Source organism: Neisseria sp. DTU_2021_1001991_1_SI_NGA_ILE_055, assembly GCF_032342915.1.
In the GTDB taxonomy this organism is placed as follows: domain Bacteria; phylum Pseudomonadota; class Gammaproteobacteria; order Burkholderiales; family Neisseriaceae; genus Neisseria.
In genome coordinates this window covers 1-461373 of sequence record NZ_CP135440.1, presented here as the reverse complement: position 1 = coordinate 461373, position 461373 = coordinate 1, and the positions used below count along the sequence as shown (strand labels likewise).

General features: G+C 49.3%; 411 protein-coding genes, 14 tRNA genes, 3 rRNA genes, 6 pseudogenes and 1 riboswitch. Of the genes and pseudogenes, 198 read left to right on the top strand and 236 right to left on the bottom strand.

What is annotated here, in order from left to right:
- The 6 genes from RRV97_RS02170 to RRV97_RS02145 all read left to right on the top strand — a co-directional run bounded on the left by RRV97_RS02170 (window position 1) and on the right by RRV97_RS02145 (window position 6107).
- Window positions 1-642 carry a TetR/AcrR family transcriptional regulator gene (locus RRV97_RS02170; RefSeq protein WP_036491149.1) on the top strand — a complete coding sequence of 214 codons (642 nt, stop codon included), beginning with the start codon at window positions 1-3 and terminating at the stop codon, window positions 640-642.
- An 89-nt stretch (window positions 643-731) separates the two neighbouring features.
- Window positions 732-1505 (top strand): SDR family oxidoreductase, encoded by a 774-nt coding sequence (locus RRV97_RS02165; RefSeq protein ID WP_315611825.1) that lies wholly within the window; start codon window positions 732-734, stop codon window positions 1503-1505.
- Window positions 1506-1555: 50 nt separating this feature from the next.
- On the top strand, window positions 1556-2128 hold the full coding sequence (locus RRV97_RS02160) for an SCP2 domain-containing protein (RefSeq protein WP_036491154.1): 573 nt from the start codon (window positions 1556-1558) through the stop codon (window positions 2126-2128).
- A gap of 26 nt (window positions 2129-2154) precedes the next feature.
- Window positions 2155-3045: an NAD(+) kinase gene (locus RRV97_RS02155; protein ID WP_036491160.1), complete on the top strand. Its 891-nt coding sequence runs from the start codon at window positions 2155-2157 to the stop codon at window positions 3043-3045.
- A 26-nt stretch (window positions 3046-3071) separates the two neighbouring features.
- A complete protein-coding gene (locus RRV97_RS02150; RefSeq protein ID WP_003746349.1) occupies window positions 3072-3377 on the top strand; it encodes a hypothetical protein in 306 nt (101 codons plus the stop codon).
- Window positions 3378-3662: 285 nt separating this feature from the next.
- Window positions 3663-6107, top strand: a complete 2445-nt coding sequence (locus tag RRV97_RS02145) for a TonB-dependent receptor (protein WP_315611824.1) — start codon at window positions 3663-3665, stop codon at window positions 6105-6107.
- A gap of 172 nt (window positions 6108-6279) precedes the next feature.
- Here RRV97_RS02145 and RRV97_RS02140 read toward each other — a convergent pair whose 3' ends face one another.
- The 4 genes from RRV97_RS02140 to RRV97_RS02125 all read right to left on the bottom strand — a co-directional run bounded on the left by RRV97_RS02140 (window position 6280) and on the right by RRV97_RS02125 (window position 9869).
- Window positions 6280-7581, bottom strand: a complete 1302-nt coding sequence (locus tag RRV97_RS02140) for a hemolysin family protein (protein WP_315611823.1) — start codon at window positions 7579-7581, stop codon at window positions 6280-6282.
- Between the two features lie 180 nt (window positions 7582-7761).
- Entirely contained in the window at window positions 7762-8187 is a 426-nt protein-coding gene (locus tag RRV97_RS02135) for a protein tyrosine phosphatase (RefSeq protein ID WP_315611822.1), read from the bottom strand.
- Window positions 8159-8374, bottom strand: coding sequence for a hypothetical protein (locus RRV97_RS02130; protein WP_004519973.1), 216 nt, complete (start codon window positions 8372-8374; stop codon window positions 8159-8161). Before RRV97_RS02130 ends, RRV97_RS02135 begins: the two co-directional genes overlap by 29 nt.
- A 187-nt stretch (window positions 8375-8561) precedes the next feature.
- Window positions 8562-9869, bottom strand: a complete 1308-nt coding sequence (locus RRV97_RS02125) for a replication-associated recombination protein A (protein ID WP_315611821.1) — start codon at window positions 9867-9869, stop codon at window positions 8562-8564.
- Between the two features lie 151 nt (window positions 9870-10020).
- On the opposite strand from RRV97_RS02125, the gene RRV97_RS02120 reads away from it, so the two are divergent.
- The 14 genes and pseudogenes from RRV97_RS02120 to RRV97_RS02055 all read left to right on the top strand — a co-directional run bounded on the left by RRV97_RS02120 (window position 10021) and on the right by RRV97_RS02055 (window position 26009).
- Window positions 10021-10395, top strand: a complete 375-nt coding sequence (locus RRV97_RS02120; RefSeq protein WP_070824390.1) for a hypothetical protein — start codon at window positions 10021-10023, stop codon at window positions 10393-10395.
- Between the two features lie 86 nt (window positions 10396-10481).
- Window positions 10482-11891, top strand: coding sequence for a threonine synthase (thrC, locus tag RRV97_RS02115; RefSeq protein ID WP_315611820.1), 1410 nt, complete (start codon window positions 10482-10484; stop codon window positions 11889-11891).
- A gap of 228 nt (window positions 11892-12119) precedes the next feature.
- Window positions 12120-13886 carry a lipid A export permease/ATP-binding protein MsbA gene (gene msbA, locus RRV97_RS02110; RefSeq protein ID WP_036491179.1) on the top strand — a complete coding sequence of 589 codons (1767 nt, stop codon included), beginning with the start codon at window positions 12120-12122 and terminating at the stop codon, window positions 13884-13886.
- Window positions 13887-13970: 84 nt separating this feature from the next.
- A complete protein-coding gene (locus tag RRV97_RS02105) occupies window positions 13971-14747 on the top strand; it encodes a ferredoxin--NADP reductase (RefSeq protein ID WP_101755163.1) in 777 nt (258 codons plus the stop codon).
- A gap of 72 nt (window positions 14748-14819) precedes the next feature.
- A pseudogene (locus tag RRV97_RS02100) lies at window positions 14820-15455 on the top strand (uroporphyrinogen-III synthase); the annotation flags it as partial.
- Window positions 15456-15671: 216 nt separating this feature from the next.
- Window positions 15672-16943, top strand: a complete 1272-nt coding sequence (locus tag RRV97_RS02095; RefSeq protein ID WP_315612224.1) for a uroporphyrinogen-III C-methyltransferase — start codon at window positions 15672-15674, stop codon at window positions 16941-16943.
- Window positions 16940-18163 (top strand): heme biosynthesis protein HemY, encoded by a 1224-nt coding sequence (locus RRV97_RS02090; protein ID WP_315611819.1) that lies wholly within the window; start codon window positions 16940-16942, stop codon window positions 18161-18163. The genes RRV97_RS02095 and RRV97_RS02090 overlap by 4 nt, the downstream gene beginning before the upstream one ends.
- A gap of 134 nt (window positions 18164-18297) precedes the next feature.
- Window positions 18298-19359, top strand: coding sequence for a uroporphyrinogen decarboxylase (hemE, locus tag RRV97_RS02085; protein ID WP_315611818.1), 1062 nt, complete (start codon window positions 18298-18300; stop codon window positions 19357-19359).
- A gap of 143 nt (window positions 19360-19502) precedes the next feature.
- Window positions 19503-20996, top strand: coding sequence for a cardiolipin synthase (gene cls, locus RRV97_RS02080; protein WP_204788930.1), 1494 nt, complete (start codon window positions 19503-19505; stop codon window positions 20994-20996).
- A 257-nt stretch (window positions 20997-21253) separates the two neighbouring features.
- The gene (locus tag RRV97_RS02075) at window positions 21254-21997 is read left to right on the top strand and encodes a hypothetical protein (RefSeq protein WP_036491193.1); all 744 of its coding nucleotides are present in this window, start codon (window positions 21254-21256) and stop codon (window positions 21995-21997) included.
- Window positions 21998-22338: 341 nt separating this feature from the next.
- On the top strand, window positions 22339-24435 hold the full coding sequence (locus tag RRV97_RS02070) for a TonB-dependent receptor plug domain-containing protein (RefSeq protein ID WP_315611817.1): 2097 nt from the start codon (window positions 22339-22341) through the stop codon (window positions 24433-24435).
- A gap of 463 nt (window positions 24436-24898) precedes the next feature.
- Complete coding sequence (locus RRV97_RS02065; RefSeq protein ID WP_296117067.1) at window positions 24899-25093, top strand: DUF2892 domain-containing protein; 195 nt, start codon at window positions 24899-24901, stop codon at window positions 25091-25093.
- Between the two features lie 12 nt (window positions 25094-25105).
- Complete coding sequence (locus RRV97_RS02060) at window positions 25106-25627, top strand: rhodanese family protein (protein WP_315611816.1); 522 nt, start codon at window positions 25106-25108, stop codon at window positions 25625-25627.
- Window positions 25628-25706: 79 nt separating this feature from the next.
- Window positions 25707-26009: an ArsR/SmtB family transcription factor gene (locus RRV97_RS02055; RefSeq protein ID WP_003746310.1), complete on the top strand. Its 303-nt coding sequence runs from the start codon at window positions 25707-25709 to the stop codon at window positions 26007-26009.
- Window positions 26010-26099: 90 nt separating this feature from the next.
- Here the strand turns inward: RRV97_RS02055 and RRV97_RS02050 are convergent, their stop codons facing one another.
- The 4 genes from RRV97_RS02050 to RRV97_RS02035 all read right to left on the bottom strand — a co-directional run bounded on the left by RRV97_RS02050 (window position 26100) and on the right by RRV97_RS02035 (window position 32202).
- Entirely contained in the window at window positions 26100-26447 is a 348-nt protein-coding gene (locus RRV97_RS02050; protein WP_315611815.1) for a hypothetical protein, read from the bottom strand.
- Window positions 26448-26580: 133 nt separating this feature from the next.
- Complete coding sequence (locus tag RRV97_RS02045; RefSeq protein ID WP_003746305.1) at window positions 26581-27504, bottom strand: hypothetical protein; 924 nt, start codon at window positions 27502-27504, stop codon at window positions 26581-26583.
- Between the two features lie 466 nt (window positions 27505-27970).
- On the bottom strand, window positions 27971-31375 hold the full coding sequence (mfd, locus tag RRV97_RS02040; RefSeq protein WP_315611814.1) for a transcription-repair coupling factor: 3405 nt from the start codon (window positions 31373-31375) through the stop codon (window positions 27971-27973).
- Window positions 31376-31509: 134 nt separating this feature from the next.
- Window positions 31510-32202, bottom strand: a complete 693-nt coding sequence (locus RRV97_RS02035; protein ID WP_315611813.1) for a VIT family protein — start codon at window positions 32200-32202, stop codon at window positions 31510-31512.
- A gap of 298 nt (window positions 32203-32500) precedes the next feature.
- Here RRV97_RS02035 and RRV97_RS02030 point away from each other — a divergent pair, with 298 nt between their 5' ends.
- The 4 genes from RRV97_RS02030 (at window position 32501) to RRV97_RS02015 (ending at window position 35424) form a co-directional block, all read left to right on the top strand.
- The gene (locus tag RRV97_RS02030) at window positions 32501-32647 is read left to right on the top strand and encodes a hypothetical protein (protein ID WP_164836719.1); all 147 of its coding nucleotides are present in this window, start codon (window positions 32501-32503) and stop codon (window positions 32645-32647) included.
- A 190-nt stretch (window positions 32648-32837) separates the two neighbouring features.
- The gene (locus tag RRV97_RS02025) at window positions 32838-33038 is read left to right on the top strand and encodes a hypothetical protein (RefSeq protein ID WP_003746297.1); all 201 of its coding nucleotides are present in this window, start codon (window positions 32838-32840) and stop codon (window positions 33036-33038) included.
- Window positions 33039-33127: 89 nt separating this feature from the next.
- A complete protein-coding gene (gene aspA, locus RRV97_RS02020; RefSeq protein WP_315611812.1) occupies window positions 33128-34525 on the top strand; it encodes an aspartate ammonia-lyase in 1398 nt (465 codons plus the stop codon).
- Between the two features lie 236 nt (window positions 34526-34761).
- Complete coding sequence (locus RRV97_RS02015) at window positions 34762-35424, top strand: NAD(P)H-dependent oxidoreductase (RefSeq protein ID WP_315611811.1); 663 nt, start codon at window positions 34762-34764, stop codon at window positions 35422-35424.
- Between the two features lie 180 nt (window positions 35425-35604).
- On the opposite strand, the gene RRV97_RS02010 is transcribed toward RRV97_RS02015, so the two are convergent.
- Both RRV97_RS02010 and RRV97_RS02005 read right to left on the bottom strand, forming a co-directional pair.
- A complete protein-coding gene (locus RRV97_RS02010; RefSeq protein WP_315611810.1) occupies window positions 35605-37839 on the bottom strand; it encodes a FepA family TonB-dependent siderophore receptor in 2235 nt (744 codons plus the stop codon).
- A 232-nt stretch (window positions 37840-38071) separates the two neighbouring features.
- Window positions 38072-38290: a YdcH family protein gene (locus RRV97_RS02005; RefSeq protein ID WP_036491484.1), complete on the bottom strand. Its 219-nt coding sequence runs from the start codon at window positions 38288-38290 to the stop codon at window positions 38072-38074.
- A 221-nt stretch (window positions 38291-38511) separates the two neighbouring features.
- Between RRV97_RS02005 and RRV97_RS02000 the strand changes: the two genes are divergently transcribed.
- Window positions 38512-38886: a hypothetical protein gene (locus RRV97_RS02000; protein WP_049322337.1), complete on the top strand. Its 375-nt coding sequence runs from the start codon at window positions 38512-38514 to the stop codon at window positions 38884-38886.
- 133 nt (window positions 38887-39019) lie between these two features.
- Window positions 39020-40270: a serine hydroxymethyltransferase gene (gene glyA, locus RRV97_RS01995; RefSeq protein ID WP_036491481.1), complete on the top strand. Its 1251-nt coding sequence runs from the start codon at window positions 39020-39022 to the stop codon at window positions 40268-40270.
- Between the two features lie 70 nt (window positions 40271-40340).
- On the opposite strand, the gene RRV97_RS01990 is transcribed toward glyA, so the two are convergent.
- Together RRV97_RS01990 and yddG are read right to left on the bottom strand one after the other, a co-directional pair.
- Entirely contained in the window at window positions 40341-41651 is a 1311-nt protein-coding gene (locus tag RRV97_RS01990) for a sulfate adenylyltransferase subunit 1 (RefSeq protein WP_315611809.1), read from the bottom strand.
- 101 nt (window positions 41652-41752) lie between these two features.
- Window positions 41753-42664, bottom strand: a complete 912-nt coding sequence (gene yddG / locus RRV97_RS01985) for an aromatic amino acid DMT transporter YddG (RefSeq protein WP_315611808.1) — start codon at window positions 42662-42664, stop codon at window positions 41753-41755.
- Between the two features lie 182 nt (window positions 42665-42846).
- Between yddG and RRV97_RS01980 the strand changes: the two genes are divergently transcribed.
- From RRV97_RS01980 to RRV97_RS01955, 6 genes are all read left to right on the top strand, one after another.
- Window positions 42847-43272 (top strand): MarR family winged helix-turn-helix transcriptional regulator, encoded by a 426-nt coding sequence (locus RRV97_RS01980; RefSeq protein WP_254344108.1) that lies wholly within the window; start codon window positions 42847-42849, stop codon window positions 43270-43272.
- An 11-nt stretch (window positions 43273-43283) separates the two neighbouring features.
- Window positions 43284-44153 carry an ABC transporter six-transmembrane domain-containing protein gene (locus tag RRV97_RS01975; protein WP_315611807.1) on the top strand — a complete coding sequence of 290 codons (870 nt, stop codon included), beginning with the start codon at window positions 43284-43286 and terminating at the stop codon, window positions 44151-44153.
- Between the two features lie 27 nt (window positions 44154-44180).
- Window positions 44181-44501, top strand: a complete 321-nt coding sequence (locus RRV97_RS01970; RefSeq protein ID WP_315094349.1) for a multidrug efflux SMR transporter — start codon at window positions 44181-44183, stop codon at window positions 44499-44501.
- Between the two features lie 171 nt (window positions 44502-44672).
- Window positions 44673-46463, top strand: a complete 1791-nt coding sequence (locus tag RRV97_RS01965) for an assimilatory sulfite reductase (NADPH) flavoprotein subunit (protein WP_315611806.1) — start codon at window positions 44673-44675, stop codon at window positions 46461-46463.
- Between the two features lie 449 nt (window positions 46464-46912).
- Window positions 46913-47419, top strand: a complete 507-nt coding sequence (locus tag RRV97_RS01960; RefSeq protein WP_315611805.1) for a hypothetical protein — start codon at window positions 46913-46915, stop codon at window positions 47417-47419.
- Between the two features lie 90 nt (window positions 47420-47509).
- On the top strand, window positions 47510-48082 hold the full coding sequence (locus RRV97_RS01955) for a hypothetical protein (protein ID WP_315611804.1): 573 nt from the start codon (window positions 47510-47512) through the stop codon (window positions 48080-48082).
- A gap of 137 nt (window positions 48083-48219) precedes the next feature.
- Here the strand turns inward: RRV97_RS01955 and cysI are convergent, their stop codons facing one another.
- Window positions 48220-49977, bottom strand: coding sequence for an assimilatory sulfite reductase (NADPH) hemoprotein subunit (cysI, locus tag RRV97_RS01950; protein ID WP_315611803.1), 1758 nt, complete (start codon window positions 49975-49977; stop codon window positions 48220-48222).
- A 296-nt stretch (window positions 49978-50273) separates the two neighbouring features.
- Here cysI and RRV97_RS01945 point away from each other — a divergent pair, with 296 nt between their 5' ends.
- Entirely contained in the window at window positions 50274-50900 is a 627-nt protein-coding gene (locus RRV97_RS01945) for a hypothetical protein (RefSeq protein ID WP_315611802.1), read from the top strand.
- A gap of 199 nt (window positions 50901-51099) precedes the next feature.
- Here the strand turns inward: RRV97_RS01945 and RRV97_RS01940 are convergent, their stop codons facing one another.
- The 3 genes from RRV97_RS01940 to RRV97_RS01930 all read right to left on the bottom strand — a co-directional run bounded on the left by RRV97_RS01940 (window position 51100) and on the right by RRV97_RS01930 (window position 52972).
- Complete coding sequence (locus tag RRV97_RS01940; RefSeq protein ID WP_003678634.1) at window positions 51100-51633, bottom strand: inorganic diphosphatase; 534 nt, start codon at window positions 51631-51633, stop codon at window positions 51100-51102.
- A gap of 84 nt (window positions 51634-51717) precedes the next feature.
- The gene (gene nudB, locus RRV97_RS01935; RefSeq protein ID WP_315611801.1) at window positions 51718-52182 is read right to left on the bottom strand and encodes a dihydroneopterin triphosphate diphosphatase; all 465 of its coding nucleotides are present in this window, start codon (window positions 52180-52182) and stop codon (window positions 51718-51720) included.
- A 136-nt stretch (window positions 52183-52318) separates the two neighbouring features.
- On the bottom strand, window positions 52319-52972 hold the full coding sequence (locus RRV97_RS01930) for a metallophosphoesterase (protein WP_204788913.1): 654 nt from the start codon (window positions 52970-52972) through the stop codon (window positions 52319-52321).
- An 85-nt stretch (window positions 52973-53057) separates the two neighbouring features.
- Here RRV97_RS01930 and RRV97_RS01925 point away from each other — a divergent pair, with 85 nt between their 5' ends.
- Window positions 53058-53501: an RpiB/LacA/LacB family sugar-phosphate isomerase gene (locus RRV97_RS01925; RefSeq protein WP_070823576.1), complete on the top strand. Its 444-nt coding sequence runs from the start codon at window positions 53058-53060 to the stop codon at window positions 53499-53501.
- A gap of 32 nt (window positions 53502-53533) precedes the next feature.
- Here RRV97_RS01925 and RRV97_RS01920 read toward each other — a convergent pair whose 3' ends face one another.
- Both RRV97_RS01920 and RRV97_RS01915 read right to left on the bottom strand, forming a co-directional pair.
- Complete coding sequence (locus tag RRV97_RS01920) at window positions 53534-55012, bottom strand: RNA ligase (RefSeq protein WP_315611800.1); 1479 nt, start codon at window positions 55010-55012, stop codon at window positions 53534-53536.
- An 89-nt stretch (window positions 55013-55101) separates the two neighbouring features.
- Window positions 55102-56676: an RNA-binding protein gene (locus RRV97_RS01915; protein WP_315611799.1), complete on the bottom strand. Its 1575-nt coding sequence runs from the start codon at window positions 56674-56676 to the stop codon at window positions 55102-55104.
- Between the two features lie 1027 nt (window positions 56677-57703).
- Between RRV97_RS01915 and RRV97_RS01910 the strand changes: the two genes are divergently transcribed.
- The 3 genes from RRV97_RS01910 (at window position 57704) to rtcR (ending at window position 65520) form a co-directional block, all read left to right on the top strand.
- On the top strand, window positions 57704-58459 hold the full coding sequence (locus tag RRV97_RS01910; protein ID WP_315612223.1) for a tRNA(His) guanylyltransferase Thg1 family protein: 756 nt from the start codon (window positions 57704-57706) through the stop codon (window positions 58457-58459).
- Between the two features lie 22 nt (window positions 58460-58481).
- Window positions 58482-63809 carry a RecQ family ATP-dependent DNA helicase gene (locus tag RRV97_RS01905; RefSeq protein ID WP_315611798.1) on the top strand — a complete coding sequence of 1776 codons (5328 nt, stop codon included), beginning with the start codon at window positions 58482-58484 and terminating at the stop codon, window positions 63807-63809.
- A gap of 88 nt (window positions 63810-63897) precedes the next feature.
- Window positions 63898-65520 (top strand): RNA repair transcriptional activator RtcR, encoded by a 1623-nt coding sequence (gene rtcR / locus RRV97_RS01900; RefSeq protein ID WP_315611797.1) that lies wholly within the window; start codon window positions 63898-63900, stop codon window positions 65518-65520.
- Between the two features lie 114 nt (window positions 65521-65634).
- On the opposite strand, the gene fghA is transcribed toward rtcR, so the two are convergent.
- From fghA to pip, 4 genes and pseudogenes are all read right to left on the bottom strand, one after another.
- Complete coding sequence (fghA, locus tag RRV97_RS01895; RefSeq protein ID WP_315611796.1) at window positions 65635-66462, bottom strand: S-formylglutathione hydrolase; 828 nt, start codon at window positions 66460-66462, stop codon at window positions 65635-65637.
- A gap of 8 nt (window positions 66463-66470) precedes the next feature.
- Complete coding sequence (locus RRV97_RS01890) at window positions 66471-67580, bottom strand: S-(hydroxymethyl)glutathione dehydrogenase/class III alcohol dehydrogenase (protein WP_197049992.1); 1110 nt, start codon at window positions 67578-67580, stop codon at window positions 66471-66473.
- A gap of 99 nt (window positions 67581-67679) precedes the next feature.
- A pseudogene (locus RRV97_RS01885) lies at window positions 67680-67961 on the bottom strand (CRISPR-associated endonuclease Cas3''); the annotation flags it as partial.
- 122 nt (window positions 67962-68083) lie between these two features.
- Complete coding sequence (pip, locus tag RRV97_RS01880) at window positions 68084-69013, bottom strand: prolyl aminopeptidase (RefSeq protein ID WP_263337046.1); 930 nt, start codon at window positions 69011-69013, stop codon at window positions 68084-68086.
- 125 nt (window positions 69014-69138) lie between these two features.
- Between pip and yciA the strand changes: the two genes are divergently transcribed.
- Both yciA and RRV97_RS01870 read left to right on the top strand, forming a co-directional pair.
- Window positions 69139-69579 carry an acyl-CoA thioester hydrolase YciA gene (gene yciA / locus RRV97_RS01875; RefSeq protein WP_049359798.1) on the top strand — a complete coding sequence of 147 codons (441 nt, stop codon included), beginning with the start codon at window positions 69139-69141 and terminating at the stop codon, window positions 69577-69579.
- A 240-nt stretch (window positions 69580-69819) separates the two neighbouring features.
- On the top strand, window positions 69820-70611 hold the full coding sequence (locus RRV97_RS01870; RefSeq protein WP_315611795.1) for a formate/nitrite transporter family protein: 792 nt from the start codon (window positions 69820-69822) through the stop codon (window positions 70609-70611).
- A gap of 123 nt (window positions 70612-70734) precedes the next feature.
- Here RRV97_RS01870 and RRV97_RS01865 read toward each other — a convergent pair whose 3' ends face one another.
- On the bottom strand, window positions 70735-71355 hold the full coding sequence (locus tag RRV97_RS01865; protein WP_315611794.1) for a LemA family protein: 621 nt from the start codon (window positions 71353-71355) through the stop codon (window positions 70735-70737).
- 112 nt (window positions 71356-71467) lie between these two features.
- Window positions 71468-72556, bottom strand: coding sequence for a metallophosphoesterase (locus RRV97_RS01860; protein ID WP_315611793.1), 1089 nt, complete (start codon window positions 72554-72556; stop codon window positions 71468-71470).
- A gap of 103 nt (window positions 72557-72659) precedes the next feature.
- Here RRV97_RS01860 and RRV97_RS01855 point away from each other — a divergent pair, with 103 nt between their 5' ends.
- From RRV97_RS01855 to recB, 4 genes are all read left to right on the top strand, one after another.
- Window positions 72660-73568: a Dyp-type peroxidase gene (locus tag RRV97_RS01855; RefSeq protein WP_315611792.1), complete on the top strand. Its 909-nt coding sequence runs from the start codon at window positions 72660-72662 to the stop codon at window positions 73566-73568.
- Window positions 73569-73779: 211 nt separating this feature from the next.
- Window positions 73780-75447 carry a ShlB/FhaC/HecB family hemolysin secretion/activation protein gene (locus RRV97_RS01850; RefSeq protein ID WP_315611791.1) on the top strand — a complete coding sequence of 556 codons (1668 nt, stop codon included), beginning with the start codon at window positions 73780-73782 and terminating at the stop codon, window positions 75445-75447.
- Between the two features lie 255 nt (window positions 75448-75702).
- Entirely contained in the window at window positions 75703-79461 is a 3759-nt protein-coding gene (locus RRV97_RS01845) for a hemagglutinin repeat-containing protein (RefSeq protein WP_315611790.1), read from the top strand.
- A 145-nt stretch (window positions 79462-79606) separates the two neighbouring features.
- Entirely contained in the window at window positions 79607-83263 is a 3657-nt protein-coding gene (gene recB / locus RRV97_RS01840; RefSeq protein WP_315611789.1) for an exodeoxyribonuclease V subunit beta, read from the top strand.
- A gap of 58 nt (window positions 83264-83321) precedes the next feature.
- Here recB and RRV97_RS01835 read toward each other — a convergent pair whose 3' ends face one another.
- The 3 genes from RRV97_RS01835 to RRV97_RS01825 all read right to left on the bottom strand — a co-directional run bounded on the left by RRV97_RS01835 (window position 83322) and on the right by RRV97_RS01825 (window position 86348).
- The gene (locus tag RRV97_RS01835; RefSeq protein ID WP_315611788.1) at window positions 83322-84053 is read right to left on the bottom strand and encodes a phosphoadenylyl-sulfate reductase; all 732 of its coding nucleotides are present in this window, start codon (window positions 84051-84053) and stop codon (window positions 83322-83324) included.
- Window positions 84054-84168: 115 nt separating this feature from the next.
- On the bottom strand, window positions 84169-85227 hold the full coding sequence (gene dinB / locus RRV97_RS01830) for a DNA polymerase IV (RefSeq protein WP_314576830.1): 1059 nt from the start codon (window positions 85225-85227) through the stop codon (window positions 84169-84171).
- A gap of 77 nt (window positions 85228-85304) precedes the next feature.
- Entirely contained in the window at window positions 85305-86348 is a 1044-nt protein-coding gene (locus RRV97_RS01825; RefSeq protein ID WP_315612222.1) for a sulfate ABC transporter substrate-binding protein, read from the bottom strand.
- Between the two features lie 252 nt (window positions 86349-86600).
- Between RRV97_RS01825 and RRV97_RS01820 the strand changes: the two genes are divergently transcribed.
- Window positions 86601-87437 (top strand): DUF4198 domain-containing protein, encoded by an 837-nt coding sequence (locus RRV97_RS01820; RefSeq protein ID WP_315611787.1) that lies wholly within the window; start codon window positions 86601-86603, stop codon window positions 87435-87437.
- A gap of 43 nt (window positions 87438-87480) precedes the next feature.
- Here the strand turns inward: RRV97_RS01820 and RRV97_RS01815 are convergent, their stop codons facing one another.
- The 9 genes from RRV97_RS01815 to RRV97_RS01775 all read right to left on the bottom strand — a co-directional run bounded on the left by RRV97_RS01815 (window position 87481) and on the right by RRV97_RS01775 (window position 95712).
- A complete protein-coding gene (locus RRV97_RS01815) occupies window positions 87481-88332 on the bottom strand; it encodes a DUF5672 family protein (RefSeq protein WP_315611786.1) in 852 nt (283 codons plus the stop codon).
- A 37-nt stretch (window positions 88333-88369) separates the two neighbouring features.
- A complete protein-coding gene (gene mutS, locus RRV97_RS01810) occupies window positions 88370-90964 on the bottom strand; it encodes a DNA mismatch repair protein MutS (protein WP_315611784.1) in 2595 nt (864 codons plus the stop codon).
- A 131-nt stretch (window positions 90965-91095) separates the two neighbouring features.
- Complete coding sequence (locus RRV97_RS01805; protein ID WP_188213894.1) at window positions 91096-91737, bottom strand: hypothetical protein; 642 nt, start codon at window positions 91735-91737, stop codon at window positions 91096-91098.
- A gap of 14 nt (window positions 91738-91751) precedes the next feature.
- Window positions 91752-92624: a phosphoribosyltransferase gene (locus tag RRV97_RS01800; RefSeq protein ID WP_315611783.1), complete on the bottom strand. Its 873-nt coding sequence runs from the start codon at window positions 92622-92624 to the stop codon at window positions 91752-91754.
- Window positions 92625-92645: 21 nt separating this feature from the next.
- A complete protein-coding gene (locus RRV97_RS01795) occupies window positions 92646-93581 on the bottom strand; it encodes a DUF4424 family protein (RefSeq protein WP_315611782.1) in 936 nt (311 codons plus the stop codon).
- A 68-nt stretch (window positions 93582-93649) separates the two neighbouring features.
- Complete coding sequence (gene panC / locus RRV97_RS01790) at window positions 93650-94486, bottom strand: pantoate--beta-alanine ligase (protein WP_315611781.1); 837 nt, start codon at window positions 94484-94486, stop codon at window positions 93650-93652.
- Window positions 94487-94605: 119 nt separating this feature from the next.
- The gene (panB, locus tag RRV97_RS01785; RefSeq protein ID WP_315611780.1) at window positions 94606-95397 is read right to left on the bottom strand and encodes a 3-methyl-2-oxobutanoate hydroxymethyltransferase; all 792 of its coding nucleotides are present in this window, start codon (window positions 95395-95397) and stop codon (window positions 94606-94608) included.
- A gap of 127 nt (window positions 95398-95524) precedes the next feature.
- A tRNA-Thr gene (locus RRV97_RS01780) sits at window positions 95525-95600 on the bottom strand.
- Between the two features lie 36 nt (window positions 95601-95636).
- A tRNA-Thr gene (locus tag RRV97_RS01775) sits at window positions 95637-95712 on the bottom strand.
- Between the two features lie 216 nt (window positions 95713-95928).
- On the opposite strand from RRV97_RS01775, the gene RRV97_RS01770 reads away from it, so the two are divergent.
- Together RRV97_RS01770 and RRV97_RS01765 are read left to right on the top strand one after the other, a co-directional pair.
- Window positions 95929-96723, top strand: a complete 795-nt coding sequence (locus RRV97_RS01770; RefSeq protein WP_315611779.1) for a polyamine aminopropyltransferase — start codon at window positions 95929-95931, stop codon at window positions 96721-96723.
- Between the two features lie 41 nt (window positions 96724-96764).
- A complete protein-coding gene (locus RRV97_RS01765) occupies window positions 96765-97421 on the top strand; it encodes an alpha/beta hydrolase (RefSeq protein ID WP_315611778.1) in 657 nt (218 codons plus the stop codon).
- Window positions 97422-97532: 111 nt separating this feature from the next.
- On the opposite strand, the gene RRV97_RS01760 is transcribed toward RRV97_RS01765, so the two are convergent.
- Together RRV97_RS01760 and folB are read right to left on the bottom strand one after the other, a co-directional pair.
- Window positions 97533-98069 (bottom strand): NUDIX hydrolase, encoded by a 537-nt coding sequence (locus tag RRV97_RS01760; RefSeq protein WP_315095040.1) that lies wholly within the window; start codon window positions 98067-98069, stop codon window positions 97533-97535.
- Between the two features lie 74 nt (window positions 98070-98143).
- Complete coding sequence (folB, locus tag RRV97_RS01755; RefSeq protein WP_315611777.1) at window positions 98144-98494, bottom strand: dihydroneopterin aldolase; 351 nt, start codon at window positions 98492-98494, stop codon at window positions 98144-98146.
- A 57-nt stretch (window positions 98495-98551) separates the two neighbouring features.
- On the opposite strand from folB, the gene plsY reads away from it, so the two are divergent.
- Window positions 98552-99163, top strand: coding sequence for a glycerol-3-phosphate 1-O-acyltransferase PlsY (gene plsY, locus RRV97_RS01750; protein ID WP_049322922.1), 612 nt, complete (start codon window positions 98552-98554; stop codon window positions 99161-99163).
- An 86-nt stretch (window positions 99164-99249) separates the two neighbouring features.
- Here the strand turns inward: plsY and greB are convergent, their stop codons facing one another.
- From greB to RRV97_RS01690, 12 genes are all read right to left on the bottom strand, one after another.
- Window positions 99250-99741, bottom strand: a complete 492-nt coding sequence (gene greB / locus RRV97_RS01745) for a transcription elongation factor GreB (protein WP_315611776.1) — start codon at window positions 99739-99741, stop codon at window positions 99250-99252.
- Window positions 99742-99815: 74 nt separating this feature from the next.
- On the bottom strand, window positions 99816-101360 hold the full coding sequence (gene purF / locus RRV97_RS01740) for an amidophosphoribosyltransferase (protein WP_315611775.1): 1545 nt from the start codon (window positions 101358-101360) through the stop codon (window positions 99816-99818).
- A 153-nt stretch (window positions 101361-101513) separates the two neighbouring features.
- On the bottom strand, window positions 101514-102017 hold the full coding sequence (locus RRV97_RS01735) for a CvpA family protein (protein ID WP_315611774.1): 504 nt from the start codon (window positions 102015-102017) through the stop codon (window positions 101514-101516).
- Window positions 102010-103155, bottom strand: coding sequence for a cell division protein FtsN (gene ftsN / locus RRV97_RS01730; protein ID WP_315611773.1), 1146 nt, complete (start codon window positions 103153-103155; stop codon window positions 102010-102012). Before ftsN ends, RRV97_RS01735 begins: the two co-directional genes overlap by 8 nt.
- A 13-nt stretch (window positions 103156-103168) precedes the next feature.
- Window positions 103169-104452: a bifunctional tetrahydrofolate synthase/dihydrofolate synthase gene (folC, locus tag RRV97_RS01725; protein ID WP_315115375.1), complete on the bottom strand. Its 1284-nt coding sequence runs from the start codon at window positions 104450-104452 to the stop codon at window positions 103169-103171.
- Between the two features lie 38 nt (window positions 104453-104490).
- The gene (locus RRV97_RS01720; protein ID WP_315611772.1) at window positions 104491-104943 is read right to left on the bottom strand and encodes a protein YgfX; all 453 of its coding nucleotides are present in this window, start codon (window positions 104941-104943) and stop codon (window positions 104491-104493) included.
- A gap of 4 nt (window positions 104944-104947) precedes the next feature.
- Complete coding sequence (locus RRV97_RS01715; protein ID WP_049322913.1) at window positions 104948-105307, bottom strand: hypothetical protein; 360 nt, start codon at window positions 105305-105307, stop codon at window positions 104948-104950.
- 63 nt (window positions 105308-105370) lie between these two features.
- On the bottom strand, window positions 105371-106099 hold the full coding sequence (locus tag RRV97_RS01710) for an amino acid ABC transporter ATP-binding protein (protein WP_003747231.1): 729 nt from the start codon (window positions 106097-106099) through the stop codon (window positions 105371-105373).
- A gap of 2 nt (window positions 106100-106101) precedes the next feature.
- Window positions 106102-106767, bottom strand: a complete 666-nt coding sequence (locus RRV97_RS01705) for a sel1 repeat family protein (protein WP_296116202.1) — start codon at window positions 106765-106767, stop codon at window positions 106102-106104.
- 15 nt (window positions 106768-106782) lie between these two features.
- Window positions 106783-107562 (bottom strand): 16S rRNA (adenine(1518)-N(6)/adenine(1519)-N(6))-dimethyltransferase RsmA, encoded by a 780-nt coding sequence (rsmA, locus tag RRV97_RS01700; protein ID WP_036490462.1) that lies wholly within the window; start codon window positions 107560-107562, stop codon window positions 106783-106785.
- Between the two features lie 88 nt (window positions 107563-107650).
- Window positions 107651-108250, bottom strand: coding sequence for a Maf family protein (locus RRV97_RS01695; protein WP_315611771.1), 600 nt, complete (start codon window positions 108248-108250; stop codon window positions 107651-107653).
- A 14-nt stretch (window positions 108251-108264) separates the two neighbouring features.
- Entirely contained in the window at window positions 108265-108804 is a 540-nt protein-coding gene (locus RRV97_RS01690; protein WP_036490459.1) for a gamma carbonic anhydrase family protein, read from the bottom strand.
- Window positions 108805-109039: 235 nt separating this feature from the next.
- On the opposite strand from RRV97_RS01690, the gene RRV97_RS01685 reads away from it, so the two are divergent.
- Window positions 109040-109918, top strand: a complete 879-nt coding sequence (locus RRV97_RS01685) for a DMT family transporter (RefSeq protein ID WP_315611770.1) — start codon at window positions 109040-109042, stop codon at window positions 109916-109918.
- Between the two features lie 54 nt (window positions 109919-109972).
- Here the strand turns inward: RRV97_RS01685 and lepB are convergent, their stop codons facing one another.
- The 3 genes from lepB to RRV97_RS01670 all read right to left on the bottom strand — a co-directional run bounded on the left by lepB (window position 109973) and on the right by RRV97_RS01670 (window position 113619).
- Window positions 109973-110992: a signal peptidase I gene (gene lepB, locus RRV97_RS01680; RefSeq protein WP_315611769.1), complete on the bottom strand. Its 1020-nt coding sequence runs from the start codon at window positions 110990-110992 to the stop codon at window positions 109973-109975.
- Window positions 110992-112785, bottom strand: a complete 1794-nt coding sequence (gene lepA / locus RRV97_RS01675) for a translation elongation factor 4 (RefSeq protein ID WP_049348368.1) — start codon at window positions 112783-112785, stop codon at window positions 110992-110994. Before lepA ends, lepB begins: the two co-directional genes overlap by 1 nt.
- A 132-nt stretch (window positions 112786-112917) precedes the next feature.
- On the bottom strand, window positions 112918-113619 hold the full coding sequence (locus tag RRV97_RS01670; RefSeq protein ID WP_315611768.1) for a 5'-methylthioadenosine/adenosylhomocysteine nucleosidase: 702 nt from the start codon (window positions 113617-113619) through the stop codon (window positions 112918-112920).
- A 203-nt stretch (window positions 113620-113822) separates the two neighbouring features.
- On the opposite strand from RRV97_RS01670, the gene RRV97_RS01665 reads away from it, so the two are divergent.
- Complete coding sequence (locus RRV97_RS01665) at window positions 113823-114953, top strand: PilT/PilU family type 4a pilus ATPase (protein WP_315611767.1); 1131 nt, start codon at window positions 113823-113825, stop codon at window positions 114951-114953.
- 79 nt (window positions 114954-115032) lie between these two features.
- On the opposite strand, the gene RRV97_RS01660 is transcribed toward RRV97_RS01665, so the two are convergent.
- The 5 genes from RRV97_RS01660 to RRV97_RS01640 all read right to left on the bottom strand — a co-directional run bounded on the left by RRV97_RS01660 (window position 115033) and on the right by RRV97_RS01640 (window position 120000).
- Window positions 115033-116439, bottom strand: a complete 1407-nt coding sequence (locus tag RRV97_RS01660; RefSeq protein ID WP_315611766.1) for a dihydrolipoyl dehydrogenase — start codon at window positions 116437-116439, stop codon at window positions 115033-115035.
- Window positions 116440-116691: 252 nt separating this feature from the next.
- Complete coding sequence (locus RRV97_RS01655; protein WP_003747251.1) at window positions 116692-117429, bottom strand: redoxin family protein; 738 nt, start codon at window positions 117427-117429, stop codon at window positions 116692-116694.
- A 189-nt stretch (window positions 117430-117618) separates the two neighbouring features.
- Window positions 117619-118404 carry a 1-acylglycerol-3-phosphate O-acyltransferase gene (locus RRV97_RS01650; RefSeq protein ID WP_315611765.1) on the bottom strand — a complete coding sequence of 262 codons (786 nt, stop codon included), beginning with the start codon at window positions 118402-118404 and terminating at the stop codon, window positions 117619-117621.
- A 64-nt stretch (window positions 118405-118468) separates the two neighbouring features.
- The gene (gene mutM, locus RRV97_RS01645; protein WP_315612221.1) at window positions 118469-119296 is read right to left on the bottom strand and encodes a bifunctional DNA-formamidopyrimidine glycosylase/DNA-(apurinic or apyrimidinic site) lyase; all 828 of its coding nucleotides are present in this window, start codon (window positions 119294-119296) and stop codon (window positions 118469-118471) included.
- A gap of 44 nt (window positions 119297-119340) precedes the next feature.
- Window positions 119341-120000 (bottom strand): class I SAM-dependent methyltransferase, encoded by a 660-nt coding sequence (locus RRV97_RS01640; protein ID WP_315611764.1) that lies wholly within the window; start codon window positions 119998-120000, stop codon window positions 119341-119343.
- Window positions 120001-120156: 156 nt separating this feature from the next.
- Between RRV97_RS01640 and RRV97_RS01635 the strand changes: the two genes are divergently transcribed.
- Entirely contained in the window at window positions 120157-122268 is a 2112-nt protein-coding gene (locus RRV97_RS01635) for a LysM peptidoglycan-binding domain-containing protein (RefSeq protein ID WP_315611763.1), read from the top strand.
- A gap of 224 nt (window positions 122269-122492) precedes the next feature.
- Here the strand turns inward: RRV97_RS01635 and RRV97_RS01630 are convergent, their stop codons facing one another.
- From RRV97_RS01630 to gatC, 6 genes are all read right to left on the bottom strand, one after another.
- Window positions 122493-123497: an FAD-binding oxidoreductase gene (locus RRV97_RS01630; protein ID WP_315611762.1), complete on the bottom strand. Its 1005-nt coding sequence runs from the start codon at window positions 123495-123497 to the stop codon at window positions 122493-122495.
- 81 nt (window positions 123498-123578) lie between these two features.
- Complete coding sequence (gene gatB / locus RRV97_RS01625) at window positions 123579-125009, bottom strand: Asp-tRNA(Asn)/Glu-tRNA(Gln) amidotransferase subunit GatB (protein ID WP_315611761.1); 1431 nt, start codon at window positions 125007-125009, stop codon at window positions 123579-123581.
- 99 nt (window positions 125010-125108) lie between these two features.
- Window positions 125109-125729: a trimeric intracellular cation channel family protein gene (locus tag RRV97_RS01620; protein ID WP_049331484.1), complete on the bottom strand. Its 621-nt coding sequence runs from the start codon at window positions 125727-125729 to the stop codon at window positions 125109-125111.
- Between the two features lie 97 nt (window positions 125730-125826).
- Entirely contained in the window at window positions 125827-127275 is a 1449-nt protein-coding gene (gatA, locus tag RRV97_RS01615) for an Asp-tRNA(Asn)/Glu-tRNA(Gln) amidotransferase subunit GatA (protein ID WP_315611760.1), read from the bottom strand.
- Between the two features lie 72 nt (window positions 127276-127347).
- Window positions 127348-128559: a phospholipase D family protein gene (locus RRV97_RS01610; protein ID WP_315611759.1), complete on the bottom strand. Its 1212-nt coding sequence runs from the start codon at window positions 128557-128559 to the stop codon at window positions 127348-127350.
- A 156-nt stretch (window positions 128560-128715) separates the two neighbouring features.
- Window positions 128716-129006: an Asp-tRNA(Asn)/Glu-tRNA(Gln) amidotransferase subunit GatC gene (gatC, locus tag RRV97_RS01605; RefSeq protein ID WP_003685110.1), complete on the bottom strand. Its 291-nt coding sequence runs from the start codon at window positions 129004-129006 to the stop codon at window positions 128716-128718.
- A 224-nt stretch (window positions 129007-129230) separates the two neighbouring features.
- On the opposite strand from gatC, the gene RRV97_RS01600 reads away from it, so the two are divergent.
- The 7 genes from RRV97_RS01600 (at window position 129231) to RRV97_RS01570 (ending at window position 136909) form a co-directional block, all read left to right on the top strand.
- Complete coding sequence (locus tag RRV97_RS01600; RefSeq protein WP_039862245.1) at window positions 129231-130268, top strand: rod shape-determining protein; 1038 nt, start codon at window positions 129231-129233, stop codon at window positions 130266-130268.
- 11 nt (window positions 130269-130279) lie between these two features.
- Entirely contained in the window at window positions 130280-131122 is an 843-nt protein-coding gene (gene mreC / locus RRV97_RS01595) for a rod shape-determining protein MreC (protein ID WP_315611758.1), read from the top strand.
- 4 nt (window positions 131123-131126) lie between these two features.
- Window positions 131127-131627 (top strand): rod shape-determining protein MreD, encoded by a 501-nt coding sequence (gene mreD / locus RRV97_RS01590; RefSeq protein ID WP_036490431.1) that lies wholly within the window; start codon window positions 131127-131129, stop codon window positions 131625-131627.
- Between the two features lie 4 nt (window positions 131628-131631).
- Complete coding sequence (mrdA, locus tag RRV97_RS01585; protein ID WP_315611757.1) at window positions 131632-133680, top strand: penicillin-binding protein 2; 2049 nt, start codon at window positions 131632-131634, stop codon at window positions 133678-133680.
- Window positions 133673-134824 carry a rod shape-determining protein RodA gene (rodA, locus tag RRV97_RS01580; protein WP_188213862.1) on the top strand — a complete coding sequence of 384 codons (1152 nt, stop codon included), beginning with the start codon at window positions 133673-133675 and terminating at the stop codon, window positions 134822-134824. Before mrdA ends, rodA begins: the two co-directional genes overlap by 8 nt.
- A gap of 1 nt (window position 134825) precedes the next feature.
- A complete protein-coding gene (locus RRV97_RS01575; RefSeq protein WP_036490425.1) occupies window positions 134826-135485 on the top strand; it encodes a MarC family protein in 660 nt (219 codons plus the stop codon).
- A gap of 80 nt (window positions 135486-135565) precedes the next feature.
- On the top strand, window positions 135566-136909 hold the full coding sequence (locus tag RRV97_RS01570) for an aldehyde dehydrogenase family protein (RefSeq protein WP_315611756.1): 1344 nt from the start codon (window positions 135566-135568) through the stop codon (window positions 136907-136909).
- A gap of 301 nt (window positions 136910-137210) precedes the next feature.
- On the opposite strand, the gene RRV97_RS01565 is transcribed toward RRV97_RS01570, so the two are convergent.
- The 3 genes from RRV97_RS01565 to mltG form a co-directional block, all read right to left on the bottom strand.
- On the bottom strand, window positions 137211-138491 hold the full coding sequence (locus RRV97_RS01565) for a malic enzyme-like NAD(P)-binding protein (protein ID WP_004520118.1): 1281 nt from the start codon (window positions 138489-138491) through the stop codon (window positions 137211-137213).
- A 264-nt stretch (window positions 138492-138755) separates the two neighbouring features.
- The gene (gene tmk / locus RRV97_RS01560; protein WP_315611755.1) at window positions 138756-139382 is read right to left on the bottom strand and encodes a dTMP kinase; all 627 of its coding nucleotides are present in this window, start codon (window positions 139380-139382) and stop codon (window positions 138756-138758) included.
- A gap of 67 nt (window positions 139383-139449) precedes the next feature.
- On the bottom strand, window positions 139450-140445 hold the full coding sequence (gene mltG, locus RRV97_RS01555) for an endolytic transglycosylase MltG (RefSeq protein ID WP_315611754.1): 996 nt from the start codon (window positions 140443-140445) through the stop codon (window positions 139450-139452).
- Window positions 140446-140560: 115 nt separating this feature from the next.
- Between mltG and ampD the strand changes: the two genes are divergently transcribed.
- From ampD to galU, 4 genes are all read left to right on the top strand, one after another.
- Complete coding sequence (gene ampD, locus RRV97_RS01550; RefSeq protein WP_188213859.1) at window positions 140561-141127, top strand: 1,6-anhydro-N-acetylmuramyl-L-alanine amidase AmpD; 567 nt, start codon at window positions 140561-140563, stop codon at window positions 141125-141127.
- A 177-nt stretch (window positions 141128-141304) separates the two neighbouring features.
- Window positions 141305-142573, top strand: coding sequence for a cell division protein ZipA C-terminal FtsZ-binding domain-containing protein (locus tag RRV97_RS01545; RefSeq protein ID WP_036490414.1), 1269 nt, complete (start codon window positions 141305-141307; stop codon window positions 142571-142573).
- Window positions 142574-142712: 139 nt separating this feature from the next.
- Complete coding sequence (gene ligA, locus RRV97_RS01540; RefSeq protein WP_315611753.1) at window positions 142713-145181, top strand: NAD-dependent DNA ligase LigA; 2469 nt, start codon at window positions 142713-142715, stop codon at window positions 145179-145181.
- A gap of 123 nt (window positions 145182-145304) precedes the next feature.
- Window positions 145305-146168 carry a UTP--glucose-1-phosphate uridylyltransferase GalU gene (gene galU, locus RRV97_RS01535; RefSeq protein WP_315611752.1) on the top strand — a complete coding sequence of 288 codons (864 nt, stop codon included), beginning with the start codon at window positions 145305-145307 and terminating at the stop codon, window positions 146166-146168.
- Window positions 146169-146221: 53 nt separating this feature from the next.
- Here the strand turns inward: galU and RRV97_RS01530 are convergent, their stop codons facing one another.
- Window positions 146222-147718: a TrkH family potassium uptake protein gene (locus RRV97_RS01530; protein WP_049348339.1), complete on the bottom strand. Its 1497-nt coding sequence runs from the start codon at window positions 147716-147718 to the stop codon at window positions 146222-146224.
- A 172-nt stretch (window positions 147719-147890) separates the two neighbouring features.
- Between RRV97_RS01530 and RRV97_RS01525 the strand changes: the two genes are divergently transcribed.
- The 3 genes from RRV97_RS01525 (at window position 147891) to RRV97_RS01515 (ending at window position 148940) form a co-directional block, all read left to right on the top strand.
- On the top strand, window positions 147891-148166 hold the full coding sequence (locus RRV97_RS01525) for a type B 50S ribosomal protein L31 (RefSeq protein ID WP_003747294.1): 276 nt from the start codon (window positions 147891-147893) through the stop codon (window positions 148164-148166).
- Entirely contained in the window at window positions 148166-148291 is a 126-nt protein-coding gene (gene ykgO, locus RRV97_RS01520; RefSeq protein WP_003685279.1) for a type B 50S ribosomal protein L36, read from the top strand. The genes RRV97_RS01525 and ykgO overlap by 1 nt, the downstream gene beginning before the upstream one ends.
- A gap of 241 nt (window positions 148292-148532) precedes the next feature.
- Window positions 148533-148940, top strand: coding sequence for an MliC family protein (locus RRV97_RS01515; protein ID WP_315611751.1), 408 nt, complete (start codon window positions 148533-148535; stop codon window positions 148938-148940).
- Window positions 148941-149302: 362 nt separating this feature from the next.
- On the opposite strand, the gene ileS is transcribed toward RRV97_RS01515, so the two are convergent.
- The 3 genes from ileS to RRV97_RS01500 form a co-directional block, all read right to left on the bottom strand.
- A complete protein-coding gene (ileS, locus tag RRV97_RS01510; protein WP_315611750.1) occupies window positions 149303-152092 on the bottom strand; it encodes an isoleucine--tRNA ligase in 2790 nt (929 codons plus the stop codon).
- Between the two features lie 138 nt (window positions 152093-152230).
- Window positions 152231-153157: a bifunctional riboflavin kinase/FAD synthetase gene (ribF, locus tag RRV97_RS01505; RefSeq protein ID WP_003747302.1), complete on the bottom strand. Its 927-nt coding sequence runs from the start codon at window positions 153155-153157 to the stop codon at window positions 152231-152233.
- Between the two features lie 123 nt (window positions 153158-153280).
- A complete protein-coding gene (locus RRV97_RS01500) occupies window positions 153281-153670 on the bottom strand; it encodes a hypothetical protein (RefSeq protein ID WP_137040978.1) in 390 nt (129 codons plus the stop codon).
- 160 nt (window positions 153671-153830) lie between these two features.
- Between RRV97_RS01500 and RRV97_RS01495 the strand changes: the two genes are divergently transcribed.
- The 4 genes from RRV97_RS01495 to dapC all read left to right on the top strand — a co-directional run bounded on the left by RRV97_RS01495 (window position 153831) and on the right by dapC (window position 158427).
- Window positions 153831-154706 carry a YoaK family protein gene (locus RRV97_RS01495; RefSeq protein WP_315611749.1) on the top strand — a complete coding sequence of 292 codons (876 nt, stop codon included), beginning with the start codon at window positions 153831-153833 and terminating at the stop codon, window positions 154704-154706.
- A gap of 218 nt (window positions 154707-154924) precedes the next feature.
- On the top strand, window positions 154925-155605 hold the full coding sequence (locus RRV97_RS01490) for an OmpA family protein (RefSeq protein ID WP_003747310.1): 681 nt from the start codon (window positions 154925-154927) through the stop codon (window positions 155603-155605).
- Window positions 155606-155945: 340 nt separating this feature from the next.
- Window positions 155946-157118 carry an NAD(P)H-dependent flavin oxidoreductase gene (locus RRV97_RS01485; protein WP_254343996.1) on the top strand — a complete coding sequence of 391 codons (1173 nt, stop codon included), beginning with the start codon at window positions 155946-155948 and terminating at the stop codon, window positions 157116-157118.
- Between the two features lie 121 nt (window positions 157119-157239).
- A complete protein-coding gene (gene dapC, locus RRV97_RS01480) occupies window positions 157240-158427 on the top strand; it encodes a succinyldiaminopimelate transaminase (RefSeq protein ID WP_315611748.1) in 1188 nt (395 codons plus the stop codon).
- Between the two features lie 63 nt (window positions 158428-158490).
- On the opposite strand, the gene RRV97_RS01475 is transcribed toward dapC, so the two are convergent.
- From RRV97_RS01475 to RRV97_RS01445, 7 genes are all read right to left on the bottom strand, one after another.
- Complete coding sequence (locus tag RRV97_RS01475; protein WP_003747315.1) at window positions 158491-158661, bottom strand: rubredoxin; 171 nt, start codon at window positions 158659-158661, stop codon at window positions 158491-158493.
- An 84-nt stretch (window positions 158662-158745) separates the two neighbouring features.
- A complete protein-coding gene (locus tag RRV97_RS01470; RefSeq protein WP_315611746.1) occupies window positions 158746-159837 on the bottom strand; it encodes an acyl-CoA dehydrogenase family protein in 1092 nt (363 codons plus the stop codon).
- An 80-nt stretch (window positions 159838-159917) separates the two neighbouring features.
- On the bottom strand, window positions 159918-160466 hold the full coding sequence (locus RRV97_RS01465) for a carboxymuconolactone decarboxylase family protein (RefSeq protein ID WP_003747319.1): 549 nt from the start codon (window positions 160464-160466) through the stop codon (window positions 159918-159920).
- A 149-nt stretch (window positions 160467-160615) separates the two neighbouring features.
- Window positions 160616-161038: a YidB family protein gene (locus RRV97_RS01460; RefSeq protein ID WP_315611745.1), complete on the bottom strand. Its 423-nt coding sequence runs from the start codon at window positions 161036-161038 to the stop codon at window positions 160616-160618.
- Between the two features lie 170 nt (window positions 161039-161208).
- Complete coding sequence (gene ruvX, locus RRV97_RS01455) at window positions 161209-161664, bottom strand: Holliday junction resolvase RuvX (RefSeq protein ID WP_049348326.1); 456 nt, start codon at window positions 161662-161664, stop codon at window positions 161209-161211.
- Window positions 161657-162205 carry a YqgE/AlgH family protein gene (locus RRV97_RS01450; RefSeq protein ID WP_036490388.1) on the bottom strand — a complete coding sequence of 183 codons (549 nt, stop codon included), beginning with the start codon at window positions 162203-162205 and terminating at the stop codon, window positions 161657-161659. The genes ruvX and RRV97_RS01450 overlap by 8 nt, the downstream gene beginning before the upstream one ends.
- Window positions 162206-162234: 29 nt before the next feature.
- Window positions 162235-162780, bottom strand: coding sequence for a CreA family protein (locus RRV97_RS01445; RefSeq protein WP_315611744.1), 546 nt, complete (start codon window positions 162778-162780; stop codon window positions 162235-162237).
- A gap of 173 nt (window positions 162781-162953) precedes the next feature.
- On the opposite strand from RRV97_RS01445, the gene RRV97_RS01440 reads away from it, so the two are divergent.
- Together RRV97_RS01440 and RRV97_RS01435 are read left to right on the top strand one after the other, a co-directional pair.
- Complete coding sequence (locus tag RRV97_RS01440) at window positions 162954-164873, top strand: murein hydrolase activator EnvC family protein (RefSeq protein WP_315611743.1); 1920 nt, start codon at window positions 162954-162956, stop codon at window positions 164871-164873.
- A 214-nt stretch (window positions 164874-165087) separates the two neighbouring features.
- Complete coding sequence (locus RRV97_RS01435) at window positions 165088-166560, top strand: S41 family peptidase (RefSeq protein WP_315611742.1); 1473 nt, start codon at window positions 165088-165090, stop codon at window positions 166558-166560.
- A gap of 69 nt (window positions 166561-166629) precedes the next feature.
- On the opposite strand, the gene RRV97_RS01430 is transcribed toward RRV97_RS01435, so the two are convergent.
- The 4 genes from RRV97_RS01430 to RRV97_RS01415 are packed head-to-tail and all read right to left on the bottom strand — an operon-like array spanning window position 166630 to window position 170954.
- On the bottom strand, window positions 166630-168516 hold the full coding sequence (locus RRV97_RS01430) for a Z1 domain-containing protein (protein ID WP_315611741.1): 1887 nt from the start codon (window positions 168514-168516) through the stop codon (window positions 166630-166632).
- Window positions 168517-169572 (bottom strand): restriction endonuclease PLD domain-containing protein, encoded by a 1056-nt coding sequence (locus RRV97_RS01425; RefSeq protein ID WP_288971239.1) that lies wholly within the window; start codon window positions 169570-169572, stop codon window positions 168517-168519.
- Window positions 169569-170693: a DNA cytosine methyltransferase gene (locus RRV97_RS01420; RefSeq protein WP_315611740.1), complete on the bottom strand. Its 1125-nt coding sequence runs from the start codon at window positions 170691-170693 to the stop codon at window positions 169569-169571. Before RRV97_RS01420 ends, RRV97_RS01425 begins: the two co-directional genes overlap by 4 nt.
- A gap of 48 nt (window positions 170694-170741) precedes the next feature.
- Window positions 170742-170954 carry a hypothetical protein gene (locus tag RRV97_RS01415; protein ID WP_315611739.1) on the bottom strand — a complete coding sequence of 71 codons (213 nt, stop codon included), beginning with the start codon at window positions 170952-170954 and terminating at the stop codon, window positions 170742-170744.
- A gap of 79 nt (window positions 170955-171033) precedes the next feature.
- Between RRV97_RS01415 and radA the strand changes: the two genes are divergently transcribed.
- Window positions 171034-172410, top strand: coding sequence for a DNA repair protein RadA (radA, locus tag RRV97_RS01410; RefSeq protein ID WP_049322871.1), 1377 nt, complete (start codon window positions 171034-171036; stop codon window positions 172408-172410).
- A gap of 151 nt (window positions 172411-172561) precedes the next feature.
- Entirely contained in the window at window positions 172562-173368 is an 807-nt protein-coding gene (locus tag RRV97_RS01405; protein WP_003685136.1) for a DUF4198 domain-containing protein, read from the top strand.
- 55 nt (window positions 173369-173423) lie between these two features.
- Here RRV97_RS01405 and RRV97_RS01400 read toward each other — a convergent pair whose 3' ends face one another.
- Both RRV97_RS01400 and RRV97_RS01395 read right to left on the bottom strand, forming a co-directional pair.
- Window positions 173424-173984 carry a pseudouridine synthase gene (locus RRV97_RS01400; protein ID WP_315611738.1) on the bottom strand — a complete coding sequence of 187 codons (561 nt, stop codon included), beginning with the start codon at window positions 173982-173984 and terminating at the stop codon, window positions 173424-173426.
- 80 nt (window positions 173985-174064) lie between these two features.
- Window positions 174065-174157 (bottom strand) — tRNA-Ser (locus RRV97_RS01395).
- A gap of 200 nt (window positions 174158-174357) precedes the next feature.
- Between RRV97_RS01395 and RRV97_RS01390 the strand changes: the two genes are divergently transcribed.
- The 8 genes from RRV97_RS01390 to RRV97_RS01355 all read left to right on the top strand — a co-directional run bounded on the left by RRV97_RS01390 (window position 174358) and on the right by RRV97_RS01355 (window position 184193).
- Complete coding sequence (locus tag RRV97_RS01390; protein WP_223168965.1) at window positions 174358-174870, top strand: hypothetical protein; 513 nt, start codon at window positions 174358-174360, stop codon at window positions 174868-174870.
- Window positions 174871-174922: 52 nt separating this feature from the next.
- On the top strand, window positions 174923-175540 hold the full coding sequence (locus RRV97_RS01385) for a 4'-phosphopantetheinyl transferase superfamily protein (protein ID WP_315611737.1): 618 nt from the start codon (window positions 174923-174925) through the stop codon (window positions 175538-175540).
- A 93-nt stretch (window positions 175541-175633) separates the two neighbouring features.
- Window positions 175634-177952, top strand: a complete 2319-nt coding sequence (locus RRV97_RS01380) for a hypothetical protein (RefSeq protein ID WP_315611736.1) — start codon at window positions 175634-175636, stop codon at window positions 177950-177952.
- A 133-nt stretch (window positions 177953-178085) separates the two neighbouring features.
- The gene (locus tag RRV97_RS01375; protein ID WP_049336453.1) at window positions 178086-179324 is read left to right on the top strand and encodes an NAD(P)/FAD-dependent oxidoreductase; all 1239 of its coding nucleotides are present in this window, start codon (window positions 178086-178088) and stop codon (window positions 179322-179324) included.
- A 97-nt stretch (window positions 179325-179421) separates the two neighbouring features.
- The gene (locus RRV97_RS01370; protein WP_315611735.1) at window positions 179422-179940 is read left to right on the top strand and encodes a hypothetical protein; all 519 of its coding nucleotides are present in this window, start codon (window positions 179422-179424) and stop codon (window positions 179938-179940) included.
- 3 nt (window positions 179941-179943) lie between these two features.
- Entirely contained in the window at window positions 179944-181146 is a 1203-nt protein-coding gene (locus tag RRV97_RS01365) for a beta-ketoacyl-ACP synthase (protein ID WP_315611734.1), read from the top strand.
- Between the two features lie 172 nt (window positions 181147-181318).
- Window positions 181319-183541, top strand: a complete 2223-nt coding sequence (locus RRV97_RS01360; RefSeq protein ID WP_315611733.1) for an NADP-dependent isocitrate dehydrogenase — start codon at window positions 181319-181321, stop codon at window positions 183539-183541.
- A 58-nt stretch (window positions 183542-183599) separates the two neighbouring features.
- Window positions 183600-184193 carry a LolA family protein gene (locus tag RRV97_RS01355; RefSeq protein WP_049322862.1) on the top strand — a complete coding sequence of 198 codons (594 nt, stop codon included), beginning with the start codon at window positions 183600-183602 and terminating at the stop codon, window positions 184191-184193.
- A gap of 55 nt (window positions 184194-184248) precedes the next feature.
- On the opposite strand, the gene ylqF is transcribed toward RRV97_RS01355, so the two are convergent.
- From ylqF to RRV97_RS01185, 34 genes and pseudogenes are all read right to left on the bottom strand, one after another.
- On the bottom strand, window positions 184249-185190 hold the full coding sequence (gene ylqF, locus RRV97_RS01350; protein ID WP_315611732.1) for a ribosome biogenesis GTPase YlqF: 942 nt from the start codon (window positions 185188-185190) through the stop codon (window positions 184249-184251).
- Between the two features lie 93 nt (window positions 185191-185283).
- Entirely contained in the window at window positions 185284-185508 is a 225-nt protein-coding gene (locus RRV97_RS01345) for a protocatechuate 3,4-dioxygenase (RefSeq protein ID WP_039862229.1), read from the bottom strand.
- Window positions 185509-185542: 34 nt separating this feature from the next.
- Window positions 185543-186397 (bottom strand): RNase adapter RapZ, encoded by an 855-nt coding sequence (rapZ, locus tag RRV97_RS01340; protein ID WP_315611731.1) that lies wholly within the window; start codon window positions 186395-186397, stop codon window positions 185543-185545.
- Window positions 186378-187340, bottom strand: coding sequence for an HPr(Ser) kinase/phosphatase (gene hprK, locus RRV97_RS01335; RefSeq protein ID WP_003747372.1), 963 nt, complete (start codon window positions 187338-187340; stop codon window positions 186378-186380). Before hprK ends, rapZ begins: the two co-directional genes overlap by 20 nt.
- Before the next feature lie 3 nt (window positions 187341-187343).
- A complete protein-coding gene (gene ptsN, locus RRV97_RS01330) occupies window positions 187344-187793 on the bottom strand; it encodes a PTS IIA-like nitrogen regulatory protein PtsN (RefSeq protein ID WP_003747374.1) in 450 nt (149 codons plus the stop codon).
- Between the two features lie 269 nt (window positions 187794-188062).
- The gene (gene ubiA, locus RRV97_RS01325) at window positions 188063-188929 is read right to left on the bottom strand and encodes a 4-hydroxybenzoate octaprenyltransferase (protein ID WP_410505885.1); all 867 of its coding nucleotides are present in this window, start codon (window positions 188927-188929) and stop codon (window positions 188063-188065) included.
- A 229-nt stretch (window positions 188930-189158) separates the two neighbouring features.
- Window positions 189159-189653 (bottom strand): chorismate--pyruvate lyase, encoded by a 495-nt coding sequence (locus tag RRV97_RS01320; protein ID WP_315611730.1) that lies wholly within the window; start codon window positions 189651-189653, stop codon window positions 189159-189161.
- A complete protein-coding gene (gene bioD, locus RRV97_RS01315; RefSeq protein WP_315611729.1) occupies window positions 189643-190299 on the bottom strand; it encodes a dethiobiotin synthase in 657 nt (218 codons plus the stop codon). Before bioD ends, RRV97_RS01320 begins: the two co-directional genes overlap by 11 nt.
- Window positions 190296-191585, bottom strand: a complete 1290-nt coding sequence (bioA, locus tag RRV97_RS01310) for an adenosylmethionine--8-amino-7-oxononanoate transaminase (protein ID WP_315611728.1) — start codon at window positions 191583-191585, stop codon at window positions 190296-190298. The genes bioD and bioA overlap by 4 nt, the downstream gene beginning before the upstream one ends.
- Window positions 191586-191640: 55 nt before the next feature.
- Window positions 191641-192546 carry a DMT family transporter gene (locus RRV97_RS01305; RefSeq protein WP_315611727.1) on the bottom strand — a complete coding sequence of 302 codons (906 nt, stop codon included), beginning with the start codon at window positions 192544-192546 and terminating at the stop codon, window positions 191641-191643.
- Window positions 192547-192747: 201 nt separating this feature from the next.
- Window positions 192748-193950 carry a tryptophan synthase subunit beta gene (gene trpB / locus RRV97_RS01300; RefSeq protein ID WP_070850700.1) on the bottom strand — a complete coding sequence of 401 codons (1203 nt, stop codon included), beginning with the start codon at window positions 193948-193950 and terminating at the stop codon, window positions 192748-192750.
- Between the two features lie 112 nt (window positions 193951-194062).
- Window positions 194063-194473: a hypothetical protein gene (locus RRV97_RS01295; RefSeq protein ID WP_315611726.1), complete on the bottom strand. Its 411-nt coding sequence runs from the start codon at window positions 194471-194473 to the stop codon at window positions 194063-194065.
- Window positions 194474-194477: 4 nt separating this feature from the next.
- Window positions 194478-195080, bottom strand: a complete 603-nt coding sequence (locus RRV97_RS01290) for a DNA glycosylase (RefSeq protein WP_315611725.1) — start codon at window positions 195078-195080, stop codon at window positions 194478-194480.
- Between the two features lie 36 nt (window positions 195081-195116).
- Window positions 195117-195737 carry a phosphoribosylanthranilate isomerase gene (locus RRV97_RS01285; protein ID WP_315611724.1) on the bottom strand — a complete coding sequence of 207 codons (621 nt, stop codon included), beginning with the start codon at window positions 195735-195737 and terminating at the stop codon, window positions 195117-195119.
- Window positions 195738-195853: 116 nt separating this feature from the next.
- Complete coding sequence (locus RRV97_RS01280) at window positions 195854-198973, bottom strand: M10 family metallopeptidase C-terminal domain-containing protein (protein ID WP_315611723.1); 3120 nt, start codon at window positions 198971-198973, stop codon at window positions 195854-195856.
- 448 nt (window positions 198974-199421) lie between these two features.
- Window positions 199422-199862 carry a phage virion morphogenesis protein gene (locus tag RRV97_RS01275; protein WP_049322359.1) on the bottom strand — a complete coding sequence of 147 codons (441 nt, stop codon included), beginning with the start codon at window positions 199860-199862 and terminating at the stop codon, window positions 199422-199424.
- 2 nt (window positions 199863-199864) lie between these two features.
- Window positions 199865-200770, bottom strand: a complete 906-nt coding sequence (locus tag RRV97_RS01270) for a phage minor head protein (protein WP_315611722.1) — start codon at window positions 200768-200770, stop codon at window positions 199865-199867.
- A complete protein-coding gene (locus tag RRV97_RS01265) occupies window positions 200767-202278 on the bottom strand; it encodes a DUF935 domain-containing protein (RefSeq protein WP_315611721.1) in 1512 nt (503 codons plus the stop codon). The genes RRV97_RS01270 and RRV97_RS01265 overlap by 4 nt, the downstream gene beginning before the upstream one ends.
- 21 nt (window positions 202279-202299) lie before the next feature.
- Window positions 202300-203814, bottom strand: coding sequence for a terminase large subunit domain-containing protein (locus RRV97_RS01260; RefSeq protein WP_315611720.1), 1515 nt, complete (start codon window positions 203812-203814; stop codon window positions 202300-202302).
- The gene (locus tag RRV97_RS01255; RefSeq protein ID WP_049322363.1) at window positions 203811-204356 is read right to left on the bottom strand and encodes a DUF3486 family protein; all 546 of its coding nucleotides are present in this window, start codon (window positions 204354-204356) and stop codon (window positions 203811-203813) included. Before RRV97_RS01255 ends, RRV97_RS01260 begins: the two co-directional genes overlap by 4 nt.
- 2 nt (window positions 204357-204358) lie before the next feature.
- Window positions 204359-204676: a hypothetical protein gene (locus tag RRV97_RS01250; protein WP_049322364.1), complete on the bottom strand. Its 318-nt coding sequence runs from the start codon at window positions 204674-204676 to the stop codon at window positions 204359-204361.
- Window positions 204673-204993: a hypothetical protein gene (locus tag RRV97_RS01245; RefSeq protein ID WP_013448349.1), complete on the bottom strand. Its 321-nt coding sequence runs from the start codon at window positions 204991-204993 to the stop codon at window positions 204673-204675. The genes RRV97_RS01250 and RRV97_RS01245 overlap by 4 nt, the downstream gene beginning before the upstream one ends.
- Before the next feature lie 2 nt (window positions 204994-204995).
- On the bottom strand, window positions 204996-205205 hold the full coding sequence (locus RRV97_RS01240) for a TraR/DksA family transcriptional regulator (protein ID WP_049332755.1): 210 nt from the start codon (window positions 205203-205205) through the stop codon (window positions 204996-204998).
- A complete protein-coding gene (locus RRV97_RS01235; protein ID WP_049322366.1) occupies window positions 205198-205416 on the bottom strand; it encodes a hypothetical protein in 219 nt (72 codons plus the stop codon). The genes RRV97_RS01240 and RRV97_RS01235 overlap by 8 nt, the downstream gene beginning before the upstream one ends.
- Window positions 205397-205792 carry a hypothetical protein gene (locus tag RRV97_RS01230; protein WP_314575216.1) on the bottom strand — a complete coding sequence of 132 codons (396 nt, stop codon included), beginning with the start codon at window positions 205790-205792 and terminating at the stop codon, window positions 205397-205399. The genes RRV97_RS01235 and RRV97_RS01230 overlap by 20 nt, the downstream gene beginning before the upstream one ends.
- Window positions 205776-206105 (bottom strand): hypothetical protein, encoded by a 330-nt coding sequence (locus tag RRV97_RS01225; protein WP_070712790.1) that lies wholly within the window; start codon window positions 206103-206105, stop codon window positions 205776-205778. The genes RRV97_RS01230 and RRV97_RS01225 overlap by 17 nt, the downstream gene beginning before the upstream one ends.
- The gene (locus RRV97_RS01220; RefSeq protein WP_049322420.1) at window positions 206030-206203 is read right to left on the bottom strand and encodes a hypothetical protein; all 174 of its coding nucleotides are present in this window, start codon (window positions 206201-206203) and stop codon (window positions 206030-206032) included. The genes RRV97_RS01225 and RRV97_RS01220 overlap by 76 nt, the downstream gene beginning before the upstream one ends.
- Window positions 206204-206216: 13 nt before the next feature.
- Window positions 206217-206720 carry a glycoside hydrolase family 108 protein gene (locus RRV97_RS01215; protein WP_315611719.1) on the bottom strand — a complete coding sequence of 168 codons (504 nt, stop codon included), beginning with the start codon at window positions 206718-206720 and terminating at the stop codon, window positions 206217-206219.
- A gap of 116 nt (window positions 206721-206836) precedes the next feature.
- The gene (locus RRV97_RS01210) at window positions 206837-207604 is read right to left on the bottom strand and encodes a hypothetical protein (RefSeq protein WP_315611718.1); all 768 of its coding nucleotides are present in this window, start codon (window positions 207602-207604) and stop codon (window positions 206837-206839) included.
- Window positions 207605-207631: 27 nt separating this feature from the next.
- Window positions 207632-208126, bottom strand: coding sequence for a hypothetical protein (locus RRV97_RS01205; protein WP_315611717.1), 495 nt, complete (start codon window positions 208124-208126; stop codon window positions 207632-207634).
- Between the two features lie 56 nt (window positions 208127-208182).
- Window positions 208183-208743: a hypothetical protein gene (locus tag RRV97_RS01200; RefSeq protein WP_315611716.1), complete on the bottom strand. Its 561-nt coding sequence runs from the start codon at window positions 208741-208743 to the stop codon at window positions 208183-208185.
- A 23-nt stretch (window positions 208744-208766) separates the two neighbouring features.
- Window positions 208767-208997, bottom strand: a complete 231-nt coding sequence (locus tag RRV97_RS01195; RefSeq protein WP_094192853.1) for an excalibur calcium-binding domain-containing protein — start codon at window positions 208995-208997, stop codon at window positions 208767-208769.
- 13 nt (window positions 208998-209010) lie between these two features.
- Window positions 209011-209526 carry a helix-turn-helix transcriptional regulator gene (locus RRV97_RS01190; RefSeq protein WP_232445012.1) on the bottom strand — a complete coding sequence of 172 codons (516 nt, stop codon included), beginning with the start codon at window positions 209524-209526 and terminating at the stop codon, window positions 209011-209013.
- Between the two features lie 12 nt (window positions 209527-209538).
- Window positions 209539-209658 (bottom strand): annotated as a pseudogene (locus RRV97_RS01185) (hypothetical protein); the annotation flags it as partial.
- A 141-nt stretch (window positions 209659-209799) separates the two neighbouring features.
- On the opposite strand from RRV97_RS01185, the gene RRV97_RS01180 reads away from it, so the two are divergent.
- The 25 genes and pseudogenes from RRV97_RS01180 to RRV97_RS01060 all read left to right on the top strand — a co-directional run bounded on the left by RRV97_RS01180 (window position 209800) and on the right by RRV97_RS01060 (window position 224487).
- Window positions 209800-210000 (top strand): DNA-binding protein, encoded by a 201-nt coding sequence (locus tag RRV97_RS01180; RefSeq protein WP_314575196.1) that lies wholly within the window; start codon window positions 209800-209802, stop codon window positions 209998-210000.
- The gene (locus tag RRV97_RS01175; protein ID WP_049322374.1) at window positions 210000-210278 is read left to right on the top strand and encodes a DNA-binding phage protein; all 279 of its coding nucleotides are present in this window, start codon (window positions 210000-210002) and stop codon (window positions 210276-210278) included. Before RRV97_RS01180 ends, RRV97_RS01175 begins: the two co-directional genes overlap by 1 nt.
- Before the next feature lie 35 nt (window positions 210279-210313).
- Window positions 210314-211150: a hypothetical protein gene (locus tag RRV97_RS01170; protein ID WP_315611715.1), complete on the top strand. Its 837-nt coding sequence runs from the start codon at window positions 210314-210316 to the stop codon at window positions 211148-211150.
- A gap of 3 nt (window positions 211151-211153) precedes the next feature.
- Window positions 211154-212932, top strand: coding sequence for a transposase (locus tag RRV97_RS01165; protein WP_315611714.1), 1779 nt, complete (start codon window positions 211154-211156; stop codon window positions 212930-212932).
- Between the two features lie 41 nt (window positions 212933-212973).
- Window positions 212974-214119, top strand: coding sequence for an ExeA family protein (locus RRV97_RS01160; protein ID WP_315611713.1), 1146 nt, complete (start codon window positions 212974-212976; stop codon window positions 214117-214119).
- A 67-nt stretch (window positions 214120-214186) separates the two neighbouring features.
- Entirely contained in the window at window positions 214187-214333 is a 147-nt protein-coding gene (locus RRV97_RS01155; RefSeq protein ID WP_168165904.1) for a hypothetical protein, read from the top strand.
- A complete protein-coding gene (locus RRV97_RS01150; RefSeq protein WP_049322378.1) occupies window positions 214330-214524 on the top strand; it encodes a hypothetical protein in 195 nt (64 codons plus the stop codon). Before RRV97_RS01155 ends, RRV97_RS01150 begins: the two co-directional genes overlap by 4 nt.
- On the top strand, window positions 214521-214808 hold the full coding sequence (locus RRV97_RS01145) for a hypothetical protein (protein ID WP_315611712.1): 288 nt from the start codon (window positions 214521-214523) through the stop codon (window positions 214806-214808). Before RRV97_RS01150 ends, RRV97_RS01145 begins: the two co-directional genes overlap by 4 nt.
- Window positions 214805-215290, top strand: coding sequence for a hypothetical protein (locus tag RRV97_RS01140; protein ID WP_315611711.1), 486 nt, complete (start codon window positions 214805-214807; stop codon window positions 215288-215290). The genes RRV97_RS01145 and RRV97_RS01140 overlap by 4 nt, the downstream gene beginning before the upstream one ends.
- Complete coding sequence (locus RRV97_RS01135) at window positions 215274-215735, top strand: hypothetical protein (protein WP_049322381.1); 462 nt, start codon at window positions 215274-215276, stop codon at window positions 215733-215735. The genes RRV97_RS01140 and RRV97_RS01135 overlap by 17 nt, the downstream gene beginning before the upstream one ends.
- A pseudogene (locus RRV97_RS01130) lies at window positions 215728-216339 on the top strand (DUF3164 family protein). The gene RRV97_RS01135 and the pseudogene RRV97_RS01130 overlap by 8 nt, the downstream one beginning before the upstream one ends.
- Window positions 216340-216514: 175 nt before the next feature.
- Window positions 216515-216790, top strand: coding sequence for an HU family DNA-binding protein (locus RRV97_RS01125; protein WP_315611710.1), 276 nt, complete (start codon window positions 216515-216517; stop codon window positions 216788-216790).
- A 147-nt stretch (window positions 216791-216937) separates the two neighbouring features.
- Window positions 216938-217417, top strand: a complete 480-nt coding sequence (locus RRV97_RS01120; RefSeq protein WP_315611709.1) for a gp16 family protein — start codon at window positions 216938-216940, stop codon at window positions 217415-217417.
- Entirely contained in the window at window positions 217410-217754 is a 345-nt protein-coding gene (locus RRV97_RS01115; protein WP_079453739.1) for a Mor transcription activator family protein, read from the top strand. Before RRV97_RS01120 ends, RRV97_RS01115 begins: the two co-directional genes overlap by 8 nt.
- Window positions 217755-218029: 275 nt before the next feature.
- On the top strand, window positions 218030-219103 hold the full coding sequence (locus RRV97_RS01110; RefSeq protein ID WP_315611708.1) for a 2-oxoacid:acceptor oxidoreductase: 1074 nt from the start codon (window positions 218030-218032) through the stop codon (window positions 219101-219103).
- A 46-nt stretch (window positions 219104-219149) separates the two neighbouring features.
- The gene (locus RRV97_RS01105; RefSeq protein ID WP_107976301.1) at window positions 219150-220085 is read left to right on the top strand and encodes a hypothetical protein; all 936 of its coding nucleotides are present in this window, start codon (window positions 219150-219152) and stop codon (window positions 220083-220085) included.
- Between the two features lie 89 nt (window positions 220086-220174).
- Window positions 220175-220438, top strand: coding sequence for a Gp49 family protein (locus RRV97_RS01100; protein WP_063068499.1), 264 nt, complete (start codon window positions 220175-220177; stop codon window positions 220436-220438).
- Window positions 220439-220441: 3 nt separating this feature from the next.
- Window positions 220442-220774, top strand: coding sequence for a capsid cement protein (locus tag RRV97_RS01095; RefSeq protein WP_063068500.1), 333 nt, complete (start codon window positions 220442-220444; stop codon window positions 220772-220774).
- Between the two features lie 2 nt (window positions 220775-220776).
- A complete protein-coding gene (locus RRV97_RS01090) occupies window positions 220777-221043 on the top strand; it encodes a hypothetical protein (protein WP_070646942.1) in 267 nt (88 codons plus the stop codon).
- Window positions 221043-221471, top strand: a complete 429-nt coding sequence (locus tag RRV97_RS01085; protein ID WP_315611707.1) for a DUF1320 domain-containing protein — start codon at window positions 221043-221045, stop codon at window positions 221469-221471. Before RRV97_RS01090 ends, RRV97_RS01085 begins: the two co-directional genes overlap by 1 nt.
- A 2-nt stretch (window positions 221472-221473) precedes the next feature.
- On the top strand, window positions 221474-221977 hold the full coding sequence (locus tag RRV97_RS01080; RefSeq protein WP_063068638.1) for a Gp37 family protein: 504 nt from the start codon (window positions 221474-221476) through the stop codon (window positions 221975-221977).
- Complete coding sequence (locus tag RRV97_RS01075) at window positions 221977-223371, top strand: phage tail sheath family protein (RefSeq protein WP_315611706.1); 1395 nt, start codon at window positions 221977-221979, stop codon at window positions 223369-223371. Before RRV97_RS01080 ends, RRV97_RS01075 begins: the two co-directional genes overlap by 1 nt.
- 22 nt (window positions 223372-223393) lie before the next feature.
- Window positions 223394-223909 carry a phage major tail tube protein gene (locus tag RRV97_RS01070; protein WP_315611705.1) on the top strand — a complete coding sequence of 172 codons (516 nt, stop codon included), beginning with the start codon at window positions 223394-223396 and terminating at the stop codon, window positions 223907-223909.
- Between the two features lie 106 nt (window positions 223910-224015).
- Complete coding sequence (locus RRV97_RS01065; RefSeq protein ID WP_315611704.1) at window positions 224016-224312, top strand: phage tail assembly protein; 297 nt, start codon at window positions 224016-224018, stop codon at window positions 224310-224312.
- Between the two features lie 55 nt (window positions 224313-224367).
- Entirely contained in the window at window positions 224368-224487 is a 120-nt protein-coding gene (locus RRV97_RS01060) for a GpE family phage tail protein (protein WP_315611703.1), read from the top strand.
- Window position 224488: 1 nt separating this feature from the next.
- On the opposite strand, the gene RRV97_RS01055 is transcribed toward RRV97_RS01060, so the two are convergent.
- Entirely contained in the window at window positions 224489-224689 is a 201-nt protein-coding gene (locus RRV97_RS01055) for a hypothetical protein (protein WP_315611702.1), read from the bottom strand.
- A gap of 41 nt (window positions 224690-224730) precedes the next feature.
- On the opposite strand from RRV97_RS01055, the gene RRV97_RS01050 reads away from it, so the two are divergent.
- The 13 genes from RRV97_RS01050 to RRV97_RS00990 all read left to right on the top strand — a co-directional run bounded on the left by RRV97_RS01050 (window position 224731) and on the right by RRV97_RS00990 (window position 237290).
- Entirely contained in the window at window positions 224731-227397 is a 2667-nt protein-coding gene (locus tag RRV97_RS01050; protein WP_315611701.1) for a phage tail tape measure protein, read from the top strand.
- A complete protein-coding gene (locus tag RRV97_RS01045) occupies window positions 227397-228293 on the top strand; it encodes a phage tail protein (RefSeq protein WP_263341268.1) in 897 nt (298 codons plus the stop codon). Before RRV97_RS01050 ends, RRV97_RS01045 begins: the two co-directional genes overlap by 1 nt.
- Window positions 228290-228508 carry a tail protein X gene (locus RRV97_RS01040; protein WP_049322398.1) on the top strand — a complete coding sequence of 73 codons (219 nt, stop codon included), beginning with the start codon at window positions 228290-228292 and terminating at the stop codon, window positions 228506-228508. The genes RRV97_RS01045 and RRV97_RS01040 overlap by 4 nt, the downstream gene beginning before the upstream one ends.
- A 21-nt stretch (window positions 228509-228529) precedes the next feature.
- Window positions 228530-229630: a phage late control D family protein gene (locus tag RRV97_RS01035; RefSeq protein WP_410505876.1), complete on the top strand. Its 1101-nt coding sequence runs from the start codon at window positions 228530-228532 to the stop codon at window positions 229628-229630.
- Window positions 229614-230192, top strand: a complete 579-nt coding sequence (locus RRV97_RS01030) for a phage baseplate assembly protein V (RefSeq protein ID WP_315611700.1) — start codon at window positions 229614-229616, stop codon at window positions 230190-230192. Before RRV97_RS01035 ends, RRV97_RS01030 begins: the two co-directional genes overlap by 17 nt.
- A 57-nt stretch (window positions 230193-230249) precedes the next feature.
- Window positions 230250-230657: a hypothetical protein gene (locus RRV97_RS01025; RefSeq protein ID WP_315611699.1), complete on the top strand. Its 408-nt coding sequence runs from the start codon at window positions 230250-230252 to the stop codon at window positions 230655-230657.
- Window positions 230658-230766: 109 nt separating this feature from the next.
- Window positions 230767-231144 (top strand): GPW/gp25 family protein, encoded by a 378-nt coding sequence (locus RRV97_RS01020; RefSeq protein WP_315611698.1) that lies wholly within the window; start codon window positions 230767-230769, stop codon window positions 231142-231144.
- Window positions 231135-232277, top strand: a complete 1143-nt coding sequence (locus RRV97_RS01015) for a baseplate J/gp47 family protein (RefSeq protein WP_315611697.1) — start codon at window positions 231135-231137, stop codon at window positions 232275-232277. The genes RRV97_RS01020 and RRV97_RS01015 overlap by 10 nt, the downstream gene beginning before the upstream one ends.
- Window positions 232270-232863: a phage tail protein gene (locus RRV97_RS01010; RefSeq protein ID WP_315611696.1), complete on the top strand. Its 594-nt coding sequence runs from the start codon at window positions 232270-232272 to the stop codon at window positions 232861-232863. The genes RRV97_RS01015 and RRV97_RS01010 overlap by 8 nt, the downstream gene beginning before the upstream one ends.
- Window positions 232851-234977, top strand: coding sequence for a hypothetical protein (locus tag RRV97_RS01005; RefSeq protein ID WP_315611695.1), 2127 nt, complete (start codon window positions 232851-232853; stop codon window positions 234975-234977). Before RRV97_RS01010 ends, RRV97_RS01005 begins: the two co-directional genes overlap by 13 nt.
- Before the next feature lie 3 nt (window positions 234978-234980).
- Complete coding sequence (locus RRV97_RS01000) at window positions 234981-235772, top strand: hypothetical protein (protein WP_315611694.1); 792 nt, start codon at window positions 234981-234983, stop codon at window positions 235770-235772.
- A gap of 589 nt (window positions 235773-236361) precedes the next feature.
- Window positions 236362-236469 (top strand): Com family DNA-binding transcriptional regulator, encoded by a 108-nt coding sequence (locus RRV97_RS00995; RefSeq protein ID WP_107831888.1) that lies wholly within the window; start codon window positions 236362-236364, stop codon window positions 236467-236469.
- Between the two features lie 50 nt (window positions 236470-236519).
- Window positions 236520-237290, top strand: a complete 771-nt coding sequence (locus RRV97_RS00990) for a DNA adenine methylase (protein ID WP_315611693.1) — start codon at window positions 236520-236522, stop codon at window positions 237288-237290.
- Window positions 237291-237448: 158 nt separating this feature from the next.
- On the opposite strand, the gene RRV97_RS00985 is transcribed toward RRV97_RS00990, so the two are convergent.
- From RRV97_RS00985 to RRV97_RS00975, 3 genes are all read right to left on the bottom strand, one after another.
- The gene (locus RRV97_RS00985) at window positions 237449-239674 is read right to left on the bottom strand and encodes a DNA internalization-related competence protein ComEC/Rec2 (protein WP_315611692.1); all 2226 of its coding nucleotides are present in this window, start codon (window positions 239672-239674) and stop codon (window positions 237449-237451) included.
- A 168-nt stretch (window positions 239675-239842) separates the two neighbouring features.
- A tRNA-Glu gene (locus tag RRV97_RS00980) sits at window positions 239843-239917 on the bottom strand.
- A gap of 12 nt (window positions 239918-239929) precedes the next feature.
- A tRNA-Arg gene (locus RRV97_RS00975) sits at window positions 239930-240006 on the bottom strand.
- Window positions 240007-240121: 115 nt separating this feature from the next.
- Between RRV97_RS00975 and RRV97_RS00970 the strand changes: the two genes are divergently transcribed.
- Together RRV97_RS00970 and RRV97_RS00965 are read left to right on the top strand one after the other, a co-directional pair.
- Window positions 240122-241513, top strand: coding sequence for a 3'-5' exonuclease family protein (locus RRV97_RS00970; protein ID WP_315611691.1), 1392 nt, complete (start codon window positions 240122-240124; stop codon window positions 241511-241513).
- Window positions 241514-241710: 197 nt separating this feature from the next.
- The gene (locus tag RRV97_RS00965) at window positions 241711-242502 is read left to right on the top strand and encodes a Cof-type HAD-IIB family hydrolase (RefSeq protein WP_315611690.1); all 792 of its coding nucleotides are present in this window, start codon (window positions 241711-241713) and stop codon (window positions 242500-242502) included.
- A 65-nt stretch (window positions 242503-242567) separates the two neighbouring features.
- Here RRV97_RS00965 and RRV97_RS00960 read toward each other — a convergent pair whose 3' ends face one another.
- From RRV97_RS00960 to RRV97_RS00945, 4 genes are all read right to left on the bottom strand, one after another.
- Window positions 242568-242774 (bottom strand): DUF2788 domain-containing protein, encoded by a 207-nt coding sequence (locus RRV97_RS00960; protein ID WP_003747401.1) that lies wholly within the window; start codon window positions 242772-242774, stop codon window positions 242568-242570.
- 88 nt (window positions 242775-242862) lie between these two features.
- Window positions 242863-244032: an O-succinylhomoserine sulfhydrylase gene (gene metZ / locus RRV97_RS00955; protein ID WP_315611689.1), complete on the bottom strand. Its 1170-nt coding sequence runs from the start codon at window positions 244030-244032 to the stop codon at window positions 242863-242865.
- Window positions 244033-244176: 144 nt separating this feature from the next.
- Complete coding sequence (locus RRV97_RS00950; protein ID WP_315611688.1) at window positions 244177-244737, bottom strand: DUF3465 domain-containing protein; 561 nt, start codon at window positions 244735-244737, stop codon at window positions 244177-244179.
- Between the two features lie 121 nt (window positions 244738-244858).
- On the bottom strand, window positions 244859-245665 hold the full coding sequence (locus RRV97_RS00945) for a hypothetical protein (protein WP_315611687.1): 807 nt from the start codon (window positions 245663-245665) through the stop codon (window positions 244859-244861).
- 165 nt (window positions 245666-245830) lie between these two features.
- On the opposite strand from RRV97_RS00945, the gene RRV97_RS00940 reads away from it, so the two are divergent.
- The 3 genes from RRV97_RS00940 to RRV97_RS00930 all read left to right on the top strand — a co-directional run bounded on the left by RRV97_RS00940 (window position 245831) and on the right by RRV97_RS00930 (window position 247332).
- On the top strand, window positions 245831-246082 hold the full coding sequence (locus RRV97_RS00940; RefSeq protein WP_003680526.1) for an NGO1151 family protein: 252 nt from the start codon (window positions 245831-245833) through the stop codon (window positions 246080-246082).
- A gap of 76 nt (window positions 246083-246158) precedes the next feature.
- Window positions 246159-246962 (top strand): basic amino acid ABC transporter substrate-binding protein, encoded by an 804-nt coding sequence (locus tag RRV97_RS00935; protein ID WP_049347925.1) that lies wholly within the window; start codon window positions 246159-246161, stop codon window positions 246960-246962.
- 130 nt (window positions 246963-247092) lie between these two features.
- A complete protein-coding gene (locus RRV97_RS00930) occupies window positions 247093-247332 on the top strand; it encodes a DUF333 domain-containing protein (RefSeq protein ID WP_315611686.1) in 240 nt (79 codons plus the stop codon).
- Window positions 247333-247398: 66 nt separating this feature from the next.
- Here the strand turns inward: RRV97_RS00930 and serS are convergent, their stop codons facing one another.
- Window positions 247399-248895, bottom strand: a complete 1497-nt coding sequence (gene serS / locus RRV97_RS00925; protein WP_315611685.1) for a serine--tRNA ligase — start codon at window positions 248893-248895, stop codon at window positions 247399-247401.
- A 125-nt stretch (window positions 248896-249020) separates the two neighbouring features.
- Window positions 249021-249096, bottom strand: a tRNA-Glu gene (locus tag RRV97_RS00920).
- A gap of 133 nt (window positions 249097-249229) precedes the next feature.
- On the opposite strand from RRV97_RS00920, the gene RRV97_RS00915 reads away from it, so the two are divergent.
- The 4 genes from RRV97_RS00915 to dcd all read left to right on the top strand — a co-directional run bounded on the left by RRV97_RS00915 (window position 249230) and on the right by dcd (window position 252138).
- Complete coding sequence (locus RRV97_RS00915) at window positions 249230-250129, top strand: recombination-associated protein RdgC (RefSeq protein ID WP_049347929.1); 900 nt, start codon at window positions 249230-249232, stop codon at window positions 250127-250129.
- 78 nt (window positions 250130-250207) lie between these two features.
- Entirely contained in the window at window positions 250208-250990 is a 783-nt protein-coding gene (locus tag RRV97_RS00910; RefSeq protein ID WP_315611684.1) for an ADP-ribosylglycohydrolase family protein, read from the top strand.
- A 24-nt stretch (window positions 250991-251014) separates the two neighbouring features.
- Window positions 251015-251446 carry a hypothetical protein gene (locus RRV97_RS00905; protein WP_315611683.1) on the top strand — a complete coding sequence of 144 codons (432 nt, stop codon included), beginning with the start codon at window positions 251015-251017 and terminating at the stop codon, window positions 251444-251446.
- Between the two features lie 125 nt (window positions 251447-251571).
- Complete coding sequence (gene dcd / locus RRV97_RS00900; RefSeq protein ID WP_003680541.1) at window positions 251572-252138, top strand: dCTP deaminase; 567 nt, start codon at window positions 251572-251574, stop codon at window positions 252136-252138.
- A 58-nt stretch (window positions 252139-252196) separates the two neighbouring features.
- On the opposite strand, the gene RRV97_RS00895 is transcribed toward dcd, so the two are convergent.
- Entirely contained in the window at window positions 252197-253018 is an 822-nt protein-coding gene (locus RRV97_RS00895; protein ID WP_049323052.1) for a pyruvate, water dikinase regulatory protein, read from the bottom strand.
- A 416-nt stretch (window positions 253019-253434) separates the two neighbouring features.
- Here RRV97_RS00895 and ppsA point away from each other — a divergent pair, with 416 nt between their 5' ends.
- The 5 genes from ppsA to RRV97_RS00870 all read left to right on the top strand — a co-directional run bounded on the left by ppsA (window position 253435) and on the right by RRV97_RS00870 (window position 258919).
- On the top strand, window positions 253435-255819 hold the full coding sequence (gene ppsA / locus RRV97_RS00890) for a phosphoenolpyruvate synthase (protein ID WP_315611682.1): 2385 nt from the start codon (window positions 253435-253437) through the stop codon (window positions 255817-255819).
- A gap of 270 nt (window positions 255820-256089) precedes the next feature.
- Complete coding sequence (locus tag RRV97_RS00885; protein ID WP_315611681.1) at window positions 256090-256794, top strand: peptidoglycan DD-metalloendopeptidase family protein; 705 nt, start codon at window positions 256090-256092, stop codon at window positions 256792-256794.
- A 171-nt stretch (window positions 256795-256965) separates the two neighbouring features.
- A complete protein-coding gene (locus RRV97_RS00880) occupies window positions 256966-257448 on the top strand; it encodes a hypothetical protein (protein WP_315611680.1) in 483 nt (160 codons plus the stop codon).
- A 205-nt stretch (window positions 257449-257653) separates the two neighbouring features.
- Window positions 257654-258613 carry a DnaJ C-terminal domain-containing protein gene (locus RRV97_RS00875; protein ID WP_315611679.1) on the top strand — a complete coding sequence of 320 codons (960 nt, stop codon included), beginning with the start codon at window positions 257654-257656 and terminating at the stop codon, window positions 258611-258613.
- Between the two features lie 15 nt (window positions 258614-258628).
- Complete coding sequence (locus tag RRV97_RS00870) at window positions 258629-258919, top strand: chaperone modulator CbpM (protein ID WP_128581177.1); 291 nt, start codon at window positions 258629-258631, stop codon at window positions 258917-258919.
- A gap of 117 nt (window positions 258920-259036) precedes the next feature.
- Here RRV97_RS00870 and RRV97_RS00865 read toward each other — a convergent pair whose 3' ends face one another.
- Both RRV97_RS00865 and RRV97_RS00860 read right to left on the bottom strand, forming a co-directional pair.
- Window positions 259037-259231 (bottom strand): YbdD/YjiX family protein, encoded by a 195-nt coding sequence (locus RRV97_RS00865; protein WP_003747442.1) that lies wholly within the window; start codon window positions 259229-259231, stop codon window positions 259037-259039.
- The gene (locus RRV97_RS00860) at window positions 259221-261302 is read right to left on the bottom strand and encodes a carbon starvation CstA family protein (RefSeq protein ID WP_036493903.1); all 2082 of its coding nucleotides are present in this window, start codon (window positions 261300-261302) and stop codon (window positions 259221-259223) included. Before RRV97_RS00860 ends, RRV97_RS00865 begins: the two co-directional genes overlap by 11 nt.
- Before the next feature lie 330 nt (window positions 261303-261632).
- Between RRV97_RS00860 and RRV97_RS00855 the strand changes: the two genes are divergently transcribed.
- Window positions 261633-262376 (top strand): pseudouridine synthase, encoded by a 744-nt coding sequence (locus RRV97_RS00855; RefSeq protein ID WP_315611678.1) that lies wholly within the window; start codon window positions 261633-261635, stop codon window positions 262374-262376.
- Window positions 262377-262435: 59 nt separating this feature from the next.
- On the opposite strand, the gene alr is transcribed toward RRV97_RS00855, so the two are convergent.
- Window positions 262436-263494 carry an alanine racemase gene (alr, locus tag RRV97_RS00850; protein ID WP_311475644.1) on the bottom strand — a complete coding sequence of 353 codons (1059 nt, stop codon included), beginning with the start codon at window positions 263492-263494 and terminating at the stop codon, window positions 262436-262438.
- Between the two features lie 206 nt (window positions 263495-263700).
- On the opposite strand from alr, the gene RRV97_RS00845 reads away from it, so the two are divergent.
- Together RRV97_RS00845 and RRV97_RS00840 are read left to right on the top strand one after the other, a co-directional pair.
- Window positions 263701-264162, top strand: a complete 462-nt coding sequence (locus RRV97_RS00845; protein WP_003747450.1) for a winged helix-turn-helix transcriptional regulator — start codon at window positions 263701-263703, stop codon at window positions 264160-264162.
- 574 nt (window positions 264163-264736) lie between these two features.
- On the top strand, window positions 264737-266074 hold the full coding sequence (locus RRV97_RS00840) for a GTPase/DUF3482 domain-containing protein (protein WP_315611677.1): 1338 nt from the start codon (window positions 264737-264739) through the stop codon (window positions 266072-266074).
- Window positions 266075-266147: 73 nt separating this feature from the next.
- On the opposite strand, the gene RRV97_RS00835 is transcribed toward RRV97_RS00840, so the two are convergent.
- From RRV97_RS00835 to RRV97_RS00825, 3 genes are read right to left on the bottom strand one after another with little or no spacing between them, the layout of a single operon-like run.
- On the bottom strand, window positions 266148-267554 hold the full coding sequence (locus RRV97_RS00835) for a TolC family protein (protein ID WP_315611676.1): 1407 nt from the start codon (window positions 267552-267554) through the stop codon (window positions 266148-266150).
- A gap of 56 nt (window positions 267555-267610) precedes the next feature.
- Complete coding sequence (locus RRV97_RS00830; RefSeq protein WP_315611675.1) at window positions 267611-270823, bottom strand: efflux RND transporter permease subunit; 3213 nt, start codon at window positions 270821-270823, stop codon at window positions 267611-267613.
- A gap of 11 nt (window positions 270824-270834) precedes the next feature.
- A complete protein-coding gene (locus RRV97_RS00825) occupies window positions 270835-272103 on the bottom strand; it encodes an efflux RND transporter periplasmic adaptor subunit (RefSeq protein ID WP_315611674.1) in 1269 nt (422 codons plus the stop codon).
- A 220-nt stretch (window positions 272104-272323) separates the two neighbouring features.
- Here RRV97_RS00825 and RRV97_RS00820 point away from each other — a divergent pair, with 220 nt between their 5' ends.
- Window positions 272324-272959 (top strand): TetR family transcriptional regulator, encoded by a 636-nt coding sequence (locus RRV97_RS00820; RefSeq protein WP_315611673.1) that lies wholly within the window; start codon window positions 272324-272326, stop codon window positions 272957-272959.
- Window positions 272960-273022: 63 nt separating this feature from the next.
- On the opposite strand, the gene ettA is transcribed toward RRV97_RS00820, so the two are convergent.
- Window positions 273023-274699 (bottom strand): energy-dependent translational throttle protein EttA, encoded by a 1677-nt coding sequence (ettA, locus tag RRV97_RS00815; RefSeq protein ID WP_315611672.1) that lies wholly within the window; start codon window positions 274697-274699, stop codon window positions 273023-273025.
- Between the two features lie 342 nt (window positions 274700-275041).
- Between ettA and RRV97_RS00810 the strand changes: the two genes are divergently transcribed.
- The 3 genes from RRV97_RS00810 to pgmB all read left to right on the top strand — a co-directional run bounded on the left by RRV97_RS00810 (window position 275042) and on the right by pgmB (window position 279407).
- Complete coding sequence (locus tag RRV97_RS00810; protein ID WP_315611671.1) at window positions 275042-276394, top strand: SLC45 family MFS transporter; 1353 nt, start codon at window positions 275042-275044, stop codon at window positions 276392-276394.
- A 76-nt stretch (window positions 276395-276470) separates the two neighbouring features.
- The gene (locus RRV97_RS00805; protein ID WP_315611670.1) at window positions 276471-278729 is read left to right on the top strand and encodes a glycoside hydrolase family 65 protein; all 2259 of its coding nucleotides are present in this window, start codon (window positions 276471-276473) and stop codon (window positions 278727-278729) included.
- A gap of 12 nt (window positions 278730-278741) precedes the next feature.
- Window positions 278742-279407 (top strand): beta-phosphoglucomutase, encoded by a 666-nt coding sequence (gene pgmB / locus RRV97_RS00800; RefSeq protein WP_315611669.1) that lies wholly within the window; start codon window positions 278742-278744, stop codon window positions 279405-279407.
- Between the two features lie 129 nt (window positions 279408-279536).
- Here the strand turns inward: pgmB and RRV97_RS00795 are convergent, their stop codons facing one another.
- The 6 genes from RRV97_RS00795 to RRV97_RS00770 all read right to left on the bottom strand — a co-directional run bounded on the left by RRV97_RS00795 (window position 279537) and on the right by RRV97_RS00770 (window position 288642).
- The gene (locus RRV97_RS00795; protein WP_315611668.1) at window positions 279537-280667 is read right to left on the bottom strand and encodes a hypothetical protein; all 1131 of its coding nucleotides are present in this window, start codon (window positions 280665-280667) and stop codon (window positions 279537-279539) included.
- On the bottom strand, window positions 280664-281596 hold the full coding sequence (locus RRV97_RS00790) for an ABC transporter ATP-binding protein (protein ID WP_315611667.1): 933 nt from the start codon (window positions 281594-281596) through the stop codon (window positions 280664-280666). The genes RRV97_RS00795 and RRV97_RS00790 overlap by 4 nt, the downstream gene beginning before the upstream one ends.
- Before the next feature lie 163 nt (window positions 281597-281759).
- The gene (locus RRV97_RS00785) at window positions 281760-282773 is read right to left on the bottom strand and encodes a T6SS immunity protein Tli4 family protein (RefSeq protein WP_315611666.1); all 1014 of its coding nucleotides are present in this window, start codon (window positions 282771-282773) and stop codon (window positions 281760-281762) included.
- A 61-nt stretch (window positions 282774-282834) separates the two neighbouring features.
- The gene (locus tag RRV97_RS00780) at window positions 282835-283791 is read right to left on the bottom strand and encodes a T6SS immunity protein Tli4 family protein (protein ID WP_315611665.1); all 957 of its coding nucleotides are present in this window, start codon (window positions 283789-283791) and stop codon (window positions 282835-282837) included.
- A 109-nt stretch (window positions 283792-283900) separates the two neighbouring features.
- Entirely contained in the window at window positions 283901-286165 is a 2265-nt protein-coding gene (locus tag RRV97_RS00775) for a hypothetical protein (RefSeq protein WP_315611664.1), read from the bottom strand.
- On the bottom strand, window positions 286162-288642 hold the full coding sequence (locus tag RRV97_RS00770) for a type VI secretion system Vgr family protein (protein ID WP_315611663.1): 2481 nt from the start codon (window positions 288640-288642) through the stop codon (window positions 286162-286164). The genes RRV97_RS00775 and RRV97_RS00770 overlap by 4 nt, the downstream gene beginning before the upstream one ends.
- A 300-nt stretch (window positions 288643-288942) precedes the next feature.
- Between RRV97_RS00770 and RRV97_RS00765 the strand changes: the two genes are divergently transcribed.
- Complete coding sequence (locus RRV97_RS00765; RefSeq protein ID WP_315611662.1) at window positions 288943-289620, top strand: TIGR02117 family protein; 678 nt, start codon at window positions 288943-288945, stop codon at window positions 289618-289620.
- 277 nt (window positions 289621-289897) lie between these two features.
- Window positions 289898-290941 carry a 3-deoxy-7-phosphoheptulonate synthase AroG gene (gene aroG / locus RRV97_RS00760; RefSeq protein WP_295863811.1) on the top strand — a complete coding sequence of 348 codons (1044 nt, stop codon included), beginning with the start codon at window positions 289898-289900 and terminating at the stop codon, window positions 290939-290941.
- A 167-nt stretch (window positions 290942-291108) separates the two neighbouring features.
- Here the strand turns inward: aroG and RRV97_RS00755 are convergent, their stop codons facing one another.
- Both RRV97_RS00755 and wrbA read right to left on the bottom strand, forming a co-directional pair.
- A complete protein-coding gene (locus RRV97_RS00755) occupies window positions 291109-293286 on the bottom strand; it encodes a TonB-dependent siderophore receptor (RefSeq protein WP_315611661.1) in 2178 nt (725 codons plus the stop codon).
- Between the two features lie 208 nt (window positions 293287-293494).
- Window positions 293495-294100 (bottom strand): NAD(P)H:quinone oxidoreductase, encoded by a 606-nt coding sequence (gene wrbA, locus RRV97_RS00750; RefSeq protein ID WP_315611660.1) that lies wholly within the window; start codon window positions 294098-294100, stop codon window positions 293495-293497.
- A gap of 99 nt (window positions 294101-294199) precedes the next feature.
- On the opposite strand from wrbA, the gene RRV97_RS00745 reads away from it, so the two are divergent.
- The 4 genes from RRV97_RS00745 to xth all read left to right on the top strand — a co-directional run bounded on the left by RRV97_RS00745 (window position 294200) and on the right by xth (window position 298902).
- A complete protein-coding gene (locus tag RRV97_RS00745) occupies window positions 294200-295402 on the top strand; it encodes a YihY family inner membrane protein (protein ID WP_315612219.1) in 1203 nt (400 codons plus the stop codon).
- 99 nt (window positions 295403-295501) lie between these two features.
- Entirely contained in the window at window positions 295502-297283 is a 1782-nt protein-coding gene (locus RRV97_RS00740) for an extracellular solute-binding protein (protein ID WP_315611659.1), read from the top strand.
- A gap of 402 nt (window positions 297284-297685) precedes the next feature.
- Window positions 297686-297964 (top strand): metalloregulator ArsR/SmtB family transcription factor, encoded by a 279-nt coding sequence (locus tag RRV97_RS00735; RefSeq protein WP_315611658.1) that lies wholly within the window; start codon window positions 297686-297688, stop codon window positions 297962-297964.
- 167 nt (window positions 297965-298131) lie between these two features.
- Complete coding sequence (xth, locus tag RRV97_RS00730) at window positions 298132-298902, top strand: exodeoxyribonuclease III (RefSeq protein ID WP_296115507.1); 771 nt, start codon at window positions 298132-298134, stop codon at window positions 298900-298902.
- Window positions 298903-299151: 249 nt separating this feature from the next.
- Here xth and RRV97_RS00725 read toward each other — a convergent pair whose 3' ends face one another.
- The 3 genes from RRV97_RS00725 to RRV97_RS00715 are packed head-to-tail and all read right to left on the bottom strand — an operon-like array spanning window position 299152 to window position 299772.
- A complete protein-coding gene (locus RRV97_RS00725) occupies window positions 299152-299289 on the bottom strand; it encodes a hypothetical protein (protein WP_315611657.1) in 138 nt (45 codons plus the stop codon).
- 2 nt (window positions 299290-299291) lie between these two features.
- Window positions 299292-299510 carry a hypothetical protein gene (locus RRV97_RS00720; protein ID WP_315611656.1) on the bottom strand — a complete coding sequence of 73 codons (219 nt, stop codon included), beginning with the start codon at window positions 299508-299510 and terminating at the stop codon, window positions 299292-299294.
- Entirely contained in the window at window positions 299482-299772 is a 291-nt protein-coding gene (locus RRV97_RS00715; protein ID WP_315611655.1) for a hypothetical protein, read from the bottom strand. Before RRV97_RS00715 ends, RRV97_RS00720 begins: the two co-directional genes overlap by 29 nt.
- Before the next feature lie 90 nt (window positions 299773-299862).
- Here RRV97_RS00715 and RRV97_RS00710 point away from each other — a divergent pair, with 90 nt between their 5' ends.
- Window positions 299863-300114, top strand: coding sequence for a helix-turn-helix domain-containing protein (locus tag RRV97_RS00710; protein ID WP_063068896.1), 252 nt, complete (start codon window positions 299863-299865; stop codon window positions 300112-300114).
- 71 nt (window positions 300115-300185) lie between these two features.
- On the opposite strand, the pseudogene RRV97_RS00705 reads toward RRV97_RS00710, so the two are convergent.
- The 3 genes and pseudogenes from RRV97_RS00705 to RRV97_RS00695 form a co-directional block, all read right to left on the bottom strand.
- A pseudogene (locus tag RRV97_RS00705) lies at window positions 300186-300377 on the bottom strand (UvrB/UvrC motif-containing protein); the annotation flags it as partial.
- Window positions 300378-300388: 11 nt separating this feature from the next.
- Window positions 300389-301198, bottom strand: coding sequence for a glutamate racemase (gene murI / locus RRV97_RS00700; RefSeq protein WP_107769251.1), 810 nt, complete (start codon window positions 301196-301198; stop codon window positions 300389-300391).
- A 61-nt stretch (window positions 301199-301259) separates the two neighbouring features.
- A complete protein-coding gene (locus RRV97_RS00695) occupies window positions 301260-302489 on the bottom strand; it encodes a multidrug effflux MFS transporter (protein ID WP_315611653.1) in 1230 nt (409 codons plus the stop codon).
- Between the two features lie 241 nt (window positions 302490-302730).
- Here RRV97_RS00695 and RRV97_RS00690 point away from each other — a divergent pair, with 241 nt between their 5' ends.
- Complete coding sequence (locus tag RRV97_RS00690) at window positions 302731-304260, top strand: helicase HerA-like domain-containing protein (RefSeq protein ID WP_188214150.1); 1530 nt, start codon at window positions 302731-302733, stop codon at window positions 304258-304260.
- A gap of 67 nt (window positions 304261-304327) precedes the next feature.
- Here RRV97_RS00690 and RRV97_RS00685 read toward each other — a convergent pair whose 3' ends face one another.
- From RRV97_RS00685 to RRV97_RS00675, 3 genes are all read right to left on the bottom strand, one after another.
- Complete coding sequence (locus RRV97_RS00685; protein WP_315611652.1) at window positions 304328-305683, bottom strand: PFL family protein; 1356 nt, start codon at window positions 305681-305683, stop codon at window positions 304328-304330.
- Window positions 305684-305698: 15 nt separating this feature from the next.
- Window positions 305699-305971: an ACT domain-containing protein gene (locus RRV97_RS00680; RefSeq protein ID WP_003680574.1), complete on the bottom strand. Its 273-nt coding sequence runs from the start codon at window positions 305969-305971 to the stop codon at window positions 305699-305701.
- A 107-nt stretch (window positions 305972-306078) separates the two neighbouring features.
- Window positions 306079-307218, bottom strand: a complete 1140-nt coding sequence (locus RRV97_RS00675) for a polyamine ABC transporter substrate-binding protein (RefSeq protein WP_315611651.1) — start codon at window positions 307216-307218, stop codon at window positions 306079-306081.
- Between the two features lie 328 nt (window positions 307219-307546).
- Here RRV97_RS00675 and RRV97_RS00670 point away from each other — a divergent pair, with 328 nt between their 5' ends.
- Window positions 307547-308083 (top strand): RNA pyrophosphohydrolase, encoded by a 537-nt coding sequence (locus RRV97_RS00670; protein WP_003747493.1) that lies wholly within the window; start codon window positions 307547-307549, stop codon window positions 308081-308083.
- 68 nt (window positions 308084-308151) lie between these two features.
- Window positions 308152-310137 (top strand): DNA topoisomerase IV subunit B, encoded by a 1986-nt coding sequence (parE, locus tag RRV97_RS00665; RefSeq protein WP_070823793.1) that lies wholly within the window; start codon window positions 308152-308154, stop codon window positions 310135-310137.
- A gap of 199 nt (window positions 310138-310336) precedes the next feature.
- Here parE and RRV97_RS00660 read toward each other — a convergent pair.
- The 4 genes from RRV97_RS00660 to RRV97_RS00645 form a co-directional block, all read right to left on the bottom strand.
- Window positions 310337-310413, bottom strand: a tRNA-Asp gene (locus tag RRV97_RS00660).
- A gap of 33 nt (window positions 310414-310446) precedes the next feature.
- Window positions 310447-310522 (bottom strand) — tRNA-Val (locus RRV97_RS00655).
- Between the two features lie 125 nt (window positions 310523-310647).
- Window positions 310648-311241, bottom strand: coding sequence for a GTP cyclohydrolase II (gene ribA, locus RRV97_RS00650; RefSeq protein ID WP_003685106.1), 594 nt, complete (start codon window positions 311239-311241; stop codon window positions 310648-310650).
- Complete coding sequence (locus tag RRV97_RS00645; RefSeq protein WP_314598343.1) at window positions 311234-311899, bottom strand: hypothetical protein; 666 nt, start codon at window positions 311897-311899, stop codon at window positions 311234-311236. Before RRV97_RS00645 ends, ribA begins: the two co-directional genes overlap by 8 nt.
- 161 nt (window positions 311900-312060) lie before the next feature.
- On the opposite strand from RRV97_RS00645, the gene RRV97_RS00640 reads away from it, so the two are divergent.
- Window positions 312061-312145: transfer RNA gene (locus RRV97_RS00640), tRNA-Leu, on the top strand.
- A 156-nt stretch (window positions 312146-312301) separates the two neighbouring features.
- The gene (locus RRV97_RS00635) at window positions 312302-313642 is read left to right on the top strand and encodes a DUF2868 domain-containing protein (RefSeq protein ID WP_315611650.1); all 1341 of its coding nucleotides are present in this window, start codon (window positions 312302-312304) and stop codon (window positions 313640-313642) included.
- Between the two features lie 73 nt (window positions 313643-313715).
- Here RRV97_RS00635 and RRV97_RS00630 read toward each other — a convergent pair whose 3' ends face one another.
- The 3 genes from RRV97_RS00630 to grpE form a co-directional block, all read right to left on the bottom strand.
- Entirely contained in the window at window positions 313716-313934 is a 219-nt protein-coding gene (locus RRV97_RS00630; RefSeq protein ID WP_315611649.1) for a hypothetical protein, read from the bottom strand.
- A gap of 266 nt (window positions 313935-314200) precedes the next feature.
- Window positions 314201-316129, bottom strand: coding sequence for a molecular chaperone DnaK (gene dnaK, locus RRV97_RS00625; protein WP_049348822.1), 1929 nt, complete (start codon window positions 316127-316129; stop codon window positions 314201-314203).
- Between the two features lie 302 nt (window positions 316130-316431).
- Window positions 316432-316992 (bottom strand): nucleotide exchange factor GrpE, encoded by a 561-nt coding sequence (grpE, locus tag RRV97_RS00620; protein ID WP_003747507.1) that lies wholly within the window; start codon window positions 316990-316992, stop codon window positions 316432-316434.
- A gap of 150 nt (window positions 316993-317142) precedes the next feature.
- Between grpE and cysE the strand changes: the two genes are divergently transcribed.
- Window positions 317143-317961, top strand: a complete 819-nt coding sequence (gene cysE, locus RRV97_RS00615; protein WP_049359705.1) for a serine O-acetyltransferase — start codon at window positions 317143-317145, stop codon at window positions 317959-317961.
- A gap of 74 nt (window positions 317962-318035) precedes the next feature.
- Here cysE and RRV97_RS00610 read toward each other — a convergent pair whose 3' ends face one another.
- A complete protein-coding gene (locus RRV97_RS00610; protein ID WP_222571455.1) occupies window positions 318036-318626 on the bottom strand; it encodes a tyrosine-protein phosphatase in 591 nt (196 codons plus the stop codon).
- A 124-nt stretch (window positions 318627-318750) separates the two neighbouring features.
- Between RRV97_RS00610 and mnmC the strand changes: the two genes are divergently transcribed.
- Complete coding sequence (mnmC, locus tag RRV97_RS00605; RefSeq protein WP_315611648.1) at window positions 318751-320361, top strand: FAD-dependent 5-carboxymethylaminomethyl-2-thiouridine(34) oxidoreductase MnmC; 1611 nt, start codon at window positions 318751-318753, stop codon at window positions 320359-320361.
- 77 nt (window positions 320362-320438) lie between these two features.
- On the opposite strand, the gene RRV97_RS00600 is transcribed toward mnmC, so the two are convergent.
- On the bottom strand, window positions 320439-322811 hold the full coding sequence (locus tag RRV97_RS00600) for a TonB-dependent hemoglobin/transferrin/lactoferrin family receptor (RefSeq protein WP_315611647.1): 2373 nt from the start codon (window positions 322809-322811) through the stop codon (window positions 320439-320441).
- 168 nt (window positions 322812-322979) lie between these two features.
- On the bottom strand, window positions 322980-323603 hold the full coding sequence (locus RRV97_RS00595) for a biliverdin-producing heme oxygenase (RefSeq protein WP_003747519.1): 624 nt from the start codon (window positions 323601-323603) through the stop codon (window positions 322980-322982).
- A 393-nt stretch (window positions 323604-323996) separates the two neighbouring features.
- Here RRV97_RS00595 and RRV97_RS00590 point away from each other — a divergent pair, with 393 nt between their 5' ends.
- The 3 genes from RRV97_RS00590 to RRV97_RS00580 are packed head-to-tail and all read left to right on the top strand — an operon-like array spanning window position 323997 to window position 327483.
- A complete protein-coding gene (locus RRV97_RS00590) occupies window positions 323997-325307 on the top strand; it encodes a paraquat-inducible protein A (RefSeq protein WP_003747521.1) in 1311 nt (436 codons plus the stop codon).
- Entirely contained in the window at window positions 325304-326965 is a 1662-nt protein-coding gene (gene pqiB / locus RRV97_RS00585; protein ID WP_315611646.1) for an intermembrane transport protein PqiB, read from the top strand. The genes RRV97_RS00590 and pqiB overlap by 4 nt, the downstream gene beginning before the upstream one ends.
- Window positions 326965-327483 carry a membrane integrity-associated transporter subunit PqiC gene (locus tag RRV97_RS00580; RefSeq protein ID WP_315611645.1) on the top strand — a complete coding sequence of 173 codons (519 nt, stop codon included), beginning with the start codon at window positions 326965-326967 and terminating at the stop codon, window positions 327481-327483. The genes pqiB and RRV97_RS00580 overlap by 1 nt, the downstream gene beginning before the upstream one ends.
- Before the next feature lie 56 nt (window positions 327484-327539).
- On the opposite strand, the gene grxB is transcribed toward RRV97_RS00580, so the two are convergent.
- A complete protein-coding gene (grxB, locus tag RRV97_RS00575; RefSeq protein WP_315611644.1) occupies window positions 327540-328250 on the bottom strand; it encodes a glutaredoxin 2 in 711 nt (236 codons plus the stop codon).
- Window positions 328251-328338: 88 nt separating this feature from the next.
- On the opposite strand from grxB, the gene RRV97_RS00570 reads away from it, so the two are divergent.
- The 4 genes from RRV97_RS00570 (at window position 328339) to putA (ending at window position 337355) form a co-directional block, all read left to right on the top strand.
- Window positions 328339-330552 carry a RelA/SpoT family protein gene (locus RRV97_RS00570; RefSeq protein WP_003747529.1) on the top strand — a complete coding sequence of 738 codons (2214 nt, stop codon included), beginning with the start codon at window positions 328339-328341 and terminating at the stop codon, window positions 330550-330552.
- A 198-nt stretch (window positions 330553-330750) separates the two neighbouring features.
- The gene (locus RRV97_RS00565; protein ID WP_036493807.1) at window positions 330751-331545 is read left to right on the top strand and encodes a formate/nitrite transporter family protein; all 795 of its coding nucleotides are present in this window, start codon (window positions 330751-330753) and stop codon (window positions 331543-331545) included.
- A 454-nt stretch (window positions 331546-331999) separates the two neighbouring features.
- The gene (gene putP, locus RRV97_RS00560; RefSeq protein ID WP_315611643.1) at window positions 332000-333526 is read left to right on the top strand and encodes a sodium/proline symporter PutP; all 1527 of its coding nucleotides are present in this window, start codon (window positions 332000-332002) and stop codon (window positions 333524-333526) included.
- 223 nt (window positions 333527-333749) lie between these two features.
- Window positions 333750-337355: a bifunctional proline dehydrogenase/L-glutamate gamma-semialdehyde dehydrogenase PutA gene (gene putA / locus RRV97_RS00555; protein WP_315611642.1), complete on the top strand. Its 3606-nt coding sequence runs from the start codon at window positions 333750-333752 to the stop codon at window positions 337353-337355.
- Window positions 337356-337413: 58 nt separating this feature from the next.
- On the opposite strand, the gene nth is transcribed toward putA, so the two are convergent.
- From nth to RRV97_RS00535, 4 genes are all read right to left on the bottom strand, one after another.
- Window positions 337414-338043, bottom strand: a complete 630-nt coding sequence (gene nth / locus RRV97_RS00550; protein ID WP_003747538.1) for an endonuclease III — start codon at window positions 338041-338043, stop codon at window positions 337414-337416.
- 123 nt (window positions 338044-338166) lie between these two features.
- Window positions 338167-339546, bottom strand: a complete 1380-nt coding sequence (nhaC, locus tag RRV97_RS00545; protein ID WP_003747540.1) for a Na+/H+ antiporter NhaC — start codon at window positions 339544-339546, stop codon at window positions 338167-338169.
- Window positions 339547-339726: 180 nt separating this feature from the next.
- Window positions 339727-340350 carry an alpha/beta fold hydrolase gene (locus RRV97_RS00540; RefSeq protein ID WP_314061051.1) on the bottom strand — a complete coding sequence of 208 codons (624 nt, stop codon included), beginning with the start codon at window positions 340348-340350 and terminating at the stop codon, window positions 339727-339729.
- Window positions 340351-340442: 92 nt separating this feature from the next.
- The gene (locus RRV97_RS00535) at window positions 340443-341666 is read right to left on the bottom strand and encodes a sugar MFS transporter (RefSeq protein ID WP_315611641.1); all 1224 of its coding nucleotides are present in this window, start codon (window positions 341664-341666) and stop codon (window positions 340443-340445) included.
- 274 nt (window positions 341667-341940) lie between these two features.
- On the opposite strand from RRV97_RS00535, the gene RRV97_RS00530 reads away from it, so the two are divergent.
- Window positions 341941-342354: a YqaA family protein gene (locus RRV97_RS00530; protein ID WP_315611640.1), complete on the top strand. Its 414-nt coding sequence runs from the start codon at window positions 341941-341943 to the stop codon at window positions 342352-342354.
- A gap of 65 nt (window positions 342355-342419) precedes the next feature.
- On the opposite strand, the gene RRV97_RS00525 is transcribed toward RRV97_RS00530, so the two are convergent.
- The 4 genes from RRV97_RS00525 to RRV97_RS00510 all read right to left on the bottom strand — a co-directional run bounded on the left by RRV97_RS00525 (window position 342420) and on the right by RRV97_RS00510 (window position 346222).
- Complete coding sequence (locus tag RRV97_RS00525; protein WP_315611639.1) at window positions 342420-343613, bottom strand: amino acid aminotransferase; 1194 nt, start codon at window positions 343611-343613, stop codon at window positions 342420-342422.
- A 98-nt stretch (window positions 343614-343711) separates the two neighbouring features.
- On the bottom strand, window positions 343712-344362 hold the full coding sequence (locus tag RRV97_RS00520; protein ID WP_315611638.1) for an HAD family hydrolase: 651 nt from the start codon (window positions 344360-344362) through the stop codon (window positions 343712-343714).
- A 69-nt stretch (window positions 344363-344431) separates the two neighbouring features.
- Window positions 344432-345376 carry a cation diffusion facilitator family transporter gene (locus RRV97_RS00515; protein ID WP_315611637.1) on the bottom strand — a complete coding sequence of 315 codons (945 nt, stop codon included), beginning with the start codon at window positions 345374-345376 and terminating at the stop codon, window positions 344432-344434.
- A 15-nt stretch (window positions 345377-345391) separates the two neighbouring features.
- A complete protein-coding gene (locus tag RRV97_RS00510; protein ID WP_315611636.1) occupies window positions 345392-346222 on the bottom strand; it encodes a ferritin-like domain-containing protein in 831 nt (276 codons plus the stop codon).
- A 289-nt stretch (window positions 346223-346511) separates the two neighbouring features.
- On the opposite strand from RRV97_RS00510, the gene lolA reads away from it, so the two are divergent.
- Window positions 346512-347132: an outer membrane lipoprotein chaperone LolA gene (lolA, locus tag RRV97_RS00505; protein WP_036493771.1), complete on the top strand. Its 621-nt coding sequence runs from the start codon at window positions 346512-346514 to the stop codon at window positions 347130-347132.
- 76 nt (window positions 347133-347208) lie between these two features.
- Here lolA and glmM read toward each other — a convergent pair whose 3' ends face one another.
- Window positions 347209-348546: a phosphoglucosamine mutase gene (glmM, locus tag RRV97_RS00500; protein ID WP_315611635.1), complete on the bottom strand. Its 1338-nt coding sequence runs from the start codon at window positions 348544-348546 to the stop codon at window positions 347209-347211.
- 216 nt (window positions 348547-348762) lie between these two features.
- Entirely contained in the window at window positions 348763-349629 is an 867-nt protein-coding gene (locus RRV97_RS00495; protein WP_049323135.1) for a c-type cytochrome, read from the bottom strand.
- 285 nt (window positions 349630-349914) lie between these two features.
- On the opposite strand from RRV97_RS00495, the gene RRV97_RS00490 reads away from it, so the two are divergent.
- Window positions 349915-349990 (top strand) — tRNA-Arg (locus tag RRV97_RS00490).
- Window positions 349991-350081: 91 nt separating this feature from the next.
- On the opposite strand, the gene RRV97_RS00485 is transcribed toward RRV97_RS00490, so the two are convergent.
- Together RRV97_RS00485 and RRV97_RS00480 are read right to left on the bottom strand one after the other, a co-directional pair.
- A complete protein-coding gene (locus RRV97_RS00485; RefSeq protein WP_315611634.1) occupies window positions 350082-351275 on the bottom strand; it encodes an amino acid aminotransferase in 1194 nt (397 codons plus the stop codon).
- Window positions 351276-351385: 110 nt separating this feature from the next.
- Window positions 351386-352159, bottom strand: a complete 774-nt coding sequence (locus RRV97_RS00480; protein ID WP_315611633.1) for a FadR/GntR family transcriptional regulator — start codon at window positions 352157-352159, stop codon at window positions 351386-351388.
- A gap of 339 nt (window positions 352160-352498) precedes the next feature.
- Here RRV97_RS00480 and RRV97_RS00475 point away from each other — a divergent pair, with 339 nt between their 5' ends.
- Complete coding sequence (locus RRV97_RS00475) at window positions 352499-354475, top strand: TonB-dependent copper receptor (RefSeq protein ID WP_315611632.1); 1977 nt, start codon at window positions 352499-352501, stop codon at window positions 354473-354475.
- 127 nt (window positions 354476-354602) lie between these two features.
- Here the strand turns inward: RRV97_RS00475 and RRV97_RS00470 are convergent, their stop codons facing one another.
- The 4 genes from RRV97_RS00470 to RRV97_RS00455 all read right to left on the bottom strand — a co-directional run bounded on the left by RRV97_RS00470 (window position 354603) and on the right by RRV97_RS00455 (window position 358870).
- Window positions 354603-355940 (bottom strand): sodium-dependent transporter, encoded by a 1338-nt coding sequence (locus tag RRV97_RS00470; RefSeq protein WP_315611631.1) that lies wholly within the window; start codon window positions 355938-355940, stop codon window positions 354603-354605.
- A gap of 267 nt (window positions 355941-356207) precedes the next feature.
- Entirely contained in the window at window positions 356208-357113 is a 906-nt protein-coding gene (locus RRV97_RS00465) for a metal ABC transporter solute-binding protein, Zn/Mn family (protein WP_315611630.1), read from the bottom strand.
- Between the two features lie 79 nt (window positions 357114-357192).
- Entirely contained in the window at window positions 357193-358068 is an 876-nt protein-coding gene (locus RRV97_RS00460; protein WP_003747573.1) for a metal ABC transporter permease, read from the bottom strand.
- Window positions 358069-358144: 76 nt separating this feature from the next.
- Complete coding sequence (locus RRV97_RS00455; protein ID WP_070607635.1) at window positions 358145-358870, bottom strand: metal ABC transporter ATP-binding protein; 726 nt, start codon at window positions 358868-358870, stop codon at window positions 358145-358147.
- Window positions 358871-359139: 269 nt separating this feature from the next.
- Here RRV97_RS00455 and RRV97_RS00450 point away from each other — a divergent pair, with 269 nt between their 5' ends.
- Window positions 359140-359436 carry a DUF2288 domain-containing protein gene (locus RRV97_RS00450; protein WP_315611629.1) on the top strand — a complete coding sequence of 99 codons (297 nt, stop codon included), beginning with the start codon at window positions 359140-359142 and terminating at the stop codon, window positions 359434-359436.
- A gap of 66 nt (window positions 359437-359502) precedes the next feature.
- On the opposite strand, the gene apaG is transcribed toward RRV97_RS00450, so the two are convergent.
- The 6 genes from apaG to hpnD form a co-directional block, all read right to left on the bottom strand.
- Window positions 359503-359871: a Co2+/Mg2+ efflux protein ApaG gene (gene apaG, locus RRV97_RS00445; protein WP_003682575.1), complete on the bottom strand. Its 369-nt coding sequence runs from the start codon at window positions 359869-359871 to the stop codon at window positions 359503-359505.
- Between the two features lie 94 nt (window positions 359872-359965).
- The gene (locus tag RRV97_RS00440; protein ID WP_039864429.1) at window positions 359966-360454 is read right to left on the bottom strand and encodes a phosphatidylglycerophosphatase A; all 489 of its coding nucleotides are present in this window, start codon (window positions 360452-360454) and stop codon (window positions 359966-359968) included.
- Window positions 360447-361403, bottom strand: a complete 957-nt coding sequence (thiL, locus tag RRV97_RS00435) for a thiamine-phosphate kinase (RefSeq protein WP_315611628.1) — start codon at window positions 361401-361403, stop codon at window positions 360447-360449. Before thiL ends, RRV97_RS00440 begins: the two co-directional genes overlap by 8 nt.
- A gap of 186 nt (window positions 361404-361589) precedes the next feature.
- Window positions 361590-362309, bottom strand: a complete 720-nt coding sequence (locus RRV97_RS00430; RefSeq protein ID WP_049331115.1) for an SDR family oxidoreductase — start codon at window positions 362307-362309, stop codon at window positions 361590-361592.
- Between the two features lie 95 nt (window positions 362310-362404).
- Window positions 362405-363712, bottom strand: a complete 1308-nt coding sequence (hpnE, locus tag RRV97_RS00425) for a hydroxysqualene dehydroxylase HpnE (protein WP_315611627.1) — start codon at window positions 363710-363712, stop codon at window positions 362405-362407.
- Window positions 363709-364557, bottom strand: coding sequence for a presqualene diphosphate synthase HpnD (gene hpnD / locus RRV97_RS00420; protein WP_315611626.1), 849 nt, complete (start codon window positions 364555-364557; stop codon window positions 363709-363711). Before hpnD ends, hpnE begins: the two co-directional genes overlap by 4 nt.
- 436 nt (window positions 364558-364993) lie before the next feature.
- Here hpnD and RRV97_RS00415 point away from each other — a divergent pair, with 436 nt between their 5' ends.
- Window positions 364994-366022 carry a T6SS immunity protein Tli4 family protein gene (locus tag RRV97_RS00415; protein WP_315611625.1) on the top strand — a complete coding sequence of 343 codons (1029 nt, stop codon included), beginning with the start codon at window positions 364994-364996 and terminating at the stop codon, window positions 366020-366022.
- A 472-nt stretch (window positions 366023-366494) separates the two neighbouring features.
- Here RRV97_RS00415 and RRV97_RS00410 read toward each other — a convergent pair.
- From RRV97_RS00410 to RRV97_RS00375, 8 genes and pseudogenes are all read right to left on the bottom strand, one after another.
- Window positions 366495-366679 (bottom strand): annotated as a pseudogene (locus tag RRV97_RS00410) (alpha/beta hydrolase); the annotation flags it as partial.
- Window positions 366680-366995: 316 nt separating this feature from the next.
- The gene (locus tag RRV97_RS00405) at window positions 366996-368003 is read right to left on the bottom strand and encodes an IS5 family transposase (RefSeq protein ID WP_315611624.1); all 1008 of its coding nucleotides are present in this window, start codon (window positions 368001-368003) and stop codon (window positions 366996-366998) included.
- 77 nt (window positions 368004-368080) lie between these two features.
- Window positions 368081-368368: a ComEA family DNA-binding protein gene (locus tag RRV97_RS00400; RefSeq protein ID WP_049323884.1), complete on the bottom strand. Its 288-nt coding sequence runs from the start codon at window positions 368366-368368 to the stop codon at window positions 368081-368083.
- Between the two features lie 380 nt (window positions 368369-368748).
- Window positions 368749-368862, bottom strand: a 5S ribosomal RNA gene (rrf, locus tag RRV97_RS00395).
- A 95-nt stretch (window positions 368863-368957) separates the two neighbouring features.
- Window positions 368958-371846: ribosomal RNA gene (locus RRV97_RS00390) — 23S ribosomal RNA — on the bottom strand.
- Between the two features lie 347 nt (window positions 371847-372193).
- Window positions 372194-372269, bottom strand: a tRNA-Ala gene (locus RRV97_RS00385).
- A 5-nt stretch (window positions 372270-372274) separates the two neighbouring features.
- Window positions 372275-372351: transfer RNA gene (locus RRV97_RS00380), tRNA-Ile, on the bottom strand.
- Between the two features lie 105 nt (window positions 372352-372456).
- Window positions 372457-373997, bottom strand: a 16S ribosomal RNA gene (locus tag RRV97_RS00375).
- Together the 16S, 23S and 5S rRNA genes with 2 tRNA genes alongside form the textbook arrangement of a ribosomal RNA operon.
- Window positions 373998-374520: 523 nt before the next feature.
- Here RRV97_RS00375 and thrB point away from each other — a divergent pair.
- Window positions 374521-375444 carry a homoserine kinase gene (gene thrB, locus RRV97_RS00370; RefSeq protein WP_315611623.1) on the top strand — a complete coding sequence of 308 codons (924 nt, stop codon included), beginning with the start codon at window positions 374521-374523 and terminating at the stop codon, window positions 375442-375444.
- A 121-nt stretch (window positions 375445-375565) separates the two neighbouring features.
- Here thrB and RRV97_RS00365 read toward each other — a convergent pair whose 3' ends face one another.
- The 6 genes from RRV97_RS00365 to RRV97_RS00340 form a co-directional block, all read right to left on the bottom strand.
- Entirely contained in the window at window positions 375566-375787 is a 222-nt protein-coding gene (locus RRV97_RS00365) for a hypothetical protein (protein WP_315611622.1), read from the bottom strand.
- 430 nt (window positions 375788-376217) lie between these two features.
- Complete coding sequence (locus tag RRV97_RS00360; RefSeq protein WP_315611621.1) at window positions 376218-377225, bottom strand: IS5 family transposase; 1008 nt, start codon at window positions 377223-377225, stop codon at window positions 376218-376220.
- Between the two features lie 408 nt (window positions 377226-377633).
- Window positions 377634-378782 carry a trimeric porin PorB gene (gene porB / locus RRV97_RS00355; protein WP_254346997.1) on the bottom strand — a complete coding sequence of 383 codons (1149 nt, stop codon included), beginning with the start codon at window positions 378780-378782 and terminating at the stop codon, window positions 377634-377636.
- 324 nt (window positions 378783-379106) lie between these two features.
- On the bottom strand, window positions 379107-381728 hold the full coding sequence (pepN, locus tag RRV97_RS00350) for an aminopeptidase N (protein WP_315611620.1): 2622 nt from the start codon (window positions 381726-381728) through the stop codon (window positions 379107-379109).
- Between the two features lie 156 nt (window positions 381729-381884).
- Entirely contained in the window at window positions 381885-390248 is an 8364-nt protein-coding gene (locus RRV97_RS00345) for a YadA-like family protein (RefSeq protein WP_315611619.1), read from the bottom strand.
- Between the two features lie 568 nt (window positions 390249-390816).
- Complete coding sequence (locus RRV97_RS00340; protein WP_036491940.1) at window positions 390817-391437, bottom strand: L-threonylcarbamoyladenylate synthase; 621 nt, start codon at window positions 391435-391437, stop codon at window positions 390817-390819.
- Window positions 391438-391634: 197 nt separating this feature from the next.
- Here RRV97_RS00340 and dusA point away from each other — a divergent pair, with 197 nt between their 5' ends.
- From dusA to nqrM, 13 genes are all read left to right on the top strand, one after another.
- The gene (dusA, locus tag RRV97_RS00335; RefSeq protein ID WP_410505875.1) at window positions 391635-392639 is read left to right on the top strand and encodes a tRNA dihydrouridine(20/20a) synthase DusA; all 1005 of its coding nucleotides are present in this window, start codon (window positions 391635-391637) and stop codon (window positions 392637-392639) included.
- 213 nt (window positions 392640-392852) lie between these two features.
- The gene (locus RRV97_RS00330) at window positions 392853-393335 is read left to right on the top strand and encodes an Lrp/AsnC family transcriptional regulator (protein ID WP_003684427.1); all 483 of its coding nucleotides are present in this window, start codon (window positions 392853-392855) and stop codon (window positions 393333-393335) included.
- A 117-nt stretch (window positions 393336-393452) separates the two neighbouring features.
- Complete coding sequence (locus RRV97_RS00325; protein ID WP_315611618.1) at window positions 393453-394049, top strand: DUF1415 domain-containing protein; 597 nt, start codon at window positions 393453-393455, stop codon at window positions 394047-394049.
- Between the two features lie 13 nt (window positions 394050-394062).
- Entirely contained in the window at window positions 394063-394422 is a 360-nt protein-coding gene (locus RRV97_RS00320; RefSeq protein ID WP_315611617.1) for a YbaN family protein, read from the top strand.
- A gap of 440 nt (window positions 394423-394862) precedes the next feature.
- A complete protein-coding gene (locus RRV97_RS00315) occupies window positions 394863-396281 on the top strand; it encodes a sodium:proton antiporter (RefSeq protein WP_315611616.1) in 1419 nt (472 codons plus the stop codon).
- 337 nt (window positions 396282-396618) lie between these two features.
- Window positions 396619-397962 (top strand): Na(+)-translocating NADH-quinone reductase subunit A, encoded by a 1344-nt coding sequence (locus RRV97_RS00310; protein WP_315611615.1) that lies wholly within the window; start codon window positions 396619-396621, stop codon window positions 397960-397962.
- 2 nt (window positions 397963-397964) lie between these two features.
- Window positions 397965-399197: an NADH:ubiquinone reductase (Na(+)-transporting) subunit B gene (locus tag RRV97_RS00305; RefSeq protein ID WP_315611614.1), complete on the top strand. Its 1233-nt coding sequence runs from the start codon at window positions 397965-397967 to the stop codon at window positions 399195-399197.
- On the top strand, window positions 399190-399966 hold the full coding sequence (locus RRV97_RS00300; protein WP_003748805.1) for a Na(+)-translocating NADH-quinone reductase subunit C: 777 nt from the start codon (window positions 399190-399192) through the stop codon (window positions 399964-399966). Before RRV97_RS00305 ends, RRV97_RS00300 begins: the two co-directional genes overlap by 8 nt.
- Window positions 399966-400592: an NADH:ubiquinone reductase (Na(+)-transporting) subunit D gene (locus RRV97_RS00295; RefSeq protein ID WP_036493003.1), complete on the top strand. Its 627-nt coding sequence runs from the start codon at window positions 399966-399968 to the stop codon at window positions 400590-400592. Before RRV97_RS00300 ends, RRV97_RS00295 begins: the two co-directional genes overlap by 1 nt.
- Before the next feature lie 3 nt (window positions 400593-400595).
- Window positions 400596-401189 (top strand): NADH:ubiquinone reductase (Na(+)-transporting) subunit E, encoded by a 594-nt coding sequence (gene nqrE / locus RRV97_RS00290; protein WP_003684365.1) that lies wholly within the window; start codon window positions 400596-400598, stop codon window positions 401187-401189.
- 13 nt (window positions 401190-401202) lie between these two features.
- Window positions 401203-402420 (top strand): NADH:ubiquinone reductase (Na(+)-transporting) subunit F, encoded by a 1218-nt coding sequence (gene nqrF, locus RRV97_RS00285; RefSeq protein ID WP_049352532.1) that lies wholly within the window; start codon window positions 401203-401205, stop codon window positions 402418-402420.
- Between the two features lie 132 nt (window positions 402421-402552).
- Window positions 402553-403623 (top strand): FAD:protein FMN transferase, encoded by a 1071-nt coding sequence (locus RRV97_RS00280; RefSeq protein ID WP_315611613.1) that lies wholly within the window; start codon window positions 402553-402555, stop codon window positions 403621-403623.
- A 17-nt stretch (window positions 403624-403640) separates the two neighbouring features.
- Window positions 403641-403862, top strand: a complete 222-nt coding sequence (gene nqrM / locus RRV97_RS00275) for a (Na+)-NQR maturation NqrM (protein ID WP_003680888.1) — start codon at window positions 403641-403643, stop codon at window positions 403860-403862.
- A 226-nt stretch (window positions 403863-404088) separates the two neighbouring features.
- Here nqrM and rpmG read toward each other — a convergent pair whose 3' ends face one another.
- The 6 genes from rpmG to RRV97_RS00245 all read right to left on the bottom strand — a co-directional run bounded on the left by rpmG (window position 404089) and on the right by RRV97_RS00245 (window position 408333).
- A complete protein-coding gene (gene rpmG, locus RRV97_RS00270; protein ID WP_003684373.1) occupies window positions 404089-404244 on the bottom strand; it encodes a 50S ribosomal protein L33 in 156 nt (51 codons plus the stop codon).
- Window positions 404245-404274: 30 nt separating this feature from the next.
- A complete protein-coding gene (rpmB, locus tag RRV97_RS00265; protein ID WP_002216391.1) occupies window positions 404275-404508 on the bottom strand; it encodes a 50S ribosomal protein L28 in 234 nt (77 codons plus the stop codon).
- Between the two features lie 250 nt (window positions 404509-404758).
- Window positions 404759-406087, bottom strand: a complete 1329-nt coding sequence (gene brnQ, locus RRV97_RS00260) for a branched-chain amino acid transport system II carrier protein (RefSeq protein WP_315611612.1) — start codon at window positions 406085-406087, stop codon at window positions 404759-404761.
- Window positions 406084-406986, bottom strand: coding sequence for a ScpA family protein (locus tag RRV97_RS00255; RefSeq protein WP_315611611.1), 903 nt, complete (start codon window positions 406984-406986; stop codon window positions 406084-406086). The genes brnQ and RRV97_RS00255 overlap by 4 nt, the downstream gene beginning before the upstream one ends.
- Before the next feature lie 92 nt (window positions 406987-407078).
- A complete protein-coding gene (locus tag RRV97_RS00250) occupies window positions 407079-407546 on the bottom strand; it encodes a hypothetical protein (RefSeq protein WP_315611610.1) in 468 nt (155 codons plus the stop codon).
- Window positions 407547-407556: 10 nt separating this feature from the next.
- A complete protein-coding gene (locus RRV97_RS00245) occupies window positions 407557-408333 on the bottom strand; it encodes a tRNA threonylcarbamoyladenosine dehydratase (protein WP_315092936.1) in 777 nt (258 codons plus the stop codon).
- A gap of 186 nt (window positions 408334-408519) precedes the next feature.
- On the opposite strand from RRV97_RS00245, the gene RRV97_RS00240 reads away from it, so the two are divergent.
- Window positions 408520-408984: a universal stress protein gene (locus RRV97_RS00240; RefSeq protein WP_003748822.1), complete on the top strand. Its 465-nt coding sequence runs from the start codon at window positions 408520-408522 to the stop codon at window positions 408982-408984.
- A gap of 78 nt (window positions 408985-409062) precedes the next feature.
- Here RRV97_RS00240 and hemL read toward each other — a convergent pair whose 3' ends face one another.
- On the bottom strand, window positions 409063-410346 hold the full coding sequence (gene hemL / locus RRV97_RS00235) for a glutamate-1-semialdehyde 2,1-aminomutase (protein WP_315611609.1): 1284 nt from the start codon (window positions 410344-410346) through the stop codon (window positions 409063-409065).
- A gap of 198 nt (window positions 410347-410544) precedes the next feature.
- Between hemL and RRV97_RS00230 the strand changes: the two genes are divergently transcribed.
- From RRV97_RS00230 to RRV97_RS00220, 3 genes are all read left to right on the top strand, one after another.
- The gene (locus tag RRV97_RS00230) at window positions 410545-410940 is read left to right on the top strand and encodes a hypothetical protein (protein ID WP_004519559.1); all 396 of its coding nucleotides are present in this window, start codon (window positions 410545-410547) and stop codon (window positions 410938-410940) included.
- 71 nt (window positions 410941-411011) lie between these two features.
- The gene (gene miaB / locus RRV97_RS00225; protein ID WP_315611608.1) at window positions 411012-412334 is read left to right on the top strand and encodes a tRNA (N6-isopentenyl adenosine(37)-C2)-methylthiotransferase MiaB; all 1323 of its coding nucleotides are present in this window, start codon (window positions 411012-411014) and stop codon (window positions 412332-412334) included.
- Between the two features lie 229 nt (window positions 412335-412563).
- Complete coding sequence (locus RRV97_RS00220) at window positions 412564-413874, top strand: NCS2 family permease (RefSeq protein WP_049333916.1); 1311 nt, start codon at window positions 412564-412566, stop codon at window positions 413872-413874.
- Window positions 413875-413957: 83 nt separating this feature from the next.
- Here RRV97_RS00220 and RRV97_RS00215 read toward each other — a convergent pair whose 3' ends face one another.
- The 16 genes from RRV97_RS00215 to gcvT form a co-directional block, all read right to left on the bottom strand.
- Window positions 413958-414515 (bottom strand): hypothetical protein, encoded by a 558-nt coding sequence (locus RRV97_RS00215; protein ID WP_315611607.1) that lies wholly within the window; start codon window positions 414513-414515, stop codon window positions 413958-413960.
- Between the two features lie 394 nt (window positions 414516-414909).
- A tRNA-Glu gene (locus tag RRV97_RS00210) sits at window positions 414910-414984 on the bottom strand.
- 12 nt (window positions 414985-414996) lie between these two features.
- A tRNA-Arg gene (locus tag RRV97_RS00205) sits at window positions 414997-415073 on the bottom strand.
- Window positions 415074-415205: 132 nt separating this feature from the next.
- Window positions 415206-416564 (bottom strand): deoxyguanosinetriphosphate triphosphohydrolase, encoded by a 1359-nt coding sequence (locus tag RRV97_RS00200; protein ID WP_049348127.1) that lies wholly within the window; start codon window positions 416562-416564, stop codon window positions 415206-415208.
- 57 nt (window positions 416565-416621) lie between these two features.
- On the bottom strand, window positions 416622-417881 hold the full coding sequence (gene rho / locus RRV97_RS00195; RefSeq protein WP_003748836.1) for a transcription termination factor Rho: 1260 nt from the start codon (window positions 417879-417881) through the stop codon (window positions 416622-416624).
- A 244-nt stretch (window positions 417882-418125) separates the two neighbouring features.
- Window positions 418126-419028: a DMT family transporter gene (locus RRV97_RS00190; protein ID WP_315611606.1), complete on the bottom strand. Its 903-nt coding sequence runs from the start codon at window positions 419026-419028 to the stop codon at window positions 418126-418128.
- 83 nt (window positions 419029-419111) lie between these two features.
- Window positions 419112-420800, bottom strand: coding sequence for a glutamine--tRNA ligase/YqeY domain fusion protein (locus RRV97_RS00185; RefSeq protein WP_315611605.1), 1689 nt, complete (start codon window positions 420798-420800; stop codon window positions 419112-419114).
- A 105-nt stretch (window positions 420801-420905) separates the two neighbouring features.
- Window positions 420906-421685 carry a DeoR/GlpR family DNA-binding transcription regulator gene (locus tag RRV97_RS00180; protein WP_315039666.1) on the bottom strand — a complete coding sequence of 260 codons (780 nt, stop codon included), beginning with the start codon at window positions 421683-421685 and terminating at the stop codon, window positions 420906-420908.
- Window positions 421686-421757: 72 nt separating this feature from the next.
- Window positions 421758-422471 carry a GntR family transcriptional regulator gene (locus RRV97_RS00175; protein ID WP_049348122.1) on the bottom strand — a complete coding sequence of 238 codons (714 nt, stop codon included), beginning with the start codon at window positions 422469-422471 and terminating at the stop codon, window positions 421758-421760.
- Window positions 422472-422732: 261 nt separating this feature from the next.
- Window positions 422733-423152, bottom strand: a complete 420-nt coding sequence (locus RRV97_RS00170; protein ID WP_003679886.1) for an OsmC family protein — start codon at window positions 423150-423152, stop codon at window positions 422733-422735.
- Between the two features lie 111 nt (window positions 423153-423263).
- Window positions 423264-424073 (bottom strand): bifunctional hydroxymethylpyrimidine kinase/phosphomethylpyrimidine kinase, encoded by an 810-nt coding sequence (thiD, locus tag RRV97_RS00165; RefSeq protein ID WP_315611604.1) that lies wholly within the window; start codon window positions 424071-424073, stop codon window positions 423264-423266.
- A gap of 225 nt (window positions 424074-424298) precedes the next feature.
- Window positions 424299-427151, bottom strand: coding sequence for an aminomethyl-transferring glycine dehydrogenase (gene gcvP / locus RRV97_RS00160; RefSeq protein ID WP_315611603.1), 2853 nt, complete (start codon window positions 427149-427151; stop codon window positions 424299-424301).
- A 275-nt stretch (window positions 427152-427426) separates the two neighbouring features.
- Complete coding sequence (locus tag RRV97_RS00155; RefSeq protein WP_315611602.1) at window positions 427427-427609, bottom strand: hypothetical protein; 183 nt, start codon at window positions 427607-427609, stop codon at window positions 427427-427429.
- Window positions 427610-427732: 123 nt separating this feature from the next.
- Window positions 427733-428284: a DNA-3-methyladenine glycosylase I gene (locus RRV97_RS00150; RefSeq protein WP_315611601.1), complete on the bottom strand. Its 552-nt coding sequence runs from the start codon at window positions 428282-428284 to the stop codon at window positions 427733-427735.
- A gap of 107 nt (window positions 428285-428391) precedes the next feature.
- Complete coding sequence (gene gcvH / locus RRV97_RS00145) at window positions 428392-428790, bottom strand: glycine cleavage system protein GcvH (RefSeq protein WP_036494010.1); 399 nt, start codon at window positions 428788-428790, stop codon at window positions 428392-428394.
- A gap of 146 nt (window positions 428791-428936) precedes the next feature.
- The gene (gene gcvT, locus RRV97_RS00140) at window positions 428937-430037 is read right to left on the bottom strand and encodes a glycine cleavage system aminomethyltransferase GcvT (RefSeq protein ID WP_315611600.1); all 1101 of its coding nucleotides are present in this window, start codon (window positions 430035-430037) and stop codon (window positions 428937-428939) included.
- 210 nt (window positions 430038-430247) lie between these two features.
- Window positions 430248-430344: riboswitch (glycine riboswitch) on the bottom strand.
- A 206-nt stretch (window positions 430345-430550) separates the two neighbouring features.
- Between gcvT and ubiB the strand changes: the two genes are divergently transcribed.
- Window positions 430551-432062, top strand: coding sequence for a ubiquinone biosynthesis regulatory protein kinase UbiB (gene ubiB, locus RRV97_RS00135; protein WP_315611599.1), 1512 nt, complete (start codon window positions 430551-430553; stop codon window positions 432060-432062).
- Between the two features lie 75 nt (window positions 432063-432137).
- On the opposite strand, the gene RRV97_RS00130 is transcribed toward ubiB, so the two are convergent.
- The 6 genes from RRV97_RS00130 to RRV97_RS00105 all read right to left on the bottom strand — a co-directional run bounded on the left by RRV97_RS00130 (window position 432138) and on the right by RRV97_RS00105 (window position 437335).
- Window positions 432138-433508, bottom strand: a complete 1371-nt coding sequence (locus RRV97_RS00130) for a chloride channel protein (RefSeq protein ID WP_315611598.1) — start codon at window positions 433506-433508, stop codon at window positions 432138-432140.
- A gap of 77 nt (window positions 433509-433585) precedes the next feature.
- Window positions 433586-434806, bottom strand: coding sequence for a bifunctional glutamate N-acetyltransferase/amino-acid acetyltransferase ArgJ (argJ, locus tag RRV97_RS00125; RefSeq protein WP_315611597.1), 1221 nt, complete (start codon window positions 434804-434806; stop codon window positions 433586-433588).
- A gap of 42 nt (window positions 434807-434848) precedes the next feature.
- Window positions 434849-435547: an LrgB family protein gene (locus tag RRV97_RS00120; RefSeq protein WP_410505890.1), complete on the bottom strand. Its 699-nt coding sequence runs from the start codon at window positions 435545-435547 to the stop codon at window positions 434849-434851.
- Window positions 435547-435891 (bottom strand): CidA/LrgA family protein, encoded by a 345-nt coding sequence (locus RRV97_RS00115; protein ID WP_315611596.1) that lies wholly within the window; start codon window positions 435889-435891, stop codon window positions 435547-435549. Before RRV97_RS00115 ends, RRV97_RS00120 begins: the two co-directional genes overlap by 1 nt.
- 183 nt (window positions 435892-436074) lie before the next feature.
- Window positions 436075-436821 carry a HesA/MoeB/ThiF family protein gene (locus RRV97_RS00110; RefSeq protein WP_315612266.1) on the bottom strand — a complete coding sequence of 249 codons (747 nt, stop codon included), beginning with the start codon at window positions 436819-436821 and terminating at the stop codon, window positions 436075-436077.
- 49 nt (window positions 436822-436870) lie between these two features.
- Complete coding sequence (locus tag RRV97_RS00105) at window positions 436871-437335, bottom strand: cyclic pyranopterin monophosphate synthase MoaC (RefSeq protein ID WP_315611595.1); 465 nt, start codon at window positions 437333-437335, stop codon at window positions 436871-436873.
- Between the two features lie 187 nt (window positions 437336-437522).
- Here RRV97_RS00105 and ppc point away from each other — a divergent pair, with 187 nt between their 5' ends.
- The 5 genes from ppc to tyrS all read left to right on the top strand — a co-directional run bounded on the left by ppc (window position 437523) and on the right by tyrS (window position 445898).
- Window positions 437523-440225, top strand: coding sequence for a phosphoenolpyruvate carboxylase (gene ppc, locus RRV97_RS00100; RefSeq protein WP_315611594.1), 2703 nt, complete (start codon window positions 437523-437525; stop codon window positions 440223-440225).
- Window positions 440226-440576: 351 nt separating this feature from the next.
- Window positions 440577-440966, top strand: a complete 390-nt coding sequence (locus RRV97_RS00095) for a hypothetical protein (RefSeq protein WP_315611593.1) — start codon at window positions 440577-440579, stop codon at window positions 440964-440966.
- 125 nt (window positions 440967-441091) lie between these two features.
- The gene (ychF, locus tag RRV97_RS00090) at window positions 441092-442183 is read left to right on the top strand and encodes a redox-regulated ATPase YchF (protein ID WP_003748877.1); all 1092 of its coding nucleotides are present in this window, start codon (window positions 441092-441094) and stop codon (window positions 442181-442183) included.
- A gap of 484 nt (window positions 442184-442667) precedes the next feature.
- Complete coding sequence (locus RRV97_RS00085) at window positions 442668-444527, top strand: acyltransferase family protein (protein ID WP_315611592.1); 1860 nt, start codon at window positions 442668-442670, stop codon at window positions 444525-444527.
- Between the two features lie 75 nt (window positions 444528-444602).
- Window positions 444603-445898 (top strand): tyrosine--tRNA ligase, encoded by a 1296-nt coding sequence (gene tyrS / locus RRV97_RS00080; protein WP_003748882.1) that lies wholly within the window; start codon window positions 444603-444605, stop codon window positions 445896-445898.
- 175 nt (window positions 445899-446073) lie between these two features.
- Here tyrS and hslO read toward each other — a convergent pair whose 3' ends face one another.
- On the bottom strand, window positions 446074-446970 hold the full coding sequence (gene hslO, locus RRV97_RS00075; protein ID WP_315611591.1) for an Hsp33 family molecular chaperone HslO: 897 nt from the start codon (window positions 446968-446970) through the stop codon (window positions 446074-446076).
- Between the two features lie 260 nt (window positions 446971-447230).
- On the opposite strand from hslO, the gene RRV97_RS00070 reads away from it, so the two are divergent.
- Window positions 447231-447860, top strand: a complete 630-nt coding sequence (locus RRV97_RS00070) for a C40 family peptidase (protein WP_315611590.1) — start codon at window positions 447231-447233, stop codon at window positions 447858-447860.
- Between the two features lie 8 nt (window positions 447861-447868).
- Entirely contained in the window at window positions 447869-448090 is a 222-nt protein-coding gene (locus RRV97_RS00065) for a hypothetical protein (RefSeq protein ID WP_070591437.1), read from the top strand.
- 79 nt (window positions 448091-448169) lie between these two features.
- Here RRV97_RS00065 and RRV97_RS00060 read toward each other — a convergent pair whose 3' ends face one another.
- The 4 genes from RRV97_RS00060 to dxs all read right to left on the bottom strand — a co-directional run bounded on the left by RRV97_RS00060 (window position 448170) and on the right by dxs (window position 453513).
- Entirely contained in the window at window positions 448170-449570 is a 1401-nt protein-coding gene (locus tag RRV97_RS00060; protein ID WP_315611589.1) for an L-serine ammonia-lyase, read from the bottom strand.
- Between the two features lie 649 nt (window positions 449571-450219).
- Window positions 450220-451296, bottom strand: a complete 1077-nt coding sequence (locus RRV97_RS00055) for a hypothetical protein (protein ID WP_315611588.1) — start codon at window positions 451294-451296, stop codon at window positions 450220-450222.
- 104 nt (window positions 451297-451400) lie between these two features.
- Window positions 451401-451532, bottom strand: coding sequence for a hypothetical protein (locus RRV97_RS00050; protein ID WP_315611587.1), 132 nt, complete (start codon window positions 451530-451532; stop codon window positions 451401-451403).
- A gap of 79 nt (window positions 451533-451611) precedes the next feature.
- Window positions 451612-453513, bottom strand: a complete 1902-nt coding sequence (gene dxs / locus RRV97_RS00045; RefSeq protein ID WP_315611586.1) for a 1-deoxy-D-xylulose-5-phosphate synthase — start codon at window positions 453511-453513, stop codon at window positions 451612-451614.
- A gap of 133 nt (window positions 453514-453646) precedes the next feature.
- Here dxs and orn point away from each other — a divergent pair, with 133 nt between their 5' ends.
- From orn to RRV97_RS00015, 6 genes are all read left to right on the top strand, one after another.
- Window positions 453647-454204, top strand: coding sequence for an oligoribonuclease (orn, locus tag RRV97_RS00040; protein ID WP_049322503.1), 558 nt, complete (start codon window positions 453647-453649; stop codon window positions 454202-454204).
- Window positions 454205-454267: 63 nt separating this feature from the next.
- The gene (queD, locus tag RRV97_RS00035; RefSeq protein WP_036492897.1) at window positions 454268-454690 is read left to right on the top strand and encodes a 6-carboxytetrahydropterin synthase QueD; all 423 of its coding nucleotides are present in this window, start codon (window positions 454268-454270) and stop codon (window positions 454688-454690) included.
- A 73-nt stretch (window positions 454691-454763) separates the two neighbouring features.
- Entirely contained in the window at window positions 454764-455135 is a 372-nt protein-coding gene (locus tag RRV97_RS00030; protein ID WP_049359223.1) for a DUF1304 domain-containing protein, read from the top strand.
- A 108-nt stretch (window positions 455136-455243) separates the two neighbouring features.
- Complete coding sequence (locus tag RRV97_RS00025) at window positions 455244-455879, top strand: 7-carboxy-7-deazaguanine synthase QueE (RefSeq protein ID WP_315611585.1); 636 nt, start codon at window positions 455244-455246, stop codon at window positions 455877-455879.
- Window positions 455880-456210: 331 nt separating this feature from the next.
- Window positions 456211-457797: an L-lactate permease gene (locus RRV97_RS00020; RefSeq protein ID WP_315611584.1), complete on the top strand. Its 1587-nt coding sequence runs from the start codon at window positions 456211-456213 to the stop codon at window positions 457795-457797.
- A gap of 297 nt (window positions 457798-458094) precedes the next feature.
- Window positions 458095-458457, top strand: coding sequence for a hypothetical protein (locus RRV97_RS00015; RefSeq protein ID WP_004520408.1), 363 nt, complete (start codon window positions 458095-458097; stop codon window positions 458455-458457).
- A 137-nt stretch (window positions 458458-458594) separates the two neighbouring features.
- Here the strand turns inward: RRV97_RS00015 and dnaN are convergent, their stop codons facing one another.
- Both dnaN and dnaA read right to left on the bottom strand, forming a co-directional pair.
- Complete coding sequence (dnaN, locus tag RRV97_RS00010) at window positions 458595-459698, bottom strand: DNA polymerase III subunit beta (protein ID WP_003748908.1); 1104 nt, start codon at window positions 459696-459698, stop codon at window positions 458595-458597.
- A gap of 106 nt (window positions 459699-459804) precedes the next feature.
- Window positions 459805-461373 (bottom strand): chromosomal replication initiator protein DnaA, encoded by a 1569-nt coding sequence (gene dnaA, locus RRV97_RS00005; protein ID WP_315611583.1) that lies wholly within the window; start codon window positions 461371-461373, stop codon window positions 459805-459807.

Genomic DNA, 461373 nt, shown 5'->3' with positions numbered 1-461373 from the left:
ATGCCGCGCATTGCTAAAGTCAACACTTACACACGAATCATCAATGCCAGCCTCGCCTTGTTCAACGAAGAAGGCGAGCGCAATATCAGCACCAACCACATTGCCGCCCATTTGGGCATCAGCCCGGGCAACCTCTACTACCATTTCCGCAACAAAGACGAAATCATCGTCCAATTGTTCAAACGTTACAGCGAGGCCCTGCTTGCCTACCTTAACGAAGCCGTGTTGCCGTCCAATGTGGAAGACTCCATCAACTACATGGCCGGTATTTATGATGTGATGTGGGAATACCGTTTCCTTTTCAGCGATGTGAACACCCTGCTTGCCCGCAGTGCCGAATTATTGGGCGAACACAATACCTTTACCCAAGCCAAAGTGTCCCCACTGTTGGTCAACCTGCTGACCCAGCTCAACGGGCTGAACATCATCAGCGCAGACCAAACCGCCATGAACGACCTTGCCGTCAATATGTGGATGGTGACGAAATACTGGTTCGACTTCGACAGCTCCCTGCGCGGCCGCGCCAAGTTGACCGAAGATTCCAAAGTACGGGGCATCAGCCGCACACTCAGCCTGTTGCGCCCTTACCTCCTGCCGGAACACCGTGCCGAATTTGACCAAAAAATCGGCAGCAACCATTAATTTTTCCATACAAAGGCCGTCTGAAAACGTGACTTTAACCAAGTTAAAGCTATTTTCAGACGGCCTGTTAATTTTCGGATGCTTTCTTTATGCACCTTCCCGATATTTCCATTCTCGGCTTAGGCTATCTCGGCCTTCCGCTGGCACAAAAATGTTATGAGCAAGGTAGTCAGGTAGCCGCCGTCAAACGCAACCTGACCTCCGACGACATCAATCTGCCGATTGAACTCGACATCATCGATTTGAATCAAGACGATATTTTTCACAATTCGGCCTTGTGGCAAAACCATATCAACAAACCGACATGGTTTTGCCTGCTTCCACCTTCGTCATTAAACCATTACACCGATACCCTGAAAAAATGGATTCAGCTTGCCGAGCGATGCAAGGTACAACACATCATCTTTACCGGCAGCACCAGCGTATATGGCAACCAAGCACGCGTATGCGATGAAACCACGCCGCCTGATCCGCAAACCGAATCTGCCCGTCAAATCCTCGCGGTTGAGCAAGCCTTGCTGAAAAGCGCCGTCCCCCATATCGACATATTGCGACTGGGCGGGCTTTACTCTGCCGACCGTCACCCCGTTACCAAGCTGGTTCAAAAAACACGCATTCAAGGCGGCAATCAACCCGTCAATATCCTTCATAAAGACTTGGCCGTCCAAATCCTTTTTCAGACGGCCTGCCAAGCAGCCGGCAAACGTATCCGCAATATTGTCGAACCCCGCCACCCAAGCCGGGCCGAATTTTATACCGCCGAAGCGGCCAAACTCGGCCTGTCGGCTCCTGATTTCATCGTTGATGATGAAAGCAACGGTAAAATTGTAAATACCGTTTGCGCAGACGGGCTAAGCCTGTAAAATTGCGACTCAACCCATTCATCCGTTTCAGACGGCATTTAGAGTAAACCATGTCCGCCCTATTTCCCATTATCAACCACCTGATACAGCAAAATCCGGAGCAACAGCGCGAGCTGTCTGAATTTGCAGGCAGCATCATCTGCATCAGCCTGACCGGTTTCAGACTGACCGGACGCATCAGCGAACAAGGTTTTCTTGAAACCGCAAACGACACCGCCGACACCAACATCACATTCCACAACAGCGCCATCCAAAAAATCCTCCAAGGCGGCCAGCCCGGCGTGGGCGATATCAGCCTCGAAGGCGACTTGGTATTGGGCATGTCCGTCCTTCCTATTTTAGGCGGACTGCGCTATTATCCGAGCGAAGATTTGGCGCGGATATTCGGTCATGTGGCCGCAGAAAGCATCAGCTCGCGTGCCGGCGACATCGGCCGCACCATGAAAAAAATCGGCAAAAGCATTGCCGAGCAAATCAGCGACTTTTCACGCGAACCCGAATCCCCTGTTATCGACCAAGCCACGCTTGCCGCATGGCTGGAAGAAGTGGACAAACTGCGTGACGACGTTGCCCGCCTAAACGAACGCCTCGACCGCCTTGAGCGCGATATCTGGATAGATTAAATACTTAATTTCAGACGGCCTATTACATGAAAAGCCCATTTAAAAACATCGGTATCGTTACGCGTCCCAATACGCCCGAGATTCAAGATACCGTCCACACATTGGTTTCTTTTCTACGCGAAAACGGCTTCACCATCTATCTGGATGAATTGAGCGTAGAAGAACACTGCGTCTATATCCAAGATTCCGCCTACTGCGAAACCGTCAACAAAGCCCAGCTGGGCAAATACTGCGACCTCGTCATTGTGCTCGGTGGCGACGGTACCTTCCTCTCCGCCGCCCGCGAAGTCGCCCCGCGCGCCGTCCCCATCATCGGCATCAATCAAGGCCACTTGGGCTTTCTCACCCAAATCTCACGCGACACCATGGTTGAAGGCATCCGCCCCGTACTGGAAGGCAAATATCTGCCCGAAGAACGCATCCTCATTGAAGCCAGCATCATTCGTGACGGCGAAACCATCGAACGCGCCCTCGCCCTCAACGACACCGTACTGTCTCGTGGCGGCGCAGGTCAAATGATTGAATTTGAAGTCTTTATCAATCAAGAATTTGTCTATACCCAACGTTCTGACGGCCTGATTATTTCCACACCGACAGGTTCGACTGCTTACGCGCTTGCCGCCGGTGGTCCCATCATGCAGGCCGGTCTGCACGCCTTCACACTCGTGCCCATCTGCCCGCAATCCATGACCAATCGCCCGATTGCCATCTCCGACACCAGCGTAATCGAAATCCTCATTACCAAAAGCGGCGACGCACGCGCACATTTTGACGGACAATCCCATATCGACGTGCAAAACTTCGACCGCATCATCATCCGCCGCTATCACAACCCCTTGCGCGTCCTCCATCCCACCGATTACCAATACTTCAAAACCCTGCGCCAAAAGCTGCATTGGGGCGAACAATTGATTTAAACACCACTTCAATAAATAGGCTGACCATGAAAACCATTTCCCAAACCTTAATCATCGCGCTGTGCGCCCTTTCCTCCCTCTCCGTCTCCGCACACGGCATGCACAAAAGCAAACCCTTGTCCTTTGAGGAGTTGCCGAAAATCTGCCAGCAATACTTTACCCGTGCGGATGCGTGTTACCAAAAAGCAGGTGATAAAGCATCGTTCCAACGCGACAACACAAAATACCTGCGCCAAATCCTGCCCGCCGCCGATGTAGGCCAACGTGAACGCATGTGCCAAATTGCCATGGATACATTCGCTGAAAAAACAAAAGGCTTAAATTGTGAATAAAGACCTCTGTCTTAGCTCTAGCAATTTTTGATTTCATAAAAAGGCCGTCTGAAACATTGGATTGTTTCAGACGGCCTTTTTAATATTTTATAACTAATTATTAATAGCTAGTCTATACTAAATTTTACCAATATTTATAATTATTGATAATAATCAAAACTAATTAAAATAGACATGTTTATTCATGATAATCACCGCAAAAAAGATATATCATGACGCCTTTCGTAATGTGATATCAATAAAGGATAAGCGGTGAAACAACAATTTTTATGTAACAAAAATAAAATGTTATGCGCCATTTTGGCTGTTTTCTCAGGCCAGTCATTTGCGGAAGAGCTTCCTCAAGTAGATATACCTGAAGTCAAAGTTGTCGGCAATGCGCCTTCAAGTAACTGGCGTTTGCAGCCTAGCGCAAAAGACTATCTAAGAGATGGAGAAGTTTTAACTACAAACGATTTAAAAACAAAACGCGCCGTATCGCTCGGACAGACTGTGGAACAAGTCTCCGGCGTTCAAAACAATGCTTACGGCCCCAATACCGGCGCACCGCAAATCCGCAGCTTGAGCGGCTCGCGCGTATATGTCAGTGAAAATGGGTTGGGTATTTCGGATGCCGCTTCTGTCAGCCCCGATTTACCGCTGATGGTCAATCCGTTCATGGCGGAAAAGATTACCGTTTTAAAATCATCGGCAGCAGTCTTGTATGGCGGCAACGCGATTGGCGGCGCAGTTGATGTCGATACCGGTGTGATTGCCACAGAACTACCTGAAAAAGATTTAAACGGCAAAGTCGAAGTCAGCGGCGGCTACAATACGCCGCGTGTCGCCGCGTTCAAATTAAACGGCAAGGTTGGCAATGTAGCTTGGCATTTATCGGGAGCAGACACTCATGCCAATGATTACCGTATTCCAGGCGATTCCAAACCTGCTGCCTGCTACGATCATGCCAATATTTATAGCTCTCGCCTGATGTGGGCATGTCAGGTTACGCCCGACATTACCGAAACCTTAAACAAAGGCTATTACCGTTATGTCGCGAAAGACATTCCGGCTTTCATTGAACAATGGAAACGCTATAACGACGGCTCGGAACCTGATGAATCTGAATTGTACAAATTAAATAAACCGTCCTGGGGCGATTGGGTAGAAAATCCGCTTTATGACGGCAGTCCAAACTTTAGAAATAAAGTCATCAATGCCATGAAAGACGATATGCCTGTTGAAAAAGGCCGTCTGAAAAACAGCCATCTGAGCAATCAAAACTTTGCTTTCGGCCTGAGCCATATTGGTGAACGCAGCTATGCAGGCGTATCCGTCAGCCGCTTCTTGAGCAAATCCGGTATTGCAGGCTTCGGCTATTACAATTTTGCCGAATCAGGCCACCACCACGGCGAAACCCACAAAGCACCGGCACGCGAATACGCTTCCGTACGCGCCCAACAAACCCGTTGGCAGGCAGAAGCCATGTACCGTCCATTGACGCCATGGATTGAAAACATCAAATTCCAAGCCGCCTATACGCAAAACCCAACATCCGAATACTTGGGAGACACCAAAATGCAAACTTTGGACAGCAAAACTTTCCAAAGCCGTTTGGAGTTCAACCACAAAGCAGGTTCTTGGCTGAAAGGTACATTGGGCGCAGATTGGAAACAGCGCAGCACCGAATCTTCAGGCATCAACGGCAAACGCACCGGAAACTATGCATACCTGCCCGATACCGACAGCAAAGAATACGGCATTTTCGCTTTGGAAAACTTCAAGTGGAAAAACTGGAATGCGTCTTTGGGTTGGCGACATGGCGAAGTCCGCCACTCGGTCGACATCGGCGATTATAAACCTGGACGCAACAGCTCGACCGTAAAAGGATTGGAAGAGAGAGGCCGTCTGAAATACAGCTTGAACCACTATCATGCAGGCTTAGGCGTAGATTTGTTTGACTTCTTAAAACTGGGCGCACGGTACAGCCGTTCACAACGCGCCCCTGAAGTCAACGAGTTGTATGCAGGTGGCGATCACTATGCACTGATGGCTTCAGAATCACACTGGGGAGTCGATGTCCTGCGTCCGGAAACAGCAGGCACTTGGGAAGTAAACGGTGAAATCGGTTGGAAAGATGGCCGCTTCCGTGCAAGCTGGTATAAAACCCAATTTAAAGACTACACCTTCCTCGTAGATGCCGCACATGACGGCGGCCAACGCCTGCCAACCAAATACTGGCGCTCCGGCGATACCCAGCTCCATGGCGTAGAATTGGAGGTAAACCAATGGTTTGACCTGAATAAATACGGCACATTGGAAGCCCGCCTGTTTGGCGACTTCGTACACAACCGCGCCGATTTGGACGATGAGCGCAACAGCACATTAGGCAATGGCGACCGTGTCCGCAACAACGGCTATTACATGCCCAATATGCCCGTATCCCGCTACGGCGCAGGCCTGACATGGAATAAAGGCAACTGGCAACTGGGCACCAGCCTGACACGCTACCGCCCAGCCAAACATACAGGCCACATGGCTGCCAACTACAAAGAGCCTGTTTTGGGCGGCTATACCATGTGGGATATGTACATGAGCCATACCACCAAACATGGAAAATCAACAGCCGAATGGTTCCTCGATGCACGCAACCTTGCCAACCGTACCGCAAGACCGCAAAACTCCATGCTCAAATATATCGCACCATTGCCCGGCCGCTCCGTCCGCGCCGGTGTAAGGCTGACGTTCTAAGTTGAAAATAAAACAAACCGGATTCCCAGTTGATGGAAATCCGGTTTTCTTTCTTGATTATTTGATTTGCAGACGGCCTTTTATACAACTTAAGAAAAGACATAAATCATAAGCAACTTATTTCAAGATTGCCCGTTTTCATCTGATACTACAAATATTCCTTTAAAGCCTATTATAGTTTCCCCGCCATATTTCCTTGTTTTGAAACCAAAAGTTGGTCGATTTTCAAATTTTCAGTATCGATGATTTCAAATTTATAACCGGCATAAACCAGAAAATCTGTACGTTTCGGGATTTTGCGCAGGGAATACATCATAAAGCCGGCGATGGTTTCGTAGTTTTCCGAATTGGGAAACTCCTCAATATCCAGCGCGCGCATAACATCGGTAAGCGGCGTAGCACCGTCCACCAACCATGTATCTTCGGTACGGCGGATGATTTGCGGCTCTTCTTCGGTATTGACCAGCTCGCCCATCACAATGCTCATCACATCTTTCAGCGTTACCACGCCAACCACCAGCGCGTATTCGTTCACCACTACGGCGAAGTCCTCGCCGGAAGTTTTGAAGGTCTCCAACACATCATAAAGCGACAGTGTGTCGGGGATAAACAAGGCTTTACGCAATACACGCTTGTCGGTCAGGCGGACGTCTTTTTCTTTTAAAAACAAGGTTAATAGCGTATGTGATTCGATATAGCCGATGACGCGTTCCAAATCGCCGTCGCATACGAGGAATTTGTTGTGCGGTTTTTCCGACATCATTTCCAACACGGTATCGCTGTCGTCGTTTTTATCGAAATAGACAATGTATTCGCGCGTGCTCATGGTGGAAGTGACCGTGCGCTCCTGCATATCGAAAATGTTTTCAATCAGATAGTGTTCCTGCTCTTTCAACACACCAGCCTGCGCGCCGGCATCAACGACGGCATAAATATCTTCCGAGGTAAGCTGCTCCTGACGGACGGTTGAGATTTTGAAGAGTTTGAATATTGCGTTTGCCAACCCGTCAAAAACCCAGACAAGAGGCTTTAAGATAAAAATCAAAAACATCATCGGACGGACAATGCGTACCGCCACCGCTTCGGGATGGGTCATTGCCATACGCTTGGGCATCAGGTCGGCAATTAAAATAAAGCTGCCTGTAACCAGCGAGAAAGTCAGCAAAGAGGCAACTGTGCTGCCCCAACTGCCTGCGTTCTCCAAAAGTTTGCCAAAATACGGACGTATTGCCGCCTCGCCGACGATACCAGCAAGAATGGCGACGGCGTTCAATCCGATTTGGACAACGGTAATAAAACTGCCCGGCTGCTGCTGCATATTGATTACGTCAAGTGCGCGCGTATCGCCGCCGTCTTTCGCCATGACCTGCAATTTGATTTTGCGTGCCGAAGCAAGCGCAAGTTCGGAACAGGACACAAACGCGCTAATGACAATCAGCAGGCACAATAATAGTAAGGCTTCGAGAATATTCATAAAAAATTATGTGCGGTATAGGTTAGAAACATTCAGACATCAAAGGCCGTCTGAAAAATTTAATTTAATCTGAGACTCGCGTTTTATTTGTCAGTGATGCGTGAAGTAAATGATGTTTTGGAATAAATTTTACCTAGAATTAAGTCATATTTTTTTCAGATAATCTTGAGGAAAACCTCATTATCTAGACAGATAAGGCTCGACACTTTCCTTCAATATTTCTATCAATTCTTCATCCATGTATCGGTAATCATCAGGAATATCTAAAACAATCATTTCCTTATATTGCAAAGCACGGGGAAACTGTGCCTGCAGACGGCTCTTATGTTTTTGTTCCATCACAAAAATCTTATCTGCCCATGCAATGTCATCTATGGAAACAGTATGTCGTGCATTAGGACTGGTCCCCGCAGAACGTGCCTGTACATTTGGATAACGTCGAAATACGGTTTCGGCGGTAGGACTGCGCCATTGGTTACGACTACAAATAAAAAGTGCATTCATAAAAATTAAAAAAGGCGGAAAATATCCGCCTTGTGAAAACCATCTCGATTGAATCGAAAATGTATCTTTTGAGTTAGTCAAACCATTCAGCATCAAATTCATGCTGCCTGAATGGATAAATAAAACCCAGTTTTTGTGCACGTTTGATTTTATTGCTGCGGAGATACATCAAATCCCACTTTTTTTCGGGTTTATATTTCAAAGGATTTTTGCCATGTACACGATGACTGGGGCGTTGCTCTTGATGTCGTCGCCATGCACGGCTACGACTTTGATCTAAATTGTCCATTATCTGCTTTCTAATTTTGTTTCGGAAATCGGGTTCAGCAGCCGCGATTTTTTATGTATTCGATTATTCGGCAAGAAAATAGGATGGCAAAATTATAGCGAAACTGAAGATATAATGCCAATATTAAACAATTTATTACGCTCAAAATAGCCAAATGCCGTCTGAAACTTGAGACACATTTATTGTTTTAATCATCTAAAGCATCTTCATCCAAAGATTTCAGCCATCTCAGCTTTTCGCCAATTTTGATTTCCAATCCGCGAGGGACGGGTTGATAGAAGTCGGGTTCGTCTAAGCCGTCGGGCATATAGCTTTCGCCGGCGGCGTAGGCGTTTGGTTCGTCGTGGGCATAGCGGTATTCGCGTCCGTAACCCAATTCTTTCATCAACTTGGTCGGCGCATTGCGTAGGTGGACGGGCACTTCGTCGCTGGCGTTTTCTTTGACGAAACGGCGCATTTGGTTGTATGCCTTATAACCTGCGTTTGATTTGGCGGCGGCGGCAAGGTACAACACGGCTTGCGCCAAAGCAAGCTCTCCTTCCGGCGAGCCTAAGCGCTCATAAGTTGCGGCGGCATCATTGGCAATCGTTAAGGCACGCGGATCGGCCAAGCCGATGTCTTCCCATGCCATGCGGACAATGCGGCGGGCGAGATAGCGCGGGTCGGTGCCGCCGTCGAGCATACGGCAGAACCAATACAGCGCGGCATTGGGATGCGAACCACGCACGGATTTGTGCAATGCGGAAATTTGGTTGTAAAAACTCTCGCCGCCTTTGTCGAAACGGCGGATTTGCGCACCCAAACTATCGGCGAGAAATTCGGCGGTTAAGGTTTTCAGACGGCGTGTATCGGCAGCACGTAAAAGCTGCTCAATCAAGTTCAACAATCTGCGCGCATCGCCATCGGCGGTATTCACAAGCAATTCTTGCGCATCCGCTTCAATCGTAAAGTCTTGGTATTCGGGCAAAGCCAATACTTTGGCAATCAGTTTTTTTAGGTCGTCTGAAGACAAGGATTGCAAGACATAAACCTGCGCCCTGCTGAGCAATGCCGGATTGACTTCAAATGACGGGTTTTCCGTGGTTGCGCCGATAAAGGTTAATAAGCCGCTTTCGACATAAGGCAAAAATGCGTCCTGCTGCGCTTTGTTGAAGCGGTGTACCTCGTCAACAAACAAAATCGTCGCTCGCCCTTGTTGCAGGGCAATTTCAGCTTTTTCGATGGCCTCGCGTATGTCTTTCACACCTGAAAATACGGCGGAAACAGGCAGAAACTGCGCATTGAAACTCTGCGCCAAAATCCGTGCCAGCGTGGTTTTACCTACGCCCGGCGGCCCCCACAGCAACATAGAATGCGGCTTTCCTCCCTCCACCGCCACGCGCAAAGGTTTACCCTCGCCGATTAAGTGCTGCTGCCCGATGACATCGTCTAAAGAATGCGGGCGCAGGCGTTCGGCTAAAGGGGCTTCGGGTTGGCGGGCGAAAAGGTCGGACATAGCGGCTTTCGTGCTGGCTGATTGAAAAGAAAACTCGCTAGCATTATACGGCAGTTTCGCAAACTCACATATCGGGCCGCATTACGGTATAATACATGCTATTTTGAGAACTCTTCGGGCGTTTCAGACGGCCTTGCTTACAGGAAACATCATGACTTCAAAAACTCTTTTGGCAGCTGTTACATCAGTTTTCTTATTGGGTGCATGTGCTACCGGCGGCGAATCTTTCGGCGGTTTGGGTAGCGGTACGGGTATCGGCAGCAGCGTAGTGAAAATGGCGGTAGACAGCCAATGCCGTACCGAATTGAACAAACGTAACGAATGGCGCGTCATTGCTTTGGCCATGAGCGCGGAAAAACAAGCCGAATGGGAAAATAAAATCTGCGGCTGCGCCAGCGAAGAAGCGCCAAACCAATTAACTGCAACCGAAATGATGCAGGTATTGAGTCCGGCAACCCGCGAGCAGGCCATTGCTTCCGTTACCGCAAAAACGGTTACCGCCTGCTTCAAACGACTCTACAAATAATCGTTCAGACGGCCTTTTTTCACATCAAGGCCGTCTGAATTCGTTTTGACTTTCTATTTGAATTTTAAATATATAGAGAAGAAACCATGAAATACATCAGCACCCGCGGTGCGACCGCACGCAAGCAATTTAGCGAAGTTTTATTGATGGGTTTAGCTCCTGACGGCGGTTTGATGCTGCCTGAGCAATACCCTCAAATCGACCGTGCTACTTTAGACCAATGGCGCACACTCAGCTATCCTGAGCTGGCGTTTGAAGTCATGAGCCTGTTTGCCACCGACATCCCTGCTGATGATTTACGCGACATCATCAACCGCACCTACACCGAAGAAGTATTCGGTACCAAAGCCATCACGCCGGTGCGCACACTTTCAGACGGCATCAAAATCCAAGCCCTCTCCAACGGCCCGACTTTGGCATTCAAAGACATGGCCATGCAATTCTTGGGCAATGCGTTTGAATATGTATTGAACAAAGAAGGCAAAGAACTCAATATCTTAGGCGCCACCAGCGGCGACACCGGCTCTGCCGCCGAATATGCCCTGCGCGGTAAAAAAGGCGTCAACGTCTTCATGCTTTCTCCGGAAGGCAAAATGAGCGCATTCCAACGCGCGCAAATGTTCAGCCTGCAAGATGCCAACATCCACAACATCGCCGTTGAAGGCATGTTTGACGACTGCCAAGACATCGTCAAAGCCGTACAAAACGATGCCGAATTCAAAGCCAAATACCATATCGGTACAGTCAACTCCATCAACTGGGGCCGCATCGTCGCCCAAGTCGTGTACTACTTTGCCGGTTATTTCAATGCCACTTCGAGCAATGACGAAAAAGTCAGCTTCTGTGTACCAAGCGGCAACTTCGGCAATGTCTGCGCCGGCCATATTGCCCGTCAAATGGGCCTGCCAATCCAACGCTTGATTGTCGCCACCAACGAAAACGACGTATTGGACGAATTTTTCAAAACCGGCGCATACCGTCCGCGCAACAGTGAACACACCCATGTTACTTCCAGCCCGTCTATGGACATTTCCAAAGCCTCCAACTTCGAGCGTTTTGTGTTTGACCTGATGGACCGCGATGCGGACGAAATCCAAACCTTATGGGCGGAAGTAGCCTCCGGCAAAGGCTTTAATTTGGAATTTGCCTTAAACAAAGTACATCAACAATATGGCTTTGTTTCCGGCAAATCAACCCATGCCAACCGCCTTGCCACCATCAAACAGGTTTACGAGCAAGATCATGAACTGATTGATCCGCATACAGCCGATGGCGTCAAAGTTGCCCGTGAAGTCCGCGAAGCCAGAGAAACCATCGTCTGCCTCGAAACCGCACTGGCCGCCAAATTTGAAACCACCATCCATGAAGCGGTCGGCGAAGTTTCCATCCCCCGCCCTGCCGCATTGGAAGGCTTGGAAAATCTGCCGCAACGGGTCCGTGTTGTCCCTAATAATGCGACGGCAGTGAAAGACATCATTAAGGAAGCTCTGGCTTAACCGGCCGTCCTTGACGACTGATGAGGCCGTCTGAAACTTTTTCAGACGGCCGCAACCGATATTTGAGAAGTGGGCAACATTATTGCCAAACCCACCACGCAGCAGTCGTTCCCAATATAAAATCAAGGCGTTAAAACAATACCGACTCCTTTTGACTTTCAATTGCAAACATTGTAATGACAGATATTTTCGTTTAGAATTGCATGTTTGCTCTAAATTTGGATTGATATGCAGACAACACAAGCCACATCCAACTGGGAGCTATACAAGCGCTTGCTTGGATATTTGAAAAGCTATTGGAAGATGTTTATCGTCTCCGTAGTGGCCATGCTGATTGTCGCCGGTACGATGCCGGCTTTCGGTTACTTGCTCAAACCTTTGATCAATGAAGGTTTTGTCGATAAAAACATGAAAAGCATGTCATGGTTGCCGCTGGCAATTGTGGCGCTGTTTTTCGTTCGCGGCCTGTTTAACTTCATCAACGAATATTGCACGACGTATCTGTCCAGCCACTTAGTGCAGCGCTTGCGCGGTGAAATGTTCAACAAAATGATGCACCTGCCGACTTCGTATTTCAGCAGCAATACCGGCGGCCGTTTGATGTCTCGTATCTTGAACGACGTCAATCAAATTACCGATGCAGGGTTTAACGTCATTACCGTGATTGCCAAAGACGGCGTGAGCGTAGTCGGCCTGTTGGGCTTGCTGACTTATCTGAACTGGCGTTTGACCCTGATTACTTTTATCATCTTGCCGGTTGTTGCTGTATGTATCCAAACAGTCAGCAAACGCCTGCGCAAACTGTCTGCCAACAACCAAATTTATCTTGGCCAGCTGATGCAGGTCTTAGGCGAAAGCATTAATGGCGAACGCGTTGTAAAAATATACGGCGGCCAAGATTATGAAAACCGCCGCTTCGACCGTATTGCCAATGATGTTCGCCGCAACCTGCTCAAACAGGTTTCCGCCAGCTCTGCCGGTACCGGCATTACGCAATTAATGGCTTCAGTTGCACTGGCTGCAATTATTTACGCAGCCGCCCGCCAAGCAGGGCTTTCAGGATTTAGTGCAGGCGATTTCATGTCGTTTTTGTCAAGCATGATCATGATGTTTGACCCCATCAAACGCATGACCGGCGTGATGCAATCCCTACAGCGCGGTTTGGCGGCGGCAGAAAGTGTCTTTACCTTTTTGGACCAACCCGAAGAAAGCAACGAAGGCAAACAAACCCTCAGCCCAAACCCTGGCGATATCGAATTTTGCGATGTTGTACACCGTTATCCCGAAGCCGAACGCAACAGCTTGAACCATATCAACCTGCTTGTCCCACAAGGCAAAGTGACTGCCTTGGTCGGCGCATCGGGTTGCGGCAAAACCACCTTGGCCAATATGTTGCCGCGCTTCCTTAATCCCAATGAAGGCGAAGTTTTGATCGGTGGCATCAACATCAATGAATATACGCTCGAAAGCTTGCGCAGCCGCATGGCATTCGTCAGCCAAAACGTTGTCCTGTTTAATGGTACGATTGCTGAAAACATTGCCTATGCACAAGCTGACAAATTCAGTGAAGAAGAAATTATTAATGCCGCAAAAGCAGCCAATGCCTGGGAATTTATCCAAAAAATGCCGCAAGGCCTGCACACTGAAGTCGGCGAAAACGGTTTAAAACTGTCCGGCGGCCAACGTCAACGCCTCGCCATCGCGCGTGCGCTTTTGAAAAACGCTCCGATTTTAATTTTGGACGAAGCCACCAGTGCATTGGATAATGAATCCGAACGTTTGGTACAAACCGCATTGGAAAACCTGATGCAAAACCGTACCACTTTGGTGATTGCCCACCGACTTTCCACCATCGAAAAAGCCGACAACATCGTTGTCATGCATGAAGGCAATGTCGTCGAACAAGGCACACACCAAGAATTAATCAGCGCAGGTGGACGCTATGCCGACCTGCACAGCCTCAGCGAAAAATCAGCCGTACCGGCGAGCAAGTAGCTGAAGCCGTATTCCACTCTTTTTATTAACCTCGGCCGCCCCGACTTATCCTATTCAGACGGCCCCATCCGACAGGAAATATCAATGGCAGCATTCAATACCCAGAAAGTCTTGTCCGTACACCACTGGACCGACGCTTACTTCACTTTCACCTGCACCCGTGACGAATCCTTACGCTTTGAAAACGGCCAGTTCGTCATGGTCGGCCTGATGGTTGACGGCAAACCGCTGATGCGCGCATACAGCGTGGCTTCGGCCAACTGGGAAGAGCATCTGGAATTTTTCAGCATTAAAGTACAAGACGGCCCATTGACCAGCCGCCTGCAACACCTTAAAGTCGGCGACGATGTCCTCATCAGTAAAAAACCGACCGGTACACTGGTTGCCGGCGACCTGAATCCGGGCAAACACCTCTACCTCTTGAGCACCGGTACCGGCATCGCCCCTTTCTTGAGCATTACCAAAGACCCTGAAATTTACGAGCAATTTGAAAAAATCATCTTGGTTCACGGCGTACGCTACAAAAAAGACTTGGCATACTACGACCGCTTTACCAAAGAATTACCCGAACACGAATACTTGGGCGACTTGGTTAAAGAAAAATTGATTTACTACCCGATCGTTTCACGCGAAGAATATGTACACCAAGGCCGTCTGACCGATTTGATGCGCAGCGGCAAACTCTTCGAAGACATCGGCCTGCCTAAAATCAATCCGCAAGACGACCGCGCCATGTTGTGCGGCAGCCCTGCCATGTTGAAAGACACCTGCAACGTCTTGGACGAATTCGGCCTGACCGTTTCTCCGAAAACCGGTGTCCGCGGCGACTACCTGATTGAGCGCGCATTCGTTGATCAATAACGTACGTCAGCAACAGGCCGTCTGAAACCCTTCTTTCAGACGGCCTAAAACCTTAATAATTTATCCCACATTATGCCTACTCTACTCATTATCCGTCCGTCCAACCGTCCGCAACAAGATATCCAAACCTGCCATGCAGCCGGTTGGCAGGCTCAAGTATTGAGTCCGATTGAAATAGAGGCAGACCGTTCGGCACTAAACAAACTTCCCGAACAATTCAAGCAAGCCGATGTCGTGTTTTGGGTCAGCCCGACCGCTATTGAAACCGCAGCGCCGCACTTGAACTTTTCAGACGGCCCCAAAGCACACATTACCGTCAGCCAAACCAGCCAACATACTTTGGCGCAATTCTCCCCTTATCCCGTATTCTCTCCCGAAGACGGTAACGACAGCGAAGCCGTCTTGGGAATGCCTATTTGGAAAAACCTGCCTCCCAACGCCCGAGTTCTCATTATTCGAGGTCATGGCGGCCGCAATTATTTGGCAGACAAACTAAGCGCACTGGGTTTTCAAATCGACTTCGCCGAAATCTATTTCAGACGGCCACACGCCATCGATTGGCAGCACTTTAAAACCGAAGACATCGCCGCCGCCTACGTTACATCCGGCGAGCTCGCGCGCGAATTTTTCCATCAGATTCCGCCGCAATTTTCCCGATTCTTCGAATCCTTGCTATACTTTACCCACCATCCGCGCATTGCCGATGCGCTTCGCATCGTCGGTGCCAAACATGTAGAAACCGTCACTTCTTTATCCGCTGCACTTTCATCCATACCACAAAGGAGCCAAGCAGTGAACCAAGTCGAAGACAATAAAGATACCCAACAAGTTGCCAATACGGCAGCTTCGGCGCCTGAACGTTCTGAAAACACCAGGCCGTCTGAACAAATCAAACCTACCCAACCTCAGCGAGTGGAGGCGAGCATGCCCGAGTCCAACAATCTCCCACAAAACAACGCCCCTGTTATCATCAAACAATCCGGCGGCAAAGCCTTGGCCGCAGGTGCAACCGTCTTGGCACTGCTTGGCTTGGGCGCGAGCGGATTCCTGTTTGTACAGGGTCAAAATGTTTTAAAAAACCAAGAGCTCGAATTCAACCAAAAAATCGACAAAGCTGCATTGGGCGAATCTGAAAATGCCAGCCTCTTAAAAGACAACCTCAACCGCCAAACCGCTATTCAAGCCGAGTTAGACCGCTTGAACAACGGTCAAAAAAGCAATAGCGATCAAATTCTGCAAACGCAAAAAGCTTATCAAGAGCTGCTCAAAGGCCGTGTCAACTGGCTGGTTGACGAAGCCGAATCCATGTTGAACACAGCTTCGCAACAATTGATGCTGTCAGGCAACCTCCAAGGCGCGGTCAGTGTATTGGAACACATCGACAGCCGCTTGAGCCGTTTTGACCAACCCGAGCTTATCCCCGTCAAACAAGCCATCAGCAATGATTTGGCCGCGCTGAAAAACCGTCCTTATGTCGATATTTCCGCCACTGCCCTGCGTATCGACCGTTTGGAAACCGCCATTTCCGGCCTGCCTTTGGTCTTGGACGGCGTATTGAAACCGGGTGCCGCGCCTGTCGAAACCGCCCATTCAGGAACTTGGTGGGAAAATACATGGGAAAAATCCCTCAATGCCCTCAAAGGCTTGGTTGAAGTCCGTCATCTGGACAGCAACGACGCCATGTTGATTTCGCCCGAACAAACCTACTTCATCCGTGAAAACCTGCGCCTGCGCCTTTTGGATGCGCGCATTGCCCTGTTGCAACACAACGGCGAAGTGTATCAAAGCGATTTGAACAACGTTGAAGCAACCGTGAAGCAATACTTCGACAGTAAATCCCCTGCTACCCAGTCATGGCTGAAAGAGTTGGCCGAACTCAAAGCCCTTGATGTCCGCATGATTTCAGACGATAGCCTGAAAGCCAGCTTGAGCGCCGTTCGCGCTTATCAAGAAGGTTCGCGTACACAAATGACAGCTGAAGAAACTGCACCAACCCAAGCCGCCGATAAAACCGTTTCCGCTCCGGCGGTAGCTACCGAGCAAGCCACAACTGCCGCACCGGCCGCCGCTTCTGCCCCTCAATCTCTGGAAGCACCTGCATTGCCGTCTGAAAACAAAAAAGAACCGCCCGCCGAAGCTGCCAAACCACAAAACCAAACCAAGCCTGCTGCCAAAATTAAAGGAGAGCAAGCATGAAAACCGTCGTTTGGATTGTCATTCTGTTTGCCGCCGCTGTCGGTTTAGCGTTGGCTTCCGGCATTTATACAGGCAATGTGTACGTCGTGGTTGAGCAAACCATGCTGCGCATCAATCTGCATGCCTTTGTTTTAGGCCTGCTGTTGAGCGTATTCGTCTTGTATTTCCTGATTAAATTCGTGTTCGGCCTCTTGAACCTTCCGGCGCGTATGCAACGCTTCGGCATTGCCCGCAAAGGCCGTCAGGCTTCCGCCTCTTTGAACAGCGCAGGTCTGGCATATTTTGAAGGCCGTTTTGAAAAAGCCGAACAAGAAGCCGCCAAAGTCTTGCAAAACAAAGAAGCCGGCGACAACCGCACCCTGGCTTTGATGTTGGGCGCGCACGCGGCCGACCAAATGGAAAACTTCGAACTGCGCGACCGCTACCTGCACGAAATCGAACACCTTCCGCAAAAACAACAGCTTTCCCGTCATCTTTTGCTGGCCGAATCCGCACTGGGCCGCCGCGATTATCCGACTGCCGCACAAAATCTTGAAGCCGCAGCCAAAATCAACGGCAACTTAAGCCGCCTGGTGCGCCTGCAATTGCGTTATGCCTTTGATCACGGCGATGCTTCAGATGTCTTAGCAAAAGCGGAAAAACTGGTCAAAGCCGGCGCCATCAACGATTACGAAGCAGAACAGTATCAAAACTGGGCATATCGCCGCCTCTTGAGCGAAGTAACCGATGCAGGCCGTCTGAAAGCCTATTTGAAACAGATTCCCGAAAACGTGAAATCTGGCGAATTGTGCGTCGCGATTGCCGAGAAATACGAGCGTTTGGGCTTGTATGCCGAAGCGGTCAAATGGGTAAAAACCCATTATCCGCAAAACCGCCAGCCCGAGCTTTTGGAAGCATTTGTCGAATCCGTTCGTTTCCTAAGCGAGCGCGACCAGCAAAAAGCCATCGATTTGGCAGATTCTTGGTTGCAGGAACAACCGGACAATGCGCTACTGTTGATGTATCTCGGCCAACTGGCTTACGGCCGCAAACTTTGGGGCAAAGCCCAAGGCTACCTCGAAGCCAGCATCGCCCTGCAACCCAGCGTATCTGCACATTTAGTCCTAGCGCGCGTGTTTGATGAAACCGATCAGCCGCAAAAAGCGCAAGAACAACGCAATCTGGTTTTGGAAAGCGTGGCCGAGGAAGAACATCCGGCAGCCCTTCCTCAACCAAATTGATGTGCCGGCTTCGCATTAACAACTCATGAAATCTTTCATACCAGCTTTTATTTAATTATTTCAGACGGCCTGAATAAACAACTAAGGCCGTCTGAACTTTGTTCCAACATACCAAATCAGAAAGCCTATTTATCATGACTGCTCTGAAAAACGATACTTTCCTCCGCGCTCTGCTCAAACAGCCTGTCGAATACACGCCCATCTGGATGATGCGCCAAGCCGGACGCTATCTGCCTGAATACAAAGCCACGCGCGCACGCGCAGGCAGCTTTCTCGATTTGTGCAAAAACACCGAGCTGGCGACCGAAGTTACCATCCAGCCTTTAGACCGCTTCGATCTGGACGCAGCGATTCTGTTTTCCGATATTCTGACCGTCCCCGACGCCATGGGTTTGGGTCTGTACTTTGCCGAAGGCGAAGGCCCAAAATTTGAACGCGCCTTGCAACACGAAGCCGACATTGCCAAATTGCAGGTTCCCGACATAGAAAAACTGCAATACGTCTTTGATGCAGTGACTTCCATCCGTAAAGCACTGGATGGCCGAGTTCCGCTGATCGGCTTCTCAGGCAGCCCGTTCACACTCGCCTGCTACATGGTCGAAGGAGGCAGCAGCAAAGAATTCCGCACCATCAAAACCATGATGTATTCGCGCCTTGATTTGCTGCATAAAATCCTCGACACCAATGCCCAAGCCGTTACCGCTTATCTCAATGCCCAAATCGATGCCGGCGCACAAGCCGTACAAATTTTCGACACTTGGGGCGGCGTGTTGAGTGATGCCGCATTTAAAGAATTCAGCCTGAAATATATCCGTCAAATCGTAGCCGGACTCAAACGCGAAAGCGAAGGCCGCCGCGTGCCTGTTATCGTATTTGCCAAAGGTGGGGGCTTATGGCTGGAAAGCATGGCAGAAATCGGCGCAGACGCATTAGGCTTGGACTGGACCTGCAACATCGGCGAAGCCCGCCGTCGCGTCGGCGAACAAGTTGCCCTGCAAGGCAACTTCGACCCGTTTGCCCTCTTCGGTACGCCCGAATCTATCCGCACCGAAGTTGCGCGCATCCTTGCCGACTACGGCAACGGCAGCGGCCATGTATTCAATCTCGGCCACGGCATCAACCAACACGCCGACCCCGAACACGCCAAAATTCTGGTCGATACCGTACACAAATTGTCCCGTCAGTATCACCGTTAATTAAAGCAACTCAAAGGCCGTCTGAAAGCAAAAACACAATTATCGTGTAAATTTGTTTTCAGACGGTTTTTCTATATACTTAATATTTGAAGCTTGTCGGCCCAAACCTTCAAATTGAAAAACCCAACCACTCCCCACCGAATATGAATTTCTTAAAAGACATTACCTGGACCGAGATTTTTATCTTCGCCCATACCTGCGCCGCACTCGCCTGCATGCTGCGCGTGTTGTACAAACAAAAAAACATCGGCTCAACCTTTGCCTGGCTGATTATCCTCTTCCTTTTCCCCGTATTCGGAACCATCGCCTACATCCTCATCGGCGAGCCGCGTCTCGGTACGGCCCGCGCCAAACGTACCGGCGAAATGAACCGTTTCTACCGCAACTTTGCCGCCGCCCACCTTACCGATATGTATCTCGATATTGCCGACCAAGTGAAATCACGTTACCACGGCATCAGTAAAGTTGCCGAAAAAGGAACGGGGCTGGGTGCAACCCGAGGCAACGCCATGAGCCTGCTCTCAACCACCGACACCATCATCGACAGCATGCTTGCCGACATACGCGGCGCAGCCCATTCCTGCCTGTTGGCCTTTTACATTATCGAACCCAAAGGCCGCATTGAAGAAATTCTAAATGAAATCCTTGCCGCCAAAGCTAGAGGCGTAGACTGCGCCATACTGGCCGACGCCGTCGGCAGCAGGAGCTTTCTTGAAAGCGATTGGGTAGAGAAACTGCGCCAAGCCGGCGTTGAAGTACATACCTCATTACCTGTCGGCATCTGGCGTACATTATTCACACGCACCGACCTGCGCAACCACCGTAAAATCCTCGTTATCGACAGCAAAATCGGTTACACCGGCAGCTTCAACCTCGTCGATCCGCGCTACTTCAAACAAAACTCAGGCGTCGGCGAATGGATAGATGCCATGATGCGTTGCACAGGGCCTATGGTACTGGAGCTGTCAGCCGTCTTTTTCGCCGACCTTGCCGTCGAAACCGATAAAAACCTCCAAAACGTACAAACATACCTCAACCAAGCAAAAAACCTGCTGCCCCAAATCCTTCCCGAAAAAATGCAACAAGGCAATATTGTTGCCCAAATCATTCCCTCCGCCCCCGAGCAAAGCAGCTTCGTCATCTACGAAACCATCATCAGCGCCATCTATGCCGCTACCAAACAAATCACAATTACCACCCCCTACTTCGTCCCCGACGAGCCGCTTCTCATGGCATTAACCGTCGCCGCCAAACGCGGCGTCAAAGTAACCCTGATACTGCCCGCCAAAGTCGATTCACTGATGGTACGTTACGCCTCACGCGCCTACTACCCTATGCTGCTGGAAGCCGGCGTCAAAATCGCCATGTTTGAAGGTGGGCTTTTACATGCCAAAACCTTGACCATAGACGAAGACTACTCCCTCTTCGGTACGGTCAATATGGACATGCGCAGCTTCTTCCTCAACCTCGAAATCAGCCTCGCCATCTACGATCGCGACACCACCAAACAAATCTGCAACCTCCAACGTGACTACCTCAAAAACAGCAGCTACATTGCCATCAAATCATGGCAACAACGCTCCAAACTCCGCGGCCTCGTGGAAAATGCCGTCCGCCTGATGAGCCCTTTGCTGTAAAACATAAATATTTAGGCCGTCTGAAAAGTACTTTTCAGACGGCATTTTTATACAGAAACAGATTAACCAGCGATACCAACTCACAAAATCAAAGTCAGGTTTGTTTTCAAATCTATTTTAATTACTATAAATAATTTATCTTGTTTTTACAGCTCTGCTTTCTACCCAATTAGATTAATAGTATAGAATACGGATAATTTTTCATAATATTTAATATATTCAGATTGTTAACCTATTAAATTATCTCAGGAGCAATTATGTTCAAAATAAAATTCAAATTGTGGCTGCCAATGCTGTTAGCTGCAATTTTAGCTGCTTGTTCCCAGCAATCTCCTTCATCTGAAGCTCCTGCACCAGCAGATTCAGAAATAGCCAATCAAAGCGTAGAAACAGCAGAAAAACTAGGAACCAGCTGGGGAGATGAAGTACAGTCTTCCGTTCATTCCGTAGATTTGCGCCGTGTCACGAAAAACCCTTTGGCAGAAGGCGTATTGAACTACTCTGCTAAAGATTATCGGGGTAAAAAAATCAACTCGATTTCTTTAGCAGCAGGCAAAGTGGAATTATCCGTGCAATCTGACAATGGCGACCTGTTTCCAATCTTCCGCGACGGTAGCAACTACTTTTTGCAAGGTAAAGACGGTCAGTCATACCGTTTGGTTTATAAGAACAATAGCAATAAAACTTTGGAAATTATAGCCAGTGTAGATGGTTTGGATGTCATCTCAGGCCAGGCTGCCAGCAGATACTCAGATGGCTATGTTCTGTACCCACATGATTCACTGGTAATCGAAGGTTTCCGTAAAAGTGATGATGCTGTAGCATCTTTTGTATTCAGCAACCCAGAAGACTCTTACGCTGCAAACTCGGATAAGGGCTCCATCAAAAATACAGGTGTAATTGGTACAGCGATTTTTGAACTATACGATCCGACGCAAAAAAATAGCGAACCTGACGCATTCCCAGCCGATAATGGATATGCCCAACCACCTTCCAAATAAACAAGCCTCACAAACTGCATAGTTAAGCTTGTTAAACTTAAAGGCCGTCTGAAAAACACTTTTCAGACGGCCTTTTAAAACACTTATGCACAATATTTATCATCGATAAATATTCAACTCATCCCTTTTCTTCAGTTTCAAAAAAGTAAGCCTCAACATATTTTCTCTCAAAATAGTTTTACAAAATTTAACCATAAATAAACCAATTGATATTTATAAAAATATCCAAACTACAAATCAAAATGAGACCAATATGTTCTTTTACATTTATTTGTAGTTTGATAATCATTATTAAAATAATTAGAATAAACGGTCAATTTTTTTATTCCTTGGGAAAAATCATGAATAAAACCTCTTTTCCTGTATTCCGCCTTAGTCTCATTACACTCGCACTATCAACAGGCTTCGCCCATGCCGAAAATACGCACCCCGCAGAAACTGCCGAACTGAATGAAATTAAGGTTACCGGTACCGCCGTACCGACCCGCGTTACCCGCAACCAGCTTGACCGCGAAACTTCGACCGATTTGAAACAAGTCATGAAAGACCAAATCGGTATGGATGTCGGCGGCGGCAACGGCGTGGCGCAGTTTTACAGCATCCGCGGCGTCGGCGAAGACAAGATTAATCTGGAAGTGGACGGCACCAGCCAATCCACCAAAATCTTCCACCACCAGAGCCGATTCCAGCTTGACCCCGCTTTGGTGAAAAGCATCAACGTCGAAAAAGGCACAGGCGCGGCGAGCGCGGGCTTGGGCGCGGTCGGCGGTACCATCCGCGTAACGACGGTTGACGCGAAAGACCTGCTGACCGACGGCAAACCTTTCGGTTTCAAACTCGGCGCGGGCTTGAGCAGCAATAAAGGCTCAACCGGCAACGCGGCGGTTTACGGCTATCAAAACGGCTTCGATGCCCTGTTTGCGGGCAACTTCCTCAATAACCGCGACTACAAAGACGGCAACGGCGATGTCAACCGCGGCAGCCGTCTGAAACAGCACAGCTACCTCGCCAAACTCGGCTATGACTTCAACGACGACCACGGCATCCGCCTGACCTACCGTCAGGAATACCAAAAAGGCAACCGCACCGACAAAGCCGAGTTCCAAAATGTTGACAGCTACGTCGGCGTGGACGGTACTTACCAAAAAGAGCAATCCTACAATCTGGAATACCGCGGCCGCAACGTCGGCTTCCTCGACAAAATCGACGCCAACGTCTTCCAAATCAACACCGACGACACCAAGCCGCCTAAAGGCGCGCCTTCCCCGAAAGCCCACGCCTCCGGCACGGCTCAAGGCGGCGTTCCCATCGGTCAGCTTGAGTTGAGCAAAATCAAAGCGACCGGCGCGAATTTAAACCTCGCCAGCTCCTTCGGCGACGGACACATGGTGAAATACGGCGTCAACTACCGCCACGAAACCTCCGAGCCGTCCGACAAAGGAGCATGGCTGAAGATTCTCGGTCTGTATGACCGCGACAAAGAGAAAAAAGCCGAATACGGCGTGTACGCGGAAGGCATCTGGAACCTGCACCCCGTTACCCTGACCACCGGCCTGCGTTACGACCATTTCAAATACAACGCCGCCAGCAGACAAAGCGCGTCGCACGGTCAGCTCAACCCCAGCATTGGCGCGATTTGGGACATCAACGACAACTTCTCGCTCTTGGCAAACCTCAATCAGGCAAGCCGCGCGCCCCGCCTGAACGAAGCCCTGTTGGCTAACGAACGCGCAGGCGCCGCTGCCGATTTGGACAGCAACCTCAAAGCCGAAACCGCCCACCGTGCCGAACTCGGCTTCAGATGGCGCAACGACAACTTCAACGTCAGCGGCAGCGTGTTCCACCAACGCATCAAAGACCTCATCGTCTATCGTTGGGCAAAAATCAACAACAACACCGCCTCCATCACCGAGCGCGGCAAGATTTACAACGGCGGCACGCTCAAAACCTACGGCTACGAACTTGACGCATCCTACCGCTGGGGCGGTCTGACCGCGCGCGCCGGCGTATCCTACGTCAAACCGCGTCTGAACGGCGAAATGTACTACGGCGAAAGCCCGATTCAAGCCGAAGACCACGAAAGCTCGTTCACCTTCTGGAACACCGGCCGCCAATGGCTGACCGGTCTGTCTTACCAGTTTGAAAACCCCAAACTTGAAATCGGCTGGCGCGGCCGCTACGCCCAAAGCGTGAAATACACCGACGTCGCCCGCGGACAAGGCACGATACACGGCAAGAAATCAGGCTACGGCGTACACGACATCTACGCCAACTGGCAGCCGCTGAAAAAAGACAACCTGAACGTCAACTTCGCCGTCAACAACATCGGCAACAAGCAATATCGTTCGCACAGCCAACGCTTCCCCGACGGCAACGGACGCGTGCCCTTCTACGAACGCGGCCGCGAGTTTGCCTTGGGCGTGAACTATCGTTTCTGATAATACGAACGACGTTATAAAGAAGCCAAAGGCCGTCTGAGATTCAATTTTCAGACGGCCTTTTATAATTCGTAGACAATTTGATTTTAAAGTATTTCCTCTCCCTTGCTAGTTACACAACGGATTATCCAGTCTTCAAATCGTCTCCATTGGACTTCTTTTCCGAATCGGTCATGATTTGATTCCTTCTGAAAACTGACTACTCATTCTTCCAATATAAATAACATCTTACATAGATCATCTCCAGTACCTCTAAAAAATAAAGGCTGTATTTTTACATTTAACCATGACGTTGGAGATTGATTCTATTTGTGTGTTTAAAAAATACAATACAAATATTAATTACACTTTTGCTGTAAACCATTTGACAAAGTCATTTTAAAGGCTATAATATTTCTCATATATGATTTTTATTATATATGTTTATTTATAGACAATTCATTCTGAAACAAGGAGCAATAAAATGAAACGAAACTTGGGTACTTTGGATCGCGTAATCCGTATTGTTATCGGCGTAGCGCTGATTGCTGCAACCGCTACCGGACAAATTGGCTGGTGGGGTTGGCTGGGCATCGTCCCTCTGGGCACAGCACTGATTGGCAACTGCGCACTGTACAGCTTATTGGGCATCAACACCTGCCGCATCAACAAAAAATAACGAAGACAAAACATGAGTACGGTCGGACAACTCCCGCGAATTACGCCTTCCGAAGCCACGGCAAAAATCCGTGAGGACGCGTTGGCAGTCGATATCCGAAGCCAAGCCGAATATCGGGGCGGGCATATTGGCGGTGCATTATCCCTTCCGCCTGAACAGCAGCGAGACAAACTGCCCGATGATACAGCCCCATGCCTGATTTTTTATTGCCTGAGCGGCAAACGTACAACACGGGCAGAAACAATATTGTCAGTGCTTGGCCAAGGTCGAGAATGCTATATTCTAGAAGGAGGCTTACAGGCATGGAAGGCTGCAGGGCTTCCTACTGTTGCCGACCGTGCCGCACCGGATATCATGCGGCAGGTGCAAACCATTGCGGGCAGTTTGATTCTGTTGGGCGTGCTGGCAGGTTGGCTGGTATCGCCTTGGTTTTATCTGATAGACGTGATGGTCGGTGCAGGCCTATTAACGGCCGGACTAACCGGATTCTGTGGCATGGCAAGCCTGCTGGCCAAAATGCCATGGAATCATTAAGCAAAGGCCGTCTGAAAGTTGCTGCTGAGGACATTATGACTGATAATTCGACCTCCTCATTTGCCGAAAAGCGTGAAAAATGACTATTGCCGACAATCAACCACCCTACGAAGAAGCCAGCGCTTTTCTCAAACTACTGGCCAATCCCAACCGCCTCGCCGTATTGTGCAAACTACATGAAAGGCCGCACAATGTAACTGAGTTGGCTGAATCATCCGGACTGCCGCAAGCGGCAATGTCCAGCCAATTAGCCCTACTACGTGAAGCCGGTTTGGTATCGTTTGAAGTGAACCATCGGGAACGGCAGTATTACATTGCCGACCCGAGGGTAACCGAGATGATACAGTTGCTGTATTCCTTTTTCTGCGCAAAAAAATCTTGAAATGTTATCGAAATAGGATAGTCAAAAAATCTATCCATTTATAATTTTAAAGGCCGTCTGAACCTTTTTCAGACGACCTTTATTGTATTTTTAGTCTTGCCATATCATCTCGCGTTTAGAACCATAAGTAATCTTCTTGATATTGTTTTCAAGAGCAATTTCTTTATCTAATGTTCCTGAGTATTCCGAACCTGCTAATTTTTGAAATAAAGTAATATTCAGCTCATCGTTGCGGCTAGTTGTTTTGATATCTGAAATGCCCATTGCACTATTGCATAATAAGCCTGTCAAATGAACCTGCCTATAATCCTTAGCATCATTGACAGTAATTTTGAAATTCCCAATATCATCCAACTTGATTTCGTCATTGGCAAAAAAGCAGCCGGACAATATCAAGCCGGTAATACCCAGCATAGCTACCTTAATTTTCATCGTCATTTTATCCTTCGATAATGAGATAAACCTTCTACAATAACGATTTGTTTTAACATTTTCTATTCCTTTACTGATTTAGATTAAAAAAGAAAGACTACTCCGGTTTAGGGAATAGTCTTTCTAGAAACACTTATTATTAATTCAAATCGCAAATGTTTCCGTTCTTAAAGTACTTCTCTGCTGCTGGATCAGAGATCACTGCAGGGATATTGTACTTGTAACTGAAAGTATTGCTCTTTATATGCTCTTGAATAGCACTTGGTTCGAATAGACCCATTAACTTACCTTGGTAGGTTTGTGGGTCTTGGATGTAGGATTTATATACAGAGTCATGGTGCGACCAATCGGTAACCGTTTCCGTAAAGGCTAAGCCTTGCACTGCTAAGCGATTACCCAACTCACCGTTTACTAAACGACGTGGGTCTGTGTAAACGATCGAGTGACCAGTATTATCATCGACGATACCACCTACGTTAACCTCTGCCAAGACATTGTAATTCAAGTCCTGATAGCGTTTAAAGCCCGCTGTGGTCATGCTTGCTAGGCGGTTACCTACTTTATCAAAAGTAGGGTACTTCTCAGGACGTTCTACAAAGTCACGACGTATGTTTTGGCCCTGATTGGTAATAACAAACTCGTAAGGATGCTCCTTAGAGTAGTGTCCAGAAATAGCAGGACCAGCAATAGCAAAACCGCTACCAATAGAACCATTACCGCAAGAGTAAATGACCATGAACTCACTTCCGTCGTCATTCTTACCAACATACCTCCAGGTAGGTCCGAATTTCTGTACTGCATCGTAGAAGTTCGGATCCCGAGTGTCAGCCCCATGGAACTCCCAACCATTATTGAACTCTTCATCTGGTTGGAGATTTGCTGGAACTGGATCACCATAACCCAAATCTTCTTCAGACATTTCTGGTGTTTCAGAAGCTGCGGCTTCCTTAACAGTAGCAGTAGACCCAGCAGCAGAAGCCGCTTTTGCAGCTTCTTTAACTTCTTTGCTTTCACAGCCAGTAATGGCAGCGATTACCAATAAAGCGATTAATAATTTTTTCATGATAAGATTCCCTTTATACAAAAGTTATTTTAAGATTAAAAGGTTGAGTGTTAGTTATTCTTCAGATTGGTCTTTAAAGTCAAGAACCATCCGAATCAAATCAAGCTTACGGCGAAGAGATTTAGCTTCAGAAGCATCTTCTAATGTGCCGTCAAAATTGCCATCCATAACAATACAGTATCTCTCAACAAATCTCCATCATTGAAGTCGACAATACGCAATTTAAAATTCTTTAGAATCATAAATAAAGGCTTGAAGAGAATTTTCAGACGACCTAAACGACGGTTTTACCCCTATTTATCCTGTTTATTGACAAGGCTCCAATGAGAAAAGCAGATGTAGGTCGGATTCTAGAATCCGACAGCTTCATACGGGAGATTTTGTCGAATACCAGTATCCGACCTACAAATTTTGGATAATAAAAGGTCGTCTGAAAATCGTTTCAGACGGCCTTTTCTTAACCTTTCTACTTCACCATCACCCTTTCTTTCAAAGTCTTCAATACGTTCTTCACCGTATTAATCCGCACTTCGATATTTTCCATCTCTGCGGTAAATCGCAGCTTATCCGCGCCGGCAAGGCAGTATTTTTTGTCGTTTTGAATCAGCAGGATGATTTCGGTTGGATCGACATTGTTGTTTTTGCCAAAAGTTACCGTTACCGCTTCGCTGGTCGCATCAATGGCATCTATGCCTAATTCTTTTGCCGCAAGCCGTAAGTGGTGGCTTTCGATAAGGGTTTTGACGGGTTGTTCGGGCAGGCCGAAGCGGTCAACCAGTTCTTCGTGTATGGCGTTGATTTGCTGCACGGTTTCGCAGACGGCGAGGCGTTTGTAGAGGACGAGGCGCTCGTGGATGTCGGGGCAGTAATTTTCGGGCAATAATGCCGGGCTGTGCAGTTTGATTTCGGTGGTGATGCCCAGCGGTGCGTCGAGGTCGGGCTGGCGGCCTTTTTTGAGGTCGCGCACGGCTTGTTTGAGCATTTCGGTGTAGAGCGTGAAGCCGACCTGTATCATTTCGCCGGATTGCCCTTCGCCGAGGATTTCGCCTGCGCCGCGGATTTCCAAATCCTGCATGGCGAGGGTGAAACCTGCGCCGAGTTCGTCTGCCGCCGCAATGGCGTCGAGGCGTTTTTCTGCATCTTTGGTGATGTATTCGGGCGTGAGCAGGTAGGCGTAGGCTTGGTGGTGGCTGCGGCCGACGCGCCCGCGAAGTTGGTGCAGTTGCGCCAGTCCGAATTTGTCGGCGCGGTTGATGATGATGGTGTTGGCGTTGGGAATGTCGATGCCGGTTTCGATGATGGTGGAACAGAGCAACACGTTAAACCTTTGCTGCAAAAAGTCGCGCATGACTTGTTCCAGCTCGCGCTCGCGCAGTTGTCCGTGCGCCACGCCGATGCGGGCTTCGGGCAACAGGGTTTCCAGCCGCTCGCGCATGTTTTCGATGGTATCCACTTCATTGTGCAGGAAAAATACCTGCCCGCCGCGTTTGAGTTCGCGCAGTACGGCTTCGCGCACGCTGCCTTCGCTGAAGGATTTGACAAAGGTTTTGACGGCGAGTCGGCGGCTGGGCGCGGTGGTAATCAGTGAGAAGTCGCGCAGGCCTTCGAGCGCCATGCTGAGGGTGCGCGGAATCGGCGTAGCGGTCATGGTGAGGATATCGACATTGGCGCGCAGGCGTTTGAGCTGCTCTTTTTGGCGCACGCCGAAGCGGTGTTCTTCATCGATGATCACTAAACCTAAGTTTTTGAATTTGATGTCGTCCTGCACCAGTTTGTGTGTGCCGATAACGATATCGACCGTACCGTCCGCCATGCCTTCCAGCACGGCTTTGGTGGCTTTGCTATTGTTGAAACGCGAAAGGCTGGCGACTTTTACAGGGAAATCGGCGAAGCGGTCGGCGAAATTTTGCGCGTGCTGCTCGACCAGAAGCGTGGTCGGGGCGAGTACGGCGACTTGTTTGCCGCCCATTACCGCCACAAACGCGGCGCGCAGGGCGACTTCGGTTTTGCCGAAACCGACATCGCCGCACACAAGGCGGTCCATCGGCTTCGCCTGTGTCAAATCTTTCATCACGGCGGCGATGGCGGCGGCCTGGTCTTCAGTTTCTTCGTAGCCGAAGCCGTCGGCAAACGCCTGATAGTCCATCTCGTTGATTTCAAACTTGTGTCCCGATTGGGCTGCGCGTTGGGCGTAGAGGTTGAGCAACTCGGCGGCGGTGTCGCGCGCTTTTTCGGCGGCTTTACGTTTCGCCTTGTTCCACGCGCCGCTGCCGAGCTTGTGCAGAGCGACGTTTTCATGCGCCTGACCGGAGTAGCGGCTGATTAAATGCAGTTGCGAAACAGGTACATAAAGCTGCGCTTCGCCCGCGTATTCGAGCAACATCATTTCGTTGGTTTCGCCGCCCAAATCCATCGTTACCAAGCCCATATATCGGCCGATGCCGTGTTCCTCGTGCACGACGGGATCGCCGATATTGATTTCGGCAAGGTCGCGCAACAGGCCGTCTGAAACAGCGGCGTGTTTCTTGCGATGATGTTTGCGCGAGCGGGCAACGTATTGATAAAGATCGGATTCGGTAATAACCGCGATGTTTTGATCTTCTAATTTAAACCCGTATGCCAACGGCGCCACTGTAATCATTAGCGGCTCGTGCGCCGATAAAAAGCCCTGCCAGTCGGATACAGGTTTGGCTTTCAAACCGTTTTGCTGCAAGAAGCCGAGCATGGTTTCGCGCCGTCCCAGACTTTCGGCGCACAGCAAAATCCGTCCGTCAAAGGCTGTCTGAAAATCCTTCAATGCCTGCAAAGGCTCGTCGGATTGGCGGTTGACGGCAAGATCGGGCAAGGTGTGTTCTTTGCCGGAAACATCGGGCAGCACTTGTCCGTAGTTTTTCAGACGACCTGCGAACACATCGGCAGAGAGATACAAATGCTGTGGAAGCAAAGGCGGATAGGTTTCGTCGCCCTGCGCCATGGCGTAACGCGATTTGACGTCGCTCCAAAAACGGTTTGCCTCGGCGTGAACATCGCCCAAAGAGACAAACAGCGCGTCTTCGCCGATATAGTCAAACAGCGTTTCCAGCTCGTTTTCAAAAAACAGCGGCAGATAATATTCCACGCCCGCGCCGAAGTGTCCGTTGCTGACGGCTTTGTACACAGCGGCATCGTTCGGATTGCCATCGACTTCCTCGCGGAAGCGGCTGCGGAAGATTTTTTGTGCTTCGCTGTCGGTGGGGAACTCGTGCGCCGGCAGCAGGCGGATTTCGGAAACGGGCGAGATGGTGCGCTGCGTTTCGGTGTCAAAGGTTTTGATGCTGTCGATTTCATCGTCGAACAAATCGATGCGGTAAGGCATTTCGCTGCCCATCGGGAACAAATCGACAATCCCGCCGCGCACGGCAAACTCGCCCGCCGCGACAACATGGGAAACATGGTTGTAGCCCGCATCCACCAAATCGGTTTTCAGACGACCTATATCCAAAGTCTGCCCCGTTTTCAGCCAAAACGTGCGCCCCGCCAAAAACGGCACGGGCGGCAGCTTCTGCATTGCCGTGGCAACCGGCACAAACAACACGTCCGCCGCTCCGCTCTTAATCTGCCACAACGCAGACAAGCGTTCCGACACCAAGTCCTGATGCGGCGAAAAACGCTCGTAAGGCAGCGTTTCCCAGTCCGGCAGGAACACCGCCGTATCGTGCGGACGGAAAAACCGCCAGGCCGTCTGAAGGCGTAGCGCCTGTTCCGCATCTTGGGTCAAGACAACCTTGAGCTGCTTATGCGGCAGATAACGCGCCAGAGCCAAGGGCAGCGAGCCTTGCGAAAGATTGAGCCAACGGGATTTTTCACGGGGTTTGGGAATCGGATAGGTCATGACAAAACAGTTTGTAAGTAATAAGTAAATACAAGCACCATAGGCCGTCTGAAAAATTTTCAGACGGCCTTTAGCGATCAAATCAATTTTCAATTTTACTGGATACAGGTTTAAAAGAGTATAAGGCCTTACATTCAGACGGCCACTCCAGCCAGTTTTCCAATAAACCCAGTTATCACCAATGCCGCAACGCCCCACAGGCACACGCGCAAAACGGCGGGAACGACAGGCGCGCCGCCCAGTTTGGCGGAGACATAGCCCAGTAATGCCAGTCCGCACAAAGTGGAGACTGCCAATGCAGGGACAATGGCACCAGAAGCTGTCAACGCGATCAGTAAAGGCAAAATCGCTCCGGCACAAAATGAAGCGGCAGAAGCCAGCGCAGCCTGCATGGGACGGGCGGCAGAGGCTTCGGTAATGCCGATTTCGTCACGCGCGTGGGCGGCGAGTGCATCGTGTTCCATCAAGGCTTTGGCCACCTCTGCGGCGAGCGGGTCGGACAAACCGCGGCGGCGGTAAATTTCCGTCAGCTCTTCCAACTCCGCATCAGGATTATTTGCCAATTCGTAGCATTCTTTGTGCAAATCGGCTTTTTCCGTATCCGATTGGCTGGACACGGAAACGTACTCCCCCGCCGCCATTGACACTGCGCCCCCAATAAGCGCCGAAACGCCCGTCAACAGCAGGGTTTGGAAATCTGGCGCAGCAGCGGCTACGCCCGTCAACAGCGAGGCAGTGGAAATCAGGCCGTCATTGGCACCCAATACGCTTGCCCGAAGCCAGTTGTTGCGGTCGCTGAAATGGCGTTCGCTGTGGTGTGAATACATATATGCTCCGATAAATTGGCGATGTCCAGATGATGATAACATTGTATTGTTTTTTGAAATCAATGTCAGTTTATCCCTTCAAATCAAGCATTCTTAAATCTTTCTGCTACCATTTCAAACTATAAAAACCAACACTCTTCTCTGGATTTTTTCAGACAGCCTTAACGCTTTTACAAGCAAATTTATTGTTCCAAGTCATGGCATTATCACAAGGCAGTTTTGTATTGCTTGGTTTATCGGCTTAAAGATGCTATCTTTATGAATCTTTCCACTCCTCAATCCATTGAAAGGATGTATCATGTCCGAAGAAAACAAAATCAAAGTAAACGATTTGCCTGAAGATAAAAAAGAGCAAACCGAAGAAACCGAGCTGCCCGTTATCAACAACGAAGAAAAACGCGGCGGCCATGGCGAAGGCGGTTGCTGCGGCGCATGCGGCGGCTAATCTTCCCGATATAGTCCCAAGGCCGTCTGAAAAGTCTTACTTTTCAGACGGCCTTTTCTTTTCTAAACAATAACAGGTAAATGAATGAAAGGACGAAGTAAGGGAATTTAAACCTTGCCGCGTTTGTGCTACATTCATATCTTTACAAACCACAACAATCTGCACACGCAGACACACAAGGAAGAAAAAAATGTTTTGGTATATCGTTGGTTTTTTCGCCTTCATCGTTTCCCTGCTTTCCCTTTGGGTCAATGCCAGCGCATTCGGCATGGAAGAGGATGGCACGCCGCAATCTGAATATGAAAAAATGTTGGGACTGGGTGCGAAATTGAAAGATAAAGAGACAGCCGCAAAAGAGCGTGAAGCGGCACGTTTTCACCCTGACGATTAAGCCTTACCGACTGGACAATCTTGCCGAACTGGGCTAATGTTCCAAACGCATAACGCACACCAACACAACTATACGAGAAGGTAAGAGAAATGACTGTACGAATCGAACACGATTTATTGGGCGACCGCGAAATCCCCGCCGATGTTTATTGGGGTATCCACACGCTGCGCGCCATTGAAAACTTTAAAATTTCCACGCAAAAAATTTCCGACGTACCGCAATTTGTCCGCAGCATGGTCATGGTTAAAAAAGCCACCGCGCAAGCCAACGGCGCATTGGGTGCCATCAAGCCGGAAATCGCGGCCGCCATCGAAAAAGCCTGCGATGAAGTATTGGTCAAAGGCCGCTGCCTCGACCAATTCCCGTCCGATGTTTATCAAGGCGGCGCCGGTACTTCGGTCAACATGAATACCAACGAAGTCATTGCCAACCTCGCATTGGAAGTCTTGGGTCACGAAAAAGGCCACTACGACATCGTCAATCCGATGGACCATGTCAACGCCAGCCAATCCACCAACGACGCCTATCCTACCGGCTTCCGCCTTGCCGTGTATTACAGCATCGGCGAATTGCTCGAAAAACTGGCTATCCTGAAAAACGCCTTTGCTGCCAAAGCCGAAGAGTTTAAAGACGTTTTGAAAATGGGCCGCACCCAGCTTCAAGACGCCGTACCGATGACGGCCGGACAAGAATTCCAATCTTTCCAAGTGTTGCTGGAAGAAGAAATCCTCAACCTCGACCGCACCCGCTCCCTGCTGCTTGAAGTCAACCTCGGTGCCACCGCCATCGGCACAGGCGTGAATACACCCAAAGGTTATGCGGCTTTAGTCGTTGAGAAACTCTCCGAAGTCAGCGGCCTGCCTTGCAAACTGACTGAAAACCTGATCGAAGCGACCTCCGACTGCGGCGCATATGTAATGGTACACGGCGCACTGAAACGCACAGCCGTCAAACTGTCCAAAATCTGTAACGACTTGCGCCTGCTCTCTTCCGGCCCGCGCGCCGGTTTGAAAGAAATCAACCTGCCTGAATTGCAGGCCGGTTCGTCCATCATGCCGGCCAAAGTCAATCCCGTAATTCCTGAAGTCGTCAACCAAGTGTGCTTCAAAGTCATCGGCAACGACACCACCATCACTTTCGCAGCCGAAGCAGGTCAGTTACAGCTGAACGTCATGGAGCCGGTCATCGCCCAATGTATGTTTGAAACCATTTCCCTCTTGGGCAACGCCGCGGTCAACTTGTCCGAAAAATGCGTCAAAGGCATTACGGTCAACCGCGAAATCTGCGAACGCTATGTTTTCAACTCCATCGGTTTGGTTACTTACCTGAACCCATACATCGGCCACCACAACGGCGATTTGGTCGGCAAAATCTGCGCCCAAACCGGCAAAGGCGTACGCGAAGTCGTACTGGAGCGCGGCCTGTTGAGCGAAGAAGAGCTCAACCGCATCCTCTCACCAGAAAACCTGATGAATCCGCACCTGTAACCAGGGTTTAAAATCAAAGGCCGTCTGAAACTTTACTTTTAAAATTTCAGACGGCCTTTTCATATTCATATTGATGCTTAATCGATTTTTTCTGCGAAGTTCAAAATTAAAAGATAGCCTAACCGCAGGGTTTGATTTAACATGGTGCTGCCCTATCCTGTTTCCTCCCCCAATTCATGCAAACCGGATATCGGCAAAACGGTCAAAATAACATCTTCATTTATTAGGAAAAACCAATGAGTAAAATTACACGCGAACAAATGCTGCAAGTATTCGAAAATCGCTGCTCCACCCGTTATTACGATCCCGACAAAAAAATCAGCCAAGAAGATTTTGCAGCAATTTTAGAATTTGCCCGCCTCTCGCCCAGCTCTGTCGGCTCCGAGCCATGGAAATTTTTGGTTATCCAAAACAAAGTCTTGAGAGAAAAGCTCAAACCTTTCAGCTGGGGTATGCAATCGCAACTGGACGACTGCAGCCATCTGGTTATTATCCTTGCCAAGAAAAATGCCCGTTACGATACCCCGTTCTTCCGCAGCGTTGCCGAACGCAGGGGCTTGCAAGGCGAGCAGCTGGAAAAAGCGTTGGCAAAATATAAAAGTTTTCAGGAAACTGACATAAAAATTGCCGACGACCAACGCGCGCTCTTTGACTGGAGCGGCAAGCAAACCTATATTGCTTTGGCCAATATGCTCACTGGCGCAGCCGCCATCGGCATCGATTCCTGCCCAATCGAAGGCTTCAACTACGACAAAATGAACGAAGTATTGGCGGCAGAAGGCCTGTTTGATGCCAACGAATGGGGCGTATCCGTAGCGGCAACATTCGGCTATCGCGCCAAAGAAATCACCAAAAAATCACGCAAACCAATTGAAGAAATGGTGACTTGGGTTGAATAAGCGGTTTGGATTTTCAGGGCGGCGAATACCGCCCTTTTATTTTTTTCTAAAAGAGAAGCAAATTCCGTAACAACAAAGACTGCTAAAAATCCAAATAAAAAGGCCGTCTGAAACCCTGTGTCAGAAATCCTAGATTTCATTTCACAACGTTTCAGACGGCCTTGTTTAATACGCTACTGCTTAGAACGATACTTTCAAACTGCCGTAGAAAGCACGGCCATGTTCATTGTATGTTTGTGCGCCATTACCAGTGCGGTACAGTTTTTTATTGAACAGGTTGCTGACACCGCCACGGACGGCCACGCGTTTGTTCCAGTTGTAGCCGGCATTGATGCCCCAAATACCGTAAGAGCCGACTTGAGCTTGACTATCGGACAGCTTGGCAATATTACCTTGTCCGTTCAGCTCAACGTCATTTATGGCAACGCTACGTGGTTTAGTACGGCCGTAATGCGTGAAGGTCAAGTTAGCATCGACACGTTCGTTTGGCATCCAAGCTAATGTGCTATTGATTGTATATTTAGGAATCAATGATAAGGGATTGCCTTTTGCATCAACTGATTTACGCATATAGGTAAAATTATTGCTCCATTTCAGAGTGTCATGCAGAGGCAATACAAGGTTACCTTCTATACCTTCGACGGTTGCTTTAGGTGAATTTGTCCATTCAAGCAACCAGTTGCCATTGTTGTTGACGGCAAGTGCACGTTCCCCAATGACAATTTTATTACGGTAGGCATTATGAAAATAGGTAGCGGAAGCCTGCCAGCCGTTGCGAGTAAATTCGACACCAATTTCTTTGTTCAGACTGGTTTCAGGCTTCAGATTGGCATTACCCATGTAATAGCAGCTCAGGCTGCGTCCACCCGCCACCAACGGACAGCCAAGACCCCGTGTATATAAAAGAAATTCGGGATTGCTCTGATACAGGTTTGGCGCTTTATACGCACGGGCAATACCGCCTTTGACCAACCAGTTTTCACCGATTTGTTGCGAGAAGTTTAATGCAGGACTCCAGTTACTACCGCTGGCGCTGTTGTGGTCGAAACGGAGTGCAGGAATTAAATGAGTTTTATCGGTTAGCGAGATGTTATCTTCAACGTAGGCTGCCCAGTTGCGTTGGGAAGTTTTACCGCCACGATGTTCCGATACGCCGGGGAAGGTGTTGACAACCTTGCGTGGCGGTTGACCAGAACGACCGGGAATAATATCTGTCAGACTTTGCGAGTTGGAGGCGGGGTCGTCCAGTTTACTGTCGGTAAATTCCGCGCCGACTGTTAAGACGTTGTCTACACCGAGTTGGAACGGAATATTGGCTTCGCTGCTGAAACGCAGGTTTTTCAGACGGCTTTGAACAAAATCCAGACCTGTATAACTGCCTTCCGGTCCACCGGCCAAACCCTCGGGCAGATGGCTGTTGACTGTATGTTCGTAGCTGATAATATTTTTTGTGTCACCCCATTCCCATGCTCCATCGTGGGTAAGCGAGAAAGCAGAACGGTAAAGGCGGGCAGTTTCGGCTTTGGAATTGACTAGGCCGTCATACAATGCCAATGTTTTGGATGGTGGATTACTGTTTTGCGTATCGCCATTGTAGATATTGCCCTGACGACTGTAGCTGCTGTCTAAAATCAATGTTTGCGCAGGGCTGATTTTCCATTGCAGACGGCCGGCAATGTCTTTATTGCGTACGCCTTCAACACCAGCCGTAACCAACTTTCCACTACGTCCTGCATTGATATCGGCCGCATCTGCATCCGTTTTATTCAGGTTGCCGTAAATGCGGAAGCCCAAAGTATCTTGAATAATTGGGCCGCTCAAATTGAAGCCGATACGGCGGGTTGCGCCTTCTTTGCTGTCTTGCGGCTGATTGGCGTAAAGATTGACCTGGCCTTTAAATTCTTTAGACACTTTTTTGGTAACGATATTGACCACGCCGCCCATCGCGCCGGAGCCGTAACGTGTTGCAGCCGGACCGCGCAAAACGGTAATGGATTCAATTTCTTCAACCGGCACCCAGTTGCTGTCGCCGCGCGTATTGCGTTCACCGCGCATACTGATACGCTCGGACTGGCGCGAATTTACAGGCTTGCCGTCAATCAGAATCAATGTGTTTTCAGGGCCCATACCGCGCAAGTCGATTTGGCGTTTGTTGCCGCGCTGACCCGTCGCTGTATTGCCGGTCAGGTTGACGCCCGGCATGGTGCGGACAAATTCGGAAATATCGTTGACGGCCGGACGCTTGTCGATATCATCTTTTGAAATACGCGACACGCCCAGCGACTGTTGCAGTTGCTTCTCGGCAGTAACGTAAACGGTATCGACTTCAGCCTGTTCGGCAGCTTTCTCTTCAGCAGCGTGAGAGAATGCGCTGATTAATGCCAAAGGCAAAATGGCGAGTGTGAATGTTTTCATTGCATCGTTTCTCTTTAACTTTGTTTATTAAAATCAAAATAAAAATTATTCGGGATTTTAAATAAACTTAACAGAGTTTTCAATGCAATTAAGAGTGATTTACAATTATTCGTTAAATTAAGCCAATAAAAATAACCAAATGCCTAATAATTAAAAAGGCCGTCTGAACCGGCATGAAAGGGAATCTGAGATTCCTATCATACCGGTCCAGACGGCCTTATTCAAATTTTAATTATTTGCCTGCTGCTTTTTGCAAAAGGGCATACAATTCGTCTTTGAGTTTGAGTTTGGCTTTTTTCAGCTCCTCGATTTCTTCGGAGCCGCTGGTTACCACGTTATTCACCAAACCGGTAATTTTATCGTCCAGCTCGTTGTGCTCCTCAAACAAACGGGCAAAGTGTGCATCCTCTTGTTTCAGTTTAGAAATCAGATCGCGATATTCTGGAAACATTTTGTTTTCCTCTCTTGTTAATTAAATAAAAAAGTACTGCTGCCAAAAACTAGGACGAATTAATCTTTAGCTTCATTATAACAAACACGGGCGTTTTATCCAGTCTTTTTTAAGTCGAAACTGTTTTATGTCAAAATTAACAATATCACCATCAGCCATCGTCCCAATGGAAAGAAACGGGTTTATAGACGGTTTGCCGACTTGGGCATACAATCGGGCTTATGCGTTTACACAATGGCCGAACCACCCTATTCCGTCATATCAACGGCATGGACGGACAATTTATCCTGCTTGAAAACCATCCATCATGGATGCCGGTCAATGATGCCGATTTCAACCATGCCGCGCCCCTGCCCGACGGCTTGGCCGTGCACGAAGAATCGTTTTATCCATTTGAAAAAATAGATGCCGCCGAATCGGCAGACAATATCAAAATCTTCAGCGAAGAAGCCCTGCGGCTGGAGAAAGAGCGTTTAAATGCAGCTGCCATGGCCGAGCTGGCAAAAAATCTTCAAGCAGCCCAAGCCGAAGCCGATTTGGCCGCGCTTTTGGAAAAAATGGATTTTCATTTAAAACAAGACGATATTTTCAAATGAACCCTTCAGCTCTAGGCCGTCTGAAACCAAACGCCTGACGAAATTGTTGACAATGTAAGAAAAATAGTTCATCTTGAACCAATCTGCAGTACTCCATCCCTTATTTTCAGCCCAACACAAAGGAACCGAGAACATGTTTTCAAAAAGCGTTACCCTCGCACAATATGACCCCGATCTGGCAGCCGCCATCGCCCAAGAAGACCAACGCCAGCAAGACCATGTCGAGCTGATTGCTTCAGAAAACTACGTCAGCTGCGCCGTTATGGAAGCCCAAGGTTCGCAATTGACTAACAAATACGCCGAAGGCTATCCGGGCAAACGCTACTACGGCGGCTGCGAATACGTCGATATTGTCGAACAATTGGCGATTGACCGCGCTAAAGAATTGTTTGGCGCAGAATATGTCAACGTCCAACCGCACTCCGGCTCCCAAGCCAACCAAGCCGTATATGCTTCAGTTTTGAAACCGGGCGACACCATTTTGGGCATGTCTCTGGCACACGGCGGCCACCTGACCCACGGCGCCAGCGTCAATATTTCCGGCAAACTCTACAACGCCATTACCTATGGCTTAGATGAAAACGAAGTCCTCGATTACGCCGAAGTCGAACGCTTGGCGCTTGAACACAAACCCAAAATGATTGTGGCCGGTGCATCTGCCTACGCGCTGCAAATCGACTGGGCGAAATTCCGCGAAATCGCCGATAAAGTCGGTGCATACCTCTTTGTCGACATGGCGCACTATGCCGGTCTGATTGCCGGTGGCGAATATCCTAACCCGGTGCCATTCTGCGACTTCGTAACCACCACTACCCACAAAACCCTGCGCGGTCCTCGCGGCGGCGTGATTTTGTGCCGTGACAATACCCACGAAAAAGCGCTGAACTCTTCCATCTTCCCAAGCCTGCAAGGCGGCCCGTTGATGCACGTTATCGCTGCCAAAGCCGTAGCGTTTAAAGAAGCGTTGCAACCCGAGTTCAAACAATACGCAAAACAAGTGAAAATCAATGCCGCAGCAATGGCGGAAGAGTTGGTTAAACGCGGTTTGCGCATCGTTTCCGGCCGCACCGAAAGCCACGTTTTCCTCGTTGACCTGCAACCGATGAAAATTACCGGCAAAGCCGCCGAAGCCGCTTTGGGCAAAGCACACATCACCGTCAACAAAAACGCCATCCCGAACGATCCGGAAAAACCATTCGTTACCTCCGGCATCCGCATCGGCTCCGCCGCCATGACCACACGCGGCTTTAACGAAGCCGACGCGCGCGTATTGGCGAACTTGGTTGCCGACGTATTGGCTAACCCTGAAGACGAAGCCAACCTCGCCAAAGTCCGCGAACAAGTGACTGCTTTGTGCAATAAATATCCGGTTTACGGCGCATAAGCATTTCGCCTTGGATAAAATAACAGGCCGTCTGAAACTTCAGACGGCCTTTTTTATTGCAACTTTTCTTTTAAATTTCAAAACTGTTTGTTTCGCTGACTTTGCGTATCATGCCTGCCGCGACAGTATGGTTGGTGGCTTCGTCAATCAAAATAAACGCGCCTTGAGCATGGTTATCTTCGTATGCAGCAGCGGCGAGCGGCTGCTGGGTTTTGAGGCTGACGCTGCCGATGTCGTTGAGCTTGAGCGTTTCGGCGGATTCGACCCGGCTGAGGGTATTGACGTCCCAAACGTAGGCAATTTCGCTGATTTTTACGGGCGTGGTTTGGGTCGTGTGTTTCAGCAAATATTTACGACGCAGATTGAGCGGAATATCATCAAACCAGCAAAGCGCGGCTTGGAATTGTTGTTCGGGAACAATGGCGCTGTCGGCTGAAAAAATGCTGTTGCCACGTGAAATATCGATGTCGGTATCCAAAACGACGGTCAATACTTCCCCTGCTTCGGCAGATTCGGTTTTACCGTTGGCATTGTAGATTTCGGCAACCTTGGCAACATGGCCGCTGGGCAGGACTTTGACTTCATCGCCCACTTTCAGACGGCCCGCTTCCAATCTGCCTTGATAACCGCGGAAGTCGTCGCTGCTGCTGCCGTCTTGGCGCGCCACGCGTTGTACGGGAAAATGCGCGGCTTGGTCGGCGGCGTTTTGACGGTTGACGGGCAGGCTTTCAAGCAAAGGCAGAAGCGGCAAACCTTGATACCACGGGGTTTGGCTGCTGGCATTGACAATATTGTCGCCTTTTAAGGCGCTGATGGGCAGGAAGTGGATTTGTGCTTGGAGGTCGATTTGCTCCGCCAGTTTGCGATAGGCATCGGTAATGGCTTGATATTTGGCTTCGTCAAAATTTAGCAAGTCGAGTTTGTTGACGGCGACGATGATGTTGGGGCAGCCCAAGAGTTTCAAAATCGCGCTGTGGCGTTTGGTTTGCGGCAGGAGGACAGGTTCGCTGCCTGAAAAATCGACGCGCGTGGCATCGACTAAAATAATGGCGGCATCGGCAGTTGATGCGCCGGTAACCATATTGCGCGTGTATTGATCGTGTCCCGGCGTGTCGGCGATGATGAATTTGCGTTTGAGCGTGGCAAAATAACGGTAGGCCACGTCAATGGTAATGCCTTGTTCGCGCTCGGCGGCAAGGCCGTCTGTCAGGCTGGCGAAGTCAGGCGTTTCGCCGTTTTCGGCAGCGCGGTTGAGCTTGTCGAGCTGGTCGGTCAGCAGGGTTTTGCTGTCGTAGAGCAGGCGGCCGATGAGGGTGGATTTGCCGTCATCGACGCTACCGGCGGTGATGAAGCGCAAAAGAGGGGCGGTGGTTGCGGTCATGGTTCTTTCCTATTTCTCGTGATTTCTCAAACTGGACTCTACTTTAAACAGGCCGTCTGAAAATGGGAAAGAATGTTTGGTTGTTAAAAAAGATATTTTTGTTATATCGATTTTCGGCGCGTGGCCAACCAACAAACAACCGAACCTGCGCACACCATCCCTGCCCCCTGCCAAAACTGTACAGACAGCGGCGCACTGATGACAAACGAAGACACCAGCGCAGAAAACACAGGGATAAAATAAGATGCGCCCGCCAATACCGTCATGTTTCCGCGCGAAATACCGATGTTCCAAACCGCATAGCCCAAACCCATGCAAGACGCGGCGGCCAGGGCATAGCCGATGGACTCCGCATCAAAATTCAGACTGTGTGTCCCACCGATAAAATATTCCGCCCACAAAAGCAGCGACACCAGCATAAAGAAAAAGCCCACGCTGCTTCCTTCAGCCTTCACGCGCGCCGTTAGCGTGCAATATGCCGCCCAAAAAAGTGCATCAGCCAATGCCATCAGATAACCGACAGGATTGGTGCGGACATTGTGATAAATCCCCGAAAGCGACAATCCGCCGTCGCCGCCCAATACCGTGGCAATCCCGAAAAACGACAATACAAAGCCTATGCCTATCCACCATTTTGCCGGCTGCCCGTTGAAACAGACCGCGCCTAAAATAGTAAACGTCGGCCACAAATAATTGACCATACCGATCTCAACCGTCTGTCGGGCATTTTGCGCAAAACCGACCGAGAGCGACAAACACAGTTCGCAACCGACAAAAAAAATGCTCGCCCAAAGCAAATAGCCGCGGTTGTAATTACGCAAATGCGGCCTGCCGAAAATCAACCAAATCAACACAGTGGACAGGGTGTACATCATTGCCGCGCCGCCCACTGCCCCCATATGCAGGCTCAAAGAGCGTATCAGAGAAATGACGAAACTCCACAAAGCAACGGCAAGCAACCCGATAGCGGTGGCTTGTTTGGAGGAGATGTTTTGAGATAAGAAATGAATCATGGCGTATGTGCTGAAGATGGTTATATTAGGTTTATCGTAGTTTGAATATATCGTTTCTACATTAATTATTTTAACGGTTTCAAGGCCGTCTGAAAATGATTGTTTCAGACGGCCCTCTATTTGCAATTAGTCCTAAACATGACTATAATCCGCACCCAATTAGTCAATATTGAGACCAATTTATGAATCAGCTCGACCAACTTGGTATGCGCATCAGCCACATAGACAGCGCATTTGACCAATGGATTAAACAGCAAAACACCAACTACAATACCTTCGCCGTTCTCTACACCTTGGCTACCGAAGGCAGCCGCACTCAAAAATACATAGGCGAAGAATGGAGCCTGCCCAAGCAAACTGTTTCCGGCACATGCAAAACGCTGGCGGAACAAGGCTTGCTGACATTTCACGAAAGCGAACAAGACAAACGCGAACGTTTATTGTCACTGACCGAGCAAGGCAAAGAATCCGCTGCACCATTGGTGCAAAACATGCAGGAATTCAGCAAACGAATTTTTACCGCCTTCGGTGAAAAACGTGCAGCCCGACTGTTTGCCGATTTGGACGCGTTGTCCGAATTAATGGCGCAAACCCTCAATACTAAATAAGGAGGGCAACCATGTGGAAAATGTTGAAACACATCGGTCAAACACACCGCCGCAAACTCATCACAACCTTCTCTCTCGTCGGCTTGGATAACCTGCTCTTGCTGGTATATCCCGTATTTGGCGGCTGGGCGATTAATGCCGTTATGGAAGGCAACGTCTGGCAGGCAATGTTGTATGGTGTGGTGGTTTTATTGATGTGGATAATCGGAGCCGCCCGCAGGATAGCCGATACGCGCACATTTACCCAGATCTATACTGAGATAGCCGTCCCTGTTGTCTTGGAACAGCGCAAACGAGAAGTACCGCATTCCGCCATTACTGCACGCGTTGCCCTATCGCGTGAGTTTGTCAGTTTCTTTGAAGAACACCTGCCCATCGCTGCTACTTCGCTGGTCTCCATCTTCGGTGCATGTATGATGTTGCTGATATTGGAATTTTGGGTGGGCGTATTGGCTGTCGCGATACTTACCCTGTTTTTATGGTTGCTGCCGCGTTTTGCCGCCATCAGCGAAAACCTATATTTCCGTTTGAACAACCGGCTTGAACGCGACAACCACTTTATCCGCGACGGCAACGAGCATCAGCTCTACCGCCACTATGGCTGGGTTGCCAAACTACGCGTGCTGATTTCCAATCGCGAAGCCTTAGGCTATCTCAGTATCGGCATGGCAATGAGCGTATTGTTCGGCTTCGCCTTTATACACATGACGCTTAAAGGCTACGGCAGCGCCGGCCATATCTATTCCGTCAGCACTTATTTATGGATGTTTGCAATGAGCTTGGACGATGTACCGCGCTTGGTCGAACAATACTCCAATTTAAAAGATATCGGACAACGCGTTGAACTCTCGGAAGAAAACAATCTTTCCAAGGCCGTCTGAAACCTTAACACACTATCAGGACATATTATGAGTTGGTTTTATTTAATCTTAGCCGGCATGCTGGAAATCGGTTGGCCCTTGGGGCTGAAATTGGCTCAACAAGAAGGCTACCGTTGGCAGGGTATTGCTGCCGCCCTGGCCTGCATTGTCGGCAGCGGATTCTTTCTATTCCTCGCCCAAAAACACATACCGATGGGGACAGCCTATGCCGTTTGGACAGGCATAGGCGCGGCAGGCGCATTTTTAGTAGGCGTAGCCTTTTTCAACGATGCCGCCAACTTCGGCCGCTGGCTTGGCGCATTCTTAATTATTTCAGGCGTAATCGTCATGAAACTTTCCAGTCATTAAAAAACCGCAAAGGCCGTCTGAAACCAAGGCAGCCTTCTTATATTCCGAATATAACGAAATCATCTTAAATTAAAACCAAGCATTCTTTCCTTTTTTCAGACGGCCTGTTTAAAGTAGCGACTGTTCATTATTCAAACAATCGGCCATAGCCGTCCCAACAAAGGAAACAAAATGAGCCAAGCCAATCCACTGCCTGCCGAACTCTCCGCCCAACTCTCCGCCCTATCCCCCACCCAACTTGCCTGGCTCTCCGGCTATTGCTGGGCGCAAAGCCAAGGCGTATCCGGAACAGCAGCCGAACCGACCATCCTGCAAGCAGCCGCCCCGACAGTCAGCCGCCGCGTGTTAGTCCTCTCCGCCTCCCAAACCGGCAACGCACGCAGCGTTGCCGAATCCTTACACGCCAAACTTCAAGCCGCCGGCGTAGAAGCCCGCCTCAGCAGCGCAGGCGATTTCAAAAGCAAAACCCTGCCCGACGAAGACATCGTCCTTTTGGTTACCTCCACCCAAGGCGAAGGCGAACCGCCCGAAGAAGCCCTGCCCCTGTACAAATTCATCTACAGCAAAAAGAAACCCGACCTCAGCAAACTCACCTTTGCCGTCTTAGGCCTTGGCGATTCCTCCTATCCCAACTTCTGCCAAGCAGGCAAAGACTTTGATGCCAAATTTGCCGAACTGGGCGCAGGCCGTCTGAACGACTTGGGCATTTGCGACTTAGAGTTCCAAGCGAATGCCGACGCATGGGTAGCCGCCGTCGTACCCAAAGTAGCCGAATTGACCGCCCAAGCAGCAAGCCCTAGTGCAAACACCGCAGCACACAACCCGGCCATCCCAAGCAGCGGCACCGCATACACCAAAGAAAACCCCTACACAGCCACCCTCTCCGTGCGCCAAAAAATCACCTCACGCACCGCAGAAAAAGACGTCGAACACATCGAAATCGACCTCAGCGGCTCAGGTTTGCATTATCAGGCAGGCGACGCACTCGGCGTATGGCCGCTGAATGCCGCCGACCTCGTTCAAGAAATCCTCGACCTCAACCAACTGACCGGCAGCGAAACCGTCCAACTTTCAGACGGCCGCGAAACCGACATCCGCACTGCCCTGACCGAATCCGCAGACATCACCCAAAACACACCGGCATTCGTCCAACAATACGCCGAATTAACAAACAACGAAGCACTCAAAACCATAGCCGCAGATAAAGCCCAACTGGATGCCTACCTCGCCGCCACACCGCCCGTCGGCGTATTCGCAGCCTATCCGCACCCACTGGACGCACAAACCCTATACAGCCTCTTCCGCCCACAAACCCCGCGCCTTTACTCCATCGCCTCCGCACAAGACGAAGTCGGCGAAGAAGTCCACCTCACCATCGGCGTCGTCCGTTTCGACCACCACGACCACACCTACACCGGCGCAGCATCCGGCTACTTGGGCGAACGCCTCGAAGAAGGCAGCGAAGTCCGCGTCTTTGTCGAACCCAACCCCAACTTCCGCCTGCCACAAAACGGCGACACCCCCATCATCATGATCGGCGCAGGTACAGGCGTCGCCCCCTTCCGCTCCTTCATGCAACAACGCGCCGCCAATGGCGACAGCGGCAAAAACTGGCTATTCTTCGGCAACCAACGCCTGGCCGACGACTTCCTCTACCAACTCGAATGGAGCGATTGGCGCAAAGACGGCCTTCTCACCCTCGCCGACCTCGCATGGAGCCGCCAAGGCGAACACAAAGTCTATGTCCAACACAAAATCACCGAACGCGCGGCCGAAGTTTGGAACTGGCTGCAACAAGGCGCACACATCTACGTCTGCGGCGACGCCGCACGCATGGCGCGCGATGTCGAAAACGCCCTGATCGAAGTCATCGAAACCCAAGGCAAACTCAGCCGTGACGAAGCCGAAGACTACCTCAACGACCTGCGCGAAGACAAACGCTACCAACGCGACGTTTATTGATTGAATAAACAAAAATAAAGGCCGTCTGAAAGCTGAATTTCAGACGGCCTTTTTAAGGAACTTGCTCGGATTGTTATCAATTTATCTTGTCTTGCATTATAATTGTGCAAATTTGACTCACTCGAAAGAAAATAAATTGGAAGGATTACAACAACTTGTAGATTTATTGGTGGGTTTTGTCGATTGGATATTGAAATTACTGGCCTTCTTGTTTTAAACTACGTCCCATACTTTTATACATTAAAGACGTATTTTCATCATGCAAACCGCGCAATGCTCCGCTACTTTCTTCTATTGGTACCACACAAACGTGCGGTACTTTTTTGCGCTTGTCTGAAACAGACCAAATTGAAAATACGCAAATCAGAGCCGCCTCAATTGAGCGGCTTTTTTTATACCCACCATGGCCGCTTAAATCCACCCATTTTTAAGAAATAAGGAATACAGCCATGACCGCTTCAACCAAAATCCACAGCCAAACTCAAATGTTACACACCTGCCGCATGGTCGTTGACAGCAACAGCCACCACAGCATGCCCAACACGATCACTTTGCCTGATACGCCCGACAACCTCATCAGCGAAGCCTTAATTCCGCAAGTACGCACCATCGCGACTTTGATTGCCGCAGAGCGTCACGATTTCAATCAAAGCAGCCCGAATGTTTTTACTGATGAAGCGGATTTCTTCGCGGCGCGTATTTTGGTTTTGGGCGTACGCCGTTTCCATTTGGACATTACCCTGTTACCCATGCTCAAAACCGCCAACAAACGCGCCGAAGCCTTTGCCAAACGCCATCATATGCCCTTCTCTCCCGCTGAAATGCAAATGTCCCTGCACACCCGCCGCCCTGCCAACCTGCTGATTATCGAAACCGAACACGAGATGCCTGCACTGGGCAATCTGGCCGCCAACAGCCGTGCATTTGCCGCGCAACTTTCCAATATTATTTTGTAAAACCACTTGAAAAACAGGGAAATGGTTTAATATTAGGCAAACACACTCCGCCGAAATCTCGGCAAAGACAAACTTCTCTCAGGAAAAACAATGAAAAAACTGATTGCCTTAGCCGCCCTTTCCACTTTCGCCCTTGCTGCCTGCAAAGACAATACCCAGGCACAGCTTGAGCAGCAACAAAAACAAATCGAAGCATTGCAACAACAGTTGGCACAACAAAACGGCCAACAAGAAGACAATACGGTTTACCAGCTCACGCCTGAAGCTGTGAAAGACACTATTCCTGCCGAGGCACAAGCCAACGGCAACAACGGCCAACCGGTAACCGGTACAGACGGCCAACAATACATCTACGACCAATCCACTGGCAGCTGGCTGCTGCAAAGCTTGGTGGGTACGGCAGCCGGTGCATTTATCGGCAACGCATTGGCCAATAAATTCACACAGGCGCGCAATCAAAACAGCCCGATTGCCCGTCAAGCCCGTGCCAACTATTATCAAAGCGCACGTCCAAACGGACGCACCAGCCAACAGCTGAATACGCGCACCCTGCGTGCTCAACAGCAAAATGCCCAGCAACAACAACGATACCGCGAAACTACGCGTCAGCCTCCCAACTACCGCCGCCCCAGCATGGGCCGAGGCTTTGGCCGCCGTCGCTGATTCGGTTTATATCCCATCTTTGCTATAAACGCTCCCAATATAAAAGGCCGTCTGAAAATCAGTTATCCTGATTTTTCAGACGGCCTTTAGTCCTTCTCTATTTTCTTATTGCAGACTTGTGGGTCTGTCTGTATGCGTTATGCCCAGAAATCGCGAGGTGCGTCCAATACGGGTTTGACGATACCGGTGCGAACAGCAAAATCGCCGAAGCCTTCATCATCGAGTCGGTTTTGCGCCCAATCGGCCACCCAGCCTTCAACAATTTCAAGGATTTCAGGTTCGGTAATATTTTCTTTAAACAGGCGCGGGATGCGGGTGCCTTCGCGGTTGCCGCCTGCGTAAAGGTTGTAGCGGCCGACGGCTTTGCCGACTAAACCGATTTCCGCCAGCATGGCGCGGCCGCAACCATTCGGGCAACCGGTTACGCGCAAAACGATGTATTCGTCTTCCAAGCCGTATTTGGCGAACATTTCATCGATTTTATCGGAGAATGTCGGCAGGAAGCGTTCGGCCTCCGCCATCGCCAGCGGGCAAGTCGGCAAGGCAACGCAGGCCATGGAGTTTTCACGCTGGATGGTAATCGATTTGCTGATAAGGCCATGATCTTTGGCGATTTTATCAATCGTGTTTTTCAATTCGGGCGGTACATTGGCAACCACCAGATTTTGGTTGGCCGTCAGACGGAAGTCGCCGGGATGGATTTTTGCAATTTCACGCACGCCGGTTTTCAAAGGTCTGCCGGGATAATCGAGCAGGCGGCCGTTTTCAATAAACAAAGTCAAATGCCAGTTGCCTTCATGCCCTTGTACCCAGCCGATATGGTCGCCGCGATGGGTGAATTCGTAAGGGCGGATGGGTTCAAATTTAATGCCCATACGCCTTTCGACTTCTTCTTTGAACACATCTACGCCGACGCGTTGCAGCGTATAGCGTGTACGCGCTGCTTTGCGGTCGCTGCGGTTACCCCAGTCGCGCTGGGTGCTGACGACGGCTTCGGCGGTATTGAGGGTGTATTCCAACGGAACGAAACCGAATTCATAGGAAATATTGGGATAAGTTTTGGTATTGCCGTGTTCGCTGGATAAACCGCCGCCGACCAATACATTAAAACCCACCAACTTGCCGTTTTCTGCAATCGCCACAAAACCCAAATCGTTGGAATGAATGTCCACATCGTTATCAGGCGGAATCACAACGGCAGTTTTGAATTTGCGCGGCAAATAGGTTTTACCCAAAATCGGCTCTACATCATCGGCAATTTCTTTATTGCGCGGCTCGGTCGGCTCGGTCGTGAACACTTTTTCACCGTCCAGCCAGACATCGGCATATGCCATGGTACGCGGCAGGAGGTGCATACTGATGCGCGCCGCCCATTCATAGGCTTCTTGGTGCAGAGTACTTTGTACAGGATTACTGGTGCACAACACATTACGGTTGACATCGCTGGCTGTGGCAATGGAATCGAGACCCAGTTTGTGCAATGCCTGATGCGCCTGTTTTAAATCGGTTTTCAGAATACCGTGGTATTGGAAGGTTTGGCGGTTGGTCAGGCGGATGGAGCCGTAAATCGTATTTTCACCGGCAAATTTGTCGATACCCAGCCACTGTTTCGGCGTAATGATGCCGCCGGGCAAACGGCAACGCAACATCATGTTTTTTAAAGGCTCAAGCTTTTGTTCGGTACGCTCGGCACGGATATCGCGGTTGTCCTGTTCGTACATGCCGTGGAAGCGGATAAGTTGAAAGTTGTCGGCGGTAAAGCCGCCGGTAAAGTCGTCTTTCAACTCTTCTTTAATGGTGCCGTGCAGATAATCGCTGCGTTCTTTCAAGGCTTCGTTGCCAGAAAGCGGTGTATCAGGCAGCTTGGCGCGCGGGTCGGTCGTGGTAGCAGTCATTGAAGTACTCCTTATTTTTGGTATAGGCGTTACTTTAATGAGGCCGTCTGAAAATGGGAAAGAATGGTTTGTTTGTTTTAAAGACGATTTTGTTATATTGGTAAAATGCCGCATTTACCTATAGCTAATTTGAATTTACTATATTTATGTTCTGACTGATGAACGTTGGCAGATTAGAAATAAATTAAACAAATGGCTTACATCATTAGCCTGCATCAAGCCCGATTCTAATTAAATCCACTATAATCCATTATTTTCCACGGGCTTAAACCGTAAAAATACAGCAAGCAAACTTTATGTCTCACTCCCTTATACGCACCTTCGCTCAAACTTTTGGTTTTCCCTATACAGAAACGTTGCAAGAACTGCCCCCTCTGGAAGACAACCGTCATCTGCATTTGGGTGCATTAGCAGATTTCTACCGCCATATGGACGGTACATGGCATTCCGACAATCCGCTTGCCGATTATTGGCTGGAGATGGAAACTCTGTTTTTACATTGGGTAACTTATCCCAAGTTGCCCAACAGTTGGCACGATTGGGCCTTCGGCTGGGATAGGAAGACCAAGCAATATCTGCCTACACAAGGCTGGCGTGAAGAATGGGCGATATTTGGCATAATGTTCGACGATTCAATTCTTTTTGCCGATACTGCCGCCCCTGACAGTCCTGTTTATTGGCTGATAACAGGTTACGGTACGATAGAAAACCGCCGCCTTGTCGCTCCTTCCATAGCAATACTAATGCAAACCTTATTGGCAATTTATGATTTTGAGTGCGAATGGCGGAAAGCAGGCGGAGAGTTTTACGATGAAGAAAGCTGTGACATACCTTCAGCATTATATTCTGCTCTGCATGATTTACTACAACGGGAACTGCCATCGGAATGCGCAGCAGGATTTGAAAAAGCGTTTTGGGGCTGATGCTGTAATTGCAATCTAAAAAACCTATTCTCTGCCGTCTGAAATTTTGACTTTAAGAAACAATTATTTAAAATAATATGATTGATTCATTTGAAATATCAGTTTGAAAATTCTTGAAGAATTAATAGGCTGCTGAGACATAAAAAGGCCGTCTGAACTTTGCTTTCAGACGGCCTTGATATTGTACGGGACAAACTGATTAGGCTTGTTTGTTCCAACGTTCGATAGATTCTTTGATGACTTGTTTCGCTTCTTCCACATCGCCCCAAGATTCAACTTTAGTGGTACCTGCTTTTTTCAGGTCTTTGTAGTGGTTGAAGTGGAACTCGATTTGTTTGATCAGTTGTTGTGGCAAATCGGCCAAAGTTTTGTAGGCGTTGCCGTTGTTGCGGTCGTCGGCCGGAACGCAGACGATTTTGTCGTCCACTTCGCCGTCGTCAACGAATTTCATCACGCCGATAACGCGTGCTTCCAGGAAAATACCGGTTGCCAAAGGCTGCTCGGTAACCAGCAATACGTCCAATTCGTCACCGTCTTCGTCCAACGTTTGCGGAATGAAGCCGTAGTTGGTCGGTTTGGCGAAAATTGCCGGTTCAACGCGGTCGAGTTGGAAAGCGGCCAGTTTGCGGTTCCATTCGATTTTGTGGTTGCTGCCTGCTGGGATTTCGTTGACAACGTTGATGATGCCGCCGTCCACGTCGCCCGGGGTCAGGATTTTGTTGAAGTCTGCCATGATGGTTTCCTTTGATTTTAAAGAGAGTCAAACGGCGAAAGTATAGCAAACCCAAGGCCGTCTGAAAATGTGAAACTGTCGTATTCAGACGGCCTTTTTGGCATTCAGCCTTTTGACCAGTTCTAAAATTGCGCGTTTATTGGAAGGGGAAAACACTTTTTCCGCCGCTTCTTCCGCACCAAACCAACCATAGGCAACGTGTTCGTCCGGTTGCAGGACGATGGGCGTATCGCGCGGAATTTGAGCGGAGAAGATGTGTTCGCGGTTTTCAAAAACGCCTTTAGGATAGCGATGGCGCCAGTAATGATAGATTTCATAAACGGTGCTGTCGTGCCAGTTTTCCAACTGTCCGTCTGCAAGGAGGATACCGGTTTCTTCCCACACTTCGCGCCATGCGGTTTCTTCGATACGTTCGCCTTCTTCCAAGCTGCCGGTAACCGACTGCCAAAAACCTTGCGGCGCCGTGCGTTCAATCAGCAGGATATTGCCGTCTTTATCATGCAAAACGACCAAAGCGGAAACGGGATACTTCAAGGGCTTACCGCTCATGGCTTATCCTTGCCGGATTGATTGGGGAGGCTGATTTTTTGTAGTAAGTAAGCCGAAAGGTTTTCCATGTCTCACTCAAAAATGGGAATTGATATTCAGACGGCCTTTGCCGGAAATCCGCAAAGGCCGTCTGAAATTATACCTGATTTAACTGCGCCAGTTTCCAAGACACCAGCTCTGCCGCTTCTTCCGGCGAGTTTGCCTTCAATCCTGCTTCGCCAAAATACGAAATTTTAGGCAAATCACACAAAAACTTATCAATGTCTTCTGCCGTCAAAAAGCGGCCGTGCAAATCGAAACCGACGTTTAAAGCACGCCCTTTGATTTCCGCCATCCTGTCATGCAAATGCCCGTACAAGTGATACCAGCCTTGATAGCAGCCGTCCCATTCCTGAATCGGATAGTGAAAGAGAACCAGCGTATTCTTAATTTCCGGCAATTTGAGTTTCATATACGGCCGTATGGACGACAGCAGCGGATGGCCGTCATGCTTGGTTTGACTGCGGAAAAAGTCGGCATACTGCCGAATCACATGATCATGATTGCCGTAAATCAAGTGATGTTGCCCGTTTAAACGCGATAAAACGCGCTCTATCTGCTTATGGTCGTGGGCAAAGGAAAAATCGCCCAAGTTGTACACCGTATCTTCAGGCGTAACGGTTTCATTCCATGTCTGAATTAAAAATTCATCCATCTGCTCCACGTTATCGAACGGTCGAAATTGCGGGCAAAATTTGGCGATGTTTTTATGTGAGAAATGTAGGTCTGATGTGAAGTAGATTTTGCTCATACCGTGCTTTCTGCGTTGCAGGCTTGAATCGTATCACGCTCGGGCGTATGCTGAGTAATGTTTTTATGTGCTTCAAGGAGTTCGTATGCGTTTGGTTATTGCCGCGCCGGCCAACGGCGCAATATTGAAGGACGCGCTCAAAGCGCATCTGCAAAACGACCCGCGGGTCAGCAGCTTGGTCGATTTATCCTCGCCCGAAGGAAGCTATCCGCAACTCTCGTTTGCCGCGGCCGAAGAAGTCGCGGCAGGACGAGCCGACCGTGCGCTGTTGATTTGCGGTACCGGCGTGGGGACGGCAATCGCCGCCAATAAGGTGCGCGGCATACGGGCGGCGACGGCGCACGATTTGCTCACCGTCCGCGGCTCGGTGGAAAACTATAACGCGCAGGTTTTATGTATGGGGCAAAACGTCATTGCTGCACCTGCCGCTTGGGCATTGGTCGATATCTGGTTGGATTTGCGCCATGACACAAGCAGCGGCTATGCGCCTAAAGTCGGCGAAATCGAAGCGTATGAGCGCGAAAAATAAATACGCATTGCTCCCTCTATTTTCAGACGGCCTTACAACTGTCTCAAAAACGCTTGAATAAACGCGATTTTATCCAATTCCGGCATAGCGTTGAACGCTTCCTGATGGTCGTGAATATAGTCGATTAAAGGATAAAATTCTTCATCGACATGGCGTTTGTCCAGTTTGCGGCCGATATTGCCTTCGTTGCTTCGTCCCAGAAACTTGGAAATCAGGTAATACGGCGATTTGAGTTTGAACAGCATTTCGCCGTTTTGCGCATCAAATACCATAAAGCCTTCGTGTTCCACGTTTTTCAGACGACCTTTCAGCTCGCCGAACGTGATGTTTTTCAGCATTTCGGGACGGCGGATGCTGTATTGTTTGCCGATTTCGTCCAATTCGGCCTCGCTAAACTGACGGCCTGTCGCCACATCGATGCAGCCGATTAGGGTTTCGCCCAATGCTTCGCGGATGATGTGCACGTCTTTTGCGTCTGTGATTTCAAACAAAAAAGTATGGTTCGGATAAGCGCGGAACAGGGTTTCGTATTGCGCGCAATGTGCGGCGGTCATGTCGGCAAACGCGCTATCAAGCGAACCGGTGGTCGAATACAGCACTTTGCCATCAAACTCCGCGCCGTGGGAAGGATGGTCGTCTGAAAGCAAGACGAAAGTGCAGCAGCCGAGGAAGCCGTTTACTTTCACCACCGCGTCCACCAGTCTCTCGTCGCTGATTCGGATCGGATAACGGCTGCCTTTGGCAATACGTTCCGAATAATTGAACACTTTTTTAAACGGGCGCACGATGATTCGATTATGCGCATCGATAATCAAACCGCGCATTTCCAGCAAAGCATCATCAAAGCGGTTGTTATAGAACACGCTGCGGGCATATTTCAACACGCGCAACTCAGGATAGCGCTTGGATGTTTTGGCAGTAAAGTTGCGGCTGCCGTGTTGCAGATAATGATTGGTCACAAAGGTTTGCTGCGCTTCATCAAACACCAGCGGCTTATGCTCGATAGCCTGCATCTGTTCAATTTTTTCTAACTGTTCCGCATTTGCCGGCTGCACGGCCTCAATGTGGATTTCGTTTGCCACACGGTTTTGGTTCAGCTTAATATACGCCGCCAACACGTCATGCTCTTTCACGCCGTGCAGGTTGGGATAGAAATTGTGCAGTCGATAAATTTCTGTTTCAAAACCGCTTTTCTCCGCCTGATCCAATAAATGACGGCAACGTGAAGCTTTTTGGTTGGTATTGGAATTAATGATCAAAATATTTCGATTCGGATTTTGACGTCCAAGTCTCAACGTTTCAGTCATCAAAGCATTGCCGCGTTTTTGCGCCTTATCCACCGCTTCACCCGACCAGCGATACTCACCGTATTCATCGGTAATGAACAAATCGTTTTCAATACGGACCACTTCCGCATCCGGATACTGCGCTTTAAATTCGGCGGCTTTTTGTTCGGCGAAAGTCGATTTTCCCGAACCTTGATGACCGCGGATTAAGATGAATTTTTGCATTTTGTTTCCTTATTCTTTTTCTCAGTTTGTCCTGAATAAATAGGCCGTCTGAAAAATATTTCCACCCTTTTTTTCAGACGGCCTTAGCTTTAGTTCACAGCTGCCAACGGCGTTTTCTCAATCTCTTCTACCCAGAAATCTGCGCCCATACCTTGCTTGGCGAACGAGCCGATAAGCGTGAATACTTGGTCGGAGAAGCCGCCGATGTTCAAGATATCGTGACGGTTTCGTGCTTGAGCCTGGACGTAGGGCTGGATATCCAGACAAACGAGTTTGGCTTCCGGACAACGTCTTTTCAGAATGTCCCACTCTTTCATCAGTCTGGTTGTTGCGCCCCATCGTTGGCTGTCATCTGCCCAACTTTCGTTGTCTGACACGATGACAACCAAATCCACGTCGGCTTTTTCGCGGTTCAACATGGCGAGCGGTGCGCTGCATGCCGTTCCGCCGCCGCCGATATTGGCGAGTTTTTCGGCGTTGGTCATGATGCTGTCACGCGGATTGAGCTTGACGTTTACCGTGATTTGTTCAAACGGTATCACTCGGGCTTGCGGGTTGGTACGCAACATGGCGGCGGATACGAGCGCGGCAATGTCGATGCAGCGGGTTTTGCTGGTTGCGCTGCCGCGATGGCCGGTAACCGAGCTGTGCATAGAGCCGGAGACGTCCGGGCAAACCACGACTTTGCCTCGGATAGCCGGTACGTTTTGTACGGCGGTTTCCATCGCGTCTTGCAGCGCTTCGCGGATTTCAAACGGCATTTGATTAGATGTTGCCTGATACGCGGTCAGCAATTGGTAAGGCAGGACGCGGGCACGGGCAATGGCGGTTTCGTCACGCAGTTTTTCTGCCACCATTTTGATGTTTTTGCTTTTGGCAAACACTTCGTGGCGCAGGAAAGTATTCAGATTTTGACGAACCTGCTGCCATGAGCCGTTGCGGGCAATCTCTGCCCAGTCGCCGCTGTTCAAGTCTAAAGCGGTGAGCATTTGGAAGGGAACATTGGGCAATGTGCCTTCTCGGCTTTGCTTGTAGTCTTCAAAAGCGCGGGTAATGGGCGGCAATGCTTCGCGGTCATAAGGTTTGCCGATCAGCCATGCAAACCAAGCGGCACGCCATGCTTCACGCGGTTTGGGGTGCACCATTTTGACCACGTCTGCCAGCGACGGCGAATTACCGACGGCGGCGTTAAGCAGTTGTTTTTCGGTGGCGGTCAAAAGCCAGGTCTGCATCAGTTTTTTCGGACGGTTGCCGAAAGATTTTCTGCCGACTGCGCCGCTACGGATAATTTGTGCGAAGTTACGCAACATTTTACCGTTGTCCACCACTTGGTCGAATACGCGGGCGAGCATGTTCACGTCTTTTTGTGCCAACACGGCAAGCAAAAGCGCTGGCATGTCTTTCATGAAACCTTTTTGACGGGCATATACGGCGGTTTTGGCGATAAACTCGGCATCCAGGTTTTCTGCCAATTTCAACACTTGGTCAAGCTGGCTTTGGGCATCGGCATAGTAGGTATTGTTCAGACATCCGGTAGCGGCAAGCTGGGCCAGCTGTTGTTTGTGTGTCAGTGTGTAGGCGATGCCGCCGGCTTCGTTATAAGTGTCGGTTTTAGTCAAACGGTTTTTAATAGATTGAAACAAGGTAGTATTAGCCATTTTCATTTTCTTTCATATTTTTGGTTTGAGGCCGTCTGAACTTGTTTTAGCTTTGTTTTTCAGACGGCCTTGAATAGGTGGCAGCATAGCGGCTAAAGATGAAGAGAAGCGTTTTTAACTGAAAGCTAATGTATTCTCTTCCGGGCATCCGCCTACTGCCGTAGGGCGACTAGTTTAATTAGGATCATTCAGGTTTGTAGCAAGGAAGGAATGTAATCCTAATGGCATTCACCCATAAGGGGTGGTACATTGGGCAACAAAGAATGGAGAAATTTTTACGCGCTCTATCCACTGAGCTACTCTGCCATAGTTGGCGGCAGAGACGGGACTCGAACCCGCGACCTCGAGCGTAGCAGGCTGTAATTCCTCCGGCATTTGCCGTTTGCACCGAAAACGGTTTTTATATCGGCCCGCCTGAATATTTCAGACGGCCTCGAATAGGTGGCAGCGTAGCGGCTAAAGATGAAGAGAAACGGTTTTAACTGAAAGCTAATGTACTCTCTTCCGGGCATCCGCCTGCTGCCGTAAAAATAATATGGCACACAACAAGTTTTTAAGGGAAACATGCCTTGGCTCTACCAACTGAGCTACTCTGCTATTTGGAACAACAGAGACAGGACTCGAACCTGCGACATAAGGATATCCATGTTGTAGTTTCCCTAGGCATTTGCCTGCCATATTGAAAAAGGGTGGGCGACTAAATAAACAAGACGTTCAACGTCTATCAGACGAGACAGGACTCGAACCTGTTAATCCAAATGTAGTCTTGTCGACATTCGCCCTGTAACCACACAGCAACTAAATTTACGGAAAATTTTTCTCCGGTAACTGTATTTCCCGAAGCATCTGCTGTATCGTTACATTCACAACATAGCCAACAGCGTGCCAAGAATGAAATTTTTATAAAAATAATTTTTAATTGATTGAATATAAAGATAATATATTTTAAAGTAGCCTTTATCGGCAAGAAGCGTAGAATAGTAAAATATATATATAGATAGTTATATAGAAAAAAGATATACAAGGATATATGATGCGATTCGATGATTTGGACAAACGCCTGCGACAATACGAAACCGCTTATGATTTTTGCGTACCACAGGAAAATTTTATTGTTGCACGCTTAGACGGGCGCGGTTTTACACGACTAACCAAGGAAATTTGGCAGTTTGAAGCCCCATTCGACATTCGTTTTCGCGACCTGATGGCACACACCGTCCGCCATCTGATGCAGTGTGGTTTCAATGTAGCGTACGGCTATTCGGAAAGCGATGAAATTTCACTGTTGCTGCGCCGAGACGACGATACGTTCAAACGCAAAACGCGCAAAATCATTTCTGTATTGGCTGGTGAAGCCAGTGCTACCTTTTCGGTAGCGCACGGGCAACCTGCTACTTTTGATGCACGGGCTTGCGTTTTGCCGAACGAAAAACTGGTGGTTGATTATTTCCGTTGGCGGCATGAAGACTCATACCGCAACGCGCTCAACGCCCACTGCTATTGGATGCTGCGCAAAAAAGGAGAAAGCGTGTCCCGCGCTACAGATGCCGTCAGCGGGCTGACACGCGCTCAAAAACACGATTTGCTGTTTGAAAACAGCATTAATTTCAACGAACTGCCTGCGTGGCAGAAACGTGGCTTCGGTGTGTATTTTCAGACGGCCTTAAAAGAAGGCTTTAATCCGAAAACTGACGAAACCGTACAAGTCAAACGCCAAATCCTGCATACGGATTTCGAGCTGCCGTTGGGCGATGATTACGGCGCGTTTGTCTTGGAAAGAATTGTTTAAATTGTTTAGAGGTCGTCTAAAAATGAATACTGCTACAAAAGGACAAATCCCCGCTGTTCTTATCATTGATTTGGAAGTCGATCCAAAAACCGACAAGCCGTTCAAAATCGGTGCATTCCGCCCCGACTCGGGTTTGTTTTTTGAAAAAGCTTTTCGTGGAGAAAAGGGTTTTCATACCGCCTTGTGTGAAATGGCTCATCTGACCAGTGGATTAAAGTGGCTGATGGGGCACAACATCCTCGGGCACGATTTAAAATATTTGAAGGCCGTAGTGCCCGAAGCCGCATGGCTTAAAGTGCCTGTTATCGATACGCTGTGGCTCTCGCCTTTGGCATTTCCGCAAAATCCGTATCACCGACTAATCAAAAACCATAAAATCATCTCTTCTGAAATTAATTCCCCGCTTGCCGACTGTCACGCTTGCTGGCAGCTTTTTCAAGACCAATGCACTGCGTTCGGAAAAATCAAAGCCGAAAAGCCCGAGGAGTTTGCGCTGTGGACAGCCCTGTCTGATATACCCCTGCCGTATCGTCTTTCAGAAGACATTATGATTCCCGAGCGTGATACATCGCCAGATGTCAAGAAACTGATCGACACTATTTGGTTGATGATGCAGGACAACAATGATCAAGGTCGTCTGAAAGTCTGCCGTACACGTTTTTTGGAGTTAATGAAAACTGACATCCGCAATCCTGCCATATATCCTTCCCTCAGCTATGCCTTATCTTGGTTAAATGTCTCTGGTGGTAATTCTGTGTTAGCTCCGTGGGTGAGGCACCAGTTTCCCGATACGGCTCGGCTGATTGCCGAATTGCGCGACCATAATTGCGGTAGTACGGAATGCCGTTATTGTCAGGATACGCTCAATCCTGAGGCGCAGTTACAGCGTTATTTCAAACTACCGACTTTTCGCGATGTAAAAGGATTTGATGGTGGACAACGTGCTGTGGTGCAATCAGGTATGAAGGGGTTGCATACGCTGGCGGTGCTGCCCACGGGCGGCGGCAAATCCTTGTGTTATCAGTTGCCAGCACTCAACCGCTACTACCGCAACGGAGGCTTGACAATAGTTGTTTCACCTTTGCAATCGCTAATGAAAGATCAGTTGGACGGTTTGGAGAAAAAAGGAGCTACCTGCGCTGCCATGCTTAACGGCTTGGTTGAGGTGGTTGAACGCGCCCAAATTTTAGACAAAATAGCTTTGGGCGATATCGGCATTTTGTTTGTCGCGCCTGAACAGTTCCGCAACACCAGTTTTATTAACGCTATTTCGCAACGCCAAATCAACGGCTGGGTATTCGATGAGGCACATTGCCTGTCTAAATGGGGCCATGATTTCCGTCCAGACTATCTATACGCAGTTAAATTTATCGCTGAACACAGCAAAAACAACGGTACGATGGCTCCAGTAAGTTGTTTTACTGCTACTGCCAAACCCGATGTCCTCGCCGACATCACTAACCATTTCCGTGTGGAGGCTGGTATTGAGTTCCGCCAATTTATTGGTGATAACGAGCGCGACAATCTGTTTTATGATGTGCTGGAAATTTCAGATGACCTTAAAAAGCAAAAAATCAACGAACTGTTGCATCGTGAACTTGATCATCAAAGCGGAGGTGCAGTGGTATTTGTCGGGCGGCGGAAAAGTGCGGAAACCTATTCAGATTATCTGAAAGAACAAGGCTGGGCATGTGAGCATTTCCACGCAGGCTTGGGGAACAACGAAAAAGCCGATATTCAAAACCAGTTTATTGGCGGTAATTTGCGCGTTATTGTCGCCACCAACGCCTTTGGTATGGGCGTGGATAAACCTGACGTACGCTTGGTTATTCACGCTGAAATCACCGGCTCGCTGGAAAATTATTTGCAGGAAGCGGGCAGAGCAGGGCGTGATCAGGCAGAGGCAAAATGCGTGTTGCTGTATGACGGCAAAGACGTGGACACACAGTTTTCCATCAGCAAAATGTCGCAAATCGAATTGCGCGATTTGAAATCAGTGTGGAAGAAAGTTGGTTGGCTGAATCAGGCGGCATACGGCAAAGACCATTGCGGTGAAATCGTGGCAACAGGTGGCGAAATTTTGCGCGACACCGAGGAGTACATGAGTTTTGACAGCGATGATAGACAGGCAGATACCAAAGTCAAAACCGTATTGGCATGGTTGGAACGTGCAGACTTATTGGAGCGTAAGGAAAATCAAACCCGTATTTTCCCCGCACGCTCAGGTCGTCTGAATCTAGATGAGGCGCTGGCTATTATTGAAAAAAACAAGTTCAGCAAGCGTATCTCGGAAATTTACCAAACGATTGCCGAAATTGTGTTTAAAGCGCCAGAGGACGCGCCTTTGAGTACCGATGATTTGGTGCAGGCAACAGCATGTAGTTTCACCGAATTGCGAGGTCATCTAAAAAAGCTGGAGGAATTGGGTATCCTTACCAACGATACGCATATGACAATCATTTTGCGTACCGATAACATAAAGCCTGCCGACAAACGTCTGGCACAAGTTATCGCCTGTGAGGAAAAACTCTGGCAGATTTTAAAAAACGAAATTCCAGAAGCAGATCAAGGTATTTGGCAAAACCTCTCATTGAGCGCTGTCTGCCACCAAATGCATGAGGTAGGTTTAGAAACCAATCCTGCTGAAATCAAACTTCTGATGCAGTCGCTTGCCGATGATAAAGCAGCAGAGCGAACAAACAGCAGTGGAAATTTCCAAATCCGTGATGTTGGCAACAACCTTTTGAAAGTACGTTTCAAGAATCCCCAAAGCGACAGTTGGGAAAACCTACAAAACAATGCCGAACTTCGCCGTAATATCGGTCTATGCCTTTTACCATTCCTAATGACAAAAACCAATGGAGTGCGTCAAAAAGACGTAATGGTTGAAACCCGTATGGGTGAATTGGTGCAGCAGCTTGCCGACGATTTGGTATTATCGGTACAAATCCCGGCTGACCGTCGCGAGCTTCTGCTCAGGCAGACACTGCTGTTTATGCACAAACAAGGCATTATCAAACTCAATCACGGTATGACCATTCTGAGACATGCCATGACTATTACACCCAATCCAAAAGCACTCTCAGCTAAACGCCAGTATCTTGCGGAGGACTATAAACCGCTTTCCATTTTTTACGGCGAAAAACGCTTTCAAATCCATGTGATGCAGGAATATGCCCTTCGCGCACTGAAAAATCTTACTGAAGGGTTGAATTTGGTGCGTGATTACTTTGGCTTGGAAGAAAAGAATTTTAAGAATAAATGGTTTAAAGGTCGTCTGAAAGAATTGGACGAGCCTGCATCGCCACAAACCCTGCGTGAAATTACAGACGGGCTGAATGAGATGCAGAAAGCCGTTGTTACCGACCAAAGCGGCAGCAACCGTCTTATTCTTGCCGGACCGGGTTCAGGAAAAACGCGAGTTATTGTACACCGTGTTGCCTACCTTTTACGGGTGCAACATGTTCCCGCATCCGCCATCATTGTATTGACTTTCAACCGTTTGGCGGCGCAGGAGGTCAAGCGCCGCCTGTTCGGACTGGTCGGCCCTCTTGCTGCTGCCGTTACGGTTATGACTTATGACGGTATGGCAATGCGGCTTTTGGGTGTGCGCTTTGACGGCAACAACCGAGAATACGGCAAAAGTCAGTTTAAAGAATGGTGCAGGCAGGCTGCCGCTATGCTTTCAGACGACCTTGAAAACGATGATGGTAACGATGAAACACGCGAACGTATCATGGCAGGCTTCCGCTATATTCTGGTAGATGAATACCAAGACATCAGTGAAGAACACTACCGGCTTGTTTCTGCGCTTGCGGGTAGGAAGCGGGCTGAAGAAGACAAGCTGACCATTCTGGCGGTTGGCGACGATGACCAAAACATCTACGCCTTCAACGGCACCAGCAACGAGTACATCCACCGTTTCCAAAAAGACTACGACGTTGCCCAACCTGACTATTTGACCTACAACTACCGCAGTACGCAGCACATCATCAGCGCTGCCAACAGCGTGATAAATGGTCTGACAGGTCGTCTGAAAACACTGCATCCGATTGTTATCAACCCTGAACGTCAAACACAGCCCAACGGTGGCGTATGGGCTGCAACAGACAGCATACGGCAGGGGCGTGTGCGCCACATCAGCCTGCCGTTCGGTAGCAGCAGCAACATACAGGGACAAGCTGTTATCACTGAAATAGGTCGTCTGAAAACCTTGGGCGCAGTCGCATGGAATGAGATTGCAGTTTTATCCCGTCATAATGCCAGTCTCAAACCTCTGCAGGCATGGTGTGAACAAAACGGCATACCTTATTTTTTGAGTGCCGACAAAAGCAGCAAAATCAAATTGCGCCACACTCGTGAGTTTGTCCGCCTGATTGATGGCGTGGAAAAACAAACCGAAGGCCTTACATCACAAGCTTTTGCAGAACTTATTAGTGAACAAGTGAAAAAAAGTGGGGGTAGTTGGTGCGTTTGGTTTAGGCAATTACAAACTGATTTCTTAAACGAATATCCACTGCAAGATGAGAAGCTACCTGAAAAGTCGGATAACCTTGCAGAGAGTCGTGAGGCAGAAATCCAAGCGTCGCCCATAGAAGACAACGGGTCGTCTGAAAACGGTAGTGGCACTGTTAACCGATATTCGTCTGCCTTTCTGAAAAGCTGGCTCTACGAATATGTAGGTGATGAACATGAAACCCGTTCGGAAGGTATATTTCTAGGCACGGCACATGCAGTCAAAGGATTGGAGTTTAAGCACGTCTTCATTTTAGACGGAGGTTGGCAGGGAGCTGACGAAGCCGAACAGAGGCTTTATTACGTCGCTATGACTCGTGCCATAGAAACATTGACCCTACTGCAAACTACTCCAGAGCATCCTTGGATGGCAAAGCTACCTGATGATATTGAAAGAGTGGCTCAAATCTTTACCGAATTACCTGATTTGAATACCGAATACAGACGTTTGGCGGCTTATCGAAACACGGCAGCCGAGGGAAAAACCGACAGCAAAAGTGATTTGGATATCGACTTCATCGTTTGTCACAACAATGTCGAAACTGTGAAACAACGCCTGTTTACTGCTGCGAAGCTGAAAAAAGACGATCCACTGGAAATGAAACGGACGGAGGATGGCAGATATATTTTCCTTTCTGATGATATTGAAGTTGCCCGTACCGTTAAATTACCACCGTTGCCGACAAAAACTACCGCCTACGCCAACACTTTCAGAGTACGTTATTTAGACGAAGTAGGAGAATCATTTCGCCAACGTATCCCAGAAAAAATCGGTACTAAACAGCTGGAAAAATGGACGCTTGTTATTCCTATGTTAGTGATACCGCCTGAGTAAAAAGAGTTTTTCAGGCTATCTCAAACATGAAGAAGGCAGCTTGAATACAAGGCTGTCTGAGACTCGAACGGAATAAACGGAATAAAAGATGAGTAACAAAAAACAAGTCGCCGTCAGCTTTCTCGGTACGGTATTGGACAGCGGTTTCGGTCAAGGGCGTTGGTTGAAATGGCGGCCGAATGTCGCTATGAATCAGCGTCAAGATTTTCATCTCGACCGCATGGAGCTGTTTTATGCGGAAAAATACCGCGAGCTGGCAGATCATGTAAAAGCTGATATTCAGCAGGTGTCGCCGCACACGGTCGTCAATCTTGTACCTATGGAGCTGGCAAACCCGTGGGATTTTTCCGAGGTTTATACCAAACTGCACGATTGGGCGGCGAGCTATCCATTTGATACGGAAGAAGAAACTTATCTCACCCACATCACCACGGGTACACACGTTGCCCAAATCTGCCTGTTTTTATTGGTGGAATCACGTCAAATCCCCGGGGTTCTGTTACAAACCGCTCCGCCCAAAAATCAAAGACGCAGTATGGAGGACGGCAATGTCGGCAGTTATGAAATCATCGATTTAGACTTGGCTCGTTACGACGTACTGGCCGAACGCCTTGCCGCCGTACGCGATGACGCAGTGCGCTACCTGAAAAGCGGCATTTCCACCCAAAACGCCGCCTTCAACCGCATGATTGCCGAAATCGAACAGGTCGCACTCAACTCTCCTTCCCCCATTCTGCTTTCCGGCCCGACAGGCGCGGGCAAATCTATGCTGGCACGCAGGATTTTTGAATTGAAAAAAGCGCGCCACCTGATTAAAGGCACATTTGTCGATGTAAACTGCGCCACCCTTCGCGGCGACGGCGCAGCATCTGCCTTGTTCGGCCACAAAAAAGGCGCCTTTACCGGCGCGGCGGAAAAACGTGAAGGCTACCTAAAAACTGCCGACGGAGGCGTATTGTTTTTAGATGAAATCGGTGAATTGGGCTTGGACGAACAAGCCATGTTACTCAAAGCCATTGAAGAGAAACACTTTTATCCCGTCGGCAGCGACAGCGAAGTCAAAAGCGACTTCCAACTCATCGCCGGCACCAACCGCGACCTACGCCACGAAATCCGCGCCGGACGCTTCCGCGAAGACCTGTTTGCCCGCATCAACATCTGGAACTACCCACTGCCCGCACTCGCCAACCGCCGCGAAGACATCGAGCCCAACGTCGAACACCAGCTCGCCCTAGCTTCGCAAGAACTCGGCCGAACCACCCGCTTCAACAAAGAAGCCCTGGCCGCCTACCTTGACTTCGCCCACTCCAACCAAGCCCCATGGCGCGGCAACTTCCGCGACCTCGCCGCCAGCATCATGCGCCTGGCCACACTCGCGCCCCAAGGCAGGATACAGGTAGAACAAGTCCAAGCCGAAATCGAACGCCTCAAATGGTTATGGTCGGAAGAACCCTTTTCAGACGGCCTCCTACATAACAGGCCGTCTGAAAAATCACAAGACTACCCTGATAAAATCAATTGGGACACATTGGATTTGTTCGACAAACTGCAACTGCAACACGTCATCGACGAATGCCGCAAACACCCCAATATGGCCGCTGCCGGTCGTGCATTGTTCAATGTCTCCAGAACAGAAAGGGCAAAAGTCAATGACAGCGACCGACTGAGAAAGTATTTACAGCGATTTGGACTGGAATGGGGAGATATTTAAATGAGAGTGAGCAAGCTAGCTCATTTTAATCGCATTATTTTTCATCATTTATAAAAAATAAAAGGCATCAATCCGATGCCTTTTTAATTTATTAACACAAATCACTTCTTTGGTTTACTTCAAAAATGCCGCATGATAGGCAATATGCTCACCAATAAAACTGGCGATGAAGTAATAGCTATGATCATAGCCTTTATGGAAGCGCACATCGACCGCTTGATTTGCCGCACGACAGGTTTCGATAAAATCTTCAGTACGCAATTGTGTTGGCAAAAACTCATCTTCCAAGCCCTGATCAATGCGCATACCTTGCACTTTATAGCCTTGTTGAATAAGCGAGTTAGCATCATATTGCTGCCATTTTTCGCGATCTTTTCCTAAATAAGTAGAAAAGGCTTTTTCTCCCCAAGGCACGAGGCTTGGCGACAAAATGGGCGAAAAGGCAGAAACACTTTGATAACGTTCCCGGTTTCGCAATGCCAATACCAATGCACCATGTCCGCCCATTGAATGTCCCATAATGGAACGTTTGCCATTGGTAGGAAAATGCTCCTCAATCAGACCAGGCAACTCATTCAAAATATAATCATACATTTGATAATTCGTCGCCCAAGGCTGCTCGGTCGCATTCAAATAAAAGCCCGCACCCTGCCCTAAATCGTAAGCCGCATCGTTCGGCACTTGCTCTCCACGAGGGCTGGTATCGGGCGCAACCACAATCACTTGATGTTCTGCCGCATAACGCTGAAAGCCTGATTTGGTAATGAAATTTTGTTCCGTACAAGTTAACCCGGAAAGCCAATAAATCACGCCAAGCGGTAGATTTTCCGGATTATTTGGCAAATAGACGGCAAATTTCATTTCGCATTGCAACGTTTGGGCATGGTGTGCCCAAACTTGTTGCGAACCGTCAAAAATTTGATGTTGTTCAATCAGTTTCATCGCGAGCCTTAGTAATGAATAACAGCGCGGATCGATTTACCTTCGTGCATTAACTCAAAGGCTTCATTGATTTGATCGAGTGTCATTGTATGGGTCACAAACGGTTCTAACTGGATGTCGCCTTTCATTGAGTCTTCCACCATTTTCGGCAGTTCAGAACGACCTTTCACGCCGCCAAATGCCGTGCCTTTCCAAACACGACCCGTTACCAACTGGAACGGACGCGTTGAAATTTCTTGTCCTGCACCCGCTACGCCGATGATAATGGATTGTCCCCAGCCACGGTGTGCACTTTCTAATGCCTGACGCATTACATTTACATTGCCGATACATTCAAAGGTATGGTCAATGCCCCATTTATTGATATCTAACAACACATCTTTGATCGGTTTATCGTAATCGTTCGGGTTTAAACAATCCGTTGCACCAAACTGTTTTGCCAGCTCGAATTTTGCAGGATTAGTATCAATGGCGATAATGCGGCCGGCTTTCGCTTGACGTGCACCTTGCACCACAGCCAAACCAATCGCTCCCAAGCCAAACACAGCCACAGAGTCGCCTTCTTGCACTTTTGCCGTGTTATGTACCGCACCAATACCTGTGGTCACGCCGCAGCCGAGCAAACATACATGTTCGTGGTTAGCTTCCGGGTTGATTTTTGCCAGTGAAACTTCTGCAACAACTGAGTATTCACTAAAAGTCGAACAGCCCATATAGTGATAGATTGGCTGACCTTGATAAGAAAAACGCGTCGTGCCGTCCGGCATTAAGCCTTTACCTTGCGTATCACGCACTGAAACGCACAAGTTGGTTTTACCTGAACGACAAAACTCACATTCGCCACATTCAGCGGTATAAAGCGGAATAACGTGATCACCCGGTTTTACGCTTGACACACCTTCGCCCACAGCAACGACCACACCCGCACCTTCGTGTCCAAGCACCACAGGGAATACGCCTTCAGGATCGCTTCCTGATAACGTAAACGCATCAGTATGGCACACGCCCGTGTGAGTATTGCGGATTAACACCTCGCCTTTACGCGGCATTTCCACGTCGATTTCCACAATTTGTAAGGGTTGATTTGGAGCGAATGCCACCGCCGCACGAGATTTGATGGTTGAATTGGTTTGTTTCGTTTCCATTATTTTTGCCTTTTAATTCATTAATAAAGTTATCTAGCCTAAGAAAGATAACCACAGTTTATACTTTGGAACCCACCTTGAGGCAAGCGTTTTTGCAACTTTGGCTCCGGCAGTAGCATGATTGACTGATGGGCCACCATGCAATCGCTGATTAAAGAGTTCTGAATATTTCCCTAAATCGTGAAGTTGTCCCGTCTGGTAGGCAATTTCCTGCGCCCCGAATACCCGAGCAAACTCCGCCGCTATTTCCCCAACATTGACCAAATGGCTTTGCAAGGTTTGCCAATGTTTGTAATGCAAGAGATTGCCGAGTTTGTCTTGGGCGGAATGGGCGTAGTAAATTAGGGGGCTCATATTGAAATTCTAAAAAATTCAAATTGATACAAATGTAATGATAATATGCTATCAAATTTAATATGTAAATATAAAAAATGCCGTCTGAAACTTTTTCAGACGGCATTGTTATTGATTACCCTTTATAACTTACTTCTAATATCCTCTACTGCTTTTACCAAAGCTTCAGAAAGCGAAGGATCAAAAGAAGAGTGGCCTGCTTGGACAATTCTCAATTCTGCTTCAGGGAAGGCTTGCGAGAGTTCCCACGCGCTTTGCATCGGGGTACATAGGTCATAGCGGCCTTGGACGATGATGGTTGGGATATGGCGGATTTTTCCAATGTTTGCCAAGATGGCTTTATCGCCCTGTAGCCAGCCTTCGTTCACGAAGTAATGGTTTTCCATTCTTGCGATGGCAAGGGAGGCTTGCGGGTCTTCATCCACGTCTTTGGGTTCAAACTGAATAAGGTAGCTTTCCCAGTCTGCCCATGATTTAGCTGCTTTGAGGCGAGTGGCTTCATCTTCGCTGAACAGCATTTCATGGTAGGCTTTGATTAGGGCTTGGCGTTTGTTTTCGGCTACAGGAGCAATAAATTTTTGCCATTGAGCCGGATAAATTTGGCTGACGCCGCCTGCTTCGTTCAGCCATGCCATTTCAGACGGCCTGCACAGGAAAATACCGCGCAAAACTAAGCCGCTGACGCGATCGGGATGGGTTTCGGCATAAGTCAGCGACAAGGTGCTGCCCCATGAACCGCCGAAGACTAACCATTTTTGAATGCCAAGCATTTCGCGTACTTTTTCAATATCGGCAACCAAATCCCATGTGGTGTTGTCTTCGATACAGGCATACGGTTTGGAGCGTCCGCAGCCGCGTTGGTCGATGATGACGATGCGAAAATGTTCTGGATTGAAAAAGCCGCGGCAGGCCGGTGATGCGCCTGCTCCGGGGCCGCCATGCAGGAAAATCACGGGGTGGCCATCCGGATTTCCTGATTCCTCCCAGTAGATTTCGTGAATGTCGGATACGCGTAAAAGGCCGCTATTTCGTGGTTCTTGAATCGGATGCATGAGCTTTCTCCTTTGTCTGATGAATATATTTAATTGTAACACTTTACCTGCTGATTTTTCAGACGGCCTACATAGGTTTAGCGCCACAAATGGCGTAAAATACCACTTTTTGACAGGATTTTTTTATGACTGACAACAAACAAACCCATGCTGCACCCGAAGGACAACTTTTATTGCGTACGGTAGCCATGCCACGTGATACCAATCCTAATCAGGACATCTTCGGCGGCTGGATTATGTCGCAAATGGATCTGGGCGGCGGTATTTTGGCGGCAGAAATCGCACAGGGACGAATTGTCACCGTGGCCGTCCAAGAAATGAATTTCATCAGACCGGTAAAGGTCGGCAACGTTGTATGCTGCTACGGTCATTGCGTCCGAGTAGGCAATACTTCTTTGCAACTGAAAATCGAAGTGTGGGTGAAGACTTTGATGAACGATATGGTAACGGAAGACCGCCAACTGGTTACCGAAGCCGTATTCACTTACGTCGCTATCGATGCACAAGGCAATCCGCGCCCTATTCCACGCGAAGGCAATGCAAAGCTGGCACATTTGTCAGTTTAAAAAATCAAAACCAGGCCGTCTGAAACCTCAATGTTCAGACGGCCTTTTTTAATACAGAAGCAAAATGTAATAATATTTCTTTTGAGCTAAAGCAAGGCGAAGTATCTGTTTTTTAGGTTTAATTTAGGCTGATTGATAAGACAAAGACCGTACACCGGCTCCCTATAACACTACTCTACCGCGACAGTTTGTACCACCTTTAAAACAACGTTTCCTCATCAACCCACTTTAAGGAACATCATGGCTTCGCGCGATTTATACCCACAGGAAATTTTACAGGTTGTTCTCGACAAAAGCTGCGCCAAAGCACAATCCAGCATCCCCACACTGGCAATCTTGAGCATTTTGGCCGGCGGATACATCGGCTTCGGTTATCTTGCCTATTTAAAAGTAGTCAGCGGCATTCCGCATGAATGGGGCGGCGTTGCGACTTTACTCGGTGCCGCCGTATTCCCAATCGCCTTGATTTGTATCCTGCTTGGCGGCGGTGAGCTGGTAACCAGCAACATGATGATTATGTCTTTAGGCAGATTGGCCGGACGGATTTCCTCTAAAATGCTGCTGCGAAACTGGGTTATCGTTTGCATGGGCAATTTGGTAGGCACGTTGGCGATGGCGTTTTTTCTCGGACACTATGTCGGCATGACCGAAGGCAGCGTGGCAGAAAAAACCATTGCCGTGGCAGAAGCAAAAGTCCATATGGATTTCGGCCGTGCTTTCGTATCGGCAGTCGCATGTAACTGGATGGTCTGCATGGGGGCATGGCTGCACTTTGCCGCTAAAAACACAACTGGGCGAATGCTGGCCATTTGGTTCCCCGTCATGATTTTCGTATTAAACGGCTTCCAACACCTTGTCGCCAATATGTTCGTTATCCCGGCCGGCATTTTGGCAGGTGCAAACATCACATGGGGGCAATTTTTCTTCAATATGATTCCCGTATTCCTGGGCAATGTCGTCGGTGGCGCATCCTTTGTCGGCGCATCGTATCTTTATACTTATAAAGACATGCTGAAAGATAGTGCCGAATAGACCTGCTTTAGAAACAACAAAACCTGCTTTTTAAGCAGGTTGAGACCTTTGCAAAATTCCCCAAAATCCCCTAAATTCCCATCAAGACATTTAGGGGATTTTGGGGAATTTTGCAAAGGTCTCTTAAGCCAATATATTGCTGCTTATTCGTTGCGTTTGATTTTCTGTAAAACGAACCAAACTTGCCTGCTTGTCAAAGCCTAATGGCTTGGCGACAAGGCGGTTGGGCAATTTGTTTAAATGGTGGTTGTAACTTCCGGCTCTACGGTTGTAAGTGCGGCGTGCCGATGCGACTTCTGCTTCTGCGGCACCCAGCATTTCCATCAAACCGGCCAATTTTTCATCAGGATGTTGTTTCAAAAGGCTGTTGACGGCGGTTTGTAATTTTTTCAGCGCATGATTCAATGCTGTTTCGGTTTCGCACAGATGTTTGATCTTGGATTCGGAAAATGTTTTGGCAGTTTGCGCCAATGCGGTTTCAACTTCGGCACACATCTGCTGAACGTTTTGATCCGATGCAATGCCCTGCTCTTGCAGGTGTTTGCTGTATGCATCCAATACATGACGGACGGCCTGATGTCGGCAGTCGAGCGCAATGCGCAAAGAGACAAAAGATTCGCGACAGTCTTTTTTGCGGTCTTTCAACTGTTGTTTGAAATACAATAAGACGGCGGCTATTGATACGAAGATAAGTGCAAGACTGATAATGCCCATAGTGAGTTCCCTAGTTATGATGCCACTCATATCGGTGGCTGGTTTTATTAACATCGATTATAATCCAATTTCAATATTTTTTCCCAATTTTCATAAAAAAGGCCGTCTGAAATTCAGACGGCCTGAAGTTTCTATTTCTATTTCAATGCTTTGACTTGATGTCAATAACCCACACTTCTGATTGCGAACCCAAACGCAGGGGAATGCCCCAGAAGCCATAGCCCGAAGTGGTGAAGAAATGGCCGTTGCCGATCGCCTCATAGCCGTAAGCAAGACGATAAAGCGTACGGACGATAAGGTTGGCGGGTGCGACTTGGCCGTTGTGGACATGGCCGGAGACCTGCACATCAATCGGCAGCCGGGCATGGGTTTCGATTGAAGTGGGACGGTGGTCCATCAGCAAAACCGGTAATTGGGTATTTTGACCTTCTAAGAGCTGCTCCGCACTGGGGCGTTTGTGATCCAAATCATCGCTCCGCCCCACCAGCAACACACCATTCACTTCCAAAACTTGATTGGCCAACACCGTCAAACCTGCCGCTTCCAATTCATGTTTGATGCGTTTCTGATCACGGAACCAATCATGATTGCCCAAAGTGGCATAAACGCCCATCGGCGCAGTCAGTTTCTGCAAATGCGGTTTCATGTTTTCTTTCAGGTACGCATCGACGGTATCGTCCATCAAATCGCCCGGCAGCAACACCATATCGACTTGTTCCTGCTTCATGATGTCCGTCAGTTTGTCCAATTGACGCGCGCCGAACAAAATCCCCAAGTGCAAATCGCTGGCCACGCCGATACGCAGCGGTTTATCCATTTTCTTATTGATGAATACAGTCTGATGGCGGACTACGGGCGTATAGGCGTTATACATCCCCAAACCGAGCAAACCGATCACAAACAAAGGCGCAAACAGACGCAGGCTTCGAGAAAGCGGTTGGCGCGCCATAAAACGGCGCAGCAAAAGATACAGGATAAATGTCGCCAACGCGGCATACATCACAAACAGCAAGATCACCATCCAAAACGCCACCACGCGGAACATCATATGCCCCAATTCCAGCAGCAAGCCGGCCAACAAGCCGTTTGTAATGAAATAGGAAATACCCATCAGCCAACGTCTGCCGACTTTGCCGATCCAAGGCGCAAACAGCCATTGCAGCGAACGCCCAAGCCCGAATGTAAACACTTGCAACAGAATGACGCTCACAAAAAACATCTTGCCAAACATGCCTTTCCGCCCTGAAAAATCAAAAGGCAGATTTTAGGCCGTCTGAAATTTTCAGTGTATAATCCATCGCGTAAAAACCCATAATATTTTGAAAGGAATCATCATGAGCCATCCCCAATCAGCCATTATTCCTGATCACGCACAAGCCGGTATTTTTATCGAAGCAGACATTTCAGACGGCCGCAACGAAGACATCAAATCTGCCTGCCGCCTTTCTTTGGAGGCTCTGGCCAAATTAAAAACCCGTTTTCCGAATGATATTTTGGGTTTGACCATTGCCTTCGGCAGCCGCGCATGGCAATCGTTCGGCCATCCTGAAGAAGGCAGTGAAATCAAACCTTTCCCAGAATTGGGCAACGGCCTCGCCCCTTCCACCCAACACGACCTCTATATCCATATCCAAGCCACCGAGCAAAAAGCCGCTTATGCCTTGGCTCAATCTGTTTTAGGCGCATTCGGCGACAGCATCCGCGTAGCCACTGAAGAACACGGCCTGCGCCTGTATGAAGACCGCGGTTTGGACGGTTTTGTCGACGGTACGGAAAATCCGCAGGGCGATGACAATGTGCGCAATGTCGCCATTATTCCCGAAGGCAAGCCTGATGCCGGCGGCAGCTATGTTTTGCTGCAAAAATACCTGCACGATTTGAAAAAATGGGATGCCGTTCCCACTGCCGAACAAGAAGCCAGCGTTGGCCGCAGCAAAGAAACCAATGACGAATTCAGCAAAGACGTGCGCCTGCCAGATTCCCATCTCGGCCGCGTCAATGTCAAAGAAAACGGCGTTGGTTTGAAAATTGTCCGCCGCAGCCTGCCCTTCGGCAAAATCAGCGGCGAACATGGTTTGATGTTCACTTCCTATTGCAACACGCTGCACAATATCGAAGTCCAACTGCTCAATATGTTCGGCGATGCAGACGGCAAAACCGACTTACTGCTGAAATATTTGTCTAAAGCCGTATCAGGCGCTTACTACTACGCGCCTTCTGTCGAACGTTTGCAAAATCTTTAACGGCTCAAAGGCCGTCTGAAAAAACCTGCCTTTTCAAAGGCAGGTTTTTGTTATTTAAATCCCATTAATATTTTTATGGTATCATCATAGAAATTTATCCCATTATTGCTTCATAAACCCTGATTGCAGACAAGGATAAAAACCGATACGCCCCAAGCAGCTATTTTCGATAAAATAAACCCGATTATTATCCCTATAAAATTACGACACCATGTATAAATCCCGCCTCCTTCCCCTGCCCGTATTGATTCTCTCCGCACTGAACGCCTATGCGGCCAATACGACAAATCCGCTTGATCAAATCGATAAAAACGTATCCAACCAATTCGACAAAGACTTCCGCGACAATCTCGACCAGATTCATTCGGTCGAAATCCAAAAACGCGAGCAGTCGGCATGGGATTTACAGAAAAAACAAGATAACGACGCAGTTGCACAAGAAGGGCCGTCTGAAAACAATACCGAATGTTTGGATTACACCGGTATCGAACTTTCCGGCATTACCCTTATCGATTCCAAAAAGATTGAAGCCAAGCTCCCAAAATGCATCAATCAAAACAACATCAACCAACTGAACCGAGACATCGTTGCCGAGTATATCGCTCAAGGCTATCCGCACACGCAAATCAAATTTGAAACCACGTCCGAGCGTGTTTTGAAATTGGCAGTCATCGAAGGCAAAATCCGTGAGATTACCGGCGGCTCCCATACGGTCAACGTTGACACCCTCTTCCCCAATCATCAAGGCAAACCGCTGAACATCCAATACCTCGACCAAGGTATCGAACAGGCAAACCATGTTGTCGGCAACAACGTCAGCATCGACGTTTATCCGCATGATGACGGCACCGCCTCCATCCAACTCAACAACGATGCCCAAAAACATTGGGGCGGCAGCATCACCATCGACAATAAAGGCAGCAAACCCAATACCACGACACTGCGCGGCAGCCTGAATATCGGCAGCCTGTTGGGATTGAGCGACTCCCTTTATCTAAACGGCTACACCAATCTAAACAACCACGACAGCCATTACAGTCGCGGCGGCAGCCTGTTCTACCAAGTTCCTTACGGCGCATGGACATTCAGCACTTACGCCGCCGCGTCGCAATCGCAAAGCATCCTAACGCCCAGCGTAACACGCTACGCCTACCGCTCCCAATCCAAAGCGGCAGGAATCAAAGCAGACCGCGTATTCTCACGCAGTCAAAAACACATTGCCTCCGCCTATGCCGGCATCGACTATGTAAAACAGACTGCAAAATTTGCCGACAGCAAACTGGAATTACAAAGCCCGGAAATCTATTCGGCACAAGTCGGCCTGTCGCACACGGCCATCCTGCCAAACGGCATTTGGCTCAACAATATCAGTGTGGAACAAGGGTTTGCGAAAAATACCGAACACACGCCGTTCAACAAACGCTATACCTCTGTATCCTTGCAAAGCAATTTGATTCAAAACCGTCCATTGGGCAAATGGATCATGCGCAACCATCACCAAATCGATGCCCAATATAGCCCTCATGATTTGTTTGCCGCCAAAGAGATGGACATCGTCGGTTATCAAAATGTACGCGGTTTCCGTTCGACTTCTTTGAGCGCAAGCAGCGCAGTCCTGTTGAGCAATACCGTTTATTTCCGCCGTAATACGCCCCACGGCATCTATATCGAGCCTTATCTGGGCGCAGACATCGGCGTTGCCAAAAACAATAACGAAGGTTCGCAACGCGCCATGGGCTTAGTGGCAGGTTTGAATTTGGGCAAGGCGGACAAATGGCAGCTTTCTGCCGACTACGGCAAAGGTTTTGCGCGCATGCCCAACCAATCAAACAGCGAAAAACAGGATCATGTGACCGTTTCTTTACGCATTCCATTTTAAAATTATGTAAATATATATCCTTTTATCCAATATATAAACCGCTCATCTTAACGTTATTAATTTTCTATTAATATCAACAAGATGAGCGGCTTTTATTTGCATTTGAAATAGTGCACACAAGGTCATACTGGTGGTATGATTGTAAAAATTTCCATACCAATGTTAATACATTCAAAAGTTTTCTCAACAGAAATCCGATACCCGATATGGGATTTCTGATTCACTCTCCATCACGATAAATAAGGATTAAAATCCATGAAAATCGACACTTTATATCAGCCTAAGCTCTCAGCTTCCGGCAAAGTGACTGTCGCCGTGTGCTTTGCATTCCTGGGAAATGCAGCGGTAGCCGCCAATATCGAAGCCATCGGCCAAACTTCGGTACAGCAGCAGAACAATGTCGACATCGTCAACATTGCCACACCGACGGCCCAAGGTCTTTCTCACAACCAATACAACAAGTACAACGTTTCCCAACACGGCGCCGTTTTGAATAACGCCCTGTCTGCCGGTAAATCCCAACTGGCCGGAAACCTGTCTGCCAACAAAAACTTCCAAGGTCAGGCCGCATCTGTGATCTTGAACGAAGTAGTCAGCAAAAACCCTTCCCTGATTTTAGGTCAACAAGAGATCTTCGGTATTGCCGCAGACTATGTTTTGGCAAACCCTAACGGCATTACCCACAACGGCGGCAGCATCCTGAATGCCAACCGCGCATCCTTGGTTGTCGGTACGCCAACCGTTTCAGACGGCGTGTTGAAATCTTTCCATATCAGCGATAATGGCAAACAGCTGCAAGTAAACGGCAATTTGAGCGGCAACCGCGTGGTTGACCTGCTCGCGTCGCAAGTTGTGATCGGCAAATCAGCCAACGTCAATGCCGCTGATGCCATCAACGTTTCTTCAGGCAAAAGCAACTTCGACTACAAAACCGCACAAATCGAAGCCTTGGACGCAGCTTCAAATGCGCCGGTGCTTGACGGTCATATCTTCGGCAGTATGCGCGCCGGTACCATCCGCATCCACGCGACCGACAAACGCGCCAAACAAAACATTCAAAATGCCGCCATTACCGGCACACGCTACCTGAATATCGACAGCAAAGGCAACCTGAGCATCCAGTCCGCCAACCTGACCGGCGCACAAATGGAATTATTTGCTCGTGATACCGACATCAAAGGCACGGTTAACAGCCATTCTGCTAACAAGTCTTCCAGCGGCAAAGAAGCGCAAAATGTTCAGCACTTCCGTTCAGACCGCAACAAAACGGAAACCTTTACCGCCAGCAATATCAATGTATCTGAGTCATTGACTTTGAACAACAGCGGCAGCCTCAACTTAAGCGCGGCCAACATCAATGCCGGCGCACTGACTGCTTCTGCCAAAGGCAACATCAATTCTAACGCGGTAAAAACCACCAACCGTACAGAATCCGACCACACTCAAAGCAAAGGCCTTTGGTACAACAACAACCTGAGTTCTTCTGTTGACGAAAGCCTGCATCAAACCACAATCAATGCCGGCTCTGTCAATATTGCGACCACCGGCAAAGTCCAATTGGACGCAACCGAACTGAACTCGGCTGCCGATGCACGCATTGCCGCCCAACAAGGCATCGTATTGAGCAGCAACAGCGAAACCGACAGCAGCTCGACTTATGTCAGCTTCAAAAACGAAACTGCCGCGCTGAAAACCGGTATCGCTACAAAATCTTCCAAAAACTCTACCGCCCATCAAACCAAAATCTCCGCAGCCGGTGATATCGGTTTGATTTCCGAAGGCGATTTGAGCACTTACGGCGCAAGCATTGCGGCAAACGGCAATGTCGTTACCGATGTCAACAACATTAACTTGGGTACTCAAACCACCATCAACACCAACAGCCTCGATGACCAGAAAAAATACTGGGGCGGCCTGTTCGGCGGTGAAAGCCAAGTTCAAAACAACCGTACCGAAAACCTGCACGGCAGCAGCATTACTGCCAACTCAAACGTAGTCTTGGGTGCAAAAAACGGCGTCAACGTTTACGGCAGTACCGTTGAAGGCCAAGCCGGTACATTCGTCAGCTCCAAAGCAGGCAATGTTGATATTAAAAACGCCACCAGCACCGACACTTCCGCACAAAGCGCGCGTAAAGGTACGATTTTCAATATCACGACCTCTAAAACCAGCAGCAACAGCAGCATTGAAAAAGTAACCGGTTCTACCCTGGTTTCCAATGCCGACCTGACCGTTGTTTCCAACAAAGACATCAATGTGATCGGCTCTGCATTGTTTGCGGCACAAAAACTACAACTGGCTTCCGCAGGCGATTTGACCATCGATGCTGCCAAAGCGGTAGAAAACAAACAGGTCAACGAGTATTCCATCAAAGGCTACTCGGGTACCGAAACCAATAAAGAAAACGGCAGCGTGACTGCCAAAGCCGGTATCAAATTAACCGATACCCACACCGACACTCATTCTGTCGGCCTGAGCGGCAGCATTTTGACCGGTAAAAACACCCAGTTGTCTTCCAACTCAAACGTTACCGTCAGCGGCAGCCAAGTCAACGGCGAAGAATCCGTCAACATTTCCGCAGCCAATGACGTCAATGTTGTTGCCTCCAAAGGCAGCAGCACAGTGACCGAATCCGGCCGCGTAACCGATTTGGGCGTATCTGCCACCGCATACGGAAAAAATAACGTTGCAGGCGTCGGCGTATCTGTCGGCATTACCAGCACCAAAACGGATGCAACAACCGTAACGGACACATCTCATGTATCCAACATCAACACCGGCGGCAACACCACCATCACTGCCAACGGCAATATTAATCAAGAAGGTACCGTAATTAATGCGACCGGCAATGTGATTGAGTCTGCCAAAAACGTTACCCATGCAGCGGCACACAGCGGCGCGAAATCCGATGTGAAACAAAACGGCGGCGGTTTGGTCGTTTCTGCCGGCATCAGCACCAACAAAGGCATCGGCGGTGAAATCACTGCGCAAGGTCAAGGCAACTCTTCGACCCACAATGAATCCACTGCAACCGTCACCACCATCAACGCAGGCAATGCCATTGTTTTGGCAAATGATAAAGTGTCTGATGAAGGTACAAAATACGATGTGACCGGTGCGATCAACATTGACGTAGGTTCATACCACAACACTGCCGCCCACAACACCAGCAACAGCAGCAGCAAACAAGGCGGCGCTTCTTTGACTGTCGGCGCATACACCAAAGACGGTTCAAACGTTGATGTGAATGCCAACCTGAACGTCAACTACGCTGATGAAAACAAAAAAGAATCTACCGCCGTCAAAGGCGATATGAATGCGACCAATGTTGTCATCAACGCCAAAGACTCTGCTGAAATCGCATCCAACATTACCGCCAACAACAACGTCAACATTACCGCAGGCAACGGCGTTACCTTCACCGAGTCAGCCAATACTGCCTCCAACCAAGGTACAGCCGTTAATGTCGGTATCGGCGCTGGTGCGACAATCAATGTTGAAACCGGTGTGGCCGTTCCTCACGTCAACGGCTCTGTCGGCGTCAACAAAACCGATAACGCTTCTTCTACCGCCGCAGGCGCGAATGTAGCGGCCGGCAACGATATTAAAATCAATGCCAACAACGGCGACGTCAACCTGCACGGTACCAACTTGGTATCCAACAACTCCGTTGAAGTAGAAGGCAACAAAGTCAATACTTCCGGCGCGATCAGCAGCGTTAACGAAAAAAATCTGACCGTCAATGTCAACGGCAGCTACGCTTCAGGCAAACCAAACGGCGGCATCAACGCCAAAGGTAAAAACGACGCCAACGTAACCAATACGGCAAACGTCATCCAAAGCGACAATGTTGTTATTACTACCGGCTCTCCAACCGGTTTGAGCGTCAACAATACGGCCATCAACGGTAATAATGTTGTGCACTACTATGACAACACTAAAGCTTCTGCGGCGAACCGTTATACCTACCGTCCCCGCCAACCAAGCTACGCCAAACGCCGTTTGCGTTACTAAGATGCGCTATTGAAGTCATTTGAATAGCCATTAAGACATGCCGTCTGAAAACAGAAAGTTTTCAGACGGCATTTTTATCATCAATGCAAAACCACACACTATCTCTGTTATGATAATGCCTCGCTAATATTATTCCGTTCCAACCATGTCTTCCGCCCTTCCTTTTGACGCGCTCACCCTTTCCATCGACGGCACCAACCTCATCGAAGCCTCCGCCGGTACGGGTAAAACCTACGGCATTGCCGCGCTCTTTACCCGACTGATTATTTTAGAAAAAAAAGACATCGAGAAAATTCTGGTCGTTACCTTTACCAAAGCGGCAACGGCAGAACTGAAAACCCGTTTGCGCGCGCGTTTGGACGAAGTGTTGCAGGTTTTAAACGAAATCCAAACCTTGGGCGGCAAGCCGGAACATATTTCAGACGGCCTGAACAAATATTACGAAAAAGAGAAAAAATCCCCCGATGACTTTCTCAATCGCTTGATTCCTTTGGCTTTAGGCGAGCAAGACGGACAGGAAAGCTGCCATCGCCTGATTCTCCGCCTCAAAGCCGCACTGAGCCAGTTTGACAACGCATCGATTTACACCATCCACGGCTTCTGTCAGCGCGTCTTGCGCGATTACGCGTTTTTGTGCGGCGCGCCTTTGGATGTCGAGCTGTCGGACGACTCACGCGAGAGGCTGCTGATTCCTGCGCAGGACTTTTGGCGGCAGAAAGTGGCAACCGATGCCACATTGGCACAATTGGTTTTTGACCGGAAATGCACGCCCGAAGAAATGCTTGCCGAAATCAAAAGCTATACCGGCCGCCCCTATCTGAAATTCAGACGGCCTGAAGGCGATTTGCAAGAAGCTCAAGCCAAGCTTCAAGAAACATGGCAAAAAATTTGCGTCCACTTGGAAGACTTGGAAAAAGCGTTTTGGGCAATTTTTCCCAAACTGAACGGCCAAACCTACAGAAGAAAAACCTTTGAAAATGTTTTTACTGATCTAAAAACAAACGCCGAATCCAACCGTCTGCCCCGCCTGAGCAAACAAACGCTGGAAAAATTAAGCCTCTTCAGTATCGACACGCTCAACATCAAACTGAAAAAAGAATATAAAGCCGATGCCGATGCGCCGGAAATTATTCAGCTGCAAGCCTTGGCTAATCTTGGCCGTAATTTGCAGGCAATGAAAAGCGCGGAAGAAGCAGTCTTCATCTGCCTGCAACTCGACCTCCTTTCCTACATCAATCAGTCCATTGCTGAACAAAAAAAATCACGCCGCGAGCGCGTGTTTGATGATTTGCTGCTGGACGTCCATCAGGCATTGACCACCAATGAACACGGCAACGCATTGGCAAAAGCGGCAGCGGCAAACTGGGAAATCGCGCTGATTGACGAATTCCAAGATACCGACCCGTTGCAATACGAAATTTTCCGCCAAATTTTTATCGAACAAAGCTGCCCGCTGTTTCTCGTTGGCGACCCCAAACAGGCGATTTACAGCTTTCGCGGTGCGGACATTTACGCCTATCTGCAAGCCGCGCAAGATGCGGACAGGCATTACACTCTCGCCGTCAACTACCGCAGCCATGCCAAGCTGATCAACGGCATCAGCGCCTTGTTCAAACAAAAAAAACACCCCTTCGTATTGAAAAACATCGATTACAGCGAGGTCTCCGCCAGCCGTGCCGAAAGCCGGCTGTCGCCACACCGCCCCGCCATCCAAGTGCGCTGGCTCAATACGGACGATCAAACCGGCAAAGAGATTTTGCGCAGCCGAGCAGCCGAATATTGCGCCGATGAAATTGCCTTTGCGCTCAATGAAGCAGCCGAAGGCCGTCTGAATTTCAAAGGCCGCGCGTTGGAATCCGGCGACATTGCCGTCTTGGTGCGCACCAACAACGAAGCGGCGATGATTGCCAGAAAACTGAAACAGCGCCGTATCCAAAGCGTGTTGCTGTCGCGCCAGTCCGTTTTCGATTCCGCCGAGGCCGACTCGCTGTCCGCGTTGATCGGCTTTTGGCTCAACCCAAGGCAAACCGACTGGCTGCGCTTTGTCTTGACCGGCGTTTTGTTCGGCTATACCGCCAAAGAGATTTACGAACTCAACCACAACGAACACCAGCTGCTCAAATGGCTGGAGTCGTCAGCCGAAGCCTTGGAAAAATGGCGGAAAGGCGGCATTTTTGCCGCCGTGCAGCAGTTTGCCGCCCGACATGACATCGAAACACGCCTGCTTAAAGGCGGCAACGAACGCAGTCTGACCAATTACTACCAAATTCTGGAGCTTTTGGCCGAAGAAGACAGCCAAAGCCGAAACCCCGCCGCCCTGCATAAATGGTTAAACGAACAAATCAGCCGTGCGCGCAGCGGCCATTTCCCGTCAGACGCGCAAACCATCCGTCTTGAAAGCGACGAAAAATTGGTCAAAATCGTTACCATGCACGCGTCGAAAGGTTTGCAATATCCTTTGGTTTACTGCCCCTTCGCATGGGATACCAAAGACAATTCCAAAGAAAACTGGAAAATCCTGCATACTGACAACCACGAAACCGAGCTGCTGGCGAAATCGCAAACCTCGGAAGCGGAACTAAGCCATCTGGCCGACGAAAAGACGGCGGAAGATTTACGCCTGCTCTATGTCGCCCTTACCCGCGCCGAAGAACAGCTCAACATCTACGCCGCCGCCAACAAAAACTGTACGCCGAACAATCCTTTTGCCTATCTGCTCGAAGGCTTGCCAGAGGCCGGCCGCGAAAGCGTCAGCCAAAGCTATCAAAGCACGACAGATGTTGTAGAAATGCTCAAAACCAACTGGCAACGCTTTATCAAAAACGCGCCCGAAAATACGGAATTCACCTTCACGGAAGAAGCCCCGCCGGAAACCGTCTATCAATACAGCCACCAACAAGACCAAGCTTTGAGCGCACAGAGCATTAAACGCCGCGATTTTGACTTTATCCGCCACACCAGCTTTACCGGTTTGAGCAGGCATACCAAGTCAAGCGATGAGCAACACGAGCCTTTGCAACCTGCCATCGATCCGGCAGAAAGCGCAGACCGTGCCATGCCGTCTGAAAACCTGCCGCCCCCGCTTTCAGACGGCCTCGATATCCACCATTTTCCCCGCGGCACCAATGCCGGCGTATGTTTGCATGAAATACTGGAAAAACTCGACTTTGCCGCCTCTGCCGAGAGCCAATCCGAAATGATTGCCGAAGTTTTGCAACGCCACAGCTTTGAAGACAAATGGCTGCCGACGGTAAGCGCTATGCTCGACATCTGCCGCCTGACGCCTTTAATCAACGAGAGCCTGTCGCAGATTCCGCCGACCCGACGCCTGCCCGAAATGGGGTTCACCCTGTACATGGACGATTTCAAACTGGACGACTTACGCCGTTGGTTTGCCTCAAGCGAAGCAAACCTGCCGCCCGAATGCGTCCAAGCCGCGCAACTGCTTGATTTCCATGACTTACAAGGCTATTTGAACGGCTTCATCGATATGGTTTGCCAAGATTCAGACGGCCATGTCGTTTTAATCGACTACAAATCCAACCATTTAGGCAACGATGCAAGCGCCTACACGCAACAGGCGATGAACGAAGCCGTGGCGCATCATCACTACTACCTGCAAGCCCTGATCTACGCCGTTGCCATCGCGCGCTACTACGCCCTGCGCGGCAAGCCCTTGCCTAAAATCGCCATCCGCTACCTCTTCCTGCGCGGCATGGACGGCTCGGATCGAGGCATCTGGAAATGGGACATCGATACCGCCCTGCTTTCCACTTTTGTCGAGCGAAAAACAAATTCTTGATAAATCAATTGTTAAACCGTCAAAAAGGCCGTCTGAAACGTTTTCAGACGGCCTTTGATTATTTGTGCAAACCGCATTCCTTACTGTCTTTGCTTTCCCACCACCATCGTCCGGCGCGGATATTTTCGCCCAGTTTGACCGGACGCGTGCAGGGTTCGCACCCGATGCTGGGATAGCCCTGATGATACAGCACATTAAGCGGAACTTGGTGCTCGTGCGCATATGCCCAAACGTCCTGCTCTTCCCAATCGAAAATAGGATTGAATTTGGCGATGTTGCGGCCTGTATCCCGCTCTTCAAAATTCAATTCGCTGCGCGTTTCGGACTGGCTGCGGCGTTGTCCGGTCAGCCAGGCAGGCGCGTTGTGCAAAGCGCGGTTGAGCGGTTCGATTTTGCGGATATGGCAACAACGGCGGCGCAACTCGACGCTGTCGTACATGGCGGTCGTGCCGAATTCAGCTTCAAATTCATCGGCGGTTTGCCGGTTGGGATAAAACACTTCCAATTCGGTTTGATAACGCGCATTGGTTTCGGCAATCAGCGCGGCGGTCTCGGGATTGAGTTTGCCCGTATTGAGCGTAATGATGCGGATGGGCAGTTTCAGACGGCAAACGGCATCGGTAATGACCATATCTTCAACCGCAAGGCTGGATGCGAACACGGCTTGCGGATAGCGCGCGGCAATGTCTTGCAAACGGCGCTCCAAAGCAGCTGCCAACTCAGGCAGGCGGCGGCGTTCGGCATCATTGGTTTCGGGGATTTTCCAAAATTGGGGACGGAATAAAGACATGGCTGGTTGTTCCTAATAATTTTCAGACGGCCTGTTGAAACGGCTGTCGATATGGTTATGGAACGATATTGTCCTGCGCCCTATCTTCAAACGGAAAGAATGCTTTTCTATTTCTTTATAACCAAAGCGTCTGCTGCTGGTTTTTCGGCAGCAAATGACTCACGCCGATGCCGATCAGGCGGAAGGCGTCTTCGCGTTGCGGCGGTATGCGTTGCAGCAAAGTATGCGCCGCCTGAAGCAGCGAGGCACTGTCGGGAAGGACGGAAGAATACGTCAGCGAACGCGTGATAATGCGGAAATCGTGGGTTTTGAGTTTGAGGGTAACGCCTTTGGCTTCGACGTTTTTGCGCTCAATCTGCCGCCAAAGGTCTTCGGCAAGGTGCGGCAAATGGCTTGAAGCCTGCGCCAAAGATAAATCTTCGGGCAAAGTGATTTCGGTTGAGATTTGCAGGCGTTCGCGTTCGGCTTTGACAGGCCGCTCGTCGATACCGCGTGCCAAATCATAAAGGCGGTAGCCGTAGCGGCCGAAATGGTTTAAAAGTTCGCCGCGCTCAAAACGGCGCAAATCGCCGGCAGTCTGCATACCGAGGGCGTTCATTTTTTTCAGCGTAACTTTGCCGACACCGGGAATCTTACCCAACGGCAAGCTCTCCAAAAACGCCATGATTTTGGGCGGCGGCAATACAAACTGTCCGTTTGGCTTGCGCCAGTCGGACGCGATTTTGGCCAAAAACTTATTGGGCGCGATGCCTGCAGAGGCCGTCAAACCGGTTTCTTCAAAAATTTCGGCGCGAATGCGTTTGGCCACCTCGCTGGCGTACGGGATATTTTTAAAATTTCGGGTAACATCCAAATAGGCTTCGTCCAAAGACAAAGGCTCGATCAAATCGGTATAACGCCGAAACACGGCATGAATCTGCGCCGACACTTGGCGGTACAAATCGAAATGCGGCGGCACAAACACCGCCTGCGGACACAGCCTTTTTGCCGTCGCCACCGACATGGCCGAGTGCAAACCGAATTTGCGCGCTTCATAAGACGCGGCACAAATGACCGATCGCGTACCGTCCCACGCCACAACGACGGGCAGCCCTTTCAAATGCGGCTGCTCGCGCAGTTCTACCGAAGCGTAGAATGCGTCCATATCGATATGGATGATTTTGCGTTGGGACATGGAAAAAGGTAGATAAGGAAAAGGCTTATTGTAACAAAAGGCCGTCTGAAATTTCAGACGGCCTCTATGTTCAAACCTTATTTTTTACCGGAAAGCTGATCAAACAATCCGCCGTCGGCAAAGAATTTTTTCATGATGTCCGACCAAGCGCCGAACTTCTCATTCGGATTGAAGGTTTCAATATCGGGGAAGTCGGCTTTGTGTTTGGCCAATACTTCGGCATTGCGCGGACGCAGATAAAGATTGGCGGCCAATTCTTGAGCCGGTTCGCTCCAGAGGTTTTTCAGGTAGGCTTCGGCAGCGGCGCGCGTGCCTTTTTTATCGACCACGCTGTCCACGACGGCAACCGGTGCTTCTGAAATAATGGTGTAGCTCGGATAGACGATTTCAAATTGGTCTTGGGTCAGCTTTTTGCTGACGTAGTTGGCCTCGTTTTCAAAGGTAACCAAGACATCGCCGATATTGCGTTGGCTGAATGTCGTCGTTGCCGCACGGCCGCCGTTTTCAAATACAGGTGTATTTTTCAGCAATGCGGCCACAAAATCTTGGGTTTTGCCTTCATCGCCGTTGTTGACTTTCAAGCCATAACCGTACGCGCCCAAAAAGGCATAGCGACCGTTGCCGGTGGTTTTCGGGTTGGCCAAAACGATTTGCACGCCGTCTTTGGTCAAATCGCCCCAGTCTTGGATGTGTTTCGGATTGCCTTTGCGCACCAAGAAAACGACGTTGCTGGTATAAGGCACGGCATTATCCGGCAGGCGCGTGTTCCAATCGTCTTTAATCAGGCCTTTTTTCACCAAAAGCTCGATATCGGAAGTCTGGTTCATGGTCACCACATCGGCGGCCAAACCGTTGGCCACAGCCAAAGCCTGCTTGCTGGAGCCGCCGTGCGACTGTTGGATTTCAACCGTTGCGCCGCCGTTTTTAGCAGCATATTCTTTGACAAACAAAGGATTGTATTCTTTATAAAAATCTCGTGCGACATCATAAGAGACGTTCAACAGCTTCACATTACCGCCCTTGCCTGCGGAAGCGGCATTGTCGGCAGACTGTTCGTTTTTGGGAGAGCAGGCACTCAACGCCAGCGCGGCGGTCAATGCGGCAAAAGAAAGGGTACGGATATTCATGGTCGGCTCCTATTAAAAGTATGGCGATACTTTATCGGGTTCGGAGGCAAACGGGAAATAATGTTTGCTTTTGGGTTTATCAGTTTTGGTTATATAAACCAAGGCCGTCTGAAATCAAAAAATAATTATTTATAACTATAAAATCTAAACCATATTATTTACAAAGTAAATAAAAAAGAGTACCGTTCGTATTCGCCGAATCATTAGGCGTTTTGTTCAATAATAGAAAGATGGAGTGTAGAAACGATGAAACAGTGGATGCTTTTAGGATTGCTGGGATTGGGCGCGGCGGCGCAGGCGCACGATGTTTGGGTGGCCGCACCGGCACATCAGCCTGCCGGCAAAATCCTGCATGCGGATTTGGGTTACAGCCACGACTTCCCCAATGTCGAAAAAATCGCCGACGACCGCGTGCATATTTTCAAACCGCTGCAATTGACCGACAGCTCAAAGAAAACCGTTGATTTGGTAAATAAGGGCGAAAACTATCAATACGTTTCCAAAGCCGCCCTGCCCGCAGGCTCCTACTGGGTCAGCGCAACCTACCAACCGACTTTCTGGTCGAAAAACCAAGACGGCTGGAAACAGCAAACCTTAAAACAACTGGCCGGTGCTACCTATTGCGAACAGGCACAAATGTTCGGCAAGAGTTTCGTCCACGTGGGCAACGGCGCAGTCGATGAAGCGGTATTGACCCGCCCTATCGGCCAAGAGCTGGAACTGGTTCCGCTGCAAAATCCAAACGAAGTCAAAGCCGGCGGCATTTTGCCGGTCAAAGTCCTGTACAAAGGCGAGCCTTTGGTTAAAGCCACCGTTACCGCCAGCTCGGACACTTTGGCCGAAATGGACTTGGAATCAACCCATGACCACCGCGAGCCTCAAGGCTTCTCCGGCAAAACCGATAAAAACGGCGTGGTCAATGTGATTACGTTGATTGACGGCTTGTGGAAAATCAAAGTGGTGAACGAGACCGATTACAGCGATAAAAGCGTATGCCAACAAGACAAAGCTTACGCAACGCTGATTGTGCCTGTCGGTACCAAACGCGCGGCTGCACGCCATGCCCACCATCATCAACATTAACAACCATTAAAAAAGGCCGTCTGAACTTTCAGACGGCCTTTTTTTATTCTAATTCATAACCCAAATTTCTAAAAAAACGGGAGAATGTTTCCAATTTATCCTCATTCAATTGGGCAAACCGGACACGGTTACGGCCGGTCAAGACTACATTGCCCATCCAGTGCGCCCCAAAGACGTGCTCTAAAGGGACATTCCTCATTCGATTGATAAACGGTACTTCTGAAGAAAATTGTGTCGCAATATTCGGAGGCGCAAATTTCAGACCCAAGTCCTGCAATCTATAACGGTGTTGCGCCGTCAAAAACATATCCTCGTGGTGCAGCCGCACCAGCCATTCCATATCGGCCATTTTTCCGTCTTCCGGCGGCAAAGGCGGCCGGATTTCTACATTTAAGCCCAGTTGCCTCGGCATGGTTAAAAGCCGCCTGCTGCGCAGGCTGAAACCGCCGTTCTGCGGCTCGTCCAAATTCGGGGAGTTCTGAATCAGATGCTGTTTGGCCAAATATTGGTCGATTCCCTTCAGGAAAAACTGCCCGTCTGCTTCAGTTTCCAACAAAAGCGACAAAGGTGCGCCGATGTAGTCATATTCCCAATAGGCATCCTGCCAGTTTTGACCGTTCAACACCCAGCCGTCATTTTGAACGATCAAACAATAATCAGTATCGATGTAATACATCAGTTGGTACAAAACAAACAGATTGTATTCCAAATAACCGAATGGCCGGCAAGGCTGATGCAGGATATTTTCCGGCAAACCTTGCGGACAGCTCGGGCTGATCAGCAATCCGCGGCTGCCGGGCAATTCGGCGCAACTGCGGGCAACGGCATACATCGTGCCCTCGGTATAAGAATCTGCACCGGTAATACCCACCACGGTAATGTCAGCAAAACTCATTATATGTTTCTCCTGTTTCAGACGGCCTTTGAGTTATTTACGACACCTTGTTGCAAATTTCTTTCAAGCGATACAAGGCATCCAAGGCTTCGCGCGGCGTGAGGTTGTCGGGCTGGATTTGCGCCAACGCTTCGGCCAACCCATCGGTCTGGGCATGGCAAACCGGTTCAATTTCCTGTTCTTCCTCACCCACTCTATTTTCAGACGGCATGGCGCTGAAAATATCCAACTGCGGACGGTTAGCGGCGGCTTGGGCTTCGAGTTCGTCCAGATGTTTTTGGGCGGCTTTGAGGGCGCGGTTGGGCAGGCCGGCAAGTTTGGCGACGGCGATGCCGTAGCTTTTGCTGGCGGGGCCGGGTTCGATGTGGTGGAGGAAGACGATGTCTTGTCCTTGCTCAAGCGCGGAGAGGTGCATGTTGACTGCCGTTGCGTGGGCTTCGGGCAGTTTGGTCAGTTCGAAATAGTGGGTGGCGAAGAGGCTGAAGGATTTGTTTTTTTGCAGCAGGTGTTCGGCGATGGCGTGCGCGAGGGCGAGGCCGTCGAAGGTGGAGGTGCCGCGTCCGACTTCGTCCATGAGGACGAGGGATTGGTCGGTGGCGTGGTGGAGGATGTAGGCGGTTTCGCTCATTTCGACCATGAAGGTGGAGCGGTTGGAGGCGAGGTCGTCCGATGCACCGATACGGGTGAAGATTTGGTCAATGGGTCCGATTTGGGCTGAATCGGCAGGCACGAAGCTGCCGGTATGCGCCATGAGAACGATGTGGGCAACTTGGCGCATGTAGGTGGATTTGCCGCCCATATTGGGGCCGGTCAGGAGCATGAGGCGGTGTTTGTGGTCGAGGCGGGTGTGGTTGGCGGTGAAGTGGCGCACTTGTTGCTCGACGACAGGATGGCGGCCGTTTTCGATATGGATAATGGGGTAGTCGGCGAACTCAGGACAAACGAAGCCGCGTTCAGCGGCAATGGCGGCAAACGTAGAAAGTACGTCGAGGGCGGCGGCGGCTTTGGCGGCTTTTTGAAGCTGCGGCAAGGCCGTCTGAACTTCTTTCAGCAGGGATTCAAACAGGCGTTTTTCCAATGCCAATGCCTGCTCTTGCGCGGTCAGGACTTTATCTTCAAAGGTTTTGAGTTCGGGGGTGATGAAGCGTTCGGCGTTTTTCAGGGTCTGGCGGCGTTGGTAGTCGGCGGGGGCTTGCTCGGCCTGGACTTTGGATAGCTCGATGTAGAAGCCGTGAACGCGGTTGAACTCGACTTTAAGGGTGGAGAGGCCGGTACGTTCGCGTTCGCGCGCTTCAAGCTCGAGCAGGAATTCGTCGCCGTGGTTTTGGATGTGGCGCAACTCGTCCAGTTCTGCCGAATAGCCTTGGTTGATGACGCCGCCGTCTTTGAGCCAGACGGCGGGTTCGGGCATCACAGCGGCTTTGAGGGTTTCGGCGACGGGCAGGGTTTCGGGGAAAACGGCTTTGAGGGTTTCTAAGAGACTGCTGCCCTCGGCGGACAATTCGATTTCAGGCAGGGCAAACAGGCTGTCGCGCAGGGCGGCGAGGTCGCGCGGGCGGGCGTTGCCGACGGCGATGCGGGCGGCGATGCGTTCGATGTCCGCGATGTTTTTCAGACGGCCTTGCAGGGTTTCGTATTGAGAACCCAGCGCGGCAACGGCTTCTTGGCGGGCTCGGATGTGGGCGCGGCTGCGTAAGGGGTGGTGCAGCCAGAGTGCCAAGAGGCGGCTGCCCATGTGGGTGGCGCAGCCGTCGAGTATGGAAAACAGGGTCGGCGATTTTTTGCCGGAGAGGGTTTGCGTGATTTCAAGATTGCGGCGCGTGGCGGCATCCATGCCGATATATTGGCTGTCGGTTTCGAGCGAAATACCGTCTAAGTGTTGCGGCATCAGGTTTTGCGTCAGGCGGATGTAGTTCAACAGTGCGCCCGCCGCACCGACGGCGGCTTCGTGTTCCTTTCCGTCTAAACCGAAGCCGTGCAGGTCTTGGCAGCCGAAGTATTCGGTCAACAATTTCACGCCCGCGTCGGCAGCAAACTGCCATGAGTTCAGGCGCGTGATGTTGGCTGAGGTTGACTGAAAACCGTCAGGCAGGCTTTTGCCTTCGGGCAACAGGATTTCCGCCGCCTGCAAACGCGCCAGCTCGTCGGCGAGCTTGTCCGCCGTCGTCAGCTTGGTTTTGAATTCGCCGCTTTGCAAAGATGCCCACGCGATGGCGATGTTTTTTTTATCCGCGTTCACCGCTGCGATGCGGTTGGTTTCCTTGTCTTCCAAAAACGCCGCGTCGGTCAGCGTGCCGGGCGTCACAATGCGCACGACTTTGCGCTCCACCGGCCCTTTGCCCGCGCCGACTTCGCCCACCTGCTCGCACACCGCCACGCTTTTGCCCATCTTCACCAGTCGCGCCAGATATTGCTCCGCCGCGTGAAACGGCACGCCCGCCATCTTAATCGGTACGCCGTCCATCTGCCCGCGCGTGGTCAGGGTGATGTCCAACAGCTTCGCCGCTTCCACCGCGTCATCCAAAAACAGCTCGTAAAAATCGCCCATGCGGTAAAACACCAGCTTGTCGGCGTGCTGCGATTTGATGTCGAGATACTGCTGCATCATCGGGGAAACAGTGGGTTTGGACATGGAAAAGCCTTAGAAACGGAAAAGCCTTATTGTAGCAAAAGGTCGTCTGAAACCCTAAAACAAGGTTTCAGACGCAAGAATCAAGGATTAAAGCGTAGCTTACAATTTCCATTTTATATAAAATTTTACCTCTAGCCAAATAAAGAAAACTGTTCATTATCCTTAACTTTATGCTCTATATTTTTAAGATTATTAGCTTGCTTTTTCATTTTATAATAATAAGTTTTAGTTTCTTTTTGAACTAATTTTTCAATTACTTGCTCCTCAAACTCAGAGAGTTTTTTGAATTTCATTATCCCTTTTTCTGGATTAGGAATATAGAACAATCCTACATACTTTTCCTGCATAAGTAGATTATAGATATTGTTTAATGATCCTTTGCTTACATGAACATTTCCAAACCGATTTTTACTAGTATCTCTCCAAATAACTAAACCAAAATCAGCATCATCAACCATGGCTTTATCTTTCATCATTTGTGCTTCTCTAGTATACCTCCCATCTTTAAATAATTTTTCATTGTCAGTATCCACAAGAATGCGCTTATTGATCCATGCTCTATCCGCAAAATTTCTAGGGGTAGGACCTACATGGTAGATTTCTACATTTTTATAATTATCTGCTTTGAGCATATCCTGTATACTTTTATCAATTCCAGTAGCATCTCCAATCAAAATTGTATAGTTCCTTTCACGACTATTATCAACTGATTTGATAACAACATCAGGAATTTCTTTACTAGAAATACTTCCACTTATAAATATTTTTTTCATATAAACTCCTTAAGTTATTTATCGGAAATTGCCCAGTACCCTTTTTGATTTTTATAAATGAAAAATTTAAATTCCCTATAAAAATCATTATTATCATATGCCTGCTTAACCTCTAGAAACTTGCTATGAGTCTGCCAGATATAGACTTGTTCAAGCTTACTATCTTTATGAAAATTTAACATTATACGCATACATCCATTTCTCTCATCGTAACATTTTTTGCTAGTTGGAATTTTACAAATATAACATTTAGGAATTCCTCCATATTGATTTTTTGTAAGACTAATGAATCTAACAAAAATATTAGGATTCTTTTCCTTTAGAGCTAATATAGTATATTTTGCCGTATTTCCCTCTCCAAATAGATCATCAATTAATAACACTTTACTGACTTCTGGAGATAGCTGTTCGGCAATGTAATCACTTTCTTTAAGTTGAGAATCTTTTGCTTGACTTGATGAAATCTTTTTAACTACAGAACAATCAACCTTTTTTTCTTTACTACTTAACCTATCAGCAAGCATGTACATAATTTTTAAATCCCCTTTTGGATTATTCTCATACTTAGGATTGAAACTAGGTACAGGTAGAATTAAATCAATATCATCAGTGAATGGTAGCAATTTTTCTGCTAAAAATTCCAAATCATCTTCCATTTGCTTATTTTGTTCATTTGTTAAACTATCGCCATGTATATACTTATACTTAATATTATGTACTGCCGACCCTATATCAGTATACCTTGTATCATCCTTATACCAATCCAAAGCGAAAGCTTCATTTGCCTGTTTAACTTCATCCCTTAAATCAATCATATGTAATTCCTCTTTTCTTAAAAAATTTTCTAACTCAAAAGATTCAATCTCTAAGAACGCATGATTATTCATATAGCTTATATTTAAAATTTATCAAAAGACAAAAATAATGTCCAAGTCTTTCTTCGGCAGGAAATTTTCTTTGACTGCTTGGAAGCGGTTCGGCCCTACTTTGCGCAAGGATTTGTCCCAGCAAAGCGAAATCACGGTATTAGGCTCGCGGTCTATGGTCAACGTGAATTTACCGATGGGTTTTGCCCAGTTGGCACCTGTGGTCAGGATATAGCCCAAATGGTGATAGACCTTTTCTTCTTTCACATTTTTAAAGTTGTTGAGGAAGTTTTCATCCATGCAGTACTCATCTATAAATGCTTTGCTGTCTTTGGCTTTGAGCGAAGGCAGGAAGCTGCCGCCGACCAGCGGGGTGTATTGGTGTTTGATTTCGGTGACGCTGCCGGCTTTGAAGGTTTGCTTCCAGCTGTAAATAATCTGCGACGACCAATAGGACAGTTCATCCGTCTGTTTGGACAGCATGGATTGGACTTTGGCGGAGCGGCAGGCTCCGATTTTGCTGTCGATTTTTTCACCGTCTTGCTTTTTCGTCCAAGGGTGCATCAGTTCCTGATCGCTCAAACCGCATTTTTTCAAATCGGCGGTCACGTCCACCAGCGAGCCGTTACGCCGTTCAAAATAGGCGCGGACGTGGGCTTGCGGGCGGACAGGTTTGCCGTCGGCGTAAATTCGGAAGCTGTTCACCAAGCCTTTGGTGTCGGCAAAGTCGGAAACTGTGAACGCAGGAACGATGGGCAAAGGAAAAAGAACCGTCTCGGTAATGTCTTGCGCTGTAGTATTTTTAAACTTGTAATGTACGCGGATTTGCTTTTCGCTGATGTGCAAATCTTCGCTCTGCATATCGATATGCGGATTTTTCAGATATTTGATGCCGCTTGTGCTGACCGTACCCATACTGTCATTGGCATGAGCAGCCCCAGTCAGCAGAAGGAGCAAGATTAAAGCTTTTTGTTTCATGATTTAACCCCTTTGAAACAGGCCGTCTGAAAAACAGGTTTCAGACGGCCTTTAACAGCAGCTTGGTTTTAAGCCAAAGCCACTTCCAAATTATCAATCAGGCGCGTGGTACCCAAACGAGCGGCGGCAAGCACCACCAATTCTTTATCGCCGACATGAGCCACTGCCAAGCTGTGTGCATGGCGGATTTCAACGTAATCAACCATCCAGCCGGCATCGCTCAAACGGCGGATACATTCAGCCTCAAGCTGGGCGTAATCCAGATTGCCGTTTTTCAGGGCGGTGGCAATGTTTTGCAACTCTTGATAGAGGCGGGGCGCTTCTGCGCGCTCTGCTTCGCTCAAATATTGGTTGCGGCTGGAAAGTGCCAGGCCGTCTGAAGCGCGGCCGGTGTCGACAGGGACGATTTCGATATTGAAATTCAAGTCTTCGACAAAGCCTTTGATAATCGCCAGCTGCTGATAGTCTTTTTTGCCGAAACAGGCGGTATCGGGTTGAACAATGTTGAACAACTTGGTCACAACGGTCGCAACGCCGCGGAAATGTCCCGGGCGGAATTTGCCGCACAATTCGTTTTGCAGGTGCGGAGGCTCGACATTGAAACGCTGTTCTACATTCGGATACAGCTCTTTTTCATCAGGCGCAAACACGACGGCAACGCCCTCGCCTGCCAATTTGTCGGCATCTTGCTGCAAAGTGCGCGGATATTTGTCGAAATCTTCGCCTTGTCCGAATTGCAGGCGGTTGACAAAAATACTGACCACAACGTTATCGGCACGTTTTTTCGCTTCGCGCACCAGCGCAAGATGGCCTTCGTGCAGATTGCCCATGGTCGGCACAAATGCCACTTTTCCGGCAGTTTTGCGCCACTCGCGCAATTCTTTAATCGTATGAATGATTTGCATGGTTTGAAAAATCCTTTATCTTTTCCGCCGCTTCATCAACGGAAATCACGCGCCGATTATACGCTTTTATTCATTAAAAAGGCCGTCTGAAATAAGTTTCAGACGGCCTGGAATTTATTTTATCCGGCAAACGTATGTTCGACAGAAGGGAACGTTTTTGCTTTGACTTCGTCTACATAGGCTTTGACCGCAGCTTGAACGCTGTCTTTGCCCTGCATAAAGTTCTTCACAAATTTGGCGGTTTTACCGGGGAAAATGCCGAGCATATCGTGCATCACCAAAACCTGACCGTCGCAATCCACGCCTGCGCCAATACCGATGGTCGGGCAAGAAACGGTCTCGGTTACTTTTTTCGCCAATTCCGCAGGAACGCATTCCATCAATACGATCGCCGCACCTGCCGCATCATGCGCTTTAGCGTCGTTGAGCAACGCTTCCGCCTTGTCGCCGCGGCCTTGAACTTTATAGCCGCCGAATGCAAACACGGATTGCGGGGTCAGGCCGATGTGCGCGCAAACAGGAATGCCGCGCATTTGCAGAAATTCAGTAGTCTCCGCCATCCAGACGCCGCCTTCGAGTTTGACCATATGCGCGCCGGCCGCCATCAACTCTGCCGCCGCTGTAAATGCCTGCTCTTTGCTCTGCTGATACGCGCCAAACGGCAAATCGCTGACAATCATGGCATTTTTAGTACCGCGAGCCACGCATTCAGTGTGGTAGCACATATCCTGCAAGCTCACCGGCAAAGTGGACTGACGACCTTGCACCGCCATGCCCAAAGAATCGCCGACCAGCAATACATCTACGCCGGCATTGTCCATCAGCGCGGCAAAGCTGGATTCATAAGCGGTCAGCATGGCGATTTTCTCGCCCTCTGCTTTCATTTTTTGCAAAGTGTTTACGGTAATCATGGTGTTGTGTGTTCTGCCCGACGGGCAGCCCTTTGTTATAAATGGAAACGCGGTATTATAAGGTCTGCTTTTAAAATATCAAAGCATAAGCAAAAAGCCCGACTGCTTTCACAATCGGGCTTTTAATTGGTGCCGGCACCAAGAGTCGAACTCGGGACCCCCTGATTACAAGTCAGGTGCTCTACCAACTGAGCTATACCGGCTTACTGAAATGCCTTGCAGCACCATCAGTCTTTAACTGGTGCCGGCACCAAGAGTCGAACTCGGGACCCCCTGATTACAAGTCAGGTGCTCTACCAACTGAGCTATACCGGCAAGGAAGTCGGCATTATGCCGATAAGTTCCCATCTTGGCAAGCATTTTCACACAAAGTTACTCACGAAATTATAAAAACCAATGATTTTAAAGAAAATTAAATACACGCCTTATCTTCCAATCCAACACGCAAAAAGGCCGTCTGGAAACCGATCCAGCGCAAACCATCATGGTTTCTGTTAAAATAACGCCTTCTACATCTTTCCGTCTTTGCCCATGCCACCCCGCCATCCTTACCGCCGCCTGCGCCCTGCCAAATCCCATCTGCCCGAAGTCGGCATTTCCGAAGAAGGCAATATCCGTTCCCTGCACTTGGGCAGCGACACCATTCAAAGCTCCATGAATGTCGATCATCCGTCCGAGCTGGTGTTGTCGTACAGCCGCGCCATGATGGGTTGGCTGCTGTTTACAGAAACCCCGCCCAAACACATCACCCAAATCGGCTTGGGCGGCGGCTCGTTTGCCCGTTGGATAGACAGCTATCTGCCCGATACCAAGCAAACCGCCATTGACATCAATCCGCAAGTCATCGCCGTGGCGCGCAGCTTGTTTGAATTGCCGCACGAAAGCGAACATTTTGAGATTATCGAGGCGGATGGCGCGGAATATATTAAAGTGTTCCGCCACAATACCGATGTGATTTTGGTAGATGGTTTTGACGGCGAACAGATTATCGATGCTTTGGTGGAAGAGCCCTTCTTCCAAGACTGCCGCAACGCCCTCTCTCCCAACGGCGTATTTGTGACCAACTGGTGGAGCGGCGATCAGCGTTATCAACGCTTTGTCGAACGCCTGCTCAACGTCTTTGACGGCCGCGTACTCGAGCTGCCGGCCGAGAGCCACGGCAACGTAGCAGTCATGGCCTTCCAAAGCAGCCCCAAAGAACAAAATCTCGACAACTTAAAAAAACGCGCCGAAAAATTAAGCGAAAAATACGGCTTGGACTTCAAACGGATGCTTGCTGATTTGAAAGCCAACAATCAAAACAACGGCAAGAATTTTTATCTGTAAACCGCTTCAGGCCGTCTGAAAAAACAAACAAGGACACACCCATGCTCAAACCCGACATCATTCAAATCCCCGGCCCGGCCGGTTTGCTGGAAACCATCTATCTGCCAAGTACACAAAAGTCCGCCCGCGGCATCGCCGTCATCAACCATCCCAATCCCCTACAAGGCGGCACCAACACCAACAAAGTCATCCAAACCGCCGCCAAAGCCTTATCGCAACTCGGCTTCCATTGCTACCTGCCCAATTTGCGCGGCGTAGGCAATAGCGAAGGCGAACACGACTACGGTCGCGGCGAAACGCAAGATTGCATTGCCGTTATCGACTACGCCCGCGCGCAACATCCAGACGCACCGCAATTCGCCCTGGCCGGCTTCTCATTCGGCGGCTACGTTTCCACCTTTGCCGCCCAAGAACGCACACCTGATTTTCTGTTGCTGATGGGCGCAGCCGTCCATCACTACAAAGACCGCCCGGAACCATCCGACGTTCCCGATGTCGCCAAAACATTGATGATCCATGGCGCGGAAGACGAAGTCGTCGAAATCAACAAAGCCCTGACATGGGCAGAACCACAAGGCCTGCCGGTTGTAACCATTGCCGGTTCGTCCCACTTCTTCCACGGCAAACTCATCGTTTTGCGCGATACGATCACACGGTTTGCACCGGCTTTATTAGGCCAAAATCCGGCTACAAAATAAAACAAGGCCGTCTGAAAGTTTTTTCAGACGGCCTTGTTTGTATGAAAACCTTATTATCAAATATCAGGCTCAAGTATTCAGAAATCTATCAAGGATTTTCTACTTAACATATCAATTCTGAGTCAACCAATACTGCAAACCAATCAAAGTTTTACCATCTTTGATTTCATCGTTTGCCAATGCAGCGCACACCTCTTCCTTGCTCATCAAAACGGTTTCAGTAATTTCATCTTCATCATTGCTCAACTCGCTGCCCAAACGCACGCCTTGCGCTTGGTAGAGATACATTTTCTCATCACAAAAACCGACCGCCGTGTAAAAGCTGTACAACAATTTAACACTGTCGGCAACGTATGGCGTTTCTTCCGCCAACTCACGCAAAGCGCATTCGGCAGGATCTTCGCCTGCAATATCCAATTTACCCGCCGGCAATTCCAAAGTCGCCTGATCGGCGGCATAACGCCATTGGCGAACCAAAACAACTTTGCCGTCTTCCGTTTCCGCCAATACACACGCAGCACCCGGATGACGGATCACAACCCGCTGGCTTTCATTGCCGTTAGGCAGGCGCACCCGATCACGGCTGATGGTAACAAAAGAACCTTCATAGATTGGCTCGCTGCTTAATTTAGTTTCTTTCAAATCCATTTTTTTACCTCATTTCCAAATTATTAAATATTAAAGGCCGTCTGAATTCCTTTTTCAGACGGCATAGATAAGCCTTATTCCCGAGTACGTTCAATTTCAATACCGACCTGTGCCACATCTGGCAAGATACCCGGTTTCACAATACGGACGCGCACTTTGGCCGCACCAAAATCATTTAAAATCAATTGGGCGATATGTTCCGCCAAAGTTTCCAGCAGTAAAAAATCCTGTTCGGCAAGGCTGCGGCGTACGACTTCGCATACTTCGCCATAATGGATGGTGTCGCCGATATCGTCGCTCATGCCCGTACGCTCGGGAACACTGATTTCCAAATCCAAAATCAAAGTCTGTTTACGCTCACGTTCCCAATCATATACGCCGATTAAAGTATCGGCTTTCATACCGTACAAAAAGATTTTATCCATTTGCCTGTCCGTTTTTTTGATAGAATAACCATTCCCATTTTAAGTAAAGCACCCAAAATGTTCAATGTACTCGCCATTATTGCCGCCTATCTTATCGGCTCCCTGTCTTTTGCCGTCATCGTATCAAAATATTACGGCATGGACGATCCGCGCACTTACGGCTCCGGCAACCCCGGCGCCACCAACGTCTTGCGCAGCGGCAAGAAAAAAGCGGCCGCACTGACCCTGCTCGGCGATGCAGTAAAAGGCTTGGTTGCCGTCATCTTGGCGCGCTGTCTGCAAAATGCTTTAGATTTGTCGGATGTAACAATAGCCCTGGTCGCCATCGCAGCATTGGTCGGCCATATGTGGCCAATATTTTTCAATTTTAAAGGCGGCAAAGGCGTAGCCACCGCATTGGGCGTCTTGCTCGCCCTCTCCCCCGCAACCGCCCTGCTCTGCGCCTTGATTTGGCTGGTCATGGCATTCGGTTTCAAAGTATCCTCCCTCGCCGCACTGGTCGCCACCGTCTGCGCACCCATCTTCGCCTTCTTCATGATGCCACACGCCTCTTGGGCATGGGCAACCGTATTCATTGCCGCATTGGTGTTGTACCGCCATAAAAGCAATATTCAAAACCTGATTCAAGGCAAAGAAAGCAAAATCGGGGATAAAGCCGGAAAATCTTAAAAGCGTAGCTACCATGCATAAAAGGCCGTCTGAAGTCTATTTTTCAGACGGCCTTTTGTAGTTTCATTCGCATTATTCACGCGTAATCAGTCAATCTTAATATACTCCACCGACAAAATCTCTATAACCTCCTGCCCTTCCGGCGTATTCAAGACAACTTCGTCGCCTTCGCGCGCTTTAATCAGGCTGCGTGCCAAAGGGGAAATCCATGAGATTTTGTTTTTAGCGGTATCGATTTCATCTACGCCGACGATTTTGACGGTTTGTTCCCGACCGTCTCCACGCAGTAAGCCAACGGTTGCACCGAAGAAAATCTGGTCCGTGGCTTCGCGCGCTTCTGGATCGACGACGACGGCGACTTCCAAGCGTTTGGTTAGGAAGCGGATACGGCGGTCAATTTCGCGCATGCGGCGTTTGCCGTAAAGATAGTCGCCGTTTTCGCTACGGTCGCCATTGCTTGCCGCCCAGTTAACGATTTGGACGATTTCCGGGCGTTCTTTGTTGACCAGATGATAAAGTTCGTCTTTCAATGCCTGCCAGCCGGTAGGCGTGATGTAATTTTTGGTTTCGGTACTCATGATGTGTCTAAAACATAATTAAAGGCCGTCTGAACGTTAATTTTCAGACGGCCTTTATTGTAAGTCAATTTACTTTATTCTTCATCATCGCTATCGCTGATGCTGATGCTGTGTTCCATTTTGCTTGGATGTACTTTCAAGCCGCCGCAACCTGATTTTTCGGCGGAGAGGCGGTTTAGGTATGCTTCGTCGATATCGCCGGTTTGATAAACACCGTTGAAGCATGAAGAATCAAAGGATTCGATTTTCGGATTGAGCGCTTTGACTACTGCTTCCAAGTCTTCTAAGTTTTGGAAGACGATACCGTCCGCGCCAATTTCGGTTGCTATTTCTGCTGCGCTGCGGCCGTTTGCAATCAGTTCTTCACGGGTCGGCATATCGATACCGTACACATTCGGATAGCGCACTTCGGGAGCAGCAGAAGCAATGTAAACTTTGCGTGCACCTGCCGCGCGTACCATTTCGACGATTTCACGGCTGGTCGTACCGCGTACAATGGAATCATCCACCAATAAAACGCTTTTGCCGTTAAACTCGGTTTCCATCGGGCTGAGTTTTTGGCGTACTGATTTTTTACGCGTTGCCTGGCCGGGCATAATAAAGGTACGGCCAATGTAGCGGTTTTTAATCAGACCTTCGCGGTAAGGTTTTTCGAGATGGACGGCAAGCTCCATCGCGCTGGGTCGGCTGGTATCGGGAATAGGCATAACAACATCGATATCGTCGACAGGCAGCTCGCGTTTGATTTTTTCTGCCAAAGATACGCCCATATCCATCCGGGACTGATAAACGGAAACGCCATCGATGACGGAATCCGGGCGGGCAAAATAAACATATTCGAAAAGACAAGGGCTTAATTTGGCTTTATCGCTGCATTGACGGGAAATAATCGTGCCGTCAAAACCAATAAATACGGCTTCGCCCGGCTGGATATCGCGTTCCAAATCATAGGCAAGCGCATTGAAGGCAACGGATTCGGAGGCAACGGCATAAGATTTTTTACCGGATTCGTCAATTTGCGAACCCAAAACCAACGGACGGATACCGAAAGGATCCCGGAAAGCCAGCATGCCGTATCCTGCAATCATGGCTACTACGCCGTATGCGCCGCGCACCAAACGGTGCACTTCGGAAACGGCGTTGAAAATATTGTCGATGGTGAGTTGGTAAGGAACTGTATTTTTAGAGACTTCGCGGCGCAATTCATGCGCGAATACATTGAGTAATACTTCGGAATCAGAGCTGGTATTAACATGGCGCAGGTGTTTGTTGCACACATTCTCATACAGCTCTTCAGTATTGGTCAGATTACCATTATGTGCCAAAACAATGCCAAACGGAGAGCTGACATAGAAAGGCTGGGCCTCTGCACTGCTGCCTGCATTGCCGGCGGTCGGATAGCGGACATGTGCGATGCCGGCATTACCTACCAAGTCGCGCATGTTTCGGGTACGGAACACTTCACGCACCATGCCTTTGCCTTTGTGCATATGAAACGTGCTGCCCTCTGCAGTCACAATGCCTGCCGCATCCTGACCACGATGCTGCAGCATCTGCAGACCGTCATACAGCAGCTGATTGACCGGCTCATGACTGACCAAACCTAATACACCACACATATCGAGACTCTCCGAGTTTTAGGGTTAAATGGGTAAGGCGTCATTATAAAATAATTTAGAGGAGTTTGCCCAAATTGTTGACAATATAATGCTACCTTCAGACAAATAAAAAACGGTTTCAAACGACCTTCAGGCCGTCTGAAACCGTTAACATCAATCATTCGCTTCCTCATGCGTATCTTCTTTTCCCGGCAGATACGGCATTGCGGCATCGGCAAGCGATTCAAAATACGGAATCGTATGGGAACTTTGCCACTCTTCCGTCTTCGGCAAATCGGTATGCGAAAAAACCATCACAGCCAGTGTTACCAAAATCACACCTTTCACTGCACCGAATACGCCGCCAAGCAAACGGTTGATGCTTCCCAGACCAACGGCAGACACCAAACTGCTTAACAGCGACCGTGCCAGTTTTTGCAACAGCCATGCCAGAAAAAACACAGCGGCAAAACCCATGGCAACCGCCAAAGCATGCGGCTCAACCGATTTAAAGACCACATCGGCAAACGGCACGGCGAGCGTTCTGGCTGCAATAAACGATACCACCCATGCCACCATCGCCCCTGCTTCAGCAATAATCCCCTGCGTCAGCGAGATAATGATGCAGATGACGATGACGGCGGCCACCAATAAATCGGCAACAGGCAAATTACTCACTGGTCACCTGACCGGCAATGCCATGTACACGCAATTTGTTCAAATCGCGCTCTGCATCGCGTGCATTTTTATAACTGGCTGATTTCACGCGATACACCTTACCTTTATCGGTCATGACTTCAGTAATGGTCGAATCGATACCTGCCGCTTTCATTTTACGTTGCAGGCTCTGCGCGCGTTCTTTTTCAGCATAACCTGCCTGAATAGCAGCTTTTTTCGCAGGTTTGGCTTCTGCTGTTTCTTTTTCAGCTTTAGGTTTGGCTTTTTCAGACGGCTTCTCGGCAGTTTTTACCTTATCGGCTTTTTCAGCTTTGGCTGTTTCCGGTTTAGCCTTTTCATTTTTTGGTTTTTCAACTTTGGCTTCTGCTTTCTTGGCAGGTTCGGCCTTGTCTTTTACGCTGTCTTTGCTGTTTTTGGCAGATTTACGCTCGGCAATGGCTTTCTCTGCCTTTTCCAATTGAGCCAATTTATTGCGCTCGGCAGCGGCTTCACGCTCTGCTTTTTCAGCACGCGCTTGAAGTGCGCGTTTTTTAGCGGCCAATGCGTTTTCTTTTTCATCCGCTTCCTGTTGGGCTTGTGCCTTGCGTGCCGCAGCTCGTTGTTCTGCCTGACGTTGGCGGCGTTCTTCGGCTCGGCGTTCGGCAGCTTCGCGTTTGGCGGCCTCGGCGCGTTGAATACGCTCGGACTCTTCCAAACCTTTAATATTGCCGTCATCCAAAGTATCGTTAATCAAAACCAACGGCTCGCCGACATCTTCGGGAGCGGATTCACGGCTCGGCTTCAGCACTTCGACCGGCGCATTGTCTTCTTCATCGCCGGCATTTTGAGGTTTGCTTTGCGCTTCGGCATCCGCATGGCGGGCTGCTTCTTCAGCAGCAGCGACATCCTCTTTATTCGGCTCTAAAACAACGGCCTTGCTCGGCTCGTCAGCCGTTTTGACTTGGCTCTGACCGACAGGCGCTTCTTTAAACGGTGAATTTTTATCGTCGCCGGAAGTCAGCGCCAGACCGAACAGCATACCCGAAGCCACCACCAAGCCGGAGGCCAAGACCAAGCGACGGCGGTTGCGACGTTTGAGTTGTTCGTAACCGTCTAAATCGTATCCGTTTGGAGTTTCTTTTTGTTTGTTGTCGGACATGATAATTTCCTCGTTAGTGTTCTTTCAAAACAGCCATTACATCGGCAACAGTATGGAATGAGCCGAAAACAACGATTCTATCATTTTCGGTTGCTTTCGCCAAAGCAGCGCGGTAGGCTGCAGCGACGGTTTCAAAAACATTTACATTGTCGATGCCGTGTTCAGCCAATTTGGCCTGCAAAGCCTCCACAGTCATGCCGCGCGGTACATCTAAAGGCGCGATGTTCCACTCGTCAAACTGGTCTTTAACGATTTCCAGCACCCCATCAATATCTTTGTCGGACAACATACTGAATACGGCGGTCCGTTTTTGGGCAAAGGCAAGGTTAATCAGGCTGCGGCGCAAAGCACGGGCTGCGTGCGGATTGTGGCCGACATCCAAGACCACCAGCGGACGGCCGGGCAAAACTTGGAAACGTCCAGGATTCTCAACCAACAGCAAACCGCGTTTAATCGCGCCGATATCAACCGGCAATTGTTCGTTCAAACATTCCAACACAGTCAGTGCGCACGCGGCATTGGACAACTGATACGCGCCGCGCAAAGCAGGAAACGGCAAGGAATTGCGGTTACGGCTTTGGCCGTCTGAAGATTGCGGATGGAAGCGGTAATTCCACTGTACGCTTTCCATTGACGCAAAATCAAAATCTCGCTGAACCATCAACAGTTTTGCACCAATTTCTTCTGCGTGTTTGACCAATGATTCAGGCGCAGGGTTTTGGCCGCACACGGCTGGTTTGCCGCTACGGAACACGCCGGCTTTTTCAAAACCGACCTGCTCGACGGTATCGCCCAAAAATGCCTGATGGTCCAAATCCACGCTGGTAACGACCGAACAGTCGCCGTCGAATACATTCACGGCATCCAATCGTCCGCCCAAACCGACTTCCAAAATCATTACATCCACATTTTCACGCATGAAAATATCAACGGCGGCCAAAGCATTAAACTCAAAATACGTCAGCGAAATTTCACCGCGTGCCGCTTCGATGCGTTCAAATGAGGAAACAATCAGGTCGTCTGAAACCGGTTGAGTGTTGATGGCGATTCGTTCGTTGTAACGCAGAAGGTGCGGACTGGTCAGCGTACCGACTTTAAAACCGGCTTCTTTATAAATATGCGACAAATAAGCGCATACGGAGCCTTTGCCATTGGTACCCGCCACCACGACGACAGGACACTGCGGCACCAAATTCATGCGTTTTTTCACTTCTCCCACACGTTCCAAACCCATATCAATCAGGCCGGAACTATGGGCAGTCTCCAAATGAGAAAGCCAGTCTTGTAATGTTTTCATTGTATTGATCGCTTCAAAAGGCCGTCTGAAACAGCCGTTTAATCCATATCTGCCGCAAGTTCTGCTTTGTCTTCTTTTTCCCGACACCAGCGCACCCATACTTTCAGACGGCGGTAGGCATCACGGTCGGCCATATCGGGCAAGATGCAGTGTTTGACCATTTTTCCGTCAACATTCCATTGCAAAAACAAAGCGTAAACCGTCAACATACTGCTGTCTTGCAAAACCGCGCTTCTTCCCTCTTCCTCGCCATTCAAGTAAACCGTCGCACGGTATTGGCGGTCTATAATGATTTTTCTGAGCGCATTTCGAGTCTGAAAATTAACGCTGTGCCAAGCATAGGTAAAACTACCGGCCAATGCCGCCAAACCCAGCCACATCATCCAGCCGTAAAACTCGGCAAGGCATAAGGCCAAAGCCGAAAGGTGTAAGAAGACAATCAGAATTTTCAAAGAACGCGAGGGCTTTAAGGCCGTCTGAAAACTTCGCACGGCTTTACATCATATTGTCGAAAACAGGCGTAATGTTCAATTCCGCCTCTTCCATATCCAAAACCATATCGTGGATTTCGGTATCGAAAAATTCCCAAAAAGCCTTCAGGCTCATGTCTTGCGGCCATTTGCTTTTATCGATGTCCCAGCCCGCCAATTCGGCTTCAAAAATCTGCTGGTAGCGTTCGTCAAAATAGGAAATGACGGATTCGGGTTCGTCAAATTGCGGCACCAAGAATACGGAACAGTTGGTGCGCAATTGCTCGATGGTCAAATCGGGCATATTCTCATCGGAGGATTTCAACCATTCCAAAAAACGGGCGGTCGGTTTCAACACAACAGCAGTACGGTCAACAAAATACATAATGTTCAACTTTCAAAATCATTCAAACCGATCATGCCGTCTGAAATTTCAGACGGCCTGAGTTTAATGTGTCATCACCTGTTGCAGGAATTGTTTGGCACGCTCGTGTTTCGGATTGGTAAAAAACTCTTCCGGCGTTTCATCTTCCAGAATCTGGCCTTTATCGACAAAAATCACACGGTCGGCAACTTCGCGTGCAAAACCCATCTCATGGGTCACACACATCATGGTCATGCCGCTTTCCGCCAAGTCTTTCATCACTTTCAATACTTCGCCGACCATTTCAGGGTCAAGCGCGGAAGTCGGCTCGTCAAACAACATCACGCGCGGCTCCATCGCCAAACCGCGTGCAATCGCCACACGCTGCTGCTGACCGCCGGAAAGCTGGCCGGGCAGCGCGTCTTTTTTATGCGCCAAGCCGACGCGTTCCAAAAGCTCCATCGCTTTCTTTTCCGCCTCTTCACGGCTTTGGTTTTTCACTTTCATCGGAGAAAGAATAATATTTTCCAAGACAGTCAAATGCGGATACAGATTGAACCCTTGGAACACAAAACCTACTTCTTCACGCACTTTGTTCAAATCGGTTTTCGGATCGGCAACATTGATGCCGTCCACCCAAATCTCGCCGCTTTCAATACGCTCGAGTTGGTTTACCGTACGAATCAACGTCGATTTGCCACTGCCCGAAGGACCGCATACAACGACCACTTCGCCTTGTTTGACTTCCAGATTCACGCCGTTGATAACGTGCAAATCTTTAAAATGTTTGTGTACATTTTTGAATTTAATCATGTTTATTTGACATTCTCTAAAATTGACCAGATTTTGGACGGCCTGTTTTTAATCTGTTTGGCGTAATGCTCGATTTTCTCACTGTTGTCCTTGGTATAAATGCCGCGACACAATATATCCAGTGCATCTTTGTTCAAGTCGCCATAACGGTTGTTGGTATATACCGACAGGATGCAGGCTTTCAGGGGATGGAAGGGAACGCCGTATTTCTGCGCATTATCCCGATTTCCAAACAGCCATGCGGTATCTGCTAAAGCTGCGTAGTTGCTCAAAGCTGCCGCTTTAAATAATTTTTCTTTGATCAGCGGATAATTTTTCTGCTTCTGATTTTCCAGTTTGAACACTTCATCCATCAATTTTTGTGAACCGTTGGGCGCAAGCTCTTCTTCTAAAGCTGTTTTATCATATTCGGCTTCAATATCGTCAAGTAAGTCTTGTGCCGCTCCCTCGCCGTTTTTCGCGGCTTTTTTCAGCCAATAGTAAAACTCGCTTTCTTTGAGGTTTACAGGGTCTGTTGTCATTTCCAACTGCATGGCCAGCAGATATTGCGCTTCAGCATCGCCGGCTTTTGCTTTGCGCCGCAGATTTTCTTCTCCGCCGGTGCTTAATGCAAATGCCGTACCGGTAATAAATACAACCAACCCACACCAAACATATTTTTTCAACATTCCGTCCCCAACCTCTCAGACGGCCTTTTGAACCAGATAATTGCTCAATTCCACATATTTCTCAGCGGCAATGTGTTCTGCCCTGTCCTGCGGATTGATACCGACTGCCTGCAAGTCATCATCGCCGGCAAGTTCCTTCAAATTATTGCGTATGGTTTTGCGGCGTTGATGGAAAGCCAGTTTCACCAGTTTGGCAAAATGTTCAAAATCTTCCGCTTTACCGATGCGGTGTTTTACCGGAATCATGCGCACGACGGCCGAATCTACTTTCGGCGCAGGATCAAAGGACTCAGGCGGTACTTCAATCAACATTTCCATATCGAAGAAATATTGCAGCATGACGCCCAGACGGCCATAGTCGTTGGTTTTCGGCTGAGCCACCATGCGTTCGACCACTTCTTTTTGCAGCATAAAGTGCATATCGATCACATCGTCCGCCACTTCGCTCAATCGGAACAAAAGCGGCGTGGAAATATTGTACGGCAGGTTGCCGACAATTTTTTTCTTGCCTTCAATGCTGTTGAAATCAAACTGCAATACATCGCCTTCGTGTATCACCAATTTATCTGCAAACGGCAAGGTTTTCAGACGGCGTACGATGTCGCGGTCGATTTCGCAAACATGCAGGCGGTTGAGTTTTTTCGCCAAAGGCTCGGTAATGGCGGCCAAGCCCGGGCCGATTTCAATCACGATATCATCGGGCTGCGGTCTGACCGCGTTGACAATATCGCTAATAATCCGTGTATCCTGCAAAAAATTCTGCCCGAAGCGTTTCCGGGCCTTATGTTCTTTCATATCTTTCTTCAAGCAAGCTGTTTAAGGCAGTATTGTAACTGAAACAAGCGTTTTTGTCGGCACGCTTTCAGACGGCATTTGCCTAATTTTAAGCAAACGGCGGCGCTTCCAAACCCAAAGATTTCAGTAGCTGAGCGGTCTCATAAACCGGCAAACCCATCACGCCCGTAAAACTGCCCTGCAAATGCTCGACAAATACGCCGCCCAAACCCTGAATCCCATACGCACCGGCTTTGTCCATCGGCTCGCCGCTGGCAACATAGGTTGCGACTTCCTCAGCCGTCAACGTTTTAAAGCACACTTCGCTCGTCTGCACCACATCATGGCGCACACCTTGCCAGTAAACGCATACAGCCGTCAGCACTTGATGCGTCCGTCCGGACAAGCGTTCCAGCATATCGACCGCATCCGCCTCGGATTCCGGCTTGCCCAAAATAGCCGCACCATCCGCCACCGTCGTATCCGCCGTCAATACAGCAAACTCAGGCTCTTGATCATGAGCAGTAAACCATTGCGCCACCGCCGCCTGATTTTTCTCGCAGGCCATACGGCGCACATACTCCAGCGCGGCTTCGCCTTCTTTAGGGGTTTCATCAATATCCGCTGAAAGGCGGTGTACCGCGAAACCCAAATTTTCCAAAATCTCACGACGGCGCGGACTGCCCGAAGCCAGATAAATTGCGTTCATTGTATTGGTTTTCCTTATTTTGAAATTTTATGCTGACCGGACAGGCGGACATAATGCGCAGCCGAATACGTCAAAAATGCCTTTTCCTCATCCGTCAGCGGCCGCACTTGTCTCACAGGCGAGCCGACGTATAAAAAACCGCTTTCCAATCGCTTGCGCGGCGGCACCAAACTGCCCGCACCTATCATCACATCATCTTCGACAACCGTATCGTCCAAAATAATCGAACCCATGCCCACCAACACACGATTCCCAATTCGGCAACCATGCAGCATGACCTTATGCCCAATCGTCACATCGTCACCAATAATCAAAGGCGAACCGTCAGGCTTCGCCGCATTCTTATGCGACACATGCAAAACGCTGCCGTCCTGCACATTGCTGCGCTTGCCGATAGAAATGCTGTTCACATCGCCACGCAACACGGCATAAGGCCAAACGGATACATCTTCCGCTAGCGACACTTCGCCAATCACAACCGAAGTCTCATCTATAAAACAAGACTCATCAACCGACGGCACATAATCCAGAAACGCACGAATAGGGTTTGCCATTTCCAATATCCTTTTCTCAAAACCAAAACTGATCAGGCCGTCTGAAACACGGCGTAAAACGATTTTATACTACAACCATACTAAATCAAGCCAAAAAATCATCAAAAGGCCGTCTGAAACAGCTTTCAGACGGCCTTTCATCATAAACCTTTATCTTGGCTCACCACTATTTATCATTAGCGCCTCATCCATCTTTTATGGAATAATCGTCTTCATTTGATTGATGGAGAAGCCGATGGAGACACGTTCGGGAAATTATGCAGCGCCCCTATTGGTCGTCGGCTGCGTCATCTTTGGCTTGGGCAGTTTGATCGTCAAATTTGTCGATGTCGGCTCTTATGCCATCGCATTCTGGCGTTTGCTGATTGCCGCCCCTATATTTTTTCTGCTCGGACGTTTTTTCAAGCAAAAAATGCCCACAAAAAGAAAAACGGTTGGCTACGCACTCTTATCCGGTGTCTTCCTCGCATTCGACCTTGCCCTTTGGCACGAAAGCATTCACGCCGTAGGCCCCGGCATTTCCACCTTGCTCAACAGCCTGCAGATTTTCTTTTTAGCCACCATCGGCTTCTTCTTTTATTCGGAACGCCTAAGTACCTTACAAATTTTAAGTTTGATATTGGCCACCATAGGCGTAGCCTTAATCGGCAGCCCGGAGTTCGGTCATAACGATAACGCCGCATGGGGATTTGTCAGCGGTGTAGTGTCCGGTGCCATGCTGGCCCTGTCTATGGTTTTCGTACGCAAAACCCATGAGCAGGAAAAAGTCGGTTTGTTTCCGCTGATGATGATTTTAAGCTTCGGCGGTGCAATAGCTTTGGTCATCCCATCGCTGCTATTCGATACCGCCCATCTATATCCTAAGACTTTAAACGATGTGATTCTAGTCTCCATCTACGGCATCGTTATGCAATGCTTCGCTTGGGCATTGATTGCTTACGCCATCCCGCTTTTATCCTTATCACTGACCGGCCTACTACTACTCTCCGAACCAGTCGCCGCCATGTTGATCGATTATTTCTGGCTGGATAAACCGATTAACGCCGTCCAATGGAATGGCGCTACTTTGACTTTATTGGCGATTTATTTAGGTTCGTTAAAAGACAAAAAATAGATACAAAAAAGGCCGTCTGAAAAATTTCAGATGGCCTTTTAATCTGTTTATTGCTTATTGGATGCTGGTACCGATACGGCTGAGTTCGCCAAAGTTCATCCAAACAAAGAAGGCTTTACCGACAATCAACTTGTCATCGACAAATCCCCAATAACGGGAGTCGGCGCTGTTGTCGCGGTTGTCACCCATCGCGAAATAACGGCCTTCCGGGACTTTACAGATAAAGCCATTGCCGTCTTCTGCGTATTCGCAATTTTCCAAACCGCTTGTTTCAAGCGAGTAATTGCTTTCAGGCATCACTTCGGAGGTGTATTTGTTCAATACAGCAATGGATACGGAAGGCTGACCGGCTTCTTTGACGACATCAAAGTTTTTGCCGTTCAAGGCCGTCTGAAAACGCTCAAGCGTATGAATCATAGACGGATCGGTATCATCTGCGTATTGATAATTGCCGTTTGGTTTTTCGGGAATAATTTCACCGTTAACAGTCAAAACCTTATCACGGTATTCCACAACGTCGCCTGGAATACCGACGATACGTTTGATGTAATTCATCTCAGGCTGAAGTGGGTAATTGAACACCACGACATCGCCTCGGGCAATGTTGCCGACTGGAATAACGACCTTATTCAAAATCGGCAGGCGGATACCGTAAGAGAATTTGTTCACCAAGATAAAATCGCCTTTGACCAAACCCGGACGCATGGAACTGGACGGAATTTGAAACGGCTCGGCAATAAAGCTGCGCAATACAAAGATAACCAAGATGATGGGGAAAAAGCCGCCCATGTAATCGGTAAAATGCGCATTGTCTTCGCCGGTTTCGCTTTTTTTCAGACGGCCTTTATGGATTGCCCAAACAATGCCGGTAAACACGACAAACACCAGCAATACGGCGGTAAAGCTCATAAATTCAGACAAAATGCCGAATACGCCGACCATGCACAAGAGGTAACTCCATTGCAGGCCAGAGCTCCATTCGCCGTTTCCCTGACGCTCTTTGCTGCTTTTGAAGTTGAGGACCAAGCCGGCCAGCAGCACAACGATTGCGCCTAAAGTCAGATTTATACTCATTATTTATCACTCACTTGCAGAATCGCCAAGAATGCGCTTTGCGGGATTTCCACGTTGCCCACTTGTTTCATGCGGCGTTTGCCTGCTTTTTGTTTTTCGAGAAGTTTTTTCTTACGGGTAATATCGCCGCCGTAACATTTCGCCAAGACGTTTTTACGCAGGGCTTTGACGTTTTCGCGGGCGATAATCTGGCTGCCGATGGCGGCCTGTACGGCGATGTCGAACATCTGGCGCGGAATCAGCTCGCGCATTTTCGCTGCCAGCTCACGACCACGGTGAACCGCGCTTTGACGGTGCACAATCAGGCTCAAGGCATCGACTTTTTCGCCGTTGACCATGATGTCGAGCTTAATCAAATCAGACGGCTGGAACTCTTTGAAATGGTAGTCCAACGAGGCATAGCCGCGCGAAGTGGATTTGAGTTTGTCGAAAAAGTCCATCACGACTTCGTTCATCGGCAAATCGTAAGTCAGCATGACTTGACGGCCCATGTACTGCATATTGACCTGCACGCCGCGCTTTTGGTTACACAAAGTCATGACGTTGCCGACATACTCCTGCGGCACAAGAATGGTTGCAGTAATAATCGGCTCGAGAATGGTTTCGATACTACCGATGTCGGGCAGTTTGGAAGGGTTTTCAACTTCGATTTTTTCGCCGCTCTTCAATACGACTTCGTAAACCACCGTCGGCGCGGTGGTAATCAAATCCATGTCAAACTCGCGCTCCAAGCGTTCCTGCACGATTTCCAAGTGCAGCAGGCCCAAGAAACCGCAGCGGAAGCCGAAACCCAATGCCTGAGAAACTTCAGGTTCGAATTTCAACGAAGCATCGTTAAGCTGCAATTTTTCCAAAGCGTCGCGCAAAGCTTCGTAGTCGTGGCTTTCCACGGGGTAGAGACCCGCGAATACTTGGCTTTGCACTTCTTGGAAACCGGGCAGCGGCTCAGAAGCGGGGTTGGCAACCAAAGTCACCGTATCGCCGACTTTTGCCTGTCCCAATTCTTTCACACCGGTAATCAGAAAGCCCACTTCGCCGGCTTTGAGTTCTTGTTTTTGAACCGATTTCGGCGTGAATACACCCAACTGCTCAACCTGCGTTTCTGCCTTGGTGCTCATAAAGCGCACTTTGTCTTTCAGCTTGATGGTGCCGTTTTTCACACGAATCAACATAACTACGCCGACGTAGTTGTCAAACCACGAATCGACGATAACGGCTTGCAGCGGCGCGTTTTCATCGCCGGTCGGCGCGGGGATTTTGGCAACGATTTCTTCCAAAACGTCTTCCACACCGATGCCGCTTTTGGCAGAACATTGCACCGCACCAACGGCATCGATGCCGATAATGTCTTCGATTTCCTGTTCCACGCGCTCGGGGTCGGCGGCGGGCAGGTCGATTTTGTTCAAAACAGGCACGACTTCCACGCCCAAATCAATCGCGGTATAGCAGTTCGCCACGGTTTGCGCTTCCACGCCTTGCGATGCGTCAACGACCAAAAGCGCACCTTCACAAGCCGACAGCGAACGGGAGACTTCGTAAGAGAAGTCGACGTGTCCCGGCGTGTCAATCAGATTGAGCTGATACACCTGCCCGTCGCGTGCTTTATAGCTGAGTGCGGCGGTTTGCGCTTTGATGGTGATGCCGCGCTCTTTTTCGATGTCCATGGAGTCGAGCACCTGCGTACTCATTTCGCGCAAATCCAAACCGCCGCAGTATTGGATAAAACGGTCGGCAAGCGTCGATTTACCGTGGTCGATGTGGGCAATGATGGAGAAATTCCGTATGTTTTTCATATTGTTATTAAGATAAATACAATTAAAGGCTGAAAGGCCGTCTGAAAAAACAGGGATTCGGTTTTCAGACGGCCTTAGAATAAGGTTGAATCGTTCCGTATTCTAACGGAAATTCAACGTTTCTGCATGATTTTATAGCGATTTGACAATCTCGGTAACCATCTTCGCCGAGCTGACGGCCGCCGTTTTCAAAAACTCTTCAAAGCTGATGTCCGCTTTCTCATCTGCCGAATCAGATACCGCGCGAATAATCACAAAAGGCACTTCCAATTGATGACAGGTTTGCGCAATTGCCGCAGCTTCCATTTCCACTGCTTTGACTTCTGGGAAATGACTGCGGATTTCCGCGACACCTTCGCTGCTGTGTACAAAACGGTCGCCACTGACGATCAAACCTTGCGTTACGGCCGCACCTTCAAACACTTGCGCCGCCTTTTCTGCTTGGCGAATCAAGTTTGCATCCGATGCGAACACGGCAGGAAGTTGCGGCACTTGCCCCCAAACATAACCAAAAGCCGTTACGTCAACATCATGATGCGCCACAGTTTCGCCAATAACCACATCGCCAACCTTCAGGCCCTTACCCAAACCGCCTGCACTGCCGGTATTGATAACACAATCCGGTGCAAACTGATGAATGACCCAAGAAGTCGAAACCGCCGCATTGACCTTACCGATACCGCTCAAAACCAAAACCATGCGTTTTCCGGCCAATTCGCCTTCATAAGCCGAAAATTTACCGAAGGACACATGCTTGACATCGGCCATGCTTTCACGCAAAAGCTCGATTTCCTGTTCCATTGCGCCGACCACGGCAATTGTTTGTACTGACATCTCATTACCTTTCCGTTCACTAATCGGGCAACATTATAACATCAGAATTTAAAATCACAGGGATGCTGAAAAATCTGCTATATTCCCAGCACGACACTCAATTTAAAACAGATAGCCACTCTAGCGGCAAAACAGCAAATAATGATTGCTTCTGTTATAATTATTTTCAATAAAATAACTTAACATTAACTATCTGAATTCTTATGTTTGACGAAAATACTCTGGGCGCAAAAGAAGAATTGTTCACTTGGCTACGCCACATGAACAAATACAAAGGCTCCGACCTTTTCATTACCACCAATTTCCCGCCGGCCATGAAAGTGGACGGCAAAATCATGCGGCTTACCGATGAGCCGTTAAGTGCTGAAAAATGCATGGAAATCGCTTTTTCGATTATGTCTTCCAAACAAATCGAAGAATTTTCTACCACCAACGAATGCAATTTCGCCATCAGCCTGCCCGATACCAGCCGCTTCCGTGTCAATGCCATGGTTCAACGCGGCGCAACTGCTTTGGTGTTCCGCTCTATTACCAGCAATATCCCTAAATTTGAAACGCTCAATCTGCCGCCGATTCTGAAAGACATCGCCCTCAGAAAACGCGGTCTGGTTATTTTTGTCGGTGGTACAGGTTCGGGCAAGTCCACTTCCCTCGCTTCCCTTATCGACTATCGAAACGAAAACAGCTTCGACCACATTATCACCATCGAAGACCCGATTGAATTTATCCACCAACATAAAAACTGCATCATCACCCAACGCGAAATCGGCGTAGATACCGAAAATTGGCCGATTGCGCTGAAAAATACCCTGCGCCAAGCGCCGGATGTTATTCTGATTGGCGAAATCCGCGACCGCGAGACCATGGACTACGCCATTTCCTTCGCGGAAACCGGCCATTTGTGTATGGCGACACTGCATGCCAACAGCACCAACCAAGCGCTCGACCGCATCATCAACTTCTTCCCCGAAGAGCGCCGTAACCAATTGCTAACCGATTTATCGCTCAACCTGCAAGCCTTTATTTCACAACGACTGATTCCCCGTGAAAGCGGCCGGGGTCGTGTGGCGGCGGTCGAAGTTTTGCTCAATTCTCCGATTATTGCCGACTTGATTCAAAAAGGTGAAGTCCACAATATCAAAGAAATGATGAAAAAATCAACCGGCATGGGCATGATCACTTTTGACCAAGCCTTGTATGATTTGTATGAAAACGGCGATATCAGCTATCAAGATGCCATTAAAAATGCCGACTCCGCTCATGACTTGCGCTTAGACATTCAATTACGAAGCCGTCGTGCGCAAAATGCCGGTCCGGATTTAGAATTGATTTAAAAGTAAAAGCTTCAAAGTATAAAAAAGGCCGTCTGAAACCTCATTGCGGGTTTCAGACGGCCTTTATTCCATCAAATAATCAAGCCTGTTTCAATTTTGCATCGGCATCACGCAATGCAGTACGCAGACCTTCCTCGATAACCGGATGGTAGAACGGCATATCCAGCATTTGCGGAATCGTCATCTTCATTTGATGCGCCCAAGCCATCAAGTGTGCCAAATGTTCGGCAGCAGGGCCGACAACTTCCGCACCAATGAAACGGCCGGTGGCTTTTTCGGCATACAAACGCATATGGCCTTTGTTTACCAACATAACGCGGCTGCGGCCTTGGTTTCGGAAGGAAACTTCGCCGATTACAAACTCGTCAGGTTGATATTTCGCCGCAACTTGTGCATATTTCAAGCCGACAGAGGCAATTTGCGGATTGGTGAACACCACGCCGATTACACTACGGCGCAAACCACCGCCGATATTCGGATAGCGGCCCGCATTATCGCCGGCAATTTTGCCTTGGTCGGCAGCTTCATGCAGCAGAGGCAATTGATTGGACGCATCGCCTGCGATGAAGATATGCGGAATGCTGGTTTGCATGGTCAGCGGATCGGCAACAGGTACGCCGCGCGCATCTTTCTCGATAGTCAGGTTTTCCAAACCGATATTGTCCACGTTCGGACGGCGACCGGCAGCAGCCAAAGCATATTCGGCATGGAACACACCTTTTTCGCCGTCTTGTTCCCAATGAACTTCAACATTGCCGTCTGCGTCAAGTTTAACCTCGGTTTTAGCATCCAGATGCAAAGCCAACTCTTCGCCAAACACAGCTTTGGCTTCTTCAGCGACAACAGGGTCGGAAATACCGCCGATGGCTCCGCCTACGCCGAAAATCTCAACTTTCACGCCCAAACGGTGCAAAGCCTGACCCAACTCTAAGCCGATAACGCCTGGGCCGAACACGGCCACGCTTTTAGGCAAAGTATCCCAAGAGAAAACATCATCGTTTACAACCAAGCGATCGCCCAAAGCTTCCCACTGAGGGAAAATCACAGGGCGTGAGCCGGTGGCAATCACAAAACTTTTTGCAGTGATTTGCGTATGGTCATCGATTTGGACAGTATGTTCGTCAACAAATTTTGCCGTACCCATAATGCGCTTGTCGGCAGGCCACTCTTCTACATCGCTGACCACAAAACCGACAAAACGGTCGCGTTCAGATTTAACGCGTTGCATGACTTCTTCGCCATTGACAACGATGCTGTCTTTGTCCAAATGCACGCCAAACGGATCGGTATGCAAAGCATGATGGCGCGCTTCTGCAGCGGCAATCAAGAGTTTGGAAGGCATACAGCCCACGCGCGCACAAGTTGTTCCGAATACATTGTTTTCAATCAGGTAAACATTGTCTGTATGAAGGCGGGCATTGCGAAATGCGCCCATACCGGCTGTACCGCCGCCCAGTACCACCACATCTGCTTGAATCTTTTTCATATTTTATCCTTACTGTCTCTATCTAAACCGATATTGCCATCAGCTTATTCAGTTTCAGACGGCAAAATTATTATTAAATATCAAAAATAAAATTTAATAGCCAATTAATAAATATCGATTTAAAACAATAATCTCAAATTCTACTTGTAAATATAGAGTTATTCAGAACGCCGATTTGCAAACGTCGTCTGAATAACTCTATATTTGGGTCTTTCAGACGGCCTTTTCAAGCCGTCTCAAGCATACAGGTAATTAGTTTTTAGCCAAGTAAGCTTCCAAGTCTTCGCTGCCGCCGATGTATTTGCCGCCGATGAATACTTGAGGAGCAGTCATCTTGCCGGTAATAGCGCGAACGGAAGTAACAGTTGCATCTTTGCCCAATACGATTTCTTCGTAAGACAAACCTTTGTCTTGCAGTGCTTTTTTAGCTTTAGCACAGAATTGGCAACCAGGTTTGGTGAAGATGGCAACAGACTCTTGAGCTTTCCAGTCAGGAGCAATGTATTTCAACATAGTGTCAGCGTCAGACACTTTGAAAGGATCGCCTGGTTCTTCAGGTTCGATAAACATTTTTTCAACCACGCCGTCGTTAACCAGCATGGAGTAACGCCAAGAGCGTTTGCCGAAGCCCAAGTCTTCTTTGCCAACCAACATGCCCATGCCTTCAGTAAATTCACCGTTGCCATCAGGGATCATGTAGATGTTGTCGGCTTCTTCTTCAGCAGCCCAAGCGTTCATAACGAAAGTGTCGTTTACAGATACGCAGTAGATAGCGTCAACACCGTTTTCTTTGAACGCGCCGAACAATTCGTTGTAGCGTGGCAGGTGGGAAGAAGAACAAGTCGGAGTAAATGCGCCAGGCAGAGAGAACACGACTACTTTTTTGCCTTTGAACAAATCATCAGTAGAAACATCTTTCCAAGTGTCGCCGACACGAGTGCGGAATACTACGGAAGGTACTTTTTGACCGGTACGATCTTGCAAAGCCATTTTTAAGCTCCTTTAAAAATTCAGGTTAGAGAAATGAATCAATGCTTGTATTATAATGCAGGCCTATCGATTTGTATAATTTATAGTTCAAATAATATTAATTATATTAAACTATCAATTTAATCCAACCGAAAACAGCTGAATCATTAAATAAAGGCTATCTGAAAGAAAACAAGTACCTGACCGAAATTATTTTTTAGGTAAAGGTTGAACGGGGGAATCCGAAGCCACAATTTCGCCGATGGCTTTTTCCGCAATATCTTTCAAAGCATAGCGGTCTTTATCCGGCATATCTGTCGATTTGTATTGAGGTGAGAAATCCAAACGGATACGGATTTTCTTCATCGAAACAATGCGCCATAAAGATTGAAACAGACTTACCTCCGCATAGGATGGCAAATCCGTCCGTTGTCCTTCGCCATCATAATAGCGTAAGGTTACCGCCTGAATCGGCGCTTTCGCATCAATAGCCGATTGAAACAGGGCTGCTTTAAACGGCAAAATACCCAAGCCGGAAGAAGTGCGCGCCTCGGGGAAAAAACTTACATTCTGCCCTGCTTTCAATGCCGCACAAATCGCCTGATTAATCGGCTCGACATCACGGCGGGAATTGCGGTTGATAAACACCGTGCCGGCATTTTTACCCATTTTTCCCAAAACCGGCCAACCGCTGATTTCCTGCTTGGCAATAAAACTGCTCGGATAAACGGCGCTCATGGCAAAAATATCCAACCAAGACACATGGTTGGCCACTACCAATGTACCGCTCACATTTCCTTGAGGCGGTACGCCGATTTCCAATTCAATATCCAAAGCATCCAACGCACCTTTTCCCAAAACAACCACAGCATGATTGCGTTCCTCTGCATTATTACCATCGATGGCACGCAAATTCCGGCCGGTTCGGAACAACCAAGCCGCCAAACGGCAAAGCCTGCCCAGTCGTTTAAAAAAAGGAGCTTTTTGTTTAGACATAAAATTTCTTCTGTATGGTATTCATTATTTTCAGACGGCCTCTGACATTTAAGGCCGTCTGAAACTATTTCTGGCAATTTGGACAATAAAATGTTCCACGCTGCCCCAAAGTTTCTTTAAAAATCAACCCGCCACACTGAACGCAAGGCTCATTGTGGCGGCCATAGACCGTATATTCCTGCTGGAAATAGCCGCTTTTGCCATCGCTATTGACAAAGTCCCGCAGCGTACTTCCTCCCGTTTCAATCGCCCTCAGTAAAATCGCTTTAATGGTTTCCACCAATGATGCGCATTCTTTCTTGGTCAGCTTATTTGCCGGACGCAATGGCGAAATACCTGCCTTAAACAGACTTTCATTCGCATAAATATTGCCAACGCCAACCACCACCACATTATCCATCAGCGCTAATTTGACTGCACGCTTCTGCGTTTTCAATTTCTGATACAGGTAATTTGCATCAAAATCGTCCGAGAGCGGCTCCGGCCCCAGTTTTTCCAACAGGGGATGATGCTCGGCAATACCCTCATACCACAATACCGCACCAAATTTACGCGGGTCGTGATAACGCAATACAGTACCGTCATCAAATACAAAATCCAAATGATCGTGTTTATCCGGCGTGGCAATACGTTCATCATCGGTGGTAAAAATCCGCAAACTGCCGGACATGCCCAAATGAATAAGTAAAATACCCGTTTCAAAAGTAATAATCAAATACTTCGCACGCCGACTGCATGCCAAAACTTTGCGGCCGGCCAAAATTTGCGCCAAATCTGGATGAACAGGCCATCTCAATTTAAACTGGCGGATAGTGACTTTTGCTATCTTTTTGCCATCAATATGCGGCTCTATCCCGCGTAAAGTCGTTTCCACCTCAGGTAATTCAGGCATCATTATTCTCCAAATTTATCATTAATATACAGGCCGTCTGAAAACTATTCGGCCAAACGTGCCGTACTTAAAGCAACCGTATTGCCACCAAATGCAGATTCCAATTCAGGCAAAGGATGGACACCAATCAAATGTTTCGTTAACACCATCCCATAAACCGCCGCACACTGCGGCCACCACCTATCTCCCGCCTTTTCCATAAACCGCCAAAACTTCAAAGCAGAAGGCGAATTCACAGCAGGCAGATAATCCATAAACTGCCCATATTCTATTTCAAAACCAATATCCGCAATTTTTCGTTTCAACTCAGCCAGAGCCAAGCATTGAGATTTCAAAGGCAACTTTTCCCCATCAAACCAAGAGCTCAATCCCCACAAAGATTTAGGGTTAAACCCCGTCAAAATCAACCTGCCTTCAGGTTTTAATATCCTAAACGCTTCTTGCAACACCAAATCTGCGGATGAAACTTCCAAAAGATGAGGCATCAATAACACATCCACGGAATGCGTTTCAAATGCCAACATTTCAGCATCCATCCGCACATCGCGGGGCACTACAATCATGTTTTCAGACGGCCTAGTCCATACACCGCCCAATTGAACCGCCACCTGCCTATTCAAATACTGTAAATGCCGTCTGAAAAAATCCGCCTCTTTTTGAGCAAGATATTGCCCCATTGGCGTTTGCATAAAAAAAACTTCCATTCAAGGCTCCCCTATGCATCCCGACTTGTGTGACAGAATTTTAACACCACGGCCACATCACACAAGCAAATTCCCTGCCCGACTTGACGTTTAAATGCTGAAACGATACTATCAAAAAGACGAAATTTTATTATATATTTGATAACTTTATTTACTATGGCAAAACTAAAAACCATCGCTCTGACCGTTTCAAGCCTGTCGGCGGTTTCCGCCACAGCCTACGCACAAAACGCTACACCCAACCAAGTCGGCATGGCCATGATGCGCCTCAACTCCGCCCTGCTCGACCAAGCCAAAGCACAAACCTTCGGCTCCGGCAGCTTATGGGCATCGTTGCGTAAAGACTTCCGCATCAACGAAGTCAACACAGAACTGGTTCGCCGCCATGAAAACAAATTTGCTGCAAACAGCGCATATTTCGACCGCACCATTTCCCGCAGCAAACCTTATATGTACCATATTGCCAATGAAGTTAAAAAACGCAATATGCCCGCCGAAATCGCTTTGCTGCCTTTCATTGAAAGCGCATTCGTAACCAAAGCCAAATCACACGTCGGCGCATCCGGCCTGTGGCAATTTATGCCGGCTACCGGCCGCCATTTCGGCTTGGAAAAGACACCTTTGTATGACGGCCGCCACGATATTTACGCCGCTACCGATGCCGCATTGAACTACCTGCAATACCTGCACGGTATGTTCGGCGACTGGTCTTTGGCGCTTGCCGCTTACAACTGGGGCGAAGGTAATGTCGGACGTGCCGTCAACCGCGCCCGCGCGCAAGGTTTGGAGCCGACATACGAAAACCTGCGTATGCCGAACGAAACACGCAATTACGTTCCCAAACTTTTGGCCGTCCGCAATATCGTTGCCAATCCGCAGACCTTCGGCATGAATATCAGCGAAATCAGCAACCAGCCGTATTTCAAATCTATCAGCATCGACAAACCTATTGATAACAGCACAATTGCCCGCTTTGCGAACATCAGCGAAAGCGAATTGTTGGCACTCAACCCGGGTTTCAATGCGCCTGTATTCATCCCTAAAAACAACCGTCGTCTGTTGTTGCCGGTTGCTGCGGTTTCCACATTTGAAAAGAACTATCGCAATGCCAACCCGGATACCCTGATGTCTTGGGATATTTATACTTCTTTGGGCAATAAAAAACTGAATGCCATCGCTAACGATACCGGCATGAGCGTTGCCGAACTCAAACGCCTCAACGGCCTGAGCGGTAACGCCGTTTCTAAAGGCCGCAGCATTTTGGTGGCTAAAAATTCAGCAAGCCAAAGTCAAGACATCATTAATTTTATCGATAAAGACAATACGCCGGATACTTACCAATCCAATATGCCGGCTATGTCTCCGATTATTGCTTCCAACACAGTAGAACCGGTTAAAGTCGCTCAAAATACCGTGACCAATATTGTTGCGCCTGTTGTTCCACAGTCCAGCAAACCAGTTGACTTTATTGCACGCAGCAAAGCTGAAAACGTTACTTCCGTAGTGGTAACAGAAACCAAAGCCCAACCTCAAGTTGCAAATGCGGAAGTGTCCGCCCCAGTTGTAGCCATGACCCATGCGACTACCGAGACCGTTGCTAAAAATGTTGCAGAAGCGCCCAAATCAGCCATCCCTGCAGACTTGACCGCACCGACTGTAGCCTCCTCAAACAATGTCGCCCTTACTGCTGAAGCTGAAACTGTTGCCGCTGCGCCGGCGCAAGAAGAGCATGACGACCTGATGGCATTGGTACAAAGCCGACCTGAAGAAGAACCTGCAGCGACTGTTGCTGAAGCGATTCCTGAAAATAAACAAGTTCAAACTGTTGTTACCGCCGAAAGCGCACGCACGGCACGCATCGCAGCCAATATGGCTAAACAACAACACCGTATCAATGCACGCCTTGCCCGTATAGGCGGTCAGCAAAACACACAAACTGTAGCACTTGAAGCAGGTACACACCGTGTGGAAGATGGCGATACGTTGTTTAACATCTCAAAACGCTATAACCTGAGCGTAGCCGATTTGATTATTGCCAACAATATCAAAGGCAACAATATCAAAAAAGGCCAAATCCTCCGTGTTACAGCCGCTCCGGCAAAAGTCCGCAGCAACCCGGTTCAAAACGTTTCCTACACTGTACGTAAAGGCGATACCCTGAACACCATCGCCAGCCGTTTCAATGTTGATGTTAATGATATCCGCCGTTGGAACCGCAATACCCGTACTGTGACCCCTGGTCAACGTTTGAAATTGATCGGTAGCTAATACTTGTTTCAAAACAAAGGCCGTCTGAAATATTCAGACGGCCTTTTTCTTTATGATAAATAATTAATTCAATTTTTAAAAACAAAATAGCTATATAAGCATCTGTTCAATAACTACCACATAGAAAAAAGAGTGTGCAAAAACACACTCTTTTTCAAACAGATTGCCATCAAATTCTACTCTTAACACCTGCATTCAAACATATAAATCCTGTATACACATCACTATGCCGGTGAAAAAGCATCACAGAAGAAGGCATCTTCCGGTAAAGCGCATTTTTGAGTCAGCAAACTTTGCGCATTCTCCGTCATGGCTGGTGACCCACAAGCATAAACTTCATATTGGCTCAAATCAGGATAATTTTGTGCTGCAACGTTTTGCACGTATCCACTCCCCCCTTTCCAATCGGAATCAGGCTTAGAAAGAACAGGCGAGAATTCCGCATTTTTCAGACGGCCTATTAATGCTTCTGCTTCTTCCAATGCGTACAAATCCTCCTGCTGACGTGCTCCCCAGTAGAAATGAACCAGACGCTCGCTATTCTGACGAATCAAATCAAGCAAAATACTGCGGATAGGTGCGTAACCTGTACCCGTTGCCAACAAAACAATCGGCTTATCGCTGTCCTTTTGCAAAGTAAACGTACCCAATGGGCCTTTAACGCGGACAATGCCTTTTTCTTTGATTTTAGGCTCGGCACCAAAAATCATTTCTGAGCATACGCCGTTTTCACGTTTACGGATATGCAGTTCCAAAACGCCTTCTTGGTCAGGCGAATTAGCGATTGAATAGCTACGGCTGATATTGCCGGGAAGCAGCAAATCAATATATTGCCCGGCATAAAATGCAAATGGCGGCGCTTTAGGCAAAGCCAGTTTGAGCAAAGCAACATCGTGTTTGATTTCAATGTTTTCAATACGTGCCGGCAATGTGCGTACCGGCAAAGCATTTTGATTAAAACCCGGCACATTGATTTTGAGGTCGCTCTTCGCAGTGGTACAGCACAATAACACTTTGCCCTGTGCTTTTTCTTCTTCACTGATGGCTTTATCAATATGCTTGCCCATTTCAAATTCGCCACTCATCAACTCGGCCTTACATTGTCCGCAGGCGCCACTTTTACAAGAATGGGGCAGATTTAAATTCTGGCGGGTCGCAGCGGCAAGAACGGTTTCATCCTCGTTTGCCGTAAATGTGATTTGATCTGATAAGGTAATGGTATGTGTCATGGTATTTAGAATAATTTTAGAATCAAAAATAAAGGCCGTCTGAAAAATAAGACCTATTTTTCAGACGGCCTGTCCTATCTATCAAGCTAATTTGGCTTTAATCAGCTCTTGAACTTGAGCCGGATTGGCCTTGCCTTTACTTGCTTTCATCACTTGACCGACAATCGCATTTAAGGCTTTTTCATTGCCGGAACGGAATTGCTCAATGGCTTTCGCATTGTTTGCCAACACTTCATCTACCATTGCTTCAATTGCGCCAGTGTCAGTAATCTGTTGCAAACCATGTTTTTCGATGATTTCGGCAATACCTGCTTCAGGCTCAGCCCACATCGCTTCAAAAGCTTTTTTCGCCAGTTTGCTGCTCAATGTTCCGTCTGCAACTTTAGCAACCAACTCGGCAAGGCGTGAAGCTGTAATCGGGCTTTCAGCCAATTCCAAACCTTCTTTGTTCAAGGTGGCGGCAAGCTCGCCGTTCATCCAGTTCGCCGTCAATTTACCTTGGCCGCAGGCTTTGGCGGCTTCTTCAAAATAGGCAGCTTGAGTACGGCTCGCAGTCAACAGGCGCGCATCATAGTCGGACACGCCGTAATCGGCAACAAAACGCGCTGCCATTTCATGCGGCAACTCAGGCATTTGCTCTTTGGCCTTTTGCAATTGACCGTCTGAAATAATGACCGGCAGCAAATCCGGATCCGGGAAATAGCGGTAATCGTGCGCATCTTCTTTCAAACGCATCACACGGGTTTCGCCTTTTTCAGGGTCAAACAGCATGGTTGCCTGCTGTACTTTACCTCCGTCTTCCAAAATTTCGATTTGCGCTTCCACTTCATAATTGATGGCTTGCTCCAAGAAGCGGAAAGAATTGAGGTTTTTGATTTCACGGCGCGTACCGAATTCGGCCTGGCCTTTTAGACGTACAGAAACGTTGGCATCGACGCGGAACGAGCCTTCCGCCATATTGCCGTCGCAAATATCCAGCCAAGTTACCAAACCATGCAATGCTTTAGCGTATGCCACGGCTTCGGCTGCGGAACGCATTTCAGGCTCGGAGACAACTTCCAATAAAGGCGTACCGGCACGGTTCAAGTCGATACCGGTTGCACCGTTCAAACCTTCATGTACGGATTTACCCGCATCTTCTTCCATGTGCGCACGGGTAACATTGATGGTTTTAACCTCGTCACCTACTACGATTTCCAATTTGCCATGCTCAACAATCGGCAAATCCAACTGACTGATTTGATAGCCTTTCGGTAAATCAGGATAAAAATAGTTTTTACGGTCGAACACGTTTTTCTGATTGATTTTCGCATCCAAAGCCAAACCGAGTTTGATGGCTTTTTCGACGACTTCGCGGTTCATTACCGGCAATACGCCCGGCAACGCACACTCAACCACGCTAGCGTGGGCATTAGGCTCGGCACCGAATGCAGTGGATGCGCCGCTGAAGATTTTGGATTGGGTGTTGAGTTGGACGTGGATTTCCAGTCCGATTACGGTTTCCCAAGTCATAAGGGTCTTTCTGTCGAAAAAAAGTTAATCGGTTAAATGAGTGATTCGTTTTTCAGACGGCCTGAATAAAAACCATCACAGGCCGTCTGTAAGATAAGTTTATTTCCTGCGGCGTTGGAAACCGGGCAGTTGCCAATGGAAACGGTATGCAGTCAGGCGAAACAACAATCCGCCGGCAAAGAGCAGGTTTAACGTAAAAATATTAATCCAGCCCAAATGCCCGAACAGATAAATCAGCCCGCCAATCAAAATGGCCACGCTGCCGTAAAGGTCGGTGCGCAAAATCATCGGCACATCATTGACCAAAATATCGCGTGCAATACCGCCGCCAACGGCAGTCACAAAAGCCAAAGAAATAACGCCGAATAGATTGAGCTGCAAGGCCATACCGATTTGTGCGCCGGTAATGCTGAACGCTGCCAAACCAATGGCATCGGCAATAATAAAGGCAGCGGCCAAATAGGTGCTGCGATAACGTTGCACCCTTATCAACCATGCGATGGCAAGCGTGGCAAACACAACAATCAGCGCATCGGTTTGCAAAAATACTTGCGGAATCCGACCGACCAAACCATCGCGTATCATGCCGCCGCCGACAGCCGTCAGTAACGCAGTAATGACGACACCGAGTACATCCAACCGCTTGTTGTAGCCGACCAAATAGCCGGAAATGGCAAACGCGGCTGTCCCAATGATTTGAATGAAGTCGGTGGCTGTCATGTTTTTAAATATCTACAATATGCAGCACCTCAATACATTCAGGCGCTTTTATATGATTTATTTTCAGACGGCCTTGAATCATCAAGGCCCTAAAACATTATTCCGGCGCTTTGGTGTGCCAATCACTGTTCAGTTGAACTTGATGTGCGGCACCCAAAATTTTGGCTTCGGAGAAATAGTTGCCGATAAATTGCACACCAATTGGCAGGCCGTTTGCGCTGAAACCGGCAGGCAGAGTCAATGCAGGCAAACCGGCAAGGTTCACGGCGATGGTGTAAATATCGGACAAGTACATTTGGACAGGGTCGTGGATGTCACTGCCGAGTTTTGGTGCAGCAGTCGGTGCAGTCGGTGCCAAAATGAAATCACATTGACCAAAGGCCGTCTGAAAATCATTGGCAACCAGACGGCGCAGTTTTTGCGCTTTCAGATAATAAGCATCGTAGTAACCATGGCTCAATACATAAGTACCGATCATGATACGGCGTTTGACCTCGCTACCGAAACCTTCGGCACGGGTGTTGCTGTACATTTCTTCCAAATCGCCGAATTGTGCCGCACGATGGCCATAACGTACGCCGTCAAAACGGGACAAGTTGGTACTTGCTTCAGCGGAGGCGAGAACGTAATAAGCGGGAATCGACAATGATGTTTGCGGCAAGGAAACTTCAACAGTCTCCGCGCCTTGTGCTTTGAGCAAATCAATAACGCTTTGCAAGGCCGTCTGAACATCGGCATCCGCGCCTTCGCCGAAATATTCTTTAGGCAAACCGATTTTCAACCCTTTGAGCGGCTTGTCCAAATCACGGGTGTAGTCTTCTTTGTCGCGTTCCAAACTGGTGGAATCACGCTCGTCAAAGCTGGCCATGGCGTTCAACAAAATCGCGCAGTCTTCGGCCGTTTGCGCCATAGGGCCGGCTTGGTCGAAGCTGGAAGCATAAGCAACCATACCGAAGCGTGAAACCGTACCGTAAGTCGGCTTGATACCGGTAATGCCGCAATGCGATGCAGGCTGACGGATAGAGCCTCCGGTATCCGAACCCAAGGCAGCCGGTGCCAAACGCGCCGCAATTATGGCAGCCGAACCGCCTGACGAACCGCCGGGAACATGTTCAAGATTCCATGGGTTTTTGGTTGCACCGTAGAACGAAGTCTCATTGGTCGAACCCATGGCAAATTCGTCCATATTGGTACGGCCGAGAGTAACCATGCCGGCATCCAACAGATTTTGCACCACAGTGGCAGTATAAGGGGAAACAAAGTTATCCAACATTTTGGAACTGCATGCACTGCGCCAACCTGTTTGACAGAAAATATCTTTGTAAGCAACCGGCACACCGGTCAAAGCCGTTGCATTACCGGCCGCGATACGCGCATCGGCTGCTTTGGCTTCAGCAAGGGTCTTATCTTGATCGATGGTAACGTAGCCGTTGATGGCGGGGTTTTTCGCAGCAATGGCGGCCAAATATTCAGTCGCCAATTCGACTGCGGAAATTTGTTTGGATTGCAGCAGGCTGCTGGCTTGTTTAAGGGTGTAATGAGCCATAAATTTATAATCCAGTAAATAATTAAGAAATGTTTAATTAAATTAGCAAAGTTAAAGCATAACATAGATAAGCTATTTATCATTTCTTGGCTTGTAATAGATGCAATCAATTAAGGCCACTCTACTTAACCATGCTTTCTGTATATTTTCTTCAACAGGTTTATCGCTATTAAACCAAGCAGTATCGTAAATAGGTAATAGAATCTCATCCCAATAGCGCTCTGCATCAATATTTTTAGATAAACCTAATTCTTTACATATGCCTTCTTTGTTTGCATTATTAAAGCAAAAGAATAAATCAGGCCTTTTCATAGTCAATAATCGTGTAGCAACACCTAGTGGATTATCATAACCAACTTTTTGAAAGAATTTAATATATTTTAAAAAGTCACTTTTACTAATCTCACCCACTAAAGGGATTTCATCAATGGCATATGCAATTTCTAAGTTGCCGTCTTTAATAAGATTGAAAAACTTACCATTACTCCTAGTAGTTCCAAACAACCCAAAGCCTAGATTTTTCATGTTTTTTGCATTATTAGGTAAACCTGAAATAAGTTTACGGCTCTCTAAATCTCTAGACAGAAAGCCTGCTTTATCTTGAAAAAATTCTTTTGCATAACTAAGTAGATCCAGTCTATCTGTAAACAAATGATATTCATCTTTATGAATCCTTTTAAAATAATCCTCCCATGATAACGTTAACAAACTAGTAGATAGAATATCTGTCTTATTCCTTCTCTCTTTTTTATCCTTCGCATAACAATTAGATAGAGTACGAATTTGCTTTTGTCTTTCTTGATAAAGCACCCCATATCTTTTAATTTTCTGTTCATTAAGCATTTTAGCTTTAGCAAAACAATCATCTACCAAAAATCGAATTAAATCTTTGAAGAACTCGCTAGACTGACCTTGCGCTAAAAGCATCATCTCTTGATTACTTCCATCAAATGCACCTTTAGTGAAATTTGCACTACCTGAAAGCAATTCCCAGTCAGTTGGTGTATTCCAGAATAGATATACCTTGGGATGGAATACACCATCAGTTTGCAAAATAAATTTAATATTTTTATGCTTCTGAAATTCTACTAAAACTTCGGGATCTGTCTGGTAAAAATGTAAGCCTATAGTAGAGTGTTGGATTTTACTCTTGTGTTTTATTAACTTTTTAAAAGCTGGATGCCCTGCGGAAGCCCAGGCCGTAGCAAAAGCAATATTTTTATACTTCTCAGCCAAACTACTAAAAGTTTGTCTTAATTCTTTTGTGGAAGTAATGAGTTTCACAATATATTCCTTCTCTAGTAAATAGCGATACCTAGAGATTGCCTCATACAATGAACTTACCCTTTAAATAAAAAGTTAAAAGCTAAAAACTACTAAAAAATTAAGAAATAGCAGACATTATTTAGCTAATTTTTATTTAAAAGGCCGTTTGAAACCTTATTCTTCAATCACTTGAGGAACGATATACAGACGATTGCGCACTTCGGGGGCAACCGCCTGATATTCGGCGGCATGGTCGGTTTCAGTCACTTTATCTTCGCGCAGGCGCAAAGCGGCTTCGTGCGGATGCGCCATGGGTTCGATGCCGTCGGTATTGACGCTTTGCATGTTTTCAACCATGGCGAAAATGTCGTTCAACTCGGCAAGCGTTTTGTTTTTTTCTTCGTCCGTTAAAGTGAGGCGCGAGAGTTTTGCGATTTTTTCCACATCATTTAAGCTTAAAGCCATAAAAAATCCTTGTCTGATAGCAATGCACCTTGGGTTTGGGGTATCATTGCATTTCGTCTTCTATGAAGCGAAGAATTATAACCGAAAACCAAACAGGTTGGCATGGTGTTTTGATTCAGACGGCCTTTTCAGAGTGCATTTATCCGTCTTAAACCGTGTACCTGTTTTTCTTATTTGAAATAACGCTAAACACATCCGGGCTGGGCCGGAATTTCAGGTATCCTATGTTTCGCCTTTTATCTCGTTTCCTCTCTAATGATATTGCCATCGACTTGGGCACGGCCAACACGCTGATTTTTGTACGCGGCAAAGGGATTGTTTTGGATGAGCCGTCCATGGTTGCGATTCAATCCGGCGCAGGCAATAAAAGTAAAATTATGGCAGTGGGCACAGAAGCCAAAAAAATGCAGGGCCGCGCGCCGCGCAATATCGAAATCGTCCGCCCGATGAGAGACGGTGTAATTGCCGATTTTGTGATTACCGAGCGTATGCTGGGTATGTTGATTAAAAAAGCCACCGAAGGACGGTCTTTAGTTCCTCCCCGTGTGGTTATCTGTGTTCCGGGTGGCTCTACCCAAGTGGAACGTAAAGCGATTTTGGATTCTGCATTTGCCGCCGGCGCGGCAAGCGTGCATTTGATTGAAGAACCGATGGCAGCTGCTTTGGGCGCAGGCTTGCCGATTGAAGATGCGGCAGGTTCGATGATTGTCGATATTGGCGGCGGTACGACCGAAATCGGTATCCTTTCACTGGGCGGTATGGCCTATTCTGCTTCCGTCCGCGCAGCCGGCGACGAGTTCGATAAAAGTATTATCCATTACCTGCGCCGTCATCGCGGTGTCTTAATCGGTGAAGCGACGGCAGAGGAATTGAAGAAACAAATCGGCTCGGCCTCGGGCTTTGAAACCGAAACAGCCATGCGCATTAAAGGCCGCGACCTGGCTGAAGGTACCCCTAAATCCTTGGCGGTTACGTCAAATGAAATCCGTGAAGCATTGAGTGAAACGGTAAATCAAATCATCCGCGCCGTCCGTCTGGCTTTGGAACAAGCTCCGCCCGAACTGGCCGGCGACATCGCCGACCGCGGCATTATGCTGACCGGCGGTGGTGCGCTTCTGCACGGTATCGATACCGTCTTGGCCGATGCAACCGGCCTGCCCGTCGGCATCGCCGACCAGCCTCTGAACTGCGTCGCCTATGGTGCCGGTAAGGCTTTGGACTATATCGGCAAATGGGATACCGTGTTTACGGAAAACCCATAAGGTAGATGGTTATGGAACGCTCTTCTTTGCGCTTTGACGAGGCAAAAGGCCCTAAGCTGTTGCCTCGTTTTGTCGTTTATATCACTCTGGCTGCCGGCCTGATGGTGGCAGATTACCGCTTTTCATTGATGCAACCTGTACGTGCGGCAGTGATGCCCATGCTCTACCCTGTTCAATGGCTGGCGAATCAACCTGTTCAACTTTATCAATATTTTGCCGACCTCTCCCAGTCCAAATCCGAGCTTTTGGAACAAAACCGCCGGCTTCTGGAAGAAAATGGCCGTCTGAAAATCGATTTGCAGCGGGATAAAGTCAATACCGATGAATTGCGCGAATTAAAAAAACTGTACGGTTTGCAACAAAAAGGCATCCACAATGTTATCGGCGCGGAAGTCATTTCCAATGGTAAAGATCCGCTTTCCGAAAGACTGATTATCGGCAAGGGCAGTCAAGACGGCTTGAAAGTTGGCGATGCGGTCATCGATCAAAGCGGTTTGATCGGCCTGTTGACACAAGTTCACACACAAAGCGCGGAAATTGAGCTGATCTCAAGCGGACAAAGCATTATCCCCGTCGCCGTCAGCCGCACCGGTGAACGTAATTTGGCATACGGCAATGGCAGCGGTTTGGATTTACGCTATTTCCCAACCGGCTCGGACTTGAAACCCGGTGATGTTCTGCTGACTTCCGGCTTGGACGGTACTTATCCGGCGGGGATTCCCGTTGCAACCGTCAGCAAGGTTATCCGTGCATCGGGAACGCCTTATTACGATACGCAACTGACGCCTTTGGCCGCTTTACGCAGCAGTCGTTTTGTCTTGGTACTTTCTTCCGCCCCTTCTTCACCACGCTGATTTCATGAACGATTTTGACGATTCTTACCGTGCAGTACCGCTGCACATCATGGCGACCAGTCTCATCGTGATGATGATACTGGACTTTATGCCGTTTTCCTTTGACGGATTCTTCTGGCTGCCTGAAATGACAGCACTGATGTTGCTGTATTGGACATTACACCAGCCGCAACGCGCAGGCATGGGACTGGCTTTTGCCATCGGTCTGATTGTCGATGCAGCAACCGCCGCGACTTTGGGCTTGCACGCCCTGTCTTACGTCGTGATGACTTATTTCATCTTAAACCGACGCCGCCAAATCATGCTGTACGGCCACATTATGCAATTGGCCGCTGTCTTGGCTGCATTGTTACTCAATCAGGCCGTTTTAACTGCTGCCCGTCTGTTCCTCAATCATCAGGTCATCACTTTGCAAGGCTTTGTTGCCCCATTTGTCGGCGCATTGCTTTGGCCTATACTCAGCCAGCTGATGCTGATCGTGACCCGTATTTACCGCTCCCACTGAAAAGATGAAACCGATTCTTCCACGCCGTCTTTCCGGTGGTCAACATACCCAAAAATCTTCCGCTCAGGCAGCACAAGCCGACGCCCTATTGCGCCTGCTCGTTGCTTTTATCCTGATTGTCATCTTCTTTTCCATCTTGCTGGCGCGGTTCTTTTACTTACAAGTGACTCAACACAATGAGTTTTCCGGTCAGGCATCGAGCAACCGCATCACCCTGATTCCAACGCCGCCCGTACGCGGCGAAATCGTCGACATCAACGGCGTTCCTTTGGCCAAAAACTATCCCGTCTTTTCGCTTGAAGTTATTCCCAGTCGCATCGAAGGCAAGATGGAAGATGTCATTGAAGCATTGAAAAAATACGTCGATATCACGCCGACAGATTTAAAACGCTTCAAAAAATACCGCGAAAGCTATCGAAAATTTGAAAATATCCCGCTCAAGCTCAGGCTGACCGATGAAGAGGCTGCACGCTTGTCCGTGCATCTGCGCGAATTCAAAGGCGTAGAGGTCAATTCACGCACATTCCGCGAATATCCTTACGGCAAGCTGACCTCCCATTTCTTGGGCTACATCGGCCGTATTAGCGATAAAGACAAAGAAATGCTGGAAGAAGAAGGTCTGACCGCCCTCTACCGCGGCAGTACGCATATCGGCAAATCCGGCTTGGAAAAATATTACGAACACCAGCTTCATGGCATCCCAGGCTATCAGGAAGTTGAAAAAGACGCTTACGGCAATATCGTCCGCGTATTAAAAAATGTCCCGTCCAAAATGGGGCAAACCTTGCGCCTAGGCATGGATATCCGTATGCAACAGGAAGCCGACCGCATCTTGGGCGACCGCCGTGGCGCATTGGTGGCCATTAATCCGCAAGACGGTACTGTTTTGGCATTTGTTTCCAAACCATCTTTCGATCCCAACCTCTTTATTGACGGCATCGACAGCGATACTTGGAAAATGCTGAATGACGATTGGAAAAAGCCTTTGATCAACCGCGTTACCCAAGGCCTCTATCCGCCTGGCTCTACATTCAAACCCTTTATGGGCATGGCTTTGTTGGAAAGCGGTAAAATCACTCAAAACACCATCGTCCCAGCCCCCGGCGCATGGAGCATACCCGGCAGCCGCCATATTTTCCGCGACTCTGTCCGCAGCGGTCACGGCTCGGCCAACTTGAGCAAAGCCATTCAAGTATCCTCAGATACCTTCTTCTACCGCTTGGGTTACGAAATGGGTATCGACAAAGCCTCTCCGTATTTGGCGCAATTCGGTTTCGGCCAAAAAACCGGTATTGACCTGCCTAGTGAATATGTAGGCGTTTTGCCCAGCCGCGAATGGAAAGCCAAACGCTTTGCCAAATCTTCCGACCCGACTGCCAAAGAATGGCGTGCCGGCGAGATGGTTTCCGTCAGTATCGGCCAAGGCTACAACGCCTACACGCCTTTGCAAATGGCACATGCGACAGCCTCTCTGGCCAACAACGGTGTTGTCCATCAGCCGCATTTAGTCAAAGAAATATTGGATTTCAGTGCGCGCAAAATTACCCGCATCAATCCTAATCCCGAACGTCAAATTCCGTTTAAAGCCGACAACTTCGAATACGTCAAACGCGCAATGGAGAAGGTATTGAAACCGGGCGGTACGGCGCACCGTATCGGTGGCGGACTCGTTTACACAATGGGTGGTAAAACCGGTACGGCCCAAGTCGTACAAATTAAACAAGGCGGCCGCTACAATGCAGCAGCCCTGCGCGAACAACACCGCGACCACGCATGGTTTATCTCGTTTGCGCCATTGGAAAAACCTGAAATCGCCATTGCCGTTATTTTGGAAAATGGCGGCTGGGGTGCGTATGCCGCGCCATTGGCCCGTGAAATGACTGATTTTTATATGCTTCACGTCAAGCCGCAACAGTTTTCAGACGGCCTTGAATCAGATTCGGCCAAAACTGAAAAAACTGATAAACATCAGCCTATTACCAGCATTTTCCAATCCGCCTACGGACTGACGCCGACAAGCCCTGCCTCACAGCCGGAGGTTCATCATGAATAACACATCAGCGTGGAAAACGTTCAAATCCACCATTGCAGCCCCGATTGACCCTTGGCTGTTTTTTGCCATGCTCGCCATCTACATCATGAGCCTGTTTTTGCTCTATTCTGCAGACGGGCAAGAGTTCGGCCAATTGGAAAACAAAACCATCCATACCGTTTTGGGCTTTGCCCTGTTATGGATTATCGCCGTATTCAAGCCGCAAACGGCCGCCAAAGTTGCCCTGCCTGTTTATATCGTCGGCGTATTACTGCTGATTGGCGTCGAAGTTGCCGGCGTTACCGTCAACGGTTCGACCCGTTGGCTGAGCCTCGGCTTTACCCGTATCCAACCTTCCGAAATCATGAAAATCGGTATTCCCATGACTGTCGCGTGGTATTTCCAACGCTATGAAGGCCGTCTGAAATGGATACATTATATTGTCGCCCTCGTGCTGATTCTTGTTCCTGTCGCCCTGATTTTGAAACAGCCCGACCTCGGTACAGCCGCGCTGATTATGGCTTCGGGCATTTTTGTCATCTTCTTTGCCGGATTGCCCTGGAAAGCCATTTTTGCCGCTATTATTGCCTTTGTAGCCGCCCTGCCGCTCTTGTGGAACTACGGCATGCACGACTATCAAAAAACCCGCGTCCTCACCTTGCTCGACCCAACCAAAGACCCGTTGGGTGCAGGCTACCACATCATCCAATCCATGATTGCCATCGGCTCGGGCGGCGTATGGGGTAAGGGCTGGCTCAACGGCACGCAAACCCATTTGGACTATATTCCCGAATCAACGACTGACTTTATTTTTGCGGTATTCGGCGAAGAGTTCGGCCTGATCGGCAATATCCTTTTGCTGCTGGTTTACCTTATCATTTTGGCACGCGGATTGTGGATTGCCGCACAAGCGCAATCCCTTTACAGCCGTACTTTGGCAGGCGCATTGACCATGACCTTTTTCTGCTACGCCTTTGTAAACATGGGCATGGTCAGCGGTATTTTACCCGTTGTCGGCGTCCCCCTTCCCCTAGTCAGCTACGGCGGTACGGCTACGCTTTCCATCATGGTGGTGCTGGCCCTGTTGATGGGTATCGCCAACGAACATAAAAACCTCCGCCGCCGTAATATAGACAACGATGATCTGACTGAAAGCAAGGAATAATATGGAATTAGGTGTAGAAATCGGCAAACTTCTCGTTGCACTTCTTGTATTGATCAACCCCTTCAGCGCGCTCTCGATTTATCTTGACCTGACGCAAGACCACAGCACTAAAGAAAAACGCAGAATTGCGCGTACTGCCGCACTGGCCGTTTTTATCGTGATTGTCGTCTTTGCACTGAGCGGCGGTATCTTATTGAAAGTACTCGGCATCAGCGTGGGCTCTTTCCAAGTCGGCGGCGGCATTTTGGTTTTACTGATTGCCATCTCCTTGATGAACGGCAACGACAATCCGGCCAAGCCCAAAATCGACCCTAATTCAGAAGAGCATCACCATGCGCAACAAGTCCGCCGCAATGAAAAAGCCATTGCCGTCGTCCCCATTGCCATTCCGATTACCATCGGCCCCGGCGGTATTTCTACCGTCATCATTTACTCCTCTGCCGCCAAAAATTACAGCGATATTGCCCTGATTATCATCTCCGGCTTTCTGGTCAGCCTGATTTGCTATCTCATCCTGATCGTTGCCGGACGCATCAGCAAACGCTTGGGCACGACCGGCCTGACCATCCTCAACCGTATCATGGGCATGATGCTTGCCGCCATTTCCGTAGAGATTATTGTTGCCGGTTTAAAATCTATTTTTCCCCAACTGGTCGCTTGAAGTACAATCATCATAATAAAAGGCCGTCTGAAACATTTTCAGACGGCCTCATAAAAACATAAAAACAAAGGAGCCCAACCATGTTTCACAGCACCCATGTCTTTACCGGTGAAACCATTTGCCGCCGACCGGCACAAAGCTACACCGAATTTACCGACGAATTAAACCGCCTCCAAACCCTTCAGCAAACCTTCGCACAATCAAGCATTATCGAGCGCACCACCCTCTTACAGCAATTTGCCGACAGCCTCACCCAAAACCAAGAACGCCTTGCCGAAATGGTTTGCGAAGAAGTCGGCCGCTGCCTGCACGAATGCCGCGCCGAAATCAGCAAATCCATCGAGCTTATCCGCTACTACGTCCGCCTTGCCCCCGAACTGCTCTCCCATAAAACCATCGCCACCCAAGCCAGCCTCAGCCAAGTCCGCTTCGAGCCTTTGGGCGTTGTTTTGGCAGTCATGCCGTGGAACTATCCTGTCTGGCAGATTTTACGATTTGCCATCCCTGCCCTGTGCGCCGGCAATGCCTGCGCGGTCAAACCTGCGCCCAGTGTCGCCCGCGTCAGCGAAACCCTCTTCAGCCTCGTCCCCAAAGGTTTGCCGCTTATCGGCGCATGGTTAAGTCATGAAGACACACTTAAAGCCATTGAAGATACCGATGCCATGGCATTTACCGGTTCGACTCATACCGGCCGACTGCTGGCTGCCCATGCAGGCAAACATCTGAAAAAAACCGTCCTTGAACTGGGTGGCAGCAATCCGTTTATCATCCTGCCCGATGCTGATCTGCAACGCGCAGCCATCGATGCCTGCTATTCGCGCTTCCGCGATGCCGGACAATCCTGCAACGCCGCCAAACGCATCATTGTTACCCAAGATATTGCCGAACAATTTATCCCGCTCTTCCTTGCCGAGTGCACCAAACTGCAAACCGGCAATCCTAAAGACCCAAACACCACCCTTGCCCCGCTTCACCGCCAAGACCTGCGCCAAAACGTGCACGAGCAGGTTCAAGATGCGGTTGCACACAGCGCGCAATGCTTGATCGGCGGCTATATTCCTGATGGACAAAGCTGGTTTTACCCGGCTACCGTCTTGGATCAAGTCAATCCAAACTGCCGCGTTTGGTATGAAGAAGTCTTCGGCCCGGTTGCCATGATCTTACGCGCCGACAATCCGGATCACGCCGTCGCACTTGCCAATGACACACCTTTCGGCCTCGGCGCCTGTATCTACACAGCCGACACGGCAAATGCATGGAAATACGCCGAAAAAATCCAAGCAGGCTCTGTCTTTATCAACCGCCACACCAGCAGCGACTTGCGCCTTCCCTTTGGCGGCGTCAAAGCTTCAGGCTACGGACGGGAGCTATCCGAATTCGGACTGTACGAATTCGTCAACGTCAAAACCTATTGGCAAAAATAAACCGTTTCATTCACTCAGGCCGTCTGAAAACCCAATTTCAGACGGCCTGATGTTTTTTTAAAGACTGGCAAAAATGTTGTATTTAAAACCCATACCAATTCTGCAAAATCAAATCGGCTCAAAAATAAGCAACCTATCTTAGAAAGCAATTTATATTTCCACGCCCATTTTGAATCGGCAGCTTACCATGTTCATCATTCCAGCCGTTTCATTAAACCCTCTATAAAATACCCAATAAACAAAAATGCCGTCTGAAATACAACTTTCAGACGGCATTTTCAATCAAATACTACTTACCGGATTACAATTTCAAACCGGCCAGTTTAGCAGCATACGCATCCAAATCGGCGATTGGACGGGTAGCCACGCCGCTTTCCATTGCCGCTTTAGCAGTAGCTGTAGCAACGCGAGGCAACAGGCGGGAATCGAATGGGGTAGGAATCAGGTATTCCGCACCGAATTCAAATTTCTTACCGTAAGCGGCAACCACTTCTTCAGTTACCTCTTCCATCGCCAAATCAGCCAAAGCATACACGCAGGCGCGTTTCATTTCTTCGTTGATGGTGGTCGCGCCGACATCCAATGCGCCACGGAAGATGAATGGGAAGCACAATACGTTGTTGACTTGGTTCGGGAAGTCGGAACGGCCGGTACCGATGACCACATCCGGACGGGTTTCTTTTGCCAATGGAGGCAGGATTTCCGGATTCGGGTTTGCCATGGCGAACACGATTGGTTTTTCGTTCATGGTGTTCAGCATTTCAGGCGTCAGCAGGTTTGCGCCGGACAGACCCAAGAAGATGTCTTTACCTTTAACGGCATCGGCCAATACGCGTTGGCCGTTGTCTTCAATGGCGTAGAACTGTTTGGACTCGTCCATACGGTCTTTGTCTTCGCGCGTTTTGTAAATCACGCCTTTGGAGTCGCAAACGGTTACGTTTTCGCGTTTCAGACCCAAATCCAGCAATTGGTTCAAGCAGGCAATCGCGGCCGCACCTGCGCCGGAGCACACCAAAGTCGCTTCTTCGATTTTACGGCCGGTATAACGCAAAGCGTTCAACACAGCGGCGGCGGTGATGATGGCGGTACCGTGTTGGTCGTCGTGGAATACGGGGATTTTGCAGCGTTTGCGCAATTCGCGTTCGATGTAGAAGCACTCGGGCGCTTTAATGTCTTCAAGGTTGATGCCGCCGAAAGTCGGTTCCAAAGAAGCGATGATGTCCACCAGTTTTTGCGGGTCTTTTTCATCGATTTCGATGTCAAACACGTCAACGCCGGCGAATTTTTTGAACAATACGCCTTTGCCTTCCATAACAGGTTTGCCGGCCAATGCGCCGATGTTGCCCAAACCCAACACTGCTGTACCGTTGGAAATCACAGCAACCAAATTGCCTTTGGCAGTGTATTTGTAGGCAGTTTGCGGATCGGCATGGATTTCCATACAAGGAGCGGCTACGCCCGGAGAGTACGCCAACGCCAAGTCTTTAGAAGTTGCCAGAGATTTGGTTGGGGTAACGGAGATTTTGCCCGGCACGGGGAATTCGTGGAACTGCAGGGCGGCTTCTTTTAATGAATTTTCCATTTGTCGATCCTGTTTGCGAGAGAGAGATTTTACAGCGAACAATTCTGAAACGGGCTGCTTCAGACATTTAAACTTCTAAAGTCGGTTTGTTAACAGACCGGCTTTGTAAGAGGCCGTAATTTTATCATGTTCTTTTGGTGGCGCATACCGATATTTATTACATTTGTTTTGATGTTTCGTTTTATTTGGTTTTATGTCTAAAAACTTCTGTAATAATATTTCTTTTCCACACCACCCTTCTTTCAGACGGCATTTTATTTAAACTTAAACATTCAATCCAAAATGACTGTCCAGCGCGGTTTCAATCTGTTTTTTTACCGCGTCCAGACTTTGGCTGCTGTCGATGACGGCGTATCGTTCCGGCTGTTTGGCAGCACGTTGCAGATACACTTCGCGCACCCGATTGAAAAACTCGGCTGCTTCTTGCTCAAAGCGGTCTTTCTCGCGCGTTTGGTTGATGCGCGCCATCGATACTTCCAAAGGCACATCCAACAGTAAGGTCAAATCGGGACGGAAATCACCCTGCACCCAATGCTCGAGCGTGGCAATATCTTGCAAGGGAACGCCGCGCCCGCCGCCTTGATAGGCAAACGTTGCATCGGTAAAGCGGTCGGAAACGACATGCGTGCCGTTTTTCAGTGCAGGCAGAATGACGGTTTCCAAGTGTTGCTGTCTGGCGGCAAACATCAACAGGGTTTCGGTACGCAGGCTGACTTGGGTGGCAGGGTTGAGCAGGATTTCGCGCAATGCTTCTCCGGCAGGCGTGCCTCCCGGTTCGCGCGTAAACAATACGGGCAGCTTGTGTTTTTCAAACCATGCTTTCATTACGGCGAGGTTGGTGGATTTGCCTGCGCCGTCTATGCCGTCAAGGGTAATAAATCTGGGTTTCATATGAATATCGTCAATTTAAAGGCCGTCTGAAACTGGGATTATAAATGTTTCAGACGGCCTATTCGGTTTATTTCTTCAAAATATATTTGCGTACGGCGGCGTTGTGTTCAGAAAGATTGTGGCTGAACTCGCTCAGGCCCGTACCATCCATTTTTGAGACGAAATACAGATATTTTTCATTAGACGGATGACCCGCCGCCTCAAGCGCGGCCTTGCCGGGAAGCGCAATCGGCGTCGGCGTCAAACCGCTGCGCGTATAAGTATTGTAAGGCGTATCGCGTTGCAGGTCGGCTTTGCGGATTCTGCCCTTATACGCATCGCCCATGCCATAGATGACAGTCGGGTCGGTTTGCAGGCGCATGCCGATATTCAGGCGGTTGACGAATACGGCGGCCACATGGGCGCGGTCGTCTTCGTGCGCGGTTTCTTTTTCAATCAGACTCGCCATAATCAGCATTTCGTACGGATTTTTATAAGGCAGGCCACTTTGACGGTCGTCCCATGCTTCTTGCAGGTTTTCCCGCATTTTACGGTAGGCGATTTTGTAAATTTGAAGATCACTGCCGCCGGCATCAATTTCGTAACTATCCGGGAAAAACTGTCCTTCGGGATTGCTGCTCAAGGCGTCGGGCGCCACTTCGGCCATCAGTTTTTCATCGCTCCAGCCGCGCGTATCATGGGCAATATCGGCAGTGTTGTCGATAATACGGCGCATTTGTGCAAACCGCGCACCCTCTAGAATTTGCACGCTGACCGAATCAGGGCGGCCTTTTTTAATGCGTTTTAAAATGTCCCAAGCCGATACTTTGGCAGACAGGCGGTAAGAGCCGGCATTGAGTTGGTTGTGCACGCCCATCACATATGCGGCGGCTACCAACACATAACGGTTATAAACAATGCCGTCTTGAGCCAGTTTGCGGCTGACAGAAGAGATACCTTGATTCTTAGCAACGGTAATACGGTATGGTTTGCCGTTGTTTTTCGGAACAAACAACAATGCGGCAACCACGGCGGCAAATGCCGTCAAAAATACGACCAGCCATTTCAACAATTTTTTCAACATGGTAGGATTCTTGGTTTGTGAACGTGTCGGGCGACAGTATAACCGAAAACAAGCATATTAAGCCTGTCGCATTCCCCAACGTATGTTTTCCTATCCCGAAAGGCCGTCTGAAACCATGAATTCCCCTTCAAAAAACACTTGGCAAAACGGCCGTTGGCTGAATGCACGCCAAACTCATTCGCCCAATTTCAGCCCGCGCGAACCGGATGAAGACATCTCTTTGGTTGTCCTCCACAATATTTCCCTCCCTCCTTTTGAGTACAACACGGGGGCAGTAGAAAAATTGTTTACCAACCAAATCAACCCTGATGAGCATCCTTTTTTCAGCATCATCCACACCTTGCGCGTCTCCAGCCATTTTTTCATCAGCCGTAAGGGCGAAACCGTCCAATTCGTTTCCTGCGACGACATGGCCTATCATGCTGGCGTATCATCGTTTCAAGGCAGAGAAAAATGCAATGCCTTCTCCATCGGTATCGAACTGGAAGGCTGCGATTTCGAGCCTTTTACCGAAGCACAATACACCAGCCTGCAAGCCTTGTTGACCGCCATTTCCGAGCATTATCCGATTCAGGCCGTTACCGGTCATCAGGACATCGCGCCGGACAGGAAAACCGATCCCGGGCATTTCTTCGATTGGCCACGCCTTCAAAAAGCAGGTTTTCCTGTCCGGCGCGGATAACTTTCAGACGGCCTGAACTCTGATTGGCAGACATAATGCTGTCACAACCGTTTATTTTCGTTATAATTCAGCTATTCATTCGGACGCATAAAGTCCGGCTCCAACGAACTGCCCGCGCAGCAAGATTCCGCACCCTGAAAAAGACGGAATGCTGCCTTTTTAAAAAGTGATTACTCCATGATTTTCATCGTCTTAGCCCTCGCCGCCCTTTTGGCGGTCATCGGTTACAACATGTACCAGGAAAACCAATACCGCAAACAAGTGCGCGAACAATTCGGCCATTCCGATAAAGATGCACTTTTGACCAGCAAAACCAAACACGTCCGCGACAGCAAAGAAACCGGCGGCCAAGGTTTGTTTATCAAGAAAAACAAAAAAAACGAAGAGGCATTGCGCAACCTGCAGGAACAAGATGAAATCTACGCGGCCAAAGCCAAACTGGCCCACCCTGCCCAACTGAAAACCGATGTCGAGCTGACTGTGGAAGACGACTTCTCCGCAGAAGAAAAAGTCCAACACACCGTTATCGGCTTGAACAACGAAATTACCGTAAGCCCAGCCGAAGCCGCTTCCACTCCGGTAGAAACCGCAGCCGAACCTGTGGCACAAGTACCATTGATCAGCTTAGATGAATTGTCTCAAGTCGAATTGCCTTGGTTTGACCCGCGCTTCGACTACATGGCCTACATCTCCCTGAAACAAGCCCAAGAATTGCACGCCCTGCCGCGCCTTTCCGCTACCCACCGCTTCCAAATCATCGGTTGCACCATGGACGACCATTTCCGTGTTGCCGAGCCGATTCCGGGCGTTTACTACCAAGGCTTCGTCATGGGCCTGCAAGCTGTCAGCCGCAACGGTTTGGCCGCGCGTGAAGAGCTGCAACACTTCGACCAACAGGTTGATGCCTTTGCCCAACTGATGGACGGCAAAGTTTTGCATACCGACTTGGACGCGTTCACCGAAGTCGCACAAGCCCTCGACCAATTCTGTGCGCGTGTTGACCAAACCATCGCCATTCACTTGGTTTCCCATTCCAACATCAGCGGCGTAGAATTGCGTGCCGCCGTGGAAGAAACCGGTTTCAAACTGGGTGAAGACGGCGCGTTCCACTTCGGCGACAACAACAACCCTCAATTGTTCTCCATCCATACCTTGGACAATAAACCGTTTACCAATCCTTTGCTGGACAACCAAGCCTACCGTGGCTTCAGCATGCTGCTGGATATTCCGCACGTTCCGGCCGGCGAAAAAACTTTCGACAAATTCATGGACTTGGCAGTCAAACTTTCCGGCCAACTCAGCTTGGATTTGGTTAACGACCAAATGGAAGAAGTTTCCACCCAATGGCTCAAAGACGTACGCAACTACGTTTTGGCCCGTCAGGAAGAAATGCTTAAAGTCGGCCTCAAACCCGGCAGCAAACAAGCCCTGCGCCTGTTCTCTTAAACTTCCCCAATCAAAAAGCGGATATGCAATGACGGCATATCCGCTTTTTTCAGGTAAAATCGCTTCATCTTCAATATTCATCGATTTTCAGACTGCCTCTCTATCATCAGGCCGTCTGAAAACTCTATTTCGATTGCTCATGAATCCGACTGCACAACGTATCAAATACCTGACCGACCTCCTCAACCGCTACGCCTACGAATACTACACCCTCGACGCGCCCAGCGTACCCGATGCCGAATACGACAAATTGTTCCGCGAACTCGAAGCGTTGGAGCGAAACCATCCCGAGCTCAAACTGCCTGACAGCCCGACCCAGCGCGTCGGTGGCGAGCCTCTGGCAGGCTTTGCCGAAGTACGCCACGAAGTACCGATGCTGTCGCTGACCAACGCCTTCTCGCCACAAGATGAAAACGGCGTATTCGACCATGCCGAAATGTATGCTTTCGATGAGCGCGTGCGTGGCGGTTTGAACGGCGAAAAACCGGAATACGTTATCGAACCTAAATTTGACGGTCTGGCCATCAGCCTGCTCTACCGCGACGGCGTATTGATTCAAGCGGCAACGCGTGGCGACGGCACCACAGGCGAAGACGTTACCCAAAACGTCAAAACCGTATCCAACATTCCCCTGCGCCTGCATGGAGAAAATATTCCCGAGCTTATCGAAATACGCGGCGAAGTATTGATGCTCAAAGCCGATTTTGCCGCTTTAAACGCACGACAAGCTGAAAACGGACAAAAACCTTTCGCCAATCCGCGCAATGCCGCCGCCGGTAGTTTACGCCAACTCGATTCGCGCATTACGGCACAGCGCAAACTGCATTTCTTTCCCTATTCCATCGCCCGACAACAAGGCGGTTTTGTCGCGGAAGAACACCTGCAAGAGCTGAGCTACTGTAAAGAGCTTGGCTTCAGCCTGCCTGACGGTAATTTCGGCTGCTTCCCAAATATCGACGAAGTATTGGCATTTTACGAACAAATGCAGCAAAAACGCCCTACATTACCCTACGAAATCGACGGCATGGTGGTCAAGGTCAACAGCTTGACGCAACAGCGCGAACTCGGCTTCATCTCACGCGCGCCGCGCTGGGCCATTGCCCACAAATTCCCTGCCGAAGAAGCATTGACCATTGTCGAAGCCATTGATGTACAAATCGGGCGAACCGGCGCAGTAACCCCGGTTGCCCGCCTGCAACCTGTATTCGTCGGCGGCGTTACCGTAACCAATGCTACGTTGCACAATCAGGACGAAGTATCGCGCAAAGACGTGCGCGTTGGCGATACCGTTGTCGTACGTCGCGCCGGAGACGTGATTCCCGAGGTGGTGCGCGTGATTTTCGAACGCCGCCCAATGCAAGAGGCTAACGTTACCGTTTCAGACGGCCTGCAAGACGATTTGTTTGCCGAAACACCTTCTAAAACCCAAGCCGAACCGCTTCACAAACCCTACCGCCTGCCCACCCATTGCCCTATCTGCCGCAGCGAAATCGAACGTGAAGAAGGCGAAGCAGTTGCCCGATGCAGCGGCGGTATGCTTTGCCAAGCACAACGCGCGCAAGGTTTAATCCACTTCGCCTCACGCAAAGCCATGGACATCGACGGACTCGGTCAAAAACAAATCGAGCAGCTGGTCGCCCAAGACCTCGTCCGCCATTTTGCCGACCTCTACCGCCTCGATATTCCGACCCTGCAAAAAATGAAGGAAATGGCGGACAAAGCATCGGCTAATGAGGAAGAACCATCAAACAGTGAAATTGGAGACTTTGAAGGCGAGACTGGCATTACCCTGCTTAGCAAAACCAGTAAAAAACAGCCGACCAAATGGGCAGAAAACATCCTTGCAGGCATAGAAGCCAGCAAAACGCCCGAACTTGCGCGCTTCCTTTTTGCCCTCGGCATCCGTCACGTCGGCGAACGCACCGCTAAAACGCTGGCGCAGGCATTCGGTACGCTCGAACACGTCCGCCGCGCACCCGAACCCATCCTCGCCTGCCTGCCCGATATCGGCACGGTGGTTGCCCGCTCCATCGCCCACTTTTTTGCCCAAGAAGCGCAACAGGCGATGATAGACGAGCTGCTGGCTGTAGGTGTTGCCCCGCAAAGCCAGGCTGTCACCATCCCGCCGCTGCGCCATGCCGAGCCGCAACGCTGGATTGCCCGTCTGCCCGATTTTAAAATCAGCGAAACCAAAGCACTGGCCTTGTGGGAACTCGCCGGACAAAGCATAGAAGGTCTGCAAAGCGATAAAGCGTTGCCTGCCGATTGGCAAGCCTGGCGAAGCAAACCGCAAAACGCAGCCCTGCTTGAAAATATGAAAACTTTCTTTGCTCAAACGCTGTCTAATCTTCAAGATGAAACTATTTTAGACGGCATTAATGAGGCCGTAGCAGGTAAAACCTTTGTATTGACAGGGACTTTACCCACGCTCAAACGTGACCAAGCCCAAGCCCTGATCGAAGCCGCAGGCGGTAAAGTTTCCGGCAGCGTATCTAAAAAAACCGACTACGTTGTCACAGGAGAAGCAGCAGGCAGTAAATTGGAAAAAGCCCAAACGCTGGGCATAGCCGTATTGAGTGAAGAAGAATTGCTGTCGTTGCTGAGATAAGACAGTATCTATGAGCAATCCGCCTTTTAAACCGACTGATACTTTATCATGTGGTATCATTACTACATACGACTACACCTTTACACTTTTGGGGTATAACCCTTAATCAAATAGGATAATAATATGAAACCCATTAAAAAATGCGTCTTCCCTGTCGCCGGTATGGGCACCCGTTTCCTGCCTGCAACCAAAGCCAGCCCCAAAGAAATGCTGCCTATCGTGGACAGACCTCTGATTCAATATGCAGTCGAAGAAGCGGTTGAAGCCGGCTGTACCGAAATGGTATTCATCACCGGCCGTAACAAACGCAGCATCGAAGACCACTTCGACAAAGCATACGAGTTGGAAACCGAATTGGAATTGCGTCAAAAAGACAAACTGCTGGCGCACGTTCGCGATATCCTGCCTTCCAACATTACCTGCTTGTACATCCGTCAAACCGAAGCGTTGGGTTTGGGCCATGCCGTGTTATGCGCTCAAGCTGCTGTTGGCGATGAACCTTTTGCCGTTATTTTGGCAGACGATTTAATTGATGCGCCTAAAGGCGCGCTAAAACAAATGGTTGACGTGTACAACCAAAGCGGCAACAGCGTTTTAGGCGTTGAAACCATCGATCCTTCCCAAACCGGTTCTTACGGTATTGTCGAAGTCGAGCAGCTGAAAAACTATCAACGTATTATCAACATCGTTGAAAAACCCAAACCGGAAGAAGCGCCTTCCAACCTCGCCGTTGTCGGCCGTTACATCCTGACCCCGCGTATTTTTGACTTGTTGACCAACCTGCCGCGCGGTGCCGGCGGTGAAATCCAACTGACCGACGGTATCGCCCGCCTGCTTGATCATGAGTTTGTTTTGGCTCACGCATTTGAAGGCAAGCGCTATGACTGCGGCAGCAAATTGGGTTACCTTGAAGCAACCGTGGCTTACGGTCTGAAACACACTGAAACCGGCGAACAATTTAAAGAATTGCTCAAGCAATACGCTTAAATTCAGCTATTTATAAAAAGCCGTCTGAAATTTCAGACGGCCTTTTTCTACACTTATTTCTTCCAATATGCCGGAGTAAACAAAATTAAAACAGTAAAAATTTCCAAACGTCCCAACAGCATCACTGCCGCACACAACCATTTCTGCACATCACTCAGCGCGGCATAATTATGCGACGGACCGACTGCACCCAAGCCCGGGCCGGCATTGGTAATACAGGCAATGACTGCCGTGAAGGCGGATAAAAAGTCCAAGCCTGCGGCCATCAGTAAAAAGCTGAATACGATGACCGTCATAAAATAAATAAAAATGAACGACATAACGGTCAGCGCCATACGATCCGGAATGGAGTTGTTGTTGACCTTTACCGTACGAACCGCACGCGGGTGCAGCAAAATCAACATCTCGCGCAAGCTGAATTTGAACAACACCAAAGCGCGCACATTTTTAATACCGCCGCCCATAGAGCCTGAGCTTGCCAAGACGTTCGACAGGAAAAACATCCATAACGACACAATCAGCGGCCATTGCGCAAAGTCGGCATTGGAAAAACCGCTGGCTAATCCGATGGACACAAAGTTGAAGCTGACAAAACGCAAAGCTTCGCCAAGGCTTTGGTACACGTCCTGCTGCCACAGATACAATGCCGAAATCAAAATACTGCCCGACAAAACCAGCAGCATGGTGCGGCATTCTTCATCCTTCCAATACACCCGCCAAGAGCGGTTGCCCAGCGCAGTAAAATGGCTGGCAAAATTAATACCGCCCCAGACAGTAAAAAACATCAACGTCCATTCGACTGCCACAGAATCAAAATAGGCAACGCTGTCATCATGTGTCGAAAAACCGCCCAAAGCCACGGCCGACATCGCATGGCATAAGGCGTCAAACCAGCCCATGCCGGCAATATGCAAGGACACAAAGGCAGCGGCGGTTGTCAGCGCATAAGCAAACCATAGCCGTTTGGCCACTTGCGAAATACGGGGAGCCATCTTGCTTTCTTTATCCATACCCGGAATTTCGGCTTTGAAAAGCTGCGTGCCCCCCACGCCCAACATCGGCAAAATTGCCACAGCCAGCACGATAATACCCATACCGCCAAGCCAGTTGAGCATGTGCCGCCAAAAGTTTACCGACGGCGCCAGCGTATCCAAGCCGGAAATCACGGTCGCACCCGTCGTCGTCAACCCCGACATCGCTTCAAAAAATGCATCGGTAAAACTCATGGACGGCATATAGAAATAAATCGGCATCGCCGCCACGACAGCAAAAGCCAGCCACAGCATCAGTACCAGGGTAAATCCGTCGCGCGGCCGCAATTCACGGTTGAAACGCAGCGTCAGCACCCAAGTTACGCACGACACCAGCAACACAGTCAAAGCCGTATAGGCAAATACGAAAAACGCGCTGTCGTGATAAAAATACGACATCAGCGTCGGCACGGCCAACAGCAATGAAAACAACAGCCCCAGCTTGGACAATACATGGACAATCGGCATCACCTTGCTTACCGCACCACCCAATCTGAAACCCTTATGCAGATACATCATATTCCTATCATCAGAAAACAAAATGTTTCAGACGGCCTCATGAAAAAAGGCCGTCTGAAACAGCATATTTTATCAAAATGCCGCAACCCCGTGATAAAGAAAAACAAAAAACACTTGCCTGCTCTTTTTCTAGGAGTATAATGTTATACCATAACATTTACTGGAGAAAAAAATGAAACCCGATATCCACCCGGACAACTATCGTACCGTCCTGTTTTACGACAGCGGCGCAGACCAAGGATGGCTCATCCGTTCATGCGCCAATACCCACGGCAAAACCATGGTTTGGAAAGACGGCATAGAGTATCCCCTCTTTTCGCTTGATACTTCTTCTGCGTCCCACCCCGTGTACACAGGCAAACAACGCAATGTCAATATCGAAGGCCGCGCCAGCAAGTTCAACCAACGTTACCAATCCATGATGTCTTCCTTCAGAAAGGATAAATGATGCAAGTCCTCTCCTCCCTGAAAACTGCAAAAAAACGACACCGCGACTGCCAAATTGTCCGCCGAAAAGGCAAAGTGTACGTTATTTGCAAGAGCAACCCTCGCTTTAAAGCACGCCAGCGTTAAGTGGCTCAACCCATATTTCAATGTAACTCTCTGAATTTTCCGCACTTTCGTTTACCTCTAGCGCAAGTGCGGCTTTTTTTCAACCGGCATTAATCATTTATATCAAAACTACAAAAAATCCTGCCATACTCCCGGAAACAGGAAGAAAAAGTAAATAATGGTTATCCCTATTGTGAAGCCATAAAGATATTTATAACATGCCGCTACATTCTTCCTTCAACACTGACCATAGGAGTCAAAAATGAAAGTAAAAGCCCTGCTTGCAATTGCCGCCGCCATGAGCCTCGCTGCCTGCGCCGCACCTGAAGCCCATCGCCATGACCATGGTCAACGTCATGAGCACAATCATGCACACGAACATGGCCACCAACATCATGACATGCACAACCATAGCCGTGTTCAATCATTCAGCTGCGAAAACGGCCTGTCTGTACAAGTCCGCAACCTGAGCACCAACCAAGTTGAACTGCGCCTTGACGACAAAGTTGCCACCCTGTCTTCTGCCGTTGCAGGTTCAGGTGAACGCTATGTTGCCAACCAAGGCCTGTTCGGCAAAGGCGCTGAATGGCATCAAAAAGGCAGCGAAGCATTCTTCGGCTTCACTGACCCATACGGCAACAAAGTAGAAACTTCTTGCTCTGCCCGTTAATTTCTACTTAGCAATAGAATAGCTGGAGGCCGTCTGAAAACTTGTTTCAGACGGCCTTTTATATTGGATAAAACGAAAGTTCGTTTAAGGATAAAAATGTAAATATGAGGCTATTTGAAGGTTCAAAATATGTCCATACTTCACGGATAAGTAAGCCATTTGAAAGTTACTTTATACGAGAATATATTTTTCAACATGCGTCAAATCCACTATGCCCATACTGACTATCTCTATTTATCAAAACTACAAATCCCAATTCCCTTTCAAAATCTATTCGCTATACGAAACAGATTCAATAAACAAAGGCCGTCTGAAAACCTATTACCAAAGTTTTCAGACGGCCTTTATCTTAGACCAAACAATTAAGCGTAATGTCTGTCTTCGCCTTTACCGTCAACGTTGTCGGCACAACGTTTACAGATGGTTTCATGGCCTGCAACTGCGCCCACATCGTGGGTATAGTGCCAGCAGCGTTCGCATTTTTCGCCGTCGCTGGCTTTGGCGGTTACAGCAAGTTCATCGCCGACTTTCACTTCAGCTTTAGACACCAGCAAAGCAAAACGCAATTCTTCGCCCAAAGTGTTCAGATAGTCGGCAATTTCTTCCGGAGCCGTAATTTCGGTTTCGGCTTGCAATGAAGAACCGACGGTTTTATCCGTACGCAGAGGCTCGATGGCGGCAGTTACCGCTTCGCGGGCTTCGCGGATTGCCGTCCATTTTTTCACCAGTTCGGCTTCGGCTTTTTCGTTGATAGGTGGGAACTCATGCCAGGTGTGGAAGAGGACGCTGTCTTCTTCGCCGCCGCCGATGATGTCCCACGCTTCTTCGCCGGTGAAGCACAAAATCGGTGCAATCAAGAGAACCAGGCTGCGCGTGATGTGGTACAAGGCGGTTTGCGCGCTGCGGCGGGCGTGGCTGTCGGCTTTTGTGGTGTAGAGGCGGTCTTTCAGGATGTCGAGGTAGAACGCGCCCAAATCTTCCGAGCAGAAAGAAACAATGTCTTTTACAGCAAAGTGGAAGGCGTAGCGAGGATAGAAGTCGCCAGCCAGACGCTCTTGCAGTTGACGTGCCAATACCAAGGCATAGCGGTCGATTTCCACCATGTCTGCCTGTTGCACGGCATCTTCAATAGGATTGAAGTCGCTGAGGTTGGCAAACAGGAAGCTCAAGGTGTTGCGGATACGACGGTAGCTTTCGGTAACGCGTTTGAGGATTTCTTTGGAAATCGCCAATTCGCCGCTGTAATCGGTGGATGCCGCCCACAGGCGCAGGATGTCTGCGCCGAATTCGTTATAGACTTCTTGCGGCGCGACGACGTTGCCGATGGATTTCGACATTTTGCGGCCGTTTTGGTCAACCACAAAACCGTGGGTCAGGAGCTGTTTGTACGGGGCGCGGCCCATGGATGAGGCGCAGCCGGTCAGCATGGAGGATTGGAACCAGCCGCGGTGTTGGTCGCTGCCTTCGAGGTAGAGGTCGGCGGGCCAGTCCAATTCTTTGCGCTGCTTCAAGACGGAATAATGGGTCGATCCGGAGTCGAACCATACGTCCATCGTGTCGGAAAGTTTGTCGTAGTTTTCGCAATCTTCTGCACTCAATAATTCGCTTTTATCGAGTGAGAACCATGCCTCGATGCCTTTTTCTTCGATACGTTGTGCTACTTTCTCCAAAAGCTCGGCGGAGTTCGGATGCAGCTCACCGGTTTCTTTGTGAACAAAGAAGGTCATCGGCGTGCCCCAATAGCGTTGGCGCGAAACCACCCAGTCAGGACGGCCTTCGATCATGGCTTCCAAGCGCGCGCGACCCCAAGACGGGAAGAATTCGGTGTCGTCCACGGCTTTGATGGCTTTGTCGCGCAGGGTTTTACCATCGGCACCTGCTTTATCCATACCGACAAACCATTGACCCGTCGCGCGGTAAATCAGCGGCGTTTTATGACGCCAGCAGTGGGCATAGCTGTGTTCGATTTTGTTGCTTGCCAAGAGGTGGCCGGTTTCTTCCAGCCATTGAAGGATGACGGGATTCGCTTCCCAAACGCTCATACCGGCAACGCGCGGCGTTTCGCTGATGTATCGGCCTTCGGCGTTGACGGGGTTGTAAAGCTCGATGCCGTATTTATTGCAGACGGCGTAGTCTTCCAAACCATGAGCAGGCGCAGTATGCACCAAGCCGGTACCGGCATCGGTGGTAACGTGTTCGCCGTTAAGCATGAGAATATCGCGTTCGAGGAACGGATGATTCATGTGCAGGTTTTCCAGCTTATCGCCGGTGGTTTCGGAAAGAATAGAAATGCCGTCTGAAAAGCCGTAGCGTTTGAGCGCGTCTTCTGCCAAATCTTTCGCCAATACCAATTTGCCTTTAGGCGTATCAATCAGTTGATACACCACGTCTGCGCCGGCTGAAACAGCTTGGCTCGCAGGCAGCGTCCAAGGCGTAGTTGTCCAGATGACGGCAAACGCTGTGCCTTCGATACCTGGCAAACCGAATGCGGCGGCAAGCGCGACATTGTCTTTAAACGGATAGGCAACGTCAATCGCAGGCGATACTTTGTCTTTGTATTCCACTTCGGCTTCGGCCAGCGAAGAGCCGCAGTCCAAGCAGAACTGAACCGGTTTTGCACCGCGGTAGAGATAGCCCGATTTGTAGATTTCGCCGAGCATACGCACGGTATCGGCCTCGGTTTTGAAATCCATGGTCAGGTAAGGATTGTCCCAGTCGCCCAATACGCCCAGGCGGATAAAGTCTTTTTTCTGACGGGCAATCTGTTCGGCGGCGTATTCGCGGCACAATTCGCGGAAACGGGCTTTGGGCATGTCTTTGCCGTGCAGCTTTTCTACCATCACTTCGATGGGCAGGCCGTGGCAGTCCCAGCCCGGTACATAAGGCGCATCAAAACCGGCTTGGGTTTTGCTGCGGATAATGATGTCTTTGAGGATTTTGTTGACGGCATGACCGATGTGGATGTCGCCGTTGGCATACGGAGGACCGTCGTGCAGGATGAATTTCGGACGGCCTTTGGCGATTTCGCGCAGTTTTTGGTAGCGTTTTTGCTCGTACCAGCTTTTCAGCCATGCAGGCTCGCGCTTGGCAAGATTGCCGCGCATTGGGAACGGGCTTTCGAGCAGGTTTACGGTTTTACTGTAATCGGTCATTTTCTAATCTCTATTGTTGCGGTATTTCGGTTTCAGACGGCCTGATTGCTCATTTTAAAAAGAACAGGCCGTCTGAAAGAATTCAAAGGACTTATTGTAGCCCAATTGACTTGATTTTATAAGCGTATAGAAGCGTTTCTATGGTTTCCAAACCTTTGCATCTTCCATATCTTGCAAAATTTGGGTTTTCAATGCTTCTATACTTTCAAATTTTTTCTCGTCTCGCAGTTTGTGCAGGAAACGGACGAAGATGCGCTGGCCGTACAAATCGCCGCTGAAATCGAACAGGTGGACTTCCAACTTTTGCGAACGATTGTTGCTGACAGTGGGGTTAAAACCAAAGCTGGCCACGCCCCGGCGCGTACCGAATGCGCCGTCAGCTTCGACGACAAATACGCCGCTTAGCGCATAATGATACGGGGGAAGCTGGACGTTGGCGGTAGGCGCGTTGATGGTGCGGCCGAGTTTTTGGCCATGTTTGACCTTGCCGCTTAATACATAATCGTGCCCCAACAGTTTTTTGGCGTATTCCAACTTGCCGTCTGAAAGGGCTTGGCGGACGGCGGTACTGCTGGTGCGGATGTCTTCAACGATAACGGACGGTGTGCACTCGGTTTGCATATCGGGCTGTTGTGCCAAAAGTTCAAAACAGCCTTCCCGACCCGCACCGAAACGGAAATCATCGCCAATCAGCAGATAACGCGTATTGAGCGTTTTTCGCAAAAGCCGGTCGATAAACGCTTGTGCGCTCATCTCGGAGAAAGTTTGGTTAAAGCGCAAAACCCAAACGGCATCCACGCAGCCGGTTTCACGCAAAAGGCGTAATTTGGTACGCAGCGGACTGATGCGGTAAGGTAGCTTTTTCCCGGCTTTACGCGCAAAAAACTCTTTGGGCTGAGGCTCAAAAATAACAACGACAACAGGCAGACCGCGCCGGTCTGCCTCTCGTTTGAGTTTTTGCAGGATATGTTTGTGCCCGAGGTGTACGCCGTCGAAGTTGCCGATGGTTACGGCGGCTCCTTGCGGAAATTGGGGCGGGTGTCGCTGTCCAAGCCAGATGTTCATGGGTGGTGGGTAGTGTGTTTGAATAGGCGGCTATTGTAAACGTTATTGCCGTTTCAATAAACCTTAGGCCGTCTGAAACCAATAAATATATGCTTTCAGACGGCCCTAAAATTTGTTAATACCTTACCACCACCAAGGATAACGGCCAAACGGATAGCCCCAATCGTCGTAATAGCGATAGTAGCGGGCTTCGCGCAGCTGTTCTTGGGAAATATAGTTTTGCCATGCCATTTTGTAGCAGGCTTGGAACATCGGATCGGAAACTTTGTCGATATATTTGAGGCGGAAGGCTTTTTGTTCCGCAGTTGCAGCACCGGGTTTGCCTTCTTCGTCAAATTTGCGGCGGATCAGCGCGGCTGTTTCCTGATCGCATTGGGCGGCAAGATGTACTTGAAGATCCTGTTCATAGCGTTTCTGCGCTTGGGCGCGTGCGGCTTTTTGCTCGGGCGTGGTGGCGCAGGCGGCCAGCAATGCAACGGCGCCAAACAATAAGGTCAGGCGGATAGGATTCATTGGATGTTTCCTTATACTCATATATGGCTATTAATGTACGCCCTCATCTTGTAATGGGCAAGTGTGGCAACTTGGGGACACTTTAGATTATTTGTTCTTATCGGCAGACAGTTGCATATAAAATACACCCTGTATGAATGTTTAACTCCAAACCCACTCAATGAACGCTGACAAACCGCCCCACTCCTACCGATTGCGCCACCACAGGCAACACACGCCGCCGTTTTGGCAGGCGGACCGCCCGTATCTGCACGAACACAATATTTCCGATGCCCGTTTCAGACGGCTGGGCTACATCATGGCCTTTCTTGCCGGTGCGATTAATGCCGGCGGTTACTTCGCATTCTCACGTTATACCTCCCACGTTACCGGCTCAATGTCGCTGTTGGCAGATGTTTTGTATCTTCAAGAGTGGAGTGTGGCCATTATTGCCACAATCAGTGTGTTGTGTTTTGTTGCCGGAGCCGCGCATTCGGGTTGGGTGATTTTATGGACGCAACAAATGCGTTTCCGTGGCAGCTTTGGTTTTTCCATGTGGCTGGAAGCAGTTTATCTGTTGATATTCGGCTGGTTCGGTATTGCTGCGATGGAGTGGGATTTTGGCGGATCTGATTTTATTATGCCGTCTTTAGCATTGTTTTTATTGTGTTTTATTATGGGAATGCACAATACGGTTATCACGCTTCTTTCCGGCGGCGCCATCCGCTCCACCCACATGACCGGCACAGCGACCGACTTGGGCATTGAAATTTCACGCGCGCTTTATTACTCCAAACAGCATCATCCGCGCCTGCCGCACGTCCGCGTCAACAAACCGAAAATGTGGCTTTTGAGCGGCTTGATGCTGTCGTTTTTGCTGGGCGGCGTGGTTGGCGCATGGGGTTATCATCTGGTCGGCCATCATTTCGCCCTGCCCGTTTCCGCCGTTTTGCTCATACTGGGTGCGGGTTCAGTAGGATATGACGTCAAGGTCAGATTGAAATGGGCATTCGTCAACTGGTATCGCCGCAAGCAGAAAAAACGGAAGAAACTGTAAAAAACTTTGCTGGTTATTTCACTGCAAAACGGCCAAGCTGCCAGAAAAATGCAGAAATGCTTCAGAATTATGTTAACTGGCAAATATTTTCGTAATATCGGGTTAAACCCATTCTTTTGCGTTTCGGATATTGGGTATCATAAATCCGTAATGACCCACGCGGTTTTTATTCATTTTTTTCAGACGGCCCGAGCCGTCATCTAAAAAGAGGATACGACATGAAATTCTTGAAACCCCTGACCGTTATTGCCACTGCAATTCCTTTGGCGCTCACCGGCTGTGTAACTGATCCTGTTACCGGCCAACAATCCGCCAGCAAAACCGCCATGTACGGCTTGGGCGGTGCGGCTGTTTGCGGCATCGTTGGTGCGCTGACCCACGGTGGTAAAGGTGCGCGTAACTCCGCATTGGCTTGTGGTGCAGTAGGTGCCGGTATCGGCGGTTACATGGACTACCAAGAGAAAAAACTGCGTCAAAGCCTGGCCAACACCAATATCGAAGTCGAACGCCAAGGCAACCAAATCAAACTGGTGATGCCTGAAAACGTAACCTTCGCCACCGGCAGCGCCGCCCTGAGCGGCCAAGCTCAAAGCGCTTTGTCTGCCGCTGCACAAACTTTGGTTCAATATCCTGATACTACCTTGACCATCAACGGCCACACCGATAACACCGGTAACGATGCCATCAACGAGCCATTGTCTCGCAACCGCGCCGAATCTGTTGCCACCTTCCTGCAATCCCGCGGCGTAAGCAGCACCCGTTTGAGCACTTTCGGTTACGGTTCCCGCCAACCCATCGCTTCTAACGCCACTGTTGAAGGCCGCGCACAAAACCGCCGCGTTGAAATCTTGATCAACCCTGACCAACGCGCCATCGATGCTGCTAAAAAACAAATGTAATCTGACCTCTGTCTGATTCCCATACTTAAGGCCGTCTGAAATTTCAGACGGCCTTTTTCTTTGTAGATTTTGTTTGCAATTTCTCCTCCGCAATCCAATCCATCATAAAATTTATTCCTTTATTAACAATACTTTTCAATTTTTCCTTCAAAAAAACTGTATTAATACTCTAATTTTTACACTAACTTAGAGTATAATTCCTAAAATTTTAAAAACACGCCTCATGCCGTCTGAAAAACGGCGGCGAAAAACACACTTATTGATATACACATCAGCCCGTTATCCAATCCATTTCATAGGATTTCAGACGGCACCACCCAGAATCTATGAAGGAGCATTCATGCAAAACAACTTTGACCCATTGATTATCCGTGACAAATCACTGATTCCCGTCGTACAGGGCGGCATGGGTGTAGGCGTTTCCGCATCAAAACTCTCCAGCGCGGTTGCACGAGAAAACGGCGTGGGTACCATCGCCAGCGTCGATTTGCGCCACTTGCATGAAGATTTGCTGGCCGAATCGAAAATCAATTCCAGCGAAGAAAAATACACCCGCCTCAACTGCATCGCGCTTGACCGCGAAATCAAAAAAGCCAAAGCCGATTCAGAAGGCAAAGGCATGATTGCCGTCAACGTCATGAAAGCCGTCAAAGACCATGCCGCCTACGTCCGCCAGGCCTGCGAATCCGGTGCGGACGCGATTGTAATGGGCGCAGGTTTGCCTTTGGACTTGCCGGAAATGGCCGAAGGCTACCACAAAGATGTCGCCCTTTTCCCTATCTTGTCCGAATCACGCGGTATCAATATCGTTTTGAAACGTTGGATGAAAAAAGGCGTTTTGCCCGATGCCATCGTTATCGAACACCCTGCCCACGCAGCCGGCCACTTGGGTGCGGCAACCGTTGACGGCGTAAACGATGCCAAATTCGAGTTCAAACGCGTCATTGAAGAGACATTTGAAGTATTCAAAAACTTAGGTTTGGAAAGCGAAAAAATCCCGTTGGTACTCGCCGGCGGTATGGCAAACTTTGAAAAAGTCAAAACAGCCTTGAAAAACTGGGGCGCATCCGCCGTCCAAATCGGTACCGCATTTGCCGTAACCGAAGAAGGCGATGCCCACATCAACTTCAAAAAAACGCTGGCCGGTGCGGAAACCGAAAAAGTAGTTGAATTCATGTCTGTCGCCGGTTTGCCTGCACGCGGCGTGCGCACCAAATTCCTCGACAGCTACATCAAACGCGAAGCCAAATTGCAAGCCAACGCCAAAAACGATCCGCGCCGTTGCACCCAAGGCCTAAACTGCCTGACCAGCTGCGGTTTGCGCGACGGTTTGGCCAAAGCCGGTCAATTCTGTATCGACATCCAACTTTCCGCCGCATTCCGTGGCGAAGTCGATAAAGGCCTGTTTTTCCGCGGTAAAGACCCGTTGCCGTTTGGTAATGCCATCCGTACGGTTCAAGAAACCATTCAATATCTCTTAAACGGTTCCTTGCCTGCCGTCCCTGCCAAATAAACGTATCAACACTCAAAAGGCCGTCTGAAAAACATTCAACCCTGTTTTCAGACGGCCTTTTTGTCCCAATCCATCTAAAAAATGCTAAGATTATCGCCTGAATTTATCCAGCAGAAACATCATGAATCCATTATTGAACCACCTCAAACCCTATCCTTTTGCCCGCTTGCGTGAAGCCATGCAAGGCATTGACGCACCCGCAGGCGTAACCCCCATTCATCTGCAAATCGGCGAGCCGAAACACCCGACGCCTAAAGTCATCACTGATGCGCTGACAGCCTCCCTGCACGAACTGGAAAAATATCCGCTGACCGCAGGCCTGCCCGAACTGCGCCAAGCCTGCGCCGAATGGGTTGCCCGCCGTTATGATGGTTTGAGCCTCAATCCCGACGATGAAATCCTACCCGTATTGGGCAGCCGGGAAGCATTGTTCTCCTTCATCCAAACCGTTTTGAATCCGGCTTCAGACGGCCCCAAACCGGTCGTTATCAGCCCTAATCCGTTCTATCAAATTTATGAAGGCGCGACTATATTGGGCGGTGGCGAAATCCATTTTGCCAACTGTCCGGCACCCAGCTTTAATCCCGATTGGAGCAGCCTGCCCGAAGACGTATGGCGGCGCACCAAAGTCCTGATTGTCTGCTCGCCCAACAATCCGAGCGGCAGCGTCCTGCAATTAGAAGACTGGAAAGAAATTTTTGATTTGCAAGACAAATACGGCTTCATTATTGCCTCTGACGAATGCTATTCCGAAATTTATTTTGACGACAACAAACCGATCGGCGGCTTGCAGGCTGCGGCGCAATTAGGACGCGGCACGCACAACATTATTATGTTTACCAGCCTGTCCAAACGCTCCAACGTCCCCGGTTTGCGTTCCGGCTTTGTCGCAGGCGATGCCGAGTTGCTCAAAAACTTCCTGCTCTACCGTACTTACCACGGCAGCGCGATGAGCATTCCTGTCCAACGTGCCAGCATTGCTGCTTGGAACGACGAAGAACACGTCATTGCCAATCGCCGCCTCTACCAAGAAAAATTCGACCGCGTCATTCCGATCTTGCAACAAGCATTCGATGTCAAACTGCCTGACGCATCGTTCTACATTTGGCTGAAAGTTCCCGACGGCGACGATTTGGCATTCACGCGCAACCTGTGGCAGAAAGCCGCCATCCAAGTGTTGCCCGGCCGCTTCCTTGCCCGTGATACCGAGCAAGGCAATCCGGGCGAAGGCTACGTCCGCATCGCTTTGGTTGCCGACGTGGAAAGCTGTGTCAAAGCGGCTGAAACCATTGTTTCGCTCTACCGCTGACGATTAAGCAAACAAAGGCCGTCTGAAACTTCAGACGGCCTTTTTATTAAATAATCGGATAATTTATATGGTGAAGTCCAGAAGGTAGAAATCTTCTTTACCTACGCCGCATTCAGGGCATTTCCAGTCGTCGGGGATGTCTTCGAACTTGGTACCTGCCGGCAGGCCGTGTTCGGGGTCGCCGACATCTTCATCGTAAATCCAGCCGCAAGGGCCGCACATATATTGAGCCATTTGGTGTTCCTTCCATTTTGAAAGGCCGTCTGAAACCGTATTTTCAGACGGCCTTTCGTGTGTCTTATTGTTGATATTTTGAATTTATTGCGCTGCTTCCAAAGCGGCGATTTCTTTGCGCAGGTGTTTGATGGCCGGTGTTACGATGGCGACGAACATGGCCTCGCGGACGCGGCGTTGTGCCGGGCTGCGCATCAGATAGCCTTTCGCGCCTGCATGCAATGCGGCAGATTGAGTGGCGTTCAATGCCAATACGGCAGCCGCTTCACGCAGTTTCAAGGTTGCCAGCGTATCGGGTTTATTGTTCCACGCATCATCGGCAAGACGTTCGGTTTCCGCCCATGCGCCGTCCAAAGCGGCTTTCAATTCATCGTAACTGTGGTCGAGGTAAGCGTTCACTTCTGCGTTCACCACATTGGCCATGCGGATAATGCCGAGCGCACCGTCAATCACACCGGCGCCGATACCCATTTGCAGCAAAATGAAACCGGCTTTAATGGTCGGGATATAAGACTGGAACTGCTCAGGCGCAGCAATCACATCTTCATCGGGAATAAACACGTCTTTAAAATTCAGGCTGTAAGTGCGCGTGCCTTCCAAACCGCAGAACTCAGGACAGTTTTGCAGGGTAACGCCTTCCCATTGGCCGCCGGTGATAAACATCACATAGCTGTCGCCGATTTGGGCGGTATTCGCCCAAATGTGGTCTTCGCCGATATTGGATACCCAAGGCAAAGCGCCGTTGATTTTGTAGCCGCCTTCAACGCGTTCGGCTTGCAGGTTGTGTTTTTCGATACCGGCAAGGTGTTTGACGGTATTGGACATACCCGTACCGGCCAAAACTTTGCCCTGCAGAATATCGGCCAAATATTTGTCTTTAACCGCTTGGTTGGGGGATTGGTGCAGATACCACGCGCAAGCCGCCTGACACCATGCGCTGAACGAAGTTGCGCCGCATTCTTTACCGATTTCGCGCAATACGGCGATTTGCGTTGCCAAACCCAAACCGTTGCCGCCTTCTTCAACCGTACCGGCCGCGGCAAAACCGCCGATTTTGCCCAATTCCAGCATAAATTCTTTCGGGTACAGGCCTTTGCGGTCGATGTCGTCCACCAATGGTTTTAATTTGCTTTTAACGAGTTCGGCAACATTGTTCAGTAAAGCTTCGCGTGTCATTTTTTTTCCTCTGGATATTTTGGCGATATTGAGTTCTTTTAAGAAAGGCCGTCTGAATTTTCAGACGGCCTTTTATGGGATTAGGCAAATGCCTGCAATTCAGGGTTGATTTCGGTTTTGGCAAGGTTGTTGACGTAGTTGCACAAGGTTGCCAAAGCAACGCCCATAACGACTTCAACGGCTTGCTGTTGGTTGTAACCGGCATCGAAGAATGCTTTCAGCTCATCGTCGGATACCGCGCCTTTTTTCGCCATAACGGCTTGGGTGAATGTCGCCAAAGCACTCAGTTTGGCATCGTCAAACTCACCCGCAGCCAACGCGCGCGCAGCTTTAATGGATTGTTCGGAAAGCAGTTTTTTCAAGGTTGCCAGTTTGGTGTGGCCGGCAACGCAGAAGCCGCATTCATTGGTACGCGCGGCAATGATTTGAATAACTTCGACTTCGCCGGCAGTCAGGCTGTTGGCACCATTCATTTTGCCGACTTCTTGATAAAACGCCAAAGCCTCCGGCGCATTGGCCAAAACGCCGATCAGGTTAGGAATAAAGCCGTTGTTTTTCAATACGGCTTCAACGCGTGGTTTGGCGGCTTCAGGAGCGGTTTCGACTGTGTGTATGGTTAAACGTGACATCTTTATGACCTTTTTTGTAATAAAACGAAGTGGGCATGATAAGCCATTCGTTTTTGTTAGAAAAAGATTAATTGGTTATTTACCGTAAACCAAAAGTTATAAGGCCGTCCGAACGGATTCAGACGGCCTTATCATAAGGATTCAACTCATTATTTTATAAAGTTTTTCAGCAGCATAGAAGCGATGTCGTCCAAGCCGAAGCCATCCGCATCTTGAGCCGTGCCGTTAGGCGTCGCTTTATCAACCAAGTCTGGCAACACTTTTGCCAACAAATCGCCTGCTTGGCCGGCATCCATGCCGAATTTTTGCGCGATTTGGTTCACGGTATCGCTGCCCAAGGCATTTTGCAGGTCGCTGCCAGACACAGGCAGGTTGCTGGATTGGTTGGACACCCAGCTGCTCAGGGCATCGCCCAAACCGCCTTGTTGCAGTTGGTTGATCAGGTTGCCCACGCCGCCTTGTTGTTTAACCAAATCCATCGCCATATCGGTCAGAGAACCTTGTGCGCCGTTTTCGCTGTTGCCACCCAACATTTGGGTAGCCGCATTCAAAAGATTGTCCATGAGTGCCATGACTTTTTCCTTGTATGTGTTTATGTCTAAAAAAAGAAAGCGGAGTGTAGCAAAATTTATGCCGGAAAAAATCAGGCTTAACCAAACTAAACTTCTTTTATCCCAAAGCCGTAACAAAACCAAGGCCGTCTGAAATCCGGTTTCAGACGGCCTCTATAATGGACCATGTACTATTCTTCACGGCCATTGAAATACTCGGCCGCGCCGCCTTCAAAAAAGCCCTGCAAAATCGCCTGCGCCGCCACTTGATCAAGCACGGATTTTTGTTTTCGGCCAAATACTTGGGCTTCAGCAAGCAGGCTTTCCGCGTATAGGGAAGACATCCTTTCGTCCACCCAATAAACCGGCAAATTAAAACGTCCGTGCAAACGGCGGCCAAACTTGCGGCTCAAACGGGTCAGCTCATGCTCCGTACCATCAGTATGCGTCGGCAGGCCGACCACAAAATACTTGGGCTGCCATTCCTTGACCAGCTTGGCAATGGCCTCGAATTTTTCATCATTACTGTTGCCGGTTACCGTCGCCAGCGGATGGGTCATACCCAGCTCCGCCTCGCCCTGCGCCACGCCGATGCGCGCTTCGCCGAAATCAAAGGCCAAAACCGTGCCTTTTGGTGCTTCAGGCATGGCCGACTCCTGAAAACAAAGCGTTCGGATTGACGCCCAATTTTTCAAAAGCGGCGGCATAACGGAGTTCGTAAGGCACATCAAACAGAATATGCTCGTCCGCAGGGACGGTCAGCCAAACATTTTCTGCCAGCTCGCGCTCCAACTGCCCTTTGCCCCATTTTGAATAACCGATACTGATCAAAGCCTTATCCACCGCACCTTCTTTAGACAGGTTTTCAATCACATCACGCGAAGAAGTCAGCGCCACGTTATCGGTTACCACCATGCTGTTTTGCCAGCGGCCGATCGGCGTATGCACGACATAGCCGCGCTCAATCTGAACCGGCCCGCCCATCATCACGTTTTCATGTTGCAGGCGCAGCGGGATATTGCGGTCGGCGGCGGCAAAAATCATGTCCATGGTAATCGGCGAAGGCTTGTTGATGATGATGCCCAGCGCACCTTCTTCATCGTGTTCGCACACATAAATGACCGTATCCGTAAAAAACGGATCGTCCATATGAGGCATGGCAATCAGGAAATGGTTGGCTAAATTCATATTCTTCTTAATCTATTAAGCTGATTTTATTATTTTTGGCCGTCGGAAATCGGCGCGTCCACCACGCAGGCGCCGTAAACCGCGCCGCCTGCCGGTACCGGCGTATCGGTTTTCGCATGGGCAAAACACGATACCGCGCTCAAAGAGTTTTTCGGCGAACCTTGAACGATTTTATCGCTGTATACCAAATAAGCAAAAGACTTACGTTTCGGGTCATAGTAGCGGATAATCTGCTGGCTCTTAAATGCTATGCTGGCACTGCGTTTGAACACTTGTCGCGGTTTCAAAACTGCAGACTCGTTATAACGGATGACTTCCGCACTTTGCACGCAGGAAACCGATGCATCGCTGGCATCTTCTTCCAGATTGACTGTTTCTTTCAAACCGCCTTTTTTTGCGTACGAAATATAGCAGGCAACCCCCTGCACATCAGGATCATCAAAACCTTCCACTTCAATACGGTCGTTTTTACCCAACATATGAAACACCGTACTGGCACGTCCGATTTTATCGGTATCGTTACCGCAAGCCGCCAAAACCATGGCGCCCAACACTACTAATAAATATTTTTTCATAATATCCTGTCAATGCAGACTGTCAGTTTCCAGGCAGGCAGAATCATATCCGCCTACTCCATCATTACTATATAAGACCGTTCGTCCATATTGCAACCCAATATTATTTTCAGACGGCCTGACAGACAGTATAATCCGTCCTATTGTTCCTACTTTAATAGCAAGATCGAACCATGCGTTACAAACCCCTCATCCTCGCCCTGCTGCTCAGCTTCTCCCTGCCAACCTATGCTGCCAAAGACGCGCCGAAAGAAAAAGCGGCCGCCGTCAAAAAAGCTGAGCCCGTGAAAAAAGAGAAAGAAGCCGCTAAGGCAGATGTCAAAAAAGAAACTCTAAAAAAACAAGCCGTAAAAGAAAAAGAGGAAGACAAAAAAGCGGTTAAAGCCAAAGTCTCCAAAGAGAAAGAAACCGCCGACAAAAACGAACGCGCTTCAGCCAAAAACAAACCGGCTAAAGCCGCCGAAGCCACTGCCGACAATAAAAAGGCCAACCGCAAAGCCGAAGAGCCCAAAGAAACGGTAAAAGACAAAAAAGCCGCAGCCGCAAAACCCGGCAAAACCAAAGAACAAGACAAGAAACCTGTTGAAGATAAAAAAGACAGTAAAGCCAAAGAACCTGTAAAAAAAGCAGAACCTAAAGAAACCAAAACCAAAGAGCCTGCCAAAAAAGCGGCTGAGGATAAAAAAGAGCGTCAATCCAAAGAACCAGTAAAAAAAGCAGCCGAAGACAAAAAGGCCGATACCAAAGAAACCAAAGCTAAAGAGCCTGCAAAAAAAACTGTTGAAGACAAAAAAGACGCTAAAAAAGACACAAAAGCCAAAGAGCAAAACAAAAAAGACGAGCCTAAAGCTGAGCCTAAAGCCGTCTCTTCAGCCGACAACGATTTCAAAGCAGCCGTGACTGCCGCCGCCAACGATATTGAAACCAAGAAATCCCTTGCCAAACGCAACGAGGGTTTCATTATCCATGTCAATGCCACGCTCAAACAGCTGCAACAAACACGCAACAACCTCTCCGGCATCAACCGCAAACAACGCGACGCATGGGAAAAATTCCAAAAACTCAATGCCGATGCCAACCAGTTGAAAGCCGAAGTTTCCAACACGCGCGCCCAAATTTCGCGCTTTGTGTCCGGCAACTATAAAAACAGCCAGCCCAACGCGGTCGCCCTCTTCCTGAAAAACGCCGATGCCGGTCAAAAAACCCGCTTCCTGCGTTACACGCGTTATATCAACAACGCCAACGACCAAGTCATGAGAGACTTGGAAAAACAACAAAAAGAGCTGGCGGCGCAAGAGCAAAAAATCAACAATGAATTGGCTTACCTGAAAAAACTGCAAGCCAATATCCAAGCCTCGTTGCGTCAACAAGGCGTGACCAATACCGCCGAACAAGCCGAAAGCCGCCGTCAAAACGCGCAAATGGCCAAAGAAGCACAAAAGAAAATCAACCACAGAGAAAACGAGCAGCGCCTCAACAATCTCTTGAAAGATTTGGAAAAACGCAAAGCCGAGCAACGCAAAGCCGAAGCCGAAGCGCGTAAAAAAGCCGCCGAAGCGCGTTTGGCCGCCGCTGAAAAAGCACGCAAAGAGCAGGCTGCCGCCCAACAAAAAGCCGAAGCCGAACGCGCCGCCATGTCCACGCTGACTGACGAAGACATGAAACTGCAAGCCCCAAATACCCAAGGCTTGACCGTCAGCAACGCCAACAGCTTCAGCCGTATGCAAGGCCGTCTGAAAAAACCGGTTAACGGCACACTGGCAGGCCTGTTCGGTCAAGACCGCGGCGATGGTGAAGTTTGGAAAGGCGTGTTCTACAATACCGTTCCGGCTCCGGTCAGCAGCATTGCCTCAGGCACAGTTACTTTTGCCGGCGAGCTTGAAGGCTACGGCAAAGTAGTCGTCCTCGACCACGGCGACGGCTATGTCAGCATTTACTCTGGTTTGAGTGAAATCGACATCGCCCAAAACTACGCCGTCAATGCCGGCAGTAAAATCGGCACCAGCGGCACTTTGCCGTCGGGCGAAACCGGTCTTTACCTTGAAGTCCGCTACAACGGACAAGTCATGAATCCGCTTTCATGGATTAACTGATGTTTCAGACGGCCTGAGTGAATTTTCTCTCCAGGCCGTCTGAATTTTCATCATAAACTACAATAAAACACGATTTTCACGCCTGTTCAGCACATTAAACAACAAACTTTTACCTTAAACTTATTGTTCCGAGCGTTTAAATCACATAAAGTCAACGGGTTCAGAGAAAACAAAAACCACTTTGCTTACCGTACACAAAAAGAAAGTCAAACGAATGTCAACAAAATCCACTTTGAAAAAAGTTGCAATCTACACTCTCGGCGCATTTAGCGGCATCGCCCTCAGTCTGAGTGTACAAAGTTTTGCCGCCGAAAAAGACAAAAAAGACAACGAGGCCCTGCCCGTGCAGACCATCCGCACCATGGCAGAAGTGTACGGCCAAATCAAAGCCAATTATTACCAAGACAAACCCGATGCCGAGCTCTTTGAAGGCGCAATGAAAGGTATGGTGTCCGATCTCGATCCGCATTCCGAGTATATGGACAAAAAAGGCTATGCCGAAATGAAAGAATCCACCAGCGGCGAATTCGGCGGCCTGGGCATGGAAATCGGACAAGAAGACGGCTTCGTCAAAGTCGTTGCCCCGATTGAAGACACGCCGGCAGAACGCGCCGGCGTAAAAAGCGGCGACTTCATCGTCAAAATCGACAATACCTCTACGCGCGGCCTGACCGTCAGCGAAGCCGTCAAAAAAATGCGCGGCAAACCGGGTACCAAAATCACCCTGACCCTTTCACGCAAAAATGCCGACAAACCCATCGTCGTCAACCTGACCCGCGCCATCATCAAAGTCAAAAGCGTGCGCCATTACCTGCTTGAAAAAGACTACGGCTACATCCGCGTCTCCCAATTCCAAGAGCGCACCGTTGCCGCACTCAACGAAGCCGCACAAGCCCTTGTCAAAGAAAACAAAGGTCCGCTCAAAGGCATCATTCTCGACTTGCGCGACGACCCAGGCGGCCTGCTCAACGGCGCAGTCGGCGTATCCGCAGCCTTCCTGCAACCTGACGTAACCGTTGTCAGCACCAAAGGCCGCAACAAAAAAGAAGGCATGGTTCTCAAAGCAACAGCCGAAGACTACATCACCACCAGCGGCAAAGACCCGTTGGCCGGATTGCCTGCCGAGCTGAAAACCATTCCTATGACCGTCCTGATTAACGCAGGCTCTGCCTCCGCTTCCGAAATCGTTGCCGGCGCATTGCAAGACCACAAACGCGCCGTCGTCGTCGGCACACAAAGTTTCGGCAAAGGCTCAGTGCAAACCCTGATTCCGCTTTCCGGCGGCAGCGCAGTCAAATTGACCACCGCGCTGTACTACACGCCGAACGACCGCTCGATTCAAGCGCAAGGCATCGTCCCCGACGTTGAAGTCAAAGACAAAGACCGCGCCTTTGAAAGCCGCGAAGCCGATTTGGTCGGCCATATCGGTAATCCGCTGGGCGGCCAAGACGTCAACAGCAGCAACGAAACGCCTGTCAACGCCGAAACCAAAGCCGATAAAGACAAGTCTAAAAAAGACAAAGGCGAAGACATCTCCAGCCGCCGCATTCCCAATCCGGCCAAAGACGATCAGCTCCGTAAAGCCTTGGACTTAGTGAAAAATCCAACCGAATGGCAAAAATCTTTGGGCTTGGCAGCGAAAAAACCTGCACCGAAAAAAGATGCGGATAAAGACAGCAAAAAATAAACCTGTTATTTCTCAATAAAAAAGGTCGTCTGAAAACGATATGATTGTTTTCAGACGACCTTTTCTATGTTATTTCACTCCCCAATACACCAGTCCCTTATATGGCAACTTAATGTTAGGCAACCAAAAATCTTCTCCCTGCCAACCTTTGTCTTTATTTCCTACTACTTGATAAAGTGTAAGGAATAAATCATTGGGATATTTTTCTCCTAATTTACGGTCGTCTTCCGAAAGCATTGTGCCAGTTGCTCGAGAAAGTTTACGTCCTGTTTTGATCAAAACGTAAGTTTTAAAACTTGGACGTTGTGCCTTTAATGCTTCTACACCAGTAATAAATTTTTCCTTATTCCAGTCATCTGGGACATAATGACCCAATTTATCTAGAACCAAGAATAAATCTTCTATATCTATTTGATATAAATCAGATTGAACTTCATCTTTCAAAATAGAAGGCAAAATCTTGTTAATCTCCGACAAATTATCCTCGTTTGGGTGAAGTGGAAAATAATTCACACCACCCACAATTTGATTGATACTGTCGAATTTCAATACATTTTTTCGAGTTGGATTGATATTTTTCGGATAAATAACCTGAATATTGCCGTCTGAATTTTTTGCCTGCTCAATAATCAGATTATTTGCTTGATTGAGTTGTACAAAGAAGTAATAGACATCAAACGGAATATAAAGCCGTAATAATGATTTATCACGGTCATATCCAAAAATACGCGAATGTTGCCAGAAAGTATCTGCATTCGGTTTTTTAGCAGTGCGACTATAATAAACCGTTTGTAGTTTTGGAATAGTTAAGCCTCGTCCAATCACATTCCCACCAATAATAATGTTAAAGCCTCTTTCTAAATCAAAATCTGATTCTGTCTGCGAGTTAACGACGAGAGTATAAATTTGCTTACTTTCTAAAAGTTCTGTTAGTTTTTCATAAATTTCCTCAAAATGATGAATATCAGGCTTAGTCTTTTGTAAATCCAAATAGTCTTCTTTAAAGCTGTCTGCAAGATTCTCCCCGCTATTAATCGCTTGTACCAAATCATTCAAAAAGGCTTGGATTTTTTGAGAGAAGGCTTGATGGTCTTGGATTTTATAACTTGGATGTAAAGCAAAATTACAATTGGTTTTACCGCATAAAGCAAACTCTGCACAAGTAAGCAGAAAACTGTGCAATGCCTGTTTTACCCCTTCGGCAATTTCACCACTCGCATCTTTCATATCGTCCAATTCGCTGTCAATGAAGCGAACGATATAGCTTGGAGGATCAGAGAAGACAAAGTTGCCACCGATGTATTTTTCACCGGCTTCAAAGAAATGGATAAATTCGGGTTGCCAATCAGATTCTTCATGTTGCAATAAAAGCGATTGAGGCGTGGCGGTCAACTGAATAAATAGGCTTTGACAACAGGAATTCTTAATGTCATTTAGCAGTTTATTGATAGTACTGGCATCTTTATCCGGCTTATCAGCATTAGTATTTAGGCTGGCCGCATCGGCTTCATCGTCCACAATAACCAAAGGATAGCCTTTCAGGCTACTTTGACTGGCAAACAAATTACGCCAACGTTTCAATACACGGGCATTCTTTTTAATCACGACCAAGATGGGATTATTTGCCTTCATTACCTGCATAAAACTACTGTCATCGTTCTCAGATAATATAATAAATTTATCCAGTGATGTTTTTGCTCGTTTTAATGTTTGTTGCTGTAAATCTACGCTATCGGTTGTCAAATAAATAAACAGCTTAAAATCACAATCAGCCAAAGCACTCAATATACCCAATACTTGAGCGGTTTTACCACTTTGGACATTGCCTAACAGCAAAATGTTTTGGACGTTCCTCTGTTCAATTTGAGATAGTTTTTCCATAAAACCGTCAACAGTCTTTTTAACAGAGTTAGCCAATTCAGGCAGTGTTAATTGGTTCAGATAAGTTTGCAACATCTAGTTTTTCCCCTTAAATGAAAGCAACCAAACATCTGGATCGTCGGTTGAGCGGAATTCAACGTGATCATTGCCGTATTGATGCAAGGTTTCAGGTATAACAGGCTCACCTGATTTTAGACATCCTGAAATTTCCAAACGCCCTTTTATCCATTTACCCAATGTTTTTAGATCGTCTTCTGAACGTAAATTTTCCGTAGATAATCGACGACCCTTATTTTTTGACCTGGAATAGCAAGAAAAAGACCAACCGTCATCAGTAATAATCTTTACTGTTCTATTTGTAGGGTACCCCTCTTGACGGACGATTTGAATAGGGACAATTAATTCAACTTCATACCAAGAACGAAGTTGCCATGGTTTCTTAGGATTTTTTCCTTTGCCAAAAAAACAATTTAAATTACTTTTTGGCTCTGTCTTTACAGGGATTAAAAAATGATATCGCGCTGTTTGTCTAAAAAGTTCAGAAACTTTATTTGCATCAATTTTCTCTACTCCAATACAATTTTCCAAATAAACATTGTGCGGTACAAAAATAGTCGGTTCACTTGCCTGATTAATAGGTTTTCCTAAAAACTTGATAGTCTGTCGGATATTTGAATGTAAATCAGATGCCGTCTGAAAATCATCTAAATGCACCATAGTTTCGTAAGTGCGTTCGGTGTTATCCCAAAAGCAAGTAAGATTAGCAGAACCAATCAAGCCATTAATTTGTTCTTGATGCTTGAATGAGTACATTTTTCCGTGAAATTTAACAAATGGCGAAACGTATACTTGCCCCCGTTTCTCAGCTTGTAAAAAAGCATTCAATCTGCACAAACTACGGTATTGTGGTTGGGAAAATCCTTCCAAATAGTGCATTCCAACCAATAATTCTACTGTTCTGATACTCGTCTTTTGTTCCAAAATACGTTGTAATTCAATAACAGCATCATTGGATACATAGCCTGTTGCCATTAAAACTTCATCGGCATCCAAAAATAGATCCATCCAAACATCATTTAGCTTTTTCTGCGTTATTTGAGCAGGGTAGAAATTAGAAAAAACCGTATTCATCGTTTCCCTCCTCGAATTTTGCTTAGTCGGTCATGAAATAAAACATCCTTCTCTGCTTTCAATTTCTTATGTAAATCTACTTTTTTATAGTTGCCTGAAAAAATTGGTAAGATAGCCTTTGCTAGCTCAACTACACCTTGAGGAGGAACAGCATTACCAATCTGGCGACGTACTTCAGTTGTTGATCCGACAAACTCAAAATCATCAGGAAAACTTTGAAGCCTTGCTCGTTCTCTATTAGTAAAAGCACGCGGTTCAGGGAAGTGATAGCCCCAAGTACCACCACCACCTGCTGCAATAATTGTTTTTGATGGCTCGTTCCGATGCATACGACGATAAACGTGGCTAATCATACCTTTCACATATAAAGGATGATCTTTAGGAATATCAGTAAAATTTCCACCTTCAGGAATTAATTCCAACATACGGCGTGTTTTATCACTAATTTTCAGCAATTCATTATTACTAACATTTTGTGGAATATTAGATATTGCTTGACCAGCAGTTACATATGGTTTTAAGCCATTTTCGCCAGTTTCATTGTGTGTCGGTTCCGGATGGCGAAAATCAAATCCTGTATCCAAACGTACTCCGACAATCAGCACACGTTCACGAAATTGAGGTACGCCAAATTCAGCAAAGTTATACAGCTTCGCCTGAACGTAATAACCGCAATTTTCAAAGTCGGTAATAATTTGCTGGATGGCTTTTTTCTTGTTGGCAGTCAACAAACCTTTCACATTCTCAGCAACAAAAACTTTCGGTTTTTTTGCATTTACAAAACGTAAAAAGCTTTTATAAAGATTGCCACGCTCACCCTCTAAGCCCGGCTGTTTCCAAATCATGGAAAAATCTTGACAAGGGAACCCGCCTAAAATGATGTCGCAATCGGGAATAGTTGGATCATTCGGATCAATTTGTTCAATATCACCTTCTACGATGACATCACCGATATTTTTACGGAAACTTTCGCAAGCCCAATGGGAAAAATCGTTCGCCCAAACAGTTTCATAACCAGCTTGGTGAAAACCCAAATCTAAACCTCCACATCCTGAAAATAGAGATAGAATTCTGGGTTTATTGTTAGATGAATTAAAATTTGAGATTTTTTTAGATAACATAGGATTTCACTCCTATGCATAGATTTGATAAAAAACCTTGAAGGGATTTTAATAGAGAACTAGGCAAGGCAAGGCAAGGCAAGGCAAGGCAAGGCAAGGCAAGGCAAGGCAAGGCAAGGCAAGCTTACCATCACTTTTTTGAAATAAAATCATTTTTCTAAAACTTCCATGTAAATTTTTCCTATTATGCCGCAAAAAAACAGCAAATGCCGCTGCATTAAACAAGTGATGAATACTTGAAATTATAAATAAAGTATTCATAATCCCAAGGCCGTCTGAAAACCTTCCTCACTTTTCAAACGACCTTTTCACACATCAAAAATCCCATAGGGAAAACACCATGGCAAAAGCCCCCAAAACCATCTACCAATGTTCTGAATGTGGCGGTACTTCCCCGAAATGGCAGGGTAAATGCCCGCATTGCGGCGAGTGGAACACGCTTCAAGAAAGCCTGGCCGCGCCCGAACCGAAAAACGCCCGCTTCCAATCTTGGGCGGCGGACACATCGACCGTCCAATCCCTCTCCGCCGTTACCGCGACCGAAGTGCCGCGCAATCCGACCGGCATGGGTGAACTCGACCGCGTATTGGGCGGCGGCCTGGTTGATGGCGCGGTTATTCTGCTCGGCGGTGATCCTGGCATTGGTAAATCCACATTACTGTTGCAAACCATCGCCAAAATGGCGCAAAGCCGTAAAGTGCTGTACGTTTCCGGCGAAGAATCCGCCCAACAAGTTGCCCTGCGCGCGCAGCGTTTGGAACTGCCCACCGAAGGCGTGAACCTGCTTGCCGAAATCCGCATGGAAGCGATTCAGACGGCCTTAAAACAGCATCAGCCCGAAGTCGTCGTCATCGACTCCATCCAAACCATGTATTCCGACCAGATCACTTCCGCCCCCGGTTCCGTGTCGCAGGTGCGCGAATGTGCCGCCCAACTGACGCGTATGGCGAAACAGATGGGCATCGCCATGATACTGGTCGGACACGTTACCAAAGACGGCGCGATTGCCGGCCCGCGCGTGCTGGAACACATGGTCGATACCGTGCTGTATTTCGAGGGCGACCAACATTCCAACTACCGCATGATCCGCGCCATTAAAAACCGTTTCGGTGCGGCAAACGAATTGGGCGTATTCGCCATGACCGAAAACGGTTTGAAAGGCGTGTCCAACCCGTCCGCCATCTTCCTTGCCAGCTACCGCGACGACACCCCGGGTTCGTGCGTTTTGGTGACGCAGGAAGGCAGCCGCCCGCTTTTGGTCGAAATTCAGGCATTGGTCGATGATGCGCACGGATTCACCCCTAAACGCCTCACCGTCGGTCTCGAACAAAACCGCCTCGCCATGCTGCTCGCCGTCCTCAACCGTCACGGCGGCATTGCCTGCTTTGACCAAGACGTGTTCCTCAACGCCGTCGGCGGCGTCAAAATCGGCGAACCCGCTGCCGACCTCGCCGTCATCCTCGCTATGCTCTCCAGCTTCCGCAACCGCCCCATGCCCGAAAAAACCGTGGTTTTCGGCGAAATCGGCCTCAGCGGCGAAGTCCGCCCTGTCGCACGCGGACAAGAGCGGCTCAAAGAAGCAGAAAAACTCGGCTTCAAACGCGCCATCGTCCCCAAAGCCAATATGCCGCGCAATGCCAAAGAGTTTCCAAACCTGAAAATCTACGGCGTCAGCAGTTTGCAGGAAGCGATTGACGTCTGTCGTGACGGGGACTAAACCGTTTCGATAATCCGATTCAAAAAACAATCATCTACAAGGCCGTCTGAAAGTTTTCAGACGGCCTCTCTTTAAATTTAAATAATTTTGTTATATTATAACGAACTACTTTATTCTATCTTTTCTACACATCGAAAATCGGAGAGAAATCATGAAAAAAACCGCTTTGCTTATTGCATCCGCCTTCCTGTTCAGCACTGCCGCACACGCCCACCGCGTTTGGGTTGAAACCGCCCACACACATGGCGGCGAATACCTTGAAGCCGAATTGGGCTATGGCGAATTCCCGGAGCTTGAGCCCATCGCCAAAGACCGCCTGCACATTTTCAGCAAACCTATGCAACTGGTGACTGAAAAAGGCAAAGAAAACATGATTCAAAAAGGCACATACAATTACCAATACCGCAGCAAACTGCCGGTCAAAGACGGCAGCTACTTGGTAACCGCTGAATACCAACCGACTTTCTGGTCAAAAAACAGCGCAGGTTGGAAGCAGGCAAGCATCAAAGAAATGCCTGATGCCAGCTATTGCGAACAAACCCGTATGTTCGGTAAAAACATCGTCAATGTCGGCCACGAAAGCGCAGATACCGCTATCATCACCAAACAAGTCGGCCAACATTTGGAAATCGTACCTTTGGACAACCCTGCCAACGTCCACGTCGGTGAACGCTTCAAAGTCCGCGTCCTCTTCAATGGCGAGCCGCTGCCGAACGCCACCGTTACCGCCACATTTGACGGCTTCGACACCAGCGACCGCAGCAAAACCCATAAAACCGAAGCCCAAGCCTTCTCCGATACTACCGATGACAAAGGCGAAGTCAGCATCATTCCATTGCGCCAAGGTTTCTGGAAAGCCAGCGTAGAACACAAAGCCGATTTCCCTGATCAAAGCGTGTGCCAAAAACAGGCGAACTACACTACTTTGACTTTCCAAATCGGTCATTCACATCATTAATTTTTCGATAACAAAAGGCCGTCTGAATATTTCAGACGGCCTTTATTCATCCTATTTAAGGACGATGCGGCGCAAACTGCCATTGTCCCAATTCCAAATTCAAATCAAACAGATTCAGACGGCCTATTGCCACGCGGACCAAGCGTAAACACGGAAAGCCTGCTTTCGCCGTCATCCTTCGCACCTGACGGTTTTTCCCTTCCGAAATTTTAATTTCCACCCAAAAATCAGGTACGGACTTGCGCACACGAATCGGCGGCACGCGCGGCCATAAAACATCCGCTTCGCCCTCTTCCAATACCCTGACCTCGGCCGGACGGGTCACAAAATCGCCCAAATCTACGCCACGGCGCAACAAATCCAATTTGGCTTCATCAGGAGAACCCTCCACCTGCGCCCAATAAGTTTTGACCTGCTTAAATTTCGGGTCGGTAATCTGCGCCTGCAAACGGCCATTATTAGTCAGCAGCAGCAAACCCTCGCTGTCCGTATCCAAACGGCCGGCCGGATAAAATCCCGGTTTCTCGACAAAATCCTTAAGGCACTGATGTTTTTCATGTGCAGAAAACTGGCAAATCACGCCATAAGGCTTGTTTAGAATAATCAAATCGTTCATTTCACACTTTCAGACGGCCTGAGATTCCAAGCGATCCCGGATAATAAAAAAGACACCGTATAAACGGTGTCTTTCATATTTGGCGGAGTAAGAGGGATTCGAACCCTCGATGCAGGTTGACCCCACATGCTTCCTTAGCAGGGAAGTGCCTTCAGCCTCTCAGCCATTACTCCTAAGGAAGACCGCAATATACGCCCTCTGCCCTCCTTCGTCAAGCATTAGCGCCCCAAACTTTCTTAACACCATGAAATCATTTAAATAAAAATATAATATTTTTTGCATCATCCTATTTTTATACGGCTTTCATATATGTTAAAATGATTTTGTTTTCTGTAAACCTTTTTTTCACACCCCTTATTACAAAGGAGTTCGTATGTTACGTTTTTCTGCTTTGGTTGCCGTATCCGCCCTGATGCTTGCCGCCTGCTCTCAATCCGGCAATTCCCAACCATCTACCTCCTCCTCTCAAACTTCTACTCAAAAAACAACTGCCGCCGGTTCTGCCTGCCGCAGCATGGGTGAAGGACATAAAGTCAATGGCAAAGGTCAAAACGATATTTATATGTGTAAAGTCGATGTGGCTTTGAACTCTGCCGAAGCCAAATCCGCTTTGGATCCTAGTATCCGCGTTCACTACGGCAGCACATCCGGCGCAACTTTGACTTCCCGTCAAATCTCCAACTCAGTCGGCAAAACCCCTGATGAAACCTGCCAACGCGCATTCCTGAGCGCAGTTAAACGCTTCCAAAGCACTGCGCATCGCAAAAAAGCCAAATCCGTTCATCTGGTCAGCTACTTTGACAAAGTAACCAAAGGCGGTAACGAGTACGAATGCCACATCGCTACATTCAACAGCCGTGTGGTTTTGAAAGGCAGCTTCCACTAAGCAATGTCAAAAATGCCGGACTTCAAGATGAAGTTTGGCATTTTTCTATTTTATGGATACGACAACCCTTCAATGCCTGCTGGCCGATCCGTCTTTTGCCGCCTGCTACGACCATGCCTCTCTAAACGCAGCCGATTCACAACGTTTGGCTGCCACGCCGCAACTGGCGCAGCGTCAGGACTGGCAAGTCAGCCGAGCATTAAAACAGCAAACCGATTTACCGACTGTATCGCTGAGCCACAGCCAAGGCTTTGCCGCTTTATTGTGTGCGTCTCATCCCTTAACAGCCGGTGTCGATATCGAATTTATCCGCCCGCGTGATTTCAAAGCGCTGTCGGCTTTGGTCTGCACGCAGGAAGAACAAGACTTTTTGGAAACGGCAAACTGGCCGTCTGAAACGTTTTACCGATTGTGGTGTTTCAAGGAAGCCTTGATTAAAGCGGCGAATTTGGATTTTCCGTCGGATATGAAATCGGTCGGCTATGTTTTCGATTCAGGACAACCCGTCGGTTTACGCGCTGGAAAACAAACCGATTGGCGCGGCACAAGCGCGACTTTGGCGGATACGATGGCACTTGCCTGCGTTTGGCAGGGAAAAGCCGTCGCTCTGCAATGGCAGTTTTTCGGTTCGCTCCAACCCAATGATTTAACAGACCGGCAAACCATCTAATAACTGACAAAATAATAATAATCTGATTTAATTTACTGTACTTTTACTGATTCCACACACCAACAGCAGCATTTGCAAAAGGCCGTCTGAACGATGAATCTTCGCCTCCTAAACCGCCTCTATACTGCCCTTATCCTGTTTCTTACCCTGTTTTTGGTTTATGCCTTTGCTTCACAAGCGCGTATCCAAACCGATTTGACCGCGTTGTTGCCGAGCGAGCAGCAACCCGATGCCTTACTGATGGCTGCGGATAAAGCCGCAGAAGCGCAGCTCAATTCGCAAGTCATCCTGCTTGCCGGCAGCACCGATGCCGAAACCGCTTTTCAGACGGCCTCACAAATTGCCGACGCATGGCGCAAGAGCGGCGTATTTGAACAAGTCGACAGCAGCATGACGCCGAATTTGGACAAGGTGCGGGCGGATATGCAGAAACTGGGCTTGGCAGTTTTGCCGCAAGACGAAATCCGCCTGCTGTTTGAGCAGCCGCAAGCCTATTTTCAAGCGCGCGCAGAAGCCGCGGCCAATCCGTTTGCCGCCCCCTCCCCTTTGTCTTTAGAACAAGACTGGCTGGGCTTCGGACGCTTTGTTGCCGACAAAGCCAATCCGCAAAGCCGTTTGCAGTGGGACATGGACAACGGCATGCTGTTTGCCGAAGACCAAGGCAAAACTTGGGTATTTTTACGCGGACGGCTCGCCGGCGGCAATCAATTTTCCGGCAACGATGCCCTCTTACCGCTGATGGCGCAAAGTCGTCAAATCGCTTCGGAAAACGGCGCAGAAACCTTAAGCGCAGGCGGTGCATTGTTCGCCGCCGTATCCAAAGCAGCCGCAGAAAAAGAAAGCCGGATAATGAGCATGGTCGGGCTTGGGCTGACTTTTGCGCTGCTGTTGTGGGTCTTCCGCAGCGGCCGCGTATTTTTACTGTCCTTGCCGCTGGCAGCCGGTATGTTGACCGGATTGGCAGTCGCATTATTAACCTTCGGCGAAGTGCATATCCTGACCATCGTCATCGGCACCAGCCTGGTGGGTATGTTGGTGGATTTCCCGTTGCACTGGCTTGCGCCGTCGGTATTCGGGCCGTCTGAAAAGACCGTTTGGCAGGCCGAATCGGCAATAAAACATGTCTTGCCAAGCTTTGCCGTCAGCCTGACGATTACCGTCTTGGGCTACGCGCTGCTGTGGTTCACCCCTTTGCCTGTACTGCGCCAAACCGCCGTATTTTCAGGCTTTGCCTTATTTGGCGCGTTTGGTGCCACCGTTTTATGGCTGCCGCCGCTGTTTCGCCGCTATCGTGCCAAAACCGTGCCTTTTGCCGCATTAACCGAAAAGCTCTATTCCTTGTCAGGCCGTCTGAAAAACCGCCTGCACAAACGCGGCTGGTTAATCGTAGGCGGAATTTTGCTGGCAGTCGGACTGTGGCGCAGCGACTGGCGTGACGACATCCGTCAATGGGTCAATATGCCGACCGCGATGTTGGCCGAAGTACAACAAATCGGCCGGTTGAGCGGCACAGATTTTGGCGGCAAATATTTGGTGGCCGAAGCACAAAGCGAAGATGCCTTGTTGAAGAAAACTGCCGAACTCGGCCACGCCCTGCAGCCCTTAATCGCGCAAGGCAAACTTTCCGGCATCCAATCGCCCGACCAATTCATCCTGCCGACAACGGAGCAGCAAAAACTGCAAAACCGCCTGCGCGAATTGACCAAGTTGCCTGATAGCTGGAAACCGCTCACAGAAATCGGTATTCCGCGTAAAACCGTGCGCGATGCCCTGCTGCAAGCCGCCGATACGCAACCATTGTCGCTTTCAGACGGCCTGAATACCGATTTGGCAGAAGCTTGGCGTTCCTTGTATTTGGGCGAAGTGGAAGCAGGCCGTTTTGCTGCCGTCGTGCGTTTGAACGGCATGACCGATGAAGCCGCCGTACGCGCCGCAGTGCAACACGTCTCCGGCATACATTGGGCAGACAAACGCGCCCACTTAAACGAGCTTTTCCACCACACGCGCAATCAGGCCGCATGGTTGAAACTGGCTTCCTATGCCTTGGCATGGTTGCTCTTGTGGAAAATGTTCGGTTTCAAACGCGGCAGCAAAATCCTTGCCGTGCCGCTGGCCGCCGCCATCTGCACCGTTGCCGTACTCGGTTTGGCCGGTATTCCCGTCAGCCTGTTTGCCATGTTCGGCCTGCTTTTAGTATCCGCCATCGGCGTGGACTATGCCGTCTATGCCGCCACCGCACACCACAGCGCGCCGGCAAAATTAGGCGGTATGCTGCTTGCCGCCGCGACAACAGCCATTTCCTTTGCCCTGCTCGCCATCAGCAGCACGCCCGCCGTTGCCGCGTTCGGCATGACGGTTACCATCGGCGTGGCATTCAATATTTGGCTGGCAGGCACATTGTTGAAAAATTAGACAAAAAATAAAGACGATTAAATTAAGGCGATATTTTGTTTCAACTTCTATCGTCACGTTGTAAGAGGCCGTCTGAAAAACTTCAGATGCTGGTTTAAACATTATTTATCATTAAAATCAAAGGTATTTTAAAATGTCCGTAGAATTTGACGTTGCCGTTATCGGCGCAGGCCCTTCAGGTTCGGTTGCCTCCGCTTTGCTGAACAAACAAGGCTTTAAAGTTTGCGTATTGGAAAAACAACATTTCCCGCGCTTTGTCATCGGCGAAAGCCTGCTGCCGCATTGCATGGAAATGTTGGAAGAAGCCGGTTTTGCCGACGCCGTGCATGCTGAGCCCAGCTTTCAATTTAAAGACGGTGCTGCGTTTTCATGGGGCAGCCGTTACACAGATTTCAACTTTACTGAAAAATTTTCAGACGGCCCCGGTACCATTTATCAAGTGCGCCGCGGCATATTCGACAAAATCCTGATTGATGAAGCAGCAAAACAAGGCGTCGATGTCCGCTTCGGACACGGCGTAACCGCGTTTGACAACAACGGCGATGTGGCACGTTTGAGCGTTGCGACCGATACAGGCGAAAACTATGAACTGACCGCCAAATTCGTTTTGGATGCCAGCGGTTACGGCCGCGTCCTGCCCCGCCTTTTGGACTTGGAAAGCCCGTCCGAGCTGCCTCCTCGCCAAGCCCACTTCACGCATATCGACGACAACATCACCAGCCCGAAATTCGACCGCAACAAAATCCTGATCAACACGCATCCGGAACATCGCGATGTCTGGATTTGGCTGATTCCTTTCGGCGACAACCGCTGCTCCATCGGCGTTGTCGGTACGCCCGACAAGCTGGCCGGCGAATCAGAAGCCGTGTTGAAAAAATTTGTGTACGAATGCCCGATGCTGGCAGAAATTTTAGATAAAGCCGTTTGGGAAAACGACTTCCCGTTCCGCTCTATCCAAGGCTACTCCGCCAACGTGAAAACCTTGTACGGCAAACATTTCGCCCTTTTGGGCAACGCCGCCGAATTCCTCGACCCGGTCTTCTCCTCCGGCGTAACCATTGCCCTGCACTCCGCCAAACTGGCTGCCGACTTGTTGGCCAAACAACTCAAAGGCGAAGCCGTCGATTGGCAAACCGAATTTGCCGACCAACTGATGATCGGCGTGAACGCGTTCCGCACTTATGTAAACGGTTGGTACGATTTCCGCTTCCAAAATGCCATCTATGCGCCCAACCGCAGTCCTGAAATCAGCCGCATGATTTCGTCTATTTTGGCAGGCTACGCTTGGGATACGAACAATCCATTCGTGGAAAAATCCGAGCAACGCTTGTCCACGCTTGCCGCATTGGTGGGTGATTTGAAGGTAGAATAAGGACGAATGCCTTTCAGACGGCCGCGTCTAAAAACAGAACAGGCCGTCTGAAAATCTACCCTCATCATTAAATATTTTGACCGTTAGATAAAACCTTATGCGATTTATCCCTTTGCTTGCCGCACTGCTGCTTTCCGCATGCGCAACCTCGCTCCCTCATCCGCAAACGCTGCCGCCGCTTTCCAAAGAAGGCCAATGGTTCAAACTCGAGCAGACCAATGCGGCGGGGCAAACCGTTCAAACCAATCTCTTGGCAGTCGAACCTCATTCAGACGGCATCCGCTTTGTCCAAACCGATGCACTGGGTGCGCCGGTATCGCGTCAATCGGTCAGCACCAAAGGCTGGAAAAATGACGGCTTTGTGATGCCCAATGCCACTTCGCGCCGACTGTTTGCCGCCCTGTTGCCGCTTTTGGCTGCTGAACACGCCGCCACGCTTTATCCTGAAGCCTGCCAACAAAATGCTACCCATCAAGGCTTCTGCCCTGACGGCAAAGGCGCGGTGTTCAGCTACCGCGAGCGTGATTTGTGGTGTGTCGCCCACCATTCCGAACAATTCCTCATCGGCTTCCCCGACCAAACTTTCTGGACGGTCAGCCCGATTGCAGAAGACTAATTCATGAATACTCCTGTTTATCTCAGCCGTCCGGCACTGATCAGCGCATTGGGCAGCGGCTTGCAAGTTCATGCCGATGCCTTACTCACGCCGTCTGAAAACACGCCCCTGACTTTTTCAGACCAATGGGTAAAAGGCAAAACGCATGCTTTCGGTGCAGTCAAAGAAACCCTGATGCCTCTGCCCGACAGCATTCCCGAAGCGCATCGCAGCCGCAACAACCAGCTTATCCTGCACGCGCTTTCGCAAATAGACGGACTGATTCAGACGGCCATTGCCCGTTACGGCAAAGAAAGGGTCGCTGTCGTTACCGGTACGTCCACCAGTGGCGCAGACGAAAATATCCCTTTGTTCCAACACGTTGTCCAAGGTGGTGAATGGACGGATGTTCCGTTCAAACAGCTGCAACACACCATGGCTTCGCCCTCCGAATTTATCGCCCAAGTTTACGGTTTGGACGGCTTGCGCTATACCGTTTCCACCGCCTGCACTTCCGGCGCACGCGCCCTCATCAGCGCAGCCCGGCTGCTTCGTGCCGGATTGTGTGATGCTGTGATTTGCGGCGGCGCAGATACGCTTTCTCCGCTGACGATCAATGGTTTTGCCTCTTTGGAAGTGCTTTCAGACGGCATTGCCAAGCCTTTTTCCGCCAACCGCAACGGCATCAACATCGGCGAAGCGGCCGCATTTTTCGTAATGACGCGCGATGCCGATTTTGACGGCGAAATGCGGTTGCTCGGCTACGGCGCAAGCAGCGATGCCTACCATATGTCTTCGCCCCGCCCCGACGGTTTGGGTGCAGCCCAATCCTTTCAGGCTGCTTTGGATAAAGCCGGTTTGAAAGCAAAAGACATCGGCTGGATCAATCTGCACGGCACTGGCACGCAGCACAACGACAGCATGGAAAGCCGAGCCGTTGCCGAAGTATTTGGCAGCCACACCCTTTGCACCTCAACCAAGCCGTCCACCGGCCATACTTTGGGCGCAGCCGGTGCGATCGAAGCCGCGTTTGCCTGGTTGATGGTCAACCGCCAATACAATCCGGAAGGCAAACTGCCACCCCAACAATGGGACAACGTACCCGATTCCGAGCTGCCCAACATCGCTTTGACCGACGGCAACAGCCGCTGGCCGTCTGAAAAACGCATTGCCGCCAGCTCGTCTTTTGCCTTCGGCGGCAGCAATGCCGTTTTGATTATCGGATAAGTCCTTATATTTAGGCCGTCTTTTCAGACGGCCTTTTTCTTTTCCGCAACTTAAAAAACAATAACATCAAAACAACAACCAAATCCGCCGAAATATGCCATAATAGGCTTAGCACATTTCATCTCGCGATGTGCCCGAAAAGAAAAACTTAACCTACATAGAGAATGAACCCATGACTAAATCCACCATTATCTATACCTACACCGACGAAGCTCCTGCATTGGCCACCCAATCCCTGCTGCCGATTGTGCAGGCGTTTACCCGCCACGCCGATATTGATGTCAAAACCAGCGACATTTCTCTCTCCGGCCGTATTTTGGCGGCGTTCCCCGAATACCTGACTGAAGCGCAGCGCGTACCCGATGCGCTTGCCGAGTTGGGCGAACTGGTGAAACAGCCCGATGCAAACGTGATCAAACTGCCGAACATCAGCGCATCCGTACCGCAACTGACTGCCGCGATTAAAGAATTGCAGTCTAAAGGCTTTGCCGTTCCCGACTATCCCGCCGACCCGCAAACCGATGAAGAAAAAGCCGTACGCGAACGTTACGACCGCATCAAAGGCAGCGCGGTAAACCCTGTCCTGCGCGAGGGCAACTCCGACCGCCGCGCCCCGAAAGCAGTGAAAAACTTTGCGAAAAAACATCCGCACAGCATGGGCGCATGGACGAAAGACTCCAAAACCCACGTTGCCACCATGCAAAGCGGCGACTTTTTCCATAACGAACAATCCGTTACCGTACCCGATGCGACTTCCGTATCCATCGTGTTCACCGACAAACAAGGCAACAAAAAAGAGCTGCGCGAGCCTGTTGCCCTGAAAGCCGGCGAAATCATCGACGCGACCGTGATGAGCAAAAAAGCCCTGCTCGCCTTCCTTGCCGAACAAGTGAAAGACGCGAAAGCAAAAGGTGTATTGTTCTCGCTGCACATGAAAGCCACAATGATGAAAGTGTCCGACCCGATTATCTTCGGACACGCCGTCAAAGTATTCTTCGCGCCCGTCTTTGAAAAATTCGGTGACAAACTGGCTGCCGCAGGCGTCAACGTCAACAACGGCTTCGGAAACCTGCTTGCCAATTTGGACAAACTGGATGCGGACACCCGCGCTGCCGTCGAAGCCGAAATCGCTGCCGTTTACGCCGCCAACCCTGATTTGGCCATGGTTGATTCCGACAAAGGCATCACTAACCTGCACGTTCCTAGCGATGTCATCGTCGATGCTTCCATGCCCGCGATGATCCGCAACTCCGGCCGTATGTGGGATAAAGACGGCAAAGCGCAAGATACCAAAGCCGTCATTCCCGACAGCAGCTATGCTGGTGTTTACCAAGCGACCATCGACTTCTGCCGCGAACACGGTGCGTTTGATCCGACAACCATGGGTACCGTTCCTAACGTCGGTCTGATGGCGCAAGCAGCCGAAGAATACGGTTCACACAACAAAACCTTCGAAATCGAAGCCGACGGCCAAGTTCAAGTCATTGATGCAGCAGGTAATGTCCTGATGCAACACAATGTTGAAGCCGGCGACATCTGGCGTATGTGCCAAACCAAAGACGCGCCCGTCAAAGACTGGGTACAACTCGCCGTCAACCGCGCCCGCCTGAGCAACACGCCTGCCGTGTTCTGGCTCGATGAAAACCGTCCGCACGATAAAAGCCTGCTTGCCAAAGTCAAAGCCTACCTTGCCGAACTGGATACCGACGGCCTCGACATCCGCGTCCTCGCGCCTGAAGAAGCCGCTAAATTCAGCTTGGGCCGTCTGAAAAACGGCGAAGACACCATCTCCGTAACCGGCAACGTCCTGCGTGACTACCTGACCGACTTGTTCCCGATTTTGGAACTGGGTACCAGCGCGAAAATGCTGTCTATCGTTCCCCTCATGAACGGCGGCGGTATGTTTGAAACCGGCGCGGGCGGCTCCGCACCGAAACACGTCCAACAGTTCCTCGAAGAAAACCACCTGCGCTGGGACTCTTTGGGCGAATTCCTCGCACTCGCCGTATCGTTTGAACATCTGGCGCAAAAAACTGGCAACACCAAAGCCCAAGTCCTCGCCGACACTTTGGATGCCGCCACCGAAAAACTGCTGTTGAACGACAAATCGCCTAAACGCAAAGCAGGCGAACTCGACAACCGCGGCAGCCATTTCTACCTCACCCTCTACTGGGCGCAAGAATTGGCGGCGCAAGACAAAGATGCCGAACTGAAAGCCGCATTTGCTCCATTGGCAGCCGCTTTGACTGCCAACGAAGCCAAAATCGTTGAAGAACTCTCTGCCGTACAAGGCAAAGCGGTCGACATCGGCGGCTACTACGCAGCCAATCCTGAAAAAGCCGCGCAAGCGATGCGTCCGAGCGCAACCTTTAATCAGGCATTGTCAGCCTTATAATTAAAGCAATAAAAGGCCGTCTGAACTTTCAGACGGCCTCAGACCTTATGGAAACACAATGAAAAAAACCTTTCTTTCTCTTACTCTCCTCATCAGCGCTCCGGCTTTGTGGGCATTTTCCCCTGCCGAATTGGCACAAACCCTGCAAAAACCGCAAAACGTGCAAGGCAATTTTGTCCAACAACGCCAGCTCAAATCCCTCAGCAAACCCATGACCACCAGCGGCAGCTTTATCCTTGTCCCACAAAAAGGCCTGCTCTGGAAAATGCAAAAACCATTTGAAACTACCCTGCGCGTGCGTTCAGACGGCATCATGCAATGGAACGGCAGCCAATGGGTCAACCCAAACGCCAGCAAGCTCAACGGCCAAAGCCGCCAAATCAAACTCTTCCTCGACCTTTTGGGCGGCAATACCCAAGGTTTGGAAAAACAATTTGATTTGAAATTAAACGGCAACGAGAAAAAATGGACGTTGACCCTGACTCCGAAAACCGCCATTACCCGCCAAATCTTCAACCGTATCGAAATCAACGGCGATACGCTGGTACGTAAAATCGAATTGGACGAAAAGCAAGGCGACAAAACCACCATGCAGTTCAACCAAATCCAAACCGATAAAGCTCTGGACAGCTTCAGCCGTACCGCCCTCTAAATTGTCTATCCCAACAAAAGGCCGTCTGAAAATAGATTTCAGACGGCCTTTTGTATTAATCGGCTGAAGACTGCTGCCCTTTTCGTTCCGCCTTTCTGGCTTCGCGAATGGCTTTGAGTTCGGCCTCTTTCTGTCTGGCTTTTTTCAGCCAAGCCTCCCATTGGTTTGGCGTTTCCAGCGTGATTCTGCCGATTTTGCCTTCTCGGAAATCGGTCAGGATATTTTCAGCGGCCTTTTGATAGTTGACCCGTCCGCCGCTCAAAACCGCTCCGCGCTTCTTGGCAATCCACTCCAGCCAAGAAGTATCGTCCCAATGGCTGCTTGGATCTTTGTCGGCTTGATAGCGCTCTTGCAACAGGGCCAGATAATGGCGGCGAAGGTAATCCAAAAGCTCAAGCGCCACTTCTTCTTCGTCCAGCGCGTTGCGTCCGACTGCACCGCCGGCCGCAAGGTTATAGCCGCCTTCTTCAACGATAATTTTTGGCCACAACATACCGGGGGTATCGTAAAGCCAAAAATCGTCGGCAAGGAAAAGGCGCTGTTCGGCTTTGGTAATACCAGGTTCGTTACCGGTTTTGGCAGATTTTTTGCCGATCATGCCGTTAATCAAGGTGGATTTGCCGACGTTGGGAATACCGCAAATCAGGACACGCAACGGCTTCTCGATACCTTGGCGATGCGGAATCATCGCGCGGCAGGCTTGGGTAATTTTGCCATGCGCGCCGGTTTCGGAAGAATCCAGCGCAATGGCGCGGGTATCTTGGCGGCTGTTGTAGTGTTCGAGCCAAACTTTGGTGCGCTCGGGATCGGCAAGGTCTTGCTTGTTTAAGATTTTGAGTTTGGGCTTGCCTTTGGACAACTGGGCAAGCAAGGGGTTTTCGCTGGAAGCAGGCATACGCGCGTCCAACATCTCAATCACCATATCAACGCTTTTAATGCGTTCGGCAATGGCTTTTTTTGCCTTGTTCATGTGGCCGGGAAACCATTGGATAGCCATGTCTTTTTGTTCTTTCTATTCGTATCTGAGGCCGTCTGAACAATCATTGTTTTTCAGACGGCCTCGATATTGGGATAATCGGTCAATCAGGATTTAGAGATTGCCATGCTCGTAGCTGTAATACCCAGCTTCATCCATACATTGCTCAAACGTTTTGGATGTATTTCCATTTTGGACTTGCGATTTGCAGGTATTGATTTGGCGGGAAACTTCAGCTTCACTCGCGCCGGTACGGTGCCAACGGTAAGCAGTAACAGGTTCTGTCGCGCAGGCGGTCAAGATAAGCAGGGATAATGCGGTCAGACTGATTTTTTTCATGGTTTCTTCCTTTGAGGCCGTCTGAAACGGCAAGTTAGCGTCCTGCCAAGCTTTGTGCCTGACGGTGACGGACAAGGAGTTCGTAACGGCCTTTGAGGCGTTCGGCCAATTTTTCTACAACATAAACGGAGCGGTGCTGACCGCCGGTACAACCGATGGCAATCGTTACATAACTGCGGCTCTCTTGTTGCAGGCGCGGCAGCCAGCGGTTTAAGAAATGCTCAATATCATCAACCATTTCTTGAACCAAAGGCTGCTGGCCCAAGTAATCTTGAATAGGTTTGTCCATACCGGTAAAGGGGCGCAATTCCGGATCGTAATACGGATTGGGCAGGCTGCGCATGTCAAACATAAAGTCGGCATTATTGGGAACGCCGTATTTGAAACCAAAGGATTCAAGAATAACCAGCAAACCGATGCGTTCAATATTGAGCCATTGTTGCACGGCATAACGCAGCTGCTGCGCGTTCATTTTGGACGTATCGATGCAATATGCGATGTCTCTAAGTGGGAAGAGCCACTCGCGTTCTTTTTGCAGGCTTTCCAACAAAGTCAGGTTTTGACCGGATAAAGGATGTCCGCGACGGGTTTCTGAGAAGCGGCGAACCAACACGCCCTCTTCTGCTTCAATAAAGAGGACTTCGACTTGATGCCCTTCATGACGCAAATATTGGATTTGCTCTTGCGCTTCTTGGATATTGATACCGGAACGGATATCAACGCTGACACCAAGCTGGGTTTCTTCGCCACGTTCAATATGGTACAACACCAGCGAAGGCAACATTTCCAAAGGCAGATTATCAACGCAATAAAAGCCTGAATCTTCGAGTTGTTTGAGGGCTACGGATTTTCCTGAGCCGGATAAGCCGCTAATCAGGACGATTTTCATGGTTTTGTTCGTTTTCTTTGAGTTGTGTTTGATGGCGTTCGAGGAATTCTTTGGTGCTGTCTTTGCCGCGCAATTGAAGGATGTAATTGCGCACCGCCGCTTCAACCAATACTGCTAAGTTTCGACCGATTGCAACAGGCAGGGTAACGGAACGGACGCTGACGTTGAGGATAGATTCTGTTTCGGTACGGATGCTCAATCGATCGAGTTGTTTCATGTATCCGTCGTCGGCCGGAACCAAATTGATAATCAGCTGGAGGATTTTTTTCGGCCGGATGGAGGTTTCGCCAAAAATATGGCGGATATTGAGTATGCCCAAACCGCGTACTTCGAGGAAATCACGCAGCATAGGCGGGCAACGGCCTTCCAGCATTTCCGGGCCGGTGCGGAAGAGTTCGACCGCATCATCGGCAATCAGGCTGTGGCCGCGCGAAATCAGCTCCAATGCCAATTCGCTCTTACCCAAGCCGGATTGTCCGGTAATAAGTACGCCCACTTCAAATACATCCAAAAATACGCCGTGCTTGATGGTAGAAGTCGCCAATGTGCGTTGCAGATAAATCCGCAAAACGTCCATCAAGTGCGGGCTTTCCTGTTTGGAAGTCAGTAAGGGGATACTGTTGGTATGGCAATAATCGCGTAATTTGGGCGAAACCGGCAAACCGTTGGCAACGATGACCAAAGACATGGGGATGTCGAAAAGCTCGCCGAAATCATAGTTGAGCTCGCCCGATTCCAGACGGCGTAAATATTCGGCTTCGGCTACGCCGACAACTTGAATTTGGTTGGGATGGATAAAGTTTAAGTGGCCGACCAAGGCCAAGACGGGTTTATCGGCTTCGACACCGATACGGTTGTCCGCGCCGGAATTGCCGGCAGCCCAAGCAAGTTCGAGTTTGTGCTGATTGTCGGAAAACAGGCGGCGGACAGATATGCTGGGCATGAATTACTCTTCGGTCAGGAGTGTGCGTACTTCTTCGGCAGAAGTCGCGGCCATCAATGCTTCACGGACGGCTTTTTGAGAGAATCTGCCGGCCAGTTTGGACAAGACTTCCAAATGTTCGCCGGTAGCGTTTTCAGGCACAAGCAGGATAAAAATCAGGGAAACGGGTTTGCCGTCGGGCGCATCAAAGGCAACCGGCTCTTTGGTACGGATAAACGCACCGGTGGCTTTTTTCACGCATGCGTGACGGCCGTGGGGAATCGCCACCCCCTGCCCCAAACCGGTCGAACCGAGTTTTTCACGGGCAAACAGGCAGTCGAACACGTTGGCATTCGGTAATTCTGCTTCATTCTCCAGCAGCTGTGCGGCCTCTTCAAACAGACGCTTTTTGCTGCTGACTTCCAAATCCAAAACGATATGGGACAAAGGTAAAATTTCGCCGATCAGGCTCATATGTATCTCTTTTAAATGTCGCAAAACAATGGGATTGTACCGATTGTCGGTGCAAATCTCAATCCTGAAGGCGTAATTTACACTCGTCCCGCTAACATTTTCCATGTTGTTTTTGATATTTTTTAACGAGCCGAAAATAATCCAACCATTTGATTATAATTAATTTAAAGTAAAAATTCCATCATTGGCTAAATCACGGTTTAAATAAAAAGGAGTATGTCCGGCATACTCCTTTTCCCTTTCTTTTCAGACGGCCCCAACTTCGTTTTTTAAAACAGTTTGGAAACCAAAAACAACCAGAAATAATGGCAGACCAATCCGCAAAACCACGCCAAGCCGATGCGGTTGTTGGCCAAAAACGTTTGGAAGCACAACTGACGGTCGCGCGTACGGATGGCGGCATATTGCTGGCACTGCCAATACGCGGTTATCGGCAATACCAGCCAATACGGCCAAGTTGCGCCGATTTTGATACCCAACACCGCCATCAATACCGTAAACCAAAAATGGCAAAGCATGGTTGCGCTAATGTCATGATGGCCAAATGTGATTGCCGAAGTTTTAATGCCGATTTTCAAATCGTCTTCTTTGTCCGCCATGGCATAAATCGTGTCGTAAGCCAGCGTCCATAAGGCATTGGCGGTAAACATCAGCCACGCTTCGGGAGGCACTCGGCCTTGCACGGCGGCAAAGGCCATGGGAATGCCGAACGAAAATGCCAGTCCCAAATAAAACTGCGGCAACGGGAAAAAGCGTTTGGTAAAGGGATATGTGACGGCCAGAAACAAGGCCGGAAGGCTCATCAGCCAAGTAAAGCGGTTGAGCGGCACCAGACACAAGGCCGCCATCAGACACAGCATGACGGTCAAAAGCAGCGCTTCGGTTTTGGAAACCAAACCTTTGGCAAACGGGCGGTTTTTGGTGCGCTCTACTGCACCGTCAAAATTGCGGTCGGCAAAATCGTTCACGACGCAACCTGCGCTGCGCATCAGAAATGTACCTGCGGTAAAGGCAATAAAAATATCCGCGTCGGGAACGCCTTTAGACGCAATCCACAATGCCCAATAAGTCGGCCACAGCAAAAGCAGGGTGCCGATGGGTTTGTCGATGCGCATCAGTTTGGCGTATATCACCATCCGTCCGACAGCGTAACGCGGTAAAAATTGTAGGAAAAAGCGCCGTATGTTCATTGGTGTAATGTGTCGTTGTATATGTATTGATGCTGAATGAAAGGCATTTTTAGAGCCTTAGCTCTTAATTATAATTTATTGCCGTCTGAAATCAAACGAATCTTAACGATTTAATTTATTGTATTATAACAGAATTATGACAAACATCGGCAATCGGTTTTCTTTTCAGACGGCCTTAGCGGTATAAATCTATTAATTTCAATAAGAAATATTCTGTTAATTCCAATATTTCGCCGTTCCAATCGAAATACGAACGGCGCGCGGTAACAGGCCGTCTGAAAGACGGATGGTCGGTATCTTCAAAACGAAGAAACTCAAAATCCGAACGTTTCAACGGCAATGTACCGTCAAACAGACGCTCTCCCAAAGGCTGCGTTCCGCAATCCAATAATTCAGTCCATAGACGGCTATCCGGCCGGCACGCGCTTCTGGCTTGTATCACTGTTTCGCCGTCCAGTTTGAGCAAAACATCGCGCACAAAGATTTCATCGCTATTGTCCACTCCCTTCGTCAAACCCAAATACACCGGCTCGACTGAAAAATCCTTACCAGAAGCGCGCAAAGCGGCAGTTAGCGAAGAAACGGTCAGCAGATGTTCGGCCTTAGACGGCAAAAGACTTGAAGCTTCGGCATGTGAACAAAGCGTGCCACGCGGTATATCAAGCTCCATCTGACACCTCTGTCTTGGCCAATTCCTGCCATTTGGCTTCGGGAAACTCATCTTTCAGACGGCCTTTAAGATATTCCAAGGTGTCGCCGGCAACGGTTTCATCTTTGCTGTCGTGAATATGGTTGAAAATCAGGCTGTGTAACCGGATGCCGTATTGTTTGAGCGCGGCGAAGCTGAGCAGGGTGTGGTTAATGCTGCCGAGCCGCCCGCTGGTAACGAGAATGACGGGATAAGCCTGTTGCTGAATATAATCAATGGTTAACAGGTTTTCCGTCAGCGGAACCATCAATCCGCCCGCGCCTTCGACCAATACAATTTCGTATTGTGCCGCCAGCTGCTGCGTGGCAGTGCGGATTTTGTTCAAGTCCAAAGTCCTGCCGTCCAGACGGGCGGCGAGATGGGGCGAGGCGGGATAGCTGAAGATTTCGGGCATGGTCAGCCGCTGTTTGTCGGCTTCCTGCAAGGATATGCCCATGATGTTGCGGTGGACGGCGATGTCGTCGGCGATGTTTTGGCAACCGGTTTGCACGGGTTTTTGCGTGATCACGCTTTTGCCCTGCTGCAACAATTGTTTTGCCAACACGCCGGTGGCGACGGTTTTGCCGATGTCCGTGTCTATGCCACTGACGAAGTAAACGCCTTTCATTTGCTGTGTTCCTTCAAGATTTGTACGGTTTTATCGGCAAGTTCGGTCAAGAGGCCGTCTGAAATAATGTAAGGCGGCATGAGGTACACCAGCCTGCCGAACGGGCGCACCCAAATGCCCTGCGCCACGCAATCCGCCTGAAAACGCGCCATATCCACGCCTTTTTCCAGCTCGATCACGCCGATGGCACCCAAAACGCGCACGTCTTTCACGCCGCGGATGTCCCATGCAGCTTTCAGACGGCCTTTTAAGATGCTTTCGATGCGGCGGATATTTGCCTGCCAATCTTGGGACAAAAGCAGTTTGACCGAAGCGCAGGCAACGGCACAGGCCAGCGGGTTCGCCATAAACGTCGGCCCGTGCATAAACACGCCCGCTTCGCCGCGCGAAATCGTTTCGGTAACTTTTTGCGAAGTGATTGCCGCCGCCAGCGTCATATAGCCGCCGCTCAAGCCCTTGCCGATACACATAATATCCGGCACGACCTCCGCGTGTTCACAGGCAAACATCTTGCCCGTGCGCCCGAATCCGGTGGCAATTTCATCAAAAATCAACACGATATCAAATTCGTCGCACAAATCGCGCAAACCGCGAAGATACTGCGGATGATAAAAATACATGCCGCCCGCGCCCTGCACGACCGGTTCCAAAATAAAGGCGGCGATATCCGCATGATGCGCTTCAAACAAGGCTCGGACAGGCTGTAAATCCACCTCGTCCCATTCATCGTCGAAACGGTTTTTCGGATTATCGACAAAATAACGCTGCGGCAGAGCGCTGCCGAAAATATGGTGCATCCCCGTTTCCGGATCGCAGACGGACATTGCGTTCCAAGTATCGCCGTGATACCCGCGCCGCACCGTCGCGATATTCTGCTTCGCGGTCAAACCCCGCGCCTGCTGGTATTGCACCGCCATCTTCAGCGCGACTTCGACCGAAACCGAACCCGAGTCCGCATAAAAAATATGGTCCAGCCCCTGCGGCAAAATCCCGACCAATAATTTGCCCAGCGCCACCGCCGGTTCATGCGTCAAACCGCCGAACATCACATGCGACATTTGCTTAATCTGCGCCTCAACCGCCTGATTCAAAACGGGATGATTGTAGCCGTGTATCGCACACCACCAAGACGACATCCCGTCAATCAGCCGCGTACCGTCCGCCAATTCGATATGCACGCCCTCCGCACGGCGCACCGGATAAACAGGCAACGGATCGGTCATGGACGTATAGGGATGGAGCAGATGGGCGCGGTCGAAATCGAGCAGGGAGGACGGTTCGGACATATTCGTTTTAAAGACAGATTGACAATTTTCGTTATTATATAACATCTTTACCTTTTCAGACGGCGCGTCTTCCATATTGCATCAGCGCCAATCCGATTACAGCCGCCAAACAGCCGGCAACCAAGGAAACATGCAATGCCTCGCCCAAAAACCAAGCGGAACACAAAATGCCGAATACCGGCACCAAAGTGATGTACGCCGCCGCGCTGCCTGCGCCCAAAGTCTTTACGCCTTCAAAATACCACGCATAGCTCAAGACCGTTGCACCGACAGACAAGCCAATCAAAGCAAACCAGCCCCTGCCGTCCATTTCGGCAAGCATACCAAACGGCAGGCCGTCTGAAATCAGCGCAGGCGGCAACAACATCATTGCACCCAGCCAAGCGGTGGCCACGGTAACCGTCAGCGCGTCAATCCCCTGCAACACCGCCCGGCCTATCATCGTATAAGTGACCAAGCAGCAAAGGCTGCAAAACACCAGCACTTCGCCCCACCCTATGCCGCCGCCCGACAAAAACGCCGCAATCTCGCCATGCGTAACCGCCCATATCGAGCCTGCCACTGCCAACAGCATACCCGACACAATCTTGCCGTTGAGCTTCTCGCCAAACAGCAAAGCCGCAAAAAACATCGTCAACACAGGATTAAACGTAACCAACACCGTCGCCCTTGAAGCAGGAATCCGCTGCAAACCCAGCATAGACAACACAGTAAAACCAAATACGCCGAATGCCGCCGCCAGTGCCAATCCAAGCCATTGTTTGAGCGACAAAACCGCTAAAGTACGCAACCGATACCGTGCAAACAGCCAGCCCAAAAGCAAGATCGCCGCCGTCAAAAAGCGCAGCATACCGCCCGTTAAAGGCGGCAGCGCCTGTCCCAACATCCGCCCCATCGGCCAAGATGCGCCCCAAAACGCCGCCATGCCCAATAGTTTTAGATGGATTGCCAAATGTTTCATAATTACAATAAATGGATAACTTGGATAATCGGTTTAGAAAGCGTACAAGCGCAGTTTGGAAGGATAAATTTCCTTAGCCGCCGATACTTGATAGAGTTTGCGCGGATAAAATACTACGCTGAATCATTACGGAAACAAAGGCCGTCTGAAAGACTGAAACCCAGCTTTTTCAGACGGCCTTTACTGCTCAATCAATAAGGCTTACAACTCAATGCCTTTGAGTTTTGCCACGGTATTAATGTCTTTATCGCCGCGACCGGAGAGGTTGACCAAAATCACTTGGTCTTTGCTCATTTTCGGCGCATTTTTTACCGCCCAAGCAACGGCGTGGCTGGATTCCAGCGCAGGAATAATGCCCTCGAAACGGCAGAGCAAGTCAAAGGCTTCGAGTGCTTCGTCGTCTTTGGCAACGGTGTATTCCACGCGGTTGATGTCGTTCAAATGGCTGTGTTCCGGGCCGATGCCTGGGTAGTCTAAGCCTGCGGAAACGGAGTGCGTACCCAAGACTTGGCCGTTTTCGTCCTGCATCAAATAGCTGCGGAAACCGTGCAATACGCCGATAGGGGCTTTGCTGGTAATCGGTGCGGCGTGGTCTGGCGTATCCACGCCCAAACCTCCGGCTTCTACGCCGACCAAACGCACGTTTTCTTCTTCAATATAGGGATGGAACAAACCGATGGCATTCGAGCCTCCGCCCACGCAGGCAACGGCAACGTCAGGTTGGCGGCCTATGGCTTCCAACATTTGTTCTTTGGCTTCATTGCCGATCACGCATTGGAAATCGCGTACCATTTCGGGATACGGCGCCGGCCCTGCGGCAGTGCCGATGATGTAGAACGTATCGTCCACGCGGGCAACCCATTCGCGCATGGCTTCGTTCATCGCGTCTTTCAAAGTGCGGCTGCCACTGTCGACACTGACCACGTTTGCGCCCAATAATTTCATGCGGAACACGTTGGGCATTTGACGTTGGATGTCGTCCGCGCCCATGTACACGTCGCAAGTCATGCCGAAGCGTGCGGCAACAGTGGCGGAGGCCACGCCGTGCTGACCCGCGCCGGTTTCGGCGATGACGCGCTTTTTGCCCATGCGGCGGGCGAGCAATGCCTGACCGATGGTGTTGTTGACTTTGTGCGCGCCGGTGTGGTTCAAATCTTCACGCTTCAGCCAGATTTGTGCGCCGCCCAAATGCTCGGACAATCGCGCGGCATGGTAAACAGGGCTGGGACGGCCGACATAGTGTTTCAAATCATGGCGGAACTCTTCCCAAAATGAAGGATCTTCTTTCGCCGCTTTATAGGCCTCTGCCAATTCTTGCAATGCCGGAATCAGGGTTTCGGAAACATACAGACCGCCGTGTTCGCCGAAAAAGCCTTTCTCGTCGGGAGCGTGATAGTTTTTCATGGAATTTTTCCTTGTTCGTTTTCTGATTTCAGACGGCCCGATTCAGTAAAGGGTCGTCTGAAAGTAAAAATTGTCAGCAATTATAGCCGTTTTCCATTCATCTTGTCGGCAACTAATTGAATAATAATATCAGCAGACAAAATAGGAACAACAGCGTACTGCTCGATGTTGCAAGCAATGCCGCACCCAACGGCGGCGCAATATATTTTTCTTCGTTTTTGTTTCTCAGGCATATTTTTAGTGCCAACATTCCCAGCCACAATGCCAGCAACCAACAACCCAGAAAGTTAAGCGCAAGCAAAGCAATGATCAACGAATCGGTATTTATGGTACTTGTGTTCAAAAATATCCAATTAAGGCCGTTAACAGACATAATGACTGCAGATATTTGTATCACATACAAAAGCGTTCCACCCAATAATATCTTGATATGCCATTGTTTGGCCCTCAGCCACACTGAGACGACATTAAAAAGCCACCACAACGCCATAAACGTCATTAAAGAGATTTCATAACGGTCCATCGCCCTACTCCTGAAAAACAGTCAATCCAGCCGTTTCAAAAAAAGCCCGATACGCCGCCGCTTTTTTCGCCAAACTCAAAGGATAGGCACGCGAAGTCGAAGGCAGGCGCGTCAGGGTCAACTCACGCCCAGCATAGGGAAACGGCACTGTTTCGCCGGTCTTCGGCATTTTCATGCCGCTGCCTTGAATTTCCAACAAAACTTCGGTTGCCTTGCCGCCGGTGGTGCAAAGATGGCGGCACTCGGGCATTTGCACCAATACTGCCGCCAAATCGACGGTTTCTATCACTTTTAAAAACTTATCCGAAGCATTGCCATGTTCGCGTATCGCCTTCAACACGGTCGGACAGGATGCAATTCCCTTCTCACGCAAAAACGCTTTGATTTTATCGGCATCAAATGCCTTTTCTCCCTGCTTTTGAAAATGCGCCGCATCGCCGAAAAACACCAGCCCATACACGCGCCACATATCGTTTTGGAAATTCGGATAATGAAACTGCATCGCGTGTTTTTCTTCTTTAGGCGGAAACGTCCCCATCATCATGACCGTTGCCTGCGGCGGCAACAAGGCTGCGAAGGGGTGGGACTCAACGATTGGCTCTTGCATATCTGTATTCCAGTTGCTTTGAATTCAAACAAAATTTCAGACGGCCTTTACCGCCTGAATAAACGCTGCCATTTTCTCCCTGCTCTTCATCCCGCCGGAGATTTCCACGCCGCCGGACACATCCACCGCCGCCGCACCACTGATTTTCACCGCTTCGGCAACGTTTTCCGCAGTCAATCCGCCGGCAAGTATCCACGGTTTGCCGATATTACCGTGCAACATGGTCCAGTCGAAACTTTGTCCCGTACCGCCATATTCGGTCGGATGATAGGCATCAAACAGCAAAGCGCGGGCATTCGGAAATTTGGCACAGGCCGTCTGAATATCGGCAGAGGACTGTACGCGCACGGCCTTCAAATACGGGCGGTCAAACCGACGGCAAAAATCATCGTCCTCATCGCCGTGAAACTGAATCACATCTATCGGCACCTGACGCAAAACTTCACGGATGGTTTGCTCGTTTTCATTCACAAACAAGGCCACCACCGATACAAACGGCGGCAAATTTCTCACAACCGCCTGCGCCTGCTCAATATTCACAGCCCGTTTACTCTTGGCGTAAAACACCAGCCCGATGGCATCTGCGCCCAATTCGGCCGCAGCCAGTGCGTCTTCAGGTCGGGTAATACCGCAAATTTTGGTGCGTATGGTGTTCATGGCGATGGCCTTTTTAAACAGATGGGTCGGATATTATATAGTTAACAAACACAAAGTTTAAGGCCGTCTGAACATGAAATATCAAGTTCAGACGGCCTTGAACTTCAAAACAACCATCAGCCGATAATATTGGCGGCCGTCAGCTGCGCAGCGTCTTCATTGTAGAAACGTGCAAACTCTGTACTGCTTTCAGCTCCTGCGCCCCGATACGCCAAGGTTTTTTGGGCACTGTTGAACACAAGATACGAGCGGTCGGGGCTGAATGTATCCACATCGCGAACAAACAAATCCGCCCAGCTAACCTGGCTTTCTTTCTCATTGAGCAGCGGACGCATGGCACTCAAATCCAACTTGTCTTTGACCGGATTGAAATCCAGCAAGTGATCCAGTTTACCCTCGCGGACATCCCACGCAGTAAATGCCACCGTATCTCTACCCTCGCCGGTAACAATGGTATCGCCACCCAGACCGCCTGCCAGATAATCATTGCCATCACTGCCTTTCAATACATCGTCAGCCGCGCTGCCATGCAAGGCCGCTACGCCTTTGTTGTCTCCACTGATGCTGACAGACCAATCAAAGCCGTTTTTGCCTAAGTCGATTTCCTTACCGTTTGCCGCATACGCCATCTTATCGCCCTGCTGGTGCGCCGTCATCTCCACGCCTTTGAGTGACAGAACGTTACCGGCTGCATCCTCTGTCTGAACCACGGCAAGCATGGGCCGGTCATCGTTATAAATAGTAGATGTACCGGTTGCGTATGGCGTTTCTTGGGCATCATTACTGCTGCTACCCCATTTGTTTTCAATGCCGTCTGAAAAACCGTCTTGGTCAGAATCCATCAAATAAGGATTTTTGTAATGCTTGTCGATACGTTTACCTTGGGAGAAGTATTGTTCAAGTTCGGTATCAGACTCATAAAAGCTGGTCATATTGTGTTTGCCCCATACATCGCCGCTTTTGAAATCCAAAACCTTGGCATTCGGATATCTGCCCAATCCTTTATGAACTTGGGACGCAGCAGCACCTGCAAGTGCACCTGCTGCAACGCCAAATGGCCCAAAAACAAGCCCTCCCAAAAATGCACCAATACCCGCACCTGTTTTGCCTGAAAAACCATCTCCAACCCATTCGCCTTTGATTACATACGAATTGGTTTCATACAGATGGCGTGCCTGGGTTGTATCGGAGTCATCTGTAATCTGTGTTTTCGCCATTTTATCGGCCATATCCCGTGCTTGTTTTAAGGCTTCAGGCGAGTCGCTGTCCACATTCAAAACAGCCGGATTAAACAGACTGCTGCGTTTAAAATCGCTTGCCCAATCATAACGCTGTTGCATAGTATGTGCGGCAAAGTATTCTGCAAGATAGCCGCCCAACGAATGTCCGGTCGAATACACATTTTTGGCATGAAGCGTATCAATATAACGGGCAATGTCATTCAGATATTTGGTTTGAGCCGGCAAATTACCGGTCATAATGTTCAAATCAGCCAAAACATCTTTAATGCTGGTAGCCTGCGTGCCTCTAAACGCTACCACGACATTTTCCCAACCACCATTTTTGTTCGCATTGCCGAAAATCGCATAATCCAAACCGCCTCCCGGACTACCTGCCTTAAGCAATGTCCATTTCCCAACCAATTCAGATACATTGGCCTGATTGCTAAAATATTTGTCGTTAATATTCTTAGCAATAGAAGCATATTGCGTATTCCACCAATAATCGCCTTTAAACAAAGTATGCAGTTCAGATGGAGAGTGATACGCCAATGATGAGAACATCCGCAAATCGCGCTCGGAAACATTCCACTCCTGCGGATTGCGGTCAATGGCATCAACCAAACCGTCGCCATCACTGTCTTTTGTAAAGATAGAATGCTGCGCCTGTTTAGCACTGGGGCGGACAATATCATTGGCTCTTTTTTGAGTGGCAATATTTTCCCAATACTGCAAAGAGGCCGTCTGAAGATGCTGCCCTTGTACGGCGGCATGTGTGACGGCATGACCATCTTTGTAAAGCACACGCATGGTTACGCTGTCTTCGCTGGCATCGTGCTCGGGATATTTGAAGATTTCAGCAACATCCATTTCCTTATCCGCGAATTTATACTTGGATACAGATGAATAGGTCTTGTGTTGCTCTCTAAGGGTCAATGTTTCGCCTGTTTCACGAATCGTAAATACCCAATCTTTGAGGGCAGGATTACTGGCGCTTGGACGAATAGTAAGACTGATATCCTTCGCACTCAAACCTTCAAAATGAATGCTGTTATGGCCCAAATTGTCTGAAATGACATCATGGCCGCTGCCGCGGCGGAACACATAAGTATCGTCTCCGCTACCGCCTTCAAGCGTATCATTTCCTTCGCCGCCATCCAAATAATCATTACCGGCATCGCCGCGTAAAATATCGTTGCCGGTACCGCCGTAAAGTTTGTCGTCGCCATCGCCCGCCAACAGCAAGTCATAGCCTGCCTCTCCGCGAAGCACATCATTGCCGCGGCCTCCGATCAAACGGTTGTTGCCGATGTTGCCGATTAAGACGTTGTCGGAATGGTTGCCGAAGCCGAAATAATTGCCGCTGCCGGTCAAGGTCAGGTTTTCAACATGAGTCGGCAAACGATAAGTCATACCTGTGTAGACCGTATCAATGCCGCCATTGGCTTCTTCGATAACGACATCGTTTGGACTGTCCACATAATATGTATCATTGCCATTGCCGCCGCGCATTACGTCTGCACCGATTCCGCCGTCTAAAACATCGTCGCCTTCGTTTCCTTCCAAATAATCGTTACCATGATCGCCACGCAAAATATCGTTGCCGTCGCCACCATAAAGTTTGTCGTCATCATCGCCTGCCAGCAGCAAATCATTACCCGCCCCACCGTAAAGCACATCCTTGCCACGTCCGGCGCTCAAACGGTTGTTGCCGCTGTTCCCGATAAGGACGTTGTCGGAATTGTTGCCGAAACCAAAAATATTATCGTGGCCGGTCATCGTCAGGTTTTCAACATAATTTGGCAACGTATAAGTCGTATGGGTATAAACCGTATCCGTACCCTCGCCGTACCTTTCAACGATTTGGTCATTCCGGTTGTTCACAATAAAGGTATCGTTTCCTAAACCGCCGTAAAAAATATTGTGTCCCAAGCTGCCATACAGCACATCATCACGACGCGTGCCGATAATCACTACGGACTCTTCGTTATTAGGTTGGTTTTGAGTTTCAGTCATTTCTTTATCCCTTTGTTAAATTTAATTTGAATATACAATAATGCGTTTAGATTATATAAGCAAGCTAAAAACAAGTGAATTTATTCAGCCAAACAGATTCAAAATGCTTATCAAATTAACAACAGTTATAAAATGACTTCGTGATTATTAGCTCCTTTTTAAATTGCCTATTTTTTCATCAAAATCAATTTATTCTTTATTATCAACAATCAAACCAAACTATCCACAATTGGATTCACACAAAATTTGGATAATGCCCGTCAATGAAAAATATTAAGGCCGTCTGAAAAATCTTTCAGACTGAAACCCAATGAGATGAATATATAGAGTCTCTGAGATAATTGGGATTATTTTGGATAGAGCGGGATTTGGTGGGATTGGTTTTGTGAAAAGCAGTTTCATAGAGTGCAACAAAAAGACGGGCGTAATTTGCTCGTCTTTTTTTGTTTTACAAGCCTGAGCTGAGTGACTCAATTGCAATATCAAGGATGCGTTTGTCTGCTCCGTTTTGAAGTTGGCCACTACCGTTGATTGGTAGATAAGGTCGGGCTGGAAGTTGGACGCTATGGTTTCTGCCTGCGGAGCCACCCAAGTGGTGGATTGCCGCATATGGTTTGTTGCTTCCTATACGTGCAAAGTCGTTGCCTACTTGTGTGGAGATGCTGGCTGCAAGTTGGCCGGTCAGTTGCAGAGTCTGCCCGCCTTGAGCTGCGCGTTGGCTTTGTTTCCATCTGTTGCCACCGAAACTTTCGCTTTCGAAGTTTTCTTCGGTTAATGAAGTCATTTCGGTCGCGATGGCTTTCATCATTTTGCGCGGATGGCTTACGTTTTGTAGAAGCTGGCTCAAGCCACGATCTAGTGATGAAGTATCAAGATTAATTTCGAGCATATCTAACCTTTGATTAATTTTAGTACCCATGCCAAATCGACAGCAGATAATGAGGATTTGAATTTGCTGTTGGTCATCATGGTTTTTAAGGCTACGCGTGCAATATCGGGATGAACGGATTGTGCTTTTTGGACGGCCACGGAAGCCATGCGCGAGAGCATGGCTTTTCCTTGGTTGGCATTGAAGCCTGCGCTTGGGGCGACAAACTTTCCGTCAATCCGCAAGCCGGTGCGTTGGGCGTAGCGGGCTTCTCCGGTGTATTCGTTGCTACCGATGTCGACGGTTTGAGTCTCAAGTTTCGGACTGGGTAAGGCACGGCTTTCGCCTGCAGCGCGTGATAATGGACGCACGCGGCAGCGGCAGCGGAAATCCAACGGCGGATACATGGTGTCCCAAACCGGGTCGGCTGCTGCATAGACACGGCCGTGCATTCTACGGTGGCTGTCACGGGTACGGCTGTCATTTATAGCGACGTATTGCCAATACGGGTGGGTGTCGACAGAATCCATCATTTCAGCGTAGCGTCCGGCCATGTAGGCTGACTGCATATTGGTCAGGTAGATGGTTTTCAGGCGGTGCGGGCTACCGAGCTGAACAGTTTGGGCTTCGCCGGTGTCCGGATTGGTTGTTGGGGTGCGTCCCCACCAACCTTTGCTTTGCAATACCGATGTAAGTGTTTTCTGAAACTGATCCAGTGTTTGGCCAGTCTCTGCAGCTTTGACGACTGCGTGATAAATGTCGTTGGCCACGTCCATACCTGCGGTTTTGGCCACGGTAAAGGCGGTGGCGTGGGCATCGTCCAGCATGTCCTGCCAGTCCCACGAAACAGCCACGCCTTTTTGCTTCAGGTATTCGACTGCCGCTTCGGGCTTCATGCCGAAAATGGCTTTGATGTCTTCGGGATTCATGCCAACTCTCCACGCGCTTCAATACGACCGACCAAATCCGACAAAAAAATCACTCGTGCCAGCTCTTCTTGCAAGATGCTGTCGTCCATATTGGGGAAGGCTTCGGCCAATCGGTCAAGAATATTGTCTTGCGTTTCTCCTTTTTTGATTTCGGCCACCAGTGCGACCGTCAGTGCTTTGCCTTGCTCATTCAGACGGCCTGCATCGGGGGTAAGTGTGTCGATAATTAAACCGGCATCACTTTCGTCTCGGCTTTCTGCGAAATCGACCGGCCGATTTTTGCTGCTCAGAAACTCACTGCGTTCGTTTTCAGACGGCATGGTCAGGATTTCAGCCGTTTCGATGATGTCGCCATCCTCTAAGCCATAAGTGCGTTTCCAATATTGCGGAGTGAATTTCACACCCGCGCCGGACAGCATGCTGTCGCGCTCGGCACGCTCTTTCGTCCCTGCCTCCTCGTTTTCAAACAGTTCGAATTTTGGACAAGCCACATCGCCGAAATTCAGTTCCACCACCCATTCAATCAATTCGTTAAACGCCGCTTCAACAATACGGCGGTCGCTGTCACGGATATCGTCGGCAATTTCCAAGCCCGCGCTGGCACTGGCATGATTGGTTTCTTTGTCGGTGGTTTGGTCTTGGCCAAGCAAGGCGATGTTGATGCCGGACTTACACTCTTTCAGCAGCTTGTCGAATGCATCTACTGATGATGACTTGCCGCTGGCTTCGTGAATTTCGATGCTGGAATCATTCGGAATCGTGCCGACCGAATTGCTTATTAAGGCTTCCAATGCGTCGAGCAACTTTTCGGTGTCGCTATGGGTATTGGAGCGTGGCTCTTTGCCAATGAGCCAAGGTGCGCCGTATTTTTCGGTGAAACTTACCCAAAATTTCATGCCGCCGCGTTTAAAAGTTACAAGCCAAAACACCAAACCCAAATCACCTAGGCCGTAAGGGTTAAGATAGTCGTCCTCATGGCGCGGACACAGAAATTTATAAGGCGGTAGCGGCTCTTGGTTCAGGCCGTTTTCGGTAAAAACCAACTCACGCTCATCATTGAATCCGAACCATTCCTGCGGCTTGGCCACAATTTCAGACGGCAGCCATTGACTGCCTTTTTGCCAGATAATTTCGATAGGCTGATAGCCGAAAAATGAGGCATTCATGATGTCTTTGCAGATCTTATAAACATCGACATCAGCGGCCAGCCAATTTTCGACAAAATCCAATACACGATCTTCGACCTCATCGCCGCTGAGTTTCCAATCCAGCCGTGCCACAGCGGCTTTGCGGCGGCGCACGAAGCTACCGACCAGCTCGTCGCGCAACAATTCGCGGTAAACATGGATTTGCTTGCCCATCTTGCGCAGAATCGGGTCAGGATTAGGCAACCAACCGCCGAAACCGCCTAAAAATTGGCGTGAGACGGCGATATGGCCGGTCAGATCATCGGGTTTGAAGGTGATGTTGCCATGATTGGTTTTGAGTTTGAAATGCGGTTTTTTCATGGGATTCTCTTTTCAGACGGCCTAAAAGCCATGCGTTGTTCTGCTAATTCGACGCACGCGGCGGCTGGCCACGCGTACCGGTCCGGCATTGAGTTCGCGGCTGGCGTAATGGGCAAGGACAAAGGCAATCGCTGCGTCGCCGTGGCGTTTTTTGCCGTCTTGACCTTTGGTTCGGGTGTCCGGAATACGAGGCACGCCTTTGACTAATTCGAACGCACGTAAATCGGTGAGGATGTCTTCATCTCGCGGTAGGCCGTCGAGTGTGCCGTCTTCGAGGGCGGCTTTGAACGGAGCGGTATGGGTGCGGTACCAGTTTTCCGACAGCATCACAGCTTCCACCACTTCTGCGCCGAACGCATCGCGCATGGCTTCTGCCAAAGATTGACCGTTGCCTCGTGCATCTAAGGCCGCGCCGCGCAGATTGGGTAGCTTGGCCAACAGGTGCTGCATAATTTGCTCCTGCTGGGCAAACGGCATATTGCCCAGTTCCAAAACAAACGGCGGTTTTAAAATCAGGTCTTTGCTTTGTAAGAGCGGCACAATCACGGTGCGGTCGCCCGAGCGGGCAAAGTCTTCGCCTACAAAAGAAACTCGGGTTTTGTCCAAGCCGTCGAGCAGCGGCTGCAGGGTATCGGCTATCCAGTCCGCCACTTCGGCAGCGCGGCGCGGTTCGGGCAGCAGGCCGAAATCGTCGGTCTGGTCGTAGCGGATAACCGGCGTGTATGGGGTCATACGGCTTTCAATTAAGGCACGGTTCAACCATTTGCCGCCACCGTTTTTCGGGATACAGTCCAACTCTTCGCTGGCATCTTCGCCGTAGAAATCGCGGATTTCCTTACACCATGCGGCTTCGCCTTGGGGTGTCCAATCCTTGCCCAAACGCAGACAGATACGGCGGTACAAGCCTTGTTCAACCGCTTCGTCAAAGGTAATGCGGTGGACGGAATAGGGTTTTTTCCCCGCACGCACATCGTTAATCAACTCGTTGAACGGGTTGTCTACGCCGTCATGCGTAGAGATGATATGCACCTGGCCGCCCCACATCAGCAAGGCCATTGCCGCTTTAAGCAATTCGCCGAGCTGTTCGTGGAACGCTGCTTCATCAATAATCACGCGGCCTTGTTTACCGCGCAGGTTGGAAGGCCGGCTGGATAAGGCGGTAATTCGGTAGCCCGAAGCAAAGCGAATCACGAAAGCCAGTACCGACTGGCGGTCGTCGCCTTCGACAAATACTTCCTCGGTTTCTTCGATTTCGCCTGCCGCCAGCTGGTAATGCTTCGCCCAGCCTGCACAGTCGCGGATAAACTCCAAGGCCATGTCTTTGTTATAGCCGATGTACCATGCGTCCATGCCTTTAGCGGATGCGGCCAGCAAGGCGGTATCGGCAGCTTCTCCCCAGCTCAAACCGATACGGCGCGATTTCTCGCACAGCTTCACAGGCGACTGGTCGGCACACCAAGCCTGCTGATACGGCAATAAGACCGTAGGGGTACGGTCTTCTGATGGGCGGGTATTTCGGATTTCAGACGGCGTCATGATGCAATCCCTAAAATATGCTTGCGGATGGCCTCGACCGATTCTTCAGACAAGCCGCCTTTCTTGGCCTGCTTGGCTACATCTTCGGCGGCCGCCTGTACTTTGGCTTTGACCTTGGCCTGATACTCTTTCAGGCGTGTGCTGGCGGAAATCAGACCGCTAATTTTCTTCGCACCCTCGGCCATCACGCCGAAACGGTCGAGCGCGTTTAATTCTTCGCTGTCCATCTCGCCTATGGCTACCAATGCGTCGAATAGTTCGGTTTGCAGCATGGCCATCAGGGCTTCGCTACGGGTATCGCCTTCATCGGCTGCGCCTTCGGCAATCAGTCGCGCGGCTTCGGTGCTGGATTTGATGGCGGCAAAACGGCGTTGCACTTTTTGGCCGTAGCGGTGGGCGGCTGAGCGGCTGATTTCATAGCCTTGGTCTTGCAGCCATTCGGCAATGGCTTGGTAGTCTGAAAAACCGTTTTCTACCAGCTTCCGTTCAAATTCGTGCCGGACGGCTTCGGGGAGTTTTTCAATGCTGCTGCGTTGCGCCATGCCTAGCTCCATACTTTCTCAGGCCGTGCAATACCGGCACGGCACTCCACCGTATATTCGGCAATATCGACACCTAAACTGGTCAAGTCGGCAAACCACAGGCCGTGCGGGGCTTTATTGAGGTCTACCATTTTGCGGTCAGCCAGATAATCAAGTTGTTGGCGCAGCTCCAGTGCGGTGGTTTGCGGGTAAATCGCGTTCATGATGTCCAACAAGAAGGTTTCGCTTGTCGTGTGCGGTCGGGCTTTATTAAGGGTGTTGATAATGTTCCAACGCATACCCTCGCGCCGTTGTTTGGCGATCAGTTCCTGGCTAATCATTTTTTTACGCTTTCCATTTTGTAGATTTCAGTGAGTTTTTCTGCGACGTTGTCGAGTTTGGCTTCGAGGACGACTTGATTACGGATGTAGTCTTCGCGCAGGACGTATGTGAGCGGCAGGCCGGCATTGAATTCCGCCAGTTTGTTTTCCATGATTTCGACTTTACCCTGTAGGCGTTCCTGCTGTTTTTGGCGTTCGTCCTGCTGCTCGCGGAATTGAGCCAGCAGCATTTTGCCGAAGGTGAAACAGATGCCGAGGAATGAGAGTAAAAAGCCGACAAGTTGCCAAAACTCGATGTGAATAAAGGTTTTTTCCATTTTTAAGGCCATCCGTGTTCAAAATATTCTTGGCAGACAACGCAGCGTGTACAGCCTTTGACTGCCTGTTGTCTTGCTTTTGGTATCGGCGCACCGCAATCTTCACAATGACTGAGGCTGGCGGTGGTTTCAGACGGCGGTTGATGCTTTGCCAGGGATGCTGCGAGAAAGATGGCTTCGCGTTCGGATGCGCGGTCGGCAAAATCAGTCATTTTTCAGACGGCCTTTCTTGTACCATGTCTGCCAGCCGGAAATTTGTTTTTCCAGTTTTTGGCAGTATTCGCCATAGCGGACGGCGTGGTTTAAAAGTTGTTCGGGAGAGCCGCCACTCAGACGCTCAGGGCGTTCATGAACGAGCAGCAGCTCGGAAGAGACGGGGGGGATTTCCGCGACGGTAACGGTTTTAATCGTGGCCGAGGGCACGGTTGTAGAGTTGCACGCCGTTAGTGCCAAGGCCGTTAAAACGGTTGCCGTCTTTTTGTACAGTTTCATCAATCTGCTTCTCCAATTGAGCCGCTTGGCGGCCGATTTGCTGATAGGCGGTTGCTAAATCGCGGCTTTGTGCTTGTGCGAAATCAAACCAACGCTGTTTTTCTTCATTAGCCGCTTTGAGCTTTTCGGTATAGAGCTGCTCGGCGACCAAGGCTGAAGCCTGATAAGTAGCAATGACTTCGGCTTTTTCAGCTTCCGCCTTCTTTGCTGAGGACTTATAGCCGCAGAAATAAATCGTTGGTACTGCACCTGCTATCAGCAAAATCAGAATCAGGGTCTGCCAAATAGGGTTAAGCGTTTTCCACATCGTCTTTTCCTTTATGGATTTCAGCGACCTGCGGAATCGCCGCGATGCCGCGTTTGATTAATGCATATCCGCCGACCAATGCGCCATAAGCCCACCAGAGCCATTCCGGCGCATCCGCTGTTTGCGAGAACTTATAGGTCATAGAGGCGGCTGCCACGTTTGCCCATAGTTTGGTATGGCTGATTTTCCCTGTGGCCGGATTAGATACCAAGCCGCCCAACCATTTGAAAAAGGCGGTTATTTGCGACGCTTTTTTTTGGCTGCGCGTTTCGCGGCGGCTACCCCGCTCTTGCGGTGGGCTTGCGTCCAGCACCCCTGAGTCGGCATGGCGTAGCGAATGCCCAGGTCGCTGTGGCTGAAATCGGGCAGCATGGCTGCGGTCATTAGGGCGATGAGTGACTTTTTTGACATGGTTTGTCTCCCTTTAATCGGTGTTATCTGCAGACGCATGAATCAGGTTTTGCGCCACGCGACGAATCCAGCCTTTGCCAAAAGATCCGAACGTACCCAGCTTGGTATAAAAGACTAGACGCTCGGCGTTGAAACGGAGCAGGAGATCATTTTCAGGAAGTGAATTGATGGCTTTGAGGCTGACTGCTCCGATAACGCCGTCGTCCGGTACGCCAGCGGCGCGTTGCAGCATACGGGCAGCATTGCCATGACCGTGGTTGATGCAGGCATCGAAGAATTGGAACGCAACCGCTTCCGGCATTTGATCGGCGTGGTAACGCTCCCAAAATGCTTGACGGTAAATGCCGATCGCCTGTTCGCGCGTCATGGCACGCATGGAGCCGTTGTAGCCGTTTGCCTGAGCAGTGCGTTTGGTGATGCCCCAGTTGGTCTCGCTGCCGGGGTCTTTGGGATGATTGACATAGCCGCCCTCGTGGGAGAGGACGCGCTCAATGAATTGATTGAATTTGGTGGACATAAAAAATCCCTGTATCTATTGATAGGTACAGGGATTTTAGGCGATTGTCGTGAATGAACCTTTAAACAGAAATTAAAAACTGAAGCTTCAAAATATGTCTATTTCAAAAAACTGTGTTAATTTTTCTGCTTGATTAGGAAGCCGTCACACCCTCCTCGAAATTTTTTGCTCTCAAATTTTAAAGTTCCTCCTTTTTTCTTAGGCCAAAGAGCTTTAAGACTGGGTGAAACTCCAATTTTATTCATTTCACAAGATAATTTCGTAGCATCATACACACAGCTACCAAAAGCTTTTGGATGTTTTGCATCAGGTAATCCAGCTGCATAAATAATAGTCTGACTTTTTGCCAAGCCCACGCCAATGTTTATATCTTTTGGTAAGCGATATCTTTCATGGATTATATCGTTAACAATTTCTTTCATATCAGTAATAATATCATTTGCAGCATTGTATGCCTTATAGATATCGCTACGTTTCTTGTAACTGAAGAAACCTAAAATACCATCCCCCAAATATTCAGTTACTTGCCCACCTCTAAAATTGACTACTTTTTCCATCGCAGGCAATAGTGCAGACGTTTCAAGAAAAATTCTTCTTAATGGGTGCATAATACTATTGGCAGATTTTGCATGTTCTGTTGACTTTCTCATGTCCGCGACCAACGCAATTAATTCAGTATTTTTACTTTCATATTCGCTAATAAATTGATGATTGGGAATGCTTGTAGTTATGCTATCCATAGCGACAGATAACGATTCCGTTACTAGTATTTTTGCACTTTCTTCTTTCTCCAAATCTCCTCCGCTTTCTTTCCAAAATTGGTCTGCAATATCTAATGCGAGAGTAATGACGGTTTTAATTTCTTTTTTTTGATCCTGATTCATTATTTAATACTCGTAGTGATAGAATTGTTAAATTTTAAGGATTACTTTTAATGCAAAAAGCACTGTCCAAAAAAAACTTGCAATTAAAGAGGTACGAATACAAAAAATTTTTTTTTCACAAATTGCATGGATAGTATCCCTATCTTTTTTTAAATTTTCTACTATGCAAATTTTATCACTTGTTAAATCAATGTTTTTTTTTGTCCATTTAGGCCATATCCCAACCAGTAATGCAATTACAGAAATAATCCAAGAAAAGATTAATAAAATCAAAATTATATTTTCACAGAATGTAGATTTAGCCACATCGGTAAATAATACTTTATTAGTAAATTCAAGTTGGTTAATTGGTAATAAATAAACAATTAATAAATGGCCAATTTTTGTATCTTGAGCTCTAACAATCTCCTGTAATTCATTAATACTATCTTTATAAAATTGAATTTGGTTATCTTCAAGTTCATCTTTAGGATTCGCAGAAGTAAGAAGACAGGATAAGACCATAAGTAAGGGATTTCTCATATTTATCAATAAAATTATTAGCTTAGCTTAAGTAATTTAAATTTACTGTCTATCATCTACTCAGGCTTCGCCGTCAAAACCACGCTCGGTAAATTGGTAACAGTGACTTTATAAGCAATCCCACCACGCGCCCATTCTCGGGTTGGCTCTTTTTGCGCATTATGGCTGTCAATCGCCATTTTGATTTGGTCGCCGGTATCACGCAGCAGTGTGCGGTCTTCCGGAGCGGTTGCCGCAATCAAGGCTGCTGCGGCTTTGGACAGTTTTTCCGCTTTTTGAGGCATTGCATCTGTATTCCAGACTACTCGGACGGCAGTAATTTTGTCGGCTTTATCGGTATCAACGGTTAATGTGAGGCCGTCTGAAAAGTCATGCAGCAGATTCTTTCCTTCTGCATTATCGGTTGGGGATACATGTTCAGGCAGGGTCAGCCCGGTTTTTTGATCGGCAAGCCCTTTATTGGCTGCTGATTGATAGTCGGTATAGCTTACCGGCATGGTTTTTAATTCGGATTGTGCTTGCTCTTGAGGTTGGGCAGATGCCGGTTGTTCTTCAGATTGGCCACCACACGCAGACAAGGCAACTAAAACCGATAGTGTAAGTAAGATTTTCTTCATGAGTTTCCCTTGGTCTGATTGGTTTATTTCTTATGCTTTTTCGGACATTTCTTACCGTTGCCGCCGGGGTTGCAGTCGCAGGCTTTCCCATCACCATCACGATCTAAACTTTTCCAGCCCGGCTTCTTGGCCAAATAATACTTTTGCGCGGCTTGATGTGTCGGGAAATCTTTGCATTTGGCTGCAGCAACAGCCTGATGCGGTATCAGTAGGCACAAAACCGGCAACAATGCTGCAAAATAAGTTTTCTTCATAAGTTTTCCTTTGTTATGTCAGGTCTTTTGAGATTTGAACCACTTGGCCGATGACCTGAATATCGGGATGGTCTGCCAACATCAACGACATCGGCGGATAGGTATCATTGTCTGAAATCAGCAGCAGGCTGCCGTCAATCTGTTTTTGGATGCGTTTGACCCAAAGCGTTTCTCCTGAGCGGATAACGTAAATTTGTCCGTCTCGCGGATTGTTTTTTGAGGTATCCACCAAGAGCATGTCTTTACTATGGATGGTGGGCTCCATACTGTCTCCACGTGCGGTGACACAGTTGAGGTCTTTGGCAAACAGGCCGCGTAACTTAAGCCAGTCTTTGCGGTAAGCCAAGTGGTTGGCCGGCTCTGCCACTCCGTAGGCGGCCGCGCCATTCCCTGCGGACACTTCTACGTCATACATTGGGATGTATGCGTATTCATCTTTATCAATTTCCCCTTCAAGGTGGAAATTTCTCCCTTTCCCTATCAGCCAGTTTGCATCAATTTGAAAAATTTCCACTATAGATTGGATCATTTCTAGCGGCGGACGCTGCTTTCCTCGCAGTACATCCTTCAGTCTGGTCGGTTTTTCTCCAATTTTTTCGGCAAATTCGTCAATTGTAATCTTATTAAATTCAATAACTTGCCTAATTTTTTCCAAAACCATACCTAAAATTCCTCAAATAAGTGGAAATAAACCTTGCAATAGTGGGATATTTCCACTATTATTTACACAACATTTAACCAAGATTGTTTAAATCTTTAAACAATCAGAATTTTAACACGAGAACGAAACAGGAGATATTCCGTGAAAGCAGAAAAAATAAAAGCAGGTTTCCGCGAACGCGGTGAAACGATTAAGGATTGGTGCGATGCGCGTGGCTATGACCCGACTTATGTATCCCGGATTTTGAACGGAAACGTTAAGGCAAACCGTGGTAAGGCGCATGAAATCGCAGTTGAGTTGGGGATGAAGTCCAAATTGGATGAAGTGAAACGGAGTGCGTGATGAGTGCCAAAGGCGTACGACTTTTGAAAGTCTTTAAGGCATTGGAAGCCCATCCGATTATCGGCATCAGCAACAAGGAAATTTCAGACGGCCTCGGTATTTCGCCGGTACATGTCAGCCGGGACTTGGAAGACCTGATTGCCGAGGGTTTGGTAGTCAAGCTGGATAACGGAAATTTTGCGTACAGCATTAAAACCTTGCAAATCGCGGAACGTTTCAGACAGCAACAAGAACGTTTGACTGCACGTTTGCAGGAAATTGAACAACGAGTTTATTAAATGCGACGACGTCGTCGCATTTGCAGGAGACAAAAATGGAAGTATTAGGACACGCGGTTGGCTCAACGGCAAACGAACTGGCAATACATAGCATGGCGGTTATGGATCGTTTTTCAAATGGCGAGGCTTACAACGAGGCTGTTTGGATTGAACGGGGACGCTTTGCGGTACGCCAAACGATGGAAGGTATGTTTGAGCTGGGTCGCGCACTCATCATCATCAAAGAGCATACGCCGCATGGCCGTTTTGCTGAGATTGCCGAGAAAGAGTTTGGTTTAGGTCGCCGTGAATCACAACGCTTGATGAATGCCACGCTGCGCTTTATTGACCCAAAAATGAAACAGGCGCAGCCGCAGCTGATGAAACTTGGAAAGTCAAAACTGCTGGAGCTGCTGGTGGAAGATGACGACACCTTGCTGGAGTTTGCCGAAGGCGGCGAAATCAACGGCAATACGCTTGATGATGTCGACCGCATGACTGTTAAGGAACTGCGTGTAGCCTTGCGGGAGAGCCGCGAGACGGCGGAAGCAAAAGACAAAGTCATCGCCGACAAGAACAAAATGGTCGATGAGCTGGCCGAGAAGCTGGCCAAGAAGCAAACCGGTGTAAGAGAGCCGAAGGCGGAGGATGTGGGCAGTGAGTTGACGATGCAGTTATCAAGCCTTGAGGTCGGTATCCGCAGTCAAGTGAGCCGTCTGAAAGATTTGTTCGACCAACTTAATGCGCACAGTGAGGCGCACGGGATTAGTCATCAGGCAAAAATGGTCGGGGCGTTGAATCAGATTATTTTGGATTGCAACGGCATCCGCGAGAGCTACGCTCTACCGATGGAAGCCCCTCAAGATGAGACGCCGGAGTGGTTGGGAGAATAAATCATGAACGCCGGATTGGTAGAAAGACTGACTGAAATCGAGGCTCAAGCCGCTTTGCTTGGACGGGGAGAACGGTCGGAGTATCTGAAACGGTCGGCACAGGATTTAGGGGTATCGCTCGCTACGCTCTATCGGAAATTGGAGTCTGTGAGTGTTAAGCCGAGCCGAAAACGGCGAAGCGATGCCGGTAAAACGGAACTGAAGCTAGAAGAAGCCAAACTGATTTCGGCTGTACTGGTGGAGGCCATGAGGCGCAACGGAAAGCGGTTGATGTCGGTCAAGCAAGCAGTGGAGATGCTGCGAGCCAACGGCAAAATCGAGGCGGCGCGGATTGATGAGGAAACGGGAGAAGTAAGTCCTCTTTCTGAAAACACCATTACCCGGGCTTTACGAGAGTACAAGCTACATCCCGACCAATTACTTCAGCCTGATCCTGTCAGCCGTATGAAATCTGAACATCCGAATCATTGCTGGCAAATCGACCCTAGTTTGTGTGTTTTGTATTACCTGCCGCGACACGGCAAGGATACGGGGCTTAGGGTGATGAAAGAGGAGGAATTCTACAAAAACAAACCTAAAAATGTTGTGAAGATTGAGCAAGACCGCGTGTGGCGTTACACCGGCACCGACCATGCCAGTGGAACGATTGTCGCCCGGTACTACTTCGGTGGCGAGACGAGTGCGAACTTGTGCGATTTCTTCATCTTCATGATGCAAGCCAAGGAGGATGTACATAAGGATCCGATACGCGGTGTGCCGCGCATGGTCATGCTTGACCCGGGAAGTGCGAATACGTCGTCTGCTTTTAAAACGCTGTGCAAGTCGCTTGATGTGCATGTGCAGATCAATAAACCCGGCAACCCCCGTGCCAAAGGTCAGGTAGAGAAAGCCAATGACATTGTGGAAACGTCATTTGAAAGCGGTTTGCGCTTTACCGAGGTGCACGATATCGACCAACTGAATGCCCTGGCAGAGCGTTGGATGCGTTACTACAACGGTACACAGATTCACAGCCGTCACGGTATGACCCGCTATCAGGCGTGGAACAAAATCAAACCGGAGCAGCTGATCCTGCCGCCTCCTGCGGAATATTGCCGAGAGCTGGCAATCAGTGCGCCAAAAGAAGCCAAGGTATCGGCTGATTTAGAAATACGCTTCGGCGGTCGTTTCTACAGTGTGAAAGCCATTCAAGGCATATTGGTTGGACAGAAGGTTTTGGTAGCCAAAAACCCTTGGGAAGAGAACGGAGCACGAGCGGCAACGTTTGATGCAGACGGCCGTGAAACATGGGTGGCTGTGCCGGAAGTGGTGTTCGACGACATGGGCTTCAGAGCCGATTCGGCAGTCATCGGCGAGGAGTACAAGGCACCGGGCAATACTGCTGCCCAGCAACATGCGAAGGAGCTCGACAAGATGGCTATGGGAGCGGAAACGCTGGAGCAGGCGGCAGCCAATCGAAAAGGCAAGGCTGTACCGTTCGGCGGGTCTATAGATCCATTCAAGCACCAGGAAGATACGCTCGCTACACGCAATACGCTCTATTTGGAGCGTGGCGGCCAGCAGATGGAATACAACCGGATGGAGGTCGCCGAGCAGATGTTGAGCAAGGTGGAAATAGCGAAGCTGTTGAAGCCGCGTATCGAAGCCGAAGGTGGAGACTGGAAACAGGCTGTTGCGCTCATTACCAAACATTATCCGGACGGTGTGGCCGCCAGTCAGTTGGAAGCGGTTTTTGACAAGCTGAAAACGGCAGGCCGTCTGAAATTACATAAAACCGGTTAGGCAAATGCGACGACGTCGTCGCATTTGTAGAGAGGAAAACGATGAAACAAAGTTTTCAAAAAATCGGCAAATCCTATGCCACCGCCGCAGCCGAAATTGGATGCAGCAAGCCGATGCTGGTGGCGGTAGTCAATCACGGGCAATGGCCGAAAAAAAACGCAGCCGAGCTGCGAAGGAAATTGAAACAATTTTTTGAAAAGAATGGTGCGGAAATCCCAGCGAGCCTGAGAAACGAGCCGGAAACCGCACCTGCCCAAGCAACTTACGAAGACAAGGACAATGAGATGTTACTACGAAAAGCAACCCTGAACCAAGCCGCAAAACAGCATTTTGGATTATTCCGCGACCCGTTCAACGATGAAATCCAGTCGGCAGACGATGTGTATATGACCCCTGACGTGCGTTATGTACGTGAGGCAATGTTTCAGACGGCCTGTCATGGCGGTTTTGTGGCGGTGGTCGGTGAAAGCGGCGCGGGTAAATCCACACTGCGCGAAGACCTGCAAGACCGTATCAACCGCGAAGGCCGTCAGATTGTGTTGATTGAGCCTTATGTGCTGGCAATGGAAGACAACGACCAAAAAGGCAAAACGCTTAAGGCGGTACATATTGCCGAATCCATTCTGGAGGCGGTGTCGCCGGGAACCAGCCCGAAGCGCAGCCCGGAAGCACGTTTCCGCCAAATCCACCGCGCTTTGTCGGAAAGCGCGAAAGCAGGAAACAAACACCTGCTTTTGATTGAGGAGGCGCACGGTCTGCCGCTGCCGACCCTGAAACATCTGAAACGCTTTTTTGAGCTTAAAAACGGGTTTGAACGCCTGCTCGGGATTGTCTTAATCGGTCAGACGGAGTTGGCGCAAAAGCTCAGCGAAAACAATCCTGCTGTGCGCGAGGTGGTGCAACGTTGCGAGGTGGTTACCCTCCTTCCTCTGACTGACGGCAAGCTGGAAGGTTATTTGAAACACAAGTTTGCCCGGGTCGGTGCGGATGTTTCAAAAGTTTTGAACCAAAGTGCGGTGGATGCGGTTGCGGAACGTTTGACTGTGAAGAGCAGAACGAGCAAAGGGGTTGAACAGAACAGCCTGCTCTATCCTCTGGCCGTCAATAATCTTGTGGCTGCGGCGATGAATCAGGCGGCGGAATTGGGATTTGAACTTGTTGACGGCGATGTGGTACGGGGGGTGTGAGATAAGTATGCGTACGAAAATTAAAGTTATCTGTTTGTGTTTCATCGTTGGGGCTGGTCAAGCTTTTTTGTGGGAAACCATTAGCAGTAAATCTGTACAGCCAAACTGCGATAAAGAGGTTGCCGACCAGTTATGGGAGGCGGTGTATGGCGGAATGAGCGATACGGACAAAATGGCAGGCGTGGTTTTGGAGCCCATCGGAGCGGAAAAATGAACAGGGATTACAGCAAAATCAAAGTGTCGGTATGGCGCGAAAAAGGCGGTCATCTTGTCACTGAGCTGACAACGGTGTCGGGTAAGTTTGTGATGATGTATGTGTCATCTCGGCTATCGGATGAAATTGAGGATGTGGTTCAGACGGCATTGCGGTGTTTGAGCCGTAAGGATTTGGAGATGGTGAGATGACAATTTATCTAAATATCGCCCGTGACGGCATTATCAAGGTTACTCAGGATGCTGCTTTGGGAAACCAAGAAGGCGATACAGATTACCTGAGTAAAGAGCTGAATGAGGGCTGTACGCTTGAAGAAGTTTATGCGGTTGTCGCTGCAAATACATCTTGGAGAAATGGGTTGTTTTATTTCCCTCCGGTGGATGTAGAAGATGGAGATCAGGCATGTGATGCAGCTATTGATTTTTCCGACTTGGTTTATTGCAGCCTCAAAAGGCTGATGGAGGCAAGAACATGAAAGTACGCTGCCCTACCTGCGGTGCGGTGATGAGCTTGGATGTATTAATCGCCCATGACGATGCCCGTGAAGCCCTGATTGCCCTGACCGGCATTTCGGATGAGCTGGTCAAAGCGATGTTGCGGTATTTGACACTGTTTCGTCCGGCTGAAAAGGATTTAAGTTTTAACAGAGTTTCAAAGCTATTGGGAGATTTGCTGCCTATGATTCAGGCAAGGATGGTCGAGCGCAACCGCAAGCAATATGCGGCTCCCCGCGAAGCATGGATTTGGGCTGCGAACCGTTGCATTGAGGCGCGTGACTCAGGCCGTCTGAAAACTCCCCTAACAAGTCACGGGTTCTTACTGGAAAACATCACATTTTGGCAGCCGGAAAGAATGGCTTCAACTCCTGCTGTCTGTAATGCGGCTGAATCAGGGACAAAGCTTCGTGCCGGTGTGGGGAATTTGATGGAGTGGGCAGGAAATGGAGAACCAGCATGAATGGTTGAAAAAGGAAATCGCCAAAGGGTTTATGTTGCTATCTGCCTTAAATCTAAAAGGCCGACCGGCTGCCAAAGACCTGACGGCGGTAGCCCAAGTATGGTACGGCCTTCTGCTCAAACAAAAATGGCAGCCTGATCGTGATGTATCAAGGGTAAAAATGGCGTTTGAGAATATCGCTGTCTCACAGAACGAATGGCCGAATCCATCTGACTTAATCCGCTATCTACCGCCTTTGGAAATAAAGATGGTGCCTAGGTTGGATGAAAAACATACTCCTACTACATACGGTAAACAGCAAGCAAAAGCATTGAAACAGAAGTTGGCAGTATTGAAAACTGCGCCCTGCATGAACAGGGAATGGATACACGGCCAACGCCACCGGACGGTGGATGAATGTAGAAAGATATATGCCGACAGGCAGAAAGGTATTAAAAATGAATGAACTGGATTTGAGCAAATACCGCAAAGATGCAAAAGGTAATTTGGTGCCGGTAGACAATATTAAGGAAATGGATTTATTGCGCGACGAGCTGGTCATGGAGCTGGCAGGAAAGGCTCGGTCGGTACAAGAAAAGATTGTGGATTTCAAACGTGGTGCTGTTGAGGATATTGCGGCGTTTGTACAGCTCTCCGCCGACCGTTACGACGTATCGTTGGGCGGCAAGAAAGGCAATGTCACTCTTCACAGCTTCGACGGTCAATATCGTGTAAATCTTGCTATGCAGGACACACTGGTCTTTGATGAAGGTCTGCTTGCCGCCAAGGCTTTGATTGATGAGTGCATCAATGAGTGGACTGAGGGCAGCCGGACGGAGTTGAAAACGCTCATTAATGCGGCATTCCAGGTTGATAAAGAAGGCAATATATCTACTGCTCGTGTTCTTGGGCTGCGCCGGTTGGCAATTAAAGATGAGAAATGACAACGCGCTATGGATGCTTTGAGCGATAGTTTGCAAGTTCATACAAGCAAGCAATTTGTACGGATTTACGAACGTGGTCAAGACGGCGAGTATCAGCTGATGAACTTGGATATTGCGAAAGTGTGACTATGCTGCTGTTTTTATTTTCTGCCTCAATCTTCGTCTATTGGTTAATCCACTTGGTATTTCGGGTGGACGATTGGAAAGACCAAGATGAAGACAACTGGCTGGACGGAAAAGATTAAAGAGTTTAACCGCGCGGCACGGTCTGCCGCTTTTATTAAATCATTTGGAGTTAATCATGCATAAAACTGAATTGGTGGCCGCATTGGCCGAAAAAGCAAACGTAAGTAAATCTACTGTAGCTGATGTCTTGAATGCCTTTGAGACTGTTGTGACTAACGAGCTGATTGCCGGTGGCGAGGTTCGATTAACCGGTTTCGGTACGTTCTATGTTGTAGACAAGGCAGAACGTCAAGGTCGTAACCCTAAGACCGGCGAGGCATTGGTCATCGCTGCCCATACTACGCCTAAATTTAAAGCCGGTACGGATTTGAAAAAAGCAGTCAATCCATAGCCAGGCTATAAAAAAGGCCGTCTGAAACTTTCAGACGGCCTTTTTTATTTGCCAAATGACTACCGGCAAATGTAGAATCATGTGTAATATATTGATTTATTTAAATATATGAAACAGCGTTTCAGTATGTGAAAAGAAAGGATTAGCATGGAAACGGCAAAAGCGAAAAAACAGCGTTTAATCCGTCTGATTCACGTCGGTAAAACGCAGTTGATGATGGCCGATAGCGAGTACCGTACGCTATTGGCCAATATTTCGCGCGGGAAAACGAGCAGCACTAAGTTGTCGGTCGATGAGTTAGAACTGGTGGTAACGGCTCTGAAGGCGCGTGGTTTTGTAGTAACGACAAAAGCGCAGGCTAAAAGTGACAAGCTGGATATTAAAGTCCGGCCTGCCCATCCTGCGGTTGATGGCCAAATTAAAAAAATACGTGCGTTATGGCTTGAGCTACACGGTATCGGTGCAGTAAGAAATCCGTCCGAGCTGGCTTTGGGTAGGTTTGTAAAGCGTATGGTCGGCGTTGATTATCATGGCTGGCTTGATATTGATAATGCACAGAAGGTCATTGAACACTTGAAACAATGGTTGTTACGCGAGGAAAGAAAACTGGAGGTGCTAAGTGGCTGATGAGCGCGTACCCGAGCTGGTAACCGATTTGGAAGACCAAATGTCTGCCTGTTTATGTTCTGAGCTGCCGATGTTGGATAAAACTCAGGCGAAGGTGGTAAGTAAGAAGGTGGCAAGATTCATTACGGATAACTGGGGAGGCCAATTGATTTATATCCCGAAGAACCATATCGGCAAGGTATCGGAAAGAGACCAGCAGGTATATCGGGAATTTAATGGTAAGAATCATGCGGCATTATCCAAGAAATTTGATTTAACTGTTCAACAAATCTATCGCATTGTGAAAGCAGTCGGAGATGCGGAAAGGTCGAAAAGACAGACTGATTTGTTTGGATAAGTCTCGTAATAAAACGGAATGGCGGTCAGGTTTTATCCTGACCGCTTTTATATTGCGTTTCTCGTCTTGGTCGGGGGTTTGCTTACCTTGAGCTATAAACTCGCTAAAAATGCCGTTTTTGCGCATTTTGAGTAAAACATGTTTTAAACCGCATTAAAAGCCGTTTCAGACGGCCTTTGTCAAAATAGCCTCATCAATCCGATGGGGCTTTTTTTGTGAAAAAGTTGTTTGAAATTTTTAAATCCGGCACGCGTACTGACAATAACGGCCGAAAAGTGACGATTACCGATGCGGATGTGGCTCAGGCAGCTGCAGCTTATGACCCAAAGCTGCATGAAGCACCACTGGTCATTGGCCATCCGAAGACCGATGCTCCGGCCTATGGCTGGGTGGGCAGTCTGCAAGCCGATGGTGGTGTGCTGTCGGCCGATTTTGCGCAAATGGACGATGATTTTGTCAGTCTTGTACAAAGCGGCCGTTACAAAAAAGTGTCGGCCAGTTTCTATCCGCCCGACAGCCCGAGCAATCCGAAGCCAGGCTCTTGGTATCTGCGCCATGTCGGTTTTCTCGGTGCGCAACCACCTGCGGTAAAAGGTTTATCCGCCATTAATTTTGCTGAAGACGATGAGTATGTCGAGTTTTCCGAATATGCACACCGCCGCACGGCCTCGATTTTCCGCCGTCTGCGTGAGTGGCTGATTGAGCAGTACGACGCGGCCACCGCCGATAAAGTCGTTGCCGATTGGGAAATTCGCGACATTGAAGAATCGGCAGACTGGCAGCCCGAACCTCCCACACCGGCATTTGCCGACCCTGTAACCCCAAACGAATCTCAAACCCATGAAAACAAGGAGACCTCTATGTCGCCCGAAGAACAACTGGCAGCCGAAAAAGCCGCCCGTGAACAAGCCGAAGCTAAGGCAGCCGCTGCGGAAGCAGAGCTGAAACGCTTGCAAGACGAGCAAGACCAAGCCTTGCGTGAAGGTCAACATGATCAGAATGCCGAATTTGCCGAAGCCTTGGTAAAAGAAGGCCGTCTGAAACCCGCTGATAAGGATTTGGTGGTGCAGGTATTGGACTTCGCAGAATACCCCGAACATACCAGCGTCGATTTTGGCGAAGGCAGCACCATTGGCGAAGCGTTGCGCCAATTCTTGCGCAACCTGCCGGAAGTATTGCCAAGCGGCCACTATGCCAAAGGGACTACTCCTATGGCCGCCGCTGGACTGCCGGCCGATTTTGCCGAAGCGGCTAATCCTGATGCGCTGATCCATCACGAACGTGCTGTGGCTTTGGCAGCCAAAGAAGGCATCAGCTACGAAGAAGCGGCACGCCGTACCGCCGTTTAACCCAAAAGCGACGATGTCGTCGCATTTCAATTTGAAAGGATGAACGATGAGTTCTCATTTGCGCCGCCTTCGCGGTCAGGTCGATCCAGTTTTAACCAATCTGGCAGTCGGTTATAAAAACGCGGAATTTATTGCCGAGAAAATTTTCCCTCAAGTATTCACTGATAAAGAAGGCGTACAGGTGCCGGTGTTTGGCAAAGGCTCTTTTGTCGAATACGACACCAAGCGTGCCGTCGGTGCGGCGTCTAACGTGATTACTTTGGATGCGCCGAACTATCTGCCGATTGTGTTGGAAGAACACGATTTAGCGGCTGGTGTGGATTACCGTGAGCAAGCGGAATCGCTGTTTAACGAGCAAGCCAAAGCTACCCGTCGCGCTACCAAGGGTGTGCAACTGCGCCAAGAAATCGAAACGGCTGCTTTGCTGCAGGCGAAATCTGCTTATCAGAGTGGCCACACTAAAGATTTGGCGGCCACGAAAAAGTGGAGTGCCGATAATTCAGACCCGTTGGCCGATATTGAAAGTGCACGTGAAACCGTCCGTGCAGCTTGCGGTGTGCGCCCCGGCGTATTGGTAGTAGGTGCCAGCGTGTTGTCTCAACTCAAGCGCAATAAGGCTCTCCTCGCTTCTCTGTCCGCCAATGACCGTAAATCTCTCTTGACTGTTGAACAGTTGAAAAACCTGCTGGAACTGGATGACATCATTGTCGGTCAGGCTGTTTCATCTGTTGCAACCGGCAAACCCACCAAGGACGTTTGGGGCAAATTTGCCAGTCTGATTGTTCGACCCGAATTGGTTTCAGACGGCAATGACGAAGGCGAACCTGCATTCGGCTATACCTTCCGTCGCCGCGGCATGCCGGTGGTCGACCGTTATGAAGAAGTTGGCGGCAAAGTCGAATATGCCCGTTATACCGATATCCGCAAAGCGGCTGTGGTGGGTAGTGCGTGCGGTTTCTTGTTTGAAAACGCAGTAGATTAATTGACAAGGCCGTCTGAAACGAAAGTAGTAACCAGTCTGAAATCTTTAAAACAGTGGAGAAGTAATTTCAGACAGCCTATGGAGAAAAGATGTTTCAAATTACCAAGGAAGTTTTAGAACAAAAAATAGCCTCAGTTTCGTTTTCGCGTATCGGTGAAACGACCACGGTTTGTTCTCTGACTTTGGATAGCGGCTTCGTCGTAATCGGTCAGTCTGCCTGTATCGATCCAAAGGCATTTGACGAAAGTATCGGCTGCGATCTTGCCCGTGAAAATGCCTTAAACAAGCTTTGGGAGCTTGAGGGTTATCACGTTAAAGAAACTTTATACGCTGCCAAGATGGCACAGGAGTAAAACATGGCACAAACAAAACAAGTAGTTTTGGTAACTACCATTACCGCGACAGGCGCAATTGTGAAAAACCGCTTTGTTAATTTTAAAGGTGCACAGGCTAAAGCCGGCGAGGCCGTTTTGGGTGTCGCTCCATATGATGTTGAAACTGGTGATACTGCTGCAGTCGATGTGGTCGGTATTGCTGTTGTCGAATCAGGTGGCGCAGTGGCTATCGGTGCCGAAGTAGGTGCAGACGCACAAGGCTGTGCAGTATCCGGTGCGGCAAAAATTGCCGGTACGGCTCTGACTGCTGCAACCGCCGCAGGTGAAACTGTTCGTGTATTGTTGAAAGGTTAATCATGGCTAAGGTTTATATCGCAAACACTGCATTGATTCTTGAAGACGAAGCCGGTAAGCAATTTCGCGTGGAAGCAGGCGAAGCTATTGAGCTGACACCTGAACAATACGAATCAGTGGCCGCTCATGTGACGCCGACGACAACTACAGGCGAAGAGCTGGATGCACAACAGGCAGAAGCTCAAGAGAAAACGCCGTCTGAATCTACTGCAACTGAAGAGCCTGAGTCTCAAACCAAAACGCAACGCAAAACAAAGGCGGACGCGTAATGTACTACATCAACGCCGAGAATATGCTCAAGGCTATGAGTAAGCCGGAATTGGTGCAGTTGACCAACGATGAGCCGCGTGCGACTGAGCCGGATATGGCGGTAGTGGATGAAGCCATCCGCTATGCCAGCGACTTGGTTGACGGCTATTTGCGTGGACGCTATCCGCTGCCTCTTAAGTCGGTACCGACGGTGTTGCCGCCATTGTGTATCAACATTGCCCGCCATTTCCTGCACTCGCGCCGCATCAATCGGGCGGATTTTCCGAAGACGTTGGAGACTGCCTACAACGCGACTCTGAAAACGTTGGAAGCCATCCGCGACGGCAAAATCCATATCGGCGTTGATACTTTGGATAAAGAGGCTCAACCGGAGCCAGGTGCGTATCACACGCGTGTCGGTTCGCGTATTGACATGACGGGGTATTGATTGTGAGTGCGACACGTCCTGTTATTGACGCGGTAGTTGAGCATTTGCAGACGGCCATTCCATGGGTCATCGTGGAAGCGTTCCCCGAAAGGCCGTCTGAATACCAGTTTATCCACCCGACCGGTGCGATTTTGGTTGGCTACGGTGGCAGTAAGTTCACTAATTTGGAACATTTGGGCAACATTGCCCAGCAGCGAGACATGACGCTAGTGTTAACCGTTATCGGCAGCAATCTGCACGGCGATGAAGGCACACTGGCAATTTTAGACGAAGCTCGGTTGGCGATTGTCGGCTTCCGCCCTCCAAACTGTCTTCCGTGTCATTTATTGCAAGAGCGTTTTTTAAACGAAGATGCCGGTGCATGGCAGTATGAGCTGACCGTTCAGACGGAAACTCAACAAGTCGAAGTTTGTAAGCCCAATACCAATCCCTTGCTCATTAAGGTGCATGGCCGCTTGAATGGAAATGCATTAAACCCTGATTTAAAAACTAAGGAGAATTCATAATGGCAGCAGCCTATCATCATGGTACGGAGACCATCCGTATTGACGGTGGTTCTAATCCTGTCTATACCGTTGACGGTGCGATTACGGCTATTGTCGGTACTGCACCAGTCGGTGCGGTCAACGAATTGACTGTGTGTCAAACCAAGAAAGACTTTGCACAATTTGGCGGTGAGTTGACCGGTAAAGGCTTTACATTGCCTGACGCGGCCAATATTTGGACACGTTATGCTTCTGGTGTGGCTTATGTGATTAACGTGTGCGATCCCGCACGCCATAAGACCCAAGTACAGGACGAAGTATTGACCGTCGACAGCAATACCTTGACGGCCTATACCGACAAACCTGCACTTCTGATCGGTTATGCCCTGACTGACGGCGCAGCCGCACTGATCGAAGGCCAGCACTACACCATCAACGCGCTAACCGGCGAGATTGTGTATAAAACCAAACCGACCGCCCCGAAAATCAGTTACAGCTACGTAGACCCGACCAAAGTAACAGAGGCCGACATCATCGGTGCATATGTCGCGGCTACCGGACAGCGCACGGGCTTGGAGCTGCTCTCAGAAGGCTACAATCGCCAAGGCGCAGATGCCAAAATCATTATTGTGCCGAATTACGACAAAACGGCTACCGTCGCCGCCAAAATGATTACCGTGGCCGACAACCTGAATGCAATTGCCTATATCAACGCACCTGAAGGCACGACCTTGAGCAAAGCTCTCGAAGGCCGTGGGCCATTGGGTACGATTAATTTTCAGACATCAAGCGACCGTGCCGAGCTGTTTTTCCCGCATGTGATCGGTCTGCTGGGTATGGAATCACTGGCTACCCACGCTGCCGGTCTGCGCATGAAGACTGATGTTGAGCAGGGTTATTGGTTCAGCAAATCTAACCGCGAACTCTTGGGCGTAACCGGCGTGGAAATCGGTCTGACTGCTCGCGCCGGCGACCCGCAGTCCGAAACCAACCGCCTCAATGAAAAAGGCATTACTACCGTCTTCAATAGCTATGGTACTGGGTATCGTATGTGGGGCAACCGTCTTGCCTGTTTCCCAACTACTTCTCACATCAAGAACTTTGAGGTAGCCCAACGTACCGGCGACTTGATTGATGAGTCCATCCGTCGCGCTGAGCTGCAATATGTCGACAAACCGATTGATGATGCGTTAATCGACAGTTTGATTGAGACGGTTCGTACTTATTTGGGTACGCTGCCCTCCATTGTGGGTTTTTCGGTTGGTTTGGACTATGACTACGACCTGCCCGATGCGTTCAGTAAAGGCCAAGTGCCGATTGTTTACGACTACACACCTAAACTGCCGGCCGAGCGTCTAACCAATACCAGCGTGATGACCCGCAAGTATCTGGCCAATCTGGTATCGGCTAACTAAGGCCGTCTGAAAAGGAAAAAATATGTCTGCAATCAATGCAATCTACAATGCCAACGTCTATATCGACGGTAACAGCCTGTTGGGTAATGCTTCGGAATTCAAACTGCCTGAGTTTGAGTTCGGGCAGGACGAATACACCGGCTTAGGATTGGTCGGCACCATCAAACTGCCAAACGGCGTAGAAGCCCTGGAAGGCGAAGTTACTTGGAACAGCTTTTATCCCGAGGTGGCGAAGAAGGCATCCAACCCATTCAAGGCCGTGCAACTGATGGTGCGCGGTAACCTGCAAACCTTTAATGCAGCAGGTTTGGCGGAAGAAGTCCCTATTGTTACCACGGTAACAGCGATGTTTTCAAAAAACGCTTTAGGTGGCTACAAGCCGAAGGAAAAGGCAGAATTTAGTTCAACCTACCAAGCAACAGAAGTCCGCCAAGTCGTTGGTGGTCGCGAAGTGCTGTACTACAACGCGTTCAAAAACATCTACCGCGTGGACGGTCAGGACGTTTTGAACCAAATGCGTAAAAATATAGGCGCTTAATCTTTAAATCGGATTAAAAGCCGTTTCAGATGACCTTTGACACAATCACCGTATCTTTACCGATACGGTGATTTTTTTATTTTTATAAACGTTTTGGAGATGGAAAATGAATGAAGCCAAGAAGTTGCAAGAAGATTTGGGTGTGAATACCGTTGTGAAACTGAAATATCCGGTCCAACTGGCGACGGGGCAGATTTTGGAGCAGGTAACTGTCCGCCGTCCGCGTGTGGGTGATTTACGCGCCGTCTCGCATTTTACGAATGAGGCGGAACAGGAACTTGCCCTGTTCTCCCGCATGACTGGCATGGTGCCGGAAGACTTGGACTGTTTGGACTTGGCGGATTGGAAGCAGATGCAGGAGACGTTTCGCCGCCTCACAGAAACTGACCAAGACGGCAAATAGGCCGCTTCTTTCAAGAGCGGAAGCGCAGCGGCAACTGCTGTCTGCCGCTGCAGATTTGGCATGGTGGTTCGGTTGGAGCGTGGACGAGATTTACGCACTGACTTTGGATGAATTTGAGGACTGGCAGAAAGAAGCAACCCGCCAGATGAAGGCGGGTTATCGGAGGGGGATGTAATTCAGATTTGGTGTCGGCGTTCTTCTTCGATTTCGCGCTGCAAATCGCGACACCAACCGTTTGACAGCTCTTCAGGCTCTTTGCGGAACACTACCCAAGCAAACCATGCCAAATACAGTACCAATCCCAACAGAAGCAGGGGAAAACCGCCTGCCATCAATAAAACGAATGCCAATGCGGCAATAACAAATCCTCCATTCATCTTTTCATCCCTTCTTTGCAGATTTTTCAGGATATTACCATATGGCAAGCGATTTAGGTATATCAATCAGCGTTTCCGCCGTTGTCGGCGGGGCTTTGTCAGGCTTGACCCATATCGGCAAGGCGATGAAGACGCTGAAAATGACGACGAATGCCTTGTCCGAACGTCAGAAGGAATTGGGAAGGGTATTGGAGCGGAACAAGAGTCGTTTGAGCGTATCATCTGCCAAGCAGTTATGGCAGGAATACGAAAGAATCGGTCATTCCGTTGCCAAGTTGACCCGCCAATATGAAAAGCTCAATACTGTCCGCGCCCAAAGAGCAGCCGTCAGCAGCCAATGGGCGGACATTAAAGGGCAATGGCAGGGCGCACTTGTTGCCGCAGGTACTCTGATTCTGCCCGTCAAGATGTCGATTGAATTTGAATCGGCAATGGCGGATGTGAAAAAGGTGGTCGATTTCGATACACCGCAGCAATTCAAGGAGATGGAACGGGACATTTTGAAAATGACCCGCAAGATTCCTATGGCAGGCAAGGAAATTGCCGCCATCGTTGCCGCAGGTGGGCAGTCCGGCGTCGCTCGGGAACACTTGACGGGCTTTGCCGAAGATGCCGCCAAAATGGGGGTGGCATTCGATATGGCGGCAGGACAGGCAGGCGAATCTATGGCGACACTGTCCAACGTCTTGCAGATACCGATTTCCAAAATCGGCAGATTGGGTGACGCCATCAACCACCTTTCGGACAATGCAAACTCCAAAGCGGCGGATATTGTCAACGTCCTAACTCGTGTCGGCAGCGACATCAAGCAGTTGGGTATGACGGAAAACCAAGGTGCGGCATTGGGCAGCACCTTTCTGAGTATGGGTAAAGCCCCCGAACTCGCGGCGCAGGCAATGAAGGGCATGATTACTTCGATGTCGGTGATGAAGGCGGGCGGTGCGGAAAAAGAGCTGGCGAAGCTGGGCTTGACGACTAAGGAATTTGCCACTGCGATGGACAAAGATGCCAACGGTGCGATGCTGAACCTGTTGGCTAGGGTCAAGCAGTTGCCGAAAGCAGAACAATTCCCCATGCTGCTGGAGATGTTCGGCAGGAACTATGCCGACGACGCCATGATGCTCGCCAACAACATCGGTGAGTACAATCGCCAACTGGCATTGCTGGAAGAGCGCGATGCTTCGGGCAATTTGAAATATCTTGGGTCGATGCAACGTGAGTTTGCCAACCGTTCGGCAACGACCGCCAACCAAATCCAGCTTTTCAAAAATGGGCTGTCGGAACTCGGCATACAGTTGGGTGCGATGGTCCTGCCTGCCGTGAATGACTTTTTGAATAAGGGCATCAGAATTGCCAACATCGTCTCGGACTGGGCAGAGAAACATCCCGTATTGACGAAAGGGATTATTGGTACGGCGGCATCGCTTTTGGCTTTTAAAGTCGGTATGTTTGGTGTAATGGTCGTTGCCAACCGGTCGCGTGCGACTTATTTGGCTTTAAAAAGCGGCCTGCTCTCTTTGAAGGCGACGGCGGTTTTGACCCAGACGGTGATGCAAAGCGGCTTGGGGTTGGGCGTATTGCCTGGTCGGTTGGGAGTCGTCATGCGTGCATTGGGGGCGGCAAGAGCCGCCATGCTTGGTTTCAGCCTGTCTTCACTGGTAGCAATGTGGCCGCTGGTTTTGGCCGTCGGCGCACTTGCCCTGGTTGGATGGACAATTTACAAGGCGTGGAAGCCAATTAAGGCTTTTTTTGCCGGGTTGTGGGAAGGGCTGTTGAAAGGATTAGAGCCGTTGATGCCTGCTTTCAATGCTTTGGTTGCTGCATTGTCTGTTGCTTGGGACAGTATCTATACTGCAATTGCACCAGTTGTAGTTGCCGTTTCCTCCGTCTTGGGCGGTTTGTGGGATACGGTCAGGCCACTGGTTCAGCCGCTATTGGATTTCTTTGGAGATTTTTTCAGCACCACGCAAGTTGCCGAAGGCGGGGCACGTAGTTTCGGCCAATCGGTAGGTTTGTGGATAGGCGAGAAAATCACAGCAATCGTCGGCTGGGTCGGCAACAAAATCACTGAAATGAAAACCGCCTTTGACGGAGGTCTGAAAGGAATACTTGGTCTGATTCTGAACTGGTCGCCGCTAGGTGCGTTTTATTCCGCATTCCGCAGTGTCCTGTCTTGGTTCGGTATCGAACTACCCGAGAAATTCAGCGGTTTCGGCAGAATGCTGATAGGCGGTTTGGTTAACGGTATTAAATCAGCAGCAGCTTTAGTATATGACACGATTACCTCTATCGGTAATTCGATTAAGGCAAAATTCCAGGCGGTAATGGATATCCATTCTCCAAGTCGTGAATTCCGCCGTTTCGGTGGCTTTATCACTCAAGGTTTGGACATCGGTATCCGTCGCACGGCCAGTCGGCCAATCGGTACTATCGGCACATGGGCAGGCCGTCTGAAAGACAGTTTTACGAACCGTGTCGGTCAGTTACGTGCTGATGTCGCTGCGCGTGTATCCGGCCATCGTGCAGATTTCGAGCAGGCGCGGCAGACTGCGTCAGCCCCTGGCGGTGTGACCATCCATTTTAATCCGACTATCAACGCGCCAGGTGGTAACCCTGCACAAATTCAGACGGCCTTGCAAATGGGCTTACGCGAATTTGAAACGCTGTTTCAACGTATGATGGCCGACCGTGAACGGAGGGCTTTCTGATGTATGCAATGTTGGGCGACGTGAGATTTGAGACCTTGCAAAGTTTTTCCAGCCTGGAAGCGCAGCACTCGGCCAAGTTTGCCAAGCATGAAGTGCTTAAGGGAAGACCACGCCTGCAGGCGATGGAAAATGAGCTGACCACGCTGAGATTTGGGTTAAAGCTGCATTGGATGTTGGGCAATCCTGACACGGCCTACAAGGGCTTGCTGGCTGCTCTGGAGGCGCAACAAGCGGTGTCGTTGGTTTATGGTTCAGGTCGATTTGTCGGCTGGTTTGTAATTGAAAGCCTGACCGAGCGCACATTGATTCAGGATAGCAAAGGCCGTACCGCCGCGCGTGAGCTGGATGTGGAGCTGACCGAGTTTGTCGGTGACCCAAATAATCCGCTGCCAACACCAGCGATTATCAGCGGCAAACAAAATCCATTACTGTCCCTGCTGCCCGAGTCGGTTCAGGCACAGGCGTCTGAGGTAATCAAAGCGGTTGAGACAGGAGTAAAAATTTATAGGGCTGCAGAAAGTGGCATTGAACAAGTGCAAGGCATTATTACAGCGGCGAAAGAGCTAAAAAATGATCCTGCCGGACTTTTGCACTTGGTCGGTGATGCACTTGGTGTTGCTGCGCCGGTTCTACAAAACTTGAACGGCATTGGAGAAGTGACGGCTGTTGTTGGTGACTTGACGAGCGCAACAAAACTGGCAGAGCAGCTCGGTATGGCTGGAAATGCACTTGGTAATACGGTTGCAAGCCTAAGATCGGGTTATGAGAGCGGTTCAGTCGGAGGTTGGTTGGATGCCGCCGGGTCATCCATTATGACGGCAACAGAGGCGATGGCGAATGGAGCGTCAGCAGTTGAAACTTTGACTGGATGGCTTGCAACACGGAGTGATTCATGAGTGCAGTTTTACGTTATATAACTAAAGACGGTGACCGCTGGGATTTGATTGCCCATAAGCACTACGGCAATGCGCTGCTGATTGACGGCCTTATTGCGGCAAATCCGCATTTGCCGTTGGCTGAAGAGTTTGTCAGTGGTTTGACAGTATTTGTTCCAGTATTGGAAAGCAAACCTAAAAACAATCAGGCCGATTTACCGCCTTGGCTGCGTTAAGGCCGTCTGAAAAGGAAGACCATGAATATTTCGTCTTTATTGTCCGGCTTGGCCGTGCAAGGCGGTTCGGGCGGTACACACCCGGTAACCAAGCCGGATTTCACACTGAGCTACGAAAACAAAGACATCACCGGCGACATTGCACCGTATCTGATTTCCTTCGTTTATACAGATTATCTTGAGGGGCAATCTGATGAACTACAGGTAGAATTTGAAGATACCGACGGCCGCTGGCTGCGTGGCTGGTATCCTGAGCAAGGCGATGCACTTGCGTTGAGTTTGGGCGACCAATTTACCGGTTTGGTGGCATTGGGCAGCTTTGAGATCGCTGAAATTGAGTATAACCATCCTCCGTCAACGGTAAGTATGAAGGCTTTGTCTGCAGGTATCAGTAAAGCAAGCCGTACCTTAAAAGGTCGTGCGTATGAAAATACCACGCTTGCAGAGATTGTTCGTCAAGTGGCAGGCCGTTTGAAATTGCAGCTTACCGGGCAAGTTAAAGACATCAAAATAAAACGCGTAACTCAGTATCAGGAACGCGACGTTGAGTTTTTAAGCCGGTTGGCCAAAGAGTATGGCCACACCTTCAAAATTGTCGGGGATAAGCTGGTGTTTGCCGATAATGCTACCCTGAAAGAGCGTGAAGCCGTGGTGGTGTTGAGTCCGGAAGATATGATGAGAATTCGTCTACGTGACTTGATTAAAGGCGTGCCAACCCAGGTTGAGATGCGCGGTTATGACCCGAAAACCAAAAAAACGGTGTCTGCTAAGCGGAAAACAAAACCTTTACGCCCAAAATCTAAACGTGGCCACACTGGTGACACCTTGAAAATAGTGCCGAATAAAGGAGAGAGCCAAGCTCAGCTTAATGCTCGTGCCGATGCCAAACTAGCTGACGCACAAGACGATCAATGTGCCGGAAACATTACCTTGTTCGGCAACGCGCTGCTGGTTGCAGGGCAAACCGTTAGGCTGAAAAACATGGGTAAGTTTTCCGGTAAGTATTTGGTTAAACAGGCACGGCATGAATATCGCAGCAGTAGCGGCTATACGACCGAACTGGAGGTTAAGATGATTGAGTATATTGAAGACGAGGAGAAAGTAGATGTCTCAAACGCATGATTTTACGGCGACTCTACAATTTGGCATGGTATCGGCGGTAGATGAAGCCGGTCATAATCTGCGCGTTAAAATTCCTGCATTGGAAGATATGGAAACCGACTGGCTACCGATGAGCACACCAGCCGCCGGTGGTAATCAGTTTTACAGCTTACCCGACGAAGGTGAGCAAGTTGTCTGCTTGCTGGACGCGCGCGGCGAAAACGGCTGTGTGATTGGCGCAATTTACAGCACAGCCGATAAGCCTCCTGCAAGCAATAAAGACAAATGGATACGCCGATTTAAAAATGGCACTGTGATTGAGCATGATCGCAAAACGGGGGATGTATTGGTCAAAACCGGCGGCGTGGTAACAATTGATGCCGATACTGTGGTAAAAAAGACCTTGACGGTTGAAGGCCTGTTTACTTATACCGCAGGTATGTCAGGTAAAGGTGGTGGTGGTGCAGCGGCAGTAATTGATGGAAGCCTTGTTGCAACAGAAGATGTGATGGCGGCTGGTATTTCGGTAAAAGAACATATCCATGATGGCGATAGTGGTGGGAAAACCAGCCCTCCTACTTGAAAAAATTCCAAATGGCTACATTATCGGAATCCGATTATTTCTTTAAAGGATTGCGCGATGAATATCGAACAACAACGTCACAAAATTAGTCAGATTATTTTTCCAAATGAGCCTGTATATATTTATCCTGATGCCGAGTTTAGCATTTGCAAAAAAGATAATTTGATTGAATTGGCACGGTTATTTTCTAAAAAATACGAATACATTCCAGATAATAATTATGTACTATTAATTCAACTGATGTTTTCGGCAACTAGTTTGGAAATAATAACTCATGAAGACATTAGTCTCTTCTATCGACAAATAAAAGAACACGGTTGTGCCAATGCCTTAAAAACATTAGATAATTATACCCCTTATAAAAATTATATGGTTGCTGCTTCTTATGAAAAAGCTGTTGATGTATTGGATATGAGATATAAGTATTATTGCAACCCAGATTTCTCTGCAACTATTCCGCGTTAATTTGTATATACCCCCCTGTATTGCTCAAAAGTGGTTTAATCTGTATTAAAAGCGGTTTCAGGTGGCCTTATCTAAAATCCCTGTATCAAAACGATACAGGGATTTTTTTATGCAATTCACCACCCCGATTTCCAAACACTGGCAGCTCGCCCCCGGCGACAGCGGCTTGGCTCAGGGCGTGGACGATATTGATCTGTGTATTCATAACATTTTGTCTACGAGAAAAGGCTCGGATGTAACTCGTCCGGACTTTGGCAGCAACCATTTCGATTACATCGACACGCCGGAAGACGTGTTTGTGCCAAATATCGTACGTGAAGTTGTCTTGGCCATTCAGACATGGGAAAAACGAGCGGTTGTTGAGGAAGTAATTTTCAATGGCAATGCTCCACATATCGTAATGACCGTGAGCTGGAGGGTTGCTGATGATGTATCTAGTGAAGTTTATAGAACATCTATGAGCCTGGAGAACGCGACATGGATTTAAAAAATTTAAAGCGTGAAGACATTAAAGTCGTTAATGATGATCTGGCTGCGATCCTGTCTGAAACCATTGCCAAATACGAGGATGAAAGTGGCAAAACATTGCAGCCAGCACATATCGAACGCCTACTTATCAATGTTTATGCCTATCGTGAAGCACTGGCTCGCCAACAAATGAATGAAGCGTACCGCCAACAACATGTCCGTTTTGCTACTGGCACTATGTTGGACTTATGCGGAGATGATGTTGCGACGCCACGTTTGGTAGAGCAATCAGCTTTGACTACGCTTCGCTTTTCATGTGAAGCCAAACTTTCTTCAGAGCAGGTTTTTATCCCTATTGGGACTAAAGCGAGTGTGGGCGAGTTGGTTTTTGAGACCACTGCATCGGCAACTTTATCGTCAAGTAGGAAATCGGTCGAACTACCGGCGAAATGTACTGTGCCCGGTCTGGTAGGTAATGGGTGGGCAATCGGACAAATCAATACACTGGTTAATCCGCTACATGATGAGATTACGGTATCTGTTATGAATGGAACTATCCCATCTGGCGGTGTTGTGATCGAAAGTGATGATGCCTACCGCGAGCGTATTTTATTGGCCTTGGAAGCATTTTCGGTCGGTGGGCCAAAAAAATCCTATGAGTATTACGCACGCCGGGTATCACAGGCTATTGTTGACGTACATGTTGATAACGATGTTGATTCGTCGGGAAATCGTATCGGTGGAACGGTAGCGGTTACCTTACTTACGAATGACGGGTTGCCGAGCAAAGAGTTAATTGCCAAGGTCAAGGCGGAATTAAACGATGACTCCATTAGGCCATTGTGCGATACGGTGGTTGTGCGCGCCCCTAATGCCGTGGAATACCAAGTAGCGGCGGTTCTTGATTTATTAGATACGGCCAATGCTGACGATGTGTTGGTCGCTGCTGAGAAAGCATGGGAGATTTACCAGGCTGGCCGTTTTTCAAAACTTGGGGTTGATGTGGTGCCATTGGAGGTGCAGATGGCTTTAAAAGTATCCGGTGTCTACGACGTGAGGATTGATGGTTTAAGCCATATCAAGGTCGCACAAAATGAATGGGCGAAATGCGTCGGATTTCGTTTGACGATTGGGGAAAAAACAAATGGCTAAGCTGCGTTATGCTCATATTATCAATGAAGATCAAATGTATAAACGTTTGGCAGATTTGAGTCTTGGTATAGAGGATTTAGATACATCCAAACTTATGCCACGACTGACGCAGCTCGTTGATCCTGATCATTTGCCATTGTTGGCAGAGAGTAGGAGTTTAATTGATGAAGATGGATATGGCCTGGCTACGGATGATCCTGCCCGTCGGAGATTAATTAAACAAGCTATTAAGCTCCATCGTAAAAAAGGTACACCATATGCGATTAAGTTGTTCCTTAAAACCCTTGATATGGGAGAAGTCAGACTGCATGAAGGTGGACGCCACAAACAACATGATGCGGTTATTAAATATAGAGATGGTTTTCACCTGCGCGGCAGTGCAAATAAATGGGCTCATTTTCAAATTGAATTTTTAACTGAGCCGGTGCAGAAAAGTAAGCTCGATGAGATTGTGTGGGGTGTGAGAAGTTACGCACCTGCCCGCTGTATTTTGAGTGGTTTAAAACAGGCAGTCGGTGCATTAAGACACAACAAGCGAATTACACGTAACGGACAACATTATCGAGGACAAATATGGCTGACTTAAAAGAAGTTGCTGAATGGGTAAACGGCATCTATCAATTGGAAAAAGATGATCCGGTAGAGGCCGGGGAGAATGGTATTGACAATCTGCAGGCCAAGCAACTTGCAAATCGTACGTTATTTTTAAAGCAAAAAGCGGAAGAACAAGATAAAGCATTAGAAAATCACGCTACGGCAGTGAATAAGGTCAATGATGATGCAAGTGGCCTGGACTCTAAAGCACCTGTAGTTTCTCCCGAGTTGACAGGAATCCCTAAAGCACCAACAGCAACCGGATCTGAACAGTTACAGATTGTGAACGTTCAGTATTTGGCGGACACATTGTCTTTGGCTTTATTGCAGTTTGCTCAAACTAACCCTGAGTCTGTGGAGCAGATGAAAAAGCTGATTGCTTCTAAGGGTTTGGATGAGAAATTTGCGGCTTTAAATGCGTTATTGAATGGCCTTGCCGACCGAGTGGCGGTTTTAAGAACCAACGATGTCGATATGTGGTTGGCTCAGGCGGTAACAGATTCAGACGGTAAAATTGCATACGGGGTAACACAGCGCGGAGACTTTTATCAGCCTGCAGTAACCATGCAAAACGATGACAATTTCCCCGGTTGGGGGATGATTGACCGCCGAAATCGTTTACTTTTTGGTTTTCATGCTCCGAACGGAGAGATGATGTTACCCGGAGGCCATATCGGGTTGTCATCGGATTCTCCATATGTAGTCACCGATAAATCAGGACGTGTAGCTACGCATATTAAAGAAGATGGTTCTGTGCATTTCCCTGGCGGGGTACTTGATGATTCAGGGCTCGTGTACTTAAAAGATGGGGATGTCTATCGTCAGCAAGGCGGTGTTGTCACACGTATTACTAACCGTGGTGACGTGGTTGCCTGCCAGGCTTATGGACAAGCTGTACGATATGTTGCTCCACGGCGTGGGGTGATGCTTACTTATGAAGTTTCAGACGGCCAGACCAAGCAAGTCTTTTCAGACAGTTCCACTGATGGTTTTATTGTAACTGGTCAATCATTGGCAGAGGGTGGTGCGAACAGCGCAATCAGTAAGACGGCTGTCGCTGCAGGGAAAGCATATATGCTGGATACCGGCCCGATTCCTAACGCTGCCCGTGGAGCTGGGGTACGCCCGGTTGAACTTAAAGAACAAGTGTACGAGACCATCTGTAGTGGCTTTGCTGCAAAAGATGCTCAAACCAACCCTCGTAAAATAATGATGATCGGTAGTGCTTATGGCGGTAAGGTTTTTGCCAGCCTGAAAAAAGGCGGTGATTCCGGCGTGTATGAAAAAATTATTAAGCAGATTAAGACGATGCTGAACTTCCCGTTCAAACCAACCTATAAAGCACTCTTTGTGATTCACGGAGAAGGTGACGGTAATATTGGTAATGCGACGTATGACAAAAACTTGGTTCAATGGTTGGATGACTTTACGGCGGATATCCAGGTATTGACTGGTCAAAAAGAACAGCCAGTTATGTTGACCTGCCAAACCAGTAGTGCTGCTGGTTATAAGAAAACTGCACCTACACGACACCAATTCACTACGCCTCTATTGCAGTTAAAAGCCTCTGCTGAGCATCCTCGTATTTTTCTTGTTTGTCCGAAATACCAGTTTAGCTACAAAGATTATGCGCACATTTTGGCAAATGATACTAAATGGCTTAGTGAATATTACGCCAAAGTAAAGAAAATTGTAGTTGATGAGGGGCGTGATTGGCTTGGTTTACGTCCGAAGGCTTTAAGAAAGATTGATGCACGCACCGTCGAAATTGAATTTGAAGTGCCGGTCGCTCCATTAGTTTTCGATGAGTCTTTGGTTAGTAATCCTGGTAACTACGGCTTCTCGCTTTATAACGCAGGAGAAGTAGCCATTTCATCGGTTGAACTCTTGCCCGACCAAAATAAAGTACGCATTGTAGCCACGGACGAACTACCACCGACTGCCACAATTACCTATGCGTTTGACAATGGTATTGGCGGTAAAAGTGGCAAAACTGAAGGTGCCCGTGGAAATTTACGGGATTCTGACCCAGCGATGTCGTTGGATGGGAAATTTAATTTATATAACTGGGCTTTCACTTTTGAACTGCCCATCAACCAGGAGTAAGTCATGGGACAATTGGTTCGTTTAAATACAGTCTTCGGTAATAAGAAATTGCCAGTAATTATTGACCGCGATATTTCGGCACTGGAGTCAGAGATTCTGTCTTTGCCTAATTTACGTGGATTTTGGGATATGAGTGACACTGCGTCACGTACTGTGAGCGACGGTAAAATCACTAAGATTCTGGATAAATCGGCCGCCGCCAACCATCTTGTCGCAGACCATTCTTCAGCACCCGTCGTAGATAGCAGTGTTTTAGGTGGGTTGTCATCTGCTTATTTTGATGGCTCGGTAGGTATGGTATCTGAGGATAATGTTTTTAATGCGGCTTGGGATAAGGTTACTTTTGTTGTTTTTGCGGTAAAAAGCGAAATCACCAATCCGATCAACACTGTTTTGGTTGCCGGGAAAACCAATGCAACCGTAACGATTTATGCCAATAACAGCAATATTTGGATCAACTCTGCAAATCTCTTTTTAAACGGTGGCGGCAATTTGCCAGGGAAGCCAATTTCTGTGATTGCTTCGACCAATTTAACGGAGAATCGCAGCACTATTCGTTCTGAGAAATCTGTTGTGCAGCAATCTAATCTGGCTCCACGAACACTTAAAACAGAACCAATTTATATTGGCAAATGGCCAGAGAGTGCAAACAGAGAAGTAGCTATTGGCTGGAAAGGCTATATCGGGCATGTAATGGTCTTTAACAGCTATATCGAAGACAGCCAATACATTAGTGATTTATTACTTGAATACGCCCGTCGTAAATACAATACATCGGCTTGGGAAAATCGATAAGGCTGTCAGCAATGGCTCCTAAAATACAAAACTTTACCCTCTATCGCGGCGACACGCACTTGTTTAAAGTGCGGTTGACCGCTGAAGCAACTCCGTTGGATTTATCTCAGACGCATTTTCAAATGAATATCGTGTGGCCGACTTGGAAGTTGCAAAGCAGTCTGCAGCCGCAGCTGAAGAAAGTGAGGAGTTGGCTGCGGTACAAAAGAAAATCGAAGGGCAGATGGCGGATATACATGGTTGGAGGCTAAGTTCAAGAATACTTACAATGATCCAAAGGTATATCTGGCTCTTGAACATAAAACGATGGTCGTTTTGTTCCTCAATCATAACTTTGGGGCAAAAACTGGCCGTAGCGTCAGAATTCGCACTAATTATGACAAGCCTAAGATTGACGTTGATTACTCTGTCTTCTTATATGTAGAAGAATGGAGCGATTCAACCAGTTAAAAGAGAAACGGCTGCGCGGCGGTGTCCTACCACCGTTCTCCGCGCCAGCCTCGGCAGTCCAGACCTGCGTTAGCCTTTTTTACCGTACCTCGCGCGAGGCACGGTGATTCTATCACTAACGATAAGGGAACTGTGAAAAATGAAATGCCGTTGCAAAAATTGTTTTAAACTTTTGGCTGTTGGCCGTGGCTGCTTTGAAATTAAGTGCCCACGCTGCAAATTGCTGAATCAATTTAAAACGGAGTAATTCAAATCTGAGTGCCTTTGAGTACCTATGCTTATATATAAGGAGTAGTTATGACTCAAAAGCCTCTGCCTATCATCCCATGGATGGGTGGCAAACGCCGTTTGGCAAAACATTTGTTACCCATGTTCCCCGAGCATACTTGTTACGTTGAGCTGTTTGCCGGTGGTGCAGCATTATTCTTTATGCGACCGCAACCAGCAAAGGTTGAAGTATTGAATGACTTGAATGGTCAACTTATCAATCTATATCGTGTTGTACAGCACCATTTTGATGAATTTGTGCGCCAATTCCAATGGACACTAACCAGCCGAGAAGTATTTGCAAGACTCCAATCAACACCTCCTGACTGCATGACCGATATTCAGCGTGCCGCACGTTTTTTCTATCTGCAACATAATGCCTTTGGAGGCAAAATTTGCGATCAGCACTTTGGAACAGCTACAACCGGTAAGGCATGGAATGCAGCTCAAATTGCAGATAAACTTCAAGTTGCTCGTAATCGACTGAGTGGTGTATATGTGGAAAATGAATCATGGGAGCGTTGTTTTCAACGGTACGACCGAGAGCATACATTTTTCTACGCAGACCCACCGTATTGGCAAACTGCAGGTTATGATCGTTCATTTGATTGGTCTCAGTATGAGCTGCTGGCCAAAATGATGCGCGAATGCAAGGGTAAAGTCATGCTCTCTATCAACGACCATCCAGATATCCGTGAATTGTTTAAAGGCTTCCGGATAACCGAACTTAACCTAGCATATTCTATTAGCCGAGAAAAGACACAAAAAACAAGTGGAGAACTGGTTATCTGTAATTGGTAAAAAGCGACGGTGTCGTCGCGTTATAGAAAAAATCCTGCCTAAGATTGGCAGGATTTGAAAATAGCTTTCACATTATGAAATAAAAGAGCATTTCATTTTTCTCAAAAAATCGTCTTATTTATCTCGGCGCGCTTCATCAGACGGCCTTTTAGCCTTTTTTACTCAAACGGTTTCTTCTGCCAATAAAACTTGTCCTTTTTCAGACGGCCTCGGAACAAATCGTCTTGCCCTAAAACAAATACCAATGCGCCTGACAAATCTGTTCTCAACAAAGTAATGCCGTGCGCGCGGACACGATTTTGTACGGCAACGGTCGGATGTTTGTAGGCATTGGCATAGCCGCTGGATGCCACGGCATATTGCGGCGAAACCGTATGCAGAAAGCTGCCTGACGAAGCCGTGCTGCTGCCGTGATGTCCCAGTACCAACACTTGGCTATACAGCGCATTGCCGTATTTCTCAATCAAACCGGCCTCGCCCTTCACGCCCAAATCGCCGGTTATCAACAAGGCTTTGCCGTTTGCCACGACACGCAATACGCAGCTTTGGTCGTTATCTTCCTTGCCCGTATTTTCAGACGGCCGGAGCAACTCGAAATCTACGCCGTCCCATTGCCATTTGTCTTCTTGGCAAAACTCTGCATTCGGATAAAACTCAGGTTGTCCGGCAAGCAATTTATCAGCTCCGACAGCCGCAACACTTTGAAAACCGCCATCATGGTCAATATCATGGTGCGACAAAATCAGGCTGTCCAAACGGCGCACACCCATGGCGTTCAAACTCGGCACAATACCTGTTTGCGCCACTTGCTCCGTTCCCGTATCAAACAAAAGATTGCGGTTACTCGTTTGTATCAACACCGACAAACCTTGCCCCGCATCCATCACCGTAACTCTTGCCACCCCCTCCTCCAACTTGGCAGGACGGTAAAACACAAAACCCAATAAAACCAAACATGCCCAAGGTTTCAAGCCCATTCCTTTAGGCAGCAATAACAGCAAAGCCGCCATCATCGCTAACACCAGCAAAGGCACGGACGTCGCTGCAACGGCCAATTCAGGCGATACCGTAGCCAGCCATACCAAACTGCGTAAAGTATATTCCGCCAAAAATGCCGCTACCAACTGGATAAGCTCAAACGGGAAAACCGAACCCAGCAAAGCCAACGGTGTCAACACCCAAGAAAACCAGGGAATAGCCAGCGCATTAACCAACGGACTGAGCAAAGGTAACGAAGCAAACAAATATCCCAGCAATACCACCGACAATACCGTTGCCGCCCATTGCCCCCGTACAGCCAACCGCCAGCCCGACTCTTTCAGACGGCCTGACGACGCCCAAATCAAAGCAGCAACCAAACCGAAAGACAACCACGTTCCCACGCCCAATACGGCCAACGGGTCCAACAACAAAACAACGGCCAAAGCCTGCCACCATGCCGTCCAACCCGAGCCGCCACTGCCGCGCCACCATGCCCACGCAAACGCAGCCAACATCAACACACTGCGTTGCGTCGGCACGGAAAAACCGGCCAAAAGCGCATAAAACAAAGCCCCGGCAACACCACCAGCCAATATCCACACACGCGGTTTCGCCGGAATCCACGGCAAATAACGAAAAATTCGCTTAATCAGCCAGGCAAACAATACCGCCACCATCGTTACATGCAGGCCCGAAATACTGACCAAGTGCGTCAGCCCCAAAGGACGGAATGCCTGCCACAAAGGCGGCCGCAACGCAGATTGCTCGCCAATACTCAAAGCACGCATCAGCCCTATGCCGTCTGAAAACTCAGGATATTTGTCCACCGTTCCCTGCCAACTTCGGCTTACCGCATCACGCATATTGGCCAAACCGAAACCGCCGCCTTGACGCACGAGTTTCCTGTCGCGCCCCAAAGTACCCATGCCATCGATACCATTGGCCAAAGCCCATGTTTCACGGTTCAAACCGCGCACATTCACTTCACCAATCACCGGCTTTACCCGCGCCGACACAGACCACCGACTGCCTACCGCCCAATCACGCCGCTGATAATCCGACAACATCAAATTAAAAGCCTGCCCACGCTCATCCCAAGCCCTTGCCGCAAACTGCACGCGCCGACCATCATCACGCGGCATATCCGCCACTTCAACCGTCAAAACTTTAGCCGCCACCTCCCCTACAGGCCATTGACCGGCCAACACCAGCCCAGTCCGCCACAAACCAAACGCCATGCCCATGCAGACGGCCAGAGCCAACCAAGCCACAGCAAATCTTCGACACAACACAAACATGCCCATCATTACAGACAACCAAACCCACCATGGCGGCACAAACGGCAACGCAAACGAAAGCACTACCCCAACCACCCAAGCAGGCAATACAAACCGCCACGCCATGAACGTTTTCCCTTAAATTATGATTATTAGATATGTAATAATAAATGCTTTTAGTAGATTATGACAAATGTCGATTAATCGTTATCAGATAAAAGATATGCTTAAATTATTTCAAAGCCGATAGACGCAAAAAAGCGCAATCTGTTTAGATTGCGCTTTTTTATAAACTGGCACGCCCACGGGGAATCGAACCCCGGTTACCGCCGTGAAAGGGCGATGTCCTAACCGCTAGACGATGGGCGCGGAGATTTTCTGTGGCGCACCCGGAGCGATTCGAACGCCCGACCCTCTGGTTCGTAGCCAGATACTCTATCCAACTGAGCTACGGGTGCATCAAGAAAGATTTGAATTATAGAGAGTGGGCTATTTCCTGTCAAGCGTTTTATTTGGAAAACTTGCAGACCGCGTGTAAAATGCGCATTTGCTATTGAATTTACAGAGAATAAAATGTCAGATTTCGCACGCTGGCCGCTCTTATCCGAAGCATTTTCCCGTTTGGGACGGCCTGTGGTCGTGGTGGATTTGGAGACGACCGGTGGAAATTTCTATCAAGACAGAATAACGGAAGTCGCCCTTGTTCGTTTTGAGCAAGGACGCGCCACACATTACGAACAATTGGTCAATCCTTGCCGCAGCATTCCCGAATTTGTTGCCAGGCTGACCGGAATTCATGATGAAACGGTGAAAAACGCGCCTGTCTTTGCCGATATTGCAGCCGATTTGTTGCCGCTGTTGCAAGGTGCAGTGGTTGTTGCCCACAACAGCCGCTTTGACTACACCTTCCTGCGCCACGAATTTGCCCGTATCCATACTGACTTTGCCGCACCCTCGCTCTGTACGGTTCAACTGTCGCGCCGCCTGTATCCTGAGTTTTACAAACACAGCCTCGACAGCATTATCGAACGCACCGGCATTCAGACGGCCAACCGCCACCGTGCCATGACCGATGTTGCCGCATTGTGTGATTATCTCGAATTAAGTTTGGCAGAAAAAAATCACCAACAATGGGATGAACATGTCCGTGTGTTGATGAATCCGAAAATGTTGCCCACTTGGCTGCCCGATTCTCTTGCTCAACAGCTCTATGCCCTGCCCGACAGTTACGGCGTATTGGTTTGGTTTGACCATTTCGGCAAAGCCCAAGCCATTGAAGCACACGAACGCGCATACAGTGAAACCGCCACCCTGCTGCACAGCAAAAAACTGCCGCCGCACATCAAAGCCGCGGCCTCCATCCGTTTTATTCCGGCAGTCGGTCAGCTCCATACATTATGGCTCAAAGCCCAGACCATGCAGGAATACCAACTGATGCCGTCTGAAAAATCCACATCGTTTTCTACCGTCCGCTTTATCGCTGACGAACACGGCAGCCTTCAAGCACGCATTGTCTTGTTAAACAGCGGCACCAGAAACTGGCGTCCATATGGTTTGTTTGCCCACAAAAAAGCAGCCAAACGCGCTTTGGCGCAATGGTCGCAAGAACACAGGCTCTGCCCGGATTCGCTCAATATTTTGCCGACCGGCTATGCAAAAGGCGAACCCTGCCCTGTTGAGGCCGTCGGAAAATGCAACGGTGACTGCCGCCAACCCGAAGGCATCAAACATCAAAACCAACGCATTACCGAGCTTGCCCATCTACTCCCCGTAACCGATTGGGGCAAAGCGCACGAAATTGAAATTACCGAAACCGACCCCCTAACCGGAAACAGCATTACCCTGCTCTGCGCCGGCGGCGCGTTGGCATTGCCTGACGGCAGCTGGTATTTCGACAGCAGCCTGCCTATCGTGATTAAAAACAAATTCAGGCAAGACAAAGAAAATATCCGTCTGATTGCTTAAAACAAGGCCGTCTGAAAACCAAATTTTCAGACGGCCTGATGTGGATAACTTTCCGCTTTATTCTCAACACAAAAACTGCCTAAATTTTAATCAGAACTTATTTTTATAATAGCAATCAAATACTAAACCAATTTATACACAAGCTGTTCACACAATTTTCAATGAAAGCTGTGTATACCCGGCCCGACGAGTGAACCATGAACAATCCTGCAATCATCTTCTTTGACATCGACGACACCCTCTACCGCAAATACACGGATACCTTACGCCCTTCGGTTGCCCAAGCCATGCGCGCATTGAAAGCCAAAGGCATTTTGACTGCCATTGCCACCGGTCGGCCGGAAGCCGCCATTCCCGCCAAAGTCAAAGCCTTGATTCAAGAATGCGGCATCGACATGCTCGTTACCATCAACGGCCAATATATTTCCTTTCGCGGCGAACCCCTGCAAAGCTACCCCTTGGATATTGCCGACATCGAAACCGCCATCAACCTGCTTGAGCAACACAAAATAGACTACGCATTCGTCAACAACCAAGAAATTGCCGTCTCCTCCAGCTCTCCGCGCGTTGTCGAAGGTTTATCGCATATCCTGCCTAACTTTTTAACCGACAAAGAATATTTCCGCAAACAACCCGTCTATCAAATGTTGGTCTTTGTGGATGAGGAAGAAGAAAAAATCCTGCAACCGCTGATTCAACAACACGGCTTCAAATCCGTCCGCTGGCACAAACATGCCATGGACCTACTCAAACAGGAAGGTTCAAAAGCACGGGGCATCGCCCACGCAGTGGAAAAACTGGGGATTGATATGAGCAAAGTGATGGCATTCGGCGACAGCTTCAACGACTTGGAAATGCTGTCAACCGTCGGCTTTGGCGTTGCCATGGGCAATGGCGAAGAAGCGGCCAAAGCCGCCGCACAATTCGTCTGCCCAAGCGTTGATGAAGACGGCGTATTGCGCGGCTTGCAAGACTTGGGCGTAATTTAAAACATCAAATCAAAAGGCCGTCTGAACATTTTCAGACGGCCTTGTTCTATCTATAAACTTCCTGCTTATTTCGGCAATACCAAAAAGCTAATCAGCAATTCTTTGAATACAAATCCAAACACGCCCAAGCCCAAAACCAAGAAGAGCATGGCAATGCCGAATTTACCGGCTTTGGATTCTTTACCCAAGTTCCAAACGATAAAGCCCAAAAAGATAATCAGGCCGGTGAGGAGGATTTTCATTGCCCACGAGGCGAATTCTGCTTCAGACATTATTTTTTCCTTTTATTCTTAAGATGTGTGTTTGATTGCTTTCAGACGGCCTATTAAATTTTAAGGCCGTCTGAAATTTGTTTTTAGATTATTTGTTCAATGCTTGTTGCAAATCATCAATCAAATCGTCGATGTGTTCCAAACCGACAGAGAGGCGGATCAAGCCCGGGCGGATATTGGCGGCGAGTTTTTCTTCAGGCTGCATCCGGCCGTGCGTGGTTGTCCACGGATGGGTGATGGTCGAGCGCACGTCGCCGAGGTTGGCAGTACGGGAGAAAAGCGCCACACCGTCCACGACTTTCCATGCGGCTTCTTGGTCGGCGACTTCAAAGCCAATGACGATGCCGCCGCCGTTTTGTTGCTTGCGGATCAGCTCTGCCTGCGGATGGTCAGGCAAACCGGTGTAGTACACAGCTTGGACTTGCGGCTGTTGTTGCAGCCATTGGGCGATTTTCAGGGCGTTGTCGAATTGTTTTTCCATACGCAGCGACAGGGTTTCCACGCCGCTCAACAACTGCCATGCGTTAAACGGAGATATTGCCAAACCGCAAGAGTTGCAATATATGGCAACTTGCGTCATCAGCTCTTCCGAACCGGCCAATACGCCGCCCATCACGCGGCCGTGGCCGTCGATGGCTTTGGTTGCGGAAGAAACAGAAATATCCGCGCCGTGTTTCAAAGGCTGCGAACCGACGGGCGACAAGAGGCTGTTGTCCACCACCAAAAGCGCGCCGATGCTGTGCGCCAGTTCAGCCAGCGCTTCCAAATCGGCAACTTCGCCCAATGGGTTGGACGGAGTTTCCAAGAAAAACAGTTTGGTATTGGGCTTGATGGCCGCTTTCCATTCATCTACATCAACCGGCGATACATGGCTGACTTCGATGCCGAACTTAGTTACGATGTTATTAATAAAACCGACAGTCGTGCCGAACAGGCTGCGACTGGAAACAACGTGGTCGCCTGCTTGCAAGAAGGTAAAAAACGCTGCCTGAATTGCGGACATACCGGTCGAAGTGGCTACCGCGCGCTCTGCGCCTTCCAATGCGGCAATGCGTTTTTCAAAAGCGGCAGTAGTCGGATTGGCTGTACGGGTATAGGTAAAGCCTTTAATTTTTTTGGAAAACAAATCTGCCGCATGTTGCGCGCTTTCCCACATGAAGCTGCTGGTCAAAAACAGCGCCTGATTGTGTTCGCGATATTCGGTCTGCTCTTTGCCGCCCCGGATGGCCAGCGTTTGTGGATGAAGTTTTTTGTTCATTTATTCTCCAATCTACTGTGTATTCCAATGGACGGAACAATATTTTTCCGTCTGTTTAACTTGTTAACATTTTGCGCCGATTTCTACCATCTTTCAAGCCGAAGGCCGTGTTTCAGGCCGTCTGAAAAAACAGGAAAACCGTTTTTACTGATAAAGGCGGCCGTCGTGTTTCAACCAGCCGTCAGTATGCCGGCCTGACGGGTCATGGTGCGTCCAATGGATAACGCCGCCCTGCTCAGACCATTCGTATTCTCCGTAAAACGCTACTTTATCGCCTTTTTTCAAACCCTTAATCTTATCGGCAAGGTCGATATTGTGTGCCACCAAAAGCGTCTGGCCGCTGGAGAGCTTCAAGATAAAGCGTTGGTGGCGCGTGCCTTTGTTGTCATCCGGCAGGGTTTTCCATACCGTGCCCTCGCCCTCAACCTGAATATCGCTTTGTTCGTTTTCAAACGCCTGTTTCAAAACCGCTTCTGCCGATTGTTTTCCCGAACCGGTTTGCTGTTGAGCCGTATCGGCATTTTCTCCGCCCGCATTGTTTTGTTTTTGAACGGCTTCTATTTTCTGCTGATGCTGCGATTGTAGCGGCTGCTTGTTTTGTATTTTGTTATAGGCAAATACGGCAACCAGAGCAATCAGCAATACAATGATTTTGTTTTTATTCATAACAATCTCAAAAAAAATGCCCGATTCTGCATCGGGCATATCAACTATTTAGAAAGGATATTTATCACGAAAACGTGAGCCGCTATTATACACGCTTCGCAAAATTTTAAGGGAAATTTATGCCAAAGGCCGTCTGAAACTTTTCAGACGGCCCGGATACTCAGCGGCGGTATTTCATTTCAACCTTCATATCGTCCAGAATACGTTTGACATTGTGTTCCAATACATCTTCCACCAAACCCGGTGCCTGCTCGTTGAGCATTTGCTGCAACTGGTAAGTGAACACGGCCATTTGTTTTTGCACGGCAATCCGAATCATGCCGTTGACCGCATCGGCCACATGGGGGCGCAAACGTTTAATCAGACGCTCGGTCAAATCTTTTTCAGAAACGCAAAACACTTCCCGACGGCCAATCGCCTGCGGGTTCAAAACATTGATATGGACATTGACTGTCGGTTCTTTTTCAGGTTCAAGGCCGTCTGAAACCGCTCCTTCAGCCGCTTCCCCATTATCATTTTCCGATTTTTCAGTTTCTTCTGCTTCAGCCACATCAAAATCTACAGCACCCGATTTCGGATTCAGTCTGACGGTGCGCGTCGATTCGATATGACGGTCTGAAGCCGCAGCCTGCAACGCCGATTGCGCGCTCAACCAGTTGTCCTGCAAAACCACCATTGCATCGGTTTCCACTGCTTCGCCATCTTCGGCAAGGGCAGTATTGTGTTCCAACTGCCAGCGGTACAAATATTCTTCCAATACTTTTTCACGATTGTCCGCATCTAATTTATATTCTTTTTTAGACGCGGTTTTGGGCGCAACATCGACAGCCTCTTCCGATTTTTTGACCAATGGCGCATGGGTCGGCGTGGTATTGAATTGTCGTGCCTGACGCAATCTTTCCAAGCGTTTTTCCCAATTCAGATCTTCTTCCTCGAGGGCTGTGGGGTCAAGACGGTTGTTTTCCATAATAATCTCGTTTTTTCATTTTTATTGTGAACCGCATTCAAACAAAAAACGCTTGAACTGCGGCCGATGGTTGGACATATCCGGCAAGCCGGCGCAAGCGTCACATTTTAATATTAATTCACTATATAATCACTATTTTATTTAATACACCCTCAAGGATACATCATGAGCAGCATCGAACAACGCCTCGAATACTTGGAAGAAGCCAACGACGCTTTGCGTATGCAAAACCACGTCCTCGCCACCGCCCTCAAAGGCCTCATCCGTTCCCTGCCCTCCGACATGGCCAACGATGCCGTAGAATCCATCCAGCTTGCCTTTGAAGACGCGTTGGCAGAATTGAGCTACGAAGACAGCCCGCACACTGACCTCTTCCATGACGTAACCTACGCATTTTTCCGAGAAAAAGACCACTGATTTCGGCTAGTTTGTTCACAAAATTATGCTAAACTAAGATTTTATCCGTTAACATTTTATTAAGAAAGCACATCCCATGAACATGAAAAAATGGCTGGCCACTGCCCTTGCTTGTTCCGCCCTTGCCCTGACTGCCTGCGGCGGTCAAAGCAATAATGCCTCTGCTCCTGCCGATAAAGTGTACCGTGTCGGCTCCAACGCCGAGTTTGCCCCATTTGAATCTTTGGATTCTGCCGGCAAAGTAGAAGGTTTTGACGTAGATTTGATGAATGCCATGGCCAAAGCCGGCAACTTCAAAGTCGAATTCAAACACCAGCCATGGGAAAGCCTCTTCCCTTCTCTGAACAACGGCGACGTGGACATTGTTATGTCCGGCGTAACCATCACTGACGACCGCAAACAAAGCATGCTCTTCAGCGATCCATACTTTGAAATCACCCAAGTTGTCCTCGTTCCAAAAGGCAAAAAAGTAGCTTCTTCCGAAGACCTGAAAAACATGGCCAAAGTCGGCGTGGTAACCGGCTACACTGGCGACTTCTCCGTTTCCAAACTCTTGGGCAACGACAATCCGAAAATCGCCCGCTTTGAAAGCGTTCCTCTGATTATCAAAGAATTGGAAAACGGCGGTTTGGACTCCGTCGTCAGCGACAGCGCGGTCATTGCCAACTATGTGAAAAACAACCCGACCAAAGGCCTGGATTTCATCTCCCTGCCCGACTTCACCATCGAAAACTACGGTATTGCTGCACGCAAAGGCGACGAAGCCACCATCAAAATGTTGAACGATGCGCTGAAAAAAGTACGCGAAAGTGGCGAATACGACAAAATTTACGCCAAATACTTTGCTAAAGAAGGCGAAAAAACCGAAGCAGCCAAATAATCCGGTTTGACTTCCTAAACTAAAGGCCGTCTGAAAACTTTTCAGACGGCCTTTAATCTGGGTTAACGCCATTAAACGCAAGCATCCCTTATAATCCGCTGGTTTTTATCCTTCAAATAAAAGACGCGCCATGATCAAACCCCTTATCTTCAGCCTCGCTGCCGCCACTGCTTTGGCCGCCTGCTCCGTTTCTGAAAAACAAGAATCCCCCAACGTCGGCGTGGCCAATCCGGCTTCAGAGTTCTGCGTCAAACAAGGCGGTAAATCCGAAATCAAAAAAGACAAAGACGGTGGCGAATACGGCGTGTGCCACTTGCCTGACGGTAAAGTCGTTGAAGAATGGGAATATTTCCGTCAACACAACAAATAATTGCTAAACCATATAAAAGGCCGTCTGAACCCAAGTTTCAGACGGCCTTTTTCTTTTAAACAGCGATTATTTTACTTCCAGTTTGGTCACGCCACCCATATATGGTTGCAACGCAGCAGGAACATTAATGCTGCCGTCGGCGTTTTGATGGTTTTCCAATACTGCCACCAAAGTACGGCCGACTGCCAAGCCTGAGCCGTTCAAAGTATGCACCAAACGGTTTTTACCGTTTTCATCTTTGAAACGCGCTTTCATGCGGCGTGCTTGGAAATCTTCGCAGTTGGAGCAGCTGGAAATCTCACGGTAGGTGTTTTGCGCAGGAACCCAAACTTCCAAGTCGTAGGTTTTGGTTGCACCGAAACCCATATCGCCGGTGCACAAAGTAATCACGCGGTATGGCAGTTCCAACGCTTTCAAAATATTTTCAGCGTGTCCGACCATTTCTTCCAGCGCTTCGTATGATTTTTCCGGATGAACGATTTGCACCATTTCCACTTTGTCGAATTGATGCTGGCGAATCAAACCGCGCACGTCTTTGCCGTATGCGCCCGCTTCGGAACGGAAACATGGGGAATGCGCAGTCAATTTCAACGGCAAATCGCTGCCAGCCACGATGCTGTCGGCAACGGTATTGGTCAGCGTTACCTCGGCGGTCGGAATCAGATATTGCGTTTTCTTGCTCTCGTCGCCACCGCGGGTAACGTGGAACAAATCTTCTGCAAATTTAGGCAGTTGGCCCGTGCCTTGCAGGGTGGTGTCATCCACAATGTAAGGCGTGTAATGTTCGGTATAACCGTGTTTCAGCGTGTGCGTATCGAGCATGAATTGCGCCAGCGCACGGTGCAGACGGGCGATTTGGCCTTTCATCACGGTAAAGCGCGCGCCGGAAAGTTTCGCACCTCCTTCGAAATCCAAGCCCAAAGGTTCGCCCAAATCAACATGGTCTTTGATTTCAAAGTCAAATTCGCGCGGTGTGCCGACTTTGCGGACTTCGACGTTTTCGGTTTCGTCTTTACCAACAGGCACGCTTTCGTGCGGCAGGTTGGGAATGCTCAACAACCATGCGTCCAATTCTTTCTGAACCGCATCCAAATCGGCGGCGGCCTGCTCCAAATCGGTTTTCAACTCATTAACACTTGCTGTCCCATCTTTCACAAGAACATCGATAACGCCATCCTGCTGCACAATATATTCTGGCTCATCACTGTTGAATTTTTTGATAAATTCACTTGTACCAGCTCCGATACCTGCACCCAATAACGCTGCTTGAAATTTCGAGCCTTCTTTTGCCACAGATCCTCCAACTAAAGCACCTATCAAAGCCAAAGCAAGGGTCGGAGTATAATCAGGGGATTTTTCTAGTTTCTTTTGTTCAGAGCGTAATCCGCCAATATCTTTAGATACGGCATTTCTTGTGGCTTGTAGATCTTCCACTTTAATCTGCAACTGACGTCTTTTTTCTTCAAGCTCATTGAAACGCGCGGTATCAAACTCGTAACCGCGTGCGGCCAAACGTTCGGCAACTGCGGCGGTATTGCTGCGGAGCAATTGGATGTCTAACATTGTTTTCTCTCGTTAAGATTCAGAATGGCATTATTGTAAACCAATTTAAAGATATTTTCACAGCGACAGGCCGTCTGAAAACAAAAAACGCCCCTGCAAAAAGCAGGAGCGTTTTTTAAGAATTCTGGCACGCCCACGGGGATTCGAACCCCGGTTGCCGCCGTGAAAGGGCAGTGTCCTAGGCCTCTAGACGATGGGCGCGTAACCGAAGCGCGAACTATACAGAAAGCCTTTTCTTCTGTCAACAACTTTACTGCATTTTTAAAGATGCTGCCGATTTCCGTATGTTATTTTCCCTGTATAATGCCGGTTTTAATAAAAAGGAAAACTCGCCATGTGGTTTAAGCAAATCAGTTTTTATCCGCTCAACAAAGACAAATTGCCCGAATTGGAAGTCCTTGCCGACAAATTGGCGCAATCCGAATTTGCCCATTGTCAGGGTTTGGACTGGTTTAGCGAAGGCTTTGCCACGCCGGTTTCCTTTTCGCCCGAGCTGGTTTTCCCTGCCGATTATACTTGGCGCGTGGCCCTGAAAAAAGAAGAAAAAGTCCTGCCTGCCGGCGTGATCCGCGATATTTTGGATGAAAAGGTTTTGGAAATCCAAAACAACGAAGCGCGCAATGTCGGCCGCAAGGAAAAACAAGAGCTGAAAGAGCAGATTACCGACGACCTGCTGCCCCGTGCTTTTACGCGCAGCAGCCGCACACAGGCGATTTTCGACACGCGCCACGGGTATCTTTTGGTCAACAATGCCGCCTCTGCCAAAGCGGAAAACATCCTGACCAAACTGCGCGAAGCCTTGGGCGGTTTAGAAGCCTCGCTGCCCAACACCAAACAATCGCCCTCTTCCCTGATGACCAGCTGGCTGCTGCAAGGCCATTGCGAAGGCGGTTTTGAATTGGACAGCGATTGCGAACTCAAAGGCGTAGGCGATGTTGTTCCGGTCGTCAAAGTTTCCAAACAAGACCTGACCGCCGACGAAGTGGTACAACACGTCAAAAACGGCAAAACCGTTACCCAGCTGGGCTTGGTATGGCGCGAACAAATCGCGTTTATCCTCACCCAAGACTTTACGCTCAAACGCATCCAGTATCTGGACGTTTTGCAAGAAGAAGCGGAAAGCAACGGCGACGATGCCGCCAGCCTCGCCTTTGCCTCACAAATCCTGATGACCGAAGCCATCAGCACCATGTTGGAAGAACTGGTTTCTTATTTAGGCGGCTGGCAAGAGTAATTTTTCAGACGGCCTTTCGATTGGAAAATATCAAAGGCCGTCTGAAATATAAATAGAAGTATCAGAAAGGATGTCATGATGTTGGGCGCAGTCATCGGCGATATTGCCGGATCACGATTCGAGTTTGACAACTACCGTCACACCGATTTCGATATTTTCAGCCCCGACAGCGACTTTACCGATGACACGATTTGCACTGTTGCCATTGCCGATTGGGTTTTACAAGGCTGCAACAATAATTTGGCCTCTATTTTACAAGGCTGGTGTAGGGCATATTCCTGCCCCAAAGGCGCATATGGCGGACGCTTCTCACAATGGATAGAATGGAAAGATCCGGAACCTTATAATAGCTGGGGCAACGGCTCTGCCATGCGTGTTTCTGCCGTTGGCTGGGCATTTGCCACATTGGAAGAAACCCTGCATTTTGCCGAACAATCCGCCGCCGTAACGCACAACCACCCGGAAGGCATTAAAGGCGCGCAAGCCGTAGCCGCCGCCGTCTTTTGGGCGCGTACCGGTATGGGCAAAGCGCAAATCAAAGAAAACATTACGCGACAATTCGGCTACGATTTGAGCCAAAGTTGCGACCAAATCCGCCCGCATTATCATTTCAACGAAAGCTGTCAGGAAACCGTACCTCAAGCAGTTACCGCCTTTCTTGAAAGCGATGATTTTGAACACGCCATCCGACTGGCGGTTTCCCTGGGCGGAGACAGCGATACCTTGGCAGCCATTACCGGCAGCATTGCCGAAGCCTACTACGGTATCCCTGCATCCATGCGCGAACACGCTTTAGCCATCTTACCACGCCGTATTGCTGAAACCCTGCTGACTTTTGAATCCCAATATCAGGCCGTCTGAAACCGCCTGCAAAAAGGAACAATCATGATGAAATACCTCGCCCTACTTCCCGTCGCCTTCATGCTGGGTACGCCTGCCATTGCCGAAACCATCAATCCTTATCAGGAAAAGGGTTGCGTTTATGATGGCGATGTCGGCAAAGACGGCAAACCATCCGGCAAAGGCACATGGAAATGCCAAGACGGCCGCAGCTATATCGGCGCCTTTAAAAACGGCAAATTTGACGGCAAAGGCGTATATACCGTTTCCGGCAACAGCGAAACCTTTATTGAACCTTTCTCCTCCAACAGCGCTAAATTACGCAATATGACACTGGAGGGCGTGTTCAAAAAAGGCAGGGCGCACGGAAACTTTACCGCCTCTCAAAGCGGCACACCCGTCTTCATCATGAAATGCGAAGACGGTATGATTAAAGAAGTCAAACTGGCTAAGAAATCTGCTTCCAAAACCAAATAAACAGCCTTTCAGACAGCCTTATCCGGCTTTTAGGCCGTCTGAAACATCAATTGACAAGCCTGTCTAAAGGCTGTCGTGTTGATTTCAAAAAATTTCCAAACAACCCTTACCCCAGGACAACCACCATGAGCATTAAATCCGACAAATGGATACGCCGCATGGCCGAAGAACACGGCATGATTGAGCCGTTCGAGCCCAACCAAATCAAAGAGGCCAACGGTCAGCGCATCATTTCCTACGGCACATCCAGCTACGGCTACGACATCCGTTGTGCCAATGAATTCAAAATCTTCACCAATATCAACAGCACCATCGTCGACCCGAAAAATTTCGACCCGAAAAACTTCGTCACCGTCGAAGACGACTGCTGCATCATTCCGCCCAACTCCTTTGCACTGGCGCGCACAGTCGAATATTTCCGCATCCCGCGCAACGTCCTGACCGTCTGTTTGGGCAAGTCCACCTACGCACGCTGCGGCATCATCGTCAACGTTACCCCGTTCGAGCCGGAGTGGGAAGGCTACGTTACGCTTGAATTTTCCAACACCACGCCGCTACCGGCAAAAATCTACGCAGGCGAAGGCGTGGCTCAAGTCTTGTTCTTTGAAAGCGATGAAGTCTGCGAAACTTCATACAAAGACCGCAACGGCAAATACATGGGGCAAACCGGTGTTACCCTGCCCAAAACCTAATATCAAAGACCAAACAAAAGGCCGTCTGAAACTTTCAGACGGCCTTTTATCATTTCAGTTAAAAACGTCGTTTCAGCTTGCAAGCCTGCAAGATATGGACGGCGAGTTCTTCCACAGATTTGTCCGTAGTATTGGTAAACGGAATACCGTGGCGTTTAAACATATTTTGCGCATCGGCAATCTCGCTGCGGCAAGTATCGATTTTGGCATAAGTTGAATTAGGGCGGCGTTCCTGACGGATTGCCTGCAAGCGTTCAGGCTGAATGGTCAAACCGAACAGCTTGTCTTTATAAGGCTTGACCATACGCGGCAAATCGGTGGATTCCAAATCATCGGGAATCAGCGGATAGTTGGCGGCACGGATACCGTATTGCAAGGCCAGATAGAGACAGGTCGGCGTTTTGCCGGAACGGGAAACCCCCATCAAAATCACATCGGCTTCTTTTAAATTCTTATCACTGACACCGTCATCATGATTCAGTGAAAAATTGACCGCCTCCATACGTGCATCATAGCGTTGGGTATTGCCGATACTGTGGTGCCCCTGCTGGGCGGCAACCGCCTCCGTATTGAGTTCCTTTTCCAAAAGACCGAGAAAGGTTTCAAAGAAATTAATATGGAACGCATTGGCTTTCTTGATGATTTCACGGATTTCGTCATTGACCACACTGACAAAAGCAATCGGGCGCACGCCGAATTTTTCGGCAGACTGGTTGACTTTGTCTACAACAGCACGCGCTTTTTCAGGCGTATCGATAAACGGATAGGTATGGCGTTTGAACTCAACATTGCCAAATTGGTTCAGCAAGGCTTCACCGATATTTTCGGCGGTCAGGCCGGTTCGGTCGGAAATATAGAAGACTTGGCGTGGATCAGTCATAATGAATCCTCTTGAGGGTAACGTTTCAGACGGCAATCATAGCAGTTACAGCCTTTGCAATAAAGCGACTCCCGGCAGATTACACAGGATTACAACAAATTTGAACAATTTTTAAATTAGCACAATATTTTATTTTTTTCTATTTTGTAGAATTTTATCCTAAAATTGCAAAATAAATCTTGTTTATCAAATTTATTAACTTATTTTGTTTTCCATATTTAACAATAGGATAACTCACAAAAACATGAATCTGATATTCACATTTCAGAAGACTACACGCTTGAAAAGCACAGTATCACAGACGAATTTGTGATTTTAAAAAAGATAAAACACATGACAGCCATCAAACGAATGGCTACAATAAGCAGGCGGATTTGTTTCTTTTTTAACATTTTTGGATTGGATTGGACACACAAATGGCCGAAAACTACGTTATTTGGTTTGAAAACCTGCGTATGACTGACGTTGAGCGAGTGGGCGGTAAAAATGCCTCTTTGGGCGAAATGATCAGCCAACTGACTGAAAAAGGCGTACGCGTTCCCGGTGGTTTTGCGACCACTGCCGAAGCCTATCGCGCTTTCCTGGCTCACAATGGTCTGAGCGAGCGTATTTCCGAAGCCCTGAAACAACTGGATGTTGAAGACGTTGCCGAGTTGGCGCGCGTGGGTAAAGAAATCCGTCAATGGATTTTGGATACTCCGTTCCCTGAGCAGCTGGATGCTGAAATCGAAACAGCTTGGAACAAAATGGTTGCCGATGCCGGCGGTGCGGACATTTCCGTTGCCGTACGCTCTTCTGCAACAGCAGAAGACCTGCCGGACGCTTCTTTCGCCGGCCAACAAGAAACCTTCTTGAACATCAACGGCTTGGAAAACGTTAAAGAAGCCATGCGCCATGTATTCGCTTCCCTGTACAACGACCGTGCCATTTCTTACCGTGTCCACAAAGGCTTCGAACACGACATCGTTGCCCTTTCCGCAGGCGTACAACGCATGGTGCGCTCCGACAGCGGCGCGTCCGGTGTGATGTTCACCATCGATACCGAGTCCGGTTACGACCAAGTCGTTTTCGTTACCTCTTCTTACGGCCTGGGCGAAAACGTTGTACAAGGCGCGGTCAACCCTGACGAATTCTATGTATTCAAACCTACTTTGAAAGCAGGCAAACCGGCTATCCTGCGCAAAACCATGGGTTCGAAACAAATCAAAATGATCTTTACCGACAAAGCCGAAGCCGGTAAATCTGTCACCAACATCGATGTACCTGAAGAAGACCGTCAACGCTTCTCCATTACCGACGCTGAAGTAACCGAGTTGGCCCATTACGCGCTGACCATCGAAAAACACTACGGCCGCCCAATGGACATCGAATGGGGCCGCGACGGTTTGGACGGCAAACTCTACATCCTGCAAGCCCGTCCTGAGACCGTGAAATCCCAAGAAGACAGCAGCCGCAACCTGCGCCGCTTCTCCATCAACGGCGAAAAAGTTGTCTTGTGCGAAGGCCGTGCCATCGGTCAAAGAGTCGGCCAAGGCAAAGTACGCCTGGTGAAAGATGCTTCCGAGATGGATTCCGTTGAAGCAGGTGACGTACTCGTTACCGACATGACCGACCCGGATTGGGAACCGGTGATGAAACGTGCTTCCGCCATCGTGACCAACCGCGGCGGCCGTACCTGCCACGCAGCGATTATCGCACGTGAATTGGGTATTCCGGCTGTTGTAGGTTGTGGCGACGCTACCGATCTGCTGTTTGAAGGCCAAGAAGTTACCGTATCTTGTGCCGAAGGCGATACCGGCTTCATCTACTCCGGCTTGCTGGACGTACAAATTACCGATGTTGCTTTGGACAACATGCCTAAAGCCCCTGTCAAAGTCATGATGAACGTTGGTAACCCTGAATTGGCATTCAGCTTCGCCAACCTGCCTAGCGAAGGCATCGGCTTGGCACGTATGGAATTCATCATCAACCGTCAAATCGGTATCCACCCTAAAGCCTTGTTGGAATTTGACAAACAAGACGACGAATTGAAAGCGGAAATTACCCGCCGCATCGCCGGCTACGCCTCCCCTGTCGACTTCTATGTCGATAAAATTGCGGAAGGCGTGGCAACTTTGGCTGCTTCGGTTTACCCACGCAAAACCATCGTTCGTATGTCTGACTTCAAATCCAACGAGTACGCCAACTTGGTGGGTGGCAGCATCTACGAACCGCACGAAGAAAACCCAATGTTGGGCTTCCGCGGCGCGGCGCGTTATGTCGCTGACAGCTTCAAAGACTGCTTCGCACTCGAGTGCAAAGCCTTGAAACGCGTCCGTGACGAAATGGGGTTGACCAACGTCGAGATCATGATTCCATTCGTCCGCACTTTGGGTGAAGCCGAAGCTGTTGTCAAAGCCCTGAAAGAAAACGGTTTGGAACGCGGCAAAAACGGCCTGCGCCTGATCATGATGTGCGAATTGCCGAGCAACGCAGTATTGGCAGAACAATTCCTGCAATACTTCGACGGCTTCTCCATCGGCTCTAACGACATGACCCAGCTGACCCTCGGCCTCGACCGTGACAGCGGCTTGGTATCCGACTCCTTTGACGAACGCAATCCTGCCGTTAAAGTGATGTTGCACTTGGCAATCTCTGCCTGCCGCAAACAAAACAAATACGTCGGTATTTGCGGTCAAGGCCCGTCAGACCATCCGGACTTTGCCAAATGGCTGGTTCAAGAAGGTATCGAAAGCGTATCGCTCAACCCTGATACCGTGATTGAAACTTGGCTGTATCTGGCTAACGAATTGAACAAATAAGTTCGATAATACAAAAATCCCCTGCCCGTCTGTCTCGGCAGGGGATTTTTATTGCCTTATTCAATGCCGTCTGAAAGAACTTTCACGTTCTTTTACCTTTTCAAAAAAGTCCCTTTTCATCAAAAAGATATAGAAATATTCAGCCATACCCACAAATTCTCAATGGTACTATATTGCCTCTCCGCATTTTATCCCATGCCTTTTGAGTGAACCTTTTTTCACTCTTCTTATCTATCATACACAGCATAACGATACCTTTAGAAACAACCCATGAATACAAATTTTATTTCCACCTTTCAGACGGCCTTGAAACGTCTGGCACTCATCAGCACCATTGCCGTCTTAGCAGCCTGCGCCGGCAACAACACTTCTTCCAACCGCGCCGTACCCGACGGCTACTACAAAGTCCGTCCCGGCGATACCCTGACCCAAATCGCCAAACGCTACGGACAAAACGTCAATACACTGGTTGCATGGAACAATCTTCCCAACGCCTCACAAATCGAAGTCGGCCAAGTATTGCGCGTCCGCCGTCATGTTGCCTCCCGCAATACTGCTACGCAGCAACGCCAAGCAACCGCCGTTACCCCGATCAATCGGTTAAGTTTGCAATGGCCGACCGATAACGCCTCATCTTCCATTATCCAACGCTACAACGGCACAACCAGCAAAGGCATAGATATTGCAGGCACACAAGGCCAACAAATCCGTTCTGCCGCAGCCGGTACCGTCATCTACGTTGGCGAAGAAGTCCGCGGCTACGGCAAGCTGATTTTAATCAACCACAACGACTACACCATTACCGCCTATGCCCACAACGACACGCTTTTAGTACAAAAAGATCAAAAAGTCCAAGCCGGCCAAGTTATCGCCACCATGGGCAGCAGCGATACAGACAGCGTCAAGCTTCATTTTGAAGTTCGTCTAAACGGCAAAGCAGTCGATCCCCTGCCTTATTTGACCAGAACAAATTAATGCCCCAATCAAAAGGCCGTCTGAAATACTGTTATTTCAGACGGCCTTTTGATTATCTTGCTATAACAGCTATTTCAACAAAATCTTTTCCTATTTAACTTATGTTGATTGAGTGTAAACGCCGTTATACAATAACAACTCTTTTTAACATTCCATTTCAGGTGTCCTACTATGTCTCCTAACCGTATCCTTGCAACCGCATTCTTGTTTGCATCTGCATTTGCCAGCGCGGATGTCCATATTGATGAAAGCATTCCTTACCGCGATAAAGAAGAAATCGATACCCGTATTGTTTCTGAGTGTTTAGAAGTGGGCAGCATCATGTCCAAATCTTTGCAAGAAACTGCAGCCAAAAGCGATGTAACGATTGTCCGTGACGGTAAAAAACAAGGTACATACGCAGACATCGCCATTACTTCCGCCATGAGTGCAGGCAATGCCTTTATCGGCCACGCCAAAGGTATGGCTGTTTCTGCCACTTTGTATGTTGACGGTAAACAAGTCGGCAAAAAAACCTTTACCCGCAACTCTTCCGGCGGCATGTTTGGCGCTTATAAAAGCTCTTGCGCCGTCTTGAACCGCACTTCTAAAGTATTGGGTTCAGATATTGCCCAATGGGTTGTCCGCGAACAAAAAAACGCTCAAGAAAAATAAAACCCCAATTTGATAAAGGCCGTCTGAAAAACCGTATTTCAGACGGCCTTTATATTTTCTATTTCTCTAGAAACAAAGAAATAAATTATCCATTAATCATTGTCAGAAATAGAGATTTTTATTTCCAACGCCCTTGATTTTAGAATATCCACCCTCAATTATTAAAACCATAAGAATTTTGTATATGAGCAGTCAAAGGAATAACATGGCAGAAAAAAACTATTATGAAATACTGGGCGTTGCCAAAGATGCGGATGAGGCCGAAATCAAAAAAGCCTACCGAAAACTGGTGCGCAAATACCACCCCGATGTCAGCAAAGAACCTGACGCAGCCGAACGTACGGTAGAAATCAACCGTGCCTACGAAACGCTTTCCGACAAAGAAAAGCGGGCCGAATACGATGAAATGTTGGCTAATCCTTACGGACGCAGCACCGGAGGCAATCCGTTCGGTCAAGGCGGCAATCCGTTTGGCAATGGATTTAACGGCGGCGGCTTCCGCTATGAACGTCATGAAGGCGAGCCGTTCGGCGCGGGAGATTTCAATTTTGAAGATCTTTTTTCATCATTCCGCCAATCCCACACCCGTTCCGAGCAACCCCGCGGCCCAATAAAAGGCGAGGATCAACATGCTGAATTGAGTATTGATATTTACGCAGCGTATGTTGGCGCAGAACGTAGCATGACTTTGAATGTGCCGACTCTAGACGAATACGGACGTGCGGTTTATCAAAATAAAACCCTTAACGTCAAAATCCCCAAAGGCATTGCGGAAGGCCAACAAATCCGTTTGGCCGGTCAAGGTTTGCCGGGATATAACGGTGGAGAAAACGGTGACTTATACTTAAAAATCAAGTTCCACGACCAACCTGATTTATACGTCAAAAACAGGAAAGACGTATATCAAACAATAGATGTCAAACCTTGGGAAGCCGTATTGGGCGGCAAAATCATCGTCCCTACCGCATCAGGCCGCTTACAGGTCAATCTGCCTGCCAACAGCCAAAGCGGTAAAAGCATCCGCCTCAAAGGCAAAGGTATTCCTGCAAAAGAAGCCGGAGACCTTTATCTCAATATCCGCATTAATGTTCCGCCAGTAGAGAGCGAAGCCGACCGTGCCGCATGGGAAAAATTGGCTGAACACTTTGCCGCGAAACAAGCATAAGAGAAAGGATAAATTATGATTCAGTCCTCCGATGTTACCCTTACTTTTGAAGAAATCGTTGCCGCCAGCCGCTGCCGTCGCGATTGGCTGTTGGAACTTATAGCAGAAGACATCATCAGCATCGATGGTACACCCGAAAAAAGCACCTTCAGTGGTTTTCATCTTGCCCGCATCCGTCGCGCACAACGCTTAAGCCGTGATTTTGAAGCCGGTATTCCCGCATTGGGGTTGATTATGCGGCTGTTGGACGAGGTGGAAGAACTCAGAAAAATACAGCGTCCGCTGGTACTGCTCGAAGAAGAGTAAATATTGGCAAGTTGTTCGCTTAAATATTGATGACAAGACAAAGTTTTTGATGTTTATTGATATTCCATAATAAAAGGCCGTCTGAAAATATTTTCAGACGGCCTTTTTATACCTTCATTAACAACAGCGTCCGCCGTTGCCGCCGCAACGGCGTTTGCGGCAGTAGTCTTGGAATTGCAGCTCGGTCATGACCGGCGCGTTGGGATTATGTTTGCGCTGACGGGCAACGTAGTTTTCATAATCCGGGACACCGGCCATCAAGTTTGCTGTCAGCTTGATGGTTTTCCACCAAGATGCGAGCTTATGCTTCACTTTGAGCCTCCGGCTGTTTGCCGTCGCGGTACACTGCCGGAATTTCTTTAGCAGTTGGCCAACCGACTTTGCGGGCTTTCATGGCGGTACGGAAACCGTACACGGCGACAATCACGACAACTGCCAAGAACAAAGCGGTCAAACCGGCATTGATTTGGTCGTTGAAGATGATTTGTGACATTTCGCCAATGTCTTTAGCCGGGGCAAGGACTTCGCCTGAAGCCAAGGCATCGCGGTATTTGCCTGCATGCGCCAAGAAGCTGACGCGCGGGTCGCTGTGGAACAGTTTTTGCAAACCGGCATAGCAGGTTACGAACAATACGCCGACAGCCGGAACCAAAGTTACCCAAACATAGCGGTCGCGTTTCATTTTCACCAAGACAACGGTACACATAATCAACGCTACACCTGCCAGCATTTGGTTGGCGATACCGAACAGAGGCCAGAGCGAGTTGATGCCGCCCAGAGGGTCGGTTACGCCGGTATAGAGGAAGTAACCCCACAATGCCACGGCAAAGAATGTAGCAACCAGGTTGGCTGGGATAGAGTCGGTGTTACCGAATGGTTTGTAGAAGATACTGCCCAAGTCTTGAATCATGAAACGAGCAACGCGTGTACCGGCGTCAACCGCGGTCAGGATGAACAAGGCTTCAAACAGCAAGGCAAAGTGATACCAGAACGCCATCATGGCTTCGCCCGGAATCAGACGGCTCATGATGTGTGCCATACCGACTGCAAGGGTTGGCGCGCCGCCTGCACGGGACAGAATGGTGTTTTCGCCCACTTCTTTAGCAGTGTGCAACAAGGTTGCGGCATCAACAGAGAAATTCAGTTTAGTGGTAATAACTTCGGCAGCAGTGTTGGCATCAGTACCAATCAGCGCAGCCGGGCTATTCATCGCGAAGTACACGCCTGGATCAAGCGAAGCGGCGGCGGCCAGAGCCATAATGGCCACAAAGCTTTCCATAATCATGCCGCCGTAACCGATCATGCGGACGTGGGTTTCGTTTTCCACCATTTTTGGCGTGGTACCGGAAGAAATCAGCGCATGGAAGCCTGAAACCGCACCACAAGCAATGGTAATGAACAAGAATGGGAACAATGCACCGGAGAATACCGGGCCTGAACCGTCAATAAAGTGGGTAACTGCAGGCATTTGCAGGGTTGGGTTAACAATAACGATACCCAAAGCCAAAGCGGCAATCGTACCGATTTTCAGGAAGGTAGACAGATAGTCGCGCGGAGTCAGCAAGAGCCAAACCGGCAATACGGAAGCCACGAAACCGTAAATCATAATCGCCCAAGTCAGCTGAATGCCGTCAAGGTCGAACCAATGGCCGAAGGAGCTGCGGGCAACATCTTCACCGTAAATCACGGCCAACATCAGCAAAATAAAGCCGACGATGGAAATCTCGCCGATTTTGCCCGGACGGATATAACGGGTGTAGATACCCATAAATAGGGCAATCGGCATGGTTGCGGCAATGGTGAACGTACCCCAAGGGCTGTGAACCAATGCTTTCACAACGATCAGCGCCAACACCGCCATAATGATGACCATAATCATCAAAATACCGATGGATGCAATCACGCCGGGGACAGTACCGAGTTCTTGTTTCACGATATCACCCAAAGACTTACCGTCACGGCGCATAGAAACAAACAGTACCATCATATCCTGTACGGCACCGGCAAATACCACACCGAAGATAATCCACAAAGTACCGGGCAGATAACCCATTTGCGCTGCCAATACAGGACCAACCAAAGGACCTGCGCCGGCAATCGCAGCAAAGTGGTGGCCGAACAGTACGCCTTTATGTGTGGGCACATAGTCCAAGCCGTCATTGTGGCGTTCTGCCGGAGTCAGACGGTTAGGATCAAGCTGCATCACACGGTTGGCAATGTAAAGACTGTAAAAACGGTAGGCAATACAGTATACCGAAATGGCGGCCGTAACCATCCAAATCGCACTGACCTGCTCGCCGCGACTGAGGGCCAAAGTGGTAAAGGAGGCTAGGCCGACCAAAACCACAATGCCCCAAATCAAAAATGATTTGAGCGATTTCATTGATTTATCCTTAAAACGTGATACACGAAAGCTGGTTTTAGTGACAAACTGCCTTCATGCGCTTTAGAAAGACCTATCATTTTAGTCTTCATAATTGATGAGTGAAATGTCATTTCAACCCGAATTCGACAAAAAACAAAATGATTAGTTCGCCCGTAAGGTTAACACAAACAGACAATATACCCTTCATTTTTTACTTCAAATCCAAATATTCCTTAACATATAGCAAACGAAAGGCCGTCTGAAAACCCAAAGATTCAGTTTTCAGACGGCCTGACAAACGGTCAATGCTATAATCCGACATTCCCATTTCTTCTATATTGCCATACCATGCAAAACAACGATTCCGAAACCATGCGCCTCTCCAAACGCATGGCGCAATTGGGCTTATGCTCGCGCCGCGAGGCAGACAGCTACATCGAGCAAGGCTGGGTCAAAGTCAACGGCCAAACCGCCGTACTCGGTCAAAAAGTCACCGAGCGCGACCGCATCGACCTCAACAAACAAGCCCATGAAAAACAAGCCGCGCGCGTAACCATCCTGCTGAACAAACCCGTCGGCTACGTCAGCGCGCAGGCAGAAAAAGGCTATAAATCCGCCGCCGAACTCATTACCGCCGATAACCATTGGGAAGGCGACGACAGCCGTATCCCTTTCAGTGAAAAACACAAATTCGGCTTAGCCCCGGCCGGCCGCCTGGACATCGACTCTGTCGGATTATTGGTGCTTACCCAGGACGGCCGCATTGCCAAACAACTGATTGGCGAAAACAGCAGCAGCGAAAAAGAATACCTCGTCCGCGTCCGCGGCAAACTGGACGATAAAGGCCTCTCCCTGCTCAACCACGGCTTGAGTTTGGACGGAGAAAAATTGCGCCCCGCCAAAGTCGAATGGCAAAACGAAGACCAGTTGCGCTTTATTTTGCGGCAAGGCAAAAAACGCCAAATCCGCCGTATGTGCGAGCTGGTCGGCCTGCGCGTTGTCGGCTTGAAACGCATCCGCATGGGCAAAGTCAAACTCGGCAGACTGCCGCCGGGCAAATGGCGTTATTTACGCGCTGACGAATCGTTTTAATTGCAGATAACAAAAAGGCCGTCTGAAAACACATTTCAGACGGCCTGATCTTTGACTGCCTACTCGATATAAGTAAACTTCGCACGTTTAATATTACAGAGGATTTCGTACGGAATCATACCGGCAACTTCGGCAACTTCATTAATATTAATCACATCGCCCCAAAGCTCTACTTCCGCGCCCAAGCCCTCTTTCGAGGCTTCCAGCTCAACCGTAATCATATCCATAGACACCCTGCCGATAATGCGGCTGCGTTTGCCATCGATGGCGACCGGAGAATTAGTGGAAGCGCGACGCGGATAACCGTCGGCATAGCCGCAGGCAATCAAACCGACACGGGTGGATTTGCTGGTGTAGAACGTTGCGCCGTAACCAATCGGAGAATGCGGCTGCAATACGCGTTCGCCGAAAACGCGGGAAGTCAGGCGCATAACAGGTTTCAAACGCTCATCCACGCCGCCGAAAGGCGAAATACCATACAAGGCCAGACCGGCACGACCCCAATCGCGGCGCGCTTCAGGCACGTTCAAAATCGCGGCGGAATTGGCCAGGCTCTCCTCGCCTTCCAAACCCTCGCAGGCCAAATCAAATGCTTCAAGCTGCATTTCGGTCATGCCGTTTTCCGGCTCGTCCGCGCAGGCAAAATGGCTGAATTTCACAATGTTTTCAACCGATTCGGATTGTTTCAATGCCGTATAGGCGGCGGCATAGTTATGCGGAAAGAAACCGGCACGGTGCATACCAGAGTCCATTTTCAGCCATACGGTTGTCGGACGTTGCCACTCATGATGTGCAAACGCCTCCAGCTGCCATTGGCTGCCGATTGCCGGCCACAAATCATAACGGTCAACATCCGCATACTCTGCAGCCTCAAACACGCCTTCCAATAAAACAATCGGATTTTTAATGCCGTTTTGACGCAATTCCACGCCTTCATCTACCGTTGCCACCGCAAAGCCGTCGGCAATATCCGCCAACGCGTGTGCACATCTGACCGCGCCATGCCCGTAAGCATCGGCCTTAATCACAGCCAACAATTTATTGCCGTGCAACTCTTTGAGAAGACGATAATTTTGACGTAAATTATCCAAACGGATTTGCGCATTGAGCGGACGCATAATGTATTCCTCTTATCGGCATCCGTTTCAGACGGCCTGCCCTATTACTTTGAAGCGAATATTATAGGTCAAAAACCATACAGGATTCCATGAAATACACAAGATTAATATCTTCCTTCCGCCTTACCTTTAAGGATTTATGCTTCTTCTGAGCCTGTTTTAAGGTTATGATGTCATCCAAATTGAAAACGACAAGCATCAAAGCCATGAAAGAACTCGACAAAACCGACTTAAAAATTCTCAAGCTCCTGCAACAAAACGCACGCATCCCCATGACCGAATTGGCTGAAAAAGTCGGCCTCTCCACTACGCCGGTAACCGAACGCGTCCGACGCTTGGAACGCGACAACCTCATCACCGGCTATCACGCCCATCTGAATCCTCATGCCTTGGGTCAAAGCCTCTTGGTCTTTGTCGAACTGAAACTGCGTTCCAAATCCGGCAATATTTTTGAAGACTTCAAACGCGAAGTGCTGAAGATTCCGCAAATTTTGGAATGCCACTTGGTCTCCGGCGAATACGACTACCTCATCAAAGTCCGCCTGCCCAATATGTCCGCTTATCGCGATATGCTCGGCAATATCCTGCTGCAACTGCCGGCAGCAGCCGAAAGCCGCAGCTATGTTGTCATGGAAGAAGTCAAAGAAGAAGTAGTATTAGACATCTAATTCCATTCAACCAACAAAGGCCGTCTGAAAGATTACAACATTCAGACGGCCTTTGTTTTAAACAGGCAAAAAAAATGCACACATCCGATAGAATGTGTGCCAAGTCTACAAAGGAGAAATAGAGGAGAAACTATTAACTGACTACTCGAACCAGCTAACGAAACGAATTATGCAACAAGAGATTCAACCGTGCAAGTATTTTTCTTGTAAAGTTTCTTAATTATCCAATTTACAGAACTTAAATGTAATCATGTTTCAATGCAGATAAAAAAATGCGCATACCGTTTCGATATGCGCCAAGTCTACAAAGGAGAAATAGAGGAGAAAAATCAAGCTGCATCAAGCAACTCAACGGCGCGAATTATCCTAGCCTTCTACCCGACTGTCAACTGTTTTCCTGCCTATTTTCAAGCATTTTGCCAAAAAACAACAAATCCGCTATTCCCCTCTTTTTCTGGCTATTTTCGCCCATATATAAAGGAAATTTAGGGCCGTCTGAAACACATATTGCCACTGCAGGCAAACAGCCCCATACTCACACATTCATAGCCCATATCCGTCCCAACCCACGACCATGACCACCCCACTTTCCCTTGCCGTCGTCGGCCATACCAACACAGGTAAAACCTCACTCTTACGCACGCTTTTGCGCGACAGCACCTTCGGCGAAGTAAAAAATGCGCCCTCGACCACGCGCCATGTCGAAGAAGCCCTCATCAACGATGGCGACGACAGCTTGGTTTACCTATACGACACACCCGGCCTCGAAGATGCCGGCGGCGTGTTGGACTGGCTGGAAACCCACACATCCGCACGCGATGACGGTATTGAACGCATCCAACAATTTCTCAGCAACCATGAAGCGCATCACGAATTCAACCAAGAAGCCAAAGTGCTGCGCCAAGTCATGCAAAGCGACATGGCCATGTACGTCATCGATGCGCGGGAACCCGTCCTTAACAAATACAAAGACGAGCTGACCATTTTGTCTTGGTGCGCCAAGCCCATCATGCCTGTGTTCAACTTCACCCAAAATCAAGACCTGACCGCTTGGACCAATATGCTCGCCCGCAGAAACCTGCATGTTTATGCCGGTTTCGATACCGTTGCCTTCGACTTTGAAGGCGAAATCCGATTGTGGGACAACCTTGCCACCATGTTACCGAAACGCGACATCCTCGACCGCCTTATCAATATGCGCCGTCGCGAGTGGCAACGGCTGGATACGGAAGCGCGCCGTGAAATTGCCGATTTTCTACTGGATGCCGCCGCATTCACCCAAGAAATTGCCGAAAACGATGACCCTGCCCCGACTTTGGAAGTCATGCAATCGGAAATCCGCCAACTTGAGCGGCAAATGCAACAACGCCTGTTCACACTTTACCGCTTCTATCACGACGAAGTCAGCAGCGACAGCACATGGATGCCCAAAGCCTTCAAACAAGATCCGTTTGACAGCGAATTGCTCAAACATTACGGCATCCGTACCGGTACCGGCGCAACCGCAGGCGCACTCATCGGCCTAGGCTTGGACATTGCCACGCTTGGCGGCTCACTTGGTTTGGGTACCGCCATCGGCGGACTGTTGGGCGGAATTTTACCCAATGCCCAAGATATCACCGACAAAATCAACGGCCGACAAACCCTGCATACCGATCCAGAAACCCTTACCCTGCTCGCCGCACGCGCACTGGATTTGTTGCACGTCTTGCAAACGCGCGGCCATGCCGCCCAATCTCATATCGAGCTAAACGAACGCAAAGCGCCATGGAATGCGGCCAAACTGCCAAGCGAACTCAACAAAGCACGCAGCAACCGCAAATGGTCTTCGCTCAACACACACCAGCCCGAACTCAGCCGTAACGAACGCTCAGCCTATGTCGGTTCTTTAAGCGAGAAATTAAAAGTTTGAAATCGCTGTTTAACAAAAAGGCCGTCTGAAACCCAAACGTTTCAGACGGCCTTTTGATTTTAGCTGACAAAAATTATTCGTCAGCTTTGGTTTCGCGTTTCAAACCGCCACCAAGCGCTTTATACAAGTCGGCAAGGTTTTCCAGACGGGTCAGCTGATTGGCTAAAAGAGCAGTTTCTGCGCCGTAACTGCTGCGTTCGGCATCCAGCAAATCCAATGCGCTGGATACGCCATGTTTGTAACGCAGGCTGATGAGGCGCAGGCTGTCGTTGTAGGCACGGCTTTGTTTGCTCAACGCTTCATAGCTTTTATCCAGCTGTTCGCGCGCAACCAAAGCATTGGAAACGTCTTTAAATGCGGATTGAACAGCGGCTTCATAAGCAACGATTTGTACCTGTTGGCGCAGTTTGGCTACATCAAGATTGGCTTTGTTGGTACCCCAGTCAAAGATAGGCAGCGTGATGGACGGTGCAAACGCCCAAACACCTGTACCGCTCTTAAACAGGCCACTCAACTCGCCGGAAGCCGTACCGACCGAACCGGTCAGGCTGATGCGCGGGAAGAAGGCCGCACGAGCCGCACCGATATTGGCATTGGCTTGTTTGAGCGCGTGTTCGGCCGCACGGATATCCGGACGGTTGAGCAACACGTCCGAACTCAAACCGGCAGGCAGTTTGGTCAATTTGAACTGCTTGCTCAAAGGCAAATCGGCAGGCAAATCTTCGGGCAAAGGTTGATTAATCAGCATAGCCAAGGAATTGCGCGCTTGCTCGCGGTTTTTCACCGCGGATGCGTAATCGGCTTTGGCCGATTCAATCAGTGCTTCCTGTTGGCGCAAATCAACGGCGGAAATCACGCCGGCCTTATGGCGTAATTGCGAGAGCTTGTAAGTCGCTTCACGGGTTTGCAACACACGTTGTGCCAATGCCATGGTTTCTTCCGCGTAGCGTTCGTTAAAGTAGGCTTTGGCAACGGTAGAAATCAAGGTCAGATGGGCGGCATCGCGGTTGGCGGCCACATTGAAATAACCTTGCAACGCGGCTTCACTGGTACTGCGAACACGGCCGAAAAGGTCAAGTTCATAAGAGGCTGCGCCCAAACCCACGCTGTATTGGCTGCTGATGCTGCCGCCGCTCAAGCTGCCTTGACGCGAACCTGTACCGCTGGCATTGACGGTTGGTAACAAATTATTACGCGCAATCATGTACTGTTTACGGTAGATTTCCGCATTCAGCGCGGCTGTACGCAAATCAGTATTGCGTTCCAATGCGATGTCGATCAGGCGGTGAAGGCGCGGATCGGCAAAGTAATCTTGCCAACCCAATTCAGCGGCACGGATACCGTCGTCAACGGTGTCGTATTTAAACGTATCGGCAACGGCAACTTGAGGCTGCTCATATTTGGGCATCATGGTACAGGCCGATAAAGCCACGGCGGCGGCAACGGCGGTCAGTACAGGTTTGAATGTAATCTTCTTCATTTTAGAATCCTTTAGCATTTTGAGGCCGTCTGAAAAGTTTTCAGACGGCCTTTGCTTTAGTGCTTGTCTGAATCGTGTTTACCGTCTTCAATCATGCCGGCTTCAGCGGCGTGTTTGGCGGCCATCTCATGCTCGTGTGCGGTTTCTTTAAAGAATTTGCGCACAACCACATAGAACAAAGGCACAAGGAACACAGACAGAATCGTACCGATCAACATACCCCAGACCACGGTCGTACCAATCGCACGTTGGCTGGCGGAGCTGGCACCGCTGGCAACATAAAGCGGTACCACGCCCAAGATGAAGGCGAACGAGGTCATGATAATCGGACGGAAACGCAGGTGTGCGGCGGCAAGCGCAGCTTCAAGCGCGCTCTTGCCTTGCGCTTGCAGGTCTTTGGCAAATTCGATAATCAAAATCGCGTTTTTCGCACTCAAACCCATCACCGTAACGAAACCGACTTGGAAGTAGATATCGTTGGCGTATGCCGGAATACTGCCCAGCAGCGCTTCAAACATGTTGCGGCCGGTTACGCCCAATGCCGCGCCAATCAAGCCCAACGGAATCACAAGGATAACCGCCAACGGGATAGACCAGCTTTCGTACAAAGCAGCCAATACCAAGAATACAGCGGCAGCGGCCAATGCGTACAACATGACTGTTTGCGAGCTGCCTTTGGCCTCTTCACGAGACTGACCGCCCCATTCCAAACTGTAACCGCCGCCCATTTCATCAACCATTTGCTGTACCGCAGCCATGGCTTGACCGGAAGACACGCCATTAACAGGCGAGCCGGAAAGCTCCATTGCAGGATAACCATTGAAGCGGACGCTTTGTTCCATACCGTTTACCCAAGAAACAGTAGCAATGGTAGAAAGCGGTACGGCAACACCGGATTTGTTCGGCACGGTCAAGTTCAGAATATCGGCAGGCTGCATACGGGCACTCGCATCAGCTTGTACCATTACGCGTTGCAGACGGCCTTGATTCGGGAAGTCGTTTACATAAGACGAACCCAAAGAAGAAGCCAAAGCAGTACGGATGTCAGAGAACGAAATACCTTGTGCAGCTGCGGCAGAGCGATTGATGTCGATTTTCAACTGCGGCGCATCTTCCAAACCGCTCGCACGAACGGTACTTGGGTTAAACAAACCGCTTTTGCGCATTTTGTCAATCAGCTCATTGCGCTTGGCCAACAATGCAGCATGGCCGCTGTTGTTACGGTCTTGCAGGTAAATCGTCAAGCCGGAGCCTGTACCCAATTCCATAATGGCAGGAGGCACAATCGCCAAACCGAAACCGTCTTTCAGCGTAGCCATCATCATGCCGGTCAACTTACCGGAAATAGAAGTCGCATCGCTGCCCGGAGCAGTACGTTCGCTCCAGTCTTTCAGAATGACAAAGCCCAAAGCCATGTTTTGGCCGGAACCGCTAAAACTAAAGCCGGAAACGGTAACAATGTTCTCGATCTCAGGTACAGATTTCGCCAGTTGAGTGATTTGAGCCAAAGTTGCATCGGTACGCTCTTTGGTCGCGCCGGCAGGCAGCTGTACGCTCAACATCAAGTTACCTTGGTCTTCAGTCGGCAAGAAGGAAGTCGGCAGACGCATAAACAGGAATACGCCCACAACAGTCAAACCGATATAGACAACCATCATGCGCAAAGTCTTGCGCAAGACTTTGGCTACCCAGCCTTCGTAGCCGTGTGTCCAGTTGTCGAATTTCTTGTTAAACCAACCGAAGAAACCTTTTTTCTCTTCGTGATGACCATTCTGAATCGGCTTGAGCATGGTGGCACACAATGCCGGAGTCAGCGTCAAAGCAAGGAATGCGGAGAAGCCGATCGATGCCACCATGGTCAGGGCAAACTGTTTGTAAATGTTACCGGTTGCACCGCTAAACATTGCCAGCGGCACAAATACGGACATCAACACGGCAGTAATACCGATCACCGCGCCGGAAATCTGACTCATCGCTTTTTTGGTTGCAGCCTTAGGCGGCAGACCTTCACTCGCCATAATACGCTCAACGTTTTCAACGACCACAATCGCGTCATCGACCACAATACCGATCACCAATACCATCGCAAACATGGTCAATACGTTAATCGACATACCCATGTATGAGATAAAGGCAAAACCGCCCAACAGGGAAATCGGCACGACAATAGTCGGAATCAACGTATAGCGGATGTTTTGCAGGAAGAGATACATCACTAAGAATACCAATACGATGGCTTCCAAAAGCGTATGGATCACTTTCTCAATCGAAATTTCCACAAATTTGGAAGTATCGTAAGGAACTTTCCAGCTCATGCCGTCTGGAAAATACTTCTGCAAAACTGCCATTTTTTCTTTCACGGCAGTCGCCGTTGCCAAAGCGTTACCGCTGTTGGACAGCATCACTGCCATACCGGTGGTATTCACGCCGTTCAAACGTGTGGAAGTAGAATAGTCCTGCATACCCAAGCTGACTTTGGCAACGTCTTTCAGATAGACATTAGAACCATCGGTATTGGATACCAAAATGATGTTTTCGAACTCTTCAGCAGTGCTCAGCTGACCTTGAGCCGTCACAGTTGCTGAAATGGTCTGACCTGCAGCCGCCGGCAAAGAGCCGATAGAGCCTGCAGAAATTTGGATATTTTGAGTAGCCAGTGCGTTGGTTACCGTTGCAAAAGACAGGTTGTAGTTTTGCAGTTTTTTCGGGTCAACCCAAATACGCATGGCGCGTTGCGCACCAAACAATTGTACCTGCCCTACGCCGTCGATACGCTGCAGTTCAGGAATGATATTGCGCTGGGCGTAATCGTTCATTTCCTCAATGGATTGCTTTTCAGAAGAAAGCATGACCACTTGCAAGAAGTTGGAACGCGCTTTAGATACGGTTACACCATATTGCTGTACGGTAGACGGCAATGTGGACAACACTTCAGACAGTTTGTTCTGCACGTCTACCTGCGCCAAATCTTCATTGGTTTCCGGTGTAAACGTCAGACTGACGCTGCCGCTGCCGCTGGAATTGGCAGAAGTCGTCATATAGTCCAAACCTTCCACACCGTACATATTACGTTCGATAACGGCCAGTACGCTGTCTTCCATTACCTGAGCCGAAGCGCCCGGATAAGTAGCGCGCAAAGTAATGGTCGGTGCAGCAACGGACGGATATTGGGAAATCGGCAGTTTTTGAATGCCGAAAATACCCGCTGCGATAATAAAAATCGCAATAACCCATGCAAAAATGGGGCGGTCAATAAAAAACTTAGACATTCATGCGTTCCTTATTTGGCTTCAGATGCAGCTTTAGCTTCAGGCTTGGCCTCGGATGCAGCTTGGCCGTCTGAAACTGCCGGTGTTGCTGCCGCAGTGTTTGCAGGCGGCGTCCATTCTTTCGGCGTTACCTTTTTAGCACCCGACATAGCGGCAATGCTGATGCCTTCAACAATCACTTTGTCGCCGTCTTTCAGGCCGTCTGTAATAACCCAGTTGGTACCTTGCTGTTGGGCAACGGTCACGACACGCGCTTCCATTTCGCTCTTATCATTCACTACCATCACCGTATCTTGCGAACCGCGGGTCACTGCTTGTTGCGGCACCACAAATGCATTATCCACTGCCACTTGTTCCATCAATACGCGCACATATAAGCCTGGCATCAAGATATTTCTGTCATTAGGAATGGCGGCACGCAAGGTAATTTGACCGGTCGTTTCGTTAACAGTCGGATCTGCAAACAGCAGACGGCCTTTTTCAGGGTAAACCGTACCGTCGTCAAATTTGATATCCACTGCAATCGCGCCGTTTGCCGCCAACAATTTGCCTTCGGCAACCTGTTGACGCAGTTTCATGACCTCACTCGCAGATTGGGTAACGTTAACATACATCGGGTTGGTTTGTTGGATGGTGGCCAAAACAGTGGTATCGCCGGCATTCAACAGCGTACCTTCAGAAACTTTAGATTGACCGATAAAGCCGGAAATCGGCGCAGTAATACGGGAGCGGTTCAGGCTGATACCGGCAGATTTAATGGCTGCTTGTGCGGATTTGACGCTTGCTTCGGCAGAACGTTTCGCCGTTACCGCCGCATCGTAATCCTGTTTACTGATGGCATCGGCGGCAACCAGCGGCTTGTAACGCGCCAAGTCGGCATTCGCTTTGGCCAAAGTAGCTTGCGCACTCGCCAACTGAGCGCGTGCGCTTTCCAAGTTTGCTTCATAAGTCGAGCTGTCGATTTGGTACAAAGGCTGACCGGCCTGCACATAGCTGCCTTCTTGGAACAGGCGTTTTTGGATGATGCCGCCTACTTGGGCGCGGACTTCGGCAGTACGCAATGATTCCAGACGGCCCGGCAATTCAGTCGTCAACGCAACCGTTTCCGGATGCACGGTAACCACGCGGACTTCGGGCGCAGGTTGATTTTGCTGTTGCTGACTGCCTTGCGCCTGTTGGCCGACTGCCTTCTCATCGCCTTTGCCGCAAGCAGAAAGCGCCAATGCAGTAGCCGCTGCAATTGCCGCGACACGCATCATTTTAGAAGCATAAAGAGCCATAATTTTCCTATCTCTATGATAAATAAAGGTTTGACTAATTAAAAATCGATTAGTTTGATCTCATGTTTCACAAACTGAAATTGTTTATTTTTGTGAAGAACAGGCTGATTATAAAGTGTTGAGAAACACTATCAAGTATTAAATTATACATACATTCTTGCATGTTCAAAAGTAATTTTTTATAATCCGCACCATAAATTTACATTGCCACAAAATAATTATGAGAAGAACCAAAACCGAAGCTTTAAAAACCAAAGAATACCTCATGCTTGCCGCATTGGATACGTTTTATCAGAAAGGCATTGCCCGCACTTCGCTTAACGAAATCGCCCAAGCCGCAGGCGTAACGCGCGGCGCGCTGTATTGGCATTTCAAAAATAAAGAAGATTTGTTTGACGCCCTGTTCCAACGGATTTGCGACGACATCGAAAGCTGCATGAAGGAGGATTCAAACAATAATAACGAACAGGCCTGGCCAAGCTTCCGCCTGACCCTGACCCGTTTTTTCGAGCGCCTGCAACACAACGATCTTCACTATAAATTCCACAGCATTTTGTTTTTAAAATGCGAACACACCGAGCAAAACGAGGCGGTTATTGCCATCGCTAAAAAACACCAATCCTTATGGCGTGAAAAAATCGTTGCGGTACTGACCGACACAGTACAACAAAAAGCCCTGGCGGATAACTTAGACATCCACATGGCGGTCATCTTCATCAAGTCTTCATTAGACGGCTTGATTTGGCGCTGGCTTTCTTCAGGTCAAGGCTTCGATTTGGCGCAAACTGCCCCCCGCATGATTGAAATCATCATTGATACATTGGAAAACCATCCGCAATTAAGAAAACAATCCTAAACATTAAAACTAAAGGCCGTCTGAAACTTTGAAGTTTCAGACGGCCTTTTCATTCAAACCTGCTTAACGTGTTACCGGCTTGTAACGGATACGTTTCGGTTTCGCACCCTCTTCACCCAAACGGCGTTTCTTATCGGCTTCGTATTCTTGATAGTTGCCGTCGAAGAACACCCATTTCGAATCGCCTTCGCAAGCCAAAATATGCGTAGCGATTCGGTCGAGGAACCAGCGGTCGTGCGAAATCACCATCACGCTGCCGGCAAATTCCAGCAATGCATCTTCCAGCGCGCGCAGGGTTTCCACGTCGAGGTCGTTAGACGGTTCGTCCAGCAGCAACACATTGCCGCCGCTCAATAAGGTTTTTGCCAAGTGCAAACGTCCGCGTTCGCCGCCTGACAATTGACCTGCGATTTTGCTTTGGTCGCTGCCTTTGAAGTTGAAACGACCCAAATATTGGCGGGCGGGAATTTCAAACTGCCCGACCTGCAAAATGTCGCGGCCTTCGGCAATGTTGTCGAACACGGTTTTGTCGTTTTGCAAACCTTCGCGGCTTTGGTCGATCAGGCTCATTTTCACGGTTTGGCCGATTTTCACTTCGCCGGAATCGGGCTGCTCTTTGCCCGCAATCATTTTGAACAGCGTCGATTTACCCGCGCCGTTCGGGCCGATGATGCCGACAATCGCGCCAGCAGGCACTTTGAAGCTCAAATCGTCAATCAGCACTTTATCGCCAAACGATTTGGAAACATTCACAAATTCAATTACTTCGTTACCCAAACGCTCGGCGACAGGAATGAAGATTTCCTGCGTTTCATTGCGTTTTTGGTATTCATAGTTGCTCATTTCCTCAAAACGCGCCAGACGCGCTTTTGATTTGGCTTGGCGGCCTTTGGCATTCTGACGAACCCATTCCAATTCCTGTTTCATCGCCTTCACGCGCGCGACTTCGGATTTCGCCTCGTTTTCCAAACGTTTTTCTTTCTGCTCCAGCCAAGACGAGTAATTGCCTTTCCAAGGAATACCGTGTCCGCGGTCGAGTTCCAAAATCCATTCGGCGGCGTTGTCGAGGAAGTAGCGGTCGTGCGTTACCGCAACGACTGTACCGGGGAAGCGCACCAAGAATTGCTCCAGCCATTCGACCGATTCCGCATCCAAGTGGTTGGTCGGCTCGTCCAGCAAAAGCATATCGGGCTTGCTCAACAAGAGTTTGCACAAAGCGACGCGGCGTTTTTCACCGCCGGACAGATTGCCGATTTTGGCATCCCATTCCGGCAAGCGCAGCGCATCGGCGGCGATTTCCAATTCATGTTCCGCACCGCCGCCCGTAGACGAACCTGCCGCAATAATCGCTTCCAAGCGGCCCTGCTCTTCCGCCAGCGCGTCAAAATCCGCATCGGGATTGGCATACTCGGCATACACTTCTTCCAAACGTTTCTGCGCCGCAGCCACTTCGCCTAAACCGCTTTCCACTTCCTCGCGTACGGTTTTTTCAGGATCAAGCTCCGGCTCTTGCGGCAGGTAACCGATTTTGATACCACCCATCGGCACGGCTTCGCCCTCAAATTCCTTATCCACACCCGCCATAATCCGCAGAACTGTGGACTTACCCGCGCCGTTCAAACCGAGCAGGCCGATTTTCGCGCCGGGGAAGAAGGAAAGGGAAATATCTTTAATGATGGTTTTCTGCGGCGGCACAACCTTGCTCACGCGCAGCATAGAATAGACGTATTGTTGGGACATGGTTTTTCTCGATTCGGTCAAACAAATTTCAGACGGCCCATTTTAACCGATTGCTCAAATACTTGCTTGTTCAAATGCCGTCTGAAAATAGAAATCGGCATCACAATATGCAGCAAAGCCGAACCAATGCTTTCATTCTCCAAAATTTTCAACACGAAACCGTAAAAAATTTGATTTAAGCCAGTTTATCTTTGAACAAACGTTGCCAATATTCGATACGCTCCATAAAATGCGCCTATATCCTTGAAAGTACGCACACAAACAATAACGACAGAGAACACCACACCAAGGAACATTTCAGATTTCTCAATAAAAATACTTTTCAAAAAAAGGATTTACCTCATGTCGGAAAATACGCAAAAAACAGCAAAACAAGGTTTGCCGTCACTGGCAAAAAGTACGATTTGGATGCTCAGCTTCGGCTATCTCGGCGTTCAGACGGCCTTTACCCTGCAAAGCTCACAAATGAGCCGAATTTTTCAAACTTTAGGCGCTGACCCGCACAGTTTGGGCTGGTTTTTCATTCTGCCCCCATTGGCCGGTATGTTGGTTCAGCCGATTGTGGGCTACTACTCAGACCGCACTTGGATGCCGCGCTTGGGCGGCCGCCGTCTACCCTATCTGCTTTACGGCACGCTGATTGCGGTTATCGTCATGATTTTGATGCCGAACTCGGGCAGCTTCGGTTTTGGCTACGCTTCTTTGGCAGCTTTGTCGTTTGGCGCGCTGATGATTGCGCTGTTGGACGTATCTTCCAATATGGCGATGCAGCCGTTTAAGATGATGGTCGGCGACATGGTCAACGAGGAGCAGAAAAGCTACGCCTACGGGATTCAAAGTTTCTTAGCGAATACGGGCGCGGTTGTGGCGGCGATTCTGCCGTTTGTGTTCGCGTATATCGGTTTGGCGAACACGGCCGAAAAAGGCGTCGTGCCGCAGACCGTGGTTGTAGCATTCTATGTGGGCGCGGCGTTACTGATTATTACCAGTGCGTTCACCATCTTCAAAGTCAAAGAATACGATCCGGAAACCTACGCCCGCTATCACGGCATCGATGTCGCTGCGAATCAGGAAAAAGCCAACTGGTTCGAACTTTTGAAAACCGCGCCTAAAGCGTTTTGGACGGTGACTTTGGTACAATTCTTCTGCTGGTTTGCCTTCCAATATATGTGGACTTACTCGGCAGGCGCGATTGCGGAAAACGTTTGGCAGACAACCGATGCCTCTTCCGTAGGCTACCAAGAAGCAGGCAACTGGTACGGTGTATTGGCGGCGGTACAATCCATTGCTGCCGTTATCTGCTCGTTTATTCTGGCAAAAGTACCGAATAAATACCATAAAGCCGGTTATTTCGGTTGCTTGGCTTTGGGTGCGCTCGGTTTCTTCTCCGTTTTCTTCATCAGCAATCAATACGCGCTGGTGTTGTCTTACACCTTAATCGGTATTGCGTGGGCCGGTATCATTACCTATCCTTTGACGATTGTGACCAATGCGCTCTCAGGCAAACACATGGGTACTTATTTGGGCCTGTTCAACGGCTCTATCTGTATGCCTCAAATCGTCGCTTCGCTGCTAAGTTTCGTCCTCTTCCCTATGCTGGGCAGCCATCAGGCAACCATGTTCTTGGTTGCCGGCGCAGTCTTGCTGATGGGGGCTTTCTCAGTATGCCTGATTAAAGAGACCCACGGCGAATAATCCGTTTCAACACCATCGGCAAAGGCCGTCTGAAACCTTTGCCGATCTGACAATTTTAATAACAGGAGCTTCATAAATGTACACGAGAATCATGGAAGTCAGCCCTTGGACACTGCGTTCGACAAAACTGGAAAAAGAGCACAAACGACTGCAAGAGAGCCTGACCAGCTTGGGCAACGGCTATATGGGTATGCGCGGCAACTTTGAAGAAACCTATTCCGCCGACAGCCACTTGGGTACCTACATCGCCGGCGTGTGGTTCCCCGACAAAACCCGCGTCGGCTGGTGGAAAAACGGCTATCCTAAATATTTCGGCAAAGCCATCAATGCGCTCAATTTCAGCAAAGTCAAAATCTTTGTCGATGTACAGGAAGTGGACTTGGCGAAAAACGAAGTTGCCGACTTCTCCGTCGAACTCGATATGCAGCACGGCGTGTTGCGCCGCTCGTTCACCGTATTCGGCGTGCGTTTCGATGTGTGCAAATTCCTGTCCGTCGCGCAAAAAGAGCTGGCTCTCATCCGCTGGGAAGCCGTATCCGTTGACGGCAAAACCCACCAAGTCCGCATCGATTCCATCATCGATGCCGACGTGAAAAACGAAGACTCCAACTACGAAGAAAAATTCTGGCAGGTATTGGACAAAGGCGTTTCAGACGACCGCTCATACATTGCCACCCAAACCGTCGCCAATCCCTTCGGCGTGGAACAATTTATCGTCAACGCCGAGCAAACCTTCGCCGGCAGCTTCAAAGCCCTCGGCGGCAGCCAAACCGACTGGCAGGTCTCCAATTCTTTCGAGGCCGAAGTCGGCGGCACACCCGAAACCTTTGAAAAACGCGTGATTGTTACCACCAGCCGCGATTATCAGGGCTTGGAAGCCGTAAAAGCCGCAGGCCGCGCCTTGTCGGAAAAAATCGCAGGCGTTGCGTTTGAAACCTTGCTGGACGCACACAAAGCAGGCTGGCTGCACCGTTGGGAAATCGCCGACGTGGTCATCGAAGGCAGCGACGAAGCGCAGCAGGGTATCCGCTTCAATCTGTTCCAACTGTTCTCCACCTACTACGGCGAAGACGCGCGCCTGAACATCGGCCCGAAAGGCTTTACCGGCGAAAAATACGGCGGCGCAACCTATTGGGACACCGAAGCCTACGCCGTGCCGCTTTACCTCGCACTGGCGGAACCCGAAGTTACCCGCAACCTGCTGCAATATCGCCGCAACCAACTGCCGCAGGCGCAGCACAACGCGCGCGAACAGGGTTTGGCGGGCGCGCTCTATCCGATGGTAACGTTTACGGGTATCGAGTGCCATAACGAATGGGAAATCACCTTCGAGGAAATCCACCGCAACGGCGCGATTCCTTACGCCATCTACAATTACACCAACTACACCGGCGATGAAAGCTATCTTGCCAAAGAAGGCTTGGAAGTTTTGGTCGAAGTGTCCCGCTTCTGGGCGGACCGCGTCCACTTCTCCAAACGCAACGGCAAATACATGATTCACGGCGTAACCGGCCCGAACGAATACGAAAACAACATCAACAACAACTGGTACACCAACACCCTCGCCGCATGGGTATTGGACTACACCCGCGAAGCCCTGGCGAAATACCCGCGTCCGGATTTGAACGTGAGTGCCGCCGAGCTGGAAAAATGGGCGGACATCAGCGCCAATATGTACCGTCCGCATGACGAAGAACTCGGCGTATTCGTGCAGCACGACGGCTTCCTCGACAAAGACATCCGCCCCGTGTCCGCGCTTTCGCCCGATGATTTGCCACTCAACCAAAAATGGTCGTGGGACAAAATCCTGCGTTCGCCCTTCATCAAACAAGCGGACGTCTTGCAAGGCATCTACTTCTTCGGCGACCGTTTCAATATGGACGAAAAACGCCGCAACTTCGACTTCTACGAACCGATGACCGTGCACGAAAGCTCGTTGTCGCCATGTATCCACTCTATTCTCGCCGCCGAACTGGGCAAAGAAGAAAAAGCCGTGGAAATGTACCAGCGCACCGCCCGCCTGGACTTGGACAACTACAACAACGACACCGAAGACGGCCTGCACATCACCTCCATGACCGGCTCGTGGCTCGCCATCGTCCAAGGTTTCGCCCAAATGAAAACTTGGGACGGCAAACTCAGCTTCGCCCCGTTCCTGCCGAGTGCTTGGACAGGCTATGCCTTCCACATCAACTACCGAGGCCGTCTGATTAAAGTCGCCGTCGGCAAAGAAAACGTCGTCTTCACCCTACTCAAAGGCGAACCGCTCGATTTGCAGGTGTACGGCAAAGACATCACGCTCAACGGCAGCCACACCGTCGCGTTGGAAAAATAAGGAGGGCGCAAAATGACTTTCACCGCAGTCCTCTTTGACCTCGACGGCGTCATCACCGACACCGCCGAATACCACTACCGCGCATGGAAAAAGCTCGCCGAAGAACTGGGCATCAGCATCGACCGCAAGTTTAACGAGCAGCTCAAAGGCGTGTCACGCGACGATTCGCTCAAACGCATCCTCGCGCACGGCGGCAAAACCGTCAGCGAAACCGAGTTCGCCGAACTGACCCGCCGCAAAAACGACAACTACGTCGAGATGATTCAGGCAGTCAAACCCGAAGACGTGTACCCCGGCATTTTGCCGCTGCTGGAAGCATTGGGGGCAAACGGTAAAAAAATCGCCCTCGCGTCTGCCAGTAAAAACGGTCCGTTCTTACTGGAACGCATGGGGCTGACCCACTTCTTCGACGCCGTCGCCGACCCTGCAGCCGTCGCGCATTCCAAACCCGCCCCCGACATCTTCCTCGCCGCCGCCGAGGGCGTGGGCGCGGACATCCGCCAATGCATTGGCATCGAAGACGCCGCCGCCGGCGTCGCCGCCATCAAAGCCGCCGGTGCCTTGCCCATCGGCGTGGGTAAAGCCGAAGACTTGGGCAGCGACATCGCGCTGGTGTCCGACACCGCCGACCTGACCTACGCCTACCTGCAAAACGTGTGGGAACAGTCAGGCAGATAAAATATTAAGGAAGTAAAAAGGCCGTCTGAAAACCTGAATCAGGTTTTCAGACGGCCTAAGATCTTTCTAAAATCCCCTAAACTTCTACCAAGATACTTAGAGAATTTTGCAAAGCTCTTGTCGGTATTTCTAAAATGCAAGTGCCCACAGCGAACGGGCCAACAAAAACACAGATAACCCCAGTGTAATACTATTAAAGCGAGTTGCTCTCATATTGCAGCAAATTAATAGTATACAAACCAAACAACCGATTTGTATAAACGGTATCAACAGTACACCACCAGCCAACATAAACGAGGATATGATCGCCAAGGGCAACAATACCCACCAGGCAGGGATATCGTACCAACGGATTTTATTACTTAGCGATTGAAGCCGTAAATCCTGTACAACCAAAGAAACTAAAGCCAAACCTGAATAATTGACGGATGCCATCCACCAAAATACATTTTTATCTGCTAAGGCCCACCAATATAAAATAGGCGATAAGACTGTCAAAATCAGGAACACGCGCCTTGAAGATTGCAAGTAAAGTTTCCATGCCATAGCGGCATATACTGCTATCGCTGAGAAAACTGCACCCATGCCTGCTGAAATTAAAAGTTCCAAAGGCATGTTTGTAATATCATAATTCATAAGGGCACTGTGAAATTCGCTACCATTCTCCTCAGAGTAAAATGCCTCTGATACTGCGCTTGAAAAATCAGCGAAGAAAACCATGCATACGATATACAGTAGGATTAGCTGCAGTATTGAGCCTGTATATTGCCGTGGACCGCGCCCAAACTGTAACGCGTTGACAACGATCAAACAGGCAACCGTCCATGCTGTAAATGGGAGAGTTGCAAAGGAATACAGTAATTGAGGAGTTTCTCCACTATCGAGTAGTACTCCCAAACCCAATACCAACCATCCTATCGCAAACCCCACCCATGCCAGAATGGGCGCAGCCAAAACTCGTGAATAAGCCATCTGCCACGGCGATAAAGAAGACATTCGTAACTGGTCAAATGTATTGGAAGATATGTCTTGTTTAAAACTCCTTTCTATTAAAATATAACCTGCCAAAGCTGATAGTGCCAAACCAAACCCACTTACCATAATTAAATGGTCTGACCATTCAGAACCTTCCCGTTTAGTGATAGCAAACAGCCCATACAAAATAAATATACCGGCAACCATACCACAGTTTAAATTCAACCATAGCAATCGCTGAAACTCCGCGTTTACCATAATTTTTGGCGGTTTGATACGATTCATGCAGCCTCTCCCTGTTTTTTGACCTGCAAACTGTTTTGATAACTTTGCAGCAAAGTAGTTTTCACAATATCTGCCCCACTCAACGCCAAATCCCTCAACACAACATCACGGATAAGCCGTACACGTGCCTCATCACCTGAATCAATTAATACCAATAATGCAGAACCGTCTACTTTTACATCATAAACGTAATCCAGTTCTTGCAATACATCTGCCGCAATACTGATCTCCTCAGTTGCAAAACACAGGCGCACAGTTTGCCGATCAGTATTTTCATCCTGCAACGCCTGGAATGCCTGAATTTTCCCTTGCTTAATAACAAGCATATGGCTGCAATATTCGTCCAATTCAGACAAAATATGGCTGGATACCAATATCGTCATACCTTCCTTCTGCAATTTAAGCAGCAACAACGACAACTCATGCCGTGCCTCAGGATCAAGGCCGCTAGCGGGTTCATCCAACAATAAAAATTTCGGCTTGTGAATAATGACCTGACCAATACCTACGCGTTGCTTTTGACCTCGCGAAAGCTCACTGATAAAACTACCAAGCTTATCCTCCAAACCCAAAAGTTGGACAGTTTCACTCAGAATTTCAGGCAAATTTTTCTCTGGAACCCCGCGCGAACTGGCAGCATAAGTCAAACATTCCAAAACAGTAAGATCCTGCGGCAATCCAAAAATATCAGGCAAATAGCCTAATTTGGCATAACTCTCTCGAGGATTTTCTAAAACAGGCTGTCCATCTAAAAGAACCTTCCCACTACTCGGATTCTCCAAACCAGCCATACATCGCATCAGCGTCGATTTACCAGCACCATTCGGCCCAATCAGCCCTGTAATACTTCCTTGGGGAAGCTGTACCGAAATATCATGCAGCACTTGCCGTTCATCGTAATGAAAATACAGATTTTCAATGTTTATCATCAGTTGTCCTTATATTTCAGACGGCCTTATAGCCGCTGACATATTCAATAATGCATCATCATAACATTGAATGCCACCAGAAATATTTTCTAGATAGCATCAAAATTATAAAAAGGCCGTCTGAAAAAACATGGTATTTTTCAGACGGCCTTCCTTATCAAATTTACTTAATTGGTTTTAAAGTTGGCAATACGGTGTCCCAGATAGCGAGGATTTCGGCTTCGCTACGCTTCGTTCCGTCTTTCTTCTCGGTACCAAACTGCATCATGATGCGCGGATTGCCGCCGTCTCGTTCCCATATCAGCATGTATTTATTGCCCTGCCATTTGATCAGTTTTTCCGTACCCGACATGCCGTTAATGGTACGCGGGCCTTGACGAATAGTGCGGTAGCCTGTGATTTTAAAGATTTTTGCCAATGCGCTTTTTTTCGGAGCAATATCCCGTTGCAGCAGCGTCGGTTCGCCTTTCTTAAGCTCGTCACCATGCATGATTTCCAAACTCATATCATGCTGCTTGGCAAATTCGACAGTAGTATGCGCTATAAATGGCTTTTTACCGTCATCCGCAATAAAACCGCCTATCAGGCAGATACCATGCCGATTCGGTACTTCAAATTCTTGCCGCACCCGAAGGTTATTCAGAAAATCTTGGCGGAATTTTTTCTCCATGCCATCTATCAATTCTTTCTCTTTGGCTTTCCAGTTGGCAGGGGCTTTTTTATTATCGGCCGGGATATAGAAAAAACTGCGTACGATATAGGCATCGTTATTATCCAGCTTAAAATACAAATCTGCTTCGTAAGGCATACCGTCATCTCCGACAAGATCTTCCCAACCAAATCCTTTCCGCGTTACCTGCATCATCGCCTGCCCCGGAATTAGAGTACGGGTGTCAACAACAATATCGGTTCCATCATAACCACTACGTTTAAATCTATTGATGGTCCTAACGTTTCTATCCCAATCATTAAACATAACCATCACGCTCCAGCCGTTGTAATCAAGGTGTGTACTGCCGTGACGGCGTTTTGAGGGCAGGCGCAATTGATAGCGCCCGCTGCAATAGGGCTGTTCGGTCCAATAGGCGGTATCGATGACGGGCGGACTGCCTGCGGCCCGGGCGGGGACGGCGGCGGAAAGGAGGAGTGCCGTGATGATGGGGAGGCTGCGGGTCATGAGGTTTCCTTTCATTTGCGGCGGGCGGCATCGGCTTTTCAGACGGCCTTCCTTATCAAATTTACTTAATTGGTTTTAAAGTCGGCAGAACGGTATCCCAAATGGCGAGGACTTCGGCTTCGCTACGCTTCGTTCCATCTTTCTTCTCGGTACCAAACTGCATCATGATGCGCGGATTGCCGCCGTCTCGCTCCCAAATCAACATATATTTGTTGCCATCCCACTTGATCAATTTTTCCGTACCCGACATGCCGTTAATGGTACGCGGGCCTTGACGGATGGTACGGTAGCCAGTGATTTTAAAGATTTTTGCCAATGCGCTTTTTTCCGGAGCAATATCCCGTTGCAGCAGCGTCGGTTCGCCTTTCTTAAGCTCGTCACCATGCATGATTTCCAAACTCATATCATGCTGCTTGGCAAATTCGACAGTAGTATGCGCTGTAAACGGTTTTTTGCCATCGTCCGCAATAAAACCGCCTATCAGGCAGATACCATGCCGATTCGGTACTTCAAACTCTTGACGTACCCGCAGGTTATTCAGGAAATCTTGGCGGAATTTTTTCTCCATGCCATCTATCAATTCTTTCTCTTTGGCTTTCCAGTTGGCAGGAGCTTTGCCGTTTTCAGCAGGAATATAGAAATAGCTGCGTACGATATAGGCGTCATTATTATCTAGTTTGAAATATAAATAGGCTTCGTAGGGCATACCATGTTTCTTAACATATCTACCATCCCAATCAAAATCACTACGCGTTACCTGCATCATCGCTCGTCCTGGAATTAGAGTACGGGTGTCAACAACAATATCGGTCCCATCTCGACCATTTTGCTTGGTCTCATTGATGGTGCTAACGTTTCTCTTCCAGTCGTTAAACAGAACCATTACGCTCCAGCCATTGTAATTAAGGTGTGTACTGCCATGACGGCGATGGGATGGTAGGCGCAATTGATAGCGGCCGCTGCAATAGGGCTGTTCGGTCCAATAGGCAGTATCGATAGATGAAGAAGCAGTAGTCATTGAGGAATTCCTTTCTGTAAGTGGAGAAACGGCAGGGGTGCATGCAGTAAGCAGAGAAACTGTCAGCAATACAGTAGCGGTCGGTTTCATCATAAGTTCCTTTCAGGGATTAATCTTCCTGTCCGCGTAAAGCGACAGATTCTAAAACAGCAAACAAGGCGTCATGACGGGTTTCATCAAGATTATATGAAGAACCATGCTCGTAGCCGCCTACATTTTTATCTCCGGTTACCAATACATCTTTTCTATTAAAAAAGCCCTGGGTAATCGGTGCTTCTCCTGAAGCAGTAGGAACGGTACCATCTCCTTTGTCTGTCCTCTTTTTTTCAGTAAGGTGAAGAAAGTAATCTTCATCCCTCAATTTTATTTTTACCGTTCCCCTAGGCCCTGAATCTTTAGGTTTAGTCAATACCGCCTCGATCAACTCTTGCTTAGTCAAGTCTCCAGGGAAATTCCTATCACTCACCCATTTAATGGTATCCCAGGTGAGATGATCTTTACTGTCACAAAAACTGATTCGGGTTTTATTATCATCAGTCAAATAGTAAGTAGCATGCTTTTCTTGAAATTTTTCTACTCTTTCTAAGTTTTTTTCAAAAATATCCTCATCCGCTTTGTCTTTTTGAAAAATAGTCTTTGTACCATTCGGATTAAAATTAATGTAATCTATTTGCTCTTCTTGTTGTCCATCATTAAGATTTTTCGGCTTAGTCGGCCATAAACCAAACCATTTATCATGGTTTTGATAAAGCTCCTCAGTATTGAAACTGAAGCGTATATTTTTGCCCTTATCATCTGCCACATGAAGCCAAGCATTGGGATCACTTACATTATCTCCACTAAAACGGCGTGGAGTATAGTTTGGCCAAGGGGTCAGTTGCATGGCACCAGGAGAATTGAGCAAAATAGGGGAAGTTGCGCGCGAAGTAAAACCCAGCACCCCTGCAAAACCTGCATCTTTCAATGCACTTAACCATAAAGTCGGCGTGAAATATTCATAAAAACGGCGCGGTGGCGGTTCATTGCTAAATCCTGCCCTTAACCGTTTATAAAAAGCAGGAGAGCCCGTAGCAGGCATAACATTATGAAAAATACCGCAGATTTTATCAGCGTTTTTAGTACCAGCTGGCTCATCACTGGTTGCCTGCTTTGCATATGCACGCGTTACCAAACCGCCCATAGAATGGGTAAGAATTAAAAACTGCTCACTATTGCATTCTTCCAATGCGCGCTGGATCCTGCTATTCAAGTCACTAGGACCAAAGGGGAAATTGGTACCATCCTCTTTTTTTGATTCCAAATACTCTAAAGACTTCGTATGGTACCCAGTCCCCGATTCAGCATTATCACGCAACCAGTTGTAGCCGCATATATAGACAGGAAACTGATAATTCACCACTTTTTTCAGCCATTCTGCCAATATTTTCTGCGCTTCAGCGCTAGACTCTTGTTCAGACAAAGGCTTTTCCAATTCTGGCTGCTCTTTGTCGCGATTGATAATATATCGATCTATCCTTGCCAATACGGCTTTCCAAGGCTGCGTATCTTTTTTTTGAGTAACAAAATTTTCATAATCACTATCACTCAAGCAATGCGCTCCATTTTGATTTCCATTGCTGGTTTTAGCAGCATCTCGAATATCTTGAGCCAAATTATTCAGATTATTTTCTAAAAAAACCGTGAACTCTTGATAAGAATCGGCATGAACCGTTCCCCAGCCTCGAAAACGCAATTCTTCTTCTGTCAACTCGTTTTGATGGTGTTCCCCATTTTCCCATCTCTCTTTCCATTCTTCATATTTATTTTGCTCATTGCTAATTTTCCAAGAATCAGAAGAGTGACTTTTTTGCAGTTGTGCCATTTTGAGATTGTGTCGCTGCTCACCGGCCTTTAAAATCTTATCTTTCAATCGTTTTGTATTGATTATTATAGGATTTTTAGGAATATGTGTTATCGGCCCTCGCCAATCGACGGCAGTCAATTCTTGATGAATTTCACGATGACGTGCTTTTACCCTACGAAACAGACCATCTTTAAACGCTGCACCTATTGATTTTAATAGACCGTTTGGCGGCATCCATGACTTTTCTACTGTCTCCTTCTTGAGCACCTCCCAGTCCTTATCCTGATTCTCCTCTCCGTTTTCAACGTCTTTTGCCGGTTCTCCCGATTCAGATTTTTTACTGGGCTTTACCCAACCGTTTCGATATTGCAGATTGGAGCCCATAATGCCGGGGAGAAGCATAATCGGCATATAGCGGGCAATCTCCATCTGACATTTTTGCTGATCTTCCGTAGATGTCATCCTCACTTGCGCGGTCGGATTGCCGTTTTTATCCAATGTCGGATTTAATTTAATATTTGGTTCACTCATTTCTTCTTGTCCTTAGGCAAAAGAGTCAAGGTAAATTTTTCCATAGTAGAATCATTGCGCTGAATACCGGTACTGCCATTTGCATCCGTAGTCCCCCGTATTTTGGTACCGTCAGCACGTGTTAAAACAAATCGGCGGTTTGCAATCGGGCTTCCATTTGGAGTGGTAACGATTACTTCCTGATCAAATTTGGATTTAGGCATATTATTAAACATGTGGCTCAAGCTCTGCGGCCCATTCACCACCAACGGCGCCCTCACCCGCACCACCTTCGGACTCCCGATCTCAACTTCCCCATTACTCAACTTGATATACGCCCCTTTGCAGGTGATCAGAATCTCCTCCTTCGCCGCAATGGTGACTTTCCCTGCGCTGCTGGTCAGGGTGGCGTCCTTTAAGGCATTCAGCTGCAACTCGTCATTCTGTGCCTGCACTTCCACTTTGCCCTGATTGGCCTGCATCTTGATGCCGCTGCTTTGGGCAAATAGGTTAAGGCTCTCTGCCGCATGGGCGGTCAGGCTTTGACCGGCGGTAATGTCGGTGTTTGCCCCGCTGACGAGGTGGATGTTTTCATTGGCGGTGTGCAGTTGGCTTTGTTGGGTTGCGGTGGCGATGCCGGCGGGGGCTGTTTGGATCAAACCGGCCTCTTTCAGGTCTTTGAGGGCGTCTTTCAGACGGCCCCTTTGGGTTTCTTCATCGGTGTGGTGGTTGTTGGCCGTTTGGGCGGCTTTGTTCAGGCTTTTGGCCAGGGAGAGTGCTTGTTCGAGTTGGGAGATGGCATCGTCCATATCCAGCACTTTGCCGTTGGCATCCTGGTTTTGTGCGCTGACGAGTATGCCTTTACCCGCCCGTACGGCACCCCAGCCGTCGGTTCTGAGTTCGAAACCCTCTCCGTTCTCTCCGCGTTTGTTGCGGTTTGAGTCGACGATATGGCCGAGGTTGAGTTGGGATTTTTGGTAGTCGGTGGCGAGTTTGATGTGTTCCTGACCTTTTTGGTCTTCCATCCTCAGTTTGTTGTTCGCCCAGGTACGGATGACGTTCCTTGTATTCCAATCGGCAGGAATGTGGTCGGGATGGGCGCTGTCGTGCATGACGCCGGAGATATACGGACGGTCGGGATTACCTTGGACGAAGGAAAGCATCACTTCGGTGCCTTCGTGTAAGGGGAAGTGGATGCCGTATTCGGGACCGGCATAGGGTTTGGCGAGTCGGACAGGACGGCTTTCTCCGCCGGGGCTCCATTCGTCTAAATCAAACGGTAATTTGACACGGTAGCGTCCCATATCGTCGATATAGGCGTAGGTGCAGTTTTCCGCCGCGGTCACCCGTGCGGGTAAGGTACCGTCGATATGCGGACGCGGGGTGGTGCGTTCGGGACGGAAGGCGAGTTGGGCGGGGATGGCGGTAAAGGTATGGCTGTAGGCGGTATCTCGGCTGCCGCTGTGTTCCATGGAAAGTACCAGCCAGCCGTCGGGGGCTTCGGTGAAGGAGACATCGGTTTGGAACACCTTCATCGGCGTCATGGAGACGACGTTGCCGCCGCCGGCTGCGACGGTTTGGCGGCAGAGGTTGGCTTCGTTCAACAGGGTCGTCTGAACTTGGGCTTCGCCGGTTGTTTTGGGATGAAGGCCCCAGTGCTGCTGTTTGCCCAATAAGACGGTATTGTCGGCTGATTCTTCGGACTGTTTGTTGTCGGTTTCGGCAAAGAGGTCGGTATCGGCGCTGCGGTAGTTGTAGTCGGCCGTGCGTATGCCTTCGACGATGGGGTTGTGGCGGATGCTTAAGCTGAACAGTGCTTCGGTACCGACACTCTCCAATCCGGCATGGGGGCGGTAGGAAACGGGTAGGCCTTGGCTGCGCAAGTAGTGTTCGGGACTGTCGCCGAAGACGACTACGTCGCCATGTTGTTCATGCTGTTCGAAGGCATACCAGATGCCTTCTTCCTCACACAGACGGTTGATAAAGGCGAAGTCGCTTTCGAGATACTGGGTGACATACTCGCGTACACTATAGGTGCGGCTCTTTTGGAAACGGTAGTCGACACCGGAGAAACCGTGGTGTTTGAAGACGGCGGCAATGATGTCGGGGACGGTTTGGTGTTGGAACAGCCGGGAAGTTTGGAAATGTTTTAAAGCCGCGAAACGCGGCTCTAAAACAAAGCGGTAAACGGTTTCATCCTTGGAGACGGACAGCTTCTCGCATGAGGTGATAATGCCCTGCCATTGCTTCGCCGGCGGGTCGTCTGAAGCAGACCCGAATGCCGCTACCGCTTCCGACAGTAAGCCTTCCTGCGGACGAATCTCAAACGCTGCGCGCTGATTGAGGTAGGAAGACAGCGGCAGGGAGGAATCGGTAGAGGTAGCGGTAATTTCGACACGATAAGCGGTATTGACCGCTTCGGATGCGCTGAAGGAGCGAACTGAAAGTGAGGGGGAAAAACGGGCAAAGGTAAGGTGGTAGGATTGGCGGGCGGTCATGACGAGACAATTTTAGAATGACAATGAATTTGATATATTAACTTGGATTATGCTGATGGTAAAGCGAATGGGATAAATGGAAAAAAGGCCGTCTGAAAGGTAATAAATCCAGTTGATTTTAATCCCCTTATCAACAAACCTTAAAACTCTCTCCAATTAAATTTTTAAGAAATTTGCGTGAATCAACTTCTAAATCTAACTATTTTTTAATAACTATACCGCCCACTCATTTCTAATGAAAAAAGTACAAATTTAATGGAAAATACACACCTTCAAACTTAATCGCCTTTAAAAAAACGAATGCGCTCCTTTCTCCACATCCTCAAGAAAATCGGCAAAATGGCGCTGATCATCCCAATTTTTGCCCTATTGTATTTTTTGTCTGCTTGGATAATGGCTTCATTGCCGATCAATGAAGAGCAGCCCAAAGGAGACATTACGTTATTTCTAGTCAGTAACGGCGTGCATACTGATGTAGTCATGCCGCTGAAGAATGATATTTTTGATTGGTCAGATGTCGTCAATCCAAAAGACACGCTCACTGCTGATCCTCAAATAACGCATATCGGTTTAGGCTGGGGGGAGCGCAATTTTTATTTATACACGCCTGAGTGGAAAGATTTGACTTTCTCCAATGCTTTAGGTGCATTAAGCGGGCTGAACCGTACGCTGATTCATGTTACTTATTATCCTTTTGAACCGCGAGAAAATAGCCACGTCGTCAAATTTTTGGTCACGCCTGAGCAATACAGGAATTTAACCAAATCGCTCTTGGCCGGTTTTCAACAAGAAAATGGGCAACCTATCTTGCTAAAAGGAATCCATCATCAATCTAACGATGCTTTTTACGAAGCCAAAGGACGCTATCATTTATTCAATACTTGTAACACCTGGTTGAATGACAAATTGGTTGAAAGCGGCCTGAAAGGCGTTTATTGGACGCCTTTCTCTTCGCCCTTGCTGGAACAATACCGATAGCCTCCACGCTTCTCAATTTTTGGTCTATTAAGACTTCAGGCCGTCTGAACCTTTTCAGACGGCCTGTATTTTAATAAAAACCCAAAGCCCTTTATTATATAAATGAAATTTTTAAATAGCATTAAATATTAATATTTATAAACAAACTGATTTTAAATTCTATAAAATAATTAAAATAAAGAAATTTTAGAATAAAATTGCTAAAACAAAAAACTAAGCCTTGTTTAATTCTGCTAAAACCTGTAATCTGTATCAAAAATAAACAAGAGAGTCCATCATGTCCCAACACCACCCTACTGACGATATTAAAATTAAAGAAGTCAAAGAGTTACTCCCTCCAATCGCGCATTTGTATGAGCTGCCTGTTACGCCTCAGGTTGCCAATTTGGTTTATAAAACACGTCATGAAATCTCGGATTTGGTTCACGGCCGCGACAACCGTTTGCTGGTCATCATCGGCCCATGCTCGATTCACGATACTAAGGCGGCGGTTGAATATGCGCAAAAATTGCTGCCCTTGCGCAAAAAATATGAGAAAGAGCTGCTGATTGTGATGCGCGTGTATTTTGAAAAACCGCGTACAACTGTTGGCTGGAAAGGTCTGATTAACGATCCTCACCTGGACGGTACGTTTGACATCAACTACGGCCTGCGCCAAGCGCGTCAGTTGTTGCTGACTTTGAACGAAATGGGCATGCCTGCTTCGACTGAATTCTTGGACATGATTACGCCGCAATACTACGCCGACCTGATTTCTTGGGGCGCGATTGGTGCGCGCACGACTGAAAGCCAAGTGCACCGCGAATTGGCCAGCGGCCTCTCCTGCCCTGTCGGTTTTAAAAACGGTACGGACGGCAATCTGAAAATCGCCATCGACGCCATCGGTGCCGCCAATCATCCGCACCACTTCCTGTCTGTAACCAAAGCCGGTCATTCCGCGATTGTCCACACCAGCGGCAACCCTGACTGCCATGCGATTTTGCGTGGCGGTAAAGAGCCTAATTACAGCGCGGAACACGTTAAAGACGCGGTAGCGCAGCTTCAAAAAGCCGGCGTGAGCAGCAAACTGATGGTGGACTGCAGCCATGCCAACAGCCGTAAAGACTTCCGCAAACAAATGGATGTGGCTCGCGATGTTGCGGAGCAGCTGAAAGCCGGTGAAGAAAACATCATGGGCGTGATGGTGGAAAGCCACTTGGTTGAAGGCCGCCAAGACAAGCCTGAAGTTTACGGTCAAAGTATTACGGATGCCTGCATCGGTTGGGATACGACTGAAGAATTGCTGGCCCTGCTTGCCGAAGCGAAAGGTTACCAAGCGTAAGTGCGAAAACATTAAAAAGACCGGATATGTTCCGGTCTTTTTTGTGCAAGATACCGAGCAATTTTTAGTCAGGTTCAACATAAAAACAATATGTCAGAAAAAATTCAGGCCGTCTGAAAACCCGATCACTCAGGTTTTCAGACGGCCTGTCCTACTTTTCTTTTCAATTAGAACGTATGTTTAACCGTTGCAGTCACACTACGCGGCGTGCCGTAAACGTGAATATCCGGCATGGTGCGGTAGCGTTTGTTGAACACGTTTTCAAAGTCCAAACTGATGCGGGTGGATTTGCCGATTTTGTAATGACCGGTCAAATCCAGCGTTGCGTACGGACGTTGGGTCAACGCGGCCGCGGCGGCTGGATTGATGTCTGCAGGGTATTCGTCCAGCGTGTGGCTGCGGCTTTGCCAGTTGACGTTGGCACCCAGGTTCAAACGGTCGGTCACGTCATACGCGGTAAAGAGTTTGAACAAATGAACCGGATAAGACGGATGCAGTTGCTTGCCTTCGCTGTCTTTGATTTTGGAACGAGCATAGGAAGCATTCAGCAGCCATCTGTCGCTCAAGCGTCCGCCGACGGCAAGTTCCCAGCCCTTGGTCGTCGTTTTATCAGCAGAGCGGTAGTATTCTTCGCCGTTTGGCAATCTACCCGCATAAACGCCCAAATGGTCACGTTTGTTCATAAAGACGGATGCAGAAGCATTCAGACGACCGTCAAACCATGAGCCTTTCAAACCGGTCTCGTAGGTTTTGCCGCGTTGCGGTTCGAGCGCCGCGCCGTCTTTGGTCAGGTAACGCACTTGCGGACGGAAGATGGTGGTGTAAGACGCATAGGCGGTCAAATTGTCGCCGATGTCGTAGGTTACGCCCAAATAAGGAATGAAAACGTTTTGTTTGTGGCTGCTGTGTGCGAATTTGTTGCGTTCAGTGCTGTAACGGTAACGCCAATCTACAAAACGGCTGCCGCCGATAAAGGCAAGCTTGTCGGTCAGTTTGAAACGGGTCGAGCCGTAAACCGACAGGTTTTTCATGCGTGAAAAACCATCGCGCAGATACGGCATATCGGGTTTGGCGATATTGCCGTTAAAGAGGCGCAAATCAGGAATCGTCGATTCGCCTTCTTCATAGAAAGACAGGTTTTCTTTGTTGTCCTGATAGCTGATGCCGACATTGAACTCGTGCGAGCGGCCCAACGCTGGATAATCGCCGTCCAAGGCCAGCGCAAAATTCTGATCGCGGTATTTGCTGCGGTCGCGGTCGGATGTAAAGAGCGCGGAGTAGTCGGGTTTAATTACAAAAGTACCGGCAATGCCTGAAACGATGTCGTTTTTACCCGAAACATGGCTGTAATCACCAGTCAGTTTCCAGCCGTTGTCAAACTCATGGCTAAGGGAAGTAAATACTTCGGCACTGGTGTCTTTGCCGTATGCCCAGCGTGCGGAAGAATTGCTGCGTGGCGAAGATTCAAACGGTTTGAATCCGTCTTTGCGATTACCTGCTGCTGTCAGATAGCTGAAACGCGAGCTGCCGGTATTGCGGAAACGGTGTATTTCCGTACCGAGGCGCCATTGGGTTTGCGGCGTGAGATCGTAAGACAAAATGCCATAGAAAGTGTGATTATGGCGCGATGTGTTCGGCAGGTAATCGCCGCCGTGGTCGCTGACCAAAATAGCGCGGCCGCGCAAGGTATTGTCGGCATTCAAAGGATGATTGGCATCAAGGACGAAACGGTAGTGGTTCCACGAACCGACACCGGCTTCCACGCTGATGGCTGGCTTGGCAGTCGGTTTTTTGCGTTCCAACGCAACCGTACCGCCCGGCTCGCCCATACCGCCGTTGGACAAACCGCTTGCGCCGCGCACGACGACGACTTGTTCGTACAATGTGCTGTCCAGATTATTGGTGCCGCGGCGGATGGCTTTACCGTCGTAAAGGAATTTAGGCGCGCCGTCTACGGAAATGCTGTCAATCGCCTGACTGCGCGAAATAAATTGGCTGTGGCCGGATACGTTGTTGCCCATTTTGCTGTGGAACACGCCCGGCGTTTGTTTCAACACGTCCTGCAAAGTATCCAAACCCTGGTCGTCCATTTGTTTTTCAGTGACGACAGACAAGGACTGCGGCGTTTCACGCTGGGTCAGGCGGATGCCTGTCGCGGCGGAGGAAGCGGGAATGGTGTAGTTGGAAGTAGTCTGTTTTCCGACACCTTGGACGGTAACTGTCGGTAAATCGACACGTTCTTGCGGCTGGGTATTTTCTACTTCGGTCGCGAAAGAATACGCCGAACACAGCGCCAGACTGACGGCAAAGCTTAATTTGCCATAGGGAAATACAGGTAGTGACATAGCCTCTCCAATTAGCTTATCTTTCAATTTGGTCGCAGATTCTATCAAAAAGATGTAGCCCGATGAAACTATGTTTTAATCATTATTTTCTAAGTATTTCGTTTAATTCAAAATATTTATTTTCAATCTAGTCCCAATTAACTAAAGGCCGTCTGAAACCAATATCATCAGGTTTTCAGACGGCCTTAATCTTTTTATTATAAGGCAATCAGTCTGCCAATTTTCTTGCCAATTCTGCCAAACGTTTACCTTGTGCAAAGGCAATATCGTTTTCTTCGGCAGTCAATGCCGGCTTGCTGTCATGGCCGGAAACATGGCTTGCGCCGTAAGGCGTGCCGCCGCTTTGGGTATTGCTGAGCGTGGACTCGGTATAGGGAATGCCGCTGATGACCATGCCGTGGTGTAACAGGGGCAGCATCATGGTCAGCAAGGTGCTTTCTTGGCCACCGTGCAGAGAAGATGTGCTGGTGAATACGGTGGCAGGCTTGCCGACGAGTTCTGCACCGAGCCAAAGGGGAATGGTGCCGTCGATAAAGTATTTCATTGCGGCGGCCATATTGCCGAAACGTGTCGGGCTGCCGAGCGCGAGGCCGGCGCAATTTTTGAGGTCATCGGCAGTCGCGTAGGGCGCGCCTTCGTCGGGAACGGATTTTTCAACGGCTTCGCAAACGGTGGAAACTTTGGGCACGGTACGCAACACGGCTTCGCAACCGTCCACGCTTTCGATACCGCGTGCGATTTGGCGGGCAAGGTTGCGCGTGCTGCCGTTTTGGGAATAAAAGAGGACGAGGATTTTCAGGGGATTTGGGTTCATTTGGGGTTTCCGTTACAATGCTGTCAGGTTTCAGACGGCCTTTTAAATACTCAGGCCGTCTGAAAAGAAGAAATTTCAATTTAAATGTGGGAAAAGGTTATGCCGTTTTCGCAATGGTGGCAAGGTTTTTTAAAGAGTAAGGGCGTGGCGTTCGCTTGGTTTGTCGTGCGCCGTTTTGATGAGGAGCGTGTACCGCAGGTAGCGGCAAGCATGACGTTTACAACGCTTTTGGCTTTGGTGCCCGTGTTGACGGTGATGGTCGTCATCGCGTCGGCCTTCCCCGTTTTTGACCAATGGTCGGGGGAATTTGTCTCTTTTATCAACCGCACCATTGTGCCGCAGGGCGCGGATATGGTGTTCGACTACATCAATGCGTTCCGCGATAAGGCCACCAAGCTGACGGCCATCGGCAGTGTGATGTTGGTCGTAACCTCGCTGATGCTGATTCGGACGATAGACAATGCGTTCAACCGGATTTGGCGCGTTAATTCGCAACGGCCCTGGATGATGCAGTTTTTGGTGTATTGGGCGTTGCTGACGTTTGGGCCTTTGTCTTTGGGCGTGGGCTTGTCGGTCGTGATCGGTCAGGTGCAAGTAGTGGGCGGTTCGGAATGGCTGAGGGTTATCACTGCGGTTTCATTTATTACAATGCTGCTGTGGGGCTTGTACCGCTTTGTGCCCAACCGTTTCGTACCGGCCAGCCATGCTTTGGTCGGCGCGGCCGTAACGGCGTTTTGCTTGGAAACGGCACGCTTTTTGTTCGCTTGGTACATGGGCAACTTTGACGGCTACAAATCGATTTACGGCGCATTTGCTGCAGTACCGTTTTTCCTGTTGTGGCTCAACCTGTTGTGGACGCTGGTATTGGGCGGCGCGGTTTTAACCTCGTCCCTGTCCTACTGGCGCGGCGAAGCGTTCCGCCGCAGTTTGGATGCGCGCGGCCGCTTTGACGATGTATTGAAAATCCTGCTGTTGCTCGATTCTGCCCAACAAAACGGCAAGGCATTGCCGGTGCAGGAGTTCAGACGGCATATCAATATGGGCTTTGACGAATTGGGCGAGCTTTTAGAAAAGCTGGCGCGACACGGTTATGTCTATTCCGGCCGTCAGGGCTGGGTCTTGAAAATGGGAGCGGAGTCCATCGACTTGGCGGAGCTGTTCAAACTCTTTGTCTACCGTCCGCAAACGCTTAATAAAGACAAGGTAAATCAAACGGTTGACCACATTATGCAGCCCTGCTTGGAAACCTTGAACATGACGCTGGCCGAGTTCAGTGCCCATACGAAAAAACAATCCTCTTAAACCTGATGCCGTCTGAAAGCAAAAATATCAAGTTTCAGACGGCCTTTGCTATAATCAGCACACTACTGAATACTACATTCAACCTACAAGGAAAAATAGATGAAAACACCAGCCCTACTCTCGCTGCTCGGTCTGATTCCATCTGCCGCTTTTGCCGCCCACGGCGTAAGCCTTGGCCAACCGCCGAAATATCCGGCCAACTTCACCGCCTTCGAATACGTCAATCCCAACGCTCCCAAAGGCGGCTCGTTTACCACGCCTTTCCTCGGTGCTTTTGACACGCTCAACCCCTTTACCCTCAAAGGCAACCACGAATACGGCATCAGCATGCTGACGCTCGACACCCTGACCGAGCAAAGCATGGACGAACCTTACGCTGTTTACGGCCTGATTGCCGAAGACATCGCCCTGGCGCCGGACGGCCTTTCCGTTACCTTCAAAATCAACCCCAAAGCCAAATTCCACAACGGCGACCCCGTTTTGGCCAAAGACGTTGCCGCTTCATTTAACATCCTGACCAAAGACAAAGCCGCCGCCCCCATGTACCACTTCTACTGGAGCGACGTGGCCAAAGTAGAAACGCCCAACGACCGCACCGTCGTGTTCCGCTTCAAGCAGCGTAACTCAGAATTGCACATGATTCTCGGCAGCCTGCCCGTCTTCTCGCATAAAAGCTATCCAAAAGGCCTGGCCGCCGCGCCCAACAGCCTGCCCATCGGCTCCGGCCCCTACCGTTTTGCCAAAGCCGAAAACGGCCGCATCAGCGAGTTTGTCCGCGACAAAAACTACTGGGCGCAAAACCTGCCCGTACGCAAAGGCCGCTACAACTACGACCACATCCGCATCAAATACGTCAAAGACGAAGTTGTCCGCATCGAAGGGTTAAAAGGCGGCCAATATGACTTCGTACAAGAAAACGTCGCCCGCAACTGGGCGCGCGCCTACTCCGACGAAGTCCTCAAAAAACGCAACCTGTCCAAACACGAATGGCTGCAAAACAGCACAGCCGGCATGCAAGGCTTCGTCATCAATATGCGCCACAAGCCCTTGGACAATATTTACGTCCGCCGCGCCTTGATTGAAAGTTTCGACTACGAAAGCGTCAACAGCCGCATCTTCTACGGCGCATACCGCCGCACCGACAGCTTCTTCACCAACAGCACCATGGCCGCAACCGGCAAACCCGACCGTGCAGAAACCGCATTGCTCAAATCATTGGGCACCAAGCTACCCGAGGGCGTATTGGATCAAGACGTCCCTATGCCGCCGGTTACCGACCCCAAACTGGGCGTGCGCCCGAACCTGCTCAAAGCACGCGCCCTGCTTGAAAAAGGCGGCTACCAATACAAAAACGGCAAAGCAGTGGACAAACAAGGCAAACCGCTGACCTTTGAATTCCTTGCACCAAGCAAAAACTACGAACGCATTACCGCCAAATGGCAGCGCGACCTCGCCAAAATCGGCATTACCATGAACGTGCGCACCGCCGATTCCGCCGTGTACCAAAAACGCATGAACGACTTCGATTTTGACGTAACTACCGGCTACTACGGCAACAGCGAAAGCCCCGGTAACGAGCAATACGACTACTTCAGCTGCGCCGCCGCCAAAACCGAAGGCAGCCGCAACCTGTCCGGCGTCTGTCATCCCGCGGTCGAAAAACTGCTGACCCATTTCAACAGCTTTACCAACCGCCAAGAGCTGCAAACCACCTCGCGCGCGCTCGACCGACTGATCCGCCACCAATACACCATCGTTCCAAACTGGTTCGCCGACCGCTACCGCGTCGTGTACCGTAACGATGTGGGCATTCCGTCCAAGCTACCGAAATACTACGATCCCATCACCTTCGCCATGACCGCAGGCTGGAAGAAAAAGTAGTCGCATTTCGACAACACGCCCAAGCGGCCGAAGCCCTTGACGCATAGCCTTTAGCATAAAAACCCATTATTCGTTTAAAACCAATTAATCCATCCAAACCAAATAACCGCAAAAGAAAAAACAACTTAAAGCCAAATCAAAGGCCGTCTGAAACATCCGCCAGCAAAATCATCTGCAACGGAACATTTCAGACGGCCTTTTCGTCTCTTTTCAATTCAGTTTCGCAACCGAAACAAAATATCAAAAATTAACAAAAAAATTGCAACACAATACCCTCAAAATTTACAAAACCGTGTACACTTCCAACTTAAGATTTTGAATTATAAGAATAATCGTAATAAGAACTACAATCATCCCAATTTAACCAACATCAAGCGTTCATATAATAAAAGGAACAAAAACATGGAAATCAAACGTCTCTCTACCATTCTCAAACTGATTGCCAACCCCGAACGCATGGCCATCCTTTTTCTGCTGCTGGACGGCGACCGCAGCATTACCGAACTGGCACAGGCGCTCGACTCCTCTCCGACCGGCATCGCCAACCACCTCGCACGCCTGCGCACCGAAGGCATCATCGATTTCACGCGTTACCACCGCATTATCGAATACCGCCTCATCTCCGAAGAAGCCGCCACCATCCTCAATACCTTGCGCACACTCAAAGACCCAGCCGAATAAACAAATTATTCCACATCACAACAACAAGGCCGTCTGAAACATCAGCTTTCAGACGGCCTGCCCCTTTCAGCCCATATCGAAAAATAAACCAATCCGCTATACAATACCGCCCATGCCCACAGGCGCTATCCGCCGTCTTCCCACCCAACAGCACACACGGAAACATCATGAAAATCGCCACTTGGAACGTCAATTCCCTCAACGTCCGCCTGCCCCAAGTACAAAACTGGCTGGCTGACCACCAAGCCGACATACTCGCCTTACAAGAACTCAAACTCGACCAAGACAAATTCCCGGCCGCCGCCCTGCAAATGATGGGCTGGCACTGCGTCTGGAGCGGCCAAAAAACCTACAACGGCGTCGCCATCATCAGCCGCCACGAACCGCAAGACGTACACTGCGGCCTGCCCGCCCTCCCCGACGACCCGCAACGCCGCGTCATCGCCGCCACCATCAACGGTGTGCGCGTCATCAACGTCTATTGCGTCAACGGCGAAGCCCTGGACAGCCCCAAATTCCAATATAAAGAACAATGGTTTGCCGCACTGACCGAGTTCGTCCGCGCCGAAATGGCCGCCCACCCCAAACTCGTCCTGCTCGGCGACTTCAACATCGCCCCGGCCGATGCCGACTGCTACGACCCCGAAAAATGGCACGAAAAAATCCATTGTTCCTCCATCGAAAGACAATGGTTTAAAAACCTGCTCGACCTCGGCTTGACCGACAGCCTGCGCAAAATCCATCCCGAAGGCGCGTTCTACACATGGTTCGACTACCGCGGCGCTATGTTCCAACGCAAACTCGGCCTGCGCATCGACCACATCCTCACCAGCCCCGAACTCGCCGCCACCCTTACCGACGTCACCGTCGACCTAGAAACCCGCGCCCAAGAACGCCCCAGCGACCATGCACCGGTAATTGCCGAGTTTGACTGCTAACACCTTGAATTAAGAAAAATAAGGCCGTCTGAAAACTGGATTTCAGACGGTCTTATTGCAAAAGGTTTTCAGACGATGTTTGAGGTTGTCTGAACGTTTGAAACAATGGTGTGAACGGCAAAGAACGCGTGCGTGCGTACCACACACACCCTACACGTCGGTTTTAAAGTTTGTGCCGCCCGCAGGTAGTGTGTGTGGCGCAGCCACGCACGCGGTTAGTGGGGATGTGGGCTACGGCTTGCTTGTTAATCAGCACATACATCTGCACGGCGGCATACCGCAAGTATCACAATATTCGCTATCGTAATGCACATCACCGCAGTATTCGCAAGAGCCTTGATAACCACGCCAGTTTAAGAGTTTCGGATTGAATACACGATATTTCATGATTATTTCCGCCGTTTCTTATCACCTGATTGTTGGGCAGGTGTTCTATCACTGCCTATATTGTAGCGGTGGTCATGGCTACCATCAGCTTTGTTTTTACCATAACTAATTACGCCATTAACAACCCCCTTAGTGGCGGAACCAAGTAGTTTCTTTAAAAAACTCATTTGTAATTTTCCCTTTATTGTTTCTTCAATCATCAAATAGCGAATATAATCCATAAGTTATTGCTCCAACTGCCAATGGAGCAGCGGCAACAATACCGATACCAACTGCCATACTTCCGCCACCGATAGTTGCCAATGTACCTGTTATGGCTGATGCACTCATTGTTGAAGCGGCAGCCCCTATGCCCGCAGCGGTACCCACACCTGAGACACTACCCGCAACTTTTGCATTTTCTTCAGACATAATAACCTTCCAAAACTTGTTATTTTTAACTAAACCGTCATGGCAATAATTCAACCATGATGTAGTTATCATATACAATTTTTTTAAAAATATCAACCATAGTCGACTAATTTCTTCCTATCGTAAATTGTTTAAAATTCAGTATCTTTCCATACTGAATAAATGGACATAAACAATGAAATACATCCGTACCGTCTGATTTTTGCCCAAAATATGCGGAAGATACGTCGCTTGAAAGAAATTTCCCAAGAGGCTCTCGCTTTTGAAGCGCAAGTTAGCCGTGCATACATCTGCGAGGTTGAACGTGGAAACAGAGCTGTTTCTATTGATGTTATGGGGCGGATTGCAGACGCTTTGGAATTACCCTTAGAGCATCTCTTATCCAAGAATGCGATAAGCCATGTCGAAGAATAAAATATTTTAAACACAGTGCTTTTAATCATAAAAAACGACCAGTCGCACAAATGGCTGGTCGTTTTATTGTTTCATTCACTCCCAAACAACAACCCTTCCTTAATCCCTCGAATCCTATCTCTCAACACAGCAGCCTCTTCAAACTGCAAATCCCTAGCCGCCTGCTGCATAGCCTTTTCCAGTTTGGCGATTTCTTTAATCGCGTCTTCTTCGTTGTGAATCTCACCGACTTTAACCTTGTTTTTACCTTTCAGACGGCCTTTAATATTTCCAATCAACCCAGTGTAACCATCTCAATCTGCTCCATACTTCTGCCTAAGAAGCGTTCGCCGATGGTGCGGAAACGCAGTGGGATATCGCTGACGTAGAAGCGGTAATCCGGATTATCGTTTTCTGTATTCAGCAAACCTTCTTGTGCTAAGGCTTTGGCGGTGGCTTCGGCGGTGGTGATGGCGGAATCGACCAAGGTGACGTTTTGTGCTTCGCGGCCGATAAGCGGTTTGAGCAGTGGGAAGTGGGTACAACCCAACACCAGCGTGTCGATGTCGTCAGCCAAAAGCGGCTTCAGGTATTCGCGCACGGTCAGGCGGGTGACTTCGTGATCGAGCCAGCCCTCTTCTACCAATGGCACAAGCAGGGGTGCGGCTTGCGTGCGTACCAGCGTGTCGTTGTTTTTTGAATGGATGGCGCGCGCGTAGGCGTTGCTGTTGACGGTGGTATTGGTTGCGATAATGCCGATTCGGTTGTTTTTGGTGGTTTGCAAAGCGGCTTCCGCACCGGCGGAGATGACGTCCAATACAGGCATATTGCCTGCTTTTTGGCGGATTTTTTGTCCGGCAACGGCGGCGATGGTGTTGCACGCGATGACGAGTGCTTTAACATCGTTTTCCAGCAGGAAATCGACAATCTGCATGGCGAAGGTTTCGATGGTGGCGCGGGATTTGGTGCCGTAGGGAACGCGTGCGGTATCGCCGAAATAGATGATGTTTTCCATCGGCAGGCGTTCCATCAGGGCGCGGACGTTGGTCAAGCCGCCGACGCCGGAATCGAATACGCCGATGGGGCGTTGTTTGCTGGTACTCATGGTTAATTTCTTCAATATAAAGTTGAGGCCGTCTGAAACCGTTTTTCAGACGGCCTGAAGGTTAAACATATTCTTTTTTATCGTTTTCCACCCAAGCCTGATGCGAGCAAACCCACAACAGTACGATACCGCACACGGTCGAGCTCAACATCATACCGGCCATCACCAAGGCGGAACCATTGTGCAGCCAAGTCGTTGCCATGCCGACCGATGCGCCGATAAGGGATTGGAATACGCCTAAAACGGCATTTGCACTGCCGCCCTCTGCGCTGAAATAGCTCATAAAGCAGGCCTGAGTGTTCGCTCCGACCAAGCCTTGCGTACCGACTGAAAACATCACGCACAGCACCAAAGCCCACAAAGGCGGCAAAGACAGCGACAACACCAAAACCGTCATCAGCAGATTGGCGGCAAATTGGACGATAATGCCCCATTTGAGGATGTTTTGCGGATGCGTACCGGTTTTCAAACGCCATGCGGTAACGCGGTTAAACGACATCATGGTAATGATATTAAGCGCAAATATCCAAGCATATTGGTTTGGTGAAACATGATACAGTTGTTGGTACACGAACGACGATTCGGTCAAAAAGGCAAACATCGAACCGAAACTGAAAGCTTGGAAAAACAAATAGCCCATCGCGGCGCGCGTTCTCAAAACACGTTTAAACCTGCCGGCCACCACGCCGAACACGTCCATGCTGATTTTGCCTTTTTGGTGCGGCTTGGGCAGGAAATACCACATCAAACCCCAAAGCAGCAGCGAATAGCAGGCCAGAAAACCGAAAATCATGCGCCAGCCGCCCAAATTCTGCAAGCCTGCACCAATCATCGGCGCCATCAGCGGCACAATCATCAAAATAATGCCGATTAAGGCAAACATCTGTGCGGCTTTGCGTCCGGAATAATAATCGCGCACCATCGCGCCGGAAATTACCACGGTCATCCCCGCACCAAACGCCTGCACGGCACGCAAGTTCAGCAGCTGCTCGACATTATTCACCATCGTCAAACCGACAACGGCGGCAAAATAAATGCTCAAGCCCACCAAGGCGACCGGTTTGCGGCCTTTAATATCCGAAACCGAACCGCCGACCACCTGACCAAACGCCACGCCAAACATAAAAAAGCTCAGGCTTTGCTCGATGCGGTGGATATCCGAACCCAGCGACTTTGCCATTTCAGGAATCGCAGGCAGATAGGCATCGACAGAAAACGGCATCAGCGCGACCAACATCGCCATCAGCACGGCCATGGTTTTTTCGCCCAAAGGGGCTTGTTGTGCAGTCATTGCGACTTTCGCTTTCGTAAAAAATATTCAAAAAACAAAGAAAACAACCGCCTTGTCAGACGGTTGCGGATTGGATGGAATTATAGCAGATTTCAACCTTGTCTAATCACTGCAAAAAAACCTTTGCAAAACTTAAGGCCGTCTGAAACTTTGCTTGGTTGAATCCCCTCGCTGCAAACGTTAAAATGCTTGTTTTTTAAGACAACACATTGTTTCACATCACGGATTCTAAGGAATAATCATGACTACATTTCAAATTGCGCGTGCCGACGGGAAAACGCTCGAAATCCAAGGCAAAATGGCCAACCGCCACGGCTTGATCGCCGGCGCGACCGGTACGGGTAAAACCGTTACCCTGCGCCGCATGGCGGAAGCCTTCAGCAGCGAAGGCGTCCCCGTATTCTTGGTCGATGTCAAAGGCGATTTGTCAGGCATTGCGCAAGCCGGTGCCAACAGCGGCAAAGTGGGCGAACGCATCGCCGAGTTTGATTTGGGCGAGCAATGGCTGCAAAGTTTCCCCGTGCGCTTTTGGGATGTTTACGGCGAAACCGGTATTCCGGTGCGCGTGACTGTTTCCGAAATGGGCCCTATGCTTTTGGCCCGCCTGATGAACCTGAACGACACGCAGGAAGGCCTGCTCAACCTCGTGTTCAAAGTTGCCGACGACAGAGGCTGGCACATTCTGGACTTGAAAGACCTGCGCAGCATGCTGAAACACGTTTCCGACCACGCTTCGGAATACCGTACGCAATACGGCAACGTCTCCGCCGCCAGTATCGGCGCGATTCAACGCCAACTGCTGACTTTGGAAAACGAAGGTGCGGAAAAATTCTTCGGCGAACCTTCCCTCAACCTGCAAGACTGGATGCAAACCGACAACGGCAAAGGCATCATCAATATCCTCAATTCCGAAAAACTGATGCGCTCACCGCGTATGTACAGCGCGTTTTTGCTGTGGATGTTGGCAGAATTGTTTGAAACCCTGCCCGAAGTCGGCGATTTGGACAAACCGAAATTCGTGATGTTCTTCGACGAAGCGCATTTGATGTTCGACAATGCCGCCAATGCACTGATCGAACAAATCGAACAAGTCGTGCGCCTGATCCGTTCAAAAGGCGTGGGCGTCTATTTCGTCACCCAAAACCCGCTCGATTTACCCGACACCATTCTCGGCCAACTGGGTAACCGCGTACAACACGCCCTGCGCGCCTTCACGCCGCGCGACCAAAAAGCGGTTAAGGCCGCTGCCGAAACCTTCCGCAGCAACCCAAATATCAAAGTTGCCGAAGCGATTGCCGAACTCGGCGTCGGCGAAGCCCTCGTTTCCTTCCTTGATGAAAAAGGTATGCCCGAGCCGGTAGAACGCGCCCTCGTCCTGCCGCCGCAATCTTCCTTGACCCCGCTTGCCGCCGAAGAGCGCAACCGCTTGTTCCAAAACGACGATTTGTATCCGACCTACAAAGACATGGTCGACAACTATTCCGCCTTTGAAGCCTTAGCCGAAGCAGACAGCCAAGCAGCCGCTGAAAAAGAAGCCGCAAATGCTGCCAAAGAGCAGGAAAAAGCACAAAAGGCCGCAGAAAAAGAAGCCGCCAATGCCGATCCAGGCATCCTCGGCGGACTGCTCGGCGGCTTGAGCGGCGGACGTAAAAAATCCGGCCAAGGTTTGGGCTACAACGTTGCCGACGCCATCGGCAGCCAAATCAACCGCCAAGTCACCAACGCCATTTCCCGCAGCGTAATGGGCATTATTAAAAATATGTTCAAATAATCAGCCTGCAAACATAAAAGGCCGTCTGAAAATCAATTTCAGACGGCCTTTTTATTCATCAATCCAATCAGTTCTTCATCGACTGCACCGGCGCAGGAATCCTGCCGCCTCGGTTGACGAACACTTCGCACGAACCTTCTTTAACCGGCATTACAGGTGCGTAGCCCAACAAGCCGCCGAACTCGACGCTGTCGCCGACGGTTTTACCGGTAACCGGAATGATGCGCACGGCAGTGGTTTTGCTGTTGATCATGCCGATGGCGGCTTCGTCGGCGATGATGCCGGAAATCGTGTGCGCGGGCGTATCGCCGGGAACGGCAATCATATCCAAACCAACGGAGCAGACGGCGGTCATCGCTTCGAGTTTATCCAGCGTCAGCACGCCTGCTTCGGCAGCGGCAATCATGCCTTCATCTTCGGAAACGGGGATAAACGCGCCGCTCAAACCGCCGACCGCGCTGGAAGCCATCATGCCGCCTTTTTTCACGGCATCGTTCAGCAATGCCAAGGCAGCCGTCGTGCCGTGTGTACCGCAGACGCTCAAACCCATCTCTTCAAGAATGCGTGCCACCGAGTCGCCGACAGCGGGGGTTGGAGCCAACGATAAATCAAGAATACCAAACGGGATATTCAGAATTTTTGAGGCTTCGCGGCCGATAAGTTCACCCACACGGGTAATTTTGAAAGCGGTTTTCTTCACAACTTCCGCAACTTCAGTCAATGTCGTTGCATCTGAATTTTCCAACGCGGCTTTTACGACACCCGGGCCCGATACGCCGACATTGATAACGGCATCCGCTTCGCCCGAACCGTGAAACGCGCCCGCCATAAACGGATTGTCTTCCACTGCATTACAGAACACGACGATTTTGGCGCAGCCGAAACCTTCGGGCGTAATTTCAGCCGTGCGTTTGATGGTCTCGCCTGCCAGCTTGACCGCATCCATATTGATACCCGCGCGCGTGCTGCCAATATTGATGGAGCTGCACACGATATCAGTGGTTTTCATGGCTTCGGGAATGGAACGGATCAACACCTCATCCGAAGGCGACATGCCTTTTTGCACCAGCGCGGAAAAGCCGCCGATAAAAGACACGCCGATGGCTTTGGCAGCTTTATCCAAAGTTTGCGCCACGCTGACGTAAGAATTGGCTTTGGTTGCCGCCGCGATTTGGGCAATCGGCGTGACGGAAATACGCTGATTCACAATCGGCACGCCGTATTTGGCAGACAGATATTTTGCCGTTGCCACCAATTCTTTGCCGACTGTAGTGATTTTGTTGTAAATGTTTTGGTTCAACACATCGATGTCGGTGCTGATACAGTCGTGCAAATCAATGCCGATGGTAATGGTGCGCACGTCAAAATTCTGGTCTGCAACCATTTTGACGGTTTCTAAAATCTCGCCGGATTGAATACTCATGGCTCTCCCTCCGACTTAAATACGGTGCATGGCTTGGAAGATTTCTTCGTTTTGCATGCGGATATCGAGCGCGAGTTTTTTGCTCTCTTCCGCAAACAAATCCAAAACCTCTTGACGCGATTTGGTGCATTTTGAAGTGTCCACCAAAATAATCATGGTAAAAAAATCGTCCATCAGCTGTTGACTGATGTTGAGAATATTGATTTGGTTTTCCGCCAAAATTTTGGAAACGTCGTACACAATGCCCACACGGTCTTTGCCGATGACGGTGATGACTGAATTGTTCATAACGCTGTTTCTCCTGATAGGATATTTGAAAAGTGTTGACAATTATAACACTCAGGCCGTCTGAAAAACTGTTTCAGACGGCCTGAGTATTCAAATTTCAATATTAATTATCGCCCTGCTTTCAAAGCCTGCCACAAGCGAACGCTGAGTTTACTCGCATCGGTTGACTTGGGAGAGACGATGAAACTTTTTTCCATCAATTCCTTACTTGGGAAAATCGATTCGTCAGAGGTGTATTTTTCATCCATTAAATCCCGCGCCGGACGGCTGGCCGGAGCATAAGTTACATAGTTGCCGTTTTTGGCCGCTGTTTCCGGGTTGAGCGTGTGATTGATGTATTTGTGTGCATTGGCCACGTTTTGTGCATCACGCGGAATCATCAGCGAATCCACCCAAATACCGACGCCGTTTTTCGGTGTCAATACTTCGATTTCTACGCCGTTTCCGGCCTCTTTGGCTCGGGTTTTGGCAATATTGAGGTCGCCGCCATAGCCTACCGATACGCAAAGATTACCGGCAGCCATATCGTCGATATAGCCCGACGAGGTAAAGCGTTTGATGTCGGGACGCACTTTTTTCATCATATCGATGGCGGCTTTGATGTCGTCAGGGTTTTCGCTGTTCGGATCTTTGCCCAAATAATGCAAGGCCAAAGGAATCTGCTCGATGGCGCTGTCGAAATAGCTGATGCCGCAGGATTTCAGTTTTCGGGTGTATTCAGGGTTGAACACCAAATCCCATTCGTTTTCAGGCAACTTGTCCGTACCCAAAGCCTTTTGAACCTGCTGCTTGTTAATCGCCAGCGTATTGATGCCCCAGAAATAAGGGACGGCATATTCGTTGCCCGGATCGACGGTTTCCATCATTTTCAACAAATCGGGATCAATATTGGCGTAATCGGGAATTTGCGATTTGTCGATTTTTTGATATGCGCCGGCTTTAATCTGGCGGCCGACATTGGCAATAGACGGCGCAACCAGATCATAACCCGACTTGCCGGTCAGCAGCTTGGCTTCCAGCGCTTCGTTGCTGTCGTAGTAATCGTAGCGGACGTTGATATGCGTTTTGTTTTCAAACGCAGACAGCGTGGCCGGATCGACATAATCCGACCAGTTGTAGATATTGAGTTTATCGGTTTGGGAAGAGGAAGTTTGAGAGGCGGAAGATTCTGCGGCGGTTCCTTGTCCGCCGCTGCACGCAGTCAAGACGAGGCTCACGATTGCCGCCGCCATCAAAGATTTTTTCATGGTTTCAGACCTTTTGTTCGGGGGGTAAAAATATTGCAGCGGTGGCAGATGCCACTTACAAAAGGGAAACTGTGGGGGCGGCCGGCATGTGTCCTTTGCCCTTGATTCAGCAAGGTTCGCATTAAACGGCAAAAAGCTTTTGAATGCAAGACCTTAAAGCAGAAAAAATTCTCCCTTTTCAGACGGCCTGAAGCTATGGTTTTATTCATAAACAACATTTTTTCAGAAACGGTTTCATGCCGTCTGGAAAAAACTGTGTGCTTATTCAGACGGCCTCAAGATTTGTCAAAACTGCCCAATTTGTGGGAAAATTGCACGATTGAATTTAATGAAGGGCGACCCCGTGTTAGACAGAGAAGGCTATCGCCCCAATGTCGGTATTATCCTGATTAACGAACGTAACGAAGTCTTTTGGGGCAAACGCGTACGCGAACATTCTTGGCAGTTTCCGCAAGGCGGCATCAAGCCGGGCGAAAGCCCTGAGACCGCCATGTACCGCGAGTTGTACGAAGAAGTCGGCCTGCTGCCGCAACATGTCAAAATTATCGGCCGCACACGCGACTGGCTGCGCTATGACGTACCCAGCCACTGGGTGCGCCGTGAATGGCGCGGTTCGTATCGCGGACAAAAACAGATTTGGTATCTTTTGCGTTTGGTCGGCCGCGACAGCGATGTCAACCTCCGCGCCTGCCATCATCCTGAATTCGACGGCTGGCGTTGGCATCAATATTGGGCGCCGGTTGACGAAGTCATCGACTTCAAGCGCGGTGTGTATTTGGGCGCATTGACCGAACTTTCCCGTTTCTTGCGCGGCATAGAAAGCTATGAAGAATTTATCCGTCGCAATCCAATAGAAAACCTATAACCCCAACGCTTTCAGGCCGTCTGAAAGCGTTGTTTTTCTTCCTTTCAGACGGCCTTTACATTATTCCTATGGCTAAAAACAATCAATACAGCGAATCCAGCATTACCGTTCTCAAAGGTTTGGAGCCGGTCAAAGAACGTCCCGGCATGTACACCCGTACCGACAGCCCGACCCATATCTGTCAGGAAGTGATTGATAACGCGGCGGACGAAGCGTTGGGCGGTTTCGCGACTGAAATTGACGTGCAAATTCATGAAGACGGTTCGCTTTCCGTGCGCGACAACGGCCGCGGTATTCCCGTCGGCCTGCACCCTGAAGAAGGCGTACCCGTAGTCGAACTCGTGTTCACCCGTCTGCACGCAGGCGGCAAGTTCAATAAAAAAGACGGCGGCAGCGCGTATGCCTTTTCGGGCGGTCTGCACGGCGTCGGCGTATCCGTCACCAACGCCCTCTCCACCCGCCTTGAGGTAACGGTCAAGCGCGAAGGCAAAATCCACCGCATCGTCTTTTCCGGTGGCGACGTCATCGAGCCTTTGACTGAAGTGGGCAAATGCGCCGTCAAAGACAGCGGCACCGAAGTGCGCGTGTGGCCGGACGGCAAATATTTCGAAAGCCCGAATTACAGCATTCCCGAACTCGAGCGCTTATTGCGCGCCAAAGCCGTGTTGTTGCCCGGCGTGCGCGTTTCCCTGACCCGTCCGGTTAAAGGCGAAGACGAAGCATACACCCAAACTTGGCACTACCCGGACGGCCTGAAAAGCTATCTGACCGACCTGATTGCCGATGCGCAAGAAGCTGTGCCTATCTTCTCTTGCGAAAACTACATTTCAGACGGCCACAACGGCGATTTCAGCATCGGCGAAGGTGCTGCGTTTGCCCTGACTTGGCTGGAAGAAGGCTCGTGCGCCAACGAAAGCTACGTCAACCTCATCCCTACTCCGTTGGGCGGCACGCACGAAGCAGGCTTGAAACAAGCCGTGTTCAACGCGGTCAACAACTTCATCAATCTGCACAACCTCCTACCGCGCGGCGTGAAAGTGCAAAGCGACGACGTGTTCGGCAAAACCGCCTTCGTCCTCTCCGCCCGTGTCCTCGACCCGCAATTCCAAGGTCAGACCAAAGACAAACTGACCAACCGCGATGCGCTGAAACTCGTTGCCGCCGTATCGGGCGACCCTTTGGAATTGTGGCTGAACCAAAACGTGGACTTCGGCAAAAAAATCGCCGAACTCGCCATCCGTCAGGCACAGGCGCGGATGCGTTCGGTTAAAAAAATCGAAAAGAAAAAAGGCAGCGGCGTCGCCGTCCTGCCCGGCAAACTGACCGACTGCGAAAGCGAAGACATCCGCGAAAACGAACTCTTTCTTGTCGAAGGCGACTCCGCCGGCGGCTCCGCCAAACTCGCCCGCGACAAAGCCACACAGGCCATCCTACCCCTGCGCGGCAAAGTGCTCAACAGCTTTGAAGTCCACCCCGACCAGCTTTTCGGCAACGCCGAAATCCACGACATTTCCGTCGCCATCGGCGTCGATCCGCACGGCATCAACGACAATCCCGATTTAAGCGGCCTGCGTTACGGCAAAATCGCCATCCTGTCCGATGCCGACGTGGACGGCTCGCATATTCAAGTTTTACTGTTGACCCTGTTCTACCGCCACTTCCCGAAACTGATTGCCGACGGACACATCTACGTCGCCCAGCCGCCGCTGTTCCGCGTCGATGTCAACGCACAAGGTAAGAGCAAACCCGCCCGTAAATTCTACGCCCTCGACCAAAACGAACTCGACAGCATTTTGGAGCGGCTGCAAAAAGAAGGTGTTAAAGAAACCGCCTATTCCATCAGCCGTTTCAAAGGCTTGGGCGAGATGAACCCCGACCAGCTCAAAGACACCACCATGCACCCCGACACCCGCCGTCTGTTGCAGGTGCAAATCCCGGAAGGCGCAGATGACGAAACACGTGACATCTTCGTCAAACTGATGGGCAAAGGCGAAGCCGCCGCCCGCCGTGCATGGATGGAAAAAGAAGGCGATACGGCAGAATTGGATATTTAATCCATTATTTCAATAGACTAAAGGCCGTCTGAAACTTTAAAAGCTTCAGACGGCCTTTTTTAAAACATAAGAAAATTAAGATTAAACAGTATTTCAATTTCAATACACTATAGTTATTTACCTGTTTCTATTTTCGCGGCTGAATTATGTCTTTAAGACAAACAAAAAAGCACTGATATAATCAGTGCTTTTTAAATAATGGCGCGGCGGACGGGGCTCGAACCCGCGACCCCCGGCGTGACAGGCCGGTACTCTAACCAACTGAGCTACCACCGCGCATCCACTGTCAAAGACAATGAAAAGGAAACTTGGTGGGTGATGACGGAGTCGAACCGCCGACATTCTGCTTGTAAGGCAGACGCTCTACCAACTGAGCTAATCACCCGATAAGCTGACATTAAATCAAAAAATCAGATTACGCGCAAGGTTTTTATTCAAATAAAAACATATCCCATTGAAAGAATATAGAATATTTTATTTAACAATAAAAATAACCGTTATGCCCGTCTATCAATCAAAAATCAAATGCCCCAATTTATCCGCCTTGGTATGCAGATAACGCTCATTTTCCACATTTTCGCCGACATGCAATGCAATCCGTTCGACCACATTAATGCCGGAATCTTTCAACGTTTGAATTTTCTCAGGGTTATTAGTCAGCAACCTGACTTCACGAATATGCAGATAATCATAAATCTGCTTGGCCAAAGTAAAGTCGCGCGCATCCACAGGAAGGCCGAGTGCAACATTGGCCTCAACCGTATCCAAGCCTTGGTCTTGCAGACGATACGCACGGATTTTGTTTATCAAACCAATGCCCCTGCCTTCTTGGCGCAAATATACGATAACACCGCGCCCTTCTTTCTGAACAGCCTGCATTGCCGCTTGAAGCTGAGGACCGCAATCACATTTCACCGAAAATAAAGCATCGCCGGTCAAGCACTCGGAATGAATACGCGACAACACAGGCAGGCCGTCTGAAACATCGCCCATCGTCAATGCGACATGTTCCTGCCCGCCCTCTTCTTCGAAGCCGTGCATGGTAAATTCGCCCCATTCCGTAGGCAAACGGCATGACGCGACAAACTTCAACGCGTTACTCATTTTCCGCTTCCTCGTTTTCAGCCACGCCCAAGAGGTTTTTCAAAGGTTCCGCCAAGGCTAATGCAAGGGCAATCCAGGCCACCAATACTTCATCAGGCGCACCGTCTTTGACATCAAACTCAGCATGTACCACGCCTAAAACCGCACCGCTGGGCATACAGACAGGAACAGAAATCTGACTCAAACCGGGATGATTGCGTTCGTCCGACAATTCACCGATTTCCTGCCAATACGCCACATTCTGGCAAACATTCATCCAGCCGCTTTGCGCCGTACGCACAGCCAAAAAAGCCTGCCCGGCCGGCTCATCGATTGGAATCACATTTTCCAACGGCACGCCCCAACGGCTCAGACGAACCAGCGACAACGCACCATCTTTCGGAAACGCAGTATAAACGGCTGCGCTTTTCAAATGCTCGGTGCGCTCGGCAACCGAGTCCAAAGCCATAAAAATCTGTTTCAGCAACCATTCATGTTCGGCATCAACATAATCCGCCAACTGCCAACCATTTTCAGACGGCCACAAAATCGAACGCTCAACCGAAGCATTGCCCATTTTAATCACAGCCTGGGCAGTCAAATAAGCAACATGTATCTCATCCGCAGGCAACTTCAAACCTTGCGTCTGCAAAAAATCTTTAATTAATAAAGCAGGCATCAGCCCTTCCTCACCAAATGGAAAGTTGAGGCCGTCTGAAAACAAACCCTGCTTTCAGACGGCCGGAATAAGTCATTATATAAGGGATAAACCGACAAATTCAAGCAAACAAGACTTTGCGCCCCCATTAATCTTGTGTATAATCCACGATTCAAATTAGTGCGGACGTGGCGAAATTGGTAGACGCACCAGATTTAGGTTCTGGCGCCGCGAGGTGTGAGAGTTCGAGTCTCTCCGTCCGCACCACACTCAAAATGAGCAGCTTTCGGGCTGCTTTTTTTACATCTATTCCACTATATACCCAAAATCAAAACTGCTTTTAATTTTTTGACCTTTGCAAAAAAGGGGTTTATTTGTGGGTATAACAGACGTTTCCATTTTATCTTTCACGGCCTATCATTTATGTTGAATCCATCGCAAAAACTTGTCGAATTGGTCCGTATCCTTGAAGAGCGTGCCTATATTTTTCCGGGAGATCCTGTACAGGCGACGGAAGCGTTGCGACATATTGACGGCGGCAATGAGGAAAAACTGATACGCCGCGCTCAAATTATCGACCGCGACAAGCATTTGAAATATGCGTTGCAACAGGTGGAGACGGGCTCGTTTTGGCTTTGGATTGTTGCGGCGACGTTGTTGTTTACGGTCGGTTTTTCCAGCACTTATCTGTTGATGGACAATCAGGGGCTGAACTTTTTTCTGGTATTGGCCGGGATTTTGGGCATGAATACGGTCATGCTGCTGGTGTGGCTGGCGACTTTATTCCTGCGTTTGAAAAATATGCACTTTATCAGCAGTCCGGCAACTTGGTTCCGTGGAAAAGACCCGGTCAATCAGGCTATTTTGCGGCTTTATATGGACGAATGGTGCAAACCACAAACGCGTTGGCTGATTGGCGCAACCTCTCACGGCCTGTGGCTTTGCACGCTGTCGGGGATGTTGGTTTCTGTTTTGCTGCTGCTTTTAGTGCGGCAATATACGTTCAACTGGGAAAGTACGCTGTTAAGCAATACGGCATTGGTGAAAACGGTTGAGGCTTTGTCATGGCTGCCGGAACGTTTGGGCTTTCCTGTTCCCGACAGTCAGGCCGTAATTGCAGGCCGTCTGAACAATCATATCGAAGATGCGCGCGCTTGGGCGGGTTTACTCATCGGCAGCATTGTCTGCTATGGCATTCTGCCGCGCTTGATTGCTTGGCTGGCTTGCAAGATTACTTTAAAAACCCTGCGCGAACGTTTGGATTTGAATCGGCCCTACTATCAAAACATTCTCCGCACATGGCAGAAGAAGATTGTTGATGCCGATGACTTTCAGGAAAACATCGTTCCCGTTTCATCCAAAATCACGCTGAACAATGCGCCTAAATGGGCTGTTACACTGGAAACGGAATGGCCTGAGCCGCTTTGGTTTTCCGGCGTTTTGGCGCAAGAGTGGATAGACAAAGGCGTAGTCGCCGGCAGAAAAGATTTGGAACAATTGGAAGCCGAATTGAAACAAACTCCGGCGCAACTTCTCATCGGCGTACGCACGCAAACTGTTCCCGATCGCGGCATTTTGCGTCAAATCAGCCGCTTGGCCGAAGCTACGGACGGCGGCGTTATCATTCAGCTTTTGAATCAAGACAGTTTCTCTGAAGATTTGGATACCAAACTGGATTATTGGCGCGATGCGCTGGCAGAAAGAAACATTGCCTGGCTGGAGCCGACCCGTTTGGCACAAGAAAAACGGCAAAGCGCTATTTGACAGATAAACCGAAGACCGTCTGAAAACTGATGTTTGGGTTTCAGACGGCCTTATTTATTGTTGAGGATTCATCTTAATGAGGTTCGTGGCGATGCTCTTGATGATGTTTGGGCTTGGCTGCGTGGTGTTTGGCTTTAGGTGCAGTTTTTTTCATTTTGTGCGGTTTGGCTTTTTCGTGGATACGCTCTTGTTTCGGATGCATGTCGTGCTTGCCATGCGCAGAAGCGACTGGAGTCAAGACCAAACCTGCAGCGGCAACCATCAAAGAGGTCATTTGAATCAGTTTTTTCATATTTATCTTCTTTCAAGAGGTTGATTTGAGGTAAAAATAAGCATTTATTCGCACTCAAGCGATGGACAAATATTAATGGCCTTGACTGCCAGCTGCTGTCAGCATTCGGCGAAATCTGTTCAAAATTCAGCAATAGAAGTATGGCGACACAATGATGTAGCAAGGTTTTAAAAGTTTACTGCCAATTTTGACAAAGCGTCTTTACACATTCCCCAAACAACAAAAAGCGCGAACTTTCGATTCGCGCTTTTTTCAGACGGCATCAATTATTTTTTGTCGTCTTTTACTTCTTCAAAGTCGGCATCTACAACGTCGTCGTCTTTCTTAGCAGAAGACTCGGCTTGTGCGCCCTCGCCTGCTTGTGCTTCGGCTTGCGCTTGAGCGTAAACCATTTCGCCCAGTTTTTGGCTGGCTGTACCCAAAGCTTCGGCTTTAGCATCGATAGCGGCTTTGTCGTCGCCTTTAACGGCTTCTTCAGCTTCTTTCAACGCAGCTTCGATTTTTTCTTTCTCGGCAGCGTCGAGTTTGTCGCCGTAGTCAGCCAAAGATTTTTTCACGGAGTGAATCAGGGCTTCGGCTTGGTTGCGTGAAGCGACCAATTCAGTCAGTTTTTTATCTTCTTCAGCGTTGGCTTCGGCATCTTTCACCATGCGTTCGATTTCTTCTTCGCTCAAACCGGAAGATCCTTGGATGGTGATGTTGGCGGCTTTGCCGGTGCCTTTGTCTTTGGCAGAAACGTGCAAGATACCGTTGGCGTCAATGTCGAAAGTAACTTCAATTTGTGGCATACCGCGTGGTGCAGGTGCAATGTCGGTCAAGTTGAACTGACCCAAAGATTTGTTGGCAGAAGCGCGTTCGCGTTCGCCTTGCAGCACATGGATGGTTACCGCGCTTTGGTTGTCTTCGGCAGTAGAGAACACTTGAGACGCTTTAGTCGGAATAGTAGTGTTCTTTTGAATCAGCTTGGTCATCACGCCGCCCATGGTTTCGATACCCAAGGACAGAGGCGTTACGTCCAGCAGCAATACGTCGCTGCGGCCGCCGCTCAATACTTCGCCTTGAATTGCTGCGCCTACGGCAACGGCTTCGTCAGGGTTCACGTCTTTGCGAGGCTCTTTGCCGAAGAAGTCTCGAACGGCTTCTTGTACTTTCGGCATACGAGACTGACCGCCGACCAAAATCACGTCGTCGATGTCGCTGGTGCTCAAGCCGGCATCTTTCAATGCGATTTTGCAAGGCTCAATAGAACGTTGGATCAAATCTTCAACCAGGCTTTCGAATTTGGCACGGGTAATTTTCATGGCCAAGTGTTTCGGACCGGTTGCGTCCATAGTAATGTACGGCAGGTTGATTTCGGTTTGCTGACCGCTGGACAATTCGATTTTGGCTTTCTCGGCAGCTTCTTTCAGGCGTTGCAGAGCCATGACGTCTTGTTTCAAATCAATGCCTTGTTCTTTTTTGAACTCGTCAATGATATAGTCGATCAAGCGTTGGTCGAAGTCTTCACCGCCCAAGAAGGTGTCGCCATTGGTGGCCAATACTTCGAATTGTTTGTCGCCGTCGATGTTGGCGATTTCGATGATGGAAATATCGAAAGTACCGCCACCCAAGTCATACACGGCGATTTTACGGTCTTTGCTGTCGCCTTTGTCCATACCAAATGCCAAAGCGGCTGCGGTCGGTTCGTTGATGATGCGTTTTACTTCCAAACCTGCGATACGGCCTGCGTCTTTAGTCGCTTGACGTTGGCTGTCGTTGAAGTAAGCAGGAACGGTAATCACGGCTTCGGTTACTTTTTCGCCCAAGTAAGCCTCGGCTGCTTCTTTCATTTTACGCAAAACTTCTGCGGAAATTTGAGGAGGAGACAGCTCTTTGCCTTGTGCTTTCACCCATGCGTCGCCGTTGTTGGCTTTGATGATTTCAAAAGGCATGGATTCGATGTCGCGTTGTACTTCTTTGTCTTCAAATTTGTGGCCGATCAAACGTTTGGCGGCGTAAATAGTGTTTTTAGCGTTGGTTACCGCTTGGCGTTTTGCTGGCGCGCCGACGAGGATTTCACCGCCGTCCAAATAAGCGATAACGGAAGGAGTGGTGCGTGCGCCTTCTGCGTTTTCGATTACTTTGGTTTGACCGTTTTCAGAAATGGCCAAACAAGAGTTGGTTGTACCTAAGTCAATACCGATTACTTTTGCCATATTATGTTGCTCCTAAATAAACTTTTCTTAATTAATAATCCTGTGGAACATTTCGTTCCGATGGCTTGTAAATAAGGTTGCTTCATTTTTTTTCAAGGCCTAATTTGAATTTTTTTTAAGATTAAATTCAAGTGCTTGATTTATTTATCCACAAGCTGTTTATTCTTTTTTCAGACGGCCCGGTTTTCATTTTCCGATTCCGGTTTATCAGAATGATTTTCCAATAGCAGAACATCGGGTTTTGAAACCGGATAAGGCCGTCTGAAAATTTTATGCTTGATAAACTTTATCAAGCGATGCCTTCAATCTTCTTTTTTCGCCACGACAACCATTGCAGGACGCAGCACGCGGTCGGCCAATGTATAGCCTTTTTTCATCACGCTGACGATGGTATTCGGCTCTTGCTCGCTGACGACTGCCTGCATCGCTTGATGTTGGTGCGGATCGAGTTTGTCGCCCGGCTGCGGGTTGATTTCTTTAATATGGGTGGCATCAAACGCTTTTTGCAGCTCGTTCAAAGTCATTTGCACGCCCATTTTCAGCGCATCGAAATTGCCGCTTTGGTCCAGCAGCGCCATTTCGAGATAATCTTTAACCGGCAACATTTCTGCTGCAAATTTTTGTCCGGCGAATTTATGGGTGTCGGCGATTTCCTGCTGATGGCGGCGGCGCAGGTTTTGCTCGTTTGCCAGACCGCGCAATTCGCTGTCTTTGAGCTGGCCTTCCAACTCGGCGACACGCGCCTGAAGTTCTTCGTAAGTCGGTTCGGCCTGTTCGGTTTCAACGGTTTCGGCAGTTTCTACGGCTGCCGCTTCTTCTGCTTCGTGTTGATGTTGTTCGTTATGCTCCGTCATTTCTGACATCCTTTTAGCGTGTTGATATTCGATGTTTCATATATAAGGCCGTCTGAAAAAACTTCAAGCATTTGAACGTCGATTATCAAATGCCTTGTTAAAAGACGTTGGAAAACGGTAAGATAGCCATCTGATTGTATTCTTCAGACGGCCTCAAACATGAAAAAAGACCATTTGAATTCAACCGATTTTAATCTGTGGCACACCATCCGCGAAGAAACCGAAGCGGCCGCCGCGGCCGAACCGATGCTGGCAAGCTTCCTGCACCAAACCGTGTTGCGCCACGATTCGCTCGATTCGGTACTTGCCTACCATCTTTCCAGCAAGCTCGGCAGCCCGATTATGGACGTGCGCGCGTTGTTTGAAATCTATCAGCAGGCTTTAAGTGCGGACACCCGCATCAGCAAATGTGTCGAGGCCGACTTGAAAGCCATTTACGAGCGCGACCCGGCTTGTGATGAATATTCGCTGCCGCTGTTGTATTTCAAAGGTTTCCACGCCGTACAGGCACACCGCATCAACCACTGGCTCTATCAAAACGGCCGCAAAACGCTGGCGTATTTCCTGCAAAACCGCATGTCGGAAGTGTTCGGCGTCGATATCCACCCGGCCGCCCGTTTCGGTCATGGTTTGATGCTCGACCATGCCACCGGTTTTGTGGCCGGCGAAACCGCCGTCTTGGGCAACAATATTTCCATCCTACACGGCGTAACGCTGGGCGGTTCGGGCAAAGAAAGCGGCGACCGCCACCCGAAAATCGGCGACGGCGTGATGATTGGTGCGAACGCTTCGATTTTGGGCAACATCCGCATCGGCAAAAATGCCAAAATCGGCGCAGGCAGCGTGGTGGTTGCCGACGTACCGTCTTCGATTACCGTTGTCGGCGTACCGGCCAAACCGGTCGGCCGCTCTTCCAAAACCCCTTCTGCCGATATGGATCAAAGCATTCAATTATCATCTACGGATTTTGTGATTTAAGTCATCTGTCATTAAAAAGGCCGTCTGAAAAAACAAATCTTTCAGACGGCCTTTTTATGTTTTGAATCTTGGCGTCAACCACGTTTGCGCAAGGCTTCCAAATGCGTTTTAACCTGCTTGACTTTCTCTTCGGTAAACAGCTTGGCAATGTTTTTCCAAATGCTGTGATAACCGTAAGGTCCATGTTGCATTTCGGCTTTTGCCTCTTCCACCGGCCAGCCTTGATAAATGATGCGGTACATTCCGGCAATCAAACCGGTACGGTCCGCGCCGTGATAACAATGGATAAGCACTGCGCCGTTTTGCTGTTGTTTTTCAATCAGGTATAGGATTTCCGCAATCTCTTTCGGCTTAATGCTCCATGACAGCAACGGACGGTTTAACAAGGTCAAACCATACGCCTTCAAATGGTCGTCATCGTTGCGGTCGAAAAAGCGCAGGTTGATCACGCTCTGAATGCCCAGCTTGACGATGGCTTCGCCATCTTCGGCAACGGGCTGCTCGCTGCGGTAAAGCTTGTCATCGATGCGATAAAGGTTGGCATCGTGTTTAATGGGTGTTGCCCACCGTTCGGGCTGAAAGGCTTGGCCGCCGTTATCCGGCGGCGCGGATAAACAGGCAACGGGCAAGCCGGAAGCGAGAAGGCACAATAAAAGACGGCGCATAAAATTCCTGTATGAAAATCAATGAGAAAACAAATATCGAAAGATTTTATCAAAACCCGTCCGGATATTCTATCCGCGCAAACCGCGTTACAATAAAACCTCTTTTTTCAGACGGCCTTTCATCATGACCTGCCTTGCTTGGAACACCACACCCACCCTTACCGACCTTTGCCGCGCCATCGAACACCATACCGCGCCGCTTTATTTGATTGTCTGTCTGCCTGAAAACCATATTCCCGATTTTCCGCTGTCAAATCATCCCTCCGAGCTTGAAGGCCGTCTGAACAACCGCCTCGTTCAAGCCATGAAATGCCTTCAGTTCAACAGCGTCAATGTTTTAGAAAACCTCTTGCCTGACGTGCACCTTTGGCTGGTTCCGCCACACCGCGCCGACTGCTTACACGAACATTTCCATCATATCGAATGGCAAACCGAAGCCATACCCCAATCCGCCCCTATTCCCCTAAAACCTTGGTTCAGACGGCCTGAACATCAAGCCGCGCCCGAACACGTCCTGATTATCGGCGCAGGCATTGCCGGTGCAGCAACCGCACGCAAACTGGCGGAACACGGCGTACGCGTTACCGTTTTAGAGGCCGGAAAAGCAGCGCAGGCAGGCAGCGGCAACCGCCAAGGCTTGCTCTACGCCAAAATCTCGCCACACGATACCGAACAAACCGAGCTGCTGCTAACAGGCTACGGCTACACGCGCCGATTGCTGGAAGACTTGCTGCCCGACTCCGACGTATGGGGCGGCGACGGCGTATTGCATTTGAATTTTGACGACAGCGAACGCAAACGCAATCAAGCCTTGGGTTTGCAACACCAGCATAAACACCTTTACCGCAGCGTATCTGCCGAAGAAGCCGCACACATTGCAGGCATAGACGTATTTTCAGACGGCCTTTACTGGCCGCAAGGCGTATGGCTGAATCCGCCCGCCGTCGTGCATGCCTTATTGAACCATCCACTGATCGAGTTGCACGAACACTCACCGCTGACCGCCGTATCGCATGACGGCACACAATGGACGGCACACACGCCAAATGCGCATTTCAACGCCAGCCATATCGTTTACTGTATGGGTGCGCACAGCCCGACTGCCGCCGACACCAATGTCTCAGCCCTGCCTTTCCGCCAAATCCGCGGCCAAACCGGCGTTGTATCCGCCAGCCCGTTTTCACAAAAGCTGCGTTGCGCCATTTCCGGCGAAAGCTACATCAGCCCGAGCTGGCAAGGCCGCCACTGCTACGGCGCAACATTTGTCCTCAACAGCAACGATGAAACTTGGTATCCGCACGAAGAAGCCGACAACCGTGCCGCCCTGCACCAGCTTAATCCGCCATTGGCACAATCCCTGTTTTCAGACGGCCTGCAAACTCCACCGCTCCAATCCACACAAGGCCATGCCGCCCTGCGTTGCGACAGCCTAGACCACTTGCCCGTTGTCGGCACACTCGGCGACATCGCCGCCATGCAGTCCGCCTACGCCAAGCTGGCATTGGACAAAAACTACCGCCTCGACAGTATCCCCTGCCCTTACCTGCCCAATGCCTACATCAATACGGCATACGGCACGCGCGGACTGGCGACAGCCCCCATCTGCGCCGCCGCCATTACAGCCGAAATACTCGGCTTGCCGCATCCGCTATCGCAAAGGCTGAGAACCGCGCTACACCCCAACCGCGTCATCATCCGCGCGATTGTTCGGCAGCAGCCGTTGTTATCCGTTTAAAAATTTCGTTTTAAATAAAAAAGGCCGTCTGAAAGTCATTAAAACTTTCAGACGGCCTTTGGCTATCCGTTAACTGCTTAGAATTTCCATTCCAGCGATACAGCGTAATTGCGGCCTGGGGCGCGATAGCGGTCTAAGCCTTTGCCATCGCGGTCAACGCCGTTGGTGGTGCTGTAGCTGTACAGACCGCGCAGAGAGTCCCAAGTAGTGTATTTGCGGTTGAACACATTATACACGCCCGCGCGCAGGGTCAGGTTTTTCACTGGTTTGTAGAAGCCGTACATATCAAACACATAAGCCGATTTGTTCAGCCATGGGTAATCTACTACTTTTTCTTGCAAAGGCGTACCCCAACCAGTGTTTTCAAACACGGTATATTGAGCGTCTTTGGCTTTTTTCGCACCTAAATAAGTCAGGCGGGAGAACACACCCCATTTTTCGCTCGGGCTTTCGTAATCGACACCGGCAATCACTTTCAGAGGCTGAGTGGACAGCAGGCTGTTGTTGCCTGACAGTTTGCTCTTCGCGTAACCGACAGAACCAAACAATTTCCAGCCTTCAGGTACAAAAGAAACCACTTGACCTAAATTCAGACGGCCTGTCAGCTCAAGACCACGGATTCGGGCCTTGTCGATGTTTTGCATCTGCCATTCCAGTTTTTCGGAATAAGGATTGCTACAAATACCATAGTAGTAATTCATCTGAGTACAGCCGACATCGCCACTGGTGGTCAGCTTCTGCTCTTCAGACAAGAAGTTGCGGTAATTGCTTTGATACAGGTTGGCATCCAAAGTACCTTTTTCGCTGCGGCCTTGCAGAGAAAGGGTATGGGTGGTGCTGCGCTCGGCTTTCAGGTTCGGATTAGGCAACCAGGTACCTGAGCCGTGGTTGTAAGTGAAATACACTTCAGACGCATTCGGCACGCGGAAACCGGAAGTTACATCGTAACCCAAACGCCATGTTTGGCTCAGCTGCGCCGCCAAGCCGACAAATCCGCTCCAGCCTTTATAAGTGTTGGCTGCAGGTGGTGTTTTGTCACAAGCATGACACTCGGCATTCAGTTGCTGCGGCGTCATTTTGGTGTAGTCGTAACGGATACCTGCGCGGCTGCTGAACACGTCGTTCCATTGGATTTGGTCAGACAGCGAGAAACCGTAGTTGTTGGTTTTCACCGGATGCTGGATGGTGCTGGCTGTTCGGACAATGCGGCCGCTGAAGAAATAATCGTCGCGGTTTAAGTTTTCAAAATCACGCTGGCTGGCAAAGGTTTTAAACGACAGGCGGTGCTGCCCGCCCAGTTGCAGCGGTTGGCTGTCCATACGCAATGTAATGCGTTTGAAGGTTGTATCCATGCTGCGGTTGTAGATTTCGTCCAAATCCTTCTGATTATAGTTGCGCGTCCAGGTAGAATAATCCATCGGGAACGAGCCTTTGTTGTTAACCGCCGCTACTTTGGTTTTCTGATAATCGAAGTCCGCTTTCAACAACGACAACCAATTCGAATCGGGCGTCCACTCGTAAAACAGGTTGGCATTGCGCCGTCTGTTTACGTCATCGGCTTCGCGCCAAGAAGAAGCGGTCAGGTTATAAGACTCTTCGATCGTGTAATTATGCCCCTGTTGGCCGTTGAGCGATGCGCCGATACGATGGTTGTCGTTGATTTGGTAAGCAATCTTACCCAAGAAGCTGTGGTATTTATGTTTGGACGGGTCAGGAATACCGCGCGCAGAACCACGGATATTCGCTCCGCTGCCGGCGCCCTCTACCGGATAACCACGCTCGCCCGCGCTTTCAGTCTCATGACCGCGACGTTGCGAATACAGCAAAGCGGCATCCACGCGGTCGTTGCTCACGCCGAAACCGAGTGTATTTGTCCATTCGCGGTTGCGGCTGCTGTAACCGTTTTTCATCATCACGCCGAACTGACGCTCAGGCAACAGCAAATCATGACCTTGCAGTGTTTGGTAATTCACGCCGCCACCCAATGCACCGCTGCCGGTATTGAAAGAGTCTGCGCCCTTCACAATTTCGATGTTGCGTACGAGTTCAGGGTCGATAGACAAACGTGAGCTGTTGAAGTTGCCATAACGGGCATACAGCGAGTTTTCTTCAGAATCAGGCAAGTTTACGCCGTCAATGCTGACGCCGACACGGTTGCCTTCCACACCGCGTACGGCAAAGCCTTTTTGATGGCGGCCGCTGTCGCTCAAGCCGACATCGGTGGAATAACGTACCAAGTCTTTGTTGTCGCGTACCATTTCTTGTTGGATACGGCCAAGGTTGACACGTTCCACGGTTGCAGGCGCATTACGCTGGCCTTTAACGCGGACTTCTTTTATCTCTGCTTTAACGGGTGTGGTTTCGGTTGCAGTTTCATCCGCTGCCAAGACTGGATTGCCGAAAATACTGCCGACCAGCGCAGCAATAGGGAGCATTTGTAATGGTTTCATATTATCAACTCAAGATGTAATGGATTGTTCATCCATCAGTTAATGCATAAAAAATTTCTGATAATCATTAATGATTAATAAGACAGCAACCCGTACAACTAAATCTGTGTCGTGTAATTAAAGGTCTCTGCAAACATCCATGCCGAGACCTTGTTTGTTTCATTATTTTTAATGTCTGTGCGGCGTCATGCCTTCGGGGGCTTCTGTGCCTTCCGGCAAACCGAAGGTTTCACGCAGAATCACTTTATAGAAGGCAAACGCTTCCTGCGCGCCTTGAATGGCTTCTGCCTCTGCTTCCGGAGTTAAGTTCAGGGCATTCAGGTGCTCGACGAAAGCGCGCCAGTGTTTGCCGCGGCCGTTGGGATGCGGGGCCAGGTGGCGTGCGCCGTGTTCGCCGTTGTATTCGAGTTTTTGAGCGTGTTTGAACAAGAAAGCGGCACCTAAATTTGAACCTTCGGCGCAATAGAGCCAGCCGATGGCTTTATTGCCTGTTTCATGCGGCAATTCTTTGTCGAATTTGTAAGGCTCTTCGCCCAAGTCTTTCAGGTCTTGGGTTACAGCATCGTAACGCGCCATGTATTCGAGTTCGGGAATGGCTTTGTTCAATTCGGCATCTTTATAGATGTGATCAACAGCTTTGTGGAAAACTGATTGGAGTTTCAAAAATTTGATGTAGTTTTCTTTGCTGACGAAAGGCTGAACAAACATAACCAAGTTATCAACGCTGTCGTGTGTAACTGTGGTTTGTTCTTTCAAGCGTTTGGCGAAAGTCAGCTCTTGTGTTTCACTCATGATGTTTCCTTTGAATAGAGGACAAACGGTTTCAGACGGCCTTTATGGTTAAAAATACCGTCTAATTTGAAAAGAATCGTTTTAAAAACAAAGAATGTAACTTTTTAAATGCTTCCGGCTCAGTGTTGGCGTGCCTTTTGCAATTCAATAAGTCTCATCTTTTTTAAATATAATATATATCATTTCTATTTCAATGACAATAAATTCAATTGGGTCTTATTAATAAAATCTAACGGCCCATAGCCAGCGTCTTCTAAAACCTTTGCTGCCTTTTCAGACGGCCTTCTTATGAAGCAGCCGCCATTCAACCAAATATCTGCTAAATTTGGGCTATCCTGCTGTTTTCCTTTATAATGCGACACTCTTTGCACCTTCTTTACCCCCTGCCGAACCATGAAACGGATTCCTGCCTACCATCGCTGGTGGCGCTACAAGTCTTATCTTCCTGATGCGACGCTGCCTGCACATACGGTGGAATGCCCGGATTGCGGCTGCCGTATGGATATTCCGCGCCTGCGTCAGGGGCAGGAAGCGCATTGTCCGGTATGCAACCATGAAATCGTAGAGGTGGAAAACAATCCGTATATCGCGCCGATTGCCTATGCGCTGACAACCTTGATTCTGATGGCGTTTGCGTACAATATGGTGTATATCCGGGTGGATTTGTTCGGTGTTACTTCGATTTTGTCGTTGCCGCAAATGATGCGGCTTTTGATTTCGCTGGATTACGGTTTTCTGGCGGAAGTGATGTTTATCCTTACTTTCGGTGCGCCTTTATTGTTTTTACTGCTCTGCCTGTATGTTTATACGGCTTTGATACGCGAAAAGGCCTACCCTGCGCTGCGCTTTGCGACGCGCGTATTGGTGCGGCTGCGTCATTGGATTATGGTGGATGTGTTTTTCATTTCCACTTTGGTGGCGTATATCAAACTCTCGTCCGTTGCTACGGTAGAGTTCGGCTCGGCGTTTTATCTGATGTTTCCGCTGTCGGTCATGCTGATTCGGACTTCGGTATCGATTCCGCAGCATTGGGTTTATTATAAGATTCACCGTTTAACCGGCGGCCATGCGGTTCAGACGGCCTCTGAAGACAAAATCTGTTGCAGCCGCTGCCTGTATTTCCGCGATAAAGACGAGCAGCCTTGCGGCGTTTGCGGTGCGGACTTATACCGCCGCCGCCCGAAAAGCCTGAGCATTTCGCTGGCGTTTTTAGTGGCGGCGTTTATCCTGTATTTCCCTGCCAACATCCTGCCGATTATGATTTCGTCCAACCCGACGGCTTTGGAGATCAATACAATTTTCAACGGCATTGTTTATATGTGGGACGACGGCGACCGGTTGATTGCGGTGATTATTTTTAGCGCGAGCATTATGGTGCCTGTATTGAAGATTATCGCGATGGCGGTTTTGATTTATTCCGCATACTTCAAGCCTGTGATGAGCGCGGACAAGATGTCGGTTTTGTATCGGATTACCGAATCCATCGGCCGCTGGTCGATGATTGATATTTTTGTGATTATTATTTTGATGAGTTCGTTCCACACCAATATGGCGCGCGTTGTGCCGGGTGGTGCGGCAGTTTATTTCTGCCTGGTCGTTATTTTGACCATGCTTTCGGCCTATTATTTCGATCCCCGTCTGATTTGGGACAAGCAACAGCAGCTTTCAGACGGCCTTGATTCTGACCAGACCTTAAAACAATGAAAAAACACGATTCTTCACCCAATTATCACGCCCCGGCGCGTGTCAAGAAAACCAATGTCTTCACGTCTGTCGTGTGGCTGATTCCGCTGATTGCGCTGATTGCCGGCGGCTGGCTTTTGGTTAAAGACATACGCAACCGAGGCCCTGTCGTTACGCTGTTGATGGACAGCGCCGAAGGCATCGAAGTCAACAACACTATTATTAAAGTGTTGAACGTCGATGTCGGACACGTTACCCGCATCAAATTGCGCGACGACCAAAAAGGCGTGGAAGTTACCGCCCAACTCAGCGCCGATGCCAAAGACCTTATCCGCAGCGATACCCAATTTTGGGTGGTCAAACCGCGTATCGACCAAAGCGGCGTTACCGGTTTGGGCACTTTGCTTTCCGGCTCCTATATCGCATTTACGCCGGGCAAAAGCAGCGAAACCCAAGATGTGTTTGTCGTGCAGGACATTCCGCCGATTGCCGCCATCGGCCAAAGCGGCCTGCGCCTGAATTTGGTCGGCAAAAACGACCGCATCCTCAATGCCAGCAGCCCGATTTTGTATGAAAACTTTATGGTCGGCCAAGTAGAAAGCGCGCATTTCGACCCGTCCGACCAAAGCGTGCATTACACCATTTTCATCCAAAGCCCCAACGACAAACTGATTAATTCGGAAAGCCGTTTCTGGTTGGAGAGCGGCATCAATATCGAAACCACAGGCAGCGGCGTCAAACTCAACTCCGCTCCTCTGCCTGCCCTGCTGTCGGGCGCGATTTCGTTTGATTCGCCGAAAACCAAAAACAGTAAAAACGTCAAAAGCGAAGACAGCTTCACGCTTTATGACAGCCGCAGCGAAGTGGCCAATCTGCCTGATGACCGCTCACTGTATTACACTGCGTTTTTCAAACAATCCGTACGCGGCCTGACTGCCGGTTCTCCCGTCGAATACAAAGGCTTGAATGTCGGCGTGGTTTCCGATGTTCCCTATTTTGACCGAAACGACAGCCTGCATTTGTTTGAAAACGGCTGGATTCCCGTGCGCATCCGCATCGAGCCTTCCCGTTTGGAAATCAATGCCGACGAACAAAGCAAAGAACATTGGAAACAACAATTTCAGACGGCCTTAAACAAAGGCCTGACTGCCACCATCTCCAGCAACAACCTGCTGACCGGCAGCAAAATGATTGAGTTGAACGATCAGCCTTCCGCCTCGCCTAAGCTGAGACCGCATACCGTTTATGCCGGCGATACCGTTATCGCAACCCAAGGCGGCGGTTTGGACGATTTGCAGGCAAAAGTCGCCGACTTGTTAGACAAGTTCAACAATCTGCCATTGGATAAAACCGTTGCCGGCTTGAACGGCTCGCTTGCCGAACTCAAGTCCACACTCAAATCCGCCAATGCCGCTTTAAGCTCTATTGACAAACTGGTCAGCAAACCGCAAACGCAAAACATTCCGAACGAGCTGAGCCAAACCCTGAAAGAGTTGCGTCAAACCCTGCAAGGTGTATCGCCGCAATCGCCTATCTACGGCGATGTACAAAATACGCTGCAAAGTTTGGACAAGACCCTCAGAGACGTTCAACCCGTGATTAATACTTTGAAAGAAAAACCCAATGCGCTGATTTTCAACAGCAGCAGCAAAGACCCTATCCCGAAAGGAAGCCGATAATGCGCCTCTTCCCGATTGCCGCCGCCCTGACGCTTGCCGCCTGCGGCACCGCGCAAAGCACACAATATTTCGTCCTGCCCGACAGCCAATACATCCGTCCGGCTGCACAAGGCAACGAAATCGCGGTCAAAGTCAACCTTGCCGAACCGCTTGCCAACGGCGGCCTCGTTTACCAAACCGACGCCTATCATGTGAATATGGCGAAAAACCACCTTTGGGCAGCACCGCTTGATGGCGCGTTGGCGGCCAACCTCAGCAACAAGCTCAACCGCCTCAATCCGCGCCATACTTTCGTCCCTGCTTCACGCAGCCAAAGCAGCCAAACCCTGAAAGTCTATATCGAAGCCTTCCAAGGCAGCTATCAGGGGCAGACCACCATCAGCGGTTATGCACAATGGCCGGACGGACGCAGCAAACCGTTTCACGCCATTACGCCGCAACAAGGCGACGGCTATACCGCCATGCTTGAATCGTTGGAAAACGGTTTGTCACAGGTTGCCGATACGATTGCTTATTAAACGAAAGGCCGTCTGAAAGATGTTCAGACGGCCTTTTTTCATGTTTCAAACATTCATTACAACGCGCGGTCAAAATACAGAGCCACGCCGGATCGCTCGCTCATCGCCAACAAATAATCCATCAATTTTTGCGGCCATTGAATACCGCGCACAACGGTCAGGTTGCGCAAAATAGGGAAAGTCAGGATATCTTCCAAACTGATTTCACCGCCCAAACCCTCGCCTTCGCACACCAGCGTTTCCAGTTCGGCCAAGTCTTGATGCAGACGTTCCAGATACTGCGCCGTTTTGTTCAGGTTGGTCTCGAAATTGCCGATATTTTTCTCTTTTTTGTCGATATAGTATTGTTTCGCTTCATCGGTCTCAAACTCGGGCAGGTCGATTTTAACCATGCGCGGCTGAACCAATTTATTATTGTATTCGCCCACTTTGTCCAACCAAGCCTGAACCTCGGGACGAACCTCTTCTTTCAGACGGCCTTGATCGATATAGTGGACAATATCCAAACTTTCACCCATAAACGAACCGTCTTCTTTTTGCAAAATCGGCACTTGTTTTGAGCCAATCATGCCAATCGGCGTAGCTTCGTCATCGTTCGCCAAGACGACCTCTTCCACCGCCACATCGCGCAAGCCGAAAATCATCCTTGCACGAACGCAAAACGGGCAATGGTCGTAAATATACAGTTTCATCGAAATGATCCTTAAAATTTCAAAACGGTTAACCATAACACCCAAGGCCGTCTGAAACAAGGCTTCCTGAAACATAGTGCCACCTTTGCATACAAATCTAGGGCTGCCGGCAATAAACTGTTACAATGGCAACGTTTTTATCAAGAAGAAAAAAACGCACGCCATGACCACTATTCGCCAAACGCCCCAAACATCGAGCGTAACGCTGGAAGGCCTCCTCGCATGGTTCGACGGCTATGTTGCCGCGCTGCCTGATCCCGATAAAAACCTGATTCAGACGGCCTTTGACCTGGCTAAAGAACATTATCCCGCCGATGCCCTAACGACTTACGGCGAGCCTTTAATGGAACATTTCCTCGGTTCGATGCAAATCGTCAGCGAACTCGACTTATTGCCCGATGCCGTAGCCGCTACGATTTTGTCCGACATCGGCAAATACGTTCCCACTTGGCAAGAATTGGTTGCCGAACGCTGCAACAGCACCGTTTGCGAGCTGGTCAAAGGCGTAGACGAAGTACAAAAACTGACCCAATTCGCACGCGTGGACAGCCTTGCCACGCCGGAAGAGCGCGCCCAACAAGCCGAAACCATGCGTAAAATGCTGTTGGCGATGGTTACCGACATCCGCGTCGTCCTGATCAAACTGGCGATGCGCACGCGCACCCTGCAATTCTTAAGCAACGTTCCCGACAATCCTGAAAAACGCGCCGTTGCCAAAGAAACCCTCGACATTTTTGCCCCGCTCGCCAACCGCTTGGGCGTGTGGCAACTCAAATGGCAGCTCGAAGATTTGGGCTTCCGCCATCAAGAACCGGAAAAATACCGCGAAATCGCCCTGCTTTTGGACGAAAAACGCACCGAGCGCCTCGAATACATCGAAAACTTCCTCAATATCCTGCGTACGGAACTGAAAAAATACAATATTCATTTTGAAGTTGCCGGAAGACCGAAGCACATCTACTCCATTTACAAAAAAATGGTGAAGAAAAAGCTCACTTTCGATGGTTTGTTCGACATCCGCGCCGTACGGATTTTGGTCGACACCGTTCCCGAGTGTTACACCACGCTGGGTATCGTCCACAGTCTCTGGCAGCCGATTCCAGGCGAGTTCGACGACTACATCGCCAACCCGAAAGGCAACGGCTATAAAAGTTTGCACACCGTTATCGTCGGCCCGGAAGACAAAGGCGTGGAAGTCCAAATCCGCACCTTCGACATGCACCAATTCAACGAATTCGGTGTCGCCGCCCACTGGCGTTATAAAGAAGGCGGCAAGGGCGATTCCGCTTACGAACAGAAAATTGCCTGGTTGCGCCAACTCTTGGACTGGCGCGAAAACATGGCCGAAAGCGGCAAGGAAGACCTCGCCGCCGCTTTCAAAACCGAGCTTTTCAACGACACGATTTACGTCCTGACCCCGCACGGCAAAGTCCTCTCCCTGCCCACCGGAGCGACCCCCATCGACTTTGCCTACGCCCTGCACAGCAGCGTGGGCGACCGTTGCCGCGGTGCAAAAGTCGAAGGACAAATCGTGCCGCTGTCCACGCCTTTGGAAAACGGACAACGTGTTGAAATCATTACTGCAAAAGAAGGAAATCCTTCCGTCAACTGGCTCTACGAAGGCTGGGTCAAATCCAACCGCGCCATCAGCAAAATCCGTGCCTTCATCCGCCAGCAAAATGCGGATACCGTGCGCGAAACAGGCCGGGCCCAACTGGACAAACAGTTGTCAAAAATCTTCCCCAAACCCAATCTGCAAGCATTGGCGGAAAAACTCGGCTTCAAAAAAACCGACGAACTCTATACGGCCATCGGTCAGGGCGAAATTTCCAACCGCGCCATCAGCAAGGCCTGCGGCGCTTTGATCGAACCGGCTCCGGTACCGGTTGACGAGACCAATATCGTCAAACAGTCCAAAATCAAAAAAGGCGGCAAAAACGGCATTCTGATTGACGGCGAAGACGGCCTGATGACCACGCTTGCCAAATGCTGCAAACCCGCGCCGCCCGACGATATTGTGGGCTTTGTTACCCGCGACCGCGGCATTTCCGTCCACCGCTGCACCTGCCCTTCTTTCCGCCACCTTGCCGAGCAGGCTCCGGAAAAAGTGTTGAACGCAAGCTGGGCAGCCCTACAGGAAGGACAAGTGTTTGCCGTCGATGTCGAAATCCGCGCCCAAGACCGCTCCGGTTTGCTGCGCGACGTTTCGGATGCGCTGGCGCGGCACAAGCTCAACGTTACCGCGGTGCAAACCCAATCACGCGATTTGGAAGCCAGTATGCGCTTTACCCTTGAAGTCCGCCAAGTCAACGACCTGCCGCGCGTATTAGCCAGTCTGGGCGACATCAAAGGCGTTTTAAGCGTAACGCGCTTATAATTTCCATTCCCCCATCTAAAGGCCGTCTGAAAGTATTGCTTTCAGACGGCCTTTCACACATCGGCTGCCAATATATAACCTACGCTTCTATCCTTACAATCAGCCGTTATTTCCTGTCCGCCATATTCTCAGGCAAACTCGCCATCCGTATGATAAAGAAAGATATTTTTATTCTTATATTAACCTTAAGGAAACTTCATGGATACACGAGACCTGTTCCCTCATGAAATTTTGCAGGACGCCATCGGCAAGAGTTGCGCCAAATCTGAATTCAGCATCAAGATGTTGGTGATTTTGAGTTTCTTGGGCGGCGGTTATGTCGGCTTCGGCTATCTTGCCTGCCTGCGCGTCATCAGCGGCATTCCTGCCGAATGGAACGGTCTGGCCGCCCTGTTGGGCGCATCCGTGTTCCCTATCGCACTGATTTGTATCTTAATCGGCGGCGGCGAGTTGGCAACAGGAAATATGATGATTATGGCTTTGGGCAGATTGACCGGCCGAGTCAGCACCCACAAACTGGTGCGCAACTGGCTGATTGTCAGCTTGGGCAATCTGGCAGGCGCCGTAGCCATGGCCTATTTCCTCGGCCACTACGTCGGCCTTGCCGAAGGACCGGCCACAGCGAAAACCATTGCCATTGCCGAAGCCAAAGTCAATATGGACTTCGGCCGCGCATTCGTTTCCGCCATCGCATGTAACTGGATGGTGTGTATGGGCATCTGGTTTTATTTCGGCGCACGCCATACTTCAGGACGAATCTTAGCCATGTGGTTCCCGGTTATGATCTTCGTATTAATCGGCTTTCAACACTTTGTTGCCAATATGTTCATCATTCCGGCCGGCATTTGGGCGGGCGCAAACGTCAGCTGGGGTCAATTTTTCTACAACATGATTCCCGTTTTCTTAGGCAACGTCCTGGGCGGCTCATCCTTTGTCGCTGCCTCTTATCTCTTTGCTTACAAACACTTATTAAAAGACGATTTTTCTATTTAATGTAGTCTTTTTTTTCTAAAAACCCCGTATCTGCCCGACACAGATACGGGGTTTCTGCACAAGGCCGTCTGAAAGTCCAAGTCGTTTAATTACTTTTTCTCTTTAATCCCCAAAAAACATCAGGAAAGATAGTTTCACACACTTTCCTTCGTCATCATCGGTAAAAATTTATATATTTTTATGTTTTTAAATGACTTAGCCAAAAGACGGCATCAATTTTGAATAAAGGCTGAGTTCTTCGCTTTGCAAAAGCGACTTTTTACGGTATGCTGGTTTAAATTATTTACAATTTAATGCATTAAGATTTCGTATTTTATTGTATTTGAAAATAATTTATCCTGTCTCTCTCGCAAAAAACAGGATTTTTAAGCTGTATTTTTATTAGAAAAAAGTTTGGGTATGAATTGCTTGCAATTTCAAAACCCGTTTTAAAAGTTAGATGAGGAATAAGTACATGAATCCCATGTATATCACTTTCGCGATCTATTTGGTCGCCGTATTACTGATCGGCCTTGCCGCCTATTTTTCAACCCGCAACTTCGACGACTACATCCTCGGCGGCCGCAGCTTGGGCCCGTTCGTGACCGCGATGTCTGCCGGTGCTTCCGATATGTCAGGTTGGCTCTTGATGGGTTTGCCCGGTGCCATTTACCTGAGCGGTTTGAATGAAGCTTGGATTGCCATTGGTCTGATTGTAGGCGCATACTTCAACTGGCTTTTGGTTGCAGGCCGTCTGCGCGTGCATACCGAATATGCCAACAACGCACTGACGCTGCCTGACTACTTCTTCCACCGCTTCGGTGCCGGCGGTCACTTGATGAAAGTGGTTTCCGCACTGATTATCTTGTTCTTCTTCACTATTTACTGTGCTTCAGGCATCGTGGCCGGTGCTACCCTGTTCCAAAGCCTGTTCCACGGTATGTCTTACACTCAAGCCATGTGGCTGGGTGCCGGTGCAACCATCGCCTATACCTTCTTGGGCGGTTTCTTAGCCGTAAGCTGGACCGATACCCTGCAGGCTTCTTTGATGATTTTTGCGTTGATCCTGACCCCTGTAATGGTGTATTTGGGCTTGGGCGGTGCAGATCAAATGAATGCCGCTATGCAACAAGTCGCCGCCTCTACCGGTAAAGAATACGGCAGTCTGTTTGCCGGTACGACCGTCATCGGCATTATCTCCACCGCGGCTTGGGGCTTGGGCTATTTCGGCCAACCGCACATCTTGGCTCGCTTCATGGCTGCCGAAAGTGCCAAATCCTTGGTTTCTGCACGCCGCATCGGTATGACTTGGATGATTCTGTGTATGGCCGGTGCCGTGGCTGTCGGCTACTTCGGTATCGCTTACTTCGGTGCCAACCCTGCCCACGTTGATGAAATGAACAGCAACCACGAACGCATCTTCATCGCTTTAGCCACCCTGCTCTTCAACCCTTGGATTGCCGGTATCATCTTGAGCGCGATTCTCGCCGCCGTAATGTCCACCCTGTCCTGCCAATTGTTGGTTTGCTCCAGCGCGATTACCGAAGACTTCTACAAAGGCTTCCTGCGTAAAAAAGCACAGCAAGCCGAGTTGGTATGGATCGGCCGTCTGATGGTTTTGGCGATTGCCGTGATTTCCATCCTGATTGCTTCTGACCCTAACAGCAAAGTATTGGGCTTGGTGGCTTACGCATGGGCAGGTTTTGGTGCCGCATTCGGTCCGGTTGTTATCCTGTCTGTACTGTGGAAACGCATTACTGCCTACGGCGCACTCTCCGGCATGATTGCAGGCGCGCTAACTGTAGTGGTTTGGGCCGAATGGATCAAAAAACCTGCTCTGGCTGCACAAGAAACAGGCTTCTCTACCGTCTATGAAATCGTTCCAGGCTTTATCGCTTGTACCCTCGTGATTGTTTTGGTCTCCCTGATCGACAAACAACCGTCACGCGAATTGCAAGAACGTTTCGAAAAAGCAGACGCAGAATACCGCGCCTCTAAATAAGGTGTTTTCAGACGGCCTGCATGATTCCGTGCAGGCCGTTTTTACGACATAAACTGTTTCAAAATAATCTGATACTTATCAGAAAAAACAGCAATTTATGCGGATGCATCTTGTATCCGCATCATAATTTTATTACGATATTACTATCCTTCAGAATGCTTGTTTTAGCAGTCTTAATTCAGGCCGTCTGAAATCATGAAAAAACCTCTGGAGAACTTAAATAATGTTTAACTTTGCTTTTCCAACACAAACTCCTCTGCGCCAAGCGATAACCGATGCCTACCGCCGTGATGAAATCGAAGCCGTACAGGATATGTTGCAACGTGCACAGATGACCGACGAAGAGCGCAACGCCGCTTCCGAGCTTGCCCGTCGTTTGGTTACCCAAGTCCGTGCCAGCCGTACCAAAGCCAGCGGTGTAGATGCCTTGATGCATGAGTTTTCCCTCTCCAGTGAAGAAGGTGTTGCACTGATGTGTCTGGCCGAAGCCCTGCTGCGTATTCCGGACAATGCCACCCGTGACCGCCTGATTGCCGACAAAATCTCTGAAGGCAACTGGAAAAGCCACTTGAACAACAGCCCTTCCCTCTTCGTTAACGCGGCCGCATGGGGTCTGCTGATTACCGGCAAACTGACCGCGACAAACGACAAACAGATGAGTTCCGCATTGAGCCGTCTGATCAGCAAAGGCGGCGCCCCTCTGATCCGTCAAGGCGTTAACTACGCCATGCGCCTGCTGGGCAAACAGTTCGTTACCGGTCAAACCATTGAAGAAGCACTGCAAAACGGTAAAGAGCGCGAGAAAATGGGTTACCGCTTCTCCTTCGATATGTTGGGCGAAGCCGCATACACCGAAGAAGATGCCAACCGCTACTACAACGACTACGTTCAAGCCATTCACGCCATCGGTAAAGATGCCGCAGGCCAAGGCGTTTACGAAGGCAACGGTATTTCCGTCAAACTTTCCGCCATCCACCCACGCTACTCACGCGCCCAACACGAACGCGTGATGAGTGAACTGCTGCCGCGCCTGAAAGAATTGTTCCTTTTGGGTAAAAAATACGATATCGGTATCAACATCGATGCCGAAGAGGCCAACCGTCTCGAATTGTCTTTGGACTTGATGGAAGCTTTGGTTTCCGATCCTGACTTGGCCGGCTACAAAGGTATCGGTTTCGTTGTTCAAGCCTACCAAAAACGCTGCCCGTTTGTTATCGACTACCTGATCGACCTGGCCCGCCGCAACAACCAAAAACTGATGATCCGTTTGGTTAAAGGCGCATACTGGGACAGCGAAGTGAAATGGGCCCAAGTAGACGGCATGGACGGCTACCCGACTTACACCCGTAAAGTCCACACCGACATCTCCTACCTCGCCTGCGCACGCAAACTCTTGGATGCGCAAGATGCCGTGTTCCCACAATTTGCCACACACAACGCCTACACCTTGGGCGCAATCTACCAAATGGGTAAAGGCAAAGACTTTGAACACCAATGTCTGCACGGCATGGGCGAAACCCTGTACGACCAAGTGGTCGGCCCGCAAAACTTAGGCCGCCGCGTACGCGTGTATGCCCCGGTCGGCACACACGAAACCCTGCTTGCCTACTTGGTACGCCGTCTGTTGGAAAACGGTGCGAACTCTTCTTTCGTGAACCAAATCGTTGACGAAAACATCAGCATCGACCGCTTGATTAAGAGCCCGTTCGACACCATCGCCGAACAAGGCATCCACCTGCATCCGGCCTTGCCTCTGCCACGCGATTTGTATGGCAAAGGCCGTCTGAACTCCCAAGGCGTCGATTTCAGCAACGAAAACGTATTGCAAAACCTGCAAGAAAAACTTAACCAAGCTTCTTCCGAAGACTTCCACGCTGCGTCTATCGTCAATGGCGAAGCGCGTAACGTGGGCGAAGCGCAACCCGTCCGCAACCCTGCAGACCACAACGATGTTGTCGGCACTGTCAGCTTTGCCGATGCAGCCTTGGCTCAAGAAGCTATTGGTGCAGCCGTTGCCGCTCTGCCGGAGTGGAGTGCCAAACCTGCTTCAGAACGTGCCGACTGCCTGCGCCGTTTTGCCGATTTGTTGGAACAACACACGCCTGCATTGATGATGCTGGCCGTCCGCGAAGCTGGTAAAACCCTGAACAACGCCGTTGCCGAAGTACGCGAAGCCGTTGACTTCTGCCGCTACTATGCCAACGAAGCTGAAAACACCCTGCCTAAAGATGCCAAAGCCGTCGGCGCAATCGTTGCCATCAGCCCATGGAACTTCCCATTGGCCATCTTTACCGGCGAAGTCGTTTCCGCCCTGGCTGCCGGTAATACCGTTATCGCCAAACCTGCCGAACAAACCAGCCTGATTGCCACTTACGCCGTTTCCCTGATGCATCAAGCCGGTATTCCGGCTTCTGCGCTGCAACTCGTACTCGGCGCAGGCGATGTCGGCTCTGCCCTGACCGGCGATGCCCGCATCGGCGGCGTGATCTTCACCGGTTCTACCGAAGTAGCGCGTCTGATCAACAAAGCCCTGTCCAAACGTGACGACAGCCCTGTCCTGATTGCCGAGACCGGTGGTCAAAACGCGATGATCGTGGACTCTACCGCCCTGCCGGAACAAGTCTGCCTCGACGTATTGAACTCTGCCTTCGACAGCGCGGGCCAACGTTGTTCCGCCCTGCGTATCTTGTGTGTTCAAGAAGATGTTGCCGATAAAATGATCAGCATCATCAAAGGCGCAATGGACGAGCTGGTTGTCGGCAAACCGATCCAACTGACCACAGACATCGGCCCTGTCATCGATGCTGAAGCCCAACAAAACCTGTTGGCCCACATCAACAAAATGAAAGGCGTAGCGAAGGCTTACCACGAAATCAAAACTGCCGCCGACGTTGATGACAACAACTCTACCTTCGTTCGTCCAATCCTGTTTGAATTGAACAACCTGAACGAGTTGCAACGCGAAGTGTTCGGTCCCGTACTGCACGTTGTCCGCTACCGCGCCAGCGAATTGGATCAACTCATCGACCAAATCAACGCCAAAGGCTATGCTCTGACCAGCGGTGTACACAGCCGTATCGAAGGTACTGTCGACCACATCCGAGACCGCATCGAAGCCGGTAACATCTACGTTAACCGCAACATCGTCGGTGCCGTTGTCGGCGTACAACCTTTCGGCGGTCACGGCTTGTCCGGTACCGGTCCAAAAGCAGGCGGTTCATTCTATCTGCAACGCCTGGTACGTACTCCTGAATGGGTTGCCCCAACCCTCAGCCGCATCGGCCAAGCAGACGAAGACGCGCTCAAACGTTTGGAAACCCTGGTTCACAAACTGCCGTTTAACGCAGAAGAGAAAAAAGCCGCAGCCGCAGCTTTGGGTCACGCCCGCGTCCGTACCCTGCGCAAAGCCGAAACCGTATTGGTCGGCCCGACCGGCGAACGCAACTCATTGAGCTGGCGCTCTCCGAAACGCGTTTGGGTACATGGCGGCAATCTGCTGCAAGCCTTCTCTGCCCTGACCGAGCTGGCAGCCGCAGGCATCCAAACCGTTGTTGAGCCTAACAGCCCGTTAGCTTCCTACTCAGCCGATTTAGACGGTTTGTTGCAAGTCAACAGCAAACCTGAAAACGCAGGCATCAGCCATGTTGCCGCTATCGAGCCTTTGAGCAGCGAGCGCAAACAAGAGTTGGCTGGCCGCGACGGTGCGCTCATCCGTATCCTGCCTTCCGAACAAGGTCTGGACATTCTGCAAGTATTTGAAGAAATCTCTTGCAGTATCAATACTACCGCTGCCGGCGGTAATGCCAGCCTGATGGCAGTTGCCGACTAATCACAGCCAAATCAAAGGCCGTCTGAAATTCAGACGGCCTTTTTTTATCTGTTTTTATTTACAGTTTTGCCGGATATTCGCACAAATCATTAATCAAACATTTGCTGCATTGCGGTTTCAAAGCCTTACATGTATAGCGGCCGTGCAAAATCAACCAATGATGGGCATCCATCAAAAATTCTTTGGGAATAAAGCGCATCAGCTTGTCTTCAACTTCACGCACATCCTTGCCCGGCGCGATTTTGGTGCGGTTGGCCACACGGAAAATATGGGTATCGACTGCCATAACAGGTTGCCCGAATGCAGTATTCAATACCACGTTGGCAGTTTTTCGGCCGACACCGGGCAAAGATTCCAAAGCCTCGCGGTCGGCAGGCACTTCGCCATTGTATTTTTCCAGCAAAATACGGCAAGTCTGCATGATGTGTTTGGATTTGGTTTTGTAGAGGCCTATGGTTTTGGTGTATTCCATCACGCCATCCAGCCCCAAATCCAACATGGCTTGCGGCGTATTGGCAACGGGAAAGAGTTTGGCAGTTGCTTTGTTCACGCCGACATCAGTCGCCTGAGCAGACAATAAAACAGCGATAAGCAGCTCAAACGGCGAGCTGAAATTCAACTCGGTAGTCGGATGCGGATTGGCAGCGCGGAAACGCTCGAAAATTTCTTGGCGGATTTGTTTGTTCATTGTTTGGATTATTTTTTTATTGGCGCAGCAATTATAGTGAAATCATGTTGATACGGCTACTTCAAGTAAAACAAGGCCGTCTGAAACGCATTCAGACGGCCTGATGATCAAACAGCCTACTGTTTATTTTTTACTCAGAGTCAGCCCTGTCCAGCCAAACACCAGCGTCAGAGCCAAGCTCAAGTAGCAGAAGAAGGCGTAAGGCAGGTATTCCCAAACAGGCACACCCAAGGCATGGCTGATGAATACGCCGCAGACGCTCCAAGGCACCAATGGGTTGATGACTGTACCCGCATCTTCCAGCGTACGGGCAAGGTTGCGCGAATGCAGGCCGAGTTTGTCATAAACCGGCTTAAAGGTTTCACCGGAAAGCAGAATACTCAAATATTGCTCGCCAATCAGGAAGTTGACACCGACCGATGTCATGGCCACGCTGAAAGTAGCACGTCCGGCATTGGTCAGGAACGCACGAATGGCTTCCAACAAAGACGGAATCACACCAATGCTGAACAACAGGCCTCCCAAGCTCATGCCGAGTATCACGATGGTTTGCGTAAAGAACATGCTTTCCAAGCCGCCGCGCGAAATCAAGCGGGCAATGTCTTTAAATGCTTCGCCTTCAAGTTTGTATCCGCTGTAAAACCACGCGCCCAGCTGTTTCAAATCAGGCGTACTGTGGAAGTAAGTCACAATCAGTGCCACTACAACAGTAAACAGCATGGCCACAATGGCATTGACGCGCATCAGGGCGAGGATAACCAATAAAGCAAACGGAATCAGCGAGTAGGCATGCACCAAACCGGTTGCTTCCAATTGCGCGCGGAAAGCCTCGACGCTGTTCATGTCATGCGCGGCCACATTGGGTAAGAGCCACAACATCAAGGCCGCACTGATCAACCACGCAGGCACAGTGGTGTACATCATGTTTTTGATGTGCTCGAACAAATCAATGCCGACAATCGAAGCAGAAATACCGGTCGTATCGGAAAGCGGCGACATTTTATCGCCGAAGAACGCACCCGACACAATCGCACCTGCCGTCATCGCCATATCGGCATGAAACGCAGCCGCCATCCCCATAAAGGCCACGCCGACAGTTGCACAAGTCGTCAAACTACTGCCGATGGAAATACCGATGACCGAGCAAAGCGCAAACGCCGAAAAATAAAAATAAGTCGGCGAAATCAATCCAAAACCGTAATACATCAGCGTCGGAATCGCACCGCTCATCATCAGCGCGCTGACCATCAGGCCGATAAAGAAAAACAGATAAATCGCACCCATGCCCTGCCCAACCGCACCTATCATACCGTTTTGCATGTCTTGATATTTCAAGCCGCGCATCAAACCGTACAACAGCAAGACCACGATCGCCGTTACAATCGACATATGCGGCAGCCATTCAAGCGAAATAATCGTATAACCCATTGCCGCCACCAAAGCCAAGGCCACCGCAATGGCCTCGAAACGCGGCATATTGAGTAAGGATTTGAAAGCAAACATTGTTCTTTGCCTTTTTAATAAGTATTTAACAGATTTTAGCATAACAGGACGTCTGAAAAACCGGTTTCAGACGGCCTGCTGATTATTTTACGAAAACAACGCTCACAAACCCTTGCCATTTTCTTTAAAATAAACGAATTATTTAGAATAAAATATTTTTTAATCAGAATAAATGGTGTTTTATTGCTTTTTAAAATATCCATCATGCAAAAATGCCACTACCTGCCCGGCAGTTTTGCGGTTGAACAGCATACCGCTATGGCTGACCGGTAAAACGACATGATCGCGCATATTCGGACAATGCGTTTCGCTGACCAAGACCGTACCATCATGTTCGCCGTGCAAACCTAAAACACGGCCCAGTCCATATGGTTTGTTACCGGCGATACTGCCCAGCTCAATACCGACAGGCAACTCAGGCATACTGCCGTCCAACGCCCCTTTGTAAGAGCCGCCCAATACCGGCTTTTGCAAACCCAAATTGAGCACGCGTTGCGCGGCACGGCTGCCTTGGTGCGGCGTACCCATGGTAACGATACGGCCGCTGACTTTATCCGGATATGCAGCCGCAAAATTGCGTAAAACCAAGCCGCCCAAACTGTGGCCGACAAAGTGCAGCGTTTCATCAGCATGGTTCTCATCGATCCATCGGGCCAAGTCCTCAACATGCCGATTCATCGAATGCAACACACTGCAATAATCGAACAGCGCAACTTCAAAACCTTCTTGTTCCAGCAAATACGCCAGCGGTCTCATGACCCACGAATGCATGTGCAAGCCATGCAGCAAAATGATTTTGGCCATTTTTTCCTCCTGTCATTTAAATCATTATGCCACAAAGTCAAAAGGCCGTCTGAAATCCCATAAGGTTTCAGACGGCCTGTTATCATGATGGATTATTCGTCAGCTTTGTAGCCTTTTATAGCAAAGAAGACGATATAGACATAACAAATCGCTGATACAATGAAAGAAATCATCAGGCCGTAAGTATCCGCAGCCCAACCTTGTACCACAGGCACAACCGCACCGCCGACAATCGCAGTACACAACACGCCGGAAGCGCTGCTGGTAAATCGACCCAGACCTTTGGTTGCCAAAGAGAAAATGGTCGGGAACATGATCGAGTTGAAGAAACCGATGGCCAACAATGCCCACATCGCAATATCCGCACTGGCTTTACCTGCCAACATAGCAACGCCCAACAAGGCAACAGCAGCAGTAGCGTTAAATGCCAAATAGCGGTTAGGCGCAATTTTCGCCATGATGGCAGAGCCTAAGAAACGGCCGACCATTGCACCGCCCCAGTAGAACGACAAATATTTCGCGGCAGATGCGTGGTCCAAACCTTTCAGATAGCCCAACACGCTGACCAATAAAGAACCGATGGATACTTCCGCACCGACATAACAGAAAATACCAGCCGCACCAAAAACCAAATGACGGTATTGCCAAACACTGTGTTTGCCATCATGGTTATGTTCGCTCTCTTCTTCGGCAATTTTACGCGCATCAGGCAAACGAATCATTTTGACAAACACAGCCAAAATAATCAGCAAACCGGCCAACCCTAAATACGGAATTTGAACGGAAGAAATTTGCTCGGCTTTGCTGACAGTTTGTGTTGCATCAGCCAAAATCAGGAATGCACCGATTTGCGGAGCAATGGTCGTACCCAAAGAGTTAAATGCCTGAACCAAAGTCAGTGTTGCAGATTCTTTACCCGGTTTGGACAGCAAAGTCACATAAGGGTTACCCGCTACTTGCAACAGTGTTACACCTGAAGCCAAAATAAACAATGCACCCAAAAAAGTTGCATAAGAATGACTGCCGGCGGCAGGATAAAAGAGCAGACAGCCGATGGCAGTCAATACGAAGCCGCTAATCACGCCGTTTTTATAGCCGATTTTGCCGACCAAATAGCCCATCGGAATCGACATAATCGCATAAGCGGTAAAGAAACAGAATTGAATCAGCATTGCCTGAACATAAGTCAGGTCGAAAATATCTTTCAAATGCGGAATCAAAATATCGTTCATGCAGGTAATGAAACCCATCATGAAAAAGAGTGTGGTTAGGACGACCAGCGCAGGAGTATGATTTTGTTGTGAATGCGCAGACATGATTTGCCTTTCGTTTTGTTAAGATTTGCTGGAAAAATGAGCTTAAATCAGTTCATTAAACTTAACACCCATTAACAGCCGCCCGTATCATACTGATAATCCGTCACTTTGAAAACTATTTTCCAACAGCCGACTACATTATCCTTCAGCCGTTTAATTTTAAAAAATTCAATAATATTGGATTTATCTTTTGATAGATTAAAAAATAAAGGCATAATCCTCTTATTAAACCTGTTATTTCTTTTTTACAATACTCATTGATATAACTCAAAATATGCCCCTTCTTTACGCTTACCTTGGCCTGGTTGCCTCTGCCTTTACTTCTGCCACACTACTTCCGGGTACATCCGAGGCGGCATACGCCGCATTTGTGTACCAATATCCGCAACATGCCCTCGGCGCATGTTTGTGTGCCGGATTGGCGAATGGCTTGGGCAGTATGGTTTCGTATTACATAGGCAGGATGTTTCCGGCCAAGAAAAGGCCGTCTGAAAAAGTATTGGCGCGTATACAAAGATGGGGAATTTGGCCGCTATTGTTTGCATGGCTGCCGATTATCGGCGATGCCCTCCCCCTTGCCGCAGGCTGGCTCAGGCTCAATGCCCTGCATTGCGCCATTATTCTGATTGCAGGCAAACTGCTGCGCTATGCGGTGATTTATTGGGGAATGAACGCAGTTGCCGGATAAGCCGCCACAACAAAAAATAAAGGCCGTCTGAATGATTCAGACGGCCTTTGCCTTTAATTCGACAATTACAACACTTTCACAATGCTCTCGCACAAATAATCGATGTTGTCATCGGTAATGCCAGCAACGTTGATGCGGCCGGAACGGACGGCATAAATGGCAAACTCGTTTTTCAAACGGTCGACTTGTTCTGGAGTCAGGCCGCTGAAAGAGAACATGCCGTTTTGTTCGATAATGAAATCAAAGTCTTGGCTTGCACCTTTGGCTTTGAGCAACTCGACAAATTTTTGGCGCATGGCTTTGATGCGGCCGCGCATTTCATCGAGTTCGGCAATCCATTGTGCTTTCAAATCATCATTTTTCAACACCAGCACAATGGTGTTCGCGCCGTGTGAAGCCGGGTTGGAATACAAGGTACGGATGATGGTTTTGACTTGGCTGTGGGCGCGGGCTGCTGTTTCTTCATCTTCAGCCACCAAAGTGAACGCGCCGACGCGTTCGTTGTACATGCCGAAGTTTTTGGAATAAGAGCTGGCAATCAGCAATTCTTTATTGTATTTCAAGAATACGCGCAAGCCGTAGGCATCTTCTTCCAAACCGTTGCCAAAGCCTTGGTAAGCAAAGTCAAACAGCGGCAACCAGCCTTTTTCGGCAGAAAGTTTTGCCAAAGTTTCCCATTGTTCGGGCGTAGGGTCGATGCCGGTAGGGTTGTGGCAGCAGCCGTGCAGCAGGACGATGTCGCCTTTTTGCGCTTGGCTCAAGTCTTCAATCATGCCGTCCCAATCCAAACCGTGTTTGGCGGCATCGTAATAACGATACGGTTTGTCTTGGATACCGACTGCTTTGGCGATGGCGTTGTGGTTTGGCCAAGTCGGATTGGAAATCCAGATGGTTTGCGCGTTCAACTGACGTTTGGCAAACTCGGCCGCAATGCGCAATGCGCCTGTGCCGCCGAGGCTTTGCGCTGTTTTGGCGCGACGGCTGGCAATGATTTCGTGGTCTTTGCCAAACAACAGGATTTGGGTTTGCTCGTTGTAATCGGCAACGCCGTCGATGGTCAGGTAATTTTTAGTCGTCTCGCTTTCCAGCAGGCGTTTTTCAGCCTCTTTGACGGCTTTGACAATAGGCGTTGCGCCGGATGCGTCTTTGTACACGCCGATGCCGAGATTGACTTTTTCGGGACGGGTTTCGGCTTTAAACGCTTCGCCCAAACCTAAAATCGGATCAGCAGGAGCAGCTTCGATATGCTTGAAGAACATGATTTTTCTCTTTACAAGTAGTAAAACGGTTGAAAAAATACAAATTTATGTAATTTTACGCCGTTTCAGGCCGTCTGAAAACGGATTATTACAGGGTTTTAACGCAAGATTGCCAACAAATCCAAAGGCGTGGCAATACGGAAATCGGCAAGCCAGTTTTCGGTTTGATCTTCGGCAGAAATATAGCCCCAATCGGCAAGCACGGTTGTCATCCCGGCATTTTTGCCTGCCTGCATGTCGCGCTCGGCATCGCCGACATAAAAACATCGCCGCGCCTCAACGCCAATCTCTTCGCATGCATAAAACATAGGCTTCACGCTGGGCTTGGGTTCATCGCAAGTATCGCCGCTGACAATCACGGCAGGAGGCACGGTAAACCCGAGTTTAGGCACGAGGACATCGGTAAAGCGCATGGGCTTGTTGGTAATAATGCCCCATTGGATACCGCGTTGAACTAAGGCTTCCAGCATTTCATTTACACCGTCGAACAAGATGGTTTGGTCGGCATAGCAGCGGCTGTATTCATCCAAAAATTCTTTGCGCCATTGCATATAGTCCGGATGCTCGGACGTAATGCCTGCACCGAGTTTGAGCAAACCGCTCGCACCGTGGCTGGCCTGCGGACGGATTTCATCCATGCTTTTTTCAGGCAAACCGTGTCGGCGCAATACCGTGTTGAGCGCGCCCCCCAAATCAAGTGCGGTATCGGCAAGCGTGCCGTCAAGGTCGAATAATACGGCTTGGGTCATAAGTGTTCCTTTGATGATTTTAGAAGGCCGTCTGAACAATTCAACAAGTTTCAGACGGCCTGAATATGGTTAATGGTGATGATGTTCATGCATTTCCTGCGAACACAAGACTTCATCTTTATGCGGATGCCGTTCGCTTTCAATCTGAATCGTACAATGTCCGATGTTGTGATGCGCCAATTCATGTTCGATGCGGTAGGCGATTTGTTCGGACTCTGCCACCGTCATGCCGCCATCTACAACAATATGGCAGGACAAAACGTGGATATTGCTGGTAATCGTCCAAACATGCAAGTCGTGAACGGATTTTACGCCTTCCGTATTGCGGATAACGCTGAGCAACTCATCGGTATGGATGTTTTCCGGTGCACCTTCCATCAAAATGTGCAAAGTCTGTTTAAACAGCGTCCAGCCGCTGCGCCCTACCAAAGCCGCCACCAATACGCTGGCAACTGTATCCGCCCATTGCCAGCCATACGCCATTATCAGCACTGCTGCGACAATCGCCCCTATCGAGCCGAATAAATCGCTGATTACATGCAGATACGCGCCACGCATATTGACGTTTTCTTCAGTATCGCCATTTTTCAACATATAAACAGCGACGCCGATGTTGACCAGCAAACCGATGATACTGACCACCAACATGCCGCCCGTCAAAATTTCCGGCGGATAAAACAATCGTTTGACTGCTTCATAAAAAATCATCGCCGCAATCAACACCAGCGACAATCCGTTAAACATCGCCGTCAAAATTTCAAAACGCTTGTAACCGAATGTCTTTTGCAGCGTGGTCTGTTTCTCGCCAAGTTTGAATGCCCACAATGCTACGCCCAGCGAAAACGCATCGCTGAACATATGCCCCGCATCGGAAAGCAGGGCCAAAGAGTTGGTCAGCCAGCCGCCGACCGCCTCAACCAGCATAAATCCGGCAATGACGAAAAATGAAATGCGCAATACCTGCTTGTTGGCGGTATGCGTATGCGCGTGCGAATGATCGTGATGATGTGCCATGATGGTTTTACCGTTTCAGACGGCCTTTTTATCCTGTTTCAAACTTTTCTCAAAATCTTCCAACATATCCAGCTCGAAACGGCTGAATCCTGCACGTTCCCGCGCTTCGATATTGACGTAGCCACGGAAGATAAACATATCGTAACGCGCAATCAGGCTGCGGAACAGGACGACCGGTTCCAAACCGCGCTCACGGCAAAGATGCTGATACCAATGATTGCCGATGGCGACATGCCCCACTTCGTCGCGGTAAATAATATCCAGCACATCGCAGGTTTCCATATCGCCGCGCTGCGCCACTTTTGCACGAATACCCGGCGTAACATCCAAACCACGCGCTTCCAACACCCGCGGTACCAAAGCCATGCGTAACAAGGGATCGTAGGCGGTTTTATACGCCATGTCCCACAAATGCCCGTGCGCTTCAAAATCGCCGTAATCGTAGCCCAAGCTGTTCAGACGGCGGCGCATCAAGCCGAAGTGAACCACTTCTTCTTTCGCCACCCTTACCCAATCGCGCACAAACTGAAACGGCATATTGCGGAAACGATACGCCGCATCCAAAGCCAGATTAATCGCGTTAAATTCAATGTGCGCAATCGCGTGCAACATCGCCGCATAGCCTTCGACCGTATTCATCTTGCGCGGCGTAACTTCCGAAGGCGCAACCAAACGCGGACGCAACGGATGGCCTGCAAAACGGCAATCCACAGGTTTCGACTCCTCAATCGTCAAACCTTCCGCCTCGCCCAATTGCGCAAACAAGGCCTGCGTCAATCTTCCCTTTTCATCCGGATTGTCCGACAGCAAAGCCTGTTCCAATAAAGGATAAGGATTCAGATACATACAAAACCATTGTTTTAAAAAGATAATTATTATAACCGTTTTAAAAAGCAAACAGAAAGACTATAATTTCACGCTTTCCGTAAAATGACATTAAATACCACACCAAGCCCTTATGCGTTTCATTAAAAAAACGTCAAAACCAAATACAGGCCGTCTGAAGAAATGAAATTATTTCAGATACTTGCTTAGTTTTTTCATATTTACACAAATTAAACCCGCCCTTCAGCCCCTTGCCTGTTACACCATAACGTCTATACTGAACCCATCTCTCCGAACAAGGAACCAAAACATGAAAACCACCCGACTGTTCACCCTGACCGCTGCCGCGCTGCTTTCTTCAGCCATCGGCTTTGCACAAGCCGGCGCAGTGGACGCCCTGAAAAAATTCAATAATGACGCCGACGGTATCAGCGGCAACTTCAGCCAAACCGTTCACAGCAAAAAGAAAACCCAAACCACATACGGCACATTCAAAATTCTGCGCCCGGGTTTGTTCAAATGGGAATACACCAAACCCTACAAACAAACCATCGTCGGCGACGGCAAAACCATTTGGCTCTATGACGTAGATTTGGCGCAAGTAACCAAGTCCTCACAAGACCAAACCATCGGCGACAGCCCTGCCGCCATCCTCTCCAACAAAACCGCATTGGACAGCAGCTACACGCTGAAAGAAGACGGCTCTGCCAACGGTATCGACTACGTTTTGGCTACGCCTAAGAAAAACAACGCCGGCTACCAATACATCCGCATCGGCTTCAAAGGCGACAACCTCGCCGCCATGCAGCTGAAAGACAGCTTCGGCAACCAAACCAGCATCAGCTTCAGCGGTTTGAACACTAAGCCTAACCTTTCCAGCGGTATGTTCAAATTCACCCCTCCTAAAGGCGTTGATGTCTTGAGCAATTAAGCTTCTAATGAAACACAAAGGCCGTCTGAACAACAGACGGCCTTTTATTTAGTTCAATTCAACATCAAACACACTGTTACTTTTGACCTTGAATGGCAGCGGCAATTTTTTCTGCACCTTTTTTCGCCCAATCCGCCTGTTTGGCTTCCACCATCACACGCACGACAGGCTCGGTACCGGATGCGCGCAAGACCACGCGGCCTTTGCCTTCGAGTTCTTTTTCCACTTCGGCCAAAGCCTCTTTAGAAGCATCCTGCCAGTTTTGGCCTTTTTTGATGCGGACGTTAATCATGGTTTGCGGATACGGCTGCCAATCGGCGCAAACGGTGGCAAGGTCTTGATTCAAGGTTTGCAATGCGGCCAAAACTTGCAGCGCGGAAATAATGCCGTCGCCGGTATTGTGTTTGTCCATGCACAAAATATGGCCGCTGGCTTCGCCGCCAATCAGCCAACCGCGTTGATGGAGCTGTTCCAACACATAGCGGTCGCCCACTTTGGCGCGGCAGAAATCAACACCCTGCTCTTTTAAAGCAACTTCCATCGCCATATTGGTCATCACTGTACCCACCACGCCGCCGATTTCCACGCCTTCGTGCGCGCGTGCTTTGGCAATCACATAAATCAAGTTGTCGCCGTCATACACTTTGCCATTGCGGTCAACCATCATCAAACGGTCGCCGTCGCCATCCAAGGCAATGCCGTAATCGGCTTCATTTTGCAACACAGCGGCTTGCAAAGCTTTCGGATGGGTCGCACCGCATTTTTCATTGATGTTGTAGCCGTTTGGCTCATTACCGATACTGACCACTTGCGCACCCAATTCATGGAATACTTTAGGCGCAACCGCATAGCCTGCACCATTAGCGGTATCAACCACCAATTTCAGACCGCGCAAGTCCAAATGACTTGGGAAAGTGGATTTACAGAACTCGATATAGCGGTCATCCGCACCATTAATCCGGCGCGCGCGGCCAAGACGGCTGGAGGGCTGGGTTTTCATTTCCTCATCGATTTTGGCTTCGATTTCCAACTCGATTTCATCGCTCAGCTTCACACCGCCTTCGGCAAAGAATTTAATGCCGTTGTCGGAATAAACGTTGTGGGAAGCAGAAATCATCACACCGGCAGACAAACGCAAAGCACGGGTCAAATACGCCACGCCCGGAGTAGGCAGAGGGCCGGTTTGAATAACATTAACACCGGCGGCGGTAAAACCAGCAATCAGCGCGGCTTCCAGCATATAGCCTGAAATACGCGTGTCTTTACCGATCAAGACAGTCGGTTTGATTTCGCCTTCGTGCTGCACCAAAACCTGACCTGCCGCATAGCCTAATTTCAGGACAAAATCAGGATTAATAGGGAATTGACCGACTTCGCCGCGCACACCGTCAGTACCGAAATATTTTTTTGCCATGAGATAACTCCGTGATTGTTTTGTCGTATGTGAATATTGTTGAACTTCTTTAAAAGAATCTTGATTGTATTCGAAGGCCGTCTGAATCTTTCAGACGACCCTTGATCATGAGAATAATTTACTACTTCAGTATTATAGCAAGATCCGGATTTCCTGCACGAAAAAAGCGCATCCTTTTGCAGAATGCGCTTTCTATTCGAGATTCGAAATCAAATCTTAGAATTTAGCACCAGACTGATTAGCCATGTAATCAACTGCAGCTTTCACTTCATCATCGCTCAGGCTACCGTTACCGCCTTTGGCAGGCATTGCGTTAAAACCTTCGAGTGCGTGTTTGTGCAGGGTGTCTTTACCTTGTTTGATACGAGGAGCCCAGTCTTCTTTTTTACCTACATGAGGAACACCTGGAACTGCACCGCCATGACATGCTTGGCAGTTGGCTTCGTAAACTTTTTTGCCGTCTGCGCCGCCGGCTGCCGGAGCTGCCGCACCTTTGTCGTCTGCTTTGGCCGCATCTGCTTTAGGGGCTTCTGCAGGAGCTGCACCTTCAGCCGCCGGAGCTGAAGCGGCTTCACCGGAAGCGGCTGCATCGGCAGGAGCTGCGGCATCAGGATCAGGGAAAGTACCGCCGGCTTTGTTGGCCATGTAAGTAATGACGCGTTTCAATTCTTGATCGGTCAAATCAGCCGCACCGCCTTTGGCAGGCATTGCGTTGAAACCGTTCAGAGCGTGTTGGAACAAGGTATCGAAACCTTGTGCAATGCGAGGCGCCCAATCGCCTTTGTTTTCAAATTTAGGCGCTTTGGGAACGATGCTGTCCGCCGCGTGACATTGAATACAGATTTTGTTGAAAATCTGATCGCCTTGACGCTCGCCGACTGGAATACCGTCGCCCAATTTCAGTTGGCCGACTGGCTGGATACGGGTTTGAGTCGCAGCTTCGGTTGTTTCGGCAACATCGCCGAATGAACCGCTTCCCGCCAGTTTGATCAGGAAGTAAATCACTGCAATGACAATAACGATACCGCTCACAAGGGTGAACAATGCAGAGCCTTGGGCTTTGTGGTCGCGGAGTTGTTTCATTTGGTAGGCCTCGCCGTTAGGTTAGGTTGTGCTGTAAATTATAGTTTATGTGTTAAACGCAGTTAACAATATTTTGCTGGATTATACTGAATTCGCAAAGGCTTTCCAATCCATCTTGAGAAAAAGATACGCAAAAATCCTCAAAAAGGCCGTCTGATTCTTGTAAACCTTTGTAGTTATTTGAATATTCCACCCATGCAAAAACGTGACCGCCATTGCCACTTTCTGACACTTTCAAGATAAACTTTGCCAACGACGCCAATATGCGTTAACCTTACGGCTCTCGCACCCATAGCTCAGTTGGAAGAGTGTCAGTTTCCGAAGCTGGAGGTCACAGGTTCGATCCCTGTTGGGTGCGCCAATTATAAAGAGGCCGTCTGAAAGATGAAAATTTTTCAGACGGCCTTTTGATTTACTTCAAATAAAACTACATTCAATTTCAGATTAAACGGCTATTGCAACACTTTGGCAAATGCTTCGGCCACATAATCGATATTCGATGCATTCAAACCGGCCACACACATCCTGCCCGAATCCAGCAGGTAAACGGCAAACTCGTCACGCAGGCGGTGTACCTGTTCTACGGTCAAGCCTGTATAGCTGAACATGCCGCGCTGTTTGATGAAATAGCTGAAATCGCGATTGGGAATTTTGGCCGTCAAAACATCATAAAGTTTCTGACGCATGGCACGGATGCGGTCGCGCATAGCATAAACTTCGTTTTCCCACAAAGCGCGCAGCTCCTCGCTGTTCATCACATCGGAAGCGATGTATGCACCATGCGCAGCAGGGCTGGAATAAATGCGGCGGACGGTAAATTTCAACTGTCCAAACACCAGCTCTGCTTCTTCCTTATTGGGACACACTGCGCTTAAGCCGCCGACGCGCTCGCCGTACAGCGACAGGTTTTTCGAAAAAGAATTGCTGACAAACAAAGGCAGGCCCATTTCGACGGCTTTACGGATTGCATAGGCATCGCTGTCCAAATCTTCGCCGAAACCTTGATAGGCAATGTCCATAAACGGAATCAGCTTGTGCGTTTTGATGATGTCCAACACTTCATCCCATTGCGCTTGCGACATATCGACGCCGGTTGGGTTTTGACAGCATGGGTGCAAAATCAAGACGCTGTTTTCCGGCAATGTTTTGAAAAACGCAGTCATTTCTTCAAATTTTACGCCGACGGTTTCAGGGTTGTAATAAGGATACGTCCCCACTTCAAAACCGGCGCCTTCAAAAATACCTTTATGGTTGTCCCAAGTCGGATCGCTGACATAGGCTTTCGCTTCAGGGAACCAACGGTGCAAAAAGTCGGCACCGACTTTCAACGCCCCCGAGCCGCCCAAAGTCTGTATGGTTGCAACGCGCCCTTCTGCCAGCGCCTGATTATCCTTGCCAAACAACAAATACTGAACCGCGCTTCGGTAAGTATCCAAACCTTCCATCGGCAGATAAGGCGATGGGCGCGGTACGGCCGCACGCTCTGCTTCTGCCCGGCGAACAGATTCCAAAACCGGCATTTTGCCTTCGTCATCAAAATAAATGCCGATGCTCAAATTGACTTTTTCAGGACGCTCGTCGCGTTTGAAGGTTTCAACCAAACTCAAAATCGGATCGCCCGGATAATACTCGACATGACGGTACATGGTGCTTCCTTTGTTTTTAGACAGAATGAGGAAGATTGTGGCACTAAAAGGCCTTATTTGCAAAATCAGGCCGTCTGAAAAAATTCAGACGGCCTGATTATTTTTAAACGCTACCAATCTACCCGTTTCAAATCATTTTGCGCCAATACGTCCGCATGCTCGCTGCGGCTTTGATATTCCCTGTCCTGCAAAATGCGGTGGGCGACATAATTCAAATGCAGTTTGGCCGCTTCCGCCGCCTCGGCCGGTTTGGCCTGGGCAATGGCTTCAAAAATAGCACGGTGCTGGGCAATCAGCGTCGGGCGCGGATCTTCGGTTTGATGGATATAGATAATGCCGCTGCGTGTTTGCTGATAAAGCATTTTGAGCAGGCTGCTGGAAAGGTGGCTGAACAGGATATTGTGTGCGGCATCGGCAATGGTTTGATGGAAGCTGACGTCTGCTTCGGCTTGATGCTCCAAATTTCCGCTTTCGCAGGCCGCTTCAAATTTCTGCCGCCAAAAGTCAATGCGTTTCAAGTCGGCATCAGTCCGTCTTTCGGCGGCCAGCGCCGCCATACAGCCTTCAACGTGACAGCTGAAATCGAATACGTCTGTTTCCCAATTGGTATGTTTGCCGAGCAAATCCTGCCAGCTTTGTAAAAAATCCTGCTGCGGTTTGACGGAAACATAATAGCCATCGCCCTGCCGCGCTTCCAAAACCTGCTTGGCAATTAAAATATTCAACGCCACCCTGACCGACGGCCGCGATACGCCGAATTCTTCAGCGAGTGTGCGTTCGGGAGGCAATTTACTGCCTTCTTCATAAATGCCGGTCGCAATACGTTCTTCCAAAACGGCTAAAACCTGATCGCTGATTTTTTGCGGACGAACCAATTTCGTCATGTTGTATTCCTGATGATTGAAGGACAGTTTTATTCAGACGGCCATAAATTGGATTGACCAATTGGCCGCCCATTCTAATCAATCCCCTATTTTTTCGTCAAGAAATGCCATTCTCCCCATCGCAAGCAGTTTAATTCAAACACATTCATTTTTATTGATTAACCTCACCAATGCCTTCAAATCAATATTTTGGTATGACCAATCTTAATAAACAACCTATACGCCAAAAATCTGAAAATATTGATTTAGATTAAAATCCCACCGCTTCTATTTTACTAGACTTTATGTATAATACTTAGGTATTAGTTAACATAATTCCCAATAATAGAGAGAAACAACATGAAATACCCACCATTACTTATCTTGCCTATCGTCTTAGCCGTATCCCAAGCATGGGCAGACACTGACCCTGTACCTGAAGAAACAGTTACCCTTTCCCCTGTCACCGTCACCGGCACGCAACAAGAAAAAGCCAATCGCGTTACTTTCAACCCCAAAGCTGCTTTGCAACCCCTCCCTGCCGGAGACGGGGCAGACCTTTTACAATCCGTGCCTAATATGAGCATCATCCGCAAAGGCGGCAGCTCGGGCGACCCATTGTTCCGTGGCTTGGGTGGCTCGCGCCTCTCCGTCAATGCCGACGACCAGTTTATTTATGGCGGTTGCGGTATGCGCATGGACCCGCCGACTGCCTATATCCACCCCAATTCGTTTGATAAAGTTGTCGTTACCAAAGGCCCGCAAACCGTTACCCAAGGTATGGGCTTGGTCAGCGGCTCGGTGCAATTTATCCGCAAAGACCCTGATTTCACTGAAAAACCTTACAACATCAACGCCACCCTGACGGCAGGCAGCAACGACCGTCTTGACGGCTCGTTGGAAGCCGAGTTCGGCGGCAAATACGGCTACGTCCGTACCAATATTTCCCATAACGAAGCCGACGATTACAAAGACGGCGACGGCAACCGCATTCACTCCAACTTCAAACGCGACAGCCAAATGCTGCAACTGGGCATCACCCCGACCGAAAACACCACCATTGCCGGCACATACGAGCGCAGCAGGGCCAAGGTTGCCTACGCCGACCGCATGATGGACGGCAGCAAGTTCGACCGTGATGCGTGGAATATCCGTTTTACCCAACGCAACCTCACCCCCTGGTTCAGCGAATTGGAACTGCGCTACGGTAAAAGTGAAATCGACCACGTCATGGACACATACAGCCTGCGTACCATCCGCAACCCTGCCGGCATGCAGATTAAAAATGCCAACAACCCTAAACGCAATACCGATACAGGCCGTCTGAAAGCTACCTTCGACTGGGACAAGCTCAACCTGCAAACCGGTTTGGATTATCTGGACGACGTCCACGTCGCGCGTCATGAGCGCGGTGGCGACGGCTACAGCCACAAGCCTTACATGCCCAACCAAAGTTTCAAACAATGGGGTATCTTCACCGAAGCCTCTTGGCAGCAAACCGACAATCAACGCTGGGTAGCAGGTTTGCGCCATGACCAAGTCAAAGCGCATTACGATACCGCGCGTGTGACCGACCCCGTTTTGAAACATCAAAAATTCAATTTGAACTCAGGCTTCCTGCGTTGGGAAAGAAATACGGACAACGGCCTGAAATACTATGCCGGATTCGGCATTGCCGAACGCGCGCCTGACTACTGGGAACGCCTGCGCTCCGAACACAAAGCCATCCGCACAGAGCAAAACCGCCAAATCGATGCAGGCATCATCTGGAAACGTCCTAACCTCCACGCATCCGTATCCGTATTCGGCAGCAACATCAAAGACTTCATCATGATGGAGCGCCAAGGCATGAATTTCAACGTGCGCAACATCAACGCTTCACGCTTTGGCGGCGAAGCCGAAGTCAAATGGACATTTGCGCCTAACTGGGAAGTCGGCACCAGCCTCGCCTACACCCACGGCAAAAACCGTACCGACGGCAAACCTTTGGCACAAACGCCGCCGCTCGAGTGGAACAACACCCTTGCCTTTGACAACGGCAAATTCAGCGCAGGCGCATTATGGCGCGTCGTGGCCAAGCAAAACCGTTACAGCAAAGGCCAAGGCAATATCGTCGGCCAAGACATCGGCGCCTCTTCGGGCTTTGGCGTACTTTCGCTCAATGCCGGTTGGAAATTCAGCAAATACGCCACATTGCAAGGCGGCGTGGACAACGTGTTCAACAAAACCTATGCTGAATTCGTCAGTCGCGGCGGCGACCCGTCTGCCGGTACCCAAACCATGCGCGTGAACGAACCCGGCCGTACTGCATGGTTGAGACTGCAAGCGAAGTTCTAATCAGCCTCACGCATCTATAAAAAGGCCGTCTGAACATTTTTCAGACGGCCTTAATATTTTTAAGGATGTTTTTAAACAAACAGTCCGGCGAAGCAATGCAACGCCGGACTGTTTGCTCACTATCGGATTAAATTAAACCCAAAGAGTTGATGAACACCACAACAATCGCAATCGGCGCAAGATAGCGAAGCGCACCCAGCCACAGGTAAAGCAGCTGTTTCGGCACGGTACTGCCCATGCCCGCATCACGCAGGACGGACTGTTTGTCCTGAACCCATGAGGTAAACACGGCAACGCTCAATGCGCCAATCGGCATGATGACGGCGGAAATGATGAAGTCCCACAAATCAAAAATGGTTTTGCCGAAAATTTTAAACTCGCCCCAAACGCCAAATGACAGCGCCGAAGGAATACCGACTATGAAAATCGCAATACCGGTTACCCAAGCGTGGCTGCTGCGCTTTTTCTCGTCTTGACGGATGGTTGCCGCGATAACGGTTTCCAGCATGGAAAACGCGGAAGTCAGCGTCGCAAAGACAACCAACAGCATGAATACGGCGAATAAATAAGTACCCATCGGCATTTTCATGAAAACCGCAGGTAACACGACAAAAATCAGGCCGGGGCCTTGGCCTGGTTCAAAACCGAAGGCAAATACCGCAGGGAAAATCACCAAACCGGCCAGCAATGATACAAACAGGTTCATCCACATAATCGTATGGCCGGAGCGGAACATATCCTGATCCTTACCCAAATACGAAGCATAGGTAATCATCGCAGACACGCCGATACTCAAGGCAAAAAATGCCTGACCCAAAGCAGTCAGCATCGTGCCCGGTTTCAAATACGACCAATCCGGTTTCAACAAGAATGCCACGCCCTCCATTGCGCCGGGCAAGGTCAGCGAACGGACAGCCAGTGCGATAAAGAGGATAAACAAACCCGGCATCAACACGCGGTTTGCCTTTTCAATGCCGTCTGAAATGCCGCCTTTAACCACCCAAATGGTAATCAGCATGAACAAGCCTTGGTAAAACAGCGAACCAAACGGTGAAGAAATCGTGTTGCCGAACAAGGCTTCAAAGTCTGCGCCGGCATGAATTTCACCGGTAAAGCTGTGCACGACGTAGTTCAACACCCAGCCGCCGACCACGCTGTAAAACGACAGCAAAATAAAACACGCAGCCACACCCATGCGGCCGACCCACGGCCACTGCGAACCCGGGCGCAATACTTTAAAGGAATCAATGGCGTTTTTACCGCCCGTACGGCCAATATAAAACTCGGCCAGTTGAACCGGTAAAGCCACCAAAATGGTGAAAATCAAAAACAAAAGAAAGAATACGGCGCCGCCGTTGGTACCGGCTGTATAAGGGAATTTCCAAATTGCACCCAAACCGATGGCCGAGCCTGCCGCAGCAAGCACAAAGCCGATTTTGGATGACCAAGACGAATGATTGCTCATGATGTAAGTTTAAGAAACGTGAAGATGCCGAATTGTAACAGGGTGAAGTCAAGCCGTGAGTGGCCGGCAGACCGCCGATAAGCAATTCGCACGGATGGTGCGTACTTACCAAGCAAATTAGCATGAATTTTTGATAATTAAACTTCTAATAGCACAAATTTTATTTTTATATTCTAAATTTGACGGTTTATTTTAAAAATAAGCATATAAAAGGCCGTCTGAAACCTTGTTTTTAAGGTTTCAGACGGCCTTTATCCTTAAGCCGCTTTATTTTTTCATAGCATCGGTCATAACTTTGACATTGTAGCGGTACATGCCGATGTAGCTGTTGGCCGGTGCGCCACCCAGTGCATCGGAATACAAACGTCCGCTGACGTTGACGCCGGTTTCTTTGGCGATACGGTCAATCATGCGTGTGTCTTTGATGTTTTCGGTAAAAACGGCTTTAATGCCCTCGCGTTTGATTTGACGGATGATGGAAGCCACTTGTTTAGCAGACGGCTCGGCTTCGTTGCTCACGCCTTGAGGGGCGATAAATTCAATATTGTAGCGTTTGCCCATGTATGTGAATGCATCGTGTCCGGTCAAAACTTTACGCTTGGCGGCAGGTACGGCATTAAAGGCAGCCTGCGCATCGCTGTGCAATTTTTTCAGCTGCATTTGATAGTTGCCCAAACGTTGCTGATAGTAGGTTTTGCCTTCAGGATCGGCTTGAATAAGCGCATTAGCAACGTTTTGCGCATAAGTACCCATCAGGACGGGGTCGGTCCAAACGTGCGGGTCAAATTCGCCGTGATCGTGATGATGGCCTTCATGATCGTGGTCATGATGATGGCCGCCCTCTTCTGCTTTCAAGGCCTGAATGCCTTTGGTCGCTTCGGCGAAAGGCACTTTGCTCTGTTTGACTGCGCGCTGTACATCGGCGGCTTCCAAGCCCAAGCCGTTGAGCAATACCAATTTGGCACTGCGGATTTTTTTGATGTCGCCGCTGGTCATGTGGTAGGCATGGCTGTCTTGGTTGGCGCCCACCAAGCTTTGAACGGCCACGCGGTCGCCGCCAATCTGTTTGGCCACGTCGCCCAAAATGCTGAAGCTGGTCACAACAGGCAACGGAGCGGCATAAGCGGCACCGGTCAATAATGCGGCAACGATGCCGAGTTTCCAATGTTTCATATTCTCTCCAGTGATATAACGTAACATTAACATCATCATAAAACAGACCGCCTGATTATTCAAGCGGCCGTCTGAAAAATCATGCCGTACGGTGTTTCTTGCGACGCAGCCATTTTGCCAAAATACCGCCTTCCCAACCGAACACGACGGAAATCAGGTAAAGCGTGCCGCAGCATAAAATAATCGCCGGGCCGGACGGGATTTCGATATGGTAGGAAAACAACAATCCTGCCAAGCCGCAAAGCAAAGCCAATGCAACCGACAAAATCATCAGCCAACCCATGCTTTTCGCCCACAGTCTGGCAGTAATCGCCGGCAACATCATCAAACCGACCGACATCAGCGTACCCAATGCCTGAAAACCGGCAACCAGATTCATCACGACCAGCACCAAAAACAGCACATGCCAAAAGCCGCCCTTACCGCCGACAGCCTTGAGGAACAAAGGGTCTATGCTTTCCAACACCAGTGGGCGGAACATGACCGCCATCAGCAAAATAGTCACACTCGCAGAAACGGCAATCAGCTGCAAAGCCGGAATATCCACCGCCAACACCGAGCCAAACAGCAAATGCAGCAAATCGACGCTGCTGCCGTTTTTGCTGACCAAAACCACGCCGATGGCAAGGCTGCTCAAATAAAATGCGGCAAAGTTCGCGTCTTCTTTCAATGAAGTAAACCGGCTGACCAAACCGGCCAGCAAAGCCATCAGCAAACCGGCCGCAAAACCGCCGACACTCATCGCAGGCAAACTCAAACCGGCAAACATATAGCCAATGGCCGCACCGGGCAAAACCGCATGGCTCAAGGCATCGCCCACTAAACTCATGCGGCGCATCACCAAAAACACACCGACAGGCGCCGCGCTCAATGCCAGGCAGAAAATCGACGCCAAGGCATAGCGCATAAAGTCGAATTCGACGAACGGCGCGACGACCAAATCATATAAATCCATGTTTTATCGCTTTTTTATTAATCTCTGAAAGCCTGAGGCCGTCTGAAAAACACTTACTTTCAGACGGCCTTGTCCATTAAACCGCGCACCAATCGGCCGCTTCCTGTTTCTGCATCATTCGGTTGGCCTGTGCCAAAAATTCATCGGTCAACACATTTTCCGTCGCACCGGCAGTCACTTTTTCACGCGCCAAAAGCAGCGTGTTGGCAAAATATGCCCTCACCTGCTCGTAATCATGCAACACGGCAATCACTGCCTGACCGTCCTGATGGCACTGGCGCAAAACTTCCAACAGCGCATAAGTCGTTCGCGCATCCACCGCGTTAAACGGTTCGTCCAGCAGCAAAAATTTGGCATCCTGCACCAGCATCCGCGCAAACAATACGCGTTGGAATTGACCATTGGACAAGTGCGCGATTTGGCGCGTGGCAAAATCCTGCATTTCCACGCGTTCCAAAGCCGCCATCACGCGCTTTTTCTGCGCTGCGTTCACGCGTCCGAAAAAGCCGATTTCATACCACAGCCCCATCGCCGCCAGTTCAAACACCGTCATCGGCTGGCTGCGGTCAATATCCGACTGCTGCGGCAGATAGGCAATATCCTTGCGCGCCATATTTTCATAGCGCACGCTGCCCGTATCCGTCTTCTGCAAGCCCATAATGGCTTTGAGCAGGGTCGATTTGCCCGCGCCGTTCGGCCCGAAAATCGTCCACATCTTGCCATCTTCAAACACCATATCGACATGGTGCACCACCGGCCTGCGCTGATAGCTGACCGTCAGATTTTCCACCACGATACTCATGGCGATACCGCCCAAAAATATACAGCCCACAACGCCGCCAATGCGACAAGCGCAATCAGCAGCCTTTGCAGCAATCCGGTCAACAATACAGAATTCATAAGCCTAAAACCGCCCTTGCCCGAATACGGACAACAGGCCGTCTGAAAGAAATTAAAACTCTAAAATGATACTGTATAACGTTAACCCTGTAAATTTCTTTCGTTTTCAGACGGCATCGGGCAAAAGGCCGAATATCGGTTACAATCCGTTTTTTATTTGATGATTGTCCTATGTCTATTCCACTCTTAAACGAAAAACTCAATACCGAAACCGCCCGCATTTCATGGGAAGAGCTGCAACCCCACTTCGCACGCGGTGCCGCCATTTATGTTGCGCCCGATTTGGATTTGATTGCCGTCGCCCGCCATGTTGCCGAAGATGAAGCCGCGCCATTGAAACAATGGATGGAACAAGGCAAATTCGGTGCCGTCAGCGATGATATGGCGCGTACTTTTCTAAAGGATAAGCAGGAAATGTGGGCGGTTGTCGTAGCGCCGTGGGTATTGGTACAGCCTTGCAAAGACTGATAAGGCCGTCTGAAAAAACAAAACCGGAACATTTTACATGCTCCGGTTTTTCATTTTTCAGACGGCCTATTGCAACGTAAAGCCTGCTTTGAATTCAAGCTTCGGCACCCCGATAACGAAACGTTTGCCGATGCTGTCTTCAAACTCATACGCGCCTTCAATACTGCCCCAAGGCGTGCTGATTTGCGAGCCGCTGTTGTACTCATAGGCTTCGCCCGGATACAAAACAGGCTGCTCTTCAATCAAGCCGGCATGACCGACCTGCTCTGTCTCACCGTGTCCGTCGGTGATTTCCCAAAAACGCTGACGCAAAGTAATGATTTCATCGCTGCGGTTGCAGATAGTAATCAGATAATTGAAGGCGTAGCGGTCGCGGTAGACGTCGCTTTGGCCGGCCATATAACGCGGCTCCACGTTAATCTCGATTTCATTCATAATTGTTTACCCCGTATGGTATTTATTTTATTTCAATCCGGAATTCCGGCGTGCCCGCCCTATTTTTGCAAAGGGTCGAAACACTTAAAACGCATCACGCGATCCAATAAAACAGGCCCAAGACCATCAAGGTCATTACAGCCGCAATCAAATCATCAAGCATAATGCCTAAACCTCCATGAATCCGTCGGTCAAACCATTTGATCGGCCATGGTTTTAACGCATCAAACAAGCGGAAAATAACAAAAGCCGCCAGCCACCAGCTCCATTTAAACGGAATCAGCGACAGCACCAGTAGCATCGCGACAATTTCATCCCAAACGATACCGCCGTAATCCTGAATGCCCAGTTCCCTCTCGGTATAACCGCAAATGCGGATGCCCCAGAAAAACAAGGCGATACACAATAAAAGCAATATCCAGCCGTCTATGCCCAACAGGCACAATACAAAAGCCAGGGGTAATGCGGCCAGCGTTCCTGCCGTACCCGGCGCAACCGGCGACAAGCCGCTGCCGAAACCGAATCCTAAAAAACACAATGGTTTGTGCAACAGCCAAGAAAAAGTAGGTTTACGTTCAGCCAAAATGATCAAATCCTAAAGAAGTCAGTTCCAATACGCCGCCTTCGGCATCCAAAATATTCAGACGGCCTGAGTCAGTCATTTTACCAATTCGGGCGACCGGTACGCCACTTTGTTCCGCCGCCTGACAAACGCGTTCTCTATCTTCTGGGGCAGCAGTAAAAATCAGTTCGTAATCATCGCCGCCGGCCAATACTGCGGACAACCATTGTTCGCGCGACAAAACATTTTTCAATTCAGGCAACGACGGCACACAATCGGCAAATATTTCCGCCCCGACAGCAGAGGCTTTTAAAATATGCCCCACATCTTGAGCCAGGCCGTCTGAAACATCTTGCGCGGCATGGGCAAACGGCAACAATGCCTGACCTAATGAAACGCGCGGCTCCGGACGGAGCAATTTATCATCGCAAACTGCCATGATTTCAGACGGCAATTGATAATGCCCAAGATGTTGGTTCAAAGCAGCGGCAGCCAAACCCAACCGACCCGATACCCAAATATCGTCGCCGACTTCGGCCCCATCACGCCGCAGGGCACGTCCTGTCGGAACTTCACCTACTATCGTTACATTAAAGACCAAATCGCCTTTGGTGGTATCGCCGCCAATCAACACCGTATCAAAACGAGCGGCCAAAGCAAAAAAGCTATCGCAAAAACGTTTGAGCCAGTCTTGATTCAATTCAGGCAACGCAGCACTGAGCAACACCCAACGCGGCTTGGCACCCATAGCGGCCATATCGGACAAATTTACTGCAAGCATTTTCCATGCCAAATCTTCAGGCAAAACATCTTCAAAAAAATGTCTACCCTTAACCAACATATCAGCGCTAAAACATAAATCAAATCCGTTACTTGGGCGAATAATAGCGGCATCGTCCCCTATGCCTAAAATCAGACCTTCCGATTTTTGTCGCTGCAAATATTGTCTGATAAAGTCAAATTCCGTCATATTTATCCAATATAACTATAACTTAGATTACTATATCTAATTTTGTGCCAGCCTGATTTTGCCTGTTAATACGTCAAACATCAAACTTCCATATTATTTAGATATAAAACTCAATAAGTTAAAGGCCGTCTGAAAATATAGATTTCAGACGGCCTCATGTTCTTAAACCACTCTGAGCAGGTAGATTTACAGATAGACGATTTCGCCTGTCCGCCCCCTGCTCTCTTGGCTTGCCCACCAAATAAATTGCGGCAGGACATCTTCGTAGTTTTTACGTTCGCTTTTCGATTCGCCCGGATGAGATTTGATACGTTGCGGCGAATTGATGGCACCCGGCACCAAAACATTGGCACGCAGGTTGTCAAAACGTTCCCACTCATCCGCGGCCACTTTACACAAATAATTGAGCGCGGCTTTGGAGGCACCGAAACCGCCCCAATAGGCTTGCGGCTTCTCGCCGTGACTTTCGCCGACAAAAATTACAGAAGCGTCTTCGGATTGCTTCAACAATGGAAACAGCGCACGGGTCAAGCCCATAGGCGCAACGGTATTGATGCGGTATTGGTTGACCCATTCCGATACAGTTTGGAAGTCCAATGGCGACAAAGCATAGAAATAGCTGGCGCAATGCACCACGCCATCCAGTTTTCCGCCTGTGGCTTCATCAATGGTTTCTGCGAATTGCTTAAACTCTTTCTCCTCCGCGCTCATCAAATCAAAGCAGATGGCAAACGGTTCTGGGCTGCCCGCAGCCACAATGGCATCATATACTTTTTCCAAACGCTTTTGATGACGCGCCACCAAAATGACAGTCGCTCCGGCCGCCGCATAGGCTTTGGCAACCTGCTCGCCCAAACCTTGGGATGCGCCGGTAACCAAGATGGTTTTGTCCGCTAATGTCGTCATGACTTTTCCTTGAACTTTATGGTTTCGGATATTGTATCGGCTTGGTAAGTTTTGTAAAGTCAAAAAGGCCGTCTGAACATTCAGACAGCCTCAGTTTATTCAACCCGCAAATCCAACATAAGCTTTTCAGCCGCGGCAAAACCTGACTGAACCGCCGCTTCCAAGGTTGCCGGATAGCGCGGATGGAGATAGTCGCCGGCCGGATAAATACGGCGATGGTGCAGCCATGAGAAATCAGGTTGTACAAAATCAACCGTTGCCGCCGTAGTCGCGCGTTTTTCCGTAATAATGCGTATAGCTTCGGGTTTATCCAAATCCGGACAAACCCGCTTAATGTCCGCATGAATTTTCTCGGCTAAATCTTTGTCCTTCCAAGCCTCGGTGTAATCGGAAACGCTGATGACGACCGCGACTTCATTATCCGGCAAACCTAACGCCCCCCGATGCAGTACCCACTGCGCTGTACCATCGGCAAACCCGGTTAAAGGCGCAGGCAGTTTGACTGCTTGGGCATAACTCAAATAAACCGTAGTAATCGCATGATAGTGCAACGATTGATAGGCCGTCTGAATATAGTTAGGCGTATCTTCAGGCAAAAGCGCATCAACATGATATGGCGCAACAGCCAAAATCACCGCATCAAATACTTCGCCATTGATTTCAATTCGGCCATCAATATGATGGTTTAAATGTGTAATACGGGTTTCAAGATGGATTTTTGCACCATGCTTGTGTAGGAAATCCAAAGCCGGTTTGGCTACGACCTGCCCTAAATCCTGCTTGGGCAAAAGATAATCGCTGTTCGCCTTTTCAGACCACACGCCATCATTCAATACATTGCATAAAATGCGTAACGATGCCTGTTCTAACGGCGTATTTAAAGCACCCCAGACCAAAGGTTGCCAAAATTGCCCAAGCAGGCTGCGGGGAACATTTCGTGTTCTCAACCACTTTGCAACGGTCAAATCAGTTTTATGATGGCCTGCCCAACGTTGCAATGCCGACATATCCGACAGCAATTTGATTCTCAATGAAAAGGAAAGATTTTTCGCACGCAGGATACCGACAAGCAAATGCCAAGGCGCAGGCAGAGAGGCCGTCTGAAACTGCAATCCCTCATGGGTGTACCATTGCAAAGGCTGGCGTAAAAAGGCTGATTCAGGTTGAGCGCCAATATGTTGCATCAAAGTTTGAACACCATGATACGCACCCAGCAAGATATGCTGCCCATTATCCAAAAAGCTGAATCCATCATTTTTCCCGGCTAAGGCACGCGCCCTACCACCAGCCTGCCTCCCGGCTTCAAACAAAGCAATATCAGCTCGATGAATCAGGGAAACCGCCGCAGACAAACCTGCCCAACCGGCACCAATCACAGCAATTTTTGGACGCCAAATATTCATGGTTTAAATCCAAACAGCCAAGTTTTCAAAGCAATACGTTTTTTACGGGGAGAAGGAATCGCAATTTTGTAAGTCAACACATTTTGTGCGCCATCACGGTCGATTTCATTTAACAACGCATAATAAATGGCCGCCATAATCAGGCCGACTTTTTGCGATTTCTTATCCGCAGCCGGCAAAAGCAACATAGCCTCACGATAAGTTTCACGCGCCCTATCCACTTGAAACTGCATTAATTTCGCAAAATTGTCTGTCGGTTTGCACTGCATAATGACGTTGGCAGGCACATCAAATTTTTGCATTTCCTCTATCGGCAAATAAATTCTTCCCTGCCGTGCATCTTCGCCCACATCACGAATAATGTTCGTCAACTGCAAAGCCAAGCCCATTTTGTCCGCATATTCCAAAGTTTGAGGATTTGAAAAACCTAAAATCCGTGCAATAAGACACCCTACTACTCCGGCAACACGGTGGCAATACAGCTTTAATTCATCAAAACTACCATAACGAGCCTGCTCCAAATCCATCTGCATGCCATCAATCAAAGCTTCAAATTCATTCTTCGGCAAATCAAAACTTGCCCGAATATCTTTTAAAGCTTGATGAACAGGATGTTCAGGCATCTCATTATTAAACACTTTCTCCAAATCACTGCGCCACCAATTCAAGGTAATCTGAGCCACATTCGGATCGGTACAGCCATCGACCACATCATCCAGTTCGCGACAAAAAGCATATAAAACAGTGATCGCATTTCGTTTTTCTACTGATAAAAAACGAAAACCGGATAAAAAACTGGAATGGCTTTCCGCAGCCTTTTGACGACAATAATCTAAAGCAAGCACTGTGTATCCTAAAAATATTGTTATAAATAATTAGCAGGGATTTTATCCGTATTTAAAAAAGTACGCCAATATCAAAACTCATCTTACGACAAGGCCGTCTGAAAGCTGATTTCAGCATCTTTCAGACGGCTTAAGACCTTGCGATAATATAAGTTACTAAAATTTTATGATCGATCCCATTTTCAAAATACAAAAACTTTCTAATTTTCCAACTTCTTGTTCAATATGAGGAAAATTTTAGTCAATTAAAAATTTTATGGCGCATTTTTATGCATCAAATGTCGTCAACAGACTGAGACCTTTGCAAAATTCAACCTTTCAGACAGGCTTTTTTCCGTTAATCCTTATCCCTTTACCATTGGCATTATCACAGATACTATATTAAATTCATTGTCATAATTTAATTATCGGTCAGTTTATCTGTCAAAGAAAATTTATGTTACACCGTATTCCATTAATCTCTACACTGTTTCTCTCTACCACACTTTCTACCGTCCAGGCAGTAGATAAGCCATTTGCTGCCGATAATGCATATTGGACGGCGCAGCCATTTTGTAGTGGGCGTTACCAAATTAACTTACCATCTAACCGTATAAGTGGAACTGGTTGGCTTAAATACAATGGTTGGCAGATAAGAGTGCGACCAGATTATTGGAATCTAGAAGTAGAATCCGCATTAGAGGTTAAAGAAAAAGGATATAATGGAAGTGATAGTTTTATAGAAAACCGTACAGTTATTCCTAATAAAGCGATAGCTATAGTGACACAGGCTCCGGGTTCTTGGGAACACTCGGTGTCAAAGCATCTAAAAGGGATGATCTATTATGTCGATTTCTATTTCAAGCTAGGTAAGAACGATGCCTATTCCATTAGAGCTTTTGTACGCATTATGCCTGTCAATGGTAAAGAGCCACCAAACCTTAAACAGCTGGAAAAAAGTAAAGTTGACGAAGCTATTAGGCATATACGAAATGATTTTTTCGATAAATTGAGAGATCGTAATGAAAGTGAAATTCCGCAGCAACAGGGTATCTGTTTAACAGAGGGATTTATTGTCGATAAGGGAACTGAGCCGTTTTTTGGCAGTGCGGGCATCAAAATCAAAAACTATAAAGACGTTTATGCCGAGCTAACGACAGGTGGATCTTTGGAGAAAGATGACAAACCTTTATTGAAGCGAGATCTTGTTAAGAAAAATAGTGTTATGGGCAGACTTATGTCATTGGCAAAATATAGCACGATTCGCCAGGGAAGCCGGAACATCAACGGCATGGCCGGCAGTGAGAAACTTGTTAAGTGGCAGGGGAAACGATATCTATTTATTTGGGAAAAAGATGATGGCAGTGTGAGATTTAAGATGACTTTCGGTACCAGTGATAACAATTCTGCCGGTTCCCCATTAAGTGAACAGGAGGCTTTAACGGCTTGGGATGCAATATTGCCGACATTGAAAAAACGGATTTAATTAGATTTTTAATGAATAGAAACTTACCAAATTTATTAGCTTTAAAGCTTAAGAAAGAGACAAAAATGAACCATAAATATCGTAGAAAAAATATATTTAAGTTTGGCTTATTATATGGTGCTATAGCAATAGTATTAACAGGATGTCGCTCTTGTTGGCCGATGTGTATCTAGAAACATTGTCTTTATAATAACAGGCTGTCTGAAACCTTAAGTTAGATTTCAGACGGCCTTAGACATTTTAAAATAGTTTTCTTTACTATTTTCACGATGGCTGAAACTCAAACATAGGGTTTCGGCTATTTTAGCTTTAAATCCCCCTCTTATTCTCCTCAGGCATCCCAGATACCCAATAATTAGGTATCAGTGTCCCTTTTCTGGCACAAACAGGTACTTCAATAGTGTAAAAACACGCCATTTCCCCAATCAAAACGGGGGATACCAAATCTCATCCCAATCTATATTGTGAACGCTTATTTTGCAGAGCTGCTGACTTGTTTCATCCAGGTAAACAGTTCGTCCAAGTCATAATCGCCGCCGTGGCCGATATCCCAAGGCAGGGCGCAGTCGACGGTTTTGCCGTTGTTTTGCAGTTTGGCGGCAGGTTTGCGCCCGGTTTGCCGATGTAGTTGAGTGGGTTCATGATTTTGATGGTTTTTCATTTGTGATCTTTGCAAAATACCCAAAAAGTCTTTTAAATATTTTTGTGGGATTTAGGAGATTTTTGGAAATTATGCAAAGATCTCAAGCTCTCATTTCCGCCGCCAAACAAAGCCGCCCCGGGCCCAACCGGCAAACGGTTCGGCCGCAGGGCGGCATACAGGCAGAGACCTTTGCAAAATTCCTTTCCTTCCGACAGCCGAGATCCAAACAAAGATTTTCGGCTGTTTTTGTTTCAAATATGCACTGCTTCTACTCAAATCCCCCCTTAATCCCCCTTGGATACCTGATTAATCAGGCATCCGGGCCGCCTTTTAGGCGGCAACAGGCACGTTTAGCCTGTTGGCGGCTTTCAACAGGTTCAAACACATCGCCTTCAGATGGCTTTGCGCACTCACTTTGATCAGCCCGAAATAGGCTGCCCGCGCATAGCGGAATTTACGGTGCAGCGTACCGAAGCTTTGTTCGACCACATAACGGGTCTTCGACAAATATCGGTTACGTTTGGTTTGCGCTTCCGTCAGCGGACGGTTGCGGTGGGCTTTGCGCATAATGCCGTCCTGTAACCGATGCTCTTCCAGATGTTGCCGGTTTTCCTCACTGTCATAGCCTTTATCGGCATAGACGGTCGTACCTTTGGGCAGACCTTCCAACAAAGGCGACAGGTGTTTGCACTCATGGGCATTGGCGGGGGTGATGTGCAGTTTCTCGATATAGCCTTCCGCATCGGTACGGGTATGTTGTTTGTAACCGAGTTTGTAGAGGCCGTTTTTCTTTATCCAACGGGCATCGCTGTCTTTACTCGGTGTGGCTTGGCCGCTGACTTGTCCTTCCTCGTCGACTTCTATGGCCTGGCGCTGTTTGCTGCCGGCGGTCTGAATAATAGTGGCATCAACGACGGCGGCGGATGCTTTCTCTATTTTTAGGCCTTTTTCGGTCAGTTGGCGGTTGATCAGCTCCAGTAGTTCGGACAGGGTGTCGTCTTGCGCCAGCCAGTTGCGGTAGCGGCATAAGGTGCTGTAATCGGGGATGCTCAGTTCGTCAAAACGGCAAAACAGGTTGAAATCGATGCGGGTGATGAGGCTGTGTTCGAGTTCGGGATCGGAGAGGCTGTGCCATTGTCCGAGCAGGACGGCTTTGAACATGGACAACAGGGGATAGGCGGGACGGCCGCGGTGGTCTCGGAGGTAACGGATTTTTTGACGATTCAGGTATTGTTCGATCGGTTGCCAATCAATCACCTGATCCAACTTCAATAGCGGGAAGCGGTCGATGTGTTTGGCAATCATGGCTTGTGCGGTTTGCTGGAAGAAGGTACTCATGAAAAATCCCCTAAATGTCTTTGTGGGAATTTAGGGGATTTTGAGGAATTTTGCAAAGGTCTCAGGCAGAGTCCGGCTTATTTTTTCACGGCAGGTTGGGCGGCCTTAGGCGCGGCAGAAGAAACCGTCGCCTCCGCCTTCAACTTGTTCAGCACCGCATCACCGATGCCCTTCACGTTTTTCAGCTCCTCCACCGATTTGAACGCACCGTTCTTCTGACGGTATTCCACAATCGCCTTCGCCTTAGCCGGGCCGATACCCGGCAATGCCTCCAGTTCCGCAGAAGAGGCCGTATTGACGTTCACGGCAGCCAAAGAGAACGCCGTACAAACGGCGGCAACTACACCAAATAAAAATTTCTTCATCAGGGTTTTCCTATAACGTGTCAGATTGAATCAACCGGGCCGTCTGCAGGACGGTTTTCCCCACCCCGCCGACACTGCCACACGACAGTAGAACACGGCCCCATTCCATATAAATGCATACGACATATTAACGCAAATACCGTTCGATTTCAAACATTCCAAACGGTTAACCGTAACTTTCGGTACTTTTGTGCAAGAATAACAACAGGATAAATATTTCTAATTCAAATGCCAAGATGCACGAATACTCCATAAACACCGGTACATCACTATCCCAATGTTTGACCCCAACACCTGTTATCCCAATTCTGCCGCCAAACCGATAGAAACGACAGGCATATAAAAAGCCCCCGACATCAGTCGGGGGCTTCGGAATGGGTGTTTGGCGGTGACCTACTTTCACATGGAAGAACCACACTATCATCGGCGCTGAGTCGTTTCACGGTCCTGTTCGGGATGGGAAGGCGTGGGACCAACTCGCTATGGCCGCCAAACTTAAACTGTTACAAATCGGTAAAGCCTTAATCAATTATTCGGTGATGACTGAATCAGTCAGTAAGCTTTTATTATTTGAAGTTCTTCAAATGATAGAGTCAAGCCTCACGAGCAATTAGTATGGGTTAGCTTCACGCGTTACCGCGCTTCCACACCCCACCTATCAACGTCCTGGTCTCGAACGACTCTTTAGTGTGGTTAAACCACAAGGGAAGTCTCATCTTCAGGCGAGTTTCGCGCTTAGATGCTTTCAGCGCTTATCTCTTCCGAACTTAGCTACCCGGCTATGCAACTGGCGTTACAACCGGTACACCAGAGGTTCGTCCACTCCGGTCCTCTCGTACTAGGAGCAGCCCCCGTCAAACTTCCAACGCCCACTGCAGATAGGGACCAAACTGTCTCACGACGTTTTAAACCCAGCTCACGTACCACTTTAAATGGCGAACAGCCATACCCTTGGGACCGACTACAGCCCCAGGATGTGATGAGCCGACATCGAGGTGCCAAACTCCGCCGTCGATATGAACTCTTGGGCGGAATCAGCCTGTTATCCCCGGAGTACCTTTTATCCGTTGAGCGATGGCCCTTCCATACAGAACCACCGGATCACTATGTCCTGCTTTCGCACCTGCTCGACTTGTCGGTCTCGCAGTTAAGCTACCTTTTGCCATTGCACTATCAGTCCGATTTCCGACCGGACCTAGGTAACCTTCGAACTCCTCCGTTACTCTTTGGGAGGAGACCGCCCCAGTCAAACTGCCTACCATGCACGGTCCCCGACCCGGATTACGGGTCTGGGTTAGAACCTCAAAGACACCAGGGTGGTATTTCAAGGACGGCTCCACAGAGACTGGCGTCTCTGCTTCAAAGCCTCCCACCTATCCTACACAAGTGACTTCAAAGTCCAATGCAAAGCTACAGTAAAGGTTCACGGGGTCTTTCCGTCTAGCAGCGGGTAGATTGCATCTTCACAACCACTTCAACTTCGCTGAGTCTCGGGAGGAGACAGTGTGGCCATCGTTACGCCATTCGTGCGGGTCGGAACTTACCCGACAAGGAATTTCGCTACCTTAGGACCGTTATAGTTACGGCCGCCGTTTACTGGGGCTTCGATCCGATGCTTGCACATCTTCAATTAACCTTCCAGCACCGGGCAGGCGTCACACCCTATACGTCCACTTTCGTGTTAGCAGAGTGCTGTGTTTTTAATAAACAGTCGCAGCCACCTATTCTCTGCGACCCTCCAGGGCTTACGGAGCAAGTCCTTAACCTTAGAGGGCATACCTTCTCCCGAAGTTACGGTATCAATTTGCCGAGTTCCTTCTCCCGAGTTCTCTCAAGCGCCTTAGAATTCTCATCCTGCCCACCTGTGTCGGTTTGCGGTACGGTTCGATTCAAACTGAAGCTTAGTGGCTTTTCCTGGAAGCGTGGTATCGGTTACTTCATGTCCGTAGACACTCGTCGTCACTTCTCGGTGTTAAGAAGACCCGGATTTGCCTAAGTCTTCCACCTACCGGCTTAAACAAGCTATTCCAACAGCTTGCTAACCTAACCTTCTCCGTCCCCACATCGCATTTGAATCAAGTACAGGAATATTAACCTGTTTCCCATCGACTACGCATTTCTGCCTCGCCTTAGGGGCCGACTCACCCTACGCCGATGAACGTTGCGTAGGAAACCTTGGGCTTTCGGCGAGCGGGCTTTTCACCCGCTTTATCGCTACTCATGTCAACATTCGCACTTCTGATACCTCCAGCACACTTTACAATGCACCTTCATCGGCCTACAGAACGCTCCCCTACCATGCCAGTAAACTGGCATCCGCAGCTTCGGTTATAGATTTGAGCCCCGTTACATCTTCCGCGCAGGACGACTCGACCAGTGAGCTATTACGCTTTCTTTAAATGATGGCTGCTTCTAAGCCAACATCCTGGCTGTCTGGGCCTTCCCACTTCGTTTACCACTTAATCTATCATTTGGGACCTTAGCTGGCGGTCTGGGTTGTTTCCCTCTTGACAACGGACGTTAGCACCCGCTGTCTGTCTCCCGAGGAACCACTTGATGGTATTCTTAGTTTGCCATGGGTTGGTAAGTTGCAATAACCCCCTAGCCATAACAGTGCTTTACCCCCATCAGTGTCTTGCTCGAGGCACTACCTAAATAGTTTTCGGGGAGAACCAGCTATCTCCGAGTTTGTTTAGCCTTTCACCCCTATCCACAGCTCATCCCCGCATTTTGCAACATGCGTGGGTTCGGTCCTCCAGTACCTGTTACGGCACCTTCAACCTGGCCATGGATAGATCACTCGGTTTCGGGTCTACACCCAGCAACTGTTCGCCCTATTAAGACTCGGTTTCCCTACGCCTCCCCTATTCGGTTAAGCTCGCTACTGAATGTAAGTCGTTGACCCATTATACAAAAGGTACGCAGTCACACCACAAGGGTGCTCCCACTGTTTGTATGCATCAGGTTTCAGGTTCTATTTCACTCCCCTCCCGGGGTTCTTTTCGCCTTTCCCTCACGGTACTGGTTCACTATCGGTCGATGATGAGTATTTAGCCTTGGAGGATGGTCCCCCCATATTCAGACAGGATTTCACGTGTCCCGCCCTACTTTTCGTACGCTTAGTACCACTGTTGAGATTTCGAATACGGGACTATCACCCACTATGGTCAAGCTTCCCAGCTTGTTCTTCTATCTCGACAGTTATCACGTACAGGCTCCTCCGCGTTCGCTCGCCACTACTTGCGGAATCTCGGTTGATTTCTTTTCCTCCGGGTACTTAGATGGTTCAGTTCTCCGGGTTCGCTTCGCTTATCCTATGTATTCAGATAAGGATACCTCCTAAGAGGTGGGTTTCCCCATTCGGACACCGCGGGATCATAGCTTTATTGCCAGCTCCCCCGCGCTTTTCGCAGGCTTACACGTCCTTCGTCGCCTATCATCGCCAAGGCATCCACCTGATGCACTTATTCACTTGACTCTATCATTTCAAGAACCTCTCTGACTTTGTTTACCTACCCGTTGACTAGGGAAGCAAACTTGAAATTCCTACTTTGATAAAGCTTACTGCTTGTTGTGTCTTAATCCTGCCTTTTGTGTTTCAGGATTAAGTCGATACAATCATCACCCAAATACTGTGTTTGTTTTCTTTTCTCTTGCGAGAGATTTTTTATCCTTTGCAAAGAATAAAAAATCAAAACAAACTCATTGTCTTTGTTTGTTGATTTCGGCTTTCCAATTTGTTAAAGATCGATGCGTCGATATTTCACTTCGCAAATCAAAATAAGCTGCTAAGTATAGCAGGCTTCCTTTGATTTGTAAAGTGCTTGGTGGAGGCAAACGGGATCGAACCGATGACCCCCTGCTTGCAAAGCAGGTGCTCTACCAACTGAGCTATGCCCCCGTTCTTGGTGGGTCTGGGAGGACTTGAACCTCCGACCCCACGCTTATCAAGCGTGTGCTCTAACCAGCTGAGCTACAAACCCGGATTCTCTTCTTAAGCGAATCTTGTCTTCACTCAAGCTTTTCTCTTCCGCATCTTTTACAGTTTACCGATAAGTGTGAATGCATCAGTCCTCTTCTTTCTCTAGAAAGGAGGTGATCCAGCCGCAGGTTCCCCTACGGCTACCTTGTTACGACTTCACCCCAGTCATGAAGCATACCGTGGTAAGCGGGCTCCTTGCGGTTACCCTACCTACTTCTGGTATCCCCCACTCCCATGGTGTGACGGGCGGTGTGTACAAGACCCGGGAACGTATTCACCGCAGTATGCTGACCTGCGATTACTAGCGATTCCGACTTCATGCACTCGAGTTGCAGAGTGCAATCCGGACTACGATCGGTTTTGTGAGATTGGCTCCGCCTCGCGGCTTGGCTACCCTCTGTACCGACCATTGTATGACGTGTGAAGCCCTGGTCATAAGGGCCATGAGGACTTGACGTCATCCCCACCTTCCTCCGGCTTGTCACCGGCAGTCTCATTAGAGTGCCCAACTTAATGATGGCAACTAATGACAAGGGTTGCGCTCGTTGCGGGACTTAACCCAACATCTCACGACACGAGCTGACGACAGCCATGCAGCACCTGTGTTACAGCTCCCGAAGGCACTCCTCCGTCTCTGGAGGATTCCGTACATGTCAAGACCAGGTAAGGTTCTTCGCGTTGCATCGAATTAATCCACATCATCCACCGCTTGTGCGGGTCCCCGTCAATTCCTTTGAGTTTTAATCTTGCGACCGTACTCCCCAGGCGGTCAATTTCACGCGTTAGCTACGCTACTAAGCAATCAAGTTGCCCAACAGCTAATTGACATCGTTTAGGGCGTGGACTACCAGGGTATCTAATCCTGTTTGCTACCCACGCTTTCGAGCATGAACGTCAGTGTTATCCCAGGAGGCTGCCTTCGCCATCGGTATTCCTCCACATCTCTACGCATTTCACTGCTACACGTGGAATTCTACCTCCCTCTGACACACTCTAGTCACCCAGTTCAGAACGCAGTTCCCAGGTTGAGCCCGGGGATTTCACATCCTGCTTAAGTAACCGTCTGCGCTCGCTTTACGCCCAGTAATTCCGATTAACGCTCGCACCCTACGTATTACCGCGGCTGCTGGCACGTAGTTAGCCGGTGCTTATTCTTCAGGTACCGTCATCAGCTGTCGGTATTAGCAACAGCCTTTTCTTCCCTGACAAAAGTCCTTTACAACCCGAAGGCCTTCTTCAGACACGCGGCATGGCTGGATCAGGCTTGCGCCCATTGTCCAAAATTCCCCACTGCTGCCTCCCGTAGGAGTCTGGGCCGTGTCTCAGTCCCAGTGTGGCGGATCATCCTCTCAGACCCGCTACTGATCGTCGCCTTGGTAGGCCTTTACCCCACCAACTAGCTAATCAGATATCGGCCGCTCGAATAACGCAAGGCCCGAAGGTCCCCTGCTTTCCTCCTCAGAGAATATGCGGTATTAGCTAATCTTTCGATTAGTTATCCCCCATTACTCGGTACGTTCCGATATGTTACTCACCCGTTCGCCACTCGCCACCCAAGAAGCAAGCTTCTCTGTGCTGCCGTCCGACTTGCATGTGTAAAGCATGCCGCCAGCGTTCAATCTGAGCCAGGATCAAACTCTTATGTTCAATCTCTAACTTATAACTTCTGGTCTGCTTCAAAGAAACCGACAGGACAATGTCTAAAACATCATCTTGTCTGTCTTTCAAACAGTGTGAGGCCTAATGCACTCACACTTATCGGTAATCTGTTTTTTAAAGAGCGAATCGAATTATACAGTACAATTTTCAAAAGTCAACTAAAATTATCGAAAATTTCAACCAACTGTGTTATACTGTCTGCTTCGTTTTCTTCACCGCGTCAGCAGCGAAGAACCGAACTATACGCCTCCCAACAAAACCAGTCAACACCTTTCTCGAAATTATTTTCGAAAATTTAATCACTCCCCTGTTTTAACAGGTTTTTTATTTTTCTAAAAACATTCAAATCTTCCCTATTCGCTTCCAATATCCAACCCGGTTCAATACTAAGGCCGTCTGAAATCTTGGTTTCAGACGGCCTTTTGAATTTGACCTATGCTTTAATTTATATTGTTGCCGCTTGTTTTTTGGTATGATGTTTCTTTGATTTTATTTCAGCTTCGAGTTTGCTATGTCTGTCTATACCAGTGTTTCCGACGCTCAAATGCGCGATTTCTTGCTGCAATATGATTTGGGAGATTTTGTCTCTTTGCAGGGGATTGCTCAAGGAATTACTAACAGTAATTATTTTCTAACTACCTCAACTGGTCGTTATGTGTTGACTGTTTTTGAGGTTTTAAAATCAGAGGAACTGCCTTTCTTTTTAGAGCTAAATCAACACTTGAGCCAAAATGGCGTTGCCTGCGCCGCTCCGATTGCTCGTAAAGATGGTGGACTGCATTCTATGTTAGCCGGAAAACCTGCTTGCTTGGTAACCTGTTTGAATGGCTCCGATACCGGCTGGCCGACTGAGGCACAATGTTTCCACACTGGTGCGATGTTGGCCAAAATGCATTTAGCCGGCCAAGATTTTCCTTTAAAAATGAAAAATCCCCGTTATGATGGCTGGTGGCACGATGCCTGCACTCAGTTGCTCCCGGTTTTAGATAGCGAAGATGCCAAACTGCTTCAAGCTGAAATTGCTGCTTTAGATGAAAATCTTGGAGAACATTTGCCTTCCGGTATTATCCATGCCGATTTATTTAAAGACAACGTATTGCTTAATGGAGATGAAGTTTCCGGCTTTATCGATTTTTATTATGCGTGCAATGGTAATTTCATGTACGACTTGGCCATTGCAGTTAACGACTGGGCGCGGACAGCCGATAATAAATTAGACCCTGCTCTTTATGATGCTTTTATCCATGGCTATGAAAGCGTGCGTCCTTTATCTGATGAAGAACGTGCATATTTCCCTACGGCACAAAGAGCCGGATGTATCCGTTTCTGGGTGTCCCGCCTACTGGATTTCCATTTTCCTCAATCAGGTGAAATGACATTTATTAAAGATCCGAATGCATTTAGAGATCTGCTATTGAGTCTTAATAAGGCATAGTTATAAGATCATCCAAATCTAAATTATAAGAATCTGAAATTTTTTCTCCTTACTAAGATCCTTTTAGAGACTTAAGACCTTTACATAAAAACTCGAAACCTTGTTCATCCAACCAGGCACATCATTTCACACACGAATTGTCTAAAACGACCGAGACATCGTGTTCGACTTTATTCATATACGTCATGTGGACTTTCTTGCCTTTGAATTCTGCTTCGACAACGGATTCCAGCGTGGCAACATCTCGGATGAAGCTGAACTTTTTGTCGTTTGCGGCAATAAATTTGACCGGTTTTTCATGAAATAACGAATAGAAAGACACGCCTTTATTATCTGCAGTCACGACGCATTGCGTTTTGCTGTCGATGGCGATGACGGAGGAAAGCGTATGGGGCTTATGGGTGCGGTCGGCGAAGGTGGTGTAGGAATCATACGACCCGAAGCTGGTTCTTAATGCGAAAGTATTGCCAAGCCATTCATGGCTTGTCCTGTCTTCGGGAAGATTTTTCTCGATGACTTTTTTGCCTGCAAAGAAAGAGCATTCTTGGGTTTTATGGTTGCAGACTTTTCTGATGCTGAACTGCTTGTCCGAAGAAGTAATGATGGTTTCGGCGGCAAGACTGTTTGAGACCTTTGCAAAAAAGCCCTTCCCGCAACAGCCGAAATACCAACACAGATTTTCGGCTGTTTTCGTTCCAAGTACCCACTGGTTCTACCCAAACACCCCCTTAATCCTCCCTAGATACCCGATAATCAGGCATCCGGGCCGCCTTTCAGGCAGCAACAGGCACACTTAGCCTGTTGGCGGCTTTCAACAGGTTCAAACACATCGCCTTCAGATGGCTTTGCGCACTCACTTTGATCAGCCCGAAATAGGCTGCCCGGGCGTAGCGGAATTTACGGTGCAGCGTACCGAAGCTTTGTTCGACCACATAACGGGTCTTCGACAAATATCGGTTGCGTTTGGTTTGTGCTTCCGTCAGCGGACGGTTGCGGTGGGCTTTACGCATAATGCCGTCTAACAACCGATGCTCTTTCAGATGTTGCCGGTTTTCCTTACTGTCGTAGCCTTTGTCGGCATAGACGGTCGTGCCTTCGGCAATACCCTCCAACAAAGGGGAAAGATGGTTGCACTCATGGACATTGGCGGGAGTGATGTGCAGTTTCTCGATATAGCCTTCCTCATCGGTACGGGTATGTTGTTTGTAACCAAGTTTGTAGAGACCGTTTTTCTTTATCCAACGGGCATCGCTGTCTTTACTCGGTGTGGCTTGGCCGCTGACTTGTCCTTCTTCATCAACTTCTATGGCCTGGCGCTGTTTGCTGCCGGCGGTCTGAATAATAGTGGCATCAACGACGGCGGCGGATGCTTTCTCTATTTTTAGGCCTTTTTCGGTCAGTTGGCGGTTGATCAGTTCCAGTAGTTCGGACAGGGTGTCGTCTTGCGCCAGCCAGTTGCGGTAGCGGCATAAGGTGCTGTAATCGGGGATGCTCAGTTCGTCAAAACGGCAAAACAGGTTGAAATCGATGCGGGTGATGAGGCTGTGTTCGAGTTCGGGATCGGAGAGGCTGTGCCATTGTCCGAGCAGGACGGCTTTGAACATGGACAACAGGGGATAGGCGGGACGGCCGCGGTGGTCTCGGAGGTAACGGATTTTTTGACGATTCAGGTATTGTTCGATCGGTTGCCAATCAATCACCTGATCCAACTTCAATAGTGGGAAGCGGTCGATGTGTTTGGCAATCATGGCTTGTGCGGTTTGCCGGAAGAAGGTGCTCATGGGAAATACCCTAAATGTCTTGATGGGAATTTAGGGGATTTTGAGGAATTTTGCAAAGGTCTCGGCTTGTGCGGTTTGCTGGAAGAAGGTGCTCATGGAAAATCCCCTAAATGTCTTGATGGGAATTTAGGGGATTTTGGGGAATTTTGTAAAGGTCTCTGTTCGCACCTAAACGGAGACCAAGATGCCCGATTATCATGTGTCTAAATAAGGATTATAAGGAGTATTTAGTATGAAAAGTCGAAAACCTGTATTTAGATTTTAGCTATCAGGAAAGAGGAATTTTGTAAAATTCTCAACCTTCTTCTATATCAATGGTTAAATTAATTTTTCATTTAGGTAGCATGAAGAATATGAATAAAAAAAGAGCCTGCATAAAACAGGCTCTTTTTCATACTAATCCGAAGATTAGAATTTGTGACGCAGGCCAACCAAACCAGAGATGGTTTCAACTTTGTGAGGGCCAGACTCAGCACCACGCAACCAGCCGGCAGAAACCAGAGCAGTAGTGCGTTTAGAGAAGTCGTAGTCAGCACCAACGATAACTTGGTCGTATTGAGTGCCTTTCAGTTTTTCGCCGTCAACTTTAGCTTTGAAGCCGTGAGCGTAAGAAACGCGAGGAGTTACGTTACCAGCGCGGTAAGCGGCAGTAGCAGCAACTTCAACAGTTTCAACACCTTTGCCATCCAATTTAGTATCAGTACCGAATACTACGTTAGAAGCGTTAACTGGATGAGTGGTTCTTTCACGCATTTCTTTAGTTACAACGCCGTTAGACTGAGCTTGAGCATAGTCACCCAAAGTTTCCCAGTTTTTAGCGTATTGGCCGGCTACAGATACGAACAGGTTGTTAGCATCGTAACCAGCTACCAAACGTTGTACGTGACCGTCTTTATAACCGTTTTTAGTCTCTACAGAGTTTTTACGGAAACCACCGGCGTATTGACCGAAGAAACCAGAGTTTTCGTAGTTCAGGCCAGCATAGTAAGTGTCACGGGTAGCGTCGTTGTGAGTGTATTTATCTTTAGGGTTAGCATTGTCGCGTGGAGTGTATTGTACGCTTGCGCTGAAGCCTGCAAATACAGGGCTGTCGTAACGTACAGATACTGCACGCTCGTCAACACGAGTGAATACAGACATGTTCAAAGCACCGTTGCTGCTTTCCCATTGGTCAACGTTGTCGCTAGAGTCTTTAACAGTAGAGTTCAATTTACCGGCACGAATTTTACCGAAGCCGCCTTCCAAACCGATGAAAGATTCGCGAGAAGCCCACTCTTTGTCGCCACCGGCAATAGAAGTGTCTTGTTCAACTTGCCAGATGGCATTCAGGTTGTTACCCAAGTGTTCGTGGCCTTTAAAGCCGATGCGTGAACCGAAGTCAGCGATTTCAGTAGCAGTTTTAGAGCTTTTCTCGTGACCCAGTTTAGCAGCAGTTTTTTCACCCAATTTCACTTTGGATACTTCAACGCCGGCTTTAATTTGACCGTACAGAGTTACGTCAGCCATAGCTGCAACAGGCAGAGCCGCCAGAGTCAGGGCAATCAGGGATTTTTTCATTGCTGTTTTCCTTTTTTAAGTGTGAAGAAGCGAGATTCGTTCTTCTTATTACGATATCGTTCTGTTTCAACGATTCCATAACCATAATATAAAGGTTATGGCTTAAGAAAACAAATTTTCCTCTTGTTTTAGGCGTATTTTTGATTGGAAACGTTGTTTTTTGCAGACAGAGTGGATATGGAAAGTAGTCGTTTATTCTATAATATCTTTTTCTAAAAGAGGATTTTTACAAAGGCCCCAGGCCGTCTGAAACCAATCGGTTTCAGACGGCCTTTAGTCTATCTATCCCTATTGCCAAATTACAATAAGGTCAACAGACAAGCTTTATTTTTCATTCAGAATCTTACCGACAATCTCGCCCACATCCTTGGACAAACCTTCTTGTGCATTGATGCGTTGCAATTCTTTGGTCATGACGGCTTTGCGGTTGGCTTCCAATTTGTTGCAGATGTTGAAAGCCTGCACCAGTCGGGCGGCAACTTGCGGGTTAAAGCGGTCGATTTCCATCACTTTATCGGCTACAAAGCGGTAGCCGCTGCCGTCTTCTGCATGGAAATGCGGAATATTGCGGCTGAAGCTGATCAACAAAGAACGGGCTTTATTCGGGTTTTCAATGCTGAACTTAGGATGATTCAAGGCCGTCTGAACTTGCTGTAAAGTATCTTTACGGCGGCTGGAAGCAATCAGGGCAAAGTATTTATCCATTACCAAGGCATCATCGGCGAATTTATCGGCAAATTGCGTCAACAAACGATCGCGGATTTCGCTTTCATTGCTGTTGATTGCGGATAAGATGCCCCATTCGTGGGTCATGTTTTGCGCCATTGCCTCGTAATTTTCCGCAACGTGTTCGATATGCGCTGCGTCAGCACGAAGGATAAATGCCCTGCAAGCATTGCGCAAGGTACGCCAGCCGGCCAATTCCGGGCTGTATTCATAACGAACAGCAGCATCAGCCTGATTTTCTTGCTCGGCAGCTTGACGGTTCAGCTCGCGCCATTGAGACAGGAACTTGACGGCAACGGCATTGAGCAAGGCTTCACGCGCCTGATGAACTTGAATCGGGTCAATATTTTCTTCTTCCGCCCATACATCGGTCTCAGACGGCATTTGCAGCAAAATAGCACGGAATGCCGGGTCGAAATCACCGGAGACCACCAAAGCCAAAGCATCCATCAATGCTTTGTGTTCAGGCAGAGGACGGCCTTCTGCCAATGCCTGACGGTTGGCGTTAATGGCGCGATGGTACAAGGTTTGAGCAGCTTCCCAACGGGCAAACTCATTTTCATCTGCCGCCAGTAAAGTCGCCAATTCTTGCTCGCTGTACGGATAGTTCAGGGTAACCGGTGCAGAGAAATCTCGCAGCAGAGACGGGATAACCGGCTCATTGACGCCGCCCAACACAAAAGTCTGCTCCGCTTCAGTCAATACCAAAACCGCCTCTTTCACACGTTTGCCTTGATATTCAAACTCAACCACTTCGCCTTTTTCGTTCAGCAAACCGGTTTTGACCGGAATCATCATCGGCTGTTTGTCTGCCATATCGGGCGTGGCTGGAATGGTTTGTTTGATGGTTAATTCAAACGCACCATCTTTCAGACGGCCTTGAGCATCTAAAACCGGCGTACCGGCTTGGCTGTACCACAAAGCGAACTGATCAAGATTGATGCCGTTTGCGTCTGCCATTGCGGCACGGAAATCATCGCAGGTTACCGCCTGACCGTCGTGGCGTTGGAAATACAGCTTCATGCCTTTTTGGAAGCCCTCTTCTCCGAGCAAGGTGTGATACATGCGCACGACTTCCGCACCTTTTTCATAGACAGTCATGGTGTAGAAATTGTTCATCTCTTCATAGCTGGCCGGGCGGACAGGATGCGCAGTCGGGCCTGCATCTTCAGGGAATTGGAACAAGCGCAGCATACGGACATTGTCGATACGGCGTACCACGCGGCTGGCTCGGTCGCCGGAAAACTCTTGATCTCGGAATACGGTCAAACCTTCTTTCAGCGACAATTGGAACCAATCGCGGCAGGTCACGCGGTTGCCCGTCCAGTTGTGGAAATATTCGTGTCCGACCACAGATTCGATACCTTCAAAGTCAGTATCGGTCGCGGTACGGCTATTGGCCAGCACAAACTTGGTGTTGAAAATATTCAAACCTTTGTTTTCCATCGCGCCCATATTGAAATCACCCACGGCAACGACCATGAAAATATCCAAGTCGTATTCCAAACCAAAGCGTGTTTCGTCCCATTTCATCGCATTTTTCAACGATTCCACGGCAAAACCGACTTTAGGTTTGTCTGTCTCAGTGGTGTAGAACTCGATTTTGACCTTACGGCCGCTCATGGTCGTAAAATAATCTTCAGTTACCGCCAAATCGCCTGCCACCAAAGCAAAGAGGTAGCTCGGTTTGGCAAACGGGTCTTCCCATTTCACCCAATGACGGCCGTCTGAAAACTCGCCGCCATCGATTTTATTGCCGTTAGACAGCAACACCGGATAGCGTTTTTTGTCTGCAACGATGGTGGTGGTAAATTTAGACATGACATCCGGACGGTCGATGTAGAAGGTAATTTTGCGGAAACCTTCCGGTTCGCATTGGGTGAACAGGTTGCCGCCGGAAGCATACAGACCCATCAGCGATTTGTTTTCAGTCGGCAGTATTTCAGTTTCCACTTCCAACGTGAAGTTTTCAGACGGCACGCCGGCAATCGTCAGTTTTTCGTCTTCCAGCACATAATCTACGGCCCGGCCGTTTACTTTCACAGACAGCAGTTTTGCCGAACCATCCAATACCAATGGTTCCCCTGCTCTTTCAGGTTGAACGGTCAGACTGGATTTGACGATGGTTTGCGGTTCTAAAATATCGAAATGCAGGTCAGTTTTCAGAATACGGTACGCTGGCGCGGCGTAGTCTTTCAAATAATGGACGGTTTTGCTCATTTTTTCTCTTTCAGAGTCATGCGGTAAATAGATGAAGCATATCGTTTCAGATAGCCTAAATTCAAGTGTTTTCAGAAAAAAAAGGCCGTCTGAAACCTAAAATTTCAGACGGCCTCCCTATTCAGGCAGCAAATCTAGTTGCCTGTCATTGCCAACTTACCACTGATACAGCGCACCGGCACCGACACCGACATGACCGTCGGTATTGGCCGAGAAGTTGCCTTTGACAATCCAGTTGCCGCCGTCGCTCATCGCAGACACGCCGATGGCCATGGCAGACTGACCGCCGTAGTAGCCGCTGCCGACACCGATACCGGTCGCACCCGGACGGGTTACTTGCGGAATCGAGCCTTGGGCAATCGCACCGGCCACACCCGCATAGGCTTTCTTACCTACTTGGTTGATGTTGTTCTGCAACTCGGTACCCAAACCAATCAACTGGTTCACGTTTGCCGCGTCTGTACCGTCTTTACCCGGAGCCACGTTGGTAATGCGTTGGCCGCCGTTGTTCAGACCGACAGGAGACAATTTGACTTGGTTGTTCGGATTGTTTTCAGTCGGTGCAGCGATGGTTACGCCGTCGTTGTTGACCACGGTATTGCCTGCGGTCAGACCGTCTTTGTTCAACGCAACTTTATCGCCGACTTTCACGCCGTCTTTATTCATCACAGTATCGCCTGCTTTGAAGGTATCGGCATTCACGGTCTTCACGCTGATCTCGTCAGCCAACTTCAGCTGAGCGCCACCGGCAACGGTTTCGCTGATGATGTTGCTGTCGCCTTTGACGTTGATGGTAGAACCCAACGCGTAGTTGTTGCTGCCGGTGGTACCGCCGAAGTTAATACCTTTGGCGATCGTCGCAGCATTGTTGGCAACGTTTTGGTTGGTTGCGTGCAACTGGCTGCCGTTGACGGCATCTTTGCTGTTTGCATTGAGGTCGCCATCCGCTACGTTGGTTACTTTGTTGCCCGCATTATCCAAGCCGTCTTTCGTCAGGTTTACCTTGCCTGCTTTCAAGCCGTCTTTATTCAATGCAACATCGTCACCCACTTTCACACCATCAGTATTGACTACGGTATCGCCAGCTTTCACGCTGTCAACATCCAAGTCTTTATCGGTTGCCACCTCGTAAACAGTTTGACCCTTGTCGCCTGTTTTCTGAGTCACAACAATGTTCTTACCTTGAACGACTTCAGTCTTAGACGCAGCGGCAGCTTGTTTCAGTTGGGAAACATTGACTGCATCGGCGTCATCCGTACCGGCTGCAACGTTGGTAATCTTATTGCCGCCGTTGTTCAAGCCAGCTTTGGTCAGGTTCACATCGCCTGCTTTCAAGCCGTCTTTGTTCAAGGCAACATCATCGCCGACTTTCACACCGTCATTATTCATCACAGTGTCGCCTGCGGTAACGCTGTCAACTTTCAGGTTTTTATCGGTCGCCACTTTGTAAATGGTTTGGCCATTGGCGCCGACATCCTGAGTAACAACAATGTTATCGCCTTGAACGACTTCAGTCTTAGCCGCAGCCGCAGCTTTGTTCAACTGAGCAACATTCACCGCATCAGTATCATCGGTACCGGCTGCAACGTTGGTAATCTTGTTGCCGCCGTTGTTCAAGCCGGCTTTAGTCAGGTTGACATCGCCAACTTTCACGCCGTCAGTATTGACTGTGGTATCGCCGGCTTTCACGCTGTCAACTGCCAAGTCTTTAGCCAATTTGACTTCCAACTTATCAGAGCCATTCGCTACAACGCCGATATTGCCGTCTGAAAGTTTGGCTACATCGGTTTGACCGCCGACAATATTCAGCTTCGTACCCGGTTTGCGTTCAACGTCTTTGCCGCTGTCGCCGCCGAAAGTCAAAGGCAGATTGGCAGTTGCATTAACGGCTTTGATCGCATCGTGGATGTTGTTCTCACCCGTACCGCCAATATCGGTCATGCTGATGTTGCCGCCGTTATTAGCCGCATTGCCACCCAATACATTTACCAACTGATCTTGGGCCGCATTCAGCTGCTCTTCGGTCGCCGCACGTTTGCCTTGGGCAAAATCGCTGCCACCCAAAGTCGTATTGCTCAAGCCGCTGACTTCGCCTTTGTCGCCATCGATTTTCACCGGAGCCGCTTGACCGACATTCAACACATCGGCCAGTTTCAGCTGTGCACCACCGGCTACGGTTTCGCTGATGATGTTGCTGTCGCCTTTGACATTGATGGTGTCGCCCAATGCGTAGTTGTTGCTGCCGGTGGTACCGCCGAAGTTGATGCCTTTGGCGATATTGGCGGCGTTGTTGGCGACGTTTTGGTTGGTCGCAAACAGTTGGCTGCCGTTGACGGCGTCTTTGCTGTTGGCATTGAGGTCGCCGTCGGCTACGTTGGTCACTTTGTTGCCGGCGGCATCGATACCGGACTTGGTCAGGCTAGGACCGCCTGCGACTTTCACACCGTCGTTGTTCACGGTGGTGTCGCCGGCTTTGACGCTGTTCACTACCAGGTCTTTTTTCAGCTTAACGGTCACTTTATCGCCTTGGGCTGCGGTGGTGATGTTGTCGTCGCCGGCAACGGTCACGGTAGAGCCGAGTTTTTCGATATTGGTGCTGCCGCTGTCGCCGTTGAAGGTCAGGCCTTTGCTGTCAACGGTGGTTTTGGCGTCCACACCTTTTTGGATGTCGTCTTTGGTGCCATCAGCCAAGTCGATGCTGTAGTCGGTCACGTTGTTCGCGTCTGCTGCTGAAGCAGTGACGGTCACTTTGTCGGAACCGGCGCTCGCGGTGGTGCCTTTGGCGTTGACGGTGTAAACGTCTTGGCCGTTGGTATCGACGGTTTTAACCACGTCTTTGATGTTGGTACCGGCACGTACTTCGGTACGGGCGGCGGCGCTTTGCTGTTTCAGCTGGCTGTAGTTGACGGCGTCGGTGTCATCGGTACCGGCGGCTACGTTGGTGATCTTGTTGCCGGCGGCATTGATGCCTGACTTGGTCACACTCGGGCCACCGGTAATGGTGAGGCCGTCTGAATTCAGTTTGCTGTCGCCTGCGGTAACGCTGTCAACAGTGATGTCTTTGGCCAGTTTCAGCTGTGCACCACCGGCTACGGTTTCGCTGATGATGTTGCTGTCGCCTTTGACATTGATGGTGTCGCCCAATGCGTAGTTGTTGCTGCCGGTGGTACCGCCGAAGTTGATGCCTTTGGCGATATTGGCGGCGTTGTTGGCGACGTTTTGGTTGGTCGCAAACAGTTGGCTGCCGTTGACGGCGTCTTTGCTGTTGGCATTGAGGTCGCCGTCGGCTACGTTGGTCACTTTGTTGCCGGCGGCATCGATACCGGACTTGGTCAGGCTAGGACCGCCTGCGACTTTCACACCGTCGTTGTTCACGGTGGTGTCGCCGGCTTTGACGCTGTTCACTACCAGGTCTTTTTTCAGCTTAACGGTCACTTTATCGCCTTGGGCTGCGGTGGTGATGTTGTCGTCGCCGGCAACGGTCACGGTAGAGCCGAGTTTTTCGATATTGGTGCTGCCGCTGTCGCCGTTGAAGGTCAGGCCTTTGGTGTCAACGGTGGTTTTGGCGTCCACGCCTTTTTGGATGTCGTTTTTGGTGTCTTGCGCCAAGTCGATGCTGTAGTCGGTCACGTTGTTCGCGTCTGCTGCTGAAGCAGTGACGGTCACTTTGTCGGAACCGGCGCTCGCGGTGGTGCCTTTGGCGTTGACGGTGTAAACGTCTTGGCCGTTGGTATCGACGGTTTTAACCACGTCTTTGATGTTGGTACCGGCACGTACTTCGGTACGGGCGGCGGCGCTTTGCTGTTTCAGCTGGCTGTAGTTGACGGCGTCGGTGTCATCGGTACCGGCGGCTACGTTGGTGATCTTGTTGCCGGCGGCATTGATGCCTGACTTGGTCACACTCGGGCCACCGGTAATGGTGAGGCCGTCTGAATTCAGTTTGCTGTCGCCTGCGGTAACGCTGTCAACAGTGATGTCTTTGGCCAGTTTCAGCTGTGCACCACCGGCTACGGTTTCGCTGATGATGTTGCTGTCGCCTTTGACATTGATGGTGTCGCCCAATGCGTAGTTGTTGCTGCCGGTGGTACCGCCGAAGTTGATGCCTTTGGCGATATTGGCGGCGTTGTTGGCGACGTTTTGGTTGGTCGCAAACAGTTGGCTGCCGTTGACGGCGTCTTTGCTGTTGGCATTGAGGTCGCCGTCGGCCACGTTGGTCACTTTGTTGCCTGCGGCATCGATACCGGACTTGGTCAGGCTAGGACCGCCTGCGACTTTCACACCGTCGTTGTTCACGGTGGTGTCGCCGGCTTTGACGCTGTTCACTACCAGGTCTTTTTTCAGCTTAACGGTCACTTTATCGCCTTGGGCTGCGGTGGTGATGTTGTCGTCGCCGGCAACGGTCACGGTAGAGCCGAGTTTTTCGATATTGGTGCTGCCGCTGTCGCCGTTGAAGGTCAGGCCTTTGGTGTCAACGGTGGTTTTGGCGTCCACGCCTTTTTGGATGTCGTTTTTGGTGTCTTGCGCCAAGTCGATGCTGTAGTCGGTCACGTTGTTCGCGTCTGCTGCTGAAGCAGTGACGGTCACTTTGTCGGAACCGGCGCTCGCGGTGGTGCCTTTGGCGTTGACGGTGTAAACGTCTTGGCCGTTGGTATCGACGGTTTTAACCACGTCTTTGATGTTGGTACCGGCACGTACTTCGGTACGGGCGGCGGCGCTTTGCTGTTTCAGCTGGCTGTAGTTGACGGCGTCGGTGTCATCGGTACCGGCGGCTACGTTGGTGATCTTGTTGCCGGCGGCATTGATGCCTGACTTGGTCACACTCGGGCCACCGGTAATGGTGAGGCCGTCTGAATTCAGTTTGCTGTCGCCTGCGGTAACGCTGTCAACAGTGATGTCTTTGGCCAGTTTGAAGTCAATCTGGTTGTCGGACACGGTGGTGACGATATTGTGGTCGCTGCTGCGGTAGGCAACGGTTTCGCCCAGTTGGACGTTGTCGTCGCTGCCGTTATCGGCGGCAATGTTCAGACCTTTGGCCACATTGGCATTGGTCTCTTTCAGCTGACCGTAGTTAACGGCGTCGGTGTCGTCGGTACCGGCGGCTACGTTGGTAATCTTGTTACCGGCGTTGTTCAAACCGTCTTTGGTCAGTTTGACATCGCCCGCTTTAACGCCGTCTTGGGTCAATGCGACATCGTCGCCGACTTTCACACCGTCGTTGTTAACGGTGGTGTCGCCGGCTTTGACGCTGTCTACGATCAGGTCTTTGTTCAGCTTAACGGTTACTTTATCGTCTTGGGCTTCGGTGGTGATGTTGTCGTCGCCGGCAACGGTCACGGTGGAGCCAAGTTTTTCAACATTGGTGCTGCCGCTGTCGCCGTTGAAGGTCAGGCCTTTGCTGTCAACGGTGGTTTTGGCGTCTACGCCTTTTTGGATGTTATCTTTAGTGCTTTGAGCGAGATCGATACTGTAATTAGTTGTGACGGCACCATCGGCTGCAGTTGTGGTATTAGAGTTCAAATTCAAAGCATTGGAAACTTGTACCGTTGCTTTATCTGCGCTGACGGTATAAGTGGTTTCTTTGCCTGAAGTTGTTTTATTAACGTGCGCGTTATTGCCTGCCTCCACCTTGGTTGTGGTTTTGGCATTATTGATGGCATTGGCTACATCACCAGCAGTCGCTACACCGGCAGTCGGTGCGGACACTGTGCCATTATTATTGACAGACAATGTGCCTTGAGTGACGTTGATTTGGACTTTTGATGCATTCTCGCCATCGGTAACTGCAACGGTCGTCAAGTTGCCATTAGCGTAGTTGACTGTACCGTTGTTGTTGATACGGGATTTGTCGGTACCGTTTTGTTGGATATTGTGTCCAACATTGTTCATAACTGTGTACAGCTGGCTACCATTAACTGCATCGGTTGAAGTGGCGGAAATACGGCCTGCAGCGACATTGTGGATTTGGCGTTCATTGCCTGCGCTGCCTACAGAAACCGCACCTGTTTTGGCAGATGAAGAAGCCGCATAGCTGACATTGGTCGTCGCACCGCTATCGTTTTTGAATGTCGCATTTTTAGCTGTTGCATCAAAATTATTGGCGGTACCAACAGCACCATTACCCAATGCAACAGAGCTACCGATCGTAGTCGTCGCGCCACTACCCAAAGCAACTGAATCGCTTCCAGTCGCTTTTGCATTATTACCACCGGCAAAACTATTCTGCCCGGCAGCTTGGGCTGAGGAACCAATAGCGGTGGAATAAAGGCCTGAACTGTTTGCCTGCTTACCAATGGCGATAGAATAAGCTTGCGTTGTCTGCGCCTGATGACCGATTGCAACAGAATCATCACCGACTGCATTTGACAAATAGCCCATTGCCGTACCGTTATTTTGTGCCGCTGCCCTTGCACCGACAACGGTTGCATTTTCGTAGTTGGCTCTACTGTGTGCACCGACGACTATAGAGTAATTGCGATCATTTTCTGTATTCAAACCTATGGCAATAGAGCCTGTTCCACGAGAATTGGCATTAGAGCCTAAAGCCACGGCACCCACAGTTCCTGAAGTTACAGTTGCATTTGGGCCAACGGCAACAGAAGACGAACCAAGTACGTTAGCATTATGCCCCAAGGAAACACTGCCCGTCGCACCTGTACTTGTTGCCGCATTCGGTCCGATGGCAATCGAATTGGTTGCTTTTGCACCATCATTGTTCCAGTTTTTCGTACCGTCAGTTTTGCCTTCTTCTGACTTAACAGAGAAATAGCGGACACGTTCAATTGCATTCAAGACACCATAAAGCTGTGAGCCGTTGATCGCATCAGTGGAAGTAGCGGAAATATCGCCAGGGGATACATTGATGATTTGGCGTTCATAACCTCTAGAACCAACAGACACAACATCACCGGCATCGGTAGTTGCACCGCCTGCCCAAGTGTAGGTCACACCCATGATTTCACGTTGAACGTATGACCGGCCTTCTTTATCGGTTTTAGAAGCCGTACCCAAAGCTACAGAGTTCAGCAAAGTTGCCTTTGCACCTGTACCCACAGCCACACCACCAAATGAGGAGGCTTGAGACCTTGTACCAACAGCCAAAGATAAATCAGAAGTAGCGTTGGCTTGAACACCCAAGGCAACTGAGCCTTGACCGGCAAGTGTAGTTGGATAGCCGCTAATGACGTCACCAGTCATCTTTGTATAGATCGTACCTAAGTTTTTGCCGGTCAGTGCATAACGCTCTCTAACACTACCGTCTGCATTGTAATAAACAAACTGGTCAGAAGCGTTACCCGAATATGAAGTATTTGTTACAGCCACTAAATCGTCACCACCAATAGCAACAGATGAGTTGCCATTAGCCACAACATTACCACCAATGGCAATAGATTGGTCACCGCGTGCCCATGCACCTTCAGGTCTACCTTCTGTATCAATATCTCTGTAATTACCCGAACCAATTGCAATAGACTGACTTACACTATTTTTTGCAGCTTTATCGCCTACACGTGCAGTATTACCGATAGCAATATTATTAGCCGTTGTGTTAGTTGGATTCTGAATCTCTAGCCCAGCTTCACGACCGATTGAGATTGCGCCCCAGCTACTTGCATTAGCTTCCAAACCAATTGCAATGGCACTTGCAGGCACATCTTTTCTACCTGGAATTTTTGTAGCAATACCAGGAGAATTTGTAACTGCGCCTCTACCGATAGCAATAGTGTTTGCACTTTGAGCCTGTGCCGAGCTACCTACAGCGATAGATTCTGTAACCTTACCTACCGCATTCGTACCGATTGCAATGGCATTCTCTGCATTTGCAGAAGCCTCGCTACCAACACCGATTGCAACCCCATTACTTCCTCGAGAAACACTGGATTGGCCTAAAGCAATAGAGCCTATACCAAATGCTTGTGCCGAATTGCCTAATGCCGTTGTACCCGTATTATTGGCAAGAGCATTCTTACCTACCGCTGTCGCTTGCGTACCATTTGCTTTGGAATCTGCGCCCAATGCTGTTGAATCTGCAGAAACAGCATTGGCACTTTTACCTATCGCTGTTGCATGTGAACTACTTGCACTTGTATCTGCACCCATCGCAACAGCATGAGTTTGAGTAGCCTTGGCATTTGTACCAACAGCAAGGCTATTATTATGTGTTGCATTTGCACTCGTACCTACCGCAACTGCACCGTTAGCCGTAGCATTGGCTGATGCTCCTACTGACAGAGCACCAATACCGGTCGCTGTTGCACCGCTGACCGCGGTCGCACTGGTTACAGCATCAAATTCAATTTTTCCTCGTACTGCAGTTGCCGCATACGAATTACCTGCACCCAAAAGAGCTGCCGAAATCACTGTCAATCTGAAAACTGTCGCAATACCATTTTTACCGGATTCGGCAGATACATCTGTACTGTTTTGTTCCGCAGACGATTTCACACGGCCTTTGGCCAATTCGGACGTTACAACGAAAGATTGAATCGTACGGTTCCAAACGACTTTAAATATCTTATTCATTAGTGTGTCTTTCTCTTTTTATGATGGATAAAAGCGTAGGCGTGAGCATGACGCTACTTTAAAAAATCTATTGCGGAGGATTTCCCTGCAAAATGCTTGCTTCGAGCTGACGTTTATTGTCACTTTAAGACGAAATTTAGGTCTTTCACTATCTCGAAATGAAATAGTATTTCATACTTACTAAATATCCGCTAGTCAGAAATATCAACCGATTATCTTTAATTTCTAAATAAAATTACGGCTTTCAACCAAAAAACCAATTATCAAAAGTTCTCCGGTCATGTTTTTATTAATAAGCGTAATGTTGTATTCCGTCGACAAGCCATCAGCAAACACAGTAATCATGCAAGCCACGTGCCAATTACTTGGAATTTTATTTAAAATGAATTGTTTTCTAAGAAATGGAAAAGGCCGTCTGAAAGATTTCAGACGGCCTTTGATGAAATGATTTTGAACAATTGCTTAATTGAATAATTTGTTTTTTGAGCTATCAATAAAATTGGCAATATGCTTTTAATACATCATAGAAAGAATACGCATATCCCTACTTATACAGACGCGGATGGTTTTACAAACCAAATACGGCAATATCGCCCTTACCTTGACGAATCAGCTCGGTGCCATCGGTCATATCGATAACCGTCGTCGGTTCAGTACCGCACCAGCCGCCATCGATAACCAGATCGACAGCATGCTCAAGACGGTCTCGAATTTCGTATGGATCGGTCAACGGCTCTTCGTCTTCGGGCAGCATGAGGGTGCAACTTAAAATAGGTTCGCCCAATTCTTGCAAAAGTGCCAAGGCGGTGGCGTTATCAGGAACACGCAGGCCGATGGTTTTACGCTTGGGATGAAGCGTACGATTGGGCACTTCTTTGGTTGCCTGCAGGATAAAGGTGTAGCTTCCGGGCGTAGCTGCTTTGAGCTGGCGAAATTGGGCATTATCTACTTTGGCATAAGTACCCAATTCGCTCAAATCGGCACACATCAGGGTCAGATGGTGTTTTTGATCGATTTTACGAATCGCGAGAATGCGCTCCATCGCATTTTTGTCGCCGAGTTTGCAACCCAGCGCGTAGCAGGAGTCTGTAGGATAAACGATAACGCCGCCACTGCGGACAATGTCGGCGGCTTGTTTGATGAGGCGGTCTTGGGGATTATCGGGATGGATGGCGAAAAATTGTGCCATGTTTTTTCCTTATCATTCTAATGGTTTGTTGTTTGACATTTTAAAACTTATTTGGCCGTCTGAATATTGGATTTCCACCACCATGAATGGATTTAGCCTCAGCTACAACACCTTAGATATCATTTTGATTTACTGCTAATATCGAAAGTCAATTTGATACACTATATAATGCATTATTTTGTTTGAAAGCCATCTCAATGTCTGCTTCTTCCCTACCTTCACGCCGCTTGTCTGTTGCCCCCATGCTCGATTGGACAGACAGACACTATCGCTTTATGGCGCGACAAATTACGCGCAATGCCTGGCTTTATAGCGAAATGGTCAATTCAGGCGCGGTGGTTTATGGAGATAAAGACCACTTTTTAAGTTTCAACGAAGGCGAGCAGCCGGTAGCTTTACAGCTTGGCGGTTCAGATCCGCATGACTTGGCAATCGCCACCAAAGCGGCTGAGGCGTATGGCTATAATGAAGTCAACCTAAATTGCGGCTGCCCCAGCCCACGCGTTCAAAAAGGCGCTTTCGGCGCTTGCCTGATGAATGATGTAGATTTGGTGGCAGATTGTTTGAATGCGATGCAGGATGCAGTTGAAATTCCGGTAACGGTCAAACACCGCATTGGTGTAGACAGACAGACAGAATATCAAGTCGTAACAGATTTTGTGGGAACATTACGCGAAAAAACAGCCTGCCGCACATTTATCGTCCATGCGCGTAATGCCTGGTTGGACGGTTTATCCCCGAAAGAAAACCGCGAAGTCCCGCAACTCAAATATGAATACGTGTACCGTTTGAAACAAGAATTTCCAGACTTAGAAATTTTGATTAACGGCGGTATTACCACCAACGAAGAAATCGCCGAACACTTAAAATTTGTCGATGGCGTCATGATCGGGCGCGAGGCTTATCACAATCCAATGCTGATGCGCGATTGGGATGCACTGTTTTACAACGACGCACACGCACCAATCCAATACGCAGATTTAGCGGCTTGGCTATACGCATACAGCCGCGAACAAATCGCTTCAGGACGCGGCACCATCCTGCGCCACATCGTCCGCCACGCACTAGGCTTAATGCACGGCCTAAAAAATGCCCGCACTTGGCGCCGTATGCTCTCAGATGCTACTTTGCTGAAAGACAACGACGGCAGCCTGATTCTAGACGCATGGAAAGAAGTCGAACGCGCAAATATTTGGGATTAATGCCATATAGTGCGAATAAATGAAAGGCCGTCTGAAACATCCGTTTTCAGACGGCCTTCATCTTTTCACAACTACATAAAACAAATTCGCAACACCCTTTATAAGACAATTTGTCGCACATCTGAACTCAATATATAATTTAACCATGCAAGTCTTTATTTTTAAGCATTTTTCATTTTCAAAACATATATTATCGACACTGGGAGAACCATCATGCCTCATCTAAACTTGGATAAAACGGATTTAAAGATTCTGCAGGTTTTGCAGGAAAATGGACGGTTGAGCAATGTTGAGCTTTCTGAAAAGGTGGCGCTTTCCCCTTCTCCCTGCCTGCGCCGTCTCAAGCAGCTTGAAGATGCGGGCATTATTCAAAAATACGCCGCCCAGCTTTCCCCTGTTTCTTTGGGCTTGGGTTTGCAGGCTTTTATCCGTGTATCGATTAGTAAGGCAAAAGATGCGCGCGAGGATTTTTCCGAATCTGTCCGCGCTTGGCCGGAAGTATTGAGCTGCTTTGCGTTAACGGGTGAAACCGACTACCTGCTCCATGCCTTTTTTACCGATATGAACGCGTTTTCCCATTTTGTTTTGGATACGCTGCTTTCTCACCACGGCGTGCAAGATGCGCAATCGAGTTTTGTGTTGAAAGAAATTAAAAACACGACCGCTCTGCCTTTGGTTCATTTGGTTCAGGATTAATGATTTGAAACTGATAAAGGCCGTCTGTTGTTCAGACGGCCTTTTAAATTTCTATGGTTTGCGTTCACATCCATACACTTGTATACTTTTTAAGAATAATTCACATAAGCTTTTACCATGACTGACACCGCCCATCTCGACGCCCATACTGTTGCAGAACATACCAAACAATGGCTGGAAAAAGCCGTTATCGGCCTAAATCTCTGCCCGTTTGCCAAAGCGCCGCACGTTAAAAATCTGGTTCGCATCGTTGTCAGCGAAGCCCGTCATTTGGACGGTTTCCTTGAAGACTTGGATCGTGAATTGCAGCTTTTGGGCAATACGCCTGCTTCGGAATTGGAAACCACTTTACTGGTTCATCCAACGCTGTTCCCTGACTTTGAAACCTTCAACCAAATGTTGGAAATCGCCGATGATGCCGTTGTAGAAAACGAATTGGAAGGCATTGTCCAAATTGCGCCGTTCCATCCTGATTTTCAATTTGAAGGCACAGAAGCCGACGACATCAGCAACTACACCAACCGCTCGCCCTACCCGACCTTGCATCTGATCCGTGAAGACAGTATTGCCAAAGCGGCTGAAGCATTTCCCGATGCCTCGGCAATTTTCGACCGCAATATCGCGTTGCTGGAAAAAATGGGACATGAAGGTTGGGATAAGTTAGACATTCCGCGTTGTCCATTTCCGCATCACAAGCCGTCTGAAAACAAATAATTGGTGATGGAAGATGGTTCGTCATCTATTGATTTTTTGCGGCGCATTGTCGCTTGTCTTGGGCGTTATCGGCATTTTCCTGCCATTACTGCCGACTACGCCTTTCATTTTATTGACCGCTACTTGCTGGGCACAGGCTTCGCCGCGTTTTCACAATTGGCTCTATCATCACAGCTATTTCGGCCCGATCATACAAAACTGGGAAAACAACGGCGCAGTGCCTCGCAAGGCAAAGTTCTTCGCTATCGGCATGATGGCCCTTTCTTGCCTGTTTATGTTTTGGCAATTTCCGGAACGCTGGTGGATTGGTGTCGTATCATCAATCTTCTGCAGCTGCGTGGCAGTGTGGATGTGGTTACGGCCGGAGGCATAAAATAAAGCAGGTGGGCATTTTTGCTCACCTGCTTTATTTTCATACTAAATTTATCCATCAAAACAATCAGTAAGAACTAAAACACTCTATTCAACCCTCATTTTTCAGACGGCCTCCATTTATTCAATCAAATGTAAATTTTAGCTAAAATTAATCTAAATTGTTTTTCTGATAGAGCAATTATTAATAACCCAAACTCCTGTTTCAAAACCACTTTTCTACTACTTTCGACTACTTCCCTCCCTTTTATTTCTTTATTTGTATCAACATTTCTTTTGATTCCAATACTCTAAACCGTCCCTTAACACTTGCTTTGCGTTATACTTTCCCCTGACACAACCGCGCAGTTCGTCTGGATATTTTCAGACGGCCTGAATATTTCACCGCCGTGCTTTCTCAACGAAGTTCCTAACGGCGCAACAGAATAAAAAGGAAATACTATGCGCTACCTCTCGTTTTTACTGCTACTTGCCGCCTTCCCGGCAGCGGCATCCGATTTTGACGGCTCGTCCGCCAGCCTGCTTTGGGGGCTGCCGTTTGCCCTGATTCTCTTGTCTATCGCACTCGGACCTCTGTTTTTCTCCCGTATTTGGCACCACCACTTCGGCAAAATTACCGCGTTTTGGACGCTGCTGTTTCTGACGCCGTTTATCGTAACCTTTGGTTTCAGCGCCGGCGTACATACCGTTGCCCATGCGTTGGTCGAAGAATACATTCCGTTTATCCTGCTGCTTTTGGCGCTCTATACCATTTCGGGCGGTATTTTTGTCAGCGGCGACTTGCATGGCTCGCCGAAATTAAACACCACCCTGTTGGCAGTCGGTACGGCTTTGTCATCCGTCATGGGCACGACAGGCGCGGCGATGTTGATGATTCGCCCGCTTTTAAAAGCCAACCATAATCGCTACTATCGTGTTCACATCGTGATTTTCTTCATTTTCTTGGTAGCGAATATCGGCGGCGGCTTGACGCCGTTGGGCGATCCTCCGTTGTTTTTGGGTTTCCTGAAAGGCGTAGATTTCATGTGGACCGTCAAACATATGCTGATGCCTGTGTTGATCAGTTCCGTGGTTTTGCTGACTGTTTTCTACATCATCGACAGCAGACATTTTCATCGTGAACAACGCGAACACCTTGTCCCTGCTTCTACCGAAACCGAAGAGAAAGTCAAAATTTACGGCAAATGGAATTTCCTGTTGCTGGCAGGTGTAGTCGGCGCAGTTTTGCTCTCCGGCCTGTGGCAGCCGAATCATCCGGGTTTCGAGATTTTGGGCAGCCACTATGCACTGCAAAACTTAGCACGCGATGGTATTTTGCTGGCTCTGACCGCCGTATCTTGGATTATTACGCCCAAACAAGTACGCGCAGGCAATGAGTTCAACTTCGAGCCGATTGCCGAAGTAGGCAAACTGTTTTTGGGTATTTTCATTACCATTTCGCCTGTTTTGGCTATTTTGAAAGCCGGTGAAGCAGGCGCACTGGGCGCTGTCGTGTCTCTGGTTCACGACGCGGCAGGCAACCCGATTAATGTGATGTATTTCTGGATGAGCGGTTTGTTGTCGGCATTCTTGGATAACGCGCCGACTTATTTGGTGTTCTTCAATATGGCCGGTGGCGATGCCCAAGCCTTGATGACAGGCCACCTGTTCCATTCTCTGCTGGCAGTATCCATGGGTTCCGTATTTATGGGCGCGCTCACTTATATCGGTAATGCGCCGAACTTCATGGTAAAAGCCATTGCCGAACAACGCGGCGTACCGATGCCTTCCTTCTTCGGCTACATGGCATGGTCGGTGATTGTATTGGTACCGCTGTTTGCCCTGCATACGATGATTTTCTTCGTTTGGCAGCTCTTTTAAACTTAGAGGCCGTCTGAATTTCAGACGGCCTTTTATTTTCAGCTACATCATCAAACATAGCGTTTAAATATCAATCAGTTAAAAATTATTCCCCTTAACACTCGATTACATATTCCTACTTTTTTCCCACTTTTCCCGTAAAAATAAGCGTAAAACTGACATAAAGCAGCCTATACCTGATAAAATCTAAAGCTTTGTTGTTTGCGTTTATTCGTTGTTTTTATAGCAAACCTCTGCTTTTTTCAGACGGCCCGTCCTTTGTTTCAAAGCATTACATGCCGTCTGAAAAAACAATCCGACATCCGAATCTCAACCCACCAAAAAGTAACGCATCCTTATGATTAAGATAAAAAAAGGCTTAGACCTGCCTATCGCGGGCAGACCGGAGCAAGTCATTTATGACGGCCCGGCCATTACCGAAGTCGCGTTGCTTGGCGAAGAATATGTCGGCATGCGCCCCTCGATGAAAATCAAGGAAGGCGAAGCCGTCAAAAAAGGCCAAGTGCTGTTTGAAGACAAAAAGAATCCGGGCGTAGTATTTACCGCGCCGGCTTCAGGCAAAATCGCCGCGATTCACCGTGGCGAAAAGCGCGTACTTCAGTCAGTCGTGATTGCCGTCGAAGGCAACGACGAAATCGAGTTCGAACGCTACGCACCTGAAGCGTTGGCAAAATTGAGCAACGAAGAGGTGCGCCGCAACCTGATTCAATCCGGTTTGTGGACTGCGCTGCGCACCCGTCCGTTCAGCAAAATTCCTGCCGTCGATGCCGAGCCGTTCGCCATCTTCGTCAATGCGATGGACACCAATCCGCTGGCTGCCGATCCTACGGTCATCATCAAAGAAGCCGCCGAAGACTTCAAACACGGCCTGTTGGTATTGAGTCGCCTGACTGAGCGTAAAATTCATGTGTGCAAAGCTGCCGGTGCAGACGTACCGTCTGAAAACGCCGCCAATATTGAAACACATGAATTTAGCGGCCCGCATCCTGCCGGTTTGAGCGGTACGCACATTCATTTCATCGAGCCAGTCGGCGCGAATAAAACCGTTTGGACCATCAATTATCAAGACGTGATTGCCATCGGACGTTTGTTTACCACAGGCCGTCTGAACACCGAGCGCGTGATTGCCTTAGGTGGCTCTCAAGTCAACAAACCGCGCCTTTTGCGTACCGTTTTGGGTGCAAAAGTATCGCAAATTACCGCCGGCGAATTAGTTGAAGCAGACAACCGCGTGATTTCCGGCTCGGTATTGAACGGCGCGATTGCACAAGGCGCACACGATTACCTCGGCCGCTACCACAATCAGATTTCCGTTATCGAAGAAGGCCGCAGCAAAGAGCTGTTCGGCTGGGTTGCGCCGCAGCCGGACAAATATTCCATCACGCGCACAACCCTCGGTCATTTCCTGAAAAACAAACTCTTCAAGTTCAACACAGCCGTCAACGGCGACGACCGCGCCATGGTTCCCATCGGTACTTACGAGCGCGTGATGCCATTGGATATCCTGCCTACCCTGCTCTTGCGCGATTTAATCGTCGGCGATACCGACAGCGCTCAGGCACTGGGTTGCTTGGAATTGGACGAAGAAGACCTCGCTTTGTGCAGCTTCGTCTGCCCGGGCAAATACGAATACGGCCCGCTGTTGCGCAAGGTGCTGGAAACCATTGAGAAGGAAGGCTGATTATGGGCTTGAAACATTTTCTTGAAAAAATCGAACCGCACTTCCTGCCGGGCGGCAAACATGAAAAATGGTATGCCCTCTACGAAGCTGCGGCGACGATTTTCTACACATCCGGCGCGGTAACGCGCAAAGCGGCACACGTCCGCGACGCGCTCGACTCCAAACGCATGATGATTTTGGTGTGGCTGGCTCTGTTCCCTGCCATGTTCTACGGCATGTACAACGTTGGTGTACAGGCATTCGGTGCGTTAACGCCCGATTTGTTGCAACAAAACATCGCCAACGACTGGCATTACGCCCTTGCCAACGCTTTGGGCATCAATATGTCGTCTGAAGCGGGCGTGTTGGGCAAAATGCTGTTCGGCGCGATTTACTTCCTGCCTATTTACGCGACTGTATTTGTCGTGGGCGGCTTCTGGGAAGTTTTGTTCGCCACCGTGCGTAAACACGAAATCAACGAAGGTTTCTTCGTGACTTCGATTTTGTTCGCCTTAATCGTTCCGCCTACCCTGCCGCTGTGGCAGGCTGCCTTGGGTATTACCTTCGGCGTGGTGGTTGCAAAAGAGGTATTCGGCGGTACGGGTAAAAACTTTATGAACCCTGCGCTGGCAGGCCGTGCCTTCTTGTTCTTCGCCTATCCTGCCAATATTACCGGCGACACCGTTTGGACGGCGGTTGACGGCTATTCCGGCGCAACCGCGCTGGCTCAATGGGCGGCACACGGTGCAGACGGCCTGCAAAATGCCGTTACCGGTAAATCCATCACTTGGATGGATGCGTTTATCGGTAATCTGCCCGGCTCTATCGGCGAAGTATCCACTTTGGCGCTTTTAATCGGCGGCGCGTTTATCGTGTTTGCCCGCATCGCTTCTTGGCGCATTATTGCCGGCGTGATGATCGGTATGATTGCCATGTCTTCGCTGTTTAACTTTATCGGTTCGGACACCAATCCGATGTTCAGCATGCCTTGGTATTGGCATCTGGTTGTCGGTGGCTTTGCCATTGGTATGCTGTTTATGGCGACCGACCCTGTTTCCGCTTCCTTTACCAATGTCGGCAAATGGTGGTACGGCGCGCTGATTGGTGTGATGTGCGTATTGATCCGCGTGGTCAACCCTGCTTACCCCGAAGGCATGATGTTGGCAATTCTGTTTGCCAACCTGTTTGCCCCGATTTTCGACTATTTCGTCGCACAAGCGAACATCAAACGCAGAAAGGCGCGCAGCAATGGCTAAGAAATTCGATAAAGACAGCTTCAGTGGCACGCTGATTGTGGTATTGGTTGTCAGCCTGATTTGTTCCATCATCGTTGCCGGTGCGGTCGTCGGCTTGAAACCCATCCAAGAGAAACAAAAACTCCAAGACAAACAAGGCTATATCTTGAGTGTAGCCGGTTTGATGGATAAAAACACCGACATCAGCAAAACCTTTGCCGAGCGTATCGAGCAACGCGTTGTCGATTTGGCAACCGGCGAATACGTGAAAGATGCGCCGAAAGACTTCAGCGCGCGCATCGCAGGCAAAGACCCTGCCCAAAGCATCCAAATCAAACCCGAAGACGATTTGGCAGGTATCAAGAGCCGTGCCAAATACACCGAGGTTTATCTGGTAAAAGGCGATGACGGCAAAGTCAGCCAAATCATCCTGCCTATGCACGGTAACGGTTTGTGGTCTGTTATGTACGGCTTTGTCGCCATCCAACCCGACGGCAACACCATCAACGGCATCACTTACTACGACCAAGGCGAAACCCCGGGCTTGGGCGGCGAAATCGGCAATCCGTTGTGGCAACAAAAATTCGTCGGCAAAAAACTGTTTGACGAACAAGGCAAACTCGCCCTGCATGTCGGCAAAGGCGCAAGTTCGGACAAAGAACACGGCGTAGATGCCCTCTCCGGCGCATCGCTGACATCTAAAGGCGTGCAAGGTTCGTTCGCCTACTGGTTCGGCGAAAACGGCTATATCCCCTACCTGAACAAATTGAAATCAGCAGGAGCACAATAATGGCTGACATGAAACGCTTGAAATATTTGATGTTTTCACCCTTTATCGACAACAACCCGATTGCCTTGCAGGTTTTGGGTATTTGTTCGGCTTTGGCAGTTACCACCAAGCTTCAGACGGCCATCGTGATGGGTATTTCTGTGAGTTTGGTAACCGGTTTTTCCAGCTTTTTCATCTCATTGGTACGCAACTACATCCCCAACAGCATCCGTATTATTGTGCAAATGGCGATTGTTGCCTCTTTGGTAACGCTGGTTGACCAACTGCTTCAGGCCTTTGCCTATGAACTGTCCAAACAGCTGTCCGTATTCGTCGGCCTGATTATTACCAACTGTATCGTGATGGGCCGTGCCGAAGCATTCGCCATGAAAGAGCCTCCTTTGGAGAGCTTGGTTGACGGTATCGGCAACGGCGCAGGTTACGGCATGATGTTGATCATCATCGCAACCATCCGCGAACTGATCGGCTCAGGCAAGCTCTTTGGCTACACCATTTTCCAAACCGTACAAGATGGCGGCTGGTATCAAACCAACGGCTTGTTCCTGCTCGCCCCTAGCGCGTTCTTCATCATCGGTTTCTTGGTATGGGGTCTGCGCACTTGGAAACCTGAACAGGCGGAGAAATAACACATGGAACATTACTTAAGCCTCTTTGTAAAATCCGTCTTTCTGGAAAACATGGCACTTTCCTTCTTCTTGGGGATGTGTACATTTTTGGCGGTATCTAAAAAAGTATCCACTGCATTCGGTTTGGGCGTTGCCGTCACTTTCGTACTCGGCCTGTCCGTCCCAGCCAACCAACTTGTTTATTCGCTGTTGAAAGACGGCGCACTGGTTGAAGGCGTGGACCTGACCTTCCTGAAATTCATCACCTTCATCGGCGTGATTGCTGCTTTGGTGCAGATTCTGGAAATGTTCTTGGACAAATTCGTCCCTGCCCTCTACAACGCATTGGGTATCTACCTGCCCCTGATTACCGTAAACTGCGCGATTTTCGGTGCCGTATCGTTTATGGCGCAACGCGAATACAACTTCGGCGAGTCCGTTGTATACGGTTTCGGCGCAGGCTTGGGCTGGCTTTTGGCTATTGTCGCTTTGGCGGGCATTACCGAAAAAATGAAATATTCGGATGTCCCTAAAGGCCTCAAAGGCTTGGGCATTACCTTTATCGCTGCTGGCCTGATGGCAATGGCGTTTATGTCGTTCTCCGGCATCCAGTTATAAGAAAGGAATCGGCATGGAGATTATTTTAGGTATCGTGATGTTTACCGTCATCGTCTTGGTTTTGGCACTGATGATTCTGTTTGCCAAATCCAAGTTGGTGAGCGAAGGCGACATCACTATCAAAGTCAATAACGAAAAAGAGCTGACGATGCCTGCCGGCGGCAAACTGCTGGGTGCGCTTGCCAGCCAAGGTATCTTCGTTCCTTCCGCCTGCGGTGGCGGCGGCTCATGCGGTCAGTGCCGCGTTGTCGTGAAAAGCGGCGGCGGCGACATTCTGCCGACCGAGTTGTCCCACATCAGCAAACGCGAAGCACGCGAAGGCTGCCGTCTGTCTTGTCAGGTCAACGTCAAAACCGACATGGACATCGAAGTACCGGAAGAAGTGTTCGGCGTGAAAAAATGGGAATGTACTGTCATCTCCAATGACAACAAAGCCACGTTCATTAAAGAACTCAAACTTGCCATTCCCGAAGGCGAAGAAGTTCCCTTCCGCGCCGGCGGCTACATCCAAATTGAAGCCCCTCCTCACACTGTTGCCTACAAAGACTTCGATATTCCTAAGGAATACCACGAAGACTGGGACAAATACAATCTATGGCAATACGTTTCCAAAGTGGACGAGCCGATTTTGCGCGCTTACTCTATGGCTTCATATCCAGAAGAGAAAGGCATCATCATGCTGAACGTGCGTATCGCCACACCGCCTCCGCGCGTACCTGATGCGCCTCCGGGACAAATGTCGTCCTACATCTGGTCGCTCAAACCCGGTGATAAAGTAACGATTTCCGGTCCGTTTGGCGAATTCTTTGCCAAAGATACCGATGCCGAAATGGTATTTATCGGCGGCGGTGCAGGTATGGCGCCGATGCGTTCCCACATTTTCGACCAGCTGAAACGTTTGAACTCCAAACGTAAGATTACCTTCTGGTATGGTGCACGTTCTAAACGCGAGATGTTCTATGTCGAAGACTTCGACCAACTCGCAGCAGAATTCCCGAACTTCACATGGCACGTTGCCTTGTCCGACCCATTGCCTGAAGACAACTGGGACGGTTACACAGGCTTCATCCACAACGTGGTTTACGAAAACCACCTAAAAAACCATGAAGCACCGGAAGACTGCGAATTCTACATGTGCGGCCCTCCAATCATGAACCAGTCCGTGATCAAAATGCTCAAAGATTTGGGCGTGGAAGACGAAAACATCCTCTTGGACGATTTCGGCGGTTAACAGACAAAAAGGAAGAGACTTCGGTTTCTTCCTTTTTTATTGCCAGGCCGTCTGAAAATCATACTTTCAGACGGCCTGAACCTTTCTTTTACGATACAATAAAGGCTTCAAAAAATAATCCGCAAATCCCTTATGCCGTTTCTTTCCAATTCGTTTTACCGTCCGATAATCGGTTGCACCGTTGCCATCTTTTCCGCATTTACACTCTCTGCCTGCCAACCTGAAAAACAACAACAAACCATCACCCTGCAAGGCGAGACCATGGGCACGACCTATACCGTCAAATACCTTTCAGACGGCCAAGACAAACTCCCCTCCCCTGCCGAAATACAAAAACGCATTGATGACGCGCTTAAAGAAGTCAATCGGCAAATGTCTACCTACCAGACCGATTCCGAAATCAGCCAATTCAACCAGCTGCATACCGTCAATCAGGCAATGCCCATTTCCCAAGACTTTGCCTATGTAACCGGCGAAGCCTTACGTTTAAACAAACTGACGCACGGCGCACTGGACGTAACCGTCGGCCCTTTGGTCAACCTTTGGGGATTCGGCCCGCAAAAAGAAATCACGCACGAACCGACTGCACAAGAAATCCAACATGCTTCAGAAATGGTCGGTACGGACAAACTCAAACTTTCCCAAGACGGACAACGGCCTACACTTGCCAAAACCCACCCCGAAGTCTATTTAGACCTATCCTCCATCGCCAAAGGATTCGGCGTGGATAAAACCGCCGCCGAACTTGAAAAACTCAATATCGGCAATTATTTGGTTGAAATCGGCGGCGAGTTGCATGGCAAAGGTCGCAATGCGCAAGGCAACCCTTGGCGTATCGGCATCGAGCAGCCCAATATCGTTCAAGGCGGCACCACTCAAATTACCATTCCATTGGACAATAAATCACTGGCCACATCCGGCGACTACCGCATTTTCCATGTCGATAAGTCAGGCCGTCGCCTTTCCCATATCATCAACCCCAAAACCAAACAACCCATCAGCCACAACCTTGCTTCCATCAGCGTAGTAGCAGAAAACGCCACACTTGCAGACGGCCTTTCTACCGGATTGTTCGTCCTCGGAGAAACTGAAGCGCTTAAACTTGCCGAGCAAGAAAATCTCGCCGTTTTCCTTATCATCCGAACTCCGCAAGGCGGCTACCATACTAAAATGTCCAGCGCATTCAAGAAATTATTAAACTAACCTTCAGGAATACACACATGAAAACCCTCCTTCTGACTTTCGGCATCTTTATCATCGTCATCCTCGGCATGGCAGTCGGCTATATTTTCTCCAAACGCACCATCAAAGGCAGCTGCGGTGGCATTTCCTCTCTCGGTATGAAGAAAATGTGTGATTGCGACACGCCATGCGATACCTTGCAAAAAGAGCTGGATAAAAAACAACATTCCGACAATCAAGGCATCAAGGTTGATCATTAAGTCGTTTTTGAATGTTTATTCATGATTTAAGGCTGTTTATCCCCCATCAGGCCGTCTGAAAAACAAAAGAGCGTGATCCCAATGGATATACGCTCTTTTTTTGCCTCTTCCAAAGCAATCCCAAAATATCTTGCCCACCCGTTTAAATCAAGACCACTCCAAACCAATCATAAAACAAAAAGAAAAGCTCCTGCAAAACAGGAGCTTTTTCTTGGAAGAAACCGGATTATTTCAATTTAGTTTCTTTGTAAATAACGTGTTTACGGGCTACTGGGTCAAATTTTTTGATTTCCAGTTTGCCAGGCATAGTACGTTTGTTTTTAGTAGTTGTGTAGAAGTGACCAGTACCAGCGCTGGACTCCAGTTTGATTTTATCGCGCATTGCAGTAATCCTTAATTAATGGTGTTTAAATTAAGCTTCGCCGCGAGCACGCAAATCAGCCAATACGACATCAATGCCTACTTTATCGATGGTGCGCAATGCAGCGTTAGAAACGCGCAGGCGAACCCAGCGGTTTTCACTTTCTACCCAGAAACGACGTGATTGCAAGTTAGGCAAAAAACGACGTTTGGTTTTGTTGTTGGCGTGTGATACGTTATTGCCAGACATCGGGCGCTTACCGGTCACTTTGCAAACTCGTGCCATGGTTAGTCTCCAAACTTCTAAAATAGTAAAACGCGATTTATACCACGAAATCCGCCTTCAGTTCAAGTCGTTTACTGAAAAAACGGGATTTGTGGAAATAAACCTTCTCAATATGTTGCATCTGCGAAACGGTATCTCGCAAAGCCTTAACTTTTCAATTATAACGGATTTCTTCAAAAAAATCATCTGTCGTTTGCTTGGTCGGCGAAATAAACAGGCCGTCTGAACATTTCAGACGGCCTGTTTATCGTCACGCTTTTTTCTTCAACGCCGCATTCAAAATGCAGCCGAGTATAAAGCAGGCTAAAGAAGGAACAACCCACCCTAAACCGATATGGTAAAACGGCAATGCGCGCTCGATGGCGGCAGCGGTATCGGCACCCAATCCAAACGCGGCCTTATAAGCATCGAGCAAACCGACCATAAGGGCCGCCATCATGGTGCAGAAATAGACAATACGGCCGCCGCCGAACAGTTTATCCGTCAAAGCCAGCAGAATGATGACGATGGTCAGCGGATACAACAGCATCAGCATTGGGATGGAAAACTGTAAAATCGCTGACAGGCCTTTATTGGCCAACAGGATAGACACCACCGTATTCAGTATTACAAAGACTTTATAAGAAATACCCGGGCAAAGACGGTTGAAATATTCGGCGCATGAAGTAATCAAGCCAACCGCCGTACTCAGACAAGCCAGCAGCACCATGACGCCAAGCAACACAATACCGGCCGTACCGAAATAATGCTGTGCGGTTTTAGACAAAACCGACGCGCCGTTTTCCTGCAAGCCGATACCGGCCACGCCTGTCGCACCCATATAGCCGATAAACAGGTAAACCACTGCCAAACAAGAAGCCGCCAACACACCGGAAATCGTCGTGGTCTTCAGCAAATCCGCGCGGTTGTCCACGCCCATGGCGCGAACGGCATCGATGACGATAATGGCAAACACCAGCGAAGCCAGCGCGTCCATGGTGCCGTAGCCTTCCAAAATACCTTTAACCAACGGATGAGCGGCAAAATCGCCTTGTGCAGTCTGCGGCATACCCATCGGGTTAATAGCGGCATAGCCGACCAATATTGCAATTGCCAGCAATAAAACGGGCGTAAGGATTTTACCGATACGGTCAACCAGTTTCCCCGGAGAAATCGACAGCCAATAAGTCATGCCGAAAAACACCAGGCTGAATACGGCCAATGCGATGTTTTTCCAAGATTCATCAATGAAAGGGGAAATTGCGGTTTCAAAAGACACTGTCGCCGTACGCGGCATGGCAAACAGAGGGCCAATTGCCAAATAAAGCGCAGTGGCAAAAGTCACGCCGTACCAAGGCGCAACACGGGAAGCCAGTGCCTCCACATCACGCGAGCCAGAATAGCCGACGGCAATCACGCCCAATAATGGCAAACCCGCCCCTGTCAGCAGAAAGCCGAACATTGCCGAAAGCCAGTTTTCGCCGGCCTGCTGCCCCAAATAAGCCGGGTAAATTAAGTTACCCGCGCCGAAAAACAGCGCAAACAGCATCAAACCCACCGCCCATAAAGAGGCCTTGCTGCGACTTGTCGTCGAATTCATCTTAAATTCTCTTTTTCCAAATACCCGTTATCGGCTTCATCGATTTCAAGGCCGTCTGAAAGCATTTCGGCTTCGTTTGTTTCCAAACCGTCTTTCAGGCTGATTTCGATTTCGCCATAATTTTCCGGCTGTACGATACGCACCAAGCCTTCTTTGGCCAGTTCCAGCAATGCAATAAAATTGACCACCACATACGTCGCGCCCTGCTCCGGCTTAAACAAATCGCTGAACTTGCTGATACCGCTTTCGTTCAAACGGCGCAAAATCGCCGTCATCTGCGCGCGCACGGAAATGGTTTCCCGCACCACTTCATGACTGCGCGTATGCTTGGCACGCGATAAAATACCCAACCAAGCCTGCGTCAAATCGGCAACGTACACTTCCGGCAACTTCGCTTCGACCGCAATTTCCAACGGCAAATATGCCCAAGCGAAATCACGTCCGGCACGCGGCAATGCGTCCAAGCCCTGAGCCGCCAGTTTCATCTGTTCGTAAGCCAACAGACGGCGCACCAACTCGGCACGCGGATCCGCCTCTTCATCCTCGACCTCTTCAGGACGCGGCAACAGCAGGCGCGATTTAATTTCAATCAGCATTGCTGCCATCAGCAGGTATTCCGCTGCCAAATCAAACTGATACGCTTCCATTTGGGCAATATAGTGCAGATACTGCTCGGTAATCTTCACCATCGGAATATCAAGGACATCGATATTTTGCTTGCGGATAAGGTACAGCAGCAAATCCAACGGCCCTTGGAAGCTGCTCAATACCACCTTCAACGCATCAGGCGGAATAAACAAATCCTGCGGCACATCGGTAACAGGCTGACCGAACACCCACGCAACGGTATGTTCAGACGGCGTTGCGGCAGTGGAAGGAATAAGGTGTTCTGAAGGCATGGTTAAAGGGTCTTTTTCTTTTTAAGTTTAGTAAGAAGTTTCATCAACAACAGGCCGTCTGAAACAAGGACAACCCATTTTTAATATAAAAATCAGCGTTTTTTACGATTGATTTGCAAAGAAACAATGGCGACGGCAAAGGTCTGCGCCAAGGCCATACCCAACAGCGGCAGGCTGGCGAAAACTGTACCCGTCAGTACCGAACTGATATCTCGGGACAACACAAAACCATCCCTCGCAAGCATCGCCACTATCAAAGCCAACAGCAGCAAACTTTCGCAGCCGACCAAAAGCCAAATCATTTTAACCGTATGGCATTTGCGCCATTTCATGATACCGGCGTGCACAAGGCTGAATATCACAACGGACAGAAACGGATAAAGAAAAGTGGTGAACGGGCGGGTATAACCGCTTTGCACACACAAATAATCGCCGGGCAACGTATTGCATTCCATCACATCGAGAAACATCGGATCGACAGCATACATCAACACGCCGAACCATACCGCATAAATCAGGCTGGAGATAAAGTAGGCTTTAAAAAATCGGCTCTTACCCATTTCCTACCCCTCACTTCCGCCCTGCGATATGCTCCACCGCAGCCTGCGCGCAATACAGCCCAAACGAAGCCGTCACCAGCATACTCGCCCCATAGCCCGCGCAGGACAAACCTTGCGGCGCGGCATCGGTCGAACACGCTTCGCCGGATTGCGGCGGCGTAATATTCTCGGTTGAATAAACGCAAGGCACGCGCATTTTTTCTTTGGTATCGCGGCTAAAGCCGTAGCGTTTGCGCAAGGTGTAGCGCAAGTTGGAAAGCAGCGGATCGTGGGTAACGCGGCTCAAATCGGCGGTTTGAATCAACGCCGGATTCTTCTGTCCGCCCGCTCCGCCGCTGATAATAAACGGTTGTTTATGTTGCACGAAATACGCCGCCATCGCCGCCTTGACACGGATTTGGTCGATGGCGTCGATGACAAAATCAAAAGGCCGTCTGAAAAGCTCGTCCAGATTGTCTTCCGTCACAAAATCTTCAATTTCCGTCACTTCGCATTGCGGATTGATTTGGGCAATGCGTTCGCGTAAAGCGGTAACTTTTGCCTTACCGAAATCATCGGTCAAGGCGTGCAATTGGCGGTTGACATTGGATTCGGCAACATTGTCCAAATCAATCAGCGTTAAACGACCGATGCCGCTCCTCGCCAATGCCTCCACCGCCCACGAGCCGACGCCGCCGACGCCGACCACGCACACATGCGCACGCGAAAAGCGCACCAGTGCTTCGTCTCCGTAAAGTCTGGCAATGCCGCCAAAGCGGCGCGAAGAAAGAAAAGCGGCGTCCTGCATAAGCAACCTTGTGATATATCAATAAATTAATGAAAAACGCGACAGGCGATTCGGACAGACATTATACTTGAAAGCAGATGGGCTGTTGTACCTGCCCGAAAGAGTTTATAATCGTTTCACATTCAGACAAGTTCTGATTTCATATTAAACGAAAGTGCCGCTACTCGGCGCAAAAGGAGAATGAATATGTACAAACATCTGGTTGTAGCCGTTGACGGTAGCGAGACCTCCCTCAATGCATTGAAACATGCCGCCGAACTGGCAAGCCTCAACAAAGCCCAACTGACTTTGGTTCACGTTGCCAACCCTGCCGAATACATGGCTTTGGCGCCTGAATTCCTGCAACACGAAAGCTACGAAGCCGCCGCCGTTGCCCAAGGTAACGAAGTTTTGGATTTCGCAGAAAAAACAGCGCGTGAAAACGGCGTTGAAAACATCGTGAAACACCTGTTGGTCGCCAACAAAGGCGCGCGCGAAATGGCTCAAGACTTGGTTGACTACGCCGACGAAAACGGCGCCGACCTGCTGGTACTCGGCACACACGGCCGCACCGGTCTGATGCACCTGCTGATGGGCAGCTTCGCCGAGACCGTAATGCGCCAAAGCCACCTGCCTCTGCTGATTATCCGCAGCAAAGCTGAAGAAGCATAATCAAGCATTGATTTAAAATAGCGAAAGGCCGTCTGAATATTTTTCAGACGGCCTTTTTTCATATGACAGCTTCAGCTTTTATTTCGCCATTTCTTTGAACACTTCGTGTGCCGCAGCAATGGTTTCGTCAATCAGCTCGGGCGTATGCGCGGCGGAAACAAAGCCGGCTTCATAAGCCGACGGGCCGAAGGCAACATTGCGGTCGAGCATACCGTGGAAGAAATGTTTGAAACCTTCAATATTGGAACGCGCCATATCGGCGTAGTTTTGCGGTGCATGGTTGGCAAAATACAAGCCGAACATGCCGCCCACGCTGTCGGCCGTAAATTCAACGCCGTGCGCTTTGGCCGCGTCGGCAATACCGTTGGCGAGGCGTTGGGTCAGGGCAGTCAGGTTTTCATAGAAGCCTTCGCGCTGAATGATTTCCAGCGTTTTCAAACCGGCGGCAACCGCAATCGGATTGCCGGACAATGTACCTGCCTGATACACGCCGCCCAACGGAGAAATACATTCCATAATGTCTTTACGGCCGCCGAACGCCGCCAAAGGCATACCGCCGCCGATTACTTTGCCCATGGTGGTCAAATCGGGTTTGATGCCGTGCAAAGATTGCGCGCCGCCCAGCGCCACGCGGAAACCGGTCATCACTTCGTCGTAAATCAATACGGCACCGTGTTTTTCAGTCAATTCGCGCAAGGCTTTGACAAAGGCTTCAGACGGCCTAACCAGATTCATATTGCCGACAAATGGCTCCAAAATCACACAGGCGATGTCATTGCCACTTTGGGCAAAGGCTTCTTCCAGTTGGGCGATATTGTTGTATTCGAGTACCAAAGTGTGTTTGGTAAAGTCGGCAGGTACACCGGCGGAAGAAGGATTGCCAAACGTCAGCAGACCGCTGCCTGCTTTAACCAACAGGCTGTCAGAATGGCCGTGGTAGCAGCCTTCAAACTTGATGATTTTGTCACGGCCGGTAAAACCGCGTGCCAGACGGATAGCGGTCATCGTCGCTTCCGTACCGGAGCTGACAAGGCGCAGCTGCTCGACCGACGGCATGATTTTGGCGATTTCTTCGGCAATGACAATTTCGCCTTCAGTCGGCGCACCAAACGACAAACCGCCCAATGCCGCCTCGCGCACAGCTTCAATGACTTCAGGATGGGAGTGGCCGACAATCGCAGGGCCCCAAGAGCCGACATAGTCGGTATAACGCGTGCCGTTTTCGTCCCAAACATACGCACCTTCTGCCTTTTTGATAAAGCGCGGTACGCCGCCGACGCTGCCGAATGCGCGCACAGGAGAGTTCACGCCGCCGGGAATAATGGCTTTGGCGCGGTTGAACAAGCTTTCATTACGGTTCATGGTCAATTCTTTCGTAAGAGGTCGTCTGAAAATCAAATTGATGCCATTTTAACACCAAATCCTTTTCAGACGGCCCAAGCTTCAAAATAAGAATCGGGCGCAAAATCAAAATTATTCTTTAAAAACAAACACTCTATCCACATTTTTCCTGCTTGTGCTATAATCCGCGACCTATTGAAACAATAAAAGAAAAGCATCATGTTACGCGGATTCATACTCAGCCTCGCCCTTTTGGCGTCCTCCCTCGTCCATGCACAACGCAGCCTGCCCGACGATATGGATGTGGCCGTTTTAAAGACTGTCGATTTGCCTTATCTGAAAGTCAGCAAAGGCGGTTTTTCTTGGACGCGCCTACTGACCTTAGGCATTGTGGACGGCAATGCGGCCAAACTGCAAATCACGCGCTTTACCAAAATCCACGATGAAAACGACCGTTTCATCCCCATGGGCCGCCTGCTGAATCAAACCGGCAAAGCCGTCGCATTCAAATACAACGAAGAAAGCCGCCTCGTCCGCGAAATCTGGATTCTGACCGACGCCGAGGCCGACAGGTTTGCCGCTCACGCCAAAGCGCAAAAACAGGCGGAAGAATAACTTTCAGACGGCCCGGATATTCACAGGCCGTCTGAACCCTTTTACAACAAGCAAGTCAATCAAAACAAACCATGAAAAAAGTATTTATCCGCACCTTCGGGTGCCAAATGAACGAGTACGACAGCGAAAAAATGCTGTCCGTCCTCGCCGAAGAACACGGCGGCATCGAACAGGTTACCCAACCTGACGACGCCGACATCATCTTGTTCAACACCTGCTCCGTGCGTGAAAAAGCGCAAGAAAAAGTCTTCTCCGACTTGGGTCGCGTCCGCCCGCTCAAAGAAAAAAATCCCGACCTCATCATCGGCGTTGCCGGCTGCGTTGCCTCTCAAGAAGGCGAAAACATCGTCAAACGCGCTCCGTATGTGGACGTGGTTTTTGGTCCGCAAACGCTGCACCGCCTGCCCAAACTCATCGTCGATAAAGAAACCACCGGCCTGTCTCAAATCGACATTTCCTTCCCCGAAATCGAGAAATTCGACCACCTGCCGCCTGCGCACGTAGAAGGCGGCTCGGCATTCATTTCCATTATGGAAGGCTGTTCCAAATACTGCTCTTACTGCGTCGTCCCTTATACCCGCGGCGAAGAATTCTCCCGCCCGCTCAATGATGTATTGACCGAGATTGCCGGTTTGGCGCAACAAGGTGTTAAAGAAATCAACCTCTTAGGCCAAAACGTCAATGCCTATCGCGGCGAAATGGAAAACGGCGAAATCTGCGACTTTGCCACTTTGTTGCGCATCGTCCACGAAATCCCGGGCATCGAACGCCTGCGCTTTACCACCAGCCATCCGCGCGAATTTACCGATGCGATTATCGAGTGCTACCGCGACCTGCCGAAGCTGGTTTCCCACCTGCACCTGCCGATTCAAAGCGGTTCCGACCGCGTATTGAGCGCGATGAAACGCGGCTATACCGCCTTGGAATACAAATCCATCATCCGCAAACTGCGCGCCATCCGTCCTGATTTGTGCCTCAGTTCCGACTTTATCGTCGGCTTCCCGGGCGAGACCGAGCGCGAGTTCGAGCAAACCTTGAAACTGGTCAAAGACATTGCCTTCGACTTGAGCTTCGTCTTTATTTACAGTCCGCGCCCCGGTACGCCTGCCGCCAACCTGCACGACGACACGCCGCACGAAGAAAAAGTGCGCCGCCTCGAAGCTTTGAACGAAGTCATCGAAGCCGAAACCGCGCGCATCAATCAAACCATGGTCGGCACGGTTCAACGCTGCTTGGTCGAAGGCATTTCCAAAAAAGACCCCGACCAACTGCAAGCCCGTACCGCCAACAACCGCGTGGTCAACTTTACCGGCACACCCGACATGATCAACCAAATGATCGATTTGGAAATCACCGAAGCCTACACCTTCTCCCTGAAAGGCAAACCGGTATAAGCACACACAAACAAAGGCCGTCTGAAACTGTTCAGACGGCCTTTATCTTGGTTCGGCCCGGCATTATCTGATTCATGTATTTTTATTACCCGAACAAAAGGCTTTTCAGTATAATACCGCCCGAAAATTCCCTTATCTGTTGAGAAGTTAAGGCCAAAAACCAAACTTTTTACAGACCAATCCGACGATGCCGTCCCGCAAGCGGCTTTCCCAAAAGGAATATTTTTAAATGAGTTCTTCAAATCAAAGCGTTTTGGAACGATTGTTCAACCTGAGTGCCAATCAGACCAACGTCCGCACTGAAATCATGGCCGGTTTGACCACCTTCCTCGCCATGTGTTACATCATCATCGTCAACCCCCTGATTTTGGGCGAAACCGGCATGGATATGGGCGCAGTATTTGTGGCCACCTGTATCGCCTCCGCCATCGGCTGTTTCGTGATGGGCTTTGTCGGCAACTACCCGATCGCCCTCGCGCCGGGCATGGGTTTGAACGCCTACTTTACCTTTGCCGTCGTCAAAGGCATGGGCGTGGACTGGCGTGTGGCTTTGGGTGCCGTTTTCATCTCCGGCATCATTTTTATCCTGTTCAGCTTCTTTAAAGTGCGTGAAATGCTGGTCAACGCCCTGCCTATGGGCTTGAAAATGTCGATTGCCGCAGGTATCGGCCTCTTCTTGGCATTGATTGCACTCAAAGGCGCGGGCGTGATTGTGGCCAATCCTGCCACATTGGTCGGCTTGGGCGACATCCACCAACCTACCGCCCTGCTGGCGATGGCAGGCTTTGTCATGGTGGTTGCACTCGGCCATTTCCGCGTTAAAGGCTCCATCATCATTACCATTCTGACGCTGACCGCCGTCTCCACCGTCTTGGGTTTGAGCGAGTTCAAAGGCGTGGTCGGCGAAGTCCCAAGCATTGCGCCGACTTTCATGCAGATGGACTTCAAAGGCTTGTTTACCGTCAGCATGGTCAGCGTGATTTTTGTATTCTTCCTGGTTGACCTGTTTGACTCTACCGGCACATTGGTCGGCGTTTCCCACCGCGCAGGCCTGTTGCAAGACGGCAAACTGCCGCGTTTGAAACGCGCCCTGCTTGCCGACTCAACCGCCATCGTCGCCGGCGCCGCCTTGGGTACGTCTTCTACCACCCCTTACGTTGAAAGCGCGGCAGGTGTTTCTGCCGGCGGCCGCACCGGCCTGACTGCCGTTACCGTCGGCGTCCTGATGCTGGCCTGCCTGATTTTCTCGCCGCTGGTTCAAAGCATTCCTGCATTCGCTACCGCTCCCGCCCTGCTCTATGTTGGCGCGCAAATGTTGCGCAGCGCGCGCGAAATCGATTGGGACGACATGACCGAAGCTGCACCGGCATTCCTGACCATCGTCTTCATGCCGTTTACCTACTCGATTGCCGACGGTATTGCGTTTGGCTTTATCAGCTACGCACTCATCAAGCTCTTGTGCAACCGCACCCAAGACGTACCGCCTATGGTATGGATTGTCGCCGTATTGTGGGCATTGAAATTCTGGTTCTTAGGTTAAACCGCTCAAAAGAACAGGCCGTCTGAAAACTTTTCAGACGGCCTGTTTTATTTTACTCAGCGTTTAAAGCTGTCGGTAAAAAATTATTTTTTTGCTTTTTTAGCAGCTGGTTTAGCGGCAGCTTTCGCGCCTTTGTCCAATGCGCAGAAGCGGGTCAGGATTTGATCAACCACTTCTTGTTTGCCGTTTACTTCGGTAGTACCACGGACAGTCAGCATATTACCGTCAACTTTGTCTACGTTGGCTGCAGTAGCTGCTTCAGCAACCCAAGCAACGTTGCCGCCCCAGAATGCGTTTACATCTTTGCTGCTGTCAGTGATACGGAACAGGTTTTCAGTGACTTGGCCTTTGTATTTTACTTGTGCAGCAACAACTTCGTTGCCTTTGAAGCCGTACATGACGCTCAGAGGCTCTTTGCCGTCTTTACCGCATTTGTAGTGAACTTCTTTAGTACCGTCGATAGAGTCTACTTTCAAAGTATTAGGTACTGGAGCTTGAGCTTGTTGAGCCTGAGCTTGAGTTTGTTGTTGCGCAGTAGGAGCAGCTTTGGCTTCAGGTTTAGCTTTAGAACCGCTGCTACATGCAGTCAGGGCAACAGCCGCCAAAACGGCAGGAACGATTAATTTAACATTCATATTCATAATTGACTCCCAAATGGTTTCAATAAAAAACCGGCAAACGCCGGCTGACATTTACACATTAACAGAGATATTCCGTCTTGTCTTTATCTCAGACGGCATTTTTTAGGAAAAGTTCAAATAAATATTTTTATTTTATAAAATCAAGAAATTATAAATATGAAATCATGTAAATTCAGGTTTGGGAATTTTTAAGATGAATACTATTGTCAATAAATCGGGTTTTGACAATGGTAAAATGAGGTTGAAAAACGCATAGAAACGACAAAAAGTCTGGGCAATTGATTTTACAAACTTCTGCCTCTTGAGTTGCTAAGCGTTTCAGACGGCCTTAGAACACAAACAGTAAATGCAATAAAAAAACGCAATCTGAAACAGATTGCGTTTTTTTGAAAACTGGCACGCCCACGGGGAATCGAACCCCGGTTACCGCCGTGAAAGGGCGATGTCCTAACCGCTAGACGATGGGCGCGGATAAATCTTGTGGCGCACCCGGAGCGATTCGAACGCCCGACCCTCTGGTTCGTAGCCAGATACTCTATCCAACTGAGCTACGGGTGCATCCTCATCACTTCGCTAGTGCGTTGTGAATCAAGAAGACCGAATAATATAGGCTTTACTAAAACCTGTCTACTCTTTTCGCAGATATTTTTTATATTTTTATTTAACCAATTGAAATTAAAAAATATAAAATTAACGTAAAATCCCTACTCCTGACAAATCCTGCGCCATTTTAGCGGCGGAGTTATCGGTCATGCCACCGACAAAATCCAAAATCTTCATATAGGCCTGATACAGACTGTCTTCAGGAAGAATCGGATTGTGCTTTTTCAATAATTCCAACGCCAAAGACTGACGCGTTGCCAATTGTTTTTCAGCAATCAGGGCATAAGCGGCAGGGACAAGCAAATCCAAGATGGAGCCTAAACATGGGAATGTGGCGATTTCGGTCAAGAGTTTGGTGTGATGGCGGAAAATCCGTGTTTGCGCCAATTCTTTCGCTTTTGCCAAAGTGTTTTGCACTTGCGGGCTGCACAGAGCAAGCAAGTCTTTGCCTTTGAATGTTCCATCCAGCAAATCGGACTGATGCAACATAAAGGTTTGCGCGACATCATCAATCGCCTTGCCGATCGCAATGCCGCGCAACATGGCGCAACGCTGACGGCTGGAACTGGCGTGCCACGCGCTTTCGGCAAAGGTCAGTTCGGACAAAATACTTTCTACTTCCGTGTCCGTGAGCAAATCCAATTCGACGGCATCTTCCAAGTCCAGCAAGGCATAGCAAATATCGTCGGCGGCCTCCATCAAATAAGACAAAGGATGGCGCGCCCAGCTGTCTGCTCCTGCGGAAACCAGCCCCAATTCGTCGGCAACTTGACGGATAAACGGCAACTCGGTTTGATAAATATTGAATTTTTTTCTGCCGTTCGGATGTTGCGTTGTCCACGGATACTTCAACAATGCGCCGATGGCTGCCGCAGTCAGGCGCATTCCGCCCGCCTCGGGATACATTTCAAGGCTGGCGACGATACGCAGGCTATGCGCATTACCTTCATAGGTTTGAATGTCGTTGCGTTCCGCTTCGTTTAATGTGTTCAGATAAATTTGATGTTCAGGCCGTCTGAACCAATCGCGCAAAGCATCTTCGCCGGTATGACCAAACGGCGGATTACCCAAATCATGCGCCAAACAGGCAACCTGCACCACGGCACCAATATCGCTGGGCGTATTGCCCTGTGGCAGAAAACCGCCGTTGTGCAACATTACGCCCACGCGATTGCCCAAGCTCCTGCCCACGCTGGCAACTTCAACGCTGTGCGTCAGGCGGTTGTGCGTCAAGTCATGTTGCGCCAGCGGATGCACTTGCGTTTTTCGGCCAAGTCGGCGGAAGGCTCCGGAAAAAACAACCCGGTCGTAGTCGATGTGAAAATCCGTACGCAAAGCATCGGCACCTTCCTGAGTCGAAGGGGTAACGGTCGGCACGATTTCGCCGTTTTTGGGACGGAAGCGTTGGGTGGACAATAAGTTTTGCCAATTCATTCGGGTATTCATAAGCGTTTCCTAAAATGAAGCAAAGGCCGTCTGAAACATATTCAGACGGCCCTATGTTTATTTACCGCGCATCAATTCAAAGAAATCGTCATTGTTTTTGGAGTCTTTGAGTTTGCCCACCAAAAACTCGGTCGCTTCGATTTCGTCCATCGGATGGAGGAATTTACGCAAGAGCCACATGCGCTGCAACTGATCGTTCGGCACCAGCAATTCTTCGCGGCGCGTACCGGATTTATTGATGCTGATGGCCGGGAACAGGCGTTTTTCTGCCATACGGCGGTCAAGGTGCAATTCCATATTGCCCGTACCTTTGAACTCTTCGTAAATCACGTCGTCCATGCGGCTGCCGGTTTCAACAAGCGCTGTCGCAATGATAGTGAGCGAACCGCCTTCTTCCACATTACGCGCGGCACCGAAGAAGCGTTTCGGACGGTGCAAGGCGTTGGCATCGACACCGCCGGTCAAAATTTTGCCCGAAGTCGGCACGACGGTATTGTAGGCGCGCGCCAAACGGGTAATCGAATCCAGCAGGATGACCACGTCTTTTTTGTGTTCGACCATGCGTTTGGCTTTTTCAATCACCATCTCGGCCACTTGTACATGGCGTTGCGCAGGCTCGTCAAACGTAGAGGAAACGACTTCGCCGCGTACAGAACGGCTCATTTCGGTTACTTCTTCCGGACGCTCGTCAATCAACAGGACAATCAGCTCGACATCGGGATAATTGGCGGTAATGGCGTGGGCGATGTTTTGCAACATCACGGTTTTACCGGTTTTAGGCGGCGCAACCAACAATGCACGTTGGCCTTTACCGATCGGGGAAACCAAGTCGATGGCGCGGCCGGTCAGATTCTCTTCGGCTTTGATGTCGCGCTCAAGTTTGAATTGTTCGGTTGGGAATAAAGGCGTAAGGTTTTCAAAAAGGATTTTGTGTTTGCAGACTTCGGGCGGATCGCCGTTGATGGTGTCGAGGCGGACAAGCGCGAAATAGCGCTCGTTGTCTTTCGGCACGCGCACGCTGCCTTCGATGGTGTCGCCGGTGTGCAGATTGAAGCGGCGGATTTGCGTGGGCGAAACATAAATATCGTCAGGACCGGCAAGATAAGAAGTATCTGCGCTGCGCAGGAAACCGAAGCCGTCGGGCAGGATTTCCAGTGTACCGGAACAGGTAAAGCTGACATTCTGCTTCATCATCTGGCGGACGATGGCAAAAACGAGGTCTTGTTTGCGGAAACGGTTGGCGTTTTCAATGCCATGTTCTTCTGCCATTTCCAAGAGTTTGGAAATGTGGAGGGTTTGGAGTTCTGAAACGTGCATAGTATTGATATATTTTGGATGGTATCAGAGAGATGGCACACAGGCCGTCTGAAAGTATGAAATCGTGCCGCAGGATACGGTAGATTTTTGAGAAAGTTGAATTTTAGGCAGTTGGAGGCAGGGTGTCAAATTTTTAAATCGAACACTGAGCCGAGACCATAATCTTACCCTGCAATAAGATTATGGCCGGCAACAGCTTAGCAATCGCAACCCCATCGCCCAAAATCCGAGTATTTACCCAACTTCAGACGGCCTTTTGCCCGTACCGCATCAGCGTCATGCCGCCGACCGCCGCCGCACAGCCCGCAACCAGCGAAATATGCAGCGGTTCGCCCAAAAACCACGCCGAAGACAGCACACCGAAAATCGGCACAAGCGTAATATACGCCGCCGCGCTGCCTGCGCCCAAAGTCTTCACGCCTTCGAAATACCACGCATAGGCCAATACCGTCGCACCGATGACCAGCCACGCCAAGGCCGTCCAACCGCGCCCATCCATTGCCGCTATCGCCTCAAACGGCACTCCGTCCGTCCACAACGCCACCACCGACAACATCAACGCACCAATGAACGACGTTGCCGTCGTTACCGTCAGCGCATCTATCCCGCGCAAAACCGCGCGACCGATTAAGGTATAAGCCGCCCAACAGACCACGCAGCCGAAAATCAGCCACTCCCCCGCCTTGATGCCGCCCGACAATACCGTCAACGGCTGCCCTTGCGTTACCACCATAATGGCACCGCCGACCGCCAGCAGCATACCCGCCAAAATCTTCGCATTTAAACGCTCGCCGAAAAACCAAGTTGCCAACAGCAGCGTCAACACAGGGTTCACCGCCACGACCACCGCCGCCTTACCTGCCGGCATAGTCTGCAAACCCAGCATAAAAAACACCGCATAGCCGCACACGCCGACGGAAGCAGCCGCCGTCAAACCCAGCCATTGCCGCGCCGACAAAGCCGCCAAAGTCGCGAACCTGCTGCGCGCAAACAACCAGCCCAGCAACAAAACCGAAGCCAAGACAAACCGAACCGCCCCGCCCGTCAGCGGCGGCAGCGACTGCCCCAGCATCCGCCCCATCGGCCAAGACGCGCCCCACAACACCGCCATTCCCAGCAGTTTCAAATGTACAGAATAACGTTCCATCTCATTCCTTTTATCGACAAAGGCCGTCTGAAAACCGGATTTCACGTTTTCAGACGGCCTTCAATATAGCGACTACAAACAGATTACTTAGGCTGCCAAGAATCTTTCAGCGTGACCGTTCGGTTAAACACCGGCGTGTCTTTGCTGTGGTCTTTGCGGTCGGTGACGAAATAGCCGATGCGTTCAAACTGCCAACGGCTCTCCGCCGGCAAATCTTTTGCGACAGGCTCGGCGTAGGCGGTGATTTCCTTGATGGATTCTGGATTAAGGAAATCGGTAAACGGCAGGTAGTTGCCGTCTTCGCCGCGCACGGCATCGGGACGCTCGACGGTAAAGAGGCGGTCGTATAGGCGGACTTTGATTTCGGCGGCGTGTTCGGCAGACACCCAGTGAATCACGCCTTTGACTTTTCGGCCTTCGGGATTTTTGCCCAAGGTATCGTGGTCGATGCTGCACTTGAGTTCAACCACATTGCCTGCCTCGTCTTTTACTACTTCATCACACTTGATGACATAGCCGTGGCGCAAGCGCACTTCGCCGCCGGGAATCAGGCGTTTGAAGCCTTTGGGCGGATTTTCGGCAAAGTCGTCGGCTTCGATGTAGATGGTTTGTGAAATAGGCACTTCGCGATCGCCCATTTCTTCGTGGTTCGGATGGAACGCGGCACGGCGGCTTTGGGTTTTGCCGGCTTCAAAGTTGGTCAGGGTCACTTTGAGCGGATTCAAAACCGCCATCAGGCGCGGTGCGGAGTTTTCCAGCTCTTCGCGAATCGCGCCTTCCAACACGCTCATATCGACGATGTTTTCAGATTTGGAAATACCGGCGCGTTTGGCAAATAGGCGCAGGCCTTCGGGCGTGTAGCCGCGGCGGCGCATACCGGAAATCGTCGGCATACGCGGATCGTCCCAGCCGGTAACGTGACCGTCTGAAACCAGTTGGTTCAGCTTGCGTTTGGAGGTGATGGAATACAAAAGCTCTAAACGGGAAAACTCGTATTGGCGCGGGCGTGTGGCGTGCGGCGCGGGGATGTTGTCCAACACCCAATCGTACAGCGGGCGGTGGGCTTCAAATTCGAGCGTACACAAGGAATGCGTGATGCCTTCGATGGCATCGGAAATGCAGTGCGTGTAGTCGTACATCGGGTAGATGCACCATTTGTCGCCGGTGTTGTGGTGATGGGCGCGGCGGATGCGGTAGATGACGGGGTCGCGCATATTGATGTTGCCTGATGCCATGTCGATTTTCAGGCGCAGGGTTTTGCTGCCGTCGGGGAATTCGCCGTTTTTCATGCGTGTGAACAGGTCGAGGTTTTCTTCGACGCTGCGGTCGCGGTAAGGACTGTTTTTGCCCGCTTCGGTCAGCGTACCGCGATATTCACGCATTTCTTCGGGCGTCAAATCATCGACATAGGCCTTGCCGTCTTTGATTAAACCGACGGCGTAGTCGTAAAGCTGGTCGAAATAATTGGAAGCGAAACGCGGCTCGCCCGCCCAATGGAAACCGAGCCACTCGACGTCTTCTTTGATGGCGTTGACGTATTCGTCGTTTTCTTTTTCGGGGTTGGTATCGTCGAAACGCAGGTTGCACAAACCATCGTAAATATAAGCCAAACCGAAGTTCAGGCAGATGGATTTGGCGTGGCCGATGTGCAAATAGCCGTTGGGCTCGGGCGGGAAACGGGTTTGGATGGCTGTATGCTTACCGCTTTTGAGGTCTTCTTCGATAATGGTGCGGATAAAGTGGTTGTCCGCGAATTGGTCTTTATTCAACATAATATTTCTTTGATGGAAAGATGATTTTCTGTTTTCAGACGGCCCGGGCATTCAATCAGGCCGTCTGAAAGGAATGGAATGATGGCTCAATTGTACCCGACTTGGCTACTTTGATACAGGGTCGGCAACCTGCCACGCCACGCCGCGCTCGTTTAGGGTTTTCTGCATGGCGGCGGATGGTGGACGGTCGGTAAACAGCTTATCGAATGCGCCGATATCGCCCAGTCGGACCAAGGCATTGCTGTTGAACTTGCTGTGGTCGACGCCAAGATAGCGCACACGGGCATTGTTCACCATCGCCTGCATGACGCTGACTTCCTTGTAATCGTCATCCAAAAGCGAGCCGTCGTTTTCTATGCCGTGGGTGCTCATGATGGCATAGTCGACTTTGAATTGGTTGATGAAATCGACAGTCGCCACGCCGGTAATACCGCCGTCCAAGGGGCGGACCACGCCGGAAGCGATAATAACCGTGTAGTCGGTACGCGCCGCAGTGATGGAGGCAGCGTAGATGTTGTTGGTGATAATCCGCAGGTTTTTACGCTGTCTGACCAACTCGGCGGCGACGGCTTCCATGGTGGTGCCGATGCTGATAAAGAGCGAGGCATTGTCGGGAATGGTGGAAGCAATCAACCGGGCAATGGCGTTTTTTTCCTGCTGCTGATGGTTGCGCCGCTCCTGCCCTGCCGTTACGACTGAAACGTCGCCCAAAGACGCGCCGCCGTGATAGCGTTTGAGCTGTCCGGTTTCGCTCAATTCCTGCACATCGCGGCGTATGGTTTGCGGCGTCACATCCAAATTTGCCGCCAACTCTTCCACCGTCATGAAGTTATGTTCGCGGATAAGGGTGAGGATATGTTCGTGTCTCTGGATTTTGGGTTTCATGGCGTTTTGCTTTGCAGGGATAAACCAATGGCCGTCTGAATATTTCAGACGGCCTTTTTATTGTCAAACCGATTACATTTCGAGTTTTTGTTCCAAGCGTTCGATGCACGCGCTCAAGTGGCGGCGCATGACTTTGGTCACACGGTTGCGCTTGCCGGCCACCAACAAATCGAGGATTTCGCGGTGTTCATGGTGCGAATTGGAATTAATGGTGCGCTTTTCTTTGCGAAGCGGATCGGAAACGGCCACAATCAGTGAAGAACGCGCGCACAAGGTATTCATGATTTCAAACAGGACGTCGTTGTCCAGCAACCTCGCCAATTCGACATGGAAGGCATTGGACAGGCGGTTCCAACCCACGCGGTCGCCGCTTTCGGAGGCTGCGGCCTCTTGCTCAATCATGGCGTAAAGCGGTTGCAGGCGCGTTTCCAAATCAGGCATATCGATGAGGACGCTCAAAATCATGCTTTCCATTTCGATACGCGTGTTGAACACGTCTTTCATTTCTTTCAAGTCCGGCACATGGACAAATGCGCCGCGGTTGGGCTGCAAATCGACGATTTTATCGTGCGCCAAAAGCGATAATGCGCCACGCACGGTATTGCGCGAGCAAACCATTTGCCGGCACAGCTCGGACTCGGTCAATTTTTTGCCCGGCAGCAGCAGATGGTCGGTAATCCCGTCCAAAATCAATGCGTACACGCGAAAAAGCTCGGAATCGTGACGCTCTTCCAAAATAAGCGATGAAGTTGCAGGCGCAACGTTGGTATTATTTTCGTAATCCATAATGTTTCCCCAGTATTTGTGTTGAGGCGCAATGACTTGCAGACTTGCATATTTCAGGGTTGGTTAAAATATAATTAAAAATTGTTGACAATGTTAAACGAAACTTGCACAATGAGGTCAACAAGCCAAGTTATAAAGGCTGATAGAGAGAGAGAAAAAGGAATAAAAAGCAAGCAGATATATTCATGTTAATGCGTGAATATATCTGCTTTTTTTTGTGGGTAGCCGTTTCACGCTCCGGCTTTTTCCTTGAAAACCGCCCTATTCTGTTTCGACGATCTCGAAGCTGTGGCTCATTTTTGCCGCTTTGCCCAGCATAATCGATGCGGAGCAATATTTTTCGGCAGACATCTGTACGGCGCGTTCAATCGCGCTTTCCTGCAAATCCCGACCATACACTTTGAAATGGATATGGATTTCGGTAAACACGCGCGGCGCGGTGTCGGCGCGTTTGGCAGTCACTTCGGCACGGCAGTCGGTGATTTTTTGGCGTTGTTTCTCGGCAATCATCACCACATCGATGCTGGAGCAGCCTGCTACACCCAACAACAGCATTTCCATCGGGCTGGGGCCGCGTTTGACTTCGCCTTCAGCCGCCGCGCCTTCCATCACAACGCTGTGTCCGTTTGCCGTTGTGCCGACGAAGCACATTCCGTCTATCCATTTTGAAGTCACTTGCATGGTGTGTTTTTTATCCGTAAAAGCATTAATCTGATATTGTAAACAATTCCTAGTAATAAACCTAGTCAGGCCGTCTGAAAAATACAATCAATTACAATCGGATCGAACGCGTTATTCGTCCCGATACGCCCAATGGTTGACCGGCCCATGCCCTGCGCCGATGCCCAGAGGATGGGAAATGGCGGCGGCGATATAGTTTTTTGCCGTCTGAACTGCTTCGGGAACGCCAAACCCTTTTGCCAGCTCGGCAGCAATACAGGCTGAAAACGTGCAGCCTGTGCCATGCGTATGCGGCGTTGGGAAACGTTTGCTGTTCAGCTCGATGGTTTCGTTTGGCGTAAACAGCCAGTCGGTGCAATATTCGCTTTGGCTGTCGGCAAGATGACCGCCTTTAATCACCACATTTTTCACGCCCCAATCCTGAAGAATTTTGGCGGCGCGTTCCGCATCTTGGCGGTTTTCAATATTGATGCCCGTCAAGGCCTGCGCTTCGGGCAGATTGGGCGTCAAGACGTCCGTATGCGGCAGCAGCAGGCGTTTCATGGCTTCGACGGCTGAGTTTTCCAACAACGGTGCACCGCCTTTGGCAATCATGACCGGATCCAACACGCGTTTGCCGAAGTCGCATTCGGCGGTTTGTTCCGCCACGCATTCGATGATTTCCGCCGTACCCAGCATGCCGATTTTATAAGCGCGGATTTGAAAATCCTCCTGAATCGCGGCAATCTGCGCGGCAATCATGTCGGTCGGTATCGGATGCACCGCCGATACGCCCAAAGTATTTTGTGCGGTAACCGCGGTCAGTACGCTGGTGCCGAACACGCCGCGCATCTGAAACGTCTTCAAATCCGCCTGTACGCCTGCGCCGCCGCCGGAATCGGAGCCGGCAATCGTCAGCGTTTGAATAAAAAGTTCATCCATCGTGTCCTCCTGTTTTTCAGACGGCCTTTTGCTTATCGTTGTTGAAAGCCGTTTTGGTTTTATCCGCAAATAAAGGCATTTACCGTCTATTTTTCCGAATGCCTTATCTGTTGTTTTACCCAAAACAAACGTACGTTCTCGGGCGGAATATCTTAACAAACAAAAGGCCGTCTGAAAACTATTTTCATTTTCAGACAGCCTGTTCAATGTTAAACCTATTCAGGCTTAATCTTCATATGCGTCAATCGGCAAGCAGGAGCAAACCAGATTGCGGTCGCCATAGACCTCATCCAAACGTTTCACGCTCGGCCAGAATTTGTTTTCACGCACAAACGGCAACGGGAAGACAGCTTCTTCGCGGGAATACGGGTGCGCCCATTCACCGGTTACGTCGGCGGCGGTGTGCGGGGCGTTGACCAGCGGGTTGTCGTCTTTCGTCCATTCGCCGCGCTCGACTTTCAGCACTTCCTGTTTGATTTGTTTCAGGGCGGCGATGAAGCGGTCGAGTTCGGCTTTGCTTTCACTCTCGGTCGGTTCAATCATCAGCGTGCCGGCAACAGGGAAGGAAACCGTCGGGGCGTGGAAGCCGTAGTCCATCAGGCGTTTGGCAATGTCGGTTTCTGTGATGCCGCTTTCGGCTTTGAGCGGACGCAAATCGACAATACATTCGTGCGCGACGCGGCCGTTTTTGCCTGCATACAGAATCGGATAGTCTTCGCTCAAGCGTTTGGCGACATAGTTGGCGTTGAGCAATGCCCAGCGCGTTGCCTGTTCCATGCCTTGTTTGCCCATCATGGTCAGGTACATCCAAGTAATCGGCAGGATGGACGCCGAACCGAAGGCCGCAGCAGCAACGGCGGTTTGGTCGGCACTGGCGCTGTGGGTGTCGGTCAAAGCGTGTCCCGGTGCAAACGGAGCGAGGTGGGCTTTCAAACCGATAGGGCCAACGCCCGGACCGCCGCCGCCGTGAGGGATGCAGAAGGTTTTGTGCAGGTTCATGTGCAACACATCCGCACCGACCTCCGCAGGCTGCATGATGCCGATTTGGGCGTTGAGGTTGGCGCCGTCCATGTAAACCTGTCCGCCGTTTTCATGGATGATGCGGCAGATGTCGCGGATGCCTTCTTCGTACACGCCGTGGGTGGACGGGTAGGTAATCATGATGGCGGACAAAGCGTCGCGGTGTTGCTCGGCTTTGGCTTTCAAATCGTCGATGTTAACGTTGCCGTGTTCGTCGGTATCGACAACGACGACTTTCAAACCCAGCATGGCCGCAGTCGCAGGGTTGGTGCCGTGGGCGGATTTGGGAATCAGGCAGATGTTGCGGTGTCCCTCACCGTTGGCTTCTTGATAGCGGCGGATGGAGAGCATGCCGCTGTATTCGCCCTGCGCGCCGGAGTTGGGCTGGAAGGAAATTGCGTCAAAGCCGGTGATGGCTTTCAGGCTGTTTTCCATGTCGGTCAAGAGTTCGCGGTAGCCTGCGGCTTGGTCTTTGGGGGCGTAGGGGTGGATGTCAGTGAACTCTGCCCAAGTAATCGGCAACATTTCCGCAGTCGCGTTGAGCTTCATGGTGCAGCTACCGAGCGAAATCATGCTGCGGTTCATCGCCAAGTCGCGGTCTTCGAGTTTTTTCAGATAGCGTAACATTTCGTGTTCGGTGTGGTAACGGTTGAACACGGGATGTTGCAGAATATCGTCTTGACGCAGCAATTCGGCATTCAGACGGCCTTTGACGTCATCGGCAAATGTAGCCGTATCCTTGCCGGTAAACGCGCGGTACAAATCGGTTAAATCTTCGCGTGTCGAAGTTTCATGGAATGCAGCCGCAACTTGAGTATCGTTGACACGGCGCAGGTTGTAGCCCAGTTCCAAAGCGGTTTGGAACACTTGGTCTGCTTTCTCTTTGCTGCCGAAATCGACGGTAACGGTATCGAAGAAGACTTTGTGAACCACATTCAGGCCGTCTGAAACCAGCGCATCGGCAAAGGCAGAAGCCAGCGCATGAATGCGGTTGGCAATGCGTTTCACGCCTTCAGGGCCGTGGTAAACGGCATACATACCGGCCAAGTTCGCCAGCAATGCCTGCGCGGTACAAATATTGGATGTCGCCTTTTCGCGGCGGATGTGTTGCTCGCGGGTGGACAAAGCCATGCGCAAGGCAGGTTTGCCCGATGCGTCTTTGGATACGCCGATGATGCGGCCCGGGGCGGAACGCTTGAACTCGTCTTTAAACGCGAAATAAGCAGCGTGCGGACCACCGAAGCCCATCGGCACGCCGAAGCGTTGTGTGTTGCCCAAAGCAATATCCGCGCCCAACTCGGCAGGCGATTTCAGCAAAACCAAGCTCATGATGTCGGCGGCAACGGCCACGATTGTGCCTTTGGCTTTCAGACGGCCGATAACGTCCTGCAAGTCTTGCACGTCGCCGTCTTTACCGACGTATTGGAACAACGCGCCGAAGTATTCGCCCTCATCCGCTTTGGCAAAATCGCCGACCACCAGCTCGAAGCCGAAATATTTGGCGCGGGTTTTCATCACGTCCAACGTCTGCGGATACACGCGCGCATCCACAAAGAAACGCTCGGATTTCACTTTGCCCACGCGGTGCGCCATCGCCATCGCTTCAGCGGCGGCAGTCGCCTCGTCCAGCAAAGACGCACCTGCCACAGGGAAACCGGTCAAATCGATACACACTTGTTGAAAGTTCAACAACGCTTCCAAACGACCTTGGGCAATTTCCGCCTGATACGGCGTGTAGGCAGTGTACCAACCCGGATTTTCCAATACGTTGCGCAAAATCACATTCGGCACACGGGTCGGGTAATAGCCCAAACCGATATAGGACTTATTGATCACGTTTTTAGACGCAATGCCTTTCAATTTCGCCAATGCGTCCGCCTCGGTCAAAGCCTCGGGCAAATCGAGTTCGGACGGCATACGGATGCTTTGCGGCACGGTATTGCCGACAAATTCGTCCATGCTCTTCTCGCCGAGCGCTTCCAAAAGCGCAGCCTCGTCGCCAAAACTCAAATGGCGCGCGGCAAATTCGTTCGGGTTGAACAATTCAGATAGTTTCATTTCTACTCCTTCGGTGTTGTAGGAATCTGCCGTTGGGCAGGTGTTTTTACGGCGTTCATCATCCTTTTGCAGGAAAATTACCGTCCAAATTAAACTGATTAAAATACTGCCAAAAAATGCAATCTCAAAAAAAACAACCAAATCCCCGAGGCAACCGACTCCGCAACTTCCGCTGTTGCGGCTCAGGAAGGCATTAATATGACCGACAGCATAAAGAATCACGCAGAATTCAGGAATGGCCATCAACCAAATGCCTAAAACATTCAACCATTTCATCAGTGTTTTTCAACCTCGTTTTTTTCCATTTTAGGCAGCATGATGGAAATATCTGTTCCCGGAACAGGGCAAAGAAACAAAATCAGCAACAAATCAATGATAAACATCGGCAATCCCCATATCAAATTGGCGTGCATATAAGCCCGATAAGGATTGAAATCTTCCGCTGGTAAATATTCCATAATCTTTCTTCGTAAACTGTACAAATGACATTTACTTTAAACACTTATACCTCGCCATACAAGATTTGTATCACGTTTTTTCTTTAAAGATCGTCTGGAAACAGATTTTGCCCAAAACCGTTTTCAGACGACCTCTGCCCATTTCGGGCGGCATTTTAAAACTTCTTGATAAACCGGACAGGTTTCCACATGCGCGCCGAGTAGGTAGCCGGTACTCATCAGAAATTCGCCGACGATTTCGCCGCCGACAAATTTGAAATGTTTTTTAAACAGCTTCACCCATTCGGCTTTGTCGAGCGGATGGTGTGCATCCAGCCAGTTTTTGAATGAGCCGTATTCTTGCTGTATTTGTTTGATTTGTCGCGCGTTATAAATGGCTGCGTTGATTTTCAGGCGGTTGCGGACGATGCCTGCATCGGCAAGCAGTCGCTCAATATCGGCTTCGTCAAATGCGGCGACCGTATCGATGTCGAAACCTTTAAATGCCGTCTGAAATGCCTGCTGCTTCTTCAGCATCAGCGTCCAACTCAATCCTGCCTGATTGATTTCCAACACCAGCCGCCCAAACAATTCATTGTCGTCCTCAATCGGAAAACCGTATTGCGTGTCGTGATAATGCTGGTTGGGGTTGTCCGTATCGTCGGGTAGCGTGGCGACAAATTCGCAGTAATTCATGTTTATTGAGGAAAAATTGAAACAAAGGCCGTCTGAAAGTATTTTTCAGACGACCTAAGACCTGCACCATCAAACAGGCGCAAAACCTGTTTGGATGTTTGCAAAAATCAAGCTACTTCGCCTGCGTATTGTTCGGCAGTCAACAGACCGTCGTAATCGGCAGGGTTGGCAGGTTTGATTTTGAAGAACCAGCCTGCGCCGTAAGGGTCACTGTTGGCAGTTTCCGGCGCGCTTGGCAAATCTTCGTTGACGGCAACGACTTCGCCTGCAATCGGCGCGTACACGTCGGACGCGGCTTTCACAGACTCAACCACACCGGCTTGCTCTTCGGCAGCCAAGTTTGCGCCGACTTCGGGCAGCTCGACGAACACGATGTCGCCCAACAGCTCTTGCGCGTGGTGGGTAATACCGACAGTGATGGTACCGTCTTCTTCAAGGCGCAGCCATTCATGGCTGGCAACGTATTTCAGTTCGGCTGGGATGTTGCTCATGGTTTGATTCTCCATTGATAGGGGTTATTTTCAGACGGCCTCTGCGTGAATCAATATCCACAGATGCCTTGTTCAATGCTTTCTACAAACGTCCGTAACGGACGACAATTAAAACCTGCTTTCAGACGGCCCTTAACAAATAAAGGCCGTCTAAATCGATATTAATCAAACTGTTTTTGACCGTTGCGCACAAACGGCAGCTTCAGTACGCGTACATTGACTTCTTTGCCGCGAATCAGTACTTTGGCGGTATCGCCGTCAAAATCTTTCGGTACGCGGGCGATGGCGATGGATTGTTTCAGGCTGGGCGAGAATACGCCACTGGTGGTTTCGCCTTTGCCTTTGTCGGTCAACACTTCCATATGCGCGCGCAGGATGCCGCCTTTGTCGAGCAGCAAACCGACTTGTTTGACGGCAACGCCTTTTTCTTTCAATGCCAGCAAGGCGGCTTTGCCGACGAAGTCGCGGCTTTCGTCTTTCAAATCAACGGTCCAACCCATGCCTGCTTCGAGCGGGCTGGTGTCGTCGTCCATATCGTTGCCGTAGAGGTTCATGCCGGCTTCCATGCGCAGGGTGTCGCGCGCGCCAAGGCCGCAGGGCTGCACGCCGGCTTGTTGCAGGGCTTTGAAGAATGCGACGGCTTCGGTGCCGGGCAGGATGACTTCGACGCCGTCTTCGCCGGTGTAGCCGGTGCGGGCGACAAACCAGTCGTTACCCAAATCCGCGCCTTGGAACGGTTTGAGGTTGTTGACGACATCCGTCCATTCGGGTTTGACGGTCAGGAGTTTTTCGATGGCTTTAGGACCTTGTACGGCGAGCATGCCGAGGTCGTAGCGCGGATTGAAGGCAACGCCGAACTCTTGTCCGACTTTGTGGAATTGGGCAGTGTCTTTCTCGCGGGTCGCGCCGTTGGACACGATGCGGTATTGGGTTTCGGCTTCGTTGGTGCGGTAAACGATCAAGTCGTCGATCACGCCGCCGTTATCGTTGAGCAGCGCGGAATAAAGGGCTTTGCCGACGAAGGCGAGTTTGGCAACGTCGTTGGCAATCAGTTTGCGGAAAAAGGCTTTGGCATTTGCGCCTGCTACGTCGGTAACAAGCATGTGTGATACGTCAAACATACCGGCGTCGGTGCGCACGGCTTCGTGTTCGGCGATTTGTGAACCATAATGGATGGGCAGCTCCCAGCCGGCAAAATCTACCAGCTTCGCGCCTGCATCTTGATGGGCTTGATGAAATGGGGTGGTTTTCAGAGCAGTCATTCTCAAGTTTCTCCGGATTTTTTGTTCAGATGCCGCCCGCGCACCTGTGCGCGGATGACCCTATCTGTCCTTGAACCTGAGATTTTCGGCCGTATCCGCTGGATGGCAAACCAGTCTGCTCACTGCTTTGCGCGGTTGTCTGAATGGTGGTTCAGACGGCCTTCTCCCCTTCGGTGGACGTTATTCCAACGCCGCTCTCCAGATTGTTTGTTTCAATGTGCAGTCCCTGATACCTGAGCGATTTAAGGGTGTCTGCGCCTTCGGTGGCCACATGTAGTTGGATGTAGCTCTCTCCTGCACATTTCTCGATTATGGCTTGAATCGGCGGTTTGGGCAAGTGGCCGACGAATATTTATGATGTGAATATTCATCTTTTTATCAAAACGGCCGACCGCAAACCTTTGCTAAATTGCCGGATATGCGGCAAACATTTTTGCAAAAGTCTCAGGCCGTCTGAAGCCCTTACCCGTTTTTCCTATATAATTCTGTTTTTTCGATTTATCCGCGCCCACTATGAACCGCCTCAAACGCATCAAAACCATCCTCTGCACGCTCTACCGCTACCGCCTCGCCGAGCTGATTGCCTCGCTGGTCCGTCCGGGTTGGGCGCGGACTTTTCTCAATATGCTGCCGCAGTCGTCCAAGTTCAAACACGAGACGCCTGCCGTGCGCCTGCGTCTGGCTTTGGAAAGCCTGGGGCCGATTTTCATCAAATTCGGACAGGTATTGTCCACGCGCCCCGATTTGATTCCGCATGATTACGCGGTCGAACTGGCCAGGCTGCAAGACAAAGTGCCGCCGTTTGACGCGCAGCTTTCGCGCTCGCAAATCGAAAAATCTTTGGGTCAATCCATCGACACTTTATACGCGGAATTTGAAACCGAGCCCGTCGCCAGCGCGTCCATCGCCCAGGTACACAAAGCCCGCCTGCATTCGGGCGAACAGGTCGCAGTGAAAGTCTTGCGCCCCAACCTTTTGCCCGTTATCGAACAGGATTTGTCGCTGATGCGCTTTGGCGCAGGCTGGGTGGAGCGTTTGTTTTCAGACGGCAAGCGTTTGAAGCCACGCGAAGTGGTGGCCGAATTTGACAAATACCTGCACGACGAATTGGACTTGATGCGCGAAGCCGCCAATGCCAGCCAGCTCGGTCGCAATTTCCAAAACAGCGATATGCTGATTGTGCCGAAGGTGTTTTACGACTACTGCACCAGCGACGTACTGACCATCGAATGGATGGACGGCACGCCGGTATCCGATATTGCCAAACTCAAAGCCGAGGGCATCGATTTGCACAAACTGGCCGATTACGGCGTGGAAATCTTCTTCACGCAAGTTTTCCGCGACGGCTTTTTCCATGCGGATATGCACCCCGGCAATATTTTGGTCGCCGCCGACAACCGCTACATCGCCCTCGATTTCGGCATCGTCGGCACGCTGACCGACTACGACAAACGCTATCTCGCCATCAACTTCCTCGCCTTCTTCAACCGCGATTACCACCGCGTCGCCACCGCCCACATCGAATCAGGCTGGGTACCTGCCGACACGCGCGCGGAAGAATTGGAAGCCGCCGTCCGCGCCGTGTGCGAGCCTGTGTTCAACAAACCGATTTCGCAGATTTCCTTCGGCTTGGTGCTGATGCGCCTGTTTGAAGTCAGCCGCCGCTTCAATGTCGAAATCCAGCCGCAGCTTGTGTTGCTGCAAAAAACGCTGCTCAACATCGAAGGCTTGGGCCGCCAGCTTGATCCCGATTTGGACTTGTGGAAAACCGCCAAACCGTTTTTGGTGCGCTGGATGAACGAACAGGTCGGCCCCAAAGCCCTTTGGCGCAACCTCAAAAACGAAGCCCCCGACTGGGCGCAAATCATCCCTTCCCTGCCGCGCAAAATCAATGCGTTGGTTGATGAAAACCGCCAGCAGGAAATGCGCGATGCCTATGTGCACTTGGTCAAAGTACAGCAACGCCAAAGTTTGTGGCTGGGTATGATTGCGGTTGTTTTGTTGCTGATTTTGCTGTTTAAGTAAACCGTAATACAGCTTTAAACGACATATAAAAGGCCGTCTGAAATCTGATTTTCAGACGGCCTTTTATATGCCTATCTATTCTTTTTTCTCGTGCGGAACATGTCCGCTTTCGGCTTCGATATGCCGTCTGAAGCGCAAACCTGCGGCATGGTAAAACGGATGCGGCGAGAATTGGCGCGAGACTTGCGAAGCGAAGATGCACGTCAGCAGCATCCAAAACAGCAAATTCTGTCCGCCTGTCATTTCCATTACCACCACGGCGGCGGTCAACGGCGATTGGGTCGCGGCGGCAAGGAATGCGGCCATGCAGAGCAAAACCGCGACATTGGACGCGTCGCCCAGTTGCGCGAAAGAAGCCATGTGTTCGCCTATCATCGCGCCGATGGTTAAAGACGGCGTGAAGATGCCACCGGGAATGCCTGCCCAATAGCTGAACACGGTTGCCGCCCATTTTGCGGCGGCCAAGCCGAACGGCGCTTCATACGCGCCTTTGAGTGCGGCAGCGGCTTCGTGATAGCCCGTGCCATAGGTTTTGCCTTGATAAAACGTACCGATCAACGCCAGCAAAATACCCATTGCAAAGGCGACCACCAACAAATGACGGCGGATGAAACTGCGCCAGCGTACCGGTGCGAATGCCGCCGCGCCACGATACAAAAAGCTGCCGAACAATCCGCCAGCCACGCCGCAGATGATGCCCGACACCACGGCCCACATCAGCATGTTTGGCAGCTCATGCCCTTGAAAACCTGAAAAATACGGGTTATTGCCCTGTATCGCCACTTGAATGAAACCGGCCGCCAACACACCCATCAGGATTTGACGCTCCCAACGCAAAAGCACGCCGCGCCCCAATTCTTCGATGGCAAAGACCACACCGGCCAAAGGCGCGTTAAACGCCGCCGCCAAACCGCCCGCCGCGCCTGCGGCAATCAAATCGTTTTCCTGCATGCCCCTAAACGCCAGCCCGTGCTTTTTACACCACGCACCCCAAGCGTTCATCACTGCCGCGCCCACTTGTACAGACGGCCCTTCCCTGCCGACAGACGCACCCAACAGCATGGCGCAAAACGTCAGCGGAATTTTGAAAAAGGTTTCGCCCAAACGAATCAAACGGGTTTTCTGCGCACCATAAGGCAAAGACAAAGAGGCGATGACCTGCGGAATACCGCTGCCGGAAGTGTACGGCGCAAATTTGCGCGTAAACCATGCCAAAAGCGGCAAACCCAGCGGCAAAGCTACCCACGCAAACCACGGATATTTCCCCACCAACAAAGCGTTCCATTCCAAAGCCAAATCCGCCAAGTACGCAAACATCAAAGCCGTCAGGGCAACCAGTGCCGATCCTGCCAGCAAAAACAGAAAGGCAATGCTCTTTTTCGACAGGCGTTTGGTTTGGCGGATTTTGTGGGCAAGGCGCGCCGCCCAAGTCTGGGGAAATTTCATAATAAACACGCAGTCAATGTGTTCAGACGGCCTTGATACTTTTCTCAAAGGCCGTCTGAAAACAAAGATAAAGGTTTTTAAGAACGGTAATCCGCGTTAATCGACACATATTCGTGCGACAAATCGCAGGTATAAACAACCGCCGTCGTATCGCCGCGTTGCAAATCGATGCGGACGGTGATTTCCGGACGGTTCATCACCGCTTGTCCTGCTTCTTCGGTATAGCTTTCCGCGCGGCCGCCATTTTCGGCAACCAACACGTCATCCAGCCACATTTTCAAAGCATCGACATCCAAGTCTTCAATACCGGCATAGCCGACGGCTGCCAACAGACGGCCCAAGTTCGGGTCGGAGGCAAAGAAAGCGGTTTTCACCAAAGGCGAATGGGCGACGGCATAAGCCACTTTGCGCGCCTCTTCGCGGGTTTTCGCGTTTTGCACTTCAATCGTGATGAACTTAGTCGCACCCTCGCCATCACGGACAATCGCCTGCGCCAACTCCAAAGCCAGCGAACCGAGCAATGCTTTGAGCTGCGCATAGCGCGGATCGGCGGTATTGTCGATTTCGCTTTGACCGCAACGGCCCGTCGCCATAATCACGAAGCTGTCGTTGGTGCTGGTATCGCCGTCCACGGTAATCGTATTGAAACTTTCGTCTGCGATTTCTTGTGTCATCAGCTGCAAAATCGGTTGGGACACTTTGGCATCGGTGGCGATAAACGACAACATGGTCGCCATGTTCGGATGAATCATGCCCGAGCCTTTGGCGATACCGGTGGCGCGGACTGTGTGTTTCTCGCCGACCAAGCCTGTGCGCGAAGCGGCTTTCGGTACAGTATCCGTCGTCATGATGGCACGTGCCGCGTCCGACCAGAATGCAGGGCGCACTTGCGGCAAAGCGGCCACGATTTTATCCACAGGCAGAGGCTCCAAAATCACGCCGGTCGAAAACGGCATAATCTGATTGGATTGACAGCCGACCTGTTCCGCCGCCGCCGCGCACACTTTAATCGCGTCCAGACGGCCTTGTGCGCCGGTACCTGCATTGGCATTGCCCGTATTGATGACTAAGGCACACACGCCGTCTTGGTCAAACAGATGCGACTTGGCGATATGCACCGGCGCGGCGCAGAAACGGTTTTGCGTAAACACCGCGCCCACCGTATGTCCACCGCCCAACACCATCAGCGTCAAATCGTCGCGGTCTTGTTGCTTGATGCCGGCACGACCTGTAAACAGACGGATGCCGTCGATTTCCAACAATTCGTCTGCACGTTTTTCAGTCAAATTTACAGCCATATCATTTTCTCCTGTTTACACTATTTTCAGACGGCCTAAACGCTATACGCCCAATAAGGGGATCAAGATAGGCACCAATATCGCCGTCAACACGCCGTTGAGCGTCAAGCCCAAGCCGGCATATGCGGCCATACGGCGGCCGTATTCCAAAGACGCCGCAATACCCATCGCATGTGAGGCTGTCCCCAAAGACATTCCCACTGAAGAAGGCATATATAACGTCCCTTTCAACACTTTATATCCGGCCATCTGTCCAAAAAGTCCGGCAATAATCACCGTTGCCGCCGTAATCGCCGGAATACCGCCGATAGACGCCGTGATTTCAATCGCAATCGGGTTGGTTACGGATTTGGAAGCCAGCGACAAAACCACATCGCGCGAAGCGCCCAGCCATTTGGCAAAATACACACCCGTAACAATGCCTGTCACGCTGCCCGCCAACTGCGACAACACCACCGGAAACCACTGGCTGCGGATACGGTCCCAATTTCGATAAAGCGGCACGGCCAGCAACACGACTGCCGGTTTCAACCAAAAATCAATAAAGTGCGAAGCAGAATGGTATAGCTCGTAATCGATGGCAAAAACCTTCAAATAACCCATCAACACCAGCGTACTGATCAATACCGGATTACACAGCACATTCCCCGTGCGCGCCCGAATCTGCACCGCCAAAGCATACACGGCCAAAGTCAGGAACAGCATGACCGAGGGCATGCGTAACAGCCCGTCTATATTCATCACATCCACCTCCTGACCCACTCATGCACTTTGCCGGTCACCAACAATACGCAGATCGTACTGCCGATTGTGGCCGTCAAAATCGAAAACCAGTCGTTTGCAATCACATCCAAATAGCTGATGACGGCCACGCAAGGCGGCACCAAAAACAAAGTCAGGTTCGCCATCAAAATGTCCGCCAGCTCTTCCACCCAAGACAACTTGACCCAGCCGGCCTGAAGCGCGGCAAACAGCAAACCCATGCCGACAATGCTGCCCGGCAGCTTCAACCCCAAAATCCAAACGGCCGCCTCGCCCAAAGTCAGGCAACCCAATACCACCAATAAGGCACGAATAATATTCATTAAGCCGGTTTCTCCCTATCTTTTTCAGACGGCCTCAAAAAATTTATTAATCATTGAATCATATCGTGCCACAGGCCGTCTGAAAAGGGAAGAAACGCCTTCTTTCAAGTTTAATGAAAGATAAGCATGATTGCTCCGGCGGATTGGCTTCGGAGCATTGAAACCCTTGCCCTGCTTTTGTCTTTAATGGCCGCCGCAAACCGGGCATTCGGGATTACGTCTCACCCCGTATTGCTGCCATTTTCCACTCAACGCGTTATAGGTGGAAAGTTTGCCGTGCGACGGCGTACCGATACCGATCAGCACTTTAAGCGCTTCGGCGGCTTGGGTCGTTCCGATAACGCCGACCAATGGCGAAAAAACGCCGAACAATGCACAAGCACCGTCGTCGGCTTGTTCGCCGTCAAACAGGCAGGCATAGCAGGGCGTATTGGGAAGATCGGGACGGTACACGGCAATTTGTCCGTCAAAGCCGACGGTCGCGGCGGAAACCAAAGGCGTGCGCATGGCAACGGCGGCGCGGTTGACCGCTTGGCGCGTGGGATAATTGTCGGAACAATCAAGAATGATGTCGGCTGCGTTTGCCAATTCGACAAGCCTGGCTTCATCGAGAAATTCGGTAATGGCTGTAATGTGTGTTTGGCTGTTGATCTGTTTCAGACGGCCTTGCATCACCAAAGCCTTGTTTTTGCCGATGTCGGCTTCGGTAAATGTGATTTGGCGTTGAAGGTTGGTCTCGTCAATGGTATCGGCATCGGCAATCGTCAGGCTGCCGATACCAGCGGCGGCAAGATACGGCAAGGCCGCTGCACCCAGCCCGCCGCAACCGACAACAAGCACATGGGCGGCCAAGAGTTTTTCTTGGCCTTCGATACCGATTTCGTCAAGCAGGATATGGCGGCTGAACCGCAGGAGTTGTTGATCGTTCATCATAATAATAAGGCCGTCTGAAACCCAATGTTCAGACGGCCTGAGTGGTTTAGAAATTAATATTTTCGTATGCGTTATCAAACAGGAAAGGACGGCCTTCGCTGCTGGTTTCGGATTCGAGGCGGATGCCGCTGAGCATCATATTGCGGTCAACGTCTTTCATCATGTCGTAAACGCTCAAGAGCGCCAAATTGAGGCCGGTCAGGGCTTCGGTGGCAATGCTGCCGTTGCTGTGCGCTTGAACGGTCAGCATGGCCTTCAGGCAGGCCAACTCAACGTTAATATCGAAATCAACCTGCACGCCGATGATGCGGCCGGGCAGGTGCAGCGGAATCAGGTTGGCGGTCTGTTTGATGCTCTGAATGGCGGCAACGCGGGCGATGGTCAGGATACTTGCCTTTTCGGTGGCATTCTCTATCAACACCCTTATCGCCTGCTGGCTCATGTTGATGGTACCGACGGCGACGGCGGTGTGTTGCTCAGGAAAATCGGGCTGGTTGGGAAATTCAATCATGGGTTTCTCGCCTCTGTTTTGATGGGCAATATTTTACGGCATTTTACAGACAGCGACCACGCGGCGGATACCGACGGCCGTTTTCCGGTTTGAAATGTATCGGATGTTACCATTGGCAGTTTATAAAAATCTGCTATACAATGGATTCACGATATACCCAAATTAACATTTAAATAAGAGAAAAATCATGCAACTGCATATCTTAAATAATCCAAAAGATGCCGCTCTGGCAGCGGATGCGGAATTTTTAAAACAGTCTCTTTTCAATCTGCTGCATGAGGAAGCGTCGCCTTTGGTGGTCGAAACCGTTAAGTTATTATCGACTTCAGACGACAGTGCTGCCTTGATTGAGAAGGTGTTGCCGCAATTGGACGAACAACAAACCCACGATTTAACCTTGGCCTGCGGCCTGTTCGCACAAATTTTGAACATCGCCGAAGACGTGCACCACGAACGCCGCCGCCAAATCCACGAAGATGCCGGCCACAGCGCAGCAGAAGGCAGCCTGACGGAAACCGTGCGCAAGCTCAAAGCCGGAAAAGTCAACGGCAAAGCGTTGCAACAACAACTGGACAATACAGTCGTTACCGCCGTTTTGACCGCGCACCCGACCGAAGTGCAACGCCAAACCGTCTTAAGCTTCAACCGCCGCATCCGCGCGCTGCTGCCGCAACGCGAACGCTGTACCAACCCCGAAGCGCTGGCTCAGTTGCGCCGCGAAATCGACACTGTCCTTTTGGGCCTGTGGCAGACCAGCGAAACGCGCCGCCACAAACTTAGCGTCAACGACGAGATCAACAACGGTGTATCCATCTTCCCAATGAGCTTCTTTGAAGCCCTGCCCAAGCTCTACCGCACAATGGAACGCGATTTTCAGACGGCCTATCCCGGCGTCCGCGTTCCGAATATCCTTAAAATCGGCGGCTGGATCGGCGGCGACCGCGACGGCAACCCGTTCGTTTCTGCCGAAACCTTGCGTTTTGCGTTCAGACGGCATGCCGACGCAGTGTTCCGTTTCTATCGCGGCGAACTCGACAAACTTTACCGCGAATTGCCACTCTCCATCCGCCGCGTCAAAGTCAACGACGATGTGATGGCACTGGCCGCCCTCTCGCCTGACGAAGAAATCGCCCGCACCGAAGAACCCTACCGCCGCGCCATCGCCTACATCATGGCACGCGCTATGGGCAAGGCACGCTCACTCGGTTTGGGCATGGGCTGCAAATTCGGCTTCCTCGAGCCTTATGCCACGGTCGAAGAGTTCCTCAACGACCTGAAAAAACTGCAACGCTCGCTCCACGAAAACGGCAGCCAACTGCTGGCAGAAGGCCGTCTGTCCGACATTATCCGCAGCGTGTCCGTGTTCGGCTTCCACATGATGCCGCTCGACCTGCGCCAACACGCAGGCAAACACGCCGATGTGGTTGCCGAGCTTTTCCAACACGCAGGCTTGGAAGACTACAACAGCCTGAACGAAGAGCAAAAACAAACCGCCCTGTTGCGCGAGTTGAGCCATCAACGTCCGCTGTACAGCCCGTTTATCACATACAGCGACCATACCCGCCACGAACTGGCGATTTTCAACGAAGCGCGCAAAATCAAAGACGAATTTGGCGAAGATGCCGTCACACAAAGCATTATTTCCAACTGCGAACAACCCAGCGACCTGCTCGCCTTGGCCTTGCTGCTGAAAGAAAGCGGCCTGTTGACGGTTGAAAACGGCAAACCGCGCAGCCGCATCAACATCGTGCCTCTGTTTGAAACCATCGAAGCGCTCGAAAACGCCTGCCCGGTCATGGAAACCATGTTCCGCCTCGACTGGTATGACGCCCTGCTCGAAAGCCGCGGCAACATCCAAGAAATCATGCTCGGCTACTCCGACTCCAACAAAGACGGCGGCTACGTTACCAGCTCATGGTGTCTGTATCAGGCAGAGTTGGGCTTGGTCGAACTCTTCAAAAAATACGAGGTCCGCATGCGCCTGTTCCACGGCCGCGGTGGCAGTGTAGGTCGCGGCGGCGGCCCTTCTTACCAAGCCATCTTGGCGCAACCTGCGGGCAGTGTTGCCGGACAAATCCGCATTACCGAGCAAGGCGAAGTCATTACCGCCAAATACGCCGACCCGGGCAATGCCCAACGCAACTTGGAAACCTTGGTTGCCGCGACTTTGGAAGCCAGCATCCTGCCGGACAAAAAAGACCCTGATGACAAACTGATGCAGGACTTGTCGGACGTATCGTTCAAATACTACCGCGAACTGATTACCCACCCCGACTTCATCGACTACTTCCTGCAAACCAGCCCGATTCAGGAAATTGCCACCCTCAACCTCGGCAGCCGTCCCGCCAGCCGCAAAACCCTGGCGCGGATTCAGGACTTGCGCGCGATTCCGTGGGTATTCTCTTGGATGCAAAACCGCCTCATGCTGCCGGCTTGGTACGGTTTCGGCAGCGCAGTGGAAACCTTGTGCGAAGGTAAACCCGAAACCCTTGCCGCCCTGCGCGAACACGCCCAAAACAACCCGTTCTTCCAAGCCATGCTCTCCAATATGGAGCAAGTAATGGCAAAAACCGACATCACCTTGGCGGAAAACTATGCCGGCTTGAGCGAATCACCCGACAAAGCAAAAGTCATCTTCGGCATGATCAAGGAAGAATACCAACGCAGCCGCAAAGCACTGCTCGACCTGCTGCAAACCGAAGAGCTTCTGCGCGACAACCGCAGCCTCGCCCGTTCGCTTGCCTTGAGGATTCCATACCTGAATGCCCTCAACGGCCTGCAAGTCGCCATGCTCAAACGCCTGCGCAAAGATCCCGACAATCCGCACGCCCTGCTGATGGTTCACCTGACCATCAACGGCGTGGCGCAAGGTTTGCGTAATACCGGTTAAAGCAGTACGGAAAAAAGGCCGTCTGAAACAGTTTTCAGACGGCCTTTCAACCAACTGCGAATCATAGCAAAGGCTTTATCCATAAGCCTCATAATGTTTCTCAACCTGCTTGCCACTCTTACCCTATTCATTAAGCTTGTCCTGTATTTCGGACTATTTTGGGCAATAGCAGATAACCCGCTACAAAATCAATGTGTTCAATGAAGCATGGCAACCGCTTCAGCACGATGATAGTCAACTTACTGACATACCTTAATGCGGCACTGCCCCATATCGCAGCACAATAAGCTTTCAGACCACCCAGAGGCCGTCTGAAAAATAAAAATACCTCACACCAAGGCAACCATCATTATGTTTGACATTGTATTTATCTTGTTATTCGGCAGGCTTCAGCCCCACAAAACAGCCGATTCATCCGACACGCCTGTCACTTTTGGGAGTTCGGCGGCAGGCTCGGCTTTAATTTATTTATGCATACGCATAGGGACAATCATCCTTTATGGGTCGATTTCCGAAGCCATTGACAGCCTCCCCATCATTCTGTTTCAAACAATCTGCATGTTCGGCTGTCTGGTTTTGTATTTCAAAATGTTGCGTACCGCATCCGACCCGAAATACCGTCAGATGATTTATTGGGTACTGGGCATTCTTTTGGGTTTAATCTTAAGCCTCCTGTCCGAAAGATTGTTTTATTTAATGGCTTTATTCATTTACTCATTCTTCGGAAGAACAATAGGCTGAATGCCTGCCCCTCTTTTTTTCAGACGGCCTTTTATTATAAGAACACACCAGCATTGCGGCTGTTTTGAGTACCTCCACAATATGCTATAATCCGCCGTTAAACTTTTAACTTTTCAGGAAAAACCATGAGCTTGAAATGCGGCATCGTCGGTTTGCCCAACGTCGGCAAATCCACCCTCTTTAACGCGCTGACCCAATCGGGTATCGAAGCGGCAAACTATCCTTTCTGTACCATCGAACCCAACGTCGGCATCGTTGAAGTCCCTGATCCGCGTATGGCCGAATTGGCAAAAATCGTCAATCCGCAAAAAATGCAGCCTGCCATCGTCGAATTCGTCGACATTGCCGGTTTGGTTGCAGGCGCGAGCAAAGGCGAAGGCTTGGGCAACCAGTTCCTCGCCAACATCCGCGAGACTGACGCGATTGTTAACGTCGTACGTTGCTTTGACGACGACAACATCGTCCACGTTGCAGGCAAAGTCGATCCTATTGCCGACATCGAAACCATCGGCACCGAATTGGCACTGGCCGACTTGGCCAGCGTCGAAAAAGCCATCGTCCGCGAAGAAAAACGCGCACGCTCAGGCGACAAAGACGCGCAAAAACTGGTCGAGCTGTGCAAAAAACTGCTGCCGCATCTGGATGAAGGCAAACCCGTCCGCTCCTTCGGTTTGGACGCGGAAGAACTCGCCATGCTCAAACCGTTGTTCCTGCTGACCGCCAAACCTGCCATGTATGTCGGCAACGTTTCCGAAGACGGTTTTGAAAACAACCCGCACCTCGACCGCCTGAAAGAATTGGCTGAAAAAGAAAACGCGCCGGTTGTGGCCGTCTGCGCCGCGATGGAAAGCGAAATCGCCGAATTGGAAGACGATGAAAAAGCCGAATTCCTCGCCGAAATGGGCTTGGAAGAACCGGGCCTGAACCGCCTGATTCGTGCCGGCTACGACCTCTTGGGCCTGCAAACCTACTTCACCGCCGGTGTCAAAGAAGTCCGCGCCTGGACCATCCACAAAGGCGACACTGCGCCGCAAGCCGCCGGCGTGATTCACACCGACTTTGAACGCGGCTTCATCCGCGCCCAAGTTATCTCCTACGAAGACTTCATCGCTTTAGGCGGCGAAGCCAAAGCCAAAGAAGCCGGCAAAATGCGTGTGGAAGGCAAAGAATACGTCGTACAAGACGGCGATGTGATGCACTTCCTGTTTAACGTATAAACCCGGTAAAACGCTTTTTCAGACGGCCTTTTCTAAGATTAAGGCCGTCTGAATTTATTTTCAGACGGCCTTACGTCTTGAAATATCAACAAAACAAGACATTATCTCCATAATAAATACGGGCATGGCTCGTAATTTTTCTCTCTTTAAATCTCCCATCTCTTGCCAACACCTTACCTAAAAATAGCGCAAGGTTACATCATCAATAACAATATCATTGATATGACAATAAATAATTAAACAATACCACATCGTATTGATTCATTATAAAAACAACATATTAAATATTATGTTGAAACTATCAACTTTATTCCTACTCTAATCCATTACTATTCAAACGCATATCATCAGCAATCATTCTAAGAAGGCAAACAAACTGCCCTGTTCCGACAAACGATGGCCGACCTCCGAAATACCGCCATTCTCGGCAGGAATCACTTTTCAGACGACGCCATTAATATAAACTAATTAAAATCAAAATATTATGAGCAAAGTTTTATCTTACCGCCCAGATATTGATACATTGCGTGCCGTTGCTGTTCTATCCGTTGTCGTTTTCCATATTGAAAAAAACTGGCTGCCTGGCGGCTTTCTTGGTGTTGATATCTTTTTTGTCATTTCCGGCTTTCTGATCACGATGATTATCCATCGTGAAATGAGCAGTGGAATTTTCTCGTTCAAAAAGTTTTACATCCGCCGTATCAAGCGGATACTGCCCGCATTTTTTACCGTATTGGCGGCAACGCTGATATGCGGCTTTCTTTTATTCACCAAAGATGATTTTTCCCTTTTATGGAGGACAGCCCTGTCCACCTTGGGGTTCATCTCCAATATCTTTTTTGCAAAGGGTCAGGGCTATTTCGATCCCATACAAGAAGAAAAACCTTTGCTTCACATTTGGTCTTTATCGGTCGAAGAACAATATTATTTCGTCTTTCCGATATTGCTGTTACTGGTGGTCCGCAAAAGCTGGCGCACTCAGTTTGCCTTCCTTATCACGCTATGCGTATTCAGTATTTTGGTTTCTTTTATACCGACTTCGCTGGATAAATATTACCTGCCCCATCTGCGCGCCTGCGAAATGCTGATCGGCTCGTTGACGGCCGTGTGGATGCAATATCGGCAACAACAAGGGCTGGATACCGGCAAACCATATGCGGCGGCAGGCGCATTACTTTCTGTATGCATACTGTTTGCCTGTCTGTTTGCCTATACGGAAAAAACCGCCTATTTCCCGGGGCCTGCCGCCATCATTCCTTGTTTGGCCGCCGCCGCATTCATTTATTTCAATCAATTTGAACACCGGCTGAAACAATTTTTCCAATGGAAGATTACCGTCGGCATAGGCTTAATTTCCTATTCGCTGTATCTGTGGCATTGGCCTGTATTGGCTTTTATGAGATACATAGGTTCAAACAATCTGCCTTCGTATTCGACTGCGGCCGCGATTGTCTTAATGTTTGCACTCTCCCTGTTTTCTTATTATTTTGTCGAGAAACCGTTTAAAAAGTGGAAAGGCTCTTTTGCCCAGTCTGTGGTATGGATTTATGCCGTCCCCATGCTTGTTTTGGCCATAACGCCTTTTCTTGCCATGAAGCTTCCGTTTATGGAGCAATACGATCGTATGGGATTGGCGCGTTCCTACACTTCTTGCCACAACAATACCGACAAACAATGTGTTTGGGGCGATACCGACAAACAGCCGGAATTACTGATTTTAGGCGATTCGCATGCCGACCAATATAAAACGTTTTTTGATACCGTCGGCAAAAAAGAAAAATGGTCGGCAACGATGGTCACGGCGGACAGTTGTGCCTATGTAGAAGGTTATGCCGCACCCATATTCAAGCAAAACGCTTCCTGCCGTGCCGTTTATGAGTATGCCAAAGAGCATCTGCCCCAATACTCAAAAGTGCTTTTGGCCATGCGCTGGGGCAGCCAAATGCCTGAAAACAGCCACTCCCTTGCTTACGATACCGATTTTTTCAAAAAATTCGACCTCATGTTGCAAAAACTTTCTTCGGAAAAACAAGCGGTTTACCTGATGCTGGACAACCCTAATCTGTCATACAACGGTTTGCGCGCCTATATTTTGTCTTACCGCATACCGGGATTTAATCAAAATCTTGTTATTGATGAACAAAACACTTTTAAAGGAAATGAACGCATCAAAAAATTAGCCGAAAAATATGCCAATGTGTATATTATCGATGCCACCGCCTATATTCCGCACAATTTCAAAATCAACGGATTGCCGGTTTATTCCGATAGAGACCACATCAACCCTTACGGCGGTAGAGAACTGGCCAAGCGTTTTTCTGAAAAACACACGCTTCTTCAGTAAGCCATAGCCATTCATCCGATGAAATTTGTTACAATTAGCAGTTTGTAAAACTGCTAATTTTTTTGGAAGACATCAATGAGCGTCATCAAAGACCTACAATCGCGTGGCTTAATCGCGCAAACTACCGACATCGAAGCCTTAGACGCTTTGTTAAACGAACAAAAAATTTCCCTCTATTGCGGTTTTGACCCGACGGCCGACAGCCTACATATCGGCCACTTGCTGCCTGTATTGGCATTGCGCCGTTTCCAACAAGCCGGCCATACGCCGATTGCTTTGGTGGGCGGTGCGACCGGCATGATCGGCGACCCAAGCTTTAAAGCGACAGAACGCAGCTTGAATTCTGCCGAAACCGTTGCCGGCTGGGTGGAAAGCATCCGCAACCAATTGACCCCTTTCTTAAGCTTTGAAGGCGATAACGCGGCCATTATGGCCAACAACGCCGACTGGTTCGGCAGCATGAACTGCCTCGACTTCCTGCGCGACATCGGCAAGCATTTCTCCGTCAACGCCATGCTGAACAAGGAATCCGTCAAACAACGTATCGAACGCGACGACGTGGGCATTTCCTTTACCGAGTTCGCCTACTCTCTGCTGCAAGGCTACGACTTTGCCGAATTGAACAAACGTCATGGTGCAGTTTTGGAAATCGGCGGTTCCGACCAATGGGGCAACATTACCGCCGGTATCGACTTGACCCGCCGTCTGCACCAAAAACAAGTATTCGGCCTGACCCTGCCTTTGGTTACCAAATCAGACGGCACCAAATTCGGTAAAACCGAAGGCGGCGCGGTATGGCTGAACGCGAAGAAAACTTCTCCGTATCAGTTCTACCAATTCTGGCTGAAAGTGGCCGACGCCGATGTGTATAAATTCCTGAAATACTTCACCTTCCTGTCTATCGAAGAAATCGATGCCATCGAAGCGAAAGACAAAGCCAGCGGCACCAAACCAGAAGCGCAACGCATTCTCGCCGAAGAAATGACCCGTCTGATTCACGGCGAAGAAGCCCTTGCCGCCGCCCAACGCATTTCAGAAAGCCTATTTGCCGAAGACCAAAGCCATCTCACCGAAAGCGACTTCGAGCAGCTGGCACTCGACGGCCTGCCGACTTTTGAAGTTTCCGAGAGCCTCAACGTGGTGGAGACTTTGGTGAAAACCGGTTTGGCGTCTTCCAACAAAGAAGCACGCGGTTTTGTCAACAGCAAAGCGGTTTTGCTCAACGGCAAACCTGCCGAAGCCAATAATCCGAACCATGCCGCTGAAAAACCTGACGATGCCTATATGCTGACCGACGAACACAAACGTTTCGGCAAATACACCATCGTCCGCCGCGGCAAACGCAACCACGCTTTGTTGGTTTGGAAATAATCTTTAAACATTAAACGCATCGTTTAAAACAATCATGCCGTCTGAAATCAGCCTACGCTTTTTTCAGACGGCATTTTCTATTGATGATATTCAGTTTTCCCAAAAAGAAAGGACAGGTATTACACCTGCCCTTCTATTAAATAATCCAATTTTTTAAGCAACTTTTATCGCTTACTTACTGCAAACGCTCATTCTCTTGACGGACGGCATTCACCACGTCCGCGCCAAACAAAGCGTTGACATCGGTTTCATCAAACACATATTTGCTATGGCAGAAATCGCAGTCAATTTGAATGCTGCCTTGTTCCGCCACCACGCCGCCGACTTCCTGACCGCCAAGCATCAACAGCATATCGCTGACTTTGCCGCGGGAGCAGGTGCAGGCAAATTCAATAGTCTCCGGTTCAAAAACGCGGGGTGGGGTTTCATGGTAAAGGCGGTAAAGGGCGTGATGCGCGTCCAAACCGGTCAATTCTTGCGGAGTAAGCGTTTGCGCAAGCGTGGTCACATGCTCCCAAGCGGCATCATCCAATTCTTCTTCCGGCAGGCGTTGCAGCAATAATGCGCCTGCGGCGTGGTCGTCGGCGGCAAGCGTAATATAGGTATCGAGCTGCTCGGAACGTTTCATATAGTTGACCAGCATTTGCGCAATGCTGTCGCCTTCCAGTGGGACAACACCTTGCCAAGGGTCGGCATCTTTAGGCTGATGGGTCAAAACGAACACGCTGTTTTCGCCCAACAGCGCAGTCAGGCTTTCGTCATCATGAATTTCGGCGTTTTCGTCCCATCGGGCGGTAGCACGGACAGTATTTTCAGAAGTCGCTTCCACCACCAACATTTTCAGACGGCCCTGACCTTGAACTTGAACAATCAGCGTGCCTTCGTTTTTAAGGTTGGCAGACAATAAAGAGCCGGCGGCCAGCAACTCGCCCAAAGCGCGGCGGATGGCGACAGGATAATGTTTTTGGTTGACGATGTGTTGCCAAACCTTTTCAAGGCGGATGTGCATACCGCGGATAGGCATATCGTCAAAGATAAAGCGTGTACGGATATCGCTGTGATTTTGTGTCATGTCAGTCTCTGAAAATAAATCAATGAATGCCGCTTATATGGTTGCAGCGGCGGATAAATCAAGCGAAACCGCGCCTGATGTTTTTCTAGTTCTTTTGGAAACAAGGGTTTAACGCAAAATAACAGCAGTTTTTTTGCCAAAAAGACAGTTTTTTAATACAATCAAGCAGATAACAAGAGAATGATACGGGATAACATCTCAGAAACCGGCAATGTGCCTGCAATCGGCAGGGAATGCCTTCTGAAACGGAAGTTTGTACAATGAATTTTTTACTCCGGCTCGCAGCAGTTTGGACTTCGGTCGCCATGCTCGCGAGCGTCAATTTTTCTTACGCCGATGATTTGGAAAACCTGATTACCACCCGTCAGCGTGTTTTAAACCAATTCAACGACAATGCCAATGTTTACGGCAATACGCGTCAGGCAACCCCTGTCCATCCCACCAATACCTATTCTGCCGCAAGCAACAATACGCGTGCACCTTCGGGCAATGCAGATGAGTTAATCGGCAGCGCCATGGGCTTGCTCGGCGTGGCCTACCGCTACGGCGGCACATCGGCTTCCACCGGCTTTGACTGCAGCGGCTTCATGCAACACATCTTTAAACGCGCCATGGGCCTGAACCTGCCGCGCACTTCTGCCGAACAAGCGCAAATGGGCGTTGCCGTGAGCCGTTCCGAATTGCAGCCGGGCGACATGGTCTTTTTCCGCACCATGGGTCGCGGCCGTATTTCCCACGTCGGCCTTTACATCGGCAACAACAATTTCATTCACGCGCCGAGAACGGGCAAACGTATCGAAATTACCAGCCTCGGCCACAAATATTGGAACGGAAAATACGCCTTTGCCCGTCGCGTGAAGAAAAACGATCCATCCCGTTTCTTAAACTGAGGTGCACGATGGCGATGCCGCAAATGCCCAAATGGTATGACGACGACGGTCAAATCGTTTCCTGCACCGAAAAAGTCAAAGTCATGACCGAAAACTTAAACGAACTGTACCAAATAGCGCAGGACGCATTTGAAGACGCGCTGCTGATGGGTTGCTCCGAAAAACAGTTGCGCGAATACTTCCGCGACTTAATGGCCGGGCTGGAAAACCCTTATCAAAAAAACAGTTAGTTCTTCAATCCATACAAAAAAGGCCGTCTGAAAGTTTTTCAGACGGCCTTTTTTATTGGGCAATTGCCCTATTCTATTTCTAACATTCCACCACGCGCACGGATACGGGGACGGCTTTTTTCTGCAAGGTAACGGCCAGGCCGGCAAGTGAGGTTTCTTTGTAGGTTGCCTTCATATCGCGGCCGGTTTGCAGCATGGTTTGAATCACTTCATCAAGTGAAACTTTTTTGTCTGTACCATCTTCCAAAAGCGCAAGGGTGGCGAGCTTGAGGGCTTTTTCGGCAGCGATGCCGTTGCGTTCGATGCAGGGAATTTGCACCAAGCCGCCGACAGGGTCGCAGGTCAGGCCCAAGTGGTGTTCCATGGCCATTTCGGCGGCGTTTTCCACTTGTTTCGGGGTTCCGCCGATAACTTCGGCGTATGCCCCCGCCGCCATAGAACACGCTACGCCGACTTCGCCTTGGCAGCCGACGTCCGCGCCGGAAATCGATGCGTTGGTTTTGTACAAAATGCCGATGGCGCCGGCAGTCAGCAGGAAGTCTTCGACACGCGATTGGTTGGCGTGCGGATTAAATTTGCGGAAATAGTGCAAGACGGCAGGAATAATGCCTGCCGCGCCGTTGGTCGGTGCGGTTACGACACGGCCGCCGGCGGCATTTTCTTCGTTGACCGCCATGGCGTACACCATCGGCCAAAGTTGGGTATTGACGATTTCGCTCTCGCGCAGGACTTTGAGTTTGGCCGCCAACTGCGGCGCGCGGCGGCGCACGTTCAAGCCGCCAGGCAGCTGCCCTTCCGCACCCAAGCCGCGCTTAATGCAGGTTTCCATCACATCGGCTACGGCGGCCACCCGGCGGCGCACTTCCGCTTCATCACAACCTGCCAACGCTGCTTCATTGGCCAACACGACTTCGGAAATATTCAACTGGTTCAGACGGCATTGTGCCAGCAACTCGTCGCAGTTTTTGTATGGATACGGCACATCGCCATTTTCCTGCGCCTCTTGTGCAAACCCTTCGTCTGTAACGATAAAACCGCCGCCAACCGAATAATAGATCTGCTCTTTCAGCTTCAGGCCGTCTGAATGGTAGGCGATAAAATTCAGGCCGTTCGGATGTTTGGGCAACACTTTGTCGCCGCGGATATCCAAATCTTTTTCGGGATTGAAGGCCATTTCGCGGCCGTTGAGTTTTAAAACGTGCTGCGTGCGAATGCGTTCCAAGCGTTGAGGGATGTCTGCCAGCGGAATATCGTGCGGCAGACTGCCCTCCAAACCGAGCAATAATGCATCGAATGTGCCGTGTCCGATACCGGTCAAGGCAAGCGAGCCGTACACTTCAATGACAATGCGCTCCACTTGTGTGTCCAAGTTTTCGGCATGCAGCAAATCGGCAAAGGCAGCCGCGGCCTTCATCGGGCCGACGGTGTGCGAGCTGGACGGGCCGATGCCGATTTTAAAAATATCAAAGATGCTGATCATGGTGTTCTCTTAACTTTCACCATCAAATAACGGAGTGCGACAAACCATTCGACTTTGTCAAAGGCAAGCCCTTCTCTTGGTTGAGTTCTTCCACTTCAACGTTATCCGCAAAGACAGACGCTGATGTTTTAAGAGCTTTTTGCAGTAGCTCTTTAGTGCTAATTTCTACTAGAAAATTTTAGTTGTCATTTTGTATCTCTTAATTATTTTTTTCAAAACTATGTTCATATTTCAATTATGTTGATGTATTATTTCGTTAACAAAGTTGCTTAGTAATTCTAATTTTTAAAATTAATATTTATGTTACAAATATATAAATATCCTCCTAAATTACTCAATATCATTTATTTTCATCAATAAAGTTAGATAACGAAATCTAAATCCCTATCATTAAACCAAATTATTAACTACCTAATATTTCCCTATCAAGATCTTTAGGTATTGATGCCACTAAGCTCTTAACTTCAGATTTTTTTAAATTTTGCTTATACCTTATTATTAACCTGTGCAATAGCTTCTTGTTCTCTATTAGCTTTTACTATATAAATGAATCTCTCTATCGGGAATTCAAAACATAAAAAGTTAGACGATATTATTTCATTCTATTTTCTTAGCTATCAAACTATTTTCTTAGCTATCAAATTTTAATCTATTTATTATACCCTATAGATTTTTTCCTCCTCCCAGCAGCGCTCTTACCCATTTTAATACGATCATTTTTATAATTTTTTTCGTACATACAATCAATCACCTTATCAATGAAATCTTGGATCTCATGTTCGTCTCCTGATAAATGTCTTAAATTATATTTCTTAATTTCGTGATAAATATCCTTTAATTTTTCACCCTCTTTCATATATAAGTCAGAATAATTGCGAGTTGCGTTGATTAAAATAATAGACGAAAGACATTGTCCGTTTCTCTCTTTTTCCTTTTGTTCTTTTTCTTTGAGAGCTCTTACCCTAGCCTCTTCTAAGTCCTCTTCAAGATCCTTTTTTCTTTTTATTTTTTTAAATAATTCAAGTTCTTTTTTTCTTGTTTCTAATTCATTTTCTTTAAAATTATTGTAATCATTTATTTCACTATCTAGAAAATACTTAAGTTTAAATGCATAAATTTCTTTATGATAAACAGCGTGTTCAGGATAAGCATCTGCATACTCTACTTCATACTTTTCTGGAGGATACAAACCATCATCTATATCATCTATATCATCTATATCATCTATATCATCTATATCATCTATATCATCTATATCATCTATATATGGGTATCTCTCATTTTCGTCATGAATATAATGATAAAACCGTTTTTTCTGAATTTCAATCTTTCCTTTTGAACATTTAAAGCCAATTTTATCTATAAAAGGATCTTTACCAAAAAGGTATTCAATATATTGATTTTTTAAATTTTTATCATAGATATAATAATCAAAACAATCATCCTCTAAAGTATCATATGATGATGCTAATATAAAAGCACCATCTAGAAAATAACTTCTTCTGATCATTCTATCTTCTAATATTGGATCTATATAATAATTCTGAAGAAACTCAATTGCTTCTTCAAAGTTTATAAAAATAAGTCTATTTTTTCTATTTTTAGTAACTCCATAGTATTTAGTTAGCTTAGGCTCTTTAGGCTCTCTAGCAAACCAATAACTAGGAAATTCACCACCTGTCTGAGTGAAATCGAAATCACCATTTAATTTTTCTGGAAAAACCATAATTAATACCTTTATTTTCGTAGGGAATTTGAATTGACACAATTTACACACAAGATGGAATATTTAATCGTGTGTGAGACTTCGTTTCACACACTCCACAATTATTATGGTAAAAACCTCTCTTCCACTCGTTCCACCGCTAAATGCAACCACTTTTCCAACACTTCTTTACTCGGCAATACCGCCACATATTCCGTAATATGAATATAGGATTTTTTTAGATCCAGCAATCCCACTTGTTCTTGCTTTTTCGAAGTGCAGAGATTAATCCCACACGGTGGATTTCCCGCGTGTTTTCAGACTGCATGTGTGTGTTTATTCGCTTGTTTTTGTTTCAGATTGCCATCGAGTGATACGTTTTCCAACGGCTTCGGCATTCAGCCCCAAATCGGCTAAGAGTTTTTTCGGGTCACCGTGTTCGGTAACTTTGTCTTCTACACCCAACAGCAACACCGGTTTGCAGATGCCGTGTTTCGCCAACACTTCCAACACCGCGCTGCCTGCACCGCCTTGTTCGGCGTTTTCTTCGGCGGTAACGATGTAATCGTGGCTTCGGGCGAGACGGACGATCAGTTCTTCGTCTATCGGTTTGACAAAGCGCATATCGGCAACGGTCGCGTTCAACTTGTCGGCAGCGGCCAATGATGGGGCAACCATGCTGCCAAAGGCGATAACGGCAATTTTCTCGCCTTCGCGACGGATGATGCCTTTGCCGATTTCAACGGTTTCTAGGCCGTCTGAAACGGTTGCCCCCGTGCCTGTACCGCGCGGATAACGGACGGCGGACGGCGAATTTGCCTGATAGCAGGTTGAGAGCAGCAGGCGGCATTCGTTTTCGTCGCTGGGTGCGGCAATAATCATATTCGGCACGCAACGCAAAAAGCTCAAGTCGTACAAACCGGCATGGGTCGGGCCGTCTGCACCGACAATGCCTGCGCGGTCGATGGCGAACAAAACAGGCAGGTTTTGCAAGGCAACGTCGTGTACCAACTGGTCGTAAGCGCGTTGCAGGAAAGTGGAGTAAATCGCCACGACAGGCTTGATGCCTTCGCACGCCAAACCGCCGGCAAAGGTAACGGCGTGTTGCTCGGCGATGCCGACGTCGAAATAGCGGTCGGGGAATTGCTGTTCAAACTCAACCAAGCCGCTGCCTTCGCGCATGGCTGGCGTGATGGCAACCAAACGCTCGTCCGCCGCCGCTTGGTCGCACAGCCATTGGCCGAACACTTGCGTATAAGTCGGTTTGGACGCGGCAGGTTTGACTTCCGGCGCAGGCACTTCGCTCGGCAGCTTGGCGACAGCGTGGTATTTGACAGGATCGTTTTCGGCGAATTTGTAACCGTTGCCTTTTTTGGTGATGACGTGCAGCAACTGAGGGCCTTTGCGGCCGCGCAAGTCTTTTAATACGTCCACCAAATTTTCAACGTTGTGGCCGTCCACCGGGCCGGTGTAACGGAAACCGAAGTTTTCAAACAAAGACAGCGACTGTTTGGCGTGCTCCGCTTCGCCTGCCAAGGTTTTGATTTTATTTTCGACTTTTTGGGCAAGCTCCATCGCGCCGGGCAATTTGTCCAACACTTTGCTCGATTGTGCTTTGATGGTGCTCAACAGGCCGTGCATATCGCGCACGACGTTGCTGGCGAGGTATTTTGGCAGCGCGCCGACATTGGGGGAAATCGACATTTCGTTGTCGTTGAGGATGACCAGCAAATCGACATCCATATCGCCTGCACAGTTCAGGGCTTCAAACGCCTGACCCGCCGTCATGGCGCCGTCGCCGATGATGGCGACGCTGCGGCGCTTGTTGCCCAACTGTTTGTCCGCAACGGCCATGCCCAAGGCCGCGCCGATGGATGTGGAAGAATGGCCCACGCCGAACGCGTCGTATTCCGACTCGCTGCGTTTCGGAAAACCGGCCAAACCGCCGTATTGGCGCATGGTGTGCATTTGATTTTTGCGGCCGGTCAGGATTTTGTGCGGATAGCTTTGATGGCCGACATCCCAGACCAAATGGTCTTCGGGCGTGTCGTACACATAATGCAGCGCCACCGTCAGCTCGACCGCGCCCAAGTTGCTGGCGAAATGGCCGCCCGTCTTACCGACGGAATCCAACAGAAATTCGCGCAATTCGGCGGCGACTTGCGGCAGCTGTTTTTTCTCCAGACAGCGCAAGTCCTGAGGCGTATCGATCATATCGAGCAAAGGGCTTGGGTTCATGATTTTTGGCGGTGATTTTTTGTGTAACGGACGATTATATCAAGAGATTGCACAACTTGTTACAAATGCTTTCAGACGGCCCGAACCTTTATCCTTTATAATACTGCCAACTGAAAACACAAGGCCGTCTGAAATGACCCAAAACGCAAACAACCTCTGCTGGCTCGATATGGAAATGACCGGCCTCAACCCGGAACACGACCGCATTATCGAAGTCGCCATGATCATTACCGACTCCGATTTGAACGTACTGGCGCAATCGGACGTTTACGTCATCCATCAAAGCGACGAATTGCTCGACAGCATGGACGAGTGGAACACCGCCACCCACGGCCGCACCGGCCTGACCCAACGCGTGCGCGAATCCAAACTGACCGAAGCCGAAGTCGAGCAAAACCTGCTGGACTTCATGTCCGCATGGATACCCGAGAAATCCACGCCCATGTGCGGCAACTCCATCCATCAAGACCGCCGCTTCATGGTCAAATACATGCCGCGCTTGGAAGCCTATTTCCACTACCGCAACTTAGACGTATCCACGCTGAAAGAATTGGCCAAACGCTGGAATCCGGCCGTTGCCAAAAGCGTGGTCAAACGCGGTTCGCACAAGGCATTGGACGACATCCTCGAAAGCATCGAAGAAATGCGCCATTATCGCGAGCATTTCCTCAAACTCCCTTCCGAACAATAATCCCAAGGCCGTCTGAAACCGGTTTTACACTATTCAGACGGCCTCATCGGCTTCCTTCATCTCATGAAAATCACCAAAATCTTTACCTTCGATTCCTCCCACATGCTCGACGGGCATGACGGCAAATGCCAAAACCTGCACGGCCATACCTACAAACTCGAAATCACTGTCTCCGCGCCCGTTATCCAAGGCGGCGCAAAAGACGGCATGGTGATGGACTTTACCGACCTGAAAGCCATCGTCAAACAACACATTACCGACCCGTTCGACCATGCCTTCATCTATCACGGCGACAACGAACGCGAAAGCCAAATCGCCGCGCTTTTGGAAGGCTGGAACATGAAAACCCTGCGCCTGCCCTGCCGCACCACTGCCGAAAACATGAGCGTAGAAATGTATGGCCGTCTGAAAAACGCCGGTGTCAAAGTGTGCAGCGTGAAATTATGGGAAACGCCGACTTCGTGTGCGGAATATGAAGGGGAATAAACCGGCATTTTGTATTTTTCAGACGGCCTGTTCCCATAAATACCTCATACACTAAACATCAAAAGGAATCTTCATGAAACTCCTCTCCACCCTCCTCGTCCTCTTCGTCGCTGTCGAACATTTCTACATCGCCTGGCTCGAAATGACACAAATCCCAAGCGAAAAAGCGTCAGAGCTGTTCAACATGCCTTACGAATTTATGGAACAAAAACGCGTACAAACCCTGTTTTCCAACCAAGGCCTGTACAACGGCTTCCTCGCCATCGGCTTGGTATGGGCGCGCTTTGCCGCGCCCGATAACGCGGTTTACGGCGCAACCATCCTGTTCCTCGGCTTTGTCCTCATCGCCGCCGCATGGGGCGCGTTTTCGTCCGGTAACAAAGGCATTTTGTTCAAACAAGGCTTGCCGGCATTTTTGGCCGCCGCAGCCGTCATTGCCGCTTAAATACACACCAGCCATTCTTTCCCATTGAACTAACAGAAAGAATGGCTGCCTCACATTACTTCTTCAAACGCTTCACGACAACAATTCAATCCCGCACACCCAACATTCATGACCATTCACATCACGCCGAACAATCCCCAATACCGCATTGTCGAAATTTTTGAAAGCCTGCAAGGCGAAGGCTGGAACACAGGCATGCCCGCCGTTTTCATCCGCTTGGGCAAATGCAATCTTGCATGCAGCTGGTGCGATACCGACTACCTCAAATTCGGCATGATGAGCCTGTCCGATATTTTAGGCCGTCTGAAAACCTACACGGCGCGCAACATCATCATTACCGGTGGCGAACCCACCATCCAACCGCATTTGGATGCCCTGCTCAACGCACTCAAAGCCGAAGGCTATTTTCTGTGTATCGAAACCAACGGCCTCAATCCCGCACCGCCGCAAATCGACTACGTTGCCACCAGTCCTAAAGCCTGCTACGCCGCCAAATATGAAAAAAGCTGCATCGAAAAAGCAGACGAAGTGCGCATTGTCGCCGACGGCGAAGTCATTGCGTTTTGTCAGGAAATGGAACGCAAAATCCGCGCCCGACATTACTACCTCTCGCCTTGCGAACAAGACGGCGCGATGAATATCTACGACACCATCCGCCAAATCGGCGTGTTAAACAGCCGAGCCGATACCCCCGTCCATTGGCAACTGAGCGTGCAAACGCATAAATGGGCAGGAATAGAATAATTCGTTTAAAATCAATCAAAAATTAAACCTTTACAAAATATTGAATGTAAATACCATTCGATATTCGACCAAATGCACTACTGGCAAAGCGCTCAGGCCGTCTGAAACCCTATTTCAGACGGCCTTTTTTGTTATAAAACTCTTGACCGATTACATAAGATTACGTAAAGTGTGCAACAGTTTTCATAAATTGGTAAAACCAATTTACCTGATAACTAAACGCATCTGAGGATGCAAATATCTATTCGAAAAACATTTATTGCTCAACACATCGCATCAAACCGCCATTGATTGACGGTTATGATGCTTGTTTTGCCCCGAGGATAATCCCATGGCTCTCTTTCTCAGTATTTTTCCCATCGTGCTGCTGATCTGGCTGATGGTTAAGAAAAACAGTATGCCGTCTTACATTGCGCTGCCGATTACCGCCGCGCTGATTTACGTCATCAAACTGTTTTATTTCGGCGACAACGCCATGTTGCTCAACGCAACGGCAGCGTCAGGCCTCGTTTCTACCCTGACCCCGATTACTGTGATTTTCGGTGCCATTATGTTCAACCGCATGATGGAAACCACCGGTTGTATCGACGTCATCCGCAAATGGCTGGCCACCATCAGCCCGAACCCGATTGCCCAATTGATGATCATCGGCTGGTCTTTCGCCTTTATGATCGAAGGCGCGTCCGGTTTCGGTACGCCTGCCGCCATTGCCGCGCCGATTCTGATGAGCTTGGGCTTTAATCCGCTGAAAGTAGCCATCTTCACTTTGGTGATGAACTCCGTACCCGTTTCCTTCGGCGCGGTAGGCACACCGACTTGGTTCGGTTTCGCACCTTTGGGCCTGGATCAAAAAAGCATTATGGAAATCGGTATGCAAACCGGCGTCATGCACTTCTTCGCAGGTTTCATCATCCCCGTCATCGGCTTGAGCTTCATCGTGCCTTGGGCTGAAATCCGCAAAAACTTGGGCTTCATCGGCATTGCCGTCTTCTCCTGTACCCTTCCTTATGTTGCATTGGCGATGGTCAACGAAGAATTCCCATCTCTGGTTGCCGGCGCAATCGGCCTGATGGTTTCCGTATTCGCAGCAAACCGCGGCTGGGGCTTGAGCAAAGATTACGCCAAAGACCCGAATGCAGAAAAAGTACCTTTCGCCCAAGTTGCCAAAGCACTGGCTCCTTTGGGTATGCTGATCGGCATGCTGGTGGTCACCCGCATCAAACAGCTGGGCATCAAAGGCCTGCTGACCAGCAAAGAAGAATGGTTCAGCTTCCAACTGCCGTTTGATTTGTCCAAAATCACCGTCAGCGACTCTCTGACCATCACCTTCGGCAACATCTTCGGCCAAGGAGTGAACGCTTCCTACCAAACCCTCTACGTTCCGGCATGGATTCCGTTTGTCTTCACCGTTTGGATCTGCATCCTGCTGTACAAAACCAAGTTCAAAGATGCGTGGTCTTTCTACGCTGCAACCTTCAACCAAACCAAAAAACCGCTGCTTGCCCTGATGGGTGCGCTGATTATGGTTCAGCTGATGATGGTTGGCGGCGATGACTCCATGGTGAAAATCATCGGTAAAGAGTTTGCCGCGATGGCGGGCGAACACTGGGTGTACTTCTCCCCTTACCTTGGCGCAATCGGTGCATTCTTCTCAGGCTCCAACACTGTATCCAACCTGACCTTCGGCCCGATTCAACAACAAATCGCGCTTGATACCGGCCTGTCCGTGACCCTCATCCTCGCCCTGCAATCCGTCGGCGGCGCAATGGGCAACATGGTCTGCATCAACAACATTATCGCCGTGTGCAGCGTATTGAACGTAAACAACGCCGAAGGCGCGATCATCAAGAAAACTGTCATCCCGATGAGCATCTATGGCGTCATCGCCGTGACTATCGCTTCAATTTTCTTCTTGTAAACCGCTTCATATCAAAGGCCGTCTGAATATTCAGACGGCCTTTTTTGTATTCTTTCGCTATATTTCTTAAAGAATCATTAATGTATATATTCCGCAACAATCCGCATAACCACTTTGCAACACCAAATTACAAACAACTTTCTATTAATAAACAATCAGGTAATCATAAGTAAACACTGTTTTGCAATTTACCCAATTGCCACTACCGACAAAAAGCCTAAAATACGCTTCATCTGCAAACGGAAACTCATTCTCACTTTGCAAGATAACACACAACCCTCATATGGAGCTTAGATCATGAAATTACTTTCTGTTATCACTGCAGCCGCATTGGCTACTGTTTCCTTCTCTGCTGCCGCTGCGCCTGCCGGCTTCGTTTCTTACCGTTGTGACGGCGGCAAATCACTGAACGTGATGTACGGTTTCGACCGCAGCGGTCGCGCAGTTACTGCCGACGTAAACGCCGGTGGTAAAAAAGCCTCTTTGGTTGTCGACAAAAAACGTTCTGACAGCACTGGCACTACTTTCACCAACCGTAAAGGCTATGTAATGTCTGCCGGTTTCATCGACAAAAACACCCATACTACTTCTGAAGTTGTCGGCGTGAACGCCCCTAACGGCTCATTCCTGGTGAAAAACTGCGAACCACGTCCACGTTAATCCCAGTTTTCCTATTTAACCGAATCATCCCGGTTTAATCAAAAGGCCGTCTGAAAAACAATTTTCAGACGGCCTTTTGATTCGAGCCTATAAAAAAGAGCGTGTACCGTATACGCTCTTTTTGTTTGTTTTCCAAATCAAATACGCATCGGCATTACGATGTATTTGAAGTTCGGATTGTTCGGCATAGTAAACAGCGTTGAGCGGTTGGCATCGCCGAAGGCAAGCTGCATATCGTCGGAGTGGATATTACGCAACACATCCATCAGGTAGCCGATGTTGAAACCGACTTCGAGTTCTCCGCCTTGATAAGCGATTTCCAACTCTTCGCGTGCTTCTTCCTGCTCGTTGTTGCTACATACGACACTCAGCAAACCTGGCTGCAGGAACAGTCGCGCGCCGCGGAATTTTTCATTGGCAAGAATGGCGGCACGCTCAAGCGCACCCAAAAGCTGGGTACGGGATACGAGGAAAATCTTGTCGTTATCCAAAGGAATCACGCGGTTAAAGTCGGGGAACTTGCCGTCGATGACTTTGCTGACAATGGTCGTGCCGTTGCATTGGAAGCGTACTTGATTGTCCAAAAGCTCAACGGTGATGGATTCGGACGGATTATTCAGCAGTTTGAAGAGTTCCAATACCGTTTTACGCGGCAGGATGACTTCTGTTTTCGGCAGTTCCGCTTCAATTTGGCTGGCCGCATAAGCAAGGCGGTGGCCGTCGGTTGCAACAAGGCGCAGTTGGTTGCCTTCGACCTGCATCAGCAAGCCGTTGAGATAATAGCGGATGTCTTGAACCGCCATGCTGTATTGCACTTGCGAAAGCATGGTTTTGAAGGTTTCTTGAGTCAGCGAGAAAGTCGCGCTGACATCGTTGCCGACACTCATCAAAGGAAAGTCTTCTGCCGGCAGGGTTTGCAGGGCAAAACGGGATTTGCCCGCGCGCAGAGTCAAACGGTTGTCCGCCCAATCTAAAGACACCAGCGCACTGTCAGGCAGGGCGCGCAGGATGTCTTGGAATTTTTTAGCGTTGGTCGTAATGCGGAAATCGCCTGCCTGACTTTCAGGGCCGGCGGTATTGATTTGGATTTCCAAGTCGGTTGCCAAAAGTTTGGTTTGTCCGTCTTTGCTTTCCAGCAACACATTGGACAGAATCGGCAGAGTATGGCGACGCTCAACGATACCGGTAACGGCTTGCAACGGCTTGAGCAGACTGTCGCGGTCGGCTTGTAAAATCAGCATGTTCCATTCCTTTGAATTTGAAATCGGTTGATTTGGGTATTTTAAAATATTTTTTGTTTTCAGACGGCCTCTCATTGACATCAGGCCGTCTGAATGTTGCATTGGGTCAGTTTTGAATCAAAATCAGCAGTTTTTCGTAGTCTTGCGCCAATTCGGGGTCTTCTTCGCGCAGTTTCGCCACCGCTTTCACGCCGTGCATCACAGTCGTATGGTCGCGGCCGCCAAAGGCATCACCGATAGAAGGCAGGCTGAGCGTGGTCAGCTCTTTGGTCAGGCTCATGGCGACTTGGCGCGGTCGGGCAATGTTGCGCGTGCGTTTTTTGCCCAATATATCGCTAATTTTAATCCGATAATATTTGGCCGTCGCATCGATAATGGTGTCGGCGGTAATGACTTTGTGTTTCTCGGCAATAATATCCTGTAAAGCCGTACGCGCCAAATCCATGTCGATAACAGGGCGGTTCATAAAACGGCTGCTGGCGCTGACTCGGTTGAACGCGCCTTCCAACTCGCGCACATTAGAGCGGATTAGGTTGGCGATAAACAAAGCAGCTTCGTCTTCGATACTGATACCGGCGGCTTCTGCCTTTTTCTGCAAAATCGCCACACGCATTTCCAATTCGGGCGGTTCGAGTTCCAAAGTCAAACCCCATGAGAAACGCGATTTGAGACGGTCGTCCATGCCTTCGATTTTGGCAGGCAATACGTCGCAAGTGAGGATCAGTTGTTTTTTCTCGTTGTGAAAATGGTTGTACAGATAGAAGAACTCTTCCATCGTACGGTCTTTGCCTTTGATGAACTGAATATCGTCGATAATCAGCAGATCGTATTGTTTGTATTGTTGCTTGAACACATCATAAGTGTTGTTGCGCACCGCCTTCATAAAGCTGCGGATATAGTCGTCCGAGTGCATATAGCGCACTTTGGCATCAGGACGGTTTTTCAGCAATTCGTTGCCGATGGCCTGCACCAAGTGGGTTTTACCCAAACCGGTGCTGCCGTATAAGAAAAACGGGTTGTAGCCCTGCCCTGGATTTTCAGCAATCGCCTGGGCTGCGGCGGCGGCAAGGCGGTTGCCCTTACCTTCCACCAAAGTTTCAAATGTATAGTCGCGCGACAGATTGGTTTGCTCATAGCGCGCTTCTTCCGCATCGTGTTGCGCGTCGGTTTTTGCTTTGGCAACTGCTTTAGACTCAACCGGAGCGGCAGTTTGCACTTGAGGCTCATGCGGCAGGTTTTTCATGCGCTGCGCCAAAATCTCCGCAGCCGTCTTGGCTGCGGCAGGTTTGGACACCGTTTCAGACGGCCTGTCTTCTTCTACTGCCGCAACGGTTTGCAAAGGCATTTGAACAGGATCTACACATTCTTCGACTTCAACAACTTCTTGCACTTGCACCGGCGCAACAGCCTGAGCCGCCATTTCATAATGCGTACCTACGCCCGGCTTAAACGCGAAAGCCACCTGATGAGGCACCAATTCGGCACGCACGGCGTCAATTTTGGCGGCAAACTGGCTTTTGAGCATATTGCAGGCAAATTGGTTTTTACCATACACCACCCATACGCCGTTTTCTTCGCCCACGGTCAAAGGCGCAATCCATTGCGCAAACTGCCTGGCAGGCAACATTTCGTGAAGGCGGCAAAGGCACAGCGGCCAAAATTCAGCTAACGTCAT

What these genes read in the sequence shown, in the direction of transcription:
- RRV97_RS02170 (WP_036491149.1), top strand. Translation starts at nt 1, where the DNA reads ATGCCGCGCATTGCTAAAGTCAACACTTACACACGAATCATCAATGCC.
- RRV97_RS02165 (WP_315611825.1), top strand. Translation starts at nt 732, where the DNA reads ATGCACCTTCCCGATATTTCCATTCTCGGCTTAGGCTATCTCGGCCTT.
- RRV97_RS02160 (WP_036491154.1), top strand. Translation starts at nt 1,556, where the DNA reads ATGTCCGCCCTATTTCCCATTATCAACCACCTGATACAGCAAAATCCG.
- RRV97_RS02155 (WP_036491160.1), top strand. Translation starts at nt 2,155, where the DNA reads ATGAAAAGCCCATTTAAAAACATCGGTATCGTTACGCGTCCCAATACG.
- RRV97_RS02150 (WP_003746349.1), top strand. Translation starts at nt 3,072, where the DNA reads ATGAAAACCATTTCCCAAACCTTAATCATCGCGCTGTGCGCCCTTTCC.
- RRV97_RS02145 (WP_315611824.1), top strand. Translation starts at nt 3,663, where the DNA reads ATGTTATGCGCCATTTTGGCTGTTTTCTCAGGCCAGTCATTTGCGGAA.
- RRV97_RS02140 (WP_315611823.1), bottom strand. Translation starts at nt 7,581, where the DNA reads ATGAATATTCTCGAAGCCTTACTATTATTGTGCCTGCTGATTGTCATT.
- RRV97_RS02135 (WP_315611822.1), bottom strand. Translation starts at nt 8,187, where the DNA reads ATGAATTTGATGCTGAATGGTTTGACTAACTCAAAAGATACATTTTCG.
- RRV97_RS02130 (WP_004519973.1), bottom strand. Translation starts at nt 8,374, where the DNA reads ATGGACAATTTAGATCAAAGTCGTAGCCGTGCATGGCGACGACATCAA.
- RRV97_RS02125 (WP_315611821.1), bottom strand. Translation starts at nt 9,869, where the DNA reads ATGTCCGACCTTTTCGCCCGCCAACCCGAAGCCCCTTTAGCCGAACGC.
- RRV97_RS02120 (WP_070824390.1), top strand. Translation starts at nt 10,021, where the DNA reads ATGACTTCAAAAACTCTTTTGGCAGCTGTTACATCAGTTTTCTTATTG.
- thrC (WP_315611820.1), top strand. Translation starts at nt 10,482, where the DNA reads ATGAAATACATCAGCACCCGCGGTGCGACCGCACGCAAGCAATTTAGC.
- msbA (WP_036491179.1), top strand. Translation starts at nt 12,120, where the DNA reads ATGCAGACAACACAAGCCACATCCAACTGGGAGCTATACAAGCGCTTG.
- RRV97_RS02105 (WP_101755163.1), top strand. Translation starts at nt 13,971, where the DNA reads ATGGCAGCATTCAATACCCAGAAAGTCTTGTCCGTACACCACTGGACC.
- RRV97_RS02095 (WP_315612224.1), top strand. Translation starts at nt 15,672, where the DNA reads ATGCCCGAGTCCAACAATCTCCCACAAAACAACGCCCCTGTTATCATC.
- RRV97_RS02090 (WP_315611819.1), top strand. Translation starts at nt 16,940, where the DNA reads ATGAAAACCGTCGTTTGGATTGTCATTCTGTTTGCCGCCGCTGTCGGT.
- hemE (WP_315611818.1), top strand. Translation starts at nt 18,298, where the DNA reads ATGACTGCTCTGAAAAACGATACTTTCCTCCGCGCTCTGCTCAAACAG.
- cls (WP_204788930.1), top strand. Translation starts at nt 19,503, where the DNA reads ATGAATTTCTTAAAAGACATTACCTGGACCGAGATTTTTATCTTCGCC.
- RRV97_RS02075 (WP_036491193.1), top strand. Translation starts at nt 21,254, where the DNA reads ATGTTCAAAATAAAATTCAAATTGTGGCTGCCAATGCTGTTAGCTGCA.
- RRV97_RS02070 (WP_315611817.1), top strand. Translation starts at nt 22,339, where the DNA reads ATGAATAAAACCTCTTTTCCTGTATTCCGCCTTAGTCTCATTACACTC.
- RRV97_RS02065 (WP_296117067.1), top strand. Translation starts at nt 24,899, where the DNA reads ATGAAACGAAACTTGGGTACTTTGGATCGCGTAATCCGTATTGTTATC.
- RRV97_RS02060 (WP_315611816.1), top strand. Translation starts at nt 25,106, where the DNA reads ATGAGTACGGTCGGACAACTCCCGCGAATTACGCCTTCCGAAGCCACG.
- RRV97_RS02055 (WP_003746310.1), top strand. Translation starts at nt 25,707, where the DNA reads ATGACTATTGCCGACAATCAACCACCCTACGAAGAAGCCAGCGCTTTT.
- RRV97_RS02050 (WP_315611815.1), bottom strand. Translation starts at nt 26,447, where the DNA reads ATGACGATGAAAATTAAGGTAGCTATGCTGGGTATTACCGGCTTGATA.
- RRV97_RS02045 (WP_003746305.1), bottom strand. Translation starts at nt 27,504, where the DNA reads ATGAAAAAATTATTAATCGCTTTATTGGTAATCGCTGCCATTACTGGC.
- mfd (WP_315611814.1), bottom strand. Translation starts at nt 31,375, where the DNA reads ATGACCTATCCGATTCCCAAACCCCGTGAAAAATCCCGTTGGCTCAAT.
- RRV97_RS02035 (WP_315611813.1), bottom strand. Translation starts at nt 32,202, where the DNA reads ATGTATTCACACCACAGCGAACGCCATTTCAGCGACCGCAACAACTGG.
- RRV97_RS02030 (WP_164836719.1), top strand. Translation starts at nt 32,501, where the DNA reads ATGTCCGAAGAAAACAAAATCAAAGTAAACGATTTGCCTGAAGATAAA.
- RRV97_RS02025 (WP_003746297.1), top strand. Translation starts at nt 32,838, where the DNA reads ATGTTTTGGTATATCGTTGGTTTTTTCGCCTTCATCGTTTCCCTGCTT.
- aspA (WP_315611812.1), top strand. Translation starts at nt 33,128, where the DNA reads ATGACTGTACGAATCGAACACGATTTATTGGGCGACCGCGAAATCCCC.
- RRV97_RS02015 (WP_315611811.1), top strand. Translation starts at nt 34,762, where the DNA reads ATGAGTAAAATTACACGCGAACAAATGCTGCAAGTATTCGAAAATCGC.
- RRV97_RS02010 (WP_315611810.1), bottom strand. Translation starts at nt 37,839, where the DNA reads ATGAAAACATTCACACTCGCCATTTTGCCTTTGGCATTAATCAGCGCA.
- RRV97_RS02005 (WP_036491484.1), bottom strand. Translation starts at nt 38,290, where the DNA reads ATGTTTCCAGAATATCGCGATCTGATTTCTAAACTGAAACAAGAGGAT.
- RRV97_RS02000 (WP_049322337.1), top strand. Translation starts at nt 38,512, where the DNA reads ATGCGTTTACACAATGGCCGAACCACCCTATTCCGTCATATCAACGGC.
- glyA (WP_036491481.1), top strand. Translation starts at nt 39,020, where the DNA reads ATGTTTTCAAAAAGCGTTACCCTCGCACAATATGACCCCGATCTGGCA.
- RRV97_RS01990 (WP_315611809.1), bottom strand. Translation starts at nt 41,651, where the DNA reads ATGACCGCAACCACCGCCCCTCTTTTGCGCTTCATCACCGCCGGTAGC.
- yddG (WP_315611808.1), bottom strand. Translation starts at nt 42,664, where the DNA reads ATGATTCATTTCTTATCTCAAAACATCTCCTCCAAACAAGCCACCGCT.
- RRV97_RS01980 (WP_254344108.1), top strand. Translation starts at nt 42,847, where the DNA reads ATGAATCAGCTCGACCAACTTGGTATGCGCATCAGCCACATAGACAGC.
- RRV97_RS01975 (WP_315611807.1), top strand. Translation starts at nt 43,284, where the DNA reads ATGTGGAAAATGTTGAAACACATCGGTCAAACACACCGCCGCAAACTC.
- RRV97_RS01970 (WP_315094349.1), top strand. Translation starts at nt 44,181, where the DNA reads ATGAGTTGGTTTTATTTAATCTTAGCCGGCATGCTGGAAATCGGTTGG.
- RRV97_RS01965 (WP_315611806.1), top strand. Translation starts at nt 44,673, where the DNA reads ATGAGCCAAGCCAATCCACTGCCTGCCGAACTCTCCGCCCAACTCTCC.
- RRV97_RS01960 (WP_315611805.1), top strand. Translation starts at nt 46,913, where the DNA reads ATGACCGCTTCAACCAAAATCCACAGCCAAACTCAAATGTTACACACC.
- RRV97_RS01955 (WP_315611804.1), top strand. Translation starts at nt 47,510, where the DNA reads ATGAAAAAACTGATTGCCTTAGCCGCCCTTTCCACTTTCGCCCTTGCT.
- cysI (WP_315611803.1), bottom strand. Translation starts at nt 49,977, where the DNA reads ATGACTGCTACCACGACCGACCCGCGCGCCAAGCTGCCTGATACACCG.
- RRV97_RS01945 (WP_315611802.1), top strand. Translation starts at nt 50,274, where the DNA reads ATGTCTCACTCCCTTATACGCACCTTCGCTCAAACTTTTGGTTTTCCC.
- RRV97_RS01940 (WP_003678634.1), bottom strand. Translation starts at nt 51,633, where the DNA reads ATGGCAGACTTCAACAAAATCCTGACCCCGGGCGACGTGGACGGCGGC.
- nudB (WP_315611801.1), bottom strand. Translation starts at nt 52,182, where the DNA reads ATGAGCGGTAAGCCCTTGAAGTATCCCGTTTCCGCTTTGGTCGTTTTG.
- RRV97_RS01930 (WP_204788913.1), bottom strand. Translation starts at nt 52,972, where the DNA reads ATGAGCAAAATCTACTTCACATCAGACCTACATTTCTCACATAAAAAC.
- RRV97_RS01925 (WP_070823576.1), top strand. Translation starts at nt 53,058, where the DNA reads ATGCGTTTGGTTATTGCCGCGCCGGCCAACGGCGCAATATTGAAGGAC.
- RRV97_RS01920 (WP_315611800.1), bottom strand. Translation starts at nt 55,012, where the DNA reads ATGCAAAAATTCATCTTAATCCGCGGTCATCAAGGTTCGGGAAAATCG.
- RRV97_RS01915 (WP_315611799.1), bottom strand. Translation starts at nt 56,676, where the DNA reads ATGAAAATGGCTAATACTACCTTGTTTCAATCTATTAAAAACCGTTTG.
- RRV97_RS01910 (WP_315612223.1), top strand. Translation starts at nt 57,704, where the DNA reads ATGCGATTCGATGATTTGGACAAACGCCTGCGACAATACGAAACCGCT.
- RRV97_RS01905 (WP_315611798.1), top strand. Translation starts at nt 58,482, where the DNA reads ATGAATACTGCTACAAAAGGACAAATCCCCGCTGTTCTTATCATTGAT.
- rtcR (WP_315611797.1), top strand. Translation starts at nt 63,898, where the DNA reads ATGAGTAACAAAAAACAAGTCGCCGTCAGCTTTCTCGGTACGGTATTG.
- fghA (WP_315611796.1), bottom strand. Translation starts at nt 66,462, where the DNA reads ATGAAACTGATTGAACAACATCAAATTTTTGACGGTTCGCAACAAGTT.
- pip (WP_263337046.1), bottom strand. Translation starts at nt 69,013, where the DNA reads ATGCATCCGATTCAAGAACCACGAAATAGCGGCCTTTTACGCGTATCC.
- yciA (WP_049359798.1), top strand. Translation starts at nt 69,139, where the DNA reads ATGACTGACAACAAACAAACCCATGCTGCACCCGAAGGACAACTTTTA.
- RRV97_RS01870 (WP_315611795.1), top strand. Translation starts at nt 69,820, where the DNA reads ATGGCTTCGCGCGATTTATACCCACAGGAAATTTTACAGGTTGTTCTC.
- RRV97_RS01865 (WP_315611794.1), bottom strand. Translation starts at nt 71,355, where the DNA reads ATGAGTGGCATCATAACTAGGGAACTCACTATGGGCATTATCAGTCTT.
- RRV97_RS01860 (WP_315611793.1), bottom strand. Translation starts at nt 72,556, where the DNA reads ATGTTTGGCAAGATGTTTTTTGTGAGCGTCATTCTGTTGCAAGTGTTT.
- RRV97_RS01855 (WP_315611792.1), top strand. Translation starts at nt 72,660, where the DNA reads ATGAGCCATCCCCAATCAGCCATTATTCCTGATCACGCACAAGCCGGT.
- RRV97_RS01850 (WP_315611791.1), top strand. Translation starts at nt 73,780, where the DNA reads ATGTATAAATCCCGCCTCCTTCCCCTGCCCGTATTGATTCTCTCCGCA.
- RRV97_RS01845 (WP_315611790.1), top strand. Translation starts at nt 75,703, where the DNA reads ATGAAAATCGACACTTTATATCAGCCTAAGCTCTCAGCTTCCGGCAAA.
- recB (WP_315611789.1), top strand. Translation starts at nt 79,607, where the DNA reads ATGTCTTCCGCCCTTCCTTTTGACGCGCTCACCCTTTCCATCGACGGC.
- RRV97_RS01835 (WP_315611788.1), bottom strand. Translation starts at nt 84,053, where the DNA reads ATGTCTTTATTCCGTCCCCAATTTTGGAAAATCCCCGAAACCAATGAT.
- dinB (WP_314576830.1), bottom strand. Translation starts at nt 85,227, where the DNA reads ATGTCCCAACGCAAAATCATCCATATCGATATGGACGCATTCTACGCT.
- RRV97_RS01820 (WP_315611787.1), top strand. Translation starts at nt 86,601, where the DNA reads ATGAAACAGTGGATGCTTTTAGGATTGCTGGGATTGGGCGCGGCGGCG.
- RRV97_RS01815 (WP_315611786.1), bottom strand. Translation starts at nt 88,332, where the DNA reads ATGAGTTTTGCTGACATTACCGTGGTGGGTATTACCGGTGCAGATTCT.
- mutS (WP_315611784.1), bottom strand. Translation starts at nt 90,964, where the DNA reads ATGTCCAAACCCACTGTTTCCCCGATGATGCAGCAGTATCTCGACATC.
- RRV97_RS01805 (WP_188213894.1), bottom strand. Translation starts at nt 91,737, where the DNA reads ATGAAAAAAATATTTATAAGTGGAAGTATTTCTAGTAAAGAAATTCCT.
- RRV97_RS01800 (WP_315611783.1), bottom strand. Translation starts at nt 92,624, where the DNA reads ATGAATAATCATGCGTTCTTAGAGATTGAATCTTTTGAGTTAGAAAAT.
- RRV97_RS01795 (WP_315611782.1), bottom strand. Translation starts at nt 93,581, where the DNA reads ATGAAACAAAAAGCTTTAATCTTGCTCCTTCTGCTGACTGGGGCTGCT.
- panC (WP_315611781.1), bottom strand. Translation starts at nt 94,486, where the DNA reads ATGCAAATCATTCATACGATTAAAGAATTGCGCGAGTGGCGCAAAACT.
- panB (WP_315611780.1), bottom strand. Translation starts at nt 95,397, where the DNA reads ATGATTACCGTAAACACTTTGCAAAAAATGAAAGCAGAGGGCGAGAAA.
- RRV97_RS01770 (WP_315611779.1), top strand. Translation starts at nt 95,929, where the DNA reads ATGCCACCCCGCCATCCTTACCGCCGCCTGCGCCCTGCCAAATCCCAT.
- RRV97_RS01765 (WP_315611778.1), top strand. Translation starts at nt 96,765, where the DNA reads ATGCTCAAACCCGACATCATTCAAATCCCCGGCCCGGCCGGTTTGCTG.
- RRV97_RS01760 (WP_315095040.1), bottom strand. Translation starts at nt 98,069, where the DNA reads ATGGATTTGAAAGAAACTAAATTAAGCAGCGAGCCAATCTATGAAGGT.
- folB (WP_315611777.1), bottom strand. Translation starts at nt 98,494, where the DNA reads ATGGATAAAATCTTTTTGTACGGTATGAAAGCCGATACTTTAATCGGC.
- plsY (WP_049322922.1), top strand. Translation starts at nt 98,552, where the DNA reads ATGTTCAATGTACTCGCCATTATTGCCGCCTATCTTATCGGCTCCCTG.
- greB (WP_315611776.1), bottom strand. Translation starts at nt 99,741, where the DNA reads ATGAGTACCGAAACCAAAAATTACATCACGCCTACCGGCTGGCAGGCA.
- purF (WP_315611775.1), bottom strand. Translation starts at nt 101,360, where the DNA reads ATGTGTGGTGTATTAGGTTTGGTCAGTCATGAGCCGGTCAATCAGCTG.
- ftsN (WP_315611773.1), bottom strand. Translation starts at nt 103,155, where the DNA reads ATGTCCGACAACAAACAAAAAGAAACTCCAAACGGATACGATTTAGAC.
- folC (WP_315115375.1), bottom strand. Translation starts at nt 104,452, where the DNA reads ATGAAAACATTACAAGACTGGCTTTCTCATTTGGAGACTGCCCATAGT.
- RRV97_RS01715 (WP_049322913.1), bottom strand. Translation starts at nt 105,307, where the DNA reads ATGTATTTTGTTGACCGTACTGCTGTTGTGTTGAAACCGACCGCCCGT.
- RRV97_RS01710 (WP_003747231.1), bottom strand. Translation starts at nt 106,099, where the DNA reads ATGATTAAATTCAAAAATGTACACAAACATTTTAAAGATTTGCACGTT.
- RRV97_RS01705 (WP_296116202.1), bottom strand. Translation starts at nt 106,767, where the DNA reads ATGTTGAAAAAATATGTTTGGTGTGGGTTGGTTGTATTTATTACCGGT.
- rsmA (WP_036490462.1), bottom strand. Translation starts at nt 107,562, where the DNA reads ATGAAAGAACATAAGGCCCGGAAACGCTTCGGGCAGAATTTTTTGCAG.
- RRV97_RS01695 (WP_315611771.1), bottom strand. Translation starts at nt 108,250, where the DNA reads ATGAACGCAATTTATCTGGCTTCGGGCAGTCCGCGCCGTCGTGAGATT.
- RRV97_RS01690 (WP_036490459.1), bottom strand. Translation starts at nt 108,804, where the DNA reads ATGGCAAACCCTATTCGTGCGTTTCTGGATTATGTGCCGTCGGTTGAT.
- RRV97_RS01685 (WP_315611770.1), top strand. Translation starts at nt 109,040, where the DNA reads ATGGAGACACGTTCGGGAAATTATGCAGCGCCCCTATTGGTCGTCGGC.
- lepB (WP_315611769.1), bottom strand. Translation starts at nt 110,992, where the DNA reads ATGAGTATAAATCTGACTTTAGGCGCAATCGTTGTGCTGCTGGCCGGC.
- lepA (WP_049348368.1), bottom strand. Translation starts at nt 112,785, where the DNA reads ATGAAAAACATACGGAATTTCTCCATCATTGCCCACATCGACCACGGT.
- RRV97_RS01670 (WP_315611768.1), bottom strand. Translation starts at nt 113,619, where the DNA reads ATGTCAGTACAAACAATTGCCGTGGTCGGCGCAATGGAACAGGAAATC.
- RRV97_RS01665 (WP_315611767.1), top strand. Translation starts at nt 113,823, where the DNA reads ATGTTTGACGAAAATACTCTGGGCGCAAAAGAAGAATTGTTCACTTGG.
- RRV97_RS01660 (WP_315611766.1), bottom strand. Translation starts at nt 116,439, where the DNA reads ATGAAAAAGATTCAAGCAGATGTGGTGGTACTGGGCGGCGGTACAGCC.
- RRV97_RS01655 (WP_003747251.1), bottom strand. Translation starts at nt 117,429, where the DNA reads ATGGCTTTGCAAGATCGTACCGGTCAAAAAGTACCTTCCGTAGTATTC.
- RRV97_RS01650 (WP_315611765.1), bottom strand. Translation starts at nt 118,404, where the DNA reads ATGTCTAAACAAAAAGCTCCTTTTTTTAAACGACTGGGCAGGCTTTGC.
- mutM (WP_315612221.1), bottom strand. Translation starts at nt 119,296, where the DNA reads ATGCCTGAATTACCTGAGGTGGAAACGACTTTACGCGGGATAGAGCCG.
- RRV97_RS01640 (WP_315611764.1), bottom strand. Translation starts at nt 120,000, where the DNA reads ATGGAAGTTTTTTTTATGCAAACGCCAATGGGGCAATATCTTGCTCAA.
- RRV97_RS01635 (WP_315611763.1), top strand. Translation starts at nt 120,157, where the DNA reads ATGGCAAAACTAAAAACCATCGCTCTGACCGTTTCAAGCCTGTCGGCG.
- RRV97_RS01630 (WP_315611762.1), bottom strand. Translation starts at nt 123,497, where the DNA reads ATGACACATACCATTACCTTATCAGATCAAATCACATTTACGGCAAAC.
- gatB (WP_315611761.1), bottom strand. Translation starts at nt 125,009, where the DNA reads ATGACTTGGGAAACCGTAATCGGACTGGAAATCCACGTCCAACTCAAC.
- RRV97_RS01620 (WP_049331484.1), bottom strand. Translation starts at nt 125,729, where the DNA reads ATGACAGCCACCGACTTCATTCAAATCATTGGGACAGCCGCGTTTGCC.
- gatA (WP_315611760.1), bottom strand. Translation starts at nt 127,275, where the DNA reads ATGGCTCATTACACCCTTAAACAAGCCAGCAGCCTGCTGCAATCCAAA.
- gatC (WP_003685110.1), bottom strand. Translation starts at nt 129,006, where the DNA reads ATGGCTTTAAGCTTAAATGATGTGGAAAAAATCGCAAAACTCTCGCGC.
- RRV97_RS01600 (WP_039862245.1), top strand. Translation starts at nt 129,231, where the DNA reads ATGTTTCGCCTTTTATCTCGTTTCCTCTCTAATGATATTGCCATCGAC.
- mreC (WP_315611758.1), top strand. Translation starts at nt 130,280, where the DNA reads ATGGAACGCTCTTCTTTGCGCTTTGACGAGGCAAAAGGCCCTAAGCTG.
- mreD (WP_036490431.1), top strand. Translation starts at nt 131,127, where the DNA reads ATGAACGATTTTGACGATTCTTACCGTGCAGTACCGCTGCACATCATG.
- mrdA (WP_315611757.1), top strand. Translation starts at nt 131,632, where the DNA reads ATGAAACCGATTCTTCCACGCCGTCTTTCCGGTGGTCAACATACCCAA.
- rodA (WP_188213862.1), top strand. Translation starts at nt 133,673, where the DNA reads ATGAATAACACATCAGCGTGGAAAACGTTCAAATCCACCATTGCAGCC.
- RRV97_RS01575 (WP_036490425.1), top strand. Translation starts at nt 134,826, where the DNA reads ATGGAATTAGGTGTAGAAATCGGCAAACTTCTCGTTGCACTTCTTGTA.
- RRV97_RS01570 (WP_315611756.1), top strand. Translation starts at nt 135,566, where the DNA reads ATGTTTCACAGCACCCATGTCTTTACCGGTGAAACCATTTGCCGCCGA.
- RRV97_RS01565 (WP_004520118.1), bottom strand. Translation starts at nt 138,491, where the DNA reads ATGGAAAATTCATTAAAAGAAGCCGCCCTGCAGTTCCACGAATTCCCC.
- tmk (WP_315611755.1), bottom strand. Translation starts at nt 139,382, where the DNA reads ATGAAACCCAGATTTATTACCCTTGACGGCATAGACGGCGCAGGCAAA.
- mltG (WP_315611754.1), bottom strand. Translation starts at nt 140,445, where the DNA reads ATGTTGAAAAAATTGTTGAAATGGCTGGTCGTATTTTTGACGGCATTT.
- ampD (WP_188213859.1), top strand. Translation starts at nt 140,561, where the DNA reads ATGAATTCCCCTTCAAAAAACACTTGGCAAAACGGCCGTTGGCTGAAT.
- RRV97_RS01545 (WP_036490414.1), top strand. Translation starts at nt 141,305, where the DNA reads ATGATTTTCATCGTCTTAGCCCTCGCCGCCCTTTTGGCGGTCATCGGT.
- ligA (WP_315611753.1), top strand. Translation starts at nt 142,713, where the DNA reads ATGAATCCGACTGCACAACGTATCAAATACCTGACCGACCTCCTCAAC.
- galU (WP_315611752.1), top strand. Translation starts at nt 145,305, where the DNA reads ATGAAACCCATTAAAAAATGCGTCTTCCCTGTCGCCGGTATGGGCACC.
- RRV97_RS01530 (WP_049348339.1), bottom strand. Translation starts at nt 147,718, where the DNA reads ATGATGTATCTGCATAAGGGTTTCAGATTGGGTGGTGCGGTAAGCAAG.
- RRV97_RS01525 (WP_003747294.1), top strand. Translation starts at nt 147,891, where the DNA reads ATGAAACCCGATATCCACCCGGACAACTATCGTACCGTCCTGTTTTAC.
- ykgO (WP_003685279.1), top strand. Translation starts at nt 148,166, where the DNA reads ATGCAAGTCCTCTCCTCCCTGAAAACTGCAAAAAAACGACACCGCGAC.
- RRV97_RS01515 (WP_315611751.1), top strand. Translation starts at nt 148,533, where the DNA reads ATGAAAGTAAAAGCCCTGCTTGCAATTGCCGCCGCCATGAGCCTCGCT.
- ileS (WP_315611750.1), bottom strand. Translation starts at nt 152,092, where the DNA reads ATGACCGATTACAGTAAAACCGTAAACCTGCTCGAAAGCCCGTTCCCA.
- ribF (WP_003747302.1), bottom strand. Translation starts at nt 153,157, where the DNA reads ATGAACATCTGGCTTGGACAGCGACACCCGCCCCAATTTCCGCAAGGA.
- RRV97_RS01500 (WP_137040978.1), bottom strand. Translation starts at nt 153,670, where the DNA reads ATGAATCCTATCCGCCTGACCTTATTGTTTGGCGCCGTTGCATTGCTG.
- RRV97_RS01495 (WP_315611749.1), top strand. Translation starts at nt 153,831, where the DNA reads ATGAACGCTGACAAACCGCCCCACTCCTACCGATTGCGCCACCACAGG.
- RRV97_RS01490 (WP_003747310.1), top strand. Translation starts at nt 154,925, where the DNA reads ATGAAATTCTTGAAACCCCTGACCGTTATTGCCACTGCAATTCCTTTG.
- RRV97_RS01485 (WP_254343996.1), top strand. Translation starts at nt 155,946, where the DNA reads ATGCAAAACAACTTTGACCCATTGATTATCCGTGACAAATCACTGATT.
- dapC (WP_315611748.1), top strand. Translation starts at nt 157,240, where the DNA reads ATGAATCCATTATTGAACCACCTCAAACCCTATCCTTTTGCCCGCTTG.
- RRV97_RS01475 (WP_003747315.1), bottom strand. Translation starts at nt 158,661, where the DNA reads ATGGCTCAATATATGTGCGGCCCTTGCGGCTGGATTTACGATGAAGAT.
- RRV97_RS01470 (WP_315611746.1), bottom strand. Translation starts at nt 159,837, where the DNA reads ATGACACGCGAAGCTTTACTGAACAATGTTGCCGAACTCGTTAAAAGC.
- RRV97_RS01465 (WP_003747319.1), bottom strand. Translation starts at nt 160,466, where the DNA reads ATGTCACGTTTAACCATACACACAGTCGAAACCGCTCCTGAAGCCGCC.
- RRV97_RS01460 (WP_315611745.1), bottom strand. Translation starts at nt 161,038, where the DNA reads ATGGCACTCATGGACAATCTTTTGAATGCGGCTACCCAAATGTTGGGT.
- ruvX (WP_049348326.1), bottom strand. Translation starts at nt 161,664, where the DNA reads ATGCCTGAAGCACCAAAAGGCACGGTTTTGGCCTTTGATTTCGGCGAA.
- RRV97_RS01450 (WP_036490388.1), bottom strand. Translation starts at nt 162,205, where the DNA reads ATGAATTTAGCCAACCATTTCCTGATTGCCATGCCTCATATGGACGAT.
- RRV97_RS01445 (WP_315611744.1), bottom strand. Translation starts at nt 162,780, where the DNA reads ATGAAAAAATATTTATTAGTAGTGTTGGGCGCCATGGTTTTGGCGGCT.
- RRV97_RS01440 (WP_315611743.1), top strand. Translation starts at nt 162,954, where the DNA reads ATGCGTTACAAACCCCTCATCCTCGCCCTGCTGCTCAGCTTCTCCCTG.
- RRV97_RS01435 (WP_315611742.1), top strand. Translation starts at nt 165,088, where the DNA reads ATGTCAACAAAATCCACTTTGAAAAAAGTTGCAATCTACACTCTCGGC.
- RRV97_RS01430 (WP_315611741.1), bottom strand. Translation starts at nt 168,516, where the DNA reads ATGTTGCAAACTTATCTGAACCAATTAACACTGCCTGAATTGGCTAAC.
- RRV97_RS01425 (WP_288971239.1), bottom strand. Translation starts at nt 169,572, where the DNA reads ATGAATACGGTTTTTTCTAATTTCTACCCTGCTCAAATAACGCAGAAA.
- RRV97_RS01420 (WP_315611740.1), bottom strand. Translation starts at nt 170,693, where the DNA reads ATGTTATCTAAAAAAATCTCAAATTTTAATTCATCTAACAATAAACCC.
- RRV97_RS01415 (WP_315611739.1), bottom strand. Translation starts at nt 170,954, where the DNA reads ATGAATACTTTATTTATAATTTCAAGTATTCATCACTTGTTTAATGCA.
- radA (WP_049322871.1), top strand. Translation starts at nt 171,034, where the DNA reads ATGGCAAAAGCCCCCAAAACCATCTACCAATGTTCTGAATGTGGCGGT.
- RRV97_RS01405 (WP_003685136.1), top strand. Translation starts at nt 172,562, where the DNA reads ATGAAAAAAACCGCTTTGCTTATTGCATCCGCCTTCCTGTTCAGCACT.
- RRV97_RS01400 (WP_315611738.1), bottom strand. Translation starts at nt 173,984, where the DNA reads ATGAACGATTTGATTATTCTAAACAAGCCTTATGGCGTGATTTGCCAG.
- RRV97_RS01390 (WP_223168965.1), top strand. Translation starts at nt 174,358, where the DNA reads ATGTTACGTTTTTCTGCTTTGGTTGCCGTATCCGCCCTGATGCTTGCC.
- RRV97_RS01385 (WP_315611737.1), top strand. Translation starts at nt 174,923, where the DNA reads ATGGATACGACAACCCTTCAATGCCTGCTGGCCGATCCGTCTTTTGCC.
- RRV97_RS01380 (WP_315611736.1), top strand. Translation starts at nt 175,634, where the DNA reads ATGAATCTTCGCCTCCTAAACCGCCTCTATACTGCCCTTATCCTGTTT.
- RRV97_RS01375 (WP_049336453.1), top strand. Translation starts at nt 178,086, where the DNA reads ATGTCCGTAGAATTTGACGTTGCCGTTATCGGCGCAGGCCCTTCAGGT.
- RRV97_RS01370 (WP_315611735.1), top strand. Translation starts at nt 179,422, where the DNA reads ATGCGATTTATCCCTTTGCTTGCCGCACTGCTGCTTTCCGCATGCGCA.
- RRV97_RS01365 (WP_315611734.1), top strand. Translation starts at nt 179,944, where the DNA reads ATGAATACTCCTGTTTATCTCAGCCGTCCGGCACTGATCAGCGCATTG.
- RRV97_RS01360 (WP_315611733.1), top strand. Translation starts at nt 181,319, where the DNA reads ATGACTAAATCCACCATTATCTATACCTACACCGACGAAGCTCCTGCA.
- RRV97_RS01355 (WP_049322862.1), top strand. Translation starts at nt 183,600, where the DNA reads ATGAAAAAAACCTTTCTTTCTCTTACTCTCCTCATCAGCGCTCCGGCT.
- ylqF (WP_315611732.1), bottom strand. Translation starts at nt 185,190, where the DNA reads ATGGCTATCCAATGGTTTCCCGGCCACATGAACAAGGCAAAAAAAGCC.
- RRV97_RS01345 (WP_039862229.1), bottom strand. Translation starts at nt 185,508, where the DNA reads ATGAAAAAAATCAGTCTGACCGCATTATCCCTGCTTATCTTGACCGCC.
- rapZ (WP_315611731.1), bottom strand. Translation starts at nt 186,397, where the DNA reads ATGAAAATCGTCCTGATTAGCGGCTTATCCGGCTCAGGAAAATCCGTA.
- hprK (WP_003747372.1), bottom strand. Translation starts at nt 187,340, where the DNA reads ATGCCCAGCATATCTGTCCGCCGCCTGTTTTCCGACAATCAGCACAAA.
- ptsN (WP_003747374.1), bottom strand. Translation starts at nt 187,793, where the DNA reads ATGAGCCTGATCGGCGAAATTTTACCTTTGTCCCATATCGTTTTGGAT.
- ubiA (WP_410505885.1), bottom strand. Translation starts at nt 188,929, where the DNA reads ATGGTGATATACGCCAAACTGATGCGCATCGACAAACCCATCGGCACC.
- RRV97_RS01320 (WP_315611730.1), bottom strand. Translation starts at nt 189,653, where the DNA reads ATGGAGCTTGATATACCGCGTGGCACGCTTTGTTCACATGCCGAAGCT.
- bioD (WP_315611729.1), bottom strand. Translation starts at nt 190,299, where the DNA reads ATGAAAGGCGTTTACTTCGTCAGTGGCATAGACACGGACATCGGCAAA.
- bioA (WP_315611728.1), bottom strand. Translation starts at nt 191,585, where the DNA reads ATGTCCGAACCGTCCTCCCTGCTCGATTTCGACCGCGCCCATCTGCTC.
- RRV97_RS01305 (WP_315611727.1), bottom strand. Translation starts at nt 192,546, where the DNA reads ATGAAACATTTGGCAATCCATCTAAAACTATTGGGCATGGCGGCGTTT.
- trpB (WP_070850700.1), bottom strand. Translation starts at nt 193,950, where the DNA reads ATGAAAAACTATCACGCTCCCGACGAGAAAGGCTTTTTCGGCGAACAC.
- RRV97_RS01295 (WP_315611726.1), bottom strand. Translation starts at nt 194,473, where the DNA reads ATGGACCGTTATGAAATCTCTTTAATGACGTTTATGGCGTTGTGGTGG.
- RRV97_RS01290 (WP_315611725.1), bottom strand. Translation starts at nt 195,080, where the DNA reads ATGCAAGAGCCAATCGTTGAGTCCCACCCCTTCGCAGCCTTGTTGCCG.
- RRV97_RS01285 (WP_315611724.1), bottom strand. Translation starts at nt 195,737, where the DNA reads ATGAACACCATACGCACCAAAATTTGCGGTATTACCCGACCTGAAGAC.
- RRV97_RS01280 (WP_315611723.1), bottom strand. Translation starts at nt 198,973, where the DNA reads ATGACTGAAACTCAAAACCAACCTAATAACGAAGAGTCCGTAGTGATT.
- RRV97_RS01275 (WP_049322359.1), bottom strand. Translation starts at nt 199,862, where the DNA reads ATGCTCGAAATTAATCTTGATACTTCATCACTAGATCGTGGCTTGAGC.
- RRV97_RS01270 (WP_315611722.1), bottom strand. Translation starts at nt 200,770, where the DNA reads ATGAATCCCGAAGACATCAAAGCCATTTTCGGCATGAAGCCCGAAGCG.
- RRV97_RS01265 (WP_315611721.1), bottom strand. Translation starts at nt 202,278, where the DNA reads ATGAAAAAACCGCATTTCAAACTCAAAACCAATCATGGCAACATCACC.
- RRV97_RS01260 (WP_315611720.1), bottom strand. Translation starts at nt 203,814, where the DNA reads ATGACGCCGTCTGAAATCCGAAATACCCGCCCATCAGAAGACCGTACC.
- RRV97_RS01255 (WP_049322363.1), bottom strand. Translation starts at nt 204,356, where the DNA reads ATGGCGCAACGCAGCAGCATTGAAAAACTCCCCGAAGCCGTCCGGCAC.
- RRV97_RS01250 (WP_049322364.1), bottom strand. Translation starts at nt 204,676, where the DNA reads ATGATTAGCCAGGAACTGATCGCCAAACAACGGCGCGAGGGTATGCGT.
- RRV97_RS01245 (WP_013448349.1), bottom strand. Translation starts at nt 204,993, where the DNA reads ATGGAAAAAACCTTTATTCACATCGAGTTTTGGCAACTTGTCGGCTTT.
- RRV97_RS01240 (WP_049332755.1), bottom strand. Translation starts at nt 205,205, where the DNA reads ATGACTGATTTTGCCGACCGCGCATCCGAACGCGAAGCCATCTTTCTC.
- RRV97_RS01230 (WP_314575216.1), bottom strand. Translation starts at nt 205,792, where the DNA reads ATGTGGAAAACGCTTAACCCTATTTGGCAGACCCTGATTCTGATTTTG.
- RRV97_RS01220 (WP_049322420.1), bottom strand. Translation starts at nt 206,203, where the DNA reads ATGTCAAAAAAGTCACTCATCGCCCTAATGACCGCAGCCATGCTGCCC.
- RRV97_RS01215 (WP_315611719.1), bottom strand. Translation starts at nt 206,720, where the DNA reads ATGTCCACCAAATTCAATCAATTCATTGAGCGCGTCCTCTCCCACGAG.
- RRV97_RS01210 (WP_315611718.1), bottom strand. Translation starts at nt 207,604, where the DNA reads ATGAATCAGGATCAAAAAAAAGAAATTAAAACCGTCATTACTCTCGCA.
- RRV97_RS01205 (WP_315611717.1), bottom strand. Translation starts at nt 208,126, where the DNA reads ATGAGAAATCCCTTACTTATGGTCTTATCCTGTCTTCTTACTTCTGCG.
- RRV97_RS01200 (WP_315611716.1), bottom strand. Translation starts at nt 208,743, where the DNA reads ATGAAGAAAATCTTACTTACACTATCGGTTTTAGTTGCCTTGTCTGCG.
- RRV97_RS01195 (WP_094192853.1), bottom strand. Translation starts at nt 208,997, where the DNA reads ATGAAGAAAACTTATTTTGCAGCATTGTTGCCGGTTTTGTGCCTACTG.
- RRV97_RS01190 (WP_232445012.1), bottom strand. Translation starts at nt 209,526, where the DNA reads ATGATCCAATCTATAGTGGAAATTTTTCAAATTGATGCAAACTGGCTG.
- RRV97_RS01175 (WP_049322374.1), top strand. Translation starts at nt 210,000, where the DNA reads ATGAGTGCCAAAGGCGTACGACTTTTGAAAGTCTTTAAGGCATTGGAA.
- RRV97_RS01170 (WP_315611715.1), top strand. Translation starts at nt 210,314, where the DNA reads ATGGAAGTATTAGGACACGCGGTTGGCTCAACGGCAAACGAACTGGCA.
- RRV97_RS01165 (WP_315611714.1), top strand. Translation starts at nt 211,154, where the DNA reads ATGAACGCCGGATTGGTAGAAAGACTGACTGAAATCGAGGCTCAAGCC.
- RRV97_RS01160 (WP_315611713.1), top strand. Translation starts at nt 212,974, where the DNA reads ATGAAACAAAGTTTTCAAAAAATCGGCAAATCCTATGCCACCGCCGCA.
- RRV97_RS01150 (WP_049322378.1), top strand. Translation starts at nt 214,330, where the DNA reads ATGAACAGGGATTACAGCAAAATCAAAGTGTCGGTATGGCGCGAAAAA.
- RRV97_RS01145 (WP_315611712.1), top strand. Translation starts at nt 214,521, where the DNA reads ATGACAATTTATCTAAATATCGCCCGTGACGGCATTATCAAGGTTACT.
- RRV97_RS01140 (WP_315611711.1), top strand. Translation starts at nt 214,805, where the DNA reads ATGAAAGTACGCTGCCCTACCTGCGGTGCGGTGATGAGCTTGGATGTA.
- RRV97_RS01135 (WP_049322381.1), top strand. Translation starts at nt 215,274, where the DNA reads ATGGAGAACCAGCATGAATGGTTGAAAAAGGAAATCGCCAAAGGGTTT.
- RRV97_RS01125 (WP_315611710.1), top strand. Translation starts at nt 216,515, where the DNA reads ATGCATAAAACTGAATTGGTGGCCGCATTGGCCGAAAAAGCAAACGTA.
- RRV97_RS01120 (WP_315611709.1), top strand. Translation starts at nt 216,938, where the DNA reads ATGGAAACGGCAAAAGCGAAAAAACAGCGTTTAATCCGTCTGATTCAC.
- RRV97_RS01105 (WP_107976301.1), top strand. Translation starts at nt 219,150, where the DNA reads ATGAGTTCTCATTTGCGCCGCCTTCGCGGTCAGGTCGATCCAGTTTTA.
- RRV97_RS01100 (WP_063068499.1), top strand. Translation starts at nt 220,175, where the DNA reads ATGTTTCAAATTACCAAGGAAGTTTTAGAACAAAAAATAGCCTCAGTT.
- RRV97_RS01095 (WP_063068500.1), top strand. Translation starts at nt 220,442, where the DNA reads ATGGCACAAACAAAACAAGTAGTTTTGGTAACTACCATTACCGCGACA.
- RRV97_RS01090 (WP_070646942.1), top strand. Translation starts at nt 220,777, where the DNA reads ATGGCTAAGGTTTATATCGCAAACACTGCATTGATTCTTGAAGACGAA.
- RRV97_RS01085 (WP_315611707.1), top strand. Translation starts at nt 221,043, where the DNA reads ATGTACTACATCAACGCCGAGAATATGCTCAAGGCTATGAGTAAGCCG.
- RRV97_RS01075 (WP_315611706.1), top strand. Translation starts at nt 221,977, where the DNA reads ATGGCAGCAGCCTATCATCATGGTACGGAGACCATCCGTATTGACGGT.
- RRV97_RS01070 (WP_315611705.1), top strand. Translation starts at nt 223,394, where the DNA reads ATGTCTGCAATCAATGCAATCTACAATGCCAACGTCTATATCGACGGT.
- RRV97_RS01065 (WP_315611704.1), top strand. Translation starts at nt 224,016, where the DNA reads ATGAATGAAGCCAAGAAGTTGCAAGAAGATTTGGGTGTGAATACCGTT.
- RRV97_RS01055 (WP_315611702.1), bottom strand. Translation starts at nt 224,689, where the DNA reads ATGAATGGAGGATTTGTTATTGCCGCATTGGCATTCGTTTTATTGATG.
- RRV97_RS01050 (WP_315611701.1), top strand. Translation starts at nt 224,731, where the DNA reads ATGGCAAGCGATTTAGGTATATCAATCAGCGTTTCCGCCGTTGTCGGC.
- RRV97_RS01045 (WP_263341268.1), top strand. Translation starts at nt 227,397, where the DNA reads ATGTATGCAATGTTGGGCGACGTGAGATTTGAGACCTTGCAAAGTTTT.
- RRV97_RS01040 (WP_049322398.1), top strand. Translation starts at nt 228,290, where the DNA reads ATGAGTGCAGTTTTACGTTATATAACTAAAGACGGTGACCGCTGGGAT.
- RRV97_RS01035 (WP_410505876.1), top strand. Translation starts at nt 228,530, where the DNA reads ATGAATATTTCGTCTTTATTGTCCGGCTTGGCCGTGCAAGGCGGTTCG.
- RRV97_RS01030 (WP_315611700.1), top strand. Translation starts at nt 229,614, where the DNA reads ATGTCTCAAACGCATGATTTTACGGCGACTCTACAATTTGGCATGGTA.
- RRV97_RS01025 (WP_315611699.1), top strand. Translation starts at nt 230,250, where the DNA reads ATGAATATCGAACAACAACGTCACAAAATTAGTCAGATTATTTTTCCA.
- RRV97_RS01020 (WP_315611698.1), top strand. Translation starts at nt 230,767, where the DNA reads ATGCAATTCACCACCCCGATTTCCAAACACTGGCAGCTCGCCCCCGGC.
- RRV97_RS01015 (WP_315611697.1), top strand. Translation starts at nt 231,135, where the DNA reads ATGGATTTAAAAAATTTAAAGCGTGAAGACATTAAAGTCGTTAATGAT.
- RRV97_RS01010 (WP_315611696.1), top strand. Translation starts at nt 232,270, where the DNA reads ATGGCTAAGCTGCGTTATGCTCATATTATCAATGAAGATCAAATGTAT.
- RRV97_RS01005 (WP_315611695.1), top strand. Translation starts at nt 232,851, where the DNA reads ATGGCTGACTTAAAAGAAGTTGCTGAATGGGTAAACGGCATCTATCAA.
- RRV97_RS01000 (WP_315611694.1), top strand. Translation starts at nt 234,981, where the DNA reads ATGGGACAATTGGTTCGTTTAAATACAGTCTTCGGTAATAAGAAATTG.
- RRV97_RS00995 (WP_107831888.1), top strand. Translation starts at nt 236,362, where the DNA reads ATGAAATGCCGTTGCAAAAATTGTTTTAAACTTTTGGCTGTTGGCCGT.
- RRV97_RS00990 (WP_315611693.1), top strand. Translation starts at nt 236,520, where the DNA reads ATGACTCAAAAGCCTCTGCCTATCATCCCATGGATGGGTGGCAAACGC.
- RRV97_RS00985 (WP_315611692.1), bottom strand. Translation starts at nt 239,674, where the DNA reads ATGGCGTGGCGGTTTGTATTGCCTGCTTGGGTGGTTGGGGTAGTGCTT.
- RRV97_RS00970 (WP_315611691.1), top strand. Translation starts at nt 240,122, where the DNA reads ATGTCAGATTTCGCACGCTGGCCGCTCTTATCCGAAGCATTTTCCCGT.
- RRV97_RS00965 (WP_315611690.1), top strand. Translation starts at nt 241,711, where the DNA reads ATGAACAATCCTGCAATCATCTTCTTTGACATCGACGACACCCTCTAC.
- RRV97_RS00960 (WP_003747401.1), bottom strand. Translation starts at nt 242,774, where the DNA reads ATGTCTGAAGCAGAATTCGCCTCGTGGGCAATGAAAATCCTCCTCACC.
- metZ (WP_315611689.1), bottom strand. Translation starts at nt 244,032, where the DNA reads ATGAACAAAAAACTTCATCCACAAACGCTGGCCATCCGGGGCGGCAAA.
- RRV97_RS00950 (WP_315611688.1), bottom strand. Translation starts at nt 244,737, where the DNA reads ATGCCCGATGCAGAATCGGGCATTTTTTTTGAGATTGTTATGAATAAA.
- RRV97_RS00945 (WP_315611687.1), bottom strand. Translation starts at nt 245,665, where the DNA reads ATGGAAAACAACCGTCTTGACCCCACAGCCCTCGAGGAAGAAGATCTG.
- RRV97_RS00940 (WP_003680526.1), top strand. Translation starts at nt 245,831, where the DNA reads ATGAGCAGCATCGAACAACGCCTCGAATACTTGGAAGAAGCCAACGAC.
- RRV97_RS00935 (WP_049347925.1), top strand. Translation starts at nt 246,159, where the DNA reads ATGAACATGAAAAAATGGCTGGCCACTGCCCTTGCTTGTTCCGCCCTT.
- RRV97_RS00930 (WP_315611686.1), top strand. Translation starts at nt 247,093, where the DNA reads ATGATCAAACCCCTTATCTTCAGCCTCGCTGCCGCCACTGCTTTGGCC.
- serS (WP_315611685.1), bottom strand. Translation starts at nt 248,895, where the DNA reads ATGTTAGACATCCAATTGCTCCGCAGCAATACCGCCGCAGTTGCCGAA.
- RRV97_RS00915 (WP_049347929.1), top strand. Translation starts at nt 249,230, where the DNA reads ATGTGGTTTAAGCAAATCAGTTTTTATCCGCTCAACAAAGACAAATTG.
- RRV97_RS00910 (WP_315611684.1), top strand. Translation starts at nt 250,208, where the DNA reads ATGTTGGGCGCAGTCATCGGCGATATTGCCGGATCACGATTCGAGTTT.
- RRV97_RS00905 (WP_315611683.1), top strand. Translation starts at nt 251,015, where the DNA reads ATGATGAAATACCTCGCCCTACTTCCCGTCGCCTTCATGCTGGGTACG.
- dcd (WP_003680541.1), top strand. Translation starts at nt 251,572, where the DNA reads ATGAGCATTAAATCCGACAAATGGATACGCCGCATGGCCGAAGAACAC.
- RRV97_RS00895 (WP_049323052.1), bottom strand. Translation starts at nt 253,018, where the DNA reads ATGACTGATCCACGCCAAGTCTTCTATATTTCCGACCGAACCGGCCTG.
- ppsA (WP_315611682.1), top strand. Translation starts at nt 253,435, where the DNA reads ATGGCCGAAAACTACGTTATTTGGTTTGAAAACCTGCGTATGACTGAC.
- RRV97_RS00885 (WP_315611681.1), top strand. Translation starts at nt 256,090, where the DNA reads ATGAATACAAATTTTATTTCCACCTTTCAGACGGCCTTGAAACGTCTG.
- RRV97_RS00880 (WP_315611680.1), top strand. Translation starts at nt 256,966, where the DNA reads ATGTCTCCTAACCGTATCCTTGCAACCGCATTCTTGTTTGCATCTGCA.
- RRV97_RS00875 (WP_315611679.1), top strand. Translation starts at nt 257,654, where the DNA reads ATGGCAGAAAAAAACTATTATGAAATACTGGGCGTTGCCAAAGATGCG.
- RRV97_RS00870 (WP_128581177.1), top strand. Translation starts at nt 258,629, where the DNA reads ATGATTCAGTCCTCCGATGTTACCCTTACTTTTGAAGAAATCGTTGCC.
- RRV97_RS00860 (WP_036493903.1), bottom strand. Translation starts at nt 261,302, where the DNA reads ATGAAATCGCTCAAATCATTTTTGATTTGGGGCATTGTGGTTTTGGTC.
- RRV97_RS00855 (WP_315611678.1), top strand. Translation starts at nt 261,633, where the DNA reads ATGCAAAACAACGATTCCGAAACCATGCGCCTCTCCAAACGCATGGCG.
- alr (WP_311475644.1), bottom strand. Translation starts at nt 263,494, where the DNA reads ATGCGTCCGCTCAATGCGCAAATCCGTTTGGATAATTTACGTCAAAAT.
- RRV97_RS00845 (WP_003747450.1), top strand. Translation starts at nt 263,701, where the DNA reads ATGAAAGAACTCGACAAAACCGACTTAAAAATTCTCAAGCTCCTGCAA.
- RRV97_RS00840 (WP_315611677.1), top strand. Translation starts at nt 264,737, where the DNA reads ATGACCACCCCACTTTCCCTTGCCGTCGTCGGCCATACCAACACAGGT.
- RRV97_RS00835 (WP_315611676.1), bottom strand. Translation starts at nt 267,554, where the DNA reads ATGAAGAAGATTACATTCAAACCTGTACTGACCGCCGTTGCCGCCGCC.
- RRV97_RS00830 (WP_315611675.1), bottom strand. Translation starts at nt 270,823, where the DNA reads ATGTCTAAGTTTTTTATTGACCGCCCCATTTTTGCATGGGTTATTGCG.
- RRV97_RS00825 (WP_315611674.1), bottom strand. Translation starts at nt 272,103, where the DNA reads ATGGCTCTTTATGCTTCTAAAATGATGCGTGTCGCGGCAATTGCAGCG.
- RRV97_RS00820 (WP_315611673.1), top strand. Translation starts at nt 272,324, where the DNA reads ATGAGAAGAACCAAAACCGAAGCTTTAAAAACCAAAGAATACCTCATG.
- ettA (WP_315611672.1), bottom strand. Translation starts at nt 274,699, where the DNA reads ATGTCCCAACAATACGTCTATTCTATGCTGCGCGTGAGCAAGGTTGTG.
- RRV97_RS00810 (WP_315611671.1), top strand. Translation starts at nt 275,042, where the DNA reads ATGTCGGAAAATACGCAAAAAACAGCAAAACAAGGTTTGCCGTCACTG.
- RRV97_RS00805 (WP_315611670.1), top strand. Translation starts at nt 276,471, where the DNA reads ATGTACACGAGAATCATGGAAGTCAGCCCTTGGACACTGCGTTCGACA.
- pgmB (WP_315611669.1), top strand. Translation starts at nt 278,742, where the DNA reads ATGACTTTCACCGCAGTCCTCTTTGACCTCGACGGCGTCATCACCGAC.
- RRV97_RS00795 (WP_315611668.1), bottom strand. Translation starts at nt 280,667, where the DNA reads ATGAATCGTATCAAACCGCCAAAAATTATGGTAAACGCGGAGTTTCAG.
- RRV97_RS00790 (WP_315611667.1), bottom strand. Translation starts at nt 281,596, where the DNA reads ATGATAAACATTGAAAATCTGTATTTTCATTACGATGAACGGCAAGTG.
- RRV97_RS00785 (WP_315611666.1), bottom strand. Translation starts at nt 282,773, where the DNA reads ATGACCCGCAGCCTCCCCATCATCACGGCACTCCTCCTTTCCGCCGCC.
- RRV97_RS00780 (WP_315611665.1), bottom strand. Translation starts at nt 283,791, where the DNA reads ATGACTACTGCTTCTTCATCTATCGATACTGCCTATTGGACCGAACAG.
- RRV97_RS00775 (WP_315611664.1), bottom strand. Translation starts at nt 286,165, where the DNA reads ATGAGTGAACCAAATATTAAATTAAATCCGACATTGGATAAAAACGGC.
- RRV97_RS00770 (WP_315611663.1), bottom strand. Translation starts at nt 288,642, where the DNA reads ATGACCGCCCGCCAATCCTACCACCTTACCTTTGCCCGTTTTTCCCCC.
- RRV97_RS00765 (WP_315611662.1), top strand. Translation starts at nt 288,943, where the DNA reads ATGCGCTCCTTTCTCCACATCCTCAAGAAAATCGGCAAAATGGCGCTG.
- aroG (WP_295863811.1), top strand. Translation starts at nt 289,898, where the DNA reads ATGTCCCAACACCACCCTACTGACGATATTAAAATTAAAGAAGTCAAA.
- RRV97_RS00755 (WP_315611661.1), bottom strand. Translation starts at nt 293,286, where the DNA reads ATGTCACTACCTGTATTTCCCTATGGCAAATTAAGCTTTGCCGTCAGT.
- wrbA (WP_315611660.1), bottom strand. Translation starts at nt 294,100, where the DNA reads ATGAACCCAAATCCCCTGAAAATCCTCGTCCTCTTTTATTCCCAAAAC.
- RRV97_RS00745 (WP_315612219.1), top strand. Translation starts at nt 294,200, where the DNA reads ATGCCGTTTTCGCAATGGTGGCAAGGTTTTTTAAAGAGTAAGGGCGTG.
- RRV97_RS00740 (WP_315611659.1), top strand. Translation starts at nt 295,502, where the DNA reads ATGAAAACACCAGCCCTACTCTCGCTGCTCGGTCTGATTCCATCTGCC.
- RRV97_RS00735 (WP_315611658.1), top strand. Translation starts at nt 297,686, where the DNA reads ATGGAAATCAAACGTCTCTCTACCATTCTCAAACTGATTGCCAACCCC.
- xth (WP_296115507.1), top strand. Translation starts at nt 298,132, where the DNA reads ATGAAAATCGCCACTTGGAACGTCAATTCCCTCAACGTCCGCCTGCCC.
- RRV97_RS00725 (WP_315611657.1), bottom strand. Translation starts at nt 299,289, where the DNA reads ATGAAATATCGTGTATTCAATCCGAAACTCTTAAACTGGCGTGGTTAT.
- RRV97_RS00720 (WP_315611656.1), bottom strand. Translation starts at nt 299,510, where the DNA reads ATGGATTATATTCGCTATTTGATGATTGAAGAAACAATAAAGGGAAAA.
- RRV97_RS00715 (WP_315611655.1), bottom strand. Translation starts at nt 299,772, where the DNA reads ATGATAACTACATCATGGTTGAATTATTGCCATGACGGTTTAGTTAAA.
- RRV97_RS00710 (WP_063068896.1), top strand. Translation starts at nt 299,863, where the DNA reads ATGGACATAAACAATGAAATACATCCGTACCGTCTGATTTTTGCCCAA.
- murI (WP_107769251.1), bottom strand. Translation starts at nt 301,198, where the DNA reads ATGAGTACCAGCAAACAACGCCCCATCGGCGTATTCGATTCCGGCGTC.
- RRV97_RS00695 (WP_315611653.1), bottom strand. Translation starts at nt 302,489, where the DNA reads ATGACTGCACAACAAGCCCCTTTGGGCGAAAAAACCATGGCCGTGCTG.
- RRV97_RS00690 (WP_188214150.1), top strand. Translation starts at nt 302,731, where the DNA reads ATGACTACATTTCAAATTGCGCGTGCCGACGGGAAAACGCTCGAAATC.
- RRV97_RS00685 (WP_315611652.1), bottom strand. Translation starts at nt 305,683, where the DNA reads ATGAGTATTCAATCCGGCGAGATTTTAGAAACCGTCAAAATGGTTGCA.
- RRV97_RS00680 (WP_003680574.1), bottom strand. Translation starts at nt 305,971, where the DNA reads ATGAACAATTCAGTCATCACCGTCATCGGCAAAGACCGTGTGGGCATT.
- RRV97_RS00675 (WP_315611651.1), bottom strand. Translation starts at nt 307,218, where the DNA reads ATGAAAAAATCTTTGATGGCGGCGGCAATCGTGAGCCTCGTCTTGACT.
- RRV97_RS00670 (WP_003747493.1), top strand. Translation starts at nt 307,547, where the DNA reads ATGAAGGGCGACCCCGTGTTAGACAGAGAAGGCTATCGCCCCAATGTC.
- parE (WP_070823793.1), top strand. Translation starts at nt 308,152, where the DNA reads ATGGCTAAAAACAATCAATACAGCGAATCCAGCATTACCGTTCTCAAA.
- ribA (WP_003685106.1), bottom strand. Translation starts at nt 311,241, where the DNA reads ATGAGTAACGCGTTGAAGTTTGTCGCGTCATGCCGTTTGCCTACGGAA.
- RRV97_RS00645 (WP_314598343.1), bottom strand. Translation starts at nt 311,899, where the DNA reads ATGCCTGCTTTATTAATTAAAGATTTTTTGCAGACGCAAGGTTTGAAG.
- RRV97_RS00635 (WP_315611650.1), top strand. Translation starts at nt 312,302, where the DNA reads ATGTTGAATCCATCGCAAAAACTTGTCGAATTGGTCCGTATCCTTGAA.
- RRV97_RS00630 (WP_315611649.1), bottom strand. Translation starts at nt 313,934, where the DNA reads ATGAAAAAACTGATTCAAATGACCTCTTTGATGGTTGCCGCTGCAGGT.
- dnaK (WP_049348822.1), bottom strand. Translation starts at nt 316,129, where the DNA reads ATGGCAAAAGTAATCGGTATTGACTTAGGTACAACCAACTCTTGTTTG.
- grpE (WP_003747507.1), bottom strand. Translation starts at nt 316,992, where the DNA reads ATGTCAGAAATGACGGAGCATAACGAACAACATCAACACGAAGCAGAA.
- cysE (WP_049359705.1), top strand. Translation starts at nt 317,143, where the DNA reads ATGAAAAAAGACCATTTGAATTCAACCGATTTTAATCTGTGGCACACC.
- RRV97_RS00610 (WP_222571455.1), bottom strand. Translation starts at nt 318,626, where the DNA reads ATGCGCCGTCTTTTATTGTGCCTTCTCGCTTCCGGCTTGCCCGTTGCC.
- mnmC (WP_315611648.1), top strand. Translation starts at nt 318,751, where the DNA reads ATGACCTGCCTTGCTTGGAACACCACACCCACCCTTACCGACCTTTGC.
- RRV97_RS00600 (WP_315611647.1), bottom strand. Translation starts at nt 322,811, where the DNA reads ATGAAACCATTACAAATGCTCCCTATTGCTGCGCTGGTCGGCAGTATT.
- RRV97_RS00595 (WP_003747519.1), bottom strand. Translation starts at nt 323,603, where the DNA reads ATGAGTGAAACACAAGAGCTGACTTTCGCCAAACGCTTGAAAGAACAA.
- RRV97_RS00590 (WP_003747521.1), top strand. Translation starts at nt 323,997, where the DNA reads ATGAAACGGATTCCTGCCTACCATCGCTGGTGGCGCTACAAGTCTTAT.
- pqiB (WP_315611646.1), top strand. Translation starts at nt 325,304, where the DNA reads ATGAAAAAACACGATTCTTCACCCAATTATCACGCCCCGGCGCGTGTC.
- RRV97_RS00580 (WP_315611645.1), top strand. Translation starts at nt 326,965, where the DNA reads ATGCGCCTCTTCCCGATTGCCGCCGCCCTGACGCTTGCCGCCTGCGGC.
- grxB (WP_315611644.1), bottom strand. Translation starts at nt 328,250, where the DNA reads ATGTTTCAGGAAGCCTTGTTTCAGACGGCCTTGGGTGTTATGGTTAAC.
- RRV97_RS00570 (WP_003747529.1), top strand. Translation starts at nt 328,339, where the DNA reads ATGACCACTATTCGCCAAACGCCCCAAACATCGAGCGTAACGCTGGAA.
- RRV97_RS00565 (WP_036493807.1), top strand. Translation starts at nt 330,751, where the DNA reads ATGGATACACGAGACCTGTTCCCTCATGAAATTTTGCAGGACGCCATC.
- putP (WP_315611643.1), top strand. Translation starts at nt 332,000, where the DNA reads ATGAATCCCATGTATATCACTTTCGCGATCTATTTGGTCGCCGTATTA.
- putA (WP_315611642.1), top strand. Translation starts at nt 333,750, where the DNA reads ATGTTTAACTTTGCTTTTCCAACACAAACTCCTCTGCGCCAAGCGATA.
- nth (WP_003747538.1), bottom strand. Translation starts at nt 338,043, where the DNA reads ATGAACAAACAAATCCGCCAAGAAATTTTCGAGCGTTTCCGCGCTGCC.
- nhaC (WP_003747540.1), bottom strand. Translation starts at nt 339,546, where the DNA reads ATGTTTGCTTTCAAATCCTTACTCAATATGCCGCGTTTCGAGGCCATT.
- RRV97_RS00540 (WP_314061051.1), bottom strand. Translation starts at nt 340,350, where the DNA reads ATGGCCAAAATCATTTTGCTGCATGGCTTGCACATGCATTCGTGGGTC.
- RRV97_RS00535 (WP_315611641.1), bottom strand. Translation starts at nt 341,666, where the DNA reads ATGTCTGCGCATTCACAACAAAATCATACTCCTGCGCTGGTCGTCCTA.
- RRV97_RS00530 (WP_315611640.1), top strand. Translation starts at nt 341,941, where the DNA reads ATGCCCCTTCTTTACGCTTACCTTGGCCTGGTTGCCTCTGCCTTTACT.
- RRV97_RS00525 (WP_315611639.1), bottom strand. Translation starts at nt 343,613, where the DNA reads ATGTTCTTCAAGCATATCGAAGCTGCTCCTGCTGATCCGATTTTAGGT.
- RRV97_RS00520 (WP_315611638.1), bottom strand. Translation starts at nt 344,362, where the DNA reads ATGACCCAAGCCGTATTATTCGACCTTGACGGCACGCTTGCCGATACC.
- RRV97_RS00515 (WP_315611637.1), bottom strand. Translation starts at nt 345,376, where the DNA reads ATGGCACATCATCACGATCATTCGCACGCGCATACGCATACCGCCAAC.
- RRV97_RS00510 (WP_315611636.1), bottom strand. Translation starts at nt 346,222, where the DNA reads ATGTATCTGAATCCTTATCCTTTATTGGAACAGGCTTTGCTGTCGGAC.
- lolA (WP_036493771.1), top strand. Translation starts at nt 346,512, where the DNA reads ATGAAAACCACCCGACTGTTCACCCTGACCGCTGCCGCGCTGCTTTCT.
- glmM (WP_315611635.1), bottom strand. Translation starts at nt 348,546, where the DNA reads ATGGCAAAAAAATATTTCGGTACTGACGGTGTGCGCGGCGAAGTCGGT.
- RRV97_RS00495 (WP_049323135.1), bottom strand. Translation starts at nt 349,629, where the DNA reads ATGAAACAACTCCGCGACCACAAAGCCCAAGGCTCTGCATTGTTCACC.
- RRV97_RS00485 (WP_315611634.1), bottom strand. Translation starts at nt 351,275, where the DNA reads ATGTACCGTCATGTCGAGTATTATCCGGGCGATCCGATTTTGAGTTTG.
- RRV97_RS00480 (WP_315611633.1), bottom strand. Translation starts at nt 352,159, where the DNA reads ATGACGAAATTGGTTCGTCCGCAAAAAATCAGCGATCAGGTTTTAGCC.
- RRV97_RS00475 (WP_315611632.1), top strand. Translation starts at nt 352,499, where the DNA reads ATGAAATACCCACCATTACTTATCTTGCCTATCGTCTTAGCCGTATCC.
- RRV97_RS00470 (WP_315611631.1), bottom strand. Translation starts at nt 355,940, where the DNA reads ATGAGCAATCATTCGTCTTGGTCATCCAAAATCGGCTTTGTGCTTGCT.
- RRV97_RS00465 (WP_315611630.1), bottom strand. Translation starts at nt 357,113, where the DNA reads ATGAAACATTGGAAACTCGGCATCGTTGCCGCATTATTGACCGGTGCC.
- RRV97_RS00460 (WP_003747573.1), bottom strand. Translation starts at nt 358,068, where the DNA reads ATGGATTTATATGATTTGGTCGTCGCGCCGTTCGTCGAATTCGACTTT.
- RRV97_RS00455 (WP_070607635.1), bottom strand. Translation starts at nt 358,870, where the DNA reads ATGAGTATCGTGGTGGAAAATCTGACGGTCAGCTATCAGCGCAGGCCG.
- RRV97_RS00450 (WP_315611629.1), top strand. Translation starts at nt 359,140, where the DNA reads ATGTCTATTCCACTCTTAAACGAAAAACTCAATACCGAAACCGCCCGC.
- apaG (WP_003682575.1), bottom strand. Translation starts at nt 359,871, where the DNA reads ATGAATGAAATCGAGATTAACGTGGAGCCGCGTTATATGGCCGGCCAA.
- thiL (WP_315611628.1), bottom strand. Translation starts at nt 361,403, where the DNA reads ATGACGGAATTTGACTTTATCAGACAATATTTGCAGCGACAAAAATCG.
- RRV97_RS00430 (WP_049331115.1), bottom strand. Translation starts at nt 362,309, where the DNA reads ATGACGACATTAGCGGACAAAACCATCTTGGTTACCGGCGCATCCCAA.
- hpnE (WP_315611627.1), bottom strand. Translation starts at nt 363,712, where the DNA reads ATGAATATTTGGCGTCCAAAAATTGCTGTGATTGGTGCCGGTTGGGCA.
- RRV97_RS00415 (WP_315611625.1), top strand. Translation starts at nt 364,994, where the DNA reads ATGTTACACCGTATTCCATTAATCTCTACACTGTTTCTCTCTACCACA.
- RRV97_RS00405 (WP_315611624.1), bottom strand. Translation starts at nt 368,003, where the DNA reads ATGAGTACCTTCTTCCAGCAAACCGCACAAGCCATGATTGCCAAACAC.
- RRV97_RS00400 (WP_049323884.1), bottom strand. Translation starts at nt 368,368, where the DNA reads ATGAAGAAATTTTTATTTGGTGTAGTTGCCGCCGTTTGTACGGCGTTC.
- thrB (WP_315611623.1), top strand. Translation starts at nt 374,521, where the DNA reads ATGTCTGTCTATACCAGTGTTTCCGACGCTCAAATGCGCGATTTCTTG.
- RRV97_RS00360 (WP_315611621.1), bottom strand. Translation starts at nt 377,225, where the DNA reads ATGAGCACCTTCTTCCGGCAAACCGCACAAGCCATGATTGCCAAACAC.
- porB (WP_254346997.1), bottom strand. Translation starts at nt 378,782, where the DNA reads ATGAAAAAATCCCTGATTGCCCTGACTCTGGCGGCTCTGCCTGTTGCA.
- pepN (WP_315611620.1), bottom strand. Translation starts at nt 381,728, where the DNA reads ATGAGCAAAACCGTCCATTATTTGAAAGACTACGCCGCGCCAGCGTAC.
- RRV97_RS00345 (WP_315611619.1), bottom strand. Translation starts at nt 390,248, where the DNA reads ATGAATAAGATATTTAAAGTCGTTTGGAACCGTACGATTCAATCTTTC.
- RRV97_RS00340 (WP_036491940.1), bottom strand. Translation starts at nt 391,437, where the DNA reads ATGGCACAATTTTTCGCCATCCATCCCGATAATCCCCAAGACCGCCTC.
- dusA (WP_410505875.1), top strand. Translation starts at nt 391,635, where the DNA reads ATGTCTGCTTCTTCCCTACCTTCACGCCGCTTGTCTGTTGCCCCCATG.
- RRV97_RS00330 (WP_003684427.1), top strand. Translation starts at nt 392,853, where the DNA reads ATGCCTCATCTAAACTTGGATAAAACGGATTTAAAGATTCTGCAGGTT.
- RRV97_RS00325 (WP_315611618.1), top strand. Translation starts at nt 393,453, where the DNA reads ATGACTGACACCGCCCATCTCGACGCCCATACTGTTGCAGAACATACC.
- RRV97_RS00320 (WP_315611617.1), top strand. Translation starts at nt 394,063, where the DNA reads ATGGTTCGTCATCTATTGATTTTTTGCGGCGCATTGTCGCTTGTCTTG.
- RRV97_RS00315 (WP_315611616.1), top strand. Translation starts at nt 394,863, where the DNA reads ATGCGCTACCTCTCGTTTTTACTGCTACTTGCCGCCTTCCCGGCAGCG.
- RRV97_RS00310 (WP_315611615.1), top strand. Translation starts at nt 396,619, where the DNA reads ATGATTAAGATAAAAAAAGGCTTAGACCTGCCTATCGCGGGCAGACCG.
- RRV97_RS00305 (WP_315611614.1), top strand. Translation starts at nt 397,965, where the DNA reads ATGGGCTTGAAACATTTTCTTGAAAAAATCGAACCGCACTTCCTGCCG.
- RRV97_RS00300 (WP_003748805.1), top strand. Translation starts at nt 399,190, where the DNA reads ATGGCTAAGAAATTCGATAAAGACAGCTTCAGTGGCACGCTGATTGTG.
- RRV97_RS00295 (WP_036493003.1), top strand. Translation starts at nt 399,966, where the DNA reads ATGGCTGACATGAAACGCTTGAAATATTTGATGTTTTCACCCTTTATC.
- nqrE (WP_003684365.1), top strand. Translation starts at nt 400,596, where the DNA reads ATGGAACATTACTTAAGCCTCTTTGTAAAATCCGTCTTTCTGGAAAAC.
- nqrF (WP_049352532.1), top strand. Translation starts at nt 401,203, where the DNA reads ATGGAGATTATTTTAGGTATCGTGATGTTTACCGTCATCGTCTTGGTT.
- RRV97_RS00280 (WP_315611613.1), top strand. Translation starts at nt 402,553, where the DNA reads ATGCCGTTTCTTTCCAATTCGTTTTACCGTCCGATAATCGGTTGCACC.
- nqrM (WP_003680888.1), top strand. Translation starts at nt 403,641, where the DNA reads ATGAAAACCCTCCTTCTGACTTTCGGCATCTTTATCATCGTCATCCTC.
- rpmG (WP_003684373.1), bottom strand. Translation starts at nt 404,244, where the DNA reads ATGCGCGATAAAATCAAACTGGAGTCCAGCGCTGGTACTGGTCACTTC.
- rpmB (WP_002216391.1), bottom strand. Translation starts at nt 404,508, where the DNA reads ATGGCACGAGTTTGCAAAGTGACCGGTAAGCGCCCGATGTCTGGCAAT.
- brnQ (WP_315611612.1), bottom strand. Translation starts at nt 406,087, where the DNA reads ATGAATTCGACGACAAGTCGCAGCAAGGCCTCTTTATGGGCGGTGGGT.
- RRV97_RS00255 (WP_315611611.1), bottom strand. Translation starts at nt 406,986, where the DNA reads ATGCCTTCAGAACACCTTATTCCTTCCACTGCCGCAACGCCGTCTGAA.
- RRV97_RS00250 (WP_315611610.1), bottom strand. Translation starts at nt 407,546, where the DNA reads ATGGGTAAGAGCCGATTTTTTAAAGCCTACTTTATCTCCAGCCTGATT.
- RRV97_RS00245 (WP_315092936.1), bottom strand. Translation starts at nt 408,333, where the DNA reads ATGCAGGACGCCGCTTTTCTTTCTTCGCGCCGCTTTGGCGGCATTGCC.
- RRV97_RS00240 (WP_003748822.1), top strand. Translation starts at nt 408,520, where the DNA reads ATGTACAAACATCTGGTTGTAGCCGTTGACGGTAGCGAGACCTCCCTC.
- hemL (WP_315611609.1), bottom strand. Translation starts at nt 410,346, where the DNA reads ATGAACCGTAATGAAAGCTTGTTCAACCGCGCCAAAGCCATTATTCCC.
- RRV97_RS00230 (WP_004519559.1), top strand. Translation starts at nt 410,545, where the DNA reads ATGTTACGCGGATTCATACTCAGCCTCGCCCTTTTGGCGTCCTCCCTC.
- miaB (WP_315611608.1), top strand. Translation starts at nt 411,012, where the DNA reads ATGAAAAAAGTATTTATCCGCACCTTCGGGTGCCAAATGAACGAGTAC.
- RRV97_RS00220 (WP_049333916.1), top strand. Translation starts at nt 412,564, where the DNA reads ATGAGTTCTTCAAATCAAAGCGTTTTGGAACGATTGTTCAACCTGAGT.
- RRV97_RS00215 (WP_315611607.1), bottom strand. Translation starts at nt 414,515, where the DNA reads ATGAATATGAATGTTAAATTAATCGTTCCTGCCGTTTTGGCGGCTGTT.
- RRV97_RS00200 (WP_049348127.1), bottom strand. Translation starts at nt 416,564, where the DNA reads ATGAATACCCGAATGAATTGGCAAAACTTATTGTCCACCCAACGCTTC.
- rho (WP_003748836.1), bottom strand. Translation starts at nt 417,881, where the DNA reads ATGCACGTTTCAGAACTCCAAACCCTCCACATTTCCAAACTCTTGGAA.
- RRV97_RS00190 (WP_315611606.1), bottom strand. Translation starts at nt 419,028, where the DNA reads ATGGAACGTTATTCTGTACATTTGAAACTGCTGGGAATGGCGGTGTTG.
- RRV97_RS00185 (WP_315611605.1), bottom strand. Translation starts at nt 420,800, where the DNA reads ATGTTGAATAAAGACCAATTCGCGGACAACCACTTTATCCGCACCATT.
- RRV97_RS00180 (WP_315039666.1), bottom strand. Translation starts at nt 421,685, where the DNA reads ATGAAACCCAAAATCCAGAGACACGAACATATCCTCACCCTTATCCGC.
- RRV97_RS00175 (WP_049348122.1), bottom strand. Translation starts at nt 422,471, where the DNA reads ATGGATTACGAAAATAATACCAACGTTGCGCCTGCAACTTCATCGCTT.
- RRV97_RS00170 (WP_003679886.1), bottom strand. Translation starts at nt 423,152, where the DNA reads ATGCAAGTGACTTCAAAATGGATAGACGGAATGTGCTTCGTCGGCACA.
- thiD (WP_315611604.1), bottom strand. Translation starts at nt 424,073, where the DNA reads ATGGATGAACTTTTTATTCAAACGCTGACGATTGCCGGCTCCGATTCC.
- gcvP (WP_315611603.1), bottom strand. Translation starts at nt 427,151, where the DNA reads ATGAAACTATCTGAATTGTTCAACCCGAACGAATTTGCCGCGCGCCAT.
- RRV97_RS00155 (WP_315611602.1), bottom strand. Translation starts at nt 427,609, where the DNA reads ATGGAATATTTACCAGCGGAAGATTTCAATCCTTATCGGGCTTATATG.
- RRV97_RS00150 (WP_315611601.1), bottom strand. Translation starts at nt 428,284, where the DNA reads ATGAATTACTGCGAATTTGTCGCCACGCTACCCGACGATACGGACAAC.
- gcvH (WP_036494010.1), bottom strand. Translation starts at nt 428,790, where the DNA reads ATGGAGAATCAAACCATGAGCAACATCCCAGCCGAACTGAAATACGTT.
- gcvT (WP_315611600.1), bottom strand. Translation starts at nt 430,037, where the DNA reads ATGACTGCTCTGAAAACCACCCCATTTCATCAAGCCCATCAAGATGCA.
- ubiB (WP_315611599.1), top strand. Translation starts at nt 430,551, where the DNA reads ATGAACCGCCTCAAACGCATCAAAACCATCCTCTGCACGCTCTACCGC.
- RRV97_RS00130 (WP_315611598.1), bottom strand. Translation starts at nt 433,508, where the DNA reads ATGAAATTTCCCCAGACTTGGGCGGCGCGCCTTGCCCACAAAATCCGC.
- argJ (WP_315611597.1), bottom strand. Translation starts at nt 434,806, where the DNA reads ATGGCTGTAAATTTGACTGAAAAACGTGCAGACGAATTGTTGGAAATC.
- RRV97_RS00120 (WP_410505890.1), bottom strand. Translation starts at nt 435,547, where the DNA reads ATGAATATAGACGGGCTGTTACGCATGCCCTCGGTCATGCTGTTCCTG.
- RRV97_RS00115 (WP_315611596.1), bottom strand. Translation starts at nt 435,891, where the DNA reads ATGAATATTATTCGTGCCTTATTGGTGGTATTGGGTTGCCTGACTTTG.
- RRV97_RS00110 (WP_315612266.1), bottom strand. Translation starts at nt 436,821, where the DNA reads ATGAACGATCAACAACTCCTGCGGTTCAGCCGCCATATCCTGCTTGAC.
- RRV97_RS00105 (WP_315611595.1), bottom strand. Translation starts at nt 437,335, where the DNA reads ATGATTGAATTTCCCAACCAGCCCGATTTTCCTGAGCAACACACCGCC.
- ppc (WP_315611594.1), top strand. Translation starts at nt 437,523, where the DNA reads ATGCAACTGCATATCTTAAATAATCCAAAAGATGCCGCTCTGGCAGCG.
- RRV97_RS00095 (WP_315611593.1), top strand. Translation starts at nt 440,577, where the DNA reads ATGTTTGACATTGTATTTATCTTGTTATTCGGCAGGCTTCAGCCCCAC.
- ychF (WP_003748877.1), top strand. Translation starts at nt 441,092, where the DNA reads ATGAGCTTGAAATGCGGCATCGTCGGTTTGCCCAACGTCGGCAAATCC.
- RRV97_RS00085 (WP_315611592.1), top strand. Translation starts at nt 442,668, where the DNA reads ATGAGCAAAGTTTTATCTTACCGCCCAGATATTGATACATTGCGTGCC.
- tyrS (WP_003748882.1), top strand. Translation starts at nt 444,603, where the DNA reads ATGAGCGTCATCAAAGACCTACAATCGCGTGGCTTAATCGCGCAAACT.
- hslO (WP_315611591.1), bottom strand. Translation starts at nt 446,970, where the DNA reads ATGACACAAAATCACAGCGATATCCGTACACGCTTTATCTTTGACGAT.
- RRV97_RS00070 (WP_315611590.1), top strand. Translation starts at nt 447,231, where the DNA reads ATGAATTTTTTACTCCGGCTCGCAGCAGTTTGGACTTCGGTCGCCATG.
- RRV97_RS00065 (WP_070591437.1), top strand. Translation starts at nt 447,869, where the DNA reads ATGGCGATGCCGCAAATGCCCAAATGGTATGACGACGACGGTCAAATC.
- RRV97_RS00060 (WP_315611589.1), bottom strand. Translation starts at nt 449,570, where the DNA reads ATGATCAGCATCTTTGATATTTTTAAAATCGGCATCGGCCCGTCCAGC.
- RRV97_RS00055 (WP_315611588.1), bottom strand. Translation starts at nt 451,296, where the DNA reads ATGGTTTTTCCAGAAAAATTAAATGGTGATTTCGATTTCACTCAGACA.
- dxs (WP_315611586.1), bottom strand. Translation starts at nt 453,513, where the DNA reads ATGAACCCAAGCCCTTTGCTCGATATGATCGATACGCCTCAGGACTTG.
- orn (WP_049322503.1), top strand. Translation starts at nt 453,647, where the DNA reads ATGACCCAAAACGCAAACAACCTCTGCTGGCTCGATATGGAAATGACC.
- queD (WP_036492897.1), top strand. Translation starts at nt 454,268, where the DNA reads ATGAAAATCACCAAAATCTTTACCTTCGATTCCTCCCACATGCTCGAC.
- RRV97_RS00030 (WP_049359223.1), top strand. Translation starts at nt 454,764, where the DNA reads ATGAAACTCCTCTCCACCCTCCTCGTCCTCTTCGTCGCTGTCGAACAT.
- RRV97_RS00025 (WP_315611585.1), top strand. Translation starts at nt 455,244, where the DNA reads ATGACCATTCACATCACGCCGAACAATCCCCAATACCGCATTGTCGAA.
- RRV97_RS00020 (WP_315611584.1), top strand. Translation starts at nt 456,211, where the DNA reads ATGGCTCTCTTTCTCAGTATTTTTCCCATCGTGCTGCTGATCTGGCTG.
- RRV97_RS00015 (WP_004520408.1), top strand. Translation starts at nt 458,095, where the DNA reads ATGAAATTACTTTCTGTTATCACTGCAGCCGCATTGGCTACTGTTTCC.
- dnaN (WP_003748908.1), bottom strand. Translation starts at nt 459,698, where the DNA reads ATGCTGATTTTACAAGCCGACCGCGACAGTCTGCTCAAGCCGTTGCAA.
- dnaA (WP_315611583.1), bottom strand. Translation starts at nt 461,373, where the DNA reads ATGACGTTAGCTGAATTTTGGCCGCTGTGCCTTTGCCGCCTTCACGAA.